The organism is Affinundibacterium baiyunense (assembly GCF_018139645.1).
Taxonomy (GTDB): domain Bacteria; phylum Pseudomonadota; class Gammaproteobacteria; order Burkholderiales; family Burkholderiaceae_D; genus Undibacterium; species Undibacterium baiyunense.
The window spans coordinates 230,686-692,058 of record NZ_JAGSPM010000001.1; the positions used below are offsets into that span (position 1 = coordinate 230,686).

Annotated in this window: 405 protein-coding genes, 9 tRNA genes and 6 pseudogenes (2 of these 420 cut by a window edge); 138 read left to right on the forward strand and 282 right to left on the reverse strand. The window is 44.7% G+C overall.

What is annotated here, in order from left to right; translation table 11 throughout:
• The 3 genes in view from KDM92_RS00990 to KDM92_RS00995 are tightly spaced (each overlapping or abutting the next) and all read right to left on the reverse strand, a layout consistent with a single transcriptional unit that may run on beyond the window.
• Positions 1–1,373, reverse strand: the 5' portion of a protein-coding gene (locus KDM92_RS00990; RefSeq protein WP_212682601.1) for a hypothetical protein. The gene continues 496 nt to the left of window position 1, outside the view; 1,373 of the gene's 1,869 nt are visible here — the first part of the coding sequence; it begins with the start codon at positions 1,371–1,373; its stop codon lies off the left edge, out of view.
• Complete coding sequence (locus KDM92_RS18820) at positions 1,370–1,870, reverse strand: ABC-three component system middle component 2 (protein ID WP_329603110.1); 501 nt, start codon at positions 1,868–1,870, stop codon at positions 1,370–1,372. The genes KDM92_RS00990 and KDM92_RS18820 overlap by 4 nt, the downstream gene beginning before the upstream one ends.
• The gene (locus KDM92_RS00995; RefSeq protein WP_230408107.1) at positions 1,858–2,976 is read right to left on the reverse strand and encodes an ABC-three component system protein; all 1,119 of its coding nucleotides are present in this window, start codon (positions 2,974–2,976) and stop codon (positions 1,858–1,860) included. Before KDM92_RS00995 ends, KDM92_RS18820 begins: the two co-directional genes overlap by 13 nt.
• A gap of 384 nt (positions 2,977–3,360) precedes the next feature.
• Between KDM92_RS00995 and KDM92_RS01000 the strand changes: the two genes are divergently transcribed.
• Positions 3,361–4,239, forward strand: a complete 879-nt coding sequence (locus KDM92_RS01000; protein ID WP_212682602.1) for a pPIWI-associating nuclease domain-containing protein — start codon at positions 3,361–3,363, stop codon at positions 4,237–4,239.
• A gap of 269 nt (positions 4,240–4,508) precedes the next feature.
• Positions 4,509–6,020, forward strand: coding sequence for a hypothetical protein (locus tag KDM92_RS01005; RefSeq protein WP_212682603.1), 1,512 nt, complete (start codon positions 4,509–4,511; stop codon positions 6,018–6,020).
• Positions 6,021–6,074: 54 nt separating this feature from the next.
• Here the strand turns inward: KDM92_RS01005 and KDM92_RS01010 are convergent, their stop codons facing one another.
• The 3 genes from KDM92_RS01010 to KDM92_RS01020 form a co-directional block, all read right to left on the reverse strand.
• The gene (locus KDM92_RS01010; protein WP_212682604.1) at positions 6,075–8,537 is read right to left on the reverse strand and encodes an ATP-binding protein; all 2,463 of its coding nucleotides are present in this window, start codon (positions 8,535–8,537) and stop codon (positions 6,075–6,077) included.
• Entirely contained in the window at positions 8,534–8,755 is a 222-nt protein-coding gene (locus tag KDM92_RS01015; RefSeq protein ID WP_212682605.1) for a hypothetical protein, read from the reverse strand. The genes KDM92_RS01010 and KDM92_RS01015 overlap by 4 nt, the downstream gene beginning before the upstream one ends.
• 496 nt (positions 8,756–9,251) lie before the next feature.
• A complete protein-coding gene (locus KDM92_RS01020; RefSeq protein ID WP_212682606.1) occupies positions 9,252–9,485 on the reverse strand; it encodes a helix-turn-helix domain-containing protein in 234 nt (77 codons plus the stop codon).
• Positions 9,486–9,607: 122 nt separating this feature from the next.
• Between KDM92_RS01020 and KDM92_RS01025 the strand changes: the two genes are divergently transcribed.
• Positions 9,608–9,829 (forward strand): hypothetical protein, encoded by a 222-nt coding sequence (locus KDM92_RS01025; protein WP_212682607.1) that lies wholly within the window; start codon positions 9,608–9,610, stop codon positions 9,827–9,829.
• A gap of 33 nt (positions 9,830–9,862) precedes the next feature.
• Here the strand turns inward: KDM92_RS01025 and KDM92_RS01030 are convergent, their stop codons facing one another.
• The 4 genes from KDM92_RS01030 to KDM92_RS01045 are packed head-to-tail and all read right to left on the reverse strand — an operon-like array spanning position 9,863 to position 15,411.
• Positions 9,863–10,348, reverse strand: coding sequence for a hypothetical protein (locus KDM92_RS01030; protein WP_212682608.1), 486 nt, complete (start codon positions 10,346–10,348; stop codon positions 9,863–9,865).
• Positions 10,341–12,662: a hypothetical protein gene (locus KDM92_RS01035; RefSeq protein WP_212682609.1), complete on the reverse strand. Its 2,322-nt coding sequence runs from the start codon at positions 12,660–12,662 to the stop codon at positions 10,341–10,343. The genes KDM92_RS01030 and KDM92_RS01035 overlap by 8 nt, the downstream gene beginning before the upstream one ends.
• Positions 12,659–14,188 (reverse strand): site-specific integrase, encoded by a 1,530-nt coding sequence (locus KDM92_RS01040; protein WP_212682610.1) that lies wholly within the window; start codon positions 14,186–14,188, stop codon positions 12,659–12,661. Before KDM92_RS01040 ends, KDM92_RS01035 begins: the two co-directional genes overlap by 4 nt.
• 5 nt (positions 14,189–14,193) lie before the next feature.
• Entirely contained in the window at positions 14,194–15,411 is a 1,218-nt protein-coding gene (locus tag KDM92_RS01045) for a tyrosine-type recombinase/integrase (RefSeq protein WP_212682611.1), read from the reverse strand.
• Between the two features lie 511 nt (positions 15,412–15,922).
• On the opposite strand from KDM92_RS01045, the gene KDM92_RS01050 reads away from it, so the two are divergent.
• On the forward strand, positions 15,923–16,183 hold the full coding sequence (locus KDM92_RS01050) for a hypothetical protein (RefSeq protein WP_212682612.1): 261 nt from the start codon (positions 15,923–15,925) through the stop codon (positions 16,181–16,183).
• Here the strand turns inward: KDM92_RS01050 and KDM92_RS01055 are convergent.
• The 4 genes from KDM92_RS01055 to KDM92_RS01070 all read right to left on the reverse strand — a co-directional run bounded on the left by KDM92_RS01055 (position 16,176) and on the right by KDM92_RS01070 (position 31,005).
• Positions 16,176–17,552 (reverse strand): multidrug DMT transporter permease, encoded by a 1,377-nt coding sequence (locus tag KDM92_RS01055; RefSeq protein ID WP_230408108.1) that lies wholly within the window; start codon positions 17,550–17,552, stop codon positions 16,176–16,178. The genes KDM92_RS01050 and KDM92_RS01055 overlap by 8 nt on opposite strands.
• A 65-nt stretch (positions 17,553–17,617) precedes the next feature.
• Positions 17,618–22,039 carry an NACHT domain-containing protein gene (locus tag KDM92_RS01060; protein ID WP_212682614.1) on the reverse strand — a complete coding sequence of 1,474 codons (4,422 nt, stop codon included), beginning with the start codon at positions 22,037–22,039 and terminating at the stop codon, positions 17,618–17,620.
• Between the two features lie 301 nt (positions 22,040–22,340).
• On the reverse strand, positions 22,341–26,771 hold the full coding sequence (locus tag KDM92_RS01065; protein WP_212682615.1) for an NACHT domain-containing protein: 4,431 nt from the start codon (positions 26,769–26,771) through the stop codon (positions 22,341–22,343).
• 946 nt (positions 26,772–27,717) lie between these two features.
• Complete coding sequence (locus KDM92_RS01070) at positions 27,718–31,005, reverse strand: DEAD/DEAH box helicase (RefSeq protein ID WP_212682616.1); 3,288 nt, start codon at positions 31,003–31,005, stop codon at positions 27,718–27,720.
• 823 nt (positions 31,006–31,828) lie between these two features.
• Between KDM92_RS01070 and KDM92_RS01075 the strand changes: the two genes are divergently transcribed.
• Positions 31,829–32,092, forward strand: coding sequence for a HigA family addiction module antitoxin (locus KDM92_RS01075; RefSeq protein ID WP_212682617.1), 264 nt, complete (start codon positions 31,829–31,831; stop codon positions 32,090–32,092).
• Positions 32,093–32,182: 90 nt separating this feature from the next.
• Here the strand turns inward: KDM92_RS01075 and KDM92_RS01080 are convergent, their stop codons facing one another.
• Positions 32,183–33,211: a DNA-binding protein gene (locus KDM92_RS01080; protein WP_230408109.1), complete on the reverse strand. Its 1,029-nt coding sequence runs from the start codon at positions 33,209–33,211 to the stop codon at positions 32,183–32,185.
• A gap of 189 nt (positions 33,212–33,400) precedes the next feature.
• Here KDM92_RS01080 and KDM92_RS01085 point away from each other — a divergent pair, with 189 nt between their 5' ends.
• Complete coding sequence (locus KDM92_RS01085; RefSeq protein ID WP_212682619.1) at positions 33,401–34,369, forward strand: site-specific integrase; 969 nt, start codon at positions 33,401–33,403, stop codon at positions 34,367–34,369.
• Between the two features lie 56 nt (positions 34,370–34,425).
• Here KDM92_RS01085 and KDM92_RS01090 read toward each other — a convergent pair whose 3' ends face one another.
• The 5 genes from KDM92_RS01090 to KDM92_RS01110 form a co-directional block, all read right to left on the reverse strand.
• Positions 34,426–37,569, reverse strand: coding sequence for an efflux RND transporter permease subunit (locus tag KDM92_RS01090; protein ID WP_212682620.1), 3,144 nt, complete (start codon positions 37,567–37,569; stop codon positions 34,426–34,428).
• Positions 37,570–37,626: 57 nt separating this feature from the next.
• Positions 37,627–39,183 (reverse strand): efflux RND transporter periplasmic adaptor subunit, encoded by a 1,557-nt coding sequence (locus KDM92_RS01095; RefSeq protein WP_212682621.1) that lies wholly within the window; start codon positions 39,181–39,183, stop codon positions 37,627–37,629.
• Positions 39,184–39,191: 8 nt separating this feature from the next.
• Positions 39,192–40,418 carry a TolC family protein gene (locus tag KDM92_RS01100; protein WP_212682622.1) on the reverse strand — a complete coding sequence of 409 codons (1,227 nt, stop codon included), beginning with the start codon at positions 40,416–40,418 and terminating at the stop codon, positions 39,192–39,194.
• Between the two features lie 261 nt (positions 40,419–40,679).
• Entirely contained in the window at positions 40,680–41,036 is a 357-nt protein-coding gene (locus KDM92_RS01105; protein WP_212682623.1) for a hypothetical protein, read from the reverse strand.
• A 52-nt stretch (positions 41,037–41,088) separates the two neighbouring features.
• On the reverse strand, positions 41,089–43,350 hold the full coding sequence (locus KDM92_RS01110; RefSeq protein WP_212682624.1) for a heavy metal translocating P-type ATPase: 2,262 nt from the start codon (positions 43,348–43,350) through the stop codon (positions 41,089–41,091).
• A 76-nt stretch (positions 43,351–43,426) separates the two neighbouring features.
• Here KDM92_RS01110 and cadR point away from each other — a divergent pair, with 76 nt between their 5' ends.
• The 3 genes from cadR to KDM92_RS01125 all read left to right on the forward strand — a co-directional run bounded on the left by cadR (position 43,427) and on the right by KDM92_RS01125 (position 47,846).
• Positions 43,427–43,882 (forward strand): Cd(II)/Pb(II)-responsive transcriptional regulator, encoded by a 456-nt coding sequence (gene cadR / locus KDM92_RS01115; RefSeq protein ID WP_438947452.1) that lies wholly within the window; start codon positions 43,427–43,429, stop codon positions 43,880–43,882.
• A 188-nt stretch (positions 43,883–44,070) separates the two neighbouring features.
• A complete protein-coding gene (locus tag KDM92_RS01120) occupies positions 44,071–47,037 on the forward strand; it encodes a Tn3 family transposase (RefSeq protein ID WP_212682626.1) in 2,967 nt (988 codons plus the stop codon).
• Between the two features lie 26 nt (positions 47,038–47,063).
• Positions 47,064–47,846, forward strand: a complete 783-nt coding sequence (locus KDM92_RS01125; protein WP_212682627.1) for a site-specific integrase — start codon at positions 47,064–47,066, stop codon at positions 47,844–47,846.
• A gap of 177 nt (positions 47,847–48,023) precedes the next feature.
• On the opposite strand, the gene KDM92_RS01130 is transcribed toward KDM92_RS01125, so the two are convergent.
• Positions 48,024–48,380: a carboxymuconolactone decarboxylase family protein gene (locus KDM92_RS01130; protein WP_212682628.1), complete on the reverse strand. Its 357-nt coding sequence runs from the start codon at positions 48,378–48,380 to the stop codon at positions 48,024–48,026.
• A 202-nt stretch (positions 48,381–48,582) separates the two neighbouring features.
• On the opposite strand from KDM92_RS01130, the gene KDM92_RS01135 reads away from it, so the two are divergent.
• The 4 genes from KDM92_RS01135 to KDM92_RS01150 are packed head-to-tail and all read left to right on the forward strand — an operon-like array spanning position 48,583 to position 52,313.
• The gene (locus KDM92_RS01135) at positions 48,583–49,191 is read left to right on the forward strand and encodes a TetR/AcrR family transcriptional regulator (RefSeq protein ID WP_212682629.1); all 609 of its coding nucleotides are present in this window, start codon (positions 48,583–48,585) and stop codon (positions 49,189–49,191) included.
• A complete protein-coding gene (locus KDM92_RS01140; RefSeq protein WP_212682630.1) occupies positions 49,188–50,381 on the forward strand; it encodes an efflux RND transporter periplasmic adaptor subunit in 1,194 nt (397 codons plus the stop codon). The genes KDM92_RS01135 and KDM92_RS01140 overlap by 4 nt, the downstream gene beginning before the upstream one ends.
• The gene (locus KDM92_RS01145) at positions 50,378–51,601 is read left to right on the forward strand and encodes an ABC transporter permease (RefSeq protein WP_212682631.1); all 1,224 of its coding nucleotides are present in this window, start codon (positions 50,378–50,380) and stop codon (positions 51,599–51,601) included. The genes KDM92_RS01140 and KDM92_RS01145 overlap by 4 nt, the downstream gene beginning before the upstream one ends.
• Positions 51,594–52,313, forward strand: coding sequence for an ABC transporter ATP-binding protein (locus KDM92_RS01150; RefSeq protein ID WP_212682632.1), 720 nt, complete (start codon positions 51,594–51,596; stop codon positions 52,311–52,313). Before KDM92_RS01145 ends, KDM92_RS01150 begins: the two co-directional genes overlap by 8 nt.
• 247 nt (positions 52,314–52,560) lie before the next feature.
• Here the strand turns inward: KDM92_RS01150 and KDM92_RS01155 are convergent, their stop codons facing one another.
• Positions 52,561–54,789, reverse strand: coding sequence for a TonB-dependent receptor plug domain-containing protein (locus KDM92_RS01155; protein ID WP_212682633.1), 2,229 nt, complete (start codon positions 54,787–54,789; stop codon positions 52,561–52,563).
• A 294-nt stretch (positions 54,790–55,083) separates the two neighbouring features.
• Positions 55,084–55,485, reverse strand: coding sequence for a hypothetical protein (locus tag KDM92_RS01160; RefSeq protein WP_212682634.1), 402 nt, complete (start codon positions 55,483–55,485; stop codon positions 55,084–55,086).
• A gap of 464 nt (positions 55,486–55,949) precedes the next feature.
• Here KDM92_RS01160 and KDM92_RS01165 point away from each other — a divergent pair, with 464 nt between their 5' ends.
• The 4 genes from KDM92_RS01165 to KDM92_RS01180 all read left to right on the forward strand — a co-directional run bounded on the left by KDM92_RS01165 (position 55,950) and on the right by KDM92_RS01180 (position 59,570).
• Complete coding sequence (locus tag KDM92_RS01165; RefSeq protein WP_212682635.1) at positions 55,950–57,965, forward strand: ribonucleoside triphosphate reductase; 2,016 nt, start codon at positions 55,950–55,952, stop codon at positions 57,963–57,965.
• Between the two features lie 17 nt (positions 57,966–57,982).
• Positions 57,983–58,180 carry an anaerobic ribonucleoside-triphosphate reductase gene (gene nrdD / locus KDM92_RS18725; protein WP_212682636.1) on the forward strand — a complete coding sequence of 66 codons (198 nt, stop codon included), beginning with the start codon at positions 57,983–57,985 and terminating at the stop codon, positions 58,178–58,180.
• A 1-nt stretch (position 58,181) separates the two neighbouring features.
• The gene (locus tag KDM92_RS01175) at positions 58,182–58,901 is read left to right on the forward strand and encodes an anaerobic ribonucleoside-triphosphate reductase activating protein (protein ID WP_212682637.1); all 720 of its coding nucleotides are present in this window, start codon (positions 58,182–58,184) and stop codon (positions 58,899–58,901) included.
• Positions 58,902–59,156: 255 nt separating this feature from the next.
• The gene (locus KDM92_RS01180) at positions 59,157–59,570 is read left to right on the forward strand and encodes a bacteriohemerythrin (RefSeq protein ID WP_212682638.1); all 414 of its coding nucleotides are present in this window, start codon (positions 59,157–59,159) and stop codon (positions 59,568–59,570) included.
• A gap of 105 nt (positions 59,571–59,675) precedes the next feature.
• On the opposite strand, the gene KDM92_RS01185 is transcribed toward KDM92_RS01180, so the two are convergent.
• Positions 59,676–59,834 (reverse strand): hypothetical protein, encoded by a 159-nt coding sequence (locus tag KDM92_RS01185; RefSeq protein WP_212682639.1) that lies wholly within the window; start codon positions 59,832–59,834, stop codon positions 59,676–59,678.
• Positions 59,835–59,914: 80 nt separating this feature from the next.
• Entirely contained in the window at positions 59,915–60,169 is a 255-nt protein-coding gene (locus tag KDM92_RS01190) for a heavy-metal-associated domain-containing protein (RefSeq protein WP_212682640.1), read from the reverse strand.
• Positions 60,170–60,331: 162 nt separating this feature from the next.
• Here KDM92_RS01190 and KDM92_RS01195 point away from each other — a divergent pair, with 162 nt between their 5' ends.
• Positions 60,332–61,534 carry an NnrS family protein gene (locus KDM92_RS01195; RefSeq protein ID WP_212682641.1) on the forward strand — a complete coding sequence of 401 codons (1,203 nt, stop codon included), beginning with the start codon at positions 60,332–60,334 and terminating at the stop codon, positions 61,532–61,534.
• Between the two features lie 100 nt (positions 61,535–61,634).
• Here KDM92_RS01195 and hemN (KDM92_RS01200) read toward each other — a convergent pair whose 3' ends face one another.
• Together hemN (KDM92_RS01200) and KDM92_RS01205 are read right to left on the reverse strand one after the other, a co-directional pair.
• Complete coding sequence (hemN, locus tag KDM92_RS01200) at positions 61,635–63,026, reverse strand: oxygen-independent coproporphyrinogen III oxidase (protein WP_212682642.1); 1,392 nt, start codon at positions 63,024–63,026, stop codon at positions 61,635–61,637.
• A gap of 203 nt (positions 63,027–63,229) precedes the next feature.
• Positions 63,230–63,700 carry an RrF2 family transcriptional regulator gene (locus KDM92_RS01205; protein ID WP_212682643.1) on the reverse strand — a complete coding sequence of 157 codons (471 nt, stop codon included), beginning with the start codon at positions 63,698–63,700 and terminating at the stop codon, positions 63,230–63,232.
• A gap of 212 nt (positions 63,701–63,912) precedes the next feature.
• Between KDM92_RS01205 and KDM92_RS01210 the strand changes: the two genes are divergently transcribed.
• From KDM92_RS01210 to KDM92_RS01220, 3 genes are all read left to right on the forward strand, one after another.
• Positions 63,913–66,192: a nitric-oxide reductase large subunit gene (locus KDM92_RS01210; protein ID WP_212682644.1), complete on the forward strand. Its 2,280-nt coding sequence runs from the start codon at positions 63,913–63,915 to the stop codon at positions 66,190–66,192.
• 154 nt (positions 66,193–66,346) lie between these two features.
• Positions 66,347–66,610 carry a DUF2249 domain-containing protein gene (locus tag KDM92_RS01215; protein WP_212682645.1) on the forward strand — a complete coding sequence of 88 codons (264 nt, stop codon included), beginning with the start codon at positions 66,347–66,349 and terminating at the stop codon, positions 66,608–66,610.
• Positions 66,611–66,718: 108 nt separating this feature from the next.
• Complete coding sequence (locus KDM92_RS01220; RefSeq protein WP_212682646.1) at positions 66,719–67,228, forward strand: hypothetical protein; 510 nt, start codon at positions 66,719–66,721, stop codon at positions 67,226–67,228.
• Positions 67,229–67,254: 26 nt separating this feature from the next.
• On the opposite strand, the gene KDM92_RS01225 is transcribed toward KDM92_RS01220, so the two are convergent.
• The 18 genes from KDM92_RS01225 to KDM92_RS01310 all read right to left on the reverse strand — a co-directional run bounded on the left by KDM92_RS01225 (position 67,255) and on the right by KDM92_RS01310 (position 88,371).
• Positions 67,255–67,593: a cupin domain-containing protein gene (locus KDM92_RS01225; protein WP_186923607.1), complete on the reverse strand. Its 339-nt coding sequence runs from the start codon at positions 67,591–67,593 to the stop codon at positions 67,255–67,257.
• A gap of 811 nt (positions 67,594–68,404) precedes the next feature.
• The gene (locus tag KDM92_RS01230) at positions 68,405–69,121 is read right to left on the reverse strand and encodes a Crp/Fnr family transcriptional regulator (RefSeq protein ID WP_186923606.1); all 717 of its coding nucleotides are present in this window, start codon (positions 69,119–69,121) and stop codon (positions 68,405–68,407) included.
• 293 nt (positions 69,122–69,414) lie between these two features.
• The gene (locus tag KDM92_RS01235) at positions 69,415–70,059 is read right to left on the reverse strand and encodes a response regulator (protein WP_212682647.1); all 645 of its coding nucleotides are present in this window, start codon (positions 70,057–70,059) and stop codon (positions 69,415–69,417) included.
• Positions 70,060–70,435: 376 nt separating this feature from the next.
• Positions 70,436–71,452 carry a GTP 3',8-cyclase MoaA gene (gene moaA / locus KDM92_RS01240; RefSeq protein ID WP_186923604.1) on the reverse strand — a complete coding sequence of 339 codons (1,017 nt, stop codon included), beginning with the start codon at positions 71,450–71,452 and terminating at the stop codon, positions 70,436–70,438.
• Positions 71,453–71,554: 102 nt separating this feature from the next.
• Complete coding sequence (locus tag KDM92_RS01245) at positions 71,555–72,691, reverse strand: hypothetical protein (RefSeq protein WP_212682648.1); 1,137 nt, start codon at positions 72,689–72,691, stop codon at positions 71,555–71,557.
• A 181-nt stretch (positions 72,692–72,872) separates the two neighbouring features.
• Positions 72,873–73,364: a hemerythrin domain-containing protein gene (locus KDM92_RS01250; RefSeq protein ID WP_212682649.1), complete on the reverse strand. Its 492-nt coding sequence runs from the start codon at positions 73,362–73,364 to the stop codon at positions 72,873–72,875.
• A gap of 13 nt (positions 73,365–73,377) precedes the next feature.
• A complete protein-coding gene (locus KDM92_RS01255; protein ID WP_212682650.1) occupies positions 73,378–74,121 on the reverse strand; it encodes a peptidylprolyl isomerase in 744 nt (247 codons plus the stop codon).
• A gap of 78 nt (positions 74,122–74,199) precedes the next feature.
• Positions 74,200–74,883, reverse strand: a complete 684-nt coding sequence (gene narI, locus KDM92_RS01260; protein ID WP_212682651.1) for a respiratory nitrate reductase subunit gamma — start codon at positions 74,881–74,883, stop codon at positions 74,200–74,202.
• A 223-nt stretch (positions 74,884–75,106) separates the two neighbouring features.
• On the reverse strand, positions 75,107–75,793 hold the full coding sequence (gene narJ, locus KDM92_RS01265) for a nitrate reductase molybdenum cofactor assembly chaperone (protein WP_212682652.1): 687 nt from the start codon (positions 75,791–75,793) through the stop codon (positions 75,107–75,109).
• 186 nt (positions 75,794–75,979) lie between these two features.
• Positions 75,980–77,533: a nitrate reductase subunit beta gene (gene narH / locus KDM92_RS01270; RefSeq protein ID WP_212682653.1), complete on the reverse strand. Its 1,554-nt coding sequence runs from the start codon at positions 77,531–77,533 to the stop codon at positions 75,980–75,982.
• The gene (locus KDM92_RS01275) at positions 77,530–81,315 is read right to left on the reverse strand and encodes a nitrate reductase subunit alpha (protein WP_212682654.1); all 3,786 of its coding nucleotides are present in this window, start codon (positions 81,313–81,315) and stop codon (positions 77,530–77,532) included. Before KDM92_RS01275 ends, narH begins: the two co-directional genes overlap by 4 nt.
• Before the next feature lie 378 nt (positions 81,316–81,693).
• Entirely contained in the window at positions 81,694–82,086 is a 393-nt protein-coding gene (locus KDM92_RS01280; RefSeq protein ID WP_212682655.1) for a putative zinc-binding protein, read from the reverse strand.
• A 43-nt stretch (positions 82,087–82,129) separates the two neighbouring features.
• A complete protein-coding gene (gene ubiT, locus KDM92_RS01285; RefSeq protein WP_212682656.1) occupies positions 82,130–82,591 on the reverse strand; it encodes a ubiquinone anaerobic biosynthesis accessory factor UbiT in 462 nt (153 codons plus the stop codon).
• Positions 82,592–82,603: 12 nt separating this feature from the next.
• On the reverse strand, positions 82,604–83,509 hold the full coding sequence (gene ubiV, locus KDM92_RS01290; RefSeq protein ID WP_212682657.1) for a ubiquinone anaerobic biosynthesis protein UbiV: 906 nt from the start codon (positions 83,507–83,509) through the stop codon (positions 82,604–82,606).
• 185 nt (positions 83,510–83,694) lie between these two features.
• Positions 83,695–84,699, reverse strand: a complete 1,005-nt coding sequence (ubiU, locus tag KDM92_RS01295; protein WP_186923641.1) for a ubiquinone anaerobic biosynthesis protein UbiU — start codon at positions 84,697–84,699, stop codon at positions 83,695–83,697.
• 292 nt (positions 84,700–84,991) lie between these two features.
• Positions 84,992–86,182, reverse strand: coding sequence for an HPP family protein (locus KDM92_RS01300; protein ID WP_212682658.1), 1,191 nt, complete (start codon positions 86,180–86,182; stop codon positions 84,992–84,994).
• A 510-nt stretch (positions 86,183–86,692) separates the two neighbouring features.
• Positions 86,693–87,211 (reverse strand): hypothetical protein, encoded by a 519-nt coding sequence (locus KDM92_RS01305; RefSeq protein ID WP_212682659.1) that lies wholly within the window; start codon positions 87,209–87,211, stop codon positions 86,693–86,695.
• A gap of 2 nt (positions 87,212–87,213) precedes the next feature.
• On the reverse strand, positions 87,214–88,371 hold the full coding sequence (locus tag KDM92_RS01310) for a DUF1513 domain-containing protein (RefSeq protein WP_212682660.1): 1,158 nt from the start codon (positions 88,369–88,371) through the stop codon (positions 87,214–87,216).
• A 658-nt stretch (positions 88,372–89,029) separates the two neighbouring features.
• Between KDM92_RS01310 and KDM92_RS01315 the strand changes: the two genes are divergently transcribed.
• The 6 genes from KDM92_RS01315 (at position 89,030) to KDM92_RS01340 (ending at position 97,161) form a co-directional block, all read left to right on the forward strand.
• Entirely contained in the window at positions 89,030–91,321 is a 2,292-nt protein-coding gene (locus KDM92_RS01315; protein WP_212682661.1) for a TonB-dependent hemoglobin/transferrin/lactoferrin family receptor, read from the forward strand.
• A complete protein-coding gene (gene cobN / locus KDM92_RS01320; protein ID WP_212682662.1) occupies positions 91,321–95,337 on the forward strand; it encodes a cobaltochelatase subunit CobN in 4,017 nt (1,338 codons plus the stop codon). Before KDM92_RS01315 ends, cobN begins: the two co-directional genes overlap by 1 nt.
• A gap of 38 nt (positions 95,338–95,375) precedes the next feature.
• Positions 95,376–95,861, forward strand: a complete 486-nt coding sequence (locus tag KDM92_RS01325) for a MotA/TolQ/ExbB proton channel family protein (protein WP_212682663.1) — start codon at positions 95,376–95,378, stop codon at positions 95,859–95,861.
• Positions 95,858–96,190, forward strand: a complete 333-nt coding sequence (locus KDM92_RS01330) for a DUF2149 domain-containing protein (protein WP_212682664.1) — start codon at positions 95,858–95,860, stop codon at positions 96,188–96,190. The genes KDM92_RS01325 and KDM92_RS01330 overlap by 4 nt, the downstream gene beginning before the upstream one ends.
• Positions 96,191–96,366: 176 nt before the next feature.
• Entirely contained in the window at positions 96,367–96,525 is a 159-nt protein-coding gene (locus KDM92_RS01335; protein ID WP_212682665.1) for a hypothetical protein, read from the forward strand.
• 285 nt (positions 96,526–96,810) lie between these two features.
• Complete coding sequence (locus tag KDM92_RS01340) at positions 96,811–97,161, forward strand: IucA/IucC family protein (protein ID WP_212682666.1); 351 nt, start codon at positions 96,811–96,813, stop codon at positions 97,159–97,161.
• Positions 97,162–97,338: 177 nt separating this feature from the next.
• On the opposite strand, the gene KDM92_RS01345 is transcribed toward KDM92_RS01340, so the two are convergent.
• Positions 97,339–98,292 carry an AraC family transcriptional regulator gene (locus KDM92_RS01345; RefSeq protein WP_212682667.1) on the reverse strand — a complete coding sequence of 318 codons (954 nt, stop codon included), beginning with the start codon at positions 98,290–98,292 and terminating at the stop codon, positions 97,339–97,341.
• Between KDM92_RS01345 and KDM92_RS01350 the strand changes: the two genes are divergently transcribed.
• Positions 98,291–99,352: an alpha/beta hydrolase gene (locus tag KDM92_RS01350; RefSeq protein WP_212682668.1), complete on the forward strand. Its 1,062-nt coding sequence runs from the start codon at positions 98,291–98,293 to the stop codon at positions 99,350–99,352. The two genes, KDM92_RS01345 and KDM92_RS01350, sit on opposite strands and share 2 nt — an antisense overlap.
• 225 nt (positions 99,353–99,577) lie before the next feature.
• Here KDM92_RS01350 and KDM92_RS01355 read toward each other — a convergent pair whose 3' ends face one another.
• Positions 99,578–101,521, reverse strand: a complete 1,944-nt coding sequence (locus tag KDM92_RS01355; protein WP_212682669.1) for a diguanylate cyclase — start codon at positions 101,519–101,521, stop codon at positions 99,578–99,580.
• 217 nt (positions 101,522–101,738) lie between these two features.
• Positions 101,739–103,376: a methyl-accepting chemotaxis protein gene (locus KDM92_RS01360; protein WP_212682670.1), complete on the reverse strand. Its 1,638-nt coding sequence runs from the start codon at positions 103,374–103,376 to the stop codon at positions 101,739–101,741.
• A gap of 326 nt (positions 103,377–103,702) precedes the next feature.
• On the opposite strand from KDM92_RS01360, the gene KDM92_RS01365 reads away from it, so the two are divergent.
• Entirely contained in the window at positions 103,703–104,152 is a 450-nt protein-coding gene (locus KDM92_RS01365) for an HAD domain-containing protein (protein ID WP_212682671.1), read from the forward strand.
• Positions 104,153–104,221: 69 nt separating this feature from the next.
• Here KDM92_RS01365 and KDM92_RS01370 read toward each other — a convergent pair whose 3' ends face one another.
• A complete protein-coding gene (locus KDM92_RS01370; RefSeq protein WP_212682672.1) occupies positions 104,222–104,425 on the reverse strand; it encodes a helix-turn-helix domain-containing protein in 204 nt (67 codons plus the stop codon).
• A 126-nt stretch (positions 104,426–104,551) separates the two neighbouring features.
• On the opposite strand from KDM92_RS01370, the gene KDM92_RS01375 reads away from it, so the two are divergent.
• The 5 genes from KDM92_RS01375 to KDM92_RS01395 are packed head-to-tail and all read left to right on the forward strand — an operon-like array spanning position 104,552 to position 108,016.
• Positions 104,552–105,076 carry a hypothetical protein gene (locus KDM92_RS01375; RefSeq protein ID WP_212682673.1) on the forward strand — a complete coding sequence of 175 codons (525 nt, stop codon included), beginning with the start codon at positions 104,552–104,554 and terminating at the stop codon, positions 105,074–105,076.
• A gap of 4 nt (positions 105,077–105,080) precedes the next feature.
• The gene (locus KDM92_RS01380) at positions 105,081–106,493 is read left to right on the forward strand and encodes a DEAD/DEAH box helicase (RefSeq protein ID WP_212682674.1); all 1,413 of its coding nucleotides are present in this window, start codon (positions 105,081–105,083) and stop codon (positions 106,491–106,493) included.
• A 41-nt stretch (positions 106,494–106,534) separates the two neighbouring features.
• On the forward strand, positions 106,535–107,152 hold the full coding sequence (locus KDM92_RS01385) for an HAD family hydrolase (RefSeq protein WP_212682675.1): 618 nt from the start codon (positions 106,535–106,537) through the stop codon (positions 107,150–107,152).
• Positions 107,149–107,334: an AbrB/MazE/SpoVT family DNA-binding domain-containing protein gene (locus KDM92_RS01390; protein WP_212682676.1), complete on the forward strand. Its 186-nt coding sequence runs from the start codon at positions 107,149–107,151 to the stop codon at positions 107,332–107,334. The genes KDM92_RS01385 and KDM92_RS01390 overlap by 4 nt, the downstream gene beginning before the upstream one ends.
• Complete coding sequence (locus tag KDM92_RS01395) at positions 107,327–108,016, forward strand: metallophosphoesterase family protein (RefSeq protein WP_212682677.1); 690 nt, start codon at positions 107,327–107,329, stop codon at positions 108,014–108,016. Before KDM92_RS01390 ends, KDM92_RS01395 begins: the two co-directional genes overlap by 8 nt.
• Before the next feature lie 111 nt (positions 108,017–108,127).
• Here KDM92_RS01395 and KDM92_RS18475 read toward each other — a convergent pair whose 3' ends face one another.
• The 5 genes and pseudogenes from KDM92_RS18475 to KDM92_RS01415 all read right to left on the reverse strand — a co-directional run bounded on the left by KDM92_RS18475 (position 108,128) and on the right by KDM92_RS01415 (position 113,330).
• A complete protein-coding gene (locus KDM92_RS18475) occupies positions 108,128–109,063 on the reverse strand; it encodes a hypothetical protein (RefSeq protein WP_230408110.1) in 936 nt (311 codons plus the stop codon).
• Positions 109,064–109,249: 186 nt separating this feature from the next.
• Positions 109,250–109,672: pseudogene (locus KDM92_RS19100) on the reverse strand (TniQ family protein); the annotation flags it as partial.
• A gap of 12 nt (positions 109,673–109,684) precedes the next feature.
• Entirely contained in the window at positions 109,685–110,662 is a 978-nt protein-coding gene (locus KDM92_RS01405) for a TniB family NTP-binding protein (RefSeq protein WP_212682679.1), read from the reverse strand.
• 14 nt (positions 110,663–110,676) lie between these two features.
• Positions 110,677–112,695, reverse strand: a complete 2,019-nt coding sequence (locus KDM92_RS01410; protein WP_212682680.1) for a Mu transposase C-terminal domain-containing protein — start codon at positions 112,693–112,695, stop codon at positions 110,677–110,679.
• A complete protein-coding gene (locus KDM92_RS01415) occupies positions 112,692–113,330 on the reverse strand; it encodes a hypothetical protein (protein ID WP_212682681.1) in 639 nt (212 codons plus the stop codon). The genes KDM92_RS01410 and KDM92_RS01415 overlap by 4 nt, the downstream gene beginning before the upstream one ends.
• Positions 113,331–113,678: 348 nt before the next feature.
• On the opposite strand from KDM92_RS01415, the pseudogene KDM92_RS19130 reads away from it, so the two are divergent.
• A pseudogene (locus tag KDM92_RS19130) lies at positions 113,679–113,809 on the forward strand (IS630 family transposase); the annotation flags it as partial.
• A gap of 95 nt (positions 113,810–113,904) precedes the next feature.
• Here KDM92_RS19130 and KDM92_RS01420 read toward each other — a convergent pair.
• Positions 113,905–114,468 (reverse strand): annotated as a pseudogene (locus KDM92_RS01420) (methyl-accepting chemotaxis protein); the annotation flags it as partial.
• A 203-nt stretch (positions 114,469–114,671) separates the two neighbouring features.
• Positions 114,672–115,253 (reverse strand): hypothetical protein, encoded by a 582-nt coding sequence (locus KDM92_RS01425; protein WP_212682682.1) that lies wholly within the window; start codon positions 115,251–115,253, stop codon positions 114,672–114,674.
• Positions 115,254–115,839: 586 nt separating this feature from the next.
• On the opposite strand from KDM92_RS01425, the gene KDM92_RS01430 reads away from it, so the two are divergent.
• On the forward strand, positions 115,840–116,838 hold the full coding sequence (locus KDM92_RS01430; RefSeq protein ID WP_212682683.1) for a helix-turn-helix transcriptional regulator: 999 nt from the start codon (positions 115,840–115,842) through the stop codon (positions 116,836–116,838).
• Positions 116,839–117,352: 514 nt separating this feature from the next.
• Entirely contained in the window at positions 117,353–118,084 is a 732-nt protein-coding gene (locus tag KDM92_RS01435; protein ID WP_230408111.1) for a zinc metalloprotease, read from the forward strand.
• A gap of 125 nt (positions 118,085–118,209) precedes the next feature.
• On the opposite strand, the pseudogene KDM92_RS18480 reads toward KDM92_RS01435, so the two are convergent.
• The 9 genes and pseudogenes from KDM92_RS18480 to KDM92_RS01480 all read right to left on the reverse strand — a co-directional run.
• A pseudogene (locus KDM92_RS18480) lies at positions 118,210–118,463 on the reverse strand (transposase); the annotation flags it as partial.
• Between the two features lie 43 nt (positions 118,464–118,506).
• A complete protein-coding gene (locus tag KDM92_RS18955; protein ID WP_369123441.1) occupies positions 118,507–118,773 on the reverse strand; it encodes an NmrA family NAD(P)-binding protein in 267 nt (88 codons plus the stop codon).
• 303 nt (positions 118,774–119,076) lie between these two features.
• Complete coding sequence (locus KDM92_RS01450) at positions 119,077–119,895, reverse strand: TOBE domain-containing protein (RefSeq protein WP_212682686.1); 819 nt, start codon at positions 119,893–119,895, stop codon at positions 119,077–119,079.
• Between the two features lie 73 nt (positions 119,896–119,968).
• Positions 119,969–120,643 (reverse strand): sulfate/molybdate ABC transporter ATP-binding protein, encoded by a 675-nt coding sequence (locus KDM92_RS01455; RefSeq protein ID WP_212682687.1) that lies wholly within the window; start codon positions 120,641–120,643, stop codon positions 119,969–119,971.
• A 97-nt stretch (positions 120,644–120,740) separates the two neighbouring features.
• A complete protein-coding gene (modB, locus tag KDM92_RS01460; RefSeq protein ID WP_212682688.1) occupies positions 120,741–121,424 on the reverse strand; it encodes a molybdate ABC transporter permease subunit in 684 nt (227 codons plus the stop codon).
• A 64-nt stretch (positions 121,425–121,488) separates the two neighbouring features.
• The gene (gene modA / locus KDM92_RS01465) at positions 121,489–122,253 is read right to left on the reverse strand and encodes a molybdate ABC transporter substrate-binding protein (protein WP_212682689.1); all 765 of its coding nucleotides are present in this window, start codon (positions 122,251–122,253) and stop codon (positions 121,489–121,491) included.
• Between the two features lie 347 nt (positions 122,254–122,600).
• Entirely contained in the window at positions 122,601–123,314 is a 714-nt protein-coding gene (locus tag KDM92_RS01470) for an ABC transporter ATP-binding protein (protein WP_212682690.1), read from the reverse strand.
• A complete protein-coding gene (locus KDM92_RS01475) occupies positions 123,307–124,509 on the reverse strand; it encodes an ABC transporter permease (RefSeq protein WP_212682691.1) in 1,203 nt (400 codons plus the stop codon). The genes KDM92_RS01470 and KDM92_RS01475 overlap by 8 nt, the downstream gene beginning before the upstream one ends.
• Before the next feature lie 5 nt (positions 124,510–124,514).
• On the reverse strand, positions 124,515–125,726 hold the full coding sequence (locus KDM92_RS01480) for an efflux RND transporter periplasmic adaptor subunit (protein ID WP_212682692.1): 1,212 nt from the start codon (positions 125,724–125,726) through the stop codon (positions 124,515–124,517).
• Positions 125,727–125,977: 251 nt separating this feature from the next.
• Between KDM92_RS01480 and KDM92_RS01485 the strand changes: the two genes are divergently transcribed.
• Positions 125,978–127,288, forward strand: a complete 1,311-nt coding sequence (locus KDM92_RS01485; RefSeq protein ID WP_212682693.1) for a hemolysin family protein — start codon at positions 125,978–125,980, stop codon at positions 127,286–127,288.
• Positions 127,289–127,688: 400 nt separating this feature from the next.
• Here the strand turns inward: KDM92_RS01485 and KDM92_RS01490 are convergent, their stop codons facing one another.
• Positions 127,689–129,191 (reverse strand): chemotaxis protein CheW, encoded by a 1,503-nt coding sequence (locus KDM92_RS01490; RefSeq protein ID WP_212682694.1) that lies wholly within the window; start codon positions 129,189–129,191, stop codon positions 127,689–127,691.
• A gap of 2 nt (positions 129,192–129,193) precedes the next feature.
• The gene (locus tag KDM92_RS01495) at positions 129,194–130,522 is read right to left on the reverse strand and encodes a methyl-accepting chemotaxis protein (RefSeq protein WP_212682695.1); all 1,329 of its coding nucleotides are present in this window, start codon (positions 130,520–130,522) and stop codon (positions 129,194–129,196) included.
• A gap of 263 nt (positions 130,523–130,785) precedes the next feature.
• Between KDM92_RS01495 and KDM92_RS01500 the strand changes: the two genes are divergently transcribed.
• The 3 genes from KDM92_RS01500 to KDM92_RS01510 all read left to right on the forward strand — a co-directional run bounded on the left by KDM92_RS01500 (position 130,786) and on the right by KDM92_RS01510 (position 134,773).
• Positions 130,786–131,763, forward strand: coding sequence for a threo-3-hydroxy-L-aspartate ammonia-lyase (locus tag KDM92_RS01500; protein ID WP_212682696.1), 978 nt, complete (start codon positions 130,786–130,788; stop codon positions 131,761–131,763).
• 234 nt (positions 131,764–131,997) lie between these two features.
• Positions 131,998–132,456 (forward strand): (2Fe-2S)-binding protein, encoded by a 459-nt coding sequence (locus KDM92_RS01505; protein WP_212682697.1) that lies wholly within the window; start codon positions 131,998–132,000, stop codon positions 132,454–132,456.
• A 52-nt stretch (positions 132,457–132,508) separates the two neighbouring features.
• Positions 132,509–134,773 carry a xanthine dehydrogenase family protein molybdopterin-binding subunit gene (locus KDM92_RS01510; RefSeq protein WP_212682698.1) on the forward strand — a complete coding sequence of 755 codons (2,265 nt, stop codon included), beginning with the start codon at positions 132,509–132,511 and terminating at the stop codon, positions 134,771–134,773.
• A gap of 162 nt (positions 134,774–134,935) precedes the next feature.
• Here KDM92_RS01510 and KDM92_RS01515 read toward each other — a convergent pair whose 3' ends face one another.
• A complete protein-coding gene (locus KDM92_RS01515; protein ID WP_212682699.1) occupies positions 134,936–135,361 on the reverse strand; it encodes a hypothetical protein in 426 nt (141 codons plus the stop codon).
• 373 nt (positions 135,362–135,734) lie between these two features.
• Here KDM92_RS01515 and KDM92_RS01520 point away from each other — a divergent pair, with 373 nt between their 5' ends.
• Positions 135,735–136,415: a hypothetical protein gene (locus KDM92_RS01520; RefSeq protein WP_212682700.1), complete on the forward strand. Its 681-nt coding sequence runs from the start codon at positions 135,735–135,737 to the stop codon at positions 136,413–136,415.
• A gap of 93 nt (positions 136,416–136,508) precedes the next feature.
• Here KDM92_RS01520 and KDM92_RS01525 read toward each other — a convergent pair whose 3' ends face one another.
• The 13 genes and pseudogenes from KDM92_RS01525 to mltG form a co-directional block, all read right to left on the reverse strand.
• Entirely contained in the window at positions 136,509–138,110 is a 1,602-nt protein-coding gene (locus KDM92_RS01525; RefSeq protein ID WP_212682701.1) for an ABC-F family ATPase, read from the reverse strand.
• A gap of 104 nt (positions 138,111–138,214) precedes the next feature.
• Positions 138,215–140,254, reverse strand: a complete 2,040-nt coding sequence (locus KDM92_RS01530) for a 3-hydroxyacyl-CoA dehydrogenase NAD-binding domain-containing protein (protein ID WP_212682702.1) — start codon at positions 140,252–140,254, stop codon at positions 138,215–138,217.
• 159 nt (positions 140,255–140,413) lie between these two features.
• Positions 140,414–141,127 (reverse strand): ABC transporter ATP-binding protein, encoded by a 714-nt coding sequence (locus KDM92_RS01535; RefSeq protein ID WP_212682703.1) that lies wholly within the window; start codon positions 141,125–141,127, stop codon positions 140,414–140,416.
• The gene (locus KDM92_RS01540) at positions 141,124–141,873 is read right to left on the reverse strand and encodes an ABC transporter ATP-binding protein (protein WP_212682704.1); all 750 of its coding nucleotides are present in this window, start codon (positions 141,871–141,873) and stop codon (positions 141,124–141,126) included. The genes KDM92_RS01535 and KDM92_RS01540 overlap by 4 nt, the downstream gene beginning before the upstream one ends.
• The gene (locus KDM92_RS01545) at positions 141,861–143,114 is read right to left on the reverse strand and encodes a branched-chain amino acid ABC transporter permease (RefSeq protein ID WP_212682705.1); all 1,254 of its coding nucleotides are present in this window, start codon (positions 143,112–143,114) and stop codon (positions 141,861–141,863) included. Before KDM92_RS01545 ends, KDM92_RS01540 begins: the two co-directional genes overlap by 13 nt.
• Entirely contained in the window at positions 143,107–144,066 is a 960-nt protein-coding gene (locus KDM92_RS01550) for a branched-chain amino acid ABC transporter permease (RefSeq protein ID WP_212682706.1), read from the reverse strand. The genes KDM92_RS01545 and KDM92_RS01550 overlap by 8 nt, the downstream gene beginning before the upstream one ends.
• Before the next feature lie 102 nt (positions 144,067–144,168).
• The gene (locus KDM92_RS01555) at positions 144,169–145,416 is read right to left on the reverse strand and encodes a branched-chain amino acid ABC transporter substrate-binding protein (RefSeq protein ID WP_212682981.1); all 1,248 of its coding nucleotides are present in this window, start codon (positions 145,414–145,416) and stop codon (positions 144,169–144,171) included.
• Between the two features lie 550 nt (positions 145,417–145,966).
• A pseudogene (locus tag KDM92_RS01560) lies at positions 145,967–146,848 on the reverse strand (23S rRNA (adenine(2030)-N(6))-methyltransferase RlmJ); the annotation flags it as partial.
• 240 nt (positions 146,849–147,088) lie between these two features.
• Complete coding sequence (locus KDM92_RS01565; RefSeq protein ID WP_212682708.1) at positions 147,089–147,607, reverse strand: GNAT family N-acetyltransferase; 519 nt, start codon at positions 147,605–147,607, stop codon at positions 147,089–147,091.
• A gap of 110 nt (positions 147,608–147,717) precedes the next feature.
• The gene (locus KDM92_RS01570; RefSeq protein ID WP_229826996.1) at positions 147,718–148,107 is read right to left on the reverse strand and encodes a PilZ domain-containing protein; all 390 of its coding nucleotides are present in this window, start codon (positions 148,105–148,107) and stop codon (positions 147,718–147,720) included.
• Positions 148,108–148,183: 76 nt separating this feature from the next.
• On the reverse strand, positions 148,184–149,227 hold the full coding sequence (gene holB / locus KDM92_RS01575; protein WP_212682709.1) for a DNA polymerase III subunit delta': 1,044 nt from the start codon (positions 149,225–149,227) through the stop codon (positions 148,184–148,186).
• Positions 149,228–149,247: 20 nt separating this feature from the next.
• Complete coding sequence (tmk, locus tag KDM92_RS01580) at positions 149,248–149,913, reverse strand: dTMP kinase (protein WP_212682710.1); 666 nt, start codon at positions 149,911–149,913, stop codon at positions 149,248–149,250.
• 39 nt (positions 149,914–149,952) lie between these two features.
• Positions 149,953–150,948, reverse strand: coding sequence for an endolytic transglycosylase MltG (gene mltG, locus KDM92_RS01585; protein WP_212682711.1), 996 nt, complete (start codon positions 150,946–150,948; stop codon positions 149,953–149,955).
• A 102-nt stretch (positions 150,949–151,050) separates the two neighbouring features.
• Between mltG and ygfZ the strand changes: the two genes are divergently transcribed.
• Together ygfZ and KDM92_RS01595 are read left to right on the forward strand one after the other, a co-directional pair.
• Positions 151,051–152,070 (forward strand): CAF17-like 4Fe-4S cluster assembly/insertion protein YgfZ, encoded by a 1,020-nt coding sequence (gene ygfZ / locus KDM92_RS01590; protein WP_212682712.1) that lies wholly within the window; start codon positions 151,051–151,053, stop codon positions 152,068–152,070.
• Between the two features lie 7 nt (positions 152,071–152,077).
• Positions 152,078–152,380 carry a DUF4936 family protein gene (locus tag KDM92_RS01595; RefSeq protein ID WP_212682713.1) on the forward strand — a complete coding sequence of 101 codons (303 nt, stop codon included), beginning with the start codon at positions 152,078–152,080 and terminating at the stop codon, positions 152,378–152,380.
• Positions 152,381–152,543: 163 nt separating this feature from the next.
• On the opposite strand, the gene KDM92_RS01600 is transcribed toward KDM92_RS01595, so the two are convergent.
• Positions 152,544–153,854 (reverse strand): homoserine dehydrogenase, encoded by a 1,311-nt coding sequence (locus KDM92_RS01600; RefSeq protein WP_212682714.1) that lies wholly within the window; start codon positions 153,852–153,854, stop codon positions 152,544–152,546.
• Between the two features lie 38 nt (positions 153,855–153,892).
• A complete protein-coding gene (locus KDM92_RS01605; RefSeq protein ID WP_212682715.1) occupies positions 153,893–155,149 on the reverse strand; it encodes a pyridoxal phosphate-dependent aminotransferase in 1,257 nt (418 codons plus the stop codon).
• A 304-nt stretch (positions 155,150–155,453) separates the two neighbouring features.
• Here KDM92_RS01605 and KDM92_RS01610 point away from each other — a divergent pair, with 304 nt between their 5' ends.
• From KDM92_RS01610 to KDM92_RS01660, 11 genes are all read left to right on the forward strand, one after another.
• Positions 155,454–157,484, forward strand: coding sequence for a recombinase (locus KDM92_RS01610; RefSeq protein WP_212682716.1), 2,031 nt, complete (start codon positions 155,454–155,456; stop codon positions 157,482–157,484).
• Between the two features lie 214 nt (positions 157,485–157,698).
• The gene (locus tag KDM92_RS01615) at positions 157,699–158,076 is read left to right on the forward strand and encodes an Mth938-like domain-containing protein (protein WP_212682717.1); all 378 of its coding nucleotides are present in this window, start codon (positions 157,699–157,701) and stop codon (positions 158,074–158,076) included.
• On the forward strand, positions 158,073–159,767 hold the full coding sequence (locus KDM92_RS01620) for a glycosyltransferase family 39 protein (protein ID WP_212682718.1): 1,695 nt from the start codon (positions 158,073–158,075) through the stop codon (positions 159,765–159,767). Before KDM92_RS01615 ends, KDM92_RS01620 begins: the two co-directional genes overlap by 4 nt.
• 48 nt (positions 159,768–159,815) lie before the next feature.
• The gene (locus tag KDM92_RS01625; RefSeq protein WP_212682719.1) at positions 159,816–160,940 is read left to right on the forward strand and encodes a DegT/DnrJ/EryC1/StrS family aminotransferase; all 1,125 of its coding nucleotides are present in this window, start codon (positions 159,816–159,818) and stop codon (positions 160,938–160,940) included.
• 22 nt (positions 160,941–160,962) lie between these two features.
• The gene (locus KDM92_RS01630; RefSeq protein ID WP_212682720.1) at positions 160,963–161,913 is read left to right on the forward strand and encodes a glycosyltransferase; all 951 of its coding nucleotides are present in this window, start codon (positions 160,963–160,965) and stop codon (positions 161,911–161,913) included.
• Positions 161,914–161,920: 7 nt separating this feature from the next.
• The gene (locus tag KDM92_RS01635; protein WP_212682721.1) at positions 161,921–162,877 is read left to right on the forward strand and encodes a formyltransferase; all 957 of its coding nucleotides are present in this window, start codon (positions 161,921–161,923) and stop codon (positions 162,875–162,877) included.
• A 144-nt stretch (positions 162,878–163,021) separates the two neighbouring features.
• Positions 163,022–164,062, forward strand: coding sequence for a bifunctional UDP-4-keto-pentose/UDP-xylose synthase (locus KDM92_RS01640; protein ID WP_212682722.1), 1,041 nt, complete (start codon positions 163,022–163,024; stop codon positions 164,060–164,062).
• Positions 164,063–164,180: 118 nt separating this feature from the next.
• On the forward strand, positions 164,181–165,134 hold the full coding sequence (locus KDM92_RS01645; RefSeq protein WP_212682723.1) for a polysaccharide deacetylase family protein: 954 nt from the start codon (positions 164,181–164,183) through the stop codon (positions 165,132–165,134).
• 32 nt (positions 165,135–165,166) lie between these two features.
• Positions 165,167–165,652, forward strand: a complete 486-nt coding sequence (locus tag KDM92_RS01650; protein ID WP_329603111.1) for a peroxiredoxin — start codon at positions 165,167–165,169, stop codon at positions 165,650–165,652.
• Positions 165,653–165,819: 167 nt separating this feature from the next.
• Positions 165,820–167,544, forward strand: coding sequence for a PhoH family protein (locus tag KDM92_RS01655; protein WP_212682724.1), 1,725 nt, complete (start codon positions 165,820–165,822; stop codon positions 167,542–167,544).
• 236 nt (positions 167,545–167,780) lie between these two features.
• Positions 167,781–170,030, forward strand: coding sequence for a bifunctional diguanylate cyclase/phosphodiesterase (locus KDM92_RS01660; protein WP_230408114.1), 2,250 nt, complete (start codon positions 167,781–167,783; stop codon positions 170,028–170,030).
• A gap of 89 nt (positions 170,031–170,119) precedes the next feature.
• On the opposite strand, the gene KDM92_RS01665 is transcribed toward KDM92_RS01660, so the two are convergent.
• Positions 170,120–170,728, reverse strand: coding sequence for a TetR/AcrR family transcriptional regulator (locus tag KDM92_RS01665; RefSeq protein ID WP_212682725.1), 609 nt, complete (start codon positions 170,726–170,728; stop codon positions 170,120–170,122).
• Between the two features lie 211 nt (positions 170,729–170,939).
• Here KDM92_RS01665 and KDM92_RS01670 point away from each other — a divergent pair, with 211 nt between their 5' ends.
• From KDM92_RS01670 to KDM92_RS01705, 8 genes are read left to right on the forward strand one after another with little or no spacing between them, the layout of a single operon-like run.
• Entirely contained in the window at positions 170,940–172,232 is a 1,293-nt protein-coding gene (locus KDM92_RS01670) for an NAD(P)/FAD-dependent oxidoreductase (protein WP_212682726.1), read from the forward strand.
• Positions 172,233–172,282: 50 nt separating this feature from the next.
• Positions 172,283–173,083 carry a DUF1365 domain-containing protein gene (locus KDM92_RS01675; protein ID WP_212682727.1) on the forward strand — a complete coding sequence of 267 codons (801 nt, stop codon included), beginning with the start codon at positions 172,283–172,285 and terminating at the stop codon, positions 173,081–173,083.
• Positions 173,084–173,109: 26 nt separating this feature from the next.
• Positions 173,110–174,321, forward strand: a complete 1,212-nt coding sequence (locus tag KDM92_RS01680) for a class I SAM-dependent methyltransferase (RefSeq protein WP_438947455.1) — start codon at positions 173,110–173,112, stop codon at positions 174,319–174,321.
• The gene (locus KDM92_RS01685) at positions 174,318–174,893 is read left to right on the forward strand and encodes a chalcone isomerase family protein (RefSeq protein ID WP_230408116.1); all 576 of its coding nucleotides are present in this window, start codon (positions 174,318–174,320) and stop codon (positions 174,891–174,893) included. Before KDM92_RS01680 ends, KDM92_RS01685 begins: the two co-directional genes overlap by 4 nt.
• Positions 174,894–174,913: 20 nt before the next feature.
• Entirely contained in the window at positions 174,914–176,197 is a 1,284-nt protein-coding gene (locus KDM92_RS01690; protein ID WP_329603112.1) for an MFS transporter, read from the forward strand.
• Entirely contained in the window at positions 176,194–176,733 is a 540-nt protein-coding gene (locus KDM92_RS01695) for a DUF3833 domain-containing protein (RefSeq protein ID WP_212682728.1), read from the forward strand. Before KDM92_RS01690 ends, KDM92_RS01695 begins: the two co-directional genes overlap by 4 nt.
• The gene (locus tag KDM92_RS01700; protein ID WP_212682729.1) at positions 176,733–177,524 is read left to right on the forward strand and encodes an SDR family NAD(P)-dependent oxidoreductase; all 792 of its coding nucleotides are present in this window, start codon (positions 176,733–176,735) and stop codon (positions 177,522–177,524) included. The genes KDM92_RS01695 and KDM92_RS01700 overlap by 1 nt, the downstream gene beginning before the upstream one ends.
• 58 nt (positions 177,525–177,582) lie before the next feature.
• Positions 177,583–178,008, forward strand: coding sequence for a nuclear transport factor 2 family protein (locus tag KDM92_RS01705; protein WP_212682730.1), 426 nt, complete (start codon positions 177,583–177,585; stop codon positions 178,006–178,008).
• Positions 178,009–178,081: 73 nt separating this feature from the next.
• Here the strand turns inward: KDM92_RS01705 and KDM92_RS01710 are convergent, their stop codons facing one another.
• The 14 genes from KDM92_RS01710 to guaB form a co-directional block, all read right to left on the reverse strand.
• A complete protein-coding gene (locus tag KDM92_RS01710) occupies positions 178,082–178,519 on the reverse strand; it encodes a hypothetical protein (protein WP_212682731.1) in 438 nt (145 codons plus the stop codon).
• Between the two features lie 68 nt (positions 178,520–178,587).
• Positions 178,588–179,007 (reverse strand): hypothetical protein, encoded by a 420-nt coding sequence (locus KDM92_RS01715; RefSeq protein WP_212682732.1) that lies wholly within the window; start codon positions 179,005–179,007, stop codon positions 178,588–178,590.
• A complete protein-coding gene (locus KDM92_RS01720) occupies positions 179,004–180,890 on the reverse strand; it encodes an MFS transporter (protein ID WP_212682733.1) in 1,887 nt (628 codons plus the stop codon). Before KDM92_RS01720 ends, KDM92_RS01715 begins: the two co-directional genes overlap by 4 nt.
• A gap of 140 nt (positions 180,891–181,030) precedes the next feature.
• Positions 181,031–181,459, reverse strand: coding sequence for a GNAT family N-acetyltransferase (locus tag KDM92_RS01725; protein ID WP_212682734.1), 429 nt, complete (start codon positions 181,457–181,459; stop codon positions 181,031–181,033).
• 44 nt (positions 181,460–181,503) lie between these two features.
• Positions 181,504–182,505: an NADP-dependent oxidoreductase gene (locus tag KDM92_RS01730; RefSeq protein ID WP_212682735.1), complete on the reverse strand. Its 1,002-nt coding sequence runs from the start codon at positions 182,503–182,505 to the stop codon at positions 181,504–181,506.
• Between the two features lie 138 nt (positions 182,506–182,643).
• A complete protein-coding gene (locus KDM92_RS01735; protein ID WP_212682736.1) occupies positions 182,644–183,111 on the reverse strand; it encodes a PaaI family thioesterase in 468 nt (155 codons plus the stop codon).
• Positions 183,112–183,149: 38 nt separating this feature from the next.
• Entirely contained in the window at positions 183,150–184,328 is a 1,179-nt protein-coding gene (locus KDM92_RS01740) for an acetyl-CoA C-acyltransferase (RefSeq protein ID WP_212682737.1), read from the reverse strand.
• Positions 184,329–184,355: 27 nt separating this feature from the next.
• Positions 184,356–185,273 carry an LD-carboxypeptidase gene (locus KDM92_RS01745; protein ID WP_212682738.1) on the reverse strand — a complete coding sequence of 306 codons (918 nt, stop codon included), beginning with the start codon at positions 185,271–185,273 and terminating at the stop codon, positions 184,356–184,358.
• A 44-nt stretch (positions 185,274–185,317) separates the two neighbouring features.
• Positions 185,318–185,812, reverse strand: coding sequence for a tRNA adenosine(34) deaminase TadA (gene tadA, locus KDM92_RS01750; protein WP_212682739.1), 495 nt, complete (start codon positions 185,810–185,812; stop codon positions 185,318–185,320).
• A 291-nt stretch (positions 185,813–186,103) separates the two neighbouring features.
• Positions 186,104–186,547 carry a 6-carboxytetrahydropterin synthase QueD gene (queD, locus tag KDM92_RS01755; RefSeq protein WP_189344196.1) on the reverse strand — a complete coding sequence of 148 codons (444 nt, stop codon included), beginning with the start codon at positions 186,545–186,547 and terminating at the stop codon, positions 186,104–186,106.
• Between the two features lie 71 nt (positions 186,548–186,618).
• On the reverse strand, positions 186,619–187,254 hold the full coding sequence (gene queE, locus KDM92_RS01760) for a 7-carboxy-7-deazaguanine synthase (RefSeq protein ID WP_212682740.1): 636 nt from the start codon (positions 187,252–187,254) through the stop codon (positions 186,619–186,621).
• A 6-nt stretch (positions 187,255–187,260) separates the two neighbouring features.
• Positions 187,261–188,853, reverse strand: coding sequence for a glutamine-hydrolyzing GMP synthase (guaA, locus tag KDM92_RS01765; protein ID WP_212682741.1), 1,593 nt, complete (start codon positions 188,851–188,853; stop codon positions 187,261–187,263).
• A 15-nt stretch (positions 188,854–188,868) separates the two neighbouring features.
• Positions 188,869–189,918, reverse strand: a complete 1,050-nt coding sequence (locus KDM92_RS01770) for a GGDEF domain-containing protein (protein WP_212682742.1) — start codon at positions 189,916–189,918, stop codon at positions 188,869–188,871.
• Between the two features lie 62 nt (positions 189,919–189,980).
• Complete coding sequence (gene guaB, locus KDM92_RS01775) at positions 189,981–191,441, reverse strand: IMP dehydrogenase (protein WP_189344200.1); 1,461 nt, start codon at positions 191,439–191,441, stop codon at positions 189,981–189,983.
• A gap of 121 nt (positions 191,442–191,562) precedes the next feature.
• On the opposite strand from guaB, the gene KDM92_RS01780 reads away from it, so the two are divergent.
• Positions 191,563–192,072, forward strand: coding sequence for a DUF4124 domain-containing protein (locus KDM92_RS01780; protein ID WP_212682743.1), 510 nt, complete (start codon positions 191,563–191,565; stop codon positions 192,070–192,072).
• Between the two features lie 35 nt (positions 192,073–192,107).
• Here KDM92_RS01780 and KDM92_RS01785 read toward each other — a convergent pair whose 3' ends face one another.
• Positions 192,108–192,428 carry an RnfH family protein gene (locus KDM92_RS01785; protein WP_212682744.1) on the reverse strand — a complete coding sequence of 107 codons (321 nt, stop codon included), beginning with the start codon at positions 192,426–192,428 and terminating at the stop codon, positions 192,108–192,110.
• Positions 192,421–192,852 carry a type II toxin-antitoxin system RatA family toxin gene (locus KDM92_RS01790; RefSeq protein WP_212682745.1) on the reverse strand — a complete coding sequence of 144 codons (432 nt, stop codon included), beginning with the start codon at positions 192,850–192,852 and terminating at the stop codon, positions 192,421–192,423. Before KDM92_RS01790 ends, KDM92_RS01785 begins: the two co-directional genes overlap by 8 nt.
• A gap of 122 nt (positions 192,853–192,974) precedes the next feature.
• Here KDM92_RS01790 and smpB point away from each other — a divergent pair.
• Positions 192,975–193,436: pseudogene (smpB, locus tag KDM92_RS01795) on the forward strand (SsrA-binding protein SmpB); the annotation flags it as partial.
• 81 nt (positions 193,437–193,517) lie between these two features.
• On the opposite strand, the gene KDM92_RS01800 reads toward smpB, so the two are convergent.
• Positions 193,518–193,865, reverse strand: coding sequence for a hypothetical protein (locus KDM92_RS01800; protein ID WP_212682747.1), 348 nt, complete (start codon positions 193,863–193,865; stop codon positions 193,518–193,520).
• 281 nt (positions 193,866–194,146) lie between these two features.
• Here KDM92_RS01800 and ompR point away from each other — a divergent pair, with 281 nt between their 5' ends.
• The 3 genes from ompR to KDM92_RS01815 all read left to right on the forward strand — a co-directional run bounded on the left by ompR (position 194,147) and on the right by KDM92_RS01815 (position 197,130).
• Complete coding sequence (gene ompR, locus KDM92_RS01805) at positions 194,147–194,872, forward strand: osmolarity response regulator transcription factor OmpR (RefSeq protein WP_212682748.1); 726 nt, start codon at positions 194,147–194,149, stop codon at positions 194,870–194,872.
• Positions 194,873–194,929: 57 nt separating this feature from the next.
• Positions 194,930–196,288 (forward strand): ATP-binding protein, encoded by a 1,359-nt coding sequence (locus KDM92_RS01810; RefSeq protein WP_212682749.1) that lies wholly within the window; start codon positions 194,930–194,932, stop codon positions 196,286–196,288.
• A 191-nt stretch (positions 196,289–196,479) separates the two neighbouring features.
• Entirely contained in the window at positions 196,480–197,130 is a 651-nt protein-coding gene (locus tag KDM92_RS01815) for a protein phosphatase CheZ (RefSeq protein WP_212682750.1), read from the forward strand.
• A 175-nt stretch (positions 197,131–197,305) separates the two neighbouring features.
• Here the strand turns inward: KDM92_RS01815 and KDM92_RS19135 are convergent, their stop codons facing one another.
• From KDM92_RS19135 to KDM92_RS01825, 3 genes are all read right to left on the reverse strand, one after another.
• Entirely contained in the window at positions 197,306–197,530 is a 225-nt protein-coding gene (locus KDM92_RS19135; RefSeq protein ID WP_230408117.1) for a hypothetical protein, read from the reverse strand.
• A 264-nt stretch (positions 197,531–197,794) separates the two neighbouring features.
• Positions 197,795–198,481 carry a lipoprotein-releasing ABC transporter ATP-binding protein LolD gene (lolD, locus tag KDM92_RS01820; RefSeq protein WP_212682751.1) on the reverse strand — a complete coding sequence of 229 codons (687 nt, stop codon included), beginning with the start codon at positions 198,479–198,481 and terminating at the stop codon, positions 197,795–197,797.
• Positions 198,474–199,730 carry a lipoprotein-releasing ABC transporter permease subunit gene (locus KDM92_RS01825; RefSeq protein ID WP_329603113.1) on the reverse strand — a complete coding sequence of 419 codons (1,257 nt, stop codon included), beginning with the start codon at positions 199,728–199,730 and terminating at the stop codon, positions 198,474–198,476. Before KDM92_RS01825 ends, lolD begins: the two co-directional genes overlap by 8 nt.
• Positions 199,731–199,813: 83 nt before the next feature.
• On the opposite strand from KDM92_RS01825, the gene KDM92_RS01830 reads away from it, so the two are divergent.
• A complete protein-coding gene (locus tag KDM92_RS01830) occupies positions 199,814–200,812 on the forward strand; it encodes a hypothetical protein (protein ID WP_212682753.1) in 999 nt (332 codons plus the stop codon).
• 58 nt (positions 200,813–200,870) lie between these two features.
• A complete protein-coding gene (recJ, locus tag KDM92_RS01835; protein WP_212682754.1) occupies positions 200,871–202,565 on the forward strand; it encodes a single-stranded-DNA-specific exonuclease RecJ in 1,695 nt (564 codons plus the stop codon).
• On the opposite strand, the gene KDM92_RS01840 is transcribed toward recJ, so the two are convergent.
• Together KDM92_RS01840 and KDM92_RS01845 are read right to left on the reverse strand one after the other, a co-directional pair.
• Positions 202,562–202,798: a helix-turn-helix domain-containing protein gene (locus tag KDM92_RS01840; RefSeq protein ID WP_212682987.1), complete on the reverse strand. Its 237-nt coding sequence runs from the start codon at positions 202,796–202,798 to the stop codon at positions 202,562–202,564. The two genes, recJ and KDM92_RS01840, sit on opposite strands and share 4 nt — an antisense overlap.
• An 18-nt stretch (positions 202,799–202,816) precedes the next feature.
• Complete coding sequence (locus tag KDM92_RS01845) at positions 202,817–203,326, reverse strand: hypothetical protein (RefSeq protein WP_212682755.1); 510 nt, start codon at positions 203,324–203,326, stop codon at positions 202,817–202,819.
• 186 nt (positions 203,327–203,512) lie between these two features.
• On the opposite strand from KDM92_RS01845, the gene KDM92_RS01850 reads away from it, so the two are divergent.
• Positions 203,513–204,124 (forward strand): hypothetical protein, encoded by a 612-nt coding sequence (locus KDM92_RS01850; protein WP_212682756.1) that lies wholly within the window; start codon positions 203,513–203,515, stop codon positions 204,122–204,124.
• Between the two features lie 117 nt (positions 204,125–204,241).
• Here the strand turns inward: KDM92_RS01850 and KDM92_RS01855 are convergent, their stop codons facing one another.
• Together KDM92_RS01855 and KDM92_RS01860 are read right to left on the reverse strand one after the other, a co-directional pair.
• Entirely contained in the window at positions 204,242–205,792 is a 1,551-nt protein-coding gene (locus KDM92_RS01855; RefSeq protein ID WP_212682757.1) for a S1C family serine protease, read from the reverse strand.
• A gap of 101 nt (positions 205,793–205,893) precedes the next feature.
• Positions 205,894–206,472 (reverse strand): hypothetical protein, encoded by a 579-nt coding sequence (locus KDM92_RS01860; protein ID WP_212682758.1) that lies wholly within the window; start codon positions 206,470–206,472, stop codon positions 205,894–205,896.
• 361 nt (positions 206,473–206,833) lie between these two features.
• On the opposite strand from KDM92_RS01860, the gene KDM92_RS01865 reads away from it, so the two are divergent.
• The 4 genes from KDM92_RS01865 (at position 206,834) to lysS (ending at position 212,562) form a co-directional block, all read left to right on the forward strand.
• On the forward strand, positions 206,834–209,041 hold the full coding sequence (locus KDM92_RS01865; RefSeq protein WP_212682988.1) for a YgiQ family radical SAM protein: 2,208 nt from the start codon (positions 206,834–206,836) through the stop codon (positions 209,039–209,041).
• Between the two features lie 189 nt (positions 209,042–209,230).
• On the forward strand, positions 209,231–209,521 hold the full coding sequence (locus tag KDM92_RS01870) for a hypothetical protein (protein ID WP_212682759.1): 291 nt from the start codon (positions 209,231–209,233) through the stop codon (positions 209,519–209,521).
• A gap of 232 nt (positions 209,522–209,753) precedes the next feature.
• Positions 209,754–210,858, forward strand: a protein-coding gene (gene prfB / locus KDM92_RS01875; protein WP_212682760.1) for a peptide chain release factor 2 whose coding sequence is annotated in 2 segments (ribosomal slippage) — positions 209,754–209,834 and positions 209,836–210,858 — 1,104 coding nt in all. Because the reading frame shifts where the segments join, the coding sequence is not laid out codon by codon here.
• Positions 210,859–211,029: 171 nt separating this feature from the next.
• Entirely contained in the window at positions 211,030–212,562 is a 1,533-nt protein-coding gene (gene lysS / locus KDM92_RS01880; RefSeq protein ID WP_212682761.1) for a lysine--tRNA ligase, read from the forward strand.
• A gap of 44 nt (positions 212,563–212,606) precedes the next feature.
• On the opposite strand, the gene KDM92_RS01885 is transcribed toward lysS, so the two are convergent.
• The 3 genes from KDM92_RS01885 to KDM92_RS01895 all read right to left on the reverse strand — a co-directional run bounded on the left by KDM92_RS01885 (position 212,607) and on the right by KDM92_RS01895 (position 215,132).
• Positions 212,607–212,846, reverse strand: a complete 240-nt coding sequence (locus KDM92_RS01885; RefSeq protein ID WP_212682762.1) for a hypothetical protein — start codon at positions 212,844–212,846, stop codon at positions 212,607–212,609.
• Positions 212,847–213,483: 637 nt separating this feature from the next.
• Positions 213,484–214,476 carry an NAD(P)/FAD-dependent oxidoreductase gene (locus KDM92_RS01890; RefSeq protein ID WP_212682763.1) on the reverse strand — a complete coding sequence of 331 codons (993 nt, stop codon included), beginning with the start codon at positions 214,474–214,476 and terminating at the stop codon, positions 213,484–213,486.
• Between the two features lie 200 nt (positions 214,477–214,676).
• Positions 214,677–215,132, reverse strand: coding sequence for a CBS domain-containing protein (locus KDM92_RS01895; protein ID WP_189344221.1), 456 nt, complete (start codon positions 215,130–215,132; stop codon positions 214,677–214,679).
• Positions 215,133–215,391: 259 nt separating this feature from the next.
• Between KDM92_RS01895 and KDM92_RS01900 the strand changes: the two genes are divergently transcribed.
• Both KDM92_RS01900 and KDM92_RS01905 read left to right on the forward strand, forming a co-directional pair.
• Positions 215,392–216,702, forward strand: a complete 1,311-nt coding sequence (locus KDM92_RS01900; protein ID WP_212682764.1) for an O-acetylhomoserine aminocarboxypropyltransferase — start codon at positions 215,392–215,394, stop codon at positions 216,700–216,702.
• Position 216,703: 1 nt separating this feature from the next.
• The gene (locus tag KDM92_RS01905; protein WP_212682765.1) at positions 216,704–217,510 is read left to right on the forward strand and encodes an alpha/beta fold hydrolase; all 807 of its coding nucleotides are present in this window, start codon (positions 216,704–216,706) and stop codon (positions 217,508–217,510) included.
• A 142-nt stretch (positions 217,511–217,652) separates the two neighbouring features.
• Here KDM92_RS01905 and KDM92_RS01910 read toward each other — a convergent pair whose 3' ends face one another.
• Genes KDM92_RS01910 through KDM92_RS01920 form a run of 3 tightly spaced genes read right to left on the reverse strand, consistent with a single transcriptional unit; the run spans position 217,653 to position 221,212 of the window.
• Complete coding sequence (locus tag KDM92_RS01910; protein ID WP_212682766.1) at positions 217,653–219,173, reverse strand: DUF4407 domain-containing protein; 1,521 nt, start codon at positions 219,171–219,173, stop codon at positions 217,653–217,655.
• A 7-nt stretch (positions 219,174–219,180) separates the two neighbouring features.
• Positions 219,181–219,966 (reverse strand): LytR/AlgR family response regulator transcription factor, encoded by a 786-nt coding sequence (locus KDM92_RS01915; RefSeq protein WP_212682767.1) that lies wholly within the window; start codon positions 219,964–219,966, stop codon positions 219,181–219,183.
• A gap of 1 nt (position 219,967) precedes the next feature.
• Positions 219,968–221,212, reverse strand: a complete 1,245-nt coding sequence (locus KDM92_RS01920) for a sensor histidine kinase (protein ID WP_212682768.1) — start codon at positions 221,210–221,212, stop codon at positions 219,968–219,970.
• A 217-nt stretch (positions 221,213–221,429) separates the two neighbouring features.
• Here KDM92_RS01920 and KDM92_RS01925 point away from each other — a divergent pair, with 217 nt between their 5' ends.
• Positions 221,430–222,383 carry an MBL fold metallo-hydrolase gene (locus KDM92_RS01925; RefSeq protein ID WP_212682769.1) on the forward strand — a complete coding sequence of 318 codons (954 nt, stop codon included), beginning with the start codon at positions 221,430–221,432 and terminating at the stop codon, positions 222,381–222,383.
• A gap of 96 nt (positions 222,384–222,479) precedes the next feature.
• On the opposite strand, the gene KDM92_RS01930 is transcribed toward KDM92_RS01925, so the two are convergent.
• The 17 genes from KDM92_RS01930 to rpsB all read right to left on the reverse strand — a co-directional run bounded on the left by KDM92_RS01930 (position 222,480) and on the right by rpsB (position 238,772).
• A complete protein-coding gene (locus tag KDM92_RS01930) occupies positions 222,480–223,211 on the reverse strand; it encodes an ankyrin repeat domain-containing protein (protein WP_212682770.1) in 732 nt (243 codons plus the stop codon).
• Positions 223,212–223,226: 15 nt separating this feature from the next.
• Positions 223,227–224,012 carry a TatD family hydrolase gene (locus KDM92_RS01935; RefSeq protein WP_212682771.1) on the reverse strand — a complete coding sequence of 262 codons (786 nt, stop codon included), beginning with the start codon at positions 224,010–224,012 and terminating at the stop codon, positions 223,227–223,229.
• Positions 224,013–224,222: 210 nt separating this feature from the next.
• Complete coding sequence (locus KDM92_RS01940; protein ID WP_212682772.1) at positions 224,223–224,477, reverse strand: hypothetical protein; 255 nt, start codon at positions 224,475–224,477, stop codon at positions 224,223–224,225.
• Between the two features lie 11 nt (positions 224,478–224,488).
• Positions 224,489–225,637: a lipid-A-disaccharide synthase gene (lpxB, locus tag KDM92_RS01945; protein ID WP_329603114.1), complete on the reverse strand. Its 1,149-nt coding sequence runs from the start codon at positions 225,635–225,637 to the stop codon at positions 224,489–224,491.
• Between the two features lie 28 nt (positions 225,638–225,665).
• Positions 225,666–226,454, reverse strand: a complete 789-nt coding sequence (lpxA, locus tag KDM92_RS01950) for an acyl-ACP--UDP-N-acetylglucosamine O-acyltransferase (RefSeq protein WP_212673679.1) — start codon at positions 226,452–226,454, stop codon at positions 225,666–225,668.
• 2 nt (positions 226,455–226,456) lie between these two features.
• The gene (gene fabZ, locus KDM92_RS01955) at positions 226,457–226,966 is read right to left on the reverse strand and encodes a 3-hydroxyacyl-ACP dehydratase FabZ (RefSeq protein WP_189344232.1); all 510 of its coding nucleotides are present in this window, start codon (positions 226,964–226,966) and stop codon (positions 226,457–226,459) included.
• 1 nt (position 226,967) lies between these two features.
• Positions 226,968–228,062 carry a UDP-3-O-(3-hydroxymyristoyl)glucosamine N-acyltransferase gene (gene lpxD / locus KDM92_RS01960; RefSeq protein ID WP_212682773.1) on the reverse strand — a complete coding sequence of 365 codons (1,095 nt, stop codon included), beginning with the start codon at positions 228,060–228,062 and terminating at the stop codon, positions 226,968–226,970.
• A 2-nt stretch (positions 228,063–228,064) separates the two neighbouring features.
• Positions 228,065–228,583, reverse strand: coding sequence for an OmpH/Skp family outer membrane protein (locus tag KDM92_RS01965; RefSeq protein WP_230408118.1), 519 nt, complete (start codon positions 228,581–228,583; stop codon positions 228,065–228,067).
• A 76-nt stretch (positions 228,584–228,659) separates the two neighbouring features.
• Positions 228,660–231,014, reverse strand: a complete 2,355-nt coding sequence (gene bamA / locus KDM92_RS01970) for an outer membrane protein assembly factor BamA (protein WP_212682774.1) — start codon at positions 231,012–231,014, stop codon at positions 228,660–228,662.
• Positions 231,015–231,084: 70 nt separating this feature from the next.
• Positions 231,085–232,458 (reverse strand): RIP metalloprotease RseP, encoded by a 1,374-nt coding sequence (gene rseP, locus KDM92_RS01975; RefSeq protein ID WP_212682775.1) that lies wholly within the window; start codon positions 232,456–232,458, stop codon positions 231,085–231,087.
• A 1-nt stretch (position 232,459) separates the two neighbouring features.
• Entirely contained in the window at positions 232,460–233,647 is a 1,188-nt protein-coding gene (gene ispC, locus KDM92_RS01980) for a 1-deoxy-D-xylulose-5-phosphate reductoisomerase (protein ID WP_212682776.1), read from the reverse strand.
• A 56-nt stretch (positions 233,648–233,703) separates the two neighbouring features.
• On the reverse strand, positions 233,704–234,528 hold the full coding sequence (locus tag KDM92_RS01985; protein ID WP_212682777.1) for a phosphatidate cytidylyltransferase: 825 nt from the start codon (positions 234,526–234,528) through the stop codon (positions 233,704–233,706).
• 109 nt (positions 234,529–234,637) lie between these two features.
• Positions 234,638–235,390, reverse strand: a complete 753-nt coding sequence (gene uppS / locus KDM92_RS01990; protein WP_212682778.1) for a polyprenyl diphosphate synthase — start codon at positions 235,388–235,390, stop codon at positions 234,638–234,640.
• Positions 235,391–235,433: 43 nt separating this feature from the next.
• Positions 235,434–235,994, reverse strand: coding sequence for a ribosome recycling factor (gene frr, locus KDM92_RS01995; RefSeq protein WP_189344239.1), 561 nt, complete (start codon positions 235,992–235,994; stop codon positions 235,434–235,436).
• A 106-nt stretch (positions 235,995–236,100) separates the two neighbouring features.
• A complete protein-coding gene (gene pyrH, locus KDM92_RS02000) occupies positions 236,101–236,817 on the reverse strand; it encodes a UMP kinase (protein ID WP_189344240.1) in 717 nt (238 codons plus the stop codon).
• Between the two features lie 194 nt (positions 236,818–237,011).
• Positions 237,012–237,893, reverse strand: coding sequence for a translation elongation factor Ts (tsf, locus tag KDM92_RS02005; protein WP_189344241.1), 882 nt, complete (start codon positions 237,891–237,893; stop codon positions 237,012–237,014).
• A 135-nt stretch (positions 237,894–238,028) separates the two neighbouring features.
• Entirely contained in the window at positions 238,029–238,772 is a 744-nt protein-coding gene (gene rpsB, locus KDM92_RS02010; protein WP_212682779.1) for a 30S ribosomal protein S2, read from the reverse strand.
• A 307-nt stretch (positions 238,773–239,079) separates the two neighbouring features.
• On the opposite strand from rpsB, the gene map reads away from it, so the two are divergent.
• Genes map through KDM92_RS02025 form a run of 3 tightly spaced genes read left to right on the forward strand, consistent with a single transcriptional unit; the run spans position 239,080 to position 243,371 of the window.
• Positions 239,080–240,006, forward strand: coding sequence for a type I methionyl aminopeptidase (gene map / locus KDM92_RS02015; protein ID WP_268972282.1), 927 nt, complete (start codon positions 239,080–239,082; stop codon positions 240,004–240,006).
• On the forward strand, positions 240,006–242,567 hold the full coding sequence (locus tag KDM92_RS02020; RefSeq protein ID WP_212682781.1) for a [protein-PII] uridylyltransferase: 2,562 nt from the start codon (positions 240,006–240,008) through the stop codon (positions 242,565–242,567). Before map ends, KDM92_RS02020 begins: the two co-directional genes overlap by 1 nt.
• 57 nt (positions 242,568–242,624) lie before the next feature.
• The gene (locus tag KDM92_RS02025) at positions 242,625–243,371 is read left to right on the forward strand and encodes a pseudouridine synthase (RefSeq protein ID WP_212682782.1); all 747 of its coding nucleotides are present in this window, start codon (positions 242,625–242,627) and stop codon (positions 243,369–243,371) included.
• 203 nt (positions 243,372–243,574) lie between these two features.
• Here the strand turns inward: KDM92_RS02025 and ilvC are convergent, their stop codons facing one another.
• The 3 genes from ilvC to KDM92_RS02040 all read right to left on the reverse strand — a co-directional run bounded on the left by ilvC (position 243,575) and on the right by KDM92_RS02040 (position 247,019).
• On the reverse strand, positions 243,575–244,591 hold the full coding sequence (gene ilvC, locus KDM92_RS02030) for a ketol-acid reductoisomerase (protein WP_189344246.1): 1,017 nt from the start codon (positions 244,589–244,591) through the stop codon (positions 243,575–243,577).
• Between the two features lie 161 nt (positions 244,592–244,752).
• Positions 244,753–245,244 (reverse strand): acetolactate synthase small subunit, encoded by a 492-nt coding sequence (gene ilvN, locus KDM92_RS02035; protein WP_186889435.1) that lies wholly within the window; start codon positions 245,242–245,244, stop codon positions 244,753–244,755.
• Positions 245,244–247,019, reverse strand: a complete 1,776-nt coding sequence (locus KDM92_RS02040; protein WP_212682783.1) for an acetolactate synthase 3 catalytic subunit — start codon at positions 247,017–247,019, stop codon at positions 245,244–245,246. Before KDM92_RS02040 ends, ilvN begins: the two co-directional genes overlap by 1 nt.
• A 616-nt stretch (positions 247,020–247,635) precedes the next feature.
• On the opposite strand from KDM92_RS02040, the gene KDM92_RS02045 reads away from it, so the two are divergent.
• The 10 genes from KDM92_RS02045 to KDM92_RS02090 all read left to right on the forward strand — a co-directional run bounded on the left by KDM92_RS02045 (position 247,636) and on the right by KDM92_RS02090 (position 254,328).
• A complete protein-coding gene (locus tag KDM92_RS02045; protein ID WP_212682784.1) occupies positions 247,636–248,205 on the forward strand; it encodes an RNA polymerase sigma factor in 570 nt (189 codons plus the stop codon).
• Complete coding sequence (locus KDM92_RS02050; protein ID WP_189344249.1) at positions 248,202–248,633, forward strand: DUF3619 family protein; 432 nt, start codon at positions 248,202–248,204, stop codon at positions 248,631–248,633. The genes KDM92_RS02045 and KDM92_RS02050 overlap by 4 nt, the downstream gene beginning before the upstream one ends.
• A 2-nt stretch (positions 248,634–248,635) precedes the next feature.
• Positions 248,636–249,256, forward strand: coding sequence for a DUF3106 domain-containing protein (locus KDM92_RS02055; protein WP_212682785.1), 621 nt, complete (start codon positions 248,636–248,638; stop codon positions 249,254–249,256).
• Positions 249,257–249,299: 43 nt separating this feature from the next.
• Positions 249,300–249,854 (forward strand): RDD family protein, encoded by a 555-nt coding sequence (locus tag KDM92_RS02060; protein ID WP_212682786.1) that lies wholly within the window; start codon positions 249,300–249,302, stop codon positions 249,852–249,854.
• A gap of 113 nt (positions 249,855–249,967) precedes the next feature.
• Complete coding sequence (locus KDM92_RS02065) at positions 249,968–250,642, forward strand: TetR/AcrR family transcriptional regulator (protein WP_189344252.1); 675 nt, start codon at positions 249,968–249,970, stop codon at positions 250,640–250,642.
• 5 nt (positions 250,643–250,647) lie between these two features.
• The gene (locus KDM92_RS02070; RefSeq protein WP_189344253.1) at positions 250,648–251,220 is read left to right on the forward strand and encodes an LOG family protein; all 573 of its coding nucleotides are present in this window, start codon (positions 250,648–250,650) and stop codon (positions 251,218–251,220) included.
• 175 nt (positions 251,221–251,395) lie between these two features.
• Positions 251,396–251,605 carry a DUF3460 family protein gene (locus KDM92_RS02075; protein ID WP_212682787.1) on the forward strand — a complete coding sequence of 70 codons (210 nt, stop codon included), beginning with the start codon at positions 251,396–251,398 and terminating at the stop codon, positions 251,603–251,605.
• 56 nt (positions 251,606–251,661) lie between these two features.
• On the forward strand, positions 251,662–252,516 hold the full coding sequence (locus tag KDM92_RS02080) for a segregation and condensation protein A (RefSeq protein ID WP_212682788.1): 855 nt from the start codon (positions 251,662–251,664) through the stop codon (positions 252,514–252,516).
• Positions 252,517–252,556: 40 nt separating this feature from the next.
• The gene (gene panC / locus KDM92_RS02085) at positions 252,557–253,396 is read left to right on the forward strand and encodes a pantoate--beta-alanine ligase (RefSeq protein ID WP_189344256.1); all 840 of its coding nucleotides are present in this window, start codon (positions 252,557–252,559) and stop codon (positions 253,394–253,396) included.
• Positions 253,397–253,416: 20 nt separating this feature from the next.
• Positions 253,417–254,328: a cobalamin-binding protein gene (locus KDM92_RS02090; RefSeq protein ID WP_212682789.1), complete on the forward strand. Its 912-nt coding sequence runs from the start codon at positions 253,417–253,419 to the stop codon at positions 254,326–254,328.
• Positions 254,329–254,442: 114 nt separating this feature from the next.
• On the opposite strand, the gene KDM92_RS02095 is transcribed toward KDM92_RS02090, so the two are convergent.
• A complete protein-coding gene (locus KDM92_RS02095; RefSeq protein ID WP_212682790.1) occupies positions 254,443–254,973 on the reverse strand; it encodes an FKBP-type peptidyl-prolyl cis-trans isomerase in 531 nt (176 codons plus the stop codon).
• Between the two features lie 114 nt (positions 254,974–255,087).
• Here KDM92_RS02095 and KDM92_RS02100 point away from each other — a divergent pair, with 114 nt between their 5' ends.
• Both KDM92_RS02100 and KDM92_RS02105 read left to right on the forward strand, forming a co-directional pair.
• Entirely contained in the window at positions 255,088–256,227 is a 1,140-nt protein-coding gene (locus KDM92_RS02100) for a cupin domain-containing protein (protein ID WP_212682791.1), read from the forward strand.
• 302 nt (positions 256,228–256,529) lie between these two features.
• Positions 256,530–256,769 (forward strand): hypothetical protein, encoded by a 240-nt coding sequence (locus KDM92_RS02105; protein WP_189344260.1) that lies wholly within the window; start codon positions 256,530–256,532, stop codon positions 256,767–256,769.
• Between the two features lie 154 nt (positions 256,770–256,923).
• On the opposite strand, the gene bamC is transcribed toward KDM92_RS02105, so the two are convergent.
• The 8 genes from bamC to KDM92_RS02145 all read right to left on the reverse strand — a co-directional run bounded on the left by bamC (position 256,924) and on the right by KDM92_RS02145 (position 264,207).
• Complete coding sequence (gene bamC, locus KDM92_RS02110; protein ID WP_212682792.1) at positions 256,924–258,126, reverse strand: outer membrane protein assembly factor BamC; 1,203 nt, start codon at positions 258,124–258,126, stop codon at positions 256,924–256,926.
• Positions 258,127–258,237: 111 nt separating this feature from the next.
• On the reverse strand, positions 258,238–259,113 hold the full coding sequence (gene dapA, locus KDM92_RS02115) for a 4-hydroxy-tetrahydrodipicolinate synthase (protein ID WP_212682991.1): 876 nt from the start codon (positions 259,111–259,113) through the stop codon (positions 258,238–258,240).
• A gap of 184 nt (positions 259,114–259,297) precedes the next feature.
• Complete coding sequence (locus KDM92_RS02120) at positions 259,298–259,849, reverse strand: class I SAM-dependent methyltransferase (RefSeq protein ID WP_212682793.1); 552 nt, start codon at positions 259,847–259,849, stop codon at positions 259,298–259,300.
• The gene (locus KDM92_RS02125; protein WP_212682794.1) at positions 259,849–260,508 is read right to left on the reverse strand and encodes a site-2 protease family protein; all 660 of its coding nucleotides are present in this window, start codon (positions 260,506–260,508) and stop codon (positions 259,849–259,851) included. The genes KDM92_RS02120 and KDM92_RS02125 overlap by 1 nt, the downstream gene beginning before the upstream one ends.
• Positions 260,509–260,680: 172 nt before the next feature.
• Positions 260,681–261,304, reverse strand: coding sequence for an L-threonylcarbamoyladenylate synthase (locus tag KDM92_RS02130; protein ID WP_189344264.1), 624 nt, complete (start codon positions 261,302–261,304; stop codon positions 260,681–260,683).
• A gap of 56 nt (positions 261,305–261,360) precedes the next feature.
• Positions 261,361–262,236 carry a protease HtpX gene (gene htpX, locus KDM92_RS02135; RefSeq protein ID WP_189344265.1) on the reverse strand — a complete coding sequence of 292 codons (876 nt, stop codon included), beginning with the start codon at positions 262,234–262,236 and terminating at the stop codon, positions 261,361–261,363.
• A gap of 101 nt (positions 262,237–262,337) precedes the next feature.
• Complete coding sequence (locus KDM92_RS02140; protein ID WP_212682795.1) at positions 262,338–263,210, reverse strand: 3',5'-nucleoside bisphosphate phosphatase; 873 nt, start codon at positions 263,208–263,210, stop codon at positions 262,338–262,340.
• Between the two features lie 70 nt (positions 263,211–263,280).
• Entirely contained in the window at positions 263,281–264,207 is a 927-nt protein-coding gene (locus KDM92_RS02145) for an NAD-dependent epimerase/dehydratase family protein (protein WP_212682796.1), read from the reverse strand.
• Between the two features lie 36 nt (positions 264,208–264,243).
• Between KDM92_RS02145 and KDM92_RS02150 the strand changes: the two genes are divergently transcribed.
• From KDM92_RS02150 to ppnP, 5 genes are all read left to right on the forward strand, one after another.
• Complete coding sequence (locus tag KDM92_RS02150) at positions 264,244–265,272, forward strand: CDP-6-deoxy-delta-3,4-glucoseen reductase (RefSeq protein WP_212682797.1); 1,029 nt, start codon at positions 264,244–264,246, stop codon at positions 265,270–265,272.
• A gap of 379 nt (positions 265,273–265,651) precedes the next feature.
• On the forward strand, positions 265,652–266,869 hold the full coding sequence (locus tag KDM92_RS02155) for an acetylornithine transaminase (RefSeq protein ID WP_212682798.1): 1,218 nt from the start codon (positions 265,652–265,654) through the stop codon (positions 266,867–266,869).
• A 25-nt stretch (positions 266,870–266,894) separates the two neighbouring features.
• The gene (gene argF, locus KDM92_RS02160; RefSeq protein ID WP_212682799.1) at positions 266,895–267,812 is read left to right on the forward strand and encodes an ornithine carbamoyltransferase; all 918 of its coding nucleotides are present in this window, start codon (positions 266,895–266,897) and stop codon (positions 267,810–267,812) included.
• Between the two features lie 62 nt (positions 267,813–267,874).
• Positions 267,875–269,104 (forward strand): argininosuccinate synthase, encoded by a 1,230-nt coding sequence (locus tag KDM92_RS02165; protein WP_189344271.1) that lies wholly within the window; start codon positions 267,875–267,877, stop codon positions 269,102–269,104.
• A gap of 281 nt (positions 269,105–269,385) precedes the next feature.
• Entirely contained in the window at positions 269,386–269,706 is a 321-nt protein-coding gene (ppnP, locus tag KDM92_RS02170) for a pyrimidine/purine nucleoside phosphorylase (protein WP_212682800.1), read from the forward strand.
• A 303-nt stretch (positions 269,707–270,009) separates the two neighbouring features.
• Here ppnP and murB read toward each other — a convergent pair whose 3' ends face one another.
• Positions 270,010–271,050: a UDP-N-acetylmuramate dehydrogenase gene (murB, locus tag KDM92_RS02175; RefSeq protein ID WP_212682801.1), complete on the reverse strand. Its 1,041-nt coding sequence runs from the start codon at positions 271,048–271,050 to the stop codon at positions 270,010–270,012.
• 172 nt (positions 271,051–271,222) lie between these two features.
• Between murB and KDM92_RS02180 the strand changes: the two genes are divergently transcribed.
• Together KDM92_RS02180 and KDM92_RS02185 are read left to right on the forward strand one after the other, a co-directional pair.
• Positions 271,223–271,714: a YajQ family cyclic di-GMP-binding protein gene (locus tag KDM92_RS02180; RefSeq protein WP_212682802.1), complete on the forward strand. Its 492-nt coding sequence runs from the start codon at positions 271,223–271,225 to the stop codon at positions 271,712–271,714.
• A gap of 241 nt (positions 271,715–271,955) precedes the next feature.
• The gene (locus KDM92_RS02185) at positions 271,956–272,669 is read left to right on the forward strand and encodes a retropepsin-like aspartic protease family protein (RefSeq protein WP_212682803.1); all 714 of its coding nucleotides are present in this window, start codon (positions 271,956–271,958) and stop codon (positions 272,667–272,669) included.
• Between the two features lie 110 nt (positions 272,670–272,779).
• Here the strand turns inward: KDM92_RS02185 and aroG are convergent, their stop codons facing one another.
• From aroG to KDM92_RS02210, 5 genes are all read right to left on the reverse strand, one after another.
• The gene (gene aroG, locus KDM92_RS02190) at positions 272,780–273,838 is read right to left on the reverse strand and encodes a 3-deoxy-7-phosphoheptulonate synthase AroG (protein WP_230408119.1); all 1,059 of its coding nucleotides are present in this window, start codon (positions 273,836–273,838) and stop codon (positions 272,780–272,782) included.
• A gap of 434 nt (positions 273,839–274,272) precedes the next feature.
• Positions 274,273–274,962 (reverse strand): nitroreductase family protein, encoded by a 690-nt coding sequence (locus tag KDM92_RS02195; RefSeq protein WP_212682804.1) that lies wholly within the window; start codon positions 274,960–274,962, stop codon positions 274,273–274,275.
• 218 nt (positions 274,963–275,180) lie between these two features.
• Positions 275,181–276,641, reverse strand: coding sequence for a metalloprotease TldD (gene tldD / locus KDM92_RS02200; protein WP_212682805.1), 1,461 nt, complete (start codon positions 276,639–276,641; stop codon positions 275,181–275,183).
• Between the two features lie 149 nt (positions 276,642–276,790).
• Positions 276,791–277,591 carry a carbon-nitrogen hydrolase family protein gene (locus KDM92_RS02205; RefSeq protein ID WP_212682806.1) on the reverse strand — a complete coding sequence of 267 codons (801 nt, stop codon included), beginning with the start codon at positions 277,589–277,591 and terminating at the stop codon, positions 276,791–276,793.
• Between the two features lie 9 nt (positions 277,592–277,600).
• Positions 277,601–281,875: a YhdP family protein gene (locus tag KDM92_RS02210; RefSeq protein ID WP_212682807.1), complete on the reverse strand. Its 4,275-nt coding sequence runs from the start codon at positions 281,873–281,875 to the stop codon at positions 277,601–277,603.
• A 370-nt stretch (positions 281,876–282,245) separates the two neighbouring features.
• On the opposite strand from KDM92_RS02210, the gene glnE reads away from it, so the two are divergent.
• Complete coding sequence (gene glnE / locus KDM92_RS02215; protein WP_212682808.1) at positions 282,246–284,954, forward strand: bifunctional [glutamate--ammonia ligase]-adenylyl-L-tyrosine phosphorylase/[glutamate--ammonia-ligase] adenylyltransferase; 2,709 nt, start codon at positions 282,246–282,248, stop codon at positions 284,952–284,954.
• A 93-nt stretch (positions 284,955–285,047) separates the two neighbouring features.
• Here glnE and pbpG read toward each other — a convergent pair whose 3' ends face one another.
• The 4 genes from pbpG to KDM92_RS02235 all read right to left on the reverse strand — a co-directional run bounded on the left by pbpG (position 285,048) and on the right by KDM92_RS02235 (position 289,482).
• Positions 285,048–286,139, reverse strand: a complete 1,092-nt coding sequence (pbpG, locus tag KDM92_RS02220) for a D-alanyl-D-alanine endopeptidase (RefSeq protein WP_212682809.1) — start codon at positions 286,137–286,139, stop codon at positions 285,048–285,050.
• 267 nt (positions 286,140–286,406) lie between these two features.
• Positions 286,407–287,102: a nitroreductase gene (locus KDM92_RS02225; protein ID WP_212682810.1), complete on the reverse strand. Its 696-nt coding sequence runs from the start codon at positions 287,100–287,102 to the stop codon at positions 286,407–286,409.
• Between the two features lie 64 nt (positions 287,103–287,166).
• Entirely contained in the window at positions 287,167–289,185 is a 2,019-nt protein-coding gene (locus KDM92_RS02230) for an ATP-dependent DNA helicase (protein WP_212682811.1), read from the reverse strand.
• 90 nt (positions 289,186–289,275) lie between these two features.
• Complete coding sequence (locus KDM92_RS02235; protein ID WP_438947453.1) at positions 289,276–289,482, reverse strand: YdcH family protein; 207 nt, start codon at positions 289,480–289,482, stop codon at positions 289,276–289,278.
• A 74-nt stretch (positions 289,483–289,556) separates the two neighbouring features.
• On the opposite strand from KDM92_RS02235, the gene KDM92_RS02240 reads away from it, so the two are divergent.
• Positions 289,557–290,354: a PP2C family protein-serine/threonine phosphatase gene (locus tag KDM92_RS02240; protein ID WP_212682812.1), complete on the forward strand. Its 798-nt coding sequence runs from the start codon at positions 289,557–289,559 to the stop codon at positions 290,352–290,354.
• Between the two features lie 132 nt (positions 290,355–290,486).
• On the opposite strand, the gene flgL is transcribed toward KDM92_RS02240, so the two are convergent.
• The 11 genes from flgL to flgB all read right to left on the reverse strand — a co-directional run bounded on the left by flgL (position 290,487) and on the right by flgB (position 301,767).
• Entirely contained in the window at positions 290,487–291,701 is a 1,215-nt protein-coding gene (flgL, locus tag KDM92_RS02245) for a flagellar hook-associated protein FlgL (RefSeq protein ID WP_212682813.1), read from the reverse strand.
• 11 nt (positions 291,702–291,712) lie between these two features.
• Positions 291,713–294,031 carry a flagellar hook-associated protein FlgK gene (gene flgK / locus KDM92_RS02250; RefSeq protein ID WP_212682814.1) on the reverse strand — a complete coding sequence of 773 codons (2,319 nt, stop codon included), beginning with the start codon at positions 294,029–294,031 and terminating at the stop codon, positions 291,713–291,715.
• 128 nt (positions 294,032–294,159) lie between these two features.
• Positions 294,160–295,077, reverse strand: coding sequence for a flagellar assembly peptidoglycan hydrolase FlgJ (gene flgJ / locus KDM92_RS02255; protein ID WP_212682815.1), 918 nt, complete (start codon positions 295,075–295,077; stop codon positions 294,160–294,162).
• 62 nt (positions 295,078–295,139) lie between these two features.
• Entirely contained in the window at positions 295,140–296,237 is a 1,098-nt protein-coding gene (locus KDM92_RS02260; protein WP_212682993.1) for a flagellar basal body P-ring protein FlgI, read from the reverse strand.
• 62 nt (positions 296,238–296,299) lie between these two features.
• Complete coding sequence (locus KDM92_RS02265; protein WP_189344287.1) at positions 296,300–296,968, reverse strand: flagellar basal body L-ring protein FlgH; 669 nt, start codon at positions 296,966–296,968, stop codon at positions 296,300–296,302.
• A gap of 84 nt (positions 296,969–297,052) precedes the next feature.
• Positions 297,053–297,835 carry a flagellar basal-body rod protein FlgG gene (gene flgG, locus KDM92_RS02270; protein ID WP_189344288.1) on the reverse strand — a complete coding sequence of 261 codons (783 nt, stop codon included), beginning with the start codon at positions 297,833–297,835 and terminating at the stop codon, positions 297,053–297,055.
• A 119-nt stretch (positions 297,836–297,954) separates the two neighbouring features.
• Complete coding sequence (gene flgF / locus KDM92_RS02275; RefSeq protein ID WP_212682816.1) at positions 297,955–298,695, reverse strand: flagellar basal-body rod protein FlgF; 741 nt, start codon at positions 298,693–298,695, stop codon at positions 297,955–297,957.
• A 57-nt stretch (positions 298,696–298,752) separates the two neighbouring features.
• Entirely contained in the window at positions 298,753–300,099 is a 1,347-nt protein-coding gene (gene flgE, locus KDM92_RS02280; protein WP_189344290.1) for a flagellar hook protein FlgE, read from the reverse strand.
• 160 nt (positions 300,100–300,259) lie between these two features.
• A complete protein-coding gene (locus KDM92_RS02285) occupies positions 300,260–300,934 on the reverse strand; it encodes a flagellar hook assembly protein FlgD (protein ID WP_212682817.1) in 675 nt (224 codons plus the stop codon).
• Between the two features lie 27 nt (positions 300,935–300,961).
• Positions 300,962–301,366 (reverse strand): flagellar basal body rod protein FlgC, encoded by a 405-nt coding sequence (flgC, locus tag KDM92_RS02290; RefSeq protein WP_189344292.1) that lies wholly within the window; start codon positions 301,364–301,366, stop codon positions 300,962–300,964.
• A gap of 5 nt (positions 301,367–301,371) precedes the next feature.
• The gene (gene flgB / locus KDM92_RS02295; RefSeq protein ID WP_212682818.1) at positions 301,372–301,767 is read right to left on the reverse strand and encodes a flagellar basal body rod protein FlgB; all 396 of its coding nucleotides are present in this window, start codon (positions 301,765–301,767) and stop codon (positions 301,372–301,374) included.
• Between the two features lie 235 nt (positions 301,768–302,002).
• Between flgB and flgA the strand changes: the two genes are divergently transcribed.
• The 3 genes from flgA to KDM92_RS02310 all read left to right on the forward strand — a co-directional run bounded on the left by flgA (position 302,003) and on the right by KDM92_RS02310 (position 303,649).
• Entirely contained in the window at positions 302,003–302,722 is a 720-nt protein-coding gene (flgA, locus tag KDM92_RS02300) for a flagellar basal body P-ring formation chaperone FlgA (protein WP_212682819.1), read from the forward strand.
• Positions 302,723–302,843: 121 nt separating this feature from the next.
• Positions 302,844–303,158, forward strand: coding sequence for a flagellar biosynthesis anti-sigma factor FlgM (gene flgM / locus KDM92_RS02305; RefSeq protein WP_212682820.1), 315 nt, complete (start codon positions 302,844–302,846; stop codon positions 303,156–303,158).
• Complete coding sequence (locus KDM92_RS02310) at positions 303,155–303,649, forward strand: flagella synthesis protein FlgN (protein ID WP_212682821.1); 495 nt, start codon at positions 303,155–303,157, stop codon at positions 303,647–303,649. Before flgM ends, KDM92_RS02310 begins: the two co-directional genes overlap by 4 nt.
• 149 nt (positions 303,650–303,798) lie before the next feature.
• On the opposite strand, the gene motD is transcribed toward KDM92_RS02310, so the two are convergent.
• From motD to KDM92_RS02435, 25 genes are all read right to left on the reverse strand, one after another.
• A complete protein-coding gene (gene motD, locus KDM92_RS02315; protein WP_189344297.1) occupies positions 303,799–304,578 on the reverse strand; it encodes a flagellar motor protein MotD in 780 nt (259 codons plus the stop codon).
• A gap of 39 nt (positions 304,579–304,617) precedes the next feature.
• Complete coding sequence (locus KDM92_RS02320; protein ID WP_212682822.1) at positions 304,618–305,361, reverse strand: flagellar motor protein; 744 nt, start codon at positions 305,359–305,361, stop codon at positions 304,618–304,620.
• Complete coding sequence (locus tag KDM92_RS02325; RefSeq protein WP_189344299.1) at positions 305,343–306,077, reverse strand: RNA polymerase sigma factor FliA; 735 nt, start codon at positions 306,075–306,077, stop codon at positions 305,343–305,345. The genes KDM92_RS02320 and KDM92_RS02325 overlap by 19 nt, the downstream gene beginning before the upstream one ends.
• Positions 306,078–306,084: 7 nt before the next feature.
• Positions 306,085–306,927 (reverse strand): MinD/ParA family ATP-binding protein, encoded by an 843-nt coding sequence (locus tag KDM92_RS02330; protein WP_212682823.1) that lies wholly within the window; start codon positions 306,925–306,927, stop codon positions 306,085–306,087.
• Positions 306,920–308,197 carry a flagellar biosynthesis protein FlhF gene (gene flhF / locus KDM92_RS02335; RefSeq protein ID WP_212682824.1) on the reverse strand — a complete coding sequence of 426 codons (1,278 nt, stop codon included), beginning with the start codon at positions 308,195–308,197 and terminating at the stop codon, positions 306,920–306,922. Before flhF ends, KDM92_RS02330 begins: the two co-directional genes overlap by 8 nt.
• On the reverse strand, positions 308,194–310,275 hold the full coding sequence (gene flhA, locus KDM92_RS02340) for a flagellar biosynthesis protein FlhA (protein WP_212682825.1): 2,082 nt from the start codon (positions 310,273–310,275) through the stop codon (positions 308,194–308,196). The genes flhF and flhA overlap by 4 nt, the downstream gene beginning before the upstream one ends.
• Positions 310,272–311,426, reverse strand: a complete 1,155-nt coding sequence (gene flhB, locus KDM92_RS02345; protein ID WP_212682826.1) for a flagellar biosynthesis protein FlhB — start codon at positions 311,424–311,426, stop codon at positions 310,272–310,274. Before flhB ends, flhA begins: the two co-directional genes overlap by 4 nt.
• A 212-nt stretch (positions 311,427–311,638) precedes the next feature.
• Positions 311,639–312,856, reverse strand: a complete 1,218-nt coding sequence (locus KDM92_RS02350) for an EAL and HDOD domain-containing protein (RefSeq protein WP_189344304.1) — start codon at positions 312,854–312,856, stop codon at positions 311,639–311,641.
• A gap of 174 nt (positions 312,857–313,030) precedes the next feature.
• A complete protein-coding gene (gene cheY, locus KDM92_RS02355; RefSeq protein WP_186889376.1) occupies positions 313,031–313,426 on the reverse strand; it encodes a chemotaxis response regulator CheY in 396 nt (131 codons plus the stop codon).
• A gap of 97 nt (positions 313,427–313,523) precedes the next feature.
• Positions 313,524–314,600, reverse strand: a complete 1,077-nt coding sequence (locus tag KDM92_RS02360) for a protein-glutamate methylesterase/protein-glutamine glutaminase (RefSeq protein ID WP_212682827.1) — start codon at positions 314,598–314,600, stop codon at positions 313,524–313,526.
• Positions 314,601–314,664: 64 nt separating this feature from the next.
• Positions 314,665–315,273, reverse strand: a complete 609-nt coding sequence (cheD, locus tag KDM92_RS02365) for a chemoreceptor glutamine deamidase CheD (protein WP_189344306.1) — start codon at positions 315,271–315,273, stop codon at positions 314,665–314,667.
• On the reverse strand, positions 315,270–316,163 hold the full coding sequence (locus KDM92_RS02370) for a CheR family methyltransferase (RefSeq protein ID WP_212682828.1): 894 nt from the start codon (positions 316,161–316,163) through the stop codon (positions 315,270–315,272). The genes cheD and KDM92_RS02370 overlap by 4 nt, the downstream gene beginning before the upstream one ends.
• A 54-nt stretch (positions 316,164–316,217) precedes the next feature.
• Positions 316,218–316,724, reverse strand: coding sequence for a chemotaxis protein CheW (locus tag KDM92_RS02375; protein WP_212682829.1), 507 nt, complete (start codon positions 316,722–316,724; stop codon positions 316,218–316,220).
• 33 nt (positions 316,725–316,757) lie between these two features.
• Positions 316,758–318,797, reverse strand: a complete 2,040-nt coding sequence (cheA, locus tag KDM92_RS02380) for a chemotaxis protein CheA (protein WP_212682830.1) — start codon at positions 318,795–318,797, stop codon at positions 316,758–316,760.
• Positions 318,798–318,905: 108 nt separating this feature from the next.
• Positions 318,906–319,271: a response regulator gene (locus tag KDM92_RS02385; RefSeq protein ID WP_212682831.1), complete on the reverse strand. Its 366-nt coding sequence runs from the start codon at positions 319,269–319,271 to the stop codon at positions 318,906–318,908.
• A 47-nt stretch (positions 319,272–319,318) separates the two neighbouring features.
• Complete coding sequence (locus tag KDM92_RS02390) at positions 319,319–319,867, reverse strand: chemotaxis protein (RefSeq protein ID WP_212682832.1); 549 nt, start codon at positions 319,865–319,867, stop codon at positions 319,319–319,321.
• A 58-nt stretch (positions 319,868–319,925) separates the two neighbouring features.
• The gene (gene motB / locus KDM92_RS02395) at positions 319,926–320,843 is read right to left on the reverse strand and encodes a flagellar motor protein MotB (RefSeq protein WP_189344311.1); all 918 of its coding nucleotides are present in this window, start codon (positions 320,841–320,843) and stop codon (positions 319,926–319,928) included.
• 17 nt (positions 320,844–320,860) lie between these two features.
• Complete coding sequence (gene motA, locus KDM92_RS02400; protein ID WP_189344312.1) at positions 320,861–321,721, reverse strand: flagellar motor stator protein MotA; 861 nt, start codon at positions 321,719–321,721, stop codon at positions 320,861–320,863.
• Between the two features lie 133 nt (positions 321,722–321,854).
• Positions 321,855–322,559 (reverse strand): class I SAM-dependent methyltransferase, encoded by a 705-nt coding sequence (locus KDM92_RS02405; protein ID WP_212682833.1) that lies wholly within the window; start codon positions 322,557–322,559, stop codon positions 321,855–321,857.
• 117 nt (positions 322,560–322,676) lie between these two features.
• Complete coding sequence (gene flhC / locus KDM92_RS02410) at positions 322,677–323,228, reverse strand: flagellar transcriptional regulator FlhC (protein WP_189344314.1); 552 nt, start codon at positions 323,226–323,228, stop codon at positions 322,677–322,679.
• 35 nt (positions 323,229–323,263) lie between these two features.
• Positions 323,264–323,581 (reverse strand): flagellar transcriptional regulator FlhD, encoded by a 318-nt coding sequence (gene flhD / locus KDM92_RS02415; RefSeq protein WP_189344315.1) that lies wholly within the window; start codon positions 323,579–323,581, stop codon positions 323,264–323,266.
• Positions 323,582–324,106: 525 nt separating this feature from the next.
• Positions 324,107–324,832: a DNA polymerase III subunit epsilon gene (gene dnaQ / locus KDM92_RS02420; protein WP_212682834.1), complete on the reverse strand. Its 726-nt coding sequence runs from the start codon at positions 324,830–324,832 to the stop codon at positions 324,107–324,109.
• 33 nt (positions 324,833–324,865) lie between these two features.
• Entirely contained in the window at positions 324,866–326,272 is a 1,407-nt protein-coding gene (gene tilS / locus KDM92_RS02425) for a tRNA lysidine(34) synthetase TilS (RefSeq protein ID WP_212682835.1), read from the reverse strand.
• Positions 326,269–327,243, reverse strand: a complete 975-nt coding sequence (locus KDM92_RS02430) for an acetyl-CoA carboxylase carboxyltransferase subunit alpha (RefSeq protein ID WP_189344318.1) — start codon at positions 327,241–327,243, stop codon at positions 326,269–326,271. Before KDM92_RS02430 ends, tilS begins: the two co-directional genes overlap by 4 nt.
• Positions 327,244–327,324: 81 nt before the next feature.
• Positions 327,325–327,975 (reverse strand): DNA-3-methyladenine glycosylase family protein, encoded by a 651-nt coding sequence (locus tag KDM92_RS02435; RefSeq protein WP_212682836.1) that lies wholly within the window; start codon positions 327,973–327,975, stop codon positions 327,325–327,327.
• Between the two features lie 572 nt (positions 327,976–328,547).
• Between KDM92_RS02435 and KDM92_RS02440 the strand changes: the two genes are divergently transcribed.
• From KDM92_RS02440 to aptA, 6 genes are all read left to right on the forward strand, one after another.
• Positions 328,548–329,555 carry a nuclear transport factor 2 family protein gene (locus KDM92_RS02440; RefSeq protein ID WP_212682837.1) on the forward strand — a complete coding sequence of 336 codons (1,008 nt, stop codon included), beginning with the start codon at positions 328,548–328,550 and terminating at the stop codon, positions 329,553–329,555.
• Complete coding sequence (locus KDM92_RS02445) at positions 329,555–331,345, forward strand: L,D-transpeptidase family protein (RefSeq protein WP_212682838.1); 1,791 nt, start codon at positions 329,555–329,557, stop codon at positions 331,343–331,345. Before KDM92_RS02440 ends, KDM92_RS02445 begins: the two co-directional genes overlap by 1 nt.
• A 53-nt stretch (positions 331,346–331,398) precedes the next feature.
• Positions 331,399–332,064 (forward strand): peptidylprolyl isomerase, encoded by a 666-nt coding sequence (locus KDM92_RS02450; protein ID WP_212682839.1) that lies wholly within the window; start codon positions 331,399–331,401, stop codon positions 332,062–332,064.
• Positions 332,065–332,293: 229 nt separating this feature from the next.
• Positions 332,294–332,782 carry a peptidylprolyl isomerase gene (locus KDM92_RS02455; RefSeq protein ID WP_212682840.1) on the forward strand — a complete coding sequence of 163 codons (489 nt, stop codon included), beginning with the start codon at positions 332,294–332,296 and terminating at the stop codon, positions 332,780–332,782.
• A 45-nt stretch (positions 332,783–332,827) separates the two neighbouring features.
• Complete coding sequence (locus tag KDM92_RS02460) at positions 332,828–333,607, forward strand: UDP-2,3-diacylglucosamine diphosphatase (protein WP_212682841.1); 780 nt, start codon at positions 332,828–332,830, stop codon at positions 333,605–333,607.
• Between the two features lie 142 nt (positions 333,608–333,749).
• The gene (gene aptA / locus KDM92_RS02465; RefSeq protein ID WP_212682842.1) at positions 333,750–335,078 is read left to right on the forward strand and encodes an omega-aminotransferase AptA; all 1,329 of its coding nucleotides are present in this window, start codon (positions 333,750–333,752) and stop codon (positions 335,076–335,078) included.
• A gap of 35 nt (positions 335,079–335,113) precedes the next feature.
• On the opposite strand, the gene KDM92_RS02470 is transcribed toward aptA, so the two are convergent.
• Positions 335,114–335,578 (reverse strand): CYTH domain-containing protein, encoded by a 465-nt coding sequence (locus KDM92_RS02470; protein WP_212682843.1) that lies wholly within the window; start codon positions 335,576–335,578, stop codon positions 335,114–335,116.
• A gap of 35 nt (positions 335,579–335,613) precedes the next feature.
• Positions 335,614–336,738 (reverse strand): M14 family metallopeptidase, encoded by a 1,125-nt coding sequence (locus KDM92_RS02475; protein ID WP_212682844.1) that lies wholly within the window; start codon positions 336,736–336,738, stop codon positions 335,614–335,616.
• A 271-nt stretch (positions 336,739–337,009) separates the two neighbouring features.
• Between KDM92_RS02475 and KDM92_RS02480 the strand changes: the two genes are divergently transcribed.
• Positions 337,010–337,086 (forward strand) — tRNA-Pro (locus KDM92_RS02480).
• 268 nt (positions 337,087–337,354) lie between these two features.
• Here the strand turns inward: KDM92_RS02480 and KDM92_RS02485 are convergent.
• The 5 genes from KDM92_RS02485 to KDM92_RS02505 form a co-directional block, all read right to left on the reverse strand.
• Positions 337,355–338,617, reverse strand: a complete 1,263-nt coding sequence (locus KDM92_RS02485) for a hypothetical protein (protein WP_212682845.1) — start codon at positions 338,615–338,617, stop codon at positions 337,355–337,357.
• A 24-nt stretch (positions 338,618–338,641) separates the two neighbouring features.
• Positions 338,642–339,412 carry a hypothetical protein gene (locus KDM92_RS02490; RefSeq protein WP_212682846.1) on the reverse strand — a complete coding sequence of 257 codons (771 nt, stop codon included), beginning with the start codon at positions 339,410–339,412 and terminating at the stop codon, positions 338,642–338,644.
• A gap of 62 nt (positions 339,413–339,474) precedes the next feature.
• Positions 339,475–340,065: a hypothetical protein gene (locus KDM92_RS02495; RefSeq protein ID WP_212682847.1), complete on the reverse strand. Its 591-nt coding sequence runs from the start codon at positions 340,063–340,065 to the stop codon at positions 339,475–339,477.
• A complete protein-coding gene (locus tag KDM92_RS02500) occupies positions 340,062–340,340 on the reverse strand; it encodes a DnaJ domain-containing protein (protein ID WP_189344331.1) in 279 nt (92 codons plus the stop codon). Before KDM92_RS02500 ends, KDM92_RS02495 begins: the two co-directional genes overlap by 4 nt.
• Positions 340,341–340,569: 229 nt before the next feature.
• Positions 340,570–341,055 carry an FKBP-type peptidyl-prolyl cis-trans isomerase gene (locus KDM92_RS02505; RefSeq protein WP_212682848.1) on the reverse strand — a complete coding sequence of 162 codons (486 nt, stop codon included), beginning with the start codon at positions 341,053–341,055 and terminating at the stop codon, positions 340,570–340,572.
• A gap of 439 nt (positions 341,056–341,494) precedes the next feature.
• Between KDM92_RS02505 and KDM92_RS02510 the strand changes: the two genes are divergently transcribed.
• Entirely contained in the window at positions 341,495–342,739 is a 1,245-nt protein-coding gene (locus KDM92_RS02510) for a nitronate monooxygenase (RefSeq protein WP_212682849.1), read from the forward strand.
• A gap of 143 nt (positions 342,740–342,882) precedes the next feature.
• Here KDM92_RS02510 and serS read toward each other — a convergent pair whose 3' ends face one another.
• Positions 342,883–344,178 carry a serine--tRNA ligase gene (serS, locus tag KDM92_RS02515; RefSeq protein ID WP_212682850.1) on the reverse strand — a complete coding sequence of 432 codons (1,296 nt, stop codon included), beginning with the start codon at positions 344,176–344,178 and terminating at the stop codon, positions 342,883–342,885.
• Between the two features lie 1,072 nt (positions 344,179–345,250).
• Here serS and rpoD point away from each other — a divergent pair.
• Positions 345,251–347,581: an RNA polymerase sigma factor RpoD gene (gene rpoD / locus KDM92_RS02520; protein ID WP_212682994.1), complete on the forward strand. Its 2,331-nt coding sequence runs from the start codon at positions 345,251–345,253 to the stop codon at positions 347,579–347,581.
• A 212-nt stretch (positions 347,582–347,793) separates the two neighbouring features.
• On the opposite strand, the gene KDM92_RS02525 is transcribed toward rpoD, so the two are convergent.
• Both KDM92_RS02525 and pnuC read right to left on the reverse strand, forming a co-directional pair.
• Complete coding sequence (locus KDM92_RS02525; protein WP_212682851.1) at positions 347,794–348,333, reverse strand: AAA family ATPase; 540 nt, start codon at positions 348,331–348,333, stop codon at positions 347,794–347,796.
• 36 nt (positions 348,334–348,369) lie between these two features.
• Positions 348,370–348,975: a nicotinamide riboside transporter PnuC gene (pnuC, locus tag KDM92_RS02530; protein ID WP_212682852.1), complete on the reverse strand. Its 606-nt coding sequence runs from the start codon at positions 348,973–348,975 to the stop codon at positions 348,370–348,372.
• Positions 348,976–349,207: 232 nt separating this feature from the next.
• Here pnuC and KDM92_RS02535 point away from each other — a divergent pair, with 232 nt between their 5' ends.
• On the forward strand, positions 349,208–350,236 hold the full coding sequence (locus KDM92_RS02535) for an OmpA family protein (protein ID WP_212682853.1): 1,029 nt from the start codon (positions 349,208–349,210) through the stop codon (positions 350,234–350,236).
• 166 nt (positions 350,237–350,402) lie between these two features.
• Here the strand turns inward: KDM92_RS02535 and KDM92_RS02540 are convergent, their stop codons facing one another.
• The 3 genes from KDM92_RS02540 to KDM92_RS02550 all read right to left on the reverse strand — a co-directional run bounded on the left by KDM92_RS02540 (position 350,403) and on the right by KDM92_RS02550 (position 352,341).
• Positions 350,403–351,350, reverse strand: coding sequence for a ChaN family lipoprotein (locus KDM92_RS02540; RefSeq protein ID WP_212682854.1), 948 nt, complete (start codon positions 351,348–351,350; stop codon positions 350,403–350,405).
• A gap of 415 nt (positions 351,351–351,765) precedes the next feature.
• Positions 351,766–351,841: transfer RNA gene (locus tag KDM92_RS02545), tRNA-His, on the reverse strand.
• A 290-nt stretch (positions 351,842–352,131) separates the two neighbouring features.
• Positions 352,132–352,341 carry a DUF3079 domain-containing protein gene (locus tag KDM92_RS02550; protein WP_212682855.1) on the reverse strand — a complete coding sequence of 70 codons (210 nt, stop codon included), beginning with the start codon at positions 352,339–352,341 and terminating at the stop codon, positions 352,132–352,134.
• A gap of 243 nt (positions 352,342–352,584) precedes the next feature.
• On the opposite strand from KDM92_RS02550, the gene KDM92_RS02555 reads away from it, so the two are divergent.
• A complete protein-coding gene (locus KDM92_RS02555) occupies positions 352,585–353,022 on the forward strand; it encodes a MarR family winged helix-turn-helix transcriptional regulator (protein WP_212682856.1) in 438 nt (145 codons plus the stop codon).
• A gap of 1 nt (position 353,023) precedes the next feature.
• Complete coding sequence (locus tag KDM92_RS02560; protein WP_230408120.1) at positions 353,024–354,208, forward strand: HPP family protein; 1,185 nt, start codon at positions 353,024–353,026, stop codon at positions 354,206–354,208.
• A gap of 127 nt (positions 354,209–354,335) precedes the next feature.
• Here KDM92_RS02560 and dusA read toward each other — a convergent pair whose 3' ends face one another.
• The 4 genes from dusA to rnr form a co-directional block, all read right to left on the reverse strand.
• Positions 354,336–355,355 (reverse strand): tRNA dihydrouridine(20/20a) synthase DusA, encoded by a 1,020-nt coding sequence (dusA, locus tag KDM92_RS02565; protein WP_329603115.1) that lies wholly within the window; start codon positions 355,353–355,355, stop codon positions 354,336–354,338.
• Positions 355,356–355,582: 227 nt separating this feature from the next.
• Positions 355,583–356,329: a serine O-acetyltransferase gene (gene cysE, locus KDM92_RS02570; protein WP_212682857.1), complete on the reverse strand. Its 747-nt coding sequence runs from the start codon at positions 356,327–356,329 to the stop codon at positions 355,583–355,585.
• 162 nt (positions 356,330–356,491) lie between these two features.
• Positions 356,492–357,241 carry a 23S rRNA (guanosine(2251)-2'-O)-methyltransferase RlmB gene (rlmB, locus tag KDM92_RS02575; protein ID WP_212682858.1) on the reverse strand — a complete coding sequence of 250 codons (750 nt, stop codon included), beginning with the start codon at positions 357,239–357,241 and terminating at the stop codon, positions 356,492–356,494.
• A 170-nt stretch (positions 357,242–357,411) separates the two neighbouring features.
• On the reverse strand, positions 357,412–359,871 hold the full coding sequence (gene rnr, locus KDM92_RS02580; protein WP_212682859.1) for a ribonuclease R: 2,460 nt from the start codon (positions 359,869–359,871) through the stop codon (positions 357,412–357,414).
• A 260-nt stretch (positions 359,872–360,131) separates the two neighbouring features.
• On the opposite strand from rnr, the gene KDM92_RS02585 reads away from it, so the two are divergent.
• A tRNA-Leu gene (locus KDM92_RS02585) sits at positions 360,132–360,216 on the forward strand.
• A 235-nt stretch (positions 360,217–360,451) separates the two neighbouring features.
• On the opposite strand, the gene KDM92_RS02590 is transcribed toward KDM92_RS02585, so the two are convergent.
• From KDM92_RS02590 to ndk, 16 genes are all read right to left on the reverse strand, one after another.
• Entirely contained in the window at positions 360,452–360,979 is a 528-nt protein-coding gene (locus tag KDM92_RS02590) for a phosphoribosyltransferase (protein ID WP_212682860.1), read from the reverse strand.
• A gap of 11 nt (positions 360,980–360,990) precedes the next feature.
• Positions 360,991–362,304: an adenylosuccinate synthase gene (locus tag KDM92_RS02595; RefSeq protein WP_189344394.1), complete on the reverse strand. Its 1,314-nt coding sequence runs from the start codon at positions 362,302–362,304 to the stop codon at positions 360,991–360,993.
• Positions 362,305–362,310: 6 nt separating this feature from the next.
• Complete coding sequence (locus tag KDM92_RS02600; protein WP_189344395.1) at positions 362,311–363,462, reverse strand: ATP phosphoribosyltransferase regulatory subunit; 1,152 nt, start codon at positions 363,460–363,462, stop codon at positions 362,311–362,313.
• A 118-nt stretch (positions 363,463–363,580) separates the two neighbouring features.
• Positions 363,581–364,477 carry a protease modulator HflC gene (gene hflC, locus KDM92_RS02605; RefSeq protein ID WP_189344396.1) on the reverse strand — a complete coding sequence of 299 codons (897 nt, stop codon included), beginning with the start codon at positions 364,475–364,477 and terminating at the stop codon, positions 363,581–363,583.
• Positions 364,477–365,730, reverse strand: coding sequence for an FtsH protease activity modulator HflK (hflK, locus tag KDM92_RS02610; RefSeq protein WP_212682997.1), 1,254 nt, complete (start codon positions 365,728–365,730; stop codon positions 364,477–364,479). The genes hflC and hflK overlap by 1 nt, the downstream gene beginning before the upstream one ends.
• A 176-nt stretch (positions 365,731–365,906) precedes the next feature.
• Positions 365,907–367,019 carry a GTPase HflX gene (gene hflX, locus KDM92_RS02615; RefSeq protein ID WP_212682861.1) on the reverse strand — a complete coding sequence of 371 codons (1,113 nt, stop codon included), beginning with the start codon at positions 367,017–367,019 and terminating at the stop codon, positions 365,907–365,909.
• A 44-nt stretch (positions 367,020–367,063) separates the two neighbouring features.
• Positions 367,064–367,300, reverse strand: a complete 237-nt coding sequence (hfq, locus tag KDM92_RS02620; protein WP_189344399.1) for an RNA chaperone Hfq — start codon at positions 367,298–367,300, stop codon at positions 367,064–367,066.
• Between the two features lie 148 nt (positions 367,301–367,448).
• Entirely contained in the window at positions 367,449–368,792 is a 1,344-nt protein-coding gene (der, locus tag KDM92_RS02625; protein ID WP_189344400.1) for a ribosome biogenesis GTPase Der, read from the reverse strand.
• Between the two features lie 4 nt (positions 368,793–368,796).
• On the reverse strand, positions 368,797–369,963 hold the full coding sequence (bamB, locus tag KDM92_RS02630; protein WP_212682862.1) for an outer membrane protein assembly factor BamB: 1,167 nt from the start codon (positions 369,961–369,963) through the stop codon (positions 368,797–368,799).
• Position 369,964: 1 nt separating this feature from the next.
• Positions 369,965–370,633 (reverse strand): YfgM family protein, encoded by a 669-nt coding sequence (locus KDM92_RS02635; RefSeq protein WP_189344402.1) that lies wholly within the window; start codon positions 370,631–370,633, stop codon positions 369,965–369,967.
• Positions 370,634–370,640: 7 nt separating this feature from the next.
• The gene (gene hisS, locus KDM92_RS02640; RefSeq protein ID WP_212682863.1) at positions 370,641–372,002 is read right to left on the reverse strand and encodes a histidine--tRNA ligase; all 1,362 of its coding nucleotides are present in this window, start codon (positions 372,000–372,002) and stop codon (positions 370,641–370,643) included.
• Between the two features lie 71 nt (positions 372,003–372,073).
• Positions 372,074–373,336 carry a flavodoxin-dependent (E)-4-hydroxy-3-methylbut-2-enyl-diphosphate synthase gene (gene ispG / locus KDM92_RS02645; RefSeq protein WP_212682864.1) on the reverse strand — a complete coding sequence of 421 codons (1,263 nt, stop codon included), beginning with the start codon at positions 373,334–373,336 and terminating at the stop codon, positions 372,074–372,076.
• A 2-nt stretch (positions 373,337–373,338) separates the two neighbouring features.
• Positions 373,339–374,334, reverse strand: coding sequence for a helix-turn-helix domain-containing protein (locus KDM92_RS02650; RefSeq protein WP_212682865.1), 996 nt, complete (start codon positions 374,332–374,334; stop codon positions 373,339–373,341).
• Positions 374,327–375,124, reverse strand: coding sequence for a type IV pilus biogenesis/stability protein PilW (pilW, locus tag KDM92_RS02655; RefSeq protein ID WP_212682866.1), 798 nt, complete (start codon positions 375,122–375,124; stop codon positions 374,327–374,329). Before pilW ends, KDM92_RS02650 begins: the two co-directional genes overlap by 8 nt.
• Positions 375,124–376,278: a dual-specificity RNA methyltransferase RlmN gene (gene rlmN, locus KDM92_RS02660; RefSeq protein ID WP_212682867.1), complete on the reverse strand. Its 1,155-nt coding sequence runs from the start codon at positions 376,276–376,278 to the stop codon at positions 375,124–375,126. The genes pilW and rlmN overlap by 1 nt, the downstream gene beginning before the upstream one ends.
• A 127-nt stretch (positions 376,279–376,405) precedes the next feature.
• Entirely contained in the window at positions 376,406–376,831 is a 426-nt protein-coding gene (gene ndk / locus KDM92_RS02665) for a nucleoside-diphosphate kinase (RefSeq protein ID WP_189344408.1), read from the reverse strand.
• Positions 376,832–377,146: 315 nt separating this feature from the next.
• On the opposite strand from ndk, the gene dbpA reads away from it, so the two are divergent.
• The 7 genes from dbpA to KDM92_RS02700 all read left to right on the forward strand — a co-directional run bounded on the left by dbpA (position 377,147) and on the right by KDM92_RS02700 (position 384,756).
• Complete coding sequence (dbpA, locus tag KDM92_RS02670; protein ID WP_212682868.1) at positions 377,147–378,532, forward strand: ATP-dependent RNA helicase DbpA; 1,386 nt, start codon at positions 377,147–377,149, stop codon at positions 378,530–378,532.
• A gap of 97 nt (positions 378,533–378,629) precedes the next feature.
• A complete protein-coding gene (locus tag KDM92_RS02675; RefSeq protein ID WP_189344410.1) occupies positions 378,630–379,262 on the forward strand; it encodes a response regulator in 633 nt (210 codons plus the stop codon).
• A 400-nt stretch (positions 379,263–379,662) separates the two neighbouring features.
• Positions 379,663–380,037, forward strand: coding sequence for a response regulator (locus tag KDM92_RS02680; RefSeq protein WP_189344411.1), 375 nt, complete (start codon positions 379,663–379,665; stop codon positions 380,035–380,037).
• 57 nt (positions 380,038–380,094) lie between these two features.
• A complete protein-coding gene (locus KDM92_RS02685) occupies positions 380,095–380,961 on the forward strand; it encodes a Crp/Fnr family transcriptional regulator (protein ID WP_212682869.1) in 867 nt (288 codons plus the stop codon).
• A 153-nt stretch (positions 380,962–381,114) separates the two neighbouring features.
• The gene (locus KDM92_RS02690) at positions 381,115–381,954 is read left to right on the forward strand and encodes a universal stress protein (protein WP_212682870.1); all 840 of its coding nucleotides are present in this window, start codon (positions 381,115–381,117) and stop codon (positions 381,952–381,954) included.
• 300 nt (positions 381,955–382,254) lie between these two features.
• On the forward strand, positions 382,255–384,231 hold the full coding sequence (locus KDM92_RS02695) for an MASE3 domain-containing protein (protein ID WP_212682871.1): 1,977 nt from the start codon (positions 382,255–382,257) through the stop codon (positions 384,229–384,231).
• A gap of 189 nt (positions 384,232–384,420) precedes the next feature.
• Positions 384,421–384,756: a flagellar basal body rod C-terminal domain-containing protein gene (locus tag KDM92_RS02700; RefSeq protein WP_212682872.1), complete on the forward strand. Its 336-nt coding sequence runs from the start codon at positions 384,421–384,423 to the stop codon at positions 384,754–384,756.
• Positions 384,757–384,774: 18 nt separating this feature from the next.
• Here KDM92_RS02700 and KDM92_RS02705 read toward each other — a convergent pair whose 3' ends face one another.
• From KDM92_RS02705 to KDM92_RS02765, 13 genes are all read right to left on the reverse strand, one after another.
• A complete protein-coding gene (locus KDM92_RS02705) occupies positions 384,775–385,608 on the reverse strand; it encodes a sulfite exporter TauE/SafE family protein (RefSeq protein WP_212682998.1) in 834 nt (277 codons plus the stop codon).
• 12 nt (positions 385,609–385,620) lie between these two features.
• Positions 385,621–387,051 carry an oxygen-independent coproporphyrinogen III oxidase gene (gene hemN / locus KDM92_RS02710; RefSeq protein ID WP_212682873.1) on the reverse strand — a complete coding sequence of 477 codons (1,431 nt, stop codon included), beginning with the start codon at positions 387,049–387,051 and terminating at the stop codon, positions 385,621–385,623.
• 6 nt (positions 387,052–387,057) lie between these two features.
• Positions 387,058–387,315, reverse strand: coding sequence for a hypothetical protein (locus KDM92_RS02715; protein WP_212682874.1), 258 nt, complete (start codon positions 387,313–387,315; stop codon positions 387,058–387,060).
• 73 nt (positions 387,316–387,388) lie between these two features.
• Positions 387,389–387,946 carry a FixH family protein gene (locus KDM92_RS02720; protein WP_212682875.1) on the reverse strand — a complete coding sequence of 186 codons (558 nt, stop codon included), beginning with the start codon at positions 387,944–387,946 and terminating at the stop codon, positions 387,389–387,391.
• Positions 387,947–387,991: 45 nt separating this feature from the next.
• A complete protein-coding gene (gene ccoG, locus KDM92_RS02725; RefSeq protein ID WP_212682876.1) occupies positions 387,992–389,404 on the reverse strand; it encodes a cytochrome c oxidase accessory protein CcoG in 1,413 nt (470 codons plus the stop codon).
• 175 nt (positions 389,405–389,579) lie between these two features.
• A complete protein-coding gene (gene ccoP / locus KDM92_RS02730; protein WP_212682877.1) occupies positions 389,580–390,587 on the reverse strand; it encodes a cytochrome-c oxidase, cbb3-type subunit III in 1,008 nt (335 codons plus the stop codon).
• Between the two features lie 2 nt (positions 390,588–390,589).
• Complete coding sequence (locus KDM92_RS02735) at positions 390,590–390,736, reverse strand: cbb3-type cytochrome oxidase subunit 3 (protein ID WP_189344421.1); 147 nt, start codon at positions 390,734–390,736, stop codon at positions 390,590–390,592.
• Between the two features lie 30 nt (positions 390,737–390,766).
• A complete protein-coding gene (gene ccoO / locus KDM92_RS02740) occupies positions 390,767–391,384 on the reverse strand; it encodes a cytochrome-c oxidase, cbb3-type subunit II (protein ID WP_189344422.1) in 618 nt (205 codons plus the stop codon).
• 27 nt (positions 391,385–391,411) lie between these two features.
• Positions 391,412–392,851, reverse strand: coding sequence for a cytochrome-c oxidase, cbb3-type subunit I (ccoN, locus tag KDM92_RS02745; RefSeq protein ID WP_212682878.1), 1,440 nt, complete (start codon positions 392,849–392,851; stop codon positions 391,412–391,414).
• A 315-nt stretch (positions 392,852–393,166) separates the two neighbouring features.
• Complete coding sequence (locus KDM92_RS02750; RefSeq protein ID WP_212682879.1) at positions 393,167–395,086, reverse strand: SurA N-terminal domain-containing protein; 1,920 nt, start codon at positions 395,084–395,086, stop codon at positions 393,167–393,169.
• A 78-nt stretch (positions 395,087–395,164) separates the two neighbouring features.
• Positions 395,165–395,241, reverse strand: a tRNA-Asp gene (locus KDM92_RS02755).
• A gap of 21 nt (positions 395,242–395,262) precedes the next feature.
• Positions 395,263–395,338 (reverse strand) — tRNA-Val (locus KDM92_RS02760).
• Between the two features lie 46 nt (positions 395,339–395,384).
• On the reverse strand, positions 395,385–395,657 hold the full coding sequence (locus tag KDM92_RS02765) for an HU family DNA-binding protein (RefSeq protein WP_186889306.1): 273 nt from the start codon (positions 395,655–395,657) through the stop codon (positions 395,385–395,387).
• Positions 395,658–396,080: 423 nt separating this feature from the next.
• Between KDM92_RS02765 and nadB the strand changes: the two genes are divergently transcribed.
• Positions 396,081–397,700: an L-aspartate oxidase gene (gene nadB, locus KDM92_RS02770; protein ID WP_212682999.1), complete on the forward strand. Its 1,620-nt coding sequence runs from the start codon at positions 396,081–396,083 to the stop codon at positions 397,698–397,700.
• Between the two features lie 118 nt (positions 397,701–397,818).
• On the opposite strand, the gene radA is transcribed toward nadB, so the two are convergent.
• A complete protein-coding gene (gene radA, locus KDM92_RS02775; RefSeq protein ID WP_212682880.1) occupies positions 397,819–399,201 on the reverse strand; it encodes a DNA repair protein RadA in 1,383 nt (460 codons plus the stop codon).
• A 189-nt stretch (positions 399,202–399,390) separates the two neighbouring features.
• On the opposite strand from radA, the gene lplT reads away from it, so the two are divergent.
• Positions 399,391–400,653, forward strand: a complete 1,263-nt coding sequence (lplT, locus tag KDM92_RS02780) for a lysophospholipid transporter LplT (RefSeq protein WP_212682881.1) — start codon at positions 399,391–399,393, stop codon at positions 400,651–400,653.
• Positions 400,654–400,664: 11 nt separating this feature from the next.
• Here lplT and KDM92_RS02785 read toward each other — a convergent pair whose 3' ends face one another.
• The 4 genes from KDM92_RS02785 to tsaB form a co-directional block, all read right to left on the reverse strand.
• On the reverse strand, positions 400,665–401,657 hold the full coding sequence (locus KDM92_RS02785) for a DUF1853 family protein (RefSeq protein WP_212682882.1): 993 nt from the start codon (positions 401,655–401,657) through the stop codon (positions 400,665–400,667).
• Between the two features lie 68 nt (positions 401,658–401,725).
• Positions 401,726–402,469 carry a uracil-DNA glycosylase family protein gene (locus KDM92_RS02790; RefSeq protein WP_212682883.1) on the reverse strand — a complete coding sequence of 248 codons (744 nt, stop codon included), beginning with the start codon at positions 402,467–402,469 and terminating at the stop codon, positions 401,726–401,728.
• Positions 402,469–402,984 (reverse strand): ribosomal protein S18-alanine N-acetyltransferase, encoded by a 516-nt coding sequence (rimI, locus tag KDM92_RS02795; RefSeq protein WP_212682884.1) that lies wholly within the window; start codon positions 402,982–402,984, stop codon positions 402,469–402,471. The genes KDM92_RS02790 and rimI overlap by 1 nt, the downstream gene beginning before the upstream one ends.
• On the reverse strand, positions 402,981–403,667 hold the full coding sequence (gene tsaB, locus KDM92_RS02800; RefSeq protein WP_212682885.1) for a tRNA (adenosine(37)-N6)-threonylcarbamoyltransferase complex dimerization subunit type 1 TsaB: 687 nt from the start codon (positions 403,665–403,667) through the stop codon (positions 402,981–402,983). Before tsaB ends, rimI begins: the two co-directional genes overlap by 4 nt.
• 100 nt (positions 403,668–403,767) lie before the next feature.
• On the opposite strand from tsaB, the gene KDM92_RS02805 reads away from it, so the two are divergent.
• Positions 403,768–404,208, forward strand: a complete 441-nt coding sequence (locus KDM92_RS02805) for a thioredoxin family protein (protein ID WP_212682886.1) — start codon at positions 403,768–403,770, stop codon at positions 404,206–404,208.
• A gap of 110 nt (positions 404,209–404,318) precedes the next feature.
• On the opposite strand, the gene KDM92_RS02810 is transcribed toward KDM92_RS02805, so the two are convergent.
• The 8 genes from KDM92_RS02810 to KDM92_RS02845 all read right to left on the reverse strand — a co-directional run bounded on the left by KDM92_RS02810 (position 404,319) and on the right by KDM92_RS02845 (position 411,383).
• Positions 404,319–404,395 (reverse strand) — tRNA-Arg (locus tag KDM92_RS02810).
• A gap of 208 nt (positions 404,396–404,603) precedes the next feature.
• Positions 404,604–404,680, reverse strand: a tRNA-Arg gene (locus KDM92_RS02815).
• A gap of 138 nt (positions 404,681–404,818) precedes the next feature.
• Positions 404,819–406,702 (reverse strand): potassium transporter Kup, encoded by a 1,884-nt coding sequence (locus tag KDM92_RS02820; protein ID WP_212682887.1) that lies wholly within the window; start codon positions 406,700–406,702, stop codon positions 404,819–404,821.
• Positions 406,703–406,886: 184 nt separating this feature from the next.
• Positions 406,887–406,978, reverse strand: a tRNA-Ser gene (locus KDM92_RS02825).
• Positions 406,979–407,083: 105 nt separating this feature from the next.
• Positions 407,084–408,334 (reverse strand): aspartate kinase, encoded by a 1,251-nt coding sequence (locus tag KDM92_RS02830; protein WP_212682888.1) that lies wholly within the window; start codon positions 408,332–408,334, stop codon positions 407,084–407,086.
• Between the two features lie 608 nt (positions 408,335–408,942).
• Positions 408,943–409,494 carry a DUF1415 domain-containing protein gene (locus tag KDM92_RS02835; protein WP_189344434.1) on the reverse strand — a complete coding sequence of 184 codons (552 nt, stop codon included), beginning with the start codon at positions 409,492–409,494 and terminating at the stop codon, positions 408,943–408,945.
• 90 nt (positions 409,495–409,584) lie between these two features.
• Positions 409,585–410,256: a ribose-5-phosphate isomerase RpiA gene (gene rpiA / locus KDM92_RS02840; protein WP_212682889.1), complete on the reverse strand. Its 672-nt coding sequence runs from the start codon at positions 410,254–410,256 to the stop codon at positions 409,585–409,587.
• Positions 410,257–410,351: 95 nt separating this feature from the next.
• Positions 410,352–411,383 (reverse strand): serine/threonine protein kinase, encoded by a 1,032-nt coding sequence (locus tag KDM92_RS02845; RefSeq protein WP_212682890.1) that lies wholly within the window; start codon positions 411,381–411,383, stop codon positions 410,352–410,354.
• Positions 411,384–411,553: 170 nt separating this feature from the next.
• On the opposite strand from KDM92_RS02845, the gene KDM92_RS02850 reads away from it, so the two are divergent.
• Positions 411,554–412,255 (forward strand): UPF0149 family protein, encoded by a 702-nt coding sequence (locus tag KDM92_RS02850; protein ID WP_189344436.1) that lies wholly within the window; start codon positions 411,554–411,556, stop codon positions 412,253–412,255.
• A gap of 258 nt (positions 412,256–412,513) precedes the next feature.
• A complete protein-coding gene (locus tag KDM92_RS02855; RefSeq protein ID WP_189344437.1) occupies positions 412,514–412,768 on the forward strand; it encodes an acyl-CoA-binding protein in 255 nt (84 codons plus the stop codon).
• 142 nt (positions 412,769–412,910) lie between these two features.
• Here KDM92_RS02855 and KDM92_RS02860 read toward each other — a convergent pair whose 3' ends face one another.
• Positions 412,911–413,888 (reverse strand): 2-hydroxyacid dehydrogenase, encoded by a 978-nt coding sequence (locus KDM92_RS02860; protein ID WP_230408121.1) that lies wholly within the window; start codon positions 413,886–413,888, stop codon positions 412,911–412,913.
• 273 nt (positions 413,889–414,161) lie between these two features.
• On the opposite strand from KDM92_RS02860, the gene fdxA reads away from it, so the two are divergent.
• Both fdxA and KDM92_RS02870 read left to right on the forward strand, forming a co-directional pair.
• Complete coding sequence (gene fdxA, locus KDM92_RS02865; protein ID WP_189344439.1) at positions 414,162–414,485, forward strand: ferredoxin FdxA; 324 nt, start codon at positions 414,162–414,164, stop codon at positions 414,483–414,485.
• A gap of 93 nt (positions 414,486–414,578) precedes the next feature.
• Positions 414,579–415,658, forward strand: a complete 1,080-nt coding sequence (locus KDM92_RS02870; protein ID WP_212682892.1) for an NAD(P)/FAD-dependent oxidoreductase — start codon at positions 414,579–414,581, stop codon at positions 415,656–415,658.
• Between the two features lie 86 nt (positions 415,659–415,744).
• Here the strand turns inward: KDM92_RS02870 and KDM92_RS02875 are convergent, their stop codons facing one another.
• Positions 415,745–416,521: an SDR family oxidoreductase gene (locus KDM92_RS02875; RefSeq protein ID WP_212682893.1), complete on the reverse strand. Its 777-nt coding sequence runs from the start codon at positions 416,519–416,521 to the stop codon at positions 415,745–415,747.
• A 395-nt stretch (positions 416,522–416,916) separates the two neighbouring features.
• On the opposite strand from KDM92_RS02875, the gene KDM92_RS02880 reads away from it, so the two are divergent.
• Positions 416,917–418,587, forward strand: a complete 1,671-nt coding sequence (locus KDM92_RS02880; RefSeq protein WP_212682894.1) for an electron transfer flavoprotein-ubiquinone oxidoreductase — start codon at positions 416,917–416,919, stop codon at positions 418,585–418,587.
• Between the two features lie 88 nt (positions 418,588–418,675).
• On the opposite strand, the gene KDM92_RS02885 is transcribed toward KDM92_RS02880, so the two are convergent.
• The 25 genes from KDM92_RS02885 to acs form a co-directional block, all read right to left on the reverse strand.
• The gene (locus tag KDM92_RS02885; protein ID WP_212682895.1) at positions 418,676–419,257 is read right to left on the reverse strand and encodes an NUDIX domain-containing protein; all 582 of its coding nucleotides are present in this window, start codon (positions 419,255–419,257) and stop codon (positions 418,676–418,678) included.
• Between the two features lie 14 nt (positions 419,258–419,271).
• A complete protein-coding gene (locus tag KDM92_RS02890) occupies positions 419,272–419,574 on the reverse strand; it encodes a DUF2818 family protein (protein WP_212682896.1) in 303 nt (100 codons plus the stop codon).
• 24 nt (positions 419,575–419,598) lie between these two features.
• Positions 419,599–421,077: an NADH-quinone oxidoreductase subunit NuoN gene (gene nuoN / locus KDM92_RS02895; RefSeq protein ID WP_212682897.1), complete on the reverse strand. Its 1,479-nt coding sequence runs from the start codon at positions 421,075–421,077 to the stop codon at positions 419,599–419,601.
• 28 nt (positions 421,078–421,105) lie between these two features.
• On the reverse strand, positions 421,106–422,599 hold the full coding sequence (locus KDM92_RS02900) for an NADH-quinone oxidoreductase subunit M (RefSeq protein ID WP_212682898.1): 1,494 nt from the start codon (positions 422,597–422,599) through the stop codon (positions 421,106–421,108).
• A gap of 20 nt (positions 422,600–422,619) precedes the next feature.
• The gene (gene nuoL, locus KDM92_RS02905) at positions 422,620–424,665 is read right to left on the reverse strand and encodes an NADH-quinone oxidoreductase subunit L (protein ID WP_212682899.1); all 2,046 of its coding nucleotides are present in this window, start codon (positions 424,663–424,665) and stop codon (positions 422,620–422,622) included.
• A gap of 90 nt (positions 424,666–424,755) precedes the next feature.
• A complete protein-coding gene (gene nuoK, locus KDM92_RS02910; protein ID WP_189344446.1) occupies positions 424,756–425,064 on the reverse strand; it encodes an NADH-quinone oxidoreductase subunit NuoK in 309 nt (102 codons plus the stop codon).
• Positions 425,065–425,712, reverse strand: coding sequence for an NADH-quinone oxidoreductase subunit J (locus KDM92_RS02915; RefSeq protein WP_212682900.1), 648 nt, complete (start codon positions 425,710–425,712; stop codon positions 425,065–425,067).
• Between the two features lie 18 nt (positions 425,713–425,730).
• Positions 425,731–426,219: an NADH-quinone oxidoreductase subunit NuoI gene (nuoI, locus tag KDM92_RS02920; RefSeq protein WP_186889854.1), complete on the reverse strand. Its 489-nt coding sequence runs from the start codon at positions 426,217–426,219 to the stop codon at positions 425,731–425,733.
• A 40-nt stretch (positions 426,220–426,259) separates the two neighbouring features.
• Positions 426,260–427,345 carry an NADH-quinone oxidoreductase subunit NuoH gene (gene nuoH / locus KDM92_RS02925; protein WP_189344448.1) on the reverse strand — a complete coding sequence of 362 codons (1,086 nt, stop codon included), beginning with the start codon at positions 427,343–427,345 and terminating at the stop codon, positions 426,260–426,262.
• Positions 427,345–429,675, reverse strand: coding sequence for an NADH-quinone oxidoreductase subunit NuoG (gene nuoG, locus KDM92_RS02930; protein WP_212682901.1), 2,331 nt, complete (start codon positions 429,673–429,675; stop codon positions 427,345–427,347). Before nuoG ends, nuoH begins: the two co-directional genes overlap by 1 nt.
• A gap of 79 nt (positions 429,676–429,754) precedes the next feature.
• Positions 429,755–431,050, reverse strand: coding sequence for an NADH-quinone oxidoreductase subunit NuoF (gene nuoF / locus KDM92_RS02935; RefSeq protein ID WP_212682902.1), 1,296 nt, complete (start codon positions 431,048–431,050; stop codon positions 429,755–429,757).
• Positions 431,050–431,547 carry an NADH-quinone oxidoreductase subunit NuoE gene (gene nuoE, locus KDM92_RS02940; protein WP_189344451.1) on the reverse strand — a complete coding sequence of 166 codons (498 nt, stop codon included), beginning with the start codon at positions 431,545–431,547 and terminating at the stop codon, positions 431,050–431,052. The genes nuoF and nuoE overlap by 1 nt, the downstream gene beginning before the upstream one ends.
• A 72-nt stretch (positions 431,548–431,619) precedes the next feature.
• Positions 431,620–432,873 (reverse strand): NADH-quinone oxidoreductase subunit D, encoded by a 1,254-nt coding sequence (locus KDM92_RS02945; protein ID WP_189344452.1) that lies wholly within the window; start codon positions 432,871–432,873, stop codon positions 431,620–431,622.
• Positions 432,874–432,882: 9 nt separating this feature from the next.
• A complete protein-coding gene (locus KDM92_RS02950; protein ID WP_212682903.1) occupies positions 432,883–433,482 on the reverse strand; it encodes an NADH-quinone oxidoreductase subunit C in 600 nt (199 codons plus the stop codon).
• Between the two features lie 35 nt (positions 433,483–433,517).
• Positions 433,518–433,994 carry a NuoB/complex I 20 kDa subunit family protein gene (locus tag KDM92_RS02955; RefSeq protein ID WP_186923149.1) on the reverse strand — a complete coding sequence of 159 codons (477 nt, stop codon included), beginning with the start codon at positions 433,992–433,994 and terminating at the stop codon, positions 433,518–433,520.
• A gap of 17 nt (positions 433,995–434,011) precedes the next feature.
• Entirely contained in the window at positions 434,012–434,371 is a 360-nt protein-coding gene (locus tag KDM92_RS02960) for an NADH-quinone oxidoreductase subunit A (protein ID WP_212682904.1), read from the reverse strand.
• 127 nt (positions 434,372–434,498) lie between these two features.
• Positions 434,499–434,583, reverse strand: a tRNA-Leu gene (locus tag KDM92_RS02965).
• A 95-nt stretch (positions 434,584–434,678) separates the two neighbouring features.
• Entirely contained in the window at positions 434,679–435,059 is a 381-nt protein-coding gene (gene secG / locus KDM92_RS02970) for a preprotein translocase subunit SecG (protein WP_212682905.1), read from the reverse strand.
• A gap of 72 nt (positions 435,060–435,131) precedes the next feature.
• A complete protein-coding gene (gene tpiA, locus KDM92_RS02975) occupies positions 435,132–435,887 on the reverse strand; it encodes a triose-phosphate isomerase (protein WP_212682906.1) in 756 nt (251 codons plus the stop codon).
• A gap of 176 nt (positions 435,888–436,063) precedes the next feature.
• Positions 436,064–437,041, reverse strand: coding sequence for an NAD(P)H-quinone oxidoreductase (locus KDM92_RS02980; RefSeq protein WP_212682907.1), 978 nt, complete (start codon positions 437,039–437,041; stop codon positions 436,064–436,066).
• A 161-nt stretch (positions 437,042–437,202) separates the two neighbouring features.
• Complete coding sequence (pnp, locus tag KDM92_RS02985) at positions 437,203–439,344, reverse strand: polyribonucleotide nucleotidyltransferase (RefSeq protein WP_212682908.1); 2,142 nt, start codon at positions 439,342–439,344, stop codon at positions 437,203–437,205.
• A gap of 270 nt (positions 439,345–439,614) precedes the next feature.
• Positions 439,615–439,884, reverse strand: coding sequence for a 30S ribosomal protein S15 (rpsO, locus tag KDM92_RS02990; protein WP_189344458.1), 270 nt, complete (start codon positions 439,882–439,884; stop codon positions 439,615–439,617).
• Between the two features lie 228 nt (positions 439,885–440,112).
• Positions 440,113–441,651, reverse strand: a complete 1,539-nt coding sequence (locus KDM92_RS02995) for a 2-isopropylmalate synthase (RefSeq protein ID WP_212682909.1) — start codon at positions 441,649–441,651, stop codon at positions 440,113–440,115.
• 362 nt (positions 441,652–442,013) lie between these two features.
• Positions 442,014–442,883, reverse strand: a complete 870-nt coding sequence (gene pssA / locus KDM92_RS03000; RefSeq protein ID WP_212682910.1) for a CDP-diacylglycerol--serine O-phosphatidyltransferase — start codon at positions 442,881–442,883, stop codon at positions 442,014–442,016.
• Between the two features lie 324 nt (positions 442,884–443,207).
• Positions 443,208–445,187 carry an acetate--CoA ligase gene (acs, locus tag KDM92_RS03005; protein WP_212682911.1) on the reverse strand — a complete coding sequence of 660 codons (1,980 nt, stop codon included), beginning with the start codon at positions 445,185–445,187 and terminating at the stop codon, positions 443,208–443,210.
• Between the two features lie 412 nt (positions 445,188–445,599).
• Here acs and KDM92_RS03010 point away from each other — a divergent pair, with 412 nt between their 5' ends.
• The 3 genes from KDM92_RS03010 to murI are packed head-to-tail and all read left to right on the forward strand — an operon-like array spanning position 445,600 to position 448,664.
• Positions 445,600–446,217 (forward strand): TIGR00645 family protein, encoded by a 618-nt coding sequence (locus KDM92_RS03010; RefSeq protein ID WP_212682912.1) that lies wholly within the window; start codon positions 445,600–445,602, stop codon positions 446,215–446,217.
• A 34-nt stretch (positions 446,218–446,251) separates the two neighbouring features.
• Positions 446,252–447,781, forward strand: coding sequence for a fumarate hydratase (locus tag KDM92_RS03015; protein ID WP_212682913.1), 1,530 nt, complete (start codon positions 446,252–446,254; stop codon positions 447,779–447,781).
• On the forward strand, positions 447,774–448,664 hold the full coding sequence (gene murI, locus KDM92_RS03020; RefSeq protein WP_230408122.1) for a glutamate racemase: 891 nt from the start codon (positions 447,774–447,776) through the stop codon (positions 448,662–448,664). Before KDM92_RS03015 ends, murI begins: the two co-directional genes overlap by 8 nt.
• A 122-nt stretch (positions 448,665–448,786) precedes the next feature.
• Here the strand turns inward: murI and KDM92_RS03025 are convergent, their stop codons facing one another.
• Complete coding sequence (locus tag KDM92_RS03025) at positions 448,787–449,980, reverse strand: amino acid aminotransferase (RefSeq protein ID WP_212682915.1); 1,194 nt, start codon at positions 449,978–449,980, stop codon at positions 448,787–448,789.
• 551 nt (positions 449,981–450,531) lie between these two features.
• Here KDM92_RS03025 and KDM92_RS03030 point away from each other — a divergent pair.
• Positions 450,532–450,885 (forward strand): DUF1428 domain-containing protein, encoded by a 354-nt coding sequence (locus tag KDM92_RS03030; protein ID WP_212683000.1) that lies wholly within the window; start codon positions 450,532–450,534, stop codon positions 450,883–450,885.
• A 252-nt stretch (positions 450,886–451,137) separates the two neighbouring features.
• Here the strand turns inward: KDM92_RS03030 and KDM92_RS03035 are convergent, their stop codons facing one another.
• From KDM92_RS03035 to KDM92_RS03050, 4 genes are all read right to left on the reverse strand, one after another.
• On the reverse strand, positions 451,138–454,254 hold the full coding sequence (locus tag KDM92_RS03035; RefSeq protein WP_212682916.1) for an efflux RND transporter permease subunit: 3,117 nt from the start codon (positions 454,252–454,254) through the stop codon (positions 451,138–451,140).
• A 9-nt stretch (positions 454,255–454,263) separates the two neighbouring features.
• Entirely contained in the window at positions 454,264–455,427 is a 1,164-nt protein-coding gene (locus tag KDM92_RS03040; protein ID WP_438947454.1) for an efflux RND transporter periplasmic adaptor subunit, read from the reverse strand.
• Positions 455,428–455,507: 80 nt separating this feature from the next.
• On the reverse strand, positions 455,508–456,284 hold the full coding sequence (locus tag KDM92_RS03045) for a TetR/AcrR family transcriptional regulator (protein WP_212682918.1): 777 nt from the start codon (positions 456,282–456,284) through the stop codon (positions 455,508–455,510).
• 155 nt (positions 456,285–456,439) lie between these two features.
• A complete protein-coding gene (locus KDM92_RS03050; RefSeq protein WP_212682919.1) occupies positions 456,440–457,381 on the reverse strand; it encodes a sulfite exporter TauE/SafE family protein in 942 nt (313 codons plus the stop codon).
• Between the two features lie 335 nt (positions 457,382–457,716).
• On the opposite strand from KDM92_RS03050, the gene KDM92_RS18825 reads away from it, so the two are divergent.
• On the forward strand, positions 457,717–460,179 hold the full coding sequence (locus KDM92_RS18825; RefSeq protein WP_212682920.1) for a sensor histidine kinase: 2,463 nt from the start codon (positions 457,717–457,719) through the stop codon (positions 460,177–460,179).
• A gap of 58 nt (positions 460,180–460,237) precedes the next feature.
• Here KDM92_RS18825 and KDM92_RS03060 read toward each other — a convergent pair whose 3' ends face one another.
• Together KDM92_RS03060 and lpdA are read right to left on the reverse strand one after the other, a co-directional pair.
• Positions 460,238–460,852 (reverse strand): DUF4395 domain-containing protein, encoded by a 615-nt coding sequence (locus KDM92_RS03060; protein ID WP_212682921.1) that lies wholly within the window; start codon positions 460,850–460,852, stop codon positions 460,238–460,240.
• 247 nt (positions 460,853–461,099) lie between these two features.
• Positions 461,100–461,373 carry the final stretch of a dihydrolipoyl dehydrogenase gene (lpdA, locus tag KDM92_RS03065; protein ID WP_212682922.1) on the reverse strand. 1,811 nt of this gene lie beyond the right edge of the window, so only the last 274 of its 2,085 coding nucleotides appear in the window; its start codon lies off the right edge, out of view; its stop codon occupies positions 461,100–461,102.

Sequence of the window (461,373 nt, forward strand, 5' to 3'; positions counted from 1 at the left end):
AGATCCTTAGCACGATTTGCAACCTCGCGGCCAAATGAACCACTCTCGCGCGTTACAGTGATGCGCTTACGGACTGTGGCCTTCTTGAGCCTTTCAATTTCAAGACTAAGACGTTGTATCTCATCGAAGTTACTCAATTGAGACGAAAGTTCGGAATGTTGTTGCGCTAGACTTCTCGGGTCTGCCGTAAACTCTATTCGAACGTCTTGTAGGGCGGTTGCTTCACTTCTCTGGAGCCGACTGAGTTCAGTTTCGATTGTGTGGGTTCTAGTTTTGTACGTTTGGTAGCGTCCTCGTTCATGCTGAAGCGCTGCGACAAGCCCCGCATTTAATTTCCGAATCTTCTCGACCTCTGCTGCGATGGCTGTCCTGTAACGGCCTGGCGTTCCAGGTTGCAAATCATTTGGGTCGACTTGTTCTTCCAATGGAGTGCCACACAAAGGGCAATCAACGGATGGAAGTTCTTGGAAGAACGCGACACCTTCACTTGTTCCGCCAAGACGTGCAAGATCATTAGTGTACTTCTTCTGCAAAAGCTCGAATCTGCCAATCATCGATTGCGCATGATTTCGAATATTTTCGCTGATGCGTAGAGCGTCTATATTTTCCACAATTTGTATACGCAATGTCTTGAGAGTAGCTGCGCGGGCATCATACTGGTTTGTAATCGCAGTCAATGTGGCATTTACTCGGTCTAATGCCTCTGCCACATCTTCTCGTCTCAATTCTGCATTCATGACAGATCGGATGCGCGCTAAAGCGGCCTCTGCTGCTTGCAGTTCGCCTCGAGCACGTTCGGTGTCCGATTGAGATCTTCGCAATTGAATTCCAGAGTCATCGCTACCAGTTAGAAAAAGGTGAAAAGAAGCCTCACGTTTTGGAGCAGAGTGACCAGCCCCTACACTAGGCTGTTTGGCAGGGATGTCGGACTGAGACCAAAGGGACCAATGTCGAAGATCGTCTCCCGTTACTGGGCCTCTCTTGCTATGATTGCGAAGAATCTGCTTGCCATTCGCACCGGATAAGGTCACAAGTAATTTTCCAAGATCTTGATCCAGAGGTTCAAAAGTCCTCCCGTCATTATTACCTATTGGACGATAATAAACTGTAGCTCCTCCTCCAGATAATCCCCGACGAACCTCGTACTCATCTCCGTGGGCACTAAATCGTAATCGAAGTTCCTGGTAGCCGCTCGCTAACGGGAACCCTTCGGGAATATCATCGCCTCCTAACATGTACCACAGGCAGTGGTAAATGTAAGACTTCCCAGTCTCGCTTGGTCCCCGAATAAGTCGTTGTTTAGGGTGGAAATTAACCTCAGCAACGTCGCTGCTTGGGCCGTGAACCGAAAGTGAAGTTAGAACTATGCTCATATATCACTCCGTATATTTCGATCCACAAATTCAAGTTCAGCTCCCCAAAGGTGGCCGCTTTCGGCAAATCGGCTAGTCAAATCTGTCGAGTCGATTTGGCCGAATCGATCAGCTACCCAACTACAGCGCTGCTCCAGATCTCGTAAATAGTTTGAAGTTAACGCACTTGTCATTGTTCGTGCAACTTCTCCAGAATAGTAGGTTATACCATCGGTTCCAAGTGAAGCTGAGACTAGCCCGCGTGTACTCATAAGATATAGACCCTGCTCGATAAGCTCCCGTCGACTCATTAACTCTGCACCACGAAACGGGATCGGAGTATGCAAACTACTTGGGCCATTAAGATCACCAGAGTAAACTACAGCGTAGTCGAGCAATACCAGTTTTTGAATGTCTGCGCCGCGCGGGGTTAGTGCCTGTAGAAGGTAGACCATGCGGATGCCAAGTTCAAAAGGAGAATTAAATACCGGCAAGGCCGGTCGTTTTACCTGACCCACTTCAGCCTCTTCTGATTAGCTAAATGATGACAGGTCCCTGGAAGATCACCTGGCCTCAAATTTGGCGCCAACACGCTGTCATTCACAACAAGTTGTTCAGCTCCACTTGTACCCGCTTCGAGCCTGTCCAATCCGGTCTTGTGTCGTGGGCTTTTAATCTTCGGATCGATGCCTACAAGCACCATCTTCAGTAAATCATCAAAATGCTCTTCTCCGTGCGTGTCTCTGCTAAATATCTTGAGTCCCTCTGCACAATAGAAGTTCGTTCGTTGACTTTGAAAGTGATCGCCACATGAGCTCGACGCCATCAGCTCGTCTAGTGTTAAATTCCTGCCGGTGAACTCAGCGTACACTTTCTGCAACTCCTCAATATAGACTTGTTCATGGGTCTCCGGTTCAGCGGGAGTCAAAGGGTCATCACCACGCTCACCCTCAATGCCGAATAAATCAAAATGTGCCCTTTGGTCCTTTGAATGCCACTCCAATATGTCGCGTGTCTGGCATTCAATAATTTTCTCAAAATCGAATGTCATAATCAGTTTCTCGAGATCTGGGGTTAACTCTAAACTACGCCCCTTGAAACCAGTCTTACCTTCTTTCCAGTCCTGAAGCAGTCGTTGTTTGAATTCATGAGGTCTGGTCATAAGATTGTGTAGGTCGTTACCGACACCTCTTGGCGCACAAAGGTAATAGTAGCGAGGTTCTGGATATGTCTTCGCAGCGAGATGCAAAAAAAATTTAGCAAGTTCTTTAAAAACGTCGCTTGGAGTCAACGCATGATTATAGTGTTTGCCCTGGTATAGGTCCCACTGTCCTTCAATCAGATTGGGCTGTAGGCGCGCCTCGATATCTCGCCCACCATCTCCCGAGCCTCCTAACTGTTTGACGAAAGCATACTTCAACCCATCACCTACAGGCCGATTTAGGCAAGCAACTTCGACGAGTTTCTCCCACTGGTCGGAGTGAAATAATAAGACTTGGGAAGAAGGTGGAATGGCGCCGCGTTTGACCGCGAATTGATTCTTCCTCTTTTGTTTCGGACTCGGGTTTTCTTCTAAATCGCTAGGCGCCGCGCTGACAAAAATTTCTTGAATCGGATTTCTCATATTCGTATCTTTCCGCTTTTTGGGTAGCGCGAGCCATGCACTCAAATCACTTTGCGCGAAATTTAATAATCTCGAGATTTCGTGCATCTTCACATGTTTTAAATGCCCCTACATTTCCCCTGATTTTCAAAAAATGATGGAACATTTCTACTTATTTAACCATCGATTCTCGGATAATCGATGCCAGCAAATTCAGCTTTCAATCATTCAGGACACCAGCTTTTGTGTGAAGATGAGAATCGGTATAATGATTGAAGTGGCAAAAAAATATCTCCGCGATGGGATCTCACGTATATCAGTGTCGGCTATATCTTGACAAGAATTCTATAAGTTGACTGAGATCACGTCAATTTAAAATGCTTTATATTTTTGCATTTTGAGCACATGACAGAAAATAAAGAAACGTCAAAGGGCAATATGCACATATTCGACGAACTGAAGGCGGCGCTGAAGACCAACTTTCAGCGCGAACTTTTCGACGGGGCGTTAATGTCGCTACGTGCGGTGGGGAATCCGTTGAGGTTAAATAATTTTTCCACTGCTATTCGCGAACTAGTTCGAGATCTTTTCGACCATCTCGCGCCAAATGAACAAATAAAACAATGTTCATGGTATGTGCCCGATCCGACCTCTGCAACAGGTGTGACAAGAGGGCACCGCGTTTCCTACGTAATTCACGGTGGAATCTCTCCTGCATTTGCCCAAGATGACCTGCAAATAGATGTTACGAGCGAGCGTAAAAGACTCACTGAGGTCGTAAATACGCTAAGTAAATTTACTCACGTTACCATTAATACGTTTAACACACCGTCCGATGATGTCGATAAGTATGGGGCTGATGCTTGCACAGCTTTACTAGGTGTTTTGATCGCTGCTGACGAAGCACGTCAAACTCTGGTCGAAGCAATTCAAGAACAAGTGGAAGAAGACGTCGTTCAAGCTGTGATCAGTGAAACCGTAATGTCGGTAGATGAAATCGCTACCCATCACTGTATTGACGAGGTTGAGCTTGACCTAATCGAGGTCGTGAGTATCGATGCGAAAGAAATCCAGTTTATTGCTCATGGTAGCATCTGCGTGGAGTTGCAATGGGGTTCAAACAGCGATGTACGAAATGATATGGGAGCCATCATGAACGAAAATTTCCCGCTATCGATGAAGTTTTCTAGCTCGGTTGCATCCCCCTCCGAAGTGACTGCAGTAGAAAACTCGCTCTCAGTTGATACGTCTGATTGGTACGACGACTATTACGACGAAGAATAGTTATTTGCGTTACTGCAGTTCCCCTAGCTTTCGAGCAACAACAATTTGGAAGTTAAGAGTTGTCTACGACATTAAGGGATGTCCAGTAATCATACTAAATTGAGAAAGTAACGTGCGAAATGTTTTCATGTGCTTCTGCAGTATAACCGTAAACATACATCACTTTGTTTTCCAACTTAACAATCGCCTTAGCTGGTTAGTATAATCTGTCCGAAAAATAATCTAACAAAGACGAGGCCGCAGCATTGAACGAGAATCCCCCTATCACGATGCTATCAACACAAGAGCTAGAAGGTGCACTTGCCGGCCTTGAAACTCGGATTGTGACTGAACTTGCGCCCTACGAGCCTCAGTCGGCCATATGCCTGTGGTTGGATATAATGCGAGGCATCGAAGAAATCATTAACCTGCCTAACGTCGACTGGGACGATGATAATTTCGAACAGCAACTCTATGAATTCCCTTTGCTGCAACTCATGCACTATGGTCGGGAATTTCAGGCGATTCGCCGCCGATTGATTGCCAGATTCAGCGAGAAGTTCGCCAACCGATTTTGCAATATTCTGAGCTTGGGTTCAGCTATCGGAATATCCTTCGAGGCCCACCGGATGTTCGAGGCTGCAAGTGGATTCAAGAATGTAATGTCGATGATAGGCTATCTTCAGTCGAGAAGGCGTCACTTTGTCGGCTTACTGCACTTAATGCCGCATGCATGTCGAGGGACACGGCTGATCTCACACTCAAATGTATTCAATTGCTTTTTGCCAATCGTTGAGTGCACAGCTGTCCCGATGATGTCTGTGCAATACCTACTTATGGTAAGGTTGGCGCAGCAGCGTCTAGGATTGAACGAAGACGGCAAAACGGAATTGCCGATGCTGAATACGTTTTACTTAGAACCCGAGCGAGCCTCAATCGTAGAGATGATCGTTTCCAACGAAAGGGCGGGAGCGACACTTGAAAGGGAGCCTCTGCAAGCTGATCGACTGTTCTCCGCGGCGGAATTGCGCAATGATATTTTGGCTATTGAAGCTGTGTACGCTGAATTTGATCTCAATAAGACCGATTTCGCAGTCGCAGCCACGTTAGTGCGCCGTCTATCCACCGAGTTTATCAATCGTGATTATTGGGTCGAGATCACACCGAAGCAATTGAACTGCTTGGTCAGCGAAGTCGGTGCAACCGCAAACCTGCGATCTGCGCTTACCTGCGGTGCTGATAATTACATGCTGTGCCTTTCAAGCTATGCGCCTTTTGTACGAGACGGTGATCGATATTTGTCGACGGTCTCCCTTTTGAGTCGTTTTATATACAATTGGCGGGCACGAATCCTAAACAAGTCTAAGCGGTTCCAAATTCGCGCTGGGTTTATTTTCGAGGATCAGGTCAAGGATGCGCTGAAGGATCAGGGCTTTACTATCCAAGAAATCGTTCGCATCGACCGGCAGGAGTTTGATGTCGTCACGATACAAAATGGCGTCATTTGGAATGTACAGTGCAAGAATAACTTTATCGATCTCGATCGAGTTGATATGGATGCTACCAGTTTTGCACGCTACAACAAACACCTAGTGCGCTCATATGAACGCGCATTGACCAAGGAGTTCAACCGCGAACACCTGCTCCAATGCAAGCTTAACTTGGCTGACGTCCAACACATGGTTGTTTCGCGATTCCCAGTAATTACAGACAATCCTAGAATCGTTGTTTTCAGCCGAATAGGCGATTTTTCACGAAGAGCAAGTGAAATTCTTTCTAACTCATCATTAAAATTTCCGTAGACTCGCTCCAAAAATCGCCGTCGAGAAAAATTCTTCGAAAATAAGAATACCTGCTCAGACAGCCTTTCTTTGCGTCGTAAAGTACGAGTCTCCACAGGCGCATGTAAGCGATTCTGGCTCACCAAAATTTGGTGTGACATACATGGTCGCGTTGCACTTCTTGCATATGAAAAGTTTTTCGAGGTCGTGAAACGCGTTCACTACGTTCACGAAATCGTGTTTATCCAAGGTCGCCCATTCGTTGTAATGGACTAGCGCATTAAGTTGCCATTGCTCGGCTTGTGTTGCTTGTGCTGCGGCGTTGAAGATCTCTTCGCGCCGATTGAGCTCAGCAGTTTCCTCATGCTTCTGCCAAGATATTGCGGCAGCTTTTCCGGCCTTGATGACCTTTTTCATCTTCGCTATTGCATTGGGAAGGAGTGCCCCTAAAGTGAACTGCATATCTCCCTTGAACTCGACACTTGCTCGCAAAGATTGGCACACTTCTTTAGAGAAATATTCAAGATAGTTTCTAAGCAAAGCAGCGGCTGCTCGGATATCATTTTTTAACATTAAATCGTCAATCTCTTGCCACACGTCCTTGCCATGCCATTCTGTCGGACCTGAATCGACATTCCATGTTCTGAAATGGGCAAACTGCTTGTTTTCGATAAGGCCGGCAGATCTCATATGCTTTAACCACACTTCATCGTGAGTTGTAAGCACAAACTGAGTTTTTGGAAATTCCTGCTTTAACATCCGGCTCACTTCTCTCCGATGTCCGGAGTCGACCGACATTAGAACGTCGTCCAAAACTGCAAAAATAAAGGCGTCACCGGCCAAGTGATTCATTAGGGCGAGATATAGGCAAAGGCCCATACCATCTTGGTGACCTTCGCTGTGATATGCACCAGGTGGAAAAAATCCTCGCCCATAAAAGTCCACGTCAAAGCTGAGCTTACCCATGGACGGCTTCAACTGAGCCTTAAATTTGTCTTCGTCGCCATGATTTACTAGACGATAAAGACGGCTAAATGACTCCTCAACATCTTTATAGATTTTGTTCAGTGCCCGAGTGGTTGATTCCCCGTACGTTTCTAGTACCGTCTTTGCCACCTCAGCCATGCGCTCTGTTTTTTTTAATAGGAGTGCAGCGTCCCTGTAAGTCTCCAATCGTTCTTGACCAACACTTAGAAAATCTCGCGCAGCATCTTGTTGGTTGGGATCGGGTAACGCATTCACTGCGGCTTCTAACTGGGTGAGAACCGTGGAAACATTGGCCGGTGAGTTTGAAGCTCCTGTCAGTGCTGTTATCGTGGCTTCAAGCGGTAGTAAGCTAGTAAGCGACTTTACTTTAGCGTCGATATCAGTGATGAAAGTTAGAATGTCAGAGCAGTCAACTACTGGGACAAGTTGAGATCCATATTTTGCTGCAACGAGTAGCGCTCGTTTTATTTCGCCCATTTGTGTAATCACGGGCTGCAGAGCCTTTTCGGCTTCCTTGCGTTTCTCTGTCGCATCAGCATAGTGTTGGAGTTTTTCGGAGAGGTGCTTCCTAAAGTGCACTGGAGTCCACGGCGTATCGCACACAGGGCAAACTTGCTCATCGTAGCTGTCAAGGGAAGATTGAATAAGCTGCGCTTTTGATGCGTTGTTTAGAAATTTTTCGTCTGCTGTAAGCTGGGCTACGTGTATCGAAGCTTTAGAAATTGTTTGCAAGTATGCCGCGTCTGACAAGCGGCCTATGGCCGTTTTCGCAAATTCGAGATCGGTTTTTGCGACGAGCTTTGGGACCGTCGCCATATGCGTTGGCTTAGCTGCGGTTGACACTAGGCCGTCCTTGATAGAGGTATTAGCCTCTAAATCCAAGAGCGGTGGTAGTCCAAGGATTGCTCTTTTTTCATTGGCGGCCTCTAGGATCGTTCCTTTTGATAGCATCGTGATATTCAGTGCAGCCATAAGTCCTTTCGATGCTCGGTCTTTGGCAACAATCTGAGTGCTTAGGTCGCGTGCGCTTGCATTTGATATTTTTTGAAGGAGCGCTCGTGTGGATTCTACTTCGTCGAGCCGCAATAGCTCTTGAACTTCTTGCGATCGCTTACCTGGTTCGGCGAGCACATATCGGATTAACTCTCGGCGTGAGAGTTTGAATTCGGGGTGAAGCGCGACTTTATTAAGTATAGCTCTGATTTCAGGAGTGTCCGGCGAAATCTTGAGTGCCTTGATGGTCTTTACGTTGCGTACGATCGTGACGTCTTGTTTGATAGATGGAATGTGGACAGTAAGGGAAACGCGCGCCTCTTCAGGTTTGTTTCGAACATCAACATGAGGGCCATGCTCCTTGACGGACAGTCCGCCTGTTCCAGTACCAGATAGGCGTGAGATATTGCCAGTAAGCGCGAATTCGATTGCATCGACAATACCGCTTTTCCCTGTCCCGTTGGGACCGCAGATGGCGAAATTCTTGTCGTTCAGATCAAGCGTCAAATCACGAATGCCCCGAAACTCATGAATTGAGATTTGAGTAGCCTGAATCATAGAATGTCCTCCCCAAACATCGCCAATCGCAATGCCATCTCGGTCGGTTTGTTATCGGAGAGAAGTACAGCTTGTAGTTTTGGTGCGATTTCAACGTAGCCTTCCTTTTTGGATAAGTCGTCAAGGAATCCGCCGATGATGGTGTGAGCGATACTGCCATTTCCGCGAGCAGTTTGCTTCCGTTCGTTATCGCTTGCGTCGTGAGTTTCCGAATCCATAGGTCGCTTTCTTTGGAGATTTTAGCGAAAGAGCGGTGATATTGCATCACCACCAATATTTTGGACAGTTAGCCTAGTTGATGATTTTACACGCTCCAGCGGAAGAAGGGCACTCAGAATTGCCACCGTGACAATGGGGGGGTAACAATGAACTTCGTAGAGGACATTGAAATTTGGTGTCCAAAGCGCCCTGTAGTGTCGATGGACAAACGGATACATCCAGATAAACGTTTCGAAGTCCTTTGATTTCGAAGCGATTTTCGTTGCGCGGAACTCGTTTTCAAAGCGGGTCATTGATCGACCAATGCGTTCACCACCTGGAAACGATTCGATCAGAGCGGAGATGGGAACCGCACGAGTTACTCCCATTAATGAATTAGAAGCAAATCTTTCATCCTCGCTGCTGAGGTTTCAAAACAACGAGTTGAACGCCTGAATCGGCGCGATTTTACAAATAAAAAAGGTATGTAATCGACGCTAGATTTAATTCATTAAATCAATCAAATGTCAGCAGTTCTGACGGCTGCAGTCCAAGTGTTTCTGCGAGCTTGCAAATGTTAACCAATGCTATATTTCGCTGACCTCGCTCCACGCCGCCAAGATAACTACGAGCGAGTCCGCTCTCTAGTGAAAGTTGCTCTTGAGACCATCCACGTTTTTTTCGAAGTTCAATTAACCTCAACCCGAATTGTATTTTGGGATCATGTAGAGTTTTTTCATTCTTTGCCATACCCCGATTGTGAAGTTCGGAGTACTATCAGGCCACGCTCTATGAGTGACAATTGGCGCCTTATTTAAAAATTGATCGTGAAGTCTTAACGTTTAGTATTGCTTAGTTTAGGAGTGACAGTTATGAATACTAGTCGTATGCAAATCAGAAATTTACAAGAATGTATCTTAGAAACAGTGGCAAAGGAAAACCTTAAGGCGGACCTTGTTATCGTTGGGATAGGGGAATTTTTAATTCACTATAGTGTATCCAAACGTGGGACTGACTTTACAGCGGATTTCCTTGATTCCTTGACGCAAACTTTTCGCACCATTCAAGACACGGTTGAGCTTAAAAAATTATAGAGGCGTTTAGAATGCCCTTGATGTTTAAATGCTTTAAGATTTCCTGATTCTTTTATTGACTTGAGCTAGTGGTGCGACCGATGTTTCAGGCAATGCACCAAGTTTGTAAAGATTGTCGCGAGCAGCGGTATAAAATTCAAAAAAATTAGCCCATTTTGAAAAACCTCCTAACTCGCCAACAACCCGGATCATCGCAAGGTGTGAAGCCGTCAAGAGTTGAACAGATGTCTCAAGTTCTCTTATTCTAATTTCTTTTTCTGCCAGTGCCGAAGCTAAATCCTTGCTAGATCGTCTTGAAACACGTCCTCGCCAACGACGGTATTCCGCCTGGCGTTTTTGGTAGTCCGCAAGTAATTTACTACGTGAAACGCTTCGCGTTATTGACGATGCGGCCTTTAATGTTGGATGTAGGCGAGCAACGGCACGAGCGGAAATGTCTAGATCATCGGCGAGCAATTTTTCCAGTAGATTCCGCATATCTAAATCTTCAGCTAAATCAATTTTTTCATGCTTATTCATCCATTATCCCTCGTGCGTTCGATTGTGAAAGGTCCTCACCATTAGGGAATGGCCGTTGTCCAGGCGAAGTCGCCAAGAGCTTTTGGACGCCAGCGAGGCGATCATTGGCATGTTCTAGTTGATTTTTCCAGCCTATACTAGAAGAAGGGCGTCCGTTGATCGTCTCAACGACAGTCTTTAATTTACTTTCGAGTCGTAAAAGATTCTGGCGATTTTCTGGCAAATCTGTTGCAGAAAGATGTCGACAATTGGCAAAACATTCGAGATGCTTTGGACAAGGATCAACCGTAAATGAGTTTAGACAATGTCCGTACGGTGTCGCATGAAATCCGTCTGCCTCTACGCGCAGATATTCGTATGCTGCGGCATCGCCTTGATTCATTTGGATGTTCAAAAAAGCGTTAACAATCGGTCCGTTCGCTTTGCCAACTTTAATCAGCTTGGCTACTGTGGTCGTTTTTTCACCTAACGCAATTTCAAGTTCTTCAGGAAAGGAAATTTGGTCGAGTTCTTCAGCTAGGCTGCGATGATCATACTCGTAGCTTTGAGTCACGCTACGGCGGTTGAAGCGCTTGGAGATAATGGTGTCCGCAACTCCAAGACGAAATAACTCTGTATTTTGCAAATGGCGTAGCTTATGCGACTCTAGTGCTAATTTTCGATCTTCCTCGTCTGCACCATATTGGGAGAATAAGGAGGGGTTGGCAACGTGATCACCTAATGCAACCCCAATAAGTGTAGGATCGGGGCGGCTCACTGACATGTATCGCGTAATGTCACATAGGCCACCGTTGCGCTCTTCAGCAAGTGATCGCTTAGGGTGCAAAAAAAGTAACTCCCAAGGAGATACTAGTCCTGAGTCGGTTCGGAAAGGCTGGGTATCTGAGATCTTAGTAGGGGTCGTCGATCGAACATACGCCTCCAGTTCACCAATATTTAGATATGTCTCGGCCCATAACATTCTAGCTCTAGGCGCGATTTGGCGACCGTTTGAAGTACGAAATACGAGCGGCGTATCTCCATTTTGCATTTTTCGCTGCAGTCTATTGCCATAAACATAGACCGCTATATCTAATTTACTTTGTGATTCCAGGTACAGGTCAGCTTGAAAACGACTAAGCTTATCAAAAACGCTTGGATCAAACGATTCGCGATATTCGTTTAGGAAAAGTTCGCGATCAATGTCGAGCCAGAAGGGATTGCCGCTAAGGCGCGTATATAGTTCGGTGAAAGGCACGAGATCTGATTCTTTATACCATGGCAACAGCCGACCAGAAATACATTGGAGTTTCATTGTATCTCGTAGAGGAGCCGTTATTTGGACAATACGATCCAAAGTGGCTACCAGTGTTTCGCGAAACATTTCTGGTACTGACTGGATGTTCTGCCGCAATATTTGACTATCAGATTCCACTTCTTGCTGCTTTTCGGCAAAATGACGTAGCATCAGGGCTGTCGAAAATCCACCTGCCTCGCTCGCTGATCGGCCTCTGGCATCTAGGTATGTACGCTCGCGCTTCCAATCCAATGGGAGAAGAGCAGCTTCACCGACACGTAGACCAGTGAATATCATCACCTGAACTGCCGCGAAACGTAACTCGTCCATAAACGACTTTGGGCGCTCTGTCATTACAATCCGCACCAGTTCCCAAAAAGCTCTTTGTGATGGGAGGCGCTCCGCTTGCTTCCGCTCATCCAGTTTTGTTCGGAGCTCGTCTTTTGACATAGTGTGCCGTGATTTCACGTTTTTGACGGACAGTCGGCGGACCTGTAGCATTCCCGACATCTGACCAGCATCACATACATGGTAAGCATCCAAGACGACTTTGATCGCCCCCACTAACACGTCTCCTAGCTTGCCTGAAGCTTGAATTTCCGATGCAATACGAATGGCATATTGCAGGTCGTCTAGCGTCATTTCCCATGGTTCTTTGGGAACACAAGTCGCTAAAACACGCAACGGTCTGAGGATATTGTTAAAAACATGTCCAGTCGAATTTCGCTTGAAAAACAATTGTTCAGCAACGGCAGCTTTGATTAGATCGCACCAGGCTGGAGAGAGTGCTTTCCGATGTACTGATGCTTTACCCGCAATCTCACGCTCTTTGTTTATAAAGGCTAGCGCTCTGGAATCTTGGCCTAGGCCCCGCAAATAATGTACTGGCGGAGGGGTGTCACCAACACTTTTGGTGAGATTCCATCCTATGCCATCTACCGCATCCCCTAATTCTGTAAGTACGAAGTTCCAATCTAGCCCTTTGTCTCTTGCAAGTGATTTGCCGAGATCGATAAAGGAAGTGAAATGCGAGTTCATCTTTTATTTTCCTCCAGCTCCTCTATGATTGCTTGGATTTCAGCTATCGTTCGTTGAAGTTGCATATAGGCTGGGGATTTCATGTCACCGCGTGAGCTGCTTTCAAAAAATAAGACGATCTTTCGCATATCTGCAAGTACACTTTCATGTAGCCCTTTATCTGCAACAGGCATAAATTTACGACAACCGTAACACGACGTGATTGGGTTGTAAGGGCAAGCAGATTGACCGGATTGACAACCGCCAATTCCCGCGATTGGAATGCCATGCGGTACAGCACCAATCTGTTGGTCGGATTTTAACGTTGAAAGTTCTTCGTTAGAAATGAAACGATCATGCGCAAATTTTGCAACTCGTCTGTATATTTCAGAAGCACCAAGTGCTTTATTGACGCGCTCTGCATGGGATGCCGAAGTTGTGTAATAAACTAGTCCAGTATTTGTCTGGGCGTGCCCCATGAAATCGGCCAACTCTTCGTGGTTTGCGCCAGCGTCAACGAGTCTTTGCGCCGCTGTATGGCGCAAATCTGTGGCGGTTCCAAGGTCGTCCGATTTGATAATTCTACGAACTAGTCCAGATATTCTCGAACTTACTTCGTTAGATGATTTTACTTGGAAGAATTTTTCATTTTCAGCTTTTCCATCAGCAATCAATCGAGCATTAATATTGATGAAGATTGGAGCCCATTCACGCTTCACCCGTCTCGGTAGAGGTATTCGACTCTTATTTCCTCGTTGTTTGGCAGCGTGAAACGTCAAGTGAACTGTAGGTGTCGCAGAAATTTCGTCGTACCAGATTCGTACGTTGCGCATGCCTAAAATACCGATTTGCACTGGCCGCATTGCAAACTGATAAGCACAAAGTAGCATTCCAGCATCGATCAATTCCGCATTAGTTATACAATTACTAGCCTGTAAACTCTCAACCATGTTGTCAAGATGACGCACAATAAGAGCCTCTTCATCCGCGGATAGGAACACATCACCTGATCGAACTGCAGCGTACTTGTCAGAATGGGGCAAGGGGAGGGCCGTCTTCAAAAAGATTCGATAATCGTTAGACCATCCATTCCATCGATACTCGCACAGCAAGCTCAATATATGCTTTGCCAGTACGTATGCGCCTTGCGTAAGATTTCGAGCTCTCAATATGGTCCAGATCTTTCCGATTGTTGTAGGACTACTTTCTGCAATATTGAGTACATCGGTATCACAAAGTTGATGCAACTTTGAGAAGTAATTCACTATGGAAGATGGACTTAGTTCATTAATTAGCATGAATGCCAAGACGTGCTTAAATATGGTAGCAGCCTCCAATCTGCGTTCACTGAAATCGATATAACTTGTCGTGCCGTGGGCTATCAATGAAATTACTTTTTCACTATCAGGATTTCGAATCGATCTGATAGTGTCATCAAACTCATCGTAATATCTTAGAGCACTAGGGAGTGGCGGCAGTATGTGGCAAAGCTGTACCAGAGCGTCTTGATCTGAACTACACGAGCGTGCTTCGGTGTGATAGTCCATCGGAGTCATCCTTTCGAAATTGAACGCAATAATTCGACTCGGTCATCGAAGGCATCATTCCAAACACTCGCCAGCCGATCTTCAAAGACAGCTTTTGCATATCGCGAAGGCATCGTTGATTCTCTCGACCATCCAAAGAATGTACGCATTTTCTGTAGAGCCTCATCCATCGAGTCGCCTTGCATTAAGAGTCGACTAAGAATGGCTACGGCACAAGTGTGGCGAAGATCATGCGGTGTAATTGATGTCTTACCAGTACGAACTTCTAATTCCTGAATGATAGCCTTTGGAAGACGTGCGGATATTAACGCGAAAGCCTTTGTCAGCGCTTCTGTGGACAAAGGCGCATTACTAGGTGAGTTCAACAAATAGGAATGCGTGGGCCGGCCGCGGTGATTTTGTGCATACGCCTCGATTATTTGCGCTACTGATTCGCTAATTGGAATTTGTCGGACGGAGTTCCGCGTCTTGATTCCAGGTCTAGAATGGCGGTGATCGCTTGAAGAATCTTCGTAACGATTTCCTTGAATGTTGATCCAGTACTTAATTGCGCCCCGTTTTATATCGAAATCGCTTTTAACGGCATCTGCTGGAAGCAAAAGAATTTCGCCGCGTCGAAGGCCCTGGTGCAACATCAAAATGAAAGCAACATATACACGCCAGCGAGTACGAAGTCTTGGGAACGGATTGAGGTCTGAATCCGGAGCCAAAATCGAATACAAGGTTTGTACGATAGACGCCGGCAAGGAGCGGATGGTTTCTGGAGAATTTCGTTTCTTAATCCGGAATTGGCTGTATAGAACCGATAGTTGCCGTAGGCGTCCTTCAATATTTCGCATTCGATTGTTCCCATCGCCTTTAGCGAGCGATTGAACAATAAACGTTACGAACGCTAGGCCAGTTTGCCAGCGTAAATGGTTGCTGGCGTTTATCGTTGGTTGATTACGGATGGATATGAACCACGACTCAAGAATGCTTGCTAAGGTTCGATCATCTAACGCTCCAAGTGCGTCGTCCAAAGATCCTGGGCCTTGAGATATATCCGCAAAGTGATATAAATTTTCGATATAGCGTAATTTTTTTATGTGAGTCGAATCTGCTAATCTACCAGCACACATGGTCGACCAAACGGCAGACCAATATCTCGGCAAACCTGAAGCGTCGATTAAGATTGGGCCGGTTAGGCTTTGGGAAAAAGACGCATCATAGTTCTGAATAATCATTTTTTACGATAAAGAAAAGAAAGTAATGTAAAAACATATCATTTGCTTTTTGAGTTTTGTTATTTATTAGTCAAATTGAGTATTTATTAGTCAAATTGAGTTATGAGTAACCAAACTACGCAACACTTTAAAAACTACCGTCCTTTCGCATAATTTATATTATGTAAAATTGGTGCTAATAGAATGAAACAAGGGGCAAAGCGCCCCTTTTCGTTCGCTGAAGTAAAAGTACCCATTTGTATGAAGCGAATTTGCCAATTCCTGAATACTGTGAAGTAAAAGTGCCAATAACGCAAATCGTTCGCATAACTTTCACTCAAATATTTGAATAAGACTCGCAGAATTCACAATACGAAATATTTTCGAAATCTATGAGAATTAAACGAAATAGCTTCTTTCCCCATCGAGATCATTCGCATACCTTTCACCTCAAAATTTGCACAAGATGTCGAAATTCTTTTAATTCTGAATTTTGTTCACTCATTTCTGAACTAAGAACTCGATAAATCGCATGAAAAATCATGTATTAATTGAAAAAATCGTGAATTTCATTCAATCACTTCAACAAAATTCAATAAAATTACAAAGTGACGGCAGTAAAAAAATTGGGGGTAAAAATTCTCTTTTATGGGATGGGATTCACCAACCGCAATATGATATGTCGTTTCAGATTTATGAGCCTATCGAAAACTTCTCTCATGCTAGGAACTTGGTTGAGGTAATTCCTAGCATTAGCGGCTACCAACCTAATGGCTGTCAGCAAACTAGATAAACACAGCACCCATAGCAAGTGATTGACTAAACCTATCAAATGTGTTGCCTCGGTGCAGTGTTCGCACCTGCCAGAGATAGAAAGAACGCACGGGCCCACTCATTGAAATAGGTCCTTCACGGTAGCCGGTGCCTCGAGAAATAAGTGCCGTACCACAATTTCCACCGAACTCCATCGGACGCGCAACTCCCCAACCCGCATTCCAGTAACAAAAATCCGCGACAACCTGCTCGTGTACCTTGATCTCCAGTTGTCCATTACGAGGGATGATCTCAGCCTCGCCAGAGTCAGGCAGCGTTGGAAGGAAAAGTCGCGCCGGATACAGGTCATGCTGAAGATAGCCCAAGCGGTCCAAACCGAGTGGTGCTGCAAGCGGCCATGCCTTGCATTCACCTTCCATCAAACGGTCAAGTTGTGGGAGAGTCAAGAAGGTTGTCGCGCTCAGTGGCTCGGAAGTTGTGCTTCGAAGCATCAGCCCGTGGTTGCAAGCAATCTCCAGATGCCTAGCTAAGTCCGTGTCGGCGATCATGCTGCCTGCCACTTGCGACCATCGAACGATCGAAACTTCCACACACCTTTCCATTGACATCACGATTGGCGAGCTGAACGCAATCAGTTCATCACCGGGTCGTGTGGCTTGAATGCGGCCAATCAAGGTGCCCAAGGACGCTTCGATCGCCTCGTTATCGCCGTCGAAGTCTGCGTTCTCAGGAAACCAGGCCGGACGTCGAGGCTTGAGTAAAGCCAAGGTTGGATGGACGGGCAATGCCAAAATTGCTTCAGCGTCCGCTCGGTGGGGTGGCATGGCCCAGAACTCTGCGGCAACCGCTAACGTGCGAAGGTAGGCAGAGATAGCGCGAAGTGCCGTCCGAAAGGATAAATGTCCGACAAAGCCATCGCCCAAGGGCCGCAGAAAGTACCAGGGGTCTCCTTGGAACGGAGCGTCTGGATAAGCGGCTCGATTCCTCATCCACTCAAAGGCCATCTGCCGGACGAACGGCAACCGAGTATAGCGCTCGAGTTCGCCCATAGAAGTCCGGAAAATCCGGGGCAAATCTGAGCCCTGCACGCTGTCAAAATCTTGAGGAATCTCGAACTCCTCCGACACTTCCTCAAGTCCTTTGTCTCCGCCTTCTGCCAACAGACCTAGGCTTTCCAGCAGTAAGTCTGAAAGGATGGATGGCCTCCGGACACTCTCAACCAGTTGTGGAGTCGGCGAGTAGCCATGTGCTTGCGCCGCTATCCAAAAGATACACAAAACCTCGACCACTTCGGCCTCAAGCTTGCGCGTATTCAGCCATTTGAGCAACGCAGACTCGGTTTCGGCTCTCAAACCTGGCTCACCCAGCCGAGCTGCCAACTCCTGCATTGTCCACCACCTTGCAGACGTTGACGGCCAACCAAGTCGCGCTATGAGAATGCGAAGCTCGTCCATCAAACCTCCGACCCAGTAGCAGAGGCCAACTCTGCAGCCCAGCGAGGCCGCTCCAACGGCAGAGTGCGGGTGTCCTCAATGACGCAGTTGACCATCGCCTCCGCAAACTTCACGGCCTCCACTTTCCGCCCTTGTCGTGCATAAAAATAGACCATCAATTCCGTGGGCGCTACACGTGACGGCGTGGGGTCACCAAACATCGCGTAGGTCGTCGCTGCCACGAACTCGTCGCAACGACGCGGATAGTACTTGACAACCAAATCAAGCCTGCTGCAGGTCGTCTCTTCGTTCTCAGTGAACCCGCTCCAGGCACCGTTTCGGATGTGTGCCTGGACTAGATACTTCCATGACGCTTTCAAGCCACTTAGTTTACGCTTAGTATGAAAGGCAAGGTCAGACAGCACAAGGACGCCCTTGCGCCTGCCATCCTCTGACAGAAGCAAGCCGTCGAGTACTGCGAGCAATCTTCTACCCTGACCTGCCTGGTCCCAGTGTTGATACCATACACGAAGAAGCTTCGTCTGCTCGTCGTAGCTGGTAGATAGGCTGTCAAGCAGATCGCCAAGTTGTTCCGGTGCAAAGGTCGTGACATCGCCAGTGTAAGGTTTGCTCTCGCTATTGCTGCCGCGGGATTCTGGGTGTTGGAGCACGCCTAAGTCCCATCCCGCATGCTCTTGAAGAACACGAAGCCGCTCCGTAGCGCTTGAACTGCCATCTTGTACAAGTCGCTTAAGCACTTCCTGAATCTCTGGATGCAGGCCAGTTCGCATCAGCGCGTCCAGGGGCCAACCATCCTTGACGCCTTGCGCCACATATGCCCGCAGACTGTCTTCCGCTTGCGACCAGTCACCCGCGTGCGTGTGTTCCTCGTACTTGACCACCAAGGCCGATGGCTTCAACTTTGCGAGCAGCCGATCGGCGGCCGCCAGAACATGTCTAGTGCCCTTCCCGTCGGTGTAGTCCAGCACTTGGTGAATCTGTGGCGAGATCATGCAAAGCAGCCGACTAGCGTCTTCCGGTGCCACATCGATAAGATAGCGGATGGCGTCGACCGTGTTGTTTAGAGTTGGGTCCTTGCGATGCGCATAACCAGTCGTCAGCTCCCACGTCTGTTTGCACAGCTCGCGAGCGCTGTTGCTCGACCCATGGGCTAGCGCAATGGCACAGAGCTGGAGTGGCGTCTGAAGATGCACGCTGGTCTCCTGGCGGATCTCTGAATCAAGCAGGACACGCTGAGACTGGACGAACGTCGCTGCCGCTGCGTCGGTCATCCTCGTCAGCAATCTGATCGCGTACTGAGTGCGGAAGGACGCACTGTCAAACCAGGCACACTGTCCGGCCGCTTCCATCGTTTCCTCGGTCAAGGTCGCTTCGTCGAAGTGGTTCTGCAGGATGCTGCCAAGCCGGATGTCACAGGCAATACGATGCAGAGCGCTCCGGAAGTCCTCGGCTGCAGAGCTCTCGTCATAGCCTTGCCTGAAACGCTGGAACTCCACTGGCTTGAGCAGCTCAAACAGTTCATGGAAATCCACGAACTCCCTACGCCACCAATGGTGAGCAACCTGCGCCGCGACCGCAGAGAGTGCGTCGAGAAAATCGGTGATGTTCCTCCTGTCTTCGTATAGGGGGGCTCGTATGAACTCGAAGTCGGTTTGCCCTTCTGCAGCCATGCACAGGCTCAGCTGGACTCCACTGAAGAACCAGTGGTGCGCGAGTGCCGCCAGATCTTCCTTGCGTTCGTAGTAGTCACCCTTGAGCCACTCAATAGGGATAGGCTCGTTCAACGGCTTGAAGACCTGCGTATGTGCTGCCTCCATGGCAGCGACAAATGGCGTCCGGGCAAGCTGGCTAAAGTCATCGCGCTCGGCGATGCTCACTCCTGCGGTCGCCGCCGCGCGGACGCAGGCATCGCTGATAATGTTTTTGCTCTCGCCAGGTCCGAGCAAAGCAGCGACTGCCATCAAGTCATCCAGATTGCCTTCCTCAACCAGCATCTGGACTCGCGACATCCACACGACCGGCCCGTTATCGGAAACCAGCTTGGCAAGAGCAGTCGGGGTTGCACCAATGGCACCAAGCCGAGCAAATGCGCCGACCAAGAACTTGAACTCATCAGAACCGGTGTTCAACAAGTACCTGCTGGAGAAACGGCTCAGGCCTCTAAACCGACGAAGCGCCTCATCGCCGCACGCTTCGGCCAGAACCTCGTCGCCTCGAGCATCCAGGGCTAACCCGAGCGCGGCAACCCGTAAGATATCCGCCTCGTGCCGGGAGGCCACGGCCTCTCTCACGACGCCTTCATCTGAGGTCAGGGTCAACGTGAACGAGATCAGCTTGGCCATGTCTTCGTTCTGCATCTGAAATTGGCTGCCACCTACCATCCGCGCCTTGAGGTGCTCAAGCCTATAGGCGTCGGCAAACGCGTTGGTGTCCAGCGCTGCAACCAGCGCATCAGAAAGCAGCGTGTCGAAGAGCGACTCTGGATATCCCTCCTCCAGGCGGAGCATGATCCAGTCGCGAGTGAGGCCGGTGATGAGGTTCTTGGGGTCACCCAACCTTGCTTGGACCGTCCAGAGCCAGTTCACGCGCAGTGAGGTCGGCGCAGAGCTTTCCAACCAGCTAGCAACTGCAGGCATCAGTTCGTTGATGTGATCGGGGTAGTCTGCGGTTGCACGCACGAAAACTGCCAAGCTCTCATGGAAAACCTTCAGACCAGCCGCCGACGAGTGAAGTAGATGCTCCACTTTTGCGACATCCGGTTTCGCAGCGCCGACTTTCGCGGTGATCTCTCCGAATGCTGCTCTAGGCCAAAAAAGCGGAAGGGCACAGAGGAGCCTCAGCGTGTTCTTGAGACTTGGAGGCAGGCCTTCCCAAAGCGACGCATAGTAGAACTTTGCATCCTTGCTCAAGTCTCCCTTCAGTCGCTCGACATCCCACTTCGTCAGGTTGCCACCGGTATGCTCGAGCTCCCCAGTGACATAAATGACGTGCAGAGGATGACCGTTGGTTCGCGTGCAAATAGCGATTGCAGCCTCCTGCAGTTGCCTTTCCGCCTGATCCACACTTTCTAAGCCAGTGGTAAGCCTGCCCTCTTGAATTGCCTTGCGCAGGTAGGACAGGACTGCGTTCTCGGACATCGCCGGCAAAGTGCGCCACACGGCCTTGGGTGCAACGGCAAGCAGATCCGTCGGCAACTGGACGTCGTCGACAGGTTGAGTTCCTACAAGCAGCACCATGTTGTCCGGGCATGGTATCACCTGAGAGAACACGTCGTCCAGCGGTCGCTTGTCAGCAGAATTGATGCGCCAGACGTGGTCTAGGCCATCCAGCACAAGAACGAACGGTTTGCCCAGATCCTTGTAGTGAGAAGCGCACGCCTCAAGGAGCGAGCGCAGGTCTCCCGCTGGCGCCTGGACATCGAGATGAAACCGCTTCACCTGCGCTGCGATGGATTGTTCGACCGCGTAGCTGTTCACCCGGTCACGCCCACGCTCTGTCGTCGATAGGAAGTAGTGGTGCCGGACCGTGGGGATGTTCTGTTCAGCGAGCTTGTCGCACAGCGCACTCAGATATGTACTCTTCCCGCGGCCTGGCGGTCCCGTAAGCACGATCACTTTCCCAGCAGCGGCGACGGCGTCCCGAACGAACTCCCGGTGAAACGTCTCGTCAGGCACCTCGTAGCCTAGGGGGACAACGAAGTCCTCGGGCAAAGGCGCCGGCGGCGTCGACAACACGATGGCACGTACTTGCTCCATTGTGATCCAACCATCCGGGAGCGGGAAGTTCCTTCGCGTCGCCCAGTTCAACGCGACGTTCTTGAGGGTGGCAATGCCCTCAAGGGTGCCGTGCTTGCGAAGTCGCGCATCGACCTCTTGCTCCAGCGTATCGAACCCCTTATCGCTGTGGAGAATGTGCAGCTGACTGAAGAACGCCTTACAGTTTTGCTCGTCACCGAGTTCAGCGATGACCTCAGAACGCTTAGGCTCGGGGATATTTGCGAATGATATCTTGCCGCCGTCCAGGCAAGCTTCGATATCGGCATCAGGTCGGCGATTGGTCCTCAACGAGAGCACGCCGGTACGCGCCGGATCCAGCGCCTTGAAGGCATCGAACCACTTGCGTAGCATCGACCTCGATCGCTCCGTCTTGCCGGGCTTCTCGAGCATCCAGTCCCAGCAAAGCGGATGCGCCTCCGGGTTTGGCGTGAACTTGACCTGTTGAAGGTCGATCAGACTGTCAGCACGCTCGACGACGATGTCATCCAGTCCCATCGGTGCGACGACCTCGTCATCGCACTCAAACTTTACTCGGGTGTAGCGAGCCGGAGCGTCTAGCCAATCGCACAAAACCCTGAGGCCTTGCCGAGTCTGATAGATGTAGCCAGCAACGGTAATAGAAGTGTTCTTGATATCTTCAGACATGAATTGGTTCACCTAAAAACAATTATGATACCGGCCGTTGAACAAGTCGTACAAGTCACTAAGCAATGACCGGAGAGCGATGAAAACTGACCATGGATATTTGGCGAATAAAGTCGATAGCTGCTGAAAATCAGGCGTTGACAGCAAAAAATCTATAGGGCTGGAGAAGTGTCTTCAGTCTCGGCACTGCTAGACACGACCATTTGCTGCAATTTGCTTACTTCCCTTAAAAACCTATATAGCGTAGCAACCAGTCCCGCCGCATTCTCGAATGCTTGGGACTAGCCGTGTCGACCATATGTTATTGATTCTTCCGGAGCGCTTTCAACTGTTCCGTGCTGGGTTCCAGAAAATCAATTTTCTGGCCAAACTGCTTCAAGTCTCCGCCATCAACAATGAAAACAGTAGTGTGATGAAGTCGTCCACCAAATCCATTGCCCATACCCAAGTCCTGACCCGCGTATACGTTCTTTTCGCCAGCGAGAATCCACACTGGCTCGAGTCCGGCTTTGGCGACGTGCTCCAGAAAGTAGTCGCGAGAGACTATGCCTGCTCCGGGACCGCGTACGTGTAGGGAAGGATCTTGCCATCTGAGAACTCCTGCAGAGTCGACGAATTCCGGCTTTTTTCCGTTGCGAAGTTGTAGACCAAGAAGTTGCATGGCGGCTGCAGAAGGAAGTTGTAGCGAAAATGACTCATCAATCGAATTGTCCTTAGTGTTGCTTTCGGCTGTAAGCGACTCGACAATGCTAGTGTAAGGGATAGCTATACCACTGAAGGCATCCTTCGAGAGCCTGATACTCTTGGTGTCACGCCAACCATGCTCGCCCAAGAACGTGTTCAAATATGCGTCACCTGAAAACCTCGACGAGTCACCACGATGATTCTTCAGAAGATCATTGGCCATAGCTACACCGTTCCCCGTGCGAGTAAGCAAGCACGTGATATGAGACCAAGCGTCAGCATGATTACGTCTGTTTTGACCTGGTACCGTCCAATGGCGATGGCTATACACAACTAGCCACTTGCTACCATCAGTATTTACCACATCAATCTCTTCGGGACCATTACACAAATCACCTTCTACCCTAACCCAGGCAAGAAGCAGGTCAGTGTCGCCGGACGGCAGCCTCGGAAAGGTAGGAGTCCACCACGTGACTGGTGTCGAGGACCAGCCCGATTCTTGCGTGCGGCGCACAAGTAGTGATGGATCTATATCAGCCTTCATGTCTCGACCTCTGGGGCCGTACTCAAAAGTTTTCAGTTCCCCTTCGCGAGAATAGGAACAAATGGCGAGGTTGTCGGTCAACCGAGCCGTGGCTTCCGCAAGTGCGATGCGCTGATACTTCTTTCCTATGCGTTCGACTCGGTGATTACCAATACGCTCGCGAAAGATGTGCGAGCCTTCGTCAAACGCTTCGAAGAGTTCTTCTGACCATCCGATAGCGTGGGCTCGAGCACATATCCAGCGCCTCACAATCGCGTGATCGAACTCAGGCGGATTAATGCCGTCGTCGTTCATCCTAGTTGCCTCAAGTTGATGCTGCTCCGCAAAGCGGCTGTACTCCGCAAGCATCTCCGGCGAGAGCTGCTCCTTTAGCGCCGCGTTCGCATTCATTAGGTCTTCCCATAACCGTGCTGACTCTTCTTTACCCTTATCGCTGTACCAACTCCGCTCCAGCCGTTGGCGATAGTTCAAGCTCGCACGAAGCAGGTTTATGTATGCATTTAGTTGTACAGAAGTAGCCTTATCCTCGAAGCTCGCTTCCCAATGTTCGTAAAGTTGCTTCGTGGTTTGCCCAGTATGTGCCCGAGGCAAACTTGTGATGCCGTGCAGCCATGCGCGCAAAGTATAGTTTCCAAAATCCGCATCCTTTTCGGTCGACGAAAAAATAGAATCGCCGTATCCTTTCATGCAGTATTCCTTAAGGTCTTCATCGGTTACCAGTTCAAAAGGCCAAGGCGAAGTGAACTTGGCCTTGCAAGCTTCAATGTCGATTTCTGGAGGCAACTGACCTGCAGCTTTGGTATATAACAGCGTACCTAGTGCATAGTCGCGAGCTAACAAATTTAGAGGTGGTTTGCGGCCACCGGCGAAGTAGTTCATCCAAACGGCCGAAGCAACTGCCTTGCATCCACAGCGGTCTGTTCCCTGCATCATAGCCCCATAACACGCTGCAAGTAAGCGCTCGGAGATGTATGGGTCGTCGATTTGATCGAACTTATCAAGAAGAGCAGCAGCGGCACCAAGGTTTGAGGACAGTAGATTTACTAAGGCTTTCGTAGCACGATCTCGTACGGCTCGGTTACTTGTTGAAAGGAACCAAGTCAACGCAACAGCTGCGAGCCACAACCGCTGATTTTCCACTTCCCCTGCGTCCGCCTGCCAAGCCCACTCAATGAGGGTGTTCGCCGCACCGCCATCACTTAAATCATCTTCCGCGAGAAAGATAGACCACACAGCATCTCTCTGAGGCATGGGCCGTTGCCAGAGGTCATGGTGTAACCATTCGGCATTGAACTGATTTTCCGGCTCAGTACAAACTAGCAGCAGCAAGCCGTAAGAAGATTGACCATTAAGGTCGCAAAGCTTTGACACCCAATCGACCGTACGTTGCGTAAATGCTTTGGGAGCACGCCAGATAAGCGAATTTACGAAGGCGTCGGTAAGCAACTGGGAGTTGATTGCGTCCTTTGGCAGCATATCGAACAATTCGTACCCAAACTGCTCAGGAAACTGGACCGTAAACGCCTCAATTACACCAGCTAAACGCCAAGATACAAAGTGACCAAAGTAGTTGGACAGGGGCTCTCGTCGGATTGAGCCTTCAAGGTCGGCAGGGTCAATTTGTGCTATGAGGCGTTCGGCTCGTAGGTTATCCGATAGCCGCTCAAACGTGAACCTGATTAATTCAACATTCGTTCCTTCATACCGCTCTATTTCCTGCGTAAGCACCCCTTCGGACAGAAACGCCGATAGGAGGCTCTGATCCATTCGTCCCCCAGAATCGAGAAAACGCTCGAATAGTTCAGTCGCTGCATCGAATGACAGACTACCGAAGTCGCCATGCGTAGCGCAAGCATCAAGAAATTCATAGAGAGCTTTACGTGCAATCTTCTGCTGGGGTATAAGCTTCAACTCTCTTTCGACTTTCTTAACCACCGCTGAGAGATAAAAGTTGAAAATCGCCGTGATGCCCTCAAGACCCTTGGGAAGCTGCTTGAGATTTTCCGCATCAAGATATGCGCAGCATGTCCGCAGGAATAGAGGATTTTCGAACTCACGAGCCAAATTTGGCGAACTCGGTCGTGCGATACCGCGTATGTCCAGGTATGCCTTAGCAGCAGCCCCGGCATGACCTGCAAAGCCATGGTGAATGACATGCTCAAGTCCCTTCAGCGGGAGGTATTCCAAGTATGTGTCGCGTACCGTCAAGATCAAGGCCAAGCGAGGAAATTGCTGCATTTGCGCAATGAATCCTTGAAGACGAGTCTCCCACAGGTCGATTCCATACTTTTCGTTTAAGGCATCTATTGCGATTACTGATCGACATCCAGCAACCTCTGCAGCAGCATCCAAAGCTCCGAGGAAATCGCTCGTACTAACTAGTCCTAAGTCCAGTTGCTCACGAATCTGTTGCCAAGGTTCTGCATCAGCTAAGGTTCCGGTCAAAACCAAAATAAAAGGTCGCGCCTGTTCGAGCTGCTTCGCGCCGAAATCAGCTACTAAGTGCGACTTGCCGATACCAGCCTGTCCAGAAATAAGCAGTTCCCGCTTGTTCGTGAGACTCCAACGAGCGCTTGCTAGCTCGTGCCTAACTTGGTCTATCGATGAATACAGATCGAGAAGCTCTCTCCGAATACTGATACGATCCCTACTTTCGGCTTTGTCCTGAATCTCGCTCAGCGCATTCGATACGCTCAGAATGCCATCCGCCGACAATGCTAGCCAAATATCCATAGGAACATGAGCGTCCAGTGTGACTGATGAACTAGTGAGAGCATCTAGAAGCGGCTCGCAGAACTGTTTTATCTTGTCTGCTAAGGAAGTAAAATCGTGCCGTACCAAACTGCGTAAGGCTCCGTCGAGACGATAGGTAATTTCAGCTGCCCAGATGCTTGGCTCTTTCAGAAGTTCAGCATTGCGCGCAAGCGCTTGCAAAGTCTGTTGAATAGGTAAGTCCACATGACTTTCAGGACTGTATCGCTCACCAAGATTTCGACGTGGGACCTCGAACTTCTCACGGAACCACGCCGTACTGAAGCGAACGGTGTCAAACCAGTAGCGGGCTCGCCCCGAGTAAGCAGGAGTATCACGGCCCAGCCGTTCAGCGATACTTGAAGCGCTCCAAAGTTCGATTTCCAAAATACGGCCTTGCGCTAAGGCGGCCTTGACGCTCGTGTCACGCCAGCTCTCGTATCTTTGTACTTGACTCAGCTTCTTGCCCGAGCGGTTATCTTGGAGATCGATAGGCAGGCAGACAATGAACTTCTTAAGTTGCGGATGTGCGACCATCGCGCGCTGCAAAGATTCATCTAGATCCTGAACCTGAATTGACTCAAACTTATTTATGAAATATTTGGCCTGCCAACCAACCTCATGCCCTTCTCGATAAGTACGATAGCACTCTAATCCTTGGTCAGCCCCAGAGCCTTTTCGAATGAACCGTGAGGCTTCCGCTGGATCCTCTAGTGCAGCAAGCTGGCAACAGAGCTCTTCGAAGCCTCCCATCTGAGTACCTCGGTGTTCCCTAATTTGAGTAAAATCTATGCGCAACTTCAAATAACCTCCCGATTTAGAGTATTCATAGCGCGCTTAAATGAGTCATTGAGCAAAAGTATCATCAAGATAAAACTCCCGGCAAACATATATTTGGCTCACAAAATTTATATTGGAACAGATTGTGTGTTTGGAGCGAAATACATTAAGTTTAAGTGGAACCCTACACAACTGAAAGTAACGCATATTTCGCATCCACACAGAAAATAATCTTGTATTTGAGCAGACTATAAGATAAAGAATCAATTTCTGAAGGTCCATAAACCTCAACTGCCCATATCGCAGCAACGGTTAAGACTTCACCTTCTGGCAGCTGACTCGCTAAATTTTCTTCATCATCTCGTTCCCGATAATCTAGTAAACACGATTCATTTGGGTGCAAAAAAATAAGTCAGGCGATATTCGATATGACAAAACTCGGATTTCTCTCAAACTTCGAGCATACCAAGATATTTTCTGTGTGTTTTCGTTTGACAATTGGGTGCCTATAAAGTTACGGTTGAAACAAGTGAGGTATTGATATCATAAAAATTTCTTGACGCTCGATTGCGATACTGCTGAATAGCGGCGTCGTGTCGATTGTAGTCGATCATTAAAAAACGTCATTGGTAGCTCCGGCCCCAAAATAGCCTGTCAGGATTCCGGTAAACAGCCACTCAACCGCGTTTTACTTCATGAAGTAAAACGCGGTCGCAACGAATGGCCATCTTAAGCTGCCCAAGCATGACTGGTTTAATATGCAAACAGGTGGCTTCTTTGATGCAAATACACACCCTGCTCCTGCGTTCCCTGATTGATCGAAGGTTATTCACACCGTGTATCGACGACAAATGAATTAAGCGTTCAATTCTTGATTGTTCTGATGCGGATTCCAAATGACTTACTTATGACTCAATAGCTAAGCGCTACAATAGACAGAAAAAGGAATTTCGTAAGTATCGTTCAAATATCGCTCTGTAACAGCCAACAGTAGTAAGTGATCGCGCTCGGCCGCTGCGATCGATAGGCCAGGTTGCACTACAAATACATTCAACTTAACTTCCATTTGTCGGCTCATGTTACGAATTTCTGAGAGTTTGTGCTTGTCGCCTTTTTCAAAACGCGTTGATCTACCAGCGGCGATTCTTTTTCCATCTCGCACTAATAAGTGAGTAAAGAGATCAGTTCTTCTATTGGATGTCGCAAGCCAATTTGCGCTTCGCTGTGCTTGTCCGCACACAACATATAGATCGTCCAGTCTAGCTCCTGGTGCGCCGCCTGCGAATTTACAGTGGTAGAGATCGACTTCGAGAAATTTTCGATGATCTTCGTCGATTACACGAATTGCTACGACGTCGGCAGCCTCGCCCTTATCATCGTCATCGAAAATTACTTGGTAAGACTCGTCTCGTTGTAGTAGCTCTATTAATTTGTGTTGAACCGTTCCAGAGACCCGTTCGGCACGTTGAGATTCCTTAGTAATATTAACGCCACTCCAATCAATTGCAGTCATACGTTCGACCGGAAAAGGGCGCAACAAATTGTCGGGCAATTTTACATATGCACAGCCCTCTAACGAAGATCCATCCGCAAACCAGATCACTGGCGGATAGTCTGTGAAATAATCAGCGAGCGCTCTCTCCGTACGCCCAAAGCTAATGTTGAGATCGGGACCATGAATTTTGACGAACTCGAAGTCAAACCGACCTTCATCGCTCAATAAATCGAGCCGAAATTGTGCTTCTAATTCATCACTATGAACTTTTAAAATTAACTTCCCATTATTGTCACGTTCAATGAACTCTATATCGAAAAATGTGATTGATTGTTCGGACACTCCAGGTGTTAACAGTCTCATCGATGATTCTGTCCGGGAAAAAACATCGTGCGGCCAGTCCACAGCAACAACAACCTCGTCGGGTACCTCGCAGATATTTTCCGGCTTAAGTGTTCCTTCTAGGACAGTATCCGGGTCAATGGACTCATTAGAGATTTTCACCCCAATCGCTCTAGCCCAAAATGTGAAAGTATCCACACGCAATCTTAGATTTGACCAAACTCTCCCTTTTTTTGCAGCGCCAGCGGATGTTTTTCGTCCATTCTCATATCCTTGCCCTGCTAAGACTGCTTTGGTCGAACCTTGTCGCACGGCATGTCCGATTCTGGACTCTACGTCAGATCCCATACGCGCCGTGTAGCGAACTTGGCGTCCTAGGTGTTCACTAAGTCCGACATTATTGAGTACAAGTCTATTGATTCCATGGAAGCATCGGAACACGGTCGGAGTAGAAATTAACTCTACGCCATCGCCACAGAGTACACGTGCAATCCCACGATATACGCCATTGATTCCAGAACCATGTATGTAAAGAAGATTCCGTTCGCGGTCCCAGCAAGCGATAAGCAATTCCCAGCTTCGCTCGCGGATTGAAGATACATCGCTCCATTGCACATCGTGCTCAGAAGCCACTAAAATTACAAGCGTGTTTTCCTGTGGGTTAAGGCTGTGATAGAGATGTCTCGTATCCGTCAATCCAGGAAAACCATTCTTAATATTGTTCGGCGCCCAATCGGCGCAACGAGTTTTATAAACAACCATACTAGCTGCAGGGCGAAGATCTTTAAGGGGAACCTCGTCCAAGAATGCCCCGAACCCTTGAAAGAACTCTTGAGAGATAACTTCCTGATCAATCGCTGAAGTACTAATCAACGGAAGTAAGAGGTTCCAGTCAGGGTCTTGCGTGTATAGAGTTCGAAGTTCATCAGCTACATCAATTAAGGCCGTATTGACTATCACAACAGGATCACCTAAATCTGGACGTGACCGGGTGAAACGTCCAGCCAATTGGAGGGTAATGGCGAGACTCTTTCGAACATCATGAAACGCAGCAATTTTCAGTTCTGGCAGATCGAACCCTTCGCCCAGCATATCCACGCACACAACGATTCGAGCTGCGCCCGAAAATAATTTGGCTTTTGCCTCTTCTTTCTCGCTTGCACGAACACCTGAATGAATTGCTACTGATTCATAGCGACCAAGTGATCGGTACAATTCAAGTATTGCATCAGCGCGAGGCTTACTCGAAACACGAGCCATGACAATGTGCTTTCCCGTCACATCGGCATCTAACTCGTCCATTGCCGCCTCAGCGATTCTAAGATCGCCAATTATCGAATCGTATTCTTCAATTGGTCGAAATCGGATAGGCCTGAAGTACCCTTCCGCCTGCGCTTTTTTTAGCGGATAGACGAATATAAACTTTCCATCTATCTTCTTACCGTCTTGTCGAAAAGGCGTTGCAGTGAACTGGAGCACGAGCTTATTCTCGAAGTTGCCGCGAAAATCTGTCCAAGTGTTTGCTTCAGCATGATGAGCTTCATCGATAAATAAGTGACTGCAAAGGTCAGCCATTTTTTTCTGTACTTCTATGCTACATCTACCGGCGAGTGCACTTGTTGTGACTACCACATTGCATTCAGAAAAATATTGCTCAACTTCCGACACTGTTTGGGGACGGGACGTTAATGTTCCAACGACAGGACACCGCGCAGTGGCTTCCAATACAGAATTTCCCTCAAGCTTCAAAATCCCAAGGGACTCAAATTTGGCCGCGATTTGGGTTCTAAGAGCATCAGTAGGAACCAAAACTAAAACACACTCGCATTGGGCAGACAGTAACGTGGCAAGCATCGTTTCTGTCTTTCCTGTGCCGGTTGGCATAACGATGGTTGCAGTTTGGCGACTAGTCGTCCAATGCGCATGAATGGCATGTAATGCACCCATTTGAGGACGCCGTAACCCAACAAGTTGACGGTCTGGATCTTCCTCGACAAACCGAAAAGCACCTCGCCATGATTCACGTGCATTTGAAGCTAAACGTCCAGGGTTTCTAGATAGAGGTTGCAATCTCGGATGGTGCAACCAAGTGCCATTCGTCAGATCAAGAGGCTCATTCTCAGCTATCTTGTATTTTGCAACGACCACCAGATCCTCATGTGTGAACGATGCTGGACGAGGATTGTGCTGAAATATATAGGCAACGTGTTTGCCATCATCGCCAATTAACAAATGTCCACGGTCGTTCTCTCTACTGAATGGGACTATTTCGCAATGTGTCTGACTTTCGGAAAGAATAAGTTGTCTTATCATGCCTAAAGTGTCGAGATTGGCATTTAGGGCCCAGAGGGCGGGCAATTTAACTAGCATTTATTAGCATAAATAAATTATTCCAAAAAACAAAATTCGACGATGTTCAGCATATAAAGAATTCTTGATGCTGCATCCGCAAAGAACGGTTAATCTAAGACTAGGACATAAATAATTCTTTTTATTTTTGCTACCGTACACGCACCAAAAAAAGTGACCCTTTTTTTGAAATTAATGCAACTTGGATTTTCGAAGTTTTCAAGACAATATGTATGAGAGATACTTCAATCCATGCAATAAATTTGTTCCAAAAGCCTGTCTTATCGTAATTTAATGTTGCAAAATTTCTTCAGCAAAATGAAAGCTAAGCAATTATTGTGCCGTGAATAATTCAGTAATTGTTTCGTGATCTTTTCAAATCGATGGCAGATATATTTTTTTACGTGGAAATTTATTCAAACTTACATGCAAAAAGCGAGACGCAGCGTGAACTTAGGGTAAAGTTACTCCAGAAACTACCGGCCTCGGCAGATTTTTTTTATTAGCCAATTTTTATAACATTATCGCTATAATGTTGCTACGTGTGGCGGCACTCGCGGCATATCACCTGCTTATAATGCACTGGTTACTTGTGTCGCCTACTTTTTGTCCGCAAAGCGTCCCTGCAATTCAGTCAGGATCATTTGTTCGGTTTCTACCACTGCTAAAGATTTGCCCAGTTCCAATTGCTGCTCATGAAATCGAGCATTCTGTTGATTGTTTTGCTTGGAAACTTCCTACAATTGATTTCTTAGCTCAACTATTATTTGGCTGGCTGAACCGAAAATCACAATTGATAAACATCGTAAACAAATGACCATATGTTGGTGTATGGAGATCGAAGATGGCTAAAAAACTTTCTGAAATTCATCCAGGCAAAATCCTAAGCGAAGAATTTCTCAAGCATATGGGTATTACCAATGCGCGACTGGCGAGAGATCTGGACGTGAATACCAGCTGTATCGCCCAAATTGTAAATGGTCATCACCCGATCACGGCAGAAGTTGCAATGCGGCTGGCCGAGTTTTTTAATATGGAAGTTCGATTCTGGATGAACTTGCAGGCCGAATATCATGTGCGCCTAGCAGAAACGCCATCACTGTCATAAATCCAATAAAACAAGCCCAAGAAAAGTGCAAAGTTAGCCTCCATGCTGCCCCCCCTTTATTTGGGTGAAGTGGTTTAGGTGCTATCAACCTTATTCCACACTGCTTTTCAAGCTTAATTTGCCAAGACTTTCGCCGAGGCGTTCATCGAATCTTGCTAATATCAATTGCTGCGTTTCAACTGTAGCTGTTGATTTGACCAACTCCAATTGCAATAGTTGAACTCGTTCTAATAACGTACGGTTTTCTTCACTGGAATCCATGAGTTTTTGCTTCAAATTGAGTAAATTCTCATCTTTGGCTTTAGAACTTGATTCCAATAACGCAATGTTACTATTTGCCTTTCTGAGTGCCTCAATTTCCATGGCATGCTGCTGTTCAACGCGTTGAATCTCGTAAAGCAGCTTCTGCGCTTGGGAAAGTTCTGCTACCAATCGTGCACCGTCTTGATTGAGACCTGTAATTTCGTTTTGTTTCTGCACCAATCCCTGCTGCAGGTGGCGGATTTCAACCTGTAGCTGTTGGACTTGATGTTCGTGGCGACGAATATCTTGGTCGCGCTGTTCTTTTACTGACTCACGATAATGTTCTAGAGCCTCCCTTGCATGTGTGTGCTTCGTCTCCAAAGATTGCCGGTGCGCTTCGTTTTCGCTTAGGCGCTCTTTCAAATCAGCCACTTGTTGTTCAAGGGTGTGACGCAGAATTATTTCCCTTTGCAACGATTCGGAAGTCCTGCCGTGCGCTGCCACTTCGATTTGATTTCTAGCCTCAGAAGCGCTTAATTTGTCATTTAACTCCTCGTTGGCGATGGTTAGTGCTGCAATTGATGCATTGAGCTGCTGCGCCTTCTCGGCGCTTTTCGCCTTGACTTCTTCGATCCGCACATTTGCTTCTTCTTCCAACTGTACGGCGAGGCGCGCGATTAGATCCTGCAAAGCTTCGCTAATTGAGGTCTTACGATCGGTGACTCCACCATCTTCCGTCTCTAATTCTTTGAGGTATTTATGAATGGTCGATTTAGAACCGGTATTTCCCAGCTCGATGCGAATGGCATCGACGGAGGGATGTCGCCCCTGGGCAAGCAGTGATTCACGTGCTTTCTTCACTTCAGATTTGTACAAACCAGTTCGTGCCATATCGTCACTCCTTCAAATATCATAATACATTACGTAATACGTAATTACATACTACTTGAGTGGAATATTCAAGCTTAAAACTTCTTAAAATTAATAACGGATAATATAGAGTTATCCTGTGTGATATGTAAAAAATGGGGTAAATTACTGATTTCAGATGTAATCATCAAAAACATGAGCAAGATTGATCAATATATTCAAGCAGCCACCCGAGACAACACCCGTCAAAGCTACCAAGCTGCTGTGCGCCATTTTGAAATTGAATGGGGTGGTTTCTTGCCCGCTACGGCCGACAGTATCGCTAACTACTTGGTTGAGTACGCTGAGACACTCGCGATCAATACCTTACGTCAACGTTTAGCCGCCTTGGCACAGTGGCATATTTCGCAGGGTTTTCCAGATCCAACCAAATCACCCGTCGTACGAAAGGTTTTTCGTGGCATACAAGCACTTCATCCTGCCAAAGAAAAACAGGCCAAGCCTCTGCAACTAGACCAGCTTGAACAGGTGGACCGATGGTTGGCATCAGCCATTGAGAGCGCTCGTAATGAGGGCCGCCGTAGCGCCGAGCTACGATATGTTCGAGACAGAGCGCTTTTATTACTTGGATTTTGGCGCGGCTTCCGAGGCGATGAACTCACACGACTGCAAGTAGAAGATGTGACGGTATCACCAGGTGAAGGTATGATTTGCTATTTATCACAAACGAAAAGTGATAGAAGGTACCAAGGAACCAGTTTTAAAACACCAGCCTTATCAAGACTCTGCCCAGTCGACGCATTTATCGATTGGGTTCATACCGCACAATTAACTTCTGGTCCGGTGTTTCGTGCGATTGATCGATGGGGACACCTATCTGAGATCAGTTTGCACGAAGACAGTTTGATTCCTATTTTTCGTTCGGCTTTACACGCTGCCGGAATCGAAGCGGCTAATTTGTATAGCGGCCATTCGCTTCGACGCGGTTTCGCTACTTGGGCTACAGCGAATGGATGGGATCTAAAGACGCTAATGGAATATGTTGGCTGGAAAAATATTCAATCAGCGATGCGCTATGTCGACGTGGCTGATCAATTTTCTCAACAACGTATCGAGCACAGTTTAGGTAAGTCTGCGCCAATACACCAATTAAGTAAGCCTTGACTTCATTAGAACTCCACATGCCATTACCGACCATGTGGAGTAAACCTAAACGACAACTACGTTTCGATTTCTTTCGTGAAATAGGAAGGCACAAGCTTGTACAGCAATGGCAATACCAGTAAGGTCAACAAAGTTGAGGAAATAATCCCCCCGATGACGACTGTCGCTAGAGGTCGTTGTACCTCAGCGCCGGTGCCTGTAGCGATGGCCATTGGAATAAAACCTAGAGAAGCGACTAAAGCAGTCATCAGCACGGGACGCAGTCTTGTTACCGCACCTTCACTAATTGCGGCATCTACATCCATGCCCTTATCAATGAGTGAACGAATATAGGCGATCATCACCAGACCATTCAAGACGGCCACGCCAGACAAGGCAATAAAACCGATACCCGCTGAAATCGATAAAGGAATGTCTCGTAACCATAAGGCGACTATGCCTCCGGTTAATGCAAAGGGTACACCGGTGAAGACTAATAGGCCGTCTCGCATATTGCCAAACATCGCAAAGAGCAGCATAAAGACCAGCACCAATGCAGCTGGCACAACTACTTTCAGACGATTACTCGCTGACTGTAATTGTTCAAAAGTACCGCCCCAGGTGATCCAATAGCCTGTAGGCATATTAATTTCTTTCCGCATACTCTGCTGGGCTTCGGTCACGAATGACCCAATATCGCGTCCACGGACATTTGCGGTGACGACCACGCGGCGCTTTCCTTCTTCTCGACTGATTTGATTGGGGCTCGTTCCCATGCTGACCGCTGCCACATCGCTTAATCGCAAATAACCCGCTTTATCTGGGCTGATACCATCTTTGGGCAAGCGAATTGGCAGGCGTTTAATCGTATCCACATCATTGCGCAAATGGTCTGGCAGGCGAACCACAATATCAAAACGACGATCACCCTGAAACATCGTACTAACTGCCTGCCCACCAATGGCGTGACTGATGACACCTTGAACATCATTAACGTTGACGCCTAAACGAGCGATTTTATCCCGGTCTATTTGAATATTGAGCATCGGCAAGCCAGTTGTTTGCTCCACCTTGACATCGGTCGCACCATCAATCTTCGCCAACACTTGAGAGATTTTTTCAGCGGACTTATTCATGGTGTCCATGTCGTCACCAAATACCTTGACTGCTACATCACTACGGACGCCGGAAATCAATTCGTTGAAGCGCATTTGAATCGGCTGCGTAAATTCGTAGTTATTTCCCGGCACTTTGGCGACAGCATCTTGGATTGCCTCAATTAATCCGTCTTTACTTCGTTTTGGCTTAGGCCATTCATTTTCTGGCTTGAGCATGATGAATGTATCAGCCAAACTTGGCGGCATTGGATCGGTCGCAATCTCTGCTGTGCCGATTTTTGAAAATACCCGTTCAACTTCAGGGAACTTTTGAATAACACGTTCAAGATCCTGCTGCATCTGTACTGCCTGATTGAGGCCAGTACCCGGAATACGCATCGCATGCATCGTGATGTCACCTTCGTTCAGGCTAGGTACAAATTCACTTCCCATACGAGTTAGGAGTAAGCCACTCAAAATGATCGTAGTGCCTGCAATACTGAGCACTAAGGCCTTACTACGAAGTGTCCAATCCAATAATGACTGGTAACGCTTTTGAATACGACTAATCGCGCCGTTTTCTTTTTCAGCGATATTATCGCCAATAAATAGCGCGACGGCGGCCGGAATGAATGTCACTGAAAGTACCATCGCTGCAATCAATGCCGCAACTACAGTAAAAGCCATGGGGTGAAACATCTTGCCCTCGACGCCCGTCAGTGCAAATATAGGCAAGTACACCACCATGATGATTAACTGACCGAATAGCAATGGTCTACGTGATTCCTTTGCTGCTTCAAACACTTCGTTAAAGCGCTCATGCCGCGTTAATAGCCTGCCATGATGAAGCTGCGCATGTGCTAAACGCCGCACGCAATTTTCCACAATGACGACGGCACCATCAATGATAATCCCAAAATCTAATGCCCCAAGACTCATCAGATTTGCACTGACCTTGTTACCAACCATACCGGTGAACGTGAACAGCATTGCTAGTGGAATTACCATCGCCGTAATAATTGCAGCACGGATGTTCCCTAGGAATAGAAACAGAATTACGATCACCAGAACGGCACCTTCAAGCAGATTCTTCTTCACTGTACTAATCGCTTTATCCACTAATATGGTTCGATCATAAACAGTATTAACAATCACGCCTTTTGGCAATGTATGATTAATCTCTTCGATTTTTTTACTGACAGCAAGTGACACCTTCCGGCTATTCTCGCCCATTAGCATAAATACGGTACCCAGCACCACTTCACGACCATTTTCAGTAGCGGCTCCTGTGCGCAACTCCTTACCGATTTCCACATCAGCGACATCTTCAATGCGAATCGGTGTTTCGTGGATGGATTTCACGATGATCTGTTTAATATCTGCAATAGAGTTGAGTTGGCCAGGCGCACGCACCAAGTATTGTTCCCCGCGTCGCTCAATATAGCCAGCACCTATATTGGCATTATTTTTTTCGATTGCGGCAGCGACTTCCTGCCAAGTGACGTCGTAGGCAACGAGTTTTTCTGGTCTGGGAGCAACCAAGAATTCTTTGTTATACCCGCCGATCGTATTGATCTCGGTGACACCTGGGACATTACGTAATTGAGGCTTGACGATCCAATCCTGGATCTCTCGAAGCTCGGTCGAGGAATAAGGTTCGCCGGAGGCATTTAGCGCACCCGGTTTAGCTTCGACCGTCCACATCACAATCTCACCAAGTCCAGTTGAAATCGGCCCCATTGTAGGTTCAACACCTGCAGGCAATTTCGATTTCGCTTCTTGCAGTCGCTCATTGACCAACTGACGAGCAAAATAGATGTCGGTACCGTCCTTAAATACCACCGTCACCTGCGACAAACCATAACGGGAAAGCGAGCGCGTTTGCTGCAAAGAAGGCAGACCTGCCATTACAGTTTCTATCGGAAAGGTCACACGTTGCTCTGACTCTAAGGGTGAGTACCCTGGTAATACTGTATTAATTTGCACCTGAACATTGGTGATATCGGGTACCGCATCGATGGGTAGGCGTTGATAATTGACGATACCCAATGCGGCAAAACACAAGGTCACGGCCAGCACCATCCATCGGTGATCGATGGAAAAGCGAATAAGTTTCTCAAACATAATTTTTACTTTCTGAAATGAATGGAATAATTCATAAGAAGATCATTTGAATCGGAATCAGTCGTCATGACTTGCCGACGACTTACCCAATTCCGCCTTCATCAGAAAACTATTTTTTGAGACATAAGTTTCACCCGCCTGTAAGCCTTTCAGTAATTCGGTAAATTTACCATTGGTTCGCCCCAATTCCACAGGACGTACTTCAAACTGATCACCGACTTTGATAAATACACTTGAGGTTTCATTCACATTTTGAATCGCCTCGCTAGCGACAACAACCGGTGTGTTCACCGCGGCAGATTGCACAACCAGATTGACCGGTAGACCTGGGTACCACATACCTTTGGCATTGGACACCACCAGGCGTGCCATCGCACTTAGTGTCTGGTCACCGACCACTGAGCCGACATAGCTGACTTTCCCAGTGGTACTGGCCTCAAATGCTGTTGCGCTGATCGTTGCCTTTTGTCCGACTTTGATTTGCCCTAGCTCTTTTGCAGGAATCACCGCTTCCACCCACACCGTATCAAGATTGGTTACCGTAAAGATCGTGGCATCTTCCTTCAATACTTGCCCCATCGCGATATTTTTTTCTGTGATGGTGCCATTAATGGGAGACCGAATTTCTAGACGTGTGAGTGATCCGCCAGTTGTGCTTATGGGAGAATTCGCCCCCAATGCGGCTAATTTTTGCTCTGCACTTTGACGTGTGATCTCGGCTTCCTGTAAGGCGTTTTGTGCTGCTAAATAATCCTGTTCGGCAGAAATCTTCTCTTCCCATAATTTCTTTTCTCTCTCAAAATTTTTCTTCGCTAATGCAAACCGTTTTTGTGCCGCCAGCACTTCACTACGTTGATCCGCTAAAAGCTGACTGGAAATGACCGCTAGTACCTGTCCTTGTTTGACCTTATCTCCCGCATTCACCAATACATGCTCTACCAATCCCGTCAGGCGTGGCACGACATGCACCGTGTTATCGGCGTTCAGACGAATTTCACCTAACAGTGACATCGTGCTTTGCAACAGCATCGGTCCAGCAACTTGCGTCTCTATCCCGTTATTTTTGCGTTGCTGCTCACTCATTTGTACGCGACCTTCGATCTGTTCATAGTGAAAATCGTAGGTTTCTTGATTAAATACCGCCTTAATTTTGACATCAAAGGAATGCGGCTCCTCTAGTTCGTCCGCACTGGTCAAATAATCCTGCTCAGGCTTGAAGCGATACGTCTGCGCTTCCTGACCTAAGCGCTGTACCAAGATCGTGACATTGTTAGCACTTGGCGCCAATGGTTTCCCATTTTGGTAGGGATAGAGTCGAAAGACGGGCACAGAATCTACTTCAAAAATAGTGACCTCTAAGGCATAAGTGCCTTGCGTAAATAGGCGTCCGCCATGAGGGCCTTTCTGATCATTCGCTCGTTCTTCTCCCACTTTTTCTGCATGCTCTCCCGCATGGCTGGCTTTATCGTGATCTTCTGTTTTAGACGTCGGTTTATTTGAAAAAAGGATAGCAGTCGCTAAAACAACGCCGACCACAAGGACGATGCCGACCGCAATCGCCTGATTCCGGTATTTGAGTGGCGATGATTGTGTCAGTTGAGATAAAAATTTCATGATTATTCCTAAAATGAGTCAGTCGCTGGATAGAATTCAAACGCTTGATCATTCAGCAGTCTTTGAATATCCGCTGCGGCAAGATGGGCATCGCCACAACTACGTAAATATTGTGCTTTCGCAGCTAAGAGAGAACGCTGCGCATCGAGTACGTCTAAGAAACCGAATTTGCCAAATTCAAAGCCTTTTAGCGCAAGGTCAAAGGCATTTTGGGCATTGGGCAGCACGTCTGCTTTGCTTAGCTGTGCCTCGTCGATCGCAAAGCGCAGTCGCTGAATTGCCTGCATCAATTCATTGCGCACACGAATTTGCGTCGATTGCAGTTCATCTTTTGCTTTATCCAGACGACTGATGGTTTCCTGAACATTGCCCTGATTACGATCAAACAGGCTAATCGGTATAGAGACTCCGATCATAGGCTGCTGTCGCCCCGTCAATTGTTCCCGTTTGGCACCAAGACTTAAGGTGATATCTGGAATTTGTTTACTGCGCTCTACATCGGCCATTGCAGCTCGTTTTTCCACCTCTATTTTTGCTTTGATGATCTGTGGTGATTGCATCATCTGCTTTTCTACATCCAAGCTATCAGGCACCACAGGTAAAGTATCAAAACGTCCCACCAATTCAATGGATGAAGGCGCCTTATTGCCGATCATAGAGTGCAATCGTTGGCGTGCAATCACTAATTCACTCTCGGATTTCGCTAACTCAAGCTGCGCGCTGGACTGCGCCACCCGCGCCTTACTCTCTTCTAAGGGTGCCACTTTGCCCACGGTGACTTGTTTTTTGGCTGCACTGTAAGCACGCTGTGTTAGCTCCAATGAAGTGAGTGCCAATCGCTGACGTTCTTGTGCAATTAGCACCTCATTAAAACGCGTTGTGACGGTGACCCGAATCTCATTTACCATCATGGCGAACTCGATTTTTGCCATATTCAAACCGCTTTCGGCCACCGACAGGCGCGCACGTCGTTTCCCACCCAGTTCAATAGCTTGATTGAGTTGCCAGGTGGTACTACGATTTTCAGTTCGGGCGTCTTCCATCATCGCAACCAGTTCTGGATTACGTAGCAAGCCTGCTTGACGTAAGCTTGCCTCGGTCGCCGCTATCTCTCGTTTGGCAGCAGCGATATCCGGGTGGTATTGCTGGGCTAAACGTATCGCTTCTCGCAAACTCAAACGACTATTCACGTCGTTATTTGGATCTTGATTTGTCGGTTGTCTAGCTACGAGCATTTGCGTACTCGCTTGATCTTTTATGTTGGTAATAGTCTGTAATGTCTGCGCCACAAGGTATGCGGGTGATGACGTAAGTAATACAACCGCGAGCCACGACAACGTGGGCGGCAAAAGCAATTTTTGCATGGAACTCCCCTGAAATAATTCCTGAAACTATTCTTAAAATGAAGCGATAGGAAAAATCCGGTCGTGCGCTGTCAACCCTTGGATCTCAATACAAAAGAAAATAATGAAGAATGACAGTGAATTGGCGCCGGATTAAACGACGCGCATCCATTTGGGACGTTCTGGCTCTGCCAAAAACGGTATAGGAAGTTGAAGTTGTGTGAGCGATCGGGAATCTTGACGTCCTAGATCATCAAATGGACATACTTGTGCATCAGCAGTCATTGAAGCGCCGTGATGACATGTCGTACAATCTGGATGCGACACAGGTTTCTGATTGCCTGTCTTATTCTTTTGATCCTCTTGATCCGCAGTGTGATGTTGGTGAGGATGATGCCCAAAATGTTGCGTGGATTTATCTGTTTCATGCTGACAGAAAGCACTTGCCGCCGTCCAACTTAGTTGGAAGGTCAACGCAAGGACTAACAGGATGATCCATTTTTTATACATGACGCGAATTATATACCTGATCTGTTTCTCTATTGGATGACAAATTTGTTATCTATAATGCTGATTTCGCAGCAAGCTTGGATGCGGGAAGTTTGACTAAGCGTAAGCCATTAAAAATGACTAACAAGCTTGCCCCCATATCCGCAAAAACCGCCATCCAAAGACTTGCAGAACCAAAGACTGCAAGTACTAAGAAAACAACTTTTATCCCCAACGCTAAACTAATGTTCTGTTTCAGAATGCGGGAGGTACGTTGACTCAATTGAATAAATTGAGGGATCTTACGCAGATCATCATCCATTAATGCCACATCGGCCGTTTCCAATGCGGTATCCGTCCCAGCGGCACCCATCGCAAATCCAATATGGGCTTTGGCCAGTGCTGGGGCATCATTAATACCATCGCCCACCATCCCGACGTGACCATATTGTGTTATTTCTTGCTGAATAGCCGCTAATTTATCCTCTGGCAATAAGTCGCCACGCGCGTCGTCAATACCGACCAGCTTGGCAATCGCCTTAGCCGTGAGCGTATTGTCACCAGTCAGCATCACGGTACGCACGCCCATCGCATGTAGTTCGGCAATGGCTTGTCGGCTAGTTTCTCGAACTGTATCGGCTACGGCAACCATCAGAAGTGGCGCTGTTTCATTACAGAGAATGACCACAGTTTTTCCATCACCTTCAAAGGTGCGTAAAGTCGCTTCCAGGCTCGTGTTACAGATACCTAATTCTTCAACCAGTCGATGATTGCCTAAATAAAACCACTGATCATCCACGCGTGCTTTTACACCACGTCCCATCAAAGCTTCAAACTGAGATACTTCAGTGAGAGAAACAGTAGAAAATTGCGATTGCCAATACCGACTAATGGCACCAGAGACAGGATGATCTGAACGGTTCGCTAAACTTGCCGCAAGCCCTAAATGGGCGTTGGTATCCCCTTGAAGTGGCGTGATATCGGTGACACTAGGCTTCCCCAACGTAATGGTGCCGGTTTTATCCAGTGCAAGCACTTTCAAATTACGACCGTCTTCAAGATAAATTCCACCTTTGATCAAGATGCCCGCTTTAGCTGCTGCGGCCAGTCCACTCACTACTGTCACTGGTGTTGACACCACGAGTGCACAAGGGCAAGCAATCACGAGTAATACCAAGGCTTTGTAGACCCATACCGACCACAACAGTCCAAAAAAGACAGGCGGCACAATCATGACTGCCAACGCTAACAAGAAGACCACAGGTGTGTAAATTTTGGCGAATTGATCCACAAAACGTTGTGTAGGCGCACGGCTAGCTTGCGCTTCTTCAATGCGCACAATAATGCGTGCCAACATCGAATCTGATTTTGTGGAAGAGACACGATAGAGAAAGGAACCGCTTTGATTAATCGTCCCAGCAAATACCTGATCCCCAATATTTTTTGCAACTGGCATACTTTCTCCTGTAATCGGAGCCTGATCAATCGCAGATCCCCCCTCAGTCAATATGCCATCAAGCGGAACGCGTTCTCCGGGCGCGACCCGTAGAATCGCTCCAATTTGAATTTGGTCAGTTCCTACGGTGAGCCAAGTACCATCAGCCTGTTTCACCGTCGCTTGTTCAGGTGCCATCGCCATTAATCCCCGAATGGCATTGCGCGCACGGTCTAAGGATAAGGCTTCGATCATTTCTGACAGGCTAAACAAAGCCATCACCATTGCCGCCTCTGGCCATTGCCCGATGATCACAGCACCTGTAACAGCAATTGCCATCAGGGCGTTAATGTTTAAATTGAGATTGGCGAGCGCGATCCATCCTTTTTTATAGGTGCCAACGCCACTGATGAGAATGGCAAATAAGGATAGCGCAATCACAGCCCAACTTGATTCGTTGCCACTCACCCAGGCAATCACTTCTGCAGCAATCGCGCTGGCAACACCCAAACCAATCAGCCACCATGATTTACTGCTCGTAGGGGATGTGCTTGGGTGTTGTTGGGCTTGCGTCGCCGTATCGACCAGCTCGGCTTGCATACCGATTTCCTGTAAAGCTTGCTGAATCGGTTTTTCATCCGCTAGTCGATGTTCGACTGTGAGTTTTCGTTCTAGCAGATTAAATTTAAGCTGCGTAATGCCTTTAATAGAAGTCAGTTTCTGACGAATCAAAGTTTCTTCCGTGGGGCAATCCATGTTCTCAATTCTATATACCACCGATGATGCACCGACGGCGGAGGGTGACTCCGGTGACGTTGCAGTGATCGGCGGTGTATCCCCACAAGCACAGTCATGTTGATTACTGCTACGAATGGATGTTTCCTCAGTTGTGGATGACATAAAAGCTCCTTAGGGCGTATAGTGCCATTAGAAACCCTGTAGTAGGTATAGGGTCAAGCATTATTTTGCGATGAGGATGAATCGAATGGAATTAAAGATTGGTGAACTCGCAAAACGATCTGGTTGTCAGGTAGAAACCATTCGTTTTTATGAAAAGGAAGGCTTACTTCTTCCAGCCATACGCTCGCAAGGAAATTATCGTTTGTATGGTGACAGCCATGCTGAACGACTTTTATTTATCCGCCACTGTCGATCATTGGATATGACCTTGTATGAAATCCGTCAGCTTTTACTTTTTAAGGATGCGCCTCAGGAGACCTGCACGGAAGTGAATCAAATTTTAGATAAACATATTGACCATGTTACACATCGCATTCATGAATTGACTGAGTTGCAAAAACAACTCAGTCAATTACGTAGTCTTTGCGACAACCCTACTGCGGGTAAAGATTGCGGTATTTTGCATAATCTTGCGACCACCGAGGGATTGTCGAGTAAAAATTTAGGCAGTCATGGAGGCGGTTGTCATTGATTTTTTTGATCTTCGTTTTCCTTACTTAGTTACCTGCACTACGATATGGACTTTGTTTTTGATCTTACGAAAATTCATCACAAATTGGAATTGCGTCTTTATGAAAGCAATCTATTGGTGCTTTCTAGAGTTAAACAGAGTGTACTCGTGATTTTCATTATTAATCTTTCCTGCTGCGCGAAGTTACTATGCCACGTCGTCTCATTCTTTCTGCTACCGAACAGGGTAGCCTACTAGCCTTACCAGAGAGTCAAGATGATCTCATCCAACATTACACGTTAAATGACGCTGACATGGCACTGGTGCGTCAACGGCGTGGCGACCCTAATAGATTGGGCTTTGCTGTCCAGTTATGTCTGCTCAGGTTTCCCGGATATGCGTTAGGTAATGAATTCGATGTTCCTGAATTGATTATCCAATGGGTAGCGCGTCAAATACGTGTGGATGCTAGTGCATGGGCACATTATGGTGAGCGCGATACCACCCGACGCGAGCACTTATCAGAATTACGTGTTTATTTAGGGCTGCAACCGTTTGGACGAGCTGATTTACGTCTCCTGATTAATGGTTTGACGGATTTAGCAATGCAGACCGATAAAGGGGTAATACTGGCAAACCATGCTTTGTCAATTTTACGCAAATGCAATGTTATTTTGCCGCGTTTGAATGTGATTGATCGTGCGTGCTCGGAAGCCATATCGCGTGCGAATCGGCGCATCTATCGTACTTTGGTCGCGCCATTGGAACCACATCATTTACGGCGACTTGACGCACTTTTAGAAATTCGGCCTGGTAGCGGTATCACCTGGTTATCGTGGTTACGCCAATCACCACGAAAACCAAATTCACGCTACATGATGGAACACATCGAACGATTAAAAATGTTTCAGGCATTAGCTCTGCCTGATGGTATTGGCCGTCATATCCATCAAAATAGGCTCTTAAAAATGGCACGGGAAGGTGGTCAAATGGTACCACGCGACTTAGCCAATTTTGAGGAGGAGCGACGTTACGCCACGTTGCTGGCCTTAGTGATTGAAGGCACAGCCTCTGTCACGGATGAACTGGTTGATCTGCATGATCGCATCCTCGTCCGCCTATTTAGTGTGGCAAAAAACAAGCATCAGCAGCAATTCCAAAAACAGGGTAAAGCGATCAACGACAAGGTCAGACTTTACACGCAAATTGGACGTGCATTGGTGGAGGCAAAGCAAGCGGGTATGGATCCCTATGATGCGATTGAAGCTGTTTTGCCTTGGGATGACTTTACGAAAAGCGTAGCGGAAGCGGCGCAACTGGCGCAACCGGAATCATTCGATCACTTGCACCTCGTCGGTGAAAACTACAGCACACTTCGACGCTATACACCAGAGTTCTTAGATGTCCTAAAAATGCGCGCTGCACCTGCCGCGCAAAGTGTGATGGATGCCGTCGATGTATTGCGTGAAATGAATTTAAAAGGTGCTCGTAAAGTGCCTGATGACGCACCCATCGACTTCATTAAAGCGAGGTGGAAACCATTGGTTTTGACAGAGGATGGTATCGACCGTCGATTCTACGAATTGTGTGTGCTGTCGGAATTAAAAAATTCTTTGCGCTCGGGCGATATTTGGGTACAAGGCTCACGTCAATTCCGTGATTTCGATGAGTATTTGCTGCCAACCGCAAAGTTTGAAGAGATGAGGGTTGCGCGAACGCTTCCTGTTGCCATCAACACGCATTGTGACCAATACCTGGCAGAACGACTGGATTTTCTAGATCAGCAATTGGCCAAAGTAAATCGATTAGCCTTATCGGATGAACTACCAGACGCAATTATCACCGATTCAGGTCTCAAGATGACGCCACTTGATGCAGCGGTACCGGCGGCGGCTCAAGCCTTAATTGATCAAGGCGGCAATATGCTTCCGCGAATAAAGATCACTGAGTTGTTGATGGATGTCGATGATTGGACAGGATTTACCCGTCATTTTATACACCTAAAATCAGGAGAAATCCCCAAGGATCGCAACCTGTTACTTTCAGCGATTCTCGCTGACGCGATCAATTTGGGACTCACCAAAATGGCAGAGTCAAGCCCGGGTGCGACTTATGCCAAATTATCTTGGTTACAGGCATGGCATGTTCGTGACGAAACCTATGCACCTGCGCTGGCCGAGTTGGTCAATGCTCAATTTCGTCACGCATTTGCTGCAAATTGGGGCGACGGCACAACCTCATCATCGGATGGACAACGTTTCCGGGTAGGCGGCAAAGCCGAAAGCACTGGCCATATAAATCCTAAATATGGTGCAGAACCAGGACGGCTTTTCTACACGCATATTTCTGACCAATATGCACCATTTAGCACACGAGTTGTGAATGTCGGCGTTCGTGACTCAACATACGTTTTGGATGGTTTGCTCTATCATGAATCCGATTTACGCATTGAAGAACATTACACTGATACGGCAGGTTTCACCGATCATGTTTTTGCGCTGATGCATTTATTAGGATTCCGGTTTGCACCGCGAATTCGCGATTTAGGCGATACCAAACTTTATATTCCATCGAGAGAGCAGGACTATCCCGCTCTTAAAGCAATGATCGGTGGCACTTTGAATATTAAACATCTGCGTGCTCACTGGGATGAAATACTGCGCCTAGCGTCATCGATTAAACATGGTACTGTCACAGCTTCCTTGATGTTACGAAAGCTTGGTAGTTATCCTCGGCAAAATGGTTTAGCCATCGCTTTGCGCGAACTTGGCCGTATTGAACGAACTTTATTCATACTAGACTGGCTTCAAAATGTAGAATTGCGTCGTCGCGTTCATGCCGGCTTAAATAAAGGGGAGGCACGTAATGCACTGGCAAGAGCGGTATTTTTTAATCGTCTTGGGGAAATCCGGGATCGCAGCTTTGAACAGCAACGTTATCGTGCCAGTGGCTTGAATCTAGTCACCGCCGCGATTGTATTGTGGAATACGGTATATCTTGAACGAATCATTCAAGCAATGCGCGATGCCGGGCAGACAGTCGATGATTCATTATTGCAATATTTATCTCCACTAGGTTGGGAACATATTAACCTTACTGGTGACTATATTTGGCGCCAAAGTAAACGCCTGGATAATGGTGAGTTCCGGTCATTAAGAAAGAACGGAAATCCTTAGCGTACAATTTTTTCCGTTTCCTCAATTTGCCCCTACGTCAACGTTTAGCCGCCTTGGCACAGTGGCATATTTCGCAGGGTTTTCCCGATCCCACTAAATCACCAGTCGTTCGCAAGGTGTTTCGAGGCATACAAGCGCTCCACCCTGCCAGAGAGAAACAAGCGAAGCCATTACAACTTGATCAAGTTGAGCGTGTAGTTAAATGGTTGGATGATTCAATTGACGTGGCGTGCCGGTTAGGGGATCGTCAAAAGGAGCTCCGTTATGTTCGCGACAAGGCACTTTTATTAGTTGGATTCTGGCGCGGCTTTCGTGGCGACGAACTAACAAGATTGCGGATTGAGTATATTGAGATCGTTCGTGGCGAAGGGATGACCTGTTATCTTTCCCAGACCAAAGGTGATCGTCATTACAAGGGAACTAGCTTTAAGACGCCTGCCCTTTCTAGACTTTGTCCGGTAGAGGCATACTTAGAATGGATAAAAGTTTCTCAATTGACTTCAGGGCCAGTTTTTCGTGCGATTGATCGATGGGGTCATATTGATGGCCATGGATTAAATCAAGACAGTCTAGTGCCGATTTTTCGAAAGGTAATGCAGAAAGCCGGGATCGTAGATGTTGAGCTGTACAGTGGGCATTCGTTGCGCCGTGGATTCGCTAATTGGGCAAGTTCAAATCACTGGGATATTAAGACTTTGATGGAATATGTCGGGTGGAAGAACATACAGTCCGCCATCCGCTATATTGACTCTGCAGATTCATATTCCCAAAGACGTATAGAGTCAGGCCTAAAGAACGGCGACAAATAGTCGGAAAAATGTACTATTTTAATTCGACTTATTTAAACTGGATGGTTTCGCTGACAAAACTCATATTTAGTCATACTCACGCACCGATCATAATCCCAAAATCGCACCAAATAGTCTAGCAACCATCAATGAATCAAAGCCGAAATATCTAACACCAAGGCCAACATCGAATCCAATTTACTCAGTCGCCATTGGGGTCGACATTTGCTCAAATGCAGTTAGAGCATCCGCAGCATACATTAATGATGGTCCACCGCCCATATACACGGTCATACCAAGCATCTCTTCAAATTCAGCGCGACTGACACCTAGTTTAATTAAAGCCTGCACATGAAAACCGATGCAGCCATCACAATGGGCGGCAATGCCGAGTGCAAGTGCGATTAATTCCTTCGTCTTTTTATCCAAAGCGCCATCTTTGCTTGCTGCTTGTGCCAGCATCGAGAACGCCTTCATGACATCCGGCGTATCTGTCCGCAATATCGCTAATGATGCGGAAATTGATTTGGTAATATCGCGATAATTCTTATCCATAAATTGCTCCTTGATCGATGTTGATGGCGACATTATGTCTCAGCACTAATTGAATACAGGCAGTCTTCTTACTAGATATTGAGGCATCGCAAATTGCTTAACAATCCCATAGAAATCCCTTGCAATCTGCAGTTAATGAAGTAAGATAGTAATTGATTACTTACTTTATTCAAAGATATCCCCAAAGAAAGAATGTCGAATCGTGGAAATTCATGCAAAGCACCTCCCAGCTGATGAACGCAAAGCTGTTACTGTAGAAGCAGTCATTGCGCTCGCTGCGACCAAGAATCCGGGCGATATCACTACCGCCGCCATTGCTAAACACATGCAATTAACTCAGGGCGCTCTGTTTCGTCACTTCCCAACCAAAGATGCGATTTGGCAGGCAGTGATGGAATGGGTTAGCCAACATCTTCTCGGGCGAATTGATAAAGCATCTGCGGGAATTGAGTCACCACTGAATGCGATGTATGCCATGTTTACAAGCCATTTGGAATTTGTCGTTGAACATCCAGGTGTGCCGCGCATGCTATTTGGCGAGCTGCAAAAAGCGGAGATGACACCGGCAAAACATTTAGCGCAAACCTTAATTCAAGCATACGCAGAACGGCTGCGCGCAATCATAGAGCGTGGAAAATCCGTCGGTGAGATTTCCGCCGAGATCAATACTCAAGCTTGTGCCATTTTGTTCATCGGCACCATTCAAGGTTTGGTAATGCAATCGCTTTTATCTGGAAATATTCAAAAAATTCTACTGGATGCGCCAGAAGTTTTTTCTATTTACGAACGCGGCCTCAGGAGTACCCCATGAAACAAGTGATTCAACAGTATGGACGTAAGTTTGCACTTGCCATCGTCATGAGCCTTATGCTTGGATTGCTAGGCTATGTCTTTTTGCGTTCGGGTCCATTGGCTCCCATTAGCGTCACAACTGTCAATGTTGAAAAGCGTGCAATTCAGCCTTCCCTATTTGGCATTGGAGCCGTAGAAGCGCGTTACACCCATAAGATAGGTCCCACAGTTGCTGGCCGTGTGAAACGCGTTGAGGTGCAAACTGGTGACGTCGTGAAACAAGGGCAAATATTAGCTGAAATTGACCCTATCGATTTTGAGGAGAAAATAAGTGCGCTAGATGCGAGTGTCAAACGCGCAGGTGCGAATATTTTGAGTGCGGAAGCAAACACTCAAGAGTCGCAAGCACGTAAAAAATTTGCAGAGCTACAAGTGAAGCGCTACGAGCAACTTGTGCCATCGCGGGTTATTAGCGAAGAAGCGATGGAAGTGAAACGACAAGATTTTCGTATTGCACAGGCAAATGCTATTGCTGCACAAGCTAACCTCGATGCAATGCGTGATGAACAACAACGCACTCGCGCCGAACGGGATGGCATGGCGCGCCAAAGATCACATTTACGCTTATTGTCACCCGTGGATGGTATCGTGATGCGTCGTGAAATAGATCCAGCAACCACTGTAGTTGCTGGACAAGCTGTGCTAGAGATAGTGGAACCGAGCTCAATTTGGATCAATGCACGTTTTGATCAACAACGAGCTTTCGGTTTAACTTCATCACTACCAGTGCAAATCTCGTTACATACGCGAGCCTCTGCGTTGCCCGGCAAAATCGTCCGTATTGAGCCACATGCCGATTCTGTTACCGAAGAGCTGTTAGCGAAAATTTCATTTGATCATTTGCCGCAACCACTACCCTCGATCGGTGAATTAGTTGAAGTTACGGTCGCTATGCCATTACAAAAAATCATGCCGGTTGTGCCAAATGCCAGCCTGCAACGCTTACAAGGGGAACTTGGAGTATGGAAACTTAATCAGGAAAAATTGCAATTCGTCCCGGTCAAAATTGGTATTAGTGACCTCGCTGGCAACGTCCAAGTGCTAGAGGGATTGCAAGGAGGTGAGCGTATCGTCGTCCACAGTTTTAAAAAATTAAATACAGCCAGTCGAATTAAGGTCGTCGATCAACTTGCCGGAACATCCAAATGATTAGCCTGGCCGGTCGCGATATTTTACATAGCTGGGGTAAATTCGTTTTTACTGGGATCGGCCTTGGCCTATTGATCGGCGTAACTCTCACTATGGCAGGCCTTTATCGCGGCATGGTAGATGATGCAAAAACTCTGCTTGATAATAGCGGCGCTGATTTATGGATCGTGCAACAAGATACCCTCGGGCCATACGCAGAGGCATCGAGTATTTATGACGACACTTATCGCAGCCTACTTGGCATGCAAGGCGTAGCTGCAGCTAGCAATGTGACTTACCTTACGATGCAAGTACGTAGAACCCAAGCGCACAGTACAAGTATGGCGAATGAGGTTCGCGCGATGATTGTCGGCACCGTTACCAACGCACCTGCACAACCAGGGCAGCCAGCCTATCTAGTCGCTGGTAGACACATCACGCGTGATCACTATGAAGCTATCGCAGACATCTCTTCAGGCTTACAACTAGGAGAGAACATCAAAATTCGCCGCAATCAATATCAGGTAGTCGGACTGACCCGTCGCATGGTGTCGTCCGGCGGCGATCCGATGATTTTCATTCCGTTGCGTGATGCGCAAGAGGCACAATTTTTAAAAGACAACGTTGCGATTGTCCGGCAACGTGCACGCACCGCACAAAATCCGGCACTAAATCGACCTAATACGCCAACGCTATTGGCAGCAGTAATTCAGTCACAAAGTGTGAACAACTCCGTTAACGCTGTTTTAGTGCAAATAAGCCCTGGAACCGATCCCGAAAGTGTTGCAGAGCCAATCCGTCGATGGAAGCATTTAACAGTTTATACACGCGTACAAATGGAAGACATATTGATTGCAAAATTAATCGCCACTTCTGCCAAACAAATTGGTATGTTCTTGGTGATATTAGCGATCGTCAGTGCCGCGATTGTTGCCTTCATTATTTACACACTAACGATAGGGAAAATTCGTGAGATCGCAGTACTAAAATTAATTGGTACAAAAAACCGCACAATTGCCACCATGATTCTGCAGCAATCCTTAGCCTTAGGTGTCATCGGTTTTGCAGTAGGAAAAATATCAGCAACATTTTGGGCACCCATTTTCCCCAAATATGTATTGCTAGAAAATAGCGACGCCGTCAGTGGTTTTTTTGCAGTAATGGCGATTTGTATGTTGGCCAGCTTACTCGCGATACGCGTTGCTTTACAGGTAGACCCAGCGGAGGCCATTGGTGGATAAATCAAAAGGCAAAGGTATTCGAATCGAGAATCTAACCAAGACCTATGGTCAAGGAGATACTGCAGTCCATGCCTTAAAAAATGTCAATATGGTGGTAGCCCCCGGCGAAGTGGTTGGTCTGGTGGGGCCATCTGGCTCTGGTAAAAGTACCCTTTTAAAATGTCTCGGTGCCGTCATTGAGCCCACTTCAGGGCGCATGATTTTAGGCCAAGATGTGATCTATGAGAATGGATGGAATATTAAAGATTTACGAGCACTAAGGCGTGACAAGATTGGTTTTGTTTTTCAAGCACCGTATTTAATTCCGTTCTTAGATGTCACTGATAATGTAGCTCTATTACCAATGCTGGCAGGTGTTGCCAATGCCGAAGCTCGTCAACGTGCGGTCGCACTCTTAGAGGCGTTGGATGTAGGACATAGAGCCAAAGCAATGCCATCCCAATTATCTGGTGGCGAGCAACAAAGGGTTTCGATTGCACGTGGATTAATCAACCGGCCACCAGTCATCTTAGCCGATGAGCCAACAGCACCACTTGATAGTGAACGCGCATTAGCTGTCATCCGCATACTCAACCAAATGGCTAAACAGTTCGATACCGCCATCGTCGTTGTTACTCACGATGAAAAAATTATCCCCACGTTCAAGCGGATTTATCACATACGCGACGGCGTGACTTATGAAGAAGCTGGAGAAGGCAGAAACTTTGCTTAGGGTCTCGATGAATCGCAACATCGTTGTCTTTGACTCGTGAAAACTTCTTACAGAATTTATCGATGATGTGACCTTGCACAGTAAGGGGGCCATAGATGTGCCGACACACATCTATGGGGATAAAGTTCAAAACACAAATCTCGACTAGATATCAAAAACCAACTGATGAGGACAACTCTGCATAGAATGTATCGCTATACAGTTAGCATCAGTTCGCATTTTGAAAGTTGCCGATCAATAAATCAAATCAGAACTTCCATGTGCCACTAACATACATAGAACGTCCAACTCCCGGCACGGTCGTCCCATGAGGAACGCCCATTCCCATCGTTGCTCCCTGCCCCAGATAAGCACCACCCAAGGGTAAAGAATAAAAACGATTGGTTAAATTTTCCACACCAAAATCAATTCGTCCCTGCTGAAAATCATAACTTGCACGCAGATTTACCAATGCGTAACCAGAAGTATTTAACTCACGGCGAATTTCTGAAACATGAGATTTAGCATTGACCACCTGCCACTCTAAGGTATTTGTCCATCGATCAATTTGCTGCTGCAAGCTGAATTTTGCATTCAATGGCATGATGTTATAGAGACCGGTACGCGTTTGTGTGTTCTCTCCGCGCACATAATTGATAACGCCTTTCGCATGAATTTTTCCAAAATCACGGGATTGTGCGAGCGTTTTTTCGAACGACAAATCGATTCCGAATAACTCCGCCTGCTGGTTACTCAAACTTAAGTTAACAAAACCATCTTTGCGCGCAGCACAAATTTTTCCAATAGACGAACAAGCGACAGCATCAATGTAATCACGCACCCTTGTATAAAATGGCGCAAGCTTGAATTCAATTCCGCTGTCAACAAAATTCTGCCAATGAATTGTCGCACTCAAGGTTTGTGCAATCTCTGGTTTCAACTGCAAATTACCAACGTAGCCATTGCCATCGCCAAACCAATTGTTCATGTTCATCACCATGGTATTACTATTTGCCCATGTATAACGCTCGTATAAATTGGGTGAACGCGTCTTGTAAGCATAGCCGCCATCAACACTAAAATTACTATCTGGGGCAAAACGAAATACCGCGCTTACATCAACATTATGATCGTTGCGTTGACGATCACTATGATTGAAGATGCCAGGAATAGATGTGGTGGAAGTTGGATCACCATAGGCCATATTGTTATATCCAGCGACGGCACCGCTATCCATTCTGACGCGTTCACTGCGCACACCGAGCTGACTAAACCAAGCAGGACTCCACTGCGCTTCCCACTCAGCGAATATAGCAAGTCGATTGCGTTCGCCATCTTTAATATTGATAAAGGTATTCGGTGCCATCATCATGCCCGTACCTGATGCGTTCCACCAATCGTTCATGCGATATCGCTGTAATTCGGAGCCAAGAATCAATTTATCACGTTCAGACAACACCCAATCTACTTTGAGTACCGCGCCAGTATTATGTCCCGCTGTTTCCATCGGCATGCCAGGCGCATTACCATACCAATATTGCTTATCATCAGAAAAATTCATTCTATGTTGCGTGTGCTCATGATAAATCCGTGCATCAACATTGCCCCACTCAAGTTGCTGGCGATAATGCAGATTGATTTGCTCACTACGATTACGCGTCATATCCATGCGTTGATTTGGAAAGCCTTGTAAAGGAATATCTTGCAACCCTAGTTTCAATTCGAGTAATTGATTTGAGCCCCTTATCGCAAAGCCTAATGCATGATTTTCACTTTGGTAAGCGGATGAACCAACCTCTCGGCCAGATGTCACGCTTCCTAAGGCAGACAACCCATTCAATTTAAAAGACTTCGCTGCCAGATAATTATCGGCTTTTGCAACTGCACCTGAATAGTTCAAACTGAAGCTGGGTGTCGCATAATTAGCGTTTACATTGGCGCCGCGAGCATGACTATTACTTCGATAAAAAATACTCGTCTTTCCCTTCAAAAGACTTTCCTGATTTTTTCCTGCAAAGACCGGAGTTACTGAATTGACTTTGATGGTGCCACCGATACTGTCGCCGCCACTGCTGACAGGGGCAATACCATTCAGTACCTGTATACTTCCTACATTGCTTGGATCGATATAAGACAGTGGAGGATTCATATGATTTGCACAGCCCGAAATCAAGTTCATACCATCAACCTGAATACGCAAACGATCATCTGCTAAACCATGTAAGGATGGTAGGCTCGAAAGTCCACCAGCTTTATATAAACTCATGCCTGGAATATTTTCTAAGAGTGACGCTGTATCACTCAAAATGCTCGCTGACCCAGCTTTACTTTCTCCATCAACGTTAGGTGCAGCAATCTTCTCTCCACGAATAGTGATTTGACTAAGTTCTTGATTTTTCTTTGAAGCACTTTGCTGGACTTGGCCAAAAGAAAATTGGCTTGTGAATGTGGCGACAATAGCCAAAACAATTAATTTTTTTCGATAAAGTGTATTCATAATTAGTTCTTCAATAAATTTTTTCGTTAAGAACATTTATAGGAATGTTCCTGTGAACGATATGTGTAGGCAGTAGCGCAAGCTACGCAAAAAATTGGACTCGTCACGAGATAAAATGTTTGCCTTTTTTCAGGCAGAACAAATATCTCACTCCATTACTCTTATTGTTCTATTGAGGCGTAATGAGATATCCATTCATTACCCTGAGCTTCGTCATAGTAATGAACGGTTGTTGATCAATCATAGAAATGAACTTCCTTGAATAAGGGAAATCAATCAAGCTTTAATCGCCACTTAGCCAGCGAAATTAGAAGGTGGGCCACGTGCAAAAAATGCCGTCGTGATGTATGAATAAAAGCCAGTTGCAGAAATAGGCGGCAACAAATAAACATACAAATGTGACGGGCGATAAGTAATACCGTCATATGTCGCCAGTAAGATGCCCGACGGTAGACACAAAGAGCAATCAAGTAAGTGCCCTTGCATGGATGCGCTCGTTGATTCGTCAATACCCAAACCATCGATACCAGTTTCTTGCGCGACAAATTTATAGCCAGTGCTGGTACAAACCAGATTGAGAATCTTGGGATTAACAACTGGAGAAACGATTGCAACACCCAAAGTCAATCCGTAAAGCAGCAGCATTAGCTGTGCTAAACGTGAAAAAATCGAGCGTCGTTGTAATAGGGTTTTCATCGAAAATTACAAAATAAAAGGGACCTGAAATAAAACAATCAAATCCACATCCAGCCACTGATTGCACCGCTTGAATCACGGCATCTACAACACTCAAAGAAGACTCAATTGTACGGTCTTTATTTATTTAGAAGGATGATAAATATCATGAATCATCCTTGTGATCGTGTCGTTAATTTATTCGGAATGTGCCGATAAATTCATAACTGATACCGATCGAATGTACGAAGTCCCCTAAGACCGACTTCTCGTCTAAATAGAAAAGTTTAAACATAGCTTGCGGATAAAAATCTCTGCTCATCGAGCTTAGCTATTTCAATAAAAAGCTATAAGCGTATCTCGTTTACACTCTCCAATTTGACACATATCAATGAAAATAAGATTGGGATTCACAGCAGTTGACCCAACTACATTTAGTCACTATTCTTAAAAACACACTACATATTGTGTTTTAAGGAGTCTCAATGAGCATAAACTTCCCTTTATCCCATCGCAAAATAATCAAACGCGATGGCTGCATTGTCAGTTTTGATGCAAGCAAAATTGACTCTGCAATCAAGCGTGCTGGATTGGCAAGCAGTGAATTTGTGGCCGATCATGCACACAAAATTACGAGGCGAGTGTTAAGCCTAATTGAGAAATTTCCAGCACCTCAGCCACTTTCTGTTGAACAAATTCAAGATTTGGTTGAATCATGCTTGTTTGAAGCAAACTACCGAAAGACCTTACGCGCCTATATCGTTTATCGTGAACAGCATCAGAAACTAAGGGTCGATAACAAATCCCTAGTTGATGTTGAATTATCGATGAATGAATATCTAAACAGACAAGATTGGCGTATCAATGCAAACGCTAATCAAGGATATTCACTAGGTGGATTGATCCTCAATGTTTCGGGAAAAGTTATTGCTAATTACTGGCTCAATCATGTCTATCCACCTGAAGTAGGACAAGCCCACAGAAATGCCGATTTGCATATTCATGATCTTGATATGCTGGCAGGCTATTGTGCAGGTTGGTCTTTGCGCACTTTACTAAACGAAGGATTAAATGGGGTTCCAGGAAAAGTGGAATCTGATCCGCCCAAGCATTTTTCTAGCGCCATCGGGCAGATCGTCAATTTTCTCGGCACGCTACAAAATGAATGGGCTGGTGCGCAGGCATTCAGTTCATTTGATACCTACATGGCGCCTTATGTGCGCAAAGATAAGCTCGATTACAAGGACATCAAACAATATCTACAAGAGCTCATTTACAACTTAAATGTACCATCGCGCTGGGGCACCCAAACACCGTTCACCAATCTGACTTTCGATTGGATATGTCCAGAAGATTTACGTGATCAAGTACCGGTGATTGCTGGAGTTGAGATGGATTTCACTTATGGTGATTTACAGGCAGAAATGGATCTCATCAATCGCGCTTATATCGAAGTCATGATGGCAGGCGATGCAAAAGCGCGTGTCTTCACCTTCCCTATTCCTACCTATAACATCACCGAGGATTTTGATTGGCATAGTCCAAATGCAGAATTACTTTTTGAAATGACGGCACGTTATGGCTTACCTTATTTTCAGAATTTCATTAACTCTGAGTTGAAACCGAACATGATACGTTCGATGTGCTGTCGACTCCAGTTAGACCTGCGTGAACTACTAAAACGCGGTAACGGCTTATTTGGTTCAGCCGAACAAACGGGTTCTCTTGGTGTCGTCACCGTCAATTGTGCGAGGTTAGGTTATTTGTATCGTGGCGACGAACCTAGCTTATTGTCTGCACTCGATAAGTTGCTTGAGTTAGGAAAAACTAGCTTAGAGATCAAACGCAAAGTCATACAGCGCCACATGGATAATGGTCTATTCCCTTACACCAAACGCTACCTCGGCACATTGCGCAATCATTTCTCTACCTTAGGTGTTAATGGTATCAATGAAATGATACGTAACTTTACCGACGATCAACACGATATCAGCAGCGACACTGGGCATGCGATGGCCGTTCGCTTATTGGATCATGTACGTGGACGTATGTTGGCGTTTCAAGATGAAACCGGGCACATGTACAACCTAGAAGCAACACCAGCAGAAGGGACAACTTATCGTTTTGCAAAAGAAGACCGTAAACAATTTCCCGCCATTTTGCAAGCCGGCACCCAGGATATGCCCTACTACACCAACTCGTCGCAATTACCGGTAGGCTTTACAGATGACCCATTTACTGCACTCACTTTGCAAGATGATCTTCAACGTAAATACACAGGGGGAACCGTCTTGCATTTGTATATGAGTGAGGCGCTCAGCAGTGCCGACGCTTGCCGACATTTGGTACGAAAGGCACTCAGCCGATTCACCTTACCCTATATCACTATTTCACCGACATTTTCGATTTGCCCTAAGCATGGATATCTTCGTGGGCAGCATGAATTTTGTCCAAAATGCGATGAAGAATTAATCGCTCGTAAGCAACATCAGTTTGTTTAACTTAAATAGGAGTCTCTATGAACACTAGCAATGCCCCTCTTTCTCAAACACAAAATCCATCGATCATCTTAGATGATGCGGAACGTCAAGTCTGTGAAGTCTGGACCCGTGTCATGGGCTATCATCGACCAGTGAGTTCATTTAATACCGGAAAAAAAGGGGAGTTTTATGAACGCACTTATTTTGAAGAAAATACAGTAGAGAAAGCTTACTGAGATGCCAGCAGCGACAGCATTGCGCACACTTAAAGTTGGTGGGATAACGAAATTTAGCAGCACCGATTACCCAGGCAAATTGTCGTTAGTCGTGTTTGTGCAAGGCTGTCCATGGCGCTGCGGGTATTGTCATAATCCGCATTTACAAACCAGAACAGCCGATGCGCCGATTACTTGGGCGTCCGTTCTACATTTGTTAAGGCAACGCGTCGGCTTTATCGACGCCGTTGTATTTAGCGGTGGTGAGGCAACAATAGATCCAGCATTAAGTTCTGCAATTGACGAAGTGCGCCAACTAGGATTTGCAGTTGGCTTGCATACTGCTTGCATTTATCCCCGCCAACTACAAGCCATCTTGCCCAAACTAGATTGGGTAGGCTTTGATATCAAAGCCCCCTTTCATCGCTACCCCGTTGTGACGGGCAAAGCGGATAGTGGTCAGCATATTCAGGCATGCACACAGATGATACTGGCTAGTGGAGTCGATTACGAATGTCGTACCACGGTTCATCCTGCATTGTTGTCTTCTGAGGATATAGTGAATTTAGCTTACGATTTATCAGTAATGGGTGTTACCAACTATGCGATACAACTATTTCGATCACTAGGCTGCCTAGACACAAATTTACAAACAAATCTGCCAAACGATTATCCGGATGCGACAACGCTGCAAACTCTTCAAGATCTATTCCCCAAGTTCACATTGCGACAGAATCATTAAATCGCCGTGCAATGCGCACTAAGAAATGCACAACAAAGCGCATCTCAAAAAGTAGCTGGTTTGAAGCTTCAATTTACCTCAAAGTACAGATTTCAAAGTGCAACTCTTCAAACCATCTAAAAAGCTTTCATCCATTTGAAAGATAGATCTACTTCGCCTATTATCAATCAAACACTTGCCCACAAACAACCACCGATTTACACTAAGGCACCTAGGAAAAATTCACTAGTAAGTAACTAAGGATAGGAATTTATTATGGTGTACTTTCAATGGAATCCCACTTTAAGTGTAGGCAACACGCTCATCGATAGTGATCATCAAAACCTGATCAACATAGTCAATGAACTTTATACAGCTGCCGATCTAAAGCAGGATTGCGACATCTTGGAAGACATCCTACAGCGCCTATTCGATTACACCAGTGAGCATTTCGAGCGCGAAGAAGAAATGATGAAACTAACTGGTTATCCAGGCTTTGAAAACCATAAGAAGCAGCACAAGAAATTACTGGAGCGCGTAGTTCGTCTGCAAGCTTCTTTAGCTGAAAAAAGAGAATACGTCGCCAAAGAAACGGCTGAACTGCTAAAGTTTTGGCTTACTTCTCATATTTACATGGCCGATAAAGAATTGGCGATTGCGATTCAGAAGTCTGATGCAAGCCCTCAATAACACTCTTTCAGTATTTTCATCGGCTTCTTGATTTTTCCATGTTGCCTTCTAGTTGCGTTTTCCGCAGTCGGTCGCTTATAGAAAATTTCACGGATTGTACGATTACTATTCGAACAAGGCTGCAAACACGACTTCAAACGATTCATTGAGACGGCGCCAATGGTCGGCAATGATGTCATATTTACGTCCAGCATTCGCCAGTGTGAAATTGAATCCTAGCTGATCGCCAATGGCATGAGCACTTTGCGAGTCAAAAAGACGCAAACGCTATTGCATCATGCAGACATTTATCTGCACGACTCATGAATTGCACGCATTCCTAGAATTCGCTTTCACATTTCACATTAACCGCCGCAACTACCACAGCACCCACTGTGACTCTTGCCTGCAGCGGGATCGACATCGAAGCCAAGTTTGATTAAGGCAGCGCGCAACTGGATACTACTCGCAACATGTTCTTCGTAGCGTACCGTCGCGCGACCGCTGGCGAGCGTCACGCTGACTTCAATCACGCCTTCCATCCCACGCAATGTCTGGGTAATCATCTCGACACATGGCTGACCTTTCATGCCGTTTACTTTTATGATCTCGGTTTGCATATTATTCTCACTTCTTCCTTTAATTTGATAGGTAATGTTCATTCGCCATCCGAAGCAAGGCTTCCTAGCCTTACTGGCTTGATGACACTGAAGGCATAAGATTAGCATGAATTCGATTAAAGATGTATATTATATCCATGTATTAAAAAAGAGGGATAAATGATGACTTTATTATCAATTGAAGAACCAGAAACAAAGAGTGATTCTGCTATATGGCATAAACAACATCCAGTCTGGGGTTTGGGATTTCGGCCCTTTTATTTACTGGCTGCATGCTTTTCCGCATTGAGTCTGCCCTTATGGATCGCGCAATACTTAGGCTGGTTCAGCGCTTGGCCGCAGGTCACTGCTGCATGGCATATGCACGAGATGATTTTTGGAGTGGTTATCGCGGTCATCATTGGCTTTCTGTTTACCGCTGGACGTAACTGGACTGGTCTGCCAACGCCGACCAACTTGCATCTAGCAGGGCTTGCCTGTTGGTGGTTAATTGGCCGCGTGGCGATGTTGGCTGCGCCACCGAGTTTAGCCGCATTGGTCGATTTATCGTTTTTGCCTTTGGCCGCCTGGCCGATTTACCGTGTTCTGAAACAATCTGGTAACAAGCGCAATATGTTCCTGATTATGCTGCTAGCGCTGTTAACCGTAGCTAATGCCATTTTTCATGCTGCAGTGTTAAATCTCATTACGCTAAACCCAGCCTTGCCTATACATGCCGCGATCCTAATCGTCGTCGTCATTGAGTCAGTGATCGGCGCGCGCGTGATACCAATGTTTACGCAAAATGGTGTGCCAGGCGTGATACCTGTCGCCTATCCATGGCTTAACCGCAGCGCAATTACCGCAGTAGTCATCGCTAGTTTGGCCTCGATCTCACCCTTGCCTTCCGCGCTGACAGCATCGTTGTGCGCGGGTGCTGGCTGCACAGTACTGGCACGGTTCGCACTGTGGCAACCACATCGCACTTTAGGCACGCCACTTGTTTGGATTTTGCACTTGTCCTACGCCTGGATACCGTTGGGTTTTTTCATGCTCGCGCTTAGTGCAATAGGACTCATCCCAAGCAGCGCAGCGTGGCATGCGTTAACGGTCGGTTCTATGGCTGGATTGATACTAGGGATGATGACCCGTACCACGCTAGGACACACGGGGCGTCTACTGAAGACTGGCCACGCCGAGTTAGCCATGTATCTGCTGATTCAAACTGGCGCCGTTGCACGTGTAACGGCTTCACTTGGCGCGCCGGCACTGTATCAAGTAAGTTTGATTGTCGCCATGCTCTGTTGGAGCAGCGCGTTTCTGTTGTTTGTCATCGCATACGGTCCCTATTTGTTACGTGCTCGGGTTGACGGCAGAGAGGGATAGTTAAATGCAAATTCAAATTTCCTCATAAGAGTGAAAAAAAGCCACCGCTAACGCTTATCGACAATACGCGTTAGCGGTGGCCTTTAAGTGTCAATTTAAATCAGATTAATTTTGAATATTTCGCGCCGGTTTGCAAATCCAAGTATTTATCAAACACCATACCCACCGCCCGCACAAACATCCGCCCCTTTGCGGTAACTTGAATACTGTGCGCATCGACCTTGATCAATTCAGCCTCTTCGTATTTCTGCAATTGCGTCAGCTCATCCGCAAAATAGCTGCGAAAATCGATTCCATGCTGATGATTGATTGCGACAAAATCCACTGGTCCGCTACACATCAATTCCATAATAACTTGACGACGCAAGACATCATCATCAGTCAAAGAAAACCCTTTTTCTATCGGTAACTGGCCAGCATCTAGGTGTTCGTAATAGGCTTTGATCGTGCGCACTGACTGACTATATGAATGCCCTACCTTACCGATGGCAGACACTCCAAAACCGATCAGATCGCAATCGGCACGCGTAGTGTAACCCTGAAAATTTCTATGCAGACTTTTATCTAGACGCGCTTTATTCAGTTCATCATCTGGCTTTGAGAAATGATCCAGCCCTATGTAAATGTAGCCAGCAGCGAGCAACCTGCGCACGGACATTAGAAATATTTGCAGGCGTTCTTCAGCGCTAGGAAGATCGCTTTCAATGATTTGCCGTTGCGCCTTGAAGCGGCTCGGTAAGTGAGCATAGTTATAAAGTGCAATGCGGTCTGGTGAAAGCTCAATCACCTTATCCAAGGTACGGTTAAAGCTCGTCAGGGATTGCTTGGGCAAGCCATAAATCAGATCGACATTGATCGATTCAAATCCCGCCTTGCGACTTGCAATGACCGCCTTCTCGACCATTTCATATGGTTGGATACGGTTCACAGCTTGCTGTACCGCTGGGTCAAAATCTTGAACACCAAAACTAGTCCGATTAAAACCGAGTTCGGCGAGTAGCTCTAAAGTGTCATCGCTGACGGTACGCGGGTCAATCTCTATCCCGAGTTCCGCATCAGGCAAAAGCTCGAAATGGCTGCGTATCATCAACATCAATTCGCGCAGTTCGTCTGAACTCAAAAAAGTAGGCGTTCCGCCGCCAAAATGGAGCTGAGCGGTACGCCGGTCTGGTCCGATTCTGGCTGCCACCATCGCCATCTCTTTTGCCAGATAGTGTAAATACTCTGTCGTGCGGCTATGGTCTTTGGTGATGATTTTGTTACAGGCACAAAAATAGCACAGCGACTCACAAAATGGCACGTGGATGTAGATTGATAGCGGCGGATTCTTATCCGTATTTGAAGCACGCTGTTCCAGATAGACGATGTAGCTTTGTTCGGCAAACTCTGGATGAAAACGGTCTGCGGTTGGATACGAGGTGTAACGCGGACCAAGCTTGTCAAAGCGGCGAATCAAATCCTCGGAAATTTCTATTTCTGGCAAAGTATTCATAGACTTACTTATTTATTGGTTTCTCAATAGTGAAGCGACCTTCCCGAATAGAAACATTCTGATGTTCGGGTTAGTCGGCAATCACGCTATTTTAACTAGGGTATTTCGCTGATGATAATGATTCAAAATGCTTCTTGTGATACGTCACCTCACCGGCAATATCGACAGCTTTATTGGCCGCTATCCGGTTCGTGCTTATTTCGCTATGTTTGCTTTATTTTTGCATGCAAATGGATAGGGCTGGCTTTCGCTTTTAAGCCTGCACCTCCAACTTTTTTACTAACCAAGTCTTCCAAGGTCACACCGTCGAGCACCGCCAAATAGGCTGCAGTGGCCGAGCTTAACACCCCTTTCAAGGCGCAAGCTGAAGCATAGGCGCAGCAGGTATCGCTATGGTCGAAGCATTCCGCCATAAAGAAATCACTCTCGGAATTGCGCACCACCTCGCCAATATTAATTTGCTTCGGATCCTTACTTAATTTTAAGCCTCCATTGCGCCCGCGCACCGTGTCGACCATGCCCGATAAACCAAGTTGGTGCACCACTTTCATCAGGTGATTTTTTGATACAGAGTGTAAGTCAGCGATGTCTTGAATTGTCACTAGGTGATCTTGATTGATCGCCAAATGCATCAGGGTGCGTAGTGTGTAATCGGTATAGGCAGTGAGTCTCATGGCTTGAATATTCTTGGTAATGAAGTTATCACAAAGTTCCAAAGAAAAATTTATGCAGTACTTAGTATATATGTTTATGGAGCTAAAAAAGTAGTCTTTAGAAAATAAGATGTATTTTACTTGCATCTTATAAATGATGCATATAGAATCCATCTTTATCAATATCATTGTTTTTACCGCTTTCTCATTATTACAAAAAAGGAAACCACGCCATGCATGCAACGCGCAAACTCTGGACCTGGCTCGCTGTCATCTGTGTACTCTCATTCTCCGTTCTCGGCTGGGTAGGCACAGAAATTTATCTGACAGCGCCACCGATCCCCAAGCAAGTCATCAGTACTGATGGCAAGATTTTGTTTTCAGAAGGTCAGGTGCAACTTGGCCAGGAAGCCTGGCTCACAGCCGGTGGCCAGCAACTTGGTTCCGTATGGGGCCATGGCAGTTACGTCGCGCCGGATTGGTCCGCCGATTGGCTGCATCGTGAGGCATTGGCCTTGCGTGCTATCTGGGCACAGCAAGAATTTGGCAAGATTTTTGAGCAGCTGAACGTTCGGCAACAGGCTGAACTCGATGCCAAGTTGAAGAATGAAATGCGGGTCAATAGCTACGACGGCAAGAGTGGCAATATCACACTCTCCCCGGCACGTGCCCAAGCAGTGGCGCAAGTGGTCGAACATTATGTCGCTCTGTTTGGTGATGACCCAAAACTTGATAAGCTGCGTGAACAATATGCGATGACTAGTGGGAGGCTGCGAGATCCGCTTGATCTACAAGCCCTGCCTGCCTTTATCTTTTGGTCGGCATGGTCGGCAGCGACCGACAGGCCGGGTGAAACTGCCATTAGCTACACCAGCAATTGGCCGCATGAACCGCTGGTCGGCAATACTCCAACTGCTGGTGCCGGTATTTGGTCGATCGCTAGTATCATCCTCATGATTGCAGCAATTGCAGGAATGATTTTTCTCCATTCGATCAGCAAGGAAGCTCCTGATCCGACGCCTCCTAAAACCGATCCACTATTCGATCTAAAACCGACTCCTTCGATGAAGGCCACTAAGAAATATTTCTATGTCGTGATCGGCCTAATTTTGGCGCAAGTGGCGATGGGCGTGATTACTGCCCACTACGCAGTTGAGGGCCAGAGTTTTTTCGGCTTCCCACTCGCAAAAATCCTACCATTTACGGTTAGCCGCACAATACACACCCAGTTCGCGGTATTGTGGATCGCCACCGCATGGCTGGCGACAGGTTTGTATATTGCACCGGCGATTTCTGGACATGAACCAAAATATCAAAAACTCGGCGTCGACGTTTTGTTCTATGCCTTGTTATTTATCGTGGTCGGCTCTACCGCTTTTGGCTGGCTCGGCACCTTGCAACACTCAGGCAATGATTTTAGTTTTTGGATTGGCAATCAGGGCTTGGAATTCACTAGCATGGGGCGTGTCTGGCAAGTTTTATTATTCATTGGTTTGCTGTTTTGGGTAACCTTACTCGGCCGTGGTTTAATGCCCGCTTTGAAAACGCCATCTGAAAGCCGTGGCCTGATCGCCATGGTATTTCTGGCCGCACTCTGTATCGGAGGCTTCTATGCGACCTCTTTAACTTGGGGCCCGCGCACACATTATTCGATGATCGAATACTGGCGTTGGTGGTTGGTGCATTTGTGGGTAGAAGGTTTCTTTGAAGTGTTTGCTACCGCGGTGATAGCACTGCTGTTCACGCGCCTCGGCTTGATACGCGCCAGCACTGCGAATAGTGCCATCGTCTTAGAAACCATCGTGTTTCTGTTTGGCGGCATTTTGGGCACCTTGCATCATTTGTACTTCACGGGCACTCCTACTTTCGTGATTGCCATCGGTGCGATGTTCTCTGCATTGGAAGTAGTACCACTGGCACTGATCGGTGTCGAAGCCTACAAAAATTATCAACGCTCGAAAGCGGCAGCCTGGGTACAAGCCTACAAGTGGTCGATACTTTGCTTCATCGCTGTAGGCTTCTGGAATGTGGTCGGTGCTGGTCTTTTAGGCTTCGCTATCAATACCCCGATTGCCCTGTATTACATGCAAGGACTGAACATGACTGCCGCTCATGGACACGCCGCGCTGTTTGGTGTGTACGGCATGTTGGGCATCGGTTTGCTGTTGTTTTGCCTGCGTGGTCTGTCTGATCGTGCCGCATGGTCAGACAAGTTGTTGGCACCGATGTTTTGGTCAATGAATATTGGTTTGGCGATGATGGTCTTCATCTCTTTGGTTCCAGCCGGTATCTATCAGGCATGGGCCAGTATAACTCAGGGCATGTGGTTCGCGCGTTCACCGGAAGTCATACACTCGAACCTGATGGAAACTTTCGTCTGGATGCGCGTACCAGGTGACATCGTGTTCGCGATTGGCTGCGTATTTCTCGCCTTGTTCGCCTGGCGTTTATTGATGGGTGGCAAACGTGAGCAGTCGGCGTTGACACCAACTGCCCAGACCAAACGTGTTTAATAACACTATTTTCATACAACTCTAAAAATCAGTATTTCCACGAGTAGCACGATGGGCACGAAAAAAATCATGAAAAGCCTTTGCATCTTTTTTAATTTTTCCGTGTTTATCGTGGAGCATTTTTTAATAATTTCACATTACAAGGAGTATCACCATGACACACAACTGTTCTACAGCTATTGTTGCCGATGGCACTTATCCATTTGATGCACGTGGCGTCGCAAAACGCTTTCGCCATGCGGCTATCTTCGGTGCTCTGCAATCGCTCCAAGTGGGCGAGACTATGCGCTTTTGCAATGACCACGATCCTCTACCTTTATTGGCGCAGCTTGATCAACGATTTGGCAGCGGTATCAAGATGAGCTATGTTTCACGTGCACCTGGCGAAATCGTCATTGACTTCATGATAGTCAACTGATCACTAAGACATTTCTCAACGACGCTATGAATCAACACCAACATCAGATGCATCATTTTGATCTCTTAGTTTGGTGTTGATTCCACTCAAGGAAAACTGGTGGAAAACATGAAAATCTCTCAATTATTGTTGTTCGTAATGAGTTTTGTAGCGACTCCTAACATAAGCGTGGCAGCGCCGTTATTGGTGTTTGCCGATCAGCATAGCGGACACAAACACGATGCTGAAATCCATACGCAATTAACCCTAAACGATGGTAAAAAGTGGCGTACCGATGACGCCTTGCGCCACGCCATGACAAACATCCGTATCAGCGTAACAAATACATTAACAGCTATCCATAGTGATAATCTGAAATCCATGCAATACGATGTGCTCACTAAAAGCATAGAAAAGGAAATCGCCTTTATCGTGGCACACTGCAAACTTGATCCAAAAGCAGACGAGAACCTTCATATCATACTTGGCCGCTTCGCCATCGAAATGGATATCGTAAAAGCTAAGCGAGGAACTCAGGAAAAGGAATTAGGAGTGATCAACATGGCGGAAACTTTGAACACCTACGGCAAATATTTCGACCATCCCGGTTGGCGAGCGATAGAATTTAACTCTCATTAATCAAATCCAACTAGAGTAAGAAATCTTTAATCTGTGTTACTCAAGAGTACTACCGAAACCAGTAACGCGGCATCTGTTAATGCAAGCAAATCATGCTTCACGTTGCCGGCCAAATACAATAAATCGCCTTGCCGAAGAACCTTCCGCTCGCTTTCGACACCGACATCGACCTCACCTTTAAGGCAATGTATAGTAATTGGCCCGCTGACCTGATGTGGCGGGATTTTTTTCCCGGCAAGCAAAACCATACGTATGACTTCCAAGTGAGGTCCTTTAAACAAAGCACTAGTTTTAACTTCAGCAAGCGATGCCTCAATCGGCAATACTTTGGTCACCTGACCTGATGCAAGATGCGAAATGGCCATATTACTTCTCCAAAAATATAAAATCCCATTAGCGTATTGCCAGTTTCATAGTATCTGATCAAACGCTTGCAAGCAATGAATTGAAAACTGTTTATCCCAAAGCCACTTTCTTGACTGACACAATTTGACTATTTTTTATTTTTTTAAATTAGCCAGCGGCTCAATAAATTAGACGGCCGGTACGCCAAGTTTACCAATACCTGCATTCATTTCCATCACATAGTCTTTAAGTGATTTAGGAACGAAGAAATTGATGTTTCGCCATGCCGAGAACCTAAAATCACCTCCACTAGCAGCACAAAATAGCTCGTCGTCGGATATTAAAATGTAAAGCTCATGCCGACTATTGGAATTAATAAACCTGCGCTCGAACTTGCGGTAAATCGACGCCCACCAAACGTTAAGGTAAGAAAGGAATAGAGAATCCGTAAGGCCGTACCCGTCAGAGCAGGTAAGGTAATCAAGAAAAACAACTTTTCCTTGCTGAACTTAAATCTGACAATTTCTAGATTTGCAGCGACCACGCTCAATAACATTCAGACCAAGATTGCGAATTTTCTTGCGCCCATCTGGTTAAAACATGACTCACGATGTGGCTTCCGAAAATGTCACATTAAATTGATATCTGTAATACGAGATCGCCCCCGATGAAGAACCACTTGATCCGTCGTACTACCAATCGTGCAATCAACATAGGCTATCCAAACGACGAATAGAATTTTTCTCTTTGCTTTTCGCTGAATACAAATGGGCTTAGTCCCTAGCCAAAAGAACTCGCAATGGCGGACATCCTCCCGTAGTGATTGTGATCCTACCGAATGCGCTTCTTCGGGCAAGAAACTGTTGCTGGCTCATCCACTGGATAATTTTTTAATGTTTCTAGGCAATGAATATGAATACGCGATGCCCTGACCTGTATCAGTCCAAGCCCACTCAAATGATGCAAGGTGCGGGAAAATGTTTCTGGTGTGAGATTTAACAAAGAAGCGACGACGTTTTTCTTTAACTCAAGTCGAATGTGGGTACTATTTTGCGATACGGATACTTGGACTAAATAATCAACCACACGTTGCATGGCGTTGTGTAAAGCATGTCGTTCAACATTGCGAATGAACCCCAGCAAACGATAAGACAAGCCCGTCATCATCTGTCTAGCTATGACAGGCGAATGCTCAAGCAAGGTGAGCAGCGCGTTTTTTGGAAGGCGTAATAACAACGATGGTTCCAGCGCTTCAGCGTAAAAAGGATAAGGCTCATCAAGGAACATCATTGCTTCGCCAAAGGATTGACCTGGCCGTATTAACTCAACGATCTTGTCGCTACTAGCAGACGAGGGAATCGCCAGCTTGATGAGGCCAAAAACGAGGATATAGCAACCGTCGGCCAGATTGCCCTTCTGAAAAAGCATTAGCCCTTTTTCCAGGTCCACTTTCACCACACTCGTTTTCAAACTTTCCAACTCAAATGGCGAGATATGTTTAAACAAAGCCTGGTTAGCCAGCAAACCGTCAATATTTATCTTACCCATATTACCTCCCCCACTATAGGAATGAGACCTCTGCGCAACTGAAGCGAGCGGTCGAATTTTGTGTCGAAAAGCGCACCTATACTAGAGCACAGCGACGAGCTTGTAGCTTTGGCAGAATCAAAAATTCGGTCGCACAGTAAGTTGTGCTGATGTCTCAAAATAGTGGAAGTGTAAAAGCTAACAGCCCATGCGACTATCCGTCAAAGGGAGTAGTCGAGCAACGCAAAAGAACCAGAGATCAAACGACTATTGATGTGGAATAAACTTCAAGCTATTGAATAGTTTAAAAAGCCTCATTTATCCATGCCATGTTCGACGGCATAAACGGCAATCTGAACGCGACTGCTCAAGTTCAATTTTTTCAGAATGTTTTGCACGTGAATCTTTATAGTACTTTCCGCGACATCAAGATTTCGAGCAATTTCTTTGTTACTTTCGCCACGCGCCAAGCACACCATGGTTTCACGTTCGCGCGGTGTCAATTTTTCACGCTCAGGCGCCACCGTTACATTATTTCCAGACCGGAATTGCATCACTAACTTAGCAGTCATGGCGTCAGCGATCACAGGCACGCCTGCCGCTGCTCGCTTGATTGATTGGTTTAAATAATCCGCATCGATGTTTTTCAGCAAATAACCGCGTGCACCACTTTTTAGCGCCGCCGTTAAGTCTTCTGCTTCCTCAGAAACGGTTAACATTAGAACAGCAGTTTCTCGCAAATCTTCCACGATAAGTTGCATCGCTTCCAAGCCTGAGAGTCCCGGCATATTCAAATCCATCAGCACCACATCGGGCTTTAATTGTTTTGCCCGCTTGACACCTTCCAATCCATCCGAAGCCTCACCAACAATCTCAAATTCGGGATTGCGTTGCAAAATCAAACGTATGCCACTACGAAACAATGTGTGATCATCTACTAGTAAAATTTTAATTGACATTGTTCGCTTCTTTGTTAAATTTCACCCAGCTTTATTGAGTGACTGACGGAAGAATTTAACGTAAACCATACGTTTCAATTCGTGCTGCCATAGTCATTATGGGCAACCAGCCCTTCCTCACGTTTTAATTGTAAGGAGACAGCAGTGCGCCTATTAATTTTACTGAGAATATCAAATTTTGCCAATGAGCAGGAAACCTATTCGTACATTGTACGCAAGCCGACATGGCTATCGCCTTTTTCGTGCACCGTCATTGAAAGATCGCGATCATTATTGACTCGCACATGCACGTCACCGCTATATGAACAGTCAGGTATCGATCACCACAGCTTCCCGTGCCGTTTTCCACGGTGAACTGTTGTGTAAAATTGAGGACTTAGCCACCCGTTTGTGACATAAAGCGAATAATTTTGGTTGACTGCGTGTTAAATTCATGTCGTTCCGGCTTCAATTCTATCGCTGTACGAATCGCTGCCTCTAACTCATTGTCACTAATACCTGCCCGTAGTAAGGGGCGAAGTTCAAACTTTTCATCTTGTCCCAAACACATATATAAAGTCCCATCCACTGCCAAACGAACCCTATTACAACTTGCACAAAAATGTTGACTCATTGGCGTAATGAAACCTAAAGTAGATGCGCCGTCACGACTCATCCAATAACGTGCAGGGCCACCACCTAGTTCGCTCGCAACGGGAACGAGATCGAATTGATCCACTAACTGCTGCCGGATAGGGCCAATATCCATGTACGCAGAATTTTGCCCCGTGTGACCAATCGGCATTGCTTCAATTAACCGCAAAATGAAACCCTGCTCAAAGCAAAATTTCGCCATACGTAATATCTCGTGATCGTTAACGCCACGCATTACCACCATATTAAGTTTAATTGGCTTAAAACCTGCTTGCTTACCCGCTTGCAGACCCGCCATGATGCTAGCGTAACTATCGCTACCCGTTATTTTTAGCATACAGGCTTTGTCTAAGCTGTCGAGACTGACGTTGATACGATTGACCCCAGCTAAATACAAATCATCGGCGTATTTAAAAAGCTGCGTTGCGTTGGTCGACAACGAGATATCAGTCACCTGCGTATGGCGAGCAATTCCCTCTACCAAACGTGGCAAATCCCGACGCAATAGAGGCTCACCACCCGTGAGGCGAATTCTGCGGGTTCCCATACGCGCAAATGCAGCCACGACTCTTTCAATTTCATCAAAGCGGAGCCAGTTCTCCGGTTCCTCGAAACCACGAAAACCTTTCGGCATGCAATAACTACAACGCAAATCACATTTATCCGTGACCGAGACGCGTAAATAGTCGACACGACGACCAAAGCGGTCTATCAGTGGTGCAGTAACGGTGTCCTGTCTTTGAAGTGGCTGGATTTTCATACTTGAATTGTGGGCCGCAACAGGCTGAACCGCAATTCCTCTGCAAGCCAAGACTACCTAGTTCTTTTGGGGGAAGGAAACAAAAGTGTCAGTGGCGATCTTTTAATTTTTTGCAAAAATCACACGCTTCAATTCGTGACGATAACGAAACAAGGCGCGCAGAATCAGTGCGCCAATTAGCATTTGGGACGCTGCAAAAATGCATCCGGCTAGCGGAAGAATGATTGAGGGGGCCACAGGAACCATGAGTAAACCAAGGAAAGCGACGACCACTAGCCGTGCTTGTAGGAGTAAATGCTGTGGCAAAATCACTTCTTGCATCGTTGGAATACGTTGCGGCGTAGGAATCTGGCGCCGTAAATGTAAAAAAACAAGAAAGGGAATAATTTTTCCCAACATCGCATTGACCGGAAAAACCGCCCCGCCCACTAGCCCGAGTACACCTATCCACCAAGGTGAAGCATCGATAAAGAACGCTGGCAAGTAGTCGTGAGGAACCGCTAACATCAAATACAACATGGCACTTGAAAACCAACTTAACACGCAAGCGACCCAGAGCGTCCACGCAGGATCGAAACGCCGCTTTGCTTTCATCACATTTTTAAAGGCAAAGGCTGCTAAACACATCACAACCAAAGCGAGCAAGATTGTCCAATAAGGTATCCCATCTTGCGAATCAAAAAGCGTCATTAACATCAACAGTAGCCACAACACGACAGGAACTGATTGATGCCATCTGGCAGATGGTTTGGGACTCTGCCAAAACATAGGAACGACGGTCGAGGCAATACCAGAAACCAACGCAGCCACCCAGCCTAGACCTGCCCATGCCACATGTCGTGTTAGTACAGCAGTCAGATTGATTTCCCAAGCGCCAGCAAATCCACCGGCCAATGCCACACCCAATCCGAGCACCATAAGAAGAGGCAAGGCAATCCAACGCAAGGTCAACAAACTTGCATCGTGATGAGTCGGTAGAGCCATGCGCCATGCTGCTAAGGCGAGCGCGCAAACGACGGCACCGTATATGAGACTCGCCATCAACATCGCTAAGATAAACGCAATGCGATTTTCGTACAAAAAACCAAATGAAAGCGCTACCGATACACAAAAGGAAGCAAGCGCCACAAACGGGCTGATTTTTTTTGCGCCAGGCACAGCTTGCCCAGCGACCACGGGGAATAGTTGAAACAACGCGCCGATCATGATCGGCGCCAACATCCCCCAATGCCAGCACATGGGTAACCGCTAACACCAAAGGAGCGAAGCGACTCGGCACACCTTCAGCAGGACCAAATGCAAGAAGAAGCCCCGCGACAGCTCCTATCCATGGTGCGGGAAGTAAGCAACCAAAAATAGTCGCTGGCGACGGCGCCAGCTCGTAGCTGAGAATTTTATTAGCCACAACAATACATAGAGGCTACGTCACTGCTTTTGCGTTTGTACTATCATCTGTTCCTGCACATGAGCATGCACCACCGCAGCCGCCCATCCCCAACAGAGACGCTAAATTTGGAATGCTTCCACCGCACATAGGGTAGAGAATATTTTCCTCTTTCACATTGTGCTGTTGTATCAATACATTGAGAGTATCGATTGTCGCTAAAGCCGCAGCGATCTCTTTGCTATCAATTTGCGCCATGGCCTGATCACGCAGTTGGCGTATCTCTGCGTGTTCACCGCGCATCACCATCGTCGGTCCATTTGTCATGCCTGTGGCTTTTTCAAACGCCGGAAATAGGCGCTCCTCTTCAAGATGAAAGTGATGTTCTAACTGCTCATCAAACAGCCGAAAATTCCTACCGGCAGACGCCATATCAGCTTTATGCAAGGCGGCTTCTACGCGGTTCAATTGATCGTCGCATTCCACATGCTGCTTTACCAAATTCATCATTGCTTGAGACATCTTCATCACACTTTCTAATTTATTGCACCAAAGGCGTTTCTGCACCTTCTAATTCAATGCCACTGATCTTAGCTTGTCCGACCGTCAATTGAAGATACTGACGCATCGCATGATCGTGGCTAGCTCTTTGCATGGCATCGGCGATCTTGCTTTCTACCTGTTCGAAGGGCAGTAATTTGCCCGCCAGTTTGCGGCCTAACTGCACGATATGCAGGCCAAAACGTGTTTCAACTAAGCGTGGCACGATCTTGTGTTCTTCCGCATTGAAAATCACTTTTTCAAATTCGGGAACTGTGTCGCCGCGTGTCAGTTGACCTAGATTGCCACCTACTTCACTCGATGGGCAATTTGAATTCGCTTTTGCCATCGCGGTGAAATTGGCTGGATTATCGAGCAAGTCTTGCAACACGATTTCTGCGTGTTTGCGCAGATTATCTAAATCTAAGGCTGCGGTGACTTGAAATAAAATGTGATTTACTTCGACCAATTCACCGACCGTAAAGCGCTGTGGATGGGTCTGATAATGACGCAGACATTCTTCGGAACTCGGCTGCGGAACGACAACTTCACGTACCAACAAGGCTTCGATTTTATCCTCATCATTGCCAGTTAAGCCTAATTCATTCGCCTTATCGAGCAAGACCCGGCGCAAGACCAAAGCGGTCATTGCGCTCTTCATCGGATCAGCAGCACCTTGATGCTCTGGCAGTTCTTTTTCCATCTCAGCATCGCTGAGTTCGTAACCATTAACTATGACGGGCATGATTGCCTCCTGTTGAGATTCATTCGCCGCAGAGGTATAGAAATTGAGTGAATTTCTATACCTCTGCACTTCAAAGTTTTATCTAGGACGTACTAATTGCCATGCACGACTCAAGTAGCCGACTGATGCAAAGCCACTCCACACATGCACCAAGCGGGTGAACGGAAAGATCACGAACAAGCTCAAGCCCATAAATAAGTGCGCCTTGAACATGAATGGTGCAGTCACGATATAACTGGCAGCATCACCTTTAAAAGTCACGATGTGCTGTGCCCAAGTCATCAACAAGACCATCATGTGGCCATCTCTATGATGCAAGGATTCAAAAATCGTGGACAAACCTAAGCCCAAGGTAATGAAGATCCACAACAACAAGACTTTGTCGCCAGTTTTCGTCACGGCTGAGATACGTGCGTCGGTAAAACGACGGTGCATTAAAATCAACAAACCGACCATACACAGAGTACCAAAAACGCCACCCATAACGATCGCGATCATTTGCTTAAAGCCGTGTGAAATTCCCAAGCTATCCCACACAATCACCGGCGTCAGCAAACCGACCATGTGACCGAAGAACAAACCGAGTACGCCGATGTGGAATAAGATATTGCCGACACGCAGATTACCGGCGTGCAGCATTTGCGAGGAATCGCTCTTCCACGTGTATTGTTCGCGCTCAAAACGCGCCAAGCTACCGAACAAGAAAATCGCCAGAGCGATGTAGGGATAGATCCCGTATAAAAATTGATGTAAGTAGTCCATGATGTTTCCTTTAATTTACTTTGCATTCCAAAATTCACGCGTAGATGAAATTGACTTACTGTATCCCCTCCCCTTCAAGGGGAGGGTTAGGGTGGGGATGGGTTTGGGTTATTTAATTGGTGCACGATTTAACCGACTAAAACCCATCCCCATCCCAGCCTTCCCCTTGAAGGGGAAGGAGCAACACATACAAATTAGTCAACGCCTCGTCCACCATCGACAGTTATCCCCGCAATTCAGAACCAGCAGCATTAGGTTGACGTGGATAAAAATTAATTGCCTGCGCACCGCCAGATGCCCCACTCGATGAGCAAGACAGGCCTGGCTTCAACAGAGGTTCAACACCATCTGCACCCGGACCAAAGGTTTCCATCGCATCATCCATATCCCGAACTGGTGGCTCGCCTTGTTCTTGCGGTACCACATCCGTAAAAGAAGTCAGCAACAAAAACGCATTCGCATACGGACTGTCTTTGCGTTGCAAGCGAATGCCGATTGCAGCCAACACGTGAATCGCTTCACCGAGTAATTTCTCTGCGGTTTCTGCATCGACCAAGCTTAAAAATTCTAAGAATAGCGGTACATAATCCGGTAATTCGCTCGCTTCTGGCTCAAAACCATAACGGCGATATTCCGAAATCAAATCCACCATCGCCTGACCACGATCACGGCTTTCACCATGGATGTGTTCAAACAGATGCAAGGCAACGGAAGGTGTGCGATCGAAGGTGCCCACATAATTTTCTTGCACGCTGATCAAACTGTTTTCTTGCAAATAATTGAGCAAAGGCTGAACTGCTTCCAAGGTTTCTGGATCTGCAGCTAACTCAGTACGAATCTCTCGTAATGCCGCGATCAAATCTGCCTGCGGATAACTGAGTAGTGCGGATAAAATGCGATAAATTTGCATACGATTTCCTTTATTCTTTGTGGCTGTTTTTGTGATTTGAAGTCCCCTCCCCCCTATCAATTACATGGGGGGAGGGTTAGGGTGGGGATGGGTTTCTATCGTGCAATCAACGTTCTTTGTTACACTATCAAAACCCATCCCCATCCCAGCCTTCCCCTTGAAGGGGAAGGAGCGAGCTCCCTAAACTTATTCCGTCGTCGACAACTTTTTCCGCGACTTCGGCATATCCACAAAAATCACACTACCCTGCGGCTTCTTGCCAAACAGCGCACCATCCGAAGTGCCACCCGAGCAACCATTGCCAAAGGTAAACCCGCAACTACCTTTTTCGTTGAAGCTGTCTTCCACCATTTCTTTGTGTGAAGAAGGAATCACGAAACGGTCTTCGTAGTTCGCAATCGCCATGGTTTGATACATATCTTCAACTTGCGCTGCGGTCAAACCGACTTGTTTCAACACTTCGTGATCGAGTTCGCCATGCACGACTTCAGAACGTTTATAAGCGCGCATTGCCAACATTTTTTCTAAGGCTTCTAAGACTGGCTCTTCTTTACCAGCTGTCAGCAAGTTTGCTAAATAACGCACAGGAATACGCAAAGACTTCACATCAGGAATAATGCCGTTCATGCCCATGTGACCTGCTTCTGCCGCTTTTTGAATTGGTGACAGAGGTGGTACATACCAAACCATAGGCAGCGTGCGATATTCTGGATGCAGCGGGAACGCAATTTTCCATTCCATCGCCATTTTGTACACTGGCGATTTTTGTGCAGACTCAATCCAGCTTTCTGGAATGCCATGCTTACGTGCTTCAGCGATGACTTCTGGATCGTGCGGATCTAAGAAGCAATCTAACTGCGCTTGATACAGATCTTGCTCGTTTGGTGTCGATGCCGCTGCTTCGATTTTGTCGGCGTCATACAGCAACACGCCGAGATAACGGATACGGCCTACGCAAGTTTCGGAACAAACGGTTGGTTGACCTGCTTCGATACGTGGATAGCAGAAGGTGCATTTTTCTGCTTTGCCTGAGCTCCAGTTGTAGTAAATCTTTTTGTAAGGGCAACCAGAGATACACATACGCCAGCCGCGGCACTTGTCTTGATCGACTAAAACAATGCCGTCATCTTCACGCTTGTAGATCGAACCGGATGGGCAAGAAGCTACGCACGCTGGATTCAAGCAGTGTTCGCATAGGCGTGGCAAGTACATCATGAAAGTCGATTCGAAAGTGCTGTACATTTCTTTTTGCACGCCTTCGAATAACTGATCACGACTACGTGAGCTAAATTCGCCGCCTAAGTCATCTTCCCAGTTTGGACCCCAAACGATCTTGTCCATCTTCTTGCCAGTGATGACGGAAATAGGACGAGCCGTTGGTGGCGTCTGTGACAAGGGCGCGTTTTGCAGGCGCTCATAATCAAACGTAAATGGCTCGTAGTAATCGTCGATCGATGGCAAATTAGGATTCGCAAAAATATTCGCCAAGATGCGCAATTTGCCGCCTTGCTTTGGCTCTAATTTACCTGCCTCATTACGATGCCAGCCGCCCTTCCACTTGGCCTGATTTTCCCATTCTTTTGGGTAGCCGATACCCGGCTTGGTTTCGACGTTGTTGAACCAGGCATACTCAACACCATCACGACTGGTCCAGACGTTTTTACAGGTCACGGAACAGGTGTGACAACCGATACATTTATCCAGGTTCAACACCATGCCTACTTGTGCGCGAATTTTCATGACGCTGCTCCTTTTTCGTTCGCAAGTTGATTTGCAGCTTTAGCAGCGTATTTTTTATCGTGCGCAGCTTCGTCCAATTTTCCTTCTAACCAATCTACCTTCCTCATCTTACGCAACACCACAAATTCATCTCGGTTACTACCAACCGTTCCATAGTAATTAAAGCCATAAGATAGCTGGGCGTAGCCACCAATCATGTGGGTCGGCTTCAACACCGCACGGGTCACAGAGTTATGGATACCACCGCGCATACCTGAGAGTTCTGCACCTGGTGTATTCACGATCTTTTCTTGAGCGTGATACATCAAACACATGCCTTTTGGTACGCGCTGACTGACCACGACCCGCGCTGTCAAAGTACCGTTACTGTTAAACACTTCTACCCAATCGTTATCGACTAATCCTGCTTCTTTGGCTTCGATCTCAGAGACCCAAACGTGAGGGCCACCACGTGACAAGGTCAACATACGCAAGTTATCAGAGTAAGTCGAATGAATACCCCACTTTTGATGCGGTGTAATCCAATTCAACACGATCTCTTTTTCACCGTTAGATGATTTGTTCAACATCGGCGCAACGGTCTTGGTATCAATCGCTGGCTTGTACACACACAAACCTTCGCCAAAATCAAGCATCCAGCGGTGATCTTGGTAAAACTGCTGGCGACCGGTCAATGTGCGCCAAGGAATATATTCATGCACGTTGGTATAACCGGCGTTGTAGCTGACTTCTTCCGATTCCAAACCAGACCAGGTTGGTGCAGAAATAATCTTACGCGGTTGTGCCTGCACATCACGGAAACGGATCTTGTCATGCTCACGACCGACAGCTAGGTGTGTGTGATCGCGACCCGTGATTTTACCTAACGCTTCCCACGCTTTGACCGACACATGACCATTGGTTTCAGGTGCAAACGTCAATATCATCTCGCAGCCATCAATCGCGCTTTCCAGACGTGGACGTCCTTTGCTGACACCCTCTTCCGTTACTAACTTGGTGATGCCACCAATTTCCTTGACTTCGTGCTCGGTATTCCAGTTGATTCCTTTACCACCGTTGCCCAATTTGTCGAGCAAAGGTCCGATCGACGTGAACTTCTTAAAGATGTCTTTGTAGTTACGTTCCACCACGATCATATTTGGCGCTGTCTTACCAGGAATCAAATCGCATTCGCCTTTTTTCCAATCTTTAGGCTCAAATGCTTGGCCTAGTTCGCCCGGCGTATCGTGCATCAATGGTTGCAAGACGATGTCTTTGCGTGTACCCAGATACTCACCACCGATTTCAGTAAATTTCTTAGCGATACCTTTGTAGATTTCCCAGTCAGTTTTGCTTTCCCACAATGGCTGCACCGCTTCACTCAATGGGTGAATGAAAGGATGCATGTCGGAGGTATTCAAATCATCTTTCTCGTACCAAGTCGCGGTCGGCAGAACAATATCGCCGTACAGGCAAGTCGTGCTCATACGGAAATCCAATACCACCAGCAAATCGAGTTTGCCTTCAGCTGCCACCGGACGGAACTTCACTTCCGATGGTTTGACCGCATCATAAGGATCATCAAACAAGGCATTTTGCGTACCCAATAAATACTTCAAGAAGTACTCGTGACCTTTGCCTGAACTACCTAAGATATTCGAACGCCACACAAACATATTGCGCGGGAAATTCTTAGGATTATCTGGATCATCGCAACTCATGTTCAGCGTACCTGCTTTGAGACCTTTGGTCAGATACTCAACTGGCTCGACACCAGCCTTGGCCGCCGCATCGCAAATATCCAGAGGATTAGTCTCCAGCTGCGGTGCTGATGGCAACCAGCCCAGACGTTCAGACTTGGCGTTCATATCGATCATGCTCATGTGGCTAATCTTGGACTTATCTGCGGTCGGTGCCAGAATTTCATCCATCGCCAATTTCTCATGACGCCATTGGCTAGTGTGTGCATAGAAGAAGCTGGTACCATTCATCTGGCGTGCAGGACGTACCCAATCACTAGCAAATGCCAATGGTGCCCAGCCAAATTGTGGACGCAGTTTTTCTTGACCCACATAATGTGCCCAACCACCACCAGATTTGCCGACGCAACCGCACATCATCAGCATATTGATAATGCCGCGATAAATCATATCGTTGTGGTACCAGTGATTCAGCGCCGCACCAACGATCACCATGCTCTTACCTTCGGTGTCATGCGCATTCTGTGCGAACTCACGTGCTACCTGGATCACCAAATCACGTTTGACCGTCGTATGCTTCTCTTGCCATGCTGGTGTGTACGGCACGTCATCATCATAGGACGTAGCAACGGCACCACCTAAGCCTTGATCAACACCGTAGTTCGCCATTGACAAGTCGTAGACCGTGGCGACTAAGGCGACGCTACCGTCTGCCAGCGTGACACGTTTTGCAGGCAAATTACGCTGCAACATATCATTGGCATCAGCACCACCAAAGTAGCTAAAGCCGACACTGACGATCTCATCGTGTTTGCCGATCAAGCTTAATTGCGGGTCAATTTCGCGACCGGAACCGCCATCCTTGGCTTCCAAATTCCAACGACCAACTTTCGCACCGTCATCAAACTTGCCTTCACCCCAGCGATAGCCGATAGAGCCATTGGGTGAGACGATAGTGCCTGTTGTCTCATCAATCGCCAACGTCTTCCAATCGCCATTATTCGCTTCATCCAAGCCGCCTGGCATCTGTGACGCGCGCAGCATTTGATCCGGCACATAACAACCATTACGCTCAACCAAGCGCACCAACATTGGCATATCGGTATATTGCTTAACATAGCTACGGAAATAAGCTGATTTATTCTCTAAATGGAATTCCTTCAGGATCACGTGACCCATCGCCATCGCGAGTGCGGCATCCGTACCCTGCTTAGGCGCCATCCAGATATCACCAAATTTGACCATCTCGCCGAAATCGCTAGAGACAGCCACCGTTTTGGTTCCCTTGTAACGCACTTCCGTGTAGAAATGGGCATCTGGTGTCCGTGTTTGCGGCACGTTGGAACCCCAGACCATTAAATAAGTAGAGTTATACCAGTCCGCTGATTCAGGTACGTCAGTTTGTTCGCCCCAGACCTGCGGGCTAGACGGCGGCAAATCACAATACCAATCGTAGAAAGAAAGTGGCACGCCACCAATCAAAGACAAGTAACGCGAGCCCGCAGCGTACGACACCATCGACATCGCTGGAATCGGCGAGAAGCCCACCACGCGGTCAGGGCCAAATTTCTTGATGGTGAAGGCGTTCGATGCCGCAATGATTTCTTGCGCCGTATCCCAATCGGCACGCACAAAGCCACCCAAACCACGCACAGACTTATAGCGTGTCGCTTTTTCTGGATTTTGACTAATCGCTTCCCATGCTTGGATCGGTCCCATAGTCTTACGTGCCTCTTGCCACATTTCCATCAAGCGACCACGTATCATAGGATATTTGACGCGCTGCGCAGAGTACACATACCAGCTATACGAAGCACCACGCGGACAACCGCGTGGCTCATGATTTGGCAAATCAGGACGGGTACGTGGGTAATCAGTTTGCTGAGTTTCCCAAGTAATCAAACCATTCTTGACATACACCTTCCACGAGCAAGAACCGGTGCAGTTCACACCATGCGTAGAACGCACGATCTTGTCATGCTGCCAGCGGCTGCGATACGCATTCTCCCACTGTCTATCCTCATCCACCACCGCACCATGTCCGTCAGAATAGGTGGATTTCACCTTAGACATGAACTTCAATCTATCCAGAAAATGACTCATCTCAAGCTCCTTAATATGCGAGCGGTGAACCTGATGTTCACGCCACTTTGACATGATCAAATTTTAGTTACATATATGTATTACGCCCATTCTTCGGAGCGGTGCCTAAAAGCAGGCGTTGGCACTAGACTGAGATAGTTCTTTAGAACTAGGTCGATTTTCTCGAGCGTTTGAAGATTGACTTGACTTAAGCTTGTAGAAAATAGGTGAAGAAATATCGACAAGATGTTGAGTTCTTCATTCCCTCATCGATAATAAAAAAGGATCATTTTCATGAGCCTCCAGTTAACAAAAATCTCTATTTAATCGCAAAAAATAGTATTGGAAGTGCAAGCAATGAAGCCCTGCTCCCTTCCTCTATGCAGACCATTAACGTTGTCAAATTTGTTCATTTTCTAGTTCACTTAAACGATACACTTCAAGCAGGCCCTGATTGACCACTCGTGCTATGAGCGCTCGCTCCTCAGGCTGCGCATCGACATGAAATCGTTTACGTGCGCCCTCTTGATTTAAAATCAAATGTACCGTGGCCGTTATGCCAGCCTGCGCCAGGCAAGCTTTCACGCAGGCTAGTGCGCAGCCATCTAAAGCTAAAATGGGACGGCCAGATTGTGCAAGTTTTTGCAACGATGGCACACCACCGCCCACCCCGCTAATACAAGACATTTGCGCCCGCCCGGCTCTGTCCAATTCCAATGCACAGTCGTTAGCCAGTTGGGCGACACTGGAGCATCCTGAGCATGAATATACCAGTGGTAGTTGTTCTAACATATGATGATCCTCACCGACAAATGCTATACAAAGCTGCAAACTACTATACTGATCCCGTATTCAAACCCGAATTCAGTTTTTCTGCGAGCAGATTCAACCATGCTGGACGTTCACTCGCATCGATCCAATATTTCACCGCAATGCCTAGCTCTGTATCGCCTTCGATTTTTAAGCGACGGCGAAAGAATAAAGTGTCGGCGTCTTCCATGGCAGTTGCCAGTCTCAAAAAATCCATCGCACAGGCGCTCAGACTGACGTCGGTAGTTTGATGTTGGATGGCTTTAAAACGACCATGATCACAACGAAAGCAAAGGCATAGGCCGAGATCTTCGACGTAGATTCGAAAAGTTTTGTCGTATAAATTTTCTGGTGCGACGAGCCAGCTGCGTTGTCGCGCCAGCGCCAGCGCCAACATCAACATTAAAGGTGCGCTGGCAACAGGTGAAGGCAAGTGTCGGCCGATTTGGCCAAAGACACGGGGAAAACGAAAATCAGTGAGGTTCATCATAGAATAAATTTAGTTTGCATGAATTGGAATCGTTTGCCATTGCATGCCTGAACTACCGTTCCAATAGCCATTGCAGCGCTCTGATTGCGGCGGCAAAAATGCAGGTTCAATCACCGCTGCTTGTTCGCGGCGGCGTGCGGTATCAAAGGCGTGGACGATTTTTTCCATATGGTTGGACTGCACTTGCAGACGCAAGATATCGACTTGCAAGTTTTTGAGGGCAGGAATTTGTGCACTCAAATCCAAGCAATTCGCGCTTTGGGTTTGTATGCCGTTAATGGTCAGGAAATCGCTGTGCTCGCGGGTTTGTAATGCCAGTCCATCGGGATAATGTTCACAGCGAAACTCGCAACTGTCTTTGCGCAGGCGATGATGGCGGGCAGTGAAGCAGCGAGAAGAGAAGGCGAGCGCCATGCGTCCCCATACTTGCACTTCTGTTTCTAAACCAACTGGCCGTTGCGCCTGCAATACCGCCAAATCCGCACCACCTAATTCTATTGGCGGGGTAAAGCGCATCGCGCCCAATTCACGCAACCAATCCAAGGTGCCAGTGTGATATACATTTAAATGTGGTCCCGCGACAAAAGGCCGTCCTTGCATTGCACGTACGGCGCTAAAATCATTCGCTTCGATTAGAAAATCTTCCGCGACCGCCGCATCAATCAATTTATGCATGGCTCGTCGATCAGCTTCGTTATCAATCAAAGTTAAGCTTGAAAGCACCACTTGTTTACCCGCATCGCGACAAGCTTTCGCCAAACCAATCCAATCCGGCAAACGCATCACATGCCGACGCGAACAAACAACTTCGCCCAGATAAATAATATCCACAGGCCAGTTCATCGCCTCTACATAAAACTGCATCGTGGCTTCTTTAGACCAGTAATAAGACAGTGGTGCGAGGGATAGTTTCATAAGGTCTTTAAGTTTATATTTTCAAACAAACAGTAGAACGACGACTAGTGAATCTAATACGTCATAATCGCGCTCAGGAATTCGACTCTATGGATGCAGGGCTAGCCGCCAAGCACAGCATTTCGGCGGTATTGCGAGCATTGGCAACACCGTAATCTGCCCTAAATTGGATTTACAAACTACGCTCATTTCCAGGGGCGTTCGAATGCTCCTTGTGTCACCTGCGCTCCCTCAGCATGTTTCGCCAAGGTCGCGTTCCAATCCGGCCTTGCTGTATATCGCTCAGGATCACGTTCAGCTGAATCCAGCGCTGCGCGCAAAGTCCCAACCACTTGTGACACATAATTTGGACTACGTTGACGACCTTCAATCTTGATCGCTTTCACGCCCATTTTAAGCAACTGCGGCAGCAAGCCGATGGCATTCAAACTGGTCGGTTCTTCTAAAGCGTAATCGACTTGCCCCTCTACTTCAAAACGACCTTTGCACAGTGTCGGATAACCAGCCGCTTCGTTAGGTGCATAGCGGTCGATTAAGGTGCCGCTCAAACGCGCGGATAAAACCTTGTCTTTTTCTTCCCAGCTAACAGCATGACCAGGCGAGCATACGCCTTTATTATTCGGTGAATCACCCGTGACATAACTCGATAACAAGCAACGTCCTTCAGCCATCACACATAAGCTACCGAAGCCAAACACTTCAATTTCAACCTCGGTCTGACGAATGATTTTTTCAATTTCAGTCAGTGTTAATACGCGTGGCAAAACAGCGCGACGTATGCCAAATTGTTCGCGCATCAATTCGATTGCATCGACCGTGGTGGATGAACTTTGCACAGACAAATGCAAACGCACATCAGGATAACGATGACGTGCGTAAGCCATTAAACCAGGATCCGCCAAAATGATCGCGTCAGCACCTAGCAGTACCGCGGTATCGATGGCAGCGCGCCATTCGTGCGCCATTTGCGCTTGCGGGTAAGTATTGATCGCGAACAGAACTTGTTTGCCGCGGTGGTGGGCATATTCCACGCCAAGCCGAATGTCGGCATCGGTAAAATTGAGACCACCAAAATTACGTGCATTGGTGGCATTGCGTAAGCCTAGATAAACGGCATCAGCGCCTTTGTCGATGGCTGCTTTGAGTGCAACTAAGCTGCCGGCAGGCGCTACGAGATCGATTGTTTTCATGCGCAAGATGGTAGCGATACGCTGTAGGCGTGTCTTTGTCTTAGGTCAATGAAATCATGGATGCACCAAACAGTAACAAAGGTTGGCAGGTGCAACCTACTTCATGCACTATGAAGTTCTGTTACTAGATATCTAGTAATGCCGCAAAAACATAATTCAAAAATCTTGAACATCAAACTTAGCCAACCACAAGTGTGTCGTCAACGACTACCTAGATGAAATTCATTACTCCCACCGATCTGAAGATCGTCAACACCAAGCATTGAAAACCATCGCAATCATAAACAATGGTCTAAGTATCGAGCGGTTTATCAATCTGCATACGATACAAAGTAGCGATCAAATCCGTTTGTGTAATCACACCTTGCAACTCGCCACTCGAATTCAAAATCGGAACAGAATGCAGACCAAGATCGGTAAAAAGCGCCACCAGTTCAAGGATATCGGAATCGTCTACTTTAGCCTGGACTGAAGTGTTCATGATATGACCTGCAACTTCATATCTACTACCAGTCAAACGATGTGCATTTTCCAGCAATTGCCGCAAACGCAGGTCAAAATCATGGTAAACATCAAGACCCGCATTTTTTAAGAAATCAATGAGGCTTATTGTTCCAATCACTTTTCTTTGATCGTCAATGACTGGCAGTGTTTTGACTTTATGGGTTCGTAATAATTGCCAACACTCTTCGAGCCTCGTTTCAAACTTAACTGTGACGACATGGCGTGACATGATTTCACTACACCGAATCACTCCGTGTCGCCGACGTTGCACTTGTATCTCGGTATTCGTAATCAATGTTTGTAAATCAGTTCGACTAATATCGAGTAATTTTCCGTGCTTAGCCAAGATAACATCGAGATCAGCGCTGGTAACACCTAATCTAGCGCTTATTTGCGGATCGCCTGTTCGATGCAAATTCTCGCTTAATCTTGCCGATTGCGGATAATTCACCTTTCGCAAATGGTGGAAACCTACCGCAATGATGACCAAACAAGTCGACTGCAGCATAACGGATTCCAATACAAAATACCATTCAAGACGCTCTATTTGTGTCCATCCAAGCACTGCCAAAAGTGCAACCGCTCCGCCTGGTGGATGTAGGCTACGCGTAGCAAACATCGCCAAGATCGAAAGCCAAACAGCAAGCGAGGCCACCACTGGATGATGGCCTAAAAAAGCCGCGCACGCGACGCCAATACTAGCGGATATAAAATTGCCAAAACAAACCGACCAAGGTTGCGCTAAAGGGCTAGATGGTAGGGCAAATATGAGTATAGAAGTCGCTCCCATTGGCGCTACCAATAAAGGAATCGAACCAAATCGTCCCCAAATTAAATAGCTGGATAGAGTCGCGAATAACAAACTCAATAAAGCACCTGAAGCAACAACGAAACGTTCCTTATGCCCCAACGTGGTTGGTAGAGGAAGGAATCGTCCCAATACTGCTTTAACATCAGAAAGATAGAAGCTTTTACTCACTAGATAATCACCAAGATTTGGTATTAATACGTCAACTGGTAGTCAGCTTAATGTTCCACTGGTTCTGTCTTATCTCCAAGTGATTTCCTTGTGATAGATCAATAAAATCAAACGCAGAATAAGCCCAGAAGCGATTGTGATAATAATCATTGATGAAGCCAGCTACGCAACTGATAATAATTTCACTGGCGCTGGCATGTCTGAAGCCGCAATTTGCTTTCAAAATCGATGCGAAAGTCCTGGTTCTTAATGAATGCTTGCTTGCGCCACAGCCACTTTATGTCGTACTCCCTAGCGATATAGCGAACTTAGCTTACGATTTTTCAGAAATTGGGGCATGCCAATTACAGACTACTTTATTGTGATCGCAAGACTGTCTCGATACGAACTTACGAGCAAATCTGCCAAACGAAGATTTGGATGAGACAACGCCGCAAACCTTTCCCAAACCATTCTCCGATTTAATATTTCTACAGAATTATTAGAGCACATTGCAACGTATCTAAAGACTTAGATCTTACCGCTTGGCGAGCTGTAAATAGCTGGTGCAAAGAGTCGATGTACTGCAAGAGTGCAAAACGCAATGGTCGCCACATATCCCATTAAAAATACAGGAAATGGTAGAACACCGTAATCTAATGGCTTAGCCACGCCTAAAAAGCTTCCATACAGTAAACTGCCAGTCGAAATGCCAAACATCAAATTGCGACGTGCCACCGAAGCAGTTCGCATGGTTTTTTGAATCATGAATGATGTGACTCCCCATATCAAGACGAGACTAACCTTTGTCCATAATTTTGGATTGTTTAGATATTCAGAGAGACTGCTCTGATAGATGCCTGCAACGATCAAGAGCGCGCCTGAGATCCACAAATGTGTTTCACCCCACGAGAAAATCTTTCGCCAAAGTGGCTGACTGATTTCGTCACCTCGGATGACACGAGAGAAATGAAACACCGACATCATCGCTGCAACAGTCGCAATTACATGATAGAAAGCGGCAAAAGCAATAATACATTTAGTGACCATATTCAACTCATCAAAACCCAATGATTATCAAGTGCCATCGGCTTTGGCCATGCCAAAAATGCTGGTTTTGCATTAATGTGCCACCGAATCAGACCAACTGCAGTCGCGACTAAGACGCCACCTCCTGGCTGAGGCCCACTCCAATCAGTCAAGGCATATGCTTCATCCATCTCGACAATCGGCAACAATTTGTCGGGCTGCCCTGGATGCCACAGCTGCGCAATCCCAGCTTTGTTACTGGAAAGTGCAAATCCACCATTCCAAACTGAAGTGATGTCTCCTGCATAACCATGTCCATCATTCTCACGGCTAGGCGTACTTAATTTTTCTCCGTCGAAAACCGCCAATATCGGCGCGGTGGCGCGTTGAGTCCGCTGGTCATGCTCTGCTTGCATAGCGATGCCTAATCTAAGTTTGCCATCCATTGGCGAACGACTCCAAGCAATATGACGCATACTTAGACGCGGGTCATCCAATGCCCATCGTTCCATTTGATGCCCATTTTGACCATCTAGGCGGACCAGACTAGAATCCATACGATGCAAGTCGTACTTCTTATCTGACAGCGAGCGTCGCACCCCGCCATTGGCAATCAAGAGTCTGCCCGCCTCGTCAATCAGCGCTTGGTGTGGTTCAATACCACCACTTGCCCACTCATCAATTTTTTTGAGACTTTGAGGATCACGTACACCGATGCGTCCCTGATCATTTTTATAGTCGATCTCTGTTGTGTAAAGCAACTCTTTACCTGCAACGATATGGCCACTTAAGCGAACACTTTGAGATTCAGCTGTGACATCGATTTGTTGCACAATTTTGCCTTTGCCGTCGCATCTCATGAGCCACGTACCGGGACGTACACCATTGACTAGCAATCCACCACCGACTTCAGATACCAAACCGTGTGGGCGCGTAGGCAGAGCGACCTGATAACGAATTTCCAAAGTCTTGCGCTCCCAATTTGCAGCTAATACACCGGCATAATGTGTGTCGTCCAACTTAGGTCCGCGCCAAGAGGCCCCGATGAGGGTTATTTGCTCACTGTCCCCTTCGAACTCCCCCTTCTGAAACCTAGGGTTCATAGAAAATGATGTCTGTGGTACCAAGCCAAGTGCAGCAAGAGAATACAGGAAGTGGCGACGATTTAAAGAGGTACTCATAGTAGAAATAGCATGATCTATGATCGTTGAAAAATATAAATGTAAATCATTCTCATTTATATTTACAATGACTTGGATCAAAAGAAACACACTTCATCAACAGAGATGCCCAGTTGAAGCGACCAAGATCGCTAAGCTATTTCTTTAAATAGTCGCGCAAACAACTTTGATTGGCCGAATTCATTTGGGCACTAATCTGCCCAATTTGCCAGACATAACTTTAAAAAATCTAAGAAATGTAAAATTCCGCCAACACTAACCTCATCAGAAATGGAGAGATTCAAACGCACAAGTATATTTCTCAGCGCCATTATCGCCTCCCGCATCAAAGCGAAATAGAGATGCCTACCCTAATTTGAGAGTAAGTCCTTATCCTTTTTTCGATACATATTTCATGAATATAGAAATCAATTGATCTCAATCAAATGAGAATGATTCTCATTTATGATAGAATCCGCTTTGCATTAATTGCTTTAGACCTTTCAGATTTACTCTAAAGCTGAACCCAGCCAGCATTCGCCAGCCTTTGATGGAAAGCTATTCCGCAGATTCATTCGGCACTCAAGGTCTGCGCTTACTTTCCTCACTTCTTTCATTTCTTCATTAAAAAATAAGCTTACCAGCTTAGCTGGATAGCGTTTGTTTGCTTGGGAATCCTATGCGTAAAGTCATTTCATCAAATCGCCCTATCAGTCACCGTCATCAACTGGCATTAGCAATTGCAACGATATTTGCACAACAACTAGCAATGGCGCAAAGTCAAACGGCCCCACCAAAAAGTCAGGATTTAGGAACCACCGTGGTAACAGCCACACGAATCGAAACTCAAGCAGAGAACGTCTCGGGTACGGTCACCAGCATAGAGCGCAAAATGTTAGATCGTCGTTTTATTGGTAGCAGTGCTGATTTGTTTAAAGATGAGCCGGATATTGCGATGGCAAAAGACTTGCGCCGCTTTGGTGCGACACGCGTCAATATAAGGGGGATTGAGGACAACCGAGTTTTGCAGACAGTCGATGGGGTTCGCTTACCCGATTACTACAATGGTGGTGGCCCAACCAATTTCACCATGAGCGCAACGCCTGGCAGCATGCCAGACTTCCTAAAACAAGTGGAAGTTGTTCGCGGAGCAGCGTCAAGCTTGTATGGCTCGGATGCACTGGCTGGTGTCGTTGGCTATATCACACTAAAACCACAGGATCTTTTAGGCGCTGAACAAACTACAGCAACACGACTCAAGTTAAGCTACAACGGCAGCAATCAAGGGTGGACAAAAACTGCTTTGCTTGCAGCTCGCACTGGTAGTGTAGATTGGTTGTTTGGCGCTTCACACAATTCTGCGCAAGAAACAAAAAACAAAGGTGAAGATGCGTCCAAATCACCTACGCGTAGTAAACCAAATCCACAAGACAATACCGATTACGGTGTCCTGACAAAAGCAATTTGGCGTCCCGAACCTAGTCACAAATTAAGTTGGACTATTGAAGGACGAGAAAGCCAATCTGAAAATGACATCTTACGCTTAGCCGCCTCTATGCCTAAGCTCACCAGCATGCAAGGTGATGATCAGGTTCGACGAGTACGCAGCAGTCTTGAATGGGAACATCAACCCCAACAGGCTTGGTATGATCGATTCAGTGCGCGTCTCTTTTCCCAAAATGCGCAGACGCATAACCACAACATCGCGCTACGTCGAAATACTTCGGCAACTTGTTCGGCCGCTGCGGGAGCAGGAAACAATTGCTCGCTCGATCAAGACTTCTTTTTTGACCAATCAACACGCGGTCTGAACACGCTAGTCGAAAAAGCTTGGGAAACAGCGGGATTAACACACATCATAAGCGGTGGTTTGGATTGGAGTCGGGTTCAGGTTGAAGAGAAACGGGATGCGAAAATTCGCAACGAAACAACCGGAACAAATTTAAATAGTCTGGCTGGAGAAACCTATCCCTTGCGTGATTTCGCCAACGGCAGAACCACACAATCTGGCTTATTTATACAAGATGAAATCGACGGACTTGCAAATGGCGCCCTGCAATTAGCGATGGGGGTACGCTATGATCGTACCCAGCTTAGTCCAGAAATTGATGCGTTAGCGCAGCAAACACTAAGCTTATTGGGCAGAACACTGAGCGCGCCTACCCATAGTGCTGTATCTCCCAAAATTAGCGCACGCTGGCGCGTCGATCCGTCTTTACAAGCCTATGCACAACTGGCAAAAGGCTTCCGCGCGCCAAACTATTCAGAAGTGAATGGCGCGTTTCGTAATTCTAGTCAATTCTACTCAGTTGTCCCAAATGCCGATCTCAAACCAGAGACCAGCAATGGTCTTGAACTTGGATTACGAGGTAACTCAGATAACATGCGTTGGCACATCGCGATCTTCGACAACCGTTATCGCGATTTTATCGAGACAGTTCAATTGAGTTGCCCTAGCGATCCACGCTGTTATGCACCCAGCCCAGCGTGGCGAACCAATACCTCAATCAATCTCACCAAGGTACGCATCTATGGCGCAGAAACGCGTGGCAGTTGGACTTTAGCACCATCATGGCAAGCAGACTTTGCATTTGCTTACAGTCATGGTGAAAATCAGGATAATCAGCAAGCTCTCAACTCGATTGAACCCATGCGTGCTAGTGCTGGGCTAATGTATCAAACCACAGCTTGGGGTTTAGAAACTAGAATTCGTGGCGCAGCACGAAAAAAAGATGTGGACGACACACCGAGTCCTTATTTCAAGCCCGCAGCCTATGCAACCGTAGATCTGAGTACATGGTGGTCGCCGTCTAAACACTACCGCATTCAGGCAGGTATTAGCAATTTGCTGGATAAAAAATACTGGCTCTGGAGTGATATACGCCAAGCCGATGCACCGAATCCGCAAGGTGTGGCGTTTTATTCCCAGCCAGGACGTTCTTTTCACCTAAGTTTACAGGCTGATTTCTAATGTCATTCTTACGTACACTTGTCGTCGCTTTGACGCTATTCAGTGCGCTGGTTAGCTCTTCCGCTCTTGGTGCGGAAGAGCCTTCGAAATCGATCCTATTTATCGCAACATCGAATGTCCCTACGGGTAAATTCCGCCTATTAAATGAAATTGCAGCGCCACTAAGATTGAAGGTAGAAGTTCGTTATGTCGATAAATTACCCGCCGATACAGATGCTGGTTTATTTACTCCATACGCGGCTGTATTTATCGATTCTTATTTACAAGATTACGTTAAAGGACGTTTATCCAAAGCATTACCCGGATTGAAATTACCTTGGGTTTGGTTATATCAAGCACAAGCATCGTTCGGTCAATTTCCTGAGGAAACCGCCAAGCGACTTTTAACGCACTACTCTCAAGGTGGTCGAAAAAATTTTGAGGCATTCTTTAAAGTGCTTCAAGCTCACTTGCAACATCGTCATTTTGCTGGGATTCCCGCACCTATCATCTACCCTACGCAGGGAATTTATCATCCGCTAGCCAACGGAGAAATTTTCTCCAGCGTCGATAGTTTTAAAAACTGGCGAGTGCGACAAGGGCAATCAGTTTCAGCCCGAGGCTCGGTCGTTGCGATCTTGATTCACCAGCAATATTTATCGTCCGAGCAAACCTCTTGGTTTGACGATTTGGTGCAACGAATAGAAGCACGTGGCGCAATCGCCATGCCAGTCTATGCCGCCGCAACCGAGAGCGTCATCCCATTTCTGAGTAGGGATGGGAAAAGCCTAGTGGATTTAATCATTAACACCCAAATCATGCTAGCGCCAGAGCTCAGGAAAATTGACTTCGCCGGATTAGGTGTTCCCGTATTACAAGCGACTGCTTACCGTCGCGGTGATAGCAAGGAATGGCGTGCAGATCAGCAAGGCTTGGCCTTGGCTGATGTCCCTTTTTATTTGGCACAATCCGAATACACGGGTATCAGCGACATCATGATTATTGCAGCACATGATAAGAGTGCTGATCAAATCGTAGCAATTCCAGAACAAAGCCAAGCACTCGCAGACAAAGCACTGCGCATGCTAGCACTTCAGCAAAAGCCACATGCAGAGAAGCGCTTGGGGCTGATGTTCTGGAACTATCCACCTGGAGAAAAAAATCTGTCTGCGTCTTATCTAAATTTGCCAAGGAGTTTAGTGCAAACTTTGGAGGTCTTACGCAAGGATGGTTATCAAACAAGTGTGCACGATGAAACGACACTCACCAGTAACTTGCAGCGTCTGCTCGCCCCTTCTTATCGTGACGGCGAATTGCCTGGTCTCTTACGCGACGACCTAGCAGAATTATTTCCTGTTGCAAGCTATCGATCATGGCTACAGCAACAAACAAAAGAAGTTCAAGATGCCTTGAATCAGCGCTGGGGAGACCCAGAGCGTTCAGCGATGACGATACAAAAAGGAGGTCAAAGTTACTTTGTGGTGCCGCGCTTTAAACTCGGTAATCTGGTGATGCTGCCTCAAGCACCACGCGGGGAAAAATGGGAGGAAAAGGAAAAAGCTTTGTACCATCATCCCAAAGCACTTCCCTCACATTTCTATCTCGCCAGCTACCTATGGCTTCGCCAACAATTCAAAGCAGATGCCTTAATTCATTACGGCACCCACGGCTCACAAGAATGGTTGCCTGGTAAAGAAAGGGGCTTGTCCGTGTATGACTACCCATTGCTGGCGTTAGGCGATCTGCCTGTGATCTACCCCTACATTGTCGATAATATTGGCGAAGCTTTACAAGCTAAACGACGTGGGCGTGCGGTAACGATCACGCATCAGACACCTGCTTTTACGCCCGCAGGATTGCACGATTCTTTGATCGAAATTCATGATTTACTGCATGCATGGTTGGCACAAGATCTGGGTGCGGTCAAAGACAAAATTGCACAAGACTTGATAAAACGCGTTAAAGCGCAAAAAATCGATAAAGATTTAGCATGGAGCGACGACAAAATAGCGCATGACTTCCAAGGTTTTGTCACGCTGGTACATGATCATTTACACGAACTAGCGCAAACTGCGCAGCCATTGGGACTACACACATTCGGAGTTGCACCACAACATACGCATCGTATCGGTACCGTCCTATTGATGCTAGGTCGCGGTTACTGGGAAGCGGTTGGCCGCTGGGCAAAAGTGAAAGACGATGATTTAGATGAAGTGATGGTAGGCGACTATCGCCAACTTCAAAAAAATCTCGCCTACCGCATGATGGATGACTATATTTTAGAACAGAAGATGCCAGAAAATTTACCAATTGCGTTACAGGACAAGCTCAAATTGGCACATAGTTGGTATCAGTCTTTAGCTGCGCAACAAGAACAAACGAGCTTATTACATGCCTTAGATGGACGATACATACCAAGCTCGTATGGCGGTGATCCAATCAAAAATCCTGATGCCTTGCCTACCGGTCGCAACCTATATGGTTTTGATCCATCTCGGATACCAACACAGCAAGCATGGGCCGCAGGCAAGGAAGCGCTTGATAAATTGCTTCTCGCGCATCAGCAAAAACACGGTAGCTCACCGCGTAAATTGACTTTCTCACTGTGGTCAGTCGAAACCATGCGTCATCAAGGTATTTTGGAAGCACAAGCACTCTGGGCTTTAGGTGTAGAACCTGTATGGGATGCGGGTGGACGTGTAACGGGTGTACGCTTAATTCCGAGAGAGCAATTAGGACGTCCTCGCGTCGATGTGGTGCTCTCTGTGACTGGGCTCTATCGCGATCAATTCCCCAACACTATGCAGCAATTAGTCAAAGCGGTTCAGATCGCGGCACAAGCCAAGGAAACAGATAATGCGGTTGCTCAGAACAGCTTGAAAATGGCAGCAAAACTCCGAGAAGCTGGCATACCTGAAGACCAGATCAATAACGCTGCACAAACACGCATATTTTCGTCAGAATCTGGCCGCTACGGCACAGGACTAGACGACGCGACCTTGGCCAGCAATAGTTGGAAAAGTAAAGAAGACGGTGATAAAAAACTCGCTCAACTCTATTTAAGTCGTATGCAATTTGCTTACGGAGCAGACCAAAGTCAATGGGGCAATAAGCTCGATGCGGTAAATCTGTACGCTGAAGCTTTGCGGGGAACCGATGCTGCGGTGCTGTCGCGCAGTTCAAATCTCTACGGCATGCTGACGACCGACGATCCATTCCAATATCTTGGAGGAATCTCCTTAGCGGTGCGACATCTAGATGGAACGCCGCCAGAGTTATACATTTCAAATTTACGTGAGGCGGGTCAAAACGGATCAGGAAAAGTAGAGAGTGCAGCAGGGTTTCTCGCAAAAGAACTCGCAACACGAAATTTCCATCCAGGTTATATCAAAGGACTGATGGCTGAAGGATACGCTGGCACGCTACAAATTGTCGATTCAATGAATAATTTCTGGGGCTGGCAAGCAGTCGCACGTGAAGTCGTGCGTGATGATCAATGGCAAGAGTTTGTCGATGTGTATGTCAAAGACAAACATCAATTGGGCTTAAGAAAATGGTTTCAGGAAAATAATCCCCATGCCTTAGCGCAGACCATTGAACGGATGTTAGAAGCTGCACGCAAAGACTATTGGAAGGCAGATGCGGCAACAGTGAATGAACTAAAGCGCGAGTATTTAGCGCTGGCGAAGCAACATGACGTCACCACAGACAATGCTACGTTTTCGGAGTTTATTGGTCTTGGTCAACAAGCGCTGCCTTCTGTGCCAAATAAGCCGTCGGCTGCGTCAAAAACAAAGGTCAGCGCTAAGCCGAAGCAGTCCACTCAAGCGGCACCACAAGCGGCGACAAAGCCTACTTCGCAAGTCGCTCCCATCATCAAAGGTTTTCAACTGCAAAAACTGACACCATCGACGCCAGATACACCTGACAAACTTTGGCATCTGTCTGAATTATGGGGCGTAATCGCCATGTTATTGGCATTCATCTGCGGCATGTCTTTGCAAATGCGATCAAAGAAAAGCACGTACCAAAATTAGCCCCCTTACCCATTTTTATTTTTTTATTGAGAGGTTTTATGTTAGTGTCACTTGAACAAAGCATGTACCAACTGAGTCAGTTCTTCCTACTACCTACTTTATTATTGATCGCTTTATTATTTCTATTTTCTTGTTATGTGGCTGGACGATTTTTAATCGAATGCGTGCAAAGACGTCGTGGCGCTGCTCGGCCCCTATTTCTTTGGTGGGAAGCACATCGTACGGCGAGTGATGATGAACTCGACGTATTCGCCCACAAACAAATGGAGACCGAGCGTATCGTGACGCGCGTCGCACCGATGATGGGCTTGGTGGCGACGATGATCCCAATGGGACCCGCCTTAAAATCACTCTCCGATGGCAATTTTTCAGCAGTGTCCGAAAACCTGATGGTTGCCTTTTCTGCCGTGATTTTGGCCTTGATCGCAGCATCCATCACATTTTTTGTCGTCAATATCAGACGTCGTTGGTTGGCAGAAGAAATGCTAGAAATCGCTAACATTCGTCAGCAGGTGAAACAATGAAACTCCTGCACGAACCAGAAAGCGACGATCCAATTTTATCAGTCGTTAATTTGATCGATGTATTTTTAGTGCTGATCGCCGCCTTGCTCATCGTCGTCGCCAAAAATCCTATTCTCAATGCTTTTGCTAAAACAGACGTGACGGTCATTAGCAATGCAGGCAAATCCAATATGGAAATTTTGGTGAAGCAAGGACAAAAGATTGAACGCTACAAGAGCAATGGCCAAGCGGGACAAGGTGAAGGTGCAAAAGCCGGCACTGCCTATCGGCTCAAAGATGGCTCAATTATTTACGTGCCAGAAGATGACAATGCGAAGCAATCACCTTGATAGGCAACTGGCCTGCAGAGACCTCCGCACTAGCTGAGCGGCCAAAGTTTTGCAGAGGTCTCTTGCATGAATATTCGCAACACAACAATGCAAATAAGAATACTCCCTTACACATATTGGCTTATTAGCATTTTTATCGCGAATAATAATCATTACCACTTATAATTGGACCTGTGATGCTTGCGCCGCGTTCACGCAAGCACACTTCATGCCGATTTTTCGACAAACCTAAGATGATGAACAAAATGCCGAATCAAGCACATTCCCCAGAGCACTTCTATGCCGATGCGGCTGAACGTACATTACGTCAATTCATTTCTGCATTTTGGTTCTAAGGCGCTTTAGGTGGGTCCATCGAACCATGCATCGATGGCAAAACCTACGTTTATTTGCAAGCGGTAGATGAACAAGCGCAGCACTTCACTTACCGCATACAAGCTTACCCAGCAGATAGCTTTGGGCGGCACCGTTTGCAAGGTGCTGTCATCGAACTTAACAACGAATCAGCTGAGCCTACGCTCGCGAAGATTGCCAACAATTTATTAAGGTCAGTACCATCACCCCAGCGTTGACGCTACATCAATGAGTTAATTCACACCACGGCCAAGCAGGCTTGTTCATTGCAAGCTCAAATCGACATGGGGCCATCTGGCGGCGTGCTGGACTTGCTCTATGCGTGGCAAGAAGCCCAGTTAGGTGATGGGCATCCCTATCATCCTTGCCACCGTTCTCGCATCGGCTTTGATCTAACTGACCATCAGCGTTATGGGCCAGAATTCGCTCAAGGATTTACACTTGCTTGGCTGGCGCTGGATAAGAGACTGAGCGCGGTGCATGGCCTCACAGACGGTGACTATGTACACTTCTTGGAAACAGAAATCGGTGCAGAGAATCTAGCCTATTTACAGTCTGCTGTGACCAGTGCAGGTAAGTCGCCAGAGAATTATTTTTTATTACCGGTCTATCCCTGACATTGACAACACAGCTTACAAATTCAATATACGGGCTGTCTAGCGTTAAGTGATGGGGCAATGGTTTGGCGACTACAGCTTACCATTACGCTAGCCTGCTTCTCTGATTTAATTCATGTACTTAGGACTTAAGTAAGTGCCATTCGAGCCTGACCCCATACTGGCAATTGGCTTTAACTATTTATTAATTTGTCTTGCTTGTCGCAAGTGTCCTTCAAGAAGGCGATAAAACCAAAAAGATTCTTCATGTTGTTGTAAATGTAGGAAACGAGCCGGTGAAGCGCCCGTGACCCGTCTAACCAATCTACCCATGTGCGATTGATCAGAAAAACCAGAAGCAGCGGCGATGTCCGCCAGTGGAGGCGTGTTCTGGCTAGGCGCATCAACAATTTGTAGCATTACTTCCTCGACTTTAGTAAAACAATCAAGATCTTGTTGACTTTGCCCGGTGAGTTGTTTGATACGGCGCTGCCATTGACGTAGTCCAACGCCAGTGTCCGAAAAGCTGGCTCGTGTCAGTAATGAGCGTATCCATTCACCAAGCAGTGGGGTCGTGTGATGTTGTCTTTGCTGTTGCCAAAGTGGCAGTAGTAAAGTTTCCAAGGCGTGAAAAACGGAGTTACTTTTTTGATGAAAAAGCGCATTGGCCAAATCGAAAAACGCGGGGGGAGCAAGGGCTTCCAATGGCTCAATTCGATTGCAAATATCTCTTATCGGCAACTGAATGAGCTTCGCCAGTGCCTCAGGATAAAACGCGACGGACAAAGCATGCACAGGTCCGGGGGACCAACTGGCGCAGGGCTTGGTTTGCGGCCCTGCGACGACGATCTTCGGCAAGGCTGGCCCTAAGCTTGGCATACGTTCATGGTTTTCGATCACCATGTGCAATTGTCCCTGAAAGATCCAACTAATTTGTGGTAAAGGGCTGGCGGGATAATGATTGAAGCGATCCTGATCAGATAAGGTACGTCCAAGCGTGTTGCGTTCGACGCCCGAGAAAATGCAAGAAGCGAGGAGGGTTTGCGGTAGATGCAGATAGGCAGAGTCGTCGCACGATGTCGTCATCGTTCTATCCGAAATACTCTTCACACTGGCATCCTGTGTTTTATTTTGCATAGGAGCAGACATCATGGTGACAACAATTATTCAAGGGCGTATCTCGCATCGTATTCGGAGTATTTATCATTTATATGAAGTGAGTGCGAAAGTTTTGTGGCGACGATTGATAGGAAATCCATTGGAAAAAGAATGGCCTATCATGTTTGAAATTGGTACTTTGTTTTGGCGCCGCCAATTCAATTATGCCATGTCCTTACCCGATATTCGTGAGACAAGAGCATTTCTCGATAGTGTTTTCACCGTGCTCGACAACACTGACGATGTACGTATTGCACCAAGTGAACATGGTGAGCCGCCTGGCGATTGGTTTGAACCCAGCAATGCGCGTACCGATGTGACGATGCTCTATTTGCACGGTGGCGGCTATACGTTTTACATGGACGTGACTCGCCACTACATTGCACTACTCGCTAAAACCTTGGGTATTCGCATCTTTGCCCCGGATTATCGTCTAACGCCTGAACACCCACACCCAGCCCAGATGGACGATGCGGCCGCAGCCTATCGGTATCTACTGGCTGATGGATGTGAACCCCAATCCATTATCGTTGCAGGCGAATCAGCCGGTGGCCACTTGGTTCTTATGTTGCTCTGGCAGTTGATTGAACAAGGCTTACCGCAACCTGCTTTGGGAATGCCGATCAGCGCCTGGCCAGACACCACGGATCGCGGCAAAAGTTTATTCGAGAATGATTACTACGATATGGTGCAAGGGTATATGACGCAAGACTTCTCCCGTTGGTTAAAAGGGAATACCAACTATAGCGATGCGATGGTGTCGCCGATCACGAAAGACTATCGCCAAAGCGCACCGATTTATATGCAGGCGGGTGGCAAAGAAATCTTGGTGGATATGAACCGTGATTTCGCCAATTATGCCGCGCAGCAAGGCGCTCGAATCCGACTAGATGTTTGGCCACATATGACCCACGAATTTCATGCCTATGGACAGCATCACCCCGATAGCAAAGCGGCTCTGCAACAGATGGCGCTCGCAATTGATTGGGCGTTGGCGGGAGCGTCGGCCGGTGGTTTTTTGGCCTTAGATCTTACGGAGACGGACAGTTTATAGTAAGGATATGAGGTGGCGTCGCATTACTGATTGACGCCATGTAGTGGCTTAAATCTCAGTCAACGATACAAGCTTTTCAAAAGACAATAATTTATTCAAAAATGGGGTTAGTTCCGAATGGCACTTCCTTAGACCTAACAAAAACGTATAGCCGTCTATTGAAACGAAAAAGCTTAAGCTACGGGCTTCGCATATCAAAAATGTCAGTAGCCCACTGAAAAAAAATTATGCGATGCTCACCCGATTACGTCCGGAACGCTTAGACTTATAAAGCATTTCGTCTGCACACAAAATGAGCTCTTCACCGCTTTTACCATGATCAGGATAAATAGCAATACCTGCAGACAAAGTAATCTTTATTTCATTTCCACCGTAATTCAGTGAATTTTCTTCCAGTTGCCTTCGCCATATCTCTGCTCTTTCGAAAGCTTGAGAAGCTGACATGTTGGGAATAATTGCGATAAATTCCTCTCCACCGTAGCGACATATTAAATCACTCTCACGCGACGTTTGTCGCATGATATCAGCGAGTGCCTTAAGGACCAGATCCCCAGCACTATGCCCAAATTGATCATTAACATTTTTAAAATGATCTAAATCCAACATGATCACAGCAAGCGGTCTTTTCTCACGCTCGGAAAGTGTAATTTCCCGCACAATTGCCGCATCAAGGAATCGTCGATTGTATAATCCAGTCATTGCATCATGTAAGGCCAATTCCTGTAACTCAGTTTTTTCTTCAGTAGCCTCTAACAGTCGATTTTCCATCTCCTGATTTGCCTGAATCAGTTTTTCTTCGTGCAGCCTTCGTAGACTGATATCGCGAGCAACTCCTTGATATCCTTCGATCTCGCCATCCTCTCCGTAAATTGGCACTGAGGAAATTTCTACCCACATTTCACGACCATCCTTACAACGCATTGGCAACTCGAAGTTCATCGCCAATCCCTTGTTACCAGATTTTTCAAGCTGAAGCCGTTTGTCAATCTCTCGCTGAAAAATCTCTTGACCAAGTTCGGTAAATTGCTCACGAATGTCAATGCCAATTACTTCACTATTGAAATACCCCCGTACTCTTTCATCGGCAGCATTAGTGTATTTCACTTTAAAGAACGAATTGATTTGCCACACGATGTCAGCCATATTCTCAGCCAACATGCGAAAGTTTGCTTCACTTGAACGCAACAGTGCATTGTTCTTGCTTATTTCATTATGTTGGCGCAGGACAGTGATGTGTGAGCGAACTACAAATCCAGCCAAAAGCAATAAGATGCAATATCCAATGCTTAGTTCAATCGCTCGCTTCCTCCACTGTTTTAAAATTGCGAGCTTTTCAAACCCATAAACAATTGCAAAAGGAACGTCCTCAATCTTGTAAATACCAAATAGACGCTCAAGTCCATCGATGTCAATTGTGGTTGCGATGCCCGATTTCGCATACTTATCACTCAGCGAATTCATGTCCGCTTCAGTCATCATCTGTTTTTCGAAGTAGAAAGGCATAGCTGGCTTGCGAGCTAATAGCAGTTGGGAATTATCGACCAAAGAAACAGAGTCATAGGCGGCGATATCGAGTGAATCAAACCAGCGTTGCATTTGCTCAAGCTCAATGACTCCCAGAACGCCTCCCAGAAATTGCCCCTTGACATCACTAAAGTGCCTTGAAATTACGAGCGCTGCTCGACCAGATGCGGATTTATTACCCGGTACGTATACAACCATAGGGCCAGAACCTTTGAATTTTTTCCGAGCTTCACATAGTTCTGGTTTTGAGCGTGTACCGATATTCTGCCCGGACGCTGTCGCTATAAATTTACAATCTCGATCAAATAAAACCATACTAAAAAAGTTAGGAACAGTATCCCCCTTCTCCTTTAACAAAGTTGATAAGGTTTTATCTCGATTAAGAGCAGTGTCTACAAATACGCCGTCGATGATTTCTATTCTACTTGCTACATCTCGTAGTACATAATCGGATGCCAAAATTTGGGTACGCAAACTTTGTCCCAAAATTTGGCTACGTTGCGCTGCCCTATAGTTTGCCTGCTTCAAAACTTGATCATAGCCGTTTCTTAATTCAAAGACTAACCATATGCCCAAAAGTGTAAATATTGCAGCGAGTGAGGACAGTACTTTTAGTAACGGGATTCGGTTTTGCGGCAGTGTCACTTGAATGCCTTCCTTAGATGCTACTTTCGACTCATTGATCATTTAAATAGCGTAAGAATTGTTATGAGAAAAACCTAAAATCATAACTTAAAACGCTGTAACTTTCATAATGTGGGTAACATCAAGTGAGACTTTTTTCTTACTATTTTATTTTCTCTACGCTGAACAAGTCTTCAAACGTATGAGTGGCCTAAGAAAACCGTATTACTTTAAAAAATTAAGCCAATAATCTCAGATCTCTTTCATTCCTGAAATTGAAGAGTTTCGATTTTTTTGCGGTTGCATTACGGTTTATTTCATGGGTGTCTGAAACCACTTTAAATACAGATACTGTTTGCACCAATTCAGATGCCTGAAACTTTAAGGTACTGGCAGCAGCTGCCATTTCTTCGACTAATGCTGCATTTTGCTGAGTCGATTCATCCATCAGGGTGACCGCTTCACCAATTTGAGTAACACCTAAAGCTTGCTCATGACTTGACGCACTAATTTCACTCATGATGTCCTCTACTCGCTTAATTGAATTTACAATTTCAATCATAGTTACACCCGCTCGATCGACCAACTCAGTCCCATTGCGAACACAATTGACACTTGTATTGATAAGCGATTTGATTTCTTTTGCAGCCTCTGCGGACCTTCCCGCTAATGAACGAACCTCAGACGCTACAACTGCAAATCCTCGACCTTGCTCGCCAGCTCGAGCTGCTTCTACCGCAGCATTTAGTGCCAAGATATTTGTTTGGAATGCAATCCCATCAATGACACTAATGATGTCAGCTATCTTCACACTTGACTCACTAATTTCTCTCATCGTTTCAACAACGTTTGTCACCACCTCCCCTCCTTGTGAAGCGACCAGAGTAGCATTGCGAGCAAGTTGATTTGCTTGTTTTGCGTTATCAGCATTTTGTTTGACAGTAGACATTAATTCTTCCATTGATGCTGCTGTTTCTTCTAGTGCACTTGCTTGGCTCTCGGTGCGAGCAGATAGATCCATGTTTCCCTGTGCAATTTCAGCACTAGCGGCAGCAACACTTTCAGAGCCCAATCTGACATCAGAAACTACTTTTGATAAACTTAATTGCATGGCATGTAGATTCGCCATGACACTTGCCTTGTCGCCAGGCTTTAATGCAATCTGAATGCTAAGATTACCTTCTGCCACGGCCTTTACCATATTCGATGCTTCTTTGGGCTCTCCTCCAATGGCATTCATTAAGTTGCGAGTAATTAGGACGCCTGTAATCGTTGCTAGAAGTACCGCAATCATGCCCAAACCAAACATTAAAAATTTAGACCCAATATAAGTCTCTTCAGATTGCTCACCTTTTATCGCAATAGCTGCAAACTGAAATTGAATTAGGTTATTTGTTGCCTCCTTATAGATTGCAAGAATTGGCCTTAAATCATTTGCAAGAAAGGCTTTTGCTTCATCATCCTTCGCACTAACAATAAGTTTTAGTAGCGCTGTGGTTCCATTCGCATATTTTTTTCCAGCCTCATTCACCCGAAGCAATAGCTCCTTGCCTTCATTTGTAATTGTGACCTTCACTAATCTTTCTGTTGAGGTTTGTATAAGTTGACGTGCATTCTCAATGGTATCTAATTGCTTTTGCTGGTCCACTTTGTCATGATTCAGCATCATGTTACGAAGGGCAATCGCGATTACATCAACTTGCCTAAGTGTCTCTGTAGAAAGCTGAGTTGCTGGAACTTTGTCGTTAATAATATCTTTCACGTTATCGTTCACACTAGAAAGATTATGTAAGCCAATTGCAACGATTAACATCAATAAAAATCCGATTACACCAAACCCACCAAATAGTTTGGTAGATATTTTCAAGTCATTCATTTCATTTCTCTCAGAGTTAGACGCAAAAAAACATTCCCTAATGGAAATATTGCGCCTATATGTGTCGAGAAAAAAGGGCGAATTAACATTTATTAACAGTACAAGTCAGTTTGCTTGACTGTGGTCAATCTGCAGTCTACTCATGGAATTAACAAAGAATTTGTTCAGCTGGAGTAAAGTAGTCGCATCGTTGATGTTACATAAACAGATAAATCGCTTATTTGATGAGTCGCTCGCCATCTCCTAGATGAGCAGTAGATCCAATGTGAGGAAAGTGCCGGGCAACATTCGCGAGAATGCGGAAAATCAACTACCATAGAATAATGATGATTTTATTTCTCGATTTTGATGGCGTGCTTCATCCAGAACCTTGTTACGATCAAGACAAACTGTTTTGTTTCTTACCTAGGCTCGAAAAAGTACTTCTTTCATTTCCTCAAATTCACGTTGTAGTCAGTAGCACCTGGCGAGACACGCGAACACTAGATGAACTACGCAGCTTTTTCACATTAGAAATTCGCCAGCGAGTCATCGGTGTCACTCCACACTGGCGAGATCACGCCGACTTATTCGACGTGATTGGATATCAGCGTCAAACTGAAGTTGAGGCTTGGATTAGAAATTCCGGCCAACCATGGTTGCCCTGGGTTGCTATCGACGATAAACCATACTTATTTCGCCCATTCCTGCCAAATCTAATAAAGACTGGATCATCAACGGGATTCGATGCGGAAGCTGAAATAAGCTTACGTCAATTTTTAGTCGCGCCTCGATAGTAAAAGCGCTGTCGCGCTTTAAGCACCAATAGGCTCTTTTCTTGTTCAAGAAAATTACTGGCTTTTGGCTCAATTATTTTTCGAGATTTTTTTTTGCTCGGCGATTGATTGAATAATAATCTCGAGGCCCTCATGCGGATCAGCATTCATCGCTTGGCAATATTTCACGAACTCGACAAGCTCAATTTTCTTTCGGTCTTGCTCCATTTTTCCCACACTTGTGAAGTGCGCACCAATCATTGACGCAACCTCGCGTAGAGTCAATGAGGACAATGTGCGTCTCTCCTTCAACCAAGCGCGAAGCTTTACATAGTGAGGTGAGTAAGGGGAAGTTTTCATTGTAGCGATTCTAGATACACGATACAATGTAGCGAAATTCAATACAAAACCTCATTCAACATGAAGCAACGAAAATTCAAAAAAGAAGTCATTGATACATTCCGACTTCTCACTGGGAAGACTTTCACCATCGGGGATGCGCTCAACGTTTATCTATCTACGCCTACAAAAATTCACTCGGAATCGAAGTCCGCGCGACAATTTGTACATAGAAATATTTTGCGATTCGTATCGTCGGCAGACATTGTGCAAGTTAAGTCGGAAGGACGAGCTTACACATACAAGATCACGGAACAGTTCAGTGCACGAATCGCTGGGACTAATGCTCCAGAATTTCCTAAAAAAGAAGACTTGCCAATCCCAAATAACGCCCTCGGCAAAAATCTTACCGAAAGGCTTCACCAACAAAAGCTGATGTTACTGACGGCAATGGGGGAAGCCGAGGAATATGACGCGATCTACAAAGAACTTCCAGAAATTGGCGCACAGATTCAAGACCTCTATAACGAATCTCGAGATCGTTGCTCCAAGCTATTGGGTAAGGTCAAGGCTATTGAGAACTTAATCGCACTTAGCGGCAATTGAATCCATGAAACTAAGAACATGGCAGTCGGAGTGTATTGAAAGTGCATGGCATAAATATGCGACAAAAGAGAATCACTTTCTTTGCCTAGCTACGCCTGGTGCTGGCAAAACCGTTATGGCATCCAATCTGGCAAATAGGCTGTTCGAGGAGAATAAAATTGATCTGGTCTTATGCTTCTCGCCATCAGTCACGGTAGCGACCAATTTTGAATTATCGCTATCAACGATTACAAAATTTAGAATGGACGGACTCCTAGGTTCTAAAGGGAGATCGTTGACATATCAAGGTATGCTTCACCTCGACGAATCGTTTTGGTGCCTATTTGATACGAATCGGATATTCGTTATTTTTGACGAGATCCATCATTGTGCTGGGGATGGACCAGACAATACCAATGCCTGGGGACAAAAAATTATCGAGAACATACAGGGACGTGCTGGCTACACATTGGCGTTGACAGGCACCCCGTGGCGGTCAGATCAAGTTCCAATTGTTTTGGCCCGCTATTGTCGAGATAATCGAATCAAATGCGATTATGTTTACGGACTACCGCAAGCAGTCGCAGACAATGTCTGCCGCACGCCCCAAATTACCTTGGTTGACAACGACAACGTGATCGTCAAGCAGAATGGGGAGGACTTTAATTATTCGTCATTCGGGAAACTACTGAAAGATTCAAAGTGTACCTACCAGCAATTGATCGAGAACGAAGAGCTCATCGCCTACGTGGTAGGAAAGTCTTCTGCCAAGCTAAATGCAATTCGAAAACGAATTCCCAACGCTGGAGGACTGATTGTTGCTGCCACGGTTGAACATGCAAACAAGATCGTTAATATCCTTGAACAGAGATTCAACGAAAGAGCCTATATCGCAACATACAGAGCAGACGACCCACAAAAAATAATTCACGAGTTTAGGCATAATTCAGAAAAATGGATTGTGGCCGTTGGCATGATTAGCGAGGGAACAGATATCCCGAGATTACGAGTCTGTTGCCACCTCACTAGAGTAAAAACTGAGCTCCATTTTCGTCAAGTGCTTGGACGTATCCTTCGCAGTGACAGCGAAGTCAAAAGTGATGCGTTTCTCTACATGCCTGCAGAACCAGATTTAATTACGTACGCGACCAGAGTAGCCCAAGAAGTTCCAGAAGGTTTGACCGTCAAATTTGATTCTATGACTAGATCTTCAGGAGAAATAAATCAAAAGCTAATCGTCGACAGCAGCGATTCGCTTGCGCAGGAAATTACGTTGAGTATAAGACAGACAATCAATAAGGCACATCATATTTCGTCGGAGATTCTCGTAAATGAAGGACGCTCAACTCTCGCAGAAACTTATGAAGCCAGCGTTAATATTTTTGGTAAATTTAAGCAGGAATTAGTTGCAATGCGGCTCGGACTATACTTAAGATAGAAGATCAAAAAAAGCAGCACTAAAATCTAACGTCTCAATTTATGCCAAAACCAATTATCGCCCTCGACGCCGACGGTGTTTTACTAGATTATCATGTCGCATATCGCAATGCTTGGCTTAAAGCATTTAACCACCTTCCTGCACCAAAAGATTCAAACGCCTATTGGCCGGTTGATCGTTGGGATGTGCGTAAATTGGACGGCGACGAACTAGCACATTTCCGAGGCTTTTTTGACGAGGAGTTTTGGAGAACTATTCCCGCGGTTGATGGCGCCATACTCGCATGCAATCAAATGCATGCTGCAGGATTTGAATTGGTCTGTGTCAGTGCAATCGAGTCGAGGTTTGAAAACGCGCGGTTGGAAAATTTGAGAAATCTTGGCTTTCCGATTCATCGTGTTATTGCAACCAGTAGCTCACATGATGGTATAAGTCCGAAAGCAGCAGCGCTGAGTCTATTAAATCCCATTGCTTTTGTGGACGATTATCTGCCTTATCATCGTGGCGTTCCTGAAAGCATACATCGCGCATTAATCACCCGTGAAACGAACGGCACACCTAATATTGGCGCTGAGCTCGGAAACATCGATACATATCACCAAGATCTACTTGCATTTAGTAAGTGGTGGTTAGAGAATTTTCCTAAATTATCATCATGAGATTTACGGAAAAATCATTGAAAAAATGGGAAGTCTCAATAGTTGATGCAGGAGATGGAAGTGGTGATTGTTACGTCCAATTTCCGAGTGAACTGCTTAAGAAACTCGATTGGCATGAAGGTGATGTTATCAACATCGATATCGTAAATGATCAATTGCTCCTTACAAAATTAAATGGGTGATTTATTTTTTTGTGGGGATACTCACGGCAAATTTCATCATGTGATCGATGCTGTACAATCGCATCGACCTGAGGCAATTATTTTCTTAGGTGACTTACAAGTGAGGCAACCGCTAGAAATCGAACTTGAAGAAATTCTCGACCTCACTGAAGTCTGGTTCATTCATGGAAATCACGATACAGATTCCGATGCTGACTATGATCACTTATTTAGCTCAGAGCTAGCCGAACAAAATTTGCATGGTCGCGTAGTTGAAATTGGCGGCTATCGGATTGCGGGCTTAGGCGGCGTTTTCAGAGGTCAGGTATGGATGCCTCCCAACGATCCCAAGTTTGATTCACAAGAAGATTACGCACGCCAAGGCGGCAAGGGTAATTTGTGGCGAGGAGGAATCACCAGAAAGCATCGCAGTACCATTTTTCCGATCGACTATGCTTCATTAGCATGTCAAAAGGCAGACATTCTGGTGACGCATGAGGCGCCTAGTTGTCATCCCCACGGAATTGCCGCAATCGATCACTTAACGCGACTCATGAACGTTGAATGGAGTTTTCACGGACATCATCACGATAATTTGGAGTATGAGAATTCGTTGCAGTCTTTTGGTTTCAATGCATATGGTGTTGGATTGTGCGGTATCGCAAGATTTGACGGCTCGCGCATATTTCTCACTAATAATTAAATATGTTCATATTATCTACGCCAAAATTTCAAAGAATGTGTAGGAAAAATATTCGCGAGATGGTCACATTTGATGACGCTCTCCGCGCGACGTTCTATAGATAAAGCACTTTTATCTAACAATTTTTGATAGTTGTGAGAGATGTGTCATAAAATGATGTCGATCTGAACCCAAATTTCTTAATTCATCTTCAATTTCGTTTGGGGTATGCACCTGTTTATAGATCCGCACTGGACTTTTTAGAGTGTCACTACCAGCAATTGCCCAATAGGAAGTATAGCGCCCAGAATATGCATGTTTATCCCAGTCAACTCTATTGCGCTTACTGTTTTTTAATGCGATCTCGAAGAACTCCCAAAAACTCCCAAAGCAATGACTCCCCAAAAGGTTATCTGAGACCCATCGTTCTGCCTCAATTGTCCACCCAACTGGGCAAATTGGTGCTCCTGACGCCATCCATGCGACCAATCCCAATGGGTCTTTACGCATTGGTGAAAACAAATATTGGGGTGTACCGCAGAGCTCCCAGTGAATTCGCCATCTTATGAAAGCTTCAGCAATCGGACAAAAAGAACAAGTCGATTCTCCGTCCATATTCCACCACAAATGCTTTACTGCACGTGCAATGCACCGATGATGCTGGTGCACGACATGCCGCCACAAATAGCGCCGGACTCCATTATAGACATCGTAGCTCCCACGCAATTTTTGATCCCAACTCATCTTCACATGAGCAGAATTCTGTTTATCCATCTCTATCGCATGTGTTGCTTTACGACGGTATGTTTTTTTGGGTAACGGTTGACCACCACCATGTGGTCGCTTAACACTGAAGGACAGTGCGCCGAGCTCCAGACTTTGTTGTGACGTGTTGAGTTCCGTCTGCATTATGTCAACAACTTGCTTTACAAATCCAATATATTCAGATTCAAGTCGTCTCCAGTCAGCGTGAGCTACCGCAAATTCACCGATGCCTAGCTGTTTGCGTGCGCGATTAATTTCAAGTCGAATAGACACCATCTCATCTTCGAAAATTAAGAGACTCACTAAATTTTCAATCCAAGTTGTTTCTTCTGATTTAAGTGTAAGTACTTGTGGGCGTATTCGACGCAACTCTGGAGCTAAATCATTTTCACACCATGGGCAACAAAATGGATGATCGAAAATTTCTTGTGAAAGTTGGTAAGGAATTTGGCGTCGACATTTTGGACATTTGGCACGCAACAATAGGTTATGTATCGGGCACGCACTAATTAAGTCTAACTGAAAAACCGCAGAATGAAAGCCTCGGTGCGCACAACGGGGACACCACCGAAGGACATTGCAAGAATGGCGACCACGATTTGGGAGCTGGTCAATTAAAAAGGCTTGCTGAATGGCTTTTTGATCTAAACGGAGGTGCTTGGCAAATATTGTTAAGTCAAAAAACTCGCTAGAACGTAGGTCTATCTTCGGCGCATGTAAAATTGAAGTAACACTGCCGCGTTGGCGATTTACGAAGAGACTCGCTAGTTCTCTCGCACCCATGGAGTTTAAGCGAGCAAATTTTGCAAATAGCCCATATGCAGAATCGTAACCAGTTATCCAGTCATCTCTCCAGCACCAAGCAAGACTCACCGGTTGCAGATTCTCAATGACGATCCGTGCCTTACGCATTTGATCAAGCTTTCACTCTTCTAGCATTACCATGCGCAACTCCTCTTGTGCTGAAACAAAATTACATTCAGCAACTGCTGATCTCCATTTTGCAGGTGTTAGTACAAAATTGTAGTCATCGAATTCTGCGTTCTCTAGAAGTGCTATTTCCACGCTTCGAGTAAAATATTGCATCGGAATTTCGGGTGTGTGCTGAAACTGAGCGGATTGATGGGCCTCAATAAAAGCATCCCACAAGACTGACGCTTGATGGACTAACCTAAATCCTGTGCTATAAGCGGCCGGCAAAAAAAAGCGTGTATAGCTCCAATCTGATTTAACTGGAAAACAAGCCTCATCATAAGATTCTAAGCAGGTAGCTAAATCATCGGGGGTTTGGAGACCACGAAATTGCATTTCGTCGATCATGAATCGTGAAACAATCTGAGTTTGACGGCCGATTCGAAAGGCGCTCTTTTGGTTCAAAAGATCCGGCTGTCCTACCAAAAGTGTAATCATGCGAACACCGCGCCTCTCGAGTTCATCATGCACATCGCGAAGCCACTCGTACTCGATAATATCTAAACGTTGCGCTTCATCTGCAAAAATAATAAACCAATTGTACCCAGAACGATCAACTAGCTCCATAATCTTATCCGTAAGCTTCATCCGTTTCTTTGTGATGTTTCCTGTGAGAGCTCCGGGGTGGCCTGCCGCGGTAAGAAGTAAGGAAAAAAATGCATCCTCCGATTGATGTTTTTTCTTCTGACATCCAAAGCTAAGCACGACTGCTTTTGGAAAGTCTTCCTTTAGGACGCTCATTACATATCTAATACCATAAGTTTTACCAAATCGTGGATGCGCAAACATAATGCCGCCTGGTGTTCGCAGGCGAATCAGTTTTTTTACTCGTATATACATTTCCTCGATCGATGGTGTCGGCACTATATATTTTTGCTCGACAACAGGATGATTTTCAAACGGCACTGGTCTCGTGTAGGTTTCGGCCATTCTCTCTCTCCCTGTTAAAACGTAATGATTCGCTTGATTTTCAAAGAACGCGGTTGTGGAGGACTTGGATTTGGATTGTCGGAAACTAAATTTTTTGATAGGCCTTGAATAGAACCATTTTCCAATTTATCGTTTGGAATTACTGATTGAACTAGCAGAGGTCCCCGTTCAACCTTTGGCGCTAGTTGCTTACTTTCAGTTTTTGCTTTAGCTAAATCGGTTGCTGCTCGCTTATCCTTCTTCGCGACCGAGCGTTTGAATTTCTCCCATGCCTCTACTGGGTCATCACCGTCTTTATAGTTAAGTTTTCCTTGTCGCTTCAGACGAAAGATCTCCGTACGAACTCGCAACGAATGAGGGGTATAGCACCAAGGGGCGGCGGCCGTCAAAACGCCGAGCTCTGCACCATCCTCAAAAAAAGCTTTGACGGTACGAATATCGCGAACATCAAAATAAATTCGAACTTTTTGTCCAATCAAACCTGCGCTCGCGGAAAGGATATTGCTTGTATAGCGAACGTTGAGAAAGTTAATATGAGGCCTCACACCATTGGAAGCACTTCCATGAATTGATACGACGCGAGCTTCCTGTAGAAGGCAAAGATTTTGGCGAACGACTGTTGGCAAAGTTCGTAAGAATCGTTGGTTTCTCTTGAGCAGTTGCCCCATAGCTTCGAGGGGTGTGCGGCCATTTACGCCGTCGTGCGCATGCCCGTTGTAGTCACCGATAGTAACCTCTATCATATCTTCCAATTCATCCAGCTCGACTAATAGTCTAAGATCCCCATGTGGGTCACTCAACGCACGCTCAATTGAACTCGGATCATTACCCGTTGTGCCGGGCAGGCGATGAGCGAAATTTTTTGCAATTACTGCAAAAAAACGCTCAATAAATGGTCGTTCGTCAGGTTCCGCTGTTGGGCCATTGTCAGGCCAACAGCCTACAATTTGATTCAATCTGTGTAGAGTATCTGCCGCCAAATGGCACTTAGCTCCATCGAAACGTAACCAATCCCAACATGCATACTGTGTTTCTGGAAAAATTGCAGAAGGGAATCCCCCCTCTTTGCGAATTTCTAAGCCTGGAATTTTGTAGTTGCGTGGCCTAAATGGGGTCAAAGCAGCCTGAAAAGCGCTTGCAACATCGTCTTTGTTGTATTCTTTTGAGAGTGCGAGTTTGTACCCGATTACAGCGCGACTAGCGACGTCCAAAAGCACTAAAATCCAGATACGATTTAGCTCTACTAAATGTTCGAACCCTAACGGATCTGTCATCCTCATTGTTACGCGCAGATCAATTTTGTGACCATCGAATTCGACTATCTTGAAGGCGCTCGTTGCAGCTGGCGCTTGTTCCATATTTTCAGGAGCTGCTGGGCGAACCCTCTCTGCCCCTTTGCTTTTTGCTGATCTGTCAAACGTGCTGTTATCAAATCGAGTGAAATAATCTGAAAGTGACCGTAGACCCGCGAACTCTTGATTTAAAGGATATTCGCTCGCCTTAATACCGACTTCACGACATTTCTCGAGAAATCGTTTATGGATGCGACCCATTGACCTTCTTACTTCATTCGCACCAGTTATTGACTTATGGCGCTTCTTTGCCTCATTCTGCAAATGACTTTCTAATTGTGGATAACGATGCAACAACAAGCCAAAAGCACCGGAAAGCCCCACACCTCTTGAACTATGGGCCGGATTGATGGCATGGATGCGTTCATACTCCTTTAGCCTAGTATAAGGAATGGCAGCACGAAAACCAAAAATACGCCCATCAGGGTGCTTTGTTAGACATCGTTCGACCAATCGATACACTGTTTTCGGATCAATACCAGTTTTCCCTTGGATTGTTTTCATCGAAAGTAGAGGTTCACCGATAAACAATTCAATCGCTCTTTGACGAGAGCGAAACACAGTTGCATCTGAGTTTGAAAGCGCAGAAATGTCGACAATTGGCCACGTTGAGAAATCACTCAATTCCTGTGGAATTGAGGCTCGATCAAAACGCACTTTGTTAAAGGAAAACATCTTCATAACAATCCCACGACCGACGTTGGCCCTAGGGGAGAATCTTTTATATCAGGACAAGATGCCTTGCCAGAGTGCAGTAAAGAATACACAGCCACACGCACTAAAACTGGGTCTTCCAACGGAAATAAGTTACAGACTGCGATTATGGGACGAGGCTCTTCCAGTACTTCAAGCACAGAATTGAGCAGATGTGAATTTAGATAGCGGGAATTTGCCGATAAATCGCGTACGATATATCCCCAGTTTTCAAGATATATTTTGCTTATCGATGGATCCTTTTTCGACATTGTGCGGACATCAAAATTATTCTGTCGCGCCCATTCGAGGAAGATTGGAAAAGACTTTTCAAGGCTAAAGTTAGCTCCGGTATCACGATCAATTAGCCAAAGTTCATCTCTTTCAGCATAGCTGACCGAAAAATCGACTGTCAGTTTTGGCTTAGCATCATGGATGACAACAGGTCTTTCACAGTACGATAAAACTAAGGGGTTGGATTCAAGCAATAGCCATGTATCGATCTGATATGATCCAAATAGCGTCAACATTCTCCTAACCTTGGGGCCGAACACATCGTACCGATGGCTTTTATAAGGCCTCGCATTATCAATTGCTTTAACAAAACATGCTGCCTTCGCCATTGCCACTCCAGGTCGCTAAATAGACGCATCCTTAAACTAAATCACATCATTCGGGAATTGTCAAACTCTCTTCATCAGAATTTGAACCAAATTTGCCAAGAACGAGCTAGACTGTCTTTATAAATCAACTAGTTAGGCGATTTTCAGATTGGCGGATTTACTTCCTTGGACGACGCGCTACCCTAAAAGTTAGGACACTAAATACCTAAAACTTTAGACTAATTATCTTTTTGTAAATTTGACGATTAGTCCTGATCATTACGTAACGAAATCATCTATTTCAACGGGTCTAAACGATTACGTTAACTGGATAACCGGCATCGGAGTGAGTAAGCCAAAACACAAAGAAATCGACATCCCACCGTGCGTATGCATTTTACGCCAACTTATTCTTCATGGTTCAACCAGGTTGAACTCTGGTTTGCAAAGGTCGAATGGATGCAATTACCTGTGGCATTTTCACTTCGGCCCCGGCTCTTTGCACACTAAAAAATTCTTACACGTTCTCTGATGAACCTGCTGAACCGTTGGTTTATCTGTCTGGTATTTGCTTAAGTACGTGCTAATAGTCTTCCTAACGCTTTGCTTTCTTATAAGGAATGGCACGTATTGATGTATGTTGAGACATTTTCCTCTCAGGCATATCGAATACCGAGGACTTCTGATTCAGTTCATTAAGAGAATTCAAGGAGGTCTTCTGCACTTCACCTACATTAACCTTAAACACTCCGACTGAGTTCACTAATTCCTGCGCTTGATTATTCAGATTCGCAGCAGCAGCCATCTCTTCCACCAACGCAGCATTATGCTGAGTAGCGTCATCCATCTGCATGATAACTTCTCCCACCTGCATTACCCCAGCACTTTGCTCACTGCTGGCTGAACTGATTTCCACTACAATATCGGTAACTCGGCGAATGTGGGCGACAATTTCCTGCATAGTGGAACCAGCTTGGTCTGCCAAGGTTGTACCACGTTCTACACGATCTACACTAGCTAATATAAATGACTTGATTTCTTTAACCGCATCAGCGCTTCGCCCAGCCAAACTGCGTACCTCACTGGCGACTACAGCAAAGCCACGGCCCTGCTCACCCGCACGGGCCGCTTCAACAGCGGCATTCAAAGCCAAGATATTATGTAAATAATTTAGAGTAGAACCGTAGAACCTATAGAAAAAGCTATGCTGGATAAGACTTTCGAGATTCTGCTCAGATACTTTTCAGTGCATAGCTGCGTAGAGCCAGCCAGCCCAAATTAGAACTGATTGCATTGTCTAAATTCGTAAGCAGGTCTAGGCGTTGAACTGAATTTCCCATTTCATTCTAATGCAATGAAAAATCATTTCGCCCATCCAATCTCACGCAATAAAAAACCTAATGCATGCACCGCGAACGTCGCGTCATTATCATCCACAACCCTTAATGACATTTTATGTCGCTCGTTGTCTTTACCTCGCGGGTGAAGTTTATTAATAATCTCCAAAGTAGACCGTAACGCGAGCTTTTGATTATCGCCGAAGTGATCCTTTATTGATTTAATCCAAGCTCCGAGATCTTGTTCAACTGGTGCTTCTAAGTTCTTTTCGCCTTGCATCCACCGCGAAACAAATACAACTGCAGCATTTCTACACTGGTCAATAACCGAAGTCGGCAATTCTCGGTAAGCGGCATTCAAAGCTCTATCATAGGCAGATTGTATGCTTCCAAAACTTGATGGATTAATCCGACTAGTATCAAGTTCAGGGAGAACTCCGAGTGCTGATTCTGAACGTAAAGTAAGCAATATATCTGATTCAATTGTGCGCTCTACTTGAACTATTTTCCACACCGAGGCTGCATCGCCCTGCCCCAACATCATTCGCAACCCTTCACCACCTCTAAATCTTTGAAGAAGCTCAGTACATTCAATATAGACAGGCAAATCTTTTGAAACACGCCATGAATTATTTGCAGCTTTAATCAGATCTGAATGGGAAGCAGGATGTGCCTCAACTTGGACGGATTCACGACTCGCATTTCCGAAATTTTGATACAGCTTCCCACGCCGAATCCTCGCACTAAAATCAAAAGAAGTCTCAACGAATATTCAACCAAATGGATTACTAAAAAAAATTTTCGGAACTTTTTGAACGTCACTTGGAATTTCGATCAATGTCGCGTTACATACAGGTGGAGTTGGCCAGACGGTATGTGTAGGCCCCTCACGACCTTCGTATACCAAACCAGTATTTATATCTATCCCCAAGCGAGACATTTTTTTCCTTCGGTAAAGTTAAGCAGCAAATAGGAAATCCTGTATTATCGATTTTATAGGTCTATTATTCAATAACTGTTACGCAAAACATTGATCAATTTTTGCAAGTAGTATGACTATTGCAGCAATATGCAAGCATTTGCTGCGGGCCAAATATTCACCTTGTGCGGCACGTAATTCAATGTTTAAATAGTGGTTGCCTTAATAACAATTACCAAATCATCAGGATTAAGATAAAAAAGGGGGGAGATTTTTGGATGAAATAAATCAAGTCTTGCTACGACTCTATGAAATAGCTCAGTCAGCTTCCATCTCTGAGTTTCCAGAAAAAATTTTTCCGTTAATTAAAAATCAGGTGAAGTTTGATTCGGGCGGATTTTGCGATTTTAATCAACATCCGCAAGTAGGATTAAAACTGGTGTCGGCTGTCGCACACAATATTTCGGCAGAAGACAAGTTACGCGCCAGATTGGAATATTTGAATAGTGAGAGCGTCGCTAACCCAAATACCTTGGTAACAGACGATCCGGCCTTAGCTCTGGCATTTCGAGCAAAAGGCAGATCTGTTTCGCTTTCAGTTTTGGGGAACAAGATGCTTAAACCTAATGTGGTCGCTTATGGACAAAAAACCGAGAGTTTGCAAACCTTAGCGATGGTTGGAAATACGCTTGACCGGAAGTCCTTTCAGACAATATCACTTTTGCGAAGAAAGGAAAATTTTCAATATACTCGAACCGATGAAGCTATCGCCAACATCATTCTCCCACACGTATTTCAAGCTTTTTCAATTCATCGGCAAATACATGCAAGGAATACGGAAAATGCTGTTAATCCAGGTATAGCGATTTGCTCACTTTCAGGAAACATCAATTTTATTGACGAAACAGCGACTGACTTTTTACACAGCGAATTTCATGAATGGATTCCGCCGTTCCTGCCTTCTAAACTTTTGGATAAGTTGAGTACAACATCAGAAAAAATTTATATCGGCAGGCAATTCACTGTAACCGCCCAGTTAAAAGGCAATTTATTGTTTTTAAATTTTCGACGAACAACATCAATGGGGAAATTGTCTGCAACGGAACTTGTGATTGCAGAAATGCTGGCTCGAAATGAAACCTATAAAGCCATAGCCCAGCGACTAGGCAATCAACCAGCGACGGTCAGAAATCAGGCTCACAATATTTATGTGAAATTCGGAATCTCAGGCAAAGCAGAGTTAACTAGAATAATGACGAGCCTCTCACGATAACAAGACGTTAATGCAAGCATTTTAATCTCTGCTTCACCACATCTACTTACTACAAGCGAACGAACATTCTTTCGCATTCAATTTGCCCATAGAACATGTGTTCTATGGATTGCATATTTTTACACTTATACAATTCGCTCTTTGTCGGACAGTGACGGTAACGAACAGTGATCGTCAACCTTTGAATATCTCATTGCATTATTGCAATATGACTCATCTAATTAATATTAGATAACTTTATAAGCCAACTATTTAACGATGGCACTTTGCTGTCAAATCAAGCGAAAGGAAAGTATGCAGAGTTCTTTTAAGAAGATGTACTAGACGAATCAAAAGCCAGAAGTCTCGGTAGAGTTGGTGGTCAAAGGTAGAAGCACTGGAATTTGGTACTCGCGAAGACGGCAAATTCAAAACATTTTTCTTCCTCGACTCAGATCAGTTGAAGCGATCAAAGAGCTAACACCAGATCGCAATTCCGATTTTCAAAGATTAAATTAAACTCAAGGATAACAATATGAGATTCAGCTTCATGACAGCGACTCTATTTGCTGTCGCATTATCAGCATGCGGCGGTGGTAATTCAGGCAGCGGCAATAGTAATAATCAACCTACCGCCACCACTGCAAGCAATACTGAGATTATTACCAATCTCAAGTCCAGCAATATCGATTTTTTCTCGATCCTTACTTGGCTGCAAAAACCTCCTGGAACTTGGAGGTGGCTGTCAACACCAAGCCAGCATGTTCTTGTCTATATTCCAGCACCGACTAACGGGAATACAACAGAACAGGACTATGCAAATAAGGTGAACAATGCCATCGTACAAATCAACACGAAGTTGAGGAACGTCTTGGTTCTAGAACCAGTTTCAGTGAAGCCAGCTAATGTGAGTTTTATTCAGATCAGCTATGGCACATCTTATGTCCCGCCGGGAACTACCAATTATCAAGACTATTGCGCAAATGTTTCAGAAGGTCCCAGTATTGGAAATATGATCCTGCCCAACAGCGAATATGGAATCAAATCTAATCCTGTCTTCGTCAATCTTGGAAATGGTCACTGCGACGTGACACAGGACATTGTGACTCACGAGTTTGGGCATGCATTGGGGCTTGCTAATCACTTCAAAGGGTTTGGAATCGGTGATGCAATCTCACCCGCTTTTTGGGATGTGCTGGCTACCTTGTACGGCAATCCGCAATCAACGACTGCACAAAATCTTATAGTTCGCCGTACGACTAATTAAATATTGATTTGTATTGCACTAAAAAATACGCTAAATTTCAAAATGAAAAATAAGGGAGCCAAATGCTCCCTTATTTTTTTAATCGTGGAATGTGAACCTGCTCTCCACGATCTGCTCTACTAGCGTTTTAAACCGATCACCTCTTTGAACGCATGGTTCTCTAACGACAAGTCAGCAACCATCATTTTGAGCTTACGATTCTCTTCCTCTAGGTCTTTGAGGCGCTTACATCGGCTGCTTCCACACCACCATATTTGGACTCCTATTGGTTGTAGGTCGCTTCAAAAACGCTATGCTCACGGCAAACGTCTTTGACCAATCTCCCAACTGCCTTCAAAATCCCTATGATCTCTGTTTCTGTAAATCTGCTCTTACGCATTTCTAATCTCCTTTGACATACAAGTTTGCCTCAAGATCTCTAGTTATGCATGGCTTGGTTTTACGGGAGGGTTACAATGCCAAACGAAGTGTAAAATCAGATCCATACCGGAGGTGAAAACGCCTAAGTGAACAATATGACTGACACCTGCTTCTTTTGCCGCATCGACCAGTTTTTTACTCTGAAAAAGCATGTCTGAGGTATATCCAGTCAGTAGAAAAACTCTATCCACATTTGCTGAGGCAGTTGCAAACGATGAAGGACCATTCAAGTCAAGGATAACAGCCTCCCTCCCTTCTGCACGCCACAGGTCAACATCATCTTAGCGTAAACACTGAGACGGAGGATAATCTCATCACTATTCTTCTCAAACATGCAGCATTGAAAGAGAATTTGAATTAGTCTCAAGAATTACGTAATAAGTTTTAGGCTTATGATTTGTCCTAACGATTACGTTTACACGGCATTTAGTCCTAAATTTTACGTAAGCAAACATTTACGGAATTTACAGGACGATTAACGCAAAATTTTGGATGTATAAAGGGGGGATTTTGTTTGGAAGAGTCCGAAGTTTTACGTTTGCGCGCTATTACTCTTATCGAATTTCGATCAATTAAGCAGGAACCCCAATAATAACGCTCGATGCTTTGAAAACGCCGGTTGCTGCCCGTCCAACTGCTAGTCCTAAGCTTTCGACACTTTGATTGGTGATGGTTGCTGCCAACGAGCTGGCTTCACCCATCTCGATTACGATTTCTGTGTTGACTGCGCCAACTTGGATACGCGAAACTAGGCCAGTCAGTTGATTGCGTGCCGATAGTTTCACATCTTCACTAACATCACTTATCACAATGACCGATGAAGCGGCTACCAAGGCAAATACTTCTGTGCCAACACGTAAGCCTAATTCTTCTGTGCTTTCGTGTGTAATAAGCGCGATTAGTTTTTGATTGCCGCTGATTTGTAGTTCTATCTCATCATTGACTGCACCATATCGTAGGTGTGTAATCGTGCCGCGATATTGATTGCGGACGCTCGTTTTCATATTCATTTTCTTGATCAATAAAAAATCGTCAGCAATACCTTCTGCATGCTTGCCTAATTGTGAAATGAATTCGCGGTGTTCTTTGTCGATAATTTTGAAGTTATCAACCAGTTGTTGACCTCGTTTTGTGAGACGTGTGCCACCACCTCCTTTACCACCAGTTAGGCGTTCAACTAATGGTTCGCCAGCCAAATTATTCATGTTGTCAATTGCATCCCACGCGGCCTTGTAGCTCATCTTAATTGCTTTTGCTGCTTGCGTGATTGATCCACATTCTGCAATTTGCGCCAATAGTTCTATGCGACCTTTGCCTCCAAAATTTTCACCATCGACCGTCATCCAGACTGAGCCATTGATTTCGATATTTGTATTGGAATTGTTTTCCATATTGATTAAGGTAGGAATTTAACGACGATTGATTGCATGAGATGTGCTTGGCAATGAGTAGGTGCTAATAATCCTAGGGAGTATTACCATTTATTCGCCCTTCGTGCATAGACAAGATTTGTTCACCAAATACATGCGCATCTTCAGGGTCATGCGTAATCAACATCATCGGCACCTTTAATGAGCGCTGTAGCTCATCTAATTCTTTACGCATGACAACACGCAATGCAGGATCGAGCGCAGCAAACGGTTCGTCTAATAACAAGGCCGCAGGTTCAGAGATCAAGGCACGTGCTAAAGCAGTGCGTTGTTTTTGACCGCCGGAGAGCTCGTGCGGCAATTGATCTGCAACGGCATGTAATTGAAATGCGTCTAGCCAGTAAGATACTCTTGGATCTTGTGTTCGCTTTGAGGGATTGAACCACCCTTTCGCTAAGCCAAAAGCGATGTTTTGCCTAACATTTAAGTGTGGGAACAGCGCGTAATCTTGAAATAGGTAAGCAAGCTGTCTTTGCTGTGGAGATTTGTTGACGCCTTGATGTTTGTCGAAAAAAACTTGATTATCTAAAGCAATATATCCCTCGTCAGGAGTAATTAATCCAGCGATAGTTTTTAAAGTCAGACTCTTTCCTGAACCTGATTCACCTAGTATCACAATACGCTGACTGTCGGTATTCAAGCGAAAATCCAAATCAAAAACACGTTGATTCGAGCGCAGTCGTTTTTGAATATGAAAATTAAATCGCATCCTTTTGCCTTTAATTCTGATCACATTGATCTAATGCTGTACAACGAATCGCCTCAAGAATTTCTCAATTCGCTGTTGGGTTTATTTGGTGCGATGTTTAGTTGTGATTTCTGCTAGCCACGCGACCAGGAGCTAATTTATTTGCCACCATCAACACCACAATACATATCGCCGATGTCAGTACTACTAAACTATTCGCGATATCGTCGTTTCCAGCTTGGACTGCTTCATAAATCGCGATGGATAGGGTTTGGGTCTGCCCTGGAATGCTGCCAGCCACCATCAATGTCGCGCCAAATTCACCCAAGGCACGTGCGAATCCTAACAACACCCCTGCCAAAATTCCACGCCATGCTAGAGGTAATGTCACTCTAAAAAAAAGCGCAAACTCGGATACACCTAACACCCGTGCAGCTTGTTCAAGTTGTCCATCAACAGCCTCGAACGCGGCGCGTGCAGGTTTAAAGACTAAGGGAAAAGCCACAATTGATGCCGCCACAACAGCACCCTGCCAAGTAAAGATAAAACTAAAGCCAAAGTGGTCTTGTAACCAAGCCCCCAACCAACTTCGCCTTCCCATTAATACCAATAAATAATAGCCCAGCACAGTCGGTGGCATCACCATAGGCAAGGTCAATACGGTGTCTAGTAAATCTCTGCCGGAGAATCGGGTTCGTGCCAATAGATAGCCGACCGCCACGCCCAAAAACAAATTGAGTAATGTTGCGATGCCAGCGACCTTGAGCGATAGCAACACGGCGGTCCATTCAAAACTTATCATTGGCTAGTCTATATTGGGTGTTTGTTTAGTGCTTACTTGGGGTCAATTAGGTGTTTATCGAGAACTAAGGCTTTTGAAAACCATACTTGCTCAAGATTGCTTGGGTTTGTGTTGAGGCTAAGAAGCGAATGAAACGCATTGCTTCTTCCTTATTCTTGCTATCTTTGATGATTGCAATCGGATAGCTAATCGCTACATCCAACGGTACTTCGAACGCTACCGTCACTTTATCATTCATGATTGCTGCATCTGTTGCGTAGACAAATCCGGCATCGACTTCGCCACGTGCCACATAATCTAATGATTGGCGTACATTTTGTGTATTAATTGTCTTACTCTCCAGCGCTGGCCACAGCCTTGCGGAAGTTAAGGCGTGTACCGTGTAGCGACCAACTGGAACACTTGCAGGATTACCAATCGCGATGCGTTTTACCTGCGCTTGCGTTAAGTCTTGTAGGCGCTTGGGACTGAATTGACTGTCCTTCGGTAAGATTAGCACCAAGGTGTTTTTTACAAAGTTATGGCGATCCATATTTGCGACTAAACCTTGTTTTTCTGCCGCACCCATGGTTTCTTGGTCAGCTGAGGCAAAAACATCAACTGGCGCGCCTTTAGCGATTTGTTGTAACAGTGCTCCGGACGCGCCAAAGTTCAAAGCGACTTTGGCATTGGGATATTGTGCCTGATAATTTTGCGCAATTTCCTTGAAAGCATTTGTCAAGCTAGCCGCCGCTGAAACTGTGATGTCGCCAGCCTTTGCCGCAGATGTGAGTGCTATTAGCAACAGTAAGGCAGTCGCCAATATCAACCTCAAAGTATTGTTGTTCATCGTTAACTAAGTCAGCTAATTAAAGTCGTAATATACACTGAGATATAACGGTTTGCGAAATCCTCCGTTAAAGCGAACTGAGTTAGCTTGATTACACTCAAGACTGAGAAGAAAAACGAATCGACTCAGCAACCACAGTTAGATAATATTTTGAGCGATTTATACGGCAATCATTTATTCATGATTGTGTTATTGACATTTAAAATTGAATTGCATCATGAATCTTTTCTTTGAAAAGAACTACATCCGTGCATGAAATTAATTCTAGATGAGCTTCTAGTTAGCTAAAAGCCTTGATTACAAAACTGCCTTCATCTTGCAAACCGAGCTCTACAAAGTAGCAATACTTAAGTGGTAACAACATCACTCTCAATATTGCCATCGACAAGCTTAATGGTTCGATCACATTGTTCAGATAAGCGCGGATCGTGGGTGACCAAAAGTACCGCGCAGCCAGACTCTTGATTGAATTTACGAAACAATTGAAACACTTCCGCGGCAGATTTTGTGTCGAGGTTACCAGTCGGTTCATCTGCTAATAAAAGTGCCGGATTAGTGACCAGTGCGCGAGCGACAGCGACCCGTTGTTGCTGCCCACCTGACAGTTGATCTGGATTACGCTGTTCTAGTCCTTCTAAGCCTACTTGGCTTAGTAAATTTCGCGCACGCTTTATTTGTTCCTTGGTTGGTTTGCCGTTTGCCACCATCAACGGCATCAATACGTTTTCTAATGCGGTAAATGCTTGGATTAAATGATGAAACTGGAACACAAAACCGATGGTGCTACCACGCAGTGCTGTACGGCGCGCATCGTCCATCGATCGAGTCGGTTCACCCAGTAGGTACAATTCACCTGCAGTAGGTCGATCAAGCAAACCGATGATGTTGAGCAGCGAGCTCTTTCCCGAACCGGATGCGCCAACTAGTGAAGCGAAATCACGTCGCTGCAAAATCAAATCTAAGCCATGCAACACTTCGGCTTCGGTTGGCTTGCCGACGTTGTAACTTTTCCGCAGACCTTCAAGGCGTAATATCTGCTCATTGACGTCATGTTTAGACATGGCGAATTGCCTCCACTGGATCAAGCGCAGCCGCGCGTCGTGCAGGAATCGCTGCAGAGGAAATGCCAGTTAGTGTTGCAATTGCAGTTGCCGCAAAAGGTAGCCATGCATCGATGGGGATATAAAACAGCTTGGGACCAAAAGTATTGAATGCACCAACCAGCGCATAGCCGACCGCCACTCCGAGAATAGAGCCGCTCAAGCCAAACAAAGCACCTTGCACTAGAAACACCCGCAACATTTGTTGTCGTGTGCTACCCATCGCCCGCAAGATACCGATCTCACGCGTTCTTTGCACCACACTGACGGTCAAGACGCTGGCAATACCCAAGGCAACACTGAGTGCCACGAAAACGCTAATCATTTGTGTCGATAGACTTTGCGAGCGCAAGGCATTCATTAATTGGGTATTGGTTTCCATCCAGCTTTCAACTTTTAAGCCCGTGAGACGCGCAACTCGCTCAGCAATTTTTTGTGCTTCGAAAATATCATCGACCGTCACATCTATGACTGTTGCCGCACCAGGTAGATCAAGTAGAGACTGTGCTTGCTTCATATCTAAATACACATAACGGGCGTCAAGCTCACGCACACCCAACTCGAAAATTCCTGCGACATTTAAAATACTCTCGCGCCCTTGTCCGCCATCTAGTCGTAATTTATCGCCCACCCGCATTCCTAGATCGGTCGCCAATTGCTTGCCGATCACAGTGTCACCAGCACCGATACGAAATACTCCCGCAATCATGTCGTCTTTGACGGGGATAATGCGTAAGTAACGCGGCGCATCAATACCAACCAGCGCAACCGATTGTAAGGATTCACCACGCCGTGCAAATGCAGGTCCAGAAATAATCGGCGATACGGCAGTAACACTTGGCAGGGTGTCGAGCACATCACGCACTTGCTGCCAATTGTTAATTGAACGAAGGCGTTGTGCGCGTTTGCTTTCGATGGTCAGCTGTACGCTACTGGGATCGAGAGCGACGATACGATTGCGCTCTTCGGTTTGTTGCACCTTGATATGTGCTTGCGTGCCCAGGGTGCGCTGAATGATGTTTGATTGTAGTCCGGTAATGAGCGCAGTGAGGAAAACAATCACTGCAACACCGATAGCTATCCCAACCAAAATCAAGGTACTTTGCGCTTTGCCTTCACGCAAAAACTTGGTTGCAATTGTCCATTCAGTCCACATTGGCATCAGTCCAATTTGACGGGTAATTCTTTACGTGTTGCAGGATCGCTGGTCAAGCTGGTCGCGACCAATCTAACCCGATCGCCGTCTGTCAAATTAGCAGGAATTGCGGACAGAACCCAATCGCCGGCGCGCAAACCTGCGATAACTTCTGATTGAATAAGTCCACGTAGCCCAAGCTGAACTTGACGCCGTACAGCTCGACGATCTTCAACCACCCATGCCGTGGCGTTGTTTCCATTCGTCGCAAATAACACGTCGTTAGGAACAACGAGCGCACGATCGCGTCGACCGGTTTCTACATTGACCGAGATCGTCATTCCTTGACGTACGAATTCAGGAACTGGATCAACGGTTAAACGCACCTCAACCGTGCCGCGCTGCGGATCGATCCCTGGTGCGATAATACTGACTTTGGCAGGGAATGGGCGATTGGGAAAAGCATCTGCGATGCAGGTAGCTGCTTGACCAATTGCTAGCACCCCGAGATTTTTTTCATCTAGAGGCATAAGGACTTCGGTATCACCAGCACGTGCAATTTCAAATAGCACACGTCCCGGTTGTGCCAAATCTCCCGGCTCGGCATTGCGCGTTAATACAATACCAGCTACTTCGGCACGAATAGTGGTTTTTGCCAACTGTGCTTTCGCGCTGGCAATGCGTGCACGCACAGCGGTCTCACTGGCTTTGCCGACACCGACAGCATTATTCGTTAGTAAGGCTTGCTCCACTGCTGTGCGCGCAGCGGTCTCGATCTGTATCGCCTGCTCCATCGATTCGTTTGTGATCATTTTTTGTTGGAAAAGATCACGACGTCGATTTACCTCGCGACTGGCTTGCGCTAATCGTGACTGCGCTTCACGCAGACTTGCCTGTGCCTGTGGTCGAGTTGCTTGTTGTAATTGCGCTAGCGCAGCTTCAGCCTCTCGGACCGCAGCAGCTAAGTCATCTGCGCGCAATATTGCTAGCACATCGCCTGGCTTGACCATATCGCCTTCGCGCACACGTCGTTCTACAACAACACCCGTGATCGGGCTGCTGACTTGCGCGCGAGATACTGCTGCTACACGACCAGTGGCGACTACGGTTTGCACTAGTGCTTGTGCCTGAACTTGATAGCCAGACAAAGCTGGTCCTCGCATCTTCTGCACACCACTCCATGCGAGCATGGCTAAGACCAAGTAAACTGCGATAAGGAGAAAGCGATAGCGTTTCATAGTATGAATTAGGATGTACGTGAATACCTTTGACAATGATTTTAACCTGTTTTAATACCCCACTATTTAGGTGTTTTACTCAATGATCGAAGTCGAACGCATCTTATATTTCTCGACACAGATGATCTTACTTTATAAGTATGTTTAATAAATTAGCTAAGTAAGCAAGCTCTCACAAAATGAAAATTTTCGGTACAATGAGCTTTCCTTAATTACTGGGGGCAATCGAGCAAGCGACCTACCCTCTCACAATGGACATACTGATTATCTTAGGTCTGATTTTGGTCAATGGCTTGTTCGCCATGTCTGAAATTGCGGTAGTTTCTTCCAAGCGCATACGCTTACAAAAAATGTCAGAAAATGGCAGCCGAGGCGCGCAGGCGGCACTCGAACTTTCTGATAGTCCCAGTCGTTTTCTTTCGACAATACAGGTTGGCATCACTTTAATCGGCATTTTTAATGGTGCTTTTGGTGAAGCATCACTCGTCGCGCAACTCAGTCCAAAATTAGAAAATATACCGATGATTGGTGAATTCTCAAGGGAGATCGCCTTGGCACTGGTGGTAGTTGGTATCACATTCTCTTCCTTGATACTTGGCGAATTGCTGCCTAAGCGCATCGCGATGCAGTATCCCGAAACGGTGGCTTCTTTAATTGCCGCGCCTATGCAATGGTTGTCAGGCGTGATGGGGCCTTTTGTCAAAATCCTGACATTCACAACAGAAGCCTTATTACGTTTGATGGGCTTACATCAAACCAAAAACAATGCAGTTACCGAAGAAGAAATCGCCGGTATGCTGCAAGAAGGAACCGATGCTGGATTGTTTGAAAAGACCGAACACGATATTGTTTCTCGCGCTTTGCGCCTAGATGACCAACGTGTCGCTGCCTTAATGACGCCGCGTATGGATATCGACTTTATCGATATCGAAGAATCCTTAGAAACCAATTTGGCAAAAATCAAAACTAGCCCGTACAGTAGATTTCCTGTCTGCAAAGGAGATTTATCGAATGTGCTAGGGATTGTGCATGGCGGACATTTATTCGATCAAGCGATTGAGTCCAAATCTTTGCAGGCGGTTGATATTGCCACTGCTTTGAAACCGGCTTTATACATTCCTGAAACTCTCAGTGCGATGCAGTTGCTTGAAGCATTGAAGAAAAATCGCGCTGAATTAGCGTTGGTGGTCAACGAATACGGTGAAATCGAAGGCATCGTGACTTTGAGCGATGTACTCGGCGCACTGGTCGGCGATGTGGTCGCCGTCGATCGTGATGAAGAGTCTGATGCAATTCAACGCGAAGATGGCTCTTGGTTAATTGATGGTGGAATTTCCTTTGATCGTTTCCGAGAAATTTTGAATACCGATGTGAAGTTTCCAGAAGAGGCATCGGGTTCGTATCACACCTTAGCAGGTTTTGTGCTAACGCACTTTGGCTATATCCCAAGAGAGTCAGAACACTTTGAGTGGGAAGGCTTCCGCATTGAAGTGGTCGATATGGATAAAAACCGCATTGATCGTTTATTGATCTCTGAAACCTTACCGCCGACGCTGCTTTAACAACGCTAGCTTAAGCTAAGTTCTTCACTCGAACAGCGTCGTTCAGATTCGATTTAGAACAGATACTCGAAGCGCTAATTTAATTGCTTGTTTGTGCTGACCATCACAGAAACTACTTGTTGCGCAATTTATCATGTGCACACGTTGTTCACTACTTATCACAAACAAGGAATATGAAGATGTTAGCCGCAATCAAAGACTACAAGGAATGGCGCAGTTATAAAGTCCCAGTTGGACAAGCGCTGCGCTTAACTTTGAAAAGTTCATTAGCAATTCGTTCGAAATAATCGCTCAATTGCAATCATTAGGGAATCTTAATAGAAGACCCCTTTTCACTGCGATTGCTGCTTATTTGCCAGCAGCAAAATCGCCGCAAATTCTTATTGATTATATTGAATAGTCACTGACTCAATTGGATACTGTTCTGCAACGGTGTCCAATTCTGTGGATCAAGTATGCTGTAACTCTTGATGTGATCTTCGTATTTCACCGTAATCATTTGCGACGTGTGTGCATGAGGATTTGAGAAGTTGTGCACCTGTCCCATGCGACCAGGTAATAAGAGCACTAGTTTCTCGATTAACAATCCGATTAATCGTTGCCCTACACGTGCAATTAAAACCTTGGATTGAGAGTTCATCTCGGTCGGTTTTTGTACACTTAATAAACTTAGGTCCCACAAAGCGAGCGTTTTATCATTCCAAACAAAGGTGCCGATTTGAGCGGAATGCGATGCAGTGAGCACGTCGATTTGTTCTGGCACATTGATGATCGACTCTAAATTTTGAATATTCATTGCCCATGCGTGACCAGCTTGAATGACGACAAAAATTTCTTTGTTTCGACTCAACTCTTTTTGATCAAGATCTTCCGTTTCACTCAATGCAGTCATTGGGCAAGTAGCAATTAAATTTGCACTGCTAATGACTAGTGCTGTCGAATTATCCGACAGATGAACAACACCCAACAGTGCGTTATTGTTTGGCAGCCCCGCTTCATCTACTGTCTGCATTGCATTAAGTGAAAGCGCCTCGACTTTGATGATGTTATTTATCGGCAAAGCAACGCAACGGCCTTCGCACTTCAAAATTAGTAATAGGTTGGCGACATTCAAGTCGGCATCTTGGTGTTTCAATCCAATACTCGGTAGAGTAGCCAATACAGGCACATCGCGATTGCGCCATTTCACTAGACCTAACCAGTTTGCATCGGCACCTAAAATTTTTTGTATTGCTGGCATAGACATAACCGCTGCTACTTCATCGGTCGCAAACGCAAGAATTTGTCCACCAACTTTGAAACTGGCAAATAACGACTTTTGAGTGTTAGAGAGTAGATTCTTTTCTAGCTGGTCTTGTGATTGCGATTGCTCTTTCACTGCGTTGTAAGCTACCTCACTCGACCAAATTTGACTCAGTGCTATGAGTGCTGGAACATCTAGCACGCCAACCGTTTTCAATTCTTGATTCATATCAGTCGCATCGAAATCGGCATGAGATCGACGCTGCTGAATTTGTATACTGGAATGAAATAATTCGTCAGAATTTTCAATATGAATAAGACGTTGTATCCGGTTAGAAGGCGTTTTTTGCAATCCTTCAACACGGTCAATTGCAATGCCAATCGATTGTTCACCCTTCTTCAGTAAGAGTATTTGCGCTGGCATGTTTTGTAAATCACCTGGCCACGGCAACCAACGTCGCAGATCGATTAGTGGTATCGATTGCTCTCGATGCATAAATATGCCAACTACAGCCCCATCACGCCTAGGGACTTGTGAAATGTCGTCAGGCATCTCGCTGGCCTGCACGACAAATTCGAGAGGAAGGACAAATTGAAGGTCATTTAACTTACATAAAATGAAGTTTTGGATGACATCCGTCGATACAGCTGCCATCTTCATGGTTATAAATACTCCGTTGTTCGGTTCAATTCATTTAAGAGTTTTGAGACATTTCGAGTTGCTTCAGCTTGCTCCGTGGTCGCTGCATAAATTACCGAAATGGATTCAGAAGTACTCGTCACTGAATTAAGTATCTTCGCAAACGAACCACTAACTTGTTCGGTTAGGCGACCGCCCTCGTCAACACGCGTTACGGTTTGCGTGATGAGCTTAGCGATTTCTCGCGCCGCCATCGTCGACTTCTCCGCTAATTTTCTGACCTCGTCGGCGACGACAGAAAATCCCAAGCCTTGTTCACCAGCACGAGCCGCTTCAATCGCAGCATTAAACGCTAATAAATTGGTTTGATTTGCGATATTCGCGATGGTGTTAATAATCTCGTTGATATCGTTGGATGACTGCTGAATCGCCATGATCGCATCTTGTGATCGCTGCAAGACCGCACTGCCATCCATCGCATGTTGTTGCGTGCGCTCCGCTAACTCATTTGACTGCTCAGAACTCTTAGATATGCTGTCGATCGATGTCGTCAATTCATCCAAAATCTTAGTGATGAGATCGACCTTTTCACGAATTGTATTTTCGCGTTGTACTTGCTCACTGATATCCATCGCATACTTCACTACCTTGTAGGGTTTACCGTGTAAGTCGATGATCGGATTGTACGTCGCTTGTATCCAAACTTCGGCATCATGTTTTCCAAGGCGTTTAAATCTGCCGCTCTTAAATTGTCCATCACCTAAATCGGCCCAGAAATTTCTATATTCAGCGGATTTAATTAAAGTCTCGTCGCAGAACATCTTATGGTGCTGTCCTATGACTTCATCGCGGGTATAACCCATGGTGCGTAAGAAATTATTATTGACATCAAGTACATGGCCTCGCAAATCAAATTCAATCACTGCTTGGGAACGTGATATTGCGGCAATTTTTTCTTCGAACTCAGATTCTTGAATACGTTGAGCGGTAATATCTGTAGCAAATTTAATGACTTTGTAAGGTTTTCCGGAGGCATCTAGTACTGGATTGTAGGATGCTTGTATCCACACATCTTTACCGTGTACATCGACTCGATGATAAACGCCTGCACTATGTTCGCCACGTCCTAGCTTATCCCAAAAGATTTGATAATCGCGGCTACTTGATTCTTCCCTAGTACAAAATATTTTATGGTGTTGGCCAATGACTTGCTCAACTGAGTAACCAAAAATGCGCAGAAAATTCTCATTCGCATGTAATATTTGCCCCTGTAAGTCAAATTGAACAATGGCTTGGACTTGATTTAAAGCTTGAAGCAAATCTTCTTGAATGAATGAGTTGTGTGCAGTCATGATTGATCTCACATTTAAATTGCCACATGGAAATATTAAATTGAGTTTATCTTGCTTTAGTTTTGCCTAGCAATAGTTCGCAAAGTTAAAGAATGTTAAGTTTTCGAAGCTTTGTCTTTGAATGTCTTGATTTAAACAAATCAAACGTAGCAAATAGAAATCAAGATTTTGAGCCCAGTTACCTATAAAAGATTACCGCGCTAGCGCTGCCTATTTACACAATTTGATAGTGCAAGCACATAGACAATTTCGAATGTAAATTTATGTTAATTTCCGAAAATATTTGCTTTAACGATATTCAACTCGCCCATCAACGTATCGAGGCACATGTTAAAAGAACACCGGTTCAACGCTCATCTATCGCTAATCAATTAACTGGCGCGGAACTATTTTTTAAATGTGAAAATTTTCAAGATACCGGCGCCTTTAAATTTCGGGGTGCTTGTAATGCACTACTACAGTTTTCTCCGGAACAAAAGCAACGAGGGGTGGTGAGTTTTTCGTCTGGTAATCATGCGCAAGCAATTGCCAAAGCCGCACGTTTGTTTGGAATACGTGCAGTGATCGTGATGCCGCATGATGCTCCAGAAATAAAAGTCGCAGCGACACGCGGATATGGTGCCGAGATCGTGATGTATGACAGATACAAAGAAGATCGTGAAGAAATTGGTCGACGCTTGGCTCAAGATCAAGGCTTAACACTAATTCCGCCCTACGATCATCCGCATGTGATGGCAGGACAAGGTACCAGCGCCAAAGAATTGATTGAAGAAGTGGGTCAACTGGATTACTTGTTTGTTCCCTTGGGTGGTGGTGGCTTGCTTTCTGGCTGTGCACTCGCTGCAAAGTCATTGAGCCCACAATGCCAGGTAATTGGTGTTGAACCAGAAGCAGGTAATGACGGTCAACGCAGTTTTCAAAGAGGTAGTATCGTTCACATTGAAACGCCAAACACGATTGCTGATGGCGCGCAAACACAGCATCTTGGAAACTATACCTTCCCAATAATTCAGCAATATGTGGATGCAATTGAAACAGTCAGCGACGCGCAATTAATCGATACCATGAAATTCTTCGCCAATCGAACGAAAATGATGGTGGAGCCGACTGGTTGCCTAGGTGCCGCCTTGGCAATGAGTGGCAAATTTGATTTACGTGGACGCCGAGTCGGCATCATTATTTCCGGAGGTAATGTGGATTTACGGCGTTTTGCTCGATTTGTTTTGGATTCAGAACTTTAGTTAGCAGTACTTACTAAGTAATATTTAGTTGGCCATGGTTGAGCGTGTTTGGCGTACCAATACGCCAATTTGATTTTTGAAATAAACTTGCTACTCACTGCGATATTCACTAGTCTGAGTAAGCAATGAGTACGCAATAAATAAGCGATAAACAAGCAGTGAATAAGCATCAAAAAATAGATCCGTCGAAGTCACCTTTTTACGCGCATCAAATATGAGAAAAGGAATATAGAAATGCTAAAACTTAACGTCAACATGAAAGAAAGCGCGCTAGATCTCGCGCCAGATACTCCCGTATTGTGGGCAATTCGTGATGGACTCGGATTGAGTGGAACGAAGTTCGGTTGTGGTGTCGCCCAATGTGGTGCCTGTACGGTACATGTCGATGGTCAAGCGATACGTTCATGCATTACACCCGTATCTGCGGTCAGCGGTCGCAAGATTACGACGATCGAAGCGATGTCGAATGACAAAGTCGGTAGAGCTGTTCATGCAGCATGGGTAGCGCATGATGTGGCGCAATGCGGATACTGCCAGAGCGGGCAAATTATGAGTGCTACTGCTCTACTGAAGTCAAATAAAAAACCAAGTGATGCAGATATTGATGCGGCGATGTCGGGCAATATTTGTCGCTGCGGCACTTATCAGCGTATACGCAGCGCCATCAAGGCGGCGTCTGCCGCTCTAGCTTAATTGAATCGGCCCAGAAGATCGCAATTAAATTACCGCACATAAAGGAATTCACATGCATTTCGATTCGAAAAATAGTGATCTGAGTCAGATCCCAAAAGGCATTGCTAGTTTAATTGAACAACAGAATTCTTCATTTGGAAAATCAACCGAATTGTCGCGTCGTCAGTTTCTTAAGATGACAGTCGCTAGTGGTTTCGCCTTAGGCGTATTCCCTGCTCAGGCGCAAGACACGCCGCAAAACAACGCCAATGGCTCCAGTTTGAAAGCTTTTCAACAACCAAGCGCATTCGTGCAAATCACCCGCGATGGCAGTATCACAGTCACCATCAATCGACTGGAGTTCGGGCAAGGTGTGCACACTGCTTTGCCTATGATCTTGGCAGAAGAATTGGACGCGGATTGGAATAAGGTTCATGCAGTTCATGGTAGTGCCGCCCCAGCTTATGTCGATCCTGCGTTTGGTATGCATATGACTGGTGGATCTGGATCCATCAAAAATTCTTATACACAATATCGCGAGCTTGGTGCTCGTGTGCGTGCCATGCTAATCAACGCAGCCGCAGTACAGTGGAATGTGAGCCCAGAAACTTTGCGCACAGAGCGTAGCACGGTGATTCGTGCCGACGGAAAAACCTTTAGCTATGGTGAATTGGCTGAAGCAGCTATGAAGATCGCTGTTCCAGCAAAAGTCAGCTTAAAAGATCCCAAAAATTTCAAAATCATCGGCAAGCACGTCGGTCGTCTTGATGCGAAAGATAAATCAAGTGGTAAACAAGAATTTGGTATTGATGTACGTCTACCAGGCATGCTTACCGCGGTCATCGCACACCCTACCGTGTTCGGAGCGAGCGTTAAATCGTTTGATGACAGTGCGGCGAAACAAATTAAAGGTGTACGTGCGATTGTTAAAATTAAAGTTGATCGCGGTGGCGAAGGAGTTGCGGTGATCGCTGATGGGTATTGGCCAGCTAAACAAGCACGTGATCTTTTGAAAATTGATTGGGATGCTAGTCAAGTAGAAAAAGTTGACTCGACAGTGCAATTAAAAAAATATCGAGAATTGGCACAAACCACAGGCAATCTGCACTTTAAAGCGGATGTCAGTCAATTATCCAGTGCGCCGAAAAAAATCCAAGCCGAATATACCTTCCCTTATCTCGCGCATGCGCCAATGGAGCCACTCAATTGCACGGTGCAAATCAATCCAGATGGTAGCAAAGCAGAATTGTGGGTAGGCACGCAAATGCCAGGCTTAGAAGCGATGGCAGCGGCACAAGCATTGGGTGTATCTCCACAGAATCTACAAATACATGTGCAAATGGCTGGCGGTGGTTTTGGTCGTCGCGCGGTTCCAAGTTGTGATTATGTTGTGGAGTCCTGTCAAGTTGCCAAAGCCGCTCGTAGCGCGGGTATCCAAGCACCGATACGCACTATTTGGAGCCGCGAAGATGACATCAAAGGCGGCTATTATCGACCCATGCACGTGCATAAAGCGCAGATCGGTTTTGATGAGCAAGGCCAAGTGCAGGCGTGGGATCACGTGATTGTGGGGCAATCCATTGTTGCAGGGACACCATTTGAAGGATTCTTGATGAAAAATGGTGTCGATGGCACGGCGATTGAGGGAATGCGCGATCCTTATCCGATTCCCATGCGATTGTCGGTGCATCATCCCAAAGTCAATGTGCCGGTGCTTTGGTGGCGCAGCGTGGGCTCAACACACACTGCTTATGTGATGGAAACATTAATCGATGAAATCGCTAGAGCTGCCAAACAAGATCCCGTCGCTTATCGCTTAAAACAGTTTGGCGACAAACATCCACGCCATACTGCCGCATTGAAATTGGCGGTGGAAAAATCGGGCTACAACAAACGTCGCCTACCAAAGGGGCAGGCTTGGGGCGTGGCAGTGCATGAATCATTCCAAACTGTGGTTGCTTATGTCGTGACCGCATCGGTCAAAAATGGACAAGCAAAACTCCATACAGCAACTGCGGGCGTACATTGTAATTTGGCGGTCAATCCCAAGACGATCGAAGCGCAAATTCAAGGTGCAGCTTTAATGGGCTTGGGCATGTGTCTAGAAAATGCAGCGATCACTTTGAAAGACGGTGTCGTTGAACAAGACAACTTTGGACAATATGCGGTCGCACGGATCACTGATATGCCGCAAATGACGGTACACATCGTTCCTAGTGCTGATCCACCAACTGGTATCGGTGAACCTGGTTTGCCTCCACTCGCTCCAGCGTTTGCCAATGCGATTGCACAATTAACTGGCAAGGTGCCACGTAGCTTGCCGTTTAAGTTGGCGTAATATTGCTGACATTGCTGATATTGTGGTTTAGCACTTAAGAAACTCACTTCCATCAAAAAGCCCCTAAGACCAGTAGATCTTAGGGGCTTTTTGTTCTACAGCGCGATTGATTGAATCACGCTATTTCATGCAACTTCACGCAATGATACTTACTTTTCAAAATCACTCATGTTTCAATTTGCTGTGATGCGCTTTAAAGAAACGGATGAAAATTAAACAAAACAAAGCACCAGCACCCGCCATCATCAACAACAAAAAATACAAAACGGGCTTCTCAAGTGGTAACTCGCTATCCATATAGATTTGTCCTGGCTTGGTCACATATTTGCCATCGGTACTTAGCATGCCACCATTTTCAGCCAACTTCGGTCCAGTATCTTGTTTTGGCATAATGACTCTTGCACTGACAGCTTGTCCTGCGATGATAGGAAATTCACTTGATGCGGTTTTAAAACCACGCTTACTACAAGCTTCACTGGAAAATACCTTTTTCCCTTGCTGGTCAATGCAAATAAAGGCATCTGCATGCGCAAGATTGACTGAACAGATCGCAGTTAAAAAAATCAAGAACGATAAAATACGTGGCATAGAGGCGAGAATCAGCAGGAAGTTAACAGTAGATATTTGCGTAAATTGAATTCATCTTAATATAGATGCATAGTTACGAAAACATCTTCGAACACAAATAAATTCAATTGAGCGGCGATGTTATCAGAGCATCGACAGTTTAGCGAGTTTTAAACAAGAAGCGCTTTGCCATCTCAAGTGTAGATTTTTTTAACTCAAGGTTAACTGAAGATTAAATGAATTGAAAACCAAAGCAAATTTCATTATTCAGACTTATTTTCTTCTATTCTTTCGGAACGCGAGGAACTTATAGTATATTTTCAAATGTGCGAAAAAAATTCCCAATGGCAACAATTTATCGCTAACACTTTCGGACAAGCTTTGTTTTCTGTGTATGCAAATTTCCATCTATGACAAAACCGATAAAGGGCGCGAAGAAATCGCTACCCGCAAATGGCATTTACCTTCGCGTATGCGTTCTTTACTGGTGCTCATTGATGGCAAAAAAACAGATGCGGATATCGTACAAAAAATCGGTGGCTTAGGATTAAATTCACAAAGCCTGAAAGAACTGCTAGATGATGGGTTTATTCAACGCGTGTCGGTTGAATCTGATCAAGTTGATACCATACTCGACCAGCAATCCGATGATCTCGATTTGACCCAAAATCCAAGTTCTCCAGACTTACAAGTTAACACCTTAGGTTCTATCGATGCATTGGAAGAATCGCAAACTATTTTTGATGCTTCTGAAGACGAAAACCCCGCGTGGAATCAAGACCTAGACGCCCTGCTCGCCAAGTTGGATGAAGATAAAACAGAATCGCGCGTGCAAATGATGAAGCGCTATTTAGCGGAATCAATAAAAGAGCATTTAGGATTAAAAGGTTTTTTCCTACAGAGAAAATTACAGAAAGCACAGAATCTTTACGATATTCACACCTTCAGACAAGCCTACGTCTCGGCTGTTTTGCATTCTAAAGGCAAGGATTTAGCGATTGAATTACGCGATCAATTTGATGCCCGCATGTATATTCGGTTTTCCTTGGATGATCCTGAATTTCTAGAAGATTAAAGCACAATGAAGATAAAAAAAGACCAGAAAAATTTCTGGCCTTTTTTACTTTTGAGTCGCTAAAGACACGTCAAATCACTTACAACGACCAGCTTACTCAATGCCTTGGCTAGCCAAATATTCCTCGTAGCTACCACGGAAATCAATCACCTTGCCGTCCTTCACTTCTAGTACACGAGTCGCTAAAGATGAGACAAACTCACGATCATGTGACACAAAGATCAGGGTGCCAGCATACTTTTCGAGGGCGATGTTTAAAGATTCAATCGACTCCATGTCCATATGGTTGGTCGGTTCATCCATCAATAACACATTATGACGACCTAACATTAATTTGCCGTAAGTCATACGACCTTTTTCACCACCGGAAAGGACTTTTACCGACTTTTTGACATCGTCACCGCTAAATAACAACCGGCCCAAAATTGAACGCACGGCTTGGTCATCATCACCCTCTTGCGTGTACATGCCCATCCAATCCGTCAGATTTTTGTCCGAAGCAAAATTTTCTGCAGGATCTTGCGGCATATAGCCGACGTTTGCATTTTCAGCCCACTTTACTTCACCGCGGTCTGCGGTCAAACCGCAAATATCGGCGCCACCAATACAACGCAATAACGTGGTTTTACCTGCGCCATTGGCACCAATAATCGCGATTTTTTCACCTGCTTCAACCATGATGTCAAAGCTATCGAATAATTTATGATCGTATGCTTTGGATAAATGCTTTACTTCAACCGCTAAGCGATGCAATTTCTTTTCGCCATCAAAACGAATAAACGGATTTTGACGACTAGATGGTTTAACGTCTTCAATCTTGATTTTTTCGATTTGCTTAGCGCGTGATGTCGCTTGACGCGCTTTAGACTTGTTGGCTGAGAAACGACGTACGAAATCTTGCAACTCGAGCACTTTGTCTTTCGCTTTTGCGTTATTCGCTAATTGTTGCGCACGTGCTTGTGAAGATGCCAGCATGTATTCGTCATAATTACCAGGATAAATCTTCAAGGTACCGTAATCCATGTCCGCCATGTGAGTACAGACTTGATTCAAGAAGTGGCGATCATGCGAGATGATAATCATCGTCGAATTACGTTGATTCAACACATCTTCTAACCAACGAATTGTATTAATGTCCAAGTTATTGGTTGGTTCGTCCAGTAACAGAATGTCTGGATTTGAGAATAAAGCCTGTGCCAATAACACGCGCAATTTCCAGCCTGGTGCTACCGCATTCATTAAACCTTGATGCTGTTCAGTGGGAATGCCCACGCCTAACAGCAACTCACCTGCACGTGCTTCGGCAGTGTAACCATCGTATTCAGCAAACTTCGCTTCTAAGTCTGCTGCTTTCATGTAATCATCGTCAGTTGCTTCTGGGTTCGCATAAATCGCGTCGCGCTCTGCCATCGCTGCCCACATTTCTGTGTGTCCCATCATCACGACATCCAATACACGCATGTCTTCAAATGCAAATTGATCTTGACGCAATTTACCTAAACGCTCGTTTTGGTCGAGCATCACGGTACCGGATGAGGGATCAAGATCGCCACCAAGAATTTTCATGAAAGTGGATTTGCCACAGCCATTGGCGCCGATCAAGCCATAGCGATTACCTTCGCCAAACTTAACTGAGATGTTTTCAAACAGTGGCTTGGGGCCAAACTGCATGGTGATATTTGCGGTTGCTAACACGTTGAAACCTTTTGCATGGAATTAAATTAACCGCGCATTATATCATCGCACTCCAACGCTTCTGCGATTTTCGGCTTGGACATTGGAATACAGCAGTGGCTAATTCACAAAATCCAAGTCTGTCCTCGATGTCCTCTTTGGAATTGTTGCAAAAGTTGATCCACTTTTTCCCAACCCAAGGACTCAGCAAAGTACATTGGGCCACCACGATGAATTGGAAAACCGTAGCCTTTTAGATAGACTAAATCAATATCTGATGCGCGTGCTGCGATGCCGTCACGCAAAATTTTTCTTCCTTCATTAGCAAGCGCAAGTACCAGTCTTTGCACAATTTCTTCATCGCTAATCTGCCTTTGTGACACACCTAAATCTTGCGCGTGTGAACGTATCATTTGATTTACGATATCTGAGGAGTAAGCTGTTCTATCGTTGGCTTGATAGTCATACCAGCCTGCCTGTGTTTTTTGGCCAAAGCGTCCCATTTCACACAAGCGATCACCTAACTTGGAATAAATTGCATTAGGATTGGCAGCAATTCTTCGCTTACGTATCGCCCAACTAATATCATTGCCAGCCAAGTCGTTCATGCGAAATGGTCCCATCGCAAATCCAAATGCTTCAATCGCATGATCAACTTGTTGTGGTGTACATCCCTCTTCCAATAAAAACGCTGCTTGTTTGGTATATTGCTCCAACATCCGATTTCCAATAAAACCATCACAAACACCGGCGATGATCGCTGTCTTTTTAATCTTCTTCGCTAAGCTAAAGCAGGTAACTAAAACATCGGTCGCAGTATATTTGGTTCTCACGACTTCAAGCAGTTCCATGATGTTTGCGGGGCTAAAAAAATGTAGACCAATCACATCCTGTGGGCGCTTGGTCACCATGGCAATTTCATTCAAATCCAAAGTCGATGTATTACTCGCCAAAATAGCACCAGGCTTCATTGTCTGATCAAGTTGTTCGAAAACATTTTTCTTAACAGCCAAGTCTTCAAAGACTGCTTCGACTACCAAATCAACTTCAGTAATATCATCGTAACTATGCACGCCAACAATCAAATTGCATCGCTGCTCGCATTCATTCTGCGTTAGCTTTCCCTTATTTACTGCCGCTTGATATTGCTCTCTGATTCTAGCTAATCCACGAGTTAAGCTAGCCTCTTGTAAATCAAGCAAACGCACTGGAAGCCCTGCATTTGCGAAGTTCATCGCAATTCCTGTGCCCATCGTCCCTGCCCCAATAATTGCAACAGAGTTGATCGCGCGCAAAGGTGTAGACGCATCGATATCGGCTATCTTTCCTGCCGCGCGTTCAGCCATAAAAATATGCCGTAGCGCTCTCGATTCGGGGCTTTGCAATAGTTGTTGAAATAATTGGCGTTCGGTTTGAATACCTAAATCAAAATCCAGTTTTACACTCGCTTCCAAAGCGTCAACGCATGCAAACGGTGCAGGTAAATGTTTGGACTTTTTTTGAAGATTGGCTCGGGCAGTCGCAAATGTCTCTGGTGTAATCGTTTGATTCGCTATCAGATCACGTACACGCAGGATTGGTCGCACCGAGGCAACTTTATCTGCAAAGTCGATTGCGGTCTGTAGTAATTGTGTAGTGGTTGGTACAAATGCGTCGAACAACTTAGTCTCAACTAACTGATCCGAATAATAGCTGCGACCACTGCAAATCATATCCAGACAAGTTTTCATATCGACTAGTCGAGGCAAGCGTTGCGTGCCGCCAGCGCCCGGAAGCAGACCTAACTTAACTTCAGGCAAAGCAATTTGAATCGCGCTGGTGGCGACACGATAATGGCAAGCCAAAGCGAGCTCTAAACCGCCACCCATGCATACGCCATTCAAAGCGGCAATGATCGGTTTATTGCATACATCCATTTGCACTAGCAAACTGGGCAGTGATGGTTCTGCATAGGTTTTATCCGTGCCAAACTCTTTTATGTCAGCCCCGCCTGAAAATACTTTGCCTGTTCCAGTCAATACAATGGCGATTACATCCGAATTATTTTCTGCTGCACGCAAATGTTCCGAAATGGCAGTACGTGTCGCGTGCCCAAGTCCATTGACTGGCGGGTTATTGATGGTAATGATTGCGATGTGATCTTGAATGGCTAAGCTTGCAGTCATAATTGGTCTCTTGTATTGTCGTTTTTAGGAATCAGACTTCGGATGTGACTTGCATCGCCACGAATGCCGACACAAATTCAGTCACAAATCAGCTACAAATTGTAAACCACTAGCGTTGAGTGCAGTCGACGAAATGGAGATTAGGGTTTAGATTACGGTTTAGATTTCCAGCCATTCTTGGCGTAAGGATTGATTCTCGATCAACTCGCCCCAACGACCGTCAAAGACAATGTTTCCATTCCCTAAAATCAAGAAGCGATCTGCTATTTGCTTTGCTAACTCAAGTTTTTGCTCCACCAACAGAATCGCTACCCCACGTTGCTTTACGCTGACAAAAAAATCCAATAATTGCGCGATCACTTGTGGTGCTAAACCTTCGGTTGGTTCATCAACCAATAGTAAATCTGGATTTCCTAGTAGGCTCCGTGCCAGAGCAAGCATTTGCTGCTCGCCACCGGATAATACTTCGGCAGCTACAGCGCGTCGTTCGAATAAGATGGGAAACAAAGCGTAGGCATCATCTAGTCGCCACACCCAAGCTGATTCTGCACGTAGTGGTGGTTTTATCCCTAGCTTTAAGTTTTGCTCCACCGTTAGCCCTGCGAAAATCGCACGATCTTCTGGCACATAAGCAATGCCTAATTGCGCGATCTTAAAGCTGGGTAAGCCGATTAAAGACTGATCTCGATATTGAATTTGTCCTTCAGTGCGCACCATTCCCATAATCGCTTTTAAGCAGGTACTACGACCAGCGCCGTTGCGACCCAATAGTGCGACGATTTCCGACGACTTGATCTCTAAGTTGAGTCGATGTAGAACCTGACTTTGTGCATAGTAGGTAGATAGATTTTGAATCGTCAGCAAGTTCGTCATGTAGTCTCCCAAGCACCAAGATAAGCAGTTTGTACTTGGCGATTTGCGCGAATTGCTTGCGGTGTATCGCAGGCAATGATTTGTCCTTGCACCATTACCGCAATTCGGTCTGCCAAGTCAAAAACGACTTGCATATCATGTTCAATAATCAACAGACTTTTGTTGGTCGTGAGCTGACGGATCAGTTGCACTATGCGCGTGGCATCGGTACGACTCATACCAGCTGTGGGTTCATCTAACAGAATGCAATCAGCACCACCGGCGATGCAGATACCAATTTCTAACAAGCGTTGCTCAGCATACGATAGTTCACGCACAATCGTATCTTTACGCTCGCGCAAAGCCAGTAAATCGAGAAGCTGCTCGGCATTGCGGATGACTTGTTTCTCATTTTTTAAGCGACGCCAAAACATCAATGGCGAGCTAAATCGCTGAATCAGTGCGCAACATAAGTGGTCAAATACATTCAAGTTCGTAAATAAATGACTAGTCTGAAAGCTTCGATTAAGCCCCTGTCTAACAATTTGATACGCAGGCAAACGCGTAATGTCTTTGTCGCGCAGCATAATTCGACCGCTGGAACAAGTTTGTCGCCCTGAAATCACATTAAACAAACTCGATTTTCCCGCTCCATTTGGACCAATCAAAGCAAGACGCTCACCAGCCTTCAATTGGAGATCGACGCCGCGTAAAATAGCTGTTTGACCAAGCTGTAATTTGACCTCTTGTAATGTTAGCGCATGCATCGCAATACTCTCTTAGCCACGAGCTTTAGCAGCACGCCTAGTGCGAACATGCAGATGGGAATAATCCAGTGATTTACATCGAACGTATTATGCTTAAACCAATCTAAGAGCATCCCATTTTGATCAGCAGAACGAAGCTGATAAGTAAGTTCAATCAAGATGACAAGGCTGGCGCCAATCATTGCGTTTGCAAATAAATGTAAGCAAGATACCCTGATCACGTTAATTAAATTATTTCTTTGATAGAGCGCTTTCATCTGGTCTAAATAGGCAGAAATGTAGCCACTAATTCCTTTTGGCGCAAAGCTCACAACCAAGATAAACAATATCCCCAAATACAGTTGCCAAGCGGGTGTGAGTTCTGACAAAAACACCGTCATGCAGACAGCCAAAATAGCACCAAGCACAGGCCCAAGAAACAAACTAATTCCACCAATATAGGTGAATAATAAGATCGATCCAGATCGATACATGCTTAGACTATCAGTAGTGGCAATTTCAAAATGCAAAGCGGATAGCGCACCTGATATGCCTGCAAAAAAACTAGCAATGCAAATCATAAAGAATCGAATTAAACGCGGATTAACGCCCAAGAATGCGACACGTTCGTGATTATCACGCACAGCGCTTGCAAGCTTGCCCAGAGGACTTAGTGTGAGAAAGAACATCGCGCTCATCGACAATAAAGTCCACACGATAATCAAGTAAGTCACTTCAATTTGCGGTCCAAAACTCAGACCTAAGAAAGTATCACCGATGACGCGATTGGTACTGATCCCCGCTTCTCCACCAAAAATTTGTGGGAACATCGGCGCCATCACGAATATCAACTCGCCAATTCCCAAACTAATCATGGAAAACACGATGCCAGCTCTTTTGCTCGATATCCAGCCGCAGATCACGCCGACCAATAAGCCAGCTAGACCGCCAACCAAAGGAATGAGAATTACTGGAAATGCGGACTCACCCAAGCCAATTTTATTCATCACATGCACGCTGGCAAATGCGCCTAAACCAGCATACATTGCATGTCCAAAAGACAGCAATCCAGTTTGTCCAAGCAGGATATTGAAAGACAAGCCAAGTACCGCTGCGATGCAAACTTGCGTAATAAAATTCAGTGCTGCACTAGAAGAACAAATAAAGGGAATAAACAACAAGCTCACAGTAATCAGCAGCGCCCAATAAAATGTCGCAGGCAGAGAACCCGAATTGATACACTTAGATAAAAATTTAAGCATGAGAATTCAAGCCCGATTGTTGACCGAACAATCCTCGCGGACGTACAACCAACATCAACAATAAGATGACAAATGGCAGCATAGGCGCCATGTGCGAAATTGGGATAGAGAGCACACATTGATTGCTCGCTTGGTACTGAATTGGCATAAACAGCGCCAACAAATCTTGTAAGCTCAGCTCAGATGTAATGGCAAAGGTTTGAGAAATGGCAATCAACATCGATGCCCAAAAAGCGCCCTGCAGTGAGCCAATACCGCCCAGCACAATCACCACAAAAATAATACTGCCAACATGCGCCGCCATGCTCGGTTCGGTAACCAATAAGTTGCCGCCGACTACGCCCGCCAATCCAGCCAGTCCACAACCAAATCCAAACACCCACATAAAAATGCTAGGCACATTGTGACCTAATGCTTCGACCATGGTTGGTGCGGTCCATGCTGCTTGTATTACTAAGCCGACATTGGTACGGCGTATCAACAAATACAGTAAGCCCAGCACAAGTAAAGCGAGTAAGGCGATGAAGCCACGATAAACTGAAAATGGGCTGGAATAAATCAAAAACAAGCTGCCCTGTAATGCTTGTGGAATTTGATACGGCAACGCCAATTTACCCCAAATCAGTTGCACAATCTCAAGCATCACATAAGCTAAGCCGAAGGTGAATAACAGCTCAGCAAGCTGACCTCGCGCATGCAATCGACGCAAGGCAAATCGTTCAAGCAAGGCTCCAAGTAATCCTGTAATTACGGGAGCAAAAAATAAACCCCACCAAAATCCCCAAAGCCCAGTAAAGGTATAACCTAAATAAGCTCCCAGCATATAGAAACTAGCATGGGCAAAATTGAGAACGCCGAGCAAGCTAAAAATCAAGCTTAAGCCGGCCGTCAACATGAATAACAAAAATCCGTAACTAAGACCGTTGAGTAAGTTGATCAAAAAAAATTCCAAAACGGTATCCTCTGTTTGCACCTAGTTTTATTTTTTAACGGAATTAATCTAGTTGATAAACTGCATTTCTTTTACCACTTAGTCGTGCCCATAAATTAGCAATTAATTTGGTCGCTTCATCTGACAGGAAGTGGCTTGACTCGCGACATAGGGTTCAAAGATTTGAAGTGTCTTCCATCCTAGCCCCGTGTTTTCTTGATCGAATCGTTGTGATTTACCGTCGATTTTTACCCAGTTTGATACGTACAAAGGCAGTTGCAATTGATGATCTGCTTTACGCATGCTTGCAGGCATTCCAAAAAAATCAATTTGTAAATCTTCCAAAGCATAAGCGATCTTGACTGGATCGATCGTTTGCTTGGATTTGTCTTTGATTTGCTCCTCGACGATTCGAATTGCTTTCGCCAAACTGGCGATCATGGCGTAAGTTGATGTGGATGAAAAATCGTCCCTGTACTGCGCTTTATATCCCTGCGTCAAACTTGCACCAAGCTTGGATGGATTATTTGGATGCCAGTATCCAACCAATTTAACTTTATCGACACCAGCCTCACCGATAGCGGTTGGTACGCCAGTCGAACTGGCATAGTAAGTATAAAAATTGACGTTTAAATTCTGCTCTTTAGCGGATTTAATCAATAAAGCTAAATCAGTCCCCCAGTTGCCGGTAATGACCGAATCTGCCCCCGATGCTTTGATTTTGCTGATGTAAGGTGAAAAATCTTTGACAGTGGCAATGGGATGTAAATCATCACCGACAATTTGTATATCTGGACGCTTGCGTGCGAGATAGGATTTGGCTGCGCGCGCTACTTGATGTCCGTGAGAATAGTTTTGGCCCAACAGGTAGACTTTTTTTATCTGCTTATCTTTCGCTATAAAGCTGGTTAATGCTTCCATCTTCATATCAGAATTAGCATCAAAGCGAAAATGCCAAAAACTGCATTTGCTATTCGTCATATCTGGATCGATTGAACCATGATTAAGATAAATGATCTCTTGCCCAGGATGACGTTGATTGTGCTTATTAATCGCATCAATTAAAGCCAAACCAACCGCCGAGCCTGTGCCCTGCGTAATGAATCGGTAACCTTTGTCGGCAACCGTCTTGAGCAAGCTTAAACTTTCTTGTACGCCAGCTTTATTATCGAATCCATCGAACACGATTTGATGTGCGCCTGCCCACTTTTCAGCATTCGCACGCGCAGTAATAAACTTAAATGAATTGAAGGTATTTAAGCCCACCGGCCCAAACGGACCAGACATAGGATCGATCACGGCAATTTTTATGGTGTCGGCATGAGCGACGCTGGTGTTCAATAGGCTTGATAAGCACAATCCGACCAACATCAAACCGTAAGCAGTTTGAAAAATAGTTTTTAAAACTGATGTTTGCATGAGTTTTCCATATCAATAATCGACTAAGCCTGCGATTGGTTGATCTAGACATGCTTCGATGTCGACGCATCAAAAAACACAGCTAGCTTGCGAGTCGAGATTAATTGTCATTTGTCTTGTTGGTGATGCTTCAGCATCAGTCGATGAATGCATGCGCCGCAGCACATGCATTATCAAGTAGCGTCGTTCCAAAGCGGACGCGAAATAGCTTAGTTCAATTTGTTCAACGAGAACGTGATTTAGATAAATTTGCTGGACGTGCTGTACGCTTTCCTTGCCCAAGATCACGATTTGTAGAGCTAGCTGCCCTGGCCGTATTTGTTCTGGAATCAATGCGTTTAGGCCCACTCAAATTATTGCTATTGTTGGTTCTCAAACTACCCACTTGCGGGCGCCCTGTGCTCGTCGTTGTGGCATTTATGGATTTGCCAGCGCCTACAGTATTTCTGGCAGTACGCTCTGCCGAAGCGCGCACCGGTGGCTTGACACGCACCTGCTCGGTTTCACCTGATTCAATTTCAAACTTGGCACTAACATCCTTACCTAGTACACGTACCAAGTAAGGCATGACTTCGCGTAGTGTCGCTTCCAAAGTCCAAGGAGGATTAATAATAAACATCCCACTACTATGTAATCCGAATCCATCGGGTGTTGGTCCGCTGATACTTAGGGTAACGTTCAACCAACCATTTGCAGGAATACGCTTTAAGCGCTCTGGCAATTGCTTCGATTCGATGCGTGATAGAACTGGATACCAAACCGCATAAGTACCAGTTGGAAAACGGACTAGCGCATCTTCAAGGCATACTTTGACGCGTCGATAATCGTCTTTGACTTCATATGGTGGATCAATCAATACCAAACCACGGCGTGATGGTGGCGGCAATATCGCTTTTAAGCCTTCAAAACCATCACCTGCATTAATCATAATGCGCTTTCCACGGACCGTTTGACGCTCACCCTGCTCGGCTTTGTGCGCTTCTAGTTTGCGAAAATTTTCACTGAGAATCTTGATTTCGCTTGGATGTAACTCAAACAAGCGCAAACGATCTTGTGCACGCATCACTTCATTCGCACAGTAAGGTGAACCAGGGTAATAGCGCATCTTGCCACTTGGATTTAGTGTTTTCACCAGATCGAGATACGCTTGCAAGGCAGCTGGTGCATCATCTCTATCCCACAGGGGAGCGATTCCAGTTTCGTACTCTGCGTTCTTAGTTGCATAGCCAGTATCTAAAGAATATAAACCTGCTCCAGAATGGGTATCCACATAGGTGTAAGCGGTGTCTTTTTGGCCGAGATAATTGAGCAGTTCAATTAAAACAAAGTGTTTAAGAACGTCAGCATGATTGCCAGCGTGAAAACCATGGCGATAGCTCAGCATAGTGGAAATTCCTGAAAGATTGATGTTGCCCTGACCTGATCAAGGCAATCATATAGATGAAGATAAGCCGAGATTTTACTCTGTTTATGATATAAGCGCTTGATTTTACGATGTTTTTAGTGCATCAACCTAAGTTAAACTAAGTCGTTCACAAGTATTAATCAGTATAAGAATGGTTTCGACTTGCCGATACCCGCGCGAATCGCAGATAGTTAAGCCGCTACTTGTGCATGCCAAGACTTAAGCGACGCGCTTTCCAAAGATAATCAAATCGCGCTCTATCCCGTCCAAATTCGCAACTCGCGGCATATTTGCCCAAATTTCAAAATTAAACGAAGCAAACAAATTCATGCTGGGCACATTATGTCCAAAGATAAATCCGAGCAAAGTATGTACTTGAATTTGAGGTGCGAACTGAATTGCTTGTTCGAGCAAATAACGCCCTAAGCCTTGTCGACGAGTTGATTCATGCAAGTAAATCGATAACTCGGCGGTACCAGAATACGCTGGGCGTCCATAAAAATTGGAAAATGATAGCCAGCCGATGATTTGTCCATCTTCGCCTTCAACCACCCATAATGGACGCTTTTCTGGCGTGTGCTCGTGAAACCAATTTAGGCGTGACTCTACAGCGATTTCTTCAGTATCTGCGGTCACCATACGTGATGCAACGGTCGAATTGTAGATCGCCACGATTGCCGGTAAATCATCGAGGCGTGCGATTCTATGTGTGAAAGAAACTTGATTTTGCGTGGACATGGAAAATACTATCAAAAGAATGCGATCAAAATAAAAGCGCTGAACTCAAGGGTAAGTCAGCGCTATTTGTATTAAATATACAGGAGCAGAAACTAAAAGAAAGTAGTTAATTACAGTGTGTGTGTCGCTCGTGAAGAACGTATGGTTGCACCAAGCACTTCTTCTACACGGGTTTTGACACGAATCCCGCTTTCATCTTGTGGGAAGTGCACACCGATTCCTTGCGATTTATTGTTGCCAGCACCAGCCGGTGTAACCCACGCCACTTTGCCAGCAATCGGGTATTTGCTCGGATCATCTAACAAAGTCAGAATCACATAAATTTCTTCGCCCAATTTATACGATTTATTCGTAGGCACAAAAATCCCACCATTTTTTAAAAATGGCATATATGCAGAAAACAAAGCCGACTTTTCTTTGATCGCCAAAGAGAGTACCGACGGCCGCGATGGAGATGGCATGTTTAAGGGAACACTGGGGTCTTGTGGTAGCTCAGCCATAATTTTTCCTATTGATGTGCGCGACTGTTTGCCATCAAGAGCTCAATTCAGCGCACATACAAAATCTTCGTTAGATTTAGTTAAAAGCAGAAGAATATTCTAACAGCATATCCTCTAAAAATAGCTTCCCTGACAGAGGGTGACTCGCAATTGCTTGTCTTTCCTGCACATTTTTTATCAAATGCTGCAATTTATCCACGCTCACTCGATCTGAGAGCTTGGCAATATCGGTTTGGTACTTCGGATAATAGCGAATCTTTCCAGCTTGTTTGTATGAGAAAATATCATATAACCAGCGTTGTATCCATGAAACCGTGCGCGGCATATCCATTTTTTGCATTTTATCTGCGGTCTTTAAGCACACTTCCACATCAGGTTTGGCCAAACTGCGCAGCAGATCTTCAAGATCTTTAACATCGTCCGATTGCGACATCGCCAATGCCAATAAAGGCGCCCCACCTTGCTGAGCAAGCCAAGCTTCTGCGTCCCGAACAGATTGTGTTTCCAGCCAAGCTAAAGCTTGTGATTTGCTTGGCATCGCTAACGGCAATTTGTGACAACGCGACAAAATAGTTGGCAACAAACGATCAATTTTATGCGACACCAAAATAAATACCGTATTCGGATTAGGCTCTTCTAAAGACTTCAGTAAAGCATTTGCCGCTGGTACGTTTAGCGCTTCCGCCGGATACATCACAACCACCCTAGTGCCTTGCCGATGAGTAGAGATATTCATGAAATTGGCCAAAGCGCGAACTTGGTCAATGACGATTTCTTTAGATGGCGTCTTGCTTGATTTGGCAGATTTCTTTTCAGTTTCCTCGGCGCCCTCGCCTGCCTCTGACTCCGCAGCATCCTCTTCATCGAGTAAGCCCGGACGTACACGGCGATAATCAGGATGGCTATATTGATCGAACCAATTACACGACAAACACGCGCCACATGCATGACCATCATCACTAGGTGATTCACATAGCAGAGACTTGGCTAAATGCTCAGCAAAATTAGCTTTGCCGATACCCTCGGATCCATACAATAAAAATGCATGCGGCATTTTGCCGCGCATCGCCATAATCTGCTTCCAAGTATCTAGTTGCCAGTCGAATAAAGGACTATTCATTTTTATTTTTCTTATTTTTTCTAATTGCGAAAATCAACGATAGTATTTGCATTTGAATTTGCAACCAAGGCATCAACAATCTGTTTTAACTCTTGTTGTATTTCTTCAATACTACGCGTTGAATCAATCACTTTTATGCGCGCTGGAAATTCCGCAGCGCGACGCAAATATTCATTGCGTGTATCGTTAAAGAAATCACTTTTTTCCTGCTCAAATTTATCTAAGGTGCGTGTTGCATCTAGTCGAGCACGCGCAACCTCAAGTGGAACATCAAACAGTAAAGTAAGATCAGGTTGCAAATACGGATGAACCCACTGCTCTAGAGCATTCAATTTATCAATAGACAAATGACGTCCACCACCTTGATAGGCAAAACTCGCATCGGTAAAACGATCGGAAATCACCCAAGTACCCGCATCTAAAGCGGGTTGAATTACTTGCGCAATATGTTCACGACGCGACGCAAACATCAATAAAGCTTCGGTTTCTAAATGCATTGATTCTTTTAATAGCAGCGCGCGTAAAGCTTCACCAAGCGGCGTCCCACCAGGTTCACGGGTGGCGGCCACCTTCAAACCATGACTCTCTAGAATTTGTTGTACAAAACTGATGTGGGTAGATTTACCAGCTCCATCAATGCCCTCAAAGCTAATGAAACATCCCGTTTTAGACTTATTGTTCGTCATACTATTTCTCACTTGAATTTGGCATACAGCGTCATAGAACTAACGTTGATATTTGTTCACAGCGCGATTGTGGTCATTTAAATTTTCTGAAAACTGACTTGTGCCATTGCCGCGTGCGACAAAATAATAGGCATTGCTTGGTTCAGGATTTAAAGCAGCTCTAATCGCGTCAAGCCCCGGTAAGGCAATTGGCGTTGGCGGCAAACCAGCTCGAGTGTAGGTGTTGTAAGGCGTGTCTGTGGTTAAATCACGCTTGCGAATATTGCCTTGAAATCGGTCACCCATGCCATAAATCACAGTGGGATCTGTTTGCAGCAACATACCTGAGCGCAGACGATTCACAAAAACACTGGCAATCATTCCGCGCTCTGAGGCCTGTCCAGTTTCTTTTTCAATGATTGAAGCCATCACCAAGGCTTGATAAGCATCTTTGTACGGTAAATTTTGTGCGCGTTTACGCCATGCCTCGTCTAACCGCGTCAGCATGGCTTGATGTGCTTGTTGATAAACTTGGACGTCGCTACTATTTTTGACAAACAAATAGGTGTCTGGAAAAAATAGACCTTCCGGATGCGTATATTTACTGCCAATTTTTATAAGCAAGTCACGATCCGAAAGCCCCACTGTATCGTGCCGAATCGCGGGATGCGCATCAATCGCGCTGCGCATTTGTTTAAAACTCCAGCCTTCGATGATACTTAAACTGGTTAGGCTAAACTTGCCTTCAACAATTTTTTGTAAAAGTTGCTGCGGTGTTTCTTGTAATTGCAATTCAAAGGAGCCTGCCTTCAAACTGGCGGCTTTGCCCGTCACACGCGCGAGTATCTCAAATAAGTAAGGATGAATTGGCACCCCTGCATCAACCAATTGGCGTGACGCGCTGCGTATGCTACTTCCTGATTTAATCGTAAATTCAATTTGCTTGTCATGACGGATTGGCGCATCCATCCAATTTATGAACCACCAAACACTGGCAGCAGATGACACCAGCAGTATTAAAATACAAAATCCCAAGAGTTTTTTCAAAGAGGCCATGTGAACACTAATCTCGATTTGCTGCGATAATCATAAAAATCGCTGTCATTGTAAATGGAAGCATTCCGCATTGACATATAAACTGGAAAAAATGAGTACAACATGAGCACAACACTGCAATTTTTTGAATCCGCCAATCAATTCAATGTCGCCACACTCGATCGAATGCAAATTAGCAGGGGCTATATTTGCCAATTGCATGATCAAAGTTTAATCCTTGCAAATGGCGATGATGCTGCCAGTTTTTTGCACAACCAATTAAGTAATGACGTCGAACATTTGTCGCAGAGCGAAGCGCGTTATGCGGCCTACTGCACACCCAAAGGACGTATGTTAGCGAGCTTTTTCTATTGGAAGGACAGCGACAATATTTTGTTGCAATGCTCAGCAAGCCTACAGCCTGCGCTGCAAAAGCGATTGCAAATGTACGTGATGCGCTCTAAGGTGAAGCTAAATGATGTAAGTGAACAATTTGCGGTGATTGGTCTAGGTGGAGAAGCTGCAACGAGTTTTTTAACAACGCTATTTGGCAAACTGCCGACCAACTTGCATGAAAAAATCAGTCAGGAACAAGGAACGCTGATTCGCGTCCATGATGCGTTTGAATCAACACGTTATGAATGGATCGTTTCACATAAGCGATTTATCGAAATCGCGTCATCCATCCCAGACCAGCTCAAAGTAGTTGATAGCAGAATTTGGCGTTTGGGAAATATTTTGGCGGGGATACCGCAAGTGCTTGAACAAAGCAAAGAGAAATTCGTACCGCAAATGATTAATTTTGAGTTAATCGGTGGCGTTAATTTCAAAAAAGGATGTTACCCAGGACAAGAAATCGTCGCCCGTAGTCAGTATCTTGGCAAACTCAAGCGTCGTATGGCAATCGCGACTGTTAATGCAGAAACGGTTGATGTAGCAATGGAGATTTTTTCTGATAACGATACAAGTCAAGCTTGCGGCATGATTGTGAATGCAGAACGCGGCTTTCACAAAGAATTCGTCTGTTTGGTGGAGATAAAATTAGCCGATCAAGAACAAGATAAAGTACACTTGGGGCAGCAAGATGGACCTGTTTTAAAATTCCTGCCACTGCCGTATGCGTATCTCGACGTAACTGAATAGGTGAAATATGGATTGCTATATTTACTACAAGGCCCATGTGCAAAATGCCCGTCAGGTGCAAGTAAGTGCCCAGCGTTTACAGCATTATGTGGTGGAGAATTTGTGGGCAAGTAGTGATTTTGCAATGACACCACCTTTGCTTCAACGTCGTCCAGAGCCTACAGATGGCGTGCATACTTGGATGGAAGTGTATAAAGATATTCCAGCCCAATTCGAACAAGTTGCAAGCGATGCTGAAATTGCTTCGGGCATACTCGAATACATCATCGGTGATCGACGCATAGAGTATTTTATGAATGCGGACGAATAAGCGTTAATTTCGCGATTAAGTTGCACTAATAATTCACGCTACTAAGTTGCGCTAATAACTAAGAGGCTAAAGCAAAAAAGAGAGGTGAATTACCTCTCTTTTTTATGACGCCTATCATGACAGCCATCACAGTTAGCGCTGTCAATGATTGACGATCAATAATTTAGCTGAGTTCTTCTAATCGCAACTTGGTGACACTGCCAGTGACGGAAGCGAGAGCTTCAATTTGCGCAATGGCAGCATCGACGTTTTTCTCTTGCGTTTGATGCGTCAACATAATGATGTCGGTACGAGACTCACCTTCACCCGGCTCTTTCTGCAACATCGCATCAATCGAAATCGAGAAGCTCGCAAGAATCTTAGTGACATCCGCTAGCACACCTGGCTTATCTTCGACACGCATGCGCAAGTAGTAGCTGGTGAATACTTCCGAAATCGGCAGTACCGTTAAGTCGCTCAAGGCATTTGGCTGGAATGCCAAATATGGCACTCGATGTTCAGGATCAGCCGTTGCCAAGCGTGTGATGTCAACAACATCGGCGATTACCGAAGAAGCTGTCGGTTCTGAGCCAGCACCTTTGCCGTAATACAAAGTCGCACCCACCGCATCGCCTTGCACTAACACCGCATTCATTGCGCCCTCTACATTGGCAATTAAACGCTTCTCTGGGATCAAGGTTGGATGTACGCGCAATTCAATACCAGCTTCGCTGCGTTTGGTAATGCCTAATAATTTAATGCGATAACCCAACTGCTCTGCATATTCAATATCAGTCGCTTCTAGTTTGGTAATGCCTTCAATGTAGGCTTTATCAAACTGGGTCGGAATACCAAATGCGATTGATGCCATAATCGTCAACTTGTGCGCAGCATCTATGCCTTCGATATCAAAAGTAGGATCGGCTTCCGCATAGCCGAGTGCCTGCGCTTGCTTTAATACTGTCGCAAAGTCCAAGCCTTTGTCACGCATTTCGGACAAAATGAAATTCGTCGTGCCATTGATAATGCCAGCTATCCATTGAATACGATTTGCGGTTAACCCTTCACGCAAGGCTTTGATAATCGGAATGCCGCCCGCAACTGCTGCTTCAAATGCGACCATCACACCTTTATCTTGCGCTGCTTTGAACACCTCGTTGCCATGTTTAGCAATTAAAGCTTTATTCGCTGTGACCACATGTTTGCCGTTGGCGATCGCTTTCAATACCAAATCTTTAGCAATATCATTGCCACCGATTAGCTCAATCACAATGTCTATGTCGGGACGATTGACGACTAAATTGCCATCGGTAACGATTTCAACCTCGCCTTTCACAATGTCTTTTGCACGCTCTACATTACGCACCGCCACCATCGTAATTTCAATCGCACGACCCGCACGGCGCATAATCTCTTCTTGATTGCGCTTAAGAACATTGAAGGTGCCGGAGCCGACTGTGCCTAATCCTAATAGGCCTACTTTGATGGGTTTCATATTGAATTAAATATTAATTAAAAAAGATGGATTATAAATTATTCGACAGCCTGTTTCGCTGCAAATTCACCAGTGCCATGACGACGGCGGTAGCCTTCAAGAAAAGTTGCTATGCGCTTGATTGCATCGGTTAAATCGTCAGTATTAGGAAGGAAGACCACACGGAAGTGATCCGGTGCAATCCAATTAAATCCCGTGCCTTGCACCAATAAAACTCGCTGCTCAACTAATAATTCTTGGATAAATGCTTGATCATCTGTAATCGGATAAATCTCAGGATCGAGCTTTGGAAACATATACAGTGCTGCTTTTGGCTTGACACATGTAACTCCAGGTATTGCCGTTAACAATTTATGCGCGAGATCGCGCTGCTTTAAAAGTCGACCACCGGGACCGACTAAATCTTTGATGCTTTGATAGCCACCTAGCGCGGTTTGTATCGCGAATTGTCCTGGTGCATTCGAACATAAACGCATCGAGGCTAACATATTTAAGCCTTCAATATAATCTTTGGCGTGACGCTTCTCACCTGAAATCACCATCCATCCAGCACGATAGCCGCAAGAACGGTAGTTCTTCGACAGGCCATTGAGAGTCAAAAACAAAACATCATCGGCCAAAGAGGCGATTGATACATGCTCAGCTTCGTCATACAAAGTTTTATCGTAAATTTCGTCAGCGAATACGATTAATTGTTTTTCTCTGGCGATATCGACGATTTTTTGTAGTACATCGACTGGATATAAAGCACCGGTTGGATTATTCGGATTGATGACGACGATTGCTTTGGTATTCGGTGAGATTTTGCGTTTTATATCCTCGATATCAGGCATCCAATCTGCGCTTTCATCACACACGTAATGCACAGGTTTGCCGCCAGATAGACTGACTGCTGCCGTCCAAAGTGGGTAGTCCGGCGCAGGTACCAAAACTTCATCGCCTGGATTTAACAAGGCATTCATGCCCATCACAATCAGTTCTGACGCGCCATTACCGATATAAATATCATCCATCGTCACACCACGAATCTTCTTTTCTTGGGTGTAATGCATAATCGCTTTACGCGGTGCAAACATTCCTTTGGAATCGGTATAGCCCGCCGCACTCTGCATGTTCAAAATCATGTCCTGGACGATTTCGTCCGGCGGACCAAAATTAAACACGGCTAAATTACCAATATTTAATTTAATGATTTTCTGACCTTCTTCTTCCATCTGCTTGGCTTTTTCCAAGACTGGGCCGCGAATGTCATAACAAACGTCTGCGAGTTTTTGCGATTTTTGGATGGGGCGCACGAGACTACTTTCAAAAAGTGAATTAAAAAAATGCTGCACTGCCGAATGATCCATTCTGCCCAAAGCGCCCTATTTTATCAATGTGTTTTACCAAATTATTTTAGGAGATTTACCAGCAGATAGACTTTTACTCTTGGTTTTTACGGTTTAGGCACAATTTAATGGATTAAATGTGTTAAATCTCCGCAGGAAATCAGAGCGCACTTGTTTGCCTTAAATCGAATTTAGCTGATAAATTAAAAATCAAGCTAATCAAATTGCAACAGCCTAAATTGCAATACACAAACAATTTTCCATCAAGCCTATGCTAAAAAGTCTTTTACTCGCTTTACCGCAAACCGACGATACCAATCACGGTTCGTCGCCTATTAATCCCTTGCCAGCGTTAATGGCATTGTTTGATGGAATACGCCCAAGTTCTAAGGGAGATCAATCACAATTACCGAGCTTGCTACGTTTACTTCAACAAGAACCTGAATTAATTAGCCGACTGCGTTCAGCGCTTTTGCAGCTATTCCAGCAACGGCATGCCGTTTTGCTGTTGGCAACTTCTGGCATTTATCCTGCGACAAGTGTGCTTTCTGAAACCGTGCGTCGCGTCTCTCACAAACTCTTGCCGGAAGTCGATGATCCTTCACAACTGAAAGATGCGCTAAGAGAAATCCTAAAACCTAGCGATGTCGAATGGATAAACGCAAGCAATCCAAACGATTGGCAAGATTTAATTCGTCTTTTAGGGTTTGACGAAAATATCAACTTGCAGTCGCACCTTGGACTCACCAGCATGCTGGCAGACATCATTGAAGCCTTACGTGTGGTCGCGCATAGAATCGCTGCTGCTGGCTTGGAGCCAGAGATGTTACGTCTAGATCCGAGTTTAGAAAATCACGCATCCCCTTTTCTAGGTGTTTGTGAAGAGGCACTCAATGTAACGAAAGCGATCGAAGCGCAACTAAATCAGAAGCGCAGCTTTGAACAAAACAAAGACACAGACATTTCTCATCTTGAGGTCTTGATTACACAAGCACGTCAAACCATAGACCGCATCCGAAAACGCGCACAACAACAAGGCGCTAGTTTCTATTTAACTTTCCATTTAAGGCGTTTGCAGCAGCATCTTGATCGACTCACACGATTGGCTTACCTACTATCGAGCCTTGTACAAAATGATAAAAAAAGCAGCGTGCAACATATCGCCGCATTGTGGCAAGAATTAGCAATTGCCGAATGCTCGCAAAATAATGTGCGCCAATTTTGGAAACAAAACGCGGAATTAGTCGCCCTACGCGTTACCGAAAATGCTGGGCGTAGTGGTGAACATTACATCACCGAGACCAGACAGGACTATTTCGCTATGTTGAAAGCCGCTGCTGGCGGTGGTTGTGCTGTTGCACTTATCGCTGCGATCAAAATCAATATCGGTATGCGCGGCTTAGCTCCGTTAGCAGAAGTATTAGCAAACTGCATCAACTATGGTCTTGGATTCGTGCTTATTCACTTATTGCACTTCTCAGTCGCGACCAAACAACCGGCAATGACCGCAAATGCGATTGCCGCTGCGATTGGTGAAATTCAAGGTAATCCGCGTGAACGCAAACGCGACCTTGAACCGCTCGTTAGCTTGATCGCACGCACAATCAGAACACAACTCGCAGCCATCGTTGGCAATATCGGCTTAGCAATTCCTGTGGCGCTGATGATCGCGTTCTTGGTTCAGCATTTCAGCGGCGCTCATTACTTAACGCCCGCGAAAGCCAAGCATCTGTTGCAAGACATCGACATTTTGAGCGCTGGGACTTTATTATTCGCGGCAGTCGCAGGCATTTGCCTATTTTTGGCGGGGCTCATCGCGGGCTATTATGACAATTTGTGTAGCTACAGCAGAATCCCAGAGCGCTTAAATCAATTAAAGTGGGCACAAAAACTATTTGGTGCGGCACGTTGGCAGCGAGTCAGTGACTATATTCGTGACAATTTAGGTGTATTGGCTGGCAATTTCTTCCTTGGTTTCTTATTGGGTGGTGCCGCTGGTTTAGGTGCGCTGCTAGGACTGCCACTAGATGTACGTCATACGACCTTATCATCTGCGATGTGGGGCTATTCATTATTTGCGCTTGACTTCAACTTACCTTGGCAGTTGATATTAACTACTGCACTAGGTTTCTTGGGTATTGGTATCGTTAACTTGGGTGTGAGTTTTTATTTGGCATTATCGGTTGCACTTCGCGCTCGTGGAGTTGATTTCACTCAGCGACTAGAGCTACTGAAGGCTTTAGGTCGAAGATTTAGAAATAATCCTCGAGAATTTTTGCTAGCACCTAAAAATGTTAAATGAAGTCAAATCCTCGTTCGCTAACGAAGAGGATTTGATGCGCATATCAGCGACAATACTGTCGTTTCAAGCAAATACGGCCGCAGTTCTCAAAATGGTCGATTAAAAAATCAACAAGCACCACTTTGATACGCACACAGAAAAAGCTACAATGCGCCAGCTATTTCTTCTGGCTGCGCATGCGAGGTGCGCAAAAATTATAACTATATTAAAAATCATGAAGCTGCACTCAACCAATACGCAACAATACCAAACCGTCACCGCTTACGATGAGCAAGGTGTCGAATTTAATCTAGTTCGATACGAACATAGCTTAATTGTCTTACCTGAATCTCGACCTGTGGTTTGGGATGTCACTAATTTCGAAGCGCTAACAGCGACACACTTTGAACAAATCGCAGCCTTGCAGCCAGATGTGGTGATTTTAGGAACAGGCAAAAAACAGCGATTTATTCACCCCAAACTGATTAGCTCCCTCAGTGCTCAACATAAGGGGGTTGAATGCATGGACAATCAAGCAGCCTGTAGAACCTATAATATTTTAATGACCGAAGGTCGCAAAGTTGCGCTTGCGCTGATATTGGAGCAAGCATGAAACAGCATCTACATCCATCTTCACAGCAAGCAAATACACAATCTCCCTATGAGTCACCTCGCACCTTATGGGCGGTGGTGATAGGCTTTCTAATCGTATGGTTTTACATGCTTGGTGCACGAACCTTGGTGCCTACCGATGAAGGCAGATATGCCGAAATGGCGCGCGAAATGGTGGCAACTGGCGATTGGATCACACAACGCTTAAACGGCATCAAATACTTTGAAAAGCCACCGCTACAAAATTGGATGAACGCGCTCACTTTCAGTTTGTTTGGATTAGGTGACTGGCAAGCAAGACTATGGACAGGATTATGCGGTTTGATTGGTATCGCGATCTCTAGCTATACCGCATTCAAAATTTACGGTCGTCGTATTGCAATCAGTACGGCTGTCATTCTAGGCTCCAGTTTTTACTGGGCGGCGATGGGGCACGTCAATTCGCTCGACATGGGCTTGTCTGGAATGATGACACTGGCCTTGTGTGGCTTATTACTGTCGCAACGCGATGGTGCCAATGCAAAAGAACAACGTAATGGTATGTTGCTATGTTGGGCTGGGATGGCGCTAGCAACAATGTCGAAAGGCTTGATTGGTTTTGTTTTGCCTGGCGCAGTGTTGGTTTTATATACGATCTGGACGCGTGATTTTGGCCTGTGGTTACGCTTACACATGGGTAAAGGATTGCTGTTATTTTTCGCTATTACAGCACCATGGTTTATTTTGGTTTGGCAAGCGAACCCTGAGCATCCGCACTTCTTCTTTATTCATGAGCACTTCCAACGTTTTACCAGCACGATTCATAAGCGTGGTGGTGCTTGGTACTATTTCTTCCCTCTATTGTTGATTGGAATTCTGCCTTGGTTAGGCTTGTTATTGCAAAGTATGTTCGCCAGTTTGCGTAAAGAACAAAGCCAATTTCAAGCAAAGAAAATGTTGCTGACTTGGGCTGTATTCATTTTCTTTTTCTTTAGTATTTCTGGGTCAAAGCTCCCATCTTATATTTTGCCAATTTTTCCTGCGCTAGCAATTTTGATTGCCTGTCAGTTAGAGAGCATATCCACACTGAGTCTACGCATCAATGCATTAATCATGACGCTAATCGGTGCGGCATCCATCTTTATGACACCGAAAATCGCAGGCATGGCAAAACACGTCTATGAAGCACCGTTTTATGCCGCCATGATTCCTTGGGCATATGCTGCCGCTGGCTTGACTTTGATTGGTGGTTTGTTCGCTTTAATTTATGCGCAACGTAATAAAGACTGGTCAGTCTTAAGTTTAGCGATTACCGTGTTCTTGGCAGGGCAAGCACTGTTCTTGGGCCATGACACTTGGGGTAAATATAATGCCGGCGTGTATCATTTAACGGCAATTCAAGCTGAACTAAAAGCCGATACACCAATTTTTTCAGTTGGACGCTACGAGCAAGCTTTACCATTTTATTTACAGCGCACAACGATATTGGTTGAACATCCTGACGAAATGCAGTTTGGTGTCGGTATTCAGCCAGAACTTTGGATTCCGAAACAAACGGACTTTGTCCTCAAATGGCGTGATATGCATGCCAAGGGGCAAAACGCGGTTGCGTTTGTACGTCAAGAAATTTATGACGATTTACAAAAACAGAATTTGCCGATGCGCGTGATAGGGCATGATCCTAAACGCGTCATTATCGCTATTCCCCACTAATTTCTTATCTGCTGCTACGGCCGTTTTACCGTTTTTTAGAAAGTTTTTATGAGCGCAACAGCTACCTTTCTCCCCTTCACAAAGCCAAGTATTGATGAAGAAACTATTAGCGCGGTGAATGAGGTTTTACGTTCAGGTTGGCTTACCAGCGGCCCTAAAGTGAAAGAATTAGAGGCACAATTGTCTGCCTATTTTGGTGGACGACCGGTTCGCACATTTAATTCGGGCACATGCACAATGGAAATAGCGCTCCGCATCGCCGGAATTGGCGCGGGCGACGAAGTGATCACCACGCCTAACTCATGGGTCGCCACTGCCAATGTGATCATTGAAGTCGGCGCAACCCCGGTGTTTGTAGATATTGATCCCAAGACGCACAACATTGACCTGAACAAAGTAGAAGCGGCGATCACTGCACGTACCAAAGCAATTATTCCGGTACACATGTGTGGTTTGCCATGCGATATGGATCAGTTGTACGCACTCGCACAAAAACATCGTTTGCGCGTGGTAGAAGATGCTGCACAAGCTATCGGGTCAACTTGGAATGGACAACGCATTGGTGCTTTTGGTGATTTTGTGTCATTCAGTTTTCAAGTCAATAAAAACATCATGACTGCCGAAGGTGGTTGTCTGGTATTGAATAATGAAGCAGAAGCAAAGTTGGCGGAGAAGTATCGATTGCAAGGTGTGTCGCGCAGTGGTCTAGACGGCATCGATGTTGATGTACTCGGTGGAAAATACAATATGACCGATCTTTCTGCCGCAATTGGATTAGGACAATTAAAGCGCTTGCATGAATTTAATGCGCAAAGAAAAAAACTTGCGCTGCATTATTTCGATCAATTTGGTAAAGATTTTGAATCAAGTACGGGCGCGGAATTGCCTGTTGCCGATTTCACTAACTCAAATTGGCACATGTTTCATATCGTCTTGCCCGAGCGAATTCATCGCGCAGAGTTTATGCAAAAGATGCTCGATCTTGGGATCGGTTTGGGTTACCACTATCGTCCTATCCATTTATTTACATTGTATCGTGAGCGTGGTTTTACCGATGGCATGTTCCCAATTGCAGAAAGAATAGGCAAACAAATCGTTACCTTGCCCTTATTCCCAAACATGAACGAAAGCGATGTTGATCGCGTAGTCGCCGCAGTAAAATCTTGTCTTTGATATTTTAATTACAGAAGCTCACATGCATCCTGAACTTTCAGTCGTTATTCCCGTGTACAACGAGGAAGCTGGACTTGCCAAACTCTATGCCAGACTTTATCCCGCCTTAGATAAATTGGCAGAACGCGGTATTACTTACGAAATCGTGTTCGTCAATGACGGTAGTCGAGACCGCTCTGCTGAAATTTTGGCTGAGCAATTTCGCGCAAGGCCCGATGTCACCCGCGTCGTCTTATTTAATGGTAATTACGGTCAACACATGGCAATCTTGGCTGGATTTCAAGCAACTCGTGGCGATATCGTTGTTACGCTCGATGCAGACTTGCAAAATCCACCAGAAGAAATTGGTGCGCTGGTCGATAAAATGCGCGAAGGCTATGACTATGTCGGCTCAATTCGTCGAAAACGTCAGGATGCGGCATGGCGCACCTATCTCTCAAAAGCGATGAATCGCCTGCGTGAAAAAATCACGCGTATCAAAATTACTGATCAAGGCAATATGCTGCGCGCCTATGGTCGAAATGTAATCAATCTCATCAATCAGTGCAGCGAGGTCAATACTTTTGTACCCGCCCTCGCCTATACCTTTGCCCGCAAACCGACAGAAATTGTGGTCGAACATGAAGAACGTACTGCGGGTGAATCAAAGTATTCATTCTATAGTTTGATTCGTCTCAATTTCGATTTGATGACGGGCTTTTCCATCATGCCATTGCAGCTATTCTCCATGATGGGGATGATCTTATCTGGTTTGTCAGGTGGATTGGTGGTCTTGCTATTGATTCGTCGATTCTTTCTCGGTGCCGAGGCCGAAGGCTTATTCACTTTGTTTGCAATTGCCTTCTTCTTGATGGGCGTGATTTTATTTGGTATTGGTCTACTTGGTGAATACGTTGGTCGTATTTACCAGCAAGTACAAGGTCGTCCACGTTTCGTCGTTCAAACAATCTTGGAAGAAAAATCCAGAGAATAAATTAATCATGAGCACTACCGGATTTGCCCAAACAGCCGAACAGCCGACACCTTCCGCGGTGGTCTTTGCGTATCACACAGTTGGTGTACGCAGCATTAAAACCTTACTTGCGCGTGGTATCGATATTCGCTTGGTGGTTAGTCATGAAGATAGTGCAAACGAAACGATCTGGTTTGAATCGGTTGCTGCTTTATGTGAGGAACATGATATTCCTCGTATCACGCCAGAGAACCCAAATACTCCTGAAATCATCGCCCAAATCGCGGCTTTAAAGCCAGATTTTATTTTCAGCTTTTACTATCGAAACATGCTGTCGGCAGAAGTGTTAGAAATAGCTTCGCACGGTGCCTATAACTTGCATGGTTCATTGCTACCCAAGTACCGCGGTCGGGTTCCGGTCAATTGGGCAGTCTTGCACGGAGAGACTGAAACCGGTGCAACTTTGCATGAGATGACAGTCAAGCCAGATGCGGGGGCGATTATTGCGCAAACTAGCGTACCTATTTTGCCTGATGACACCGCGTTTGAGGTCTTTGGAAAACTGAGTGTCGCCGCTGAACAAACATTATGGAATGCCTTGCCTTCATTAATTGCTGGTACGGCTACAAAAATTCCCAACGATTTGAGTCAAGGGAGTTATTTCGGTGGTCGTAAGCCAGAAGATGGTCGCATCGATTGGAGTCAATCAGCGCAACAAGTTTATAACTTGCACAGAGCTGTTGCGCCACCGTATCCAGGCGCGTTCACAGAACATGATGGTAAAACATTTATTATTGAAAAAGCACGTATTTTTAAGCACACCACATTAAAACTGCCTGCAAATTTGCCGCTTGGCATATCTGTAGTGGATAATGTCACCTTTGGCGTTTGTGGTGATGGAAAAGCAATCGAGATTTTAGCTTTACAGCATCAAGGTTGCACGATGGATAATCAAGCATTAGCAAAGTTTTTCGGTCGTACTTAATGTTATTTTTGCACAAAAAGTATTGACAAAAAATCCGCGGCAATTTGCGATTGTTAGACAGTTGGTTTGCTTTTCATTAGCGATACAAACTGTAGCGACCTCACTATTCGAATTCCTACTATTTAATCTTTCAGAGAAATCATTATGAAAAAAGTCCTCATCCTCGGTGTAAATGGTTTTATTGGTCACCACTTATCCAAGCGCATCTTAGAAACAACCGATTGGGAAGTGTATGGCATGGATATGCAAACCGAGCGTTTGGGTGACTTGCTGAATCATCCACGTATGCATTTCTTTGAAGGCGACATCACGATCAATAAAGAATGGGTTGAATACCATATCAAAAAGTGTGATGTGATCTTGCCTTTGGTGGCGATTGCGACGCCATCGACTTATGTAAAGCAACCATTACGAGTATTTGAACTCGACTTCGAAGCCAACTTACCTATCGTTCGTTCTGCTGCAAAGTATGGCAAACACTTGGTATTTCCATCAACATCTGAAGTGTATGGCATGTGCCATGACCAAGAATTCGATCCAGAGAACTCAGAACTCATTTGCGGCCCGATCAACAAACCACGTTGGATTTATTCCTGCGCTAAACAATTGATGGATCGCGTGATCTGGGGCTATGGCATGGAAGGCCTGAACTTCACTTTGTTCCGCCCATTTAACTGGATTGGTGCAGGCTTAGATTCTATTCATACACCGAAAGAAGGTAGCTCACGCGTTGTGACGCAATTCTTTGGTCATATCGTACGTGGAGAAAATATCTCTTTGGTTGATGGTGGAGCACAAAAACGTGCGTTTACATACATCGACGACGGTATTGATGCCTTGGTTCGTATCATCGCAAACAAGGATGGCGTAGCTTCTGGTAAGATTTACAATATTGGCAATCCTTCCAATAACCACTCTATTCGTGAGCTGGCACATATGATGCTGGAGTTGGCTACAGAATATCCTGAATACGCTGAGTCTGCTAAAAAAGTACAGCTGACTGAAACGACTTCAGCAGCATACTACGGTGGCGGCTATCAAGATGTACAAAATCGTGTACCTAAGATTACGAACACTTGTGAAGAATTAGGCTGGAAACCAACAACCACCATGGCTGATGCAATGCGTCACATCTTTGATGCTTACCGTAGCCAGGTAGCTCAAGCGCGCGCGTTAATGGATTAATAGATCAATGGAGTAATAGCGTCAAATTTACTACTTACAAAGCGCGTACGATTAGATAACGCGCTTTGGTGAACGACCAATTCCAAATTACTTTCAAAAAAATTCAACAGTTTTATAGATGCCCACGATCGTATTAAAGATTGATGTGGACACTTACCGAGGCACCCGCGAAGGTGTGCCGAGTTTAGTGCGCATCCTCAAGCAACATCAAGCGAATGCCACATTCTTGTTTTCCTTAGGAAAGGATCACACAGGATGGGCATTGCGTCGTGCATTTCGGCCTGGTTTTTTCAAGAAGGTATCACGCACTTCAGTCTTAGAGCATTACGGTTTTAAAACGCTGACGTATGGTGTTTTTTTACCAGCACCAGATATCGGTAAAGAATGTGTAGAAGAAATGCGTGCAGCAAAAAGAGCTGGCTTCGAATGTGGCATCCACTGCTGGGATCACGTAGTTTGGCAAGACAATGTCCGTCGACGTGGCGAAGCATGGACTCAAAGACAAATGCAGGCTGCATATGATCGCTATATTGAAATTTTTGGTGCACCACCAAAAACTTTCGGTGCGGCTGGTTGGCAAATGAATCGACATGCGTTTGCACAATTAGACCAATTTGGCATTCGCTATACTTCTGACACCCGTGCATTATTGAACGAAGATGGATCACTAGAGAATCCAGCTGCAGGCCCCTATCGTTTAAGTGATGGTGATGAAGTATTTGAAGCAGTACAAATGCCAACGACACTACCAACCTTGGATGAACTGCTAGGTGTAGAAATACATGGTGCGGAAATTACTGAAGCGAATATTGCAGCGCATATTTTGTCTCTAACTACTGAGCAAAAAAATCATGTATTTACGATGCATGCGGAACTTGAAGGACAAAAGCTTGCCCCCATATTGATAGAATTGTTGAATGGTTGGAGTGAGCAAGGTTATCAGTTCATTTCGATGGGGCAATATTATGCTCAATTAAAGGAGCAAGAACTGCCAGTTCATCCAATTTCATGGCGAGAATTACCAGGGCGTTCAGGCGAGCTACTCGCTTTTGATGCTAAACCAATACGATAAAGCACTCCACCACACATTTTCAGGAGATACTCGTGTCAGATATTCATAGTACAGTTAGCGCCATAGGTTGCACAGTGCCACAATTTTCAGCAGCAATGACTGGCGCTTCTGAATTTCAGTTATCCGCTTACGCTGGCAAGAAAGTCATTCTGTATTTTTATCCGAAAGACAATACCCCAGGCTGTACTACAGAGAGTATCGCCTTCCGTGAAATACATCAGCAACTTCAAGAAAATAATGCGGTGATTTTTGGTATTAGCCGCGATAGCTTACGTTCGCATGAAGGCTTCAAAAGCAAGCTTGAATTGCCATTTGAATTAATTTCTGATCCAGATGAAACACTTTGCCTGATGTTTAATGTAATGAAAATGAAAAACATGTATGGTAAACAAGTGCGCGGCATAGAGCGCAGTACATTTGTGATTGACGAATCTGGTAAATTAGTGAAAGAATGGCGTGGAGTGAAGGTCGCCGATCATGCTCAAGCCGTATTAGATTTTGTGAGTAATCAAAGTTAATTGAAACCCCATCTTCATCCGATCAAAGCCGTTTCAGAAGACTGCAGTGTCTTCTCAAGCGGCTTTTGTTTTTTCTCAGCCCCTGCAAAAGCAAACCCGCAACTATTGCATTATTTATTTTTTTCTCGTTTTCCTTTTATTTCTCCAATTTTTATTAAGAGGTTCTAATGCCCCTGCCAAAAATGCCGACAAAACCAGCGGCCCTGCTTTCACCAAAAGATTATCCTAAAGCAGACAAAGGAAAATTAAACCAAATCGCGAGCGCTGAATCGAAATCCACACAAAGCAGCAAAGCTTCGATGACGTCTAAAGCTCTACCAAAAGTCAGCACAGCAAAGCAAAAAACAGAAAGTGTTACGGCAAAAACAAGCAGCAAATCTGCCGCAACTTCGATCGCCAAAACGAAAATCACCGAGGTCATTGCAAGCCAGAAATCCAAAGATAATCCGGCAAAGTCGCCAGTAAGTAAAGCGGCTGACAAAAAAGGGATTACTAAATTATTTGTGCTCGACACCAACGTCTTGATGCATGATCCGACATCCTTGTTCCGTTTTGAGGAGCATGATGTTTATTTGCCCATGATCACACTAGAAGAATTAGATGATCATAAAAAAGGCATGTCAGAAGTAGCACGAAACGCACGTCAGATTTCTCGATCATTGGATGCCTTAGTCGGCGGCATTGAAAGTGAAGATATCGAACAAGGCATTGCGCTTTCCAAACTTGGTAACAAAGACGCCAAAGGTCGACTATTCTTTCAAACCAAGCTCCAAGGCGGTGCTCTACCGCAAGGTTTGCCGCAGGGGAAAGCAGACAATCAGATTTTGGGCGTCGTGCGCGCACTAGAAGATCAATTTCCTGGTCGCCCAATTGTGCTGGTATCAAAAGACATCAACATGCGTATCAAAGCGCGTGCGATGGGTTTGCCTGCAGAAGATTATTTCAATGATCATGTGCTCGAAGATTCCGATCTCCTTTACAGCGGTATCGTGCAGCTACCGAATGATTTCTGGAGCAAGCATGGTAAAGGGATTGAGACTTGGCAAGAAAACAAAAATGGTCTGAGCACTACTTTTTATCGTATCACCGGCCCATTAATTCCCTCTTTGCTAGTCAATCAGTTTGTCTACTTAGAACCCAACAATGGCGAAGCTTCGTTCTATGGACAAGTACGCCAAATCAATGGCAAAACCGCAGTGCTGCAAACCCTACGTGATTATGGACATTCTAAGCACAGTGTTTGGGGTGTCACATCTCGCAATCGAGAGCAAAACTTTGCCTTGAATTTGCTGATGGACCCTGAATGTGATTTCGTTACCCTTCTGGGACAGGCTGGTACAGGTAAGACGCTATTGGCGCTTGCCGCCGGACTTGCGCAAGTACTTGAAACCAAAACCTACAATGAAATTATCGTCACACGTGTTACGGTGCCAGTTGGTGAAGATATCGGTTTCTTACCAGGAACGGAAGAAGAAAAAATGTCGCCATGGATGGGTGCTTTCGACGATAACTTAGAGGTTTTAAACAAGTCGGATAGCGACGCTGGCGATTGGGGACGTGCAGCGACGCAAGACTTAATTCGCTCAAAAATAAAAATTAAGTCACTCAATTTTATGCGCGGCAGGACTTTTGTGAATAAATTTTTAATCATCGACGAAGCGCAGAACCTAACGCCCAAGCAGGTGAAAACTTTAGTGACGCGTGCAGGCCCTGGAACCAAGATCATTTGTCTCGGTAATATCGCACAAATCGACACGCCCTACTTGACCGAAGGCTCTAGCGGCTTAACCTATGTGGTTGATCGCTTCAAAGGTTGGGCGCATAGCGGGCACGTAACTTTAGCAAGAGGTGAGCGTTCTCGCTTAGCTGATCATGCCAGCGAAATTCTATAATTGACGATAAACAACATAAAAGCGCGAATCGAACATGATTCGCGCTTTTTTTTTATGTAATTTGTTTGTTTGCGGAAATAATCTTTACAATCAGCAATAAAGACTTACCAGCACAGAGCTTGCTTAAAGATAAATACTAACCTAGTTGTAGTTTAAGTCAATCTACTTTTCTCACAATTCACCTGTTAGGCAAAAGTCCAGCCCAACAGATGCGTGACTAATGAGCTGAATGCAACATGAATAACATGAATTCTGAAGATCCGTTTCTGTTCATCGAAGACGATGGAAACGCGAATCAAAGTGAAAGCGTTGCCGATCAAAATGTATGGAACATTTTGATTATTGACGACGATCCAGACGTGCATTCTGCAACGATGTTTGCTCTGCATGACCTCAAAATTCTCTCCCGTAATCTGCATTTTCTACACGCATACACTACCGCTGAAGCAAGACAAATTTTGATCCATCAAGAAGACATCGCAGTGGTTTTGCTTGATGTCGTGATGGAAAAAGATAATACGGGTCTTCAATTAGTAACCTTTATTCGAGATACATTAAATCGACGAGATATTCGGATTATTCTACGCACAGGTCAGGCTGGTTATGCCCCTGAGATTGATGCGATCCGCGACTTTGATATCAATGATTACAAAAACAAAACCGAATTAACACAAGCGAAGCTGTTTACCGCGGTTACTTCAGCGATTCGGTCCTATCAACAAATTAGAATTATTTCGTCAAATAACGAAAGTTTAGAGTTGATTGTTGGCGCAGGTAGTTTATTGATGACAGTGAACACCTTGCCGTCATTCTCCAAACTCTTACTGGATTACATCATCGAGTTGTTACAGATCGATGTAGAGGGTTTTGTTTGCATCACAAATATTTCTACGTATGATCAAAATGTCGAATATGAGACTCAACTTGGTCCGCGCGTAATCGTTACCACTGAAAAATTTGAAAATTACGCAAATAAATTCTTAGCTTTAAATGGGCAAACCAACGAATTGCAGTTGGTGCAAAAGGCCCTATTCGAACAGAGACATTTATTTCACTCTCAGCAAACCGCGCTCTATCTCAGCAACTTAAATGGTTCCGCAATCGTGATTTATTTGGATCAGAGTCTTGAGGAAGCTCCATACGCAAGGCACATGATTGAACTATTTTGTAGCAATGCTTCGGTATGCTTGCAAAATGTGATGCTGAATTCAAAAATGCATAATCTGGCATTTCATGACCCATTAACAGGTCTGGCGAATCGACTGCAATTACTGCAAAATTTACAGCAAATCTTGCATTCGCAACAGCGAGCCGACAGTGTACTTGCCTTAATTGACATCAATCATTTTGCGGAGACAAATGATGCACTCGGACATCGATTTGGAGACGTATTACTCCACAGTGTAGGACAACGATTGCGTGAACACTTTGCTGACAATTGCAAAATTGCGAGAATCGGCAATGATATTTTCGCGTTGCTTGGACACGAAGAGATCGTCTCACCGAAGCTAGTTTTGAGCCTATTTAGTACGCCTTTTTCAGTCGAAAATCAATCTGTTCAATTATCGGTGAGCTTAGGATTGCTACGCTTGTGCGACTACGAATTGAGCGCACCAGACGCATTAAAAGACGCGAATATCGCACTGAAAAGAACCAAGTCAGATCTACGCTCAGATCACACCTACTTCACGCGTGAAATGGGAGTTGAAATACGAGAACGCGTACGCATGATGCATGCCCTACGTGCTGCCTTTGAAGCTGAGCGCTTGTATATCGTCTATCAACCACAAGTCGAAATCGGTAGCGGAAAACCATTCGGCGTAGAAGCCTTGCTGCGTTGGAAAAACGATGATGGTGAACTCATCCCACCAGATCAATTTATTCCTATCGCTGAGTATTCAGGTTTAATCGTCAATATCGGCGAATGGGTGTTGCGCACCGCATGTTTTGAATTAGTTCGCATTAGTGAATTGGGGTTTCAACAATTCCGTATGGCAGTGAACGTCTCACAAGCGCAGTTTATGCATCCGCTGTTCTTGCAAATGCTAAAGCGTGCGCTGACTGATAGTGGCATTTCGCCGCAGAATTTAGAATTGGAAATCACAGAGTCGATGGCAATGACCGACCCTGAACTGGTGATCGCCAATCTAGAAAAAATAAAAGAAATGGGTGTAAGAATTTCGATTGATGATTTTGGTACTGGTTTCTCTTCACTTAGCCAACTACAAAAACTCAAGGTCAATAAATTAAAAATCGACCGTGCGTTTATCAATGATATTTGTATCGGCACAGACGAGGGAAGTATCGCAAAAATGATCATCGAGCTCAGTCAAAGTTTGCAACTAGAAGTCATCGCTGAAGGTGTCGAGAATCAGTTACAAGCAGACACATTAAGAACCTTTGGTTGTCATCATGCGCAAGGCTTTCTATTCGCGAAACCGAAAAACAAAAATGATCTGTATTCTTGGCTAGAGCAACACATCTAAGCAGCACATCTAAACAGCAAACATGCATCAATTATCAGAACAAGTTAGCGCACACCTTACATGTCATTGTGTCTCAATTGCTACAACGGCTAGTCTTCTAATCCTTGAAAACATACTCGCAGCATGTTCTCCACGATCGCATTTGTATCCATCTTGCTAAATCGCTGCAAATATTCAACCGCTGGATCACAGCTTCGTGCATAGTAACTAAACAGAATCACATCGGGACTCAATTTATTATTTAAGTCACCATTTTTTTGCGCAGCAATGACCAGTTTTTCTAACTGAGAATTCAGTTTGATCACTCTTCCAACATATTTCAAATTGCGCATCAGCATCTCGCGCACCGCATTACTTGTGGACGGTAGAAATGGCAAACCACCATCAAGACGCACTCGAAGTGCCCATTCTAATAACGCTGACAATTTTTCCTTCGCCGTGTATTCCGCTGGAAATGATTCAAGCTGTGTGGTGGCGCCATCGAGTAAGCGAATCATTGCAGCACCGACCAAATCTTCTTTGGACTTAAAGTGTTTGTATAGGCTGGGTTTGGAAATACCAATCAAATTGGCAACGTCGTCCATCGTCATTAAATCAAAGCCTTTGCTTGCAAGCACTGTGGTAGTAGCGTCAAGAATCGCATCTTCACGTAGACGAAAAGCTTGATCTTTAAAATTTAGTTTGCTAAAGATACTCATAAGTATTAATATCTACCAATTGGTAGCGGTTTTTCCAAATCAGTATTAATCTTAACACCGAAGTATATGTCACACAATGCTTTCAGACGGGTCAATTTATAAAACCCGATTCGATAGGGAAATTGAAATACTTAATTGGACGCTCAAAGTGTTCAACTAAGGGTTCAACCAAGCGACTAAACAAGCGTCAAATAAGTTAGGAAATCGTGTAATGCATAAAAAACAAAAAATCGCGGTGATCGGTGCAGGCATCTCAGGCCTAGCAAGCGCCTATTTTTTACAGCGCCAACATGATGTAACTTTGTATGAAGCAAATGCCTATTTAGGTGGGCACACCAATACCGTCGAAATTGTTATTGACGGCAAAACCTTGGTCGTTGACACTGGATTTTTAGTTTTTAATGACAAGACTTACCCTAACTTAATTGCCTTGTTTGCAGAATTAGGCATCGACAGTTACGGCACCGATATGTCTTTTGGCGTATCACTAAACAATGGCGCACTAGAATGGGCTGGCACTAATCTCGATACCGTCTTCGCACAAAGAAAGAACATTTTCTCTCCATCGTTCTTGAGCATGATTAAAGATATTCTGCGATTTAATCGTGATGCTGAAAGTAATCTGCAACGAAGTACCGAATCAGGAATCAGCTTAGGGCAATTACTCGTCGATCAAAAATACAATGCCGCTTTTGCGAATCATTATTTGATACCGATGGCGGCAGCCATCTGGTCAAGTTCACCAAAGGACATCTTAGATTTTCCAGCGCGAACTTTTTTACGGTTTTGTATCAATCACGCCTTACTCCAAGTGAATGACCGTCCACAGTGGCGCACTGTACAAAATGGTGCGCGCAGCTACGTCAGAAAAATCGCCGAAACTTTACAAGATATTCGGCTCAATAGCCCTGTGAGCTCAGTAACACGTAGTGATCAAGGAGTTATGGTTACTAGCAATGGTAATTCCGAAAAATTTGATCAAGTCATTTTTGCGACGCATGCACCAGATACACTGCGTATGCTAGCTGACGCGAGCGCAGCCGAATTGGCATTATTATCAAAAGTACGTTATCAGCCAAATACCGCTTATTTGCATACAGACAGCACTTTGTTGCCACGATCCAAGAAGGTTTGGAGTGCATGGAATTACATAGGAACTAGTGCAGACGCCAGTTCAACTTCAGGTTCGCCCCAATCTGTTTGTGTTAGCTACTTACTCAATCAGTTGCAACGTCTCGAGACAGAAACGCCCGTGATTGTGACCTTAAATCCAACTCATCAACCGAGGCAAGAATCGATATTTGCGCAATTTGAATATGACCATCCCGTGTTTGATCAAAGCGCGATCGACAGCCAAACAAATTTATCTAGCATACAAGGTACCAACAAAACTTGGTTTGCCGGTGCGTGGACTGGCTATGGTTTTCACGAAGACGGATTGAAATCGGCATTACGTGTGGTGAAGCAATTTGATTTGAGTCCTGCTTGGGCTCGCATCGATTAATCGAGAATGAAACAACCGTTACGAAAACATAAAGAGAACGAAGATAAACAATGGCATCGACACTAGTCAACGCTTTAGTAATGCACCAACGACTACGACCAGTCAAGCATCGATTCGTCTATCCAGTTTTTATGCTGAAGCTGGATATCGATGCACTAAGTGACATGTCGAAAGACCTTCCAAACAGCGCAATATTTGGCATCAATTGCTGGCGTCCAATATCGATTCATACTGAAGATTACGGTCCACGTGATGGCTCTAGTTTGAAGGTCTGGATACAAAATATTCTGAACAGGCATCAGGTACCAGAGATAGAAAAAGTTGAATTACTGAGTTTTCCAAGAGTATTTGGTTATGCCTTTAACCCCATTAGCATTTGGTACTGCTATGACAAGCAATCACAACTTCGTGCTGTATTGGCAGAGGTGAATAACACTTTTGGTGAGCATCACTTTTATTTATTACAAGCTGTAGAACATGGTGTGATCGATACCAACACAGAATTGATGAGTACCAAAATGATGCATGTCTCTCCATTTTGCGAAGTAAAAGGACATTATCAATTTAAGTTTGCCGAAACCACGAATAAATTGAAAGTACATATCGATTATCACGATGACCAAGCTACATTGCTGCAAACCGCCATCATCGGGAAAACACAACAACTTACATCTGGCAATTTATTAAAGGCGCTCTGCAAGCAACCGCTACTTACATTTGGTGTGTTCTACCGCATTCATTGGCACGCACTAATCCTGTGGTTGAAGAAAGTCCCATTTCACCGTCAGGTCCATTTCACCAATCAACAAGTTTCGACTGGCACAACAATAAAACAGGAGCAGATTAAATGAGTTCAATTCAAACCACCTCAAGTGCAATGACGAACAATTCGAATGCGATGAAGACATCTGCGATGCCGGCGAGTGCCCAATTGTTTATTCGCATGCTCAATAAAATCAAGCATGGCAATCTCCATCTAGTTACACCGAGTGGCGATGTATTGAAATTCGGTGATCAACAACTTTCTCAGTCAGTTATTTTGACGATTCACGATTGGCAAGCTTGTCGGAAAATTCTGCAAGGCGGCGATATAGGATTCGCAGAATGCTATGAAGCAGGCTGGATTAGCACGAGCGATTTAACTGCTCTACTTCGCTTAGCAATTCAAAACGAGAATGCATTAGACAAGGCGATATTCGGCGGAAAATTAATGGGGCTATGGTACAAACTCAAACACTTATTACGCCCGAATACACGCAAAGGTAGTCGCAAAAACATCCATGCGCACTACGACATAGGCAATTCCTTTTATCAATTATGGTTGGACGCAAGTTGGACTTATTCTAGTGCGATTTTTTACGGTGATTACGACATCAGCTTGCAAGAAGCGCAGTACCGCAAATATCAGCGCATTATCGATGTGCTGGGTTTAAAAGCGGGAGATCGTGTTTTAGAAATTGGTTGCGGTTGGGGTGGATTTGCAGAACACGCTTCGACACGCGGGATTCATGTTCACGGCGTCACTATCTCGCCTTCACAATTAGAAATTGCAGAACAAAGAATCCAACAAGCGCAACGACAAGATTTAGTCAAATTGGAATTGTGTGATTATCGTGATTTGAACGGCAGCTATGACGCGATCGTTTCGATCGAAATGTTTGAAGCAGTTGGTGAAGAATATTGGCCAACTTATTTCAAAACGGCAAATCAACGTCTGAAGCCAGGTGGCAAGGCGCTTATACAAACTATTACGATTGACGAAGCGCGCTTTGAACGCTATCGCAGCGGCACGGATTTTATTCAACAGTATATTTTCCCTGGCGGCATGCTGCCAAGCCCACCTCGCTTTGTGCAACTCGCACAGCAGCATGGTTTGCAAACGCACGATCAATATGCATTTGGCAAAGATTATGCAGAAACTTTACGTCGCTGGAACCACGATTTTGAAAACAACATCGACGGTATTCATGGCATGGGTTTTGGCACCGCGTTCCAACGAATCTGGCAACTCTATTTCTCGTATTGCGAAGCGGGCTTTGATGAAGGTCGTACCGATGTTTATCAATTCTTATTACAGAAGAGTGCATGATGCGCAATTACTTGCCGATGCTTTTTTTAAGCTCAACACTACTTTGCTGCGCAGCAGGCGCACAGGCGCAAGTGTGGAAGCAACATTTGCCACAAGCAAAAATGCTTGGTGGTGGAGAATTTCGCTGGTGGGGATTTTCAATTTATACCGCAAGAATCTGGCAACAAACCCCAAATAAAGATGGCGGACTTGATCAAAACGCGAGTTTTGCTCTAGAGATTACGTATAACAAATCCATTAGTCGCGAGCGATTTGTCGATTCCAGCATCGATGAAATCAAACGTTTACATGGTGATAAATTTAATGCGGACAAATTAAAGTTATGGCGCCAATACATGGAAAAAGCCTTTATCGACGTAAAGTCTGGTGACCAGTTAATCGGTGTTTACTTACCTGGAACTGGCTGTCGCTTTTATAGCCAACAAACATTATTAGCAGAGATCCCTGATGAATCTTTTGCGAATGCTTTCTTCTCAATTTGGTTAGACCCACGTACCAAAGACAATAACTTGCGCCAAAAATTACTGGGCAATAATAAATCTTCCGCTGCGAGCACGGATCCCTCAATGTGAAATCCGATGCGAAAACTAAAGTGAAAACTTCTGCGCTGATTTTTTATGGATTGTTAGGACTGCCATTAGCCATGGCTGCCTTGCCCGTGTATGTGCAAATTCCGAACTATTACACTGCGCAGTTAGGTTTACCACTGGCGACTACGGGTTTGGTATTATTTTTCGCCCGCATGTTTGATACAGTACAAGATCCATTCATCGGACAACTGGTTGATAAATTTGGCTCCAGCAATCGTCGCTGGATCATTTTCTCAGCCGCTTTACTCTGCCTAACTTTCGCGGGGCTGTGGCTGCCGCCTGCATTCGCGCGTGATTCCTCTACTCTCTTATTGATCTGGTTAGGTGTCATGCTAAGCCTTGCCTACACTGCACACAGTATGCTCAATATCGCTTACTTGGCATGGGGTTCTAGCCTTGAGAATCCGAGCGCAACTAAAGATAGTCAGCAAGACACAGCATATCATCAATTGCTTGGTGCATCGGCTTGGCGCGAGGCATTTGGCATGATCGGCGTCATCCTTGCGAGTATCATCCCGAGTTGGATTATCCTTCAAGACAAGAGCGCCGCCACGACGCAATTAAGTCAATATGCAATCGGTTTTACCGTCTTAGTCATGATCGCCATTTGTGCCTTGTTGATAGGTGCAGCCAGACCGTTGCGCCGCAGTGTTCATGCAGTCATTGCATTAGGCAGCTTGCTCAAGAATGCCCAGTTCGTCGCACTATTGCGTATCTATTTCTTAAACTCTTTATCGGTTGCCATTCCCGCTAGTTTGATCCTGTTTTTTATCAATGACAGAATTCAAGCGCCTGAAAAAACTGCCCTCTTTTTATCATCGTACTTTACTGCTGGCGCTTGTGGTTTGCCCTTATGGGTCAAATTGGCGAAACGTATTGGTGCGCAACTTTCATGGCAATTAGGCATGTTGATTGCCGTACTAAGTTTTGTCGGTGCGAGCCTGCTTGGGGCTGGCGATGACTATGTTTTCTTGTTAGTTTGCATTGCTTCAGGATTGGCACTTGGTGCTGATTTAGCGCTGCCCCCAGTTTTACTCACAGTGGTAGTCAACGACAAACAAAATATGGGCGCCTATTTTGGTCTTTGGTCATTGATAGGAAAATTTACTTTGGCACTTGCTGGACTAAGTTTATCGCTTCTTGCTCTACTGAGCTATCAACCAAACCAAGTTAATCAAACAAACGGTTTGTTAGCATTAACTTTTACCTATGCGGTTCTCCCCTGCGCTTTCAAATTGATCGCGCTCTTTTTACTTCGTCATTTTTCTAAGAGCATTTCATCATGATCAAAAAAATTCTATTCGCCCTAGGCGCAGTGTCATTCACTTTTTTTCTCAGCGCCTGTGCGATCACCGATGTGAATCACTATAAAGACGTTAAACCACAACTCGACCTAGAAAAGTTCTTCCTCGGCACAACCGATGCATGGGGCATGTTCCAACAAAGGAATGGTGCAGTCGTCAAACGTTTTCATGTAGTCATCGACACCAAAAAAATTGGCGACGAGTTAGTTCTTGATGAGCGTTTCGTATATGACGATGGCAGCAAACAACAACGCATTTGGCGCTTACGTAAAAACGCCGATGGTCGCTGGGTCGGCAAGGCAGACGATGTGAAAGGCGACGCCCAAGGCGAGCTTGCTGGTAACGCCTTCAAATGGCAATACACTTTACTGTTACCAGTTGACGGTAGTGTATATGAAATGGCGATGGACGATTGGATGTATCTAATCGATGAAAACACCATGGTCAATCGCGCCAAAATGAGCAAGTTCGGTTTTGAAGTGGGTGAAGTCACTTTATTTTTCCGTCGGAGAGGATGATGCGACTCCCTTTCTTACAACCATTAAATAAGCCCATTCGGGATTGGCACGACCAAACTATTTGGATTATCGGTGCCTCTAGCGGAATCGGTGCTGCTCTGGCAAAGTCTTTGCTAAAGCTAGGTGCTCATGTAATCTTATCTGCACGTCGCCAGCACCATCTTGATTTGGTGGCAAATGATCATCCACATGCACATGTATTGGCGTTTGATGTTGCAGATCAAAATAGCTGGAGCGAAGCTCAATCACTGTTACGAAAAAAGTATTCCAAGATTGATTTAGTGATTTTTTGCGCAGCCAAGTATCAACCAGAACGTAGTTGGGAAGTAAATGCCAATGATGCCGCTGACACCCTTAAAATTAATCTAGCAAGTGTTTATCATGGATTGGGAACTGTTTTACCAAACATGCTTCAACAAGGCAAAGGCGGTATCGCGATTCTGGCCAGTGTAGCTGGTTATCTTGGTTTACCGAATGCCAGTGTGTATGGCCCGAGCAAGGCCGCACTGATTAATTTAACTGAATTGCTATACAGCGATTTGCACGAGAAAAATATCAACGTCTATTTGGTGAACCCAGGATTTGTCAGTACCGAGCTCACCAGTAAAAATGATTTCACCATGCCCGCCTTACAAACACCGGAACAAGCATCGCAAGCGATACTCGACGGCATCGCAAATGGCGACTTTGAAATCCATTTCCCTAAACGTTTCACGATGGGACTGAAACTAATGCAGATGCTGCCTTATCGTTTGCGCTTTGCTTTGATACGGCGCTTTGTGATCGCTTAGCTTGCAAGCTTAGATAACTCGTTTAGACCACGAATCGATACCTTTCTACGGACGCATAATGACGACTCCACAAGTACAAAACATCATGGCTTGGTATGCAAATTTGAGCCCGACTAGCTTGCAAGATATTGCCAAGTATTATGCTGATGAGGCGCGATTTAAAGACCCCTTCAACGAAGTCCAAGGGCTTAAAGCTATTCGAGCGATTTTTGAGCACATGTTCGCCACCACGCAGTATCCTAAGTTCACATTTGAAGAAGTAATCGAGCAAGAGTCCAAAGTCTTCCTCACCTGGCAATTTCACTTCGGCTTACGCGGCAAAAGCTATATCGTCAAAGGCGGCTCTATGCTGACTTTTGATGCGCAAGGCCTAATCATCGATCACCGCGATTATTGGGACGCTGCTGAAGAGTTATGGGAGAAATTACCGATCGTAGGCGGATTAGTTGGATGGTTGCGGCGGCGGTTTAAGGTCACGATCTAAGTCGCAATTACAATCACAAGTAGACCAACAGGATTCAGATGTCTACTATGTTAAGCGAGGACGTCATTAAATTTTACACGTCACATGAAGCTAAGGCTTGCAATAGCGAAGATCCAAGATTCTCGTCGTTCTTATTACATCGAACAATTTTGTCCAAAAGGTCTTTGCCACCATTTTTTGAATATTCGGATGAAGGTGTGAGCGCGATAATATATCCATCTTCTTGGATACCAACAGCCTTAGTACCTTTTGCGAGAGTTGCCCAAGTCCCTACTCCCACCGCTTCTAACATTGGTGCTTGAATTGCTTTCCACTGATCTTGAGAAGGGTGCGACAAATTGCAAACGGAATTTAGTAAAGCTGCATTAATTTTTGCACCTATCTCAGCATGTGAGTCAGCAAAATTGGCGACATATACAGGACCATTTGCGACCCAAAGTTTTGTAACCGTTTCAGCATAGCCTTGAACATAAATCTTGCCTTTACGAAGAAAGACTGTTGCTAGTTTCATCAATATTCACTTTTCAAAAAAAGGGGTATATCAGATTTTTTAAGAGGTAGACATAAAAAAAACAATTATTACTCTTGCGCGAAATGATTTACCCATAAATTTGCGTCGCCCCAACCGACAAGATAGTCGTGATGATTAAAACAAACGAGGTAATTAAATGCAATGTCGCACACATAAAATTCAAATGGTGGGCATTCTTGAAGAATCAACATTAAATCCTTACCGCTACCAAGTCTCCATACTGCCGATGCGCTTGTCGTCATCAACAAACAGCTTTCCCCCCCAACAAAGGAAGGTATTAATTTCCACCCATCGTGATTCAATACGCCATCTGGAGCGTCAAATTTATCCCATGGTGAATGTGAGCTAACGTCAACTCTTAATCGTTCGCACAAACAATCAACCACACCTTCTCGCTCATGTGACGATAACAGTTTAGCTGACACCCTAGTGGTGACTACAGCAGCCGCAATAACTTCATTGATCACTTCCAATCCCCACGCAACTCCTTCACCTGCTGCTGTAGACTTTCTGGTGAAATTTTCTCTGGATCTTGTGGCTCCCCCACCACTAACTCCAAACGAGAAAATGGTCCACGACGGAATGAGCGATGGAAAGGATTTCCCTTATCTCGTGACAACAAACTACCCCAGAGACCGCGTAAGGCCATAGGAATCACCGGCACAGGCGTGCGTTCAACGATTTTCATCACGCCTCCTTTAAACTCATTGATTTCACCATCGCGGGTGAGTTTGCCTTCAGGGAAAATGCACACCAAATCACCTTCATGCAATGCTTGCGCCACATCGATAAACGATTTTTCCATCAACCAAGGATTTTCCTTTGCGGGCGCAATCGGAATTGCTTTCGCAGTACGAAATACCCAAGACAGAAATGGAATCTTAAAAATATTATGATCCATCACAAAGCGTATCGGTCGTGGGCTATACGCCATGATGACAATTGCATCCATATAGCTGACATGATTGCAGACTAATACAGCCGCCCCCTCGTCTGGAATTTTATCAACATTGACACCCTTCACTCTGTGCACGGTATGAATCAAAATCCAAGCGACAAAACGCATTAAAAATTCTGGCACTACGCTGAAAATGTAGATCGCTACCAAGGCGTTCAAAATTGCGGTTGCCATAAAAATCTGTGGAATGGTAAATCCTTGCTTCAACATTAGCATCGCAGCTAAAGCAGCGACCACCATGAATAAGGCATTCATGATATTCATGCCGGCAATCGTGCGCGATAGATGTTTAGGATCACAACGTGTTTGAATCAAAGCGAACAAGGGGACGATATACAAGCCGCCGAAGATACCTATCATAAAAATATCGAACAAGATTTTGTAGCTACCGACTTGATCGATAAAACTCATCGCGGTCACCGCTGCAGTGTTGGTGTACATCAAACTCGACAGATACAAATCGAAGCCAAAGATCGACAAACCGATAGCACCAAATGGCACCAGACCAATTTCCACTTTATGTCCAGATAATCGCTCACACAACAATGAGCCGGCACCTATACCAAAAGAAAAAATCGTCAGTAACAAAACAAAAACACTATGGTCGCCGTGCAGATAATCTTTGGCATAGAGTGGAAATTGCGCGAGTAAAATTGCGCCGTAAAACCAAAACCAAGAGTTCGCCAATAAGGATAAGAAAACCGGACGATTCTTTCTGCTAAAGCTGATGTTACGCACTGTTTCGGTGGCTGGATTCCAGTTGATCTTTAGATTGGGGACGGGTGCGGGTGAAACAGGAATGCGTAAGCTAAACAACCAACCCAAGACCGCAATCAAAATACATCCACCAGCGACCGACTCAACGCCCCAGGGCTTATGCACGACCAACATGGCACCTAAAATTTCGCCTAAAAGAATACCGACAAAGGTACCCATTTCAATCACGCCATTGCCACCGACTAACTCATCCGAACGCAAATGTTGTGGCAAATAAGCGTACTTGACTGGGCCAAACAAAGTCGAATGAATACCCATGCCAGCGACAGCCGCCACCAAAATCCAAATGTTTTTGCTCATCCAACCATAGGCTGCAATTGCCATGATGGCGATCTCTAGCAATTTAACGTAACGCGCAACCTTTCCTTTTTCAAACTTGTCAGCTAATTGGCCGGATGTCGCTGAAAACAACACGAAAGGCAAAATGAATAATCCAGGAATAAGATTATTCAACAAGCCTACGTCCAACGTAGTCCAAGTCAAAGCATCGTAAGTCAAAACGGTCAGTAAAGCCGTTTTAAACACATTGTCATTAAATGCCCCAAAAAATTGCGTCCAAAAAAACGGCGCAAAGCGGCGCTCTTTCAATAGGGTGAACTGGCTGTGTTGGCTCATATTAGGATAGGCTCGCGATTGCGGCTATTAACAAAAAAGCCAATTCTAAAGTAATTAGCTTTGGAATTGGCTTATTTTTTCTTACTGCGTATTCGACAACAATTGATTACTGCTTCGAACAATACAGCTTCAAAAAATACTTAAAGCGTTTTATTCATGTGCACATGCTGAATGCCAGCCTCCATAAATAACTCGCCTTCGCGATGAAATCCCTCACGTTGATAAAAAAGTTCAGCCGAAATTTGTGCATTCAATTGCACCGCATACATCCCGCGTATCTTTGCTTGCGCCATCAATTGACGCAAAATCTCTGCACCCACACCGCAATTACGTGCTGTGTTCAACACCGCCATACGACCGATATGACCATCTGGTAGTAAACGTCCGGTGCCTATCGCTTTGCCTTGCGCATCGTAAGCAACTGCATGCAGGCATTGCGCGTCCATCACATCCCATTCGAGCTCTGCCGGAATTTTTTGTTCTTCAACGAAGACGGCGGTACGTACTGCTTGTGCATCAGCTTGCAACTCAGACCATTCGCCTAATTTAATTTGTATTTCGGGATTCATTTATATTCTCAATCTGATCGTTTTCTATTTCATCTATATCGAAATTATGGAATCAAACGCACTAATTGTTTTCCAAGATTTTTACCTTTCAACAAACCGATAAATGCCTCAGGTGCGGCGGCTAAATTTGGAGCGATACTTTCTCTGAACTTCAATTTACCTTGCGCAACCAGCATACCTAATTCCTTTAAGCCTTGCGGCCATAAATCTAGATGTTCAGAAATAATAAAACCACGTAACGTGACACGCATACTGAGCAACATTCGTGCATTGTGGATAGACATGTCGCCACCATCATAGCCTGCGATCATGCCACAAAAAGCTATCCGTGCAAACGGATTCACGCGCGCCAAACAAGCATCAAAACTCGCGCCGCCGACGTTTTCAAAAATCGCATCAATCCCATTTGGTGTTGCCGCTGCGAGCTGATCTTCTAGGTTTCCAGCTTTGTAGTCGACACATGCATCAAAGCCTAAGTCGTTAACCACGTAGGCACATTTTTCGGCTCCACCAGCGATACCGACCGCGCGACAACCACGTAATTTGGCTAATTGTCCAACCACGCTACCGACTGCACCACTGGCTGCCGAGACGACAATGGTTTCGCCTTCTTTTGCTTGCATAATTTGAGTCAGACCATACCAAGCGGTCATACCCGGCATACCTACGGCGCCTAGATAGGCGGATAAAGGAATGTGGGTCGTATCGAGTTTGCGTAACAAGCTTCCATCAGAGACGCCCATTTCCGCCCAACCCATCATGCCAATCACTTTGTCACCGATTTGAAATTGTGGATTTTTGCTGGCAACAATTTCACCTACCGTGCCACCTATCATGGTTTCATTTAAGGCTTGCGGTGCTGCATAGTTTTTTACATCATCCATGCGTACCCGCATATAAGGATCGAGAGAGAGAAAATGATTGCGGATTAACACTTGGCCTTCTGTAATTGTCGGAACTGGCACAGTCTCCAGACGAAAATTTTCTGGTGTGACCTCACCATTTGGGCGGGACGCCAAAACAATACGTTGATACTGCGCATTCATATTCAATTTTCCCTGTTAATTAGTTCTGTTTTTGTAGGGCGGGTGCAACCCGCGCCGCACATAAAATCGGTCTCACTTATACTACGTTCTGGCGGCGCGGGTTGCACCCGCCCTACGAGACGACAAATATTTTCAAGCTCAAGCGCTGCCGCCCATCTTCACTAATCCAGCTTTAGATTTCAGACTACGCAAATACTTATACGTCCCCATCGCTTTCGCCACCAATTTGTCACCGCTCCAAATTTCGCCATCACAAAAACACATGGTCGTCGATTGATGAAAAGCGACACTGCGCGCTTCAAGGCGTCCACCTACGACACCGCCTGGCTGTAAAAAAGTGGTTTTCATCTCGACCGTGACTACACCTTTTTGATCGTCATGCAAAGAGCGCCCTGCCATTGCCATCACCACATCAAGCAAGGTCATCAGTACACCACCATGCGTGATTTGCCAGCTATTCATGTGGTGATGATGTAGTTCTAAAAACAAATTGGCTTTACCCTCTTTCATCTCGCCTGAAACGATGCCGAGATAATCGAGGAAAGGATTTTCTATTTGCGAAATCACACTAGCATTTTGGGTGGGATTTTGGGGGAAATCAGACATCTTATTCATCACTAAAAATGGATCTTTGCAATTCACGTCTATAAAACTTCAAACAAACCAGCAGCGCCCTGCCCGCCACCTATACACATGGTAACGACAACATATTTGATGCCGCGACGTTTACCTTCTAACAAAGCGTGCCCAGTCAGACGTGCACCAGAAACACCATAAGGGTGACCAACGGCAATTGCACCACCATTCACATTCAATCTCTCCATAGGAATGCCTAGTTTGTCGGCGCAGTACAATACTTGCACAGCGAACGCTTCATTCAGTTCCCATAAGCCAATGTCATCGATGCTTAAGCCCGCACGTTTGAGCAATTTAGGAATCGCAAATACGGGACCGATACCCATTTCGTCTGGTTCACAACCCGCCACAGCAAAACCACGAAACACGCCTAATGGCTGCAAACCTTTACGTTCAGCGACTTGGGCATTCATGACGATAGTCATCGCCGCTCCGTCTGAAAATTGGCTGGCATTTCCTGCCGTAATAACACCGTCGGGTAATGCCGTTCTGATTTGAGAAACCGCTTCCAAAGTTGTCCCTGCGCGTATGCCTTCATCGGCAGCAATCGTCACTTCATGCAAGTGATGTTCGCCTGTTTCTTTATCCGTAACGCGCATGGTTGTCGTTACGGGAATAATTTCTGCATCAAATAAACCAGCAGCTAAGGCAGCGCTCGCGCGTTGTTGACTGCGGACACCATATTCATCCTGACGTTCACGTGAAATCTGATAACGCTTGGCGACTATCTCTGCGGTTTCGAGCATAGGCATATAAACTTGCGGAATATGCTGTTGTAACCATGGATCACTGAGCATGTGCTTATTCATCTCGTTTTGTACACAAGAGATAGACTCAACACCACCCGCAGCGATGATATCGACTTCACCTGACATCACGCGTTGCGCAGCCAGCGCGATGGATTGCAATCCTGACGAACAGTAACGATTGATTGTAATTCCGGGTACAGTGACCGGACATCCTGCACGTAGGGCGATTTGCCGTGCGATGTTGCGACCATTCGCACCTTCGGGAAATGCGCAACCGACCATCACATCTTCGATTTCGGCTGGCTCAAGATTGGCTCTTTGAATAACAGCAGCGAGCGTCGGCCCCGCCATACTCGCGCCGTGTGTCATGTTAAAGGCGCCCTTCCATGACTTTGCTAATCCGGTGCGAGCTGTCGAGACGATCACTGCGTCTGTCATTTTTGTCTCCGTATTCTTTTGAGTTAATTAGAATTCTGCGGTAAGTTTTACTTGCGTTCCGTTAACGCTCAGATGTGCGATTGAACCTTGCATCAAGCTCGCTTTATCATCGCAATGACCAAACGGTAGCCCAGTCACAATAGGTGTCGTGATGGTCGCGCGCAAAAACTTCAGCATCGCCGCGAAGTCGTAACCATTGTCTTGTGGTGCCAAGCGATAAGCAGAAAAATTTCCTAATACGATCGCCTTTTGTTTCGCCAAAATGCCTGCCATATGGAGTTGTAGCAGTATACGCTCGACACGATAAGGATGTTCAGCAATATCTTCAACAAACAGGATGCCACCTTCAATGTTTGGAAAATATTCGGTACCAAGCAGATGACAAATCATGGCCAAGTTACCGCCCCACAATCTTCCTTCAACCTTCAAGCTCGTGTCTTGATCCGATTCAAATTCGAGATAGGTTTTGCGCTCACGCAAAGCTGTCAGAAATTGGTCTTGGGTAAACGGACGCAATTCTTCGCGCGTGAAGTCATTGCACAGCATAGGGCCACATAAACTAGCCGTATCCGTCTTTGCCAACATCGCCAATTGCAAGGCGTTGAAGTCGCTGTAGCCAATCAACCATTTACCGCTACTGGCAATTTTTTGGAGATTAATATTTGGCAAAATTCTCGACAAGCCATAACTTCCGCGCAAGCCCATCACTATATCGACCTCAGGATTGTCTATCGCAGCATGTAATTGATTCAAACGTCCTTGATCTGTGGCACCAAATCGCTCGAAACGATCCGTATGTCGATAGTAGTTGATTACCCTAAATCCGGCATTTGTGAGAGCATCCAAACCAGCTTCAATATTCGTATCATCTAATGCCGCACCGCTCGGCGCTACGATGGCGATGCAAGGATGCACAGGAAGAATTTTTGGAAAAGAAATGGGCATCGCTAATACTCGTCTGTTCAGTAATCAGCGATCGATAACGGCTATCACTCGCCTAGGTTGTCTGATGGTATACGCGATTCTACCGCGGCACGACGGCGCTCAGCAAAGAAATCCTTGAGGAGTTGCACACATTCCTCTGCCAACACGCCAGAGATCACTTCTGCATGATGATTGAGCTTTTCTTCTTTAAATAAATCGACAATCGAACCACATGCGCCAGTTTTAAAATCATGTGCGCCAAAAACGATACGAGAAAAACGTGCATGCATTAATGCACCAGAACACATGACGCAGGGTTCTAAGGTGACATAGACTTCACAACCTGGAAGGCGATAATTACCGAGTATCTTGGCTGCATTGCGCATAGCAACAACTTCGGCGTGGGCAGTTGGATCGTGTGAGCCTATCGGTTGATTAAATCCACGAGCGATGATTTCGCCGTCTTTGACGACTATTGCGCCGACTGGTACTTCGCCTGCTTGCCAAGCCAACTTTGCTTGCGCGATGGCTTCGAGCATAAAAATTTCATCACTAATCATGGATTTTCTTTAGACTGAAATATTAGCCGCTGTGTCAAGCCATGTAATCATGTTGCGATCTGTCTCTTTTGCGTTGGGGCTTACTTATTTCTTTTTGAAAAGAAATGTCCTAGCAAGTAGGCAAATCCTGTAGTAAATGTAATCGTTCGAGAAATGTGTGGCCAATCTGCAATTTCTAGAAAATGTAAAATTAAGACCCCTAACATAAAGCCCGCAACTGTAAAGAGAATTACAACTTGATTCTTTGGGCTCATTCTTCTAGTTCTTATTTCAATAGATTCAATCGATTGCCTAGCCGTCAATCTCCGCCCAGCAATTAGGCGTTTCGTATAGCGTGATTTTAGTCAATGACAAATGACGACCATAACGATCGTGATACACGTCTTTTAGCATATCAAACGCAATCTTCGCCAGATTTTCAACCGTAGGGACGCGGTCAATCACGACGGTTTTGTGTCCAGGCATACTTTCTAAAAATTGACGTACGGCTGTATCTTTTTCATAGACGATAAATGCATGATCCCAGAGATCGACCAAGTGCTTATTGGCGAGTGCTTTGATATCACCAAAATCCATGATCATGCCGTTATCAGACTCACCGTCTTTTTCGACGACATCACCAGTCAAGGTAATCAACAAGGTATAGCGATGCCCATGCAAATTGCGGCATTGGCTATTGTGATCGGGAATCCGATGTCCGGTATCGAATTCAACTTTTCTGGTAATGGTTAACATGTATTGCCTGTGTACATAAGGTCAAACAAAACGTTATAGTCACGTCATGTCGACAGCTAATAAAAAATTATTTAAGGAATCTGCAGCAATTTATGCGTCTGCAAACTCAATTTCCATTTTGGATGCGCTTTGCAATAATCGATGGCTTTATTCAGATTATCCTGCAACAAAGGGCCATCCATCGCTTGCAAATAATGATGCGTAAAATCGAGCGCCTCGTACGCCTTCAAATCTTGTCCCAACTGCGGAATCACGACCTTTAGCTCATCGCCTTTGCGCACCACAAGTTGCGAACCCATTTTCGGGCTGACACAAATCCAATCCACGCCAGTCGGCACTTCTATCGTGCCGTTCGTTTCTATTGCAATTTCAAAGCCGACATCGTGCATCGCATCGATTAACGCTTCATCCAGTTGCAGTAATGGTTCTCCGCCAGTGAATACGACGAATTTACTGGCGGTATGCGCTTCAGGCCATAAAGAATTGATTCGAGCAGCAACAGCTTGTGGCGTCTTAAACTTACCGCCACCATCGCCATCCGTTCCAACGAAATCGGTATCGCAAAATTGACAAACCGCTGAGGTACGATCTTCTTCACGCCCAGTCCACAAATTGCAGCCAGCAAAACGACAAAAAACAGCGGGACGCCCAGCATGGGTGCCCTCGCCCTGTAAAGTGTAAAAAATTTCTTTAATGCTGTAGCTCAAAAGAAATTACTCCCACTCGATTGTTGCCGGCGGCTTACCTGAAATATCGTAGACAACACGATTAATTCCACGCACTTCATTGATAATGCGATTGGAAACTTTACCCAACAATTCATGTGGCAAATGTGCCCAATGCGCTGTCATAAAGTCTTGTGTTTGCACAGCACGCAAAGCCACCACATATTCATAAGTACGACCATCACCCATCACACCAACCGATTTGACTGGTAAGAACACAGCAAATGCTTGGCTAGTCGCGTCATACCAAGTTTGTGGTTTTTCTGCGTTCGGATCAACGTAAGTATTACGTAATTCTTCGATAAAAATCGCGTCAGCACGGCGCAATAAATCGGCGAAATCTTTTTTGACTTCACCCAAAATACGCACGCCCAAGCCAGGACCAGGGAAAGGATGACGATACACCATGCCGTGTGGCAAACCTAAAGCCACGCCGAGTTTACGCACTTCGTCTTTAAACAATTCACGCAGTGGCTCTAATAATTTCAAATTTAATGTATCTGGCAAACCACCAACATTATGATGACTCTTAATTGTATGCGAACCTTTTTTACCTTTGCCCGCGCTTTCAATCACGTCTGGATAAATCGTACCTTGCGCCAGCCATTTTGCATTCTTAAGTTTGCCAGATTCTGCTTGGAATACTTCGACAAATTCGCGACCGATAATTTTACGTTTGGCTTCTGGATCAGTGACGCCCGCCAAATGACCCATGAATTGTTCAGTCGCATCTACATGAATGACTTTCACACCCAAATTATGGGCAAACATTTCCATGACCATCTTGCCTTCATCGAGGCGTAATAGACCGTGATCGACAAAGACGCAAGTCAATTTATCGCCAATCGCACGATGGATTAATGCTGCCGCGACGCTACTATCTACACCACCGGACAAGCCGAGAATCACTTCATCGTCGCCAACTTGGGCGCGAATCGATGCGACTGCTTCAGAAATATAATCAGGCATATTCCAGTCAGATTTGCAGCCACAGATATCATGAACAAAGCGACCAATGATCGCTTCACCTTGAATCGTGTGCGTGACTTCTGGATGGAATTGCACTGCATAAAAACGACGATCTTCATCCGCCATTGCGGCGATTGGGCAATTGTCGGTCGATGCCATCAACTTAAAGCCGGCTGGCATTTCGTTGACTTTATCACCGTGGCTCATCCACACCTTGAGCATGCCGTGACCTTCTGGTGTCACAAAATCGTTGATACCTTCTAATAATTTGGTATGGCTACGCGCGCGAACTTCAGCGTAACCAAATTCACGCACCTTACCATTTTCAACTTTGCCACCGAGTTGTTCTGCCATAGTTTGCATGCCATAGCAAATTCCCAAAACAGGCACGCCAGCATCATATACAGCCAACGGTGCACGTGGGGTATCGCCTTCAGTCACACTGCTTGGACCGCCAGATAAAATAATCCCAGCTGCACCATAATTACGAATAAATTCATCACTGACATCGTAAGGATAAACTTCTGAAAAAACGCCAGCATCACGAACGCGGCGAGCGATCAATTGAGTAACTTGGGAACCAAAGTCGAGGATAAGGATTTTTGAATGCATGATTCTATTTATTGATTAAAGAAGAATATCAAGCTGGTCAGCTTCTGCTTGAACTATTAGGTTACTTTCTAAACGTCTGGCCGCGAGTAAGGCTTTTTCTGCGTGAGCAACCAGTGCTTCAGGCGCGACATTTGGGAATACGCTGGTTGACGCTATTCCCATGCTTATTTCAATCTCGATGTTTTGATCATTTAGCATTTCTGGACGTGAAATGACCGCCAGACGAATACGCTCAGCGACTGCCGCTGCCACCAAATTCGATGCTCCGGGTAAAACAATCAAAAAAGCATCCACTTCAAATCGCCCCAAAGCATCAAAAGGGCGAATGCAAGACCGCATACGACTAGCAACTTTCAGTAAAAACGTATCACTGACGGAGCTACCATGCTGTTCTTTTAAACTTTGATACTGATTGATACTAATATATATAAGCGATACTGGCTTTTCTGCTTTGAGACAGCGATCTAGCTCTAAACCAAGAGAACGGGTAATCGCCGCGCGATTCCACATCCCAAGCACAGGGTCAAGCAAAGCATCTCTTTTTAAATTGCGAATTTGTTTGATCAATTCACCATGCTGAACTCTTAAGGCTCCCATCACCAATTCACGCTCGACCATCACAGCAAGATCTGCGAGCAACAATCGGGATTCATCATCGAATTCGCGTTCGGTGTAATCAATCAAATAAATGCAACCAACACATTGATCATTCGCATCAAACACAGGATGCTGGGCACAAAACACAATGTGCGGCTCCCCTTTTACCGAGGGATGTTCGGCATATTCCTCTTCAAAATTCAAATTCGTAAAAACACGAATCTCTTCAGAAAAGCCTAAATGCTCACAAAAAGCCGCTTCAATCGTCACCATCGCCTGTTCGCTACGATTGAAGCGTTCGCGCAAATTGCCAAAGCTGACGATGCAATTAGCAACACCAAATAAACGAATTCCGAGACGTTCAAAACGAGCAATCTTCGCCTCGTATTTACTGGGATCTACTCGTGACAAGCCCGCATCATCGAGCATAAGTTCCATGCGACTAACACCTGTAGCTGATGTCACCATTGCTTGCTCCGCGTAAATGAACCTTGATCAAACATCTCGGAACGATATCGTGCTAGCGACAATTAATCAGCACGATAATTTGGCGCTTCTTTAGTGATTTGTACATCATGAACATGCGATTCACGCATACCAGCAGAAGTAATTTCAACAAACTCCGCTTTATCATGCAAATCTTGAATTGATGCACAGCCGCAGTAACCCATAGAGGAACGTACGCCGCCGACCATTTGGTACAAAATAGCCAGAACGCTACCTTTATACGGAACACGACCTTCAATACCCTCAGGCACCAATTTATCGGCGTTATTTGCAGAGTCTTGGAAGTAACGATCTGCAGAACCATCTGCCATTGCACCAAGACTACCCATGCCACGGTAGGATTTGTAGCTTCGACCTTGGAACAAAATCACTTCACCAGGCGCTTCTTCAGTGCCCGCGAACATACTGCCCATCATGACAGTTGAAGCACCTGCTGCTAAAGCTTTAGAAACGTCACCAGAAAAACGAATTCCGCCGTCAGCGATACATGGAACACCAGTTCCGCGTAAAGCTTCTGCCACATTTGCGATAGCAGTAATTTGAGGCACACCAACACCAGCAACAATACGCGTGGTGCAAATCGAGCCGGGACCGATACCAACTTTAACCGCATCTGCACCGTGTTCAACCAATGCCAAAGCCGCTGCCGCTGTGGCGATATTGCCGCCAATGACTTCAATATGTGGATAATTCGTTTTTACCCAACGTACGCGATCAAGTACACCTTTCGAGTGACCATGTGCCGTATCGACAACAATAACGTCGACTCCAGCTTTGGCTAACAAATCAATACGTTCGTCATTATCAGCACCGACACCAACGGCCGCGCCAACACGCAACTTGCCTAAACTATCTTTGGAAGCAAATGGATGCTCAGTTGATTTCTGAATATCCTTCACTGTGATTAAGCCGCGCAGTTCGAATGCACCATCAACGACCAAGACACGCTCTAAGCGATGCTTATTCATCAAACGTTTCGCTTCGCTCAAATCCGCACCTTCGGTCACATAGACCAATTTTTCACGCGGCGTCATTTTGGCGCGCACTTCAGCATCTAATTCTTGCTCAAATCGCAAATCACGATTTGTGATAATGCCTACGACTGTTTTACCTTCCACTACCGGAAAGCCACTAATGCCATGTTGTTGGCTCATCGCAATCACTTCACGAATTGTCGTCGTTGGTGCAACTGTGATTGGGTCTCTCAATACACCAGACTCGAAACGCTTGACTTTCGCCACTTCGCGCGCTTGTTCTTTTGGTGTGAGATTTTTGTGAATAATACCGATACCACCCTCTTGCGCCATCGCAATCGCGAGACGCGCTTCGGTAACTGTATCCATCGCCGCGGATACAAGTGGGATATTAAGCTTAATATTACGAGTCAAATTCGTCGCAAGAGACGTATCTTTTGGGAGAATATTGGAGTAAGCTGGGACGAGCAACACATCATCGAAAGTGAGTGCTTTTTGAAGAAGACGCATAGTATTTCCTATAGGCGCAAAAGTAAATTATACAGAAAACTTGCCGATCCGTCTCGTTCCGTGTAAAACTTGCTTTAAACTTTCAGGAAATTTAGTCTTTCAAATAGAAATCGAGTTAACTATGCAAAAGAAGTCTCCATTCCTCAGCGCAGGATTTATTTTATCGCTATTACTTTCTCAATCAGTAATGGCACAGTACATTTGGCTCAATGAAAAAGGTGTTAAACAGTACTCGGATACACCTCCACCCAAGTCGGTTCCACGTGACAAAATCATTAAAACACCATTCGGCACGGCAAGAGCAGCAAGCGCGGCACCAGTGGAAAATACGTCGACTACTTCCGCAAGCAATCCCAAATTGGAAAAGCCTGTGACCATTGCTAGCAAAAATGAGGACTTTAATAAGCGCAAGTTAGCAAAAGAAGAAGCAGAGAAAAAAATAGCAGATGAGAAGCAACAAAATGCAGACAAAGCGAAGAACTGCGAACGCGCCAAGTCCTATAAGCAAAGCTTAGACGAAGGCCTGCTCATCATGTCGAGAGACAAAAATGGTGAACGCATACCTTTGGATGAAGCACAACGCGCTCGTGAAATGGCTGATGTGAAAAAAGTATTGGCAGATTGTCGTTGATTAGTAATTCACTCGACACGCGAAAAACCAACTCATTACATTTTTCCTGATTTGTGCTCGCGCTTTGCGCGAAGGCGACGAGCACTCATAGGATCAGCAATCAGCGGGCGACACAACTCAAGTCGATCGCCTTCGAGAAGACAATAATCCGCGTTCTTTTTTTTGCCAAAAACAGCCCATACGCTGTGATTTTGGAGTAAAGACTGTACATCATTAAGTTGTGGAGCAGAAAGATATGCCATTACCTGCTGAGGCTTAGTACCAGATTCAACCAACAAGGGAATCAATACAGGACTAGCATTTGGCAATGCATAGCAAAGTTCAATTTTTATGCGCTGCATAAATTGCTTATCCATACACCGCCTCTGCTCGCTCACAAAAAGCGTCAACAAAACTATTGGTGATCTTACTAAACACAGGCCCGATTAAGTGCTCCAGCAGTTTGCTTGAAAATTCATAGCGCAGATCAAACTCGATCTTACAAGCGTCTTTTCTCAGTGCGGTAAAGGTCCAAGTTCCATGTAATTGCTTAAATGGGCCATCAACTAGATGCATTTCCATCGAATGCGGAGGTGAATTGACGTTTTGCGTGGTAAAACTTTGCTTGATTCCGTGGTAATTGATAGATAATGTCGCCTTCAAATTGGTGTCGGTGCGCTCTGCGACATCAACGCCACCGCACCATGGCAAAAACAAAGGGTAGTCTTCTACTTTCTCGACAAGTGCAAACATCTGTTCGGCACTATAGGCTACAAGGACATTTTTTTTGACAACTGCCATTATCTCAAGTCATTTGGTATGATCACAAATCGAATTTTAACTGAAACAAGGCTCTTCTCGGGAATTAAGCGAAAAACCAGCATCGAACGCCGCAGAAGTCACTACACAATAAATCGAATAAGTATGAGAGCAGTATGAGTATTGCAGATAATAAAAAAGCATTTCACGATTTTTTCATTGAAGAACAATATGAAGCTGGTATTGTCTTGCAAGGCTGGGAAGTCAAAGCGATTCGCGCTGGTCGCGTACAATTGAAAGAAGCCTACGTGATCATAAAAAATGGAGAAATTTTTCTGTTTGGTGCACACATAGGCGCACTCCCAACAGCATCAACCCACATCCATCCAGATTCTGTGCGAACCAGAAAATTGCTGTTGCACGCAGAAGAAATTAAAAAGTTAATCGGTAAAGTGGAACGTTCAGGCTACACCATGGTGCCAGTGAATATGCATTACTTGAATGGACGCGTCAAATGCCAGATCGGGTTAGCCAAAGGTAAAAAGCAACACGACAAGAGAGAAACCGAAAAAGAACGCGATTGGCAGCGAGAACAGCAAAAAATTATGAAGCAACACCGACGCTAATCTACCAAAGATACAAAAAGCAAAAAACAAATTAGGTGAATCGTTTCTCATCGCTTAACGATATGCATGACAATATTCGCCTTACTTTTTTTGTTGCCGACGTAAATAAATATCTTGCCGTGCTTCACGAATCTGCCTACGTAGCGCCATTCGCTCTTCGGGGCTTAAACGATTTAATTTAGCTGCTGGTCTGTCTTCATTATTCAAACGGTTTTTTTCAACCCCGCGTAAAACTGGTGAAGGATTTCTCTCAAAGCCAGAACCATTACGAAATTCTTCAATACGCTCGGCTCGACGATTAAATCTGAGTTCTTGCAGCTCACGAAATTGTTGGCGTCGCTTTTCAATCTTTTGGCGAGTTTCTGCATCTTGCTCTTGAGGCGCCAATGCAGAAGCATCTTCACCTATCCACAATGAAGAAATAATCATCAAACAAATGAATCGGCACTTAACAGACAACACAATAATCCTTAACTTTGTCAATTTATCGACATAAGCACGTCGACATAAACATGATCAAACATAGTCCATTTTATTCGGAAAAATATCGTGAACCAAGCGGTTTAAAGTCTAAGTCCATGAGAAGAAGATTGATAGGCCTTTTTTTGTAAGCGCTGTAACAGTTTGTAATCTTTCACAAAGATGATTTGCCGATTCATTGTTTAGCAGTAAGATAAGACTTTTCCATTTGCAAAGAAGTGAGCATTTGAATGAGCGAATCCAAAGCAAAAATTTTAGTGGTTGATGATGATTTACGCTTGCGCGATTTATTGCGACGCTATTTGAGCGAGCAAGGATTTCAAGTTGTGGTCGCTGAAAATGCACAAGCCATGAACAAATTATGGATGCGAGAACGTTACGATTTAATGGTCCTCGATTTGATGTTACCCGGTGAGGATGGCTTATCTATCTGCCGCCGCTTGCGAGGTGGTGGCGACAATACACCAATTATTATGCTCACCGCAAAAGGCGAAGAAGTCGATCGTATCATCGGCTTGGAAATGGGAGCGGATGATTATTTGCCCAAGCCATTCAACCCAAGAGAGCTAGTTGCTCGAATCAATGCGGTACTGCGCAGAAAAGCACCGGATGAAGCTCCTGGAGCGCCTTCTGAGCAAGGTCAGAGTTTCCAATTTGGTGAATTTGTATTGGATTTGTCGACGCGCAATCTCAAAAAGAACGGCGAAAATATTAGTCTAACTACAGGGGAATTTTCTGTACTGAAGGTATTCGCCCGCCACGCAAGACAACCTTTATCAAGAGAAAAGCTGATGGAACTTGCACGTGGTCGTGAATATGAGGTGTTTGATCGCAGTCTTGATGTGCAGATTTCTCGACTACGAAAATTAATTGAACAAGACCCAACCAATCCGCAATATATACAAACCGTGTGGGGATTAGGCTATGTTTTCATACCTGATGGTCAAAGTCAGTAAGCATCACAATCGAAGAATCTTCTTTCGTCGCTATCAACATTCAAAGAAATCATCGTAATGCGCAAATACCTGCAAGGATTAGCTTGGTTTCAAAACAGCTTGTTTTGGCGCACCTTTCTTTTGCTCGCATTATTGGTCACTGCCAGCCTATTGACTTGGTTTGTCAGCATCAAATTATTAGAACGCAAACCGCGCGCGCAGCAATTATCAAATCAAATTGTTTCGATAGTTACGATTACTAGTGCGGCACTTACGCATTCCGCCGAAGACAAACGACGAGAATTATTAATCGACCTAGCGCGCAATGAAGGAATACGGATTTACTTATTAGAAGATAGCGATCAAGTGCAGAAAATCGCAGAGACGCCACTACTCACTGAAGTACGCCGATTGGTTCAGCAAAAGCTTGGCAAACAAACGCAATTTGCCAATAGTGTGAATGGTGAGGATGGATTTTGGCTGAGCTTTCAAATCGATGAAGATCAATTTTGGTTGAGATTAGAAGCGGATCGCTTACAAACTGAAGTCGGCTTACAGTTTCTCGGATGGGCGATTTCCAGCTTAATTTTAGCACTCATCGGTGCGGTATTTATATCGAGACGAATCAACCAACCGCTCACCAATCTGATCATCGCGACCAGGCAATTATCACGAGGACGCCATCCAAAACCTTTGTCAGAAAATGGGCCTAAAGAAATCCGTGAGACCAATGCAAGCTTTAATCAAATGGTCGATGATCTAGCAAGAATTGAATCAGATAGAACCGTGATTCTTGCGGGGATCTCACACGATCTCAGAACACCGCTCACGCGACTACAACTCGAATTAGAAATGGCAAATTTAGAAGTCGATACGCGCGAAGCAATGCAAGCCGACCTCAGGCAAATGGATAGCATCATTCAACAATTTCTTGACTATGCAAAGCCCTTACATGAATCGACTTTTAGTAGCTTCAATTTAAGCGAACTTATCGATAAGATTTTTTCGGATTTGGCAAAATCGAGTGATATCGTTATCGAAGCCAACATCGAACCTAATCTTTATGTCACCGGTATCGAAATTGAGTTTCAACGACTGTTTGATAATCTGATTCAAAACGCCATGCGCTACGGAAGAGATGCTCAGACCCATCAACTCAGATTAGCAATTCTGTGCAAACGTCAAACGAATGCTGCGAGAAGCGCAAACTCAAACGAAATTTACGTGCAGCTTAGAGACTTCGGCAGTGGCATCGACGATGCACAAATTCCTCGCTTATTGCGACCTTTTACCCGCGGAGAAATCGCCCGTAGCCAAGCCAATGGTTCAGGTTTAGGATTGGCCATCGTTGAACGCATCGTAAAGCGACATGGTGGCAAAATGCATATTCGCAACCACGCACAAGGCGGTCTGGAAATTCAGTTAATGTTCCATTAAAACTGAATGAGCTTACTAGTATCAATTCTATATTCACAAATACAAATCAATCCAATGTGAACCGGAACAACAATAAAATATTGTGAGCGGATGATGCACTTTCGTCTTAGCATCTTTTTATTGTCGACATTCACTTTATCATTTAGTATCTTCTGATCAACAAAAACTTAGCTCATAAAAAAGGATGTGGTATGACGCAAGCAGCTCCATCTCTGCACATGATCAATTCAGAACATACCGAAGGCGATTCTGAATTAATGTATAAAGGTTTGGGTCATGTAGTCAGAGCCTTACACGACGCACTAACTTGGGTTGGCGCGGACGGCATATTGGCGGAAGCATCAACTGAGTTTCCATCAGCACGTGAGCGACTCAACCACATTGGGGCACTAACTGAAAAAGCAGCAAACAAGGTACTTTCTGCGGTTGAAGAAACATTGCCCTTGCAGCAAGCAACAATCAAAGATGCCGAGCTAATTTTGCAAGCGAAGGATAAACAAGCACTTGATAACTTTTCGAAAGAAGAATTAATTCATCTCAACCTACAAATGCTTAGCTTTATCCAACAGACACACGAAAATAGCCTTCGCACTGAGCAGTCGCTTTCAGACATCATGATGGCGCAAGACTTTCAAGATTTAACAGGCCAACTAATCAAAAAAGTAGTCGGATTATTGGAACGCACTGAAAAAGATTTATTAGGATTACTTTTGAGTGGAGCGCCAGAGGGAGCGGTATCTTTCAATAAAAAAGAAGACCTTCTAGCCGGCCCAGGTGCTGTCGGTGGTGTGCAACTTAGTCAAGACAATGTCGATGACCTTTTATCTGACTTAGGTTTCTAATTGGATACATTCAATTAATTTGTCTTCGAGATTAGGCATTCACAAATCACGAAAAAAAAAGCAGGCTTGTTACGCCTGCTCTTGATTCTTTCAATTTAATCTAAGTTCGTCTCAACACAATAGTCATTACAATTCGACCAAACTAGATCATCGCTAACAAAGCATGAACAAATTCTTATCTCGCTTTAGACAAAATTACTAACCATTTGCGAAATAATAAAATCTCTAGGTGCCCCGCTTGAACGCCTGTCGAACAATCAATGACAGGATTCACATGATAGTGGCGATTTCTAAAATCGTTACAGATAAAAATTTCACGGCGTCCAAAACGCATCAAAAATGTGCTTGGTGAAAATTGCACGGCGAAACGCGTGTCTAATGTTTGTTCTAAATTAGTCATTTGAAGAAATCTCCGTATTTGAATGTCGATATAGTCTAGGCTGACTTACTCACAATTCTTCGCACAAAGAATACTGTATGTGCGTTCAGTGGTTAGTAATGTAAAGCAAAAGTACTGTTCATGCAATCAGTATTTTATTGCTGTTGTTTTGATTTCAGCTTATATAGACAATATACAAATCATTCATCTACGACGCGCTTCAGACTTCAGTAATCGATCTAAGCACAAAGGTTTTTCGAAAATTACTCACTAAATTCAGCTTCGCTAACTTTCAACCAAGCCTTGTTCGGTAAGTCTAAGCACGCGATCACAGCGCTTCGCCAAATCAGCATCATGCGTCACGATCACAAATGCAGTTCCCAATGTTTTAGACAGTTCCAACATCAAAGCAAACACTTGATCTGCGATACCGCGATCTAAATTTCCTGTAGGTTCATCGGCTAATACGCAGGCAGGATTGGTGACCAAAGCACGTGCTAATGCAACACGTTGACGCTCACCGCCAGATAACTCTCCAGGCACGTGGGTAATGCGATGTGCTAAACCAACTTTACTCAACATGGTCTTAGCGATCGCTTGAGCATCAGCGCGTTTCATCCTTCGGATGAACAAAGGCATGGCGACATTATCTAATGCCGAAAACTCAGGTAGCAAATGATGAAATTGATAGACAAACCCTAACGACTGATTACGCAATTCACCGCGCGTTGATTCATTCATACCGGCAAAATCATTGCCAAGCAAATTCACTACGCCTTGCGTCGGCGTATCCAAACCTCCGAGCAAATGTAGCAAGGTTGATTTACCTGAACCAGATGCACCAACAATCGCGATACGCTCACCAGCATGAATCGCAAAATTAATGCCCTGCAAAACCTTGACGGCATGCTCACCCTGACCATAGATTTTTGCCAAATTCTTGCAAGACAAAACGGTTTGCAACTTATTCATAACGTAATGCCTCCGCAGGTTTTACGCGGGCAGCACGCCAGCTAGGATAAATAGTCGCCAAGAAAGCCAAGACGACGGCGATACCTCCAATAGTCCAAACATCCGACCAATGTAAATCCGAAGGTAAAGTACTAATCACATATATCTCTTTTGCTAAAAACTGTATGCCCAAAACTTTTTCGATGAATGGAACGATCACCTCAATATTCAATGCCACAATAATCCCTGACAAGACTCCAAGAGCAGTGCCAAATAAGCCTACTAATCCGCCCTGCACCATAAAGATTTTCATGATCGACATTGGAGATGCGCCTAAGGTACGCAAAATCGCAATATCCGCCTGTTTCTCTGTCACTGTCATCACCAAAGTTGAGACTAAATTAAACGCAGCAACAGCAATAATCAAAGTCAAGATAATGAACATCATGGTCTTCTCGGTTTTTACTGCTGCAAAGTAATTACTGTTTTGCTGCGACCAATCGCGCGTGATTAAACTGCCACCTAAATTTCGACTTAGTTCAAACGCGACCTGCGGAGCTTGCAACATATCTTTGATACGGAGGCGGACCCCAGTTGGTGCTTCTTGGCGGAAAAATTTTTGCGCATCAGCGAGATGAATAAACGCCATACCTGAATCAAACTCGTAATGACCGGCTTCAAAAACTGCGACAACGGTAAATCCTTTTAAGCGAGGAATCGTTCCAGCTGGGGTTAATTGTCCTTCAGGTGCAGCCAAGGTCACTTTATCGCCGATGCCAACATGCATCGCACGCGCTAAATCAACACCGAGAATAATGTTGAAAGCCCCCTCTTTTAAGTCAGCTAATTTACCTGCCTTTACCTTACTGGCAACTATCGATACTTTAGGTTCCTCTTCCGGCAAAATCCCACGGATCACGGCACCACGCATCACGCCATCGTTCACAATCATACTTTGTGCATCAACATAAGGCGCCGCGCCCAGCACCGAAGAATGTTGTTGCGCTTGCTTCGCAGTTGCTTGCCAATCAGGAATCACACCACTCGCATCAAACACTTCAATATGCGGTAACACCGATAGCATCCTATCTCGCACTTCTTTCTGAAAACCGTTCATCACCGACAAAACGATAATCAACGCAGCCACGCCCAATGCGATGCCAGCCATAGAAATAAGAGAAATAAAAGAAATAAAACTATTGCGACTGCTACGACGACCTGCACGGGTATAGCGCAAGCCAACTAGCCATTCAAAAGGAAGATTTTTCACGAAAGGAGCAATTCCAAAAAACAAAATGCAAACAAAAAGCAGACAAATTTTCAAGAGCCCGTAGTTTGCCATACAATGACGTTATGAGCTATTTAGAAATTATTTTGCCTTTTGGCATTCCCCCCGCGCCTTTGGCTAAAGAACTAGTCAAGCAAATGAAAACGCCTTCACTTGCTATGCTTTTAGGACATGCGCGACAAGATTCGAAACAAAACTTTGACGAATTTGCGCGATTATTACCGCATGAGTTTTGGCTCAGTCGACATTTCAATTCATCAAAATCCATTCTAAACAGCCCTGCACTTACGCATAGTCGTATGCATGCGTTTGATCTACAAACTTCTGAGGGATATTGGTTTACCTTGAGTCCAGTACATATCCATATCGCGCGCGATCATATGGTGATGACCGACCCGCGCCGTCTCGATATTTCCACCGAAGAATCACGCTCGCTATTTGAGGCAGCCAAAGAAATTTGTGAAGAATTAGGAAAAACGCTGGTGTACGGCGACGCCAAAACATGGTTCTTATGCGCCGATGAGTGGGCTACCTTGCAAACAGCGAGTTTGGATGCGGCCGCAGGCCACAATATGGAAGTTTGGATTGCAAAAGGTGAACACGAAGTCGCTTGGCGCAAACTCCAAAATGAAATACAAATGCTTTGGCATATTCACCCTGTCAATCAAAGTCGCGATGAACAGGGTCGAAACACGATCAATTCTGTTTGGCTACATAGCGGAAGCGACGAACTGCATCATTTAGATTGCGAATTGAATATTTCTAGCTTTGCTGAATTAATGCAGAAAAAAGATAGGAAAAACAGTGTGTACGTAGAAGACTTACTGGAGCCTGCACTCAATAGTGACTGGGGAACATGGCTAATTCACATGAATCAATTGGAGCACAATTGGTTTGCGCCCGCACTACAAGCGCTACAGAGCAAACAATTGAAAGCCGTGCGATTGGTATTAAGTGATGACCTATGCTTGGCTGAATTATCCTGCACGACACCACAAAGCTGGAAATTCTGGCGCAAACCTAGTTTAGATACCTTACTCAAACTAGCACAATCATCGCAATAATATTCGTCGACCTACACATCAGCACAGTCCACAAATTCAATATTGAAGCACACTTGATATGACACGCATCAGCACTCGCCCCTACGCTTTTCGTCAAGCAGAATTATTAAAGCAAAGTGGTTTGCATCCAGTATTAGCACGCCTATTTGCGGCGCGTGGCATTGTAAGTGCAGATGAATTACTCACCGACTTACCTGCGTTAATTCCACCAAATCGCTTATTAAATAATGAGAAAGCGGCGAACTTTTTAGCAGATGCCATTACCGCCAAAAAGAAACTCGTGATTGTGGCGGATTATGACTGTGATGGCGCGACGGCTTGTGCGGTCGGCTTGCGTGGCCTACGCATGTTGGGCGCAGAAGTAGATTACATCGTTCCCAATCGTTTCGAGTATGGTTACGGTTTAACACCAGAAATCGTTGAACTCACCGCTCGTGAGAAATCACCCGACATTATTGTTACAGTGGACAATGGCATCGCGAGTATCGATGGGGTCGCCGCCGCGAACGCAAGAGGCATACAAGTTCTCGTAACCGATCATCATTTACCCGCTGACACTTTGCCACAAGCGAGTGTGATTGTGAATCCGAACCAGCCATTTTGCGATTTTTCTAGCAAGAATTTGGCAGGGGTTGGTGTCATGTTTTACGTGCTGTTGGCATTGCGTGCTGAACTAAGAAAACGCGGCGCATTTGATCAGCAGAATCAGCCTAAATTAGACACTTTGTTGGATTTGGTTGCGCTTGGCACCGTTGCTGACGTAGTCAAGCTAGATCCAAACAATCGTATTTTGGTTGCGCAAGGCTTAAAGCGTATGCGTGCAGGACGCATGCACGCTGGAATCGCCGCATTGTTTCGCGTCGCTGGACGAGAGCCACGCTTGGCAAGTCCGTTTGATCTAGGCTTTGCAGTTGGTCCTCGCTTAAACGCTGCGGGTCGCTTGGCAGATATGGCACTTGGCATTGAATGTTTAACTACTGATGATGAAGTTCGCGCTTGGCAGATCGCTCAAGAACTCAACAGCATCAATGCTGACCGCAAAGATATTGAACGTGAAATGCAAGACGTCGCTCTGCTTCATTTAGATGATTTTCAAGCGCAAGACACTCACACGATTACTGTATTTGACGAATCGTGGCATCAGGGTGTCATTGGCATCGTTGCCTCAAGACTTAAAGATAAATTCTTTCGGCCGACCATCACTTTCGCCCCGGGCGATGAAGGCTTAATTAAAGGTTCGGGTCGCTCAATTCCAGGCTTTCATTTACGCGATGCGCTCGATTTAGTGTCCAAACATGCGCCCAGCTTGATTCAAAAATTTGGTGGACACGCGATGGCTGCTGGTTTGACGATTCGTGCCGACGATTTCGCAGCGTTTCAATCTGCCTTTGAAGCTGTTGGTAAATCCTGGTTACGCCAGGAACAATTAGAGCGCATTATTGAAACCGATGGAGTTTTAGAAGATGCGTATTACACCACTGATTTTATTGAGCTGCTTGATAGTCAAGTATGGGGCCAAGGCTTTGCTCCTCCTATTTTCTGTGATGAGTTCAAATTAGTTTCGCAACGCATTTTAAAAGAGCGTCACTTAAAAATGGTGCTAGAAAAAAATGGTGTTCGCTATGATGCGATTTGGTTTGGACATACAGAGAGTTTTGGCGAGCGTATTCGAGTGGCATTTCGACTTGATGCGAATGAATACAATGGTGTCACCAAAGTACAGTTATTAGTGGAACATGTGGAGCAAGCTTAGCCCTCATCCGCCAAATACAAATCAGCAGGATCCACTTCATAGTCAAGAATATCGGCGGGCTTGCAATCCAACACCAAACAAATCTTAGCCAGCGTATCAAACCGTATGCCACGTACTTTTTCGGTACGTAGCATCGACAACTGTGTTTCTGAGAGACCAATTTGCTCGGCCAATTGTTTTGCGCGCATTTTTCGGCGCGCTAACATGACATCTAAGTTAACTCGAATCGGCATCGTCACGCACTTTGCAATCTAGACAAAACTATCGACCTGAGCTTGCAAATTCTGCGCGCGCTGTGCAACGTATTTCAAAATCAATCCGACCATGCCGATAGTGACAGCTTCAACATCCCAATTCGTTTTTAAACCGCGCTCACCTTGATTAATCCACGCTTCGATCGTGGGTACAAATAAAATCGCTGCCATTGCGGCATACATTAAATTGGCGCCAATTAGTTGCAAACTTTTGAGTAAGCCTGCGTCAAAAGATTTGCTCTGTTCAAACCGCTTTAAAAAATCTGCAGCAGCCCACAATGCGCAAACATAGACGATCGGCACAAGTAATCCTGTCCAAAAATAAGGCAAACGCAGCGACAACATCAGCGTATTTTCTATATTGAAATTTCCGCCTAAGCTAAAGGCTGGCAATAACTGCATAGCGCGATCCGCGATTAAATTAAGAACCAAAACAAACGCGATCACCTTAATAAAAATACTGAATTTACTGGTCTTTAACGAAAGCTGTTGTTGATTTGAACTCATATACTGCCCCCTAATAGCAAAGCTTAAATATCATTAATACCTATATTAATTTAAGTAAAACCTAAAGTAAACGATTTTATTTCAATATCTCGCTTGAGTAATTTAATGTAAATGATAAGATTCTTCGCCAGCTAGTTTGATCCACATTTGGGATAAACGACGCTCTTATTTTGAATGGAAATTATCATGTACAAAATCATCGCCCTAATCGCCAGCTTGTTATTGCCGATATCCATCGCCAGTGCACAATCCAACATCAAGCTAAGCACGATTGATGGTGTAGAAAATGAAGACTTAATGAATGTCTTGCGTTTCCAAGGTATCAACTATCAAAAAGTGAAGTTTACAGGCACGCACTTATGGGGCAAAGATTTTAAGATTGTTATTCGCGATTTCGCGAACGGCAAGCTGATCAAAACTTATGAAATTTTTGATTCAAAAGAAGATGAATATTTCAAACTCAAAGAGCAAGAGTTTCACTTTAATGTGCTCGTACAAAAAACACCGAACGGCAAAGCCAAATTTGATTTTCGCTTCTTGGGATTCGGTGTTACGAAAGAAATCGCACTCGGCGCAGACCAGAAAGATTTCGCTCTGAAAAGCTTTCAAGCTGGCGCTAACGAAGTTGGTTTCCCAATCAATCAAAGCCAGAGTATTATTGCGTTCACCATGCCTTATCAATCAAAAGGCAAATCAACGCAATACCCCGACTTAATCAACGCCAATGTGCCACCAGAAAATCTAGGGCGTCAATTTAAGATTCCACGCTATTTTTTAGTCGATCTACGATTCGACTAATTCCAAACAACAGACACCAATAATAAAAGAAGCGCATCAAAATCTGATGCGCTTCTTTTATCACTCACAATTTATAAGCCAGCAGTTAGTTCGGCCGCTTCACTTTCAATCCTCGTTTTATTTCGCATTCCAAATTGCCATCATGTCTGGCGAACCCTGCGATCGAATTCCATTGTCGGATAACACCGCCTCCGTTTCAGCGAGCATCGCTTTGCGTGGCAGCACCATTGTTTCTCCATAGCGTTGATCATAATGAATTACGATCAAATCATCTTGCATGTCACGTAACAGCGCGACCAAGTGCTTTAAACTTTTCACTGGTATTCCATTAATCGAATACACCACTGAACCAAATCGATTGCTATAGCCAGTCACAAGCTTATGTGGAAAAAATGGCGAGCTAATCACGACTAACTCTTCACGATCTGTACTTGGCTTTTCACCTCGTAAGGTAATCAGCGGGCTTGCATTGTATGCATAACCATTAATCGCGGGCGCGTTATTACTCAAGAAACTCATGTACTCAACCGTAGCGCGTGAAAATACGATTGGCCCAAAAATAAAATAAGACGGATAACCACCTTGCAAATCGCCAATCAAGTGAGGACGACCAATATGCACCGGCGCTTGTACATTCATAGGTTGTCCGCCGCGAATGATTTTTAACGCCACCTTGCCGTTGTTTGCTGCTTGTTGAACTTTGTACTTAAACATGACCCGCACACTTGGCTTAATTCTGACCATGCATTGGTTATCAATTGCGGTATCACCGATGTGCGTAATCACGTCCCACTCTTTCAGAATTGATGTCGCAGATTGATCGTAAGGCTTATGGATGATACAACCCTCAACACTTTTATCTAGTTTCAAATACTCACGTACAGTAGGATTTTCTAGGGTCTGCGTGATATCGAGCAAGGATGGTTTTCCATCGTATTTTTTATCTGCGATATCTTTGAGGAAAATTTCTATCTCTTCATTAGGAATAATGTAGCCAATATTTTGTGCATGCATTAAACCTGAGAATGCCAAACCAATCATCTTATCGCCGGCGATAACAGGACCGCCGCTATTGCCTGGATTAATGGCCGCATCAATTTGAATACGCAATCCACCTGTGCTTCCATCGTAATCAACGAACTCAATACGAGAAACAATGCCCTTGGTGATCGACAATGAATTTCCACCTGTAGGGTAACCATACGCAAATACTGCATCGGTCACTTCAGGCAATTTATTGCTACGAGCAACGGCAGCGTGGCTATCAAAAAATTTCTCATCATCGAGCTTTAAAATCGCCAGATCCATTGCGCGCGATATCGCGACAACCGTGGCAGGAACTTTATCGCCTTCCTGTCCAGTTTGTATCTGCACTTGGCTGGCGTATTCGACGACATGTGCATTCGTCAAAATGCGCTTACCCTCAATCACCACACCAGATCCGGTTACATCTTGCGGCGATGCCTTGCCCCAAGGCTTAAACGGATCAGGACCACGTATGGTAGAAAATACCTTTACAACAGATTTTTCCAAATTGGTCGCGGTATTACTCTCTAAATTACTTACTTTCGCAACAGAGCTCTTGTTTTGCGCCGCATGCGCTATACCAATTGAGCCAACTAAACTACAAGCGATAAAACTAAGACCAAGCAAAAACTTTTTAAACATCGGAGTGTCTCTTTGCATAAGCTAATTATTGTTAAAAATCAGTACGAGGATTTGAACCAGTAAATCGAAGATTGTTCCCTAATTCTTTGAGATAGAGGAATTTACTTCGTTACAGAACTTTCTTGCTGAGGCTGACTTGAACAAGATTTGGCCTGCGCAACGCCTTTCAAATATGAACGTCGCACGATACCAGCCATACCAGCAGCAGCGACCTCGCGCGCGTGACTATCCGCACCAGTTAAACGTCGCACCCAAGAACGAAATGGTACAAATCCTTCCGTAAAACTCTTCAGTGCGTTGATTGTCGCGTTACCAAGTTCACGCTCGACAATATTACCGTCAGCATCAACTTTTGCAGCATCTAAATCGGGGCCTAACACAGAATTCAAGCGATCAATTTCGGTTTGATACCATGCGCATTCAGCACCGGGCACGATCAGGTAAGGTGCTTTTCTTGCATTGATCAAGACCTCAGGAATATCTGACTTTACAATATTTAAATCACTCAAAGGCGAGGTCATTGCAGCACCGACTTTTGAATCAAACCCAGCTTCAGCACTTGGTCTCTCAGATTTATTTTTTGCGGGTTCTGACTTGGTCGCGCAAGCAGACAAACCGATGGCAGCTAACAAGACGATAAACGATAATTTTTTTCTGTACACCAATTGATGTGAAGGCATTCTATTCCTCATTTTTAATACGGTTCTAACAATAAATTCGGGACATTTAGCTCGTCAAACCAATTTCTAAAGCAAATGAAAGTTGAAGCAAATTTTTTATTTCGCACCCAAATTATCACGATTTTAACCGCTATGGCACGAACCGACTTGCATCAAATGAAATATATTCACATCAAGCTCACACCCACTAACAATCATCTTCAAAAACAAGGGCTTACAACTTGCATCGTTTTGAACTAACGGGCGAAGAACGAAGGATTCAGGTAAAATCACGCCCATGAATCCTGCACCGAAAAATCTCTTCGCCTCACCGCGCTATCGCCCCGATGTGGGCGGCAAGCATGCTGCTCCTTTCCTTCCAATGTCACGCGCCGAAATGGATGCGCTTGGCTGGGATAGTTGCGACGTCATTCTAATTACTGGCGATGCCTATATTGACCATCCGAGTTTCGGCATGGCGCTGGTAGGCCGTCTACTTGAGCAACAAGGCTTCCGCGTCGGCATTATTAGTCAACCTGATTGGCATTCCGCGGAAGATTTTCGTACCTTAGGTCGCCCCAATCTGTATTTCGGCATTACAGCTGGAAATATGGATTCGATGGTAAATCGCTACACAGCAGATCGCAAAATTCGTTCAGAGGATGCCTACACTCCCGATGGTGATCCGAATAAACGTCCAGATCGCGCAGTTGTTGTCTACGCACAAAGAGCACGCGAGGCATTCCCTGAAGTAAATGTCGTGATTGGTAGTATTGAAGCCAGTTTGCGCCGGATCGCGCACTACGACTATTGGTCAGACAAAGTAAAGCGCTCGGTCTTGCCTGACTCCAAAGCAGATATGCTGTTATTCGGTAACGCAGAACGTGCGATTGTGGATTTAACCCATCGACTGGCAGCTGGTGAGCCAATCAAATCCATTCGTGACCTGCGTGGCACGGCCTTCATGACACCGTCTAACTGGCTGCCTAGCCCCGAATGGTCCGAGATTCAATCGATCAAAATTGATACGCCAGGCAAAATTGAAGCGCATACCAATCCTTATGAAATGATGCCGGAGAAGGATGCAAAGTGTGCGACCGGACAAGTATCTGGCGCAGGAGAAAGTACTTCTAACACCGCAGAAGCTGACGTCGTCAAACAGCAAGCAATTCGCATTATGAGTCGCGAAGAGCGCCAAGCGATGCTACGCAATAAGCATAACAACACCGTGATACGCTTGCCTTCATTCGAGGCTGTGAAAGATGATCCTGTTATGTATGCTCACGCATCGCGTGTGTTTCATCTTGAGGCGAATCCGGGCAATGCTAAAGCCTTGTCACAAGCGCACGGTGATCGTGACGTATGGATCAATCCACCACCGTTACCATTAGCGATGGACGAAATGGATGGCGTTTATGACCGCGCCTATGCACGAGCACCGCATCCAAGTTACGGTAAAGCGCGCATCCCAGCATGGGAGATGATACGCTTTTCAATCAATATCATGCGCGGATGTTTTGGTGGCTGTACTTTCTGTTCAATTACCGAACACGAAGGTCGCATTATTCAAAGTCGATCAGAGCCTTCTATCCTACGTGAGATCGAAGAAATTCGCGACAAAACCAAGGGCTTCACGGGAACGATTTCTGATCTTGGTGGCCCGACGGCGAATATGTATCGACTTGCATGCAAAGACAAAAAGATTGAAGAATCTTGCCGCCGCCTGTCTTGCGTTTATCCCGGCATTTGCAGTAACCTGAATACCGATCATAGCAAACTCATTTCGCTCTACCGCAAAGCACGTGCCATCCCCGGGGTGAAGAAAATTTTGATCAGTTCAGGCTTGCGCTACGATCTAGCGGTACGCTCTCCTGAATACGTGAAAGAACTGGTCACGCACCATGTCGGTGGCTTGCTCAAAATTGCACCTGAACATACAGAATCCAATACTTTGTCAAAAATGATGAAGCCGGGCATTGGTGCGTATGACGAGTTTAAGGCGATGTTCCATAAGTATTCAAAAGAAGCAGGCAAAGAACAATACTTGATCCCCTACTTCATCGCAGCCCATCCGGGCACAACCGATGAAGACATGGTGAATTTGGCCTTATGGTTGAAGAAAAATGATTTCAAACTAGATCAGGTACAAACCTTCATGCCAACGCCGATGGCCTTGGCAACCACGATGTACCACACACGTAAAAATCCGCTCAAAAAAATCACTGCAGATTCTGAAGTCGTTGAAACGGCACGCTCAGGCAAGATACGCAAATTTCATAAAGCGCTGTTGCGTTACCACGCACCAGAAAATTATGAGATCGTGAAAGAAGGCTTGCTACGCATGGGACGTGGCGATTTGATTGGTAGTAGTGAACGGCATTTAATACCGTCACGTGCACCTATTGTGGCAAACTTGGTCAATACCGGCGTGGTTCCTGTCAAACGCGGCGTTGCACCAAAATTAAATACATTTGGCAAAAACTCTGCAAATCGTTTGGCAGCTAAGGTTGCGCCAGCAAGCACTAAATCTGGCTTGTCATACAATCCAGCTAAACCTAAAAAAGCACCTGCCAAATCAGGTCGACGTTAATTTGTGTTATCACCCATGTTGTAAGCAATACGGCACAACATGGGTAATCAATCTTCATAAACAACAGCGCAGCAAATTTCTCAAGGTTGGCGCACAAACTCGCGCTACAATTTCTTGATGGAAAATTTTTCCTCTGATATTGCCTGAGTTTCTCTAGTCTCACTTGCCCTAAAAATAAGGAGAGTCGCCATGAAGCACATGAAAACCGTATTAATTTTGGAACATACCGAAGAGGTTTTTGATAAATTAACATGTGACGTCTGCGGAGCCGAATCACATTGGGATGAAAACTGGTCGAGTGCCGAACCAGAAAAAAAGATGACGACAATACAACTGGAAGAGGAAGAGTCGTTTCCTAATGGCGGTCAATCAACACAAACACAATTCCACATTTGTCCGACTTGCTTCAAAACCAAATTGAGCGCTTGGTTTGAAAGCCATCGTCAAGCAAAACCTACCGTTTCTAAATCTGTTTGGTAGATTTTTGTGAGTCACACAAAGTGTGGCTCATTCTTGCTTCCATTAATTAAATCAACGTTCGCTTTCGCAGCAATTGCCGAGTTTGATAAATTGCAATCCAAACATGCTCCAGGATAAAGAGCGGTGAGGAACGAATTGCATTAAATTGCATGTCATTAGCCTGCCAAATCGCAAGTTCAGACCACACTGGGGTATAATTTAGGGTTTATTTATCCGACTAGAAGAATCCCAAATGGAAGCCGAACGCGTCAATAGTATTGCCAACCTGCTCATCGACTTAACTAATCGTGAAGCCGAACTTCGGAGGTATCTTTGACTTCGATATCAAGTCAGAGAAACTCGAACAAGTTAACGGTGAATTAGAAGACCCCAAAGTCTGGGAAGATCCCAAGCGTGCGCAGGAACTTGGCAAGGAAAAGAAATCCTTAGAAGCCATCGTCCACACCTTAATCAAGATTGATGCCGATTTAAAAGATGCGAGTGAAATCTTTAGTTTGGCGCGTGAAGAAGGTGATGAAGACACCTTAGAAGCAATCGAAGCCGATGCAGCACATCTCAAAGAGTTAGTCGAAGGCATGGAGTTCCGTCGGATGTTTAATAACCCTATGGATCCAAACAACTGCTTTATCGATATTCAAGCGGGCGCGGGCGGTACCGAAGCACAAGATTGGGCATCCATGTTATTGCGTCAGTATTTACGTTATTGCGAACGCAAAGGCTTTAAGGTCGAAATTTTGGAACAATCTGACGGTGAGGTTGCAGGCATTAAGACCGCGACACTCAAAGTGGAAGGCGAATATGCGTATGGTTTCCTGCGCACGGAAACAGGCGTGCATCGCTTAGTCCGTAAGTCGCCATTTGATTCTGCCAATGGTCGCCACACCTCATTCTCCAGTTTGTTCGTGTATCCTGAAGTCGATGAGTCGTTTGAGATCGATATCAACCCTGCCGATGTACGCGTTGATACTTACCGCGCATCAGGTGCTGGTGGTCAGCACATCAATAAAACCGATTCCGCGGTACGTTTAACCCACGCACCATCAGGCATCGTGGTGCAATGTCAAAACGATCGTAGTCAACATCGTAACCGCGCTGAAGCATGGGAAATGTTGAAAGCGAAATTGTTTGAACTCGAATTGCGCAAACGCATGAGTGAGAAGCAAAACTTAGAAGACACCAAGACCGATGTCGGCTGGGGTCATCAAATTCGCTCCTACGTATTGGATCAATCTCGCATTAAAGATTTGCGTACCAACTACGAGATGGGTAATACCAAGGCGGTACTAGATGGCGATTTAGACGGATTCATCGCGGCGTCGCTCAAGCAAGGCGTATAAAATGTGTACACACAAATCCAATTCTAGGGCGCATCACGGCGTTGCCAATGCTCGCAATACCGACGTATTGCTGTGCTTGGCGCCTTGTGCTGCATCCCTATAATTGAATTTCTACACGCACATTTCCGATTACATTATTAAAGAATCAAAATTTCACTTTAGAGAACAATCATGTCCGACCAACAAAATCCAGCAGCAGAATTGCCACAAGACGAAAATTCGATCATCGCTGAGCGTCGTGCCAAGCTCGATGCGATTCGTGCGAAAGGCGTCGCCTTCCCTAACGATTTCCGTCCACAGCATAAGGCAGCAGATTTGCAGGCGCAGTATGGTGATGTGAGCCGTGAAGACTTAGAAGCGCAAAATGTGGAAGTCGTTGTTGCTGGTCGTATGATGCTCAAACGTGAAGCGGGCAAAAAAGCCGCCTTCGCCACTTTGCAAGATGCGTCTGGTTTGAAAGCCGATGGCCGCATTCAGTTGTACGTGACGACAGACAAAACAGGCGAAGCAGAAATGGAAGCCTTCCGTCATTATGATTTAGGCGACATTCTCGGCATCGAAGGTGTTTTGTTTAAGACCAAGACAGACGAGTTGACCGTCAAGGTAACGAAGTTGCGTTTACTGACTAAATCTTTGCGCCCTCTTCCAGACAAGTTCCACGGCTTGTCGAATCAAGAAACCAAATACCGTCAGCGTTATGTTGACTTGATCATGAGCGAAGAAACACGTCGCACATTTAAAGCGCGCACTGCGGCAATGAATTCCATCCGTAGCTTCATGAATAGCCATGATTTTATGGAAGTTGAAACGCCTATGTTGCATGTGATTCCAGGTGGCGCAGCGGCCAAACCGTTCATCACACATCACAATGCGCTAGACATGGAAATGTACTTGCGTATCGCACCAGAGCTGTACTTAAAACGTTTGGTTGTTGGCGGTTTTGATCGCGTATTTGAAGTCAATCGTAACTTCCGTAATGAAGGTGTATCTCCACGTCACAATCCAGAATTCACCATGATGGAATTCTACGCCGCGTATGTCGACTACAAATGGTTAATGGACTTCACCGAGTCCGTCATTCGCAAAGCAGCGATCGATGCACACGGCACTGCGGTATTGACTTACCAAGGTAAAGAATTAGATTTATCCAAACCTTTTCAACGTTTGACGATCGTCGGTGCGATCAATAAATATGCACCGCATTACACTACAGAACAATTGAACGATGCAGAGTTTATCAAAACTGAATTGTTGAAGTTTGGCGTCAAACCATTCGCGACAGCAGGCTTAGGCGCACTGCAATTAGCCTTGTTTGAAGAGACTGCCGAAGCACAATTGTGGGAACCGACTTACATCATCGACTACCCAGCGGAAGTTTCTCCATTAGCACGCGCATCGGATACAGTTGCTGGCATTACAGAACGTTTTGAGTTGTTCATGACAGGTCGTGAAATCGCCAATGGCTTCTCAGAATTGAATGATGCAGAAGACCAAGCAGCGCGCTTCATGGCACAAGTAGCCGCGAAAGACGCAGGCGATGAAGAAGCGATGTATTACGATGCGGATTATATCCGTGCGCTGGAATACGGCTTGCCACCGACCGGTGGTTGCGGTATCGGGATTGATCGTTTGATGATGTTGATTACGGATTCACCTAATATTCGTGATGTGATTTTGTTCCCGCATTTGCGTCGTGAGGAATAAGAGTTATTTGATTTTTGTTTGAGGTTTTGTGGAGGGAGGAAGCTTTAAGGTTTCCTCCCTTTTTTCTCCTGATTACCGCTTTTGTTAATCAGCGTCTGCTGGTCGGGTGTGGCCCGACAGCCAATTACCTTTTTTGCTTCGCCAAAAAAGGTAATCCAAAAAAGGCGACCGTAGACTCGCCCCGTTGGGGTGCTTACGCTGCGCTTCAGCATAATTTGTGCATCACAAAAAATGGGAAAGTGTTGAAACTCGCTTCGCTCAAACAACAACACTTTCTTATCCATTTTCTGTGAAGCACAAATTACATCGTCTCAAACGGGGTAAGGCGAAATCAAAAGCAAAGTCAAAAGCAACATCGAAACAAACAATATCAATTGCAATCGCGTTCAATCAGGCTAGAAAGATTGAGACATCATCCATGCGCAGGCAGGGATCCAGTGACGTTAGACTTTTACGCCACTGGATCCCCGCCTTTGCGGGAATGACGATACATGCAACTAGGCTTAGCTGAGAGATGCAACGTAATCTACCAGCTTGCATTTTTCTATTAGCAGCAGATAATCGCTGCTTTTGACTTTGCTTTTGACCTTCAACCACTTCTGACACTGCCAATTGTGCAAGACAGAAAATGGATAAAGAAAGCTTCGTTGTCTGAGCGCAGCGAGTTTCGAAGCTTTCCCATTTTTTGTCTTGCACAATTGGGAACCCGAAGGGCAGTGGCAGCGTGGTCGCCTTTCTTTGCTTACTTTCTTTGGCGAAGCAAAGAAAGTAAGTAGCTGTCGGTCTACCACCGACCGGTGAATGATGAGTTTTTGTGATAGTAAATATAGAAGATAAAATGCAGGGGCTCGCTCACAAATAAGAAGAGAGATTCACGCGTGGGCACAAAACGTGCCCACCGACATCAACAATCCACCACAATTACCCAATTTCCTGCGCCAACCCCAAACCACTCAAAAACGCATTCTCCACTCGCCCACCTCCCTCCAACCCAGCAGCAAACCAATCACCACACACCCCAATTTTCGCCTTCGCATCCCACAAAAATGATTCAGACAAAGGCGAATCGGCCTGCGCATAGCGCCAACGATGTGTGACTGCATGAATGGCTTGAATTGGTGACCCGGTCGCCTCATGAAAAGCCTTAGATAACTTTTCTTTCGCACGCTCATGATCATCTTCTAAATGCTCAATACTCCAAGCGGCAGTGGCGTGGCAGACCCAACGCTCGCCAGCGCGATGATCAGGCTTAGACGTATCGCGAGCAATCCATCCCAGGCGAGAATTCGCCACCCATGCACCATCGTAATCGAGATTTAAAGGATGTTGGAAACCCAGCATCAATACCCAGCAAGGCTGCAAATGCACGCCCGCGACTGTTTTACTAAAACTTGCATGGTCTTTCAATAACGCGGAGGCCTGTTCTGGTGGAGTCGCCATAATCACCGCATCGAATGGACCAGCTGATGCAGCAACTGGGATGTCCTCGGTTTTAACCGACAAGATCCACTGATCACCATGTGCCTCTAATGCAAGCACCTGCTGCTCTAGGCGCACATCTAATCCGTGTGCTAATTGTTTGCCGAGCGAACTCATGCCAGGCACAGGCACAAAACGTTGTGTACTTGTGCCGACAGCGCTTGTTTTTCCATGATCGAGATTCACTAACTTACTTTCCCAAGGCACTACCCATTCCAATTTACGCCAATCAGCGACTTCTTTTTTGAAACGATCTGAACTCGTGGTGAAATATTGCGCACCGTGATCAAAGCCACCGAGTTCGGTTTGTCGTGTACTCATACGTCCGCTGACGCCACGACTTTTTTCATACACAGTGACATGATGTCCTTGTGCCTGACATTGACGGGCTGCGGTTAATCCAGCTAAACCAGCACCGATGATGGCTACCTGCATATGCTTCTCCTTATTTTTATGGATTTTTCAAACTGATATTCACTCAAAAATTCACTCAACTCAGCCATGCTACTTAGTACTATTCCTAACTCAACCTAACTCAACATAGTCTTTCTCAAAATTTTCTGTATCAAATCATCCTCTCGTAAAATAAATAGGCAAAAAAAAACCCACAATTCGCATCGTGGGTTTCGCACTATTTATGACTGTTCTTTTTCATCCTCAACAGGCCAGTCGCGGATGTAGGCTTTCAACATTTTATTCTCAAAACTTTGTGCTTCTAATACGGCACGCGCAACGTCATAAAACGAAATCACGCCCATCAAGGTCTTTGCATCCATTACTGGCAGATAACGTGAATGTTTCTCCAACATCATACGACGTACTTCATTCACTTCGGTCTCAGGGGTTACCGTCATTGGGTGGTCATCCATATATTTGCGTACTGTACCGTCGCCAAGCGCACCACCATTTTTATGCACCGCACGTATTACTTCTCGGAAGGTCAACATCCCCACCAGATCACCGAACTCCATGACGATCAAAGAGCCGATGTCTTTTTCTTCCATAAAGCTCACCGCTTCTTTCATCGGAGTATCAGGCGTAATGGTAAAGAGAATATTTCCCTTCACTTGCAGAATTTCAGAAACTTTCATTTTATTCCTCCGATCTGATAAGGCATTACGTCTTACATACTGTCAAACACACATCATGAAGCAGCGCAGTCTTTGCTTTCTTTCATCTAATGTATCGCAAGCCCCCAGAAAAATCTAGTGATAATGAACAAGTATTTTTGATTTATTGCAAGATGTTACGGGATCTGTGGCTTGACGAAATTGAAAGCTAAGTCAAGTCTTTTCAAAAACATGCCAAGTGCGTAGGATGTCGGCATCCAATTAGGGAGAATACCAGTTTATGAGCGGTCCAAAATACCCAGGCTTTGACACCATGTCATTGCATGCCGGCGCTGTAGCCGATCCAGCCACAGGAGCACGAGCAACACCTATTTATTTCACCTCTTCATTTGAATTTAAAGACTCTGATCATGCGGCTTCTTTATTCAATATGGAACGAGCTGGCCATGTTTATAGCCGCATCACCAATCCGACCAATGCGGTCTTAGAAGAACGCATGGCTGCGCTAGAAGGCGGTGTCGCTGGCATTGCTGTCGCCAGTGGGCAAGCAGCGCTACATCTTGGATTATCGACAATTGCTGGTGCTGGCTCGCACATCGTTGCTTCACGCGCGCTATATGGTGGTTCGCATAATTTGTTGGCTTACACCATGAAACGTTTTGGGATAGAAACGACTTTTGTCGATCCACGCGATCTTGATGCTTGGCAGAATGCGATACGCCCGAATACCAAAGTTTTCTTCGGCGAGACTTTAGGCAATCCAGGTTTGGATGTGTTCAACATTCCCGCCATCGCAGAAATCGCACATGAAAACCACCTACCACTCATGCTCGATTCTACTTTCACCACGCCTTACCTATTACGCCCATTTGAACACGGCGCGGATTTGGTCTATCACTCGGCGACCAAATTTTTGTGCGGACATGGCACCGCAATTGGCGGCGTCTTAGTCGATGGCGGCACATTCGACTGGCAAGCAGCCTATGAAAAAACAGGTCGCTTCGCAGAGTTGTGTGAACCTTACGAGGGATTTCATGGCATGGTATTTAGCGAAGAATCGACGGTCGGCGCATTTTCATTAAGAGCCCGGCGTGAAGGTCTGCGTGACTTTGGTGCTTGCATGAGTCCACATAATGCCTTCGCAATTTTGCAAGGCATAGAAACGCTGGGATTGCGTATGGATAGACACGTTGCCAATACACGCAAGGTGGTTGAATTCTTATCTTCGCATGCTGCGATTGATAGCATCGCATTTCCAGAATTAGAATCCCATCCCGATTATGCACTCGCCAAAACCTTACTGCCGAAAGGTTGTGGTTCGGTCTTTAGTTTCAATATCAAAAGCGATCGTGCCGCGGGTCAGCGCTTTGTCGAATCTTTAAAAGTTTTCTCGCATCTAGCAAATGTGGGCGACGCGAAATCTTTGGTGATTCATCCAGCTTCCACCACACACTTCCGCGTACCCGCCGAGCAATTGGCTGCATCTGGCATCAGCGAAGGTACGATCCGTCTTTCTGTCGGATTAGAAAATGTCGATGATCTGATAGAAGATCTCGCACGTGGTTTAAAAATGGCACAGAAAGGCAAATAAGATGCATCTGACGATACTGAATAAAGAAGTGTATGCGTACACAGGTGGCAAAGCCTTCAATCCGAATTTACCAACCATCATCTTAGTACATGGTGCACAAAACGATCACTCGGTTTGGGCAATGCAATCGCGCTATTTAGCTCATCACGGTTTTAGTGTGCTGGCGATTGATCTGCCAGGTCATGGCCGCAGTGCAGGGCCAGCATTAAGCAGCGTGGAGAAGCTCGCACATTGGCTATTAGAATTGATAGAGCTCAGTGGCGTCCAACAAGCCTATGTGGCTGGTCACAGTATGGGTTCATTGATTGCTTTAGAAGCCGCAAGCATTGCACCCGAGCGCATACAAAAACTCGCCCTGCTCGGTACCGCATTTCCGATGAAGGTTTCGGACGCATTATTGTTTTCAGCACAGCATGATGAGCAATCAGCGATTGATATGGTGAATATTTTCTCTCATAGCAGTAGTACACATAAGCCGTCTTGCCCAGGTCCTGGGTTCTCAGTCATGAATGGCAGTATGCGCTTAATGCAACGAATCTCCTCGATCAATCCAGATCAAGTTTTTTTCAACGACTTTACTGCTTGCAATACGTATTTGAACGGTGAAGAAGCCGCGAAAAAAGTACAATGCCCGACGCTGTTTTTATTAGCGCGTCAGGACATGATGACTCCAGTCAAAGCCAGTACTTTGCTATCTAATGCAATCAGCAATAAACAAATTCACATCATTGAAAACTGTGGACATTCGATGATGAGTGAACAGGCTGATGCGGTGTTGGATGTTTTGTTTGGGTTTATGAAGAACTAGATTGAAACAGTCTCACTTCAATCTTAAATTATTTTTTGCTGTCGTTCCCGCGAAGGCGGGAACCCAGTGTCGTAATTCCGTTTAGGATAAAGTCGCTAGATTCCCGCCTTCGCGGGAATGACAAACAAGATGTCGGTCATCACTAAACTTTGATTGTTGATCCTTGAAAACCCGCCAGGCTATCCAATATCTTCGCAATTGTTTCTTGCACCATATTTTCTATCCTCGGATCAACACTGCCCGCATTCAACACCATCGAGTTATTTTTCAACTGCTGAATGGCGTCTAACTGCGACAAATGCAATGTCAATGCCTCGACATTCAAACGCAATCCCATATCGAGTTCGCTTAACTGGCGATGCAACTGGGTTTCCAACTCTTGCTCCAATCGCAAACGTGCTTGCGCCATTTGCCCATCATCTTCCAACCAAACACCTTGCTCACCTTTCGCCTGCACACTGGCTTGTAATCGCTGAGTCGCAATTTGTTCCTGTTGGATTTGTAACTGCGCGCTGATTTGCTCTTGCGCTGCGACCTCCATACTATTGAATCGTAGATCCACATCGGTGGTTGAAGTAAACTTCACCAAAATCGCCACCATTTCAATCGCGAAAAACCAAGTCAACCACCAAATCAGTTGAAAGCGGCGATTAGCATCATTCCGCACTAAATCTGCGACTGCTGCAAAATCGGCAGCGAAGCCTGATTGTGCTGCGAGTGTAATTTTTTTCTCTTGTGATTCGCTTAGTGAGATTTCTTTTTGCTTAGCTTCTGCGATGTGACTTTGCACTTGTTTTTGCTCGTTAAGCAGTACTTTCTTTTCTGCGTTTTTTTGCTGTTTCCAATCCAATAGTTTGGTCATTACTAGGCTATCAGCATTTTGACATGGCGCTTTTGCAGTATTTAGTTTTTGGTTTAAAGCATCGATTTTTGCATCTAATAAGGCATCAGGTGCAGCCGCATTTTTTTGCGACAATAAGGGACGCAATTGACGTTGTATAGCAAGATCAGTTTTCGCAAATGTTTGCCAACACTGTTTGGCACGTTGTCGATAAGCAGCCAAATCAGGTGGCTCGCTAGCAAGGGCTACATCGACTTGCTTGATCGCACCTTCCACCCTAGTTGCATCTTGACGCAAAGCCGGCAACCCAACCGCCAGTTGGGCTGACTGCACATTATCAATCAAACGAGTGCGCGCCATCTCGCCTACTTTGACATCAATCTCGGCACGATTACTTTCAACAAAAAATGGATACACCATGGTCGATGCCGATAACAAGGCTAACAAGCCGCGCCAGCTCAAGCCAAATAGCTTCTTCCACCACGCTGCATCCGCGCGAATACTAATCAGCATTTGCCTTTCTAAACACCATTGGAATACGGCCCAAATAATTCCAGCCGTAACCGCGCCCCAAGCAGAAATAGTACTCATGGTCGCAAGCATGTGTCCCATGCCATAACCAGAAAAGAGTGCGAAGAAGATGACTAAAGAGCCGATGCCATAATATTTATGACGACCTCGCATAAAACGATAAACGCCCTGCTGATCGCGCTCTTCTAACACATCAACGGGAACGGCCGCTGATAAGGCAAGAAAACTCAGGGCGGCACGTCGCCACTGCCCACGGTCAAATACAGGAGCAGAATTCACTGAAGCATGCATAGTGACCTCACATATTGCGGAATAAAACCATGAAGGGCTGACTAACGGTGAGCGTCTCAGGTCGCGTTTTCAACTTGACGATCCCTTTGCCCGTATCATCGCGCGCAATGGAAGAAATGGCTTTTAAATTAACGATGGTGGAGCGATGAATTTGCTTAAAAATATTCGCATCGAGTAATTCCAGCAATTCGCGTATAGGTTTGCGCAATAAGGATTCGCCTTCGGCAGTCATCACGACCGTGTATTTATTATCGGCTTTAAAGTAAGCCACATCGTCGACCATGATCAATTTGGTTTCTGCACCGGAGCTAGCGGTCAACCATACCAAAGGCTCGTTCTTTTGTGTGCCTTGAAATGCAGCTTGCAAACTCTTATTGCCACCAAGATTTAATTGTTGCAATAGGTTCGCTACCGCATTCAAATCTTTCATCGCACGAGTTTGTAGTCTTTGCACGGTGGCAGATAAACGATCGTACGTGACTGGTTTCAATAAATAATCAACCGCCCCTTTATCAAACGCATCAATCGCGTACTGGTCATACGCGGTAACAAATACAATCTGTGTATGTGGGCTAGTTACTTTCATGGCTTCCGCGATTTCTATACCCGTTAATCCAGGCATTCGAATATCTAAAAAGGCGACATCAGGTTGATTCTCAACAATAGCCTCCAACGCGCTAGCACCATCATCACACGCCGCGACTATTTCCAAATTGGGCCATGCTTTATTCAACTGTTCAAGCAAAGCCTCACGTAATAGACTTTCGTCTTCAGCAACGACACATTTAGGCATTTTATTCTCCTTGCAGAAAGCTAGTCGGCACTGTAATCGTTGCCGCTACACCGCTAGGGAAATTCGCTACGATGTGAAAATTAGCGTTATTGCCGTAAGCTAAACGCAGACGTTCTCGTACATTTCTTAAGCCAATACCTGTTCCCGCACCTTCTGCACTAAAACCACGCCCGTCATCGGCGATCGTCACTGCCACATTATTCTCATGCGCACGCGCTAAAATCCAAATCGTGCCTCCACCGGTCTTCGGTTCCAAACCATGCTTAATCGCATTTTCAACCAAGGTTTGCATCATCATAGTGGGAAACAAAACTGGCTTTAAATACTCTGGCACCTCAATTTGAAAATTAAGACGTGATCCCATACGTATTTTCATAATATCGAGGTAAGCCTTGGCACGTTCCAATTCTGCCCCAATCGTGGATGGCGCGTCTTCTGTCTTGGGTAATGAATGTCGCAAGTAAGTAATTAAATTTCCAAGCATCACATCCGCGCTGGCTGGATCTGAACGCGTTAATAATTGCGCACTGGCGAGCGTGTTGTACAGAAAATGGGGTTCCACTTGCGCGTGTAGCAAGTTCAGTTTGGCGACGGTTAATTCTTTCTCCGTCACAGTTTGTTGCGCACTCGCTTTTTCTTGTTTACGACTATCTGCAATGCGGCGAGAAATCGCACGTCCCAAGGCCTCGGCATTTTCTAAATTGGTACCATTATCAACTAAGAACCAATCTGTCCATGCAGCACGATCAGGCTCACAAATTAAGGTAACGCTACAGGTTTCCGAACCTGGTGAAACTGTCGCCAGAATTTGATTGTTACCGCTTTCCAGCCATTGAAATAGTTTTGTTTCGCTTAAAAAATCATTGTGATAAGGATGAATGCGTTTGATTTTTGCGCGCAATTGCAAACTATCTGCAGCACTTTCAACGCGCTCCGCACCAGGCAACTCTTTGATTGCCGCTTCAATTAATGCGAATGCCGCGTTCGCATCCAAAGGAATTTCTATTTGCCGACGCTGACGGTTAGACAGCGTTGCAGAATTAACGTCCATCGTAATTAAACGCACACGTCGTATATGCGAAAACGCGCCTATCATTGCAAAAAAACCTGCGCCTAGCGGCAAGATCTCAATACCATTCAAATGACCTACGCGAAAGATCACCTCAGTTAAGGTTACCAAAATGATAAGGACTGCCATTCCCCAACCAAAAGCGATACGGGCGATAAAGAAAAGACTGGTTAACATTGTATTCTCCGTAGATTAGATGCTGGCAAGCTTAAGCAAACATCCAATAAAGATCGCGTATTATCCGATGAAAGACAAAAAATAGAGATAAAACCCCGATTTAAAGACGTAAAAAAGTTCAACTACCACAAAGCTGCTAGATAGTTTGTCAGCCATCTAATACATAGATAAACTAAGCCACATCTTTTATCCAAGTCGACTGACTATCCTTTGCGCCATGAACTCCTCTCGCCGTTATTTTTTGCAGCAAGCCGCTATCGCCACAAGTGCAACGCTACTCGCATCCCCTTCATTCGCAACACAGAAAAAAGGGATGCGACTGATCTTACTCGGTACCGCGGGTGGTCCCACTCCAAAGAAAAATCGCGCAGCGCCAGCGCAAATGATACTGATCGATGACGAGGCATACATTATTGATTGCGGCAACGGCGTTGCACAGCAAATCGTCAAAGCTGGCGTGAAATTATCAGCAGTGCGCCATGTCTTTTTAACTCACCACCATTCCGACCACAATGCAGATTATGGAAATCTCCTGTTGTTAGCATGGGCAGCGGATTTGAATCATCGTATTGATACTTACGGACCAGCTCCGATCAAACGCATGACTCAGCAATTTTTAGCCTTAAATGATTTTGATATTCAAACTCGTATACAAGATGAGGGTCGCCGTCCACTCAAGTCGATGATAGTTCCTCACGAAATTTCACATCATTTCAAGCATGGTGGACTTGTTCTACAAAATGCGCAGATCAAAGTCACCGCGACGCAAGTCGTGCATCCACCAATTAGGTCGGCACTAGCTTATCGCTTTGAGCATGCAAGAAAATCTATCGTGATTTCTGGTGATACGACTTACTCAGAAAATCTTGTCCAGCTAGCGAAAGATGCTGACGTGCTAGTTCATGAAATCATGCACACACCCACCTTAGATCAATTGCTTGCGACAGAACCCAATGCGACAAGATTAAAAGAACATCTACTCGCGAGTCATAGCACGGCAGAACAAGTTGGACGGGTGGCAAGCGAGGCCAAGGTCAAGAAACTCGTACTATCGCATTTTGTACCTGGTGGCTATCCTTATCTTGAAGATAGCATTTGGCTGAACGCGGTACGGCCTTATTTTGACGGAGAAATTGTCGTCGGCAGTGATTTGATGGAAATCGCGGTGTAGAGAGTGACTCAGATTTTCGCTTGATTCGCCTTCGATATTTTCACTGCGCTCATACAAAAATATCTGCGTGACTAGTATGCTTTGCGATTAGCAAGCTTACTTATGCTCTTTTGCTTTTTCCTGCATCAAGTCTTGCAATAAGGCCGCGATATCGCGACGTTCCGATTCGACGGCAAAATCATAAGCAGTCCAACCCAACATATTTTTAAGCGAAATATCTGCGCCTTCAGCAATCAAAAACTTTACGACATTTATTTCACCACGACGCGCTGCAAGCATCAATGGCGTAGTTTTATTGGGCGTTTCTGCATCGATGTAGGCGAAACGGGCAATCAGCATTTCAACAATGTCGAGGCGCCCGACTACAGCGGCATAATGCAATGCTGTCCAACCAGCTTGATTCACTTGCGCACCCGCCTCGATTAAGCGTTGTACAGTTTCTTTTTGCTCTAGATAGGCGGCCAACATGATGGCAGTATCACCATTCTTAGAACGCTGATCGAGTTGAATTTTCGGATGCGTTATTAAGTAGTCAAACACTTTTTGCGATTGCTCTCGCACGCTGATCATCAACAAAGTTTCGCCGCGATCACGTTCTGCCAAATTCACATCGCCATCTTGCTCGGCAAATTGTTTAATCGTACGTAGGTCATCAAATCTTGCTGCCCGAATGATTTCATCTGTCTCAGAAAATGATGTTGAAGACGGAGTTGACGATATTGGAGATGATGATTGCGCCCAGATGGACGGAGAGAAAAGAAACAAAAAAAACAAAATAGTCAATCGACTATATTGACGAAGCTGGTTAGTTAGTTGAAATTGACGCATGAAATTTCACGCTCCTCAATGGGCTCGCGCAAATTGAAACAAATCAAAAAAGTTTTTCGTGGTTTGTTCTTGCACCTGCTTCAGCGGTAACTCTTTTAAATCCGCCAAAAACTCGCCCACATGCTTCACAAAGCCGGGTTCATTCATTTTGCCACGATGCGGTGCAGGTGCAAGATATGGTGAATCCGTTTCTATCAAAATTCGCTCAATCGGCAAGGCTTTCGCGACGGCTTGTAAATCTTTTGCACTCTTGAAAGTTAAGATTCCCGAGAAAGAAATATAAAAACCCATCTCCACCGCTGCTTGTGCCACCTCTAAAGATTCGGTGAAGCAGTGCATCACACCCGCCACACCGCCTTGATCAGTACCTGCGCCCTCTTCGCGCATAATGCGTATGGTATCTTCCGCCGCTGCACGCGTGTGAATAATCAAGGGTTTGCGACTCAAGCGTGAAGCGCGAATATGCTGGCGAAAACGCTCGCGCTGCCATTCTAAATCGCCTTTCAATCGAAAATAATCCAAGCCAGTTTCACCAATCGCAATGATCTTAGGATGCTGCGACAACTCAACTAAACGTTCAGCACTTGGATCTTCAGTATCTTCGTAATCAGGATGCACGCCAACCGACGCGTAGATATGTGAATACTGCTCAGCAAGCGCCAAAACTTGCGGAAAATCTGGCAAATCAACCGAAACACACAACGCATGGGTGACGCCATTGTCTTCCATACGTTGCAAGAGCTCAGGCATACGCGCTGCTAATTCTGGGAAATTAATATGGCAATGAGAATCGATATACATGGTGAAACTTTCCTACTGAATTTAATTGCAACTTAGGGCTACAGATTGTTAACGCGTATTGTCGAGCAATCCTCGTTGCAAGGAGCGCTATTTATTTACGCTAACTTAGCGAATTAATGCAGGAACTAAAGCCGAGATGCTTGGATAGTCCCCAACAGAAAATTTACAAAGAGAGAAACCGTCATTGGCGATTCCCAGCCTACTTTACTCTTAAAGCTCAGATACATTCTCTATCCATATAATTTCGTTAGGATGATGTTCTTCAATCGTCTCAAGTGCTCGATTTATTACATTTCGCGTCTCACCACCAAGATCATAATTGAAACGCGAGACATTGCGACCTTTTAAGTTTTCATAGTCAATTTCAGAAATGGCATCTGAACCACACCAAATTGCTGAAATGCTCGTGTCAATTACTTGCAATGCATTCTTTAGTCCGGTCGGTGTAATTGCGAGGAAAATCATATGAGCTTTAGCTAACGATTATGAATAAGATTAAGCACCGCTTGTGCAGAGATACCCGCCGTATCACGCAACAAATCCTGATGCATATCGGCAAAGCGCAGCTTTAATCGTTTTTGCAAAGCGACATCGTTGAGTTGCTGCCACAAAGCATCCGCCATATTTTGCGGTGTTGCTGCCGATTGCAAAAATTCTGGCACCAAGAAATCTTCAGCAATGATGTTCGGCAATCCTATCCAAGGTTGGTAGCCCATATGCTTTAACACATGCCAAGATGCCGCCATCATCTTATAGGCGATCACCATCGGTTTCTTAAACAAGGCGACTTCCAGTGAAGCCGTTCCCGATGCGACCAACACCACATCTGCAGCAGCAATCGCCGTGTGCGACTTGCCTTCCATTAGCAAAATCGGCACTTCATCCAATTGCGCGGCCAATACCAGTTCTGAATAATATGCACGTTGTTTCGCACCAACCATAGGCACCAAAAATTGCAAATGCGGTTCGCGTTGTAAAAGTAATTTTGCCGTCGCAATAAACGCTGTCGTATTGTATTTGATCTCCGACATACGACTACCCGGCAAAATCGTCACAACGCGTGCGTCAGCTTCGAGACCAAGTTCCTCACGCGCTGCTTCCACATCCGGCTCCATCGGTATCACTTGCGCCAAAGGATGCCCAACATAGGTCGCGGGAATGCCTGCCTTGCGATAGATCTCTTCTTCAAACGGAAAGATCACCAACATATGCGAAACCGCTTCTGCGATCTTTTTGATTCGGCCACCACGCCAAGCCCAAATTGATGGACTGATGTAATGCATAGTCGGAATCCCAGCGCGCTTAAGTTGAACTTCTAAATCCAAATTAAAATCTGGCGCATCAACACCGATAAACACCTCAGGCTTTTCGTCCAACAACTGCGCCATTAATTGTTTGCGTATCCCGGAAATTTCGCGATAGTGCATTAACACTTCGAACAAGCCGCGGACCGACAGCTTCTCCATAGGATAATCGCTTTGAAATCCGTACTCCGCCATGTGCTTACCACCGATTCCATGCATCAAAGAATCGGGTAATTGCGGACGCAGGCCCGACAATAAGCGGGCTGCCAGCATATCGCCAGAGGTTTCTCCGGCGACCATAGAAATAATAGGACGAGTCACAATAATGGGGCGGTGCTAATGAATCGACTTAACGCACGATACCGCGCGTTGAGGTGTCGAGAAATTGACGGAATGTAGAAATGTGTTCAGCGATTTCTGCCGTTTGTGCGGCAATTTCCTTGTCCAATTCGGCTTTCGCTTCGTCTAAAGTCAAACCCGATTTGTACAAGGTTTTATAAGCCTGGCGTATAGCAGAAATCTGTTCGCGACTAAAGCCGCGACGCTTCAAACCTTCGATATTAATTCCATGTGCAGCGGCGGGATTGCCATTCAAAATCACAAATGGCGGCACATCTTGCGTCAAACTCGTGCTCATACCGACCATCGCGTGCGCACCAATTTTGCAGAATTGATGGACGTTGGAGAATCCGCCCAAAATCACCCAATCACCAATATGTACATGGCCGGCCAAAGCCGCATTATTCGCGAAAATCGTGCGATTGCCGACGTGACAATCATGCGCAATGTGCACGTAGGCCATAATCCAGTTATCACTACCCACGCGTGTGACACCGCCATCTTGCACCGTACCCAGATTAAATGTGCAAAATTCACGCACCACATTGCGATCACCAATTTCTAACAATGTTGGCTCGCCCGCATATTTCTTATCTTGCGGCGCAGCGCCAATTGAAGAGAATTGGAAAAACTGATTGTCTTTGCCTATCGTCGTATGACCTTCAATCACCACATGCGGGCCAATCGTCGTACCGGCATCAATACGCACATTGGGACCGATAATTGAATAGGCACCAACTTCAACACTAGAATCAAGCTGCGCTTTGGGATCAACAATTGCGGTGGAGTGAATCGCCATTTTTATGCTCCTGTAGAAGCGCTAGTACCTGTTGCGGCTGCGGTTTTTAGTTCGTCATTGGTGGTGCGTAATGTGCACATTAATTCTGCCTCAACCGCCAATTGACCATCCACCGTTGCGACCGCTTTGTATTTCCAAATGCCACGCGCAACGCGTAAAATTTCCACGTCCATCTTCAATTGATCGCCAGGACCTACTGGGCGCTTAAAACGAACATTGTCGATACCCACGAAATACACAATCGTATTTTCATCTGGTTTTTGGCCCATGGTCAGGAAGGACAAAATCGCCGCCGTTTGCGCCATGGCTTCTACCATCAACACGCCAGGCATTACTGGCTTGTTGGGGAAGTGTCCATTAAAAAATTCTTCATTTGCCGTGACATTTTTGATCGCTGTAATTGATTTGCCGCTTTCCCAAGTCAACACGCGATCAACCAACAACATCGGATAACGATGTGGCAGGTATTGTTTAATCTGGTTGATGTCCAAGCTTTTATCGATGTTTTCCATACTATTCTTCTGAGTTAGAGGTATTTGAATGTTGAATCATGGTTGCAGAAGTCTGTGCTTTGACAGTCTTCTCTAATTGTTTGAGTTTGTCGCGCATGCTATCGAGATTGCGCACAATCACTGCGGTTTTCTCCCAATCGGCATTCTTCGCCAAAGGATAAAAACCCGTGTACTGACCGGGTTCTAAAATCGAGCGAGACACCATACTGCCTGATGAAATATGCACGTTATCGACGATGGTCAAATGCCCCAGAACCATCGCTGCACCACCAAAGGTGCAGTTTTTGCCGATCTTGGCACTACCTGCTACACCAACACAGCCTGCCATCGCGGTATTTTCACCAATATGGCAGTTGTGCCCAATTTGGATTTGATTGTCGAGCTTGACGCCATTTTCGATAATGGTATCGGTCAAGGCACCGCGATCTATGCTGGTATTAGCGCCAATCTCCACATCATCACCAATCACGACACGGCCAGTTTGTGGGATTTTGATCCATTTACCTTTTTCATTAGCAAAGCCAAAACCATCCGCACCAATCACCGCGCCAGAATGGATAATGCAACGTTGGCCGATCACGCAATCGTTATAAATACTGACATTTGCATTGATTTGGGTATGATCCCCAATCGACACACCGCGCCCTATCGACACACCGGGGGCGATCACCACATGCTCACCAATCACGGCATCGGCCTCAATCGACACATGCGCTGCAATGCTGGCACTGGCTGCCACTTCCGCTTGCGGGCTTACCCACGCTGACGGATGTACACCCTGAGTTGCCGCGATAGAATTGATATCGAAAAAGTGCTGCGCAGCTTTCGCAAAATACACATAAGGATTCGCCGTAATAATACGCGCGCCTTGGTAGGTATCGGCTAATTGCAGATGATCTTGTTCGGACAAAATCAAAGCGATCGCCTGTGTTTTTTCCGCTTGCGATCTGAATTTGGAATTAGAAAGGAAGGTGATATGACGATCGCTCGCATCACTTAATGGGGCAATGCCGACGACCTGAATATCAGGATTACCAATTAACTGACCACCGAAGCGATCGACTAACTCCCCTAGTCGAATGCTTTTATTTGTCATTTTTATTTGGAAAGTGCTTTCAGTACTTTATCTGTAATATCGATGCGTGGATTAACATAAGAAGCGTCTTGTACCACGATATCAATTTTTTCTGCCTCAGCAATTTGGCGCACGATTTTCAAAGCACGTTCGCCCAACGCAATCGCTTCTTCTTGACGACGCTGTGCCAAATCTTCATTGTAAATGCGTTGTTTGCGATTAAAGTCTTGATCCAGTTCAGTTAATTCACGCTGACGACGAAGACGCTCGACTTCGGACAAAGACGGAGCATCTTTTTCATACTTGCGATAAGCACTACGAAAACGCTCATTCACTTCATCTAGTTCTTTTTTGCGCTTAGAGAATTCTTGTTCAATACGTGAAGAAGCTATCTTTGCTGGAACAGACTCGTCTAACACACGCTGACCATTAAAAAAAGCGACCTTAAAGTCCTGCGCCTGTACGTGCGCAAAAGCTAGCAACGAAGCCGCGCCAAAAAAGAAATTGCGCATCAATTTGGACGGATTAGATATGTGACTCAAAATATTCTCCACATTACAAACTTCAAATTACCAACAAGCGAATCTCAAACGCAAATCAACTATAACATTTAGGAAATTAGAAACCAGTTCCCATTGTAAACTGGAAGCCTTGACGACGATCATCCGGTTTCGCATTTAAAGCCTTACCGAAACTCAATTTCAAAGGCCCCATTGGAGAAATCCAGCTAATCCCCATACCTACCGAGGTTTTCATATCCTGAGCGCGAATTTTTTGTCCTTCGTCGAACACATTACCGACGTCAAAGAAGGTGAACCAACGCAAGGACTTATCTGCACCAGGGAATGGAATTTGTAATTCTACATTACCAACTATACGTGTGGCACCACCAAGTGTGTCTCCACGCGGATCTTTGGTTCCTAAAGATCCAGGTTCAAACCCACGAACCGATCCAATACCACCAGCATAGAAGTTTTTAAACACAGGATAAGGTTTACCTGCCAAACCATGACCATAGTTGACCTCACCGTTCATCGCCAAAATGACTGAGCGATAAACCGGCTTGTAGTACTCGTGTTTATAAATTGCACGATAGTACTTAAACTCGCCATAAGCAGAAACTTCAAGATTAATTCGTTGATAACGGCCGATTGAAGGCGTCAATACATTATCACGACTATCACGCTGCCAAGCGACAGATAGAGGAATCGAATCATTGGTCGCACTACCGACACCCCACAGAGGATTAGTAGGATCTTTCACGATTTCTCGTCCACCGAAATCAGCAACATATTTCAAGTAGCGATATGGGCTGTCGGTATAAGTATCAATTTTTGAGCGCTCTAAACCTATACCGAAAAATACGGTATCTAATTCAGAAAATGGAATCCCGTAACGTAAATTACCACCAGAGGATTGAATACGGTAGTAACCGTATGCGCCGATCGGCGGCAAGGAAGTACGAATATAAGCATCGATACTACGGCTAATGCCGTCGTCAGTTACGTAAGGATCAACGTGCGTTAACGCAATCGTCCGATTGTATTTACTGGTGTTGATATCCAAGCCTATCGTGTCACCGCTACCGAACGCATTTACTTGCTGGATAGAACCTGTGATCGTCACTTTCTCAGCACTAGAATAACCAGCACCAATCATGATGTTACCGGTTGGTTTTTCAGTGACGCTCAAGTTGACATCAACCTGATCAATGCTAGTTGGCACTTCAGGTGTGTCAACCGTAACTTCTTTGAAAAAGCCCAAATATTCAACACGATCACGCGATACTTTAATCTTTTCGCCGTCGTACCAAGAGCCTTCAAACTGCCTAAACTCACGACGAATAACTTCATCACGAGTACGGGTATTACCAGCCAAATTGATGCGGCGTACATATACACGCTTGCCTGGATCAACGAAAATAGTAAATGCGACTTCCTTTTTCTCTTTGTCTACCAAAGGATTCGCAACGACATTCGCAAATGCATATCCAAAATTACCCATGCGATCAGTAATTCGTTTGGTACTTGCGGTTAATAGACCCGCATTGTAGGTCTCGTTTTTCTTCAGCAACATGAGTGAAGCTAGCTCATCTTCACGGCCAAAAGTTTCGCCTTCAATCTTAATATCGGTAACTTTATATTTATCACCTTCATCAATATTTAAGGTGATGTAAACTTGCTTTTTATCTGGAGTAATCGAGATCTGAGTGGAAGTGACTTGCATTTCCAAGTAACCACGATTTTGGTAAAACGAACGTATCGTTTCGACGTCACCTGACAACTTTTGTTTTGAATATTGATCCGCTTTAGAATACCAACTAAACCAGGTCGGAGTACTTAAGGCCAACATTTCTTTTAATTCGCCGTCAGAAAATGCCTTATTCCCAATGATATTAATTTGCGCAATCTTGGCAACATCACCCTCATCAACAGCAAACGTCACGTTAACGCGGTTACGCTCAATAGGGGTGATCGTCGTGGTAATTTGTGCGCCGTATAAACCACGTGAAAGATATTGTTTCTTTAACTCTTGCTCAGCGCGATCCACAGTTGCTTTATCAAAAATACGCGTTTCACCAACGCCGATATCTTTCAAGGCTTTAACTAATTGATCTTTTTCAAACTCTTTGGTGCCAGTAAAATCAACGGTAGAGATAGTTGGTCGCTCATCCAAAAGAACAACCAATACGCCGTCTTCCACTTCTATCTGCACATCTTTAAAGAAGCCAGTTGCGAACAAAGCTTTAATTGCTGCAATACTTTTTGCATCATTAAAAACTTCACCAACTCGTACAGGCAGATAACTGAAGACCGTTCCCGCTTCAGTTCTTTGCAGACCTTCAACGCGGATTTCTTTCACTGTAAATGGTTCAATTGCAAGGGCATGACCAGAACACAAAGCTAAGGCTGCTGCGGAGATGAGATGACGAGGAAATGCTGACAAAGTTAAATTCTCTAAAGGTAATTTCATTGGGGTTTTTCAGTCTCAATATTTCTACTTGATTGCAGCTTTTGCAACGCAGCGATGAATAAGCTACGTATTATGACATCTGTCGGACGATATCATTAAAAAAAGCAACAAGCATTAAACACAACAGCACAGTTAGCCCTCCTCGCTGCGCCATCTCTACATACTTCTCGGGAATTGCTCTCCCTGTTAAAACTTCCAGCGAATAATACAACAAATGGCCGCCATCCAACACAGGTATAGGGAGCAAATTCATTACGCCAAGACTGATACTGATCAAGGCGATAAATTGAAGATAGCTAATCCACCCTACCCTAGCAGTCTGACCAGCATAATCAGCAATCGTGATTGGCCCTGTAATATTGCGCCAAGAGACTTCACCCGTGAGCATTTTGCCTATCATTTTCAGCGTAAGCACGCTGGTATCCCAGGTACGCACCATACCGCGATAAGCCGACACAATGACTGGATAAGACAACTCGGTCATCTCAAGTTGCGCTCTAGGAGCAACTTGGATTTTTCCTACGATTTTTCCATTTTCTTCAACCGCCTCGGGTGTAACCACCACCTCAAATTCTTGTCCACCACCAAGCACTAACATCGTCAACGGCTTATTCGGCGATGCGTTGACCATATCTCTAAATGCCTGACTATCTAACACAGGCTGATCATTGATTTGCATAATTTGATCGCCTGGCTTAAGACCCGCTTTGCTAGCCGCACCACCTTGAATAACATCATTCAAAATCGCCGGTGGTCGGAAAAACTCTATACCCAACTTATGCAAAAAATCCGATTCGAAGTCGGCTGAATTCAATTGCGCCATCGGCAACTTCAATTCCATCACATCCGTACTGCTATGGCGATCTAGATTTTGACGCGCCACTTGTACTCTAGCTTCAGCTCCATCTAAGCCCAATTGCAAGAGTTTCCAGCGCATATCAGACCACGACTTCACAGGTTCTCCATTGATACTTTGAACTAGATCTCCATGACGCAAGCCTGATGTATAAGCCGTGGAAGTTTCGGAGGCAATTCTTAGCTTTGCCACGGGATCTGGCGTGCCATGTGTGTATAAAGCAGCGAACAAAAAAATCGCCAATATAAAATTAAAAATCGGCCCTGCAGCGACGATGGCAATTCGTTGCCAAACCGATTTGCGTGAGAAATCACCCGCCAATTCTTGCGGACTAGCTTGTGAAACATCGATTTCCCTTGAGTCATAAAACTTTACGTAGCCACCCAATGGGATAGCGGACAGAGTCCATTCAGTCTCGCTACTTCCAAACTTCTTGATCCACAAAGGCTTACCCATACCAACTGAGAATCGCAACACTCTCACGCCACACAAACGCGCAACCCAGAAATGCCCTAACTCATGGAAGATAATTAGAATTCCTAGCGCAAATATAAACGCGATTACCGTTTGCAGAAATTGTAAAGTCATATCAAGTTCCAATTGCCGCCACATGTGCAGAAGCAAATTGGCGTGTTTGCCTATCCACTTCGAGTATCGATGCCAAATCTGTCACACTTTGCGCAGAAATTTTCGCTAGGGATTCAGCGACAACAGCTTCAATCTGCATAAAACCTAATTGTCCTTGCAAGAATGCCTCCACTGCAACTTCATTGGATGCATTCAAGACGGTCGGTGCTGAGCCGCCAGCACGCAAAGCATCGTATGCGAGTTGCAAACATGGAAAACGTGCAAAATCAGGCTTAAAGAAGTTTAATTGCAAAAACTGACTAAGATCGAGCGCCTCTACGCCAGATGCGATGCGCTCAGGATAAGCCAGTCCATAAGCGATCGGCGTACGCATGTCTGGGTTCCCCAGTTGCGCTAGCAAAGATCCGTCGACATAATGCACCATAGAGTGAACTAAGCTTTGAGGATGAATTAACACTTCAATCTGATCTGCCGACGCGCCAAATAGCCAATGCGCTTCAATCACTTCCAGACCTTTGTTCATCATGGTAGCGGAATCAACCGAAATTTTACGCCCCATCACCCAGTTTGGATGAGCAACTGCTTCGGCCGCTGTCACTTGAGCAAGTGTTGCAATATCGCGTTTTAAGAATGGACCACCAGAGGCAGTTAATACGATTTTTGCGATGCCACTTACCTGCAAATCACGACGATAATTTTGCGGTAAACATTGAAAGATCGCATTGTGTTCACTATCGATAGGCAATAAGCACGCGCCGCTTTTTGCAACTGCATCAATAAATAGCTGGCCTGACATCACCAAAGCTTCTTTATTTGCCAACAAAATCCGTTTTCCTGCTTGTGCAGCCGCCATAGAAGCTGGCAAACCTGCCGCGCCAACAATCGCTGCCATGACGACATCGCACTCTGCAGCACTCGCAACTTCACATAACGCCTCAGCGCCAGATAACACTACTGTTGTGCTAGAAAATTGCGCCAGCAAGTCACGTAGTTGCTGTGCATATTGAGGATCAGAAACCACCGCAAACTGTGGCTGAAATTGACGACATTGTTGCGCCAATTTTTCTACCTGTCTGTGCGCGCTTAATGCATAAACTTGATAACGCTCGGGGTGACGAGCAAGCACATCGAGAGTCGAAACACCGATAGAACCAGTTGATCCTAAAATACAGATTCTTTGTTTTTGCATATGACTCAACAAATTCGACAAATTCGACAAATTGATTTAAAAAATCGGCGAGATAATTACAAATTCCAAAGCGCAACGAACATTGCAGCAAATGGTAATACTGGAATCAGCGCATCAATGCGATCAAGTACGCCGCCATGTCCAGGCAATAAACCGCTACTATCCTTCATACCGATACGGCGTTTTAATAGCGATTCAAATAAATCGCCAATCACACTAGCGACGGCAATTAAGATCATCAATACCACCATCACGACAAGACCTTGGTGATGATAAATTCTCGCAGGTAAAGTATCTGATAGTGAAGGCAAGTAAGCACAGCCAAACGCGAACAGTAAAACTAAAACTGCACCACCAATTGCGCCCTCCCAAGACTTACCTGGCGAAATAGTTGGCGCTAACTTTTTCTTTCCAATCGCTTTACCGACAAAATAAGCGCCGACATCAGCAATCCATACTAAAGCCAATACAGATAACAGCAACACAGCGGATTTACCAAACAAATAGCTCATCGCGACAAAACATCCGAAGATGGTCACTGCGTACACACCACTAATTAACCCACTCGCAAAACTATTGATATCTGGCAGGCCAAATTTCAAGCTAGGAATCAGACCGAACACCCAAAATAATACGCAAACAGTGAACAAAGTTTGCAAGGAAAAATTTGTTGTTTGCAAAGTAAGGTAAGCAAAAGCAAATGCCCACACCGCTGAAATGAGAATCGCACCTGGTTTATTAAACAAGCGTTGACTCTCCCACATTGCCGCTGCCAAGAAAATTGCTGCTGCCGCTGTGAACGCCAAACTTGAGCCAGAAAATACGATGGGAATCAAGATCGATAACAACACGATGGCGGTGAGAATTCTGGTTTTTAGCATAGCGTAGGTATGAAAGAATATGAGTCGTTGAAGTGTTAGTTGAATTTATTGTTTCAGGAATCGTAGACTGAATCGTTCAATTGCGCTATCAGGTATTAATACGTGACGCTTAGACTTGAACATCTGTCACTTGCGCACTTGTACGACCAAACCGCCGCTCGCGAGATTGATAAGAAGCGATCGCCTCATCTAATGACTGCGCGTTAAAGTCTGGCCAAAACGTCTCAGTAAAAAATAATTCTGTATAAGCTAATTGCCATAACAAAAAATTCGAGATACGCGTTTCCCCACCCGTGCGAATAAACAAATCGGGCTCCGGTGCGTAAGCCATCGATAACTGCGCCTCAAGCATCTCTTCTGTGATTTCACCAGCAAGCTGGCCATTTGCCACGACTTTATTCATCGCCTGCAAAATATCCCAGCGACCACCATAATTGGCGCAAACAGTGACTGTTAAACGGGTATTTGCTGCAGTTAGTTGCTCTGCTTGATGAATTGCTTCTTGCAAGGACAGATCAAATCGAGATAGATCACCAACGATTTTCAAACGAATATTATTGTCATGCATTTTTTTAACTTCTTTTTCTAAAGCAGTTACAAATAAACGCATTAATAATGAGACTTCATCCGCAGGTCTTCGCCAATTCTCTGAGCTAAAAGCAAATAAGGTCAAAAACTGAATATCGCGTTTGATACAGGCTTCGACAATGCCTCGCACCGCATCAACACCCTTCACATGACCTGCGACGCGCGGCAAAAATCGTTTAGTAGCCCAACGCCCATTGCCATCCATAATAATGGCAATGTGTTTTGGCATCAGCCCCGTACTAGGAACTGTTTTCGTTGAGCTTGAATGATTCATGAAACTCCGAATTGAATTAAAAAGATGAGAGATAGAAACAGATTTAAACTGTCAATACTTCTTTTTCTTTTTCAACTAATAGCTTATCAATTTCGGCGACAAATTTATCTGTCAATTTTTGAATATCATCTTGCGCACGACGCTCATCATCTTCAGAAATATCTTTTTCTTTCAACAATTTCTTCAAAGACTCATTGGCATCACGGCGGATATTGCGCACCGCAATTTTTGCATCTTCACCTTCTGTTTTAACCAATTTCACCATTTCCTTACGGCGCTCTTCGGTCAATGGCGGAGTTGGCACACGAATCATGTCGCCTTGTGACGCTGGATTCAAGCCTAAATCAGACTCACGAATCGCTTTCTCAATCACTGTCAACATTTTCTTTTCCCAAGGCTGCACGCCGATGGTGCGCGCATCAATTAAGGTAACGTTCGCTACTTGAGAAATATTGGTAGGAGAACCGTAGTAATCAACCATTACGTGATCCAAAATACCTGTATGCGCACGACCAGTGCGCACTTTGGCTAGATCAGACTTCAAGGTTTCTATCGATTTTTGCATGCGCTGATCGGCGCTACTTTTAACACTGGCAATTGTCATGATTTACTCCTGAACTAAATGAGAATGAGAGCTTACGCTCTCATTCCACAATAAAATTAATTTACTTTAATAAAATTAGGATCTCAACACGACCCAAAACCGCGCATTATACGTGGACTAAGGTACCTTCGTCTCCACCCATAATCAGATTTTTTAGAGCGCCCGGTTTAACAATAGAAAAGACCTTAATTGGTAGCTTTTGATCACGGCACAAAGCGAATGCTGTTGCGTCCATCACCTGCAAATGACGCGCAATCGCTTCGTCAAATGAAATGGTCGAATAACGTGTCGCGGTAGGATCTTTTTTCGGATCGGCAGTGTACACGCCATCCACTTTCGTTGCCTTCAACACCAACTCAGCGCCAATTTCAGAGCCGCGCAGCGCTGCCGCAGTATCAGTCGTAAAGAACGGATTACCAGTACCAGCAGCAAAAATTACTACCTTACCTTCTTCCAAATACTGCAAAGCTTTCGGGCGAACATAAGGCTCAACCACTTGCTCAATCGCGATCGCTGACATCACACGGGCCGTGATACCCACTTGACGCATCGCATCGCCCAAGGCGAGAGAATTCATTACCGTCGCTAACATACCCATATAATCTGCAGTAGCGCGATCCATTCCTTGTGCACCGGGTGCAACACCACGGAAAATATTACCGCCACCAATCACGATAGCAAGCTCAACACCCATACGGGAAACTTCAGCGACATCCGCCACCATACGTTCGATGGTAGAGCGATTGATACCATAAGCATCATCACCCATTAGGGCCTCGCCAGAGAGTTTTAAAAGCACACGCTTATAAGCTGGTTTAGTCACGGTCTAGGCTCCTTTAAGTTTAAAAGACATTATTGCAAAAATTCTGGACGGTCAACTCTGCATTAACTCATGCAAAGCACCTAGGTAAAACACTTGCGATAATCACTTACACATCTAGCACTTCTACAACACGAACAGTATTAAACTTCCCTTAAAAAAACGGGCCTTTCGGCCCGTTCTCTTTTAATGCTTGCTTACGCTTGTTTAGCAGCAGCAACTTGCGCCGCCACTTCTGCAGCGAAGTCATCTTGCTTCTTCTCAATACCTTCCCCAACTACAAACATCGTGAATGCCTTTACAGAAGCACCAACAGATTGCAACATTTGCTCAACTGTTTGCTTGTCGTTTTTCACGAAAGGTTGATTCAACAAAGACACTTCTTTCAAGAACTTTTGAACTGCGCCATCAACCATCTTAGTAACGATATCCGCTGGCTTGCCAGATTCAGCCGCTTTTTGAGAAGCAACAGAGCGCTCTTTTTCGATCAATTCAGCGGGAACTTGTTCAGTAGACAAAGACACTGGTTTCATCGCAGCGATGTGCATCGCAACGTCTTTACCAACTTGGTGATCAGCTGCGTCAAAATCAACAACCACACCAATACGTGTTCCATGCAAATATGTCGCTACTTTTGCTGTTGTTTCGAAACGTTCGAAACGACGGATAGACATGTTTTCGCCGATTTTACCGATCAATCCAGCACGTACTGTTTCTACAGTGCCGTCATCCAATGGCAATGCAGACAATGCTGCAACGTCAGCTGGATTTTTTTCAGCAACCAATTTTGCCAATTTATTTGCAAATGCGATGAAGTCATCGTTCTTAGTCACGAAGTCTGTTTCGCAGTTAACTTCCACCAAAGATGCTACGCCGCCTTCAACATAAGAAGCAACAACACCTTCTGCAGTCACACGAGAAGCTGCCTTAGAAGCCTTGCTACCCAATTTAACGCGCAAGATTTCTTCCGCACGTTCCATGTTACCTTCTGCTTCTGTCAATGCTTTTTTGCATTCCATCATTGGCGCATCAGTCTTTGCACGTAATTCGCCGACCATCGCTGCTGTAATTGCTGCCATGTTTCTCTCCTAATTCAATGCATCGTAACGATGCACAAGTTCAATATCAATTCGATTTAAAAAAAGGGGCAAACACGCGTTGCCCCCTTTTTAGCTTTTTAAACGCCGCGCTTTAAAAAAGCTTCGGCGCAAAAATTAAGCCTGCTCTACTTCAACAAACTCATCGCTTGGCTTAACAGCTTCAAGTACTTCATTCACTGCATTTGCACGGCCTTCCAAAATCGCATCTGCAACGCCACGAGCGTACAAAGCAATCGCTTTAGAAGAGTCATCATTACCTGGAATGATGTAAGTTACGCCTTCTGGTGAGTGGTTTGTATCCACAACACCAATAACTGGGATACCCAATTTAGCCGCTTCAGTGATCGCGCCTTTATGGTAACCAACGTCAACCACGAAAATAGCATCAGGAACGCCTGGCATATCTTTGATACCACCAATTGACTTTTGCAACTTAATCATTTCACGTTGGAACATCAACGCTTCTTTTTTAGACAACTTTTCAACAGAACCATCTTGCACAGATGCTTCCATATCTTTCAAACGCTTGATGGATGTTTTAACTGTTTTAAAGTTAGTCAACATACCACCCAACCAGCGTTGATCTACAAATGGCATACCAGCGCGGTTTGCTTCAGCAGCGATCAACTCGCGCGCTTGACGCTTAGTACCAACCATCAATACCGTGCCACGGTTAGCGGACAATTGGCGAATGAATTTCATTGCTTCTTGATACATCGCCAATGTTTTTTCCAAATTCATGATGTGGATTTTATTGCGATGACCAAAGATGTACGGTGCCATTTTTGGATTCCAAAAACGGGTCTGGTGACCGAAGTGAACACCAGCTTCTAACATTTCACGCATTGTTACAGACATAATAACTCCAGGGTTAGGTCTTGAATCGAGTCAGTGATTCCTCTCATTGAGAAACACCCTTTTCGACCAGATTCGATCTTTAAAAAACAAACATAATTTAAAACGCTTACTTCTGATTAGCATGTAATTTATTCAAGCTAGCCATCTATTCTAACCCGAAACACGTAAATTGATCAAGCATCAAACTTGCCCAATAGGCCCTTAAAGAGAAGAACTAGGTATTACTACACCGTCAATAACCGATGCATTTTGATTTACGAACGGCTCGCCAGAAATTTATCGACGCTAAATTTCGCATACATAGGCAATGTGCTCCTCGCGAGTCGACTATAATTACAGCCTCGACGATTTTCGACAAAATTTCGTCTATTACTTACATACTCATTCTGATTACCAAAAACGCATGTCAAACATTTCCATTAAATCCGCAGAAGATATCGCTGGCATGCGCATTGCCGGTCGTTTAGGCTCTGAGGTACTTGATTACATCACACCATTTGTGAAAGCTGGCGTAACGACTGGCGAACTTGATCGCCTATGCCACGAATACATGACGAATGTTCAAGGGACCATTCCCGCTCCATTGAACTACTGCCCGCCCGGCTACACGCCCTACCCAAAAGCCATCTGTACGTCGGTCAATGACGTTATTTGCCACGGCATTCCAGGGGACAAAGTTCTCAAAAATGGTGACGTCGTCAACCTCGACATTACTGTCATTAAAGACGGCTACCACGGTGACAATAGCCGCATGTTTTTTATCGGCGAACCTTCCATTCTTGCCAAGAGATTGAGTGACATTACTTACGAATGCATGTGGTTAGGAATACAGCAAGTTAAACCAGGAAATCACTTGGGTGACATCGGTCACGCGATTCAACAACATGCAGAAAAAGCTGGCTATAGCGTAGTACGAGAATTTTGTGGTCACGGCATCGGCAAAGTCTTCCACGAAGAGCCGCAAATTTTGCACTACGGTCGCCCTGGCACTTTAGATGAATTGAAGCCAGGCATGATCTTCACGATTGAACCGATGATTAACGCAGGTCGTCGCGAAATTCGCGAAATGAATGATGGCTGGACGATCAAAACAAAAGATCGCAGCTTGTCGGCACAGTGGGAACACATGATTTTGGTCACAGAAACAGGGTATGAAGTCCTAACCTTGTCGGCTGGCTCACCTCCGCCGCCAGCTTTTATTACTGCACAAACCACATCGCAATCCAAAGCCTAATGAAGACAGCCATCGCGAATGCCATGGCTTTCAAAGCAAAGCTTAAGGCCGAACAACAAGCGATTATTCAGTCCTTCAAAGACAAACCGAAGGCCGAAACGCTGCTCAAAGATTTATGTCGCTGTGTTGACGTCAATTTAAGTGAGATCTGGAAAAGCTTTAACTTCCCCAAAGAGCTCGCTCTAGTGGCGGTAGGCGGCTATGGTCGTGGAGAATTGTTTCCGCATTCCGATGTAGATGTCTTAATTCTTTTAGCAGACAATCCAAATCCAGCCCTCAAAGAAAAGCTCGAAAGTTTGGTCCAAGTATTTTGGGATATTGGTCTAGACATTGGCCACAGCATACGAACGATTGATGAGTGCATGACAGAAGCAGCCGCAGACATTACCGTCAAAACGGCTTTACTCGAAGCGCGTTTATTAGCAGGCAGTCGAAATAGCTTTCGCGAACTTAAAAATCGCTATGATGCGGCGATGCAACCCCAACAGTTTTTCCAAGCGAAACTGCTTGAACTACACCAACGTCACGTCAAGTACGAAGACACGCCATATAGCTTGGAACCAAATTGCAAAGAAAGTCCCGGTGGGCTACGCGATTTGCAAGTTATTCTGTGGGTCGCAAAAGCCGCAAAACTCGGCGACTCATGGGCAGAATTAGCCGCACGTGGCTTAATCACCGCAACTGAAGCACATCAACTCAAGCGCAATGAACGCGCATTTAAAGACATCCGTGTTCGCCTACATATTCAGGCCGGTCGTCGTGAAGATCGTTTGGTATTTGACTTGCAGAATGCCATTGCTGCGACCTTCGGCTTTGAGACCACCGAGTCTCGCCGTGCAAGTGAATATTTGATGCAGCGCTACTATTGGGCAGCCAAAGCAGTCACCCAACTAAACACGATACTCTTACAAAATATTGAGGCGGTGTTATTCCCGCTTCCTCATCAAGCGCACGCAATCAATGCGCGATTCAATGAAGTAAATGGACTCATCGACATTGCAGAAGAAAACGTGTTTGAACAAACACCTTCCGCGATGCTAGAAGTATTTTTATTGCTATCGCAGAACGCCAACCTTAAAGGTATGACCGCCAAAACCTTGCGCGCTCTTTGGCATTCGCGCAATTTAATCGATGCGGAATTCCGTCACGATATTTTTAATCGCGGCACCTTCCTACAAATACTGCAGTCGCCGCGCGGCATCACGCACGTTTTGCGTAGTATGAATCAAACCAGTATTTTGGGACGCTACCTGCCAAGTTTCCGGCGCATCGTCGGACAAATGCAGCATGATTTATTCCATGCTTATACTGTCGATCAGCATATCTTGATGGTGGTGCGTAATTTGCGTCGTTTCACCATGACTGAGCACGCGCATGAATATCCATTCTGCAGTCAGCTAATGGCTAATTTTAATCAGCCTTGGGTGCTCTATATCGCAGCTCTGTTTCATGATATTGCCAAAGGTCGCAATGGTGATCACTCAGTTTTAGGCATGGCTGACGCACGTAAATTTTGCTTTGATCATGGAATTTCCAAAGATAATACAGAGCTAGTCATTTTCTTAGTGCAGCAGCATTTAACGATGTCGCAAGTCGCACAAAAACAAGATTTATCGGATCCAGATGTGATTCAAGCATTTGCCAATTTAGTCAAAGATGAGCGTCATTTAACCGCCTTATACTTGCTCACTGTTTGTGATATTCGCGGCACCAGCCCCAAAGTATGGAATGCTTGGAAAGGCAAGTTACTAGAAGATTTATATAAAATCACCTTGCGCGTACTCGGCGGCGAAACACCATCAACTGATCGAGAACTAAAGAACCGTCAAGAAGAAGCACTCAAAGCGCTACGTTTAGTCGGCATAGAAAATAACGCGCACAGCAAATTGTGGGATGAACTCGATATCGTCTATTTTTTAAGACATGATGCCTCTGACATCGCATGGCAAACACGAGTTCTCCACGATAAAATTGATAGCACAACACCCATCGTCAAATGCCGCGTCGCTCCGATCGGAGAAGGCCTACAAGTGACCGTATACGTACATGATCAAGCCGACTTATTCGCAAGAATTTGCAACTACTTTGACAGTAAAAATTTCGCCATCCTTGATGCCAAGATTCATACCACGAAGAGTGGCTATGCACTCGATACTTTTTTAGTTACCGAGCCTGCATTTGCCAGCAATTATCGTGACATCATCAATTTAATTGAGCATGAATTGGCAGAAGTCTTGGCAAAACAAACGCCCTTAAGCACGCCAAATCAAGGAAGGCTATCGCGCTTATCACGTAATTTTCCATTAGTTCCAACCTTAGAATTGCGCCCAGATGATAAAGGACAGTATTTTTTATTATCGATATCTGCAAACGACAGAAATGGCTTGTTATATTCTGTCGCTGGCGTTTTGGCAAAGTACAAAATTAACTTACACACGGCCAAAATCATGACCTTGGGTGAACGTGTCGAAGACGTTTTTCTCGTCGATGGCGCTGCCTTACATAACCCTAAGAACCAAATCCAATTTGAATCTGAATTACTTGATGCTCTACGCATTTGACATTGACGCATTTGAGCCGACACATCGAATTAACACACAAAATTAAAAAAATCCTCTATGACAGAACAATTACGACTTTCTAAACGCATGTCCGAGTTAGGCCTATGCTCAAGACGCGAAGCGGATGAATGGATCGCCAAAGGCTGGGTGCGCGTAGACGGCAAAGTTATCTCGGAACTGGGCAGCAAAGTCTTTCCACATCAAAAAGTCACTGTTGAACGCCAAGCTGCTGCGGAACAATCGAAGCGTGTCACCATCCTTATCAACAAACCAGTCGGCTATGTGAGCGGCCAAGCCGAAGATGGTTATGAGCCTGCAATTGCGCTGATCAAAGCTGAAAATCGTTGGAGTGAATGCAAAGTCGAAAATACTTTTCACCCAACTCAGTTACGCAGTCTAGTGCCCGCCGGACGTCTCGATATTGATTCAGTAGGACTATTGGTACTAACCCAAGATGGACGCGTCGCAAAAAAATTGATCGGCGAAAACACCGATGTCGAAAAAGAATATTTAGTGCGCGTCGAATACACAAAACCAGGTAAATTACCAGAACGTGACTTACGCCTACTCAATCACGGGCTCAGTTTAGATGGAAAAAAACTGATTCCAGCAAAAGTACGTTGGCAAAACGAGGATCAACTGAACTTCATTCTCAAAGAAGGTAAGAAACGTCAAATTCGCCGCATGTGCGAAATGGTGGGATTAAAAGTGATTGGACTAAAACGCGTTCGAATCGGTAAAGTCAGACTAGGCAATTTACCAGAAGGTCAATGGCGATATTTGCGCGATGATGAACCGTTTTGATCGACAGATTTCGATTCTCGCCTTCAAAAATTTGCACATTTAATTTTTCAGTTGTAAAACCTCATTCAAGAGGATTTTCGAACTACGACTTTATCGAACTAATTAACTCACAGCTTTACTTGATCAAATTATGAAAAAAGGTCATTCGCCAATGAATGACCTTTTATTCTTTGTAACGCAACAAGAACTAAGGAATCGTCAAATTAGTTTTTCGATTGATCAACCATCTTGTTCTTGGCAATCCAAGGCATCATCGCACGCAATTTCGCGCCGACTTGTTCGATTTGGTGCTCAGAATTCAAACGACGACGCGAGATCAAAGTTGGTGCGCCTGCTTTGTTTTCCAAGATGAAGCTCTTTGCATATTCACCCGTTTGAATGTCTTTCAAACATTGACGCATCGCGTTCTTGGTATCTTCTGTTACAACGCGTGGACCAGTTACATATTCACCGTATTCCGCATTGTTCGAAATCGAATAGTTCATATTAGCGATACCGCCTTCGTAGATCAAATCAACAATCAACTTCAATTCGTGCAGGCATTCGAAGTAAGCCATCTCTGGAGCATAGCCAGCTTCAACCAAAGTTTCAAAACCAGCTTTGATCAACTCCACCGCACCGCCGCACAGAACCGCTTGTTCGCCGAACAAATCAGTTTCAGTTTCTTCGCGGAAGTTGGTTTCGATAATACCAGCGCGACCACCGCCATTTGCCATTGCATAGGACAAAGCGATATCACGTGCAGAGCCGGATTTATCTTGATACACAGCGACCAAATGTGGCACACCGCCACCTTGTGTATAAGTCGCACGCACTGTATGGCCTGGCGCTTTTGGCGCGATCATGATCACGTCCATATCGGCACGTGGCACAACTTGGCCGTAATGAACGTTAAAGCCGTGAGCGAAGGCTAAGACCGCGCCTTGTTTCGCGTGCGGCGCAACGTTTTCGTTGTACACCTGAGCGATATTTTCGTCTGGTAACAAGATCATGATAACGTCAGCTTCTTTTACCGCTTCATTGACTTCCGCGACTTTCAAACCAGCATTTTTTGCCTTATCCCAAGATGCTCCACCTTTACGCAAAGCGACTGTGATCTGGCAACCAGATTCACTCATATTCAATGCGTGCGCATGTCCTTGAGAACCGTAACCAATGATGGCTACTTTTTTGCCTTTGATCAAAGAGAGGTCACAATCTTTATCGTAAAAAACTTTCATGTTGATGTCCTATAAATTTAAATAATTCGAAATTGAAATTGCTTGAGTCGAAGTTCAAGCCTTAACCCAGACCGCAGAGACACCGAGTGCACGGAGGAGGAGTCAAGCGACTCCCTGTATCCTCTGCGCCTACGCGGTTTTACTTCTTCTGCTAAATCTGATTACACTTTAAGAATGCGTTCACCACGTCCAATACCTGATCCACCGGTACGGACTGTTTCTAGAATCGCGGTACGCTCAATCGAGTCGATGAAAGCATCTAGCTTTCCTTTATTACCAGTCAATTCTATGGTGTAGCTTTTTTCAGTGACGTCAATGATGCGACCGCGGAAAATATCCGCTGTACGTTTCATCTCTTCACGTTCTTTACCGACAGCACGCACTTTAATGAGCATTAACTCACGCTCAATGTGCGCGCCTTCGGTTAAGTCGACCACCTTGACCACTTCAATCAAGCGATTCAAATGTTTGGTGATTTGTTCAATCACATCATCTGAACCAGTGGTAACGATAGTCATACGTGACAGCGTTGCGTCTTCGGTTGGCGCAACCGTCAAAGTTTCGATGTTATAACCACGTGCGGAGAATAAGCCTACTACACGTGATAAGGCTCCCGCTTCGTTTTCGAGCAATACGGAAATAATGTGTCGCATTACAAATCCTCCGAACCAAGCAACATTTCAGTCAGACCTTTTCCGGCTTTCACCATAGGCCACACTTTTTCGTCTTGATCTGTAATGAAATTCATGAATACCAGCTTGTCTTTCATGGCGAAAGCTTCTTGCAATGCGCCGTCCACATCCGCTGGATTTTCAATCTTCATGCCAACGTGGCCGTAGGCTTCGACCAACTTGGTAAAGTCAGGCAAAGAATCCATATAAGACTCAGCATAGCGACCAGCATAATCAATTTGTTGCCATTGACGCACCATACCGAGCGCACGGTTATTCAACAAAATAATTTTTGGCGTCAGATGATATTGCTTACATGTAGCAAGCTCTTGGATACACATTTGTATCGACGCTTCGCCAGTAATACAAGCAACCGTTGCATCTGGATTTGCCATTTGTACGCCCATCGCATACGGCAAGCCAACACCCATCGTGCCTAAGCCACCAGAATTAATCCAACGTTTAGGTTGATTAAACTTGTAGTATTGCGCTGCCCACATTTGGTGTTGACCAACGTCTGAAGTGACAAAGGCATCGCCACGTGTCAACTCACATACCTTCTGGATCACAGATTGTGGTTTGATAATTTCTGACGAATCAGAGAATGCCAAACAATCTTGAGCGCGCCATTTATTGATCTGCTTCCACCAATCAGCTAGTGGTTTTGCATTCGGTTTAGCATCAGAAGCCGCCAGTTGCGACAACATTTCAACCAAGACATCTTTAACATTACCAACAATAGGAATATCGACTTTGACACGCTTAGAAATCGATGAAGGATCAATATCTACGTGAATAATTTTGCGTGGATGCGTTGCAAAGTGTTTGGGATTACCGATAACACGATCATCAAAACGTGCACCGATCGCGATTAGCACATCGCAGTGTTGCATCGCCATATTGGCTTCATAGGTACCGTGCATACCTGGCATGCCGACGAATTTCTCATCAGTTGCACGATAGCCACCCAATCCCATCAGTGTGTTGGTGACAGGGAAACCTAATTGATCGACTAATTTATTTAATTCTGGTGCGGCATTCGCTAAGATCACACCACCACCGGTGTAAATCATTGGACGTTCAGCTTGCAACAGCAATTGAACCGCTTTGCGAATTTGTCCTGCGTGACCTTTATCGACTGGGCGATAGGAACGCATTTCAATTTCTTTTGGATAATGGAAAGTGGTTTTGTGATTGCTAATATCTTTAGGGATATCAATCAAGACAGGGCCAGGGCGTCCGGTAGTCGCAATGAAGAAGGCTTTCTTCACAGTATCTGCCAGTTCACGCACATCTTTCACCAAGAAATTATGCTTCACGCATGGACGCGTAATGCCGACGGTATCGCATTCTTGGAAAGCATCTTCGCCAATTGCATGACTAGGAACTTGCCCAGAAATGACTACCATAGGAATTGAATCCATATAGGCAGTTGCCAAACCCGTCACTGCATTCGTCACACCTGGGCCAGAAGTTACCAAGGCGACGCCAACTTTATTCGACGAACGGGAGTACGCATCAGCGGCATGAATCGCTGCTTGCTCGTGACGGACTAAAATATGTTGGAATTTACGCTGATTAAAAATCGCGTCATAGATATAAAGAACAGCGCCACCCGGATAGCCGAATACGTGCTCTACACCCTCTTCTGCGAGACACTTAACGAGAATTTCTGCACCAGTGTATTCAGTGTTACGGTCTGAATTTTTTTCAGTGCCGCGATCCGATTGACGATCGGACGGTCGTTCTGAACTCATTTTATTTCCTTTCAAGGTCCATTGGAGATTGATCGGATGTTCTTTCCTGACGAAATTCAAATTTCAATAACGGTCTGCTGACTTTCCTTTTTGTGCGGTCACTCTCCCCTTCTACTATCCGTTGGACAATATTCCAGGCAAAGCTTAATGGCGACTCGTGCGGTCAGGGTAAGGCTAAGAAATTACAAATTTCTCACGCTTGTGGCATGGGTTAGAACAAACTGCTACTAACAATTTACTGATAGTGACTTGTTGACAAAGGCATTGTGAGCCCGATCAAACAAGTTTTGGTGCCCCGAGATCTTGAGGCGAGGCTCTACAGTACTGCGATGCAGCAAATTGGTCAAGACTATTTAACGACTTATTTCCAAATAAATCGGCAAATTTAGAACAAATGAATGGCAATTTCGATATCTAAACAAGAATTTCAGTGAAACATCGCGACATCGATACAGAATTTTGTTAGCATGTGCGCACTTTTAAAGTGAACAACAATTCACAATTTTTACAATCAATGTAAACCAATTTTCTTGGAATTTCGTTGATCAGTTTTAAATCGAGATTCACTTCTTTACTATTTTAGAAATTTTACGCTTTCCAAGCATCCTCCCTCTGAATGGCAACTAGCAAAGAATTATCCAATTTTCTCGAAGGCGTCGAGCGTCGGGCATATAAACATGCTGTATATATGGTACGAAATGACGAGTCAGCACTCGACATCGTGCAAGATGCCATGATTAAATTATCCGAAAAATATGGCGATAAGCCCGCTGAAGAATTACCTTTGTTATTCCAAAGAATTCTTCAAAATACAATTCTTGACTTTTTTCGTCGTGAAAAAGTACGCAATAATTGGGTAAGTCTGTTCTCAAATATCAGCACAAATAACCAAGACGATGATAATTTTGATTTACTAGAAATCCATGCGGCCGAAGAAGGTAGCGAAGCAGCAGAATCAACAGAAAAAAAGTTGGAAAGAGAACAAGTTTTAAATATTATCGACGATCAAATAAAAAAACTTCCCACGCGTCAACGAGAAGCCTTCTTGATGCGTTACTGGGAAGACATGGATGTCGCAGAGACAGCAATTGCTATGGGCTGCTCTGAAGGAAGTGTGAAAACACACTGTTCTAGAGCGACACACGCACTAGCCGCATCACTTAAAGCAATAGGGATACATTTATGACTTACGCAAAAGAAAAAGAGGAAATTGACTTCGCCTACAAAGTGCGTCGTGCAATGACGGAATCAAGCGAAAACTTGCCGGAAGCCACTCTCGATCGATTGGCAGCAGCTCGTCAATTAGCGTTGTCACGTCAAAAGCAAGCTGAACCAAGCCGAGCACTCGCTTTTGGCGGCATTTTGGCAGGCAATAGCGGGCAGTCCATATCGCAAAAAAGCTGGGTAAAGAAAATGTGGATAGCATTACCTCTCTTAGCTTTGATGATAGGCTTGTATGGAATTTACGAATACGAACAAGAACAACAAATTAACGATCTTGCGGAGATAGACGCAGCTGTTTTAGTTGACGAATTACCACCTGATGCTTATTTAGATGGCGGTTTTAATGCTTATTTAAACAAAGAAACACCACCAGTAAAAACAGAGGAATAAGAGTGCAAATTACGAGTCTTTTGCTCCAAACAAGTTTCCCTAGCTTAGTATTTTTATTGACTGTTGGTTTATCGGCCAATGCTGTCGCACTTACACCAATGCAAGCACCCGCTAGTGCTACAAGCGTCAGCTCTTCCGCAGTTCCGACCAAAACAAATCAAAGTATAGTCACAACAAAGACCAGTTGGAAACAACTGCGGCCCGATGAGCAAAGCGCATTGGCACCGCTAGCCAATGAATGGGATCAAATGGACGCCACGCGCCAGAAAAAATGGCTCGCCGTTGCGCACAAATATGCCAACATGAAACCTGAAGAACAACAAAGAGTTCAGGAACGGATTCGCACTTGGGTAAAATTAACACCTGAGCAAAGGATGTCTGTTAGAGAAAACTTTGCTAATACCGCCAAGAAATCGCCAGAACAAAAATCAGCGCAATGGCAACAGTATCAACAGCTGAGCGAAGAGGAAAAAGCGAAGCTAGCCCAACAAGCAAAATCCAAAAAAACCATTACAACAATACAACCCGAATCGAAAAAAACAAGTCCTGTGCTGGCACCAATAAAAAAGGTGCCTCCAGCAAAACCAGCTGATAGCACTGCATCGCAAGCGAATATCAAATAAAATAACGGTCAATACAGAGAACCATCGACTAAGTTAGTTATTCATGAATCATTCGCCTACAAGTAGAAATACCCAAACAGCACAAATCAACAGCACACCAAGTTTAAAACGCCGCCTAGTATGTATGATCATATACGAGGCAGCGTTGGTATTTGGTGTGATTTTTTTTGCCAGTTTTATCTTTGATGTAACAACACAAAGCAAGAGTGCTTTAAGCCTGAGACTTGCGAGAGAAGTATTTCTATTTTTTGTGATTGGTTCTTATTTTGTGTTTTTTTGGCGTCGTGGCGGTCAGACGCTCGCCATGCAAACTTGGCGTATCAAATTAGTCAACGATGACTTTTCTCGCATCCCATTGACCAAAGCAATCGTGCGATATTGCTTAGCTTGGCTGTGGTTCTTACCTGGACTTGTTGTTGCCTATCAACTTAACTTAAAAAATGCACAATTAGCGATTCCCGTCGTGATCGGCTTTTGCTGCTGGGCGGCGACCGCTCTATTCACTAAGGATGGACAGTTTTTGCATGACAAACTGGCAAAAACACGCTTGATTGAAATCCCAAAACCAGAAAAAAAACTTGAATCAGATCAAATTTGATTTTGCTTAATTGCTTTTCTACGCCAGTAAATTTGGGGTAATGCTTGATTCAATGATATTCTATTGCCAAATGATCGCTGCTTGCGATTAGACAAGATCAATAGGCATTCGACATGCAAAACAAAACACCAAGACGAACGCGAGACCGTATTTTAGATTTATCACTAAAGTTATTTAATGACTTTGGCGAACCTAATATCACAACTACAATTATTGCCGAGGAGATGAGTATATCTCCAGGTAATCTTTATTATCACTTCAGAAACAAAGAAGACATTGTAAATTCTTTATTCGTGCAATTTGAAGAAGAAATTAATAAAAAGCTGGCCTTTCCAGAAGGCCGAAAAGCCAATATTCAAGACATTTGGATCTATCTTCACCTCACCTTTGAATTAATTTGGCGCTATCGCTTTTTCTATCGCGACCTCAACGACTTACTGACACGCAATAGAAAGCTTGAGCTCACCTTTAAGCAAATTCTAAATCACAAAATCAAAGTCGCGACGGAACTCTGCTTGGGTTTGCGTGCCGATGGCGAATTTGAGGCAGACGATATTACCGTGGATGCATTAGCGACAAATATGGTCGTGGTCGCAACTTACTGGCTATCCTATGAATACGTTCGTAATCCGCGCAAGTATACGGAATTACAAACAATGTCAGAATCATTGGCGCGCGGCTGCTATCAAGTTATCGTGCAAATCAGCCCATATTTGCGGGGCAACACGAAAGAAGTTTTTGAAAAGCTGTCACAAGATTATTTACTCAAAATTAAGCGTGAAGCCTAATTCATATGAAATCAGTTTGCGTCTACTGTGGCTCAGCGAGTGGAAATTCGCCCGCATTTCAACAAGCAGCCCTATCTCTCGCTAAGCAACTTGTTGCGAAAAATTTAGAATTAGTCTATGGCGGTGGCGATGTCGGGCTAATGAAAGTCATCGCTGACGAAGTAATGCGACTTGGCGGTCATGTGACCGGCGTTATTCCACAAGCTTTATTGGACCGAGAAGTTGGCCATACTCAGCTGAATAAACTCCATGTTGTTGCCAACATGCACGAACGGAAAGCCATGATGGCGCAGCTTTCGGATGGATTTATCGCACTTCCCGGTGGAATAGGTACGCTAGAAGAATTATTTGAGATGTTCACTTGGCTGCAACTTGGTTTTCATCACAAGCCTTTAGGTTTGCTAAATGCTGATGGGTTTTATGACCACCTTCTACAATTTCTGGAGCATGCAGTTTTTTCTGGCTTTTTGAAACCTGAACACAACGCATTACTCATTAAAGAAACAGATCCTTCACTACTACTCAATCGCATGCAGCATTTTAAAGACGCAATCAACGCAAAATCAACGCTTGGCTAATCTGTTGGGTGGCTAATTCGTCAAACTCAATTACGATTCCAACATTTCCAATGAATATGTACTCTAATCAAGGGTAAATTTGCGATTACAAGGTAAAATACGAAAATTGCGCTGAATATACCAAAACAAAGCAATTTGAAGTGCGTCACTACCATTTTCTTTCGATTGAAATCCCATGAAATTCTCTAAACATTTTTCTCTTTATCAATCCGAAGCCACACAGTTTATCAATGGCTTAAAAGAAGCAAATCCACACTTAGAGCAAGGGCAGCGCGATGGTCGCGCCTTATTGTGGGACAAAGCTCCAGTTGATTTAGATAATCAACGACGCATCGCGGAAGCTCGCGTCAAACAGCAAGCTTATGTTTATCAAAACAAAAACTAAGCAAAATTGAAGCTGACAAATCACTTTTAATCGCTCAGCTTCAATTCCTCAGACGCATGTCTACACAAAGTCTACCAGCGACAGAACTCCCAATTATTGGCGCAAACGACAGCACACCAGATGTTGTTGATGGTTTGGCGTTTGCCAAATTGTATGGCGAACCACTGTTTAAACTGCCAAACGACTTATATATACCACCGGATGCACTAGAAATATTTTTAGAAGCATTTGAAGGTCCGTTAGATTTGCTGCTTTACTTGATACGCAAACAGAATTTCAACATTCTAGACATTCCGATGGCGCAGGTAACACAGCAATACCTGCAATACGTCGATCAAATCCGCAAACACAATCTCGAACTGGCTGCAGAATATCTATTGATGGCAGCCATGCTGATAGAGATTAAGTCTCGCATGTTAGTGCCAAGCAATAAGACGCAAGACGGCGAAGAAGCTGACGATCCTCGTGCTGCATTAGTACGCCGATTGCTCGAATATGAGCAAATGAAGTTAGCAGCGTACGATTTGAATGCACTCCCGCAACTTGGTCGCGACTTTCTGCACGCACAAGTCTACATTGAGCAAAACACCGTCTTACACTGGCCCGAAGTTCGCGTTTCAGATCTTCAACAAGCTTGGGCAGAAGTTCTCGGTCGAGCAAAACTAGTCGCGCATCACAAGATCAGCCGCGAAGAATTATCGGTTCGCGAGCACATGAGTAGTATTCTAAGGCGCTTACAATCAAGTAAATTCGTTGAATTTGCTGAGTTATTTGACCCTAGTCGTGGTGCACCTGTGGTGGTGGTTAATTTCGTCGCTTTACTCGAACTCGCTAAAGAAACACTGATTGAAATTACGCAAGCCGAGGCTTATGCCCCAATCTATGTAAGGCTTGCATACGCACCTGCGTAAGCCGCCCCCATGAAACAACCCAATTTTCCAAACTCCAAAAATGAAAATAATCTCCTCCATTGAAGAATTGCGCGATCAATTACGTGGTCAATTACGAACGGCGTTTGTTCCAACAATGGGCAATCTGCACGAAGGTCATTTATCGCTCATGCGTCTAGCGCGTCGCCACGGCGATCCAGTAGTGGCGTCCATTTTTGTTAATCGATTGCAGTTTGGTCCGAATGAAGATTTCGATAAATATCCAAGAACTTTTCAAGCGGATGTAGAGAAGCTAGAAAAAGAAGGCGTGTATGTCTTGTTCGCGCCAACCGAGAAAGATCTCTATCCTGAACCTCAAGAATATCGTGTTCAACCACCAAATGATTTGGGCGATATACTTGAAGGTGAATTTAGGCCAGGATTTTTTAATGGCGTCAGCACAGTCGTACTCAAGCTATTTTCTTGCGTACAGCCACGAGTTGCCGTTTTTGGCAAGAAAGACTATCAACAATTAATGATTATCCGCAACATGGCAAAACAATTTGCCTTACCGACGGAAATCATCGCTGCGGAGACTTGGAGAGCAGAAGATGGCTTAGCCCTCTCCTCTCGAAATGGCTATTTATCAGAAACTGAACGTGCAGAAGCCCCGATGCTTTATCAGATTCTGAACCAGGTGGCGAATGAAGTAAGAGGCGGTAATCTGAATTTATCTAACATCGAACAACAAGCGATGCAGGAACTCTCAAAACGCCAGTGGAAGCCCGACTACGTTGCGATTCGTAAGCGCGTTGATCTGCAAGCACCAAGCGCTGCAGATTTAGAAAATCAAGAAGCGCTGGTTGTCTTGAGTGCAGCGAAACTTGGTAACACACGCCTCATCGATAATTTGGAAATCTAACTCCACTCAACGCTAACGCTATGCATCAACTTCACTCCCTATTTTGGCATTTGCTCAGCTTGATTTCCTTGTCTAGCCTTGCCTACTTGACTTGCTTGCCAGCACAAGCGCAAATTACAGTAAAAGATGACGCTCAAAGAAAAGTTAGCATAGAGAAACCTGCTACACGCATTATTAGTCTTGCTCCACATGTGACGGAACTTGTATTTGCTGCGGGCGCTGGCCAGTATTTAGTCGGCGTTAGTGAATATAGTGACTATCCCGAACAAGCTAAACACATTCAATCCATAGGAAATATTTTCGCACTTGATTTAGAGAGGCTGCTCGCACTCAAACCAGATTTGGTGATTATTTGGGGAACTGGCAATGCAAAACAACTAGCAAATAAATTGCGAGACAATAAAATTACAGTGTATGAGAGTGAGCCACGTAATTACGAAGACATAGCCAACTCAATCGAAAAAATCGCACAATTAAGCAAGACTGAAAAAATTGGATTTGATAATGCGAAACAGTTTCGTGTTCGTCTAGAGCGTTTGCGCAACACCTATCAGCTAAAAAACAATGAAAAACCAATCACAGTTTTTCATCAAATGGTGAAGAGTCCGCTGATGACGACGAATCGAGAACACTTCATCTCAAAGATGATTGAATTGTGTGGAGGCAAGAATGTTTTTGCAGATTTAAAGGAAATCAGTGCAAGCATTAGTTTAGAAGCATTGCTTGCTGCTAATCCTGAGTTCATTTTTAGTAGCGGTCAAGACAATTCAAAACTACTTCAAGATTGGAAAAGTTTTCCCAATCTAACGGCTGTCAAAAAACAAAATTTATTCAGCATTCCTGGAGATTGGCTGCATCGCTCTGGTCCGCGCGTCCTTGATGCGACCGAACTGCTTTGCAAAAACATCAGTGAAGCAAAAAAGAAAATCTGAGATTTTTTCAATCTCAGATCATACATACTTAATGTATAGCCTCGGTATAAGCCTCATTATTCGACGATTATCCTAATCAGACTAAAGTCGCCCTAAACCAGTCGACTTTTATGATTAGTGCAATGGATAACTGCGATACTCGCCATCTTCGTCTTCGTCATCATGATGATGACCATGCGCACCGTGGACATGACCGTGCGCTATTTCTTCAGTCGTCGCCTCGCGTACTTCAGTCACATGCAAAGTAAATCGCAGCGCAATTCCTGCTAATGGATGATTGCCATCTAAAACAACTTTATCTTCAGCAATTTCAGTCACTGTAAAAATCAAACTTTCTCCGTCCTGGTCATCATCTGGCGTGCCCTCAAATTGCATCCCCACTTCAATCGGCGATGGTAAGCGACTACGGTCTTCGATCTTCACCAAGTCAGCGTCATATTCACCAAATGCGTCTTCTGGCTCAACTTGAATCGTCTCATTAAAGCCAACTGACTGACCATCCAAGGCTTCTTCAATCTTTGGCAAAGTGTTTTCGTAGCCACCGTGAAGGTATACCATTGGTTCTTGCCCCTGCTCAATCAGATTTCCAAGCGTATCAGACAAGCTGTACTCGACAGTTACCACAGTATTTTTGGCAATTTTCATACTATTTCCTTAAAATTTTCAGTTCTTTTGTAATACATCACGCATTATACCTTCCTCAAGTGACGTCGATGATTTATCCTGCCAGAACTTTTCACACCCGATTGACTTTGCAAAATGAAAAAAAACACGACCGCGCTCACTTTATTAGGTGGAATTACACCTGAAGAATTCTTCGCTACCTATTGGCAAAAAAAACCACTGCTCATTCGTCAAGCAATTCCTAACTTTAAAGCCCTTTTTAGCCCTGAAGAACTGTTTGAAATGGCGGGTCGCGACGACGTCGAATCGCGCCTGATTTGCTTTTTCAATCAACACTGGGAAATGAAAAATGGCCCAATCGAGAAGATCCCCGTTAGGGAGAAGAAGGACTGGACGCTGTTGATTCAAGGCGTCAATCTTCACCAAGCCAAAGCAGATGAATTACTCCGCCAGTTTAGATTTGCACCTGATGCAAGGCTGGATGATTTAATGATCAGTTACGCACGTGAAGGTGGTGGTGTTGGTCCACATTTTGATTCTTATGATGTTTTCTTGCTGCAAGCACATGGCCAGCGCCGCTGGCAGATCAGTGCACAAAAAGATCTAAGCTTGATCGAAGGAATGCCGCTGAAAATACTGCGCAATTTCAAACCAGAGCAGGAATACATATTAGAACCTGGCGACATGCTGTACTTACCACCACACTACGCCCATGATGGTGTAGCTCTTGGTGAATGTATGACGTATTCAATTGGTTTCAAATCACCTTCGTTTCAAGAACTAGGTGAAGGCTTTTTGCAGTTCATGGCAGACACGATTGATCTACCTGGCAGGTATGCCGACCCTGAACTCGAAGCGAGCAAAAATCCAGCGGAATTGGGCACAGCGATGATAGAAAAAATATGCGCCGAACTTGAGAAAATAAAGTTAGGCAAAGAAGACATGACTATCTTCTTGGGTGAATATTTGACTGAACCTAAAGCCAGTGTTTTTTTCGACTCACCTGAGAAACCATTCTCGCCACAAAAATTTACTACCGCGGCGCTCAAGCATGGTGTCAAGCTTGCGCTAAAAACACAAATGCTATATCAAGCAAAACATGTATTTATCAATGGCGAATCTTTTAGTGTCGGAAAGAGTGACAAACAAATCCTTAGCTTGTTAGCCAACCAGCGCTTCCTCAGTTCAGAAGAGATTGCAAAAGCTTCAGACGATGTGCTCGAAGCCTTTTGTATTTGGTATGAAGATGGCTGGTTACAGCTTTCCAAAAAGTAAAAATTTGTGACAAACAAGGTGTGGATTTGCTCGCTTTTGTACCTTTTTGATCGACTTACAACATGGAATGTCAGTATTCAAGTAAAAATGCATAAATAAGCTGACTTTTTTAGAAAAAAGCGCAATCAAGTATATTCGATTGACAGAAAATTCATTATAATTCGCGGTTAGGAAAGTTTCGAAGGACATGTAAAATCTACTTGATTTTTATGCCGACGACTTAACCTATTGAGCGATAATTACCGGTAATTATTCATCGCAAGTTTGTTGTTTTTTTAGATCTATTTTTTGAAAGTAAAAACATGAAAAAATCACTTTTGCTCGTTTCTATGTTGGCAGTAGCTTTGGTAGCATGCAACAAACCAGCTGAAACTCCAGCTTCTACTCCAGCTGTTGAAGCAGCTCCAGCATCTGCACCAGCATCTGCACCAGCAGCTGAAGCAGCTCCAGCATCTGCACCAGCAGCTGACGCAGCAGCATCTGCAGCGTCTCCAGCAGCTGAAGCAGCTCCAGCAGCAGCTTCTGCAGCAGCATCTAAGTAATTTATTACTTTTAGAAAAAAGCCGGTCTTTGACCGGCTTTTTTTAAGTCTATCGATTTGTAAATAACTGGTTTTAGCAATAACTCGTCAGATAGCTCGCAAGTACGAAATAATCGACATAAAAAAAGCGAATTTCAAAATCCGCTTTCTATTACTTATTTCAACTGTTCATTAAGAACTTTTAAAATCTTATTCGCCACTGGTGTCGCTGAAACCTTGCCATCTTCGCCGTGAACTGTAACGCGACTAACCTCACCTGCATCACGCACTAAGATTCGATATTTTTCACCATCTTTGGCGGCATCGCTAGAACCCCAAGAGAATAATTTTGCAAAGAAGCCTTCACTCGCACCTTTGGTTTTCGCATCAATATCTTGATCGATATAGCGCACAAAATAGATTCCTTTGGAGCGATCACGATCTTCAATCGTAAAGCCAATGCGATCAAGTGCTAAGCCAACTCGACGCCATGAGCGATCAAATCCTTCGTCAGTCTCTAAGTAACTTAAATCATTGAGACTCAGCAATTTAGAACGTGGCGCATCCGTACTAGCTGGCGCTTTATCCGTCGGCGCTGCGGCGGCTGCAACCACTGCTTTCGCCTTCACTTCATCCGCGCCTAAACGAAGCATTAAACGTGATAAGAACTCTGCTTCTAATCCAGCATCATTAGCACGAGAAGTCCAAGCAGTATTACTCTTATCGCTACCAGTCAAAACCTCTTGGGCGCCGCGATGACTGACGTAAATCTCGACTTCGCCATTTGGACTACGTTCAACACGGGTACGGAACTTGTCACGTTCACCAGTCGAATATAAACCATCGAATACCTTACCAATAGTTGAACGAATTAAATCTTGTGGAATTTTTCCACGATTTTCAGCCCAATCAGTTTCCATCACACCAGTGGCTTCATTCTCGACATTAATCAAGAAACCTTGCTCTTGCCAAAAATCTTTCAACTGCGGCCATAACAATTCCGGCGTTTGCTTCACAACCAAATAACGTTGTGTGCCGTTGCGTTCAATACGCATATCTTTCAATTGATTCGGAGCGACTACACCATTAGCTGTGGCAACCGCGCCGCCGGCACGTTTGGCTGCATAAGCCGATGCAGTTGCACTACCCTGGTCAGCATCAGGGATCGAAAAACGGCTATCGCGACGAATTTGTGTCAAATCCGGTGGAACTTCCAAAGAAGTCGTCTTTGCCTTACTCGCGCTCTTATAATCAATACGATTTGACTCAGCAATACTTCCAACAAAACTACAACCAGTAGAAATACTTGCAACTCCAATTACACCAGCCAATGCTAAAGCACGAACCATTTTTTTATTAGCAACAACGCTTTTTGCCATGTGAAAATCCCTACGAATTGTAATCAGTTAAATATGCATGAAAACACGATTGCTGGCGTAAAACTGGGCATTCCAGAACACAATAAACCATGCATTCGTCTGATGTTCTAATTAAAGCACACCAGCTTCACGTAAAGCGGAACGAACAATATCATGATATTGCGTAGAAAGGCTAACCAATGGCAAACGAATTCCCTTAGGAATCAATCCCATTTCAGCCAAGGCCCATTTGACAGGGACTGGATTTGGCTCCACAAATAATTTCGCATGTAGCGGAATTAAGCGATTATTTATCTCAACGGCCTTTGCAATCTCGCCATTCATTGCTGCCGCACATAATTCATGCATTGCACGTGGTGCGACGTTTGCAGTGACTGAGATATTCCCTTTACCACCGCAAAACATCAAGGTCATCGCGGTAGGATCATCACCGGAATACACCGCGAATGATTTCGGCAGCAAGCGCAACAACTCTAAATCACGTGCAATATTGCCGCTCGCCTCTTTGATACCAACGATGCCTGGCAATTGAGCTAAACGTACAAGCGTTTCATTGGACATATCAGCAACTGTACGACCTGGAACGTTATACAAAATAATCGGAATATCAACGGACTCAGAAATTTTCTTGAAGTGTTGATACATACCTTCTTGCGTCGGACGATTATAGTAAGGCACGACTTGCAAAGAAGCATCCGCACCAGCCTCTTTCGCAAATTTCGTCAAAGCAATCGCTTCTACTGTTGAATTTCCGCCGGAACCAGCAATAATCGGAACGCGTTTGTTGGTGTGTTCGACTGCGATACGAATCAACTCACAATGCTCTTCCACACTTACTGTCGGAGACTCGCCTGTTGTTCCTACTATAACAATGCCGTCAGTCCCTTCAGCAATATGCCAATCAATCAGCTTACGCAAGCTTGGAATATCGAGACTACCATCGTCATGCATTGGGGTCACAATCGCGACCAAACTTCCTTGTATCATTGTCATCTTAGCACGTGGAAAAAGTAAAGCCACTATTGTAGCGGATCGTTACCTGCTATGGGAGAGAATCGAAGATAGATTCAAGCACAATCAATGAACAAAATCGATTCGCAAATAAAAACTAGCTCAATCAAATGGCAAAGTATTAGAAATCAAAAAAAACTACGCGTCACTACAATCTTACTCACTCTTGGCTGCGTAATTTACGTACACAAATTCTTTGAACGATGGCTGGTGATGGCTGGTTGACAAAACCATGTTCAAAACCAAGACATTGCTGGCGTCCACTTTGCTGCTGAGTGAAGACAAAATGATTTAACAACTCCTTTTCAGCAAGCAGAAAATCGGGATTACGCGGGCGACCAAATTGTTCGTTGCCAACGGCAAAGGTTTCGTAAATTAGCAGACCATGATGCATAATAGATTCGAGTAATTTAGGCATTAAAGGACGATGCAAATAATTCGTCACCACGATAGCCGCAAATTGATGGTCTTCAAATGGCCAAACAAAATCTGCCGACTCCAAATCAAGTTCAAAGCAGCGAATACCCAAAGGCCTTAACGTATCCAGCAAATCAGCGCGTTGATCAACTGCCCAAACCTCGTAACCAGCTTCCTTCAAAAGACGTGAATGACGCCCACTACCACAGGCAAGATCCAGAACAGGTCCGGTTGCGCGCGGAATTTCCGTCATATATCGCAACACCCAATCAGATGGCTGGCTAGCAGGCGACATCACGACAATAACAAAACGAAAGGCGTTAAGAACAATTGCAACAGCCATTGGGCGGCCGACATGAGCGGGTACATCCAAACATGCAGCACCTTCAAAAAGACTAGCGCCAACACAATAAAAAATCCGTATTGTTCAATTTTTGCAAATTGATATGCCTGACGATTGGGCAAGAGACTCACCACAATTCGACCACCATCCAAAGGAGGAATTGGGAACAAGTTAAACGCAAACATCACTAAATTCGTCATTAATCCAGCTTGCGCCATGCGATAAAAAAACTCCTGCTCAACTTGCAAACTAACAAGGAGTAAGGCTAAAACCATCCAGAGAAATGCCATCACAAAATTAGCAGCAGGTCCTGCTAGTGCTACCCATGCCATATCGCGCTTGGGCTTACGCAAGGCTCCAAAGTTCACGGGAACTGGTTTGGCATAGCCGAAAATAAATTCACCGTTAGTGCTAAAGTAAAGCAACAAAGGAATAATGATGGTTCCGAATACATCAATATGCATCACAGGATTAAGACTCATCCTTCCCTGACTGTATGCTGTCAAATCACCAAAGTATTTTGCTGCAAACGCATGTGCAGCCTCGTGCAAGGTGATTGCCAAAATAACGGGTATTGCATAAACAGCGACGGTTTGAATCAAGGCATCCATAAATTCCTTTGTTATAGGCTTAGGCTATTAGCTTAAGCTTTCTGCTTGTGATATCAGTTTCAAAAATCGGCTTGAGATATCTGCTTAAATGTCGAATTAAGAATTATTAAGAATCATTAAGAATTAAGGCTGATTTGCACCGAGGTTTCTAAGCCTTATCACGACTTCGACACTACAATCCAAACAGCGCAACATCTCCACGGCCTAAACGAATTAATTCAGGCGCTTCGTGTGTCATATCGATCACGGTCGTTGGTGACAAACTACAAGCACCGCCGTCGATAACTAAATCAATTTGTTTTTCCAAACGTTCACGCACTAATTCCGCATCGGTTAATGGCTCTTCATCGTTTGGAAGAATTAAAGTTGTACCAAGCAATGGCTGCTGCAGCTCATCCAATAAAGCATGCGTAATTGCGTTCTCAGGAACGCGCAAACCAATGGTCTTGCGAGATGGATGACTCAGACGTCGAGGCACTTCTTTTGTCGCTTCTAAAATAAAAGTAAACGGTCCAGGGGTTGCCGCTTTTAACATACGGAACTGACGATTATCGACCTTGGCGTATTGCGCGATTTCTGACAAATCGCGGCACAATAGCGTCAAATGATGTTTATCATCAACGCCACGAATTCGACGTAAGCGCATGACTGCGTCTTTATCGTCAAGGTGACAAACCAAGGCATAGCAAGAATCGGTTGGTAAAGCAACGATGCCGCCTTGATGGATGATTTGCGCTGCTTGTTTAATCAGCCTAAGCTGCGGATTATCTGGATGTATTTGAAAAAATTGACTCATAAAACGACTTATAGAAATAGACAACGGAGGCTTAGCCTCCGTTGATCATCATTTGATTATTTTAGTTGTTGTAGTGCCGCTATACGTTGCGCCATCGGTGGATGTGTAGAAAATAACTCACCCCAACCCGGTTTATCACTAATACCCGAAGCTGCCATTGATTGCGGCAACTCGCCAGGAGCCATGCCACCCAATCTCGCCAAGGCATTAATCATTGGTTGACGGTCGCCCAACAATCTCGCAGCTCCTGCATCTGCACGGAATTCTCGTTGACGCGAGAACCAAGCAACGATCAAGGACGCACCGATTCCAAAGAGAATTTGGAATACAAATGAAGCGATATGAAAACCAATGCCGGGCGTATGATTTTCATCATTTTTAGACAAGAAACTATCCACGGCGTAAGCAGCGATTCTCGACAGGAACACCACAAAAGTATTCACCACACCTTGAATCAAAGTCATAGTAACCATATCACCATTAGCGATGTGCGCAACTTCATGGCCCAATACCGCTTCAACCTCTTCCTTGGTCATGCTTTCCAACAAACCAGTGGAAACTGCTACCAAAGCAGAATTTTTGAATGCGCCAGTAGCAAACGCGTTTGGTTCACCGTTATAAACGGCCACCTCAGGCATACCAATACCTGCACGCTCAGACAAGGTCTTCACTGTATTGACCAACCAAAATTCAGTCGATGATGATGGGTTATCGATTACTCGTGCGCCTGTAGACCATTTTGCCATCGGCTTACTGATCAATAACGAAAAAATTGCACCAGTAAAACCAACTACCAACGAGAACACAGCAAGACTGCCAAGATTTAAACCCTTTGCGGTCAAATAATTATTCACACCAAGCAAAGACAAAATCACCGTCATTACCAGCATGACTGCAATATTGGTTGCTAAAAACAACACGATACGTTTCATAATATTTCTCCAAATTCGAGACCAGCAATCATTTACTCGTGACCTAATATTGTTCTCTTGTCGCCATTTTCAAGAGGTATTTTACCTAGATTAAGAATTAATCACTTTGCCCACGTACGCCAAACGGGAATTAACTCTTTCGATAAATTGGGCAGTTGACCAAGATCGGGGGAATGTTCGTCGGGCGCGTGAAAATCCGATCCACGTGATGCCATAAATCCATAACGCGAAGCAATTTTAGTGTATTCGTCATATTGATCAACAGTATGACTTCCGGTCACAACTTCAATCGCCCCACCACCAAGCGCCTTAAACTCATTAAAAAAGGCATCAAATGCCAATGGGCTTAAATCATAACGCCCTGGGTGCGCGACAACTGCGACGCCGCCCGCGCCCTTTATCCAATTCACGGCTTCGGTCAGATTTGCCCAACGATGCGGCACATAGCCAGGTTTTCCCTCGATCAAATAAGACTTAAAGACGGCAGATACGTCTTCGCACACACCGATTTCAACCAAATAACGGGCGAAATGTGAACGTGAAATCAAATCAGGATTACCCACATACTTCAGCGCTCCCGCATAGCAATTTGAAATTCCAGCTTTCGCTAAGTCAGCAGCCATATCTTCGGCTCGACGCTGGCGTCCAGATCGAGTTTTAATTAATCCTGCCAATAAATCAGGATTATTTTCGTCAATATTTAAACCAACAATATGAATGGTCTTATTTGCCCAAGTAACTGAAATCTCCAAGCCAGTCACAAACTGCATTCCCAAGTCAGTGGCGGCTTCGCGCGCTGCAACAATTCCACCTACTTCATCATGATCGGTTAATGCCCAAACATCAACGCCCTGCGCATGCGCACGCTGCGCCACCTCGGCAGGTGACAAAACCCCGTCGGAAACGGTTGAATGACAATGCAAATCGACATTCAAACTGGCAAATGGATCGGTGTTTATTACTTGGATGCTCATGACAAACCAGAATCTAAATTAGAGAAACTGCATTGTACTCCTGCAGCGCGAGCTTTGCCGCCTTACAAATTCAAGACAGATAAGACGAACTAGAAATTTGTTTCAATGCATCTGCAACTGTCGGAAACAACAAACGTGCGCCCAATTCCAACTTAATCCGCTGATTTTTTAAGCGACGTGACTCAGACATGAATGAAAGTAGCATAGGAGATACTTGCTGCTCTAATTCCTTTCGAGCAAGCCGGGGTGCACGCGCTAGTTGAAAATGGTCTGCCACAAGATCGAAATAATCCGCCATTTTCAAATCACTATCATCAACTGCGTGATAGACACGATTTGGACGTGCTCGAAAAATTGCTAACTTAATCAATAGCGCGAGATCTTCAGCATGAATGTGGTTCGTATAAACATCATCAGCCTCATTTAAAGCCGGTGTCGCTTTACGTAAACGCTCAATTGGCAAGCGATCTGCTGCATAAATCCCCGGAACTCGCAAAATGGACAAGTTTGCCCCGCGCCGTTTTGCCCATGCGCGCAACATGGTCTCAGCCGATACGCGACGCTTTGCTCTTGCATTATTCGGATTTAATGTACGCGTCTCATCAAATTCTGCGCCAATGCAATCGCCATAGACCCCAGTCGTACTAATATAAACAAGGCGTGCCTTCTCAGGTAAAATAGTCAGCAAATTTTGTGTTCTGCCATCAATCGTCCCTTCGCCACGAGGCGGTGCCAGATGCACAATCACATCAGCAAGTCCAGCTAATCGTTTCAATGTATGAGCTTGATCTAAATCGGCAAAAACAGGGATTGCTCCTGCTGCACGCAACTGTGCAAAACGCACTGAACCGACAGCTTGGCTAGTCACAGCAAATATCCGAAAGTGCTCACGCAGATGTGGTAGCAGGCGCATGCCAACATCACCGCAGCCAATAATTAGGCATCGTTGTTTCGCAAATTTATTGCTTCGGCGTTCATTAGAAATACTTGGCTGCATGAGATTTATATTATTCGTTTTAATTTCAGGAATCGTATGACGTTTCAAATAACTATTTCACCAAGCGGTCGTCAATTTCAATGCGACGACGATGAAACCGTATTAACTGCCGCCTTACGAGCGGGGCTCATTTTGCCATACGGCTGTAAAAACGGGGCATGTGGATCATGCAAAGGTAAAGTCAGCGCTGGTCAAGTTGTCCACGGCAACCATCAACAAAAAGCCTTGAGCGATGAAGAAGAAGCACAAGGTGGCGCACTATTCTGCTGCGCCAAACCGCAAACTGACCTTACTATCGAAGCACGTGAAATGTTAGCGGATGACGACTACCCAATCAAAAAACTCCCAAGCCGCATCGCTAAATTAGAAAAGTTATCGGATGACGTGATGCTGATTGAATTGCAATTGCCCGCTGCAGAGAAATTCAATTATCGTGCGGGGCAATATATCGAATTTCTCTTAAAAGATGGCAAACGCCGTAGTTATAGTCTCGCCAATGCGCCGCATGTTGAAGGTCCACTAAGTCTGCACCTACGCCACATGCCAGGCGGCTACTTCACCGATCAAGTTTTTTCTACGCTCAAAGAACGCGACATCATGCGCTTTGAAGGTCCGCAAGGTAGTTTCTATCTGCGAGAGGATTCCGATAAGCCGATGATTTTGCTGGCATCCGGCACTGGGTTTGCACCGATCAAAGCCATCGTTGAGCAGTTAATTCATATCGACTCGAAGCGCGCTGTTCATTTGTACTGGGGAGGTCGTCGACCACAAGATCTGTATATGCACGCGCTATGTGAAGAATGGGCGAACACATTGGAAGGCTTCCAATACACGCCTGTCGTGTCTGATGCGAATGCCGAAGATGATTGGCAAGGTCGCACAGGATTCGTACATCAAGCAGTGTTGGATGACTATGCCAATTTATCGAGCTATCAAGTCTATGCCTGCGGCGCTCCTATCGTGATCGAGTCAGCAAAACGGGATTTTGTTGCGAAATCACATTTGCCTGCGGACGAGTTTTATGCGGACTCATTCACATCGGAAGCAGATTTAGCAAAAAACTAATTTATTTAAAACGATGAAATTATTTTTCATTTTTTTTGATTTATTTCAGGTTTGCATCGTACAAAACCGCAAAAAAACCGTTACACTACGCAAATGAAAAATTTTACCGACATGTCTTCTCCAAATATCGCTCGACGTCGCCGTTCGGACACCGAGCCTGGGAAGTCTTGCGCGTAAGAAAAGCAAGATCACGATAAAACCACAGGCTCAAACCCTGTGGTTTTTTTTTGCGTGCTTGTGGATGTGATGGTGGATCTGCTGACGTATGCTGAGACTGGTCGTTCTGCGGTAACATCTTTCGCTTATTCTGTTTTTGTATTTAATTTTATATTTAATTTCGGATTTTTAGTCTTTGCTTTCTTCTTTGAGGAGTTTTGAAATGGAATTTAGTCAGTACAACGTCAATGCCCTGATGTACATCACACCACGTCCTGAGTTGGTGTTTACGGAAGGCCGAGGCATGTGGCTGACTGACCATAATGGCAAACGCTACCTTGATTACTTGCAAGGCTGGGCGGTTAATTGCTTAGGGCACTCTCCTCAATGCATCACCGATGCGGTGGTCGCTCAAGCGGGAAAATTGCTCAATCCTTCACCTGCTTTTTATAACGAAAACATGGTCAAGTTGGCGGATCAACTAACCCAACATTCTTGTTTTGATCGCGTCTTCTTTGCCAATAGCGGTGCCGAAGCAAATGAAGGTGCGATTAAATTAGCGCGTAAATGGGGACAAAAAAATAAAAACGGCGCTTTTGAAATTATCACTTTCGATCACGGCTTCCATGGCCGTACTTTGGCTACCATGTCTGCTTCAGGCAAACCGGGTTGGGATACGATCTTTGCACCGCAAGTCACCGGCTTTCCCAAAGCCGATTTAAACGATATCGCCTCAGTTGAAAAACTCATCAACGACAAAACCGTGGCAGTCATGTTAGAGCCTGTGCAAGGCGAAGGCGGCGTGATTCCAGCGAGTCGCGAATTCATGCAAGCTCTGCGTGCGCTGACCAAGCAACATAATATTTTATTGGTCGTCGACGAAGTGCAAACAGGCATGGGACGTACAGGCGAATTATTTGGCTACCAACTCTCAGGTATAGAGCCAGACATCATGACCTTGGGTAAAGGCATAGGCGGCGGCGTGCCACTCGCAGCCTTATTAGCGAAAGAAGAAGTTTCCTGCTTCGTACCTGGCGACCAAGGTGGCACTTATAACGGAGCACCATTGATGACGGCGGTCGGTTTGGCTGTTATCAAGGCCTTGACCGCACCAGGCTTCTTAGATGAAGTGAAAGCAAAATCCGCGTATTTGAGCAAAGCACTTAATACGCTATCTGAGCAATTCGGCATGGAAGGCGAACGTGGTGAAGGCTTATTGCGCGCACTTAAACTCGGCAGCGATATCGGCCCACGTTTGGTCGAAGTCGCACGCGATCTGGAGCCGATTGGTTTACTCATCAATTCTCCACGCCCTAACCTACTCCGCTTCATGCCCGCGCTGAATGTCAGCTACGAAGAAATCGACACCATGATTTCTATGTTGAGCAAAGTCATCCAACAGGTGATAGACGAAAAAGCCGCAGCATCGACAGCATCTTAAATCGAACATATCCGAACAAATTAACATGGCTATCAAACATTATTTACAGGTCTCTGACCTGACGCTAGATGAATACGACTATCTGATGCAGAGAGCACGGATCATCAAAGATCGCTTTAAGAAATACGAACCCTACCACCCGCTTTTGGATAGAACACTGGTGATGGTATTTGAAAAAAATTCCACTCGGACGCGCTTGAGTTTTGAAGCGGGTATGCATCAGTTGGGTGGCGCGGCAATTTATTTGAATACACGCGATAGCCAATTGGGTCGTGGCGAGCCAGTCGAGGATGCAGGTCAAGTCATGTCTCGCATGTGCGACATCATCATGATCCGCACTTTTGAGCAAGAGATGATAGAAAAATTTGCCGCCAATTCACGCGTGCCTGTCATCAATGGTTTGACCAATCAACACCATCCTTGCCAAGTGTTCGCGGATGTGTTTACTTTTATCGAACATCGCGGTTCCATCGCAGGCAAAAAAGTCGCGTGGATCGGTGACGCGAATAATATGCTGTACTCATGGATGCAAGCGGCCAAGGTATTTGGATTCCATCTGCATATCTCGACACCAAAAGGCTATGACATTGATCCCGCCTGTGTGACGGTCGAAGCAGAACATTACACCGTTTTTGATAACCCATCTAATGCCTGCGTCGGTGTCGATGCCGTCAATACTGACGTGTGGACCAGCATGGGCTACGAGGCAGAAAATCAAGCGCGGCTTAAAGCATTCGACGGTTGGATCGTGGATGAAGCGAAGATGGCGCGTGCCAATCCTGATGCGATTTTTATGCATTGCTTGCCAGCGCATCGCGGTGAAGAAGTATCCGCAGGCGTTATCGATGGCTCGCAATCCGTGGTTTGGGACGAAGCTGAAAATCGCTTGCACGTACAAAAAGCCTTACTCGAATATTTAGTCATCGGCAAAGTCGATAACTAAGCAGTTTTCCAATTTGATCTCAACATTATTTCAGCAATATCTTCAACATTAGAAAGCACATCATGAGCGACGTCAAAAAAGTAGTGTTAGCGTATTCCGGTGGTTTGGATACTTCCGTTATTTTGAAATGGTTGCAAGACAACTACAAGTGTGAAATCGTCACGTTCACTGCCGACTTAGGTCAAGGCGAAGAACTCGAACCTGCACGTGCCAAAGCCTTAAAATTCGGCATCAAACCAGAGAATATTTTCATCGATGACGTACGCGAAGAATTCGTGCGCGATTTCGTCTTCCCTATGTTCCGCGCGAACACTGTGTATGAAGGCGAATATTTATTGGGCACTTCAATTGCGCGTCCACTCATCGCCAAACGCCTGATCGAAATCGCCAAGCAAACTGGTGCCGATACGATCTCTCACGGAGCAACTGGTAAAGGTAACGACCAAGTACGCTTTGAACTCGGCGCTTATGCATTGATGCCAAACGTCAAAGTCATCGCACCATGGCGTGAATGGGATTTATTGTCGCGTGAAAAATTGATGAAATATGCCGAAGATGCTGGCATAGAAATCGACCAAAAACACAAAAACGGCGGCGCGCCCTACTCCATGGATGCCAACCTCTTGCACATCAGTTTTGAAGGTCGCCATTTAGAGAACCCAAGTGCCGAAGCCGAAGAATCTATGTGGCGTTGGACTGTCAGCCCAGAAGCAGCACCAGACCAAGCAGAATACCTCGATATCGAATACGAAAAAGGTGATATCGTCGCACTGAATGGCGTACGCATGTCGCCAGCGACAGTGCTGACTGAACTCAATCGCTTAGGCGGCAAACACGGCATCGGTCGTTTAGATTTAGTTGAAAATCGTTTCGTTGGCATGAAATCACGCGGTTGCTATGAAACCCCAGGCGGCACCATCATGTTACGCGCACACCGCGCTATCGAATCCATCACTTTAGATCGCGAAGTTGCGCACTTGAAAGATGATTTGATGCCACGTTACGCGAGCTTGATTTACAACGGCTACTGGTGGTCTCCTGAACGTTTAGCATTACAAACACTAATCGATCACACACAACAAAATGTGAACGGCTGGGTACGCGTCAAACTGTACAAAGGCAATGTGATCACGGTGTCACGTGATTCCAAAACCGACTCCTTATTCGACATGAACATCGCGACCTTCGACGAAGACGGCGGTGCTTATAATCAAGCCGATGCAGGCGGTTTCATCAAGTTGAATGCATTGCGTATGCGGATTGCAGCAAACGCGAAACTGAAGCGCGGTTGATACAAAGACATAGTCGCGACTCAAGCTCCCTTCTCCCGCAAGCGGGAGAAGGACTGGGGATAAGGGCAGTTGAGAGGCGGCAAAGTAAAAAAGTGGGGCGGGTGCGACCCGCGCCGCCAAAACGTCAATGCACAGACCTAGGTTTGATCAGCGCGTATTTCATCCCCCCTACAAAATTGAATCGCCCTACCCCTACTAAATACTTTGCGACTACTGAACCACCCTCACCCTATCCCTCTCCCGCTTACGGGAGAGGGAACTAACATCAAAACCTAAACACCATGACCACACAATTCGACCAAGTCAGCGTCATCAAAAAAGCCAATCTTTATTTCGACGGCAAATGTGTTTCGCACACGGTACTTTTCCCTGACGGCAGTAAAAAAACCATAGGCGTAATTTTTCCTTCCAGCCTCACCTTCAACACGGGCGCGGCAGAAATCATGGAAATCAACGCCGGAGTTTGCCGCATTACATTAGCTGGTGAAAATACAAGCAATGAATATCACGCAGGACAATCTTTTTCGGTGCCAGCTAACTCAAGTTTTCAAATTGAGACGCTAGAAACCTTAGATTATGTTTGTCACTTTATAGATGCATAACGTATCGCTGGCGACGAAGATAAATGATTTTTGACCGAAGTCGTGACTGATTAAGCTGTGCAAGGACTGTAAAAATAGAGTAGCCAACCAAAATAACTTTTTTTATCATCAGAATGTCCACTTATTTAGTTCGGCTATTCCTACTTAACTAGTATTAGTTTTCAGCACTTACCTGATTTGTTGCTTCAAGCAAGTTTGCTAGATTCATTCTAGCAAATCCGCACCACTCAAAATCGGGCTATCAGATTTCACTTATTTTTTTATCTCGATGATAGCGATATCTATACAATTTTTATTGAACGCTTACACAAACACTGGCTCAACTTCGAGCGCAACCGCAAATTTTTTCATCACATCAGCTTGAATCTCTTCAGCTAAAGCTCTGATATCGGCACCTTTGGCGCCTCCTAAATTCACCAGTACCAGCGCTTGTTTCTCGTAAACGCCAACCGTCTCCAATCGACGCCCTTTCCAGCCACATTGTTCAATTAACCAACCCGCTGCTAATTTAAAATCTCCATTCGCTTGTGGGTAGCTAACGCAATGAGGATATCTTTGCAAAATTTGGTTTCTAAGTTCAGCCGACACAATAGGATTCTTAAAGAAGCTTCCAGCATTACCTATCACAGCAGGATCGGGTAATTTGCTCTGGCGTATAGCAATGATCGCTTGACTAACGTCGGTCGGCGTTGGCTCAGCAATTTCACGATCCTGTAAGAACTTTTCCACATCACCGTAAGCTAAACGTGGCTGCCATGCCTTTGCTAACGCGAAACTGACATCCACAATTACAAAACGATTCTGCTCACCACTCTTAAAAATACTATCGCGATAAGCAAAGGCACAATCTTGTTTTTGGAAAGTTCTTAAGGAACCTGTAACAAAATCAAAAGCAGTCAAGCTATGGAAGCAATCCTGCATTTCAACGCCGTATGCTCCGATATTTTGAATAGGTGAAGCACCGACGGTTCCAGGAATGAGTGAAAGATTCTCCAAACCACCATAAGCTTGCCCTAAGGTCCATTGTACGAATTCATGCCAACTTTCTCCCGCCCCTGCACGTACTATAAAGTGCTCAGCCGTCTCCATTAGCAAGACACGACCCTTGATTGCCATCTGTAACACGAGGTGAGGAAGCTGGTCGGATAAAATAATATTGCTACCACCGCCAAGCAATAGCCGTGGCAGACTTGCAAGTGCGACATCAGATTGCATGCGTTCCCATAGAGCGCGTAATTGATCGAGTTCGTCAATTCTTAAAAAATAACTTGCTCGCGCATCGATACCAAAGCTGTTTAAGCCTTGCAAGGAGATATCTTGTTGTAGTGTAATTTCAGATTTCATAAGGACATGATTATAGTCGGGAATAAGCCTTTCCCCTGCAGCTTCCTTATAAATTGCCTGTAAAGTTGGGCGTAGTTTTTGTTAAAATGTGGGCACCGTAAAAAATCTTATTTATTTCAGATTTTTAATTGCATTTGCATTACGACCTCATATCTCTCTACTAGGAATACACATGCCATCATTTGATACCGTTTCTGAAGCCAACATGGAAGAAGTTAAAAATGCGATCACACAAGTTAACAAGGTTGTTACAAATCGCTTTGACTTAAAAGGTACCAGCGCAAAAGTTGAGCTCAAGGACAAAGAACGCGAAATCACCATCTTTGGCGATACCGAATTTCACCTAGATCAAATCATGGTCGAGATGACGCAAACCATGGGAAAACGCAATGTTGACGTCCGCTTTTTAGATATTGGCAAAGTTGATAAAATCGGCGGTGACAAAGTAAAACAAGTCATCAAGGTAAAAAACGGCATCCAAACAGAAGATGCGAAGAAAATCGTCAAAGTCATTAAAGACAGCAAATTGAAAGTACAAGCTAGCATTCAAGGCGATGCAGTGCGTGTAACTGGGGCAAAGCGCGACGATTTGCAAGCAACGATGGCAATGCTACGCAAGGAAATCAAAGATCTTCCTTTGGAATTTAATAATTTCCGCGACTAAGTATCTGATTATCCGATCCGGCGAAATTTCGCTAAATTTCGCCGGAACAGTTAGCACGATCTATTTCGCTCGACGGCACTGTGACTCATTACTTGCATTTAGCGACCATCGTTCAAGCTTATTCATGAATTTGATGAATCTGTAAAACACGCAACAAAGTCCGTCCAAAATAAAAGACGACGCCATACGACCAGTTTGAGAAATAGCGAACCCAATTAGCGCACCAAGCGAGGCTTAAAAAATGTATCGACGACTTCTCAAGCTATTCACTTCAAAACCAGTTACTACTGAAGGCCAAAACATTTTGTTCAAGCGCGCTTTAGTCCATTCCACCTTATTTATCTCATCGACCATACTGTTTAGTAATTTAGCGCAGGCAAACGAAATTAGCTTGGTTGCTTTGAGCAACGGTAAGGCGATGTTAGTGATCGATGATAAACCACCCAAAATGTTTGCTGTCGGTAGCAACATCGTTTCAGGAATGAAGTTAATTTCTGTGAATGCGAATAGTGCCACCATTGAGTCAGAAGGAAAGCGGCAGACTTTATATCTCGGACATGCAGTACTTAAAAACGAATCCACAAAAAGTCCGAGTATTACTTTGCAAGCGGCAGAAAACGGCCACTTCTTTATCGACGGAAAAATTAATGGCGGCAGCAAGTTAAGAATGATGGTCGATACAGGTGCTAGCTTTATCTCGATGTCGGCCAGTGACGCTAGAAAATTAGGTATCGATTACAAAAAAGGAATTCCCTCACGTAGCAGTACGGCGAATGGCGTCGTCCAAACCTATATCGTACGCCTTGACTCTGTAAAAGTCGGTGACATCGAATTATTTCAAGTTGATGCGTCGGTACAAGAAAACGAGATCGGAATTGGTCTACTCGGCATGTCGTTTCTAAAACGACTGAGTATGGTACGAGAAGGCCAACAAATGATTTTAACGAAGAAATAAAATTGGCTTCTGATCTCACTGGTAGACCTTCCTGCTTTGTCGATTTTCATTAGCAGACAAAGCAGGAATTAAAAGCTACATACTCAAAGTCGAATGCAAAAACAAATTAATTAAGCCTTCTTTAAACGACGTTGTTTCACTGCATCGGCAAGCACCTGTAAACTCTGCTCACTATCTTTCCAATCGATACAACCGTCTGTGATCGATTGCCCATAGACTAACTCCTTACCAGCAACTAAATCTTGGCGACCTGCCACCAAATTGGATTCGATCATCACGCCAATAATTCGCTCATCACCTGCTGCGATTCGGTTTGCAATATCCGCGCAGACTGGAATTTGATTCAATGGATTTTTGGAGCTATTGGCATGCGAGGCATCAATCATGATACGCGGCACTAAACCATTCGCTGCAATGTCCTTAGCTGCGGCATCAACGCTTGCAGCATCATAATTTGGCGTTTTTCCACCACGTAAAATAATGTGGCAATCTTCATTGCCATTGGTTGAAACAATCGCAGAGTGACCACCTTTAGTGACCGATAAAAAGTGATGTGGCTGAGACGATGCTTTGATCGCATCGACTGCGATTTTGACATTTCCATCGGTTCCATTTTTAAAACCTACTGGGCATGACAAACCAGATGCCAATTCACGATGTACTTGTGACTCGGTGGTACGTGCACCAATTGCGCCCCAGCTAATCAAGTCAGCGATGTATTGCGGGCTAATCATATCCAAATATTCGGTCCCAGCAGGCAAACCAAGTTCATTGATATTCAAAAGCAATTCACGAGCAATACGTAAGCCATCGTTGATACGGAAACTGTTATCCATATACGGATCATTAATCAGCCCTTTCCAACCAACTGTGGTGCGTGGCTTTTCAAAGTAGACGCGCATCACAATTTCTAATTCGCCAGCAAATTTCACTCTTGCCTCGGCCAGCTTTTTTGCATACTCCATCGCCGCTTTAGTATCGTGAATCGAGCATGGACCAATCACCACCATCACGCGATCATCTTTGGCTTGCAAGATATTATGTAAGGCTGTACGCGCATTAGCTGTCACTTCAGAAGCTTTGTCAGAACAGGCAAATTCGCGGATCAAATGCGAAGGTGGAAGCAGCTCTTTCATTTCCCGAATACGTAAATCGTCTGTACGTTGCATGATGTTTTCCTGAGTTTCGATGAGATAAAAATGTGTTTAAAAATCGTTTGATTACGTTACCGCTCCGCTTTTGCACCAGTAATTGAGTCAATTATTAAGTCGACCACAACAGCTATTTCTTCGGGCAAAAAAAAACCGCCATGACTGGCGGTTTTTTGGGATCGGTTGGGTTCTATGTACGTCGATTTTGCTTCTACGTGAACTTACCGCTTCTCCACCGCCTTAGGGTTGGAATAGCTAAAGTAAAAGTGAAAGTAAAATCGTGCAAAATTCATGAAAACCTCGTGATCGAATGGATCGACTATAACAACATCAGCGCCCAATTGGCAAGCAATTTATCAGAATATGCGCGTAAATTTATAAAAGCCTTGAGCTAACACATGAGTTAGCACATAAGCTTATATCGAAAAGCTTATGTAGACGCTCATGTAGGCTTACAAAAAGCTCGCAATTTCACTCAATGGCTTCTTACGAATATTCGGCACCATACAATCATCCGCAGGGTGACCAACCACCAACAGAATATAAGGTTTCTCATTGTCTGGACGGCCGAGTAATTCATTGAGAAATCCCATCGGGCTCGGCGTATGCGTCAGCGTCGCTAATCCAGCGTGATGCAGTGCTGCGATCAAAAAGCCGGTCGCAATCGAAACCGATTCTGGCACGTAATAATTTTTGACAGCACTACCATCATCCATCAATGTACTTTTTTGTCCGAATATCGCGATCAGATAAGGTGCATCTTCGAGAAATGGTTTATTTGAATCTGTGCCTAGAGGTGCTAGTGCATCTTTCCATTCTTGTGGCGCACGACGATCATAAAATTCACGCTCTTCAATCTCAGCTTCAACACGAATGCGATGTTTGAGTTCTTTATCGCTAACCACCGCAAAATGCCAAGGTTGATGATTCGCACCGGATGGCGCAGTACCCGCAGCCAATAAGCATTGCTCGATCACTTTGCGAGATACGGGCTTTGAAGAAAATTCACGTATAGTTTTACGGCGTGCGAGTTCCTCGTAAAACTCGGCAGCACGCGTTTCCATTTCTGCCTCTGGATAAGCACGATAGGTACTCAATGGAATAAATTGAGGAGATCCTTGGTTAAAAGAAAGTTTAGACATGCTGTTCCTTTCATAAAAAAAAAGACACTGTAATCACAATGTCTTTTCTACTCAAGAAGCAAAATCACATTCAATACAAGTCTCAAAAAGTAAGGCTTTTTAACAATAATTCAACGGCAAAAAGATGTATAGACAATATGAACTTTTGCCGCGAATTTGCCAAGAGAAACAATGACTTAGCCTTTAGGGAAGACCCGAAACTATTACTAAGCAAAAAATCAGGCTGTACCACCAACCACCAACCCATCAATTCGCAAAGTTGGCTGCCCTACGCCTACCGGAACGCTTTGCCCCTCTTTGCCACAGACCCCAACGCCAGAATCTAAACGCATGTCATTACCGATCATTGAAACTCGATTCAGTACTTCTGGGCCATTACCAATTAGGGTTGCACCTTTCACTGGATACGTGACTTTCCCATTTTCAATCATGTACGCTTCACTGGCGGAGAAAACAAATTTGCCATTCGTAATATCTACTTGGCCGCCACCAAAATTCACCGCGTATAAGCCATTCTTAACCGATGCCAAAATTTCGGCTGGGTCGTTATCGCCAGCCAACATATAAGTATTTGTCATCCGTGGCATGGGCAAATGAGCGAAAGATTCACGGCGCGCATTACCGGTCACAGGCATCTTCATCAAACGCGCATTCATCGTATCTTGGATATAGCCTTTAAGAATGCCATCCTCAATCAGCGTTGTACATTGCGTTGGATTACCTTCGTCATCGATGTTGAGAGAGCCACGGCGATTTTGCAATGTTCCATCGTCGACAACCGTTACACCTTTTGCAGCAACGCGATCGCCAATGCGACCAGCGAATGTACTTGATCCTTTACGATTAAAGTCGCCTTCTAAACCATGTCCAATTGCTTCATGCAACAACACACCAGGCCAGCCAGAACCAAGCACCACCGTCATCGGCCCCGCCGGCGCAGGACGAGCGTCGAGATTCACCAATGCCGACTTCACCGCATCATCTGCATATTGTTCCAACATCGCATCAGTAAAATAACCAAAGCTATAGCGACCGCCGCCACCACTAGAACCAGTTTCACGACGCCCATTTTGTTCTGCAATCACGGTCAAGGACATACGAACCAGAGGACGCACATCGGCCGCAATCACGCCATCACTTCGCGCCACCAAAATCACATCATATTCACCCGCCAAACTCGCCATCACCTGCACGATACGTGGATCTTTTGCGCGCGCAATTTTCTCTATACGCTCAAGCAATGCGACTTTCTGCGTTGCATCTAACGACGCTAAGGGATCGTCTTGTAAAAATAAATTATGACCTTGCACGCCTTGCATAGACGAAGCCACTTGTATCTTGCCGGAACCAACACGCGCAATCGTTCGGGTTGCAGCAGCGGCTTCTAACAGAGCATGTTCGGAGATTTCATCTGAATACGAAAATGCGGTCTTGTCACCAGAAACAGCGCGAACACCGACACCTTGGTCAATTGAAAAACTACCTGTTTTAACGATGCCTTCTTCAAGACTCCAACCTTCATTTTTGGTGAATTGAAAATATAAATCAGCATAATCAATTTTATGCGTGAACATACTTTTCAATGCAGACGATAACTTCGCCTCATCAAGACCAAACGGTGTCAGCAGAATTTCGCGCGCGATCGCGAGGTGTTTTAAATTTGAATCAAATGGTGTCATGTTTTTCAATCTTTATTGGCTGCCATCATGGCAATGAACTTAGCTATTGTAGAGCATTTCATGCGGACACTTGTGTTAAGCGATGAGAACACAAAACGGCAATTAATCAAGCAACAATTAAATACGATGTTTAAGCATCTGAAAATCCACTAGCACCCGAAGCGTCTATGTTTTAAGGCGGGCAAGTTGCTACGAATTTTTAACATCGCATCCAGGTCCAAGTCAGCGATCACAAGTCCCTCGCCTTCGTCCAAACAAGTTATGACTTTGCCCCAAGGGTCGATCAACATACTATGTCCCCAGGTTCGTCGTCCGCTATCGTGAATCCCTCCTTGGGCCGATGCCAATACATAACATTGATTTTCAATGGCACGCGCGCGTAACAGAATTTCCCAATGTGCTTGCCCCGTTGTGTAGGTGAATGCTGCTGGCAACACAAGTAAGCTACACGGCCCCATGTTGCGAAATAACTCTGGAAAACGTAAGTCGTAGCAGACGCCTAAACCGATCTTACCGATAGCGCTTTCAAAACTAACGATATCATCGCCCTCTTTAATCGTATTCGATTCTTGATAGCTTTCTTCGCCATTCTGAAAACCAAATAAATGAATTTTGTCGTAACGTGCAATTTGCATTCCATTTGCATCATACACAAGACATGCATTGTAAATTTTCTGGCTATCTTCTGACTGTAGTGGAATCGTGCCACCAATGATGGTCATTTGTAACTCTCTCGCCATTTGCGCCAGGAAGCTTTGCAAACTGCCGCCACTTGACGGCTCTGCAAAATTTACTTTGTCGGTATCACGCAAGCCCATAATTGACCAATACTCAGGTAGCACAGCAAGCTCTGCTCCTTGCGATTTAGCTTGTCGCAACAAGCGCTCTGCGGTTTGAATATTTGTATCGGGTTTTGATACCGACACCATTTGAATTGCAGCGACTTTCATCGTCTATCCTTATTTCAATTCTGCTTTAGCTGCACCTGCTTTAGCTTGCTCTGACTTTATCTGATCTGCTTTTTGCTTATCTAAAATTTGCTGACGCTCTTTATTCTCGATTTTTGTAATGACAGGATTTGCCCAAGGCCCCGTGATTTGATACTCATAAGTGAATGCACGTTTTAAAGGATCTCTAAAAAATAATTGTGCTAAAAAAGTTCCCAAACCGATTACTGGATTGACCGCTAAACCATACACGACGGAAGCTGCACCTGCATTCAAATCAGGAATAACCGCCACATGCAAATCTTGCGATTCTTTTGCGATATCAGTACTTCCTTCCATCAATACCGCTGCATTCACACTGGTCATTTTTAAGTTGTCTGTTTTCGCAATTCCTTGTTGAATTTGCGCAGTGCCGACAATACTGTCGAAGGCAAATCCCTCTGAAAAAACATCGCGAAAATCTAGCGTAAATCGACGCGGCAAAGACTGCATACTTAACACGCCTAATAGTTTTGCCGCGCCCGGATCGACTTTTAAAAACTGCCCCGCCGCTAAAGCTAATTGCAATTGCCCACTTAAACTAGGAATATCAATATCAAACGGTAAGCCTATCCATTGCGCATTACCTTCCAATTTTCCTTTACCACCTCGCAGAACGCCGGCGAAATCAAATCGATCTAACAAACGCCCTGAGTTAACAATATCTAAGACATATTCCAATTGCGTCAAACTATCGGTTTGACGAGCTAACCACTTACCTTTGGCATTTAACTTAGCATCATCGTTACTCAAAACAAGTTTATCAATATTCCATTCACGCCCATTTGCAGCGATCGCATTATTCGCGATTAACTCTAAGTGGCCTAACTTCTTATCGAACAATTCAAAATTCTCTACTTGAATATCGAGGCTAGGAAGCTGCTTAGTGGTATTTTTGGCTTCCAGCAAATCTCCGACGTCATTGGCTGCCGAACGTGGAATCATCAATCGACTCAAACGCGCAGCCAATTGACCTGTCGACTGTTGATTGCCAAAGCCATTCCACGTAATAAAACCTGAAGCCTGTTTCGAATCAAGATTCGCCTGCCATACACCTGCTTGACGTGATGCGCCCAATACAATTTGATCAAGTTTTTTTCCAAATAAGAAAATTTCGTCCGTCAACAGAGAAAAACTTGCCGGCTCAACATATTGTGCAAATCCACTACTTGCATTTGTAGCTGCCAATGCATGCGTATTCGCGTTGTTAATGCTGGTCGTATGTGCTGGTTGCACAGTAGCTTCATGCTCACTCAGAAAACGTCGCCAATCGTCGACATTAAATGACTGCGTTTGAATGTAAAAATTTACACCCGAGTCAGGTAATTGAGCAGGCGAGTTGATAGCGACGCCTCCTCGCAACACCTGCCAAGCTGCGTTTCGATCTGTATTTTTCTTGCGTTGATATTGCGCATTTAAACGATTGCCGACATTGAGCTTAATTTGTTCACGTATTTCATTACTTTGTGTCGTTGCATCTGCGGTCACTTCTAAACGTAAGGGTGCGAGCTCATTAGAGATTTTGGTTAAGGGTGCAGGTAAATTCCAGGACAAGCCTTGTAAGTCTGACTCAATCAACAGATCTGCTTGACCACGCTTAACGTTGATCAGGGTGTTATACCGTGCTTCGCCATCCATACCTTTTAAGAATTTTGCAAACTCCATTTCTGCAAAGTGTTTACGTATCCCATCTGCATTCGCAAGACCATCAATTTTGATGCGGATAGTGCCATCTTTTTGGCTACCACCCGTCGCTTGGGCAAGTCCGCCTAGCAGGTTGCCCTTGATGTTATTTAAGCTTACACCTCGCTCATTAAATTCAATTCGCCCATTCAAGCCGGTAATGCGCGGCAAATTAGGCTGCAATAGCGTCTCCGCGCCGTTGAGCTGCAGCACACCATCGACTTTGGAATCATGTATCGTATTAAGTGGCAAAAACAGTTTTAAATTCAACTGTGAAACGCCATTCGCTACCGAATCATGCAAAAAATATCCTAGCCATTCATCCACTGGACTGGCCTTCACATAATTCAACATCGGCTGCAATTGACCAAACGCGATGCCATCAATTTCTAATAAAGGATTGTCTGCGCCTAAATCGGCGATAACCGCTTTCACCTTCTTTAAGGGCACCGAATTGGTGGTCGCTGTATCGGCGCGAATTTCCATACGACCATGTTCGAAAACAAAACTACCTTTGATGTTATCAATCACCGGCCAATACGGAGAAACGCCATCTTTGGCCAACTCGCCAGGTAAGAAATTTAACTTCGCATCTTGAAGTTTGCCTTTGACCAAAAACTCACCTTGTCGCTCCGGGAACTTAGCGTTGTGCTCAAACGGGAACTCAGCCAGAGCCCCTTTCAGGCGAAAAACGACGTCATTCGCTTTACCATCTAACAAAGCGGAACTTAGCCACTCACGCAAATGCTGATGCGTTTGTTCAGGAATAAAACGCGTAATTGTCTTAACATCGAATCCTTGCAAACGGCCAGATAACTCCACTTCACCCAAATCATCATCACGCATCGAAAGACGATGCGTACCACTCAAACTACCAATCGCACCATCTTGTTCAAAATCCATGTCTTGAATCTGTACTTGCAATTGATCATCTTGTTGGAATTGCCAGCGTGCGCGCATTTTCAACTTGGTGAACGGCATCACAGGATCAACAAAATACGTCGGCAATTGCAAGACCAAATCAGAAGAATCCAACGTAAAGCTGCCACCTTTTTCATTCGCATCAATCGAACCAGATAAGTTATCAAAGCCAGGAATCGCTGGCACAGCGGCTCTTGCTGGCAACTTATTGGTTTTGGGACGTGCCAACTGGGCTTTTAAAGCTTGCATCTGCAAATTACGGAAGTCACCTTTGATGCTGTAATTCGCAATTTCAGGAAAACTTCCCTGCCAACTCGCTGTGAAATTCTTGAGTACGCCTTTTGGTGCCACGTCGATCAGCAGCTTGCGTTGATCCAAGGGGATAGGCAAATGCTCGGCAAAATTGGCTAGGGATTCTAAGTCCAAGGACTCCGCATATAATTCGACCTTCTCCCCTTGGCCTTTTTCACCTGGAGTAAAGGTTTCTTTTAAGGTCGTAGATGGGAGAACCAAGCCATCTCGAGTCTGCATAGAGAAATTAACCAACGATAGACTATGCCCTGCTTGACCAGAAAACATCGGCAGGTATTTGTGGTTTCGTGGCAAATGTTCTGCAGCGATAATACGACCGCGTACCTGCGCCATATCAAGGACAGGAAGATCTTTTCTAAACTTCCCCAAGACATCTTGTAGTTGCACATCCGCAGTAAAATCAGCCAATCGTCCACGCTCCAATTTGAGCCAAGAACGAACACTTCCTAGACCTTTATTCAAATTAAACGGGAACGGGAAATACTGATGAATTAAAGGCAAATCCGCCTTTTTTAGATCAGAATAAAGCTCGCCCGACCACGAAGATAAATCCGATTTTTTACGTGCGAATACAGACTGTTGAAATTTACCTCGGACATCGACTGGCGCCGCCATAACAGCGGGTGGAACAGCGTGCAAAGCGAATTGATGTTGATGCCAATGATTATTCAACACAAAATTGACCGAACTTAAATGTAAGTCTGGTTGCATCCGCAACTGATCACGCCAACTGACTTGCCCCTGACGAATGCTAATTTGATGTTGTGCCAGTACCCAATCCAAGCCTGCTTCATCCTCTGACTTCGGATCGCTAGGTAAAATCGGAAAGCCTGCAACTTCAATCAAACCTGCTGGATTTCTTGTCACTTGCAATACGGGTTTGACTAACTCGACACTGGCAAATCGCACATCAAAAACAAACAAGGACCACCAAGAAATAGTCGTATTAATTTCTGGCAAGCTTAAGACTGGGTTTGCTTTCTGGTCGTAAATCACCACCTCACGCAGCGCGATTTTAGGATTAAATCCTTCCCAATACGCCTTTAACTGAGCGATCTTTATTTGCCGACCAATTTGTTGCGATGCGAGTTGTTCAATCTCTGGCTTGTAGTTTTCAACGTTTGGTAAAACTAGGTAACGCAAACATAAAAATAAAGCTGCAAAAATAAAATAACAAATCAGCACAAACCTCAAAGTCACTCGCCAACACTTGCGCATCCCGCGCCCACTAATCAAAGCCGCAAACACACACGCTGCTCGTGTTTGGTGCGCGAATTTACGCCAACCACAAAGAGATGGGTTTTCGACAGACTCGGGATGCTGCTGATTCAACGGCTTTTCCACTTTCAATGTGGACGGAGAGATGATGGCATATCGCCAATTGATAGGAAGACCTTAACGCGCTTCTGTACGATAAACACTGCAAACAACAAGCTAGTCCCCCGATGAAAACCTAATAAATATCAAAACAAATAATACGTAATTATAAATTTTTTTAAACGACGTCAAAATTTTGTTCAAAATATACCGCGACTAAGAGCAAATTCAAAGCAGATTTGCGTTTTTTCAAATAAGCTTACGGTGCTGTGCAGCAAAGTATAGTTTTGCATGCGTTTCTGTATGTATTCCTGAATATCCTGCTGTGGCTCGACATAAATGTCACTTTAAAATTTCTCGCCTCGATATCTTTCAAATCACTTTCATGAATATCCACTCAAAACCATACGTGTCCCACGATCACTCTCGTTTTGTAATACGTTGGCTTAATGCAAAGGACAAGCGACATCAAGAGCTTGAGAATATATCGCACTCCGCCTTGAGCAGGCATTCTTTTACAGAAATTTTACAAAACGAAATACAACAAGGCGCCTCAATGAATGCGGCGATGCGGCGATTACGCAATCTGGTTCTGGCAGGTTTAATTAAGCGCGATTTGAATGGTGCCGCGGACTTGAATGAAGTCATCAGTACGATTAGTGACTTTGCCGACTTTGTGATTCAAACGCATCTTCAACAATTGATGTCTGAAATGGTAGAAACACATGGAACACCACTTGGAGAAGAAAGTGGCGAAGCGCAAGAATTAATCGTGCTTGGTATGGGCAAACTCGGGGGGCATGAACTCAATGTGTCATCAGATATCGATCTTATTTTTTGTTATAGCGAAAATGGCGACACCGATGCGAAGAACGGGCAACGTAGCTTGTCCAATCACGAATTCTTTAGTCGATTAGGGAAAAAACTGATCGCTGCGATCTCAGAAATTACTGAGGATGGATTTTCATTCCGCGTCGATATGGCCTTGCGCCCGAACGGTAATTCTGGCCCCTTAGTTGCCAGTTTTGGCATGGTTGAAGATTATTTCTTGGTACAAGGACGAGAATGGGAACGCTACGCTTGGGTCAAAGCGCGGGCGATCACTGGCAAACCTGAGCACATCGCAGCATTAGAAAAAATCATATTCCCTTTCGTTTATCGGCGCTATCTCGACTACGGCGTGATTGATTCTTTGCGTAATATGCATCATCAAATTCGCGCGGAGGTAGTTCGTCAAGAAACCAGACACCCAGAGCGCGGCATTAATGTCAAACTAGGTCGAGGCGGCATACGTGAAGTCGAATTTTTAGCACAAGTATTTCAATTGATACGAGGAGGACGTGAAGCGGTGCTGCGAGACCGATCAACCCGCACCACGCTGAGAACCTTAGCAGATAAGGGAATTCTCGATGCAATTCTAGTTGAACGCCTAATGCAAGCGTATATTTTCCTGCGTGATGTCGAACATCGATTGCAATATCTGGACGATGCGCAGACACATATATTTCCAGCAAACCAAGACGATCAAAAGATCGTTGCGCAAATGATGGGATATGCCGATATCGAATCGCTCAATCAGGTTTTACTCCCTCATATGCAATTTGTCGCAGAACAATTCGATGCAATTTTCAAAGACAAATCCGAACAAGAAGATGAAGTAATTAACACAACCACCATGTCCGCCAGCGACGCTAATGAAACCATAACCGCCTATCTGCAAACACTTGAATTCGATGATTTAAATGATGTCACGCAACGTCTGACTGCCACTTGGCAATCAGCAAAAATGCAAGCCTTACCAGAAAGTAGTAAGGAAAAACTTGCCGCCTTGATTCATAGCGCTCTAAAAATAATTTCACAGCAAACTGAAGGGCAAGCTAACACCGTACATCGCTTGCTTGATTTTATGGAGCATATTGCTCGACGCACTGCTTACCTTTCCTTACTGAGCGAATTTCCACATGCATTCAGGCGCGTCATTAGGATGATGAGCGCGAGTGATTGGGCTGCCAAATTTCTCAGTCGACACCCAATTTTACTCGATGAATTATTAGACGAATCAGTGCTGCACCAAGCACCAGACTGGAATGCATTTAGCGCCGAAGTAGCAACGACCATGCATGAACAACAAGGCGATGTCGAGGCACAACTTGATAGCCTGCGTGAGTTACATCACGCTCTTCTTTTCCGACTATTGGCGCAAGATCTTGAAGGCAAAGTAAGCGTTGAGCATCTAGCCGATTCACTTTCCAAACTAGCTGACATCATTGTAGAAGCGGTAGTTCAGGCTGCGTGGAAAACCATCGCCAGCAGACATCGAGAAACACCGAAATTTGCAGTAATTGCATACGGAAAATTAGGTGGAAAAGAGCTCAGCTATGCTTCTGATCTTGATTTGATTTTCCTTTACGACGATGATGACCAAGATGCGCCTGCATCCTACGCAAAATTAGCGCAACGCTTTATCACTTGGATGACCACACACACTTCATCAGGAATCTTATTTGATATTGATATCGCATTGCGCCCAGATGGTGCCAGCGGATTGATGGTCTCCTCAGTTCAAGCTTTCGAGAAATATCAAGAAAAGTCCGCGTGGTTATGGGAACACCAAGCGCTCACCAGAGCACGTTTTTGTGCTGGCGATGAATCAATTGGTCAACAATTTGAACAAATACGAGAAAAGGTTTTACGATTACCAAGAGATGCCGCGGTATTAAAATTAGAAGTTGCCAATATGCGTAAGAAAATGCGCGACGCCAATCCAAATCGTAGCGAATTATTTGATCTAAAACATGATCACGGCGGCATGATCGATATCGAATTCATGGTGCAATATCTGGTTTTAAAGTATGCGCACGAACACCCAGAACTGACAGGCAACATAGGTAATATCGCACTACTCAATCTGTGCGGCAAGCTCGGACTAATCGACAGCAATCTCGCTACAGAAACTGCGAACAGCTACCGCCTGCTTCGAAAATATCAACACAATATACGCCTACAAGGAGAAGAGCGTGCACGGGTGCAACCAGAAAAAGTTCTAGGAGCGGTCAGATTCAGTGAGGCATTGTGGGACGCTTTATTCGAATAATTCATCAGACTAGATTGTTTCTTTCGGAAACAAAAAAGGCTTTGCAGAGCAAAGCCTTTTGATAAAACCAGTTAGCCAGTAATTCGCAAAAACTCAAGCCTGTGGTCGCATGCCTTGAATCAATTTTTTCACGCGGCTAGCATCCGCTAGTCGAGAATATTTACCTTTAGAATCCAAAAACACCATCACCACCGCACGGCCTTCAATAATTGCCTGCATCACTAAGCACCGTCCCGCTTCTGCGATATAGCCAGTTTTTTGTAAGCCAATATTCCAGTCAGATTTTTCTACTAAATGATTCGTCGTGCCGTATTCAAGCAAGCGTTTTCCTTTTGGATTTACCACATACTTTGTATCGGTTGAATACTCGCGAATAATTGGGTATTGATACGCAGCGTTGATTAGTTTCACTAGATCACGCGCACTCGCCACATTCTTACTTGATAAACCACTAGAATCAACATAATGCGTATCGAGCATACCTAACTGCTTTGCCTTCGCATTCATCGCTGTGACAAATGCAGATAATCCACCTGGATAGCTACGTCCCAAGGCCGAGGCTGCACGATTCTCTGAACTCATCAATGCGATATGCAATAAATCTGCACGAGATAACTTTGCACCAATTGCCAAACGTGACCCAGTTCCTTTTTCTCTATCAAGATCTTCTGTCGTGATCTCAATCACTTCATCTAAATCTTGTTTTGCCTCAACCACAATCAAACTCGTCATCAACTTGGTAATCGATGCGATCGGTAAAGAAACTTCTGCATTTTTCTCGAACAAAACCGCAGAGCTATCTTGATCTACAACGAATGCCGCATTTGAAGCCAGAGATAAAGCATCTTTCGACTGCTTTAGACCGACAGCGTCACCAGTGCTAGGACCATCATTGACGATCGCAGCAGTGCGAACTACTTTCTTTGATTTGATTGTTTTTTTAGATTTGCTAGCAAGCGCGACCTGCTTACTACGCTTTACATTTTTTTTGACTTTTGACGAACTTACTTGCGTCACACTCGACTTTTTTACGCTGCTTTTCTTTGCGCGTACCTGTGTATCTGCTGCAGCACTTACCTGTGAAACTGAAAATACTGAGGCGAGTAAAATCGTTGATAAAACAGATTTGTTTACCGAAAAACCAAACATTGATTTCACCATGGACTTCAAACGTAGTGCAACCATGTATTACTCCTTGAGGCAAAAAATTTCCTAACGGAACGAAGTGTAGCAAATTCTTGATAATTCGCAAGAGAATTAAAGACTTAGCTACACTTCCTCAATAGAAATCTTCAGTTTTGAATCAAAAATAAGGAAATAATATAAATTTTTTACATCAGCTTTAGAATTTACCCTGCAAAGACGCAGACGGCCAAATAAAAAACCAACCGCTTATTTCAACCACTATTTCAATTATTTCCTGATTCGTCTGATTTTCACAGTCGATCAAACTTAGTCAAGAAATTGAACAAACTCATCGACATGCGCGCGCTCTGTTTGCAGTGTGTTCTCTACTTTACTTAAATCTGCAAAGCCAAGAGACATTCCACATACCAACATTTCATCCGCGGACAACTTTAGTTCCGATGCAATAATCTTATGGTATTGAGTAAACGCGGCTTGCGGACAAGTGTCAAGCCCCCGTGCCTTCGCTGCCAACATGACATTTTGCAGAAACATTCCGTAATCCAGCCATGAGCCCTGCTCCATAATACGATCAATGGTGAAAATGAACCCAACTGGCGCATCGAAAAATTGATAATTCCTACCGTGCTGCGCATGCATCCCCGCTTTGTTTTCGCGACCTAGCCCAAGCGAGGCATATAAATCCCATCCAACTTTACGTCGACGATCAATGTAAGGACTGCGCCATTCGACCGGGTAATACTTATACTCTTCTGTATGTTGCTTGGCGACTTCTGGATCATTATGTGCGGACAGAATCTTTGCAGACAATTGTTTCAATCGATTGCCTGTTAACACATACACTTTCCAAGGTTGCGTATTGGTTCCAGACGGAGCGCGTGCTGCCACTTCGAGTATGGACCGAATATCTTCTTTCGCCACAGGCGTATCTAAAAATGCTCGAAGTGAGCGACGTGATCGAATGACTTGATCAACTGTTTCTTGAACAACATTTGAAATCATATTTATTTACTCCAAAAATTTCGGCTTAGATAAATTGAATAGTAAGCGATCACGCTACTTCAGATTATTCTGATGCGCTTGATCTTGCGTGCGCCAAGTTAGCGAAAAACTTCAACACCACGGCCAACTCACGGGTGCGAGCAAATGAAGGAAGGCTCTGCCAAATACGCTTGCCATAAGGTTTAGAAATCAATCTAGGATCACATATCATGAGTACCCCACGATCTGTTTCATCTCGGATCAAGCGGCCTGCACCTTGCTTCAGATTAATGATGGCTTCTGGAAGTTGATGATGCACGAAACCGTTTAAACCCTTCTTTTCCATCGCTTCAATACGCGCTGCCAATACCGGATCGTCTGGCGGCGCAAAAGGAAGTTTATCAATCACAACTAAAGATAAAGCCTCACCACGAACATCCACACCTTCCCAGAAACTCTGTGAACCAATGAGCACACCATTGCCAGCTGCGCGAAATCGATCTAACAATTCAGTACGGCCTGCGTCACCTTGTACAAACAAAGGAAAATCTAAGCCACGTTGCGTGAACTCATCTTTCAATCTTTCTGCACAATGTTTAACCGCCTTGTTTGTGGTACAGAGCAAAAAAGTTCGCCCCCCAGCGGCTTCAATTACAGGCAATGCGGCATCAACAACCGCATCTGTGTACTCTCTTGAGTTTGGTTGCGGCATTCCTTCAGGTACGTATAAAACGCCCTGCTCTTGGTAATTAAACGGACTAGGCCAAGTTCGTGCAGGTTCATCCCACAATCCCATTTGTGAAACGTAATGACTAAAATCATTCTTCACCGCCATAGTGGCAGAAGCGAAAATCCAAGTGCGCGGAACCCCTTCTCTTTGCTTGTTAAAAATCGGAGCAATCGATAATGGCGTACGATGTAATTGTAAGGAAACCGAATATGCTTCTACCCATAGCACGCACTCTGGTTTGCCTTTCGCCTCCTTAGAATCAGGCGCAAGTTCTCGCCAATTATCTAGCTGATCTTGTAAATCAATCGCCCGAACTCGACACTGCTCTATCGTCTCTGCTCGCTCGGCTTGCTTCTCTAAAACTTGAATCAAATCGCCCAAGCTATCTTTAAGCGTTTCTAAATTGGGGAAAAACTCGCTCGATGGCGCAATTTGTTGCAACGATAGTCGAATGGAATCTTGTGGAAACGATAAACGTAAATCGCGCGCGGCTCGCTCTACAGGGGCGACAATTTTTGCCCATTCCGCACCATCGCGTGCATACGACAGACCTTCCGCCAACGCATCACGACAAAGTTCCAAAATCTGCGAAGTTGAAATAGTGTCGCCAAAAAACAAAGTTGCGGTTTCAGGTAATTGATGTGCCTCATCAAAAATTACCGTATTTGCCGATGGTAATAATTCGGCTATCCCAGTATCTTTCAACGCTAAATCTGCAAAAAACAGATGATGATTGACGACGACCACATCGGCTTGCTGCGCTTCTTTTCGCGCCTTCATCACAAAACAGTCTTGATAATACTGGCACTCCGAGCCCATACAATTATCTTTTGTCGATGTCACCAAACTCCAGACGGATGCAGACTCAGGTACGCGTGCTAATTCTGCTTTATCGCCACTACTGGTTGTTTTAATGAACCGCGAAATATCACGCAGATAGCCAACATCTTCCCGCGTAGTTAATCGCCCATTTTGCAGTGTCCGCTCCAAATGAAAATGACATAGATAATTTGCACGCCCCTTCAATAAAGCGACAGAGACTGGCGCCCTTAAAACTTTTTTGATGGTTGGAATATCACGCAGATACAACTGATCTTGTAGATTTTTCGTACCTGTTGAGACGATCACTTTCCCGCCCCATAGCAAAGCTGGAATCAGATAAGCGAAAGTTTTGCCAGTGCCAGTGCCAGCCTCGGCCAATAGCGTTTTTTGACCAGCGATGGCTTGTGCGATTGCTTTCGCCATTTCGATTTGTGCCTGACGAGAACGGTATCCTTGAATCGATGCGCTTAATAATCCGCTATCGCCAAAAATTCGCTCTACTTCAGAGTCATGAATGCCAGAATCATTCAGTGTTAAGTTATGTTCAGTCAAAATTCAGTACATTCAAATACAACACGATGCATGCTCAGAGGACAATAAAGTTATTCTTGTTTTGCGATCTGGCATGCCAATTAAGAGCCATTAGGCTGGAATATCGGGCGACAATTGCATCTTCAGTAGCGCAATATAGTCTTTTAATTGCAGCTTCCTTTTTTTTAAGCGGCGCAATTGTAACTCATCGTGATTTGGGTCTTTCACAATTGCCTCAATCACCGAATCAAGATCTCGATGTTCAACTTCTAATTCACAAATACGCATGCGAATTTGATTTGTATGGTCCATAAGCATTAAGAACGAGTAAAATACAGCAAGTTTAATTAAAAAAATCCAGAACTTCCGACTAGTGTAATCTACCACGACGTATGAGCCAATATAAGATCGAAGCAGGCACCGCTCAACATATCGGTGATCGTAAAGAACAACAAGACCGCGTCGCACTTTTTGCTGCACCACATGCCCCTGGACACATGATGGCCGTCGTTGCTGACGGTATGGGTGGAAAAAGTGGCGGCGCCATCGCAGCAGAACAAGTTATACGCTCAGCAAAAATGCTGTTCGATGAATTTTTTCCAGGTAATGACATCCGTAAGATGCTAGAGGCGATCGTTCACGAAGCACATACAGTTATTAAGTTATCGGCTGTATCTTCAGAAAAAGAGCCACATAGTACATTTGTTGCCGTAGTCATTTCCCCCCAAAAAGCAGTATGGGCACATGTTGGCGACTCCAGAATGTATCGTTTTGATGGTCCTAATTTTGCAGAAAGGACAAGAGATCACTCTTACGTAGAGCGTTTAGTTGATGAGGGATCGATCACGGAAGAGGAAGCAAAGACGCACAAGATGTCAAACGTACTTGTGAATGTTCTCGGCTCAAAAAATGCAATACCTTACGTTTCTTTTGGAGAAAAAGACAACTTAACAGCGGGCGATTCATTCTTATTATGTTCAGATGGACTTTGGCATTATTTTGCCGACATCGAACTATCTGTCGCGGTTGGCGCGAGCACACCTCGTCAGGCCTCTGAGCTACTGATTAAAAAAGCCCGTGATCGTGCGAATTCTCAAGGAGATAACGTCTCATTCGCAATCGTCAAACTAGTCCCGCCACCTGTCGAACAAAAAACGTATGTCGCTGAGAAAATGACTAGAGCGATTTAAGATAAAAAAGCCTCGCAAATTTAATTTGACGAGGCTTTTTTCAAGGTTTGACAAGACTTCTTAGCAATGATGATCTGATAGCGGCAAGCATCAAAAGACAAATGCTAGTTCAAGCCTTGGTTTCAAAAACAATCAATTCAGATAGTTAAATAAGGACAGAGACGAAGTCTTGATAAATGATTGCTGCGCCGCTTGCAAAACAACTTGATTCTGATTTAACTCTGTAATTGCCTTCGCATAATCAAGATCTTGGAGTGCCGACAATTCCTGTTTGTAAATCACGCCCATGCTCTCACCTGCTTCATTTAAATTTTGAAGCTCTTTCAACGAGGTTCCCAAGTTAGTACGTGCCAACAAAACATTGGACAAAGATTTGTCAATATTTAAATTTGCTTGGCTCAAATTTGCGGTCAACTCCAATTTCTGAGGCACTGTTCCAGCAGGTGCACGCAAGGTATTAATCAAGTCTGTGATTGTTTCAAATACGTTCTGATTGCCTGGTTGAATTGAAAACTTATCATTCGGACCAGGTGCCCCCGGTGTGTTTGTCAAGGTAATGTCCATGCCATCGACAGTGACCGTTTGCGGACTGGTATATGCTGTAGCTGGCACCACGACTACGCCAGTCGTTTTATTGGTAATCGTAAAGTTGGCCGCAGTACCATCGAATTCAACCTCATAGTTATTACCAGTGAGATTGGCTGTGGTTGGAACATTAATCGCCGCCGTCGCTACTACCTGACCAACATTCGACGGATTTGGACGTACATTAAACTGTCCATTGGAAGTTCGAATGTTCCCAAATACCGCTGACCCGACTTCACTAATCGGGATTTGTCGGGATGTATCGACCTGCAAAAGGCGCGGTCCTTGATCACCATTGTATTGAGCACCACCTTGCGTCTTGGTATATGGAGCGATAGTGGAAGAGTAACCCGAAAAAAGATAGCCATCTGTTCCGTCAGTAGCATTTGCAAAACCAAGCAACTGATCTAGACTGCCTTGCAATTCGTTTGCAATATACCCACGCTCTTGATCCGTCAAAGTACCATTGCCAGCACTGACGATCAAAGTTTTAACATTATGCAAAACAGTGGTCACATTGCTTAAAGTATCTTCCGCAATGCTTAACGTATTGGTCGCATTTTTCCGATTTACCGCATATTGATCATTCACTGCATCAGTTTGCGTAATCACCAAAGCACGAGCAGAACCAATTGGATCGTCAGAAGGATTCAAAATGCGCCGACCTGCGGCAATTTGCTGCTGCGTTTTATTTAAGCTAACTTGCAAATCACTTATGCGCGCTCCGCCTGATTCATAAATTGTATTCGTACTGATACGCATAACGATTCCTTTTACCTTCCTAATGCCAACAATGCGTCAAATAATTGACTTGCGATTTGCATTAATTTCCCCGCTGCTTGATAAGCCTGCTGATAACGCAAAAGATTTGCCGCTTCTTCATCCAAATTGACGCCAGACTCAGATTGTTGCGCTTTCAAGGCTTGCGCTAACAAGTTAGTCTCCGCTTTAGTCGTAACCATCATTTCATTGGCTTTATTACCAACATTGCTAACAAACTGCCCGTACGCACCTTGGAAGCTTGTTGTACCAGATGCCATGGTATTTTTAGTTTGAAGCCCTGCCAATAAACCTGCATTGCGGTTATCGCCAGAACCTGAAGGATTACCTGTAATTTTAACTACATCGCCATTTGCATAAGCACCAGAAACATTAAAACTCAAGCCATTAAAACTAATCGTTGAACCTTCAATATAGGGAATCGGAGAGCCTGCCACGTACGAAGTCGTGGTATTTCCATTTTTCACGGTAACGTTGGCATTGGCTGGAAATCCAGTGAAATTATTGCCCGCTGAGTTATAAGTTAAGGTCGTCGGCGTTATCGGTAAAGAACTGGCAAGTGTAAAGGTATCGCCAGCACTTGGCGCAGCCGGATTATCTTTGATCACAAAGCTGACTCCACCATAGGTTACCGTCGCACCACTCGTGTATGGCACGTTTACAACCTGAGGCGGGGTTGCTGCTGGCGCCGCAACCGCTGCGACTTGATAGTTAGAAGTCACGCCGCCATTTGTAACAGAAACCAATGCACCAATAGGAAAGCCTGCAAGGCTATTTGGCGCAGTGGCGAACGACAGATTTAAAGGTGAAGCTAAAGTTGAACTTTTATATGAATCACCGACGGTTACGGAGCCGATCACGGCAGTGGCAGAATTACTCGTCGTAGCAACCGCAGACGTCACGACACCAGTACTGAATTTGCCACTACCCAAATTAGTACTCGGCAAACTTGTCGTAACTGGAGTAGCTGCCGCAATCTTTGAAATATCAGTGATCGCCAAACTAATGGACGAAGCCGCTAAAGCGGTTGGCCTAACCATGAATTCATCGTTCACGGTTGGGGCAACAACCGCAGGGGGAGATCCCACAGCAGCAAGATTGAAACTCAATCCATCGACCACTGCAGGCAATGTTTCCGAAGTCTGTACACTACCATCGGAAACACGCGTAATTTTGTAATAATTTGGCGCTGGACCAACGCCGGCCAAGTATTGCACACGATAATCGCTCGTGGTCAACGCACCAACGTCAGAATAAGAAACGGCCATATTCGCCGTACTCAGATTAAGTCCACTTGGCGTTGAAACTGGACCAGAAATCGAGAAGAAGTCCTTACCGACTTGACCATTCAAATCTTGCCCAAGCTTATGTTGATCATTAAATTCTGTAGCGATCGAAACAGCAACCCGACCAAGAGAATTACGCGCAGTGTCCAGAGTATTTGAGCGGAACGCAAACAAACCACCCAACTCGCCACCTGTGATATTTTTCTCATTGAGTTGAATTAAAGCCCCATTACTCTCATACGAAACTTGGAGTCGACTTGGATCAGTCAGTGAGTTTGTAGGTTGAAGCACGTTCACCGTAGCACCAAGCACTAACGGCTGCCCAGTTCCCATAAAAATATTATATTTTCCACCTTGATTTACAACGGAGACACTCACCAACTTACTTAATTCAGTAACAGCATTGTCACGCATGTCCAGCAAATCATTTGGTGCAGCACCACCTGAAACTGATTGTGCAGTCTCTATAGAATCATTCAAATCAGCAATTTGCTGGGCATAACCATTAATGCCCGTTACTGTTTGACCAATTCGATTACTTACATCGTCAGAAATTTGATCTAGTCGAGCCCCCATCCCCTTGATTCTAGATGCAAGCGATGCGCCATTAGATAGCACCGCTTGGCGTGCTGCAGCGCCAGCAGTACCGTTTGGGCTCGCCGCCAAATTCTGAATAGCACTAAAAAATTCTTGCATGGCTGGTGAAATTCCCGCAGCCGGATCAGCAACCAAGTTATTAATTTGCTGCACCTGATTTAAATAGGCTGCGGCATAATTCTGAGAAGACTGCGTCGCATTAACTTGTTGTCCAATGAATTCATTGTAAATACGTCTTACCTCACCGATAACGGTACCTTGACCGATAAAGCTACCGCCTACGTTTTGTGCCGCAGCTGCGCTTTGCAACATAATTTGTCGACTATAGCCAGGAGTATTGACATTGGCGATATTATGTCCAGCCGTAGCGATGCCCATCTGTGCAGCCGCCAATGCGCTTTGCCCAATTCCCAGAATATTGGTACCCATAATTCAACCTATTCACTCAAATGTAATTTAACGCGTTGGCGAAGAAAATCTTTTTCCCGCTTCCGACTCTTGTGGTAACGGGTCATAACAGAAAAACTTTAATATGTGGATAATTTAATCACGCCGAATCATCCAGAAAACGATTGTTGTATCACTTTCGTTAATTTTTGAGCATATTGAGGGTCTGTTGCATAGCCAGCCTTTTGTAAAGCATGTGCAAATTGCGAAGCATCTCCGCCATTTTGAATTACCGATTGATAACGTGGATTATCACGAATCAATTTCGCATAATCTTTAAATGCATCACTGTAATTATCATAAGCACGGAATTTCTCGACTTTTTGATAAGCAACGCCATTGATGTATTCCGTGGTCATTGCATCGACTGTTCTTCCCTTCCAGTTACCTGTCGCCTTTATTCCAAACACGTTATAACTTGTGGAGCCATCCAATGCTTTTATTTCGTGCTTACCCCAACCGGATTCTAAAGCCGCTTGACCCAACATGAATTTCGCAGGAATTCCAGTTCCTTGGCTAGCCGACTCGGCATGCGCGCCTAGTTTTCGCGTGAATTCCTGCACGTGACGAGCATTCGAATTCGATTCAATGCCTGTGGTTGACTGCATGATCTGTTCAGACTTTGTAGCGAAACTTTGCTGCTGGATGTATTGATTTACCCCACCCAGGCCACCTAAAGCCAACGGTGGTGAGGTCGGGCTATCGGCTTGTAACACTTGCGTCATTGCGTTATTTGATAATTGACGAACCATCGCATCGGCGAGCCCAATGCCACGACTCGCCATTTTCTGAGATAACTGTTGGTCAAGCATTGAAGTGTACATACGACTTTGTTCATTATCGAACATACCGTCTTGGCTTCCCGCTTCACGCATAGACTTGAGCATCATGCTAACAAACAAGGCTTCAAATTGTGTGGCAGCTGCTTTCAATGCCTCAGGCGAATTATCCTTAGACGCATGTCGCAGTGCATCTAGTCCCTTGCTATCAAATGCAAGCTTTTCAGATAAATCGGCACGACCAATCATTACTTCACCTTTTCTGCACTTCGGTTCTGTAGTTAAAGCTACGAACTAAACTCAGTTCTGTATTAAATAATTTCCAACTCAGCGCGCAAAGCACCTGAGGATTTCATCGCCTGCAAAATAGCCAAGAGATCTTGTGGCGTTGCGCCGATTGAGTTCAAGGCCTTCACAACATCAGCCAATGACGCACCAGCATTCAACATCAACAATTTTCCGCCCTCTTTGGTTATAGAAATATTCGAATTCGCTGTTCCTGCTGTCTGCCCGTTACTGAGCGGATTTGGTTGACTCACCGCATTATCAGTATTAATGACGACGCTTAAATTACCATGCGCGACTGCACAGGTTTCCAAGCTAACGGATTGATTCATCACGATAGAACCAGTACGTGCATTCAAAATCACCTTTGCTGCAGTCTGCGCAGGCGTAACTTCGATACTCTCCAAAGCGCCTAAGAAAGCGACGCGTTGATCATTCACCATCGGCGCCTTCACTTGTATCACACGACCATCCACTGCTGCGGCAGTCTCAGCGCCAAACTTGTTATTGATTGCTTCCACCACGCGGCTAGCGGTGGAGAAGTCTGCCGTGTTGAGTTCTAACTGGATTGTGTTTCCATGTCCGATCGGAGATGGCACCGCACGCTCTACCGTCGCACCACCTGAAATTTTGCCAACACTTAAATGATTCACCTGAGTTTGACTACCATTGGCAGAAGCACCAACGCCACCAACTAAAATATTACCTTGTGCCATAGCATAAATTTGATTATCCGCACCTTTTAACGGCGTCATTAAAAGAGTCCCGCCTTTTAAACTTTTCGCATTGCCCATCGACGAGACGGTGATATCTAGAGTTTGTCCAGGGCGAGCGAACGGTGGCAAAGAGGTAGTAACCATTACAGCGGCGACATTTTTTAATTGCAGACTGGTGCCAACCGGAATTGTCACGCCCATCTGCTGCATCATGCTAATAATGCTCTGCACAGTAAAAGGAGTTTGCGTGGTTTGATCACCACTCCCATCCAAACCAACGACCAAACCATACCCCATCAGTTGATTCTGACGAACACCTTGAATGCCGGCCAAATCTTTCAATCGTTCGGCTTTCGCTGGAAAATTGAACATCAAACCAAACGTCAAAACCAGTATGGTGCAAACCATCAAGCGACGTTGAAGTTTATGCAAATCTAACTTTTCAAACCTGTTCATAAGTGACTCTCAGATTAAAACGGCAAGACACTGAGGAAGAACCGAGTCAACAAGGAATTGACCTCGGCCAAATCAACGCGTGAAGTTGATCTATATTCAAAGCGCGCATCAGCGACTTGTGTCGACGAAACTTGATTTGCTGCTGTAATCGTTTGTGGATTCACCACACCAGAAAAACGCACAAACTCCGCGCCCTTATTAAACGCGATTTGTTTTTCGCCACTGACTAACAAATTACCATTCGGTAGAACCTCAATCACCGTAGCAGCGATCGTTCCAGTGAATGAATTGCTCGCAGTCTCCGCCCCTTTTTCATCAAACTTAGTCGAGGCACTGGTTGAAATTGAGGCTTTCGCAGTCGTCGTCGCGGGAATACCAAGAATCGTCGGCGCTGCAAATGCTGCGCTACCAGATTTACTGCCAGAAGCACCCGCTGCTTTGGTGGCCGAGGTATTTTCGCTAATGGCAATCGTCAACACGTCTCCAACCATACGTGCTTTCACGTCTTCAAACAGAGGTCTATAACTAGCCGCCTGAAAAATCGCACCATTTGCTTCTCTTTGATTTTTTGCGCTCTGCGAATGCACCACACCTGATTGATGCACGATCGCCGGAGGCGTTGTGCTGCACCCATAGATAGTTGACAGCAAAATTATCAGAGAAGACAGTTTCAGGGTTTTCATTTTGTACTTTCTTACTACACCATCAATCTAAATTCGTTGATCCAATTGAAAACGAATAGAAAGAAAAATTGATTCAAGACGCGATCACAACTGCGACAATCTCTGTAACATCTGATCAGATGTAGTGATTGCCTTACTATTGATTTCATATGCTCTTTGCGTCTGAATCATACTCACCAATTCTTCGGCAACATTCACATTCGACGTTTCAATAAACGATTGCACCAATAATCCAGCACCATTAGTGCCTGGAGCATTGGTTCCAGGATTGCCTGATGCTGCGGTTTCCACATAAAGATTTTCACCCAAACTCATTAATCCAGCCGGGTTAATAAAAGTTGCCAACTGTATTGATCCAACTTGTACTGGTGCGGTAGAGCCGGGCTGAGTCACTGATACTGTTCCGTCACGCCCGACTGTGATCGATTGTGCATTTGCTGGGATCGTAATTGCGGGTTGAATAACAAATCCGCTGGAGGTCACCATTTGCCCTTGATTGTCGACTTGAAACGAACCGTCACGCGTATAACCGGTAGTACCATCAGGCATCAAGACTTGAAAAAAGCCTTGTCCATTAATCGCCAAGTCTTTGCTGTTTCCCGTTTGTTGCAAATTACCTTGGGTAAAAATTCTTTCTGTAGCGACCGGCCGAACACCTACCCCTAATTGCAAACCCGAAGGCAATTGCGTTTGTTGCGAACTCTGCGCTCCAGGTTGACGGATTGTTTGATACAAAAGATCTTCAAATACCGCGCGTGAACGCTTAAACCCAGTGGTGCTCACGTTCGCTAAGTTATTCGTTATCACATCCATCTGAGTCTGTTGTGCATCCAGACCAGTTTTTGCAATCCACAATGAGCGTATCATTTGATTCTCCAGTTCATTTTCAATCTAATTGCCTTTACTTATACTTACACCGAATTCGCTCGTACAAAATTGCATGAATCCAGAATCACCAAGCGCGCTTCATTGTGCAGCATTTAATCTCAACTCAAAGCGAGGATCTGACTGGCTTTTGTGGCGTTACTCTCCGCATTCGTCAACAATTTCATTTGCATTTCAAATTGACGCGCGAGATTAATCATCGTCACCATCGATTCAACCACATTGACATTGCTGCCCTCTAACATGCCACCAGCGACAGCAACATTCGCATCGGCCACCGGTGGCACTCCATCTTTTGTTTTAAATAGACCATCAGCGTCACGTACTAAATTCGCCTCTGGCGGATTTACCAATTTCAATCGACCAATTACTTGCACAGCGTTCGGCTTAGTCCCCATAGGAACACTAGAAACCGTACCATCTTTTGCTATCGCAATCGTTACCTCTGGTGGAATCGTAATCGGCCCCGTATCACCCATCACAATGAGTCCGTTATGCGTTTGCAAAACTCCGTTTTCACTGATTTTCAAACTACCATGACGCGTCATCTTTTCGGTACCATCTTCTGCCTGCACCGTTAACCATCCTTTACCTTGAATAGCTACGTCTAATTCACGCCCGGTGTTTTGTAAACTGCCGCTAGAAAAATCGGTTCCAACGGTTGCATCGACAACAAATGCACGCGTCGGCAATCCCTCACTAATCACAGGCACTGCACGAAAAGAATCAATTTGCGCACGAAAACCTGTGGTCGTTGCGTTCGCCAGATTGTGCGATGTTGTCGCTTGCTGTTCGAGGATATGTTTCGCTCCTGTCATAGCGGTATAAATTAGTCGATCCATCGCAGTTCTCTCGCCCCATTCAAAGCATCAATTCAAAGCACTAAAAATCAAAAACTATTAACGTAAATTAACCAAAGTCTGCAAAACCTGATCCTGCGTCTTAATCGTTTGCGCATTTGCTTGGTAGACGCGCTGTGCAGTGATCATGTTAACCAGTTCCCCTGTTAAGTCGGTGTTCGAATCTTCTGTCGCATTCGAAGTCAACACCCCCATGCTGCCAGTGCCTGGTGGTCCAACGAGGGCAGCACCAGAGGTGGCAGTTTCTGTCCATTGGTTATCACCCAAGGATTGCAAACCATTTGCGTTAGTAAAGTTTGCCAGTGACACCTGTCCTAGAACAGCAGTTTTGCCGTTGGTATAGCTGCCGACGATGGTGCCATCTTTCGCAGTATTAAATTTAGAAAGCTTTCCTGACGTATAGCCATCTTGTTTAATTGAATTGACACTGAAAGCCGCTCCAAATTGTGTAGTACCAGTGAAATCAAACAACACAGTCGGCGTTGAAATTGGTGTTACAGCACCAGTACCTACTGGAATGGCAATCGCGATCGCATTAGGATCTGTAGCAGGAACTGCCAGCACAGATGTCGCAACTGTTAACTTACCCATATTATCAAATCCTATTTTGCCAATTGGCACTTGTGTCGCTGGCGCAGCGGGAGCAGCTGGCACACGCACGCCATCTACGGCTGCGTAAACATCCCACTCAGAAGTCGCAGGAGCAGTTAAAGGCGCGGTAGCTGGATCTCGACGAACGAAAAAAGTCTGCAGCACATGTGAGTTACCTAGGCTATCAAATACAGCAACAGAGGTAGCATTGTTGTAAGACAGTGGGTCAGTCAATGAAAATGCAATCGGTGTAATCACTGGTGGAGTGGCAACTGGCAACTGCGTCCCCGGTACTAATGCACGAGAGTCAAGATTCAACAGCGCTTTAACACTATCAGTTTCTTTTGGCGCGATATCCCTAGTATTAATATTCAAAGGAACAGCAGCACCTGTAGATAAAACACCATTAGAATCCGCCGCGTATCCGGTTAATTGTGCACCTTGTCCGTTCACGATGTAACCATCTTTATCAAGTGAGAATTGACCATTACGGCTGTAAGTAATCGCTCCATTTGTCGACATCCGAAAAAAGCCAGCCCCATTAATCGCGATATCCAAGGGATTATTGGTTGATGTGATATTTCCTTGAGTGAACAACTGCGCTACTGTTTGAACCTTCACACCAATCCCAGCACCACCTCCACTAGCACCGCTAAGTGAGTTTGCAAATACGTCGGCAAACTGTGCCTGAGCCATTTTAAAGCCGACTGTATTTGCATTCGAAATATTATTTCCGATAACATCGAGCGACTTAGATGCGGCATTTAATCCACTTAAACCTTGTTGAAAACTCATGACACTTCTCCTCTACTTTGGAAAGAAAGTTCAGACAATGGAATCCATCGCCTAAAACCACCCAAACAAAAAATTCCCGTATTAATTGATTTCACTAACACTAAATACCGAATACGGCGATAACCTAAAAAGATACATTCATAGAAAATAAATTCTCTACTTAAAAGATCTGGCGAACTTCAGACATTGCAACTTCACCTGTATTCAAAATACTTAACATCGTGCCCTGCGTACCAAACGAAACACTGGAAACCAAACCAAAACTTAAGGGCGTTACATCCAGTTTTTTCTCACCAGAACTAGCAATCACCTCAAAACTATAATTTCCATTTGCAGCAACCGTTCCAGCTTCGTTCTTACCATCCCAACTAACCGAATTAAAACCACTCGTCATGTTGGTGAAATCGAGAGTTTTTACTAAAGCACCGCCTTGATCTCGAATCTTGACTTGAATCTTGTCAGCGTTCTGAGGCAAATCAAATCCCAACACAGATTTCCCATCTTTCAATTCCACATTGTTACCTGGCACTACCACACCGTGACCAATCATGGACGCTGCTTGTAAGTTCTGGCTACTTCTAAAATTGCCACTCATCGCCGTCATGGTTTCATTCAACTTATCAATTCCAGTGACTGTCGATAGTTGTGCCAATTGACTGGTGATTTGCGCGTTATCCAAGGGGTTCAATGGATCTTGATTTTTCATTTGTGTCACAAGCAAAGTCATAAACTTATCTTGCGCTTCTTGCGTCGCACTTTTGGTAGCTCGCGCCCCGTTCATTGTCGTTAATAAAGCAGGATCAACAGCCTGCGTTTGTGTATTAATCGTGCTCATTTCTTTGACCTCTCTACGCGCTCAGCGTCATTGACCAATGCTCAAAGTCTTCAATAACATCGACTTGGCTGCATTCATGGTTTCAACATTCGTTTGATAAGAACGTGAGGCGGAAATCATATTGACCATTTCTTCAACGACGTTCACGTTGGGCATTGCTACATATCCCTTTGCATCCGCTAATGGGTGCTTCGGGTCGTACATCATTTTGGGGGGATTTGGATCTTCCACGACCTGCGTCACTTTTACCGCAGTTGCTGCAGCATTCGATGTGGGAATCGCGCTAAATACAACTTGCTTGGCTTTATAAGCTTGTCCATTTGAGCTGGTCACACTGTCCGCATTCGCGAGATTGCTCGATACCACATTCAATCGCTGCGCTTGCGCACTCATTGCCGAGCCAGATACATCAAAAATTTTAAATAGAGACATAATATTTATCCTTGTATCGCCGCCAAGAGACCCTTGATTTGCATATTAATCATGGTGAGACTCGCTTCATAACGAAGCGCATTTTCTGTAAATGCATTTCGCTCGACATCCATATCAACCGTATTTCCATCCACATTGCCTTGAACTTCAGGGCGAAACGCTGGCGGCAATCCTGCAACCGTACCAGCACGACTCATGTGCGCTTCAACGGTTTTACTCAAATCACTAGCGTTATTTGTCTTTAACAGAGCGACATTCATCGCAGCACCAAAATCCACATCACGCGCTTTATAATTTGGCGTATCTGCATTCGCGATATTGGATGCCAACAATTGCTGACGTTGGCCTCGCACGGACAACGCTAGCTGATGAAAGCGCATGTAATCGTCTAGCTTGTTCATAAATACTCCAGATTTAGATAACAACCGTGCCTGTTGATGCCATTTTATTTATGCCATTAAAACGCGTGACGGTTTTGCTTAATGTGCATATTAGTTGGAATAAATCTGTTTTGATCTGGCGATAAACCCCCAAAAAGCCCGCCTATTCTTCCAATCGAGTTCTTGCCATCGCCCTACAATGCTTAGGAAACAAATTCACTTTTGATACAAACAAAGTAATGAAGAGGAAATACAGATGCGCAGTTGTCACCAGTTACTTCGTTTAAGAAATTACATTGTGCTGATATTTGGACTATTTATTTCGACTAGTTCAATCGCGCAATCGATTGATACACATATTCAGTCGAGCGCAATTTCCAAGGAAGTTGAGAGTTTTTTAAGATCACAAACCAATCAACTTCCTACAGATACAGAAATCACCGTAAAGCCAATCGACGCCCGCCTAAAATTACAAAATTGTGAAGAACTCAAAGCTTTTCTTCCCTCGGGCACTAAGGCATGGGGGAAAATCACAGTTGGCGTTCGATGTGCTTCGCCGAAATCTTGGACTGTTTACGTTGCAGCACAAGTTCGCGTTTTCGGTGATTACTATGTGACAAAGAATCCAGTAAGCGCTGGTCAGAAAATCAATGAACAAGATATCATCACCATGCGCGGTGAAGTCAGCAGCCTAGCTCTTGGTACAGCTTTATCAATTGACAAGATAATTGGAAAAACCATGCAATCTGCTTTTCCTGCTGGGACAAGCTTTAGAAACGATATGTTTAAATCGATACCTGTTATCCAGCAGGGACAAAGTATCAAAATAATTAGTGAGGGTCCTGGCTTTCGTGTATCGAACGACGCTGTCGCCATTAATAGCGCCAATGAAGGGCAAGTAACGCGGGCAAAGACTGCTTCTGGCGTGATTGTCAGTGGAGTCGCCCGCGCAGGTGGTTTTATTGAAATTCAATAAAGACAAAAATAGGAAACAGCACAAGCAAATTCATAATTACTGAAATAAGATTAAAGTTTAAAATAAGCGAGCCGTTATACAGAGTGTAGATGTATGTCAATCCAACCTCAAAGGTAACATCGTGAAAATTAATGATTCGCTAAATGCAACCCAAGGACTACCAAGTAGTCCACCAGCGCCACGCGCGGACAAAGCTGGCGATAATGCAAAGGTCGCAACAACACCTTCCATTAACGTACAGATTTCTCCGATGTCTGTGCAATTGCAAACGATGCAACGCACACAAGCAAGTGGAGCTGTTTTTGAAGCTAAGAAAGTAGAAGAAATTAAATTAGCTATCGCTGAAGGCCGTTTCCAAGTTGATGCGGAAAAGGTCGCTGACGGACTACTTGAAACTGTCAAAGATTTACTTAACGCCAGAAGACAACCAACATGAATCAAACATTGAACAATACCGCCCAAATACAGCAAATCATCAACAATGAAATTGATGTGATGCAGTCCTTGGTGCAACTTCTAGAAGAAGAGCAACAGGTATTGATCAATAATGAATCTGAAAAATTAGAAACTATTACACCGAATAAGAATCAACTATTGAGTAAAGTAGTTGAACTCGAGAAGAGTCGTGGACAAGCGATGCTGCAGCTAGGACTTAGCAATGATGCTGATGGTATGCGTCAATTGTTTGCCACCAACTCAAGCAATGTAGCATTGGCAAACGCGTGGCAATCATTGCTGTCTTTATCAGGCACTGCGCAAGAGCAAAACAAAAATAACGGATTATTAATTAATCGCCAGCTTAGCAAAAATCAAGCTGCATTAAACATACTACAAAGCGGTAGCGCCCATCAGGCTGGCTCCATGTATGGAGCCGATGGTCAATCGAAGATCAAATCAAATACAGGTCGCGGCATCGTCGCGGGCTAATCAAACTACGCATCTCTGTGCAGAGGCTTCAATTTTTCGGCGCATTAAAATTCAATTTCAAGTACCTTAGCTTCGAAGTCATTCACTCGAACGACTCAAGTATTTGTTGGTGATGTAAACGTCTAAAACTCGAAGTGAAATTTTGTCGATTAACGCTGAACTTGTGTTACCGGGATATCGACAGGCGTCTCTGGCAGCACCGCTAAAATCGTAATTGCCACTCGCCTATTTCGCGCTCTGCCTTCCGCGGTCTCATTTGATCCGACAGGAAATTTAGGCCCCTGACCAACAGCGGTAATACGATTTTCGTCTACGCCATTTTCCATAAACAATCGAGCAACTGTGCTTGCTCGCATTGCAGACAACTCCCAATTCGATGGAAAAGTGGAATTTCTAATCGGTAAGTTATCGGTAAATCCTTCTACCTGAATTGAGTGGCTATCTAATTTGAGGACTTCTGCGATCGCCTTTAGTGCCTCTAACGAGTCAGTATTTAACTTCGCTTCGCCTTGTGCAAACAACAAACTCGCGTTAATTTCAATCGAAACACCACGACTTGTCTGCGTCACTCGAACTTTGCCCTCACGCACCAATGGCTCTAACACTCCCATAATGTCGCGAGCGACTTGCGTCATTTTTTCGCGCTCTTTTTTTAAAGGTTCCGCATTTCGTGGACGGATTAACGGCAAGGTATCGATAACAGCTGTTTGATGTTTTTTCAGATCGGGAATTTCACCCGCAGCAATCACCACATTAGAACCAAAAGCGCCGGTCAATGAGCTAGACAAAACCCGATACTTGCCTTCATTCAAAGAAGATATCGCATACATCACAACAAAGAACGCAAAAAGCAACGTCATAAAGTCAGCATAAGAAACTAACCATCGATCATGGTTATCCGCCTCTTCCTGATACTTTTTGCGCGCCATAATGTCTATTTCTCGATTGAATTGCAGCAGTCTTTTAAATCACTTTAACTTATGGTTGGATAACCGCTCTTCGACAATTCTTGGGCTATCGCCTTGTGCAATACTGTAAAAAATATCTGCCAGCATTTCTCTTCTAACCACTTCTTTACCAACAATTTCCTTGAGCTTGTTTGCAATTGGGAGGAAAAATAAGTTGGCCAGACCAACACCATAAATCGTCGCGACAAATGCGACCGCTATCCCGCTCCCTAACTTACTTGGGTCGGTTAAATTTTCCATCACATGAATCAAACCAAGCACTGCACCGAGAATACCAATTGTTGGCGCATAACCACCCGCGGCGTCCCAAATCTTGATAGCTTGCCGTTGCTCCATTTCATAAAAAGAAATATCGACATCTAATACATCTTTGATTCGTTCAGGGTCGATTCCATCGACAACTAGTTTCAAACCCTTCTCAATGAACGGGTCTTTGACAGAATCGATATACCGCTCCAAGCTCAGGAACCCCTCACGTCGTGCAACGACACTCCAGACCAAGGCATCTTGCACGTTTTTGCGACTTTTATCTTCAGGCAGTAAAACTATCCACTTCAATAGTTTGATGCCGCGAATAAAAGTGGACATACGACTTTGTAGCAAAACCGCACCGATGGTACTAACCACAACAATCACAAACGCGGCCGGTTGAACCAATGAAGACAGTTGGCCACCTTCCAGCAACTGCCCAGAGAGGATGCCCGTAACAACAAGAATAATACCAATTAAGCTAGCCCGGTCCACGCCCGCTCCCTTAATGATGCACGAAGCCGGCCAACTGCCTGGCTGTGTAATTGTGAAACGCGAGATTCAGAAACTCCCATCACCGCGCCGATCTCTTTCAAATTTAATTCTTGCTCGTAATACAGACCCATTAATAGCTTTTCGCGCTCTGGCAAGCTATTGATCGCATACACCACCGCATCACGAAAATCGCCATGTAATAGATCTTGTAACGGATCTCCTTGACGATCATCATTGCAAAAATGATCAAGGAAATGTTCTTTGGTATCTGCATCATGAAAATCTTCATAATACAAAAGTTGATGCCCACCACTTTCACCCAGCAACTCCTGGTAATCAACCAAGGTTAACTTAAGGTGTTTCGCAATTTCTGTTTCCATCGGAGGACGACCTAATTTTTGCTGCAATTCGTTCATGGCATTTTCTATCTTGCGCATATTTTGTCGAACGCCACGCGGTAGCCAATCACTGCTACGCAATTCATCTAACATGGCGCCACGAATTCTTTGAATCGCGTAAGTTTCAAATTGCGCGCCATGATTATCTTCATAGCGATTGACGGCATCAAGCAAGCCTATCATGCCAGCCTGCACCAAATCATCGACTTCAACACTGGGAGGCAATCTGGCTTTTAACTGATAAGCCAATCGCTTCACCAACGGCGCATGCTCGGTGAGGATTGAGTTCTTATCTGATTTACCACTTGCTGTGTACATAAATTAATTAATATTCTAACGGGACGCCCAGTTGTGACATTGCATCAAATCGAAACCCTTGACTCGCAGTTGAAACCAACTTTTCTGCCATACGTACAAATGCATTTGCCGCTTTCGACAATGGGAACGCATCAACGACTGCACGCCCTAATTCTGTCGCCCGCACCAAATGAATATCTGCGGGTACATGTCCTACAAAGTTTAATTCCACAGCCAAATAACGTCTAGCAGTCATTGAAAGATTTGAGAAAACCTTCTGCGCTTGTTCGATATCAACACCAGAAACAACCACTCCATAAGTGCGACGACCAAAACGATTATTTAAGCGCTTAATTAAGGCATAAGCATTCGTGATCGCTTTTGGATCTGCGGAAACTTGGATAATCAATTCGCTATCTTCAAACGAAGACAATAGAAAGGTATCATCCGCATTCAATTCACAATCGACCACGACCAAATCTGAACGACTGGCAGCTAGATCAAACACCTTAGACAATTCTCGATATCCCGACTTCGGCAAGCCCAAAGTGCTTGGCAGCGCATGTGCTACTTTGGTAATCGACAAGCCTGGTGAGACCTCCTTAATAACGGCATCCATTGTACGCTGTTGTCGAACGACCTCCAACAATGTCTGGTCAGATTTTAAGTTTAACCAGCTACTAAGACTCGAATTCGTCAGTTTCGCGTCCACCATCAAAATATTTTTACCCCTGCTTGCCAAAGTCGCCGACAAATTAATCAACATGCCATTTCTCTCGGAATCTGGTAAAGCTGAAAGAAATGTTAACACCCGAAGCTTGGGTATCTCCAACATGCGGCGCAAGCCTTCTGCTTGATCAAAGTTAAGCAAAATGCGCCTCCGATTTTCTCATAGTTGCAGAAGAATTCGAAGCCGCCATGCTGGTCATCAACAATGGTAATTCATCATTTTGAAATTGATAGGCTGATGTCTCGCGTTTTAGCTTGAATGCACGATCCACCAAATACTCCTTGTTAGCGATATGCAAATCCTCTGGCACACGTTGACCACTCGCTACATAGTACAAGTTGAGTTTTTGTCGAAGAGCGATATCCAAGGCACCGCCTATTGTTGCAGCCTCATCCAACTTGGTTAAGATGCATCCAGACAAACCTTCGCCTCGATATGCTCGCACCACTTCAGTTAAAGTTTCGCCAGTCGAGGTTGCATTTAAACACAAGAGACGTTTTACATTCGCACCAGAACCAGACAGCATGGCTACTTGTTGCGTTACCATTTTGTCGCGCTGACTAACGCCGACTGTATCAATCAAAACCGTATGTTTGTTTTTTAATTCCGCCAGTGCGATTTTCAGATCAGCCTCATCTTTCACAGAGTGAACCATGACGCCAAGAATCTTGCCATAAATTCGAAGTTGCTCGTAGCCGCCAATACGATAACCATCGGTCGTAATCAATGCCAGTTTCGATGGGCCGTGTCGCATCACGCAACGTGCAGCAAGTTTGGCGGTAGTCGTGGTTTTTCCAACTCCAGTTGGACCAACCAAAGCATAAACGCCACCCTGCTCTAGAATTTCATTCTCATTACTGATGGTTGACAAGTTTTTCACCATGATCGACTTTACCCAATCCAATCCTGCTTGTGCATTTCCGCAGTCAGGCATTTTTTCTATGATTTGTCGAGATAAACTAGCACTCAAGCCAGTTGCTAACATTTCACGCAAAACGTCGGATTTATACGGTGTCTTTTGCTGCGTATTCAGCCAAGACATTTCAGATATCTTGCCCTCTAACATATCGCGCATGGAACGAATTTCGCTCATCATCATGGCAACTTCCGCTTGGCTTGGCGTTACCGCAGCTTCGTCCTTCGCTGATTGAAATAACGATGGATTTGCTTGATTAACACTAGGATTTTCCGCTGATTTCGGATTTGGATTAAATTGCATTCGTGCTGCGGACTTTTGTAGTGTTTCCGTTTCACTAGCCAAACCGGTCAGTGCTTGATCATTCATCGCCAGAATTTCAACCTGACCATCTACATTACGATTCGACAAAATCACCGCGTCCTCGCCCAACATAGCGCGAACTTTGCGCAATGCCTCTCTTGAACTTGGTGCTATAAATTTCTTGACGTTCATAATTGTCCTCCTACCTGACTGGTCACTCTAATTGTCTTTGTTTCTGGAAGTTCTGCATGTGAAAGCACTTTTACTTGAGGCAAGGTACGTCTCAAGAATCGGGCTAACAATGCCCGCAACGGAGCTGGAACTAACAATACTGGGGTGAATCCTAATTGCTGTTGATGCTGTGCCGCAGCTTCAGTCTGCATCGCCAAGGTATCTGCCAAACCAGGCTCTAAACTCGCGCCATCAGCGCCATGCCCTTGTAGAGTTTGCATTAATAGTCGTTCCAGACGATTATCCAAAGTCATGACAGCCAACTCATTTCCAGTTGGGAAAATCTGCTGAACAATTGCGCGTCCCAAGACTACTCGTACTTGCGCAGTAAGCTCATTCACATCTTGTGTATGGTTACCATATTCGCTCAAAGTCTCAACAATTGAGCGCATGTCACGAATATGCACACCTTCAATCAACAAGTTCTGCAAAACTTTTTGAATCACAGAGAGAGGTAATAAACGTGGCGTTAAATCCTCAATCATCTTGGGTGATTCTTTCGCCAAGTGATCAAGCAATTGCTGAACTTCATGACGGCCCAAAAGTTCTGCAGCGTTGGACGTAATCAGATGATTTAAATGGGTCGCGATTACCGTACCAGCATCGACGACGGTGTAGCCCATTGCTTGTGCCTGCTCGCGCATCGACGCGTCAATCCAAACCGCAGGTAATCCAAAAGCAGGATCTGTTGTAGGAACGCCGGGTAAGGTGCCTGAGACCATTCCTGGATCAATTGCCAAGTACTGCCCCATATTCGCATCGCCAGTTCCAATTTCGACACCTTTTAAGGCAATGCGATATGAACTAGGTTTGAGCTCCAAATTGTCTCGAATGTGAACTGGGGGAGATAAGAATCCTATATCTTGTGCAAATTTCTTACGGATACCTTTAATTCTTCGCAATAGTTCACCACCCTGATTTTTATCCACCAAGGGAATCAAGCGATAGCCCACTTCCAGACCTAAAGTGTCAACTGGCAAAATATCTTGCCAAGTAGCCTCTTCCATTTCGGGTGTGGCTTGTACGGGGGCAGGTTGATCAATAACAGGGGCAGCTTCTGCACGTTTTTTCAATAAGTAACCAGCACCCGCCAAGCTTCCAGCCAGCAAAATAAACGCAACATGTGGCATGCCAGGAATAATCCCCATGCCACCAATAATCCCCGCTGTGATGTACATTACTTCTGGCTTGGAGAACAATTGATTAATGAATTGATTGCCAATGTCCTGTTCACTAGCCACGCGTGACACCACAATACCCGCTGCGGTAGAAATAATGAGTGAAGGAATTTGTGCGACCAAGCCATCACCAATCGCCAACAATGCATAGACCTTAGAAGCTTCAGAAAAACTCAGATCGTGCTGAACCATACCAACAATCAATCCGCCGACTAAGTTAATAATCGTGACTAAAATACCAGCTACAGCATCGCCCTTTACGTACTTACTTGCACCGTCCATCGCACCATAAAATTCAGCTTCTTGCGCGACCTCGGTACGACGACGACGTGCCTCATCTTCTGCAATTAAGCCAGCATTCAAATCAGCGTCAATCGCCATTTGCTTACCTGGCATCGCATCCAATGCAAAACGTGCTCCCACTTCAGCAATACGCCCCGCACCTTTGGTAACCACTGAGAAATTAATGATCGTGAGAATAATGAAAACAACGATACCAACTGCGTAGTTACCACCAATCAAAAAGTGTCCAAACGCTTCAATCACTTTACCTGCAGCGTCAGGGCCATTATGACCTTCCGTCAAGACGACCCGTGTCGATGCCACATTGAGCGATAAGCGTAACATCGTGCTTACCAACAAGACCGTTGGAAACACCATAAAATCCAATGGCTTAACGGTATATAAGCTGGTTAACAAAATGATGATTGCTAACGCGATATTGAAACTAAAGAAGATATCCAAAGCAAAAGCAGGCAACGGCAAAATCATCATCGCTAACATCATGACGATTAATATCGGCCCCGCTAGCGCTCTGGAACCCGCCCCGCTCATCCACGCTGGTAACTTTAAGGAATTCATACGACTACTCCACCTTCATTTGACAAGGGATCTAAACCTGTCGGTACTTGAATATTTTTGGGCTCAACTGGAGGAATGCCACCCGACTTACGATAGGTTCGTAATTGGAAGACATAAGCCAAAATCTCCGCCACAGCGGCATACAAAGATTCAGGAATTTCATCGCCAAGCTCTGTGTGTTTGTAAAGTGCACGTGCTAGTGGTGGCGCCTCTAAAATAGGAACGTTGTTTTCTTTCGCTAATTCACGAATTTTGGCAGCGAGCACATCCGCACCTTTGGCGATCACACGTGGCGCACCATTGCTACCATCGGCATATTTCAAGGCTACAGAGAAGTGAGTCGGGTTAGTCACTACCACATCGGCCGTCGGAATTTCCGCCATCATTCTTCTGCGTGCCATTTCTCGTTGCTGTTGACGAATCTTCGCCTTAATCTGAGGATTACCGTTTGCCTCTTTGGATTCTTGAATTACTTCTTGATGCGTCATTTTTAGTTTTTCGGCATAAGCCCACATTTGGTACGGCGCATCAATCACCGCGATCAACACTAAGCCGCCCACAATCGCCAAAAAACACACTCCGAGCATATGTCCAAGATGCGCACTGGCCTCATCCAAAGGTTCGTTAATCAAACCAAAAATGGCGTCCTTTTGTTGTGCAACGACGAGCCAAGCAATCGCGCCAACCAAGATCGTTTTCAATATCGCCTTTACCAGCTCCACTGCCGATCTAGACGACACCAAATTGCCCATTCCTGCAATCGGATTTAAGCGCGAAAATTTGGGCTCTAAGGATTTGAAACTGAACAGCCATCCGCCGATTAACAGCGGAGATCCAATTGCTGCGAGAAGTAACAAGCCAACAATCGGTAGAAATGCCAACATCACATCCACAACCGAATCAATAATCTGCATGGTCAAAAAATTGGCATCAAATGCGGCACTACGTTCGAAGGAGAGGCCGCGTGAAAAATTTTTCGCTAAATTATGAAATAGCGTTTCGCCATAAAAGTACAAGCCACCACCCGCCGCCAGCAAAACTGTGCAAGTAGAAAGCTCTCTCGAACGGGGAACATCGCCCTCCTCACGCGCCTTTTCAAGTCGCTGGGGCGAGGCCGGTTCGGTTCTTTCTAATCCACTATCTTCTGCCATGTTTTGTCCAATTAGATCGAAATCTAAAAAAATTACCTCAGGACAAATTATTCACGAATATGCAGGTAACAGATCGAATGAATAGAATGGGATAAACCCCTTATTTCACGAATCAAGGGGCTAAATTGGAATGGGAGGATAAAAATCAAAAAGCCCAAATAATCAAAAGTATTATTTGGGCTTTTGAGGTGTGTCGAAGATCGACAAAAAAATTATGCTGCGGCAGAAATATTCTTAGCCCATACCAAGGCGGATAAATGCGCTTTATTGACATCGACAGGCGCAATTTTTAATGTTTCGGCAATCGAAGACACCAACATGCTGTTGAGTTCACATGCTTCGGCCAGCGCGAGGAAAGGACCGTAAATTCCGCTTCGTGAAACCAAAGCATCAACAACAGGTTCGGGCAGTTGAATCGTCGATAAAACTTCTTCCATCGGAATCCCCAACAAGCGATCCAGTAACGAGAACATTCCAGCAACAAACAAATTCTCTGCGTCTGATTTGGACATAAATGGCTGCCCAAGAATTTCTGCAAAACGACCACGTACGATTGCAGTTTCTAGCAACACAGGTGAGTTGCCACTTGTGCTTGCTGTTGCCAATAATAGCGATAACCAACGATACAGCGGACTGTATCCCAAAATCGTGACAGCATGTTTTAAAGACTGCACTTCGGTACGCAGACCAAAACCAGCCGAGTTGATATACCTTAGCAATTTATATGCGAGTGCAGCATCACGCTTTACCACTGCCTCTAGTTGTTGGATATCCGCATTTTTACGAATCATCTCCATCAATTGAAGTATCGTAGTCTGCGTGGTGTTGAGACCTTTTTGCGCAACATTAGGTCTAGGCGTCAAATGTAGTTTACCAACAAAGCTCGATAACCCGAGCGCCGCGCAAGCATCAAAATCCTGCCAGTTACCCACATTACGCGCAACCATCTGCACATTCGACTGCTTAAGTGCTGCATACATCTTCGCTTGCGCAGCTAAGTTACTCGAATCGAGTTGAACTTCAAAGTGCGTGATTAAAGGAAAAAATGATCGCTCTAAAGCAGAAATATCCGCATTTTTTAGGCAAATACCAAAGCCAGCAGTGCGCAACTCCTTAATCGCAGCAATTGACGCTTCGTCAGCGAAGTATCGCTTTGAAAATATCAGGACCGTATTCTTTGGTGAAAGTTGACGTAATCCCTCAGCCTGTAGCAGGCCTGGTACAGCCTCTAAAAAAATGAGGCTATCATCGAGTAAAAATTTACCATCCTCATCGCCTAGTTCGTTGGCGACAAATGACATGAGTGCACTTAACTCTGTCGTGTCCAACTCCGCAGCCTTGGCATTCTGTTGCCATGACAATTGAAAACCAATCACCCGTTGAGAAGGATCAAGTAAGGGTTCTCTGACGATGAACTTTACATCACTCATAAATATTTAATTTTTATAATAATTAGAATTAAAAGCTACTCGAAAAATTGTCGCTTTGCTTAAATCGCTACTAAGAAATTAGCAATCAACCTAACCTACTCTCATAGCAGACTTCACACACTCGATGGCTGTAAAGCTGAACAAAAAATGCTACGCAAGAAACGCTTTTCAAAATCAGGCAGGCTTACCTAATTTTTCAAAAATTTTCGATAACTTCTCATCCAAAGTTGCTGCGGTAAATGGCTTAACCACGTAGCCATTAGCGCCAGCCTGCGCCGCTGCAATGATGTTTTCTTTTTTAGCTTCAGCTGTAACCATCAACACCGGTAATTTTGCCAATGCTGGATCAGCACGAATGTGTTGCAACATCGTGAGACCATCCATGTTTGGCATATTCCAGTCAGAAATGACGAAATCAAAATCACCACTCTTCAATTTCGCAAGGCCAAGCGCACCATCTTCGGCTTCGTCAACATTTGAATATCCGAGCTCTTTCAACAAATTACGTACGATGCGACGCATTGTCGAAAAATCGTCAACTACTAAAAACTTGAGGTTCTGATCAGCCATAACTTACTCCATAAATTCACAAAGGACCGAAGTGCTTATTATCGGTTATATAGACATCTTTTAGTACTTCATTTGCTGCGATTACTACATTTCTTACTTAAACACGCAATGCGCGGCTGCCATGTTGATCTAAATAATGCAAGACTTTATGCGGCAATTCATTTAACGGCGCAACTTCATTGACTGCACCAACTGCGATTGCCTCTCTTGGCATACCAAATACAACACAACTTGCCTCGTCTTGTGCAAAATTATAGGCACCAGAATTTTTCATTTCTAACATGCCTTCTGCACCATCTTTTCCCATTCCTGTAAGAATCACACCAACCGCATTTTTACCTGCGTATTTAGCGGCAGATTTAAATAACACATCCACCGAAGGTCTGTGTCGATTCACCGGTGGTCCATCATTTATCTCAGTCACGTAATTTGCGCCACTGCGTGCTAACAACAAATGTGAATGCCCAGGGGCGATATACGCATGTCCAGGCAAAATACGCTCCCCGCCTACTGCTTCCGATACAGATATCTTACACAATCCATCCAACCGTTTTGCGAAAGATTTGGTAAATCCCTCTGGCATGTGTTGCGTAATGAGAATTCCTGGACAATCTGACGGCATTTGACTTAAAAAATTCTTGATCGCCTCTGTTCCACCGGTTGAAGCACCCACAATAATTAATTTTTCACTACTTACCAAAGGATTTCTAACCGATGGCAATACAGACGGTGAATGACTACCTGCCGAGCTAGTTGGATTGGTACGTGCGCGAATTTTTGCCTTCGATGCTGCTCGAATTTTATCAGTGATCACATGAGCATACTCATGCATACCACTTTGAATCGATAACTTCGGTTTTGTGACAAAATCAACCGCACCTAGCTCTAGTGCTCGCATAGTGATTTCTGATCCACGTTCGGTCAAAGACGACACCATAATGACAGGCATTGGGCGTAATCGCATCAACTTTTCTAAAAAGTCGAGCCCATCCATTTTTGGCATTTCAACATCCAAAGTCAGAACATCAGGATTACATTGTTTGATCAACTCTCTGGCAACCAAAGGGTCAGGTGCGACACCAACGACCTCCATGTCACTTTCTTCACGAATAATCTCACTTAAGATACTTCGTATCAGAGCAGAATCATCAATGATCAAGACTTTAATTTTCATTCTGCCCTCACAAACTCAATTTCATAGTACACATACGACTAAACAACAGCGAGTGCATTTAAATTCAAAACAAATCGACATCGCCACCAACAGGCACGCTTTTTAGTCGGCTTGCATAGTCGAGCTCGCGCTTCTTCAATGTATCGTTGTGCTCTACCTTCAGTTTTTTAACTAACACCTTACCAGTTTTAGGGAAAAAATAGACTTTTCTAGGATAAATATCATTCAAATCTTCAGCAATTACTCGCATACGTTCCATACGCAAATAATCCAATACAAATTTTGCGTTTCGCTCGCCAACATTAATCGCGGTGAAACCACGTAACACGTTGCCACCACCAAACACCTTGGCTTCCATGTTCTCTCTACGTGCCCCAGCTTTGAGTAACTCGTTGATTAACACCTCCATCGCATAAGTGCCATAACGCATTGATGCAGACACGGGATTATCCGAATTCTCACCGCCATCTGGCAGCATGAAGTGATTCATCCCACCAACACCAGATACGCGATCACGTATGCAAGCCGAGACGCAAGAACCTAGCACGGTGACAATCAGCATATCTTTATTCGTAAAGTAAAACTCACCTGGAAGAATCTTTGCAGCGTCACAATCGAAGGTGCGATCATAATAAACGTTTGTCGCAAAGTGTTCTTCGCTAAACTGACTCATAAGTCACCCTTTTTTAAATCGTGAGAACTCAATTTCTTACGCTTGTCTTCTTGGCTCGCCAGCACATACACAGTCTTACCACGTAACTTGAAATCGTCAGATACATACAAGAAATTCTCTGAATGTCCAGCGAACAATAATCCGTCAGGTTTTAACAAGGGCACAAATTTTTTCAAAATATTTGCTTGCGTTGGCTTATCAAAATAAATCATCACGTTTCTGCAAAAAATTGCATCAAATTCGCCATTCAGAAACCATCTATCATCCAACAAATTCAAAGCTTCAAAATTAATCAAACCTCTGAGCTCTGGGCGGACCAAAACACTGCCCTCGTTTTTTCCTCGCCCCTTCAAGAAATACTTGTGCACAATGTCATTTGGCAATTTCTCAATTCGATCGATGTTATATACACCACGCGCTGCAACACTCAAAACATTAGTATCAATATCCGTGGCAATAATCTCGACGTTAGGTTTAAGCGTACCTAAGGCTTCACAAACACAAATCGCGATTGAGTATGGTTCTTCTCCAGTAGAACTTGCAGAACACCAGATTCGCAATGGCCCCGACTTCTTCTTAATATGCTCAGCCAAAATGGGGAAATGATGTTCTTCACGGAAAAATGAAGTCAAATTCGTAGTCAAGGCATTCGTAAAAGATTCCCATTCATTACTATTGGTTTCGCGCTCAAGCATATTCAAATACACTGAAAACGAGCTAATTCCAGTAGCACGTAGTCTTCTCGCAAGTCGGCTATAAACCATTTCTTGCTTACTATCTGACAAAGAAATTCCGGCACGTTGATAAATTAAGCCACGTACACGATCAAAATCATGATGGGTAAAATCAAACTCTTTTTCACCGTCAGAACGCTCTGCTGGCTTTGCCATTCTTTATTCCTAACGTATATCAATACTGATCATCAAATACCGAGCCAATCCTTCTTAATCGGTGTTATCCATTAACCCCATTTCCGGACTTGACATCAATTTTTCAATATCTACCAAAATCAGCATTCGCTCTTCGAGCGTACCCAATCCAATTAGGAAATCGCTATTAAATGTGGTGTTCATTTCTGGCGCTGGTCGAACTTGCTCAGGCAATAAAGTCATCACGTCAGAAACGCTATCCACCACCATGCCAACCACACGTACTCCAATATTCAGAATAATCACCACGGTTAATTGGTCGTAGGTTGGCTCACCCAAATTAAACTTAATCCGCATGTCAACAATCGGAACGATAATGCCACGCAGATTAATAACGCCTTTCAAAAAATCGGGCGCGTTAGCGATACGTGTGACTGCTTCATAGCCACGAATTTCTTGCACCTTTAAAATATCAATCCCATACTCTTCATTGCCCAGTGTAAAGGCCAAAAATTCATGTGTAGTGAGGTCATCTTTTTCGGACTGCGATTTTTTTGATAAGTCATCAGAATTTTGTATCATGATTGATTCCTTTTAATCTTATTAAACTAAAGCCTAACGTACAGAACGCAATATCGCAGCAACATCAAGAATGAAAGAAACACCACCATCACCTAAAATCGTCGCACCAGATATACCCGGGATCTTTCTGTAGTTTGATTCAATGTTTTTCACCACCACTTGCTGCTGACCGACTAAATCATCAACAAATAAAGCTGCTTTTCGGCCATCAACTTCTACAATTACTGTGATACCGTTGGCTGGATCTCTATGCTTAGGTTCGATATTAAATGTCTCAAACAAGGGAATTAAAGGCAAATATTCTTGCCGGACTTTAATCACGCGCCCCTTGCCGTTAATTTCTTTGATATCTTCTGACTGCGGCTGTAAAGATTCCACCACGAAACCTAAAGGCAGGATATAAATTTCTTCGCCAACCTTGATTGACATTCCGTCCAAAATCGCCAAAGTCAAGGGGAGTGAAATAGTAATCGTGGTGCCAAAACCGCGCGCAGAACGTATATCAACGACACCGCCCATTTGCGTAATATTTCGCTTCACCACATCCATTCCGACACCACGGCCTGAAACATCTGTAACAACTTCAGCGGTTGAAAAACCAGGCGCAAATATGAGTTGCCAGACTTCAGGATCTGACATGGAATCTGAAACATTTAATCCACTTTGCTTGGCTTTTGCTAGAATTTTTTCACGATGTAAACCGCCACCATCGTCGCAAACCTCGATGACGATATTGCCGCCTTGATGTACGGCAGAAAGAGATAGCTTACCCACTTCGCCTTTGCCATTCTCAACACGAGTAGTAGGCATCTCAATTCCATGATCAATACTATTTCTGACTAAATGCGTGAGTGGATCGACAATTCGCTCAATCAAACCTTTATCCAATTCGGTTGATGCACCATAAGTAACAAACTCAACTTTCTTACCCAACTTATGAGCTAGATCTCTCACCATTCTAGGAAAGCGTGAGAACACATAATCCATTGGCATCATACGAATCGACATCACGGCTTCTTGCAAGTCTCGCGTATTGCGAGTTAAGTGCGCGACACTACTCAATAAACGCTCATTTGATACTGGATCAAGGTCTTGAGTCCGCTGAGTTAACATCGCTTGAGTAATAACCAGCTCACCAATCAAATTAATGATTTGGTCAACCTTTTCAATACCAACACGAATGGTAGTCGACTCATGTCCAGCAGCATTCTTTTCAGCTTCTTTTTTTACGGAGTTTTTACTTGAATTGTTATTGGAATCATGAACTGGTGCGGATTCTGACTTAGCTTGCTCAACGATCGGCTTGTCCTCGGGAGGGAACATAGACTCAATTGGCTCAAAAAATCCATAGCCCAATTCATCTTCAGTCAGCTCTTTTGCCTTACTTGCTTCCAGCATTTTTTCTTCCGAAATCAGCATATTGTCGGCATCAACAATAAAGGAGCAAACCGCCAAAATGTCATCAATCGTGCCATTGGTTTGTAGCACGATAGAATCTTGACCTTCCCCGTTTTTCTCTGATGAAGCCGAACCAAGAAGCGCAAGTTCCGAAGTTAATAATGTAAGATCGGCATCCTTAACACCCTTAAAACTGACACGAAAACAATGAAGATATTTTTCTTCAGGCTGAGTCGCCTGCGCAATTGGCGCTAACGCGGGTGCTGGACTTGCTTTAGGTTTGAAATCTTCTTGCACAAATGACTGCAATAACATTCGTACGTCGCCAACAGCATCAAGGTCAACTGCTGAGCCCAAACGATGTCCATCCAACTGCATTTTCAGAACATCTTTCGCTGCCAAGAACGCGTCTACGTGTTCTGCCGTTAGAGACATTTCTCCTTTACGAATCTTATCAAGCAATGATTCGAGAATATGCGTAACCTCCGACATATCTGTCAGGCCAAAAGTAGAGGCACCACCTTTAATAGAATGTGCAGCACGAAAAATTGCGTTCAAGTCTTCGGGATCAGGCGATGAAACATCAACCCCCAATAATAACTTCTCTTTTTCTGCGAGAAGTTCTTCAGCCTCATCAAAAAAAACTTGGAAGAACTGACTCATGTCAATCGTCATTATTTCACCCCGTTTATCTCACAGATATGTCGTAACACGATTAATCTGATCGATACATTCACATGAAAACATATTCATCATGCATCAACCAAGATTAATTAAAACGCACTATCCGATTACTTTTTTCACAACTTCCGTCAATTTTTGTGGATCAAATGGTTTCACAAGCCAACCATTTGCACCAGCAGCGCGCCCTTTTGCTTTCATTTCATCACTTGACTCGGTAGTTAACATGAGAATTGGAACACGTTGATAAGTTGATAGCGCACGTAAAGATTTAATCAAAGTCAAACCATCCATGCGTGGCATGTTCTGATCGGTCAACACCAAGTCAACCACCTGCCCTTTGGCTTTTTCTAATCCATCTTGACCATCTACAGCTTCAATGACTTGATATCCAGCTGCCTTCAAACTAAATGCAACCATTTGGCGCAGAGATCCAGAATCGTCCACGGCTAAAATTGTCTTGGCCATCATTACTCCATTCAGAAAATTGAGAAAATTATTACCTCAATCAAAAACTAAAATAACTCTATATCACCACTATTTAAATGCTGTTGATTCACCGTCTTGCGCAGCAAGCTTTTCAATTCCACACTCTGCTGTTCTAATTTTTCCGTAATTTCATGCAACACAACCGCGATTTCATCCATACCACCATCAGCAGGAATTACATTTCCAACCATATCTAAGGTCGAGAGAAGTTCCCGCAATCCCGCACTTCGTTGGACAGTTCTTGAGATTAATTGATTAGTGAGATCCTGAAATTGCAAGCTTGTAACGGCACGTCTGATGTGGAGTCCGATATCTGATTGTATCTGCGCAAGCTTTTCAACATTCTCTTGCGGAACAAGCCCTGTATTCACCAGACCCAAAATTTGTTCTTCTTGCGAAGTAATTGAGGCATGCAAATCTAGGAAATTCTCACCAAGCTTTTCAATCGCTTCTGCCAATAGCAAAGTCGTCTGAACCAAATCAGTTTCGACTTCTAAAAGATGGGCCACTCCATGATCTGATACACCAGATAAAAGTTGCTTAACTTGAGAACCCAAATTTTTTTTCTTTGTCATGTTCAGCATCCCATTCTGCAACTCACAATTGCAATTTTGCTGCATTAATTCGGTCAACTTATTTTTTTACTTCAAGCGTTTGCTCTGTTGATTTGGCCAGATCGACTTCTCCACCGTCTTGCGACGCAGACAACTCTGCTTTCTTATTCATCACAATAATACTGATACGACGATTAATTGGATTGAGCGGGTCTTCTTTGTCGAATAACACTGAAGAAGAAAGGCCAACAATTCTCAATACTTTCGTTTCGTCCATTCCGCCATAAATTAACTCCCGTCGTGACGCATTGGCTCGATCTGCAGACAATTCCCAGTTGCTATACCCTAGTTCTCCGCTTCCATATGGAGCTGCATCGGTATGCCCAGACAAACTAATTCTATTCGGCACATCATTCAGTGCTAGACCAATCTCATGCAGAATCACTTTTGTATATGGCTGCAGATCTGCCTTGGCAGATGCAAACATTGGTCGATTTTTTTCATCGACGATTTGAATACGTAGGCCTTCCGTGGTGATATCCAATAACAACTGCTTCTTAAACTGCTTTAGTGTCGGATTAGATTCAATCGCTGCTTCAATCTTTTCTTTTAAACCTTTTAAACGCTCAGCATCTGCTCTTGCAAGAGCTGCTTCCGCCGCCTGCAAATTATAAGTTTTCTTAACTGCTTCGATTTCACCTTTTTTCGTCTGACCGTCACGAATAGAGAGATCTTTCCCGCCACCTTTAATCACGCTAGAACTATCACCACTTCCCTCGCCACCAGCCATCGCCACTTTTAATGGTGTTTGAAAATATTCGGCAATGCCTTGCAAATTTCCTTTTGCTGTTGACCCCAGTAGCCACATCAACAAAAAGAAAGCCATCATCGCCGTAACGAAATCAGCGTAGGCGATTTTCCAAGCGCCGCCGTGATGTCCACCAGCGACTTTCTTAATTCGCTTTACAACGATGGGACGTAATTCTTCGTTTGCCATAATTTTTCGTCAGTAGCTTACTTGGACTTAGACTGTTTAATGTGCTCTTCCAATTCAGAGAAAGTCGGACGCTCTGTTGAATACAAAACTTTCCTTCCAAACTCAACCGATAGCGCAGGCGCATAGCCATTCAAACTAGCCAGCAAAGTCACTTTCACACATTGAAAAGTTTTGGATGATTCATCTAGCTTTTGCTCTAACAAACTAGAAAGAGGTCCAACAAAACCATACGCTAAGAGAATACCCAAGAAAGTACCCACCAAAGCCTTTGCAATCAAAATACCCAATTCTGCGGGAGGAATACCGACCGATTCCATCGTATGAACCACCCCCATCACCGCAGCAACGATACCAAACGCTGGCAAACCATCACCAAGCTTTGCCATAAAGTGTGCGGGAACTGCACCTTCATGGTGATGCGTTTCCAACTCGTTGTCCATCAAGTTTTCAATCTGAAACGCGTCCATATTGCCTGAGACCATCAGGCGCAAATAGTCGCTCAAAAACTCCATTAAATGGTGATCAGAAACAACCAGTGGGTATTTGCTAAATAGAGGGCTTTCTTCAGGCTTTTCAATGTCGCCTTCAATCGACATCAAGCCTTCTTTACGTATTTTGGTAAGAACGTCAAACAGCATCGTCATCAATTCCATGTACATCGCTTTGTTATACTTAGACCCCTGAAATACAGTAGGCAAGGCTTTCAACGAAGCCTTAATTGTTTTCGAGTTATTGCCGACCAGCGAAGCACCAACTGCAGCCCCACCGATCATCAAAAGTTCAATAGGCTGAAACAATACGGCCATATGTCCACCGGCCAAAACAAAGCCACCAAACACGGATCCGCAAACCACGATATAACCCACAATGACTAACACGAGTTAGACTCCTTCATTCGTTTGAACTCGATTAACTGCTCATTCGAGCAACAACTTAAGAATACCAGCGATCTCATAACATTAGGCAACATTTTCCCGAATATTGCCCAAAAAATATATTTTTGTTGTTTCGTTATACACGCCAGCCATATAAATATACTCCGCCCAAGTTAATTTTCATAACAATATCGGGAGTGACGTCAGGAACGATGAATTCATAGCTCAAAAAAAGTGAACCCGGCCTCATTTCAGTCTTCACTTTGTGCCAAACACTAGGCATCGCAGCCGGAGATAAATAGCAGAAAACCACATCAAATTCCGCGAGATTGAGTTGATAAAAATTACCCAACTTAAACTTCACTCGTGAGCGATTAAAAAGTCCTCGTAAATAACTAATCAACCAAGGCAAAGGAGCAATTTCAACGCCAAGAAACTGTCCATCAGGTCGACGCTCAGACAACTTAATAAGAAGCCCTCCCATCCCGCTACCAATATCAACAAATCGCGGTGAATTCATGGTCGAAATCTGCTCCAATAGCGGAGCCAATAATTCTGACCTAGATGGATAATAGGGAACTTGAGATCGATAAGTCGACCAAAATATGGCCGAAAGGAGGATCAATATGAGCAAATAAAAATGCGGGGAAATTTCTTGTTGAAACAAGAAATAGGCAGATAGAGGAAATAGAAATTGAATGGGTGCCCACCACCAATCAAATCTCAACAGCAGAGAAAAACTTGCAGCAACAACGGCATGCAAAAATAAAAAAAAGAGTAATGAAAAACCGATTTGAAACTTAAATCGAATCAAACCCAATACAAGAAAAGTAATGACCAAAGAACCCAATTGTATTAACAAGGACTGTATTCCAATTGAGAACTTCAACTTACTCACCTCATATCATTTTCACCTTTAAAATCATATCACCATTAAGCCATACACCAAAACAACTACTTAATTCAAAACACGCTCTGCATCTAATGCGCGCTGTTTTTTTGTTTTCCCAGCACGTGATGGCATGTGACAAAGTCCACAAGCGTAGTGATCATGTAAATCTAAAGAGTGCCCAACAAATTGACCACCGCACTGCTTACATTTCACAAATGAGAGCATGTTTCCCTCGAAGAAGCGTACCAAAGTCCAAGCTCTAGTTAATGACAATACCGGCTCTTCGCCTTCTGGCGTTGGCATCTGTTCTTGATACAATTTATATGCTTTTACCACAGCGTGAATACCATCAATATCAGCATGATCACGCAGATATTTAAAGATATTCATAAACAATGAAGAATGAATATTTGGCTGCCAAGTAACAAACCAATCAGTCGAGAACGGCAGCATGCCTTTTGGTGGAGACACACCTTTAAGCTCTTTGTATATTTTCAGCAAACGCTCTCTTGAAAGTGATGTTTCAGATTCTAGCAATTGCAATCGTGCACCTAAATTGACCAAGTCCACTGCCAATTGAATCTCATTTGCTTCATTAACGATACTTTTCGTAGCCATTTCGCACCTCGACAATTTTCAAATTCAAGAAAAAACTAAGCGATTTCTTCGACTTTTTGACCAGCCATTAATATAGCTGCGTGTGAATGCGCGAGACTGCGTTCTTTATTGTAATTTGTTAACATGCAAAGAATTGAACTGTCTTCAAAGCGGAAGCGAGCAAGCATCATATTCGAACCGGCCAATTTCAATATCTGGGAGTTATTCATACCCTCGATCAAATCAGCAATTTCCTTACTGATGCCAAGTCGAAATATTGCTGTTGCTTTATCTGCACGGATCATTTGCTGCGCCAACATTAAGTAACTCAAGTTAGCGTCACGGATCTCAGCCATCATGTCATTTGGTGTCATTTTAGTACTCCCACTTATTTGCCCTAGCGAAATGTGTTGCCAGTGAGACAGATTGTGGTACTTACCGAAAAATGGGTGTATCAGCAAAAGTATGAAATTGAATGTGGAAAAAAAAGAAAAATCCAATAGGAATTCATCCTACATTGGATTATTTTAGATAACTTTCCTAAATTTTTAGGAAGTTTTAAATTGAAAGCTGAGTTTAAATAAAAACTGAAAATTCAAATTAAACTCAAATAAAACAAAGAGTTACAAGAAAAAACAAATAACAAGGATCTTTGTTCTAAACCATTAACGGCACAACTTTAGAAAACTTTAGGGTGAATTCAAAATATTTTTTAAATTTTTTTCCTACAGATTTCAAGCAGATTAACGGCAAAAAAAATCGCCACTTTAGGGTGGCGATAAAAAATATTTCAAATACTTGTGTTGGTTTTACGTCGAAAAATGCAAAAAAATAAATTTTCGTCTCTCAATTTAATCGACATTTTATTTAAACCAAACTTTACTCTCGAATTCTTGTAGTTATTTTTTATTTTCAGCCGCTGCCTCATTTTGCCAAATACAGTTGCCTTGGCTTGCCTTGGCTAAATCGTTCAACAAATCGACGTGAGAATTAAGTTCATTGGCATCAGCATAAAATACCTTAACAGCATAATCTTGCTCGCTTAACTCCACAGTTTCAACAACGACAACTTCGTTCTCTTCTTCTACCTCGATACTAAAACTGTTCTGCCCTCGCGACATCGCAAGAAAAACATCTGCGAGCAATTCTGCGTCAAGTAAAGCGCCATGTAACTTTCGGTGCGAGTTCGAAATCTCATAGCGATCACAAAGCGCATCGAGCGAGTTGCGTTTGCCGGGATGTAACTCCTTGGCCTGCACTAGGGTGTCAACTACGCCATCTACATAGTCTTCTAGCTTCGACAAGCCTAAACGCTCGAACTCAGAATTTAAGAAACTCATATCAAATGGTGCATTATGAATAACTAATTCAGCACCTTGTACAAATGCAATGAACTCATCGACGATTTGTGCAAATTTGGGTTTATCGCTCAGAAACTCCGTGCTTAATCCATGAACAGCCAAAGCGCCTTCCTCAGAATCTCGCTCTGGATTGATGTAGTAATGAAAGTTATTCCCGGTAAGTTTCCTATTGACCAACTCGACGCAGCCAATTTCAATAATGCGATTACCTAAACGGGGATTCAAACCCGTTGTTTCCGTATCAAGAACAATCTGTCTAGTCATTTCAGTTAATTTTCTTTTTTAATAATACTATGTTCACGTATCTGGCTGCCAAATCAATTGAAGTCGAATGCCGCTCCTGATCGGCTCATCAGTTTCTATAAACCTTGCATCCAAACCAAGCAAACCAACAAAAAATAGCTGCTCATTGATATAAATGTACGGCAAATTTTCGCGCTGCCAAAATGGTATTTTCGCGGTTTGAAAATGGCTTTTTAGGTCGCGAGATGGTCGATTTTTCGCTAATCTCAATCGAGCGCCCTTTTGCCTTTGACGTATGATCATTTGAGTTTGTTTCAAGAATTCCGAATTTACCCCTGTTTTAGACTCCTTAAAAATCAAGGTGCCCTTTAAACTGGGAAAATATTTTTCAGTCTCCCCGCACCACGTGTACTGAAGGTCTTCCTCTTGAGCACTAAGAGTCCGATGATCTATCAAATGAATTTTGCGATCGTAGCGACAAATCGAATAGTGAGCATGTCGAATCTCCACACGAGCATCGTCACGTGCATGCCAAAGTTGTGCTTGAATTTCCGCGATCTTCGCGGTTGATGGCAATTGAACTAAATTCATCACCAGCCAATGCCGAAATAAATTATTGACTCGATCAGCGCTTAACTGCGCCATCTTCACTAAGTCAAGCACATTATTGTCGCCACAATTTTTTAAATCATTGCTCGCGATCTCATCAAGTAAATTTTGCGCTTCACGTATATGTTGCGAAGTGCGCAATAGTCGCTCAGAGAATTTCGGAAATAATTCCTCAATGACGGGCATCAACTGATGGCGAACAATATTTCGAGTAAAAAGCGTACTTAAGTTCGACTCATCCTCAATGTTGATGAGCTGACTATTTGCAGCATAATCGACTATAGTTTGTTTAGCCTCACGCAATAATGGACGGGCCACAACAAGCTGAGTTGAGCCAAGTAATTTTGGTGCAAAATTATACTCATCCATACCAGCCAAGCCACGCAAACCAGTGCCGCGAAACAATTGCATCAGCATGGTTTCTGCTTGATCGTCAAGATGATGTGCTAACAATAACAAGTTCACCTTATCCAAGTCACACATCTCACTCAAAGCTCGATAGCGCAAATTACGCGCCACCACCTCGATGCCCTGCCCTTGATTTTCGACTCTGATATTTCTGCTGCGAAATGGGATTTCTAGACGAGCACAAATTTGAGCACAATGCTGTTCCCATTGTGTCGCATTCGGACTCAGTCCATGATTAACGTGATAAGAGTAGAGGGGAATTTGAAATTGTTTAGCGTAAATGGACGCTAAATGCAGCAATACAGTTGAATCAAGACCTCCGCTGTAAGCAACCGCCAAAGCGGGCTGCTTACCACCAAGGTCTTGAGCTTGAATGATATTTGAAAGCTTCGCAAAAAAATTTTGTTCTAAATCCTTTGCACTTTGACAGTGCGCGATGCTCATTCAGCGACTCGGGTTTCCTTAAATTTACCGTAAGCCATCAGCTTCTCATGGCGATTCGCAAGTAATTCTTTTGTTTTCATGCCTTGGAACTGACGCAATGTATCTGCCAAAGCACGTTTGACCAAAGCGCACATTTGTTTTGGATCGCGATGGGCACCACCCAAGGGCTCATTAATAATCTTATCAATCAGACCCATTGCTTTGAGTCGATTTGCAGTTAAGCCTAGCGCCTCTGCCGCATCAGATGCTCGCTCGGAAGTTTTCCATAGAATTGACGCACAACCCTCTGGTGAAATAACAGAATAAGTTGCGTATTGCAGCATCAATACGGCATCACCAACAGCTAATGCCAATGCGCCACCTGAACCGCCTTCACCGATAATCGTCGCGATTAAAGGAACTTTTAATTCAGCCATCACATAGAGATTATGACCAATCGCTTCTGATTGTCCGCGCTCTTCAGCATCGATACCAGGCCAAGCACCAGTCGTGTCAACAAAGGTGAAAACAGGAATATCAAATTTTTCTGCCAACTTCATCAAGCGCATCGCTTTACGATAGCCCTCTGGCTTTGGCATACCAAAATTACGCATTGCACGCTCTTTAGTATCTCGGCCTTTTTGATGACCGATCACCATACAAGCTTGACCATTAAAACGTGCTAAGCCACCAACAATCGCGAGATCGTCGGCGAATGAACGATCGCCATGCAATTCATGGAAATCAGTAAATATTTGGGAAATGTAATCGAGTGTGTAAGGGCGCTGCGGATGACGTGAAATTTGAGATACTTGCCATGGTGTTAATTTAGCATAGATATCTTTTGTCAACATTTGACTCTTTTGTGAGAGACGATCAATCTCTTCTGAAATATCTACTGCAGAGTCGTCTTGTACAAAACGTAATTCTTCGATTTTTGTTTCGAGTTCAGCAATTGATTGCTCAAATCCTAGAAATGTCGTTTTAGTCATCGTGCCTCCTTAAAATTCCACACGAGTTAAAGAAATAAGCTTGAAAGACTTCGTGCGAGATAACGCGGAAGTCTACCCAAGTTAAGCTATTTTTTCATCTAAGCTGCGCCACATATACCAAGTTGCGACGGTACGCCATGGCTCCCAATTCGCTGCTACTTCACGCAAATCGATACGCGATACGGGCTCGCCTGAAAAATAATTTTTACTAATACCGTTTATCAAACCTGCATCGTCCAAAGGCAAAATATTAGGACGCAATAAATTAAAAATCAAAAACATCTCAGCTGTCCAACGGCTGATTCCTCGAATCTGAACCAGTTCTGCAATGACCGCTTCGTCCGTCATGTCGACCCAATTATCAACATGTACTTTACCATCTTTAAAATGACCAGCAAGATCGAGAATATAGTCAGTTTTACGCTTCGACAATCCTGATGCTAATAATTTTTCTTTTCCTGCCGCAAGCACTTCCACAGGCGTCGATTTTGGGCAAACAGTTAAGTATTTTTCCCACAAGAGATTTGCCGACACACCTGAAATCTGTTGCGCAATGATCGATCTTGTCAAGGTCGTGAATGGATCATCTCGCCCTAATAAATATAAATCACCGAATTGAGGAATCAATTTACGTAAAATTCTATCTCGCTTCATTAATTCATTTTTTGCCTCTTCCCAGTAGTGCGGAACATGCAAATCACCATTACTACGGACACGACTATTTTTATTCATTTATTGATCTTCCGTAATACACATCAACACACAGTAGCCGAAAACCAAGATCAATTTTGATCACCTAGAACGAGTAACTGCATAGATAAGAACTTAAGCGAACCGCGAATTTTACCTTATAAAGACGCAAATTGAACTAATTTTTCAGTCCAAGCTAGCACTAAGGGAAAACAAAAACAAGGAAACGTATATTTTAAAAAATACTCAATAATAATTCTGAACGCGTTTTTTTGCCCATATTCGAGTTCAATTTTGTAAAAATTCTCAGATCAAACCTTTCACGATTTTTATTGCCGCGCAACACAATTAGCTTCCCCAGTTTAAATTGCAAATCTACTTGCACTCCTTGTCTAATGCTAAAGGCACACAATTAAAGCTTGAATACAATCGCAGTACCGTCAAATCCGTATCAATCTTGAGAAGATTCTTACTTTTTCATTCGAATCTAACAAACTCAACCACGCGATACCAAGTTTATTTGTTAAGATTGCGGCTGACCAATTTAGCAAATAAGAAATCGAATCCGTTCGACAACTAAAGACTAATTAATAGAAAAGACATTAAGTTAAATTATGCGATATTCCCTAAAAACTGCAGTTGCAGCGATTGCCCTTACTGTTGGATTATCACCAATTGCGTACGCTGACGATGCTAGCGATGCGAGCAAACTATACAAAGCTGGTCAACTCAACGAAGCAATTAAAAAAATTGACTCTGTCTTGGCGCAACGCCCTAAAGATGCGCAGATGCGTTTTTTAAAAGGCATCATCCTCACAGAACAAAACAAACAGGCTGAAGCGATCACAATTTTTACTAAATTGACGGATGACTACCCTGAACTTCCTGAGCCGTATAACAATTTAGCCGTCTTGTACGCATCCAATGGCCAATTTCTCAAAGCAAGTGCTGCGCTAGAAATGGCGATTCGCACGAATCCAACTTACGGTACCGCCCACGAAAATTTGGGCGACGTGTACGCCAAGTTAGCTAGTCAATCATACGACAAAGCCTTGCAACTAGATTCAGGCAACTCCACTGCAAAATTAAAACTCAATTTAGTCAAAAACTTAATTGGTAACACCACTGGTGGTGTCAATCCAAAAACAAGTGCAGCAAATCCTGCTCCTATTGCGACAATCCCAAACACACCAACGATCGCCGCGCCACCGCCTAACCGTGCTGCCGAACCCAAAGCAACACCAGCACCTGTGGCACAGAGTAAGCCAGCCGCCGTGACTAGCGAAAAAGACGTCGTGCTTGATATTGTTGAAGCATGGGCAAAAGCTTGGAGCAGTCAAAATGTCAGCAAATATTTAGGCTATTACGCTAAAGATTTCCAAACGCCAAATAAACAGTCACGTAGTGCATGGGCCGAGGATCGCCGCTCTAGAATTGAAGGAAAAGGAAAAATCGGTGTACGTATCGACGACCCGAACGTTAGCATCGATGGAAATTCTGCCACCGTTAAATTCAAACAATATTACACCTCTGATCGCCTCTCTTCGACGAGTCGCAAAACATTGGTATTGACTAAGCAAGATGGCAAATGGCTCATTAAGCAGGAGCGTTCGGGTAGCTGATGTTTCTCTTAAATTGTAGCAAAGCTTCGACAAGCAAAATTGTCGGAGCTTTATCATTATTCGCCCCTCTCGCAGTAACTTTATGTTTTGGTTCTGTTGGTCTTGCATCTGCCAATAACAATCCCAACAAAGTTCAATTCGTCGCACCTCAAAATCCTGGCCCCAACGCCGATTTGATGTTGATTGAGGTGTATAAATTATTGGCAAGCAATGAACTCGACAAAGCGCAAGTAAAAGTCGATGAGTTGCTTCTCGCCTACCCTAATTTTCACTTAGCGTATTTAATTCGTGGCGATTTAATCTCCGTGCGAACACGCCCGGTGACACGCTTTGGCGCAGCACATAATCCGCCAAATGACAAATTAAAAGATTTACATGAAGAAGCATTAGCACGTATTCGCGCCATCACTGAACGCCCAAGCAAAGATTTGGTTCCGAGTGTTCTACTTCACATGAGTGAAGAACAACGCTACTCATTGGTGATGGATGCAAAACGCGCGCGCATTTATCTGTATGAAAATATCGCCGGCGTTCCAACTTTGATCAGTGACTATTATGTCAGTCAGGGCAAGCTTGGAATGGACAAGTTTAAAGAAGGCGATCAACGAACGCCTATCGGTGTCTATTACATTACGAATCGTTTGCCTGGCGCAAAACTTCCTGATTTCTACGGACCTGGCGCACTACCGCTCAACTACCCAAATGAATGGGATAAGTTGAAAGGACGTGGCGGATCTGGTATTTGGCTACATGGTGTTCCATCGACCAACTACAGTCGTGCCCCACTTGCATCGGACGGCTGTATCGTATTATCCAACCCAGATTTTTTAAAACTTGCGGCGATCGTAGACATTACTAAAACGCCCGTGATTATTAGCGAACGTCTTGATTTTATTCCTCGTGCGAATTGGATGACTGAGAAACAAAACGCGCGCAAACTAATCGATAGTTGGATTCAAAATATCACATCTAGTAATCCGAATTCAGCTTTCTCTCTATATAGTAAAAATTTCAAAAACTTGAGCAATGAATCGGCTGCAACATGGATTTCGAAACAAGCGGCATTTACCAATCGTCCTGCAGGTAGTGTTAAATTACGTGACGTCTCGCAATTTAAATATCCTGGTCGAGAAGAAGTTTTAGTCAGCAACTTTATTGTCGACGTTCAAACCAATAAAGGCGTGTCCTCAAACAAGCGACGCCAATATTGGATGAAGGAAGGAAATAACTGGCGCATCATTTACGAGGACAACAATCCCGTTGCTGGGCCGCGTTTAGAATCGGAATTAGTCCGTGATCTTGCGCAAAGCGCACCTAAAGACCCAGCTAAAGACGCTGTACCAGTAAAACCTGCGGAAGTAAGACCATCATCGCCAGCCATTGAGAAAGTTATCGCAAACAACAGCGCAAAGAACAGCACAAATAAGCCAGTAACACCCAAGTCAAACGGTGCGCAAACTGAAGTGATTGACACTGTTAATCGTTGGCTCAATGCTTGGAGTTCGAAGAACACTAAAAACTATCTTGCGCATTATGCGAAAGACTTTCAAACACCGAATGGTGAAACGAGAAAATCGTGGATGGAAGAACGTCGTTCAAGAATCGAAGGAAAGTCAAAAATCACGGTTAAAATTGATTCGCCCAGCGTGAAAATTGATGGCAATACCGCAGTAGTGAAGTTCAGACAGAACTATCAGTCTGGTGCTTTAGTCGCAACTAGCAGAAAAACACTGACGCTGATCAAGCAAGATGGTAAGTGGTTAATTAAACAGGAAAGAACCGGCAGTTAGGCAAGGATTCTTGCCGACAACAGGCTTAAGAAATATTACTCAAGGAGTTTATTATGCTCAAAAATAGTCGTCGTTATTTCTTACAATTCGGTGTGGCCAGTCTCATTGGTCTGATTGCACCTCTCTCTAGCGCCCAAGAGTTACCAAAAGTAAATATCAAGACCTCGATGGGAGATATCGTTCTTGAGCTATATCCAGAAAAAGCACCAAAGACCGTCGAAAATTTTTTGCGTTATGTAAAGAAAGGTCATTACAACAAAACTATTTTTCATCGTGTGATTGATAACTTCATGATTCAAGGTGGCGGCTTGACTGCTACCATGCAAGAAAAGCCAACCGACAAACCTGTTCCTTCTGAAGCCAAACAAGCTTTTGAAAAAGAATTGAAAAACGATATCGGCACAATCGCAATGGCAAGAACGATGGATCCGAATTCGGCACGAGCACAGTTTTATATCAATGTGAATAACAATGATTTTCTGAATTACCAAGCTTTGCCCGAAGGCGATCCAGTTCAAATCATGAAAAACGGCGAACCAATTACCTTACCTCGTTCGCGCGCACAAGTGCTTGCTGCAGGCTATACACCTTTTGGTAAAGTCATTGAAGGCTGGGATGTTGTAGAAAAAATCAAATCAACACCAACTTCTGAAGTTAGCATTCATCAAAATGTACCAGTAAAACCGATTATGATTATCTCCATTAAATTAATGAAGTAGTCATCAACTAAACAAATACTTAAACAATCACATGAACAACATTGCATACTGAATCGCCTTACCGTAGCTTAGTGAGGCTCATCAGGACTAAGTATATAAAGCCGGATGAGAATAACGAAGTAAACATAACGAAAGCACGTGATTTAAAACGCGTTATTTAAAATACCTTATTTAAAATACGTCCGTTAGCAAATTCAGTCGCAATCATTTATCTAAAAAAAGGATTACTATGGCCGTTCTGCTCACCACTAACCTAGGCAACATTAAAATCGAATTAAATGCTGAAAAAGCGCCTAAGACAGTCGCCAACTTTTTAGCTTACGTTGAATCAGGACATTATGTTGGTACGATTTTCCATCGTGTAATCAGTGGCTTTATGATCCAAGGTGGTGGCTTTGAAGTAGGCATGAAACAAAAACCGACCAAGGGTAATGTTGAGAACGAAGCCAATAATGGATTAAAAAATGTGCGCTATGCATTAGCAATGGCGAGAACGAGTGATCCGCATTCAGCCTCGGCGCAATTTTTTATCAACACAAGCAATAACGATTTTCTTGATTATCCTGGACAAGATGGTTGGGGTTACTGCGTATTTGGCGAAGTCACAGAAGGAAAAGATGTAGTCGATAAAATTTCCTCTTCAAAAACCACTCGTTCGAGTTTCTATAACGATGTACCGGTTGAGAACATCATTATAGAAAAAGCTGAAGTCGTTTAAAGCAACGACCTCAAACCAATCAGCCCATCAGAAGTTCAACAAACGATGAATAGCCAAGCACATCAACAACAATCATCGGTCGAAGCGCAACCCAAATCGGTTGCGCTTTTTGTTTCCGATGTTCATTTAAGTGAAGCGCTTCCTCGAACCACAGATCAATTCCTTGATTTTCTACACCATCATGCGATTCACACCGAGCGGCTCTATTTGCTAGGTGATTTGTTTGAATATTGGGCTGGTGACGATGATATCGATCACCCCTACCACCACCAAATTATTCAAGCACTTCGTGAAATCGCTGAGCGTGGTGTACAGATTTTTTGGATTGCAGGGAATCGTGATTTTTTAGTTGGAAAATCTTTCGCAGAACGCACCAAGACACAATTACTGGAAGACCCAAGCACACTACTTCTAGCAAACCGCAAACTGATTCTTTCTCATGGCGATCATCTTTGCACCGATGATGTGAATTACATGGCTTTTCGTTCACTCGTTCGGCAAGAGAACTGGCAACAACAATTTCTGACAAAACCGCTTGCGGAACGCAAGGCCATCATTGAGAGCATGCGGCAAGCAAGCAGCTCTGCTCAACAAGACAAAAGCATGGAAATCATGGATGTGAATGCATCGGCAGTAGCAGCGCTCCATCAACAATTTCCAAACAGTGTTTTAATTCACGGACACACTCACCGTCACGCCATCCATGATGAAGCACAGGGCTTACGTTATGTCTTGCCTGACTGGGATTGTGACAACAGAACGCAGCACCGTGGTGGTTGGTTGAAGTTGACGCAGGATGGGGCATTGAATTTCGTTTATTTGTAAGAGGGAGCCCTGCCGACTAATTTGGCGCTTTGCTTTCGCTTGATCGACTCGATAAATTGTGCAAACATGTTTTGTGCAGCTAGCATCTTTATCTGCTCCTGTTTCTCATTGATCACATCTCAAGCACAAGCGTTAGACCAACATGATAAATTCGCCGACAACCGAGCATCTTTGGATGCCATTCACAGCCAATAGACAGTTTAAATCTAAACCAAGATTGCTCAGTTCAGCGAAAGGCATGTACTACCAAAGTGCCGATGGGCGTGAAATTCTTGATGGCACTGCTGGACTGTGGTGCGTCAACGCTGGTCATAATCATCCAAAAATCATCGAAGCAATTCAAAAGCAAGCGGCCACCTTAGACTTCGCGCCAACATTTCAAATGGCACATCCGCTTGCATTTCAAGCAGCTAGTAAATTAGCGGAGATGTCGCCAGCAGGACTTGATCGCGTATTCTTTTGCAATGATGGTTCAGAAGGCGTAGATACCGCATTAAAAATTGCCCTTGCCTATCATAGAGTGCGTGGCGATGCTGGCCGATTTCGTCTAATTGGACGTGAGCGGGCTTATCATGGGGTTGGCTTTGGTGGTATCGCGGTTGGTGGAATTGCTGGCAATCGCAAACAATTTGGCGCTGCACTTGCAGGGGTGGATCATCTACCTCATCCACTCAACATTTCAAAAAACGCGTTTAGCAAAGGCTTGCCTGAGCATGGCGTAGAACTCGCTGACGTTTTAGAATCGCGCTTACTCGCCTTGCACGATCCAACTACGGTCGCAGCAGTTATCGTTGAACCAATACAAGGATCAACCGGCGTCATCATACCGCCAAAATCTTACTTACAAAAACTACGAGACATCTGCACCAAGTATGGAATTCTTTTGATTTTTGATGAAGTGATTACCGGATTTGGACGTTTAGGAAGCGCGTTTGCTGCCAATTATTTTGGCGTCATTCCAGACATGATCGTGTGCGCAAAAGGATTAACGAACGCCGCGGTTCCTATGGGCGCGGTGATCGTAAATACGGGTATTTACGATACATTCATGGAGAACTCACCAAAAGATGCAATCGAACTCTTTCACGGCTATACCTATAGCGCGCATCCTCTGGCCTGTGCCGCTGCAATTGCAGCTTTAGATGTCTATCAAGAAGAACAGCTATTTGAACGGGCGGCACAAATATCGACTTACTTCGAAGCAGCGGCACATCAACTAAGAGATTTACCAACAGTAAAAGATATTCGAAATCTTGGCTTGGTTTGCGGTATTGAGTTACTACCGCAAGAAGGAAAATCCACCACGCGAGCCTATGATATTTTTGAAAAATGCTTCTGGGAGAAAAATGTTTTAATTCGCACCACCGGCGATATTATCGCCCTATCGCCGCCATTGATTATTAACAAAGATCAGATCGATACTTTATTCTCGAAATTACGTGATGCGATAGTTGAGCAAGCTAAGGGCTAGCATCTAATGAAAGAAGAGCCTTAAGTCAAATCGAATTACCAACGCGAATACGGATGCTTAAACAAGTTCGCGTTGGCATAACGATGATCGTGACTGATTTCTTCACCAACCCAGTCAGGTTTTATGAAAGCCTGTGATTCCGATTGCAGCTCAAGTTCTGCCACAACCAATCCGGCATTCTCCCCAACGAACTCATCGACTTCCCAAACCAAGCCATCCAAGTCAATTCGATATCGATTTTTTTCGATAATTGGTTGTTCGCACAAGGTACTTAATAATTCCTCTGCATCAATCAAAGGAATCGGATACTCCCATTCACCACGAGAGATTCCAGAGGACTTACCTTTTAAAGTGAGCATCGCGGATTGCCCTTCTATACGCACACGCACCACCCGCCCGGGAGTCGAGCTGATATACGCCTGACGCATAAATACAGGTTGCGCAAGTTGTTGCCAACGATCAGATACAACTAAAAACTTACGCTCAATTTCAATGCCCACTTTACAGCTTCCTTCAGTAAAAGTTACGACTGAACTCAGTTTTTCAATGCAGTCAAAATAGGCTGCAACATCGCCTCACCTAATTTCATACTACGGGCGCCATCCCAACCAACTTCCAGATCTGGCATATTGGCATTGTCTTTAAATGGCAGTTCCAAGGTCAACGAGACACATTTAAAAGTATGTCCAACGTACTTCGATGCCAACTTCAGCAAATCTTCGTTGTACTTACTTGCCTCATAGCCGAACTGAGTTTGGAAATCCGGACTTGCTGCACAGAAGCTCTGAACAAACGCGTCTTGTTCTTGCTTTTGCTTCTCACTAAAACCTTCCAACATCTCACTGCCAGCGACAAACACATAAGGCAAGCCTTCATCACCATGTATATCTAAGAACAAATCACAGCCTACTTCTTCGATTTTTTTCTTCACATAGTAAACTTCAGGACTTGTCTCAATTGATGGCGTCATCCATTCACGATTTAAATTGGCGCCTGCAGCATTCGTACGCAAATTGCCGCGAACCGAGCCGTCTGGATTCATATTCGGAACAATATACAAAACTGCCTTATCCAAAATCGCACGGGCAATTGGATTCGCCAAGTCTAACAGTGCATTAAGCGTACCTTCTACCAACCACTCGGCCATTGTTTCGCCTGGATGTTGACGAGCAATGATCCACACTTTCTTTTCCGCAGATGGATTACCAACCACAACGACATTTAAGTCACGACCATCAACGGTGTTTCCTAAATCTTCCACACGCACTTGTTCAGACTGTGCAACACTTCCCAACAAGGCGAGGTGACGCTCCCAGCTGTACGGTTCAAAATACGCATAATAAACACTATCAGTTTCTGGCGTATGTTTGATCGTCATTACCTTGCCATCAAACTCAGTCTCAACTCGGAACCAATTCTCACGGTCGTAACTAGCAACAGCGCGATAATTTTCCCAACCATCAGGATAGGTAGCGGCACCCGCATTTAAGATACGAATACAAGCATCTTGATCACGCGCACCTTGTAATCGGAAGTAGAACCACTGCATAAATTCCGCGTTGGAATCTTGACGCAGATTCAATTGAATATTTTCTACATCAAGCGTGCTAACAACTTCAATCGCACCCGCATCAAAGTTCTGGCTAATCTTTATCGACATAATCATCTCTTAGTAAGTAAGTGTTCCGATAAACACAAAGAAGGAATTTGCGCATCTGTCATACGCATAGCATTATTGTGACTGCTTTTCACCGACTCTGACAATCATTAAAGTCAATTAAGAATGACTATTTTTGTAGGGAACGATAATCTATGGCAATTTAGTAATTTGATCAGATGTCTTACAAAATGTTCAGCGGCAAAATATGCAAGTTCGACACTTTTTTGATGACGAAACATTCGCAAATGTCCTATAATGCAAGCCTTCGAGTCGGGGCGTAGCGCAGCCTGGTAGCGTACATGCATGGGGTGCATGGGGTCGCAAGTTCGAATCTTGCCGTCCCGACCAATCTTCAAAATCTTCCCTGCTAAGTTTGAATTCAATCTTGAATTCAAACCTTCCATTTCAAAACCAAGTTCAGCACCCAGTTCAACATTTATTCAAGCAAAGTCTACCGATTTATTACGTCAATTTACGGCTTATAAAATTCAATAAAAATCGATGTGCATACAACAAGCTGTCACACACATCGTTAGTTCAATTTTTTCAAATTGAGCACATCGTTGATTTATCAAAAAACCTGCGCACTCAGTACACAGGGAGCGCGCTTCAATTGCTATGGAGTGGCTTTCTTTACTGGCTTAAGAATGTGACAGTTCTCTTGCAAAAATCGAAGGGCGCCGCTGTAGTTCGTATCCCAGTCATCAACCAGATAGGTTTGCGCTTCGTCAGCAAATTCTTGCCAATCAGCGAGTAAGCCCTCTTGTTTTTCGTGTGGAGCGGTTTGCTTGATCCATGCATTTGCCTTCTGAACATCCAAACCTTGTTCTCGCACTTTCTTTACAATCTGCTTCGCCGTTTTCTCTGGCAAACTTGTCTTCGCAGGCACATCTGTTGCGACGCAAAGCAATAAGGTAAGCAAAGAATCGATATCGGTTTTCCCTTTAGTGAGCTTCGACCATTCTTTAGAAACCAAGGCATCGTAATCCGATGTATCTTCCATCTCGTGAGCACAAATGAAATAGCGCTCTTTCAGCTCAAACACAAGGCGATCGAGCGAATGCTTTAGATCCAATATCAATACCAAATCACGCTTGAGAATTTCATCTAATACTTGCAAACACAGGGGATGAAACTTGCTTGGAATATCCACATCCAGAAGCAGCGACTTCGCTTGTTCTACATCGAATAATGCAGATTTCTTCGCTTTCGTTTTACTTTTTGCTTGAGCGCGTATCGCCTCAATAATTTGAGCGAATTCAACTTGATTTTCAATCGGTGCATCGCCATCACCAATTAAAAGTTTCAAAATACCAGATCGAATAACGCCGCTGGCTTCCGCATCGTCTTCTTGCAATTCGGCTTGCGTTAAATCCATTGAGCGCGCGAACCACAATGCAGCTTCAATCTCCAATGCATTTTGCTGACGGTGAGCAAGCAAGTTTCTATATTCGCTAGGCTTATCTTTTAAAGACCACACTTCTAAAAACTCTTCTACTGGCGATTTCTGCTCTCGCCCTAACAATGCATACTCAGGCATCGCATGTAAGGTCTTGAGCAAACCAGAACCGCCGCGTGACAAAGTCAAGAAGGTATTATCGCGAATTAATTTGGCTGCAATGTCCAAATCACCTTTTGAGGTTTCAAGCAAATAAAGACTAGCAAGATTGACGATACGCTTACGTGCGGTCTCAAGCTCGGGACGCAAATATTTACTACCAAAGGCATCAGCGATCTGCACCAAGCCTTTTGGTGCCTCTGCATCAATCGCCTCAATTTTTGCGCGACTGATGATAGCAAATCGCAAACCATGACGTAGCGCCGTCTCAAAAAAAGGACGGTCATCGTATATTGCAATAGCTTGTTGAGTTTCAGACATAATCAAATTAGCTTATTCCCTAGCTTACAAAGCAGACTCTTCGTCGTCATCATCGCCATCGTCATTATTCTTTTTAGGTGCATCAACTTCCTCGTCATCACTTTCTTCTGCGACCGGAGATTCAGCGAATTCATCGTTTTGCAAATTGCGTAGATACACTTGATAACGCGCACGCAATTTCATCAAAACTTCACGGAAAATCTCAGGTAATTCATAGCGCAGCAGATAGGTGACTTCCATCCAATCATGATCTTCAACACTTGCTCTATCCACGGCAGAAGCACGTGTCTCAGTATCGCGCGTCAAACTCAACAAATCATCATCAATCGCTTGGGTTTTACTTTCATCGCCATATTCATACAAATCAAATGTCGCATAGCGATAGAAATGTTCCACCATCTGCGTGCGATCTTGCAGATAATCCGCTAATGCATCGTAGCCGCCCTCCACCTCTGCAATTTCGTATAAAAATTCGGCGGCATCAGCACCATCACGAAAAATCACCGAATTAATCATGCCTCGCAATTGTTCATGCGTCAGATCAGCATAGCGCTTCTCTAGCACCACTGCTTGCGCAAACTGTTCAGGTGTCACCAATAGATTCACCAATGACTCTTTTGACGCATCGTATTCGCGAATAATCGCAAGCAAATCTTTTGCAGGAAATTCATCCAAAGCAGCAACCAATGCTTGATCACCTTCGGTTTCCGCCAAGTTTGCCAATGCATGTTCTGCGCCTGCAATATCACCTAGCTGGATCAAATTTTGCGCTTCAATTAAAGCTGGGACACTCATTTTTATTCCTTTTTTTTCACTCAATGTTTGATCAAGACAAGATATCAATAGCACAGCTACGTTTAATCTTTGCGATCAAATCCTTGCTCTGCTAACCAATCCATACCAGCCTCTTCCAGATCTACATCGTCACCGTCATCACCATCATCGCGACCATGACGACCATAGTGACCATCGAGATCACCTTGCTCATACATGTCAGCTTCTTCTTGTGATTCATCATCGCTAGCATCGTCTTCATTACTTGTTGCCATCGCTCGCGTATGGTGGCTGCGGCTTAAATATTCCAGGCAGGCAGCCGTCACCAAGAAAGTATCGCCCCCCTCTTCCGCCAGCACCATTTGCGCCATCTTCTCTGCCCACGGCTCTAGCTTCACCGCAGCAGCCAAACTCTTCCAAGTTGGCAGCTTACTGGCTTCTTTGGATGCAAGCGCTTCAAAACTTAAGGGATTCATGAAAAGAAATGCCTCATGAAAAGCAGGCGCCAACATTTCGGGATTGCTCGTCATCATTGGTAGCAAGAAGCGTAATTGCTCACGCTTCTCTTTTAATCGATGGCGCATCACATCTTTACCTTCAGAATCAGAACGTAAATCATCTAACTCTGCTTTGTATGCCAACATTAATTCTTGAAAATAGCGTGAAAATTTCACTGCATCACTCCTGACAAATAATTCTTCCAAATTTCGGTCGCTGTTTCTAATGGCGACTCTAGTAAATTACGCCGACGATTTTCATCATAAGATGCGCGCGCGGATTCATCAGAAAGCACGTCATACGCTTCTTTAACCGCATGAAACTTTACTGGAGCCAATTCCGAACTATTACGGTCGGGGTGAAACTCCGCGGCTTTAACTCGGTAAGCTTTTTTGATGTCGGCTAAACTCGCGTTGGTGGCGACACCGAGAATAAAATAATAGTCTTTCATGTCTAATTGCCTCACGATGAAAGTCATTGAATTAATATGTGGTGGGTTTGTTTGAAAAAACAATCCAACACCGAGAGTTAGCTAAGGAGAGACAACACACCAAAGCATAATCTCAATCATTTACCAGCTCACATACTCGCTCGACTCGCGGCTTGCATCAATTAGCCGCAACATTTTCAAATCAGCTGATTGAAAGCCAATCAAAGCGAGCGCAATCTAGCCAAGCCAATTAATCATCATGATGATGACCGTGCTCACCATGCACATGACCGTGGGCAATTTCTTCTTCGGTTGCAGGACGAACCGCTAAAATTTCTGCTTCGAAACGCAATTTCATTCCTGCTAATGGGTGATTACCATCAACTGTGACCAAGCCAGCATCAATCGCCGTGACACGAAATTGCGCAGCCTCTCCCGTTTCTGGATCACGCGTCTCAAACATCATGCCAACCTCTAAATCAGGTGGGAATAAACCAACATCTTCTTCATGAATTAAACTTGGGTCAATTTGTCCAAACGCATCATCTGCCTCCATAGAAACAGAAATAGTCTTACCTACAGTTTGCCCTTCAAGAGCAGCTTCAACCGCAGGCAAAATATTGTCGTAACCACCGTGCAAATACACGATAGGATCATGATTTTTATCGATCAAATTGCCTTGCTCGTCGAACATGGTGTAGTTCAAGGTGACTACAGAATCTTGAGAAATTTGCATATAAATAAGAGTTGAATTAAGTAAAGGGACACAATTTAACTGTCACCAAAACGTGCATTGTAACAGAGCGCAGCAACGTACTAAGCTGCAATAATCACGCAATGAAACTGATCTGCGTTAAAGAAAAGCATAGAAAACCCTAATAATCATGGGTTTTTCAAAGACGACAAGCCCAAAAAAGAGCACCTAGGGTAGAATTGCGCCTGTAGAAATTTGTGGTGTGGCTTTGGCAATAAATACCAGCGGAATTAGAAATCGAATTCTATTTAAGAACCTCGATCGAAATTCCGTCGATTAAGCTAGATTGAAACGTGCATAAAATTTCATTTAACTAGGTCGATACAAACAAAAACATACGCAAATAGAGAATGCGCAAATCAACGATAAAAACTAACTGCGCTGCGACATAATTTCAATATCAAGTTGTCCAAGGAAAATAATGAAACGTGTAGATGATTTTCGCCTGCGCCTAGGCAAACATGAACTTGTCCCGATTATGATTGGTGGCATGGGCGTGGATATTTCAACAGCAGAATTAGCATTAGTAGCGGCACGTTTAAATGGCATCGGCCATATTTCTGACGCCTTGGTTCACGATGTTTCTGATCGTCGCTTTGATACCAGTTTCATTAAGGACAAGACGAAACTGTACAAATACAACATCAACAACTCCGATAAAACGGATATCAAATTTGATTTAGATCTGTTAGCAGAAGCAACTAGATTACATGTTGGTCGCACAATGGAAGCCAAGCAAGGCGATGGTATGATTTTCGTCAACTGCATGGAAAAATTAACGATGAACGGTCCGCGCGACACTTTGCGCGTGCGCTTAGCGTCTGCACTAGATGCTGGGATTGATGGCATCACCTTGAGCGCTGGTTTGCATTTAGGTTCTTTTGGCTTGATCGAAGATCACCCTCGCTTCCGCGACGCAAAACTGGGGATCATCGTGTCTTCGGTGCGAGCACTACAATTGTTCTTACGTAAAAATGCAAAACTCAATCGCTTGCCAGATTACGTGATTGTCGAAGGACCTTTAGCGGGTGGTCACTTAGGCTTTGGATTGGATTGGGCGAAATATGATTTGCACACCATCGTTGCCGAAGTTTTACAGTATTTAAAAGATGAAAACCTCGCGATTCCCGTGATTGCTGCGGGTGGTATCTTTACTGGAAGTGATGCCGTTTCCTTCCTCGAAGCTGGTGCAGGTGGCGTTCAGGTTGCAACTCGCTTCACCGTGACTAAAGAGTGCGGATTGCCCGATGATGTCAAGCAAGAATACTTCAAGGCGCAAGAAGAGCAAATCATCGTTAACACGATTTCACCAACTGGTTATCCAATGCGCATGTTGAGCAACACGCCTGCCATTGGCTCGAACATTCGTCCGGGTTGCGAAGCCTATGGTTATCTGTTGGATGGCAATGGCAGTTGCTCCTACATCGATGCTTACAATCGTGAGGTAGAAGCAAATCCAGACAATAAAGATTTCAAAGTGATGGATAAAACGTGTTTATGCACACACATGCGTAACTTCAAGTGCTGGACCTGCGGACAAACAACTTATCGCTTGAAAGACACAACACGCCAATTGCCAGATGGAAGTTTTGAATTGCTGTCAGCAGAACATGTATTCCGTGATTATCAATTCAGCGTGAATAACGAAATCGCATTACCGAGCTAAGTTTGGATGAAGTTTTGTTTTATTTTGCTCTATCTGGTCAAATAATCGGATAGAAAACCAATAAATTGCTACCCAATAAAAAAACCCATCACTCAGATGGGTTTTTTATTTTCTACCTTAGGTGCTTCTCGTTATGCTTGCGGTTAGGCCTTAGGCAGTAAGCGTTCGATGCCGCCCATGTATGGACGCAAGGCTTCTGGCACGATCACACTGCCATCCTCTTGCTGATAATTCTCCAATACAGCAACCAAAGTCCGTCCCACTGCCAACGCAGATCCATTTAAAGTATGCACGAACTCTGTTTTGCCTTGCGCATTACGGAAGCGTGCTTGCATACGACGCGCTTGGAATGCGCCCATATTCGAAATAGATGAAATCTCACGATAGGTATTCTGTGCAGGCAACCAAACTTCTAAATCATAAGTTTTGGTCGCGCCAAATCCCATGTCGCCGGTACACAAACTCATCACACGATATGGTAAGCCTAATTTTTTCAGAATCATTTCTGCATGCCCAACCATTTCTTCCAATGCTTCAAAAGATTTTTCAGGGTGGGCAACTTGTACCAATTCCACTTTATCAAACTGATGCTGGCGGATCATGCCACGTGTGTCGCGACCATAGCTTCCTGCCTCTGAACGGAAGCACGGTGTATGCGCAGTCATTTTGATAGGCAAGCTCTCTAAAGGCAAAATCTCATCGCGAACGGTATTGGTTAAGGTGACTTCCGCGGTCGGGATCAAGTACAGCGATTCGCCTTCGCCATCTTGACCACCTTTTTTCACGGCGAATAAATCTTCTTCGAATTTCGGCAATTGCCCAGTGCCGCGCATAGAATCCGCATTCACCATGTAAGGGGTGTAATGCTCGGTGTAAGCGTTCTCCAAAGTTTGCGTATCGAGCATAAATTGCGCTAAGGCGCGGTGCAAGCGTGCAATGCCACCTTTCAATACCGCAAAGCGAGAGCCTGTTAATTTGACCGCTACATCAAACTCCAGCCCCAACGTTGCACCAACATCGACATGGTCTTTTACCACAAAAGAAAAGCTAGGCGGCGTTCCAACACTACGCACCACCACATTTCCTGTTTCATCAACACCAACTGGCACCGATTCGTCTGGCAAATTTGGAATCGTCAACATGAAATTGCTTAATGCAGTTTGCACTTCCGCCAAGCGAATTTCCGAGGACTTCAACTCATCTGCAATTGCCGCTACTTCTGCCATTACCGCGGAAGCATCCTCGCCTTTGCCTTTCAACATACCTACTTGCTTGGATAAGGAATTGCGCTTGCCTTGCAATTCTTCAGTACGCATTTGAATTTGCTTGCGCTCATTTTCCCAAGTATTAAAAGTCTGCACATCTAATACAAATTTACGCGTCGCTAAACGCGCAGCGACAGCGTCGATGTCTTTACGAAGTAGTTGGATATCAATCATGATCTAAAAATGAAAGTGGTAAATTGTGAGTCGAAAAATCAGTCGGCTTATCCGCACATTAAAAATCATTTGATTTTTAGCGCAAGAGAAAGTCAAACATTAAGCTTAGTCTCACTGCTAAGCAAAATCATTTTAAATTCTTGGGCTGCAAATCAGACTCACCGCAATAAAGCAGCTATTGTAACAAGGCTCATGCTTTTCCTCTATGATTTCATGCAGAATCACCAAGGCCATCAGCTAATTTACAAGTAAGACACTTTACATTGTACGTATTGCGAACACGATACTGCATCCAACATCATGGAAAACTTGATTATTGTTTTTTCCATTGCATTAGGTGAAACTAAGTAAATTTAGGTAAAACTCCTAGAACAAAAGTACGGTAATACTTGTCAAGAACAGGTAAGCCGTGGATAATCCCGACCTCGCATAAAAATACGCAAAAAAATCAATTTAATTCTCTCGCCCGCAATTGCGGGTTTTTTATTTAATTGATTCAGTGTGTTTGACGAGCTTAACGATTTAGTTCTACTGCTCGATTCGAACACTGTATTTGCTAAGTTTCCTACTTTTGCTTTTGTTGTTGCCATCCAAACTTGATTGGCATTTGTTGTCGCACTTGATTTGTTACATGAAAAACAGCTTAACACCATCCGAATCGCACATTAGCACTACGACTGTCGCTCCAGCTTCTAAGACACTCAAATTAGGCAAACCGCTCTCCATCACAAAAACAAAGACGCCAGTAGTTCAAGCGGAGACGCGCACATTTGCCTTGCCAGTCTTGACCGAATCGCCTGAGCTTGAATCCGGCGAGATCATCAAAACGCAAGTTCAATCAGTTACTGTCGTAACGAAACGACGCTCACGCTTGGCAGTGGTCAATGCGGTGGAAACATCTTCATCCGACTCTTCCGATTCCAGCACAAATGAGACGACCATGCTTGTGAGCGAATCGAAAGCGAAAGCGCAAGAGCAAGAGCAAGCAACATCCGACAATACCGCTGAGAGCGCAAATCATGTCGCGACTGACGACGTTACTGCTACTGCTACAACTGAAGTAGCGAACGATATGAATGATGAGTACAGCAATTTACTGTCTAGTGCAGCCAACTTAAGTACTGGCCCAGCGCCAGTTATCAAAGTAAAGAAAAAGAAAATCATTGCGAAGTTGACTAGTGCAGACACTGATGCGCAAGCATCGGAAACGCCAGCTCCAGACTCTGAAGCCAAAGAAGCGAATGCACTCGCGGCGCCATCAATCACGCCGCAACTTCAAGCATCTACACAAGTAGAGAAGACAGCAGCCAAAGTGCGTATCGCAAAAGCACCAATTATTAGCGATACACCGTCAACAGCTACAGCAGAAATTGACACTTCGGCATACGCATTTCCTACGGTAAAAGAAGCAGCGCGTCGTGGACGCAAACCATCTTCACCGCAAGTGTATAACGAAGAAATCCATGCGTTTAACGCATTGGAATCGGCTGAATTAAAGCGCGCTGCGCGAGTAAAATCAGGCAAGGCAACCGCCAGCAGTGCAAGCAAAGAGCAGCTGGAAGAATACCGCCAACGCCTAACCAAGTTAATTCAACTTGGTAAAGATCGTAGCTATCTAACCCATGCTGAAATTAATGATCATCTGCCAGAAAACGTTGATGATCCTGAGATGATACAAAGCATTATCAGCACCTTAAATGATGTTGGCATTGCGGTGTACGATCAAGCGCCAGACGCAACCATGTTACTGCTATCTGACAATGTCGCCAGCTCAGTTAGCGATGACGATGCCGAGGCCACTGCAGCGGTCGCATTATCGACCGTAGATTCAGATTTTGGTCGCACCACAGATCCTGTGCGCATGTACATGCGTGAAATGGGTAGCGCAGAATTACTGACTCGCAGCGGTGAAATCGAGATTGCTAAGCGCATCGAATCCGGTTTAAAAGACATGCTGCAAGCTATTTCTGCATGCCCTTCCGTGATCCAAGAAGTTTTAGTCACCGCAGAAAAAGTCAAATCCGATGATGTGATCATTGACGATATTATCGATGGCTTTCATGTGCCAGACAGCTTAGATATTCCTGCTCCAGTCATCTTAGCGAATACAGACGACGATGAAGAGGAAGAAGACGATGAAGAAGGCGGTGCGGCAGAAACAAGCAATACCCTAAGTGCGGAACAGTTAGCGCAAATGAAGGCGACTGCCCTAGAAAAATTTGCGGCGATCAAGACCAGCTTTGACGATATGTTTGCGCAGATTGAAAAGAATGCTTATCAATCACCAGCATATCAACATGCGCAAGAAAACGTTGCAAAAGAAATGGAAAGCATCCGTTTTAGCGTAAAGACAACTGAAAAATGGTGCGACATTTTGCGCAAGCAAATGACAGAACTACGTCAAACCGAAAAGCGCATGCTTGAATTGTTGGTAGATCGCTGTGGTATGCCACGCGCCTACTTCGTCACGCATTTCATCAAAAATGCGACGAATCGAGATTGGCTAGAACAAGAGATGGAATCACGCGAAGCGTATGGCGCCGTTCTGAAGCGGCACATTCATGCAGCGCGAGAACTGCAGGGACGCTTAATCGTGCTGGAAGAGTCGGCGAAAATACCACTTAGTGATTTACGCGCGATTCATAAGAAAATGATTTCTGCGGAGAAGCGTACCCGTGACGCCAAAGCAGCGATGACCGAGGCCAATTTGCGCTTGGTAATTTCAATCGCCAAGAAATACATCAATCGCGGCATGCAATTTTTGGATCTTATTCAAGAAGGTAATATCGGCCTACTCAAAGCAGTCGATAAGTTTGAGTATCGCCGCGGCTACAAATTTTCAACCTACGCAACTTGGTGGATACGCCAAGCGATCTCGCGCGCGATTGCAGATCAAGCGCGGACCATTCGCGTACCGGTTCATATGATTGAAACCATTAACAAGTTGAATCGCATTAAACGCCAATGCTTACAACAAAATGGTACAGAGCCAGATCCAGCATTGATTGCAGAGAAAATGGATTTACCAGAGATCAAAGTACGTGAGATCTTGAAAATCGCCAAAGAACCAGTGTCGCTAGACGTGCCAATTGGCGACGATGGTGATTCACAACTGGGCGACTTTATTGAAGACAATATCACGCTGTCACCAATGCAAGCGGCGATGCAGGCTTCGGTACAAGGCAAGCTCAAAGAGATCCTCGATGCCTTGAGCCCACGTGAAGCAAAAGTCTTGCGTATGCGCTTTGGTTTAGAGATGGCAAGTGATCATACTTTGGAAGAAGTTGGTAATCAGTTTGACGTTACACGTGAACGGATTCGTCAAATCGAAGCGAAAGCGATGAAAAAACTGCGCCACCCTTCTCGCTTAGAACAATTGAAGAGCTTGCTAGAAAACAGCTAATTGCGTTAGCTGTATTAGCATAGTCAGTCATTCGACTTGCATGTAAGACGCATTTCTTCACTAATTTCTTTGCCAAGCTATTTATAAACAAAACGCCCCGCCATAAAAAATGTGCGGGGCGTTTTTTATTCAAATCGAACTTAGCTTCAATATATTTTGATTTAATTTTTTAGCTTTTAAAACTTACAATTTTTAAAATTTAAATTGAAAAACTAACTCAAAAAATCTAAGGTGAACTTTACTTGCTCCAAACGTTGTTGCAAGCTACCTTCGACCAAAACAAATGGGATGCCACGTGCATCCAAGGTATCGACTAAATCTTCGTGTATTCGCTGACGTACTTCAGGTGATTCGCGCTGCAGTCCATCAGCAATCCAAGGAAAATCTGGCGCCGTGACCAAGGTCAATGCGTAGTTATGCATTTGCTCCAAACGCTGCAATTCTGCATCGACCTGTTTAAAATAAAAGCGGCTATACAAGGCAGTCATCAAAGGTGTCGTGTCACAAAACAACCAATGATGCGCTTTATCTAGCAAATGCTGTTCCTGCTGCAACTGAACTTGCGCAATATGTAATTGATCAGACTCTTGCGGGACACGCCCATTTTTCTCAACAAATTCGCGTAAATATTCAGGTACCCAAACGGTTTGATAATGATGCGCCAAAGCATCTGCCAATTGCGATTTACCAGAAGATTCTGCGCCAAGAATTGCGATTTTTTGCACTAATGGTGTGTTCGTTTTTTCAGTCATATCCTGCTTTTCATGTGCTTACCACTCGTTTTTCAGTTAGCTGATTTGTTCCTGCTTGCATACCGCGCGCCAAGCACGCGCACCAGCAATAGCGAGAATCACAAAAATCGCATAAAGCAAAGCAGTAAGCATCAATCCTTTATACAAATACAGCCCGACATACATTACATCGACCACAATCCAAACATACCAATTTTCAAGTTTTTTTCTTGAGAGTAGTAATTGCCCGAGCAAGCTCCCCGCTGTTAAGAAACCATCTGCAATTGCTACGTCAGTGTCGGTCGCTAGTTTCAATAACAAATATAAGACGACGAAAATTACAATCCAGGCAAACATTGCCAACACGCGTTGTGAAGTCTGCATTCGTGTAACAGCTAAGCTCTCTTGGTTTTCACCATGTCGCAACCATTGATACCAACCCCACACCGAAACCAAAATAAACACAACTTGCAAACCGCTATCGCCATATAACTTTGCGTCAAAAAACACCAAGCCATACAAAGCAGAAGACAGAATTGAGAACAGCCAAGCCCAATGTATTTGCTTGATATTCAGCACAACCGTGATGATTGCCAATACAAACGAACAGAGTTCTAGCGGTGTTGTGATCCAACCCCAGACGAGTGGCAGACTTTGATTCATGAAAGACTTTGTGAAATGGGCGTGTGATGAGAATGGGTGCCGCAGCATACCAAATTTTTGCAGAGAAAACACTTGATCAATCTAAAATCATTATCGAAGCTTTAACAATGTTTGACGATCCGCCAACTTAAAATCCTATACAATTCGCAACTTCAAATTTTTGTATTGCATAGGCTGCTTATACAAGCATGCACACCCAAAGATAAACTTAACTAATCGTAAAGGAAGACAGATGAAAAAAATCGCTTTAGCTATCGCTTTAATCGGCAGTGCTTGTGCTATCCCAGCAGTAGCACAAACGGTAGAAGCCAATCCATCTTGGTATGTAGCACCAAGTCTTAACTACACCAACACAGACAATGGTTTTGGTTTAACTAAAGATGGTCAAGGTTTAGGACTGCGCTTCGGCAAAATGATCAATCCAAGCTGGGATCTTCAGTTAGGTGGTATTGCGGCACGCACCAAGCAAGCTGGCACCAAATACACACAAAACTTGTTGAGTGTTGATGCACTGTATTTGCAGTCTCGCGAAGCAGTTCGCCCATTCTTGTTGTTTAGTGTTGGTGGACAGCATGACAAATTGTCGAATGCATTGAAAACCAAATCCAAGAGTTCCCCATTCATCGGCGCAGGCATTGGCTTACAAGCTGCGCTGACCGAGCAATTGACATTCCAAGCAGATGTTCGTCGCAACATGGCTTACGTAAGCGGCAATGAGTACAATTTTAATCGCGCGTACACAACCTATGCTTCTGTTGGTTTGAACTATTTCTTTGATAAGGTAGCAAAACCAGCTCCTGTGGTTGCACCAGCACCTGCTCCAGCTCCAGTGGCAGAACCTGCACCAGCACCGGTTGCACCGCCACCGCCAGCACCAAAATTTGAAAAATACACTTTATCATCAACCGAATTATTCGCTTTTGATAGTGCCGTATTAGCGCCAACACAAGCAAAACTAGATGAAATCGTAACTGCTTTAAAAGCATCTCCATCTGTGTCAAACGTGGTGATCAGCGGCTTTACTGATCGCTTAGGTTCAGATAAATACAATCAAAAATTGTCTGAAAAACGCGCTACCGCAGTACGTGACTATTTGGTGAATGCAGGTGTTTCTGCAAATCGCTTGAATGCAGTTGGTAAGGGTGAAGCAAACCCAGTAGTAACTTGTAATAACAAAAAACGTGCTGATTTGATCAAATGCTTAGAACCAAATCGTCGCGTTGAAATCGAACAAATGACATTTGAACGTCGCGTAAATTAAGCATGGGATTAGCGAATTTGATTCGCTAGTTCTTGCAAGCTTGGTCGACATTGATCAAGTACAAAGCGAAAATAAAAATGGCGCTCAATTATCATTATTGCGCGCCATTTTTTATTAATCGAAGAAATTCTATCGATGTATTTAATGATTCAGTTTTAAAGAGATCTTACTGAGCAGCCTTACCCTTTACCCCAGCGCAATAATCTTTGCTTTCTGTTGCCGAGGTAAACCAATAGAGATCGGCTTTACCTGCCTTCTTGATATAAGCATCAAGATCGATAGAATCTGCTTGCACTTCAATCATTTGAATAATGAGTACATCTGCTTGCGGATTTTTCTTACGTAGATGCCAAGGCGCGCCGGTTTCCGCACGAACATGTTCACCACCTGCGATTAACATCGCAGCGTCGGTTTGCAGCATCGCAGTGGCCATGCTGGCATCTTTTGCTAGTTGAATGTGTAACATAGGTGTCAAAGTTTCGCGGCTTTGCATGCCACAATGCGAAGAAAAAATTTGATCGAGTAAATAGTCTCTCAAAAAATCTGGTGGATTAAGCGCAGTAGCGAACCGCTCCACACCGACAAAATTTTTCTCACCATTTTTGTACACCGCGCTAATAAACGCTCTATCGATATTACCAAAAGCCAATGCTGATCGCTTCGATGCTTCATGAAAGTTTGGTCCATAAATTCGCCAATCCCAACTGCCCTTCTCTGGCCAATTCAAGATTTGCTTCATTTGATCTAGACTAGTCTCCACTTGCAACTGGCGAATCGCAGCTTCATGGCTATTATCCAGCATTTCAAATACCACTCGCCCCTGATTATTTCTATTCGCATCGGCAAATCGCTCTTGAATAAAACGTCGTTCTAATTGATGGTGCGCAGGATTATCATGTTTTTCACCGACAAAAACATAACGATGCTTGCGTAGTAAATCAAATGCCGATTGTTCATCAAGGAACTGCGCTCGAGAATTCATCACCTTACCGATCAAGTTCAAGCCAGTGCGCTGCACTTCTTGCGCAGGCTCTGAGATTTGCGCATCAACAAACGTTGACGTCGTCAAGCACATAAAAAGACTACTGAACAAAATAATTTTTAGTTTGCGCATAATCAAGTGTTCCGAAGAGGAAAAAAAAATTGACTATATATCGAGCATAGCCTGACCGCAAGCAAAGACGAAGCGGAATTGTCTGATGTGGCATGAATTTTGATACTACTGAAGTGGGAATTTGAGGTGGTGAACTACCCGGAAAAACCGGGTAGTACCGACCTAGCCACCGTCACACATATCGGTTGTGTGTACAGCAGTTAACTTATCATACTAAAGATTTATGACCAAGTTATGACTTTGGAATGCTAGGATGAACTCCAATACGAGTGAGCATTCATCATCAGACGATACATTGTAGTACCTGAAGTGGTGCATTTAAATGCTATTCCGAAATAAGATTTTCATCTTCCGAAAAAAGCAAAAAAGGGTTATAGATAGAAATCTATAACCCTTTGTTTTACTACGTGTTCTATGGGGTGGACGATGGGGCTCGAACCCACGACAACAGGAATCACAATCCTGGACTCTACCAACTGAGCTACGACCACCACTGAATCATTTAATAGCATCGCTATCAAGTGAGCCTCGCATTATACGAGAAATTACCAATTCAGGCAAATACTTTCCGTTTTATAGGACTAGTAATATTCCTAACAAAGGACAAAAAAAGCCCGCTCAAATTCAGCGGGCTAACATCCTATCGAGATTAGGATTACAACAAACTCAACAAACATGATGACTATAATGATTTTGTACTGAGTCGAATTCATTTATTACAAATTCTTACGACTTTCATGAATACGATACATAAAGCTTTTTTCAAGAAAGTATGCCTTAGCTAAGAATCAATTTCATGCTTGGGCGCTAACTTGATAACTTGTTCAGGACGACTAGGCTCCCAATCTGACCAATTCTCACCAAACAATTCGACAGGATGCGCCGTGCGATCCGCGCCATTTCCACATGCCATCGAATTCGCTGGGCAATACAGATCGCATCCCCAACAAATTCGCTCTGGATTCTTGGGATGAATTGGAAATTTTTTCATTTGATTTACTTAACTTGTTTATTTGAAACAAGATGCATCGATGAGCCCTACTCCAAAATTGATATCGACAGCAGACAAAATCTCAGGCTAACGCCAAAACTCACTTGAATCAGATTCCAACATCTTAGTTTTTTATATCACAGCGTGATATAAAATAGCATTCCAGCCCCTTCAAATATTGTTTTAGCACAAGAAAAATTAGGGCTAATCGGTCACAAACAACATCATCATAAAAGTTCATTCATGGAAAAGCGAAGCGCGAAGATGCAGAAAAAACTAAACAAACACGACTTCGAGCAACTAGCCGACTTTCGTTACCAGCTAAGAATTTTTCTGAGATTTAGTGAGGAGATAACACAGCAGCATGGAATTACGGTGCTGCAGTATTTATTGTTATTACAAATAAAAGGCTATCCAGGACGAGACTGGGCCAGCATTAGCGAACTCGCTGAGCGACTTCAATCTCATCATCACGGGGTGGTTACGCTGGTGACTCGATGTGAAAAAGCAGGCTTACTTACACGTCGAGTCAGCCGAATCGACAAACGCCGAGTTGAAATCCACCTCTCAAAAAAGGGAGACCAGTTAGTCAATCAAATTGCCGAACTTCATCAAGATCAAGTTGGTCACTTGAAGCAGGTGCTCGGACGCGTGTTTGAAGCGGATAGCGCGCGAGACTAATATGAATTTTTCTATGTTATTTATGCGCATCAGGCACATGTTCACGTCTATTGTTCCCGCTTCAATTCAAATTAATTTGATCGAGCGAATACGTGCAAGTGGTGGCGCTCTACTAGGAATATTAATAACCGGATTGATTAGCCATCAAACATTAGGAGGCGGCAGTGAGCTGCCTTTTTTGATTGCTCCGATGGGTGCGTCTGCGGTACTTCTTTTTGCACTTCCATCTAGCCCACTCGCTCAGCCTTGGTCTATTCTACTAGGTAACACCATTTCAGCCGCAGTCGGCGTTGGTTGCGCCAGTCTATTAGGAAATACTCCATTTGCGGCGGCCATCGCAGTTGCATTAGCGACGGCAGCGATGTTTGCGAGCAACAGTCTGCATCCTCCTGGTGGAGCCATCGCTTTATCAGCCGTCTTAGGCGGGCCTAGTATTCAAGCACAAGGTTTTCTTTACATCATTTCGCCTGTGGCTTTGAATTCGGTGGTGTTACTCATCATGGCTTTAATTTTCAACAATCTAACAAAACATCGCTATCCTCATATTCATACCGAAGCGAAAAATCTTCACAAGACAAACGATCTAGCACCGGGTGAGCGCTTAGGATTTAAATCAGAAGACTTAGATTTCGCTATCAACCAATTTAATGAAGTGCTAGATATCAATCGCGATAATCTAGAAAAGTTATTTCGGCAGGCTGAAATGCACAGTTATCAACGTCGCTTTCAAGCTATCACCTGCGCTGACATTATGTCTCGCGACATCGTGAGAATCACGTATGAGACACCATTGGAAGAAGCATGGCAACTTTTACGCAAGCATAAAATTAAAGCCCTGCCGGTGGTCGATGATACCCAAAAGGTGATTGGGATTCTGACGCTGATCGATTTTATGAAGCACGCAAATCTCGATGTGTATCAAGATTATGAAATCAAGCTAAGGCAATTAATTCAAAGCACAACAGAACTAAGGTCGGGTCGCCCACAAGTTGTTGGGCAGATTATGACTACTTCTGTATTAACTGCCGGTATCGGTACCCACATTGCGTTTTTGGTACCTATGCTGTCAGATGCTGGCATGCATCACATTCCAATTATCGACGAACAAGCAAAACTAGTCGGCATCGTCACGCAATCTGACTTAATTGCCGGACTATTCCGAGAGCGCTTGAATGATGCTAGCTAACTAAGCAAATACAGAATTAAATCAATTATGAAATATCAGCACTGCCGAGTGTGGGTGAATTTACAGGCATTGCACCTGTAAATTTTTCACCAATATTGGAAGTAGAACGACCAAATTGCTAAGTAAATTAGACCAACAAATCCGGATTAGCGTCCTTCACTTTAAGCAAAGCTTCCATCAACAATTGCGGATTTCCATCGGCAAGTTTTTTGGAATCGGACAAGGTTTGGCGAAACGCACGCGCACCGATCAAACCAAATGTCAGACCTAACATGTGTCGCGTAATACTATTTAACTTCAGACCTTTTCCGCCATCACCATGTTTGCTTAGCTGTTCAGAAATATAAGGTATCATGGCTAACACAACTTGTTCGCGTGAACGCGATGGAGCTTGATCGCCGTAGTATCGTTGATCAAAGCTACTCATGACATAGGGGTTATGATAAGCCTCACGTCCCAACATCACGCCATCTACATGTAATAAGTGTGTATCAATCTCTTCTACCGTCTTAATACCGCCATTGATAATGATTTCAAGATTCGGAAAATCTTTTTTTAATTGATAAGCGTAGTCATATTTCAGTGGAGGCACTTCGCGATTTTCTTTTGGTGAGAGACCTTTAAGAATCGCGTTTCGTGCATGCACGATAAACGTTTTACAACCCGCATCGGCGACTTGCCCAACAAAATCACGAACAAAATCATACGAGTCAACTTGATCGATGCCAATTCGGTGCTTCACGGTGACATCGATATCCACCACGTCACGCATCGCTTTGACACAATCAGCAACCAACTGCGGCTCGGCCATCAAACATGCGCCAAATGCGCCTTTTTGTACGCGCTCAGAAGGGCAGCCACAATTTAGATTAATTTCATCGTAACCCCACTCCTGTCCACGCCTCGCAGCACTTGCCAAATCCGCTGGTTCGCTACCACCTAACTGTAACGCGACAGGATGCTCTTCCTCGTTGAAATCTAAATGACGACCTAGATCACCATATAAAATTGCACCAGTCGTTACCATCTCGGTATACAACCAAGTATGACGAGAAATATAGCGATGAAACAGACGGCAATGGCGATCAGACCAATCCATCATGGGGGCTACAGAGATACGACGAGAGGGAATAATGGGAGAATTCACAATGGCAAGGCAGCAGAAAATCAAACAAACGCTATTGTACCGCGGCTACCAACCGACTGCCTGGCTATCGGACAATCAACACACCAAAACATAGTAAGTTAATAATTGGATCTTACTACACAAAGCCTAATCATGCAGAGTCACGATCAGGCATCCATTTCTAATTTACTGTCGATACCGACATGTTCATTTTTTCAAAAAACTACAATGAAAAATCTTCCAGCAAGCTAATCGACTAATTGCGAAATCTCTTCCGCATCAATACGTTTTTCATTGAGCGATTTCTCACAAACAATTCCAGCAACTTGGATCGCAGCGCGTAGATTTTCGATTTGCTCTTGCTGTGAACACACATGCTCAGTCAGTTGGCGGAACGCCTTAGAAATTGGATCGTCACCATTCGCACTAAGGCCGTAGGCACTAAAGCTCAATGACGATTTCTCTGCATCTTTATCTTTGTTTGACTGAACAATGTGGGCAGGATTACCAACCGCAGTCGCGCCCGCAGGAACAGGCTTAATCACAACGGAGTTTGAGCCGATCTTGGCTCCCGCACCAACCGTAAATCCGCCCAATACCTTAGCACCCGCACCTACAATCACGCCTTGTTCCAAGGTCGGATGACGTTTAGCGCCCTTGGTCAAAGAAGTACCACCAAGAGTCACTCCCTGATAAATCGTACAATCATCACCAATTACGGCAGTCTCACCGATCACTACACCAAAGCCATGGTCAATAAAGACGCGTTTTCCTATGGTTGCGCCTGGATGAATCTCGATGCCGGTAAAAATACGTGCTAAGTGGGCGATAAACCGCCCTAGCCATTTCATGCCATGCGTCCAACACCATTGTGCCCAACTATGCATCACAATCGCCTGCAGGCCTGGATAACAAGTAATTACCTCCCAGGTATTACGAGCTGCAGGATCACGTTGAATAATGCTGGCGATATCTTCGCGTAGTTGCTTAAACATGGTACTAAATCAAATGAGGTGAGTCTGTGCAGAAGCGCACATGCGGAAAAACAAACAGCAGTGTAATGTTTTTTTAAAAATGACGCTGGACATCACATATTTCTTGATATTAGGCACAACAAAACATGTGATGCAGAGGGAAAATGCTACTTATTTTGCTGCTTATTTTGCTGCTTGTACTGCTATACGTTGACGTCGTGCCTCGTATAAACAAACGCCTGACGCCACTGACACATTTAAACTTTCTACTGAACCCAACATAGGAATTTGTACCAGCATATCGCAGTTTTCTCTGGTTAAACGACGCATACCCTCGCCTTCATTGCCCATCACAATTGCGATACCACCTTTAAAATCGACGTCGTAAATCGTTTTTTCAACATCATCTGAGGTTCCAATAATCCAAATATCGCGCTCTTTCAAATCACGAATGGTTCGCGCTAAATTGGTCACAGTAATGTATGGCACCGTTTCCGCTGCGCCACTTGCCACTTTTTCTGCGGTGGCATTTAAACCGACAGCACGATCTTTTGGCGCAATCACTGCATGCGCACCAACACCATCAGCAACACGCAAGCATGCACCCAAATTATGCGGATCAGTAATACCATCTAAAATCAACAACAAAGGTGGACCTTCAATCGCATCCAATAATTCATCCAAATTACGGGCAAGCGATAATTCACCTGCTTTTGCAACAACACCTTGATGCCGACGAGTACCAACGATATTTGATAAGCGTTGATCATCTGCTTGAATAATTCGAATTCCTGCAGATCTGGCAGCATGAATCAATTCTTGCATACGGCGATCTGAACGATCGCTATCAACATAAATTTCTTCAACTGAAGACGCTTCATGACGAATACGGGAAGTCACGGCATGGAAGCCAAAAATCATTTTACTTTTCATTATTTCATTCTCTTACTGGTTTAATTCTCAATCACACTAAAAATCACATTTGAAATACTTCACCACTTGCACCGATGTATTCTTCGCTACACAAGTTTGTGGAATTAAAATACCAATGTGCTTTCATTCAATATGCGTGCACTACTACATGTCAGTTGTAACAGACAGCATCAGCGCTTTTTACGCGTGCTTTGCACCGATTTGGATTTACGCTCGTTACGTACCGCTGCTGCGCTCGCTTTTTTACGTTTTGTTTTATTCGACGATACATCTACATACGTAGCAAGCTCTTTTTGCGTTTTAGCTGTTGCCGTACTGGCGGTTCTACTAGTCGCAGCACGCTTTGTTTGGCGTGTCGTAGCAACTTCTTCTAATTCACGTGTTTTTGGATATCGATTCGGTATCGCACTTGTCGCCAAAGACAAATCAATTTTTCTTGCATCAATATCTACGCGGCTAACGACTACTTTTATTTTATCGGTTAATTGATAACGTTTTCCACTACGTTCACCACGCAATTCATGTCGTGCTTCGTCAAACTGGAAATAGTCCGCGCCAAGTTCGGTAATGTGAATTAAACCTTCAACGAACATTTCATCAAGCTGCACAAACAATCCAAATTGAGTCACACCAGAAATCGTGCCAGTAAATTCTTCACCCAATTTACTCTTCATGTAATAGCACTTGAGCCAGGCTTCCACATCGCGCGAAGCTTCATCGGCGCGCCGCTCATTCGCAGAGCAATGAGTTCCCAACATATCCCAAATCGTTTGTTCTTTTTGCTGACGTTCTTTTCCTGCCGCACGATCCGCGGCCATTTGCTTGCGGGCTGCATTTGAAATTGTGGTGTTTAAAATACTCGTATCGATACCTTTAGGCTCGTATTTTTTGCCTTGCAAAATCGCCTTAATCGCTCGATGAGTCAGCAAATCGGGATACCGGCGAATTGGGCTAGTAAAGTGCGCATACGCGTCATACGACAATCCAAAGTGACCAATATTATCTGGGCTATATACAGCTTGCTGCATAGAACGCAGCAACATCGTCTGCAATAACTGCGAGTCTGGTCGACTCTTAATTTTTTCCATCAATTGCGCATAGTCCGATGCGGAAGGCGAATCGCCGCCAGTCAAATTCAAGCCAACTTGACGCAAGAAATTGCGCACCTGTGTCAATTTTTCTTTTGTAGGACCCGCATGAATACGATACACACCAAAATGATCATATTCTTGTAACAAGCTCGCGGCACAAACATTGGCAGCCAACATACACTCTTCGATCAAGCGATGCGCATCATTGCGTGTGCGTGGCAAAATTTTCTCAATCTTGCCAGCCGCATTGGCGACGATATAAGTTTCGGTAGTTTCAAAATCAATTGCGCCACGACGATGACGTGCTTTCAATAAAACTTGAAACACTTCATAAAGATGCAGTAAATGTGGCACTAAAGTGAGTCGCTTGTTGGCCTCAGGTCCTTTGGTGTTTCCTAAAATTGCGGCGACTTCTGTATAAGTAAAACGCGCAGCGGAGTGAATGACCGCTGGATAAAATTGATACGCCGTAACCTCACCATCAAGTGAAACCACCATATCGCAAACCAAGGTCAATCGATCGACATTGGGATTTAAAGAACACAGGCCGTTTGATAATTTTTCCGGCAACATGGGAATCACGCGACGCGGAAAATACACAGAAGTACTACGCGATAACGCATCCTGATCAATTGCGTCATTCGGCTTGACGTAATGACTGACATCGGCAATTGCCACCAACAAACGATATCCTTTTTCTCGGCCAATTTTGCAAGGTTCACAATACACCGCATCATCAAAGTCGCGGGCATCTTCGCCATCAATCGTCACCAATGCGATATCACGCAGATCAACTCGCTCTTCAAGATCTTTGGCACCAACATCAAACGGCAATTTACTTGCTGCTTTTTGTGCAGCATCAGAAAATTCGTGTGGCACACCAAATTTTCGCACCGCGATTTCGATCTCAATTCCAGGATCATCAATCTCACCAAGAATCTCAACGATTTTTCCAAGTGCCTGAGAGTATTTAGTTGGCTGCTCAACCAATTCGACACTAACTACTTGTCCTGCCTTAGCTTTACCGGGCGCACCAGCTAACAAAATATCTTGATTGATGCGATTGTCTTCTGGCGCAATTAACCAAACACCGTTTTCCTGAATCAAGCGACCAATAATATGGGTATTAGCACGCTCAAGAATTTCCGAAACACTTCCCTCTAAACGACCCTTGCGATCGGTGCCGACAACCCGTGCGCTAACACGGTCACCGTTTAAAATACGCGCCATCTCACGTTCGGGCAAAAATAGATCTGGACTTCCATCATCCGGCGTCAAGAAACCATACCCATCACGATGACTACTTACCCTTCCGACGATCAGATTTTCTTGTGACAACGCAGTGAAATTACCAGCCTTATCTTGAGCAATTTGTCCCTCACGCTCCATTGCTTTGAGCCTTTTCGCCATGCCTTCGATCTCCTCAGGTTTTACGCCTAATTTTTTTGCAATCGATGTTATCTTCAAACTTGTTTTTGAAGCGCGCAAGATGCCAAGAATATCTTCTCGACTTGGGATGGAATAAAGATGTTTATTCAAAACGTTGAGATCTCTTTGTAATTGATTAAGGCTACAACACTATACAACCGTCAGTAGATAAACATAGTTTATCGGGTAAATTTAAAAATACCTAGCCTTTGCAAAAAGCTCGCTACAGATCTACTGCTTATCTGCAATTGATACGCAGATTATCTTTGCTATCGATAAAAAAGCGGGCGGATAACATGCTTTCTGTTAGCGGGCACTACTTTTAATACATTGACTTTGTGAGGCATTACTTTATAATCTTGGTCTCCGTTGCCCACGTGGCGGAATTGGTAGACGCGCATGGTTCAGGTCCATGTGCCTTCGGGTGTGGGGGTTCGAGTCCCTCCGTGGGCACCAGCATTATTTGCTCGATTACTTTAAAAAAGCCGTTGATTCTTCAACGGCTTTTTTATTTCTAATCGAAGAAAATACAATCGCTGAAAACTATCACGAAAACACCGCACTAAACATCAATCCATCAAAAATCGCACTAGCAACAGGGGTACGTTCGATGAACAAAAAAGACGGATTTAATAATTAAAATCCGTCTTTGTTCTACGATCAAACTCGCTCAGACTACATACCCAAATGTTTATTCTTGTGCAGCAAGTTCCTGAATTGACAAGGTATCGTAGATCTCAAATGGCTGATGTATCCACGGTGAACCTTCTAAGTACTGCAGGTAAAAATCAGGAACCACGACAGAAACTGACTTCACCCAGATCACCGCACTTTTCATCTCAGTGATCTCTGGGTGATGACGTCTCAGCCATGGCTGCACTTCGCGAAATGTAACGCCCGAATCCACCAAATCATCTACCAGCAAGACACGACCGGAAAGGCTTTTCTCGACACTCGCAATACTACCGCCAATCTGAATTTGCCCCTGTTCTTGTCCAGCGCTACCGCGATAAGAACTGACTGAAAGTACACTCAATGGCAGTTTAAATAGACGAGAAAATACATCGCCTATTCTGAGACCGCCACGCGCCAAGCACAAGATATGATCAAATTGCAGACCAGATTCGTGAACCTTCAATGCCAAAAGTTCAATTGCGCGATGGTATTCATCCCACGAGACCCACAAATCATTTTGTTCTGGATTCTTCAAATTCGACATCGGCTCTATCTTTATAGAAATGGATGACGAAGAACGATGGTTTCTTCGCGGTCTGGGCCAGTTGAAACCATATCAATTGGTACACCAACTAATTCTTCAATACGCTTGATATAGTTACGTGCATTCACTGGCAAGGCCTCCATTGATTGCGCTCCAACAGTGGATTCAGACCAACCCGGCATTTCTTCATAAACAGCAACACATCGAGCCGCCTCCTCCGCACCGACAGGGAAAATATCAACGGATTTACCATCGATAGTATAACCAGTGCACAACTTCAATGATTCTAAGCCATCAAGCACATCGAGCTTAGTCAAGCACATACCAGATACACCATTGATTTGAACAGAGCGCTTCAACAGCGCAGCATCAAACCAACCACAGCGACGTGCGCGTCCAGTGACCGTGCCAAACTCATGACCGACACTCGCCAAATGCTTACCAACGCCTTGATCAGTCGGCAATTCAGATGGGAAAGGACCAGAACCAACTCGCGTAGTGTAAGCCTTAGTAATTCCCAAGATGTAGTGCAACATACCAGGGCCCACGCCAGAACCAGCAGACGCATTCCCCGCCACGCAGTTACTTGAAGTAACGAAAGGATATGTGCCATGATCGATGTCAAGCAAACTACCTTGCGCACCTTCAAACAATAAACTTGCTCCGTTTTTGTACGCCGCATGTAAAGCACTAGAAACATCGGTCACCATAGGACGAATGCGAGCAACATCACGCATCGCATCATCATAAGTTTTTTGAAAATCAACCGCTTCTGCTTTTAAATAATTCACCAAGACGTAATTGTGATATTCCAGATTCTCTTTGAGCTTTTCGGCAAAGCGTTCTGGATTCAGCAAATCGGCTACGCGAATAGCACGACGCGCAACTTTATCTTCGTAAGCTGGACCAATGCCTTTTCCCGTTGTTCCGATCTTAGCTGCACCACGTGCCGCTTCGCGCGCTGCATCCAATGCAGTGTGGTAAGGCAGGATGACTGGGCAAGCCTCAGAAATTTTTAAACGCGAGCAAACCTCAACGCCATTCGCTTCTAACTTATCGATTTCACGCAATAGATCTGGAACGGACAGAACGACACCATTACCGATATAACATGCAGTGCCCGCACGCATAATTCCAGATGGAATCAATTGCAAAGCTGTCTTTTGACCGCCGATTACGAGAGTGTGGCCGGCATTATGACCGCCTTGAAAACGCACCACACCCTGCGCATGATCCGTCAACCAATCGACGATTTTACCTTTGCCTTCATCGCCCCACTGGGTTCCAATGACAACTACATTTTTTGCTGGTTTATTTTGTGACATCGCTCATCAACCTACAGTTTTTAAAATCCATTGACTACCATCGAATTCGACCATGCGTGTGCATTCAAATTCGTCCTGTTCATTCTCGTGGCCGGGGAGATTTTGAATCACCACCTCACCCGCTTGACGTAATTCATTGATCTTCATCCGCAACGCGGGATCTTGATTCCATGGCGCCAAAATTGCGTTCTTACGCTCTGCCGATGGCATCAAACGCGCCAACTCGCGTAAATCTAAAGAAAATCCTGTTGCTGGACGCGCACGACCAAATGCCTCGCCCACATGATCATACCGACCACCACGCGCCACAGCATTTGGCAAGCCTGGTACAAAAGCATTAAACATCACACCACTATGGTAGTGATACCCGCGCAAATCAGCCAAATCAACCGTCACTTTTGCATTGCCAGCCAATTCAACCAAATAGGCCAACTCGTTCAATGCTATCGCAATCCCATCCAGTTTGGGCAAAATTTCACGCGCTTTTTGAATAATCGATTTGTCACCATATAAATTTGGCAAATCCAACAAAGCTTGACGAACGACTGGTTGGAAGTCTTTTGTCAACTCTTTCAAAGCAGGCAAATCTTTCGCCTCTAGCAAGGCGAACAATTGCGATTCATGTCGCTTCGCCGCTTCGTCGCTATTCAGTAATGCTCGCAAAACACCCACATGACATAAATCTAAACGCACTTCGGAAATATTCGCTAGCGCCAAAGATGCCAACATCAATTCTTGAATTTCAGCATCTGCTTCTAAACCAGCGTGACCATAGATTTCACCGCCAATTTGCAGTGGCTCACGCGTCGCATGCAATCCCGATGGTCGCGTATGTAACACACTACCGGCATAACACAGACGCGTTACCGATTTGCGATTTAATAGATGCGCATCAATACGCGCTACCTGGGTCGTCATATCAGCGCGTACCCCCATGGTACGACCAGATATTTGATCAACCAACTTAAAGGTACGCAAATCCATATCTTGACCAGCACCTGTCAATAAAGACTCGATGTATTCAAGCATAGGAGGCATGACTAATTCATAGCCATAGCAACGGAAATTATCTAATAAAACACGACGCAATTCTTCGATCTTGCGTGCTTCGGAAGGCAATACGTCGGCTATATTTTCAGGGAGTAGCCAATTTGGCATAAGGAACAATCTTCAGTAATGACAATACTGCAAACATTAATAGATCGGGCAAAAACTAGAAAGACTGCAATTCAAAATGAAATGCAGTCTATCTAACGACACCCACTTTTAGGCTAAATTATTTTTTAGGCGCGGCTCCAGCACTGCCAGCACCAGGCGCTTTGAAATACTTAAAGAATTCAGAGTTTTGATCAACAACCATCATGTCACTCTTACTCTTGAAGCTAGCGCGATAGGCTTCCAAACTACGATAAAACTTATAAAACTCTGCATTCTGACTGAAAGCCTGCGAGTAAATTTTTGCAGCTTCTGCATCGCCAGCACCACTAATCGTCTGCGCTTCTTTGTATGCTTCAGCCAAAATCACAATCCGTTGACGATCTGCATCAGCACGAATCTTTTCAGAATCAGCAAAACCTGTAGAACGCAATTCATTTGCTACGCGGCTACGTTCTGCCTTCATACGTTCATACACAGAATTATTGATTTGCTCAACATAGTCAACACGTTGCAGACGTACATCAACAATCTCAACACCAATTTGCTTCGCTTCGTCGGTTACTTTTTTACGAATAGCTTGCATGACTTTGTCGCGCTCACCAGAAATTACATCGCGCACAGAGCGCTTGGTGATTTCTTCATTTAAAGCAGCTTTAACGATTTGCGACAAACGATCGCGGGCACGCCCTTCTTCACCACCAAAACTAACGAAGTACAATTTTGGCTCAGTGATATGCCACTTCACATAGGTATCGACCAAAATGTTTTTCTTTTCAGCAGTAATAAAGCGATCTGCTTCTGGTGATTCGATCGTCAAAATACGCTTATCCAAAAACATCACATTTTGAAACGGAGGCGGCAATTTAAAATGCAAACCAGGTTCACTAATCACGGCCTTCACTTCACCAAGTGCAAAGACAATCGCGTGTGACCTTTGGTCAACCACAAAAATGGTCGAATAAAACACCACGCCTGCAATGGCGAGAGCGATTAAAGATGAAATAAACTTATTCATTAACGAGACTCCCTGTCGCGAGAATCGCGAGTTCTACCATCTTTCGTTCCTCTTACTTCTACTGTTGTCATTGTATCGGACGGTGACGTTACTGGAGCCACAGGTGCGCTAGTTCGATTACCGCTATCACCTTGTGAATTCAATTTATCCAAGGGCAAATAAATCATATTGTTCGAATTCTTTGCATCCATCATCAACTTGGTCGTACTGGAGAAGATTTGCTGCATCGTCTCTAAGTACATACGATCACGCGTGACTGCTGGCGCTTTTTGATATTCAACCAAAACCTGCTTAAAGCGAGAAACATTACCTTCCGCATTCGCTACCACTTTAGAACGATAACCTTCGGCATCTTGCAACATACGAGAAGCTTCGCCGCGTGCTTTTGGAATGACGTCATTCGCATAAGCTTGGCCTTCATTTTTCTGACGTTCTTTATCTTGCCCCGCTTTTACTGCATCATCAAACGCTGCCTGCACTTGCTCAGGTGGTTGTACCGCTTGCATGGTGACATTCGTAATCTGTGCGCCGGACTCATAACGATCCAATACTTGCTGCATCAAGACATTAACATCTAACGCGACTTTCTCACGACCTTCGTAAAGGACAAAGTCCATCTTGCTACGGCCAACGATTTCACGAATCGCAGTCTCTGCAACCTGACGAATCATCTCTTCTTGATCACGATTGCTATACAGCCATTTCGCCGCATCTTTCAGTTTGTATTGAACAGCAAATTGAATATCGATGATGTTTTCGTCATCGGTTAACATCAAAGCTTCTTTTGGCTGTTTGTTTTTTACATTGTTGCGATAACCAACTTCGACCGTACGAACCTGCTGCACATTGACGATTTCATGCGCTTGTATCGGTGCAGGCCAACGCCAGTTAAAACCCGGATTTGCCTGATAGCTATACTTTCCAAATGTTGTGATAACACCAGTCTGACCTTCTTGTACGATAAAAAAACCACTAATCATCCAGAAGAAAGCCAATACCGCGACAATCACGCCAAAACCAATCTTCGCGAATAGAGAATCATTCGGTGAACCACCATTACCACCATCAGTGCCGCCATTCTTGCCGAACATACGGGCGATCGATTGATTAAAATCTCGCCATAGCTGATCTAAATCTGGTGGCCCGTCTTCTGGTTTTCTACCATCTGGCTTATCTCCTTTTGAACCGCGCCCCCATTGCGGGTCGTTCAAAGAGAGTAATGGCCTTAAGCGATTAAAAAAAGGAATTCGCATTCGTTGATTACCCGATAAATTGTTGAATTTAATTACTAAATGGACTTTTGCAAAACTTACTTTAGAATCACTCATTTTTTGTCAGTGTAGATACGTTTCAACGATCAACACCTGAGCGACATCAATTTATTTAAGTCCTGTTTTTAAAATAGAACAAAAGAAACACAAACCGAAACCTAATCATCCGTATTGATTACATCCGCAACTTGTTCGGAACTGTCTACATCTTTCTGCATCAGCTCAACGATCGCATTACGCAACAAATCAATACCTAAACCATTTTTTGCACTAACGAAAACTCTGCTAATTTTACCATATTCATCCCGCTCGATTGCAGGAGGCAAATCAGCCTGATCTATCTTATTCCAAACCAATAATTGTGGAATATGATCAGCACCAATTTCCTTCAAAACATGATTCACTTGATCAATTTGATCATTGCGAACAGCACTACCACCATCAACCACATGCAATAACAAATCTGCATGTATCGTCTCTTCTAGCGTCGCTCTAAAGGAAGCAACTAATTGATGTGGCAAATCCCGAATAAAACCAACAGTATCAGAAACAACAATATTTCCAACACCTTCTAAGTACAGACGACGCGAAGTGGTATCCAAAGTAGCAAACAATTGATTTGCGGCATACGTTCCCGCCTTGGTCAAAGTATTAAACAAGGTTGATTTACCAGCATTGGTATAACCGACCAAAGATACTGTAAACGTACTACTCCGGCCTCTCGACCGACGCTGAGTCTCTCTTTGCTTATGCAATTTTTCCATCTTTGCCTTAAGCATTTTTACACGCTCACCAAGCAAACGACGATCCGTCTCCAGCTGCGTTTCACCTGGGCCACGCAAGCCAATACCACCTTTTTGTCGTTCCAGATGCGTCCACCCACGAACCAAGCGCGTGGCTAGATGCTGCAACTGCGCCAACTCGACTTGTACCTTACCTTCATGGCTTTTAGCGCGCTGCGCAAAAATATCAAGAATTAAGCTGGTACGATCCACCACCCGAATCTTCAGGTGACGCTCCAGATTTCTCTGCTGCGCTGGTGATAGTGCGTGATTGAATATGACCAGATCTAAACCAAGGTCAGTGACCGCATGCGCAATCTCATCAGCTTTTCCTGATCCGACAAATAAGGCGGCGTCAGGACTAGATCGCTTACATGCAATGCTTGTGATAGTCTCAGCCCCTGCAGAGAGAGCGAGCTGAGAAAGCTCATCTAAACTCGCAGCAAAGTCACCTTTGCCGAAGTCCACGCCAACTAGAGCGGCGCGCATATGAACCTAAAAGAAATTCGAATACCTGAAAAATTCAAGAATAATTACTCAGCTTCAGATTCGGAATTAATGCTCACTGCACGCGCAGGAACAACAGTAGAAATTGCGTGCTTGTACACCATTTGCGTAACTGTATTACGCAACAACACGACATACTGATCAAATGACTCAACATGACCTTGTAGCTTAATGCCATTGACCAGATAAATAGATACAGGAATGTGTTCTTTTCTTAACGCATTCAAAAATGGGTCTTGTAACAGTTGCCCTTTATTGCTCATAACAGCTCCATTGTGTTGTTGTGATTAGGAGTTGGGGACACCTTCGATTATTTCAAGTGTCCAAAAGATAATTAAGATACCACGAGAAATTTATTTTTAAAATACTTCAAAGAAATTTAACGAAGTAAAGTTTGGGTGAATAGCCTTTTTACTTCGAATCTTTGGTAAACGGATTTTTACCCGAGCGCATTTCTATACGCAAAGGTGTACCAGTTAAATTAAATGTTTCTCTAAAATGTTTTTCAAGATAACGTTTATAGACATCACCAATCGCCTCCAACGCATTACCGTGAATAACAATGATCGGTGGATTTTGTCCACCTTGATGTGCATAACGCATTTTCGGACGAATCGATCCTTTACGCTTAGGCTGTTGATGTTCAACAGCCTCAATCAATGCACGGGTCAATTTTGGCGTGGACAGATTCGCCATCGCCGCTTCATAGGCAGAATCAATCGACTTCATCAGCGGGCCGATACCAGTCGACTTTAACGCTGAGATGAAATGAAATTTAGCAAATGTTAAGAAATTCAACTTACGCTCAATATCCATTTTAATTTCATCGCGTCGATCACTTTGCAATCCATCCCACTTATTGACACCAACGACTAGCGCGCGTCCAGACTCAAGAATAAATCCAGCAATATGCGCATCTTGCTCAGAAATGTCTTGTTGAGCATCCAGCAATAATAGAACGACGTTCGCTTCGGATACTGACTGCAAAGTTTTCACCACGGAGAATTTTTCAATCGCCTCAAACACCTTACCACGGCGACGAATACCTGCAGTATCGATTAAGGTGTATTGCTGACCATCACGTTCAAATGGAATTTCAATTGAGTCACGCGTCGTTCCAGGCATATCAAACGCGATTACCCGCTCTTCACCCAACAGAGTGTTCACTAAAGTTGATTTACCGACGTTCGGGCGACCGACAATCGCAATCTTTATCCCTTTGGCTGCATCAAGATTTTCTTCTGGCTCATCTGGACGTGAGGCGTGTGCAATATTCAGCGCTTCCTCAACCAAATCAGTAACACCATCACCATGCGCGGAGGAAATCACATAAGGATCGCCTAAACCAAGTTCGTAGAAGTCAGCGGCAACGCTGGTATAACGCATTCCTTCTGCCTTATTCACCACCAACATAACTGAGCGGCCAGATTTGCGCAAAAAATCAGTAATGGTTTTATCGTGCGGCGTGAGTCCTTGTCGACCGTCTACCAAAAAAATAATGACATCCGCTTCGGCGACGGCTTGCTTGGTTTGCTTCGCCATCTCATGCATGATGCCTTCTTTTGCGACTGGCTCAAAACCACCCGTGTCAATTACCAAAAACGGGCGTTCGCCAACCCGTCCTTCTCCATAATGACGATCACGCGTTAAGCCTGGCAAATCAGCAACCAAGGCGTCGCGAGTCCGCGTCAAACGATTGAACAAAGTGGATTTACCGACATTCGGCCGGCCGATTAAAGCAATTACTGGTTTCATTAATTTATTCCGTCGCGAATGCGACAACAGCACCTGATTTTGTTTGCACAATCAGGTTATTACCGGCTATCACCGGCGCAGACATAATCTTACTTCCATCCGTTGGCATACGTGCCAAGAAGGAACCATCTTCTCTTGATAAAAAATGCAGGAATCCCAATCGATCGCCAATCACAACAGCGCGACCAAACGACGTTGGCGTAGCTAAACCGCGATTTGTCAACTTATCATTCTTCCATACTGTGGCACCACCATTGATGTCGTAGCCATAGACACCTCCGGCATTGTCAGCAGCAAAAGCAAAACGCTCGTCAGCTGCGACACCAACCTCGCTAGAAATACTCTTAGCCCATTTGACAGTACCATTCGCTGCATCAAAGCACGCTACACGACCTTGATAACTAGCAGCACAAACTGTATTGCCTACCAAGGCTGGTGCACCAGACATATCAACGATACGCTCTAACTCTGTTGCACCTTTTGGTTCGGCAGCTGTCGCCTCCCAGCGCAAGCCACCATTTTGCAATGCCAATGCGATCAATTTGCCACCAGGTGTAGAAACCATGCCAATTTGATCTTTGATTGTAATACCGGTCGCCATACGCAAAGTCAATACAGGCAATGGGCGCTCAACCGCCCATTTTAATGCGCCAGTATCTGCGTCAAACGCTGTAATTCGATTATCGATACTATGAACCAATACCAAAGAATCTGTTACCGCTGGAATCGACAAAATTTCGCTACTAGCTTGTGCCTTCCAACGCAATTTACCTTGCGTGTCATAAGTGAACAAAGCACCTTTTTGCGCAGCTACTGCGACTGTTTTTGCATTCGCACCGACACCTGCAGTTAGAGGCAAATCAGCTTTAATCTTCCAGGCAAGCTGCCCATTCGCGGCATTAACTTTGGCAATCGTGCCATCTGCACTTGCAGCATACAACTCAGCACCGACTACAGCAGGACTAAAAAAATATTCTCCAGAACTTCCTACACTAAGCGTCCAAGCATTTTTTACCGACATGCTAGGCGTAAAAATTTGCAAAGGTGCAGGCGCTGTCTTTGTGTCTTCTTTTGCAAATGGATTAAGCCAAGATAAACTAGAACAAGCGCTTAACAAAGTAACGCTAAACAAGGATACGGCGAGGCTGCGAGGAAGCATAGTCAATTTCATATTATTTCTTGTCTGAAGTTACAGCAACTTTCATTTCGGGCGCACCACCTAATGCATCAAGCTTAATTTGCACAAGTTGTTTACCAACATGCTTTTCACCCATTTTATCCAATGCGCTCTTATATGTTTCACGCGCTTCTTTGAGCTTATTTTGCGCAACAAAAACATCTGCTTTTCTGTCTAGTACATCAGCTTCAAATTCGGCAGGAAATTCGCCTGACAAAGTCTTTAAAGCCTCATCAAGATTTTTCTCATCGAGAAAAATCGCGGCCAAACGCAGTTTCGCTAATGCTTGAAATTCTTTGGTATGTCCATGCTCAACAACCCAAGACAATTGAGTTTTTGCTGTCTTCAAATCATTTGCGTCAAACGCGGTTTTAGCTGCAGTCAACGCGGCCATCGTTGCGTATGAGGTACCAGCAAATTTAGTCACCAAGTTTGCACTAGCGCCCTGCACTTTTGCATTATCTTTCGATGCCGCTGCGCGTTGCACTTCTTCATAAATTGTTGATGCCTGACTTGCTTGGCCCAGTTGATAATTCTTCCAAGCCGTCCAAGCCGCGAAACTAGATAAGGCAGCGATTAATAACCAAGTAATTAAATTACCATATTGTTTCCACCAAGCTTTGAGGGTGTCTATCTGTTCTTGCTCTTCGAGATCGTATGCCATTTTTTTATTAATGATGAAGGTGAATATGATTAGGATTATCGCACTGAGATTCGTCGTGATCAGCACCAACGATCTGATCAACTAAATAATCTACAGCGGTATCAAAAGGAACACTAGTTTGATTATTTGCAAAGTCTTCTGAACGCATTGACTTCACAGTTACAGTTTCAGCAGCAGCCTCGTCTTCGCCAATAATCACAGCAAATGCAGCGCCACTGGCATCTGCCTTTTTCATTTGCGATTTAAAACTACCGATTCCAGTAGCAGATGCGCAATGTAACACAACATCTAAGCCTGCATCACGCAAACGCTCACCTAAAACAAAAGATTGCATTTGCGCTTGCTCGCCTTGGTGCACTAAATACACATCACATGATTGAGCGACTTCCGCATCGCCGTTGAGTTTCATCAGCTCCAGCAAGCGCTCAACGCCCATCGCAAAACCACATGCTGGCGTATGTTTACCGCCAAACATCGTGAACAAGGTATCGTAGCGACCACCAGCACAAACAGTGCCTTGCGCACCTAATTCGTCGGTAACCCATTCAAACACTGTACGATTATAGTAATCCATACCACGCACTAATCGCGGATTGATGGTAAATGGAATGCTATTGTGACGTAATATCTTTTGCACACCTTCAAAATGTGCTTTTGATTCTTCGCCTAAGAAATCCAACAACTTCGGTGCATTATTTACCAAGTCCTGCATGCTTGGATTTTTTGTATCGAGAATACGCAAAGGATTTGAATACAAACGACGCTGAGCCTCTGCATCCAACTGATCTTTGTGCTGTTCAAAGTAGGCAATCAATTCTGCACGATGTTGATTACGTTCCGCCGCATCACCAATCGAGTTCAATTCCAAGCGTACATTTGTGAGCCCCAAATCGTCCCACAAGCGCTGACACATCACGATCAATTCGGCATCAATATCCGGACCGGCAAAGCCTAAAGCTTCTGCACCGACTTGATGAAATTGACGATAACGTCCACGTTGCGGCTTTTCATGGCGGAACATTGGTCCGTTGTACCAAACACGCTTTGGCCCATCGTAAGTGATGTTATGTTCAAGTGCCGCACGCACAATACCAGCCGTGTTTTCAGGGCGCAGCGTTAACTTGTCGCCATTCATCGAATCTTCAAAAGAATACATTTCTTTTTCAACGATATCGGTCACGGCTCCCAAGCCACGCGCAAATAACGGCGTCGACTCAACGATTGGTGTCCTCATTTGCTGAAAACCGTAACTCTTTAATACAGATTGCACCGTATTTTCAAACAATTCCCATAGTGCAGCTTGCTCAGGAAGAATGTCATTCATTCCCTTAATACCACTGATCTTTTCTATTTTCTTATCTTCGGACATGCCGTCATTTCCAATTTACTTTTAATTAAACTATGTCTGTGCTTATAACAATTTATAACAATTTTAAAATCTTAAACTTGTGGTGAGTAACGTGTCTGCACATAATCCAAAACAATTTTTTGGAAATCTTGCGCGATGTTTTCACCACGCAAAGTCATCGCTTTAACACCATCGATAAAGACTGGCGCGGCTGGTGACTCACCTGTTCCAGGCAAACTAATACCAATATGCGCATGCTTGGATTCGCCTGGGCCATTCACAATACAGCCCATCACTGCGACATTCATACCTTCAACACCTGGGTACTGCGTTTTCCATACCGGCATTTGTTCACGCAAAAACGACTGAATATCATCTGCGAGCTCTTGAAACACAGTCGAAGTTGTTCTACCACATCCAGGGCAGGCAATCACCATCGGCATAAACTTACGTAAGCCCATGGTTTGCAAAATCTCCTGCGCAACAAACACCTCTTTACAGCGATCACCACCAGGCTCAGGCGTTAATGAAATACGAATCGTATCGCCAATTCCTTCTTGCAGCAAAACCGATAGTGCTGCGGTTGAGGCAACAATGCCTTTACTTCCCATTCCTGCCTCGGTCAATCCCAAGTGCAATGGATAATCACAATGCTTACTAATTTCACGATACACAGAGATCAAATCCTGCACACCAGATACTTTACAAGACAAAATAATCTGGTCACCTGGCAAGCCCAACTGCTCGGCTCGTTGCGCACTCTCAATCGCCGATGTTATCAAAGCCTGATACATGACAGTTTGTGCACTTAGCGGCACAGCGCGCTGAGAATTCTCATCCATGATGCGCGCCAATAAGGCTTGATCCAAACTGCCCCAGTTCACGCCAATTCGCACAGGCTTCTGATACAGACATGCCATTTCGATCATCTGTGCAAATTGCGTGTCACGCTTTGCACCTTGGCCAACATTGCCGGGATTAATTCGATACTTCGACAAGGCCTTCGCACAATCAGGAAAGTCTTTCAAAAGAGTATGCCCGTTGTAATGAAAATCACCAACCAAGGGCACATCAATACCCATACGATCAAGTTGCTCGCGAATTGCTGGCACGGCTTGCGCTGCCTCAGGATTATTGACAGTGATCCGCACCAACTCAGAACCAGCGCGCGCCAATTCTTTGATTTGAATTGCGGTAGCGATCGCATCAGCCGTATCGGTATTCGTCATAGATTGAATAACAACCGGAGCATCGCCACCAACAACAACAACCTTATCTCGATATCGAATTTGAACAGCCCGAGATTGACGTCGTAAAGCTGCACCACAGGCAATTTCTTTTAAATCGACTAGCATATTTACTTCACAACCAGATTAGCGACGTTATTGCCACGCTCAGACGTCACAGTCATTGGCGAACCACGCAAGATAGCATCAACTCCCGCAGCATTACCAAGCTTGACATATAGCACTTGCTTCACGCTAAATGCTTCCTCAGTTCCGGCTTTTGCCAAGTGAGAACTCAAAATAGTACCTGCTTCAGTTTTTACCTGTACCCAAGAATCTTGCCGAAACTTTAGAACAAATGATTCACTTGCCGCAGGTACTGTTATTGGATCTGCTGATGAAGCTGCTGGCTTACTAGAATCCATAGTCTCAAGTATTGCTGGACTAGCCACAGAAGCAGCACCTGCCGTATCAACCGTGCTAGCAGTTACCGCATTGACCTCAACAGATGTAACCGACGCTGCGACAGAATTCGAAACCGTACCGAGCACTTGACTAGCTTGAGCTACAGCTGGCTCATCCAGCGCTGGAGAAGAATCCAAAGCTTGCGTCACAGCGACATTCTCTTTTTGTTCAAAAGCACTACGAATGTTTTTACCGAACTCGGTAGATTGCAAAATCAAGAAAACCCCAATGATGACAATCAAAACGACAACACCAATAATATATCGACGATTATTATCATGACTGCCATGCAAGGACAAACGTGACTCCACAAACGGGGTCGACAAAGCCGGACGCATCGCTGTTTCCAATTGCGTCGATTCTGCCTCGCGCGGCAATGCGGCGACCAGATGATCTGCTTCAATCCTTAACAACTTTGCGTATGCTCGAACAAATCCACGAACGATAACCATTTTAGGAAGTGCAGCGAAGTTATCCGACTCCAATGCGGTGACTTGCGCTTGCGAAAGCTTCAATTGTTCAGCGACGAAGGGAATTGTCCAATTTTTACTTTGTCGACTAGCCGCTAACTGTGCGCCCACCGAATTCAAAGTCGTTGTGCTATCTACCGCGATACTCGGCTTGCTTGAATCCATCACTTCAGTCTCTAATACATCACTCATTAAAAGCACCTTTTTGAAACAGAGCAAATTCTCTTGAATTTGGATGTCGACGTCGCAACTGAGTTCCCAAATTATTTACAGAAGTCTGATCACCTAATTTATGATCAATCTTTATCGCAATCCATAATACATCTGCCGCAAAAATCTCATCTTTCAAAACGCGCTGAATGAATGGTCGCGCTTTATCGAACTGTGACTTATCGTAATAAACCTTAGCCAAATTAGCATTCGCAGTAGGATTCATCGGATCGAGCTGATATGCCATCAAGAAGTATTTTTCTGCGCTATTCAAATCTTTCATACGCAGACTACAAACTCCAGCACTCATCATCGCCTTCAACGGTGTTGGATAACTACGATCACCTAGAATCCTGTCGTACAAAGGTAATGCTTGCTTTTCCCGTCCATTTTGGCATAAGAACCACGCATAGTTGTTGCGAATTTCTGAGTTACTTGGATCCAACTTCAATGCATGCAGAAAATTTTCTTCAGCACGTTGAGGATCATTCATTTCCATCTGAATCAATGCGCGCAAGCTATAGGCATTGGCGAACTGCGGCGAAATAGAGATAACATTTCGAATCTCTTCTAAAGCCAACTTAAATTGGCCTTCCTTAAAGTAGTCGACCGCCAATTGCATACGAATCGACACCCGTCGCTGCAGATCAGGATTCTCTGCAACAGTCTTCTCATCATCGAGAGAATTTGAAAATTTTGAGCTTGAACAAGCCGACAATGACATCGCGCAAAAAGTAATTACCAGAACACAAGTCGACTTTAAAAATCTCATTATTTTATCTCCGTAATTTTCCCAAAATTTGGACCAAATTTCTTCTGATACTCTGACATTTGCTGCATACGTTCTTGCACTCGCGTTCTATCTTGCACCTCACCGGCCAACTGACCACATGCCGCATCAATATCATCACCGCGCGTTTTACGCACAGTCGTGACAATACCAGCGTCCATCAAAATTTGTGCGAATAATTTAATGCGCACATTGGGCGAACGTTTCAAACCAGATTCAGGGAAAGGATTGAACGGAATTAAATTAAATTTACATGGAACGGTTTTGACTAACGCAACCAATTCTCGCGCATGTTGATCGGTATCATTCACACCGTCCAACATACAGTATTCGAAAGTAATAAAATCACGCGGAGCAAATTCAAGATAGCGGCGACACGCATCCATCAACTCATGCAATGGATACTTCTTATTCAATGGCACCAAACCATCACGCAATAGATCATTTGATGCATGCAAGGACACGGCTAAAGCAACTGGACACTCTTTAGCGAGCTTATCGATCATTGGCACCACACCACTAGTCGACAAGGTCACTCGGCGACGCGACAAACCATATGCATTATCGTCAAGCATTAACTTTAAGGCGGTCACAGTGGGCTCAAAATTTAAGAGCGGCTCCCCCATTCCCATCATCACCACATTGGTGATTTGACGTTCACCTTTTGGACCAGGCTCTATGCCTTTAGTCCGACGCAACTCGAACTCAGCCGTCCATAGCTGGCCGATAATTTCACCCACGCTCAAGTTGCGATTAAATCCTTGTTTTCCTGTAGAACAGAAACGGCAATTTACCGCGCAGCCAGCCTGTGTAGAAATACACAAAGTGCCGCGATTTTCTTCTGGAATAAAAACAGTCTCAACGGCATTACCGTTTCCGACATCGACTAACCACTTACGCGTGCCATCTGCCGATGTATGATCGCTGATTACCGCAGGTGCAGAAATATGCGCGCGACCAGCTAATTTTTCTCGCAAAGATTTGGCGAGGTCGGTCATTTCATCAAAATTACTTGCGCCAAATTGATGAATCCAACGCTGCAATTGTTTTGCGCGAAATGGCTTCTCACCCAACTCACCGCAATATGCTACGAGCTGTGCAGGATCAAAATCCAATAAGTTGGTGAGTACCGTCATTTAAATCTTCTCAATTAATTTTCTACCACTGATTTCGCTCAATTATTTTTCCATAACTAAGCACAATCACAACTGGGGCATTCGCCCCAGTCAAAACATCAATTTACTTCAACAAACCTAACACAGATTAACGTGAGTACACGTTCAATGCTGGGAAGAAGTAAGCGATTTCAACAGCTGCTGTTTCTGGCGCGTCGGAGCCGTGTACTGCGTTTGCATCGATAGATTCTGCGAAATCAGCGCGGATTGTGCCTTTTTCTGCTTTCTTAGGATCTGTTGCGCCCATCAAGTCACGGTTTTTCAAAATCGCGCCTTCACCTTCCAATACTTGCACAAATACTGGACCAGAGATCATGAAGTCGACCAAATCTTTGAAAAATGGGCGAGCTGCGTGAACAGCGTAGAAACCTTCTGCTTCAGCGCGGGACAATTGTGTCAAACGAGCTGCAACAACTTTCAAGCCAGCGCCTTCAAAGCGACTTACGATTTGACCGATAACATTTTTTGCAACTGCATCAGGTTTAATGATTGATAATGTACGTTCAATAGCCATCTAAAAACTCCAATAAAAAGAAAGGGTTAAGACAAAATTTCAAGAATTCATCTAACCTTCGATTTTAGCACGAAACCACTTCACCTAGGAAACATGTCTATTTTCTATTTACATGAAACTTTTGCTGCATAAGAAGCAAATTTGATTGCTCTGACAATGCAGCACACCAAATTAAACATAAAAACTATTAATTAAGCTAGAAATCTAATTCACTTTGTAATCTCCAAACATTTCTAGAATATGACAAGCATGGTGTAGACAAGCAGCAACTGTTAGACTTCGCTTCTTTCAGAATTAAGAAAAAAGAGCAACGACATGACCCAAACTTTAAAACGCTTTTCCGACCTACCGCTAAGCCCTGCTTTGATCAACAATCTAAGCAGCCTGGCCTACGTTGAAATGACAGAAATTCAAGCGAACAGTATTCCGGTCATGCTAGAACAACGTGACTTAATTGCTCAAGCGAAAACTGGGAGCGGTAAAACTGCTGCCTTTGGCATCGGCATCTTAAGCAAACTCAATCCCAGCTATTTTGCAACCCAGGCCTTGGTAGTTTGCCCAACCAGAGAGTTGGCAGATCAAGTGTCGAATGAATTACGCCGATTAGCACGCGCCACCCCAAATGTAAAAATTCTTACTTTATGTGGAGGCACACCGATGCGTCCACAAATCGCCTCACTTGAACACGGCGCGCACATTGTCGTTGGCACACCAGGACGCTTACTAGATCACATTGGCCGCAATAGCATCAACTTGGCAACAGTTCAAACACTGGTACTCGATGAAGCCGACCGTATGGTGGATATGGGCTTCTTCGAAGATATTGTTGGCATTGTGGCAGCTTGCTCTCCGCGCCGCCAAACCTTATTGTTTTCAGCGACTTACCCAAGCGATATGCGTCACGCGACCGCCAGCTTTTTACGAGATCCCGTCGAAATGAAAGTCGAAAGCCAACACGCTAGTCAACAAATCGAACAATTATTCTTTGAAGTGACGCCAGAAAACAGAAATGCGGCGGTCAGCCAATTACTTTTTCACTACCAACCAACTTCGACCATCGCATTTTGTAACACCAAAATTCACTGTGATGAACTGGCAGAAGAACTACAACACCAAGGTATTACTGCGCTAGCTCTGCATGGCGACATGGAACAACGTGATCGAGATGAAATCTTAGTCTTATTTGCCAATCAAAGTTGCTCCGTACTAGTTGCCACCGACGTTGCTGCACGCGGCATCGATATCCAATCTTTAGGCGCAGTAATTAATGTTGATGTATCGAAAGATACAGAAGTTCATATTCACCGCATTGGCCGCACTGGTCGCGCTGGTGAACGTGGCTTAGCATTGACGCTCGCAGCGCCAAACGAAAAAAAATGGGTAAAGCTGATCGAAGAATATCAAGGACAAGATGCGATTTGGAAGTCACTGACAGATTTGAGTCTCAATAGAACTGAGCTGATCGCACCAAAAATTAGCATCTGCATCGCAGGAGGCAAAAAAGATAAATTACGCCCAGGTGATATTCTAGGTGCGCTGACTGGCGACGTCGGCATTAGCAAGGATCAAGTTGGAAAAATCAATGTATTTGAATTTATGTCTTACGTGGCTGTAGATCGGGCGATCGCTGATCAAGTTTTAAGTAAGCTAGGACGCTGCACGATCAAAGGCAGGCAATTTAAAATTCGCGAAATTACCTGATCGTCAGCGCAAACATTAACGCGATCATTGGCGCAACCATTAACGCGAATATTAACAAGCACCTAACCCTCGACTCAAAAAATATAGATCACTTTTTATGATAAGAATTTTAATCGCAGACGACCACACTATCATGCGTGAGGGACTGAAACGCATACTCGATGGCATCGAAGATATTCAAGTAATCGGAGAGGCGATTGATGGCCATGACACCATTACTAAAGTTCGCTCAGAAAAGTTTGATGTGCTGCTATTAGATCTTTCTATGCCAGGTCGTAGCGGTGTTGACTTAATTCACCAAATCAAAGAAGAGTTTCCCAAATTACCGATTTTGATTCTCACGATGCATGAAGAAGAACAATACGCGGTCCGCGCGATTCGAGCAGGCGCCAATGGCTATCTCACCAAAGAAAGTGCAGGAACACAGCTAGTGACAGCACTAAGAAAAGTCGCCTCTGGTCGCCCTTACATCAGCATGGAAGTCGCCGAACAATTAGCGATGTCAGCCATGCCGTCAGCGAATAATGACCTTACTCACAGTGCCTTATCTGATCGAGAATTTGAAGTTTTCTGTCACTTAGCCAAAGGCAAATCCATCACCGAGATTGGTGAAATTTTGCACTTGAGTGTAAAGACCGTGAGTACACACAAAACCAGAATTATGCAAAAGATGGAACTGCAATCCATATCCGAACTCGTTCAATATGCAATGACACATCATTTACTGTAATCACTCACGATCATTTGTCGACATGTAGAGATGTATCAGATAAAGGCTGCTCTTACATAAGCGGCCTTTTGTCTATCTATTGCCCACCAAATCAAATTTAGTTCGCATTAATTGATTCTTTTAGTTATTAGCAAACAAACTTACATCAAGCGCGCCCCTCCCCTAATTCGATCAACAAAATAAATCACAGTTGATAGCATGCCAGCCGTAACTCTTCCCCATCCAGGCCTAAGCAATTACAGCATTCAACGCCACCCCCACTAGGAATATTCCTACAAATCGCTGGAAAACTCCCACACTTTAAATCAGCGAACACTGATTTAAATCAAACGCATGTTTGCCCATAATGCTCCCATGCCGATAACGCTAGTCAACTAGCAAACTACAAAACACCCGCGCTATGAACTTGTTTATTGTCGAAGATTCACTTCTGATTCAAAACCGTTTGGTACGGTTTATCGAAGAATTGCAAGATGTCAGCATCGTTGGCATTTCGCCCGACATTGGCAGTGCTTACGACAAAATCTTACAAGCACATGCAGATGCCATGATTCTTGATATACAACTCAGTGACGGTAACGGTTTAGTCCTACTAAAAAAAATAAAACTGACACATCCGGAAATTCGCGTTGTTGTATTAACCAATCATTCAAGCGAGGCGAATCGCATGCAAGCGTTGCGCGCCGGCGCTGATAGCTTTCTCGATAAATCAACTGATTTCGAGCAAATTCCCAGCATCTTACATCGCTGGCAAGCAACTGGTTCCGCGCATTAAAGCTAGCTGACAAGTCATCATTCAGAATTTAAAAATCCACTTTATAGAGAGTAAATCATGTCTAACTTTTCTACAATTTCACAAGCAAGCCGTTTTACTGATGTATCTAACTTGTCAGATAATGCATGGCGTCAGCACGGTAGCCTTTGGTCGAATTTGCGCCAAGTTTGTGAATTACTTTCAATCCCAGCGCCAGTCACCGTTGATGATGAAGACACGCTGTTTCAACACGTTCGTTTTAAGGCAGGTCAACGCATTCATCGCATCGGCCAAGCATTCGACACTTTGTATATCGTGAATTCAGGTTTTTTGAAAACCGTGCATATTGATGAGTATGGCAATGAACAAGTCTTGAGCTTTCCAATGAAAGGCGATTTGCTGGGTATTGATGGAATTCACAAACAACATTACGCTTCAGAGGCAATTGCACTAAGTGACTGCGATATCATTCTTTTGCCCTACAAAGCATTTACTTCACTGGGTCGCACTCACGTCGAACTAGAACAAGCGATGTTTAGTGTCATGAGTAGAGAAATCGTTCGCGAACAAATGATGATCAGCATGCTGAGCGCACTGAGCGCAGAAGCAAAAGTGGCACGTTTCCTTACCAATTTAGGTGAACGATTCAATCAAATGGGCTACTCTGGCCGCAGCTTTAACTTGCGCATGACGCGTCAAGAAATTGGTAGCTACTTAGGTTTAACATTAGAAACTGTTAGTCGCACATTGTCCGCTCTAAATGAGTTGGGCATGATCTCAGTAGAACAGCGCGAAATTAATTTACTTGATCCTGTGGCACTTAAAACCTTACGCCGTCTCCCACCAGCAAAAGCGCGAATCAAAGTCGCAGAAAAAGTCAGCGCACTCGTCAACAAAAATTTGCTTCCACAATGGAATGGTGAACTAGCAGCGGCGATGAATTAAGCTAAGGCATCAAATTTCTAGCTTAAATCTAGGTTAAAATAAAGGCGTCTGTACTAGTCTAAGTCAACTAGTGCAAACGCCTTAAATGCATTCAGTATCTAAAAAAATCCATTAAAAAAAACCGCTACACAAACTCTTCATGTGAGGTATGCCATGTCATATAAAACCATCTTGGTACATGTAGATGAATCAAAAAATGCGCTCAAACGCACACAATTAGCCCATCAAATCGCAGCAAAATTCGATGCCCATGTGACCGGCGTAGCACTCACAGGAATCTCACGTTATATCTTCGAAAGCACCGATCTTGGTGTTGGCGATCCAAATATGATGCTGCATCTGACTGGTTTACGCGAACGCGCAGAGCGCGCAATAACCGCATTCAAGCAAGCAAGTCTCGACCTGGGTGCATCAACTAGCGAATGTCTCATCGCCAATGATGAAGCGAATGGTGGCTTGGGATTACGTGCGCGCTACGCTGATTTAATTGTGATCGGACAAACGAACCGAAACGAACCATCTCCGTCAGTGTTGTCGGATTTTCCTGAGTTTATGATTGTCAATTCTGGCCGTCCTGTTCTCATTACGCCTTATAGCACTGAAATCAATACAGTTGCTGAGCGTTGTTTAATCGCTTGGGATGGCAGTCGTGAAGCGGCACGCGCTTTAACAGATGCTCTGCCCTTACTCAAAACCAGTAAGGTAGTACAGGTTTTAATCATTAACCCAGAGAAGCAAAGCGAAGCACACGGTGAAGAGCCTGGCGCCGACATTGCGTTGTTCTTGGCTCGACATGGCGTCAACGTCGAAATTTCTACAAGATTTAGCAGCCAAGATACTGGCTCCAGTATTCTCGCCGCCTGCAAAGAATGGAGTGCGGACTTGTTAGTGATGGGTGGTTACGGTCATTCTCGTTTCCGCGAGATGATTATGGGTGGGACAACCAGAACTATTCTAGAAAAGATGACGATTCCTGTTTTGATGTCGCATTAATCTTTGCTCAGTCATGACTGAGAATAACTGCCTGACAACAAATATAATGCGCTGTCAGGCAGTTGCATTTTTATCTCGCCAAGTGTGCCAGATACGCTATGCAAACTGGAAAAGCCGTATTATCCAGACACCTAGCAATGACTAATTGCGCTAAGTTTTGCAAACGCAGATTGTCCTGATGCAGGATGCAGACATCATCGAAAATGCGCTGAATCAAAGACCGAATTTGCCAATGTATTTCAACAATCGTCAACTATCACCCAACAATAAGTACGCCGCTTTTCCACTCTCGCTCAAATCATGACAAACGCTACCAGCATCGAACTCAAACGCATTACTTGGATTAGTATTGTCTTATTTCTTTTATCCTGCTATCTCTGGTCGCAACGAGAGTTTTTCTCACAATTTAAAACTCCAAGTGCATTGACCATCCACACCGGTCTCGAAACAGCAACCATCATTATTTTTACCTCGGTCTTCATGGTCTGCTGGAATGCGTTTGGCAATCTACGCAAGCGCAGTAGTTTAATACTGGCTGTAACTTTCTTAAGCGCGTCGATTTTTGGTTTCTTTCATGCGATTTCATTTCAAGGTATGCCTGGCTTTCCCGCAGCAATCGACATGCATAAATCATTGAGTTTTTGGCTGCTCTCGCGCTATTTAATCAGCCTTACTTTATTAGGTTTGGTTCTGCAAACTCGTGATATCGATATTTCAGAATCCATCTCGAAGATTAGTGTGTATTTAGGCTTGGTGCTCACCATCATCGCCACGTTTATTATTTTCACTTACCCTGAAATATTTCCAACGACCTACCAAAAAGGCTCGGGGCAAACATCGTTTAAAATTCATTGCGAGATGGTCTTGGTTGCGCTCAACTCACTTACCGCTGGTTTATTTTATCGACAAATAGTTCACTCAGATCGCATTGATAGTGAGGGGCATCTCAAAATAAAACGGAGTATGTTGTTCTTTGCCGCTGCGATGATGGCGATCTCAGAGACCTATTTTTCTTTGTACAGTTATCCTGACGAAATTTTCGTGGTAATCGGGCATGCATTCCAAGTCATCGCTGCGCTGGCTATTTATCGCGGCATGGTCAGCATCAATATTCACGCCCCTTACTCTAGTTTGATTCAAACCACTAAAGATTTACAGCAAACGGCGGACGAATTGCTAATTCACAAGCAAAGATTGACCGGTGTGATTGAAACTGCCATGGACGGCATACTGACAATCAACGATCAACACAAAATCATATTAGTGAATCCTGCCGCGGCACAAATCTTTGGATACACGGTCGAGGCTTTAATTGGCACCTCAATCGATATAGTTATCCCTATGCGTCACAGAAACGTGCATAGCGCACACGTTCATCAATTTGGTGAGCGTGGCACCACACGTCGCAAAATGGGTGGAAATTTTGATGATTATTACGTTACTGGATTACATGCAGACGGAACAGAATTTCCTATCGAAGCATCTATCTCTAGTTTAGTTGAAAATGAAAAACGTTTTTACACCGTGATTTTTCGCAACATTAGTGAACGCAAAGCCGCGAAAGAAAAGATGGCGCAATATCATTCCGAGTTAACCCAGCTTTCTTCCGCACTGCAAAGTATTCGTGAAGAAGAACGTAAACACATAGCACGTGAATTGCATGACGATTTGGGACAATTACTTGCAGCCCTTCGCATGGATTTATCCTTACTTCAACGTGACCAAAACATGACCGATAAGTCACGTCTAACGGTATCGAGTATGGATCAATTATTGCTGACATCAATTACGACTTTACGTCGTATTGCAACCGATCTACGGCCAAGAGCACTTGATGAAGGCGGTCTATTTTTTGCACTGCAGACCTTGCAGAAAGAATTCTCTCAGCGTCACGGCGTTCATTGCGATTTAATCGCAAACGAAGAACAACTCATACTCGATGATGAACGGAGTACAGCAATTTATAGGATTATCCAAGAATCCTTAACCAACGTTGCTCGACACGCAAAAGCAAATCACGTCGATATTCAATTCGAACGAACAGATGATGCTCTCCAATTTGTGATTCAAGATGATGGTCGCGGCATCGAAGAAGGCGCAATGAACAAAACACGATCATTTGGTCTGGTGGGTATGCGTGAACGCATTAAAGCAATGCAAGGCAATTTCAAAGTACATAGTGAAGTCGGAAAAGGAACTCGAATAGAAATTCATATCCCCTTGGATACGCCAATTTATAATCCTGCAAAAACATCAGCCCATTTGGAGCAAAATTAATAACGCGGGGATGACGGTTTATTTATTCAAGGGCTAAATCATGCTGAACTGAACAAAGCTCAACCAAACCAATTTAACTTAATTTAGCTAATTGAAGCCTAAGGAACAAAGTTAAAATCTATTGGCAACAAATTAGAAATACGATTATCCTGACAGAATACATAAACAGAATTTACAGGAGTTCTCGCCATGGCAATCTCAGCGCTCAACACTGGCTTATCTGGCATGAAGGCATATCAAGGCGCCTTGGATAGCAGCGCCAATAATGTTGCCAATGCACTCACGAAAGCTTACCAGCCACAGGTAGCGAGCTTTCAAGAAGCACCGACTAGCGGCGTGCGAGTCAATATCAGTAAAGAAAGCCAAGAGTTAGCTGCACAAGAGAATCTAGATCGTCCTAGTGGTACTGATCTAGCAACCGAGATTACCAATAGTTTGCAATACAAGGCCGGATTTGAACTATCGGCCAAAGTGGTAAAAGCGGCTGATGAAGTGCTTTCAAGCTTGCTTGATATTCGTAAGTAACTTGAATGTTGCAGCCTCTCAGACAGGCGTAATGCACAAAAATTCAGGCATATTCTTCATATCAAAATAAAGAAGACCGAATAGACCAAAACCTATCAAAATTGCGGCAAATAAATATTGCACGGCAAGCATCAAACCATGCTGTTTCAATGTCTTTGACATTGCTTGTGCAATCAAAAGGTGCGGCAAAGCAGCCAGGCCAAATAACAACATCAATATCGCGCCAGACCAGGCCGCACCAGACAATAAAGCGAACGGTGCAATTGCGTACGACAATCCACAAGGCAGACTTCCCCATGCCATTCCAAGAAACAAAGGATGTGCACTTGCCTTTTGCAAATTAGGCATAACACGTGCATAAACGCCTTGAATTTTTTCATTCAGAATATTAGGAATGAGTAAGTGTAGGCGTACACCTAGCAAACGAAGACCTAATATGACTAAGGCAATATTACCAACAACGAAGAAAATACTGGTTACAGGAAAATCAAGCTTCCAACGTAAACTAGCCGCGCCTATGCCGCCAAAAACAGCGCCGATCAACGCATAGGTCGCTAATCGTCCGGTGTGCAATTGAATTTGGTAGCTAAGCGTAGAAAGGTTTGCTGAATTCGACTGAACAAGAATATCGCCTGCAGGAGCAATTGGGATCACACGGCGAGGCGTAGAAACAGACGAACTGTCAACGACATTCAAGATGGGAGTTGAAGCACTAGATGTAGTCGATGCTGCAGATCGAAAGCTAGGAAGCCTGCTCAAAATGCTCGCGATGCCGCCACACATTCCAACACAGTGAAAGCCGCCAATTAGACCAGCTGAAATCGCTGCCAAGATGAGCGGCAAGGTGAGCATAACTTTGAGAAACTAGATTAATTTAGAATACTTCGCACCGCTTTGACGTGACAAATAATGATCGAAAATCATACTAAAAGCACGCACGAACATACGCCCTTTTGATGTCACACTCACGCTCGCGTCATTCAGATCAAGCAAGCCCTCGTCAGCATAAAAGCGCGCACGTTCTAATTCGTCGTGAAAATATTCAGCAAAAGAAATCTGATATTTTGCTTCGATATCAGCGATATTTAAGGTCGTACAACACATCAAATCCATGATAATTTCGCGACGCAATAAATCATCGTGACTCAGATGAAAGCCCTTCTCTACTGGCAAATGCCCAGCATCAAGCGCGGCATAGTATTCATCCAAGGTACGTAAATTTTGTACGTAAGATGCGCCGATCTTGCCGATAGAAGACAAGCCCAATGCAACCAAATCACAGTCTGCACGCGTGGTATAGCCTTGGAAATTGCGATGTAAAGATTTATCTTTGACCGCCAAAGCCAAACTATCATCCGGTTTTGCAAAATGATCTAAGCCTATGTAGACATATCCCTCTGCGAGTAAACGACGCAAAGACATTAAAAAGATTTGCAAACGTTGTTCAGCAGATGGCAAATCTGCTTCGTTAATGCGACGCTGCGGTTTGAAACGTGTCGGTAAATGGGCGTAATTGTACAGAGCAATGCGCGCAGGAGATAAGGCGATGACTTGATCTAAGGTACGCCCAAAGCTTTCCAAACTTTGCTTTGGCAGTCCATAAATCAAATCAAAATTAATCGACTGAAATCCAACCGCGCGACTTTGATTAATACTTTGCTCTACCATCGAATAAGGTTGAATCCGATGTACCGCTACTTGTACTTGTTCGTCAAAGTCTTGTACACCCAAGCTGGTACGATTAAATCCAAGCTCCGCTAATAATTGTAACGTCTGCGTTGTTACTGTGCGCGGATCGATTTCGATCGAAATTTCAGCATCCTCCGCGAAATCAAAATGCTCGCGCAGCATTGCCATCAAACCGCGCATTTCTTCGTCACTCAAAAATGTTGGCGTGCCGCCACCAAGATGAAGCTGTGAAACCACTTCGCGTTCGGTTAAGTATTGCTTCACCAACTTAAGCTCTTGCGCGAGGTAATTTAAATAAATGGCAGACTTACTTCTATCCTTAGTAATCACCTTATTGCAAGCGCAGTAGTAGCAAAGTGAGGCACAAAAAGGAATGTGAATATACAAAGATAACGGTGGCTTATTATTTGACTGATTTCTTTGCTGGAGATACTGAATATACGAAGCTTCAGTGAAATCAGTATGAAAACGATCTGCTGTCGGATACGAGGTGTATCGCGGCCCCAAAGAATCGAAACGTCGAATCAAGTCTTCAGAAATTTCTAAGTGATCATTGACCTTGGGCAAATTAGCATTTGAACTTGCGGATAGTGTTGAGATTGACATTGTATTCTATGAAGCTTTTTGTAAAAGTAAGGCGGTCAACCAACTAGAGAAAGTACCAAGAACCCAGAAAATCAGAAAGCCGATAGTGTACGCGCCGAGCATATGCACTTGCAGGCGCTCATCTAACACAATCAACTCCATAGGATCGACCAAACTAAAAAACACGCCAGTTGCGACGCAAGCCATTAAAAAAGCAGGCCATAAAACGACCATCAAAGTCGATTTGAATGAGGTCTTCTCATGTTGTGCATTGCTCGATTCCAAACTCAACTCCTCTACCAAATACAAATTATTTATTCGAGAAACAGCCGACGACGATTTCACAACAATATAACATTTAAGGCATCGGTGACAACCGCAAATTTCTTTGTAGTGGCTCAACCCAGTCACCGGTTAAACGCCATTCATTTGTTTCCAACTTCACGTGCAGTACTTGTAACACGCCAGAATTAACAGCTGTCTCAAATTTCTTATCTTGCGCAAAATCAGCCTCAAATTTATCTGCAGAAACACGCTTAAGCGGAAGGCGACGAATGACTTCCTCTACTGATCCAGCAGCTGCACCAGAACTCGCCAAACTAACCTGCACCAGGTCAGGTAAAGCTTGCTTGGAATTCAATTGCATTACGATCTTCTTACTAGCCAAATCAAATTGTAAATTCGCCGCCAACGCTAACTCGCGCGCTTTCGCATCACGCTGCAAATTGGTATTAATCATCAAACCTTGTCGATAGTAGTCTTTTGCAACGACTTGATCTGCACCGCGGAAAGCAATAAAGCCCGTAACTACGCTGGCAAACACTACTAACAAAGGACCACCAACTACCAATAATAGCCAAGGTTCTTTATACCAAACATCTTTTTTTATTGGTTGCGTTAATATGCCTGAATTCATCTTCTTTCCTTACGTCCTAAATCACATCAGAAAATTGACTCAACATTATCTAGGAACTAAAAATACTGCTTTTTCAACCACTGAAATATTCTCTTGCTCGGTATCAGCAATAACAAATCGAATTCGATTTGAGCCAGTCGGCACCACACCAGCTGGCACACTCACGCGAACAGGGAAAGCTTGACTAGTAGCCGACTTAATCGCAACGCGATCTTCGCCAACGATAGTTGCGCCTGGAATGCCCTTCACACTGATACGGAAAGTTCTTGCTGATTCTTGTGTATTCATAATTTGCAGACGATAGACATTTTCGATAGCGCCAACTTCCGTAATTTTTGGCATTGCTCGATCTCGCAAGATATCCACTTTCAACGGTACGCGATAGGCGAGTGATACTGAGGCAACTAAAATAATTAAACCAAGTATCGCACCATAGATCAATGTGCGCAAACGGAATACTCGCTTCCACATCGCCTCTTTTGTCATTTTTTCGACTAGAGCGTGTTCCGTGGTGTAGCGAATCAAACCACGCTCGTAGCCCATTTTATCCATGACTTGGTCGCAACCATCAATACATGCACCGCAGGCAATACACTCGTACTGCAAACCATGACGGATATCTATACCGGTCGGGCAGACCTGTACACAAATTCCACAATCCACACATGAGCCTAAACCTTGCTCTTTGAAATCAACTTTCTTATTTCGTGATCCACGTGGTTCGCCACGATCGGTATCATAGGTAACAATGAGTGTATCTTTATCAAACATCGCACTTTGGAATCGCGCATACGGGCACATGTATTTACACACCTGCTCACGCATGAATCCAGCGTTACCATAGGTAGCAAATGCATAGAACAAGAACCAGAAGGTCTCCCATGGTCCCAAATTGAAGCTAACAACTTCTGCTGCCAATGTTTGAATTGGTGTGAAATAACCAACAAAAGTAAAACCAGTCCATAGCGCAATTAATAACCAAATCGTATGCTTAGTCGATTTGAGTCGGAATTTTTTGAATGACATTGGCGCTTGATCTAGCTTCATCCGCGCACTACGATCCCCTTCAATTTTTGCTTCCACCCACATGAAAATCTCGGTGTACACAGTTTGAGGACAGGCATAACCGCAGAACAAGCGACCCGCTATCGCCGTAAATAGAAATAGCGAAAGTGCTGAAATGACCAGCAGAACGGCGAGATAAATAAAATCTTGCGGCCATAATACAAGGCCAAAAATATAGAATTTACGATTGACCAAATCGAACAGGACCGCTTGTCTATCATTCCAAGTAAGCCAAGCCGATCCATAAAACAAAATCTGGGTAAAAAATACCAACACCCAACGCCATGATTGAAACCACCCTTTTTGAGAACGCGCATAGATCTTCTTTCGCTCTTCAAACAAAGCCAGTTCTGCTTCGTCACTAGGCACTGGGATAATGGGTATTTTTTTCATTTTTAGTACGAATTCAATTTTGCTGTCTGACAGCGGCCAAACAGATCTTACAGGCTTAATGCCTTAAGGTGTGCGAATCCAAATTGCAGACACGCACACCACTTTACATCGATTTACTTCTTACAAACGTAATACAGTATTAAGTACTGTACTAATTACGGTACTAATTACTGCCTTACTTACTTGCAGAACTAGCATCCGTACTGACGGTTTGTGCTGCATCACTAATTTGCTTCAATGCACTCGCTTCTGCATCCGTCACCGCGCCTGTATTTGATAAGCCCCATACGTATGCAGTCAACAAATGGATTTTAGCATCTGTCAAAATTGCTTTATGCGCTGGCATTTGATTCGCACGACCTTTATTGATGGTTTCCATGATGTTTTCAATACCACCACCATATAACCAAACCTTATCGGTCAAGTTAGGTGCACCCAAAGCTTGATTGCCTTTGCCATCAGCGCCGTGACAAGCAGCACAAACACCAAACTTTGATTTACCAATTGCTGCTTTAATTGGATCATGGGCAGCACCTGACAAACTCATGACATAGTTGGCGACATTTTTTACGTCATCATCAGAACCGATCGCAGCACCCATAGGAGGCATTTGACCATGACGACCTTCCATCAAAGTAGTTTTAATCACTTCAGGCGTGCCACCATATAACCAATCGCTATCAGTCAAATTTGGATAGCCCTTGCCACCTTGCGCGTCTGAACCATGACATTGTGCGCAACTGTTCAAAAACAAACGCTGACCAATTTCAATTGCTTGCGGATCTTTGGCGACCAACTTTACATCGGTATTGAGATACTTATTAAATAAGGGACCGTATTGCTTCTCACCATCCTTCATTTCTTTCGCATAAGCACCTTCTTGACTCCAGCCAAATGTGCCCTGATAAGAGCCCATACCTGGATACACAATCAAATACCCAACACTGTAAATAATCGTCAAGTAAAACAACCACATCCACCATTTAGGCAATGGATTATTTTGCTCCATCAATGACTCATCCCAAACATGCCCAGTAGTTTCTGCTGGCAGCGGCTTGCCGTCTGCACCAATCTTCACTTTGACTTTGGATTGAGACCACAACAACAATCCACACGCCAGAATACTGATGCCTGTTAATACCGCAATCGCGGTACTCCACCATTCGCTAAAAAAATCTGCCATGGCTATTTTCCATTCTCATTATCAAGTGGCAATTTTGCCAATTCTTCAAAACGGGCTTTGTTCTTAGAACTAAATGCCCAGTACAGGATGCCAATAAAAGCAATCAGACTAACCACTGTCATCACGCTACTTAAAATTGTAAAGTTCATCTTCAATTCTCCTGAAAGATTTCCGACACCCTAGTTCTTGTTTTTGATTGCAGTACCCAATACCTGCAAATACGCAATCAAGGCTTCCATTTCTGTTTTACCAGAGACTTCCTCAGCAGCTTTTGCAATTTGCTCATCGGTATATGGCACGCCCAAAGTCTTCATCGCACGCATTCTTGGTGCCATTCCTGCACCATCAACCGTTGCCTTCAACAGCCAAGGATAAGCCGGCATGTTGGACTCTGGCACTACGGAACGTGGATCAGTTAAGTGATCTTTATGCCATGTGTCACTGTAACGTCCACCGACACGTGCCAAATCTGGGCCTGTACGCTTACTACCCCATTGGAATGGGTGATCATAAACAGACTCACCTGCAACAGAATAGTGACCATAGCGTTCAGTTTCAGCACGGAACGGACGGATCATTTGTGAGTGACAGCCGTAGCAGCCCTCACGCAGATACACATCACGCCCAGCCAATTCTAAAGCGCTGTAAGGCTTCATGCCCTGCACTGCTTGTGTCGTCGTTTTCTGAAAAAACAGTGGCACGATTTCAACCAAACCACCAACACTGATCGTCAAGATGACCAGCACTAACATAAGACCGATATTGCGCTCGATCAAATCATGAGTAAATTTACGCATTGAGATTCTCCTGATGATTACTCGAGATTAGGCGTGAGCCGAATGTGCTGGCAATGCAGGAATCGCATTGTTCACAGGTTTTGCGAGCATCATCGTTTTTGCAACGTTGTATACCATCAACAGCATACCGCTCAGATACAAGACGCCACCAGCTAGACGAATCACATAGTATGGATAAGTCGCTTTCACAGACTCAACAAATGAGTAAGTCAAAGTACCGTCTTCATTCACTGCGCGCCACATTAAACCTTGCATAACACCTGCAATCCACATCGCCGCGATATACAAAACGATACCAATCGTCGCAATCCAGAAGTGCATTTCAATCAAACGCTTGCTATACATTTCTGTTTGACCAAACAGACGTGGAACAAGGTAATACAAACTACCGATAGAGATAAAGCCGACCCAACCCAAGGCACCGGAATGGACGTGACCAACAGTCCAATCAGTGTAATGTGAAAGTGCATTGACCGTCTTGATCGCCATCATTGGACCTTCGAAAGTAGACATACCGTAGAAGGACAAAGAAACAATTAAGAAACGCAAGATAGGATCTGAACGCAACTTACTCCAAGCACCAGACAAAGTCATGATACCGTTGACCATACCGCCCCATGATGGTGCCAGCAAAATCAAGGAGAACAGCATACCAATCGACTGCGCCCAATCAGGCAAAGCGGTGTAATGCAAATGATGCGGACCCGCCCACATATATGTAAAAATCAATGCCCAGAAGTGAACGATGGACAAACGATAAGAGTAAACCGGACGACCAATTTGTTTTGGAACAAAGTAGTACATCATGCCCAAGAAACCAGCTGTCAAAAAGAAACCAACCGCGTTATGGCCGTACCACCATTGCACCATGGCGTCTTGCACACCAGAATAAGCGGAATAAGATTTCATGAACGACACTGGCATCGCTGCACTATTGACGATATGCAGAACCGCTACCGCAACAATGAAGGCACCGAAAAACCAGTTCGCGACATAGATATGCTCTACTTTACGCTTAACGATCGTACCAAAGAAGACGATCGCGTAAGATACCCAAACTACCGCGATCAAAATATCGATAGGCCATTCCAATTCGGCATACTCTTTACCTTGAGTAAAACCCAGTGGCAGACTAACTGCAGCGGCAACAATCACCAATTGCCAGCCCCAGAACACGAACTCGATCAGTGGTCCACCGAATAAACGCGCATTCGTAGTACGTTGAACAACGTAAAACGAGGTCGCAAATAAGGCGCAGCCACCAAAGGCAAAAATCACCGCATTGGTATGCAATGGACGCAATCGCCCATAGCTCAACCAAGAAATACCGGATAAAAATTCTGGCCAGGCAAGTTGAGTTGCAATCAATACGCCAACCAGCATACCGACTACGCCCCAAACTACTGCCATGACAGAAAATTGGCGAACAACTCTATAGTTGTAGGTGTTTTCATTGTTTATTGTCATGATCTCACTCGGTTAAAAAAATACAGTTGCAGGATAACAATCGTTCCTCAGAGCTACATTGATACAAATCAAATATAACCTGTATTGCAAAGCAACTTTTCATTGTTTTGAATATTTGCCGAAGATAACTACCAAAACACCACAAATTCTTCGCAAATTTCCACTTCCGAGATCAATTTAATACACCACTGCAAGGATCAATCAAATGACAATATCTTGTGATATTGCAACCAAAAGTAGATGAAGAGAATTATTCGATTAAACATAAAAAAAGCAGCCCTAAGGCTGCTTTTTTTCAAACCAATCAACGAGAAATCAAGGTGCACTAGTAGTCGATTTCGCGTTCAATGCCGTCTTGTTAATTTCAACTTTTGCTTTCTTCTTTAAAGCTTCCACAAAGCTGTAAATGTCTTGTTGTGCCGCTGCATTCTCTAGCTGTTGCGCTTCACTTGCACGACGAGCAGGATCTGGCGTGCCGGCAGCTACTTTGGCAATACGATACACACTATAGCCAACACCAGGCACATCGACACCAACAAATGTTGGCAATTTTGTGACGTCGGCTTTCATGATCGCCAATAAGGCATCATTGCTTAAATCAGCCTTCTTCAAGCGAGACACTATCTTCACTTCAGAGAAATCATTGGTACTATCTACCGATTTCAATGCAGCTAATTTTGCCTCACCGTTTTTCTTCGCCAATGCCAAAGCCTCAACTTCCAACACTTTGGCCTGAATCAGTGTTTTAACTTCGTCGAATGGGCGCTTTGAGGCTGGCTTGTATTCAACAACGCGGCCAGATACAAGCGTATTTGGTGCGATTTCAATCGCCTCAATATTGTTCTTTTTCTTTAACGCGTCATCAGAAAAAATCGCGCTCAAGAATTTCGGATTATTCGCTACCATGGTTGCTGGCATTCCTGGAATAGGCTGACGATTTAAGTTTGAAACCTTCTCGATTTTCAACTTCAATTTGTCAGCGACCGCTTGCAAACTATCCGCTTGCTCATATACGGTATTTGTAAAAGTCTCAGCTGCCTCAGCATAGGCTTTCGTTGCTTTCTGCTTCTTAATATCGCTAATCAACTGCGCCTTTACTTCATCCAAAGGCTTCACAGCGGCTGGCTTAATCGCCGTCAATTGAATGATATGAATACCGAAATCAGTTTGCACCAATCCACTAATTTCACCCTCTTTCAGTTTGAATGCGGTTTCATCAAACGCTTTAACCATCGCACCGCGCGCGAAGAAATCTAGATCACCACCACGCTCAGCAGAGCCCGGATCTTGTGAGTTTTCTTTCGCTAACTTTGCAAATTGTGACGGATCTTTACGCACCTGTGCCAACAAAGCTTCTGCCTTCGCTTTCACATTTTTTGCTTCGTCCGCAGAAGCATCTTTTTTCAAATTAAGCAAAATGTGACTCGCACGACGCAATTCATCGGTTGAGTAATTTTTCATGTTTTGATCGTAGTGTGCTTTGACCTCAGCATCAGCAACCACAATCTGCTCTGCTAACACATCGTTGCTGAGCACGACATATTCAGCATTGACCAACTCCGGAATTTCAAATTGTTTTGCGTTCTTGTCGTAATAAGCACGCAACATCTCATCAGTAATCTTGATTGAAGCAGCGAAATCTTTCGCATTAAAGTTAAGCGCTTGAACTTCGCGCTCTTGCTCAGAGATTAGCGCAATGCGATTCGCAATTGTTTTAGAACTAATTGCCGTATTTTGAACCGCACCAATTAACTGCTGCATAGTCATATCTTGACGCAAGCTTGCCTCGTACATCACAGGTGTCATGCCTTGCATCGCTAACAAACTTTTATAGCGTTCTCCGTCAAAAGAGTTATCCTCTTTTTTTAATCCTGGCGTTTCCAAAATAGTTTGTTGCAATACTTGATCAGATACGGTCAATTTACTCTTTACCGCTTCTGCAGTCAGTGCTTTTCGAGCGATCAAATCATCCAACACATTTTGGCGCGCTTCTGGCGTGTTCAACATCTGAGCATCGAACTCAGGCCCATACGCTTGTTTCAAACGATCGAGTTGATTACTCAAAGCCTGATCAAATTCTTGTTGACTAATAGCTTGACCAGCGACCGTCGCGACATTGGTTCTCACATCGCGTTGCGTGAAACTTTCAATACCAAAGAAGGCAAATGAAGGGAAAATAATCACCAACAGCACGCCTTGCATGATGCGTTTATGGGTACGGATATACTCAAACATGATTGACCAATCAATTCGAAAATTTACGACAAAAAATAAATATAAAAAAAGGCGAACAGATGTTCGCCTTTTAGATGTTGGCGGAGCGGACGGGGCTCGAACCCGCGACCCCCGGCGTGACAGGCCGGTATTCTAACCAACTGAACTACCACTCCAAATTCTTGCTGTTTTATGTCTGGTGGGCGCTGAGAGGCTCGAACTCCCGACCTAAGCCTTGTAAGGGCTCCGCTCTACCAACTGAGCTAAGCGCCCGACATTAAAACAATTTGTGACCTGCCGAGGCAAATCACGAAGAACATTAGTTTACCGCATCTTTCAAAGCTTTGCCAGGCTTAAATTTAGGAACCTTAGCAGATTTGATTTTGATCGCTTCACCAGTACGTGGGTTACGACCTGTACGCGCAGCACGCTTGCCTACAGAAAAAGTACCAAAGCCAACCAAGGTCACGGTGCCGTTTTTCTTCAATGTTGTTTTAACTGCAGCAATCATTGCGTCCAATGCACGAGCAGATGCTGCTTTAGACAAATCAGCAGATTTAGCGATATGGTCGATCAATTCAGTTTTATTCACTTACGGTCCCCTCACAAAAAATTAAGACTACGATGATATTTCGACTTTTTAATTCAACCCGCAATCAGCATGCGGGTTAGCGGAAATTTTGCATCCGGTATTAGATCAATTCGATCCGCATTGTGTCAAGCAGTTTGCTAGCTTTTTTGAATTCCATTTAAAAAAAACAGAAAAAACCTGCAAACAGTGATCAGCAAACATTAGAAAAGCGCTTGAAATAAAAGTTCAACATGATCTTAGCATCCAATTCATACACAAAAAAACGAAGCCACACCGACTCTTTATACGAACATAAAATTAATCAAAGTCACTGAATATCTAACTCAGTCATCCGAGGCATGCACATGGACAACAAAAAATCGCATATAGTTAAGCCCTTTTTCGTTTTAATTTTCGTTTTAATTTATACGGTTTATTCTCATGATGAAATTTGATGTCGCCATTGTTGGAAGTGGTTTAGCAGGATTATCGGTTGCCTTACATCTAGCGAAGACCCATAAAGTCGCCATCATTTCTAAACGCACACTGCTCGATGGCGCAAGCAATTGGGCGCAAGGCGGGATCGCAGCGGTACTAGATTCGCACGACAGTCATGAGCAACATATTTCCGATACGATTATTGCAGGTGGAGGCTTATGCGATGAAGCAGCGACCAGAGCAATTATCGAACAAGGTCGGGCAGCGATCGACTGGCTGATTGAGCAAGGCGTGCCTTTCACTAAAGACCAACATGCAGAACTCGGTTTTCACCTGACACGCGAAGGCGGCCACAGCCAAAGAAGAATTATTCACGCAGCTGACGCAACTGGACACGCGGTGCAAGTCACGCTTGAGCAGCTTGTTAGAAACCACCCGAACATCAGTTTATTTGAACATCATTATGCAATTGATGTCATCACTTCAAGCAAGATCGGCGATACATCTGCGACTCCACGTTGCCTTGGTTTATATGTGCAAGATGTAAAAACTGGCGCTGTCCACACTTTCGCTGCACAACATACTGTGATGGCAACGGGTGGCGCGGGTAAAGTTTATTTATATACGACCAATCCAGACACTGCCACTGGTGACGGCATTGCAATGGCATGGCGCGCCGGCTGTCGCGTCTCCAATATGGAGTTCATGCAATTTCATCCTACCTGTTTGTATCACCCTTATGCAAAATCCTTTTTGGTGACAGAAGCTGTGCGTGGTGAAGGTGGCATTTTGAAATTGCCACCCGAGGCTGGTGCTGCTGCTGGCACAAGATTTATGTTAGCGCACGATGAACGCGCAGAGCTTGCACCAAGGGATGTAGTTGCACGAGCGATCGATTTTGAAATGAAAAAACGCGGGCTCGATTATGTTGAGCTCGACATCAGTCATCAGCCATCAGAATTTTTAAGAGAACATTTCCCAACGATCTATGCACGCTGCTTAGAACTAGGCATCGATATTACCAAGCAAGCGATCCCTGTCGTACCAGCAGTTCACTTTACCTGCGGCGGCGTCGTGACCGACACCTTGGGACGCACCGACATTCCTGCCCTTTATGCTGTTGGTGAGACCGCTTACACTGGCTTACATGGAGCGAATCGCTTAGCGAGCAATTCGCTGTTAGAGTGTTTAGTCGTTGGCAAAGCCGCGGCGCAACACATCAGTGAGCAAGAATATTTTGATATTCCAGACTTACCTGCCTGGGACGAAAGTCGCGTATCCGATGCAGATGAAGAGGTGGTCATCGCCAATAACTGGGATGAATTACGTCGTTTCATGTGGAATTATGTCGGGATCGTGCGCACCACCAAGCGTCTCGAGAGAGCAAAACACCGCATCAAGCTGCTCAAAGAGGAAATCGACGAGTACTACGCGAATTTCCGTATTTCGAATAATTTGTTAGAACTTCGCAATCTAGTAGAAGTTGCCTCACTAATCGTCAATAGCGCTTTATCACGTCGCGAAAGTCGCGGTTTACACTTTAGTAGAGACTACCCAAATACACTTCCTAAGGCATTGCCAACCGTACTTTCACCAAAACAAAAATTAAAAGCGCCAAAGAAATAATTAGCAGGTAAGCACAGCACTGAAATCTGACTTATTTAAAACGGCGTAAATCAATGCACACAAAGATTTACGCCGTTATTTGCGCTGTTCTTGGCTCAAAAATACATCAGTCACTGAATCAATCCACCAGCCCATCGACATCGCGGATTTTATTCAAGGCCTCATCAATGCGATCGACCGCAATGATTTGTAAGCCTTCGATCTTTTGTTTCGGAGCGTTTGATTTCGGGATCATCGCAATCGAAAAACCCAATTTCGCAGCCTCGCGCAATCGCTCTTGCCCACGTGGTGCGGGACGAATTTCACCTGCTAAACCAACCTCACCAAACACCACTAATCCTCGCGGTAATGGCTTATTTCGCATAGAGGAATTAATCGCCAACAATACCGCTAAATCTGCTGCCGGCTCGGTAATTTTGACGCCGCCAACCGCATTAATAAACACATCTTGATCAAACGCGGCGACACCAGCGTGACGGTGCAATACCGCCAGCAGCATCGCCAAACGATTTTGCTCTAGGCCAACCGATAATCGCTTAGCATTGGGAGCATGCGAGGTATCAACCAGCGCTTGAATCTCAACAAGCAGCGGACGCGTGCCCTCTTGTGTGACCATGACACAAGAACCTGGAACTTGAGCATCATGCTGCGATAAAAATAAAGCAGACGGATTCGAAACACCTTTTAATCCACGCTCGGTCATTGCAAATACGCCCAATTCATTCACCGCGCCAAAACGATTCTTTATCGCGCGAACTAGGCGAAAACTCGAATGCGTATCACCCTCAAAATACAACACTGTATCAACGATATGCTCCAACACCCGAGGTCCAGCCAATGCCCCCTCCTTCGTCACATGTCCCACCAAAATCATGGTGACGTTCATGGTCTTTGCGAGCCTAGTTAGTTGTGCTGCACATTCTCGCACTTGCGCCACAGAACCTGGCGCAGAGCTTAAGGCATCCGAATACATGGTTTGAATTGAATCGATTACCACCACTTGCGGCTTATGTTCAGCAAGTGTGTTGAGCACCTTTTCCAGTTGAATCTCAGCCTGCAAAGATAGTTTTTTTGCATCCACAGCAAGTCGCTTTGCACGCAAGGCAATTTGAGCCCCAGACTCTTCACCGCTCACATAAAGCACTTTCTTGATCTTGCTTAAATTCGATAAGGCTTGCAGTAGCAAAGTCGACTTACCAATACCGGGGTCACCACCAATCAGTACCACGCCGCCTGGCACCAAGCCACCGCCCAAGACTCGGTCAAATTCTTCAATATCGGTACCAAAGCGAGGAATGTCTTGCGCTTCGATATCAGCCAAATTCAACACTGGAGAAGCCTGCGCAAGACCTTGATATTTATTCGAGTAACGATTGCCGCCATCCTCGACCAAAGTTTCGACTAAGGTATTCCACTGCTGGCACGAAGGACACTGCCCAGCCCATTTACTTTGCACACCTCCACATTCTGTACAGGTGTAATTTGTTTTTTGTTTAGCCATTTGAATTGCAGATTTTTCGATACGAAATGTTGATCAATGGTGGGATAAGAAAATACTGATATTTTACTCAGTATTGCTGGTTTATTACATCGATTGATTGTCGCTTTTCAATAAATCCTGCCTTGTTTCATGGTATAAAGCATGCCTGCTAGACAAAGCAAATTAAAAAAGCAAAGGTCAACAGAACGAATGAAACGCGGTTTTTATACTATTATGGCGGCGCAGTTTTTCTCGTCGCTTGCAGATAACGCTCTGCTGATCGCAGCGATTGCATTACTAGTGACGATGGAGGCTCCAGCATGGATGACTCCTCTGCTGAAATGGAGTTTTGCACTGTCTTACGTACTCTTAGCCGCTTTCGTTGGTGCATTTGCTGACTCCCGGCCTAAGGGTAAAGTGATGTTTTTTACCAACTTAATTAAAATTATTGGCTGTGGCTTAATGTTCTTTAATGTCCACCCAGTGATTGCTTATGGCGTCGTAGGCTTTGGCGCTGCAGCTTATTCCCCTGCCAAGTACGGCATCCTAACTGAACTGCTGCCAGCCGAAAAATTAGTTGCGGCAAATGGTTGGATTGAGGGCCTAACAATTAGCTCAATCATTCTTGGGGTCGTGTTAGGCGGTAAGTTAGTTGACCCACAAATTTCCGCCAAATTATTAAGCTTTGATTTCCCTATTATTGATGTAGGAATTACCACAACCAACCAATCAGCGCTATGCGCTATCACGATTTGCTACGTGATCGCAGCGATTTTCAATCGCTACATTCCCGATACTGGCGCCAGATATCAACAACAAAAATCCAATCCAATTTGCCTGCTAAAAGACTTCGCTCACTGCTCAATCAAGCTATGGCGCGATAAGCTCGGGCAAATTTCACTCGCCGTCACTACGCTGTTTTGGGGCGCAGGAGCGACGTTGCAGTATTTAGTATTGAAATGGGCAGAAGTAAATCTGCATATGCCGCTAAACAAAGGCAGTGAATTACAAGGTGTATTTGCGGTCGGTATCGCAATTGGTGCGCTATTTGCAGCACGCATTGTGCCACTAAAAAAGTCGCTATCTGTTATGCCACTAGGCGTATTGATGGGCTTGGTAGTTACCACCATGATTTTCGTCAAAAACGTGTGGCTTGCCTATCCATTGCTCATTTTTATCGGCGGCTTAGCGGGCTTTTTTGTAGTGCCAATGAATGCGTTACTTCAACATCGTGGTCACGTATTAATGAGTGCGGGTCATTCAATCGCTGTGCAAAACTTTAATGAGAACTTATCCATTCTCGTTTTACTCTCCATTTACGCGATTATGGTGTCTTTAGATTTATCGACCAATGTCGTGATCGTCATCTTCGGTTTATTTGTTGCATCCACCATGTATGCGGTGATGCTAAAACATAAGGCGAATCAAAAAATATTTGATTCAATTGCTTTAATCGGCGAAGAAAAACACTAGGCAAAAACGACTTATCGCTGAATTTGGCCTGCTTTGTCAGGCCAATCATTCGGCACCACCATGCCGCGACAAAATTCCTGCATTAACTCACCATTCTTTTTCATGATTGCCACCAATACTGGTGTTGAATCGGTATGGAAATAACGTTGTAAAGTATCGAGTATCATACTTTTATCCATCACCTCATCAGCTGAAACTTGTGCGGGCGCCAACCATTGCAAGCGTTCTAATTTCAAAGCATAGGGAATCGCAAGTTGCTCAAACTCAGCTAAAGTCCACCAAAACCCTAAACAGTGATTTGCAGCCACACCAGAAACGACGCGTTTAGGTTCTGAACTGCGATAAAACAGCCAACCTTTTACCAAAGCCCGCGCCGCAATAATTCGAGATTGAACTAGTTTTCTGGCAGCCTCATGCTGCGACAAAGTTAGCTGCCGTTGCAAGATTTTTTGCATCTTCGCTCCCAAACTATCATTCAAATTGGGACCTAAATAATCGTACACGCTTGGCGCACTTGGACTTGCTTGAAGAAGAGAGTTCGCTGACGACGCTTGTCGCAAATGAGAAGACTTAGACAGTTGCTGCTGAAATAAATAAAACTTTGTCGCTAATTCTAGGTGTATCAATCCACCTTGTGCAAACAATAGGTAGTCGAATTCACCTATGGTTTCAGCTTTCTCGTTATGAACTTGTAAACCATGCGCATACAAAAGTCCTTCATGATTAAAATAATAGGTCAGCAAATTTTCTGCGTAATGTCCAAGCCGTAAGAATCGATGGATTTTCAAGGCCTCGTGCAGAGGACTTGGATGCGCGTCAAGATGAAATAACCAATTGCGCAATTGATTGTAATCAGGTACATCAAGCGAGCCTAATTGTCGCCACCAGATCGCAGAATCTTTATCCAATAAATCAGGAGAGGTAATCAACCAAGCTAGGGCACGCACGTGTTGATCGTTTAACTGCGACCATTCTCTATGAAATTGTTCTTGAAAAGTATTCATCGCTCGCCCCTACTCTAGAAAGTGACACTTCAATAAAAATGCACCAAGCTATACGCACTGCCAAGCATTTAAAGAATTTTACGGAGTCTACAGAGATCTACCCATACTTCCGACTTTAACTTCGGATTCAATAATATTGCCTCAGAACTATAAGTAACAATAACAGGAATATCTTGATAACTGTGTTGCATCTTGCGCAAACCAGCAAATTCAGGAGCATCATCAAGCGCCAGTAAAGCTGAAGCAGCAGTCTCACCAAATAGCAACAATGCGCGCGCTTGCGTTAGGCGAATCTCTTGCTCTAAAAAGTGCTTGCATGATGCGATATCCGACGATGATATTTGCGATCTTGAGGATTCCCCTTGCGGAGCTCTTGCCTTCAACACTGAAGTTCTACGAACGCGGATATTGCGTTGATCGCTTAGCGCTCTGGCGATATTATGGAACAATTTCTCAGAGAGATTAATTTCTGCTGGCGCAGCGTATTCCGCAACCAACAGTACATCGAACGCTTCAACCCCAACGTCCCGACCAGCAGGAAGCTGCGTTGTTTTTCCTAGCAGTCCGCACTGCGAACATGCTTCACACTGTCGAATGCCGTCTTGCAGCATTTCCCAAGAATCAGGTTTTTCATGACGAATTTCTTCAGCAATTGTAGACCCGCCATCAGCTATCTGAACACCCGCATTAATTGCTGTGTGCGTGACCGTTTCAACGATCACTTCGGTGCTCGTGTCTGCGCCTAAGAATCGCTCCTGCCAAATCTCGCCGATACCTAAATTTTGTAGATAGTAGTTGCGAAGATCATTCATCATGATTCATTCTGAATAGAGTTATTATTTGTCGGAACCGCAATACGCATCACGATTGCATCCTCTCTTAATCCATCTTGTGCAGGGTAATATCCCTTACGACGCCCGATTTCCTCAAATCCAAATCGCTGATACACCGAGATCGCTCGATGATTACTCACACGAACTTCGAGCATGATGGAAACAAACTGCTTCTCGCTCGCAATCTGCAACATTTTCTTCAACAAAATATGGGCGTACCCTAATTTTTGTTTTTTCGCGTGAACAGCAAAGGTCAGCAAATGAAATTCGTCGACCACTGGCATTAAAAAGAAATAGGCGACCAACTCCCCCTGATCATCACGAATCCCGTATGCCTCGTGCGCATTTTGCAAAGTATCGACAAAATTCCCATAAGTCCATGGATGGGTATAGACTGCCTGTTCAATCGCCAAAACTTCATCCAAATCATCTAAACCGAGAACACAAAACTGGTATTTGGCAAATTCTGCAATTGACTGAATGTTTCCACTCATATCGCATTCGCCAAAACACGTTCTGCCGTAGTTAACGCCACTTTATTTCTCAAATAAAGTGGTTGTGCTTGCGAGGCATCGACTTGCAAACCTAATTGCAAATGTCTCTCAGCAATACTTGCAATGTATTTTGCATGCGGCATTTCTGTCACATGTGGCAATTCATTTGCATGACTCGGCAAATCTAATCCATGCCCAAGCACAAGCTTAGTCGCATGATTTTTCGCATAGACCAACACATGCTCTAACACATTTAAATCTGGTGCATGTAACTCTCGCCAATCGCCATCATGCCATTGGTAATGTGCCCAATAAACTTCGGACATACGCGCATCCAAAAAACAAACTACATTCTCTACGCGATGATGCATTCTTGCAGCCTCAGCCATCGCCAATAGGCTAACCACTGGCAACACAGGAAGCTGTAAGCCAAAGGCCAATCCTTGCACAACTCCGCACGCGGTGCGTACCCCCGTGAAAGCGCCAGGACCACAACCAAAAGCAATTGCGTTCAATTGGTTGATACCAATTCCAGCCTGCTGCAATAATTCTTGTACAGCAGGCAGCAAGCCAAAAGAATGGGTTTGGACACCAGTCAAATTACGTTGCGTAATTTGCTGATCAGAAATTAAAGCAACTGAAGCCAGATCAGTTGAAGTTTCGAGAGCTAAAAGGATCGTCATTCCGCTATTTTACCGCGTACTTCGGCTAGAAGCACCGGATTTGCGTCAGATTAAAGCCGCCCAATACAAGCATAAACTTTGATCGGTTAAAATAAAGCCTATGAATACTCAAACTTATATCAGCGATGATCTAGTCGCAATTCAAAGCAAACTAAAAGAAAGTCCATGGTTGATTACCTGTCTTTGTGCAGCGTGGTGTGGCACTTGCAAATCCTATCGCGAAGCATTTGATTTATTACAGAATGCACATCCAGAGAAGTGCTTTGCGTGGATAGATATTGAAGATTACGCAGACTTAGTCGATGCGCTCGATATTGAGAACTTCCCAACAATCCTAATTCAGTATGAAAGCAAACTTCTATTCTTAGGGACCATGCTGCCAGATGCCAATTTAGTCAATCGTCTCATTTCATCTTTGGATGATAGCCTGCAACGACTTGGACTCGATCAAACACCGAGCACAATTCAAAACTCTGACTACCCACTTCCAGCAAACTGGAGCCTAAGAGAATTGATTGAGAGAATTGATTGGGAGAATTGACTAGCAACTGCAAGCAACAAGGCAGTCAATGCAACACGAAGAAAATGTTCACTGTTTTTTGATCGCCCAAATGAAAAAAGGGATTAGATTTTCATCTAATCCCTTAAATCTGGTGCGGCTGGCAGGAATCGAACCCACGACCCCTTGGTTCGTAGCCAAGTACTCTATCCAGCTGAGCTACAGCCGCGAAGAAAAAGATTATAGCAGAACAAAATACAAATATGAAGCGTTTTGCCTAAGAATTTCATTCAAGCAAGTACGAACACACTAGATTTCTGCCGATTCCTTAATAAAACAATTTGCATGTTTTAGCATCTACATTAAGTAATTCGAATCACAGAACTAGATGCCAAATACGAAAAAAGGGATTAGATTTTCATCTAATCCCTTAAATCTGGTGCGGCTGGCAGGAATCGAACCCACGACCCCTTGGTTCGTAGCCAAGTACTCTATCCAGCTGAGCTACAGCCGCGAAGAACAAGATTATAGCATAGCAATTTGGTTTTTATAAGTCCCGTTCAATAATTCATACCTAAATCAATTAAAGTCTAATTTCGAGCTGACAAATACACATCGAATAAAGCTCGCAATGGATAGGATCGCAGCCATTTTAAATTTCAACTTGCGCACCAACTTCGATTACGCGATTACTCGGAATTTGATAATAATCTGCGGCATCCCTTGCGTTTCTGGACATTGTCACAAACAAGCCTTCACGCCACATCGCCATCCCACCTCCAGGACTAGAAATAATGGTTTGACGAGAAATAAAGTAAGAAGTCTCCAATGGCTCAAACTCTAAGCCAAACGGTGCACACAATGCCAACGCATTTGGAATATCTGGTTCATTTTTGAACCCATAGTAGACATCAACTTGAAAGCAGTTATTTTTTAGATCAGTCACCTTGATGCGCTCTGAAAAAGGCACCCAAGGGATTTCTCGATTGTGCAAAGTAATAAAAACAACCCGCTCATGCAAAATCTTATTATGAGAAAGATTGTGCAGTAAGGCGTGCGGCACGCCATCAGCCTCACCACGAAGAAATACGGCAGTACCAGCAACTCTTACCGGAGGAGAAATAAACAAAGACTCCAAAAACTCTTCCAATGGAATCGCATGCTTCTTCAAATTATCAAACACGAGCGAACGTCCACGACGCCATGTCAACATCACCACACAAATGCCGAATCCAAGCGCAATCGGGAACCAACCGCCACTGAAGAACTTCATCGCGTTCGACGAGAACAAAGAAATATCAATCAACAAGAAAAAAGAAGTCGAAGCGATACACAGCGCAAGGTTATATTTCCAACCATAGCGAATAACGAAGAAAGTCAAAATAGAAGTCACCAACATCGTGCCCGTATTCGCAATACCATATGCCGATGCCAAATTAGAAGCTGACCCAAAGCCGATCACCGCACCAACTACTGCAGCTAATTGCAACCAATTTACGACAGGAATATAGATCTGCCCAATCTCTTTTGAAGAGGTATGAATAATCTTCATACGAGGCAAGAAACCAAGCGAAATCGCCTGCTTAGTCATAGAAAATGCACCGGAAATCGTCGCTTGCGATGCAATCACCGCTGCCATCGTCGACAACACAACCAGGGGATAGATACTCCAATCACCCAATTGATTAAAAAATGGATTAGAAACAGCCGTTGGCTCAATCATCAGCAAAGCGCCCTGCCCCAAATAATTCAAACCCAAAGCAGGAAATACAATCAAGAACCATGCGGTACGTATCGGTTTTGCACCAAAATGTCCCATGTCAGCATACAAGGCCTCGGAACCAGTAAATGCAAGTACAACAGCGCCCAGCGCAATGAAAGCAGCCCAACGGTGATAATACAAAAACTCGAGTGCATGGATAGGATTAAACGCTTCCAAAATCGCCGGCACGCGCAAAATATTGTAAATTCCCATTGCAGCCAAAACCGCAAACCACAACACCATGACAGGCCCAAAAAATTTACCAATAGTGGCCGTCCCTCTCGACTGAACTGCATACAAAGCGATCAAAATCACTAAAGTAATCGGCACCACAAAAGGCTTGAGCGCTGGAGTCGCAACTTTGATCCCCTCAATCGCTGACAACACGGTCATTGCTGGTGTCACCACGCCGTCACCGTAAAATAATGAAGCCCCTATCACCCCCAAAATCACCAGAGGAAAATACATCTTAGAGTTCTTACCAACCGACTCCAAAGTCAGCGCAGCCAACGCCATAATCCCGCCTTCGCCACGATTGTTCGCACGCAGGACTAACGTTACGTACTTTAAAGAGACGATAAAAATTAGCCCCCAAAGAATCAGCGACACAATTCCTAATATGTTTTCAGGGGTTAAAGACAAACCATGCTTGTGATCAAACACTTCTTGCATGGTATATAAAGGACTAGTACCGATATCGCCGTAAACGATACCGATCGCAGCTAATGTCAGTGCAGACAAGCTACTCTTGGTGTGATCGTGAGCCAATTGCATTCCTTGTTATTATTGGTGCATTGCACAATAGACGAAGCTCAAATGAATTTCAAGACTGATTTACTGAAAAAAGACAGCGTACACGCAAAATAATTTTTTGTAAGCCAAATTTTGCAGGCTAACAAATACAAACCAACAAAAGAAAAATGCCCACTTAACTTTCATTAAGCGGGCACCAATTCTTTGGCGGAGACGGTGAGATTCGAACTCACGATCCAGGTTACCCCAGATGCTTCCTTAGCAGGGAAGTGCCTTCGGCCACTCGGCCACGTCTCCACACTCTCACGATGCAAAATTGCATCACAAGCGAGAACGAGATCATAGCGGGTACTTCATCTTTGGTCAACTACCCACAACGAAAAACTCGCACGTAATAACGAATTACGCAGCTTCCAACTCAAATGCCTTGTGCAAAGCACGTACTGCCAACTCCATATATTTCTCATCAATCAAAACTGAGATTTTGATTTCAGATGTAGAGATCATTTGAATATTAATTCCTTCGTCAGACAAGGTGCGGAACATCTGAGATGCAATCCCAACATGGCTACGCATACCAACACCCACCACGGATACTTTGGATACTTTGGAATCACCAATGATATTTCCCGCGCCAATGTGCTCTTTCACACTCGCATTTAATACGTCCATCGCTTTGTTGTAATCACCACGTGGCACCGTAAAGGTGAAATCTGTTTTGCCGTCGACTGATTGATTTTGAATGATCATATCAACTTCGATGTTGGCATCAGCAATCGGACCAAGAATTTGAAAGGCAATACCTGGCTTATCTGGCACGCCAAACACAGTCAATTTTGCTTCATCACGATTAAATGCGATGCCAGTAATAGTGGCTTGTTCCATATTTGTATCTTCCTCAAACGAAATCAGGGTACCGGAGACAATTTCTTCGGCTAATGGCATTAATGGGTCGGTTAATGATGACAAAACGCGAGTGGGCATACGGTAATTTCCAGCAAACTCCACAGAGCGAATCTGTAACACTTTGGAGCCCAACGATGCCATCTCTAACATTTCTTCAAACGTGACCGTATTTAACTTACGTGCATCTGAAACGACACGCGGATCAGTCGTATATACGCCGTCAACATCGGTATAAATGAGACATTCTTGCGCTTTTAACGCTGCAGCAATTGCCACTGCCGAGGTGTCTGAACCACCGCGCCCCAACGTTGTGATATTGCCTAGTTCATCAACACCTTGGAAGCCAGTAATAATGACAATTTTACCTTCGGCTAAATCCGCATTCACCTTCGCATCATCGATCGAAGCGATGCGCGCCTTTGTGTAAGACGAGTCGGTCTTAATCGGAACTTGCCATCCAGCATAAGAAACTGCCTTCTTACCTAATGCTTGCAATGCAATCGCCAGCAAACCGACAGATACTTGCTCTCCAGTTGAGGCAATCATATCGAGTTCACGCGGATCGGGATCCGCCATAATTTCTTTAGCCAAACCAATAATTCGATTCGTTTCGCCTGACATCGCAGACGGCACAACGACGATTTGGTAACCTGCATCATGCCATTTGGCGACGCGCTTAGCGACATTCTTGATGCGATCCGTGGACCCCATCGAAGTACCGCCATATTTGTGGACAATTAAAGCCATAACATTTCAAGAAGAGTGACGAAAAAGGGATAAATGCGAGAAAAAGAACGCATGACTTTACATGTTGCTCTGCAAAATAACAAGGCGCGATCGCCTATTTTTTAAGCGAGAATCGCACCGAAAAATTCAGAAGTGAAGAAAATTCTTAGAAAACCCAATCAAAATAAACAATCATTCTGTCATTTTTCTAGAAATGAAAATTTACATGGGCAGCCTAAACAGGACACCAAATAAAGCCACTCCAAGGGCTTTATTAGATTTTATAGGAAGTTAGCTGAAAATAAGATAGTAAAGCCGCTTAATGCATCGATGAAACCACCTCATTTTAGCTACGAAAGACTTTCATTTTCGTGATTATTCAAACCCAAAAAGGAAATTTTTAAATAACTAAAACAAATATCGATATAAGCAAAGAATTGCAGTGCATGAACGACTCGAAAATTGATGCAGCCAGCAAAGAGTGTCGAAACTTGGCGCGCACATCAGATTTGATCTGCCTGTTTACAGCACTTAAGCTCGCGCAAGAAATGCATAAAAACACAAACGAAACGGACATCTGGTATGAAAAATCACGCCCATCATGCCCGCTTCAAATTCGCACACTTCGTTTAAATGAATAATTTTTTCCAAGCTTCATGCCCTAATGCGCGTAGGGTCTGAATATTTTTATCGTAAATTTGCTCCGCTTCTGGAAACGCCTCAACCGCTTTGTCTATGCTTTCTTCGCGTAGCAAATGCAGCGTTGGAAATGGTGATCGATTTGTATAATTATCGATATCATCAGGCGCCGCATCTTCAAATTGATATTGCGGATGGAAACTCGCCACCTGCAAAATACCGTCCAAATCCAACTCTTCTACAGTCGCATCAGCCACCTCAAGAAAATCGTTATAGTCAAGAAAGTCTTGCATCACAAAAGGATGTATCAATAAGCATGTATCAATTTTTTCTGGATTCGCTTCCGCCAACACTTCAAGTTCCGCTACCAGATCTTTCAATAAAGCCTCTGGCGTAGTCGCATGACTAACGAAATAGCGAATTTGATCTTTGATATGTACGCCCTTTGCAAACGGGCAGAGATTTAAGCCGATGACCGCTTTCTCCAGCCACAACTTAGTTTGTGCGATTACGACTTCATCCTTAATTTGTGCATCTTCCATCTTGTTACTTTCAATTGATTACTACGACGACGATTAAATTTCACAACGATGACGATTGTCATCGCAATCAATCAGACTCCATAAAGAGCACTAGAACTGCAAAGTCTTCACACCTTCAGATGTACCCAGCAAACAAACATTCGCTCCTTGAACTGCGAATAATCCCACAGCGACAACGCCGACAATGTTATTGATCTGCTTTTCTAAAGCGACAGGATCTGCGATTTGCAAGCCATGTATATCGACGATCACATTTCCGTTATCTGTCAACAATGCAGCACCATCTTTCATACGCAATTTAGCCTCGCCACCGATTGCATTCAAAGCACGTATAACAGATTCGCGCGCCATCGGGATCACTTCCACTGGCAAGGGAAATTTACCTAACAAATTCACAAATTTAGAACCATCAGCGATACAAACAAAGGATTTTGCTACCGACGCGACGATCTTCTCACGCGTTAAAGCGGCGCCACCACCTTTAATCATTGCTCCACTCGCTGTAATTTCATCTGCGCCATCGATATAAACTGGCATTGCACTAACTTCGTTTAAGTCAAATACTGTAATTCCATGTGCACGCAAACGACTTGCGGTTGCTTCAGATGAAGCAACTGCACCTTTAATTTTGTGTTTGATTTTTGCGAGCTCATCGATAAAAAAATTGGCGGTAGAGCCCGTACCAACACCAACGATTTCACCTTCAACGACGTAAGCAATCGCTGCTTGCGCAACTGCTAGTTTTAATTCATCTTGTGTCATAGCTATCACATAAAAAAGAAAGTAATCAGAAGAACGTGATTGTAAACGAAGCGTATGAATTTAGACTCCACATCACCACCATCCGCATAAATTTATCAAACACGTAATGGCGCTTCGTCCAACAATGCAATTTGCTCACGCATCTCCAAAATGCGATCTTGCCAATAGCGCTGCGTATTAAACCAAGGAAAAGCTTGCTTAAATGCGGGATCGCCCCAACGTTGCGCTAGCCAAGCGGAATAATGCAACAATCGCAAGCTGCGCAATGCCTCAATCAAATGCAATTCCGACGAATTGAAGTGATAAAAATCCTCGTACCCAGTCAAGATATCGCATAATTGATCTTGCATTTCTCGTCGCGAACCTGACAATAACATCCACAAATCCTGAATTGCGGGTCCCATACGACTATCATCAAAATCAACAAAATGTGGGCCAGGATGTGCGCCCGTCTCAGTCCACAATACATTTCCCATATGGCAATCGCCATGCAAGCGTAGATTTTGTACATTGCCAGCCTGTTGATATGCACCATTTATCGCCGCCAACATCGTGCGAGCAGTGGATTCATATGCATGCAAAATATCAGCGGGAATAAAATCATGCCGCAATAAAAAATCTAATGAGGCATCACCATAAGTCTGCGAATTGATCGTTGGACGAAACTGGTAAGATTCGCTTGCACCAATCGCATGAATACGCCCCAAAAAGCGCCCTATCCACTCCAAGGTTCCAGAACGATCCAATTCAGGAGCACGTCCACCTTGTCTTGCAAATACAGCAAAACGAAATCCGGCAAATTCCCGCAAACTATTTCCACTCGTATCTACTAGTGCAGGCACAACTGGAATTTCAGCCGCATGAAGTTGATTTACAAATTGATGCTCCTCGCAAATTTGCGCGTCACTCCAGCGCAATGGGCGGTAAAACTTCACCACCAAAGGTGGCGCATCGTCCATGCCTAACTGGTAAACGCGATTTTCATAGCTATTTAAAGCTAATAATCGTCCATCACAATGAAAACCCTGTGCATGCATTGCATCAAATACACAATCAGGGCTTAAGTTGGAGAAGTCTGTGGGATTTAATGAGGCCGAAGCTCGATCATCCAATTGATCATGGAGCATTTTTTCATCAGGATTTAGAATATTTGGGCACATAACACGCATTGTACGTGCTTTATCACCACGAAATAGAAACAAAGCGCTACACTTCTGCAATTAAATCAATGCGTAAGTCAATACGTAAATAACGCAACGATAAGATCAAAAAAACCACCTGGAAACGAGCAAGTATCATGCATCTAGATGAACCACTAAGTGACAAAGAGTTTAACGAACTCGACAAATTTTTAATGTCAGACGCTGTCGGCGATGATGGCATGACCATGGATGCCCTGCATGGCTACCTTACCGCAATTGCGCTCGGACCTGAGGCAATTGCAATGACAGAATGGCTACCTCACGTGTGGGGTCTTCCAGACCAAGGCGAGCCCAAATTCAAAAACGCCAAAGAAATGCAACGCATCACTAATTTGATAGCACGTTTTATGAACGAAATTCAAATTACTTTTGAAGTCGCTCCACAAGAATTCGAACCATTATTTTGCGTGATGGAAGAAAATGGCAAAGAATTGATCGATGGCGAAACTTGGGCTTGGGGATTTTGGGAAGGTATGCAATTACGCGCAGAAGCTTGGGAAGCTGCATGGGAATCGCCAACGATTGCACCGCTGCTCGAACCCATCTATCTGCTCGGCGCAGAAGAAATCAAAGAAGAAGAGACTAAACTAGTTGATACAGCTGAAAAATGTCATCATCTAGCCTTAAAACTAGAAGCCTCGATAGGAGAAATTCGACGTTTTTGGGCACCAATACGTAAGTCTGGCGTAACTACCGTGAAACGTGATACGCCAAAAGTTGGCAGAAATGATCCCTGCCCTTGTGGCAGTGGGAAAAAATTTAAAGTTTGTTGCGGTGCAGAGCCAACCATACATTAATTTTCGCTAGGCTCAGGCTGAATTGACTTAGCTATTTTTTTAGAACGCCAGAATAATCTGGCGTTTTTTTATGCGCCCCAACTTTCTGTACGACAAATCAAAATTCAGTTTGAGGGATTCTTCTATAGGAAGGCAATAACAATACTGTTAAGCTTGGCTCTGGAAGTAACACATGATTGAGCAACAAATGATCGCATCAGTGCTTCTCAATGAATACTTCTCAGCGTTTTTATCCCTTTTCAGCATCAGGAGATTTTTATGAGCCTCGTCGAACAATTTAATCAAGCTCAGGCCGATTCCAAAAACTTACCGGAACGTCCTGACAATATGACTTTATTGAAAATTTATGCGCTATTCAAGCAAGCTAGTTCCGGTGACGCTAGCGGTGATCGCCCAGGTATGACTGACTTTGTCGCACGTGCAAAATTTGACGCTTGGGCAGAATTAAAAGGTACTTCCAATGAAGCAGCAATGCAGCAATATATTGATTTAATCGAATCGCTAAAAGACTAATTTACCAACAATTCTTAGCAAAAAAGCTCCTCATTTTTCGGTAAATTGGCATCTGCAAACAGGTACAAACCATCAATCTTTGTACCTGTTAATTCACCCCAAAAACAGATCTAAATGGAAGCTTCAAAGGATTCAAACAGGATTAGATTTCCAACACCTCGGGATTGAGTAAATCTGGTGGCAGCTCGCCACGTACTGCCGAAATCACGTTCTTGACTGCCCTATTTACCATTGCTCTGCGAGTTCGCTCAGTTGCGCTAGCAATATGAGGAGTCAAAACCACATTCTTTAACCCTAAAAAATCAGCGTGAAATCGCGGTTCATTTTCAAAAACATCTAACCCTGCGCCCGCAATTTGACCGTTACGCAGTGCTTGAATTAAAGCAGCATCGTCTACGATCCCTCCGCGCGCAATATTAATTAAGGTCGCGCTTGGCTTCATTTGAGCAAGTTCGATAGCACCAATAATATGATGAACTTCGGGCGAATACGGCAACGCCAATATCAAATGATCGGCATGTCGCAATAGTGTCTGTTTATCGACATAGCGGGCGTGATGTGCCGCTAACTCTTTCTCTTCACTAAGTTGACTACGATTGTGATAAATCACCTCCATCCCAAAACCGCTAGCACGGCGCGCAATTGCCTGCCCAATACGCCCCATGCCCAAAATTCCCAGACATGATCCGTGCAAATCTGCTCCCACAAAAAAATCAACACTCCACTTCGTCCACAGACCAGCTCGCAAAAAATGCTCGGCTTCGGTGACGCGTCTTGCTGTTGCCATCATCAACGCCCATGCAAAATCAGCGGTAGTTTCATTCAACACATCAGGTGAATTAGTCGCCATCACCCCATGCTGTGTGCATGCGTGCAAATCAAAATTATCGTAACCGACTGCGATTGTGGAGATAATTTTTACGCCCGATAACTTAGACAATAAGTCCTGATCGACTTTTGCACTGGAAGTGCAAATCATGCCAAATTTGCCTTGTAGGCGTTCTGCCAGTTCACTTTGCGAAAAAATTCTATCCTCTTGATTTAGCTCAAGCTCAAAGAAATTGCTCAATTGCGCAAGCACATCGGGAAACATCGCACGTGCGACAAGCAACTTTGGCATGGAAGTTTTCATAGTCTTTTGCGGCAAAAAGGCCGAATTTAAGAGGAGAACCTGATTATACGGCACAGTAAACTAGTTACACCAAAGTCTCATCTTAAAGAAATAAAGATCTTACGGCGCTGAATCGATTGCCAGATATCACATTTACTTATGCTAATTTTATCTAAGCCGCAATTGTGAGTTAGAACGATTTGCCTTAAAATACAAGGCTTTGCAGCTACCTCAATTTTCTAGTAGCGCTTCATCCCCGATTTCTTTATTGATAGGCCTGTTATGACCCACGTTGTGACCGAATCCTGCATCCGTTGCCGTTATACTGACTGCGTTGATGTTTGCCCAGTGGACTGCTTCCGCGCAGGTCCAAATTTCCTCGTTATTGATCCTGATGAATGTATCGATTGCGCAGTCTGCGTGGCCGAGTGCCCAGTCAATGCGATCTATGCTGAAGAAGATGTGCCGCAAGACCAGATGCAATTCATCAAAATCAATGCTGATTTAGTTCGCAGCTGGCCATCTATCACAAAAACTACCGCTCCCTTATCAGATGCAGATGAGTGGAAAGATGTGAAAGATAAATTGCAATATCTCGAACGATAATCGTAATCACGCGATTATTTGATAATTGCGTAATTAGTGAACTGATTTGGTGAAATCAGTTTGCTTCATTTTTCTAAAGAATATTAAAGTCGTATGGACAATACATCAAATCCAGCAGTATCTACTCCAAGCAATGTGATCGAAGCCGATGCAGTCATCGTTGGCGCAGGTCCAGTTGGCTTGTTTCAGGTCTTTGAACTTGGCTTACTTGAAATCAAAGCACACGTCATCGATTCATTGCCGGTCGTTGGCGGACAGTGTGTTGAGTTATATCCAGACAAGCCTATTTACGATATTCCTGCCGTTCCAGTTTGCACTGGACAGGAATTAACCGATAACTTGCTCAAACAAATCGAACCGTTTGAACCAACTTTCCATTTAAATCAAGAAGTCACTTTAGTGCAACGCCGTGCTGATGGCCGTTTTGACCTGGAAACATCCTTAGGTACAAAGTTCATCACCAAAACGATCTTCATTGCAGCTGGTGTTGGTTCATTCCAACCGCGCACATTAAAAGTAGAAGGCATTGAAGCATTTGAAGGCTCACAAGTATTCTACCGTGTCAAAGATCCTAGCCGTTTCGAAGGTCGCAACTTGGTAATTTGTGGTGGCGGCGACTCCGCACTCGATTGGGCTTTAGCATTAGCTGGCAAAGCAGAGTCTGTGATTTTGTTGCACCGTCGTGAAGATTTCCGTGCAGCTCCTGCCTCAGTCGCCAAGATGAAAGAAATGTGCGACAACTATGAAATGCAATTAATCATCGGTCAAGTGACTGGTATCGAAACAAAAGATGATAAATTAGCTGAAATCAAAGTGACTGGTGCAGATGGTGTTACACGTCGCTTGCCACTCGATGATTTATTGGTGTTCTTCGGCTTATCGCCGAAACTTGGCCCTATCGCTGATTGGGGTTTAGAGATCGAGCGCAAGCAATTAAAAGTGATGGACACGGAAAAATTCGAAACCAATGTCCCAGGTATTTTTGCGGTCGGTGACATCAATACTTACCCAGGTAAGAAAAAGTTGATTTTGTCTGGTTTCCATGAAGCCGCACTGGCTGCTTTTGGCGCTGCTCCGTATATTTTCCCTGAGAAAAAAATCCACATGCAGTACACAACAACATCACCAAAATTGCATAAGATTTTGGGAGTTGAATCTCCAGTATTCGATTAAATTTAATTGAATCAACATCAAAAAAGCGCAAAGAATTTCTTTGCGCTTTTTTCATTTAAACCCTACTAATGAATGACTAAGTTGTACTAAGACGCACTAAGGCCATCATCAGCAGAAACGATAGATCCGTTAATGAAACGGGACTCTTCTGCAGCTAGCAAAAGTAATAATCCATCCAAATCTTCTGGTGTGCCCACTCGCTTTCGGGGCAACATATCAATAAGTTTTTTCCCCTGTTCGGTTCTAAAATGTTCTTCGTTAATTTCTGTTTCGATGTAGCCAGGACAGATCGCATTTACATTAATTCCAAATTTACCCCACTCCACCGCCATCGCTTTCGTCATCTGTACCACTGCCGCTTTACTCATGCAGTAAATACCTAATTGTGGGATCACGCGCAATCCAGCAACCGATGCAATATTGATGACGCGGTGCTGTTTTTTGTGATCGCCTTTATAGCGTGCGATCATTCGTTTGGCAGTTTCCTGTGCCACAAAAAAGGAGCCGCGCTGATTTGTATCCATCACGAACGCATAATCTTCTGGTGTAACATCTACTAGTTTTTGCTGAGTCGAAACTCCAGAATTGTTAATCAGAATATCAATCGGGCCAGCTTCAGTTTCCGCATGTGCGATCGCTGATTTAATACTCGCATAATCTGTCACATCGAGTGTCACTACATGTGCAGCGCCACCATCTGCCTCGATTTCTGCCCGCAATTCTTTTAAACGATCTACTCGACGTGATGCCAGCACAACCTGCGCACCGGCCATCGCCAACACTTTGGCAAATCGCGCACCCAATCCACTAGATGCACCAGTAACAAGAGCGACCTTACCTTCAAAATTAACTTCTATACCCATCTCGATCTCCAACAAATTATCAATACAAAAACCGCTTGCGCCGAATAACAATTTAATTGAATAAGAATTTCGTTACTCAGCGATTTCGTTGAAATCATACTCGCAATCAACATTGCGATGGGCAATTACTGAATCGTTAATCCACTGAAATCAATTTTTTATTAGAAAAGACTGGTCTTTGAACAGAAATTCCACATTTTCTCGATGCACTTAGTTAAGGTTTAGAATGAAAATCTGGGATAATTCGAATTCGAGTGCGAATTCAAATTACAACAGCAATACCGCATTAGAAATCCACCACTAGTTGATCACCTTGCACATTTACGAAAGTGCCAATAAGATCGTGCATCAACTTTAGCTAGCTACAGCATTCAAATTAGAAAGTCCTTACTATGATGACTACTTCACAAAAATTACTAGAAGAATACGGACCACGTGATACGATGGAATATGACGTCGTCATTGTTGGCGGTGGCCCTGCTGGCTTGTCTGCTGCAATTAGGCTCAAACAATTAGCGTCGGAAAGCGGAAAAGAAGTGTCCGTCGTAGTGTTAGAAAAAGGTGGCGAACCTGGCGCGCATATCTTGTCTGGCGCAATTATGGACCCGACTGCACTTGCCGAGTTATTCCCCGATTGGAAAGAATTAGGAGCGCCGTTAAATACACCTGTTACCGAAGATCGTATTTACGTTCTAACTGAAAATAGCGCATTTAAAACGCCAAATTGGTTGGTTCCAAAATGTTTCCATAACGAAGGCAATTACATCGTCTCGCTTGGTAACGTCACGCGCTGGCTTGCACAGCAAGCAGAAGCGCTTGGTGTAGAAGTATTCCCTGGCTTCACTGCAGCAGAAGTGCTATTCAATGAGGATGGCTCGGTAAAAGGGGTTGCCACCGGCAATATGGGTGTCAATCGCGAAGGTGAAGCTTCATCTTCCTTCCAAATCGGAATGGAATTGCATGCGAAGTACACACTATTTGCAGAAGGTGCACGTGGACATCTTGGCAAACAGATGATCGCCAAGTATGAACTCGACAAAGGCAAAGATCCACAATCTTACGGTATCGGCATTAAGGAATTATGGGAAATTGATTCGTCCAAACATCAAGAAGGCCTAGTGGTCCACACTACTGGCTGGCCAATGATGAGTGACTATGCTGGCTCATTCCTTTACCACTTAGAGAACAACCAAGTGGCTGTCGGTTATGTGGTCGGTCTCGCTTACGAGAACCCATACATTTCGCCATTTGAAGAATTTCAACGCTTTAAAACACATCCTACGATTCGTGGTTTCTTTGAAGGTGCGAAGCGCATTTCTTATGGTGCGCGTGCGATCACTGCTGGCGGTTTGCAATCGCTGCCCAAACTAACTTTTCCAGGTGGCGCCTTAATTGGCTGTGATGCAGGCTTCCTAAACATGAGCCGAATCAAAGGAAGTCATGCTGCAATCAAAACAGGTATGCTCGCAGCAACTGCGGCATTTGAAGCACTGGGTGCCAATCGACAGCATGACGAGTTGACCGCTTACACAAGCGCATTTGAAGCCTCTTGGTTGCATGAAGAATTACATGTCGCGCGTAACGTCAAGAATTTATTGAAAAAAGGTGCTTACGGTTCGCCTTTAGTATGGCTTGATCAAGTGTTATTACGTGGTAAAGCGCCCTGGACTTTGCGTCACTCGACACCAGACCACGCTTGTCTGCGCCCTGCTTCTGAGTTCACACCGATTAACTATCCTAAGCCAGACGGTAAGTTAACTTTTGATCGCTTGTCTTCTGTATTCATCTCTAACACCAATCACGCCGAAGATCAGCCTATCCATCTGACATTGAAAGATGCTAGCGTACCGGTCAACGTTAATTTAGCAAAATATGCAGGTCCAGAAAGCCGTTACTGCCCAGCAGGCGTATATGAGTTTGTGAAAACAGATGAAGGCAACGATCGCTTGCAAATCAATGCACAAAACTGTGTGCACTGTAAAACTTGCGATATTAAAGACCCGACGCAGAATATCGTCTGGGTGACACCTGAAGGTGGTGGTGGGCCGAACTACCCAAGTATGTAATTGGTCAACAAAAAGATCCACAATTGAATAGATCCATCAACAGATCCATTTGGGAACATAAAAAAACCGCTGTTTTCAGCGGTTTTTTTTATAAATTCCATTCTTGGTTTAACAGCTTATCTAACCAAAACGCACCGATCACTGTTTTGACATCAGTAATTTTTCCTGCCTTGACCCATTCCAACAGTTCAGAAGCAGGTACCGTAAAGGTCTCCAAAAACTCTTCTTCATCGAGTTTTGCATCACCTGCGACTAAACCACGCGCGAGATAAATATCTAAGTGCTCATCAGCATAAGCAATTGCGTTATGAATCGTGCAAACAAACTGCCATTCACTAGCGGTATAGCCAGTTTCCTCTCTCAGTTCACGTTTAGCACAGGCGAGCGAATCCTCGTTTGGGTCAATCTTCCCAGCTGGAAATTCAATGAAGACTTGATTCAGAGGATAACGAAACTGACGCTCCATCAAGACCGAGCCATCATCAAATAAAGGAAGAATCACAACAGCACCAGGATGCTTGATGTATTCTCTGGTGACTAATTTACCGTCAGGCAGTTTAACGGTATCTTTTTCTACTTGTAAAAAGCTACCTTGATAGACTGACTGACTATCAATTTTGATTTCTGCTAACTGAGGATTTTGATCGGGCTCAAGATCAAGTATGCGCATGGCGAGTTCAAACCTTAATCTGCGCTTTTTCGTAAATAGCGATAAACGAAGCCAGGGAAAGCAAAGACAATGAAAAGGCAAGCGGTAATCGCATAAAACTCCCATCCTTGTGGAAAGCGATTACCTGCATTCGATTCCAGTAGAAATCCTAATGCACCGACGACGAAATAAAGAACAAGCAATTCTAACAGTCGTAACCAAACACTTTTCTTGCTATTCAATCGTATTAAGCCAAAAACACGCTCTGTAAAGAATGGCAAGCTAGCGGCAAGAAGTGCCACGACAATCACAAGCGAACTTGATAGTGATGTATTCAAAGCACTTCTCGTCTAAAAGAATGATCAAACAGTTAAAGTGCTTTTAATTGCATTAATACAGCTTTGCAATAGTGAGCCTGGCATGATACCCAGAATCAGCACTGCTAAACCATTCGCACTTAACACGATCTTCAAGTCCATGTGGGCAACAATAGGAGAAGTATCAACAGGCTCATCAAAGTACATCACTTTGACCACACGTAAGTAGTAGAAAGCACCGATCAGAGAGAACAAGACAGCAACCACTGCTAACCAGATCTGACCAGCTGCAACAACTGAACTTAAGACTGACAATTTAGCGTAGAAACCCATCAACGGAGGAATACCCGCCAACGAGAACATCAGCAACAACATGATGAAAGCGAACCACTTATTGCGCTTATTTAGACCTTTGAGGTCAGCAATATTTTCCGCCTCAAATCCAGCACGTGACAACAACAAAATAATGCCGAACGTACCCAAAGTTGTCATCACATAGGTGATCGCATAAAACATCGACGCACTATAAGCTTCTCCAGCCAAACTAATGTTGCCATTTGAAACACCGGATAAGAAACCGAGCAGCATGAAACCCATTTGAGAAATCGTTGAGTAAGCCAACATACGCTTCAAATTGGTTTGCGCAATCGCAGTAATATTACCAATTGCCATAGATAATACAGCAAGTACCATCAACATTTGCTGCCAGTCGACCACTTGTGGGAACAAGCCCTCCACCAACAAGCGATAGGTAATTGCAAATGCCGCTAATTTTGGAGCACCACCTAATAACAGGGTTACGACTGTAGGCGAACCTTGATAGACGTCAGGCACCCACATGTGGAACGGCACAACGCCTAATTTAAAAGCTAAACCGGCTACCAAAAACACGATACCGAATACCAAAATTGGTTTGTTTGCGGTGGCGGAAGAAGCAACGACAGACATTTCATTCAGGTTCAATGTACCAGTCGCACCATAGAGCATAGAGATTCCGTACAACAAGAAACCAGAAGCTAGAGCGCCCAACACGAAATACTTCATCGCCGCCTCAGTAGAAACTGTATGGTCACGACGCAATGCAACCAAGGCATACAATGCCAGGGACATCAGCTCTAAACCAAGATAAATAATCAAAAGATTATTACCTGAAATCATGACCATCTGACCCAGCAATGCGAATAAAGCTAGCACGTAAAATTCACCGCCAAGCAAGCCATTAGTCATTCCCCGGTCGCTCGCATATTGGCGACCATAAATCAAAGTGACACCTACCGCGATGTAACTAAACATCTTTAGTAAGTTAGACATTGCATCAGAGACAAACATATTATTGCTGAGATAGACCGGACTTGATGTCGTTGCGTTCATTGTTAGCACACCGCATACGCCCAAGGCAATTAGGCTCAACGCGTACGTCACATTGCGCTTATCGTCCGCCAGAAACATATCGATCAACAAGATCGCACAAATCGATAGCAGTAAAAATATCTCAGGATACAGTGATGTTGGAATCATGTTCATATTATTGGTTTCTAATTTCTAATGACGATTATGGAGCAATTTTCGAAGTTGCAACATGCTTCAACAAATCGGCCACGGATACTTGCATAGCATCGGTAAACGGCGCTGGATAAAGTCCCATAGCAATAACAGCGATTGCTAACACACCCAACATAAAGAACTCACGACTATTTAAGTCACTTAATTTAGCTACATGGTCATGCGTAATCGCACCAAACACCACACGTTTTACCATCCATAAAGAATAAGCAGCGCCGAAAATTAAAGCTGTCGCAGCCAATAAACCAATCCAGAAGTTATATTTGACAGCGCCAATAATAACCATAAATTCACCAACGAAACCAGACGTAGCTGGAAGACCGCAATTCGCCATCGAGAATAAAACGAATAAAGCGGCAAACTTAGGCATGGTATTGACCACTCCACCGTAGTCAGCGATTTCACGTGAATGTACGCGATCATACAAAACACCAATACACAAGAACATCGCAGCAGAAATAAAGCCATGCGAAATCATTTGTACAATCGCGCCCTGCACTGCTAATTCATTAAACATGAAGAAACCAAGTGTCACAAAACCCATGTGGGCAATTGATGAGTACGCCACCAATTTTTTCATGTCCTTCTGCACCAGTGCTACTAGGCCAATGTAGATGACGGCAATCAAAGACAGCGTAATCATCATGCCAGATAAATAGTGGCTCGCATCTGGCGCAATTGGTAAAGAGAAACGTAAGAAGCCATAAGCTCCAAGCTTCAACATAATCGCTGCCAAGACCACAGAACCACCAGTTGGCGCCTCGACGTGAGCATCAGGTAACCATGTATGCACTGGCCACATCGGGACTTTCACGGCGAATGCCATTAAGAACGCTATAAATAACAGAATTTGCTCATGCAAACTTAATGGCAATTGATGCCAAGTCAAGATATTGAACGAGTGATTTGACTTGAAGTAGAGATAAATGATCGCTACCAGTGTCAGCAAAGAGCCGAGCAAGGTGTATAAGAAAAATTTGAATGCAGCATAAACACGATTCGGTCCGCCCCAGATACCTACGATGATGTACATCGGAATCAATGTCGCTTCGAAGAAGACATAAAACAATAATCCGTCTGTCGAGCAGAAAACACCAATCATGAGACCAGACAAAATCAAGAACGCACCCATGTATTGAGCCACATTTTTCTCGATCACTTCCCATGCAGCAATCACGACGATAACCGTAATAAATGCGGTCAAAGGCACTAGCCACATTGAGATACCATCGACACCTAGCGCATAGAAAGCATTAAATCGTTCGATCCAATTGAATCGTTCAACAAACTGCATACCATGCGCAGCGTTATCAAATCCTTGAATCACAGGAATTGTGACAGCAAAGCTAATTAGCGAACCAACTAAGGCAATCAGACGAACCAATGATGGGTTCTTATCACGACCAAAAGCTAATACGAAAACGCCAAATGCGATAGGTAACCAAATCGACAGGCTTAATAATGGAGAGTTTGACAGCATCATGATTATCTTATTATGGTCACTTATTTAGCAAACGGTGTAGGCGCAAAATGCATGAAATAAATCAAGAAGCCTAATACACCCAAAATCATTACCAGCGCATAGTGATAAATGAATCCAGTCTGGAACAAACGAATTAATTTGGAGAACAAGCCAACTAATTTCGCACTACCATTTACGACTAAACCATCAATCAAACCTTTGTCGCCAACATTCCACAAGCCACCGCCCAATAAGCGCGCACCGCCAGCAAATACGACTTCGTTAAATTTGTCCATGTAGTATTTATTATCAAGCAAAGCAAATACTGCACTGAACTTTTGCTTAATCATGGCAGGGATAGATGGTTTCACCATGTAGAAGTAATAAGACAAGGCAACGCCAGCTACCGCTAACCACAATGGCGCGGTTTGTAAAGAGTGCACTGCCATCGCTTGCCAGCCATGGAACTCTTGCTTTAACTCACTCATCGCATGATGTGCATGCGCATCGACAAAGATCACATCTTTAAAGAAATCGCCATATAGCATAGGTTCGATCACGTACAAACCAATCAATACAGATGGGAACGCTAACAATACGAGTGGAACCCAAACTACGGCAGGCGATTCACGCGGTTTTTGTCCTGGTGCCAAGCCATGATGATGATCATCATGGTGGTCGTCGTGTCCATGTGCAGCATGTGCATGTCCGAAGTTTTCTTTACCATGGAACACCAAGAAATACATACGGAAAGAGTAAAACGCGGTCACGAACACACCAGCCAATACTGCGAATTTAGCGAAACCAGAGCTAGGCAGATGTGACAACATCACTGCTTCAATAATCGAATCTTTTGAATAGAATCCAGAGAAGAATGGCGTACCAATCAAAGCTAAAGAACCAAGCAAAGATGTGATCCAAGTGATCTTCATGTATTTACGCAGGCCACCCATGTTACGAATATCTTGATCATGATGCATACCTATGATCACGGAACCAGCTGCCAAGAACAATAAGGCTTTGAAGAAAGCGTGCGTCATCAAATGGAACACGGCGACAGAGTAAGCCGAAGCGCCCAAAGCAATGGTCATATATCCCAATTGAGATAATGTTGAGTACGCAACGACGCGTTTAATATCATTCTGAATAATGCCAAGGAAGCCCATGAACAATGCGGTGATAGAACCGATAACCATGATAAAACTCAAGGCTGTATCGGACATCTCAAACAACGGTGACATACGAGAAACCATGAAAATACCTGCAGTCACCATCGTCGCAGCATGAATCAATGCAGAGATCGGGGTTGGACCTTCCATCGAATCTGGCAACCAAACATGCAAAGGAAACTGTGCAGATTTACCCATCGCACCAATGAACAAGCAAATACATGCAACGGTAATCAACATCCAATCCGTGCCAGGCAACATCAAGGGAGCGAGCTGCTCTTTCTTTGCAAACACTTCGGCATAATCCATCGAACCGGTGTAAGCAACCAACAAGCCGATACCTAAAATGAAGCCAAAATCACCAACGCGATTAACCAGAAATGCTTTCATGTTGGCATAAATAGCCGTTGGCTTGGTGTACCAAAAACCGATCAACAAATAAGATACCAAGCCAACCGCTTCCCAACCGAAGAAAAGCTGCAAGAAGTTATTGCTCATAACGAGCATCAACATCGAGAATGTGAACAAGGAGATGTAAGCAAAGAAGCGGTTGTAGCCTTCATCTTCCGCCATGTAACCAACAGTGTAGATATGCACCATCAGGGACACGAATGTGACCACGCACATCATCATCGCTGTCAAACTATCGACTAAAAAACCAACTTCCAACTTCAAACTACCCACTGTCATCCAGTGATATAAAGTCGCGTTGTATCTTGCACCATCCAAAACTTCGGATAAAGTCATACAAGACAAAATAAAAGCGATCAAGACCCCAAGAATCGTCGCAGAATGCGACACCTTGCGTCCAACCAGATTTCCAAAAAATTTGGTGCCTAACAGACCTGCTATTGCCGCACCAGCTAATGGTGCTAATGGTACTGCCAGCAATAAATGTGGGTTAAGTTGCCCCGCCATAATGACCCTTTGTTATCTTGATTCTTTTAAATTCTAGAATTGTCTTACTTGTCGCCGACCAAAAAAATTATCCGCTAAAAATACTAGCTATTAGCCTTTCAAGCTTCCCAAGTCGTCAACGTTGATTGTGTCCAAGTTGCGGAATAAAACAACCAGAATCGCTAATCCAATCGCGGATTCAGCAGCGGCTACCGTCAAAATGAAAAACACAAATATCTGCCCCGCAGCATCCCCAAGATAGTGAGAGAACGCTACGAAATTCATGTTCACTGATAACAACATCAATTCTATTGCCATCAATAAAACGATGATGTTCTTGCGATTCATGAAAATGCCAACTACTGAAATCGCAAATAAAATCGCGCCCAAAATCAAAAAGTGAGTTAATGTCAAAGTCATTTATGCACCTGTTTTTTCTGTATTTGTCTGTGCATCGTTTTTCGTCGCTGTGCGATCAGACTCCGCCTTCATACTGACGATACGAATACGATCAGCGCGCTTCACTTTCACCGCCGCAGCTGGATCGAAATACTTGCTGTCTTTGCGACGACGCAATGTTAAGGCTACCGCCGCAACAATCGCCAATAACAAAATTACTGCCGCAACTTCAAACGCAAAAATGTAATTCGTAAAAATCTCTATACCTAATGCTTTTGTCCCGCCAATGTCGGACGCAGCTGCTGGCACAGAATTGTCTGGACGCAAAAAGCCCTTCAATAATACTGCTGACATTTCAAGCGCTACAATCACGCCAACAATTGCAGCTAAAGGCAAACGCCCCCAAAAACCTTCGCGTAACTTATCCATATTGATGTCTAACATCATCACGACGAATAAAAACAAGACCATGACAGCGCCAACATAAACCAACACCAACACAATCGCTAAAAACTCAGCTTTCAATAACAACCAGATACCAGCTGCAGTAAAGAACGACAACACCAAAAACAATGCAGCATGAACAGGATTACGCGCAGTAATCACTTGTGTCGCAGCGAGAATCAAAATCGCTGAGAATGCATAAAATAAAGCAGTAACAAAATCCATAATTCGGCTCTTCCAGTCTTAGCGGTATTTGGCGTCAGCTTGACGTGCTGCCGCAATCTCTGGTTCGTAACGATCACCCACTGCCAGCAACATCTCTTTAGTGAAATACAAGTCACCCCGTTTTTCACCGTGATATTCCAATACATGCGTTTCAACAATGGAATCAACCGGGCAAGATTCCTCGCAAAAACCGCAGAAGATACACTTAGTCAAATCGATGTCATAGCGCGTCGTGCGACGTGAACCATCTTCACGTTGATCAGATTCGATGGTAATTGCCATCGCTGGACACACTGCTTCACACAATTTACATGCGATACAACGTTCTTCGCCATTTGGATAACGACGCAAAGCGTGCAAACCACGAAAACGCGGTGACTGAGGTGTTTTTTCCTCAGGAAACTGCACCGTGATTTTACGTGCAAACATATAACGACCAGTCAAGGCTAAACCCTTGATCAACTCGCGCAGCATTAAACTGCCAAAGAAATCCTTAATTGCTTCCATTATTTGCTTCCATTATTTGCTAGCGTTTTTCTTTAGCTGATTACTTCCAAATATTCCAGGAGGTTTGCATCCATGCAGCGACGATAACCAAATAAACCAAGGTCAGTGGGATAAATACTTTCCAGCCCAATCGCATAATTTGATCATAGCGATAACGTGGGAAAGAAGCACGTGCCCAAATAAACAGGGAAACCACAAAGAAGGTTTTCACACCCAACCAAATCCATCCGGGTAAATAAGCCAACAAGCCGAGTACAGGAACCTCATGACCAATTGGAGAATTCCATCCACCCAAGAACATTAAAGACGCGAGTGCAGAAATCAAAATCATGTTGGCATACTCTGCCAAGAAGAACATTGCAAAGGACATCCCAGAGTATTCAACCATATGACCAGCAACGATTTCAGACTCACCTTCAACAACGTCGAAAGGATGGCGATTTGTCTCGGCAATACCGGAAATGATGTAAATCACAAACATTGGCAACAACGGCAACCAGTTCCAAGACAAGAAATTCCAGCCTTGCTCTGCGAAGTAACCTTTAGATTGACCATTAACCACATCAATTAAATTTAAACTACCAGAGACCATCAACACAATAACCAGAACGAAGCCCATCGCGATTTCGTAAGAAACCATTTGCGCAGATGCGCGCATCGCACCGAGGAAAGCATATTTTGAATTTGAAGCCCAACCAGCGATGATGATGCCGTAAACTTCCATCGAAGTGATCGCCATGATCAACAACAAACCTGCATTTACATTCGCCAACACCACATCTGGACCAAAAGGTACAACCGACCACGCGGCTAAAGCAGGCATAATCGTCATAATCGGAGCGATAACGAATAAAACTTTATTCGCTTTTGCTGGAATGATGATTTCTTTAAGTAGCAACTTCAAAGCATCGGCAATAGGCTGTAATAAACCTGCTGGGCCAACGCGATTTGGGCCAAGACGCACATGCATCCAGCCAATCATTTTACGTTCCCACAAGGTCAAATAAGCAACGCAGCCCATCACTGGTAATGTGATGCAAACGATCTTGATCAACGTCCACACTAATGGCCACAAACCACCAAGGTATTGCACGCCGTAAGATTGAACCGTATCTAAGAAATTCATTATGCACGCTCCACATTAATTGGGCCGAACATCGCACCCAGTTGATGCGTTGCCAAAACACCGGCAGCCACGCGCACGACTGTCGCGGGCAAAGATTTATCAAGCTTAGCAGAAGCCATGACTGAAGCACCTGCTTGAGTGAGTTTTACAAAATCACCATCTGCGATACCAAGGCGAGCAAACTCCGCAGCACTCAAACTCACTGCGCTCGCTTTGGCGTCGGCGGTACGCTGTAAAGATTCGGCACGACGAACAATCGCATCTGTAGCGTAAATCGGCACATCAGAAACACGCTCCAAGCCTGTAGTCGCAGCAGAATTCGAAATTGCGACGTCAACTAAATTCGTTAATTTATTCGACAAATCAGTTTGTCCTTGACCCAAAACTGTATCGCGAACTGACTCAGCTGTTTCAAATTCGAAGTTGTCCAAACCTAGCAAGTTACCAAGTACGCGTAAAACCTTCCATGCTGGACGAGTATCGCCCAAAGGTTTAACTACACCGTGGAAACTTTGCGCACGACCTTCGCAGTTAACAAAAGTACCCGCTGTTTCCGTGTAAGGAGAGACTGGCAACAATACATCAGCATATTCCATGCCATGCTTAAATGGAGACATGACCACAACCATATCAGCTTGCGCCAACAAAGCTTGTGCTTGATTTGGATTTGCAAAATCGTGTTCAGGCTCGGCATTCAACAAGATTACTGCTTTACGCGCATTACTCAGTACATTTGCTGCAACTTCCGCACTCGCTGGTACCGCGTCAGCCAAATAAGCACCCACAGTATTTGCAGCTTCAGTCAAATAGCCAAAGCCCGCGCCAGTATTCTGTGCAATCCATTGTGCTAAAGCGTGAAGTTTAGCAGCGTCAGGATGTTGCGATGCTGTGTTCCCGAGGAAAACACCAGATGAAGCCGCTTCGGCGCCAGACAATAAGCTGGCTGCAATTGCTTGTGCTGATTCTGATACGCTTACCTCTGCCAATCCAGCTGGCTTAGCAATTTGCTTAGTGTCGGCAACTGCGATGGCAACTTCAGACAAGAAAGACAACCAAGCAGATGGAGCTAACACAGCCTTAGTGGCAACCTTCATTAACAGTTCGTCGTCTGTTGCATGCAAAACACTTAATTTCGCACCAGACTTCACTGTCTGGCGCAAGCGAGCTGCCAACAATGGATGATCTTTACGTAAGAAAGAACCAATCACAAAAACATTTTTCAACTGCGCAAATGCCGCAATTGACATACCCAACCACGGTTTAATCTTTGCTGTCAGTGCAAAGTCAGATTGACGCAAACGGGTCTCAATATTTTCGGAGCCTAAGCCACGAACCACGCGTGCCAATAAACTCATTTCTTCCAAGGTTGAATTTGCCGTCGCAAAACCAGCAATCGAGTTCGCACCGTGTTCATGTTTCACATTCTTCAAACCATGCGCCACATACTCTAATGCGGTCTGCCAGTCAGTTTCTTGCCATTGACCGCCCTGCTTCAGCATAGGCTTGGTCAAACGATCTGCACTATTCAAACCTTCGTAAGCAAAACGATCTTTATCGGAAATCCAGCACTCATTCACTGCATCATTCTCTAAAGGAACAACACGCATTACTTTATTGTTCTTCACCTGAACGATCAAATTGGAACCGAGTCCATCATGCGCACTAACGGACTTACGACGAGACAATTCCCAAGTGCGAGCAGAATAACGGAAAGGCTTAGAGGTCAATGCACCAACAGGGCAAAGATCAATCATGTTGCCAGACAATTCAGAATCAACAGTCTTACCAACAAAAGAAGTAATTTCAGAGTGCTCGCCACGACCCAACATTCCGAGTTCCATTACACCAGCCACTTCTTGACCAAAGCGGACACAGCGCGTGCAATGAATACAGCGGCTCATCTCTTCCATTGAAATCAATGGGCCTACGTTTTTGTGGAAAACAACACGCTTTTCTTCTTGATAACGTGAACTGGTCTTACCATAGCCTACTGCCAAATCCTGTAATTGACACTCACCGCCCTGATCGCAAATCGGGCAATCCAATGGGTGATTGATCAATAAGAATTCCATTACATCTTTTTGTGCTTTGGTCGCTTTATCGCTATTGGAGCGCACAATCATGCCTTGCGTAACTGGCGTCGCGCATGCTGGTAATGGCTTAGGAGCTTTTTCAACTTCCACTAAACACATGCGGCAGTTTGCTGCAATCGACAATTTCTTGTGATAGCAAAAGTGAGGAATGTAAGTGCCAAGTTTATTGGCAGCTTCCATGACCATGCTTCCCGCAGGGACTTCTACTTTTTTGCCGTCTATTTCAATTTCAACCATGGTGTGCTCTGGGTACGCTAAGCGAATAAATATTCAGACTTGAATGAAGTTTCAATTCAAGAACAAACTAAAGCCTTGTTTATAAATAAGTCGGAACCAAGCAGTGTTTATGCTCGATATGGTATTCAAACTCTTCACGGAAATTCTTAACAAAAGCGCGAACAGGCATTGCAGCTGCATCGCCCAAAGCGCAAATCGTACGACCTTGAATGCCGTCTGCAATCGCGTTCAACATGTCTAAATCATCAGGACGCCCTTGTCCATTCTCGATACGGTGAACCATGCGATACAACCAGCCTGTGCCTTCACGGCATGGCGTACATTGACCGCAAGATTCTTCGAAATAGAAGTAAGACAACCGCAGCAAAGACTTAACCATACAGCGTGTTTCATCCATCACAATTACTGCACCAGAACCAAGCATAGATCCCGCTTTAGCGATAGAGTCGTAATCCATATCGGTCGCCATCATCACATCGCCAGTCAAGACTGGCATAGATGATCCACCTGGAATAACCGCTTTGATTTTTTTACCGTCACGCATGCCACCTGCCAACTCAAGTAAAGTTGCAAATGGTGTGCCGAGTGGCACCTCGTAATTACCTGGCTTTGCTACGTCACCAGACATAGAGAAAATCTTAGTACCGCCATTGTTTGGCTTACCCAAGGCAGCATAAGCTTCACCGCCCATTGCTAATACAAATGGGACAGCAGCAAAGGTTTCTGTGTTGTTGATTGTCGTTGGCTTACCATACAAACCAAAGCTCGCTGGGAACGGCGGCTTAAAGCGAGGTTGACCTTTTTTGCCTTCCAATGATTCCAGCAATGCTGTTTCTTCGCCGCAGATGTAGGCACCATAACCGTGAAAAGCATGTAACTGAAATGAGAAGTCAGAGCCATGAATACGATCACCGAGCATGCCAGCGGCACGTGCCTCTTCCAACGCTTCTTCAAAGCGATCGTAATCAGCGAAAATCTCACCGTGGATATAGTTGTAACCAACCGTGATACCCATTGCGTATGCGCCAATCGCCATACCTTCGATCAAGGCATGCGGATTGTAGCGAATGATGTCGCGATCTTTAAATGTACCAGGCTCGCCCTCATCCGTATTACAAACAAGATATTTTTGACCTGGAAATTGACGCGGCATAAAGCTCCACTTCAATCCCGTTGGGAAGCCTGCACCACCGCGACCTCGCAAGGAAGAAGCTTTCAGCTCTGCAATTACTTGCTCTGGAGGGATTTTCTCATCCAAAATACGTTTCAATGATTGATAGCCACCACGTGCAACGTAATCTTGTAGATGCCAATTTTTTCCGTCTAAGCCCGCGAGAATCAATGGCTTGATATGGCGATTATGTAGGCTCGTCATTATTTCCCCGCCCCTGTTGTCTGACTTAATTCACTAACCAAGGCATCAATCTTTTCATTCGACATAAAGCTACACATGCGTTTGTTATTAACTAGCAATACTGGAGCATCACCGCAGGCACCCATGCATTCACCTTCCATTAAGGTGAACTGACCGTCAGCACTCGTTTCTTTATAATCTAAACCTAATTTTTGCTTTAGGTGATGCGCAGCGCGTTCACCACCAGACAAAGCGCAAGGCAAATTGGTGCAAACGGTAATTTTGTGCTTACCGACTGGTTTTGTGTTGTACATATTGTAGAAGGTCGCTACTTCTTGCACAGCAACCGCAGGCATACCAATGTAATCGGCAACGAATTGCATCACTTCTGGCGACAACCAATTAGTTTCGTCTTGTGCAATCGCCAGCGCAGCCATTACAGCCGACTGACGTTGATCCGCAGGAAATTTCGCCAATTCGCGATCAATTTTTTTTAATGCTTGCTCTGATAAGACCATCGCTTTTGCCTCAAATATCGGCGCTTACAAAGGGCCGATCAACTATCAATATTAAATTTTACGATTCACGAATTAGCGGTCAATTTCACCGAATACGATATCTTGGGTACCAATAATGGTTACCGCATCCGCAATCATATGACCTTTTGCCATCTCATCTAGACCTTGCAAATGTGCAAAACCAGGAGCACGAATCTTCATGCGGTATGGCTTATTCGCCCCATCTGACATCAGATAAATGCCAAATTCACCTTTTGGATGCTCAACTGCGGAATACACCTCACCAGCAGGCACATGAAAACCTTCCGTGAACAATTTGAAGTGATGGATCAACTCTTCCATGTTCGACTTCATATTAACGCGACTAGGTGGAGCAACCTTGTGATTTGTTGACATCACTGGACCTGGGTTATTGCGCAACCACTCGACACATTGCTTAATGATACGATTTGACTGGCGCATCTCTTCCACGCGCACCAAATAACGATCATAGCTATCACCATTCACACCAACTGGAATATCGAAGTCAAGCAAATCATAAACTTCGTAAGGTTGTTTTTTGCGAATGTCCCACTCGATACCAGATCCACGCAACATAGGCCCAGTAAAGCCCATTGCCAATGCACGCTCTGGCGAAACAACACCAATTCCAACCAGACGTTGCTTCCAAATACGGTTATCTGTCAACAGAGTTTCGTACTCGTCGACATATTTTGGAAAACGGTTTGTGAAGTCCTCAATAAAATCGAGCAAGGAGCCTTGACGATTTTCATTCAACAAACGAATTGCCTTTTCATTTTTCAAAATGGATGCTTTATGCTTTGGCATCTCATCTGGCAAATCACGATACACACCACCAGGACGATAGTATGCAGCATGCATACGCGCACCAGAGACCGCCTCATAGCAGTCCATCAAATCTTCACGCTCACGGAATGCATACAACATCACCGCCATCGCACCCACGTCCAAACCGTGAGCACCAATCCATAGCAAGTGATTCAAAATACGTGTAATTTCATCAAACATCACACGAATATATTGCGCACGTAGAGGAACTTCTAAGCCGAGCATTTTTTCGATTGCCATCACGTAGGCATGCTCGTTGGACATCATGGAAACGTAATCGAGACGATCCATGTAAGGAACGGATTGCAGAAAGGTTTTTTGTTCCGCCAATTTTTCCGTCGCACGATGCAGCAAACCAATGTGCGGATCGGCTCGTTGAATAACTTCGCCATCCAACTCAAGCACCAAGCGCAACACACCATGCGCAGCTGGATGCTGAGGACCGAAATTTAAGGTGTAATTTTTAATCTCTGCCATGTCGCGTCCTTAACCCTTAATCCCGTAATTTTCTTCGCGAATAATACGTGGCGTATTTTCGCGTGGCTCAATTGTGACAGGTTGATAGACCACACGCTTTTGATCTGCGTCATAACGCATCTCAACATATCCTGAAATTGGAAAATCTTTTCGGAAAGGATGACCAATAAATCCGTAATCAGTCAAAATTCGACGCAAATCATTATGACCATCGAATAAGATACCGAAGAAATCAAATGCCTCACGCTCATACCAATTCGCTGTACTCCAAACATCCACCAAAGATGCCACAATAGGGAATTCATCATCTTCCACAAACACACGAACACGCAAACGCCAGTTATGCTTAACCGAAGTCAAATGCGACACCACAGCAAAACGCTTACCTTGCCAAAGCCCATCACCATAAGTGGAGTAATCAACACCACAAAGATCGATTAACTGTTCAAAGCACGTTGCGGCACTATCTCGCAAGTCAAACATCACTTGCAAATAATCTTTAGCCAAAACAACAACAGTCAACTCACCGAGCGCCAAATGCGACTGCACAAGTCGCTCACCGATGACACCTTTTACTGCCGACTCGAGATTTTCTAGTTTGGTAGTCATTTTGTCTTAATGTATAAATTTCTCTGCCAAAGCAATTAACGGGCTATGGTATTGGTTCGCTTAATTTTGTTCTGCAACTGAATAATGCCGTAAATCAACGCCTCTGCAGTTGGCGGACAACCCGGCACATAGATATCAACCGGAACAATGCGATCACAACCACGCACGACGGAGTATGAATAATGATAGTAGCCACCACCGTTCGCGCATGACCCCATAGACACCACCCAACGAGGCTCGGCCATCTGATCATAAACTTTACGCAAGGCCGGCGCCATCTTATTACACAAAGTTCCAGCAACAATCATCACATCTGACTGACGTGGAGATGGACGAAACACCACACCAAAACGATCCAAGTCATAACGAGAACAGCCTGCATGCATCATCTCAACAGCACAGCAAGCCAGACCAAACGTCATGGGCCACATCGAACCAGTTTGCGTCCAATTAATCAGCTTGTCCAAACTAGTGGTAACAAAGCCTTCGCTTAACACGCCTTCAATTGACATAAGCTTTTCCTATGAGGTCACTCCCAATCGAGTGCGCCTTTTTTCCAGATATACCAAAAACCGACCGCAAATTCCAAGATGAAGCCAAGCATCACCAAGAAACCTGTCCACCCCAACTCTTTCACAGACACAGCCCATGGGAAAAAGAAAGCAGTTTCCAAGTCGAACAAAATAAAGAGAATTGCAATGAGGTAGTAACGCACATCAAATTTCATACGCGCATCTTCAAAGGCTTCAAAGCCGCACTCATAAGCAGATGTTTTTTGAGTATCTGGGCGATGCGGCGCAAGAACGCGCCCAAGAACTTGCGGCACAATACCAACCGCAATACCGACCAAAATAAAGAGAAGAACTGGGAAATAATTTTCGAGGTTCACGTTAGCTTATCCGTATAAAAACGCAACATTGAGATGTTAATTGCATGCTTGAGTGATTGCTCAATTCAAACCTAAACGCAACCACTTCCTCGATCAAGTCAAGCGCAGAAAACTTAACTTATTCTTTTGGTGCCGACGACGAGACTCGAACTCGTACAGCTTTCGCCACTACCCCCTCAAGATAGCGTGTCTACCAATTTCACCACGTCGGCATAAGCCCAGCATTGTACTCGTTTAGACTCAATTGTTCAACGCACAATTGCAGTAATTCAAGATTTTTTTGCCGGACAAACTGATCTAAATTAATTTATTTTGGAATTTCAGCAGCTTGACCAGATGCAGAAGCTGCCGCAGCTGCTGCTGGCACAGACGCAGCCACTGCAGACGCACTTGCAGGTGCAGCTTTAGTTACTGGCAAATTATCCATAACACCAACAGATGGTGCTTTATTTGCACCAAACGAAGTCAAGATCAAGGTCGCGATAAAAAACACCGCAACAGCTACCGCTGTCGACTTTGACAAAAAATTTGATGAGCCTGTTGCACCAAACAAACTACCCGACGCACCCGAACCGAATGACGCGCCCATATCCGCACCTTTACCATGCTGCAACAGCACAAGCCCAACAATAATCAACGCAGAAATTACCTGAACGATCATTACCAACGTAGCCAAAGAAGTATTCATTTAAAACATCCAATCCAATTTAATCTTTTTTTACAAAACACAAATATACAAACCGACTTTACATCTCAAAACCTATGCTGCAGCAACAATCGATAAAAAATCTACTGCTTTTAGCGAAGCTCCGCCAATCAAACCGCCATCGATATCAGGCATCGCCAGCAACTCTTTCGCATTCTCTGGCTTCATACTTCCACCATACAAAATACGCACCTTTTCAGCAGCAAATTCGCTGCGCTCAGCCAAGGTACTACGCAACACTGCATGCACATCTTGCGCCATTTCCGGCGTAGCGGTTTTACCAGTACCAATTGCCCACACTGGCTCATAAGCAACAACAATACGCGCTAACGCACCATCATCAAGTAAATCCATCACCGCACGCAGTTGAGCAATAACAATTTCATTTGTTTTGCCCGCCTCACGCTGCTCCAAGGTTTCGCCAACACAAACTATTGGACAAATATTTGAACGCAAGGCCTGCAAGGCCTTCTGTGCAACCAACTCATTTGACTCGTGATGATAAGCGCGACGCTCTGAATGCCCAACAATCACATACTTACAAGAAAAATCCGCCAACATCGTGGAAGATACCTCACCTGTATATGCACCAGAGCTATGCGCTGAAACGTCCTGAGCACCATAGGCAATTGCTGTATTCGATAGCGTACTCTCACATTGAGCAAGATATACCGATGGAACGCATACCAAAACTTCAGATGACGAATTAATGGATGAACTAAGCAGTTCTGCTAGCAAGCCAGCATTTACCGCTAAACCGCCATTCATTTTCCAATTACCCGCTATTAATGTTCTTCGCTTGAATGTCATAGGCTTCAAAATTTGATTAACTCTCTATTGTATCTCTTTGGAGTGAGAAGGGTCAATTTTCCACCAAAATGCTTTAATGCGAATACACCCATCCTTACACAAAACAACAAACAATCCCAAGCTCACCAACTGACATAATTTAAGAAGCATTCCGTCACAAGTTAGCCACAATCTCATCACACCTCCAACACCAATTTTCCAATGTGCTGACTAGTTTCCATCAATGCGTGAGCATCAGAAGCCTTAGCCAAGGGGAAAACCTGATGAACTACCGGCTTAATCCGACCTTGCTCAAGCAAAGGCCACACATTCTGACGGAGCGCAGTCGCGATTTGCCTTTTAAATTCCACTGATCGCGGACGCAAAGTTGAGCCCGTCACATGCAAACGGCGACGCAATATTTGCGACATATCTAGCTCAGCCTTCGCCCCACCCAAAAGCGCAATGACAATTAATCGCCCATCATCAGCTAAACTATCGATATTCTTGGACAAATATTTACCCGCAACCATATCAAGAATGACATCAACGCCCTTATTCGAAGTTTCTTCTCTCAAAATCTGTAGGAAATCTTCTGTTTTATAATTTATTCCGCGCGCAGCACCTAAAGCCTCAATCGCACGACACTTATCATCAGAACCTGCGGTAGCAAATACCCGAGACCCCAGCGCCGTGGCGATTTGTATCGCTGTAACGCCAATCCCCGAAGTACCACCATGCACCAACAAAGTCTCACCCGGCAACAAGCGCCCTCGATCAAAGACATTTGACCAAACTGTGAAAAAAGTTTCTGGCAAGGATGCCGCCTCAATCAAACTCAAACCCTTTGGAATTGGCAAACACTGCGCTAGCGGCACAATGCAATATTCCGCATAACCACCGCCTTGTACTAAAGCGCAAATCAAATCACCGAGCACAAACTCACTTCCCGACAAATCTCCTGCAACAATCTCCCCAGCCACTTCCAAACCCGGCAACTCAGATGCTCCGATAGGCACCGGGTACAAGCCCATTCGCTGCAATACATCGGGACGATTTACGCCCGCCGCGCCAACTCGGATGAGCACCTCTCCCTCAGCAGGAACAGGCATTGGTCGCTCGCATAACTGCAAAACCTCTGGCTTGCCAAACTGCGTAATTTCAATCGCTTTCATACCAATCCAATTTACACATATACAAAAAAACAGCATAAAAAAAACCGCTCGCAGTTTGCTACGAGCGGTTTTCATTTTAATCAAATTATGCTGTAGATAGTCAACAATCCACAACAAACTTGACTCGACTTATCATCGAATATGCATCATGCATGCATCAATTAAGCGTCAGGCGCTGCCTCGGCTGCAGCTTCTGCCGCAACAACTTCAACAGCCGCTTTCATTGATAACTTAAAGCGACCACGATCATCGGTCTCCAACACTTTAACGCGCACTTGCTGACCTTCTTTGAGGTAGTCTGCAACTGCATTGACGCGCTCATTAGCGATTTGACTGATGTGCAACAAGCCATCTTTGCCCGGCATAATTTGTACAATCGCGCCGAAGTCCAACAACTTCAATACAGTACCGTCGTAAATCTTGCCAACCTCAACTTCCGCAGTCAACTCTTCGATACGACGCTTCGCTTCTTGACCAGCTGCCGCATCAACTGAAGCGATCGTTACCACACCTTCATCGCTAATATCGATTTGCGTACCAGTTTCTTCCGTCAATGCACGAATCACTGCACCACCTTTGCCGATCACATCACGAATTTTTTCTGGATTGATCTTGATTGTAATCAGGCGTGGAGCGAAGTCAGACAACTCCACCTTACCAACTGGAACTGCTTTTTGCATTTCACCAAGAATATGATCACGACCTTCTTTAGCTTGCGCCAAAGCCACTTGCATAATTTCTTTCGTGATACCTTGAATCTTGATATCCATCTGCAAAGCCGTAATACCTTCTGCAGTACCAGCAACTTTAAAGTCCATATCACCAAGATGATCTTCATCACCCAAGATATCTGTCAAGACGGCAAACTTGTTACCTTCTTTAATCAAACCCATCGCGATACCTGCCACGTGTGCTTTCATTGGCACGCCAGCATCCATCAAGGCCAAGCAACCACCGCACACGGAAGCCATCGAAGACGAGCCATTGGATTCTGTAATTTCAGAAACCAAACGCACAGAGTAGCTAAACTCTTCTGGCGATGGCAATGCAGCTTGCAATGCACGTTTTGCCAAACGGCCGTGACCGATTTCACGACGCTTAGGTGTACCAACACGACCAGTTTCACCAGTCGCAAATGGAGGCATGTTGTAATGCAACATGAAGCGATCAGAGTATTCACCCATCAAAGCATCAATTTTTTGCTCGTCGCGAGAAGTTCCCAAAGTTGCAATCACCAGAGCTTGCGTTTCACCGCGAGTGAACAATGCGGTGCCGTGCGTACGTGGCAATACGCCAGTGCGAATTGTGATTGGACGCACAGTGCGCGTATCACGACCATCGATACGTGGCTCGCCATCCAAAATTTGAGAACGAACGATTTTGGATTCCAAATCAAACATGATATTGCCAACTTCAGCAGAATCAGGCGCATCAACACCAGCAGCAGCGGCTTGTTCAGCCAAAGCTGCGGAAACTGCTGCACTTGCTGCTTTTAACTGATCAGTACGCGCTTGCTTCTCTTTAGTTTGATAAGCGGCACGCAACAAAGGCTCTGCCACTGCAGTTACCGCTGCAATCAAGGCTTCATTTTTCGGTGCTGGCGCCCATTCAACTTCAGGCTTTCCACCTTCACTGACCAAATCATGAATCGCGTCAATCACGGTTTTCATTTGCGTATGACCGTAAACCACCGCACCCAACATCACTTCTTCAGACAATTGTTGCGCTTCAGATTCCACCATCAAAACCGCAGATTCTGTACCAGCAACTACCAAATCCATCGCGGAAGATTTTAATTGTGTCGCTGTTGGGTTCAATACATATTGTCCGTCGATATAACCAACACGTGCCGCACCTACTGGGCCGTTAAATGGAATACCTGACAAGCAGATCGCCGCTGATGCACCAATCATGGATGCGATATCAGGATCAATTTCAGGATTAACTGACAATACGTGCACGATAACCTGCACTTCGTTCAAATATCCTTCTGGGAACAATGGACGGATCGGGCGATCAATCAAACGTGAAGTCAATGTTTCTTTTTCTGAAGGACGACCTTCACGCTTGAAGAAGCCACCAGGAATACGGCCTGCCGCATAACTCTTCTCCATGTAGTCCACGGTCAATGGGAAAAAGTCTTGACCTGGCTTTGCATCTTTTTTAGCAACAACGGTTGCCAATACCACGGTATCTTCAATCGATACCATTACCGCACCAGACGCTTGACGTGCGATTTCACCTGTCTCCAACGTCACTGTATGTTGACCATATTGGAATGATTTTGTAACTTTATTAAACACAATGTGTCCTTTCACTATTTACTGCTATTGCCGACAGATTTCCAGGCGCTGTCGTTCACCTCACCACATGCGATCCACACTGCATCGCCCTACTTCACAAACATTTCACATCTAAATATTTTCGCAAAATGATCGCTTTCACTTCCAACTACGCCACAATTTTAAGCAAATTATGACGACTTAAAGGCAAAAAGCCTGCGACAGCAAAACTGACGCAGGCTTTTTACTTTAATTCTTTGCTAGGCTCAGCAAAATATTCTGACGAATAAATTACTTACGCAAGCCGAGTTTTTCGATCAATGAACGGTAACGGTTCAAATCTTTCTTTTTCAAGTAAGACAACAAACTCTTACGACGGTTAACCATCATGATCAAACCACGACGTGAGTGATGATCTTTAGAGTGAGCTTTGAAGTGACCGTTCAAGTCATTGATACGTGCAGTCAACAAAGCAACTTGCACTTCTGGAGAACCTGTGTCGTTTTGACCACGGGCATTATCCGCAACGATGGCGGCTTTTGCGCTTTTTTCGATAGACATCTTATTTCCTTTACATGCGATATCAAGAGTGAGGCTTTCGCCAAGACCTTCAATATCGTGAAATTACATTAATAAATCCCATCAAAATTTGATGAGACTGCGACTATAGCATGAAAAATAGGAGAAACTCAAGGCAAGACGTGAAATGACTTTTTGTGCGCGTAGCATACAAACGAACTCATTTCACTCCATCATTTCAACAAATCATCCCAATTCAACCAATAATCGTCAAATTTGCGGATTCAACTTCTCAACCTTAGAATGCAATTTATTTAACGCTGAAATATAAGCCTTGGCTGAAGCCACTACGATATCAGGATCCGCACCTACGCCATTGACGATACGTCCTGCTTTACTCAATCGTATCGTCACTTCACCTTGCGATTGTGTACCTGCTGTAATCGCATTAATCGAGAACAGCAATAGCTCAGCCTCACTCTTCACTTCCGATTCGATTGCATTCACAATCGCATCTACAGCACCATTACCTTGCGCAATGCATGATTTTTCGCGATCACCAATCGTCATCACCACCACTGCTGACGAGCGCTCTCCAGTTTCGGAATGCTGACTGATAGAAACCAAACGATAATGATCAGCATCGTGCGAATGCTCTTCTTCTGCGACCACCGCCATAATATCTTCATCAAAGATCTCTGCTTTTTTATCTGCCAAATCTTTAAATCGTGCAAATGCCGCATTCACTTCGGTTTCAGATTCCAACGCGATGCCCAATTCTTGCAAACGTTGTTTGAATGCATTACGACCAGAGAGTTTACCGAGAACGATTTTATTTGCGCTCCAACCCACATCTTCTGCACGCATAATTTCATAGGTATTACGCGCCTTTAAAATACCATCCTGATGAATACCTGAGGCATGCGCAAATGCATTGGCACCAACAATCGCCTTGTTAGGCTGCACAGCAAAGCCAGTGATTTGCGATACCATTTTTGAAGTTGCAACAATCTGTGTGGTGTCAATACCGACATCGAGATTGAAGTGATCTTTACGCGTACGTACCGCCATCACAACCTCTTCAAGTGCGGTATTGCCAGCGCGCTCACCAAGTCCATTAATCGTACATTCCACCTGACGCGCACCACCGATCATCACACCCGCCAAGGAGTTAGCAACTGCCATCCCCAAATCGTTATGACAATGCACTGACCAAATAGCTTTGTCGGAATTTGGAATAGTCTCGCGCAAACGCTTTAAAGTATTACCGTACAACTCAGGCACACCATAGCCAACCGTATCCGCAAAGTTGATCGTCGTTGCACCTTCTTTAATCACAGCTTCGATCACGCGACACAGAAAATCAAAATCAGAACGACTCGCATCCTCTGGACTAAATTCCACATCATCCGTAAATTGACGCGCAAAGCGCACGGCTTGAATAGCTTGCTCCAGCACTTGATCGGGACTCATGCGCAATTTCATTTCCATATGCAATGGTGAGGTTGCGATGAAGGTGTGAATACGTTTGCGTTGCGCTTTCTCGAGCGCCTCGGCAGCACGAGAAATGTCTCTGTCATTGGCACGCGAGAGTGAACAAATAATCGGCTCGCGCACTGCTGCGGCAATCGCTTTAATTGACTCGAAATCGCCGGGCGAGGCTGCAGCAAAACCAGCTTCGATCACATCGACTTTCAAGCGCTCTAGTTGACGCGCAATCCTGACTTTTTCGTCGCGCGTCATTGATGCGCCAGGGGATTGTTCGCCATCACGCAAAGTTGTGTCGAAAATGATGAGTTTGTCTGCCATATTTGCCTCCAAAAATGCCGCTATAAATAGAAAAAATTGGATAAAACCAAAAATAATTTAAGAAACTGTCGAGTAAAACTCGCTGACTTGAATAGACTTTTCCAACCCTTGCAAGACACACATGGGTGAAAGACTACACAAGTTGTGGGATAGAGAGATTTAGCGCGCGAGCGCTAGTAGATTCGCCAAAGATAGCGCTAGTAGAGATGCTAGGATAGTAGCAACTGGCAATGCGAACGACAAAAGCAGACCGGAGCGATCTGCTTTAATGTTTGCTTTTTGAGCAAAAGATGTCGTCGTTTGGAATGTCATGCGAAAGACTATAAGCGGGATTGCAGCAAAGTGCAAGAGCATTACCTCAATTATTTCTTAATGTCGTCAACTTCATCATGTGTTTCTGGAGTAAGTTGCACAAGGCTGACAGGACGTCCTTTACGCCAACGCCAAAGCAAAAGAACATAACCAGATAAAGCGTATAAAACAAACAACCCAAAAAGAACTTTAGGTGGATCGCTAACCACCGCTACATAAGCCAACACGACTAAGAACGGAGCAATAAAAGGCACCGAGCGCTTCAAGTTCAAATCTTTAAAACTATAAAAAGGAACATTCGTCACCATCGTCAAACCAGCAAACAATGCCACGCCCCAAGCAAACCAACGCACATCACTACCAGGTATAGCTAAATCATCCATTAACAAAATGAAACCTGCAACCAAAGCTGCGGCAGCGGGACTTGGCAGGCCTTGGAAATAACGTTTGTCGACGACAGTAATGTTTGCATTGAAACGAGCGAGTCGTAATGCGGCGCCAGCGCAATACACAAAAGCAGCTAACCAACCTAGTTTCCCCATTCCTTTTAATGCCCATTCATAAGCGATCAAAGCTGGAGCCACGCCAAATGACACCATATCCGACAGGCTATCGTATTGCGCACCAAATTCACTTTGGGTATTGGTCATGCGCGCAACGCGCCCATCCAAACTATCAAGCACCATTGCCACAAAGATTGCCAAACCAGAGTGTTCGAACTTCTGATTCATTGCCATGACGATCGCGTAAAAACCGCAAAACAATGCAGCCGTCGTAAACGCATTCGGCAATAAATAAATGCCACGCGCTGGCTTGTTTGGCATCAGATTCACTTGTCCTTGTTCGACAGCATTTTTTCTTGCGCCGCGCGGAAACAATTTAAAACTACCTTTGGGCTTACGATTTTTGATTGAACTCATGCTGAATGTTAGATATGTATAAAAGAGACGTTGGCAACTATTTTTCGAAGCAATAATGAATTATTGAATGTTCTTTTGAATTATTTGCTAATAACGACCAACAACGCGCTGAAGTATAACCGTGAAAGTGTAATCAGAAAACTGTTTCAAATTAGGTTGAGCACTCGACAAAACGCCTCGAAAATCACATATCCAGCAAAAAATCATCATAAATTACGCCACTTTTAGAGCCACATTTACATGGATTGCGCAATAAAAAAGGGCTTTGTCACTAACAAAGCCCTTTTGCATTTCCGCTAGCGGATTAATCAATCAGATGATCACTTATTGCGCTTGCTTCAATTGTTCTAGAATCGCTGGATTCTCCAAAGTTGATACGTCTTGAGTAATTTCTTCACCTTTAGCTAATACACGCAACAAGCGACGCATGATTTTACCTGAACGTGTTTTTGGCAAATTATCACCGAAGCGAATTTCTTTTGGCTTGGCAATCGGGCCAATTTCTTTCGCCACCCAATTACGCAACTCCAAAGCAATTTGCTTAGCTTCATCGCCGGTTGGACGACTACGTTTTAACACCACGAATGCGCAAATTGCTTCTCCCGTCGTATCATCTGGTTTACCAACCACCGCAGCTTCGGCCACCAGAGGATTCGCAACCAAAGCCGATTCAATTTCCATTGTGCCCATACGATGACCAGACACATTCAACACGTCATCAATACGACCGGTAATCGTGAAATAGCCCGTCTCTTTGTTACGGATAGCGCCATCGCCTGCGAGATAAGTTTTGCCACCCAACTCTTCTGGGAAATAACTCTTCTTGAAGCGCTCGGTATCACCCCAGATGTTACGTATCATCGACGGCCATGGACGTTTGACAACCAAAATACCGCCCTGCCCATTTGGCAAGTCCGCACCTGTTTCATCCACAATCGCTGCCATAATGCCTGGCAAAGGCAAAGTACATGAACCTGGCACCAAAGGAGTCGCACCTGGCAACGGAGTAATCATATGACCACCGGTTTCAGTTTGCCAGAAGGTATCGACGATAGGACATTTTTCACCGCCGATATTGCGGTAGTACCACATCCAAGCCTCTGGATTAATCGGTTCACCGACTGAACCAAGCAAACGCAATGAAGTTAAATCGTACTTATTCGGATGAATTGCGGCATCGCCATCAGCAGCTTTAATTAAAGAGCGAATCGCAGTTGGTGCGGTGTAGAAAATAGTTGCTTTGTGCTTTTGTATCATGTCCCAGAAACGACCAGCATTTGGGTAGGTAGGAATACCTTCAAACACAATTTCAGTCGTACCCATCGCTAATGGACCATAAGTGATATACGTGTGTCCTGTAACCCAGCCAATATCAGCAGTACACCAGAAAATGTCACTAGGCTTCACATCAAATGTCCACTTCATGGTGAGCATCGCCCACAGCAAGTAACCACCCGAAGAATGCTGTACGCCTTTGGGCTTACCAGTAGAGCCAGATGTGTACAAAATAAATAAAGGATGATCAGCATTGACCCACTCAGGCTCACACTCAGTCGCTTGATTCGCAACTAAATCATGCATCCATAAGTCACGTGCCGGATTGAATGGTGCATTACCGCCTGTGCGTTTATAGACAATTACTTTTGCGACTTTTTCGCACTCACCTAAGCCTAAAGCTTCGTCGACGATTGATTTCAATGGCAATTGTTTACCGCCACGCACTTGCTCATCAGCAGTGATAACAATGCTCGCACCAACGTCAACAATTCGTTCTTGTAAAGATTTTGCAGAGAAGCCGCCAAACACCACGGAATGCGTTGCACCAATGCGGGCGCAGGCTTGCATCGCAACGACACCTTCGACTGACATTGGCATGTAAATGACAACGCGGTCATCTTTTTTGACACCCAAAGAGCGTAATCCATTTGCAAACTGGCAAACTTTCGCGTGCAGCTCTTTATAGCTGACTTTGGTGACTTCGCCACCGTCTGCCTCGAAAATAATCGCAATCTTATCGCCCAAGCCTTTTTGAATATTTACATCGAGGCAGTTGTAAGACACATTCAGCAAACCATCGTCAAACCACTTATACAAGGGCGCATTAGATTCGTCTAATGTAGTAGTGAATGGTTTGTGCCAATGGAGATTTTCACGCGCTAATTTAGCCCAAAATCCTTCGTAATCATTGGCGGCTTCCGCACAGAGTGCGTTGTACGCATCCATGCCAGAGATCGCGGCGTTTGCAACAAAATTCGCCGGTGGGGGGAACACACGTGATTCAGTCTTTACTTCTTGATCCGACATAATTGTCTCCATGCTGTTGTGAATATCAAAAAAGTTCGAATTGCGCACACGGTAAATGTACAGACAAGCTCAACGTAGCGATCGACGAATATTTGCCAATTCGCCTTCAAGCCTTTTTGATATTCACCACTTATTATGTTTTGACGTTGATTCTAAGGCTAGCAGTCCAAAAAAGCTATTTTTTAGTGAGTGGTATTACACCCAAATTGTGACTTCTGCGACAGGTTTAACTTGATTTAACACAATAAAACCGCAATTAGCGTTAGCCGCAGACATTGCACCTTCATCGGTGTAAAATGCGGGCAAATTTTGCATCTACTTTAATGTAGGATTTAAATTCAGATTTAAATTGTGCTTTAAAGAAAATTGGAATGCGAAAATTGAATCACCTATAGTTTAGAAAAGGCCTCGAATGTCGCAAGCAACTCATACGCAAGAACCGCAAAAACTCTCCACTCTATCCAAGTTCATTTTCGCAAGTCGCTGGCTGCAATTACCACTTTATCTTGGCTTGATTTTGGCGCAGTGCGTCTATGTTTATCATTTTTGGGTTGAATTAGTTGATCTGATCCGTGCCGCGATGGGCAATGGCGTTGCCTTACAACATCTACTAGATGCAGTTTCAGTTGCTGGCTCAGAGACAGTACGCCCAACTAAACTCAATGAAACCACGATCATGCTGGTAGTTTTGGGCTTGATCGACGTCGTCATGATTTCAAACTTGCTTATTATGGTAATCGTTGGCGGTTACGAAACATTTGTGTCGCGTCTCGGCTTGCAAAACCATCCAGACCAACCTGAATGGTTATCTCATGTCAATGCGACGGTTTTAAAAGTTAAATTAGCAATGGCGATTATCGGTATCTCTTCCATCCACTTACTAAAAACTTTCATCAATGTGAAGTCGTACAACGCCCAAGAACTGATAGCGCAAACTGTGATTCACGTGGTGTTCCTGTTATCTGCATTAGCGATTGCCTATTGCGATCAACTTATGTCAAGAACACATCAACAGGCACAAAAACACTAACTCTTTTCATTCATTCCTTAGCCAAGAGCCAAAAATGACAACCACTACTACCATTATTAAGCAAGATGACCTGATCGAATCCGTCGCCGCCGCCTTGCAATACATCAGCTACTACCATCCTGCTGACTACATCGCGCATTTAGCACGTGCGTATGAAATAGAACAAAGCCCTGCGGCAAAAGACGCGATTGCACAAATTTTGACTAATTCGCGCATGTGCGCAGAAGGTAAGCGTCCTATTTGCCAAGACACTGGTATTGTGAATGTGTTCTTAAAAATTGGTATGGGTGTCCGCTTTGAGGGCTTCTCGGGCTCGATTATTGATGCCGTAAATGAAGGCGTGCGTCGTGGTTACGCTTATTCAGAAAATGTCTTGCGTGCATCTATCGTCGCTGACCCACAATTTGATCGTAAAAATACCAAGGACAACACGCCAGCGGTAGTTCATATGGAACTGGTTCCTGGTAATACCGTGGACGTACAACTCGCAGCAAAAGGCGGCGGTTCAGAAAACAAAACCAAGTTCGTGATGTTGAATCCATCTGACTCCCTAGTCGATTGGGTCATGAAAACTGTACCGACCATGGGTGCTGGCTGGTGCCCACCCGGCATGCTTGGCATTGGTATCGGCGGCACTGCCGAAAAAGCGATGTTGATGGCGAAGGAATCCTTGATGGAAGACATCGACATGCATGAACTCAAATTGCGCGGTCCACAAAATAAGACCGAAGAATTACGTATCGAATTGTGCGACAAAATCAATGCACTCGGCATCGGAGCGCAAGGTTTGGGTGGTTTGACGACCGTGCTCGACGTCAAGATCAATATGTATCCAACGCACGCGGCATCGAAGCCAGTTGCCATGATTCCTAACTGCGCTGCGACACGTCATGCGCATTTTGTACTCGACGGCTCTGGTCCTAGCTACATGGAACCACCATCATTGTCGAATTGGCCGGATGTGCATTGGGTCGCCGACACTGAAAAATCCAAACGCATTGATTTGAATACATTAACCAAAGAAGAAGTAGCATCTTGGAAACCAGGCCAAACTTTGTTATTGAACGGTAAGATGCTGACGGGTCGCGATGCGGCACATAAGCGTATTCAAGACATGCTGGCGAAAGGCGAACAACTTCCAGTTGATTTCACCAATCGCGTGATCTACTACGTCGGCCCAGTTGATCCTGTGCGTGATGAAGCAGTTGGTCCAGCTGGCCCAACCACTGCGACTCGGATGGATAAATTTACCGACATGATGTTGGAAAAGACAGGTTTAATTTCCATGATCGGTAAAGCAGAACGAGGTCCAGCGGCGATTGAATCAATCAAGAATCATAAGTCTGCCTATTTGATGGCAGTTGGCGGTGCAGCTTACTTGGTCTCGAAAGCGATCAAGACTGCAAAAGTGGTTGGCTTTGCCGATCTTGGTATGGAAGCGATCTACGAGTTTGACGTAGTTGATATGCCAGTCACCGTTGCGGTTGATTCGAATGGTACCTCCGTTCACAATACCGGTCCGAAAGAATGGCAAGCAAAAATTGGAATTATTCCCGTTGCCTAATACTCAAAACAAACTAAGTACATCGAGCCTTAAAGCTGAACACAAACACGCCGACAGTAATGCGCCTGTCGGCGTGTTTGATTCTGGCATTGGTGGCTTATCTGTACTTAAACATTTGCGCGAGCACTTACCGCACGAAGATTTTTTATATGTCGCTGATACGGCCTTTGCGCCTTACGGCGAGCGCTCAAATGAAGAATTAATTGAGCGCAGCATGAAGATTACTGAATTCTTTTTGCAGCATAAAATTAAGGCCTTGGTGATTGCTTGCAATACCGCGACTGCCGCCGCGGTCGCCGTGTTACGCACTCGTTATCCGAATCTAATTATCATCGGCATGGAGCCTGGTATCAAACCTGCTGCCGCACGGAGCGCCAGCAAAATCGTTGGTGTGTTGGCGACACGAAGCACTTTGCAAAGTGAAAAATTTCATCGTCTCAGTCAGCAACTCAGTCAAGAAACTCAGACCCAATTTATTCCGCAAGCATGCGTTGGCTTAGTCAATCAAATCGAGCGTGGCGACTTACAAGCACCTGCGATTTTCGACTTGCTGCGTCAATATGTTCCACCCTTACTCGATCAAGGCGTAGATACGTTGGTGCTGGGATGCACGCATTATCCTTTTGTTGAACAACAGATACGCGAAGTGATTCGTGAACATCAAGCGAATCAAACTAAGCCGATTCATATCATCGACACCGGTGCCGCCGTCGCGCGTCGCTTGGCTGATCTACTTGAGAAACAAGGATTACTGAACACTGACGCACAGTCTTCAAAAGTCTTTCAAGCGTGGACGACGGGCGATTCTCCTACCTTGCAGATGGCAATTGGATTTATCTCGTCAGCGCAAGAACAAATCAGCGCGCAGACTTTACATCTCTAAACGCCAGAATTTCGGTTCAAAGATTGCCAAATTTAATTGGTACGCTTCTCTGTAGAAATTCTCAGTAAAAAATAAAAAAGGACAGAAAAATCTGTCCTTTTTGATTTAATCGCGCAACAGGATTATGCTAAAACTGCCGCCATTGCTGCTGCTGTCGCCTCGACGTTACGTGTATTCAAACCAGCTACACACATACGACCAGAGCGCACCAAATACACACCGAACTCTTCTTTCAAACGATCACATTGTTCTGCTGTCAAACCGGTGTAACTAAACATACCGCGTTGCGTCAAGAAATAGCTGAAATCGCGACCAGGTACTTTCGCCACCAAAACATCATGTAAAGCTTTACGCATTGCTTGGATACGATCACGCATCGCAACAACTTCCGCTTCCCACATAGGACGCAATTCTGGATCAGCTAACACAGTCGCTACCAACTGGCCGCCATGCATAGGAGGATTGGAGTAATTACGACGAATAATCGCTTTCATCTGACCCAATACATTCACCGCTTGCGCTGCATCTGGGCAAACCACGCTCAATGCACCACAACGCTCGCCGTACAAACTCATACTCTTAGAGAATGAATTCGCGACAAAGAAACTTAAACCTTGATCCGCCAACAAACGAATAGCGAACGCATCTTCTTCGATACCATCACCATAACCTTGATATGCCAAATCAAGGAAAGGAATCAAGTTACGCTCTTTGAATACAGGGATCAATTGTTCCCATTGTGCTTTTGTCAAATCAACGCCAGTTGGATTGTGGCAGCAAGCATGTAATAAGACGACGGATTTGTCTTCTGCTTGTTTCAAACTCGCCAGCATTTCGTCGAAACGCAAACCGCCAGTTTCTGGATTGTAGTAAGGATATGCTTTCACTGTTAATCCAGAACCTTCAAACACTGCGCGATGATTATCCCAAGTTGGATCACTCACCAACATCGTCGTATTTGGGAAATAGCGCTTCACAAAATCCGCCCCTACTTTTAAACCACCACTTGAACCTACTGTTTGCAAAGTGACGACACGGCCTTCTTTGACAGCAGGACGATCAGCGCCAAACAACAAATGCTGCACAGCTGTACGGAAATTTGCCGCGCCTTCCATAGGCAAATAAGGACGCGCACCAGCAGCTTCAACCACTTTTAATTCAGCAGCACGAACCGATGGCAACATTGGAATCTTGCCGTTATCGTCAAAATAAATCCCAATCGACAAATTAATCTTGTTTGGGCGGGTATCTTTACCAAACGCTTCATTCAAGGAGAGGATAGGATCGCCTGCATAGGCTTCGACGTGCTGAAACATGTTAAAACTCCAATATGAGAAAAATCGACATTACAAAATAAATTCAACTAAAACAACCCAACAAAACGTGAAGGCAACTCGATTCGTTGACAAAAACAAGTCTGAAGATGAATTGCCGAACCATGCGCAGTTTCATTCTTATCGGTAATTTAGACCGATCAACTTCGAGCAAGTCGTACTCGCGAAGGCTCAAGTCAAACAGCATGGGTATGCTGTGATTACCATTTTGATGCTAAGGGAAAATTGATGTTTTCCGAGAAATTTTGCTCATATTGTGAGCAATGGCAGCAATAAGAAATGGATGTTGCGGAAAGTCGTTAAGCCGATATTTTGACACATTATCAAAGCGAAAATCCGTGGCATTGACTTTTTTTAGCTGAAAATCCCGAAACATCAATAAATGTTGGTAAACATTTTGCTTTCTCGTTTTATATTTTGCTTGCGATACTCAGTACCGTTTTCTAAACTGGCAAATCACCGACAAAGAATTCGTGGTGACATCAAATATGCCATCGAGCACTCGACTCAACTTCATATAAATGATGACGACTATGCATTATGTAGATGGATTCGTTGCTGCCGTACCGACAGCAAACAAAGAAGCTTATCGGATCTATGCAGAGCAATCTGCTGCTTTGTTTAAGGAGCACGGCGCATTAAGCGTGATTGATTGTTGGGGTGATGATGTACTACCTGGAAAACTTACTTCATTTCCTCAAGCGGTGATGTGTAAAGACGAAGAAACTGTAGTGTTTTCTTGGATGACTTGGCCATCAAAAGAAGTACGTGATGCGGGATGGGAAAAGATCATGGCAGATCCACGCATGTCAACAGAGAACATGCCTATGCCTTTTGATGGCAGACGTTTAATCTATGGCGGTTTTCAACAAATCGCTGTTAGTTAGCAAGCCCGAATCAGAAGCGCCATTAAACAAATAGCACTGATCAAGCGCATACAAACCTTCATCTATCCAGAGGCCAAATCCAGATTTAAATTCAAGCTAAAAAAAGGGGCGAAACTTAGTTCGCCCCTTAATTGTTTGACGCAATGATTATTTGACTCAATCATTGCGTCACTCAAAACTTAGCTAAACATAGGCAAATCTATCTTTAACGAAGTTAAGCTAAGCGCGACAATTTCAATCCAAGTCGATCAATTACGACTTTGCACGACCAATGCAACGCTTCATCCAATGCTCAAAATCATCAACATAAGTAAACACCGCAGGCACCACTAACAGACTTAACAGTGTTGATGTGATCAAACCACCGATTACCGCAATCGCCATCGGAGAACGGAAGCTAGGGTCAGCTCCCCAGCCCAAAGCCAAGGGCATCATCCCTGCGCCCATCGCAATCGTCGTCATGATAATTGGCCGACTACGTTTATGACAGGCATCCACTAAAGCGGCAAATCTATCCATACCCGCAGTGCGCGCGATAATCGCGTAATCCACCAATAGAATTGAATTCTTGGTCACAATACCCATTAGCATAATCAAGCCGATCATCGATGGCATCGACAGTGCGCGACCAGTCAATAGCAATGCCACGAATGCCCCACCAATACTTAATGGTAAAGCAGCGAGAATCGTCACTGGTTGCAAGAAGTCCTTAAACAACAAGACTAATACACCGTAGATGCACAGCACACCGATCAACATCGCAATACCAAAACTAGCAAATAAAGCTGCCATTTCTTGCGCATCACCCAATTCGGCAATACTGACTGATGGCGGTAAGTTTTTCATAGTTGGTAAAGCACGTGCTTCTTCATTCACCTCACCTAATTGACGCCCACCGAGCTCCACGTCCAAAGTCACATTACGACTGCGATTTAAACGATCAATTTGCGCTGGCCCCGAATCCATCGTGACGGTGGCGACACTACCAATCATCACTGGCCCCGACTTTCCGGGTACAGTCAAGCGCTCAATCGCTGCCAAGTCTGCACGCACATAGTCCGGCAGTTTGACGCGAATCGGCACTTGACGCTGCGCCAAATTCATTTTTGAAAGCGCCATGTCGTAATCACCAGCGGTAGCTACCCGCACCGTCTCACCAATACTCTCTGCGGTAACGCCGAGATCAGCAGCTTTAGCGGAATCAGGTTTGACGATAATTTCTGGACGCACCAACGAGGCGCTGGAACTCACATTACCGACACCTTTTAGCGTACGCAATTCACGTTCGACTTGGCGAGCAGTTTCCAATAAAGCGACTGGATCTTCACTCTTCAACACCAGCTGCAATTTGACACCGGTATCCAAAGGCCCCACCGAGAACTTCGCACCAGAAATCTCGTTCATCTTACTACGAATCACATTATCTAAATCCGACATCGATTCTTTACGTTCATTTCTGTGTACTGCCGTGACGGTTAATACCGCACGGCGTGCTTCCGCCGCTGCACCTGGAGCGAACGCATCACCACTGGAACCACCACCAATTGAGCTGAACACACCCGTGATTCCTTTGACGGACATAATTGCAACCCGTGCTTGTTCAGCAATGTGACTCGTCTCGGCTAAGGTGCTACCTGGTGGCAATTCAATATTCACCTGCGTTTGCGCGCGATCGGAAGGCGGTACAAATCCCGTCGGCAGCAATCCAACCAGTGCAATCGACGCAACGAAAAATACCGCGGCAGAAACGATCGTCACCAAGCGATGTCGCAAGCACCACTGCATGGTAGCCATGTAGCGTTGCATCATCCAGCTATCAGGTTTTTCGTGAATTTTTCCGTCTGCATTTTTCTTCGGTGCTTTGAGAATATAGGCAGCCATCATCGGCGTTAATAATCGAGCGACTACCAAGGATGCAAGAATCGCGATTACCGCAGTCCAACCAAATTGTTTGAAGAATAACCCCGGCACACCGCCCATAAATGCGGTCGGTAAGAATACAGCGACTAACGCAAAAGTAGTGGCAATCACCGCCATACCAATCTCGTCAGCTGCTTCGGTCGCCGCTTCCATCGGTGTTTTTCCCATCTCTAAATGACGCGCAATATTTTCGATTTCAACGATCGCGTCGTCCACCAGCACCCCGACCACTAAGGCCAAGGATAATAATGTCACGGTGTTTAAAGTGTAGCCAAAGTAATGTAAGCCTAAGAAAGTCGGAATTACAGATAGTGGCAATGCGGCGGCAGCAACCAAAGTTGAGCGCCAATCGCGTAAGAACCACCAAACAACCAACACCGCCAATAAAGCGCCTTCATACAATAACTCCATTGAGCCATCGAAGTTTTCTTCAACAGGTTGCGCATTGTCGATTGCATGTTTAAACAAAAATTTTGGATACGCTTTTTGAAGCTCGTTCACCGCATCGCGCGTTCCATTCGCAACATCAACTTCTGAAGCGCCCTTAGTACGGAACACCTCAAAGCCGACCACTGATTTTCCATTATAAGTAGCACGTGCACGCGGCTCGCTAACCGTGTCGGTCACTTGTGCTACTTGATCTAAACGAATGTGCCGCCCATCGGGCAAAGGAATATCTAAAGCCGCCAATTCTTCCGCGCTTTTCACTGTCGCAATTGTACGAACCGCTTGCTCCGCACCACTCACATCGCCACGGCCACCAGGCGCTTCTTTTTGCACAATTTTTAAACGTCGCGAGACATCAAGCGCCGACACTCTCAAGGCGGCCATCTTGTTCGCATCTAGCTCAATACGAACTTCTCGATTGACACCACCCATACGTTTTACAGCACCAACACCAGCAACACTACGTAAACGTTTGGAGACGGTATTATCGACAAACCAACTCAACTCTTGTTCATCTGGAACCGTATTATCACCAGCCACATTCGGATTCTCTTTAGTTGCTGGTGCGGCTTCCACGGTATAGGTCAAAATCACGCGTCCCGCGGTCGACATTTTGGTCACGGTAGGATCGCGCATCTCACTCGGCAGATCTGCTCGAACCGTGGCTACGGCATCGCGCACTTCATTCACCGCTTCTGACAGCACTTTTTCTAAAATGAACTCAACCGTAATAGAAACATTGCCGTCTAGTACTTTGGTATAAATATTTTTAACACCTTGTAAACTGGCTACCGCGTCTTCGATTTTTCGTGCGACTTCGGTCTCTAGCTGCGCAGGTGCTGCCCCCGGCAAACTAGCATTGACGGTAACCAGTGGTAGTTCAATATCAGGAAAATCTTGAACGATGGTGCTACGAAATGACAAAATCCCTGCCAGCGTCAGCAGTGCAAACAACATGATCGCTGGAATCGGATTCCGAATAGATAAGGTTGAAAAATTCATGGCCAACCTCTATTTCTTTGTTGACGTAGTTGGGTTCGACGGCGCGCCAGCGAGCTTAACCAAATCACCGTCATTTAAAAAACCAACTCCGCTTGCCGCAATCGACGTTCCGGCATTAATTCCACTCAGAATTTCCACTACTTCGCTACCGTTGACTTGCATACGACGCCCAGTTTGCACTTTCACTTGCGTCACACGTTGGTCGTTATTGAGCTTAAATACATAACTAAATCCATCTCGCACCACCACCGCTTGTTGCGGCACTGTTAATGCTTGTGAGTTACCAAAAACAAATTCTCCACGAGCAAACATGCCAGCTTTGAATGAGTGTGCCTGCTTCTTATCTTTTGGCAAAGTCAAATCAACATAAACCAAACCAGTGCGATTATTCACATCGACCGTTGGTGCCAATGAGCGTACCTTGCCTTGCGCCTGCTCGCCATTTGGAGCAATCACCAATGCCTGCATACCCTGAGAAAGTTTGCTCAGTTCTGCCGAGGTAACCTCAGCGCGCCACTCCAACCGCCCTTGTCGAATCATGCGAAATAGCTCAGCGCCATTTCCGACGACAGCTCCGACAGTTGCCGTCCGTGCTGAAATCACGCCGGAATCTGGTGCCAACACTTGTGTATATTTCAAACGCAATAGTTGGACATCGAGACTTGCTTTTGCTGCTGCAACGCGTGCTTTTGCGGTTTGCTCCGCAGTTAAATATTGGCCAATCTGTTGCTTACTAATTGCACCACTTGCTTGCAAACCACGGGCGCGATCTGCGTTGGCAGTTGCCTCGACAGCAGTCGCTTCTGCTTCAACAAGACCCGCTTTGGCCTGTGTGACATCAGCATTAACCGCTTCACTCGCAAAGCGTGCCAATACTTGTCCGCGATTGACCGAATCACCCACATTTACCAATACCTCAGCGATCCGAAGTCCATTCGATTCCGAGCCAATGATTGCTTCTTGCCAAGCAGCGATGCTGCCATTGGCGATTAACTTACTCGACATCTGCGACTGCCCAACCTGCGTCGAAGTCACCGTCAATGAAGGTTTGGCGGCACTAGCACTACTGCCAGCAGCGTTCGCACTAGCAGAACTTTGCGCATGAACTGCAAATGCAAAATTAAGCATCACTACCATCAGCAACTTCATCGGCATTAAAGTATTTTTCATCATCACATCCTTCATCTAATAATTTCGTCAAATCTGTCGTCTATTATTTATCCCACGTCATTTAAGCATGACCATTCGACTAGTCAGGTCATCAAAGCATACCGACGCTGTCGCTCTTGTTCGCACATACTTAAACCGTATTCCACAAGGCGATTGGCATAGTCATCAATCGATTTTTCTTTGCTGATTAAACTTGGTCGTATCACCGCGATCACATCGCTGCTCACCATCAAAGTCAACGCCAAACCAGATAGCGCAAATGCGAGTCGATGTAGATCATCATCGATGCGTTGAACGTCAAGCTGCTTTGCCAAAAATTTGACGAGTGCCAAATGTGCAGGCTTGATTTGATGATCAATTTCTTCCGACCACAAACCCGTTGGCTCTAGCATTTCACGTATATGTAATTTCATGCAGTTTTGCGCGCGCTCGCTTTGCTTAAAACTATCGACAAAGGTTTTCATCAATAGTTCAAGTCCTGCACGTAAGCTAAGGTCGGGCTGCAAAAACTGCGAAGGATGTATCGTGGGATTACCAACCGGATCATTAAAGATCGCTCGATACAAGTTCGCTTTATCACCAAAATAGTAGCTAATCGCCGATATATTTACTTGTGCAGCTAAAGCAATTTCGCGGGTTGAGGTGCGGGCATAGCCTTTCTCTGCAAATAAACGCATCGCACATTCAAACAAGCGTTCACGCGCTTCCTGCCCATCTGTACGCAAGCTTTTATCTGTGGCATTTCTTCCAGCACCCAACTTATCTGGGTTGGATTGCGCTATGACATCGAGGATAGAGCTAGGTGCAATCGTATTATTCGACCGCGACTTTTTTGATTTTGATGGCAAGATATTTTTCATGACGCGCATGCTAGCACATAAATCAAACGTTTGTTTGAACTAAGCAAGCACGCAGCAAAAATTATGACCGTGCAAATAGATACAACTCTAATCGATTACGTACAGTGAATCGCCAATACTAGATAGGCGACTCCATATGCGGTGATTTGGCAAATCTAGCGCATCGTACGGCGCTCTCTATATGCCGATCGCAGTAGACTCAGTGCAACAATCAGGACGACCACTACCACAATCCAGCGCACATAATCCAATGGGAGTGATTTGACAATGTAAGCAGCAAGAAGTACGGCGGGCACGCCGCCAATCGCAACGCCTAGCGCAGCGGATGGTAAGTATTTCTGATTACGAATAAAGCCTATACTGCTAATCGGCATCAAAAACGCACACGACCCCATCATGATCGGAAACGCCGCTAGTGGACTCATGCCAAGCAAGCTCACCATAATCATGCAAGGTGCATATAGTCCTATGCCTAAGGGCATCAATAGTCCTAATATAAAATTACCGATCACACCAACCCACCACTTCCAACCTGTCAATTCCAAGGCATCCATACCTGCTGGCAAAAAGCCAACCATAGACATCAGCATAATGAATGCAGCCAACAATAAAGCACCGCCCATACCCAGTTGAATTTGAAACCGCGGCAAACTTCCAACTACCACGGTTCCCAACCATGCTCCGACACCTGCGGTCAAAATCATAGGGAGTAAAGTGCTAGGAGCGACATCAACGATTTGGATAAAAATCAGCGCTTGTGTGATCGTACCTAGCGTGTGTCCCACATTCAGCGTTCCTGGAATTAGCTCGTCTGGAACGATTTTCCCTAAACGGAAAAACGCTGTGCTGGGAGCGAAAGAACCAATACCTAAGGTATCAAAAAAATCGGTAATAGCACCGATCACAATTTCTACCGGGCGAGGCCAGTGCCATTGCTTACCTTCATTGCGCATGCGATACAGACTTTTAGCCCATATAGCTACGAATAATAAGGCCAAGCTTGCGAAGCAGAATAACAAACCGGAACTTAACTCCTTACTTTGCAAACTACACGCAGACAAAGAGAGCACCATTACCATCAAGATCCAATTTTTCATCCCCGCCCCACAATCATAAAAGTAAATTCAACAAAGCCTCAAATTAACAAACTCACGCAACTAATTTACGAACTAATTTACGAACTAATTTACGAACTAATTTGCGAACTAATTTGCGAACTAATTTTCGGCTGGATAAACAAACGATATGCACATATTTTTTAATATATTTAAAAAATATGTGCAAGTATCTAGCGAGGACCGCGCTAAGGCAAGGCATTTTTATTTGCTGCGATCAATTCAACAAATTCACCACAACTGTTCACGCATTTTCGCAATTGTCATAACAAAATACGAGTAGAATAAAAAGCATCTACGGCTATTCCTGAAACATTGTGAATCAGTCAGTCCAACATCAATCAATGAATCGCTTCTTTCGTCAATTTATCTTGAGCATGGTAGCGCTCAGTTTATTGGCGCTCTATGCCAATGAGCATTGGATGAAGCGTCGCCTACAAATTGATTTCATGTCAGACGAAAAAGTTTCTGCTATCGATGACCGCCCCGAAGGCGGCAAGAGCATAGCAAAGCTAGTCAAGAATGATCGTACATTAACAATGGAATGCGACATCATCGCTGCCTATCAATGGCCGTTTTGTGAGTTAGCCATCAAATTAAAAGACGATAATTCAGGAATAGATCTGAATCAGTTCGACACACTGAAATTACAAATTCGTAGCACGGGTCCACAACAGCACAACCCGGTTAGAGTCTTTCTACGTAATTTCAATCCAGCATATTCAATCGCGGACTCTCCCGGTTCACTGAAACCACATGAAGTGGTGTACGACCCAAATCTAGTCGCATCGGCAGTTGAATTCAAATTGAATCAATTTATGGTTGCCTCCTGGTGGACGCAATCACACCCTACCAGCATCGAGCATCTTGGACCACAACTAGATCAAGTCGTCGCCATCAGCTTCATCACTGGAGGCAATGTGGTGCCTGGCAATCATAGCATTAGCCTTGAAGCGGTTGAACTAACCGGGCAATGGATACCCACCGAACATTTTCGATTAGGATTAATTTTTGTTTGGCTGGCAGGCATCGTCATTTACTTAGTTTGGGACTCTCGCCAATCAAGACGTGAGCTAAGAGAATCTGATCGTTTAAAACAGGCGCTTGAGTTAAGCAACCAAGAATTAGAATCGCGCGTAGAAGAGCGCACCCGCGCTTTAGCTTCTAGCAATGCGCAATTGATAGAGACTCTACAAAATCTGGAAGGCACGCGCTCAGAGCTAGTTCAAAATGAAAAAAATGCGGCGCTAGGTTCTCTAGTATCTGGCATTGCACATGAGCTCAACACACCCATCGGCAACGCCTTATTAGTGAGCACCACCTTAGCTGACAAAATCAGAGACCTTGAAGTTATCAGCGAAACCAAATTTACACGCAAAGCGCTCAAAGATTTTTTTATAGAGACCACACACGGCACTGCGATTTTGCAGCAAAACCTAGAGCGTGCCGCTACCTTGATCGCCAGCTTCAAGCAACTTTCAGCGGACCAACACTCCGAGCAACGTAGACAGTTTCGCCTAATTGATGTGGTCGAAGAAACGCAATTGGCTATGCTACCCAGTATCAAACAAACACCACATCAATTGAACATTGATGTCGATCCTGCGATCGAGTTGGATGCTTATCCCGGCCCACTAAGTCAAATCATCATCAATCTTATTAATAACGCACTCCTGCATGCATTTGACAAAATTGAACATGGTCACATGCTCTTGAGCGCTAAACTAGTCTCGCAAGATAAAGTAGAAATCATCTTTAGTGATGATGGCAACGGTATCCCAGCGACCATTTTACGACGCGTATTTGAACCATTCTTCACTACTAAATTAGGAAAAGGTGGGAGTGGTCTTGGCATGCATTTAGCCCATACCGTCGTTACACAATTATTCGGTGGAAAAATCGAGATTGAATCCTTACCAAGTGAAGGCACTAGTATCCGCATGCTACTGCCATTGATCGCACCACAAGTCGATCAAAACTTGATACGAATCGGTGTCCCCAAAGATGTACTCGAAGATTATCATTTATTTCTAGACACTCGTTCGAATCAAGATGTTAGCGATTTTGGTGGCTTACACAGTCGGCGTGACGTGGTCGAGCTGACATTTTTTATTCGCGCTTTAGAGAAAGTACGACCCAATGCAGAATACAAACTAGTTCCGATTGATAGCTATGCAAACGGTATCGAACAACTACGCCAATCTACTATTACTTGCTTGGCAACCACTTGCTGGGAATCAGATTTAATTGCTTACGCTGAAGAGATATATATTTCTCCCGCCATGATTGCTGACGGCTTATCTATCGTTGGCATTTATACTGCGCCACAAAACCAACATGCGCTCAATTGCAAAACACTGAATGATTTCCAACAGCTAAGACTAGTTTCTAATCGTGACTGGAGCGCCGATTGGAATACCTTAAAACAATTAGGAATCGAGAATTGTCTCGACGTAAAAACCTGGAGACAGATGGTCTACATGGTCAGCAGTAGCGAAGTAGATGCCCTACTCGCACCCTTTGCCACGCATCACGATTTAAAAATTGAACTTGATGACTGCCAGCTGATTCCCGTACCCGGCTTAAGAATCGAATTAACTGGCTCGCGTCATTTCGCTTTTAGTAATAGTCCGCAAGCAGCTAGCTTGGCAAAAGTGATTTTTCCAGAACTAGAACGCATGCTAGAAGATCGCAGCTTTATTGACGCACTACACCAATGTGGCTTCATCAATACACGCACTTCATCATGGACGATATTGAGTTCTAACACACAAGCATAACTCTTAGCACTCTTAGATCAACATTAAGCTTAAATTCCTACCACGAAATCAGTGAGACCTATTTCAAGGTGACTTCGCAACTTGCGCCGTTACATGCTTCTGATTTGAAATTCAATAGCTTATAAATATGGCAGCCTGCGCAATAGGCGAATGCGGATTCCATCCAAGTAAATAAGACACAAACTGCACAAATCAATTGCGTACTTAATCCGTTTTTACCTGTCCAAAATAGAAATGCAACCGTACCAGACAGAATCACCCCTATCGTCCAAGCAAAACGTTTTGGCATTGCAGATACCCACTCAGGCTGCATATTCAACACGCGCTGACTAATCCAAGCGGAAACGACCATCGATGGTGAATACTGCACACCAACAAATACACGCAGTACAAAATCAAAAAAAGAATAAGTAGCAAACAAGGTAATTGGCAAGAACATGCCGTAAAAGAACGCTAAACAGAACACCCAAATTGCCGCCATCATTGTCAAACCAGCCGACGCTCTCACCGCGCGTTCGTCGACCACCCCTTGACGCAAATACTCTGCCTCTGCAATAGCATTTGCCAAATGCGGATCTTTGTTAAAGCTATCTAAATCGTAAATTCGACCTGCATATTTCACCAATTGCTTTTGATAACCATATTGAGCTTCGGTGTAGAAATGTTTGATCATACTGATGTCCTATACGTGCTATGTGTGCTAATAGCGCTCTACAAAATAATTAAAAAAGACCAAAGTCATCATATTCATATATTGAATTATCGAACTATTTGGTAGTCAATATTCAAATAAAGCGCGATTGTACAACTGGTACTTCGACGATGTCCAAAAAAAATCCCTGACACAATAAAGGGTCAGGGATTTCTTCGATCACGCGGAGAACTAATCAATCACATCGAAACCGCAACGTTCTTACGACTCATTTTTTACGTTGCGGCGGTAGATCGGTACATACGCCTTTATAGACTTCTGCTGCCATACCAATCGACTCACCCAAGGTCGGATGTGGATGGATAGTTTTACCGATATCCACTGCATCAGCGCCCATTTCGATCGCCACTGCGACTTCACCGATCATATCGCCTGCATGTGTACCGACGATACCGCCACCAATAATGCGTTTGGTTTCCGCATCAAAGATCAACTTCGTGAAGCCTTCGGCACGGCCATTCGCAACGGCGCGACCAGAAGCT

Excerpts from the sequence above, each read along its gene's own strand:
- KDM92_RS01310 (WP_212682660.1), bottom strand. The coding sequence starts at position 88,371 with ATGAGTACCTCTTTAAATCGTCGCCACTTCCTGTATTCTCTTGCTGCA.
- KDM92_RS01130 (WP_212682628.1), bottom strand. The coding sequence starts at position 48,380 with ATGGATAAGAATTATCGCGATATTACCAAATCAATTTCCGCATCATTA.
- KDM92_RS02685 (WP_212682869.1), top strand. The coding sequence starts at position 380,095 with ATGTCTAACTTTTCTACAATTTCACAAGCAAGCCGTTTTACTGATGTA.
- KDM92_RS02150 (WP_212682797.1), top strand. The coding sequence starts at position 264,244 with ATGACGTTTCAAATAACTATTTCACCAAGCGGTCGTCAATTTCAATGC.
- KDM92_RS02720 (WP_212682875.1), bottom strand. The coding sequence starts at position 387,946 with ATGAATTCAGGCATATTAACGCAACCAATAAAAAAAGATGTTTGGTAT.
- ccoP (WP_212682877.1), bottom strand. The coding sequence starts at position 390,587 with ATGGCAGATTTTTTTAGCGAATGGTGGAGTACCGCGATTGCGGTATTA.
- KDM92_RS02080 (WP_212682788.1), top strand. The coding sequence starts at position 251,662 with ATGTCTACACAAAGTCTACCAGCGACAGAACTCCCAATTATTGGCGCA.
- KDM92_RS01100 (WP_212682622.1), bottom strand. The coding sequence starts at position 40,418 with ATGCTCGTAGCTAGACAACCGACAAATCAAGATCCAAATAACGACGTG.
- glnE (WP_212682808.1), top strand. The coding sequence starts at position 282,246 with ATGAATATCCACTCAAAACCATACGTGTCCCACGATCACTCTCGTTTT.
- KDM92_RS02095 (WP_212682790.1), bottom strand. The coding sequence starts at position 254,973 with ATGAAAATTGCCAAAAATACTGTGGTAACTGTCGAGTACAGCTTGTCT.
- cobN (WP_212682662.1), top strand. The coding sequence starts at position 91,321 with ATGTCATTCTTACGTACACTTGTCGTCGCTTTGACGCTATTCAGTGCG.
- KDM92_RS01595 (WP_212682713.1), top strand. The coding sequence starts at position 152,078 with ATGGATTGCTATATTTACTACAAGGCCCATGTGCAAAATGCCCGTCAG.
- KDM92_RS02240 (WP_212682812.1), top strand. The coding sequence starts at position 289,557 with ATGAGCCAATATAAGATCGAAGCAGGCACCGCTCAACATATCGGTGAT.
- KDM92_RS01985 (WP_212682777.1), bottom strand. The coding sequence starts at position 234,528 with ATGCTAAAAACCAGAATTCTCACCGCCATCGTGTTGTTATCGATCTTG.
- KDM92_RS01095 (WP_212682621.1), bottom strand. The coding sequence starts at position 39,183 with ATGAAATTTTTATCTCAACTGACACAATCATCGCCACTCAAATACCGG.
- KDM92_RS01055 (WP_230408108.1), bottom strand. The coding sequence starts at position 17,552 with ATGCAGGAGTTGGCAGCTCGGCTGGGTGAGCCAGGTTTGAGAGCCGAA.
- KDM92_RS01405 (WP_212682679.1), bottom strand. The coding sequence starts at position 110,662 with ATGGCCGAAACCTACACGAGACCAGTGCCGTTTGAAAATCATCCTGTT.
- KDM92_RS01105 (WP_212682623.1), bottom strand. The coding sequence starts at position 41,036 with ATGTATAAAAAATGGATCATCCTGTTAGTCCTTGCGTTGACCTTCCAA.
- KDM92_RS02550 (WP_212682855.1), bottom strand. The coding sequence starts at position 352,341 with ATGAAAAAATTTCCAATTCATCCCAAGAATCCAGAGCGAATTTGTTGG.
- KDM92_RS02600 (WP_189344395.1), bottom strand. The coding sequence starts at position 363,462 with ATGCCAAATTGGCTACTCCCTGAAAATATAGCCGACGTATTGCCTTCC.
- mltG (WP_212682711.1), bottom strand. The coding sequence starts at position 150,948 with ATGGCCTCTTTGAAAAAACTCTTGGGATTTTGTATTTTAATACTGCTG.
- rseP (WP_212682775.1), bottom strand. The coding sequence starts at position 232,458 with ATGACTTTACAATTTCTGCAAACGGTAATCGCGTTTATATTTGCGCTA.
- rlmN (WP_212682867.1), bottom strand. The coding sequence starts at position 376,278 with ATGACGGTACTCACCAACTTATTGGATTTTGATCCTGCACAGCTCGTA.
- KDM92_RS01275 (WP_212682654.1), bottom strand. The coding sequence starts at position 81,315 with ATGAGTCATTTTCTGGATAGATTGAAGTTCATGTCTAAGGTGAAATCC.
- KDM92_RS01470 (WP_212682690.1), bottom strand. The coding sequence starts at position 123,314 with ATGTCTAAACATGACGTCAATGAGCAGATATTACGCCTTGAAGGTCTG.
- KDM92_RS01610 (WP_212682716.1), top strand. The coding sequence starts at position 155,454 with ATGCTAAAAAGTCTTTTACTCGCTTTACCGCAAACCGACGATACCAAT.
- dbpA (WP_212682868.1), top strand. The coding sequence starts at position 377,147 with ATGACCCAAACTTTAAAACGCTTTTCCGACCTACCGCTAAGCCCTGCT.
- KDM92_RS01710 (WP_212682731.1), bottom strand. The coding sequence starts at position 178,519 with ATGAAACTAGCAACAGTCTTTCTTCGTAAAGGCAAGATTTATGTTCAA.
- KDM92_RS01730 (WP_212682735.1), bottom strand. The coding sequence starts at position 182,505 with ATGAATGCGCAGTATCAACGTATTGTTTTGGCGTCCCGCCCAAATGGT.
- KDM92_RS02500 (WP_189344331.1), bottom strand. The coding sequence starts at position 340,340 with ATGAAAGACTATTATTTTATTCTCGGTGTCGCCACCAACGCGAGTTTA.
- KDM92_RS02995 (WP_212682909.1), bottom strand. The coding sequence starts at position 441,651 with ATGGCAGACAAACTCATCATTTTCGACACAACTTTGCGTGATGGCGAA.
- flhF (WP_212682824.1), bottom strand. The coding sequence starts at position 308,197 with ATGAACGTCAAGAAATTTATAGCACCAAGTTCAAGAGAGGCATTGCGC.
- KDM92_RS02090 (WP_212682789.1), top strand. The coding sequence starts at position 253,417 with ATGCATCAACTTCACTCCCTATTTTGGCATTTGCTCAGCTTGATTTCC.
- nrdD (WP_212682636.1), top strand. The coding sequence starts at position 57,983 with ATGAACACTAGCAATGCCCCTCTTTCTCAAACACAAAATCCATCGATC.
- KDM92_RS01280 (WP_212682655.1), bottom strand. The coding sequence starts at position 82,086 with ATGTTAGAACAACTACCACTGGTATATTCATGCTCAGGATGCTCCAGT.
- KDM92_RS01410 (WP_212682680.1), bottom strand. The coding sequence starts at position 112,695 with ATGAAGATGTTTTCCTTTAACAAAGTGCGTTTTGATCGAGCCTCAATT.
- KDM92_RS02635 (WP_189344402.1), bottom strand. The coding sequence starts at position 370,633 with ATGGCATACGATCTCGAAGAGCAAGAACAGATAGACACCCTCAAAGCT.
- KDM92_RS01655 (WP_212682724.1), top strand. The coding sequence starts at position 165,820 with ATGCCCCTGCCAAAAATGCCGACAAAACCAGCGGCCCTGCTTTCACCA.
- KDM92_RS02490 (WP_212682846.1), bottom strand. The coding sequence starts at position 339,412 with ATGAGTGTCCCAGCTTTAATTGAAGCGCAAAATTTGATCCAGCTAGGT.
- KDM92_RS01205 (WP_212682643.1), bottom strand. The coding sequence starts at position 63,700 with ATGAGACTCACTGCCTATACCGATTACACACTACGCACCCTGATGCAT.
- narH (WP_212682653.1), bottom strand. The coding sequence starts at position 77,533 with ATGAAAATTCGCGCACAAGTAGGCATGGTGTTGAACCTGGATAAATGT.
- guaB (WP_189344200.1), bottom strand. The coding sequence starts at position 191,441 with ATGCGTCTTCTTCAAAAAGCACTCACTTTCGATGATGTGTTGCTCGTC.
- KDM92_RS01070 (WP_212682616.1), bottom strand. The coding sequence starts at position 31,005 with ATGCTAGTTAAATTGCCCGCCCTCTGGGCCCTAAATGCCAATCTCGAC.
- KDM92_RS02155 (WP_212682798.1), top strand. The coding sequence starts at position 265,652 with ATGGAATTTAGTCAGTACAACGTCAATGCCCTGATGTACATCACACCA.
- KDM92_RS01665 (WP_212682725.1), bottom strand. The coding sequence starts at position 170,728 with ATGAGTATCTTTAGCAAACTAAATTTTAAAGATCAAGCTTTTCGTCTA.
- hflX (WP_212682861.1), bottom strand. The coding sequence starts at position 367,019 with ATGCGCGCCGCTCTAGTTGGCGTGGACTTCGGCAAAGGTGACTTTGCT.
- aptA (WP_212682842.1), top strand. The coding sequence starts at position 333,750 with ATGATAAATTCGCCGACAACCGAGCATCTTTGGATGCCATTCACAGCC.
- KDM92_RS01785 (WP_212682744.1), bottom strand. The coding sequence starts at position 192,428 with ATGGATAAGCAATTTATGCAGCGCATAAAAATTGAACTTTGCTATGCA.
- KDM92_RS01075 (WP_212682617.1), top strand. The coding sequence starts at position 31,829 with ATGGCTAAAAAACTTTCTGAAATTCATCCAGGCAAAATCCTAAGCGAA.
- KDM92_RS01220 (WP_212682646.1), top strand. The coding sequence starts at position 66,719 with ATGAAAATCTCTCAATTATTGTTGTTCGTAATGAGTTTTGTAGCGACT.
- KDM92_RS03030 (WP_212683000.1), top strand. The coding sequence starts at position 450,532 with ATGCATTATGTAGATGGATTCGTTGCTGCCGTACCGACAGCAAACAAA.
- KDM92_RS02350 (WP_189344304.1), bottom strand. The coding sequence starts at position 312,856 with ATGAGTGATGTAAAGTTCATCGTCAGAGAACCCTTACTTGATCCTTCT.
- KDM92_RS01385 (WP_212682675.1), top strand. The coding sequence starts at position 106,535 with ATGCCAAAACCAATTATCGCCCTCGACGCCGACGGTGTTTTACTAGAT.
- KDM92_RS02265 (WP_189344287.1), bottom strand. The coding sequence starts at position 296,968 with ATGAAAACCCTGAAACTGTCTTCTCTGATAATTTTGCTGTCAACTATC.
- rpsB (WP_212682779.1), bottom strand. The coding sequence starts at position 238,772 with ATGTCTGTAACAATGCGTGAAATGTTAGAAGCTGGTGTTCACTTCGGT.
- uppS (WP_212682778.1), bottom strand. The coding sequence starts at position 235,390 with ATGAATCATTCAAGCTCAACGAAAACAGTTCCTAGTACGGGGCTGATG.
- rimI (WP_212682884.1), bottom strand. The coding sequence starts at position 402,984 with ATGAGTGGAAACATTCAGTCAATTGCAGAATTTGCCAAATACCAGTTT.
- KDM92_RS01695 (WP_212682728.1), top strand. The coding sequence starts at position 176,194 with ATGATCAAAAAAATTCTATTCGCCCTAGGCGCAGTGTCATTCACTTTT.
- KDM92_RS01850 (WP_212682756.1), top strand. The coding sequence starts at position 203,513 with ATGTACAAAATCATCGCCCTAATCGCCAGCTTGTTATTGCCGATATCC.
- KDM92_RS01935 (WP_212682771.1), bottom strand. The coding sequence starts at position 224,012 with ATGTATATCGATTCTCATTGCCATATTAATTTCCCAGAATTAGCAGCG.
- KDM92_RS01495 (WP_212682695.1), bottom strand. The coding sequence starts at position 130,522 with ATGACTGCACACAACTCATTCATTCAAGAAGATTTGCTTCAAGCTTTA.
- dnaQ (WP_212682834.1), bottom strand. The coding sequence starts at position 324,832 with ATGACTAGACAGATTGTTCTTGATACGGAAACAACGGGTTTGAATCCC.
- nadB (WP_212682999.1), top strand. The coding sequence starts at position 396,081 with ATGAAATTTGATGTCGCCATTGTTGGAAGTGGTTTAGCAGGATTATCG.
- KDM92_RS02855 (WP_189344437.1), top strand. The coding sequence starts at position 412,514 with ATGAGCCTCGTCGAACAATTTAATCAAGCTCAGGCCGATTCCAAAAAC.
- KDM92_RS02360 (WP_212682827.1), bottom strand. The coding sequence starts at position 314,600 with ATGAAAATTAAAGTCTTGATCATTGATGATTCTGCTCTGATACGAAGT.
- KDM92_RS01335 (WP_212682665.1), top strand. The coding sequence starts at position 96,367 with ATGCTTGCGCCGCGTTCACGCAAGCACACTTCATGCCGATTTTTCGAC.
- bamC (WP_212682792.1), bottom strand. The coding sequence starts at position 258,126 with ATGGCAAAAAGCGTTGTTGCTAATAAAAAAATGGTTCGTGCTTTAGCA.
- cheD (WP_189344306.1), bottom strand. The coding sequence starts at position 315,273 with ATGAGTCAGTTTAGCGAAGAACACTTTGCGACAAACGTTTATTATGAT.
- rpiA (WP_212682889.1), bottom strand. The coding sequence starts at position 410,256 with ATGACACAAGATGAATTAAAACTAGCAGTTGCGCAAGCAGCGATTGCT.
- KDM92_RS01900 (WP_212682764.1), top strand. The coding sequence starts at position 215,392 with ATGAGCGGTCCAAAATACCCAGGCTTTGACACCATGTCATTGCATGCC.
- KDM92_RS01025 (WP_212682607.1), top strand. The coding sequence starts at position 9,608 with ATGAATACTAGTCGTATGCAAATCAGAAATTTACAAGAATGTATCTTA.
- KDM92_RS02835 (WP_189344434.1), bottom strand. The coding sequence starts at position 409,494 with ATGGAAGATGCACAAATTAAGGATGAAGTCGTAATCGCACAAACTAAG.
- KDM92_RS01000 (WP_212682602.1), top strand. The coding sequence starts at position 3,361 with ATGACAGAAAATAAAGAAACGTCAAAGGGCAATATGCACATATTCGAC.
- KDM92_RS01720 (WP_212682733.1), bottom strand. The coding sequence starts at position 180,890 with ATGAGCCAACACAGCCAGTTCACCCTATTGAAAGAGCGCCGCTTTGCG.
- KDM92_RS01210 (WP_212682644.1), top strand. The coding sequence starts at position 63,913 with ATGCATGCAACGCGCAAACTCTGGACCTGGCTCGCTGTCATCTGTGTA.
- hemN (WP_212682642.1), bottom strand. The coding sequence starts at position 63,026 with ATGAATACTTTGCCAGAAATAGAAATTTCCGAGGATTTGATTCGCCGC.
- KDM92_RS01145 (WP_212682631.1), top strand. The coding sequence starts at position 50,378 with ATGATTAGCCTGGCCGGTCGCGATATTTTACATAGCTGGGGTAAATTC.
- KDM92_RS01530 (WP_212682702.1), bottom strand. The coding sequence starts at position 140,254 with ATGACTGCAAGCTTAGCCATTCAAGATCACATCGCAATCATTACCATC.
- KDM92_RS01925 (WP_212682769.1), top strand. The coding sequence starts at position 221,430 with ATGAACTCCTCTCGCCGTTATTTTTTGCAGCAAGCCGCTATCGCCACA.
- KDM92_RS01480 (WP_212682692.1), bottom strand. The coding sequence starts at position 125,726 with ATGAAACGCTATCGCTTTCTCCTTATCGCAGTTTACTTGGTCTTAGCC.
- cadR (WP_438947452.1), top strand. The coding sequence starts at position 43,427 with ATGAATCGAATGGAATTAAAGATTGGTGAACTCGCAAAACGATCTGGT.
- rlmB (WP_212682858.1), bottom strand. The coding sequence starts at position 357,241 with ATGAAAAGTAAAATGATTTTTGGCTTCCATGCCGTGACTTCCCGTATT.
- dapA (WP_212682991.1), bottom strand. The coding sequence starts at position 259,113 with ATGATACAAGGAAGTTTGGTCGCGATTGTGACCCCAATGCATGACGAT.
- KDM92_RS01255 (WP_212682650.1), bottom strand. The coding sequence starts at position 74,121 with ATGCCCGTCATAGTTAATGGTTACGAACTCAGCGATGCTGAGATGGAA.
- KDM92_RS02310 (WP_212682821.1), top strand. The coding sequence starts at position 303,155 with ATGAATCAAACATTGAACAATACCGCCCAAATACAGCAAATCATCAAC.
- KDM92_RS02980 (WP_212682907.1), bottom strand. The coding sequence starts at position 437,041 with ATGAAAGCGATTGAAATTACGCAGTTTGGCAAGCCAGAGGTTTTGCAG.
- nuoN (WP_212682897.1), bottom strand. The coding sequence starts at position 421,077 with ATGAACATGATTCCAACATCACTGTATCCTGAGATATTTTTACTGCTA.
- KDM92_RS02900 (WP_212682898.1), bottom strand. The coding sequence starts at position 422,599 with ATGATGCTGTCAAACTCTCCATTATTAAGCCTGTCGATTTGGTTACCT.
- KDM92_RS01390 (WP_212682676.1), top strand. The coding sequence starts at position 107,149 with ATGAGATTTACGGAAAAATCATTGAAAAAATGGGAAGTCTCAATAGTT.
- KDM92_RS01345 (WP_212682667.1), bottom strand. The coding sequence starts at position 98,292 with ATGATGTCTGCTCCTATGCAAAATAAAACACAGGATGCCAGTGTGAAG.
- KDM92_RS02505 (WP_212682848.1), bottom strand. The coding sequence starts at position 341,055 with ATGCAAATTTCTCAAGATTCTGTAGTCACCTTGAACTACACCATGTTC.
- KDM92_RS01015 (WP_212682605.1), bottom strand. The coding sequence starts at position 8,755 with ATGGATTCGGAAACTCACGACGCAAGCGATAACGAACGGAAGCAAACT.
- rpoD (WP_212682994.1), top strand. The coding sequence starts at position 345,251 with ATGAATGATGAGTACAGCAATTTACTGTCTAGTGCAGCCAACTTAAGT.
- KDM92_RS02690 (WP_212682870.1), top strand. The coding sequence starts at position 381,115 with ATGTCATATAAAACCATCTTGGTACATGTAGATGAATCAAAAAATGCG.
- KDM92_RS01250 (WP_212682649.1), bottom strand. The coding sequence starts at position 73,364 with ATGAAGATGTCTCAAGCAATGATGAATTTGGTAAAGCAGCATGTGGAA.
- KDM92_RS01515 (WP_212682699.1), bottom strand. The coding sequence starts at position 135,361 with ATGCCACGTATTTTATCGTTCTTGATTTTTTTAACTGCGATCTGTTCA.
- ygfZ (WP_212682712.1), top strand. The coding sequence starts at position 151,051 with ATGAGCACAACACTGCAATTTTTTGAATCCGCCAATCAATTCAATGTC.
- KDM92_RS01635 (WP_212682721.1), top strand. The coding sequence starts at position 161,921 with ATGAGCACTACCGGATTTGCCCAAACAGCCGAACAGCCGACACCTTCC.
- KDM92_RS02860 (WP_230408121.1), bottom strand. The coding sequence starts at position 413,888 with ATGCCAAAGTTGCTTGTCGCACGTGCGATGTTTCCCGATGTGCTTGCG.
- KDM92_RS01020 (WP_212682606.1), bottom strand. The coding sequence starts at position 9,485 with ATGGCAAAGAATGAAAAAACTCTACATGATCCCAAAATACAATTCGGG.
- KDM92_RS01140 (WP_212682630.1), top strand. The coding sequence starts at position 49,188 with ATGAAACAAGTGATTCAACAGTATGGACGTAAGTTTGCACTTGCCATC.
- KDM92_RS00995 (WP_230408107.1), bottom strand. The coding sequence starts at position 2,976 with ATGAGAAATCCGATTCAAGAAATTTTTGTCAGCGCGGCGCCTAGCGAT.
- ilvC (WP_189344246.1), bottom strand. The coding sequence starts at position 244,591 with ATGAAAGTTTTTTACGATAAAGATTGTGACCTCTCTTTGATCAAAGGC.
- KDM92_RS02060 (WP_212682786.1), top strand. The coding sequence starts at position 249,300 with ATGAATCATTCGCCTACAAGTAGAAATACCCAAACAGCACAAATCAAC.
- KDM92_RS02430 (WP_189344318.1), bottom strand. The coding sequence starts at position 327,243 with ATGACTAAAACGACATTTCTAGGATTTGAGCAATCAATTGCTGAACTC.
- KDM92_RS02185 (WP_212682803.1), top strand. The coding sequence starts at position 271,956 with ATGTATCGACGACTTCTCAAGCTATTCACTTCAAAACCAGTTACTACT.
- KDM92_RS01645 (WP_212682723.1), top strand. The coding sequence starts at position 164,181 with ATGCCCACGATCGTATTAAAGATTGATGTGGACACTTACCGAGGCACC.
- KDM92_RS01800 (WP_212682747.1), bottom strand. The coding sequence starts at position 193,865 with ATGATTATTTCTTCATTGTGGATAGGTGAAGATGCTTCTGCATTGGCG.
- flhD (WP_189344315.1), bottom strand. The coding sequence starts at position 323,581 with ATGACACCAAATGACATGATGGCTGAGATCCGTGACGCTAACTTGAGT.
- KDM92_RS01705 (WP_212682730.1), top strand. The coding sequence starts at position 177,583 with ATGACGACTCCACAAGTACAAAACATCATGGCTTGGTATGCAAATTTG.
- acs (WP_212682911.1), bottom strand. The coding sequence starts at position 445,187 with ATGTCGGATCAAGAAGTAAAGACTGAATCACGTGTGTTCCCCCCACCG.
- motB (WP_189344311.1), bottom strand. The coding sequence starts at position 320,843 with ATGGCAAACGAAGAATTACGTCCCATCGTTGTAAAGCGAATTAAGAAA.
- KDM92_RS01640 (WP_212682722.1), top strand. The coding sequence starts at position 163,022 with ATGAAAAAAGTCCTCATCCTCGGTGTAAATGGTTTTATTGGTCACCAC.
- tadA (WP_212682739.1), bottom strand. The coding sequence starts at position 185,812 with ATGATTAGTGATGAAATTTTTATGCTCGAAGCCATCGCGCAAGCAAAG.
- KDM92_RS01330 (WP_212682664.1), top strand. The coding sequence starts at position 95,858 with ATGAAACTCCTGCACGAACCAGAAAGCGACGATCCAATTTTATCAGTC.
- ccoO (WP_189344422.1), bottom strand. The coding sequence starts at position 391,384 with ATGCGTAAATTTACTCATGATTTGATCGAGCGCAATATCGGTCTTATG.
- KDM92_RS02870 (WP_212682892.1), top strand. The coding sequence starts at position 414,579 with ATGGACAATACATCAAATCCAGCAGTATCTACTCCAAGCAATGTGATC.
- KDM92_RS01840 (WP_212682987.1), bottom strand. The coding sequence starts at position 202,798 with ATGCCGATTCGAGTTAACTTAGATGTCATGTTAGCGCGCCGAAAAATG.
- KDM92_RS01045 (WP_212682611.1), bottom strand. The coding sequence starts at position 15,411 with ATGATTATTCAGAACTATGATGCGTCTTTTTCCCAAAGCCTAACCGGC.
- KDM92_RS02390 (WP_212682832.1), bottom strand. The coding sequence starts at position 319,867 with ATGACAAAGAAAAAAAATTTGGGTTCTCAAGTTAAGCAACTTTTATCT.
- KDM92_RS01740 (WP_212682737.1), bottom strand. The coding sequence starts at position 184,328 with ATGACAGACGCAGTGATCGTCTCGACAGCTCGCACCGGATTAGCAAAG.
- KDM92_RS02145 (WP_212682796.1), bottom strand. The coding sequence starts at position 264,207 with ATGCAGCCAAGTATTTCTAATGAACGCCGAAGCAATAAATTTGCGAAA.
- narI (WP_212682651.1), bottom strand. The coding sequence starts at position 74,883 with ATGGACTACTTACATCAATTTTTATACGGGATCTATCCCTACATCGCT.
- KDM92_RS02205 (WP_212682806.1), bottom strand. The coding sequence starts at position 277,591 with ATGAAAGTCGCTGCAATTCAAATGGTGTCGGTATCAAAACCCGATACA.
- flgA (WP_212682819.1), top strand. The coding sequence starts at position 302,003 with ATGCGCAGTTGTCACCAGTTACTTCGTTTAAGAAATTACATTGTGCTG.
- KDM92_RS01380 (WP_212682674.1), top strand. The coding sequence starts at position 105,081 with ATGAAACTAAGAACATGGCAGTCGGAGTGTATTGAAAGTGCATGGCAT.
- KDM92_RS02385 (WP_212682831.1), bottom strand. The coding sequence starts at position 319,271 with ATGGCCAAGACAATTTTAGCCGTGGACGATTCTGGATCTCTGCGCCAA.
- flhA (WP_212682825.1), bottom strand. The coding sequence starts at position 310,275 with ATGAATTCCTTAAAGTTACCAGCGTGGATGAGCGGGGCGGGTTCCAGA.
- fdxA (WP_189344439.1), top strand. The coding sequence starts at position 414,162 with ATGACCCACGTTGTGACCGAATCCTGCATCCGTTGCCGTTATACTGAC.
- cheY (WP_186889376.1), bottom strand. The coding sequence starts at position 313,426 with ATGGCTGATCAGAACCTCAAGTTTTTAGTAGTTGACGATTTTTCGACA.
- KDM92_RS03015 (WP_212682913.1), top strand. The coding sequence starts at position 446,252 with ATGACAACCACTACTACCATTATTAAGCAAGATGACCTGATCGAATCC.
- tilS (WP_212682835.1), bottom strand. The coding sequence starts at position 326,272 with ATGAGCATCGCGCACTGTCAAAGTGCAAAGGATTTAGAACAAAATTTT.
- KDM92_RS01535 (WP_212682703.1), bottom strand. The coding sequence starts at position 141,127 with ATGACGAACTTGCTGACGATTCAAAATCTATCTACCTACTATGCACAA.
- pilW (WP_212682866.1), bottom strand. The coding sequence starts at position 375,124 with ATGAGATTTTTAAAGTCGACTTGTGTTCTGGTAATTACTTTTTGCGCG.
- lpxA (WP_212673679.1), bottom strand. The coding sequence starts at position 226,454 with ATGGCGATTCACTCCACCGCAATTGTTGATCCCAAAGCGCAGCTTGAT.
- bamA (WP_212682774.1), bottom strand. The coding sequence starts at position 231,014 with ATGAAATTACCTTTAGAGAATTTAACTTTGTCAGCATTTCCTCGTCAT.
- ubiV (WP_212682657.1), bottom strand. The coding sequence starts at position 83,509 with ATGAAACTATCCCTCGCACCACTGTCTTATTACTGGTCTAAAGAAGCC.
- flhC (WP_189344314.1), bottom strand. The coding sequence starts at position 323,228 with ATGGCTACGAAAAGTATCGTTAATGAAGCAAATGAGATTCAATTGGCA.
- KDM92_RS01620 (WP_212682718.1), top strand. The coding sequence starts at position 158,073 with ATGAAACAGCATCTACATCCATCTTCACAGCAAGCAAATACACAATCT.
- KDM92_RS01855 (WP_212682757.1), bottom strand. The coding sequence starts at position 205,792 with ATGTTTAAAAAGTTTTTGCTTGGTCTTAGTTTTATCGCTTGTAGTTTA.
- KDM92_RS02510 (WP_212682849.1), top strand. The coding sequence starts at position 341,495 with ATGAAACGTGTAGATGATTTTCGCCTGCGCCTAGGCAAACATGAACTT.
- modB (WP_212682688.1), bottom strand. The coding sequence starts at position 121,424 with ATGATAAGTTTTGAATGGACCGCCGTGTTGCTATCGCTCAAGGTCGCT.
- KDM92_RS01735 (WP_212682736.1), bottom strand. The coding sequence starts at position 183,111 with ATGTCTGATTTCCCCCAAAATCCCACCCAAAATGCTAGTGTGATTTCG.
- ispG (WP_212682864.1), bottom strand. The coding sequence starts at position 373,336 with ATGCTAGTCGATTTAAAAGAAATTGCCTGTGGTGCAGCTTTACGACGT.
- KDM92_RS01230 (WP_186923606.1), bottom strand. The coding sequence starts at position 69,121 with ATGGGTAAGATAAATATTGACGGTTTGCTGGCTAACCAGGCTTTGTTT.
- KDM92_RS02915 (WP_212682900.1), bottom strand. The coding sequence starts at position 425,712 with ATGGATTTTGTTACTGCTTTATTTTATGCATTCTCAGCGATTTTGATT.
- KDM92_RS01870 (WP_212682759.1), top strand. The coding sequence starts at position 209,231 with ATGAAGCACATGAAAACCGTATTAATTTTGGAACATACCGAAGAGGTT.
- KDM92_RS02180 (WP_212682802.1), top strand. The coding sequence starts at position 271,223 with ATGCCATCATTTGATACCGTTTCTGAAGCCAACATGGAAGAAGTTAAA.
- ndk (WP_189344408.1), bottom strand. The coding sequence starts at position 376,831 with ATGGCTATTGAACGTACATTATCAATCATTAAACCTGATGCAGTTGCA.
- KDM92_RS02325 (WP_189344299.1), bottom strand. The coding sequence starts at position 306,077 with ATGTACACAGCAAGTGGTAAATCAGATAAGAACTCAATCCTCACCGAG.
- der (WP_189344400.1), bottom strand. The coding sequence starts at position 368,792 with ATGAAACCAGTAATTGCTTTAATCGGCCGGCCGAATGTCGGTAAATCC.
- KDM92_RS01700 (WP_212682729.1), top strand. The coding sequence starts at position 176,733 with ATGCGACTCCCTTTCTTACAACCATTAAATAAGCCCATTCGGGATTGG.
- KDM92_RS01030 (WP_212682608.1), bottom strand. The coding sequence starts at position 10,348 with ATGAATAAGCATGAAAAAATTGATTTAGCTGAAGATTTAGATATGCGG.
- KDM92_RS01510 (WP_212682698.1), top strand. The coding sequence starts at position 132,509 with ATGCATTTCGATTCGAAAAATAGTGATCTGAGTCAGATCCCAAAAGGC.
- KDM92_RS02375 (WP_212682829.1), bottom strand. The coding sequence starts at position 316,724 with ATGATACAAAATTCTGATGACTTATCAAAAAAATCGCAGTCCGAAAAA.
- KDM92_RS01500 (WP_212682696.1), top strand. The coding sequence starts at position 130,786 with ATGTTAATTTCCGAAAATATTTGCTTTAACGATATTCAACTCGCCCAT.
- KDM92_RS02100 (WP_212682791.1), top strand. The coding sequence starts at position 255,088 with ATGAAAAAAAACACGACCGCGCTCACTTTATTAGGTGGAATTACACCT.
- KDM92_RS01670 (WP_212682726.1), top strand. The coding sequence starts at position 170,940 with ATGCATAAAAAACAAAAAATCGCGGTGATCGGTGCAGGCATCTCAGGC.
- KDM92_RS02445 (WP_212682838.1), top strand. The coding sequence starts at position 329,555 with ATGTTTCTCTTAAATTGTAGCAAAGCTTCGACAAGCAAAATTGTCGGA.
- KDM92_RS03060 (WP_212682921.1), bottom strand. The coding sequence starts at position 460,852 with ATGATCAAACATTTCTACACCGAAGCTCAATATGGTTATCAAAAGCAA.
- KDM92_RS02885 (WP_212682895.1), bottom strand. The coding sequence starts at position 419,257 with ATGCGCATACTTGATCTTGAGCCCGATCAAAATCCTCAGTTAGCAGAA.
- KDM92_RS01245 (WP_212682648.1), bottom strand. The coding sequence starts at position 72,691 with ATGTGCTGGCATTGGGGGATGTTGGCGCCGATCATGATCGGCGCGTTG.
- KDM92_RS01675 (WP_212682727.1), top strand. The coding sequence starts at position 172,283 with ATGGCATCGACACTAGTCAACGCTTTAGTAATGCACCAACGACTACGA.
- KDM92_RS01005 (WP_212682603.1), top strand. The coding sequence starts at position 4,509 with ATGCTATCAACACAAGAGCTAGAAGGTGCACTTGCCGGCCTTGAAACT.
- murB (WP_212682801.1), bottom strand. The coding sequence starts at position 271,050 with ATGAAATCTGAAATTACACTACAACAAGATATCTCCTTGCAAGGCTTA.
- tsaB (WP_212682885.1), bottom strand. The coding sequence starts at position 403,667 with ATGACGATCCTTTTAGCTCTCGAAACTTCAACTGATCTGGCTTCAGTT.
- KDM92_RS01615 (WP_212682717.1), top strand. The coding sequence starts at position 157,699 with ATGAAGCTGCACTCAACCAATACGCAACAATACCAAACCGTCACCGCT.
- KDM92_RS01225 (WP_186923607.1), bottom strand. The coding sequence starts at position 67,593 with ATGGCCATTTCGCATCTTGCATCAGGTCAGGTGACCAAAGTATTGCCG.
- KDM92_RS02460 (WP_212682841.1), top strand. The coding sequence starts at position 332,828 with ATGAATAGCCAAGCACATCAACAACAATCATCGGTCGAAGCGCAACCC.
- KDM92_RS01680 (WP_438947455.1), top strand. The coding sequence starts at position 173,110 with ATGACGAACAATTCGAATGCGATGAAGACATCTGCGATGCCGGCGAGT.
- flgG (WP_189344288.1), bottom strand. The coding sequence starts at position 297,835 with ATGATACGCTCATTGTGGATTGCAAAAACTGGTCTGGATGCACAACAG.
- hfq (WP_189344399.1), bottom strand. The coding sequence starts at position 367,300 with ATGAGCAATAAAGGGCAACTGTTACAAGACCCATTTTTGAATGCGTTA.
- KDM92_RS01350 (WP_212682668.1), top strand. The coding sequence starts at position 98,291 with ATGGTGACAACAATTATTCAAGGGCGTATCTCGCATCGTATTCGGAGT.
- KDM92_RS01235 (WP_212682647.1), bottom strand. The coding sequence starts at position 70,059 with ATGTCAATTAAAATTTTACTAGTAGATGATCACACATTGTTTCGTAGT.
- rpsO (WP_189344458.1), bottom strand. The coding sequence starts at position 439,884 with ATGTCTATCGAAAAAAGCGCAAAAGCCGCCATCGTTGCGGATAATGCC.
- KDM92_RS01435 (WP_230408111.1), top strand. The coding sequence starts at position 117,353 with ATGAGATTCAGCTTCATGACAGCGACTCTATTTGCTGTCGCATTATCA.
- htpX (WP_189344265.1), bottom strand. The coding sequence starts at position 262,236 with ATGAAACGTATCGTGTTGTTTTTAGCAACCAATATTGCAGTCATGCTG.
- ccoG (WP_212682876.1), bottom strand. The coding sequence starts at position 389,404 with ATGAAAAAAATACCCATTATCCCAGTGCCTAGTGACGAAGCAGAACTG.
- KDM92_RS02750 (WP_212682879.1), bottom strand. The coding sequence starts at position 395,086 with ATGTTTGAGTATATCCGTACCCATAAACGCATCATGCAAGGCGTGCTG.
- frr (WP_189344239.1), bottom strand. The coding sequence starts at position 235,994 with ATGACAATTGCCAGTGTTAAAAGTAGCGCCGATCAGCGCATGCAAAAA.
- secG (WP_212682905.1), bottom strand. The coding sequence starts at position 435,059 with ATGAATACTTCTTTGGCTACGTTGGTAATGATCGTTCAGGTAATTTCT.
- KDM92_RS02945 (WP_189344452.1), bottom strand. The coding sequence starts at position 432,873 with ATGGCAGAGATTAAAAATTACACCTTAAATTTCGGTCCTCAGCATCCA.
- KDM92_RS01885 (WP_212682762.1), bottom strand. The coding sequence starts at position 212,846 with ATGGATAAGAAAGTGTTGTTGTTTGAGCGAAGCGAGTTTCAACACTTT.
- KDM92_RS01215 (WP_212682645.1), top strand. The coding sequence starts at position 66,347 with ATGACACACAACTGTTCTACAGCTATTGTTGCCGATGGCACTTATCCA.
- narJ (WP_212682652.1), bottom strand. The coding sequence starts at position 75,793 with ATGCAAATTTATCGCATTTTATCCGCACTACTCAGTTATCCGCAGGCA.
- ubiT (WP_212682656.1), bottom strand. The coding sequence starts at position 82,591 with ATGAACCTCACTGATTTTCGTTTTCCCCGTGTCTTTGGCCAAATCGGC.
- KDM92_RS02805 (WP_212682886.1), top strand. The coding sequence starts at position 403,768 with ATGAATACTCAAACTTATATCAGCGATGATCTAGTCGCAATTCAAAGC.
- KDM92_RS02475 (WP_212682844.1), bottom strand. The coding sequence starts at position 336,738 with ATGTCGATAAAGATTAGCCAGAACTTTGATGCGGGTGCGATTGAAGTT.
- KDM92_RS01165 (WP_212682635.1), top strand. The coding sequence starts at position 55,950 with ATGAGCATAAACTTCCCTTTATCCCATCGCAAAATAATCAAACGCGAT.
- holB (WP_212682709.1), bottom strand. The coding sequence starts at position 149,227 with ATGAATAGTCCTTTATTCGACTGGCAACTAGATACTTGGAAGCAGATT.
- KDM92_RS01910 (WP_212682766.1), bottom strand. The coding sequence starts at position 219,173 with ATGCATGCTTCAGTGAATTCTGCTCCTGTATTTGACCGTGGGCAGTGG.
- KDM92_RS02680 (WP_189344411.1), top strand. The coding sequence starts at position 379,663 with ATGAACTTGTTTATTGTCGAAGATTCACTTCTGATTCAAAACCGTTTG.
- KDM92_RS01035 (WP_212682609.1), bottom strand. The coding sequence starts at position 12,662 with ATGAACTCGCATTTCACTTCCTTTATCGATCTCGGCAAATCACTTGCA.
- KDM92_RS02235 (WP_438947453.1), bottom strand. The coding sequence starts at position 289,482 with ATGCTTATGGACCATACAAATCAAATTCGCATGCGTATTTGTGAATTA.
- KDM92_RS01625 (WP_212682719.1), top strand. The coding sequence starts at position 159,816 with ATGAGCGCAACAGCTACCTTTCTCCCCTTCACAAAGCCAAGTATTGAT.
- KDM92_RS02695 (WP_212682871.1), top strand. The coding sequence starts at position 382,255 with ATGACAAACGCTACCAGCATCGAACTCAAACGCATTACTTGGATTAGT.
- ompR (WP_212682748.1), top strand. The coding sequence starts at position 194,147 with ATGAGCGAATCCAAAGCAAAAATTTTAGTGGTTGATGATGATTTACGC.
- KDM92_RS02735 (WP_189344421.1), bottom strand. The coding sequence starts at position 390,736 with ATGAACTTTACAATTTTAAGTAGCGTGATGACAGTGGTTAGTCTGATT.
- KDM92_RS01450 (WP_212682686.1), bottom strand. The coding sequence starts at position 119,895 with ATGGAAAACAATTCCAATACAAATATCGAAATCAATGGCTCAGTCTGG.
- KDM92_RS01505 (WP_212682697.1), top strand. The coding sequence starts at position 131,998 with ATGCTAAAACTTAACGTCAACATGAAAGAAAGCGCGCTAGATCTCGCG.
- KDM92_RS01660 (WP_230408114.1), top strand. The coding sequence starts at position 167,781 with ATGAATAACATGAATTCTGAAGATCCGTTTCTGTTCATCGAAGACGAT.
- KDM92_RS01365 (WP_212682671.1), top strand. The coding sequence starts at position 103,703 with ATGATTTTATTTCTCGATTTTGATGGCGTGCTTCATCCAGAACCTTGT.
- KDM92_RS01555 (WP_212682981.1), bottom strand. The coding sequence starts at position 145,416 with ATGTTGGTCGGATTGTGCTTATCAAGCCTATTGAACACCAGCGTCGCT.
- flgE (WP_189344290.1), bottom strand. The coding sequence starts at position 300,099 with ATGAGTTTTCAACAAGGTTTAAGTGGATTAAATGCCGCATCTAAGTCG.
- moaA (WP_186923604.1), bottom strand. The coding sequence starts at position 71,452 with ATGAAAATCCAGCCACTTCAAAGACAGGACACCGTTACTGCACCACTG.
- KDM92_RS01040 (WP_212682610.1), bottom strand. The coding sequence starts at position 14,188 with ATGGACTATCACACCGAAGCACGCTCGTGTAGTTCAGATCAAGACGCT.
- KDM92_RS02370 (WP_212682828.1), bottom strand. The coding sequence starts at position 316,163 with ATGGCAAAGCCAGCAGAGCGTTCTGACGGTGAAAAAGAGTTTGATTTT.
- KDM92_RS03035 (WP_212682916.1), bottom strand. The coding sequence starts at position 454,254 with ATGAATTTTTCAACCTTATCTATTCGGAATCCGATTCCAGCGATCATG.
- ppnP (WP_212682800.1), top strand. The coding sequence starts at position 269,386 with ATGACCACACAATTCGACCAAGTCAGCGTCATCAAAAAAGCCAATCTT.
- KDM92_RS01545 (WP_212682705.1), bottom strand. The coding sequence starts at position 143,114 with ATGCTTAAATTTTTATCTAAGTGTATCAATTCGGGTTCTCTGCCTGCG.
- KDM92_RS03040 (WP_438947454.1), bottom strand. The coding sequence starts at position 455,427 with ATGATGAAAAATACTTTAATGCCGATGAAGTTGCTGATGGTAGTGATG.
- KDM92_RS03050 (WP_212682919.1), bottom strand. The coding sequence starts at position 457,381 with ATGAAAAATTGGATCTTGATGGTAATGGTGCTCTCTTTGTCTGCGTGT.
- lysS (WP_212682761.1), top strand. The coding sequence starts at position 211,030 with ATGTCCGACCAACAAAATCCAGCAGCAGAATTGCCACAAGACGAAAAT.
- nuoK (WP_189344446.1), bottom strand. The coding sequence starts at position 425,064 with ATGACTTTGACATTAACTCACTTTTTGATTTTGGGCGCGATTTTATTT.
- KDM92_RS02130 (WP_189344264.1), bottom strand. The coding sequence starts at position 261,304 with ATGAGTCAATTTTTTCAAATACATCCAGATAATCCGCAGCTTAGGCTG.
- KDM92_RS01415 (WP_212682681.1), bottom strand. The coding sequence starts at position 113,330 with ATGGCGAAGGCAGCATGTTTTGTTAAAGCAATTGATAATGCGAGGCCT.
- tmk (WP_212682710.1), bottom strand. The coding sequence starts at position 149,913 with ATGACGAACAATAAGTCTAAAACGGGATGTTTCATTAGCTTTGAGGGC.
- KDM92_RS01090 (WP_212682620.1), bottom strand. The coding sequence starts at position 37,569 with ATGTTTGAGAAACTTATTCGCTTTTCCATCGATCACCGATGGATGGTG.
- KDM92_RS01790 (WP_212682745.1), bottom strand. The coding sequence starts at position 192,852 with ATGGCAGTTGTCAAAAAAAATGTCCTTGTAGCCTATAGTGCCGAACAG.
- KDM92_RS01010 (WP_212682604.1), bottom strand. The coding sequence starts at position 8,537 with ATGATTCAGGCTACTCAAATCTCAATTCATGAGTTTCGGGGCATTCGT.
- tpiA (WP_212682906.1), bottom strand. The coding sequence starts at position 435,887 with ATGACATTCAAGCGAAGAACATTAATAGCGGGTAATTGGAAAATGAAT.
- KDM92_RS01305 (WP_212682659.1), bottom strand. The coding sequence starts at position 87,211 with ATGGTCACTAAATGTATTATTGCTTTTGCCGCTTTCTATCATGTAATT.
- map (WP_268972282.1), top strand. The coding sequence starts at position 239,080 with ATGTGCTCCTCGCGAGTCGACTATAATTACAGCCTCGACGATTTTCGA.
- KDM92_RS01110 (WP_212682624.1), bottom strand. The coding sequence starts at position 43,350 with ATGTCATCCACAACTGAGGAAACATCCATTCGTAGCAGTAATCAACAT.
- KDM92_RS01120 (WP_212682626.1), top strand. The coding sequence starts at position 44,071 with ATGCCACGTCGTCTCATTCTTTCTGCTACCGAACAGGGTAGCCTACTA.
- KDM92_RS01815 (WP_212682750.1), top strand. The coding sequence starts at position 196,480 with ATGACGCAAGCAGCTCCATCTCTGCACATGATCAATTCAGAACATACC.
- KDM92_RS01725 (WP_212682734.1), bottom strand. The coding sequence starts at position 181,459 with ATGAATCCCGAAATACAAATTAAATTAGGCGAATGGTCTGAGTTGCAA.
- KDM92_RS01060 (WP_212682614.1), bottom strand. The coding sequence starts at position 22,039 with ATGTCTGAAGATATCAAGAACACTTCTATTACCGTTGCTGGCTACATC.
- flgK (WP_212682814.1), bottom strand. The coding sequence starts at position 294,031 with ATGGGTACCAATATTCTGGGAATTGGGCAAAGCGCATTGGCGGCTGCA.
- KDM92_RS01490 (WP_212682694.1), bottom strand. The coding sequence starts at position 129,191 with ATGAAGATGGCAGCTGTATCGACGGATGTCATCCAAAACTTCATTTTA.
- KDM92_RS01745 (WP_212682738.1), bottom strand. The coding sequence starts at position 185,273 with ATGCCCATTTCTTTTCCAAAAATTCTTCCTGTGCATCCTTGCATCGCC.
- KDM92_RS02785 (WP_212682882.1), bottom strand. The coding sequence starts at position 401,657 with ATGAATACTTTTCAAGAACAATTTCATAGAGAATGGTCGCAGTTAAAC.
- KDM92_RS01920 (WP_212682768.1), bottom strand. The coding sequence starts at position 221,212 with ATGTTAACCAGTCTTTTCTTTATCGCCCGTATCGCTTTTGGTTGGGGA.
- KDM92_RS01160 (WP_212682634.1), bottom strand. The coding sequence starts at position 55,485 with ATGAAAACCCTATTACAACGACGCTCGATTTTTTCACGTTTAGCACAG.
- KDM92_RS01930 (WP_212682770.1), bottom strand. The coding sequence starts at position 223,211 with ATGCGTCAATTTCAACTAACTAACCAGCTTCGTCAATATAGTCGATTG.
- KDM92_RS03045 (WP_212682918.1), bottom strand. The coding sequence starts at position 456,284 with ATGAAAAATATCTTGCCATCAAAATCAAAAAAGTCGCGGTCGAATAAT.
- KDM92_RS01395 (WP_212682677.1), top strand. The coding sequence starts at position 107,327 with ATGGGTGATTTATTTTTTTGTGGGGATACTCACGGCAAATTTCATCAT.
- KDM92_RS01175 (WP_212682637.1), top strand. The coding sequence starts at position 58,182 with ATGCCAGCAGCGACAGCATTGCGCACACTTAAAGTTGGTGGGATAACG.
- nuoH (WP_189344448.1), bottom strand. The coding sequence starts at position 427,345 with ATGAATTTCTTAGATACGGTTCAATCTTACGGCGTGCAATACCTTGGT.
- KDM92_RS02850 (WP_189344436.1), top strand. The coding sequence starts at position 411,554 with ATGCATCTAGATGAACCACTAAGTGACAAAGAGTTTAACGAACTCGAC.
- KDM92_RS02790 (WP_212682883.1), bottom strand. The coding sequence starts at position 402,469 with ATGAATGATCTTCGCAACTACTATCTACAAAATTTAGGTATCGGCGAG.
- KDM92_RS01455 (WP_212682687.1), bottom strand. The coding sequence starts at position 120,643 with ATGCGATTTAATTTTCATATTCAAAAACGACTGCGCTCGAATCAACGT.
- KDM92_RS01845 (WP_212682755.1), bottom strand. The coding sequence starts at position 203,326 with ATGAGTTCAAATCAACAACAGCTTTCGTTAAAGACCAGTAAATTCAGT.
- tldD (WP_212682805.1), bottom strand. The coding sequence starts at position 276,641 with ATGACACCATTTGATTCAAATTTAAAACACCTCGCGATCGCGCGCGAA.
- nuoI (WP_186889854.1), bottom strand. The coding sequence starts at position 426,219 with ATGGAAGCAATTAAGGATTTCTTTGGCAGTTTAATGCTGCGCGAGTTG.
- KDM92_RS02875 (WP_212682893.1), bottom strand. The coding sequence starts at position 416,521 with ATGGGTATAGAAGTTAATTTTGAAGGTAAGGTCGCTCTTGTTACTGGT.
- KDM92_RS01860 (WP_212682758.1), bottom strand. The coding sequence starts at position 206,472 with ATGCCTTCACATCAATTGGTGTACAGAAAAAAATTATCGTTTATCGTC.
- flgC (WP_189344292.1), bottom strand. The coding sequence starts at position 301,366 with ATGTCTCTATTTAAAATTTTTGATGTATCTGGCTCGGCAATGAGTGCG.
- cysE (WP_212682857.1), bottom strand. The coding sequence starts at position 356,329 with ATGTTTAAGCAACTACGCGAAGATATCGCCAGCATTATTCAACGTGAT.
- KDM92_RS01485 (WP_212682693.1), top strand. The coding sequence starts at position 125,978 with ATGGACATACTGATTATCTTAGGTCTGATTTTGGTCAATGGCTTGTTC.
- flgJ (WP_212682815.1), bottom strand. The coding sequence starts at position 295,077 with ATGATTGGTCGTGCCGATTTATCTGAAAAGCTTGCATTTGATAGCAAG.
- KDM92_RS02045 (WP_212682784.1), top strand. The coding sequence starts at position 247,636 with ATGGCAACTAGCAAAGAATTATCCAATTTTCTCGAAGGCGTCGAGCGT.
- KDM92_RS01180 (WP_212682638.1), top strand. The coding sequence starts at position 59,157 with ATGGTGTACTTTCAATGGAATCCCACTTTAAGTGTAGGCAACACGCTC.
- KDM92_RS01050 (WP_212682612.1), top strand. The coding sequence starts at position 15,923 with ATGAAAAATCATGTATTAATTGAAAAAATCGTGAATTTCATTCAATCA.
- KDM92_RS01475 (WP_212682691.1), bottom strand. The coding sequence starts at position 124,509 with ATGTGGACTGAATGGACAATTGCAACCAAGTTTTTGCGTGAAGGCAAA.
- argF (WP_212682799.1), top strand. The coding sequence starts at position 266,895 with ATGGCTATCAAACATTATTTACAGGTCTCTGACCTGACGCTAGATGAA.
- KDM92_RS02070 (WP_189344253.1), top strand. The coding sequence starts at position 250,648 with ATGAAATCAGTTTGCGTCTACTGTGGCTCAGCGAGTGGAAATTCGCCC.
- KDM92_RS01865 (WP_212682988.1), top strand. The coding sequence starts at position 206,834 with ATGTCACGCGCCGAAATGGATGCGCTTGGCTGGGATAGTTGCGACGTC.
- KDM92_RS02830 (WP_212682888.1), bottom strand. The coding sequence starts at position 408,334 with ATGGCTTTAATTGTCCACAAATATGGCGGTACTTCGATGGGGTCCACG.
- KDM92_RS02105 (WP_189344260.1), top strand. The coding sequence starts at position 256,530 with ATGAAAAAATCACTTTTGCTCGTTTCTATGTTGGCAGTAGCTTTGGTA.
- KDM92_RS01155 (WP_212682633.1), bottom strand. The coding sequence starts at position 54,789 with ATGAATACACTTTATCGAAAAAAATTAATTGTTTTGGCTATTGTCGCC.
- KDM92_RS01630 (WP_212682720.1), top strand. The coding sequence starts at position 160,963 with ATGCATCCTGAACTTTCAGTCGTTATTCCCGTGTACAACGAGGAAGCT.
- KDM92_RS02590 (WP_212682860.1), bottom strand. The coding sequence starts at position 360,979 with ATGTCGAATTTGAAGAATCCAGAACAAAATGATTTGTGGGTCTCGTGG.
- guaA (WP_212682741.1), bottom strand. The coding sequence starts at position 188,853 with ATGCATTCAAAAATCCTTATCCTCGACTTTGGTTCCCAAGTTACTCAA.
- KDM92_RS02485 (WP_212682845.1), bottom strand. The coding sequence starts at position 338,617 with ATGTCTGAAACTCAACAAGCTATTGCAATATACGATGACCGTCCTTTT.
- KDM92_RS01780 (WP_212682743.1), top strand. The coding sequence starts at position 191,563 with ATGCAAAAGAAGTCTCCATTCCTCAGCGCAGGATTTATTTTATCGCTA.
- KDM92_RS01895 (WP_189344221.1), bottom strand. The coding sequence starts at position 215,132 with ATGAAAGTTTCTGAAATTCTGCAAGTGAAGGGAAATATTCTCTTTACC.
- flhB (WP_212682826.1), bottom strand. The coding sequence starts at position 311,426 with ATGGCAGAAGATAGTGGATTAGAAAGAACCGAACCGGCCTCGCCCCAG.
- ccoN (WP_212682878.1), bottom strand. The coding sequence starts at position 392,851 with ATGACAATAAACAATGAAAACACCTACAACTATAGAGTTGTTCGCCAA.
- lpxD (WP_212682773.1), bottom strand. The coding sequence starts at position 228,062 with ATGACAAATAAAAGCATTCGACTAGGGGAGTTAGTCGATCGCTTCGGT.
- panC (WP_189344256.1), top strand. The coding sequence starts at position 252,557 with ATGAAAATAATCTCCTCCATTGAAGAATTGCGCGATCAATTACGTGGT.
- KDM92_RS01190 (WP_212682640.1), bottom strand. The coding sequence starts at position 60,169 with ATGCAAACCGAGATCATAAAAGTAAACGGCATGAAAGGTCAGCCATGT.
- KDM92_RS02120 (WP_212682793.1), bottom strand. The coding sequence starts at position 259,849 with ATGTCGCCTGCTAGCCAGCCATCTGATTGGGTGTTGCGATATATGACG.
- hflC (WP_189344396.1), bottom strand. The coding sequence starts at position 364,477 with ATGAATAAGTTTATTTCATCTTTAATCGCTCTCGCCATTGCAGGCGTG.
- modA (WP_212682689.1), bottom strand. The coding sequence starts at position 122,253 with ATGAACAACAATACTTTGAGGTTGATATTGGCGACTGCCTTACTGTTG.
- pssA (WP_212682910.1), bottom strand. The coding sequence starts at position 442,883 with ATGAGTTCAATCAAAAATCGTAAGCCCAAAGGTAGTTTTAAATTGTTT.
- KDM92_RS02705 (WP_212682998.1), bottom strand. The coding sequence starts at position 385,608 with ATGCTCACCTTGCCGCTCATCTTGGCAGCGATTTCAGCTGGTCTAATT.
- KDM92_RS01770 (WP_212682742.1), bottom strand. The coding sequence starts at position 189,918 with ATGGTGACATCAGCTACAGGTGTTAGTCGCATGGAACTTATGCTCGAT.
- KDM92_RS01685 (WP_230408116.1), top strand. The coding sequence starts at position 174,318 with ATGATGCGCAATTACTTGCCGATGCTTTTTTTAAGCTCAACACTACTT.
- KDM92_RS01890 (WP_212682763.1), bottom strand. The coding sequence starts at position 214,476 with ATGCAGGTAGCCATCATCGGTGCTGGTTTAGCTGGATTAACCGCAGCC.
- cheA (WP_212682830.1), bottom strand. The coding sequence starts at position 318,797 with ATGACGATTGACATGAGTCAGTTCTTCCAAGTTTTTTTTGATGAGGCT.
- lplT (WP_212682881.1), top strand. The coding sequence starts at position 399,391 with ATGAAACGCGGTTTTTATACTATTATGGCGGCGCAGTTTTTCTCGTCG.
- KDM92_RS02880 (WP_212682894.1), top strand. The coding sequence starts at position 416,917 with ATGACTACTTCACAAAAATTACTAGAAGAATACGGACCACGTGATACG.
- KDM92_RS01940 (WP_212682772.1), bottom strand. The coding sequence starts at position 224,477 with ATGATTTTCCTCGCAATTACACCGACCGGACTAAAGAATGCATTGCAA.
- pbpG (WP_212682809.1), bottom strand. The coding sequence starts at position 286,139 with ATGGTTGCACTACGTTTGAAGTCCATGGTGAAATCAATGTTTGGTTTT.
- KDM92_RS02285 (WP_212682817.1), bottom strand. The coding sequence starts at position 300,934 with ATGAGCACGATTAATACACAAACGCAGGCTGTTGATCCTGCTTTATTA.
- KDM92_RS02225 (WP_212682810.1), bottom strand. The coding sequence starts at position 287,102 with ATGATTTCAAATGTTGTTCAAGAAACAGTTGATCAAGTCATTCGATCA.
- nuoE (WP_189344451.1), bottom strand. The coding sequence starts at position 431,547 with ATGGTCTTATCAGAGCAAGCATTAAAAAAAATTGATCGCGAATTGGCG.
- aroG (WP_230408119.1), bottom strand. The coding sequence starts at position 273,838 with ATGCAACGTACAGACGATTTACGTATTCGGGAAATGAAAGAGCTGCTT.
- KDM92_RS02700 (WP_212682872.1), top strand. The coding sequence starts at position 384,421 with ATGGCAATCTCAGCGCTCAACACTGGCTTATCTGGCATGAAGGCATAT.
- KDM92_RS01540 (WP_212682704.1), bottom strand. The coding sequence starts at position 141,873 with ATGCATGCGCTAACATTACAAGAGGTCAAATTACAGCTTGGTCAAACA.
- hisS (WP_212682863.1), bottom strand. The coding sequence starts at position 372,002 with ATGTCCGAAGATAAGAAAATAGAAAAGATCAGTGGTATTAAGGGAATG.
- KDM92_RS02650 (WP_212682865.1), bottom strand. The coding sequence starts at position 374,334 with ATGAGTGATGTATTAGAGACTGAAGTGATGGATTCAAGCAAGCCGAGT.
- KDM92_RS01830 (WP_212682753.1), top strand. The coding sequence starts at position 199,814 with ATGAGCTATTTAGAAATTATTTTGCCTTTTGGCATTCCCCCCGCGCCT.
- KDM92_RS03010 (WP_212682912.1), top strand. The coding sequence starts at position 445,600 with ATGTCGCAAGCAACTCATACGCAAGAACCGCAAAAACTCTCCACTCTA.
- KDM92_RS02540 (WP_212682854.1), bottom strand. The coding sequence starts at position 351,350 with ATGCGCAAACTAAAAATTATTTTGTTCAGTAGTCTTTTTATGTGCTTG.
- KDM92_RS02195 (WP_212682804.1), bottom strand. The coding sequence starts at position 274,962 with ATGTCTAAACTTTCTTTTAACCAAGGATCTCCTCAATTTATTCCATTG.
- KDM92_RS02260 (WP_212682993.1), bottom strand. The coding sequence starts at position 296,237 with ATGGTTTGCACCATACTGGTTTTGACGTTTGGTTTGATGTTCAATTTT.
- KDM92_RS01565 (WP_212682708.1), bottom strand. The coding sequence starts at position 147,607 with ATGTCCACGCAAAATCAAGTTTCTTTCACACATAGAATCGCACGCCTC.
- nuoL (WP_212682899.1), bottom strand. The coding sequence starts at position 424,665 with ATGGCGGGGCAACTTAACCCACATTTATTGCTGGCAGTACCATTAGCA.
- KDM92_RS02140 (WP_212682795.1), bottom strand. The coding sequence starts at position 263,210 with ATGAGCATCCAAGTAATAAACACCGATCCATTTGCCAGTTTGAATGTC.
- KDM92_RS01915 (WP_212682767.1), bottom strand. The coding sequence starts at position 219,966 with ATGCCTAAATGTGTCGTTGCTGAAGACGAAAGTCTATTACGTGAGGCT.
- KDM92_RS02165 (WP_189344271.1), top strand. The coding sequence starts at position 267,875 with ATGAGCGACGTCAAAAAAGTAGTGTTAGCGTATTCCGGTGGTTTGGAT.
- KDM92_RS01065 (WP_212682615.1), bottom strand. The coding sequence starts at position 26,771 with ATGGGAGGCTTCGAAGAGCTCTGTTGCCAGCTTGCTGCACTAGAGGAT.
- nuoG (WP_212682901.1), bottom strand. The coding sequence starts at position 429,675 with ATGGTTGAAATTGAAATAGACGGCAAAAAAGTAGAAGTCCCTGCGGGA.
- recJ (WP_212682754.1), top strand. The coding sequence starts at position 200,871 with ATGACACGCATCAGCACTCGCCCCTACGCTTTTCGTCAAGCAGAATTA.
- tsf (WP_189344241.1), bottom strand. The coding sequence starts at position 237,893 with ATGGCAGCAATTACAGCAGCGATGGTCGGCGAATTACGTGCAAAGACT.
- KDM92_RS02125 (WP_212682794.1), bottom strand. The coding sequence starts at position 260,508 with ATGGATGCCTTGATTCAAACCGTCGCTGTTTATGCAATACCCGTTATT.
- KDM92_RS02435 (WP_212682836.1), bottom strand. The coding sequence starts at position 327,975 with ATGAATAAAAATAGTCGTGTCCGTAGTAATGGTGATTTGCATGTTCCG.
- ispC (WP_212682776.1), bottom strand. The coding sequence starts at position 233,647 with ATGCAAAAACAAAGAATCTGTATTTTAGGATCAACTGGTTCTATCGGT.
- KDM92_RS01375 (WP_212682673.1), top strand. The coding sequence starts at position 104,552 with ATGAAGCAACGAAAATTCAAAAAAGAAGTCATTGATACATTCCGACTT.
- KDM92_RS02450 (WP_212682839.1), top strand. The coding sequence starts at position 331,399 with ATGCTCAAAAATAGTCGTCGTTATTTCTTACAATTCGGTGTGGCCAGT.
- KDM92_RS01360 (WP_212682670.1), bottom strand. The coding sequence starts at position 103,376 with ATGAATGACTTGAAAATATCTACCAAACTATTTGGTGGGTTTGGTGTA.
- serS (WP_212682850.1), bottom strand. The coding sequence starts at position 344,178 with ATGATTGATATCCAACTACTTCGTAAAGACATCGACGCTGTCGCTGCG.
- motD (WP_189344297.1), bottom strand. The coding sequence starts at position 304,578 with ATGGCGCGCAAAAAGTATCAGGAAGAGGCGGATAACCATGATCGATGG.
- KDM92_RS19135 (WP_230408117.1), bottom strand. The coding sequence starts at position 197,530 with ATGACTAATTTAGAACAAACATTAGACACGCGTTTCGCCGTGCAATTT.
- KDM92_RS02535 (WP_212682853.1), top strand. The coding sequence starts at position 349,208 with ATGAAAAAAATCGCTTTAGCTATCGCTTTAATCGGCAGTGCTTGTGCT.
- KDM92_RS02950 (WP_212682903.1), bottom strand. The coding sequence starts at position 433,482 with ATGACTACCAAACTAGAAAATCTCGAGTCGGCAGTAAAAGGTGTCATC.
- KDM92_RS02820 (WP_212682887.1), bottom strand. The coding sequence starts at position 406,702 with ATGCAATTGGCTCACGATCACACCAAGAGTAGCTTGTCTGCACTGACA.
- pnuC (WP_212682852.1), bottom strand. The coding sequence starts at position 348,975 with ATGAATCAAAGTCTGCCACTCGTCTGGGGTTGGATCACAACACCGCTA.
- hemN (WP_212682873.1), bottom strand. The coding sequence starts at position 387,051 with ATGTCAATCTCAACACTATCCGCAAGTTCAAATGCTAATTTGCCCAAG.
- queD (WP_189344196.1), bottom strand. The coding sequence starts at position 186,547 with ATGTTAACCATTACCAGAAAAGTTGAATTCGATACCGGACATCGGATT.
- ubiU (WP_186923641.1), bottom strand. The coding sequence starts at position 84,699 with ATGAAAACAATCGATCTCGTAGCGCCTGCCGGCAGCTTAGTTGCACTC.
- KDM92_RS02595 (WP_189344394.1), bottom strand. The coding sequence starts at position 362,304 with ATGTCACAAAATAAACCAGCAAAAAATGTAGTTGTCATTGGAACCCAG.
- fabZ (WP_189344232.1), bottom strand. The coding sequence starts at position 226,966 with ATGGAAAACATCGATAAAAGCTTGGACATCAACCAGATTAAACAATAC.
- KDM92_RS01085 (WP_212682619.1), top strand. The coding sequence starts at position 33,401 with ATGAGCAAGATTGATCAATATATTCAAGCAGCCACCCGAGACAACACC.
- flgL (WP_212682813.1), bottom strand. The coding sequence starts at position 291,701 with ATGCGTATCAGTACGAATACAATTTATGAATCAGGCGGAGCGCGCATA.
- hflK (WP_212682997.1), bottom strand. The coding sequence starts at position 365,730 with ATGCGAATTCCTTTTTTTAATCGCTTAAGGCCATTACTCTCTTTGAAC.
- KDM92_RS02040 (WP_212682783.1), bottom strand. The coding sequence starts at position 247,019 with ATGAGTTCAGAACGACCGTCCGATCGTCAATCGGATCGCGGCACTGAA.
- KDM92_RS02525 (WP_212682851.1), bottom strand. The coding sequence starts at position 348,333 with ATGACTGAAAAAACGAACACACCATTAGTGCAAAAAATCGCAATTCTT.
- KDM92_RS02955 (WP_186923149.1), bottom strand. The coding sequence starts at position 433,994 with ATGTCAATTGAAGGCGTGTTAAGCGAAGGCTTTGTTACCACTAGTTTG.
- KDM92_RS02440 (WP_212682837.1), top strand. The coding sequence starts at position 328,548 with ATGCGATATTCCCTAAAAACTGCAGTTGCAGCGATTGCCCTTACTGTT.
- KDM92_RS02555 (WP_212682856.1), top strand. The coding sequence starts at position 352,585 with ATGGAAAAGCGAAGCGCGAAGATGCAGAAAAAACTAAACAAACACGAC.
- KDM92_RS01520 (WP_212682700.1), top strand. The coding sequence starts at position 135,735 with ATGCAAATTTCCATCTATGACAAAACCGATAAAGGGCGCGAAGAAATC.
- KDM92_RS01810 (WP_212682749.1), top strand. The coding sequence starts at position 194,930 with ATGCGCAAATACCTGCAAGGATTAGCTTGGTTTCAAAACAGCTTGTTT.
- ilvN (WP_186889435.1), bottom strand. The coding sequence starts at position 245,244 with ATGCGACACATTATTTCCGTATTGCTCGAAAACGAAGCGGGAGCCTTA.
- bamB (WP_212682862.1), bottom strand. The coding sequence starts at position 369,963 with ATGAAATTGACTATGCTTCCTCGCAGCCTCGCCGTATCCTTGTTTAGC.
- nuoF (WP_212682902.1), bottom strand. The coding sequence starts at position 431,050 with ATGACGAGCCTACATAATCGCCATATCAAGCCATTGATTCTCGCGGGC.
- flgB (WP_212682818.1), bottom strand. The coding sequence starts at position 301,767 with ATGAACAAGCTAGACGATTACATGCGCTTTCATCAGCTAGCGTTGTCC.
- KDM92_RS02845 (WP_212682890.1), bottom strand. The coding sequence starts at position 411,383 with ATGCTCCATGATCAATTGGATGATCGAGCTTCGGCCTCATTAAATCCC.
- KDM92_RS01195 (WP_212682641.1), top strand. The coding sequence starts at position 60,332 with ATGACTTTATTATCAATTGAAGAACCAGAAACAAAGAGTGATTCTGCT.
- KDM92_RS01600 (WP_212682714.1), bottom strand. The coding sequence starts at position 153,854 with ATGAAACCCATCAAAGTAGGCCTATTAGGATTAGGCACAGTCGGCTCC.
- KDM92_RS02675 (WP_189344410.1), top strand. The coding sequence starts at position 378,630 with ATGATAAGAATTTTAATCGCAGACGACCACACTATCATGCGTGAGGGA.
- KDM92_RS01325 (WP_212682663.1), top strand. The coding sequence starts at position 95,376 with ATGTTAGTGTCACTTGAACAAAGCATGTACCAACTGAGTCAGTTCTTC.
- KDM92_RS01315 (WP_212682661.1), top strand. The coding sequence starts at position 89,030 with ATGCGTAAAGTCATTTCATCAAATCGCCCTATCAGTCACCGTCATCAA.
- KDM92_RS02020 (WP_212682781.1), top strand. The coding sequence starts at position 240,006 with ATGAAGACAGCCATCGCGAATGCCATGGCTTTCAAAGCAAAGCTTAAG.
- flgF (WP_212682816.1), bottom strand. The coding sequence starts at position 298,695 with ATGGATCGACTAATTTATACCGCTATGACAGGAGCGAAACATATCCTC.
- KDM92_RS03025 (WP_212682915.1), bottom strand. The coding sequence starts at position 449,980 with ATGTTTCAGCACGTCGAAGCCTATGCAGGCGATCCTATCCTCTCCTTG.
- KDM92_RS01570 (WP_229826996.1), bottom strand. The coding sequence starts at position 148,107 with ATGGCTGAGCTACCACAAGACCCCAGTGTTCCCTTAAACATGCCATCT.
- lolD (WP_212682751.1), bottom strand. The coding sequence starts at position 198,481 with ATGAATAAGTTGCAAACCGTTTTGTCTTGCAAGAATTTGGCAAAAATC.
- KDM92_RS02050 (WP_189344249.1), top strand. The coding sequence starts at position 248,202 with ATGACTTACGCAAAAGAAAAAGAGGAAATTGACTTCGCCTACAAAGTG.
- KDM92_RS02025 (WP_212682782.1), top strand. The coding sequence starts at position 242,625 with ATGACAGAACAATTACGACTTTCTAAACGCATGTCCGAGTTAGGCCTA.
- KDM92_RS02455 (WP_212682840.1), top strand. The coding sequence starts at position 332,294 with ATGGCCGTTCTGCTCACCACTAACCTAGGCAACATTAAAATCGAATTA.
- KDM92_RS02075 (WP_212682787.1), top strand. The coding sequence starts at position 251,396 with ATGAAATTCTCTAAACATTTTTCTCTTTATCAATCCGAAGCCACACAG.
- KDM92_RS01905 (WP_212682765.1), top strand. The coding sequence starts at position 216,704 with ATGCATCTGACGATACTGAATAAAGAAGTGTATGCGTACACAGGTGGC.
- KDM92_RS02065 (WP_189344252.1), top strand. The coding sequence starts at position 249,968 with ATGCAAAACAAAACACCAAGACGAACGCGAGACCGTATTTTAGATTTA.
- KDM92_RS02560 (WP_230408120.1), top strand. The coding sequence starts at position 353,024 with ATGAATTTTTCTATGTTATTTATGCGCATCAGGCACATGTTCACGTCT.
- radA (WP_212682880.1), bottom strand. The coding sequence starts at position 399,201 with ATGGCTAAACAAAAAACAAATTACACCTGTACAGAATGTGGAGGTGTG.